Raw genomic sequence first — 384,283 nt, 5'->3', positions numbered from 1 at the left:
CCGGTTACCCGAACCATCAGCAGACAATGCCGCCCACGTTTCTCTTTCTTCTGTATAAAATTGTCAAAGAACAGACAGTCTCAAAACCGTCGAAAACTCACCCGCTTAACTCCGCGACCCAATCTCAGTCATCAGAACCTTTCGGCCCAAACTCTCAATCTCGTCTCGCTCCGTCGCTGCGGTGCCGGGTATCTAATCCACAGTGCAAACCGTGTCAACCCATTTTTTTCAAGAAATTCACAGCCTTATCAACCGTTCCTTCCTCAATACATCAACAAAGCTTTCACCTCGCCAACGCCGCCAAACCAAACAATCAAAACCGAAATCTTAATCGCTTAACTCAACTCCAAGGACGAACCATTCTGTCGCTTGCGACGATCGCCGCCCTCGGTGAGCGCCATATAGACCCCACTCAACAAATCTGTCAACGTTCATTCATAAAAAAATACAAAGTTTCTTTCCACAGGGGATATGGTGGCTTTTAACTGAATTTCAACCGTCGCGGCGGGCTGATTCCCATTTTTACGACAATGAAATGACAAGCCAATGCATTACTACTTCGGAATCGACGGCGGCGGCAGCGGATGCCGTTTAGTGCTGGCCGATGGAAACGGAGCCATTCTCGGCACGGGAATGTCCGGTCCTGCTAATATAGGAGCGGATACGGCAAATGCCATCCTGCATATAAAGGAAGCAGCCGAGCAGGCGCGTCTTCAGGCCGACTTGCCTCCTTCTATATATATAACGAGCGTTGCCGTACTTGGCCTTGCCGGTGCGAACTCACTTACCGACCATGCCGCCGCTCATAAGCAACTGCCGTTCGGCAGAAGCAGGATCGTTTCTGATACGGTAACAGCGCTGCAGGGCGCACTTGGAAATGGCGACGGTGCCATTGCGATTCTCGGAACCGGCTCGGCATTTGTAAAAAGAACCGGCGACACGGTCGATGTTATTGGCGGGCGCGGCTTTATGCTCAGCGATCATGCAGGCGGAGCCCGTCTTGGCCGTGATCTTCTGGAGCAGACATTGCTGGTTTCAGATGGGATCAACGACGGAACGGAATTGACCAGAAAAACTCTCGGCAAGTTTGGTGACGAAGCAAAGCGGATCACGCAGTTCTCCCGCACGGCAACTGCCGCTGATTATGCAGCCTTCGCCCCCATGGTGTTTGAGTTTGCAGCAAAGGGCGACCCTCTTGGCATGAAACTTGTTTCAGATGCCTGCATCATGATCGAGCGGAACCTGCGCGCCTTAGATATCAAAGCACTGGGGCGTTTCAGTATAACCGGCGGTTTGGCGGCATCTTATGCTGCGCTCGATTTGCTACCCTATAAAGAGTTTTACACCCCGGCAAAGGGCGACAGTTTGCAAGGCGCTCTGGCTCTGGCCTTACAAAACTACAGAGATCAAGCGACTGCGACGCGAAAGTAACTTGCCGCAGGGTGCTTTCCTCCCTAATTCTTTTGGGAATACGCATTGGGATTGGATCGTCCGAAGGACATTGCAGCAGGGATGCTATGCTAACCAAAAAAGGCAAATACGGCCTGAAAGCCATGGTGCATCTTGCCGGTGTGTCTAATGGGCAGCTAGTTTCCGCAAGTGAGATTGCCGAAAGGCATCACATCCCGCGCAAGTTTCTCGATAATATCTTCATCGAACTGCGCAATGCGGGCTTTGTGCTGAGTCGCAAAGGCAAGGGCGGCGGCTTTTGTCTGGCACGTCCCGCCAGTGAAATTCACATTGGCAATATTATCCGGGCATTGGACGGTGCGCTCGCCCCCATCGCCTGCGCCAGCAAGACCGACTACCAGCCTTGCGATGACTGCGACGAGACCGAATGTGAAGTGCGGCACATGATGCTCGACGTGCGGGAAGCAATCGCCAATGTGCTCGACCATCGCACGCTTGCCGACAGCAGGGCTTCCGAAATCGCCGCGCTGTCGGCTGAGTAGTTTTTTACGCTGCGACCGACCAGCTCGGAAACGGATCACTCAGGCGTAGCCAGCTTTCCGGTTTGAACACTTCTTCCGGCACCAGACAGTCATCAAGCTCGGCGGTAATTGCGGCCCTGTTCATTGGATCGACGCCGATAAAGACGATCTCCTGCCGACGGTCACCCCATTCTGCATCGAGATAGGGTTGCATTGCGCGATGCCATTCCGGTTCAGCCGGCCAATAGCTGCGCGGAACTGCAGACCACCAGCGACCGCGTTTGTTGGTACGGACCAGCGCACCGGCCTGACTGAGTTCTCCTACATAATCAGGCCTTGTCGCCAGCCAGAAAAAACCCTTGGCGCGGACAACACCCGGCCAGCTCTTATCGATAAAGGCCTGGAAGCGGGCTGGATCGAAGGGACGACGAGCACGATAGACGAAAGAGTGCACGCCATATTCTTCTGTTTCAGGCACATGATCGTTGAAGCCGTGAAGCTCCTTATACCAAAGAGGATGCTCATGGGCGCGATTGAAATCGAAACGTCTTGTATTGAGGATCGCATCAAGCCCGACCTGACCGAAGTCCACTTCTTCAATTTGGGCATCGGGATTGAGCGACCGGATCACCTTGCGCGCAAGGTCTCGCTCCTCCGCGCTCGCTGTCGAAATCTTGTTGAGTATCACGATATCTGCAAACTCGATCTGTTCGACCAGCAGGTCGACCAGCGTGCGCTCATCCTCATCGCCCAGCGATTCACCGCGGTCGCGCAGAAAATCATTTGAAGAATAGTCTTTCAGCAGGTTGGCTGCATCAACTACCGTGACCATCGTGTCGAGGCGCGCCAGATCGGACAGGCTTTCGCCCTTTTCATCTCGAAACTCAAAGGTTGCTGCCACCGGCAGAGGCTCCGATATGCCCGTCGATTCGATCAGCAGATAATCGAAACGATCTTGAGCCGCGAGCTGGGCTACTTCTTTCAAAAGATCATCCCGCAAAGTGCAGCAGATGCAGCCATTGGTCATTTCAACGAGCTGTTCCTCGGTTCGGGATAGGTCGGCCCCACCCTCGCGCACAAGGGCCGCATCGATATTGATTTCACTCATGTCATTGACGATCACCGCAACACGGCGGTTCTCGCGATTGTTGAGAACATGATTGAGAAGGGTGGTCTTGCCTGCACCGAGAAAGCCGGAGAGTACAGTGACGGGAAGCCTTTTCATGGCAACTCCTTTGCTGGCGGTTGTGAGATACGCTGCAGTAGCAGCGTTGCTGGCTATTTATGTTATATCATTACATTCGTTTGGCTAAAAAGAGGCGGCAAAGCCACCTTTTGAGAGATCCTATAAGAAAAATACTCGACGGATGATCCCGCGTGAGCAGGAATTTGTGTCGCGGCAATACATTGCAGAATCCCGACCTGTTCTTGAATGCCCGGCTTTACAAAGCATTCATCGCCTATCGAAGATGCCGGACCGCCCATACAGACAGCCCGGCACCACAACAGGTCGCTTCTGGGTGGGGCAGCCTAGTGGTCTAATTCCGACATTTGTAAGCGCCAAATACCGATGTTGAGCAAATGTCGGAATTTAAAGACCACTAGCAACATTGTAACCTCGTGGATTTTTAGAATTTGACGTTTGAAACAGCATCAGTGTCGGCGGGCTATCAAACGTCAAATTCAATCCACGAGAACAAGGGTGCGACCAGTGCTACTTCGACAAACAATTCTTGAGGGAATCGGCCAGATTGCGAATGAGCTGCGGATAGAGATCCGGGCCGTCCTTCAATTCCGCGCCAAGCGGATCAAGCGTGCCGGTTTTGGCATCCGTTCCATCGATAACCGTATTGACCAGCTTTGGCTCAAACTGCGGCTCGGAGAACACGCAAACAGCGCCCAGTGATTTGATCTTTTCGTGAATATCCTTGATGCGTCCAGCACCCGGCGCCTTTTCAGGGCTCACTGTGATCGAGCCTGCAGCCTTCACGCCAAAGCGATTCTCGAAATACTGATATGCGTCATGGAAGACAATGAACGGCTTGTCTTTTATCGGCTGGAGTTCGCTGTTGATATCTTTGGTCAGCGCATCGAGCTTGTCAGCATAGTCAGCAGCATTCTTTTCATATTGCGCGGCATGTTCAGGATCGTTTTCGCTCAGAACCTTGGCGATATCACCGACAAGAACCTTGCCGTTCTGTGGATCAAGCCAGAAGTGAAGATCAAACTCGCCATGATGGTGGTGCTCATCGGCTTTTTCTGATGCTTCATCGGCGTGATTATGGTCGTCATGCTTCTTTTCATGCGCATGGTCATGAGCTTCGTGCTTGTGGCCCTCATGCTCATTATTATGCGCGTGCTCTCCTTCCTCGCCGCCATGATCGTGCGCCTCAAACGGGCCACCTTCGCGGAATTTGAGTTTCGTCAGCCCTTCGGCTTCGCCAAGTGCAACAACCTTGGCACCCTCGCCCAATGTGTCGAAAGGTTTGTCGAGGAAGGTTTCCATCGAAGGTCCGGCCCAGAAAATCACCTTGGCATGTTCAATGGCTTCGGCATCCGATGGCTTCAGACTATAGGAATGCTCAGAGCCTGCGCCCTGAACAATGAGCTTCGGCTCACCCACACCCTGCATAACTGCTGCGACAAGCGAATGCAGCGGCTTGATGGAAACAACGACGCCTTCGCGCTCGGCGGCTGATGCCGCTGTGCCGAAAACCGCCATAAATGCAGATGCCATAAGCAGGGAGCGGAGATGTTTCATGGGTCTCTCTTGAAGAATTCGCCGAGGGGAACAACATAGATGAGTGATATGTTATTTTATTACGTCATTTGCGTTATGCTATAACGTCTGCAATAAGGAGATACAACCTCTTTTTGGAGAAATGTGCACAGCCGAGAGACGGCCAAGGCAAACAGACCCGAATCGGCATACTCTCCCTAATTCTTGAGACAAGAATTTTAGAACGCACGATTCATTTTACCAAAAGCATCGTTAAAGGCAGCGAAAGCTCAAATTAGAATGGCCCATAAGACCGCCCTCCCCGCGCATTCAGAGCGGGAACCATTGATCGAGCTGAAAGGCGCCGGCGTTTATCGCGACGGGCGATGGCTTGTGCGCAATGTTGATCTTACCGTCCATCGCGGCGAGATCGTTACGCTGATTGGACCGAACGGCGCGGGAAAAAGCACCACTGCCAAAATGGCTCTGCGCGTTTTGAAACCCGATGAGGGCGCGATCACCCATAAAAGCGGCCTTCGCATCGGCTATGTGCCGCAGAAGATCAATATTGATCGTACCATGCCGCTCTCGGTAGAGCGTTTAATGACACTGACTGGCCCCCTCGGCAAAAGTGAAATTGCGGATGCCCTTCAGGCGGTCGGCATTTCGCATCTCCTTAAAGCCGAGATTGCCAATCTTTCCGGTGGCGAGTTTCAGCGCGCCCTCATGGCGCGCGCTTTAGCACGCAAACCCGACATTATGGTATTGGATGAGCCGGTACAGGGCGTCGATTTTTCCGGTGAAGCCGCACTTTACGAGCTGATTGCAAAACTGCGCGATGATACCGGTTGCGGTGTCCTGCTGATTTCACACGATCTGCATCTGGTGATGGCAGCAACAGATCGCGTAATCTGCCTGAACGGTCATGTCTGCTGCAGTGGAACACCGCGCGATGTGACCTCAAGCCCCGAATATACGCGACTTTTCGGCAGCCGAGCGGTCGCTCCGCTTGCTGTCTATGAACATCACCACGATCATACCCACCTGCCCGATGGCCGCGTACTTCATGCCGATGGTTCTGTAACCGATCATTGTCATGCCGATGACGGCCATCATCACGATCATCATGAACATGATCACGGTGGGAACGGGCACGAAGGCCACAACAATCACGGGCATCACGGGGAGAAGCCACATGCTTGATGACTTTTTCACCCGCGCCCTTATTGCCGGTGTCGGTCTGGCGCTGACCACGGGTCCGCTTGGCTGTTTCATTGTGTGGCGCCGCATGGCCTATTTTGGCGACACGATGGCCCATTCAGCACTGCTGGGTGTAGCACTTGCTCTTATCTTCGACATCAATTTGATGATCGGGGTTTTTGCCGTTTCCGTCATGATTTCGGCAATTCTTCTGCTTTTGCAGCGACGCCATACGTTATCGGCAGATTCCCTGCTCGGCATTCTGTCCCATGCGACCTTGTCGCTTGGTCTGGTGATCGTGGCTTTCATGACCTGGGTGCGTATCGATCTGCTCTCGTTCCTTTTCGGCGATTTGCTTGCAGTTTCGCGGATCGACATTGCCTTCATCTATGGCGGCGGCATTCTCGTTCTGGGTGTCATTGCATGGCTCTGGCGCCCTTTGCTGGCCGCAACCGTCAGCGAGGACATTGCGCGTGCAGAAGGAATGAACCCTGCCGTCTCGCGGATCGTCTTCATGCTGCTTCTGGCGATTGTGATTGCCATTGCGATGAAGATTGTCGGCATTCTGCTGATTACATCGCTTCTGATCATTCCCGCAGCGACCGCACGGCGCTTTTCCTCCACACCGGAGAGAATGGCCATTCTCGCATCTGTGATTGGTGCGCTCGGCGTCATTGGCGGGCTATATGGCTCTGTCCAGTTCGACACGCCATCCGGCCCATCAATCGTGGTTGCCGCACTTGCTATTTTCATTTTCAGCCTCTTGCCCCTACATAAAGGGGAGGCATCACTGAAACGGACCGCTGGCCAATGAGCAATCATCACCACCATCATAACCATGCATCGCATGATCTGACCCGCAATCAGACGCTCGTTTTCAACGTGCTGTCCAAGGCGGATGGTCCTCTCAGCGCCTATACAATCCTCGACCAGCTCCGTGACGACGGTTTCCGTGCGCCGCTGCAGGTCTATCGGGCGCTCGAAAAGCTGCTCGAATTTGGCATGGTGCATCGCCTTGAAAGCCTCAACGCTTTTGTTGCCTGTGCTCATCCGCAATGCCACCAGCACGGATTGATTGCTTTTGCGATTTGCGAGCAATGCGGTCAGGTGACAGAGTTTTCAGATCCGGCCATCGAAAATCTCGTTAGCGCCTGGAGCCTCCAAAGCGGGTTCAAGTCACGCAAAACCACGCTGGAACTGCGTGGTCGCTGTGAAAAATGCGGTGAGCATTGAACTTAGGTAACGCTTACTAAAGCGATGCCTGCTATATTTTCCCTTCGAGGGGAACAGCAGGCAGAAATTTATGGTACGCAACAAGCCGTCTCAGGAGCGACGTAAGGAGGAGCGACAGCGTACGCGGCTGCGATCAGGCAAGGTTATCGATCTTGATGGTCGGTTCATTATCGAATGCCAGTTCAGCGATATTGCTCCACACGGCGCACGGTTGAGAATCACCGAAGTTCCCAGTCTTCCCGAACGCTTCTGGCTATTTGACGATCATTATGCGCGCGCACTTCTGGCGCAGATTGTCTGGCGTGAAAAACGTGAAGTCGGCGTCCAGTTTACTGTAGACCCTTCCCTGCCCCCGTTGGATGACGAACGCCTAAGCCAGCTGGCAGGAAAGTACTATTCTCTCTAACTCTTTATTTTTATTGCATTATCCAACGCATCGCAGCAGGAAAAGAAATCGGTCCAGCGAACTGATTTCCCTGCGGAGGCGCTCCGCACTTTTGCAGGAAATGCTGTGAGTTAGTGTTCGGCCGACGCCTGCTTGCCCGCTGTATCCGGTGATACAGCACCGCCACGCATATTCATGGCACGGATTTCTTCAGCGGAAATATAATTGAACTGCTCGACGAGCAGGTCCTTGATGACCGGCTCTGGAAAACGTGCATTCAAATCGGTGATCACCGATGCGCGAACATCCTCGAACTTTACTTTCTCGACTTCTTTCGTATCCGAATAGCTGCCGTAGAACTTACGGAAAATCTCGTCACTGATGAAATATTCGAGCGGAACCGTGATCTTTTTCCGGATATTCGAATCGATCGTATAAACCAGCTGCGTCACGACATAGCCCGCAACGCTACCATTGGAGATGATCGGAACGCTCATCACATCCGTTTTGACGTAATCGAGCCCGCCGAATCCTCCTGCCTCCGCTTTCACCTCACCAGATGAGCCATCATTCTGGCGAACGGCGAAAAACAGCGAGCCCAAAGCGACTGCACAGATCCAGAGACCGATTACGATTGTGCGGATCATCTTGCGTGACCGAGCCTCGCGCTCTGCATGCTGTAAGTGCCGTCGGCATCCTGCGTTTCAAGCGCACCGCGAATAAGATCGGCCAGCTCGCCAACAGCGCGCAGATGCAACTGCAGCGCTTCGCAATTCTTCTCAAGCTTCTGCTTGAGGCTGTCGAGCAATGGCTGTAATCCCTTCATCGTCGCTGGTTCAGCAAGGCTTGCAGCCTTTTTGATTGCCTTGTTGAAGTCGTACAGGCCACGGCTCTTGCGTGAATTAATCTCAGCAAGATCCGGATGACCGCCTTCAAGCAGAAGACGAGTTTCAGTATCAATGACGTCCTCAAGACGCTGAATTGCACGCACGACCGGCGATAGTACAGGCTGCTGTTCCAGTTCCTGAACCGGGTCTGCCTCCAGTGCTGCTTCCGCCACTTGCGGCAGCAGGCTGATTTCGGAGCTTGTGTCAGTCATTTTCGGGTTCCTCAATTATATAGCATTTCCAGCAAAAGTACGAAGCGGCTTTGCGTCGGATAATGCGTAAAAACAAACAGTTACAGCGGTTCCAACGATCCATTCTTGACTGGAGCCGCTGTAGGTATCAGCAGGTCGCGGTTTTATTCGCCAGTCCGGCTCTGGAAGGGTTTGCTGTCCTGACCGCCCGATTCTGTGCTTGATGTTCAGCATCAGCTACGAGCGCGATCTCCACTTTCATTGTTTCCCAATTGTTTCTGAATGAGCTGCCGTTCAAATCCGTGAACGATATCTTTTGAAACTGCGTCTGTGTTCATTCCCTGTCCCAGATCGTCGATCACGCCTCCTAAGGCCAAGGTTGACGAGTTTTCCGCGCGCACCTTTTGCGCTGCCTGCGCTTCAAGCATTTTGGCGATACCAACTCCGCCGGTATCAGCCATCTTGTTCGCCATCGCTTCGGCCATCATCGATTTCCAATATTCGCCTGCGATGCCCTTGCCGAAGGTAGCTGTCGTATCGCTGGTAAACATCGACTGAACGAAAGATTGCAGCATGAAAGCTTCAAACTTCCGATAAGCCGGATTGACCGTGTTCGCCCCTTGCGGATTGAACCGAACGCCTGAAGCCAGGCTTTCAGAAAAACTGACGAAGTTTGATCCCGTATCCGTATCAGCGCCCACCGGACCAGTGCTTGCCGATATGGATTTCAGACGCTCTGCCGCAAGGCGATACGCCTGCGGATCAGCCGCACGCGCCACGTCCATAACCAGATCTGACGGCGGATTAATCGCCATACAACTTGTCCTTCTTCATCTCTTGATTGCACATTAATCTGTCAAACTTGACTGAAGCTTGCGGTACGAATCAGTTTCAATTTTATGACAAAGCCTTGGTCAACGCGGCCGGTGCAAACTCACCAGATTTATTGCAATTAACTGATTTTATTTACTATTTTTCGATTGTGATCGCGACTTATAGCCCTACGAGGCGGTGGTTTTCCGGCTAACAAACTCTTCAATCAGGCTTGCAAGCTCTCGTCTTTCGGCATCATTGCGAACAGTTTCGAGCCGATCTTCCAAAAGTTCTACCCGACGTTGTTCTTTCAAAAGGCCGCTGCGTTCTGATTCGAGCTGCTGCTCAATCTGTTCAGTTGCGAGCGCATTCGCCCCCAGGCGTTTGATGAGCAGAGATGGATCGACAGTAAAGGCATCGCCGTCATAACGGCGATCCTGCATGGCGATCAGCGCGTCACGTTCTTCATCCAGAACAGTCTTGCGGTTGCTGGTTGCAGCCAGCGAGGCTTCCAGCCGTGCAGCGCCGAGCTTCTGCAAGGTGATGAGCTTTTTCAGATTACGGGCATTGATTTGAGCCATGCAATCCTCAGAACAAATCGCGCAACTGCGTCGCAGCTTCGCTGGTGAAAAAACGCAGCAATTCGGGCAGGATGAAGTAAACAACCAGAAGACCGCCGCCCAGCACGAAGGGCATCGATACAAAGTAGATCGGGATCGTCGGCGTCAACTTATTGATAAGACCGATGGCGAAATTGACCAGAATCGCAAACACGATAAAGGGTGCTGCGATGCGTAACGTCGCCAGAAATGCTGCAGAAAGTGCATCGCTGATGTCGATCATCGCAGCATCAGGCCTGAAATGCCCCTCAACAGGGATAGCCGTATAGGAGCTCAGCAGCGCTCGTAGAATTTCAAGATGCATATCCGTGACGAAAAACAGGAATAGCGCACTGAAAGTAACAATGGTCGCAAGCGTTGCCTGTGGTTCTGCTTCTGTAATCGCGTCTGCCGGGGTACCCGAATAGCCAACAGCCATTGCCATCATGTTGGCCATGAACTGCAATGCCCAGAAATAGATATGCGACAGAATTCCGATCACCCCTCCGATGAACATTTCGCTGAGCATCAGGCGAAACATCGCCAGCGGATGGCTGCCATCTAAGCTTGGAGCAATATTCTGGATCACCAAAGGCAAGACCGCAAAAGAACAGGCCAGCGCGATAAACAATCGTACCTGCAAGGGAATGCGTCCGCTTGAAATGCCGGGCATCAGCATCAAACATGCGCCAACGCGGCAGAATGCAAGCATGGCCGCGAAGACAAGTTCATTGATCGGCAGTTGCGTGATGGGCAACGGGTTCACTCCCCCGTCAGGAAATCGCGCCGAGCGATTTCACTTCGACACCACGCGCAATCTCCACATGCGACAGCACGGGAAGCGTTGCAAACAGCCGCTCGATAATCATGCGAATGTAAGGGCGCGCTTCCGGCGAAGAAACGAGGACAAAACGCTCGCCGCTATCGAAATGTTTGCGGATCGCTGTGGTTGCTTCTGTGCCGAACTGCTCAAGCTGGCGCGGGTCGATATCAAATTCGACGATTTCGCCCTTATTGTCGCGCTTGAGGCTCTGGTGGAACACGAGGTCCCAACGATTGCCAAGACGAAGCACGTTAAGAACACCATTGTCTGAAAGATCGCCGCATATCTGCTGCGCCATCCGCATCCGAACATGCTCGACGATCATCTCAGGTCGGCGGACCAGAGGCGCAATTTCGGCGATGGATTCGAGAATAAGATGCAGATTACGGATCGAGACGCGCTCCGCAAGCAGCAGCTTCAAGACTGCCTGCAGCCCCGAATAGGAAATATTGGCCGGGCAAATATCTTCCAGAAGCTTGCGATATTCCGGACCAAGGCGGTCCAGCAGAATACGCATATCCTTGTAGGAGAGAAGCTGCGCCAGATTGTTGCGCACGATTTCGCTAAGATGGGTGAGCAGAACCGACAAGTTGTCGACAGTCATATAGCCGTCGCGGCGAAGATCTGAAGCAAAAGTCTCCGGCACGGAATAAGCACGCATACCGAAAGCTGGTTCCCGTACTTCTTCACCCGGAATGGATGGCAATGGACGCTCGCCCAGCACCACGAGAATTTCACCAACCCGCAATTCATGGCTCGCAACCGCGGTACCGTGAATTTTGATGCGATAGCTCTTTGGCGGCAGCGAAATATCGTCAGTAACTTTGATCTCTGGAATGACGAAACCATATTCCTGAGCAAACTTCTTGCGCATCTTGGCGACGCGGTGCGCCAGCTCCTGCTGCGAAGCGATGAGACGTGCGGAAAGCTGCTTGCCCAGGCAAAGTTCGATCTGCGTGGTTTCCAGCGAAGCCTTGACCGAGTTGCGTTCCTGCTCTTCTGCATCACGCTGCTTCGACTGTGCTTCTGCCTCTTCCGCCTCGCGCTGACGCGCCTGACGGCGTGGCACGGCAATACCGACAAATGCCATTGCACCACCAAGCAGGAAGAACGGGAAAGCCGGAAGGCCGGGCATGATACCCAGAACAAACAGAAGGAAGGCAGCAATCAAAAGCGCCTTGGGGTAAGCGCCGAGCTGACCAAAGATCGCCTGATCAGCGGAACCGCGGGTCCCGCCTTTGGACACCAGAAGACCCGCTGCGAGCGAAACGATCAGCGCAGGAATCTGCGTAACCAGACCGTCACCAACCGAGAGCTTGGTGAAGACGTCTGCAGCTTCCGAAATATCCATACCATGGCGGGTAACGCCAATGATAATCCCGCCGAAAATATTGACGGCGGTAATGATCAAACCGGCAATCGCATCACCGCGCACGAACTTGGACGCGCCGTCCATCGAACCGAAGAACGAGCTTTCCTCTTCCAGTTCACGACGGCGATGCTGTGCCTGCTTTTCGTCGATCAGACCCGACGAAAGATCGGCGTCAATCGCCATCTGTTTACCGGGAATAGCATCGAGCGTGAAGCGGGCACCCACTTCCGCGATACGCGTCGCACCCTTGGTGATGACGAGGAAGTTGACGATGATGAGGATTGTGAAAACCACAAGACCGATGACAAAATCACCGCCCATCACAAACTGCGAAAAGCCATGAATAACATGGCCTGCAGCTAAATAGCCCTCATTACCATGGGTCAGGATCACGCGCGTCGTCGCAATATTGAGCGACAGACGCATCATGGTCGCAATCAGCAGCACCGTCGGGAAGGCCGAGAAATCAAGCGGACGTTGAATCCAGAGCGAAACCATGAGGATAAGGACGGAGAACGCAATTGAGAAAGCGAGGCCGATATCCAGAACAACCGCAGGAACAGGCAGGAAAAGCACTGTCAGAATAATGACGATACCGGCAGCAAGACCCATGTCGCTACCGGTCAGAATTCCACGTTTTGTCAATGGCTTAGCTGCTGCCTGTTGCACGTCCGTCTCCTGTTGTCAGACGGAACATAAACGACGAAGCTTGCGCGAGGGCTGCGTTAGAGCAAAAGTCTTATCGGAGTGAAACGAAGATCGATAAGATTATGCTTCAAATAAAAAGGCTTACGGCGCCGATCTGATCCAATCAGATCGAAACGCGCTCTAGAAACCCTTTTCGATGCGCGAATAAGCAAGCAGCGTGAAAGAGTTGATCTGCGCGCCAACAAATGGTGCAGTAAAGGCAAGCACCACGAAAATAACGATGATCTTCGGCACGAAAGTCAGCGTCATTTCCTGAATCTGGGTCAAAGCCTGAAAAAGCGCGATGCCGATACCTGCAAGCATCGCCGCAAGTACGGCTGGTCCGCTCGCCATAAGCACGGTCCAGATCGCCGAATTGACGATATCGAGCGCATCAGCTTCGTTCACAGGTAAGGTCCTCAGCGCACAGCGCTTTTGCGCGGTTTCGGTTCAGATGAACTATCGAAACTGCGTCTCAATCCAGATTTTAGCACATGCCATTGTCTCCAAACCCGCACCCGGCTTTGGAGACATCGTTTAACTGATCTTGACGCCCTGGCCGATCAGCATCGTCTTGCCGTCTTCGAGTTCAGCAAGCATCCCCGACGACTGGATCGTGACAGACTTGACCACACCCGTAACCGTGCCGTCAGCACTGGTCAGCGTGCGGCCAATCCAGCCTTCAGCCTGCGAAAGCGAGGAATTGGCGATCAGCGTTTCGAGCTTGCTGTTCATCTGCACCGCCTGTTCGACATTGGAGAATGTCGCAAGCTGCGAGACATATTGCGTCGCATCCATCGGCTGTGTGGGGTCCTGGTTCTGCATCTGAGTGACGAGAAGCTTCAAAAAGGAATTGTAATCCACACTCGCCTTTGCGGCAGCAGAACTGCTGCTTGATGACGAATTTGCCGTGTTGTTGGCGCCGACTGTCGATGTTGTCGTCATAGACTTGCCCCTTAGAGCGCTGTTTGTCCCAAAGGACGCTCTAGTGCATTTCCTGTTGAAACTGAATCATAGGAAATACTCTATCTGTTTGTTTTTACGCGGATCTGGTTCCAAAAACCGAGTTAGATTCTTGGGCCGATCCCATAGGCTTTTCTGTTTGTATGGCAGACACCGACAGGTCTTTTTCACCCATCAGCTCTGCCTCACGCTTATATTGCGTGCGAATTGTTTTCAGTGCATCGAAGACGCGCCCGTTATGCACCAGCTCATCAACGAGCTTGAGCGCATTGAGGATCTCCGCATCCTTGAACGTCGCAAACATGCCCTTCAGCATCTGGGCAAACGTGTTTCGCGCCTGTTCCCTCAGAGCCGGCTCAATCAGGATCATCTGCGCCGCAAAATAGAGCTGACGCAGCGGGGATGTCGTCTCTTCCGGCTGCAAAACATGGTTTTCCAGAAGGAATGTCGCGTCGTTCAAAAGCTCCAGCGAAACCTTGCGGTCAGCTTTCAAAACCGCGCCGTTGATATAAATCTTTTCGCCTGCACGCAGCGAAAGACGGATCGCTGATTTGCCGTTCGTCGTCATGTCACAGACCGTCACGGATAGATTGAGTAATCTCGATCAGCGTGTCGTAATCGGTGCTTTCACCCTGTCGAATTTGCTCGATCTCTTTGAGAATGAAGATTCCAACCGAAATGATTGCGGCTTTCAGTTCTTTTGGAAGCACATTCTCTTCTGAACCCAGATCTTCAATGATTGTGGTCCACAGCTTGGTTGTGAAGTAGGAAGCATCGATGCCTTCGCGCGATCCGGCACCATGGGCTTTCGCGGCGGCGAGCATTTCAATCGAGCGATCAAAAAGCATCCGCTCGCGTTCCTTGGCGCTCGCCATATCATCATTCATGACGTCTTCGTAGCGCAGCTGATACATGTAGTCTCCGTTTTCCGGCACCACCCATACGAACCGCATCATGCTGCCCGATTTGTGATGTTCTTCTTCGGGGCGGGCGAGCGCCCCACAGTATTTGAGCATTTCCAGCAAAAGTGCGCTGCGGCTTTGCGTCGGATAATGCGTAGAACAAACAGTTGCTGCGGTTCCAACGATTCATTCTTAACTGGAACCGCTTTAGAGGCACAACGCGTCGATCCAATAGTTGAAAGCGACCTTTATGCATCCAAGAGAGCGCATGGCGCTCAAATGGTTTTATTTCAAATAGTTGAGCAAGCTCAGATTCTGCAGCTGAACAGTCAGCGCATAAGAAGTCTCGATCTGCGACATCAGCGCATTGACGCGTGTTGCAGCCTCATAAGGATCGACCGATTCAAGATCCAGAACCGATTCATTGAGGATCTTCTGCTGTGCCCCAATCCGTGTTGTCGCGGCATTGGTGCGCTGCTGAGCCAGACCCAGCGTCGTCTGTTCAGACGTCGTCTCGGTAATTGCCTGCGTTGTGGTCTGCATTGCCTGATTTGTCAGCGCCTGAAACGCTGAATTACTCAGACCGATCGTTGCGAACTCGGACACCATCACTGCAGACATGATGGTCTTGCGGAAACCATCAGCATTTGCCGAAATGGAGGTCGAAGCCGTTTCAGTTGGCGAAATACGGCTCTTGATCACAGTATCGGAAGCATTCGACCAATTGGCATCCCAGTTGGCATCGTTGAACTGCTCGGCAAAATCACCTTCGAGGAAGGTCTTCATTTGATCGCCAGTGATATTGGCAACCTGCGGATCATTCATGGGAAAACCGAAATGATCTTCAAATGCCTGACGAACCGCATTCTGTGCCTGGCTGCCTTCCGTGTAGTCAGCAATCGGCTTCACGTCGGTGTTCACGCCTGAGAAGATATATTCGCCATTATAGCTGGTGTTGAGCAGGCCCGTTACTGAATCCAGCAACGACTTTGCCGTTTTCGCAGCAGTCTGCGCACTTTCAATAGTGCTGTTTGCGCCCGTCAGATCACCCAGAAAATCCTGCGTGCTCTCGATAATGGTGGTGGTCGCAGTCTGTGTCGTCGTCATGCGCTGCTGCAGCAGCTTGTTCATATCGGTCAGAACGGTAAGGCGATCATATTCCTTGCGCAGCGATATGGTCTGTCCAGACTTGGAACCAAGAGACAAACCAACATCGAAAACCGTACCTGTGGTGGCTTCCTGCTGCGCCTTTGCAAGCTCGGCCTTCGTCTTTGCGACGAGAACCTTGAGGGCTGAAGCTGCACCATATGTAGAAATAGATTGCGCTTTCATAAGCCTCACACCGCTCTAAGAAGTTCGTCAAGCATGGCGTTGACCGTCGTCAGTACCCGGCTTGATGCCTGATAGGAATGTTCCAGATCGAGAAGCAGTGCCATCTCGGTGTTGATATCGACACCGTTGGCATTGGACAGAGCCTGATCGGCCTGGGTTGCTACAGTCTGGTTATAAGAGAAATTGGCATTCGCAGTCTTGCGCTTGCCTTCAAGCCAGCTGATGGACGACGCGCTGTAATCAATCAGGCTCGCATTTGAGCTGAGACCTGCCGAAGAAGCGAAAGTCAGCGGCTCGGAGAACGCCTCATTCAACGCGCGCAGACGATCGCTAAAGCCACTGGCGCCGGTTGAATTATATTTGTAATTCGCGCCATTTGCACCGCCATCGCGCAACAGCAGCGAGCTGCCGCCTTCGGTTGCAACAAATGCCGATGACACATTGATCGTGCCTGCGAGACCAGCTGTCACACCCGCACCTGGAACGGCAGGCGAACCTGACCAGCCGAAAAGGCCTGTTAGTTTTGGACCTGCACCGGTCTGGTCGGTTTCTGCAAACATCGACACCAGACCGCGAGCGATCTCGTCGAGCTGCATCTGATACTGCGGCGCAATCTGATCGCGCAGCTGCAGAAGTCCGCTCAGACGGCCAGTGCCATAAGGCTGATCGAATGTATCATGCGTAAGCGGGACACCATCGACGAGAACGGCATTGCCAGCAACACCAGCCGCCAGACCACCGGAGGATTCGAAGCTGATCTTGCGCGCTGTGGTTTCAAACAGCGTCACACCATTTTCCGCAAAAATGACCATGTCATTATCGCCGCGAACCATGGTTGTGATGCCCAGTTCGCCGGAAAGCTGCTTCAGCAGTGAATCGCGCTGATCAAGAAAATCAGACACATCGTTGCCAGCGCGTGTACCGCTGACGATCTGCTGGTTGATCTTCTCGAACTTCGACAACACGTCGTTGATATTGGCAACGGAGTCCGCGATTTCATTATCTGCATCGGTACGCAGAGACTGGATCTGCTTCGTGCCAGCGTTCAATGCATTGGCCAGCGACTGCGCTGTTGAAACGACGCTATCACCAAGGGCCGAATTGGATGGCGAGGCAGCAAAAGTCTGGAGTGCATCGCGAAGATCGCCGATCAACGCCGAAGGCGAACCTGAGAAATTATCTGCCGAATAAAGCGACGAAAGGCGGTCAAGTCCGCCTGCGAGAATGGACGACGACGATGCCGTGCTGTTCGACTGGATAAAGCGGTTGAACAACGCTTCGTCAGCGGATCGGCTTATATTGACATAAAGCGAACCATACGGCCCCGAAGCCAGCGACGCAGTGCGGCGCGAGTAATCAGGATCATTGACCCCCGCAATATTGCGAGAGACGACTGACGTCTGCTTGGACGTTGCCGCAAGCGAACTTTTGGCCGTCAGAAGAGCAGAACTAAGCGACATCTTATCCCCATCCTACGTCGAACCGTTTTTGTTGCGAAAACAGTCCAGTTTTAAAACTGCAATTCCGGGGAGACTGACCACCTCCCCGGAACCGCATCAATTTATCTTTTCAGGTTAACCAGCACGTCCATCAATTCGGAGCCGGTCTGGAAGACCTTCGAATTGGCGGTGTAGCTGCGCTGAGCTTCGATCATGTCGGTCAGCTCTTGCGCGATATCCGCATTGGATTCTTCAAGAGCCCCTGCCGAAACCTTGCCCATGCCTCCGTTTTCAGGGAAGCCGAGCTGGATATTGCCGGATTCTGCACTTGGCGAGAACACGTTGCCGCTGATTACCGACATGCGGTCCGGGCTTGCCACAGTTCCCAGCGGAATACGGTAAAGCAGCTTCTGCGAGCCGTTTTCATAAAGAGCAACGACCGAACCGTCTTTACCGATATCAACGCCCTTGATCGACGAAGGGGCCTGACCGTTGATAACAGCTTCAGTGATCGTATAGTCTTTTGCCAGCTGCTTGGACGAACCGAGATTAAGGTCCAGCGCCTGACCATTATAGGCTGTCAGATCGACAGCAACATCACCGCCAGAAAGCAGCTTCCCGTTTGTGCCATCGAAGTTCAGCGTTGTTGCGCCGACTTCAACACCATCTGCGGCGTTCTTAATCGAAACATCCCAGGTATTGTCAGCGGTCTTGGTAAAATAGACGTCCAGCGTGATCTTGCCGCCGAGATTGTCGTAAGCGATCAGCGATGTCTTGTGATTGAATTCGCCGGCAGCAGGAACCGAATCCGTCGAAGGCAGGTTGACGGTGAAATTGCCGGACGTGCTAGGTGTTGCAACAAGATCGGACTGCTTGACGTTCACACGTTCCAGACCGTCAAAGCTGTTGGCGACCGTGTTAACATTGCCGTTAGCATCCGCTGGATAACCCATCAGGTAATAACCAGCCGTATTGACGAGATTGCCGAACTGGTCCGGCACAAACGAACCTGCGCGCGTGAGATAAGGTGTGCCATCAGCATTGCTGACGACGAAATAGCCATTGCCGTCGATTGCAAGGTCGGTCGCGGAAGCTGTTGAGCGAATGCCGCCCTGATCCGAAATGCCGTAGCGGATATTGGTCGCGACACTACCGGAGTTATACTGGCCTGCGGTGCTTGGCAGAACGAGCGATGAGAACTGCGCATCGGCGCGCTTATAGCCGACCGTGCTTGCATTCGCGATGTTATCTGCGACTGCCGACAAGCGGTTAGCCTGCGCGTTCATACCTGAAACGCCGGTCCGCATCATACCGTAGAGGCTCATTGGCAACTCCTGAGAATTTGAGAATCCGCAGATAAGCTATCGGGCCACGCTTGCGTGAAACTGTAGCCTTAAGATTTTTTACGCTTTTACTGAGGACACAATCAGTTTCAGGGGTTGCCTGGACAAGACTACCTTTAAAAACCGCGAATTACTGGATTTGAGCTTTTGAAAGCTCGATAGAAAGGACACGAATCTCAATCGATGTTGATTGAGTATCCAAGAAAACGTTTTGAATCAACAGGATCAAAACCAAGCTTTTCACGCAATTTTTTGCGGAGCTTGCTAATATGGCTTTCGACCACATTCTCTTCGACTTCACTGTCGAAAATGCCGTAAATCGCGCTGAAAATCTGCGCCTTATTCAGGCGGCGACCACGGTTTGCGATTAGATATTCAAGGATCCGGCGCTCGCGACGCGGCAGCGGGAAATCCACACCATTTATCTGTGGATCACGGCCATCGGAGAAAACGCGGATCGGTCCAAGCTCGGTTCCATCATTGCCTGATGCAGCCGAAGCACCTGTGCGGCGGCGAATTGCGTTGATGCGGGCGAGGATTTCGCGGACGTGAACTGGCTTGCGGACGACATCATCAACTCCGGATTGAAAAAGCTCCAGAGTGTGCTCCAGTGACGGGCGGTCGTTTACGGCAATAACTGGCGCCTTGCAGCGTTCACGAATACGCGCTGGCAGACCGTTCTGAGCCTCGCACTCGCCAATCAGGAAGGCTTCTACAGCCATAATATCCTGATGGGGGACGCTTTCGACCCATTCATTGAAATCGGATGGTGTGAACCCGGTTGTCGTGATGCCTTCTCGGCTGAACCAAGAGGAGTACCCCTCAGTCACAATATTCCGCTCATCTACGACTACGATCATCGGCCCGCCTTCCGAATCAATATGTTAACCCAAGCAAGACAGAAGTAACTGGCAGGAGGAGTCAGCGGCAATTACACAAAGTTGCCCGCAATAAATTGGGAGGCTTTTTAGTATTATCTAATTTAAGAGGAATCGCCATGATTGCATCGGCCTGGCACTCTTGGTCTGAAAATCTTAACAAGTCGTTAACGCGCTCACGAAGTTTAACGATTCTTTACAAGGACTTAAAAATTTACTCTCTAAAATACATTATCTAGCTATATGCAATTACAGGTTGAACTCCTAAAAACTGCGTGTATATGGCATCGCTCTACAACCCGCAATTTTGCGGGATTCCCGATCAACCTGCGCAGAAGTTTTTTGCCTGAGGCGTCCAATTTCCGAAGCCAGTTGCGATCATATTTGTCATCACCCGACACACATATCGCTTCTGTGCAGGATCGTTATTTGGACCTGCGTGATAACGCGCGACTGCCATTGTCCAGTTGCCTTCGCGCTCACGCAGACGCTTTAGGAAGCGCGCAGCATAATCAACATTGAGGCTTGGTTGCAGCATCGCGCCGACAGACGGAAATTCGCTGGAATGATAATAGTGGTTGATCTGCATACAGCCCAGATCAATCAGTTTTGCACCTTCGGCGTGTACTTGGGTGAAACGTCTTAAAGCGGCTGCTTGAGATGGGAAAAACTCTGCCTTTCCTTCAATGTTCATCGCATAGGGCTGAAGCGAGTTTTTGCGCCCGGTTTCGGTCAGACCAACAGCATAAAGAATACCGAGTGGCACATCATAGCGGGCGGACGCTCGATGCATTTCCCGTTCGCAAATATTCTCTGCTTTAGCGCCTGCTAAACTAAACGACAAGGCCGCGATTCCGGCCGCCAGAAAGACCAGAAATTTCGCGCTCATTGGCTTCAGTCGATGTGCGAGCGCGTGCATTATTGCTGTCTGCCTGGCCAGATTCGCCATTCTGCCTGCCCTCACCACCCATAAATTGCGCCTGAGACTGCGCCTGCGCATTTCCCCGGCCATCCGAGCCATTTTGCATGTCAAAAGTCTGCTGGCCTTGCTGTTGAGAGCTGGCCTGCTGTTGCCCAGCACTATGGCTTGCGGAGCTGTGCTGAACTGCACTGACTGCTCCGCGTTCAGTCACCGTGACCGAAATTTTCGTGTCGTCCGTAATGCCTGCAACTTTCAAAGCTTTTTCGATCATTGAGCGATCGGCAGCCAGCGCCTCGGCAGCATGAGCTTTGTCAGCCACCAGATGCACTTCCACGCTGTCGGCAACCAGACGAATACGAGCAGTCACTGCGCCAAGCTCCACCGGATCAAGCCTGATCTGCAAAGTTTTCACAGTACCAAAGCTGCGTTCAGAGAGGACTTGGATATCCGCGATACGTGCAGCAGCAGTTGGCGCTGCTGGTGCAGGCGCTTTTACATCGGCAACAGGTGCAGACTTTCCGGCTTGCTGCTGCGGCTGAACATTTGGACGATCAGCTTCTGCGGCATTGCTGGATTGAGGTGTAAGCTCAGGCTTGGGCGATGCAGAAGATCCGTCTGTGGCGCTGTCAGTCTGCTGATCTTTCGTTGCAGCAGGTGGAGTGTGGCTGGCCAAATTCTCAGGCTTTGCGGCACCCTTGGAATCTGCTGTTGCTTGCGTCTGCTTGTTTGCCTGAACGTTTTCCTTCTGATCCTTCTTTGGCTCTGCATCAGGCATAGGCAGGTCAGCGGCAACGGCAGTCGTCAGCGCGGGATCTGCAGCTTCAGCAGCATCGGCCAGCGCCGATACATTCATCGACTGCTTGGTGGCATTATCGCGCGCAGCAAGCTGATCCTCATCTTTTGGGTTATTGAACCCTGCAGCAAGTGCAAGCAGGTTCTGCGACACACCATAGACCGAAGATTGAGCAGGCGTATCGCGATCAGCTTTGTCGCTATCTTCCGACTGCGTCTCATCCTTCTGCTCGCCTTCAAGCGATAGCTTGTTTTGAGACTTTTCCAGCAATGCGCCAAACAATTTTGCCGGTTCAGACTGTTCCTGATTTTCGCCATTGGCTTTTGCCACAGCGCCCTGTTGGGCGCCTGTACCTTTGGCAAGTGAAGCCAGTCTTCCAGCAGTGGTGAGCAAAAGATCTACGCTCATTGAATAGTCTTTCCTAGCAAGGCATCAATTTCCGCAAGCTTGCGCCGCGCATCATCCATGGTCTTCTGCACATCATCTTCCGGCTTTGCAGGCTGGGATGGCTTCCAACCGGCAGCAGGCGAAGGGGTCTCCGGGGCCTTGGGCACGACGGGCGCCTCATCACCGTCAGCAATCGGCATTGCCGGAATGTCAGTTTCGCTTCTGACAGGCTTTGTTGCGCCCTCAACGGGAGGCTTGCGCGTCACCACAGAGCCAACCGCTTCTGCCGCCTGCAGAAGCTGCCTGTCGCGTTCCTGCAAACGATCGGGCGAAATCTGAGACAATTCACGCAATGCATCTTTGGCGGAATCCGAAGCAACATCACTTGCCGCGGCATAAAGATTGGCTCTGCTTGGGTCGGCTTTCAGATGATCGGCAAGCTTTCTTGCCTCGGCCGACATGAAGCGCGCGCGCTCCGTCTGCCCATCCACCAGAGCGCCGCGCGCAATCTGCAGATAAAGCGAATATTGCATGACCGGATCAGCTGTACCGATCAGCTTGACCAGTTCGGCATTGCCGATGCGATCATTGAGTTTCAACGCTGCATCCACAAATTGCTTCATGAAATCGCGCATATAGGGCGAACGAGGGAAGCGCTGAAGGTAATTGCGCGATAGCATCCTGATCTTGTCTGCGTCACCGAGCTTGGCGGCAATCGGCATCGAACGACGAATAGCCGCTTCTTCAAAAAGCGTACCCGGACTATCGAGCCGCACCTGATCAAGTCGCAGAAGTGCCGTTGCCGGATCAAAAGCCGTCATCTGGCTGGCCGTTACCAGCACGATGGAAGAGCGCAGCTCGGCTGGCAGCTGTGATGAGAGCGGCACTGAGAACAGCTTTACCACCTCAATATTCTGACCCGATGCATAGGCAAGCGCGCCTTTGACGAGTTCTTGCGGAACAGTCTCGCCATCAAAACCAGCAAGCACCTTTCGCACGGCATCAGGATTGCCGCCGTTAAACAGATAGATGATTGCCGCATAAATATTCTCAGGCTTGTCCCAGAATTCCTTTGGAGCGCGCTCCATATCAGCGCTCACAAAAATCAGCAGCCTGTTGAGCATCACAACGGCTTCAGGCTTCCCGGAAACCAGCTGATCCTGCAACATGCGCAGTGAGCGGACGAGCTTATAAGGCTCAAGCACCGGCAAGCTGCGTGGCTCTTCTGCTGCTTGTGTCTGCCCATAGGAAACCGCTCCTCCGCTTGCCAGCGGAAGGCTTGCAACAAGTGCCAGCAGGGAGCGCTTTACCAGTTTCTTCATGGGTTGGACTTGAGGAAGATATCGATGCGACGATTTTCGGCGGCATTTGGATCGGCGGCGTTCTTTGGCTGGCGGTCGGCATAGCCTTCAACCCGCAGGACACGCTTTTCATCCAGCCCGCCACGCACCAGCATGTAATAGGCCATCTGCGCACGAGCCGAAGACAAGCGCCAATTGTCATAGGTCGCACTCTTGAAAGGTCGGGCGTCAGTGTGACCGCTGATGACAACCTCCCCCGGCTGACGCGCGATAACCTGCGCAATGCGTTCAAGCATTTGCACGACACGCGCATCCGGCTTGGCGGAGCCAATCGTGAACATGCCGAAATCGACTTTATCAGTCAGCTGGATCATGACACCGCCATCGACCGGGACGACTGTCACATCCGGCATAGGCTCAGCCTTTGCCGCCTTGCTGCCATCGGTCGATGCGTCTCCGTCTGCTGCCTTCTTCAAATCAGAAATCAGCTTTTCCTGGTTCTCTGCTGGCTTTTCAGCTTCTTCGGGCTTTGCCTCGGTTTTTGCTTCCGCTGTTTGCTGTGGCGGCGTTGCAGGGGCAGCTTCCGGCGGCGTCAGCTCTTCCGCAGCCTTGCTCGACCAGTAGTCAGGGCTGAACGGATCGCGATAGGCATCGCCGCCATCAGCGCCTGTCTGCGTGCCAGCCTGTGCGCTGCCGCCATCGCCCTTCGTGGATTGGTTCTGCAGAACGCCCGTTTCATGCGCAAGTTCGGATAAGACCGCATATGGCTCGCGGAACATGCGGCTTTCTTCCTGCTCGATCGGCGGGGAAGCAGCGCTATCGTTGATAACCTTGGTGCTGTTTTCAATCTGTTTGTCGCTCTCAAAGCGAACTTTGCCGTTCTGTTCGTCAATGTCCTGCACGCCCTTTGGGCTTGAATGACGATCCATCAGCTTAACGGGATTGAAGTAGCTGGCGACAGCCGCTTTGCTTTCTTCGTTGGCCGCATTGATGAGCCACATGACGAGGAAGAACGCCATCATCGCAGTCATGAAGTCAGCGTAAGCGATCTTCCAGACGCCGCCATGATGACCGTCATGATCATCGTGCTTGCCACGGCGGACAATAATGATTTCGCGCTTGGTTTCCGGATCGATGCTCATCTGGCAGCAGCCCTTAGTTCTTCCAGAACTGGCGCGACGCGTGTTTCAAGCGCACGATCACCAAAGGAAAATGAGAGTTCGCTGGACGCGTTCTCAGTAAAACGGCATCCAGGCGGCAGAAGGTCGGCATGGTCCTTGAGCGGCTCAAGCAGATGCGCTGGACCGAAGATTTCAGGTGCTTCGCCTTCCAGAGCCAGCTTGCTGATCCGCTGTGCGAAACCCGCAATCGCGTCCTGTTCGATTTTGGCTGCCAGCAACGGTGCGAGAACCTCGGCAATCTGCGCGGACATGGATTGTTCAAGCCCGCTCACAGCTTCCGTCAAAGCACCAGCCAGGAGATTGGCCTGCTCACGAGAGAAACTCGCACGCAATGCTTCGATGTCCGCTTCATGCTCACGCAGCAGTCTGGCCTTCTCGGCCTCATAAAGAGCTTCTGCTTCCTTGTGACCGTCTTCGCGACCGGCCTCAAATGAAGCCCGCTTTTCCTCTTCAATGGCGATGATGCTTGCAACTTCCGCCTGCTCTGCAAATGGAGGCTTCTCCGAAACCTCAGCCATTTGCGGATCGGTGTGCGGCAAGAGCTCCGACAAAGGCTGCGGCTGTGCGGGGGCCGCAATGATTTCTACCGCTTCGTCGGCGATACGATGCGTCGAGAAATCAGGAAGGTAGCGGCTGAGTGCGAGCGTGCTCATAATCAGGCAGCCTCAAGCTCCGGCATTACAGATCGCTGGTTTGATGCTGCTTCCTGCTTGATGGTGGTTTCGTGGATCCACTGCTTGAGAACTGCGGCAACGCGCTCTTCATCCATCTCGATCATCTGTTCGAGGCGCAATTTGGCAGGCATGCGCATACGCTGACGCAAATCGCTGAGGCTGGTCTTCATCTGATCGGCATAGGCTTCTGGTCCACCGATCACTGCCTTGGCGCCCTCACCAGCAATGGCCTGCTGTGTATCACCAACAAAGTTTGGCACAGCGACATCACCCGGTTCACGCAGCGCAACTTCTGTTCCGGATGGCTTCGCGTTCTGATCGCGGAGCAAAGGACGGACACCAAACCAGATCAGGAGCGCAACAGCGGCAAGAATTGCCAGTGCATTGACGTAGGAACCGCTCTGACGCATCAGCTGCTCGGACCACGGCGTCGAAACAGGCTCCATATCTGCGCCCGCAGGGCTGAGGAAATTGACAGCCGTTACATTGATCACATCACCACGATCGGCATTGAGGCCGGCGGCGGTTGCAACGAGGTCGCGGATTTTCAGGATCTGCTGATCGACAAAATCGGCAGGCGGCGGCGTGGTGCCAGCCGTTTCAAGCAGACGCGCCTGATCGATGACGACCGCAATCGACAGACGCTTAACGGTGTAGCCATCGCTAACTGTGGACACCGTCTTGGTGTTCATTTCGTAATTGGTCAGTTCTTCGCGACGATCAGTCTTTTCAGACGAGCTTTCGCCGTTGCGGTTCTGAATTTCTTCCTGCGGAATGTTCTGCTCAACGCCGGTGGCATTGTCGTTACGTGCGTTGCGGGAGTCTCCGCTTTCACGCACAACACGAACAGAACGTTCAACGCGCGATTCAGGATCGAATTGCGTTTCATTGGTCTGACGGCGGTCGGTATCAAGCGTTGCCTGAACACTGCTCTGGAAGTGACCAACACCGAGATATGGAGCAAGAGCCTTGCGGATGCTCTCATCCACATTGCCAGCAACCTGCTGTTCAAGCGACGCGGTCAGAAGAGCAGCACCATTCGCAGCCTCTCCCGCAGATGCGAGCAGACGACCATTGGTATCGAGAACCGTAACGGACGAAGCATCCAGCGATGGCACAGCGGCAGCAACCAGCTGGCGGATCGACTGCGCGGATTCAGCGGCAAAACCGCCTTCAGCGCGGATCACAACCGAGGCAGACGGCTTTTGATCACCGCGACGGAACGAGCCTTTTTCGGCCATGACGATGTGAACGCGCGCAGCTTTTACGCCACGAATGGCCTGAATGGTACGCGCGATCTCGCCTTCAAGTGCGCGAACATGCGTGATTTCCTGCATGAACGATGTCAGGCCAAGCGAGCCCATATTGTCGAAAAGCTCGTAACCGGCGTTGTTGGACGTCGGCAGACCTTTTTCAGCCAGATACATACGCGCCTGTTCGGCCTTGCCGACAGGAACAAGGATCGATGAACCGTCGGACTTCACGTCGAAAGCAATGCCAGCTTCACCGAGCGCCAGACCCATACGGTTCACGTCATCGCGCGAAAGGCCGACATAAAGCGTCTCATAGGAGGGGCGGCTCAGATAGACGCTCGTATAAAGAATAGCGCCCATCAGTGCAGCTCCGACAAGTCCGAGCGCTATAAGTTTTCGCGCGCCAAGCTTGCCGAGCGTTCCCTTAAGCTGTTCGAGTAATTGCTGGAAATTCTGCTGCATCGATACCACCGCCATCCTGATGCGAACAAAATAGATCGCGAAGCTTGCGCGAAAGTGTCGGCTTGAATGAGGAGGCGATTTTTTAGAAAAGAAGAAGGGCGCGGAATAAATTCCACGCCCCTCAAAGTATCAACTGTATCAGCTAAGTGATTAGCCGCGGAACAGCGACAGGATCGACTGGCTCGACGAGTTAGCGATCGAGAGAGCCTGAACGCCCAGCTGCTGCTGAACCTGCAGAGCCGACAGACGAGCCGATTCCTTGTTCATGTCGGCGTCAACGAGCGTACCAACGCCCTTTTCAACCGAGTCGCTGAGCTTGGAAATGAAGCTCTTCTGGGTGTCGATACGTGCCTTTGCAGCACCGAGCGAAGCTGCACCGGTGGTGAGCTTGTCCAGAGCGGTTTCAACCGATTCCAGAGCAGTCTTGATTGCAGCGTCGTCAAGCTTTGCAGTCGATGGATCGAAGAAAGCAGTAGCGACCAGATCACCAGCGATACCGCCGGTGCCTGCAGCGTCAGCAAAAACCTGTACGTCAGCAGCAGCAACGTCAACGGTGTCGATCGTTACAGTGGTGCCGGTACGGTTGTACGATGCAACAACCTTAAGGTCCGAAGTTGCAGCTGCGTCGTTCACGAGCAGGTTCGAACCAGCGTAGTTCGCGTTGCTGGCAGACGACTTGATCTGCGACTGGATTGCTTTGAGTTCGGTCGCGACCTTCTTCTGGTCTTCCTGGCTGGCGCCCTGAGCGCTAACCAGAAGCGACTTCATCTTGTCAACCTGGTCCTTGATGTCGTTGATTGCAGTGTATGCAGTGTCAACCTTGCCGGCGCCGAGACCAAGAGCGTCCTGAACAGCCGAGTTGGCCTTGTTGTCGGACTTCATCGAGGTTGCGATCGACCAGTAAGATGCATTGTCAGCAGCTTCACCGATGCGCAGGCCGGTCGAAATACGGTTCTGCGTGGTTTCCAGCGACTTGTTGGTCGAGGAAAGGGTCTGAAGAGCGGTAAGAGCTGAAGAGTTGGTAAGAATGCTAGACATTGAATTGCCCCTTGGGAAAACAAACTGAGGGACAGGCCGGATTGAATATTACCGGCATAGGAGAGCGGCATCATGCCTGTCACCACGAAACGCGTGGGACCTACTATGGATGCTAGCACTATAACCCAATTGTTAAGAATATATTAATATAATGCGATCGTTTTTAACGAACGGTATTTTCTGGGGTGATACCTAGTCAGAATGTGTAGAGCGGTTCCAGTTTACATTGAAACGTTGGAACCGCTCTAACCCCTTTTTTGCGCATTATCCCACGCAAAACCGCTTCGCACTTTTGCTGGAAATGCTTAGCAAGCAATTGATTTCGCACCACCCGACTTAGGAGAATGATCGTATCAGGCTTCCAACCAGAATATTCCAGCCATCGATAAGCACGAAGAAGAGTATCTTGAACGGCAGCGATATCACCGTCGGCGGCAACATCATCATACCCATCGACATGGTCAGTGTTGCGACCACGAGGTCGATCACCAGAAACGGCAGAACGATCAGGAAGCCGATTTCGAAACCACGACGCAATTCCGAAATCATGAAGGCCGGAACCAGCACACGGAAATCAACAATGCCGTCTTCACCCGTGCGGAATGCCGGATCTGCTAGATCTTCAAACAGGCGCAAATCCTTGTCGCGCACTTCGCGCATCATAAATTCGCGAAACGGGTTCGAAATTTCGCGAAATGCCACGTCCTGCGTGATCTCGTTGCGCATCAGAGGCTGCACGCCATTGTTCCAGGCACGATCAAACACTGGTGCCATGACATAAAAGGTCATGAACAAAGCCAGCGAGATCATCACCATGCTTGCAGGAGCCGTCTGAAGCCCAAGCCCCGAACGCAAAAGCGAGAACGCAATGGCAAAACGCGTGAAGCTTGTGACCATGATCAGCAAGCCGGGCGCCACCGACAGAACCGTCAGAAGGCCAAACAGCTGAACGATCTGTCCGCTGGCTGCACCACTTCCGGCTGGAAGAAGATTATCCAGCGACAAGGCTTGTGCATGGGCAGCAGAAATAAAGGCCAGCGTCAGCAAGCCACTCAGGGCGAAAATTTTCTTCATTCTACTACCAGCGTCGAAATGAAAACGCGGTCGACCGCGCCTTCCGAACGCATCCGCGCCCGCTCTTCAAGATCGGCACGCAAATAGGCCAAACCAGCGGCCCCCTGCAACTGCATGAGATTGACGCTCCGCAGGAAGCTCATGAAATCATCGCCCACACTTGCTGCAACTGCAGGCGGAATTTCACGACCCGGCTTCGCAACAAGCGCCGCCTCAAGTCGGACCCATGTGGTCTGCGGAATGCCAAGATTGGTCACAATCGGCTGCAGGGGAATGATTGTTCCAATAGAACGCGATTCAAAATCACCCTGTTTCGGCTTGTCTTCCTTCGTCGTCGATTTAACTGCGGCTTGCTGGTCAGCGGAGATAACGCCACCCAGATACCATCCGCCACCGCCAGCGATTGCGGTCAGAACTGCAACAGCGCCCAACAGACCCGCGATAGAGCCTTTTGCCTTGCCGTCCTTATCGATTGCCGTATCGCTCATACCTGCTCAACTTCAGAACGGAGAAATCTGATCGAGAATCTGCTGGCCGTAAGGCGGCTGCTGAATTTCGCTCAGGCGACCGCGTCCACCGTAAGAAATACGCGCCTCGGCAATCTTGTCGTAGGAAATGGTGTTGTTGCCTGAAATATCGCGCGGACGCACAACACCGACAACGTTGAGCACGCGCAACTCGTTGTTAACGCGCACTTCCTGCGAACCACGAATAATCATGTTACCGTTCGGCAGAGTATCGGTGACGATGGCGGCGACCTGAAGACGGATATCTTCGCTGCGCTCAATCGTGCCTTTGCCCTTGGAGGAGCTGTTGGATCGCGTATTGACCGACGCATCCATGGTACCACCCGCTCCTGCACCCGAAAGGCTGCTCGTGTCGAACGAAGCGCCGCCGCCGTAAAGACCTTTCGACACACGCTCGCGATCCGTCTTGTTATCCATGTTCGCCCGATCATTGATCGAGATGATAACCGTCAGCACATCGCCCGGCTCGGCGGCGCGTGGGTCTTTGAAGAAGTTCGTCGAACGCTGATCCCAAAGCGAATAGGATGCCTTGCTTGGGCGGACAGGATAGCCGCTATATTGCGGATTGTTCTGGACACCGAGATTGGCCGCCACCGGCGAAAGGTCCGGCGCACGGCCGATCTCTTCCGGCCGTGTGGCACAGCCTGCCAAAAGGACCAAGGTTGCTGCTGCAAAGAGCGCTTTGTTCATGCTTTTCGTCATTGCACCGAATTCCCGGTTTCCGCCTGCGCGCGCTGTTCCCTGGTGGGCGGCGGCGTTGCGGTCGTGCGCTGCGAGCCAACAATGACCCGTGCGAGCTTGGCTGCCTTTTCAGGCGGCATTTCATTGAGGATGATGCTCGAAACACGCGGATTGAGCTTGAGTATCAAAGCCGCTGCCGCTTCATCGCCGATCAGCGACATCTGCGCTGCAGCCGCATCAGGCTTCATCTTGGAGATGATATCGACAAGAGAATCCTGTGCCTTGTTCACGAACTCGTCGCGACGCTTCAGCCACATCTCATATTCTTTGCGCTTGGCTTCCAGCGCGCGCATACGCTCTTCAACGTCAGCCTTGAGTTCGGCAAGCTGCTTGGCCTGCAGCGAATAGCGGGCATCAGCGGCCTGATCGTCGATATTGCCGCAGAATTTGCGAATTTCATCAAGGTTGCCTATGGGCGCAGAAGCCGCCAACTGCTGAGCAGCGGTTGATGGGGCGGGCGTTTCGGCCTGCTGCGGTGCCGGAACAGGTGGAAGCGGCTGCTGTGCGAAAGCCGGACAACCTGCACCGAAAAGCACGGCAAGAACTGAACCAAAGCGAATGACATTTCTAGCCATAATCATTGCACCACCAGTTCTGCATGAAGGGCACCGGAAGTCTTGATAGCTTGCAGAATGGCAATGATGCCATTTGGCTTAACGCCGATCTGGTTCAGACCTTTGACAAGGTTCTCAAGATTGGCTCCCGTCAGGATACCGATCTTGGAGTCACCCTGATTGACCGCAATATCAGTATTCGGCTCGACCTCAGTTTCGCCGTAGCTGAATGGATCGGGCTGAACGACCATCGGTGTTTCCGTCACGCGCACGGTCAGGCTGCCATGGCTGATCGCCACTTTTGAAATGCGTACTTTCTCACCAATGACGACCGTGCCAGTGCGTTCGTCCACGACGACGCGTGCAACTTCATCCGTGGTGATTGGCAGACCTTCCAGCTCAGCCAAAAAGCGAGCGGCAGGTACGTTCTTCGGGCGCTGAAGCCGGATGGTCTTGGCATCGCGTGCAATCGCCACGCCGCGGCCATAACGGCGCTTGGCAAAAACGTTGATCGTATCGGCGGCACGTACAGCAGTGGTGAAATCAGGATCGCGCAGTTCGACGACCATTTCACTGTCCTTGCCGAAATTGCCCGCAACTTCGCGTTCAACCAGCGCACCGTTCGGAATACGGCCCGACGTCGGCACACCCTGCGTTATGCTTGCAGCATCGCCTTCAGCCGAAAAACCGGAGACGATCATGTTACCCTGCGCGACCGCATAAACCTGATTATCTGCACCCATCAGTGGTGTCATCACCAGCGTACCGCCTTGCAACGATGTTGCATCGCCCAGCGAAGACACGGTCACGTCAATACGGGAGCCGGTGCCGGCAAAGGCAGGCAGATTGGCGGTTACGATAACAGCTGCGGTGTTCTTGGAACGGGTCGAATTGCGCGGTGCGCTGATACCCAGATTATCCAGCATGGCGCGCATGGATTGTTCGGTGAAAGGTGAATTGCGCAGACTGTCGCCGCTGCCTTTCAGGCCAATAACAAGACCATAACCCACGAGCTGATTTTCACGCACGCCCTGAATGGTCGCAATGTCTTTCAGGCGCGCAACAGCACTGCCCCTGCCCAGTTCGGCATAAGTCATTTTCGACGGATCGCCACCTGAACCAAGCCAGTCTGCGTCGGCTTCCACGGCCGATGCAAACTCGCGCGCGTTCTTGGAAGATTCATCCGCAAAGCCAGCAACAGGCTGCAGTGCAATAGCCAGAAGGGCAATCAGGGCTGCGCGTGCTTTTCTCACTGCATCCCCACCTGAATACGGCCATCGGCAAGCACTGTGCCTGATACGATGATCCCACTGTCGATATTACGGATCTTGATAAAGTCGCCAGCAGCACCCGATTCAAGCGGTGTGCCCATAGCGGTGATGACAAGCGTACCTGACGTGAATACCAGCGGAGCTGGAACACCACGCTTGACCAGCGATGGTTCCCCAAGGGCAGATACGAGGATCGGCTTGCCCGGAAGCAGCGTTTTGCGGGCAACCTTGCCTGTCGCCTGATCCTGCGACAGCACATACTGGCTTGCAGCCGGTGCGCTGATGAAGAATTGCTTTTCCAGAAGTGCGGTATCGCTCACGATCTGACCGGGATAGACGGTTGCCGAAGGCACGACAAAAGCGATGCGGTCGGCAGCGCTTACGCCTGTGGTCGCAGACCCCATTACTGCGGACAGCAGAAGGCCGGCAGTAACTGCCAGCCTTGTTTTCCGGGAAATTGCCTTCGCATAACTCATCGCCACCACCGTTGGAGCACATCCCGAAAAGTGGGAACCGGTTTTCGAACCAAGATGTGCGTAGAAACAAAAAGAGAGCATTTCTAATGCTTTAGCGCAGATTCTTCGATACAGTCGCGGCCATTTCGTCAGCCGCCTGAATGACCTTGGAGTTCATTTCATAGGCACGCTGTGCTGTAATCAGATCAGTGATTTCCTTAACCGGATCGACGTTCGATGCTTCGAGATAACCCTGCTTGATCGCGCCATAGCCAGGATCACCCGGGACGCCGACCAACGGGCCGCCAGAAGCTTCCGTTTCGCGGTAGAGATTGCCGCCCAGTGGCTCCAGACCCGCTTCGTTGGTGAAGTTGGCAAGTGTCAGCTGACCGAGATCGACCTGATTGACCTGATCCTGCAGCTTGGCAAAGACCTGACCGGTCTCTGTGACCGTGACCTCAATGGCGTCAGGTGGAATGGTGATCGCAGGTTCGACCGGATTTCCATCGAGCGTTACCAGCTGGCCGTCGGCATTCTTGTTGAATGCGCCAGCGCGCGTGTAAAGCGTTTCGCCCGTTGGGCTCTGGATCTGGAACCAGCCGCGACCCGTCAGCGCCACGTCATAGGGATTGCCGGTTTGATTGAAGCTGCCCTGAATATGCAGATTGCGCACAGCCGCTGTCTGAACACCAAGCCCGACCAGCGCGCCTTCGGGAACGATTGCCTGATTGGCCTGATTTGGCACACCAGCGGTCCGTTCCGATTGATAGAGAAGATCGGAAAACTCGGCGCGGGCACGCTTGAAGCCTGTCGTATTGATATTGGCGATGTTGTTGGCAATCACTTCCAGATTGAGCTGCTGGGCGTTCATACCGGTTGCGGCAATCGTCAGGGCTTTCATAGCAGGTCCTTATTCAGTGAGAGCACTCAGACCGGCATACGGCTGATTTCGAGATAGGCCTGCACGATCTTGTCGCGGATCGCGATTGCCGTCTGAAGCGACTGCTCGGCCTCCATGACGGAACTGACCACATCACGCAGCGGTGCATCGCCTTTGATGCCCTGGATCGAGTTGGCTTCCGCTGCCTGCAGCTTCTGACCAACGGAATCTGTCATCTGCGACAGCACTTCCCCGAAGGACGCGCCGGGCGTCGTTGGAATAGCCTGCGGAGCCGAGGTCGAGCCGACGCTCTTTTCAGCAACCGTTTCAGAAAGACGCGACAGGGCGTTGCGCGCCGAAACACTCATGATTGAGTCGTACATTATGTGCTCCTCAGGAGATCGATGGTCATTGAAATCAGCTCGCGGGCCTGTTTGACGACCTGCAAATTGGCTTCGTAAGAACGGTTGGCTTCACGCATGTCCGCCATTTCGACGACCATGTTGACGTTTGGATATTTCACATAGCCACGCGCATCCGCTGCTGGATGGCTTGGGTCATATTGTTCGATAAAGGCCGAGGTATCCTTGCCGACTTCAGCAACTCGGACTTCGGCAGCGCCCGTGCCCTGCTCGACTTCCGTGCGGAAGGATACAGTCTTGCGGCGGTAAGGATCGGCATCGGCAGTCTTGGCAGTCGCCTGCGCATTGGCGAGGTTTTCAGAAACGATGCGCAAACGGGTCGACTGAGCCGAAAGCCCCGACGCTGCAATCTTGAGGGTATTTTGCAAGGCATCCGACATGGCTTACCCTTTCGCCACAGACAGCATCATGCGGTGAAAAGCTTTGACGATGCTGGTGTTGAGCGAATATTCACGCGAAATCTCGCCCGCCTTCATCATTTCCCGCTCGACATCGACCGTATTGCCCGAATGGGTCTGCTCGGTGATATCCTCCGGGCGCAGCCGGGCGCCTGCGATGCCATTCGCCTCGACTTCCAGATGCTGCGGACTTGTTGCAGCCATGGTGAGCTGGGTCTTGTCCAGCACATCAGCGAAGGGCTGAACGTCGCGCGCCCGGAAATCTGGCGTATTCGCATTGGCGACATTGCCCGCAACCGTGGCCTGTCGTACCGACAACCACTGCGCCTGCCTTGCAGCCAGATCGAAAAGATGAATGGAGCTCATTGAGTATCCCGCCTTTATAGTTCGTTAACTTAAAGGTCGGAACTTGCGTCAAGCTTGCGTGGAGCAAGGTTTGGCAAGGGCAGAGCATTCCAAGATGCGGATAACGCTCATAAAATATATTTAAATCAGATACTTATATTAGCAGTGGTTTTGATTCTGAAAAATGAACCAAACTGTTTGCAAGCCGGACTGACGCAAGCTTCATAAAGACCAGCTCATGGCCTCATCTGCGCATTTCAATCACATCGCCGGATGATGTCGTCAGCTTCCACGTACCGGCCTGATTGCCGCGACCGATAGAAACCAGATGGCTGCCGTCGGGCAGGAGCGACCCCTTTTCGACGAACCAATAGCCCGACGTATCTTCGATCATCGCCATACCGCCGACCACTTCGCGCAATGCGAATACCGGCTTCGGCAATGCCTGCCCCTCGCCGCCTTCACCACCATTACCCGCGCCTGTTCCCGGCAAGCCTTTGCCGTTCGACATGACCGAACCAGTCGTGGTGGTGTCGATATCCTCACTCGGGGCGACCTGATCATTCGGGCGGAAAGACGGAAAATGACGCACGGTCTTCTGCTCGGAGCGGTCAAGCGGATCAACAATCTTGCTGTCGGCCTTCTTATCCGGGCTCAGATCGACACGTTGCAAATAGGTAACGAAGGGAAGCATCGCGCAGCCGACAGCAAGTGTGATTGCTGCAATCTTGAGATAGCGGTCAACCTGACTTTGCGGCTTTTTGGTTTCGCTCACAGTCGCGGCTTCCACCTCTGCTGCCAGATCAGCGAGAATGGTCTCTTCCATGGTTTTGCGCGAACCCGTCTTCATGTTCTTCATGCCTGTTTTTCCCCGCGCAGTGCCGCGGCAAGATCGTGATAAGGGTCAGCCGACAGGCCTGTCTCGGGCGACTGCTGCAGCGCATCATAAATACGCGGAACAAAATCGACGGCCTGATCCAGCAATCCGTCATTGCCCTTCTGATAGGCGCCAATCGCACGCAGATCGCGCGTCTCTTCAAAACGGGCAACCATACTGCGCAGCTGAGTGGCAAGTTTGCGCTGTTCTGGCGTCCAGTTATGTTTTGCCAGACGTGAAACCGATGCAGGAATATCGACCGCCGGAAAACGTCCCTGAGCCGCAATTGCGCGATCAAGAACAATATGCCCATCGAGCGTACCGCGAATGGTATCGGAGACCGGATCATTGTGATCGTCGCCATCAACCAGCACCGAATAAATGCCCGTGATACTGCCACCCGCCTCGGTAATGCCGGGGCCGGCGCGCTCAAGCAAACGCGGTAACTGACTGAACACGCTTGGCGGATAACCCCGCGATACCGGCGGTTCTTCCGCAGCAATAGCCACCTCGCGCGCAGCATGGGCAAAACGTGTGACGGAATCCACAATCAGCAGGACATTCTGTCCAAGATCGCGGAAATATTCGGCAATTGCTGTTGCAGTATTGGGAGCAAGGCGGCGCATCATCGGGCTTTCGTCGCCCGTCGCAACCACCGTTACCGTTTTATCGAGATGCCCCGCCATGGTTTCTTCGAGCATCTCACGCACTTCGCGACCGCGTTCACCGGTCAGCGCCAGAACGACGGTATCGAAATCGGCAGCGCGGGTCATCATGGCGAGCAAGGTGGATTTGCCAACACCTGAGCCTGCAAAAATGCCGATACGCTGCCCAAAACAGAGCGGCGTGAAAATATCGATGACATTGACGCCGGTCCGCAATCCGCGATCCACGCGTGCGCGACGCAAGGCGGCTGGCGCAAGGTTTTCCGATGCCATGGGGCGCAAACCGGGTTGCAATGCGCCTTTTCCATCCACCGCCTCGCCCAATGCATTGATGACCCTGCCACGCCATTCCGGCGCAGGTCGAATGCGAAGCGGCCCTTCTTCAAAAACAGCGGCGCCAAGTGAGGGAATTATACGATCATCGAACGGCTTCACCAGCACCTGATGATCAGCCACACGAATGATCTCGGCTAGGCTCTGACCACTGTCGGCGCGGATAGCGACCGCATCACCCAAACGCGCATTGCGCGACAGACCCCGTACCGCAATCGCCGAACGCGACACATCGCTCACCGTACCGCCAATACCTGTCAGAGACTTTGGCGCTATCGATTGTTGGCGTGCAAAGGCGGCGAGCCGCGCGAGCGGTAAATCAGGCGTCATCCGTTTTTGGAGCCCAGCGTCCTGATGGCTTCAGCCACCGTGCTTTCCTGTTGTGAAAGCAGATTATTCACCTGCTCAAAAGCCCGGCTGACGCTGATCAGACGGGTCATTTCCGTCATGCCATCAACATTGGAACCTTCGATCATCCCCTGCACAACGCCGACACTCATATCGTCAACGACAGCCTGTGCAGGCTTGCTTGGCACGACACCGGAATTGCCTGCATAGCTGAGATCGGCATCTGCTGGGATCGAGAACAGGCCAATTGCACCGATCTGTGCGCCGTTCTGGTAGACCGCACCGTCACTGGAAATCTTCGGCGCGCCACCATCCGGATTGAGAACGATAGGCGCACCGCCCACATCCAGAACCGAATTGCCTGTGACAGACACAAGTTCGCCGGTTGGCATCATCTTCATGCGGCCGTCGCGGGTATAGACAACACCCTGCGGGGTGTTGACCGACATCCAGGCATCGCCCTTAACGGCAACATCAAAAGGATTGCCGGTTTCCAGCATTGAGCCTGCTTCTGTGCGAATATAGCTCTTGCCTGCTGTCGCGAAGTTCACGTCTTCGCTGGCCTTGTTCGAGACGATTGTATTGAATTTCGTGCCTTCGCCGCGAAAGCCCGGCGTCGAAATATTTGCCACATTATGCGCAATGGCATCCATCCGCCGTTCAAGTGTGACGAGGGAAGACAGGCCTACATAGATGGAATTATTCTGCATCGATCAGCGTCCGCCCGGCTTGAAGTTCTGCAAAGTGGTCAGAATGCTCGACGATATGCCGACCGACGACGTGCCACCGAGCAACAGCGAGGCGATTGATGCCGGGCTGCTCGTGGTTGGATTGTTCATTTCGTACATGGCTGTGAAACGCGAGATCATCTTCGATACATAGTCAGGGTCTGACATTTTCGAGAAATCGACCTTGGCCTCGATCATCTTGGCCTGCTTGTCGATGTCAGCATTCGACATCACCGAGGGCCAGCCAAACGTTGTCTGCATAACGGTCAGCAAAGCCTTATCGCCAAGGATTTCGTATGCATTGGTAATGGTGGATGCCTTGCGTTCGAAATAGAGCGCCAGACGGACACCCTCGTTCTGGCTGCCAGCCTCGGTCTCCAGTGTCTGACGGATATATTTATCCATCACACCTTGCTGGGCAGCCGTGCTTTCGGTGGCTTTTTCACCCTTGCCTGCAAAATCGAATGTCGTCGCAAATTCTTTATACCGCTTGTCGGTCAGCTTGTTCGCCATCGCGTCATCATCTTTGACGCCTTCGGTCAGGATCTTGCGAACGAATGCCTTGGCATAGGCCATGTCTTCCAGGCCGAATGCTTTCATGGCGTAGTTATAAAGCCGGGTATCGGACATGAAATCATCAATGGATTTCACCTTGCCGATATTCTCTTTGTAATAGGCGGTTTCTCGCTCGACCAGCGGTTCCTTCGAAACGCGCTGCAACGACCGCGTCATATCGGACGCGATCAGCCGATAACTCATCATCGTGTTGACCATGCGAGAACCCCCTGCGATTTTTCACACCCTTTATGCGGTCTCAAGCTTGTCCGAAGCTGATGCATTTTGGAGCGCATCCGCAAAAGGGTGAAACGGTTTTCGGAACAAGACGCGTTAAAACAAATGATTTGAGCACCACCCTGATCCAATCAGACCAAACGCGCTCTAACACTTTATATTTGCAGCATAATTTTACCTTAAACTGATTTAAGCTTAAGGAATTATGCTGAAGCGTCATGTGACAAGCTTCGCGCAAGGCGCATTCCCTACAGTGTAAGAATAACTTCGAACCAACGGGAGTCTTGCGCTTTGGGTATTCTCATCGGCCTCGCCATCACACTGGGCTGTATGCTCGGCGGTTTCATCGCCATGGGCGGTCACGTCGGCGTGCTTGTTCAGCCGTGGGAATTCGTCATTATTCTGGGCGCAGCCCTTGGCACATTCTTCATCGCCAACCCGTTTTCACTTGTGAAAGATACGGGCAAAGCGTGCGTTGAGGCCTTTACCAATGCAGTGCCCAAGCAGCGTGATTATCTCGATCTTCTCGGATTGCTTTATAGCCTGATGCGTGAGCTGCGCGCCAAGTCGCGCAACGAGGTGGAAGTCCATATCGACAACCCCAAGGAATCGCCGATCTTTCAGGCCTATCCAAGCATCCTGAAGAAAGACGACCTCATCCACTTCATCTGCGATTATTGCCGCCTCATCATCGTTGGCAATGTTCGTTCGCATGAAATCGAAGCGCTTATGGATGAAGAAATCCACACGCTTTCGCGCGACAAGCTCAAGCCTTATCAGGCGATGGTCAGCATTTCCGAAGCGCTGCCTGCCCTCGGCATCGTCGCGGCTGTTCTTGGTGTTATTAAAGCGATGGGTGCGCTCAACCAGTCCCCGGAAGTGCTCGGCCATCTGATTGGTGCGGCCCTTGTTGGTACTTTCGCAGGTATCTTCTTTTCCTATGGTGTCGTTGGTCCGATTGCTACCAAGATCAAGTCGACGCGTGACAAGAACAACCGTCTTTACACCGTCGTCAAGCAGACCCTGCTTGCATATATGAACGGTTCGCTGCCGCAGATCGCCGTCGAATACGGCCGCAAGACGATCTCCGCTTATGAACGTCCAAGCATCGACGTCGTTGAGCAGGAAACCATGGCGACAACGCCGATCCAGCAGGCAGCCTGATATGACCACTCTGGGCCAGAACCGCAAAAACGACGTGCTCGCTGAAAATCTGTTGCGGGCCGCAGGATTGTCGGGCGACGATCTGAAGTCGCTTGCGCATGTGTTCAAGGATGCATCCGCCCATTTTTGCGGTCGTCTCAAACAGGGCAGTGCTGCTGCATTTGATGCGGAAGCAGGCCAGGTTGAGGCTGCGGACGATGCAGCATTCAATGCCATTATGGACAAGGCTGCGATTATCGCGCCGCTTAAAGCCGATCGCTGGGGTTGCACGCTCTATGTAACCGCCGATGCGACACTGGTATTTTCCATGATTGAAGCCATGTTTGGCGCACAGGGAAATCTCGGAAGCTTCGATCTGGAACGCCCTTTCGGCATGCTGGAGCGCAAAATATCGAGCCTGCTGACATCCCACATGGCTGCAGCGCTTGATCAGGTTTTCTCAAACAACGCCCAGGCGCTGTTTGCTGCTGGCGAATGCGCAGACGCGGCTGAGTTCAACAGCGAGGAATTCGAGCGTTCGCGCCTCTTCGTTTGCCGGATCGATGTGGTCGCGGCAGGCAAGACAGGGGCCGTGCATCTTCTTCTGCCCCGCAGCACGCACAAGCCAATGCAAGATGCCGTGGCTGCATTCCTGCGCCGTCCGATGGATCAGGCAGATCCTGCCTGGAGCAAAAGAATGCGCAGCGAAGTCAGCCGCGCACGGATTGAGCTTGAAGCCTTCATCCAGCAGGGGAGCCTGACGCTCGACGCTCTTTCAAAGCTTGAAATCGGTCAGGTTCTGAAGCTCCCGATGGACGCCATGGAACAGGTACGTCTGCGCGCTGGCGATCAGCAGCTTTTCAAATGCACGCTCGGCAAGTCCGGCATTCACTTTACAGTCAAGGTTGGCGATCCGGTCAATCAGGAAGAGGATCTCATCGATGAGCTTGTTGCTGGCTAACATACTTTCCACGCTGATGGCTCTCGGCTCGCTTGGTGCGCTCATCATCGTCGGGCGCAAGGCCAATGAGACGATCAAGCTCGGCAAGCTGCTGACGCTTCGCGTGGCTGCGGCTTCCAACGGTCTGGAGCGCGTTGCAAAATCTTTGCAGAACCAGCGCACCGATCTTGCAGATGAAACCGTCCGCCTTGAAGCCCGTCTCGCTGAAACCGCCCGCGTTCGTCGGGAAATGGACGAAGCGATTGAGGAGCTGAACCGCGTGCGCAAGGCTCTTTCCCGTGATGTGCGTCAGGCACGCAATGTTACGGCAATAGTCGCACGTATTGAGGAGCAGGCTTTCGCTCCCGTAAGCGAGCCTGCGCCAAAAGAAAAGAACGCACTACCTGTCTTCGTACGTCGCGCCGTTAAGAAGGCGACCGTTGAAATTGCGGGGCAGGCATGAGCAAGAAAAGCAAGGATGAAGACATGCAGCATGAGCTCAACGAGGCAATCGAAGAATTGCAGGAAGATAAGCCGCGCGCTGCAAAGACAGGCGCAGCGAAGCCCAATCTCGAGCTCATCATGGGCATCCCGGTCGACGTGCAGGTCGTGCTGGGCGGAACAACCATGCCTGTTGCCAATCTGATGAAGCTTGGTCGCGGTGCTGTTATCACCCTCGACAAGCAGATCGGCGATCCGGTCGATATCGTCGTCAATGGACGTGTGATTGCGCGCGGTGAAGTGATCGTTCTTGAAGACGATTCCTCCCGCTTCGGCGTCAGCCTCACCGAAATCATCGGTAAGTAACGGATCGACCATGGCCGATAATGAATCGCAGAAGCCTCTCGATGATAGCGTAAGCGGAGTGATTGACACTCTTTCCGGTCCGCAGAAAGCGGCTGCGATCCTCGTCGCAATCGGCCGCCCTTCCGCCTCACGGCTGCTCAAACACTTCAACGCCGAAGATTTGCGGAAGCTTGCAGGCCATGCCCGCACGCTTGAACCCATTTCTCCGCTCGACTTTGAACATCTGGTGAAGCAGTTCGAAGATTCATTCGCCGAAGGCGCGCCCGTTTCAGAAGCGGCACAGCGCTTTGAAGGCCTGCTGCGCGAAGCCTTGCCACAAGACGAAGCCGATGCCGTGTTTGAAGAGCGCGTTCAGCCACAGCTCGTTCAGGAATCCGTCTGGGTACAGCTTGCGAGACTGCCGGTCGAGAGCCTGCAGGCCTATCTCGCCGATCAGCATCCACAGATCATCGCCTATATCGTTTCCAAGTTGCCGTCGGACCTCGCCGCCCGCATGTTTGTAGGTCTGCCGCCACAGCTGCGCAGTGCCGTCGTGCAGCGCTCGCTGCATATTGGCAATGTTGCGCCAGCTGCAGCCGATCTTCTGGAAGATGTATTGCGTCGCGACCTGCTTGGCCGCAGCGATGCAGGCCCAGTCAAAGCCCATCACGGACAGATCGCCAACATCTTCAACCAGCTCGACCGGCAGGAGATGGAAGAGCTCATGTCGAGCCTCAAAGATCTCAGCCAGGACGACATCGCGCGCATCAAGGCGAAGCTCTTCAACTTTGAAGATGTTGAACGCCTCTCGCAGCGTGCCCGTCTTCTGCTGTTTGATGAAGTCCAGACCGAACAGATCGCAACCGCTTTGCGGGGTGCCGATGCGTCGCTTCAGGAAATGGTGCTGTCCTCGCTTTCCACGCGCGGTCGCCGCATGGTCGAAAGCGAACTGGCAGCCGAACAAGGCAACATCACCAGCCAGAACATCGCAGACGCACGGCGCGCAATTGCACGCATCGCCATCGATCTTTCAGAGCGCGGTATCATCACCCTCGATTCAGGCGAAGACCCGAATTAGAGCGCCAATCTGATTGGATCAAATCGGCGCTCTGATCATCTGTTTTAACGCGCATCCTTGTCCGAAAACCGTTGCACACTTTTCGGGATGCGCTCTAATCTTGCGTGTGACATATGTCCGACGATACCGATAAAGAGAGCAAAACCGAGGACGCGACCGAGAAGAAGATCCGCGACGCATTGGACAAGGGCAACATGCCCTTCTCTCGCGAAACGCCGATCCTCGCTGGTATCGCGTCCTTTCTGGTGATTGCAGTCTTCGTCGCGGCACCCGCAACAACCAAACTGGCTGTCTTCTTGCGCGAACTGATGGACCGCCCGGAAGATTGGACCCTTAACAACGCAGAAGATGCAAGCCATCTGTTTGGCATTCTGGCGCTGTCTGTCGGTGCAGCTCTCATTCCGGTCTTCATCATCATTCCACTTGCGGGCATTGCTGCATCCGCCTTCCAGAATGCACCGCGATTTATCGGTGAGCGTATTCGCCCACAAGCATCGCGCATTTCCCTGCTCAAAGGCTGGTCGCGCATTTTCGGTCGCGCCGGTCAGGTCGAGTTTCTCAAATCATTGGCGAAATTCATTGCCGCAAGTGTGATCGTGTTCTTTGTCTTCTTCAAAGGCAACAATCTCTTCACCGAAGCGGTAGCGACCGACCCAAGCGCATTACCCGAGTTTCTGCGTGAAAATCTGGTGCGGCTTCTGGTGGCCAATGTTCTCGCGATCACCGCGATTGCCGGCTTCGACCTTGCATGGTCGCGCATTCACTGGAAGCAGGAACTGCGCATGACCAAGCAGGAAGTGAAGGACGAGCTCAAGCAGTCGGAAGGCGATCCACTGGTTAAAGCACGCCTGCGCTCGCTGGGGCGAGACCGCGCCCGGCGCCGCATGATCAACGCAGTTCCAACTGCCACGTTGATTGTCGCAAATCCGACCCATTTTTCTGTAGCACTACGCTATCGACCCAATGAAGATGCAGCGCCAATCGTTGTTGCAAAAGGACAAGATCTCATCGCGCTCAAGATAAGAGAAATAGCGACCGCAAATTCCATTCCAGTATTTGAGGATGTACAATTGGCACGCGCCCTCTATAAGCAGGTGAATGTCGACCAGATGATCGCACCTGAATTCTATAAAGCGGTCGCCGAACTGATCCGCGTCATCAATGCCCGGCATGCTATACGATGATAGGTTTTCAGATGACTTTAGAATATTCTAATATATTATCAGTCTGTTCTTACCGATCGGCGGTGACACGATGAAGAGCCTTCAATTCTCAAACGAACGCGAGGCAATCATTGCCGAAAACATCCGCGAAGTCGTTGCTGAACTTCGGCTGGTTGATCCTGCCGATTATATCGCTTTCATCCGCTGCGAGTTGTTTGCAAACATTGCCGACATTGTTGCCTCGGCGACCGAACTATATTTCTTCCCTGGTACGCTTGAACTGGGCCATGGTGGCGAATTTCACTGCGACTGGTTCAGCGCCCCCTCCATCGTTCTCGACATGGAGTTCCGTAACAAGGGTGTTTATGCCTATTTCCGGCTGACGCTTTCAGGCAAGACGGCGAGCGTTGAGCTCAGCCATATTGTATTTGAAAACCCGGATGATGACCCTGCGCAGAATACGACCCGACTGATCGACGCGATCGACAGTGCCCGACTTCCATTGCGGAAAACTGCTTAGAGCGCCGCGCGCCCTTCCGGGCGCACAAAGGTTGATCTAACACTTTATATTTAAAACATAATTTTATATTGCAGCGGTTCCAGTTAAGACTGAAACGTTGGAACCGCTGTAACTGTTTGTTTTTACGCATTGTCCAACGCAAAACCGCTTCGCACTTTTGCTGGCAATGATCCAGCCAGCACAAAAACACCGGACGCTTGTGGCATCCGGTGTTAAAAATTCGTCATCAATTGCAGCATTACATCAAATGAGCGACTTCAGGCATTTCGATAATGCCGAGTGAAAGCGCCGTCGCTACCGCGGACGTCCGGTTCGAACAATTGAGTTTGATCTTCGCATTCTGAAGATAGGTCACGACTGTCCAGCGGGCGATACTGAGAATTTCAGCAATTTCACCATCTGTCTTGCCGTTTGCGGCCCAACGTAAGCAGTCGATTTCGCGCGGCGTCAGAAGCGATGCTACAGGCTTTGTCTGCTCACAACCGCACAACGTGTTGTGAATGATGCCGGAAACACTTAGCAGGCGCGGGCGCATCTTGGAAATAAACTGGTCACGCGCTTCGTCTTCACCCCGTTCAAAACAAAACAACGTACAGCCGGCCGCGCCGTTTGTATTGCGTGCGGAAACAGCGATAAACACATTACCAAGGCCGTGCTTTTCGGCATCCTGCATCATTTCTGCAATATCAGGGCAAGCATTCGCATCTTCCTTGAGATCACGGACGATGCCACTTGTATCATTCCGGAAATACGGGGCGTCCTCCTGAAAAATAGGATCAATGACAAAATAGTTCTTTGTCGAGTATCGCGTCGCCCAGCTGGAAGGAAACGTCATCACAACTGTCAGATCCGATGAGTTTATCTTCGTGCAATCACCCATACGCCCGCGATAGGTATGCATAATATAACGGCATCCGATTTCATCCCGGATACGCGTTAAAAGCGCCAATGTGTCGCCCTGAAAAGATGTGCCAAAAAAGGTCTTTTTAAAATTCGGAAAATGAATCAAGTCGAGAGTCATTGTATAATATCCTTGGTAATAAAGCACGAAACGAGCTTCATCTGGCGCCACAAAATATCGGTGGCGAATCGGCTTCGTCGGGCCTTCAATCACTTATCAGTCACATAAAAAATGGGCCGCTATGCAACCCGCAATAAATTGATTGCTATGTATTACACACAAGAACCGTGTCGAAAAAAGGCTCTTGCAAGTGAAAATTACGTTACCAATGAAATTTCCGCAAAACTATTTCTTAGCTTTCAGGGGGAATGTTCTGTTTTGAAACATTCCGACATTTACTTCCGTAAGCCCTAAAGAAGAAGTCGAGCGCGTTTTCGACATTCTTGATAATAGTTTCTTCTGATGGCGGTTCACTCAAGACGCCAAAAAGGCGTGGTCGATAGAGACCAGACAGAAACAGGTCCGTCAGCTGATAGGCCTTTTCCAGCGGGTCAAACGGTTCAAGCTCGCCTGCCTCAATCATTCGGGACAGGAAGTCCGCCATGATCAGATGGCTGCGCTTCGGACCACGTTCATAAAAGCGGGCCGACAATTCCGGCTTGCGTTCACTGACCCCAAGAATGATGCGCTGCGCACGGATCGCCGTTGTCGATGTAATAAGTGTAACCAGGGTTACCCCGAAGTCAGCCAGTTCTTCTCGCGTGGAGAAACCTTTGTCGATCTTGGCGACCATCTTGCTGAAAGTCGTCATGCGGTAATGCTCGCACAGAGCGACGAACAGATCTTCCTTGCTGTTGAAGTAAACGTAAATCGTACCCTTGGACACGCCAGCTTCACGCGTGATATCGTTCATGCTGGCAGCGTCAAATCCCATACGCAGAAAGACGTTCTGCGCGCCTTCAAGAATTTGCTGACGCTTGATTGGATCTTGTCCGGCGGCAAGGCGTGTACGCCCACTTTCCGCATCAGGTTCGCACACGAACGCGTCAGTGTCGCTGCCTTCTGCAGCAACATCAGCACCTTCACATATGCGGTATTCACGATTCATTGTACAAAACTCGCATTTTTTTCGAACCAAGCGGTTCGATGTCACTTGATATGGGCAACTTATTGCTCTAAGTCAACATCGAACCAAGCGGTTCGTTGAAGCGGTTATACAGAAAGTTTGCCTTATGTCCGCCCCCAAGTCTGTTGATACGGCTGATATCCGTCCATTCCCTACCCCTGCTGGCCCTACACCTGCTGGTCAGGGAGAACAGTCCAGAGTGAACGCCGAACCCTTGGGTGAACGGCCCGCTCCGCAGACTGCTCCGGATACGGCAGCACCCAGCGCCCCACCTGCTGACGCAAAGGGCGGCAAGAAAAAAGGCTTCGGAAAGCGCGTTCTGCTTCCGGGCATTCTTATTGCCGCTGTTGCTGGCGGCCTTTGGTATGGTTATGACTGGTGGACCGTTGGCCGCTTCATGGTTTCAACGGACGACGCTTATGTGCAGGGCGACATTGCTTCGATTGCACCGAAAGTCACCGGCTATATCGAAAACATTCCAGTTGTCGCCAACCAGCACGTTAAAGCTGGCGATGTGATCTTCCAGCTCGATGCTGGCGATTATCAGATCGCGCTTGACGATGCGGAAGCCAAGCTCAACACGCAGAAGCAGACACTTGCACGCATTAATGCGCAGGTTGACGCTTCAAAGGCGAGTTTGCAGCAGGCGCAGGCCGACGAACAGGCTTCGCAGGCCGTTCTGAAGAATGCCGAAAGCACCATGGTCCGAATTCAGAAGCTGCATGATACGCGCTTCTCTGCACAGTCCGAACTCGACAACGCACAGTCAGCGCTCGATCAGGCCAAGGCAAAGCTTGCCGGTTCGAATGCGCAGATCGCTTCGGCAAATGCGAATATCGAAGTGCTGAATGCGCAGTATAAGGAAGCGGAAAGCACCATGCGTTCGCTGGAGCTCGCCCGCGACAAGGCTGCACGCGACCTCAACTTCACCACCCTGCGCGCACCTTTTGACGGTGTTGTCGGCAATCTTTCCGGCAAGAAGGGCGATCTCGTTTCGGCTGGCCAGAAGATTGCAGCGCTCGTTCCTGTGAACGCGCTCTATATCGATGCCAACTTCAAGGAAACGCAGCTCGGCCACATCAAAACCGGCGAAACCGCGCGTATCTATGTTGATGCTATCGACGGCCCTTACTTTGAAGGCAAGGTGGCATCGGTTGCTCCGGCATCGGGCGCTGTGTTCTCGCTGCTGCCACCTGAAAATGCGACGGGTAACTTCACCAAGATCGTTCAGCGTGTTCCGGTTCGTATCATGATCCCACAGGACGCGCTCGATTCCGGCAAAATCCGTGCAGGTCTCAGCGTGACGGTCGATGTGGACACCCGCACCGCACCGGAAGACAAGGCCAATTAAGGGCTAACTAAAGAAGCGATTGCGTTTGAGGGCGCATACCGAAAATTGTGAAACAGCTTTCGGTATGCGCGTGAAAACGGCTCATTAGAATATGTGGTGGCGCGGCGAACAGCTTTCGCGCCCCTTTCCTCTTCCTATTCGGAGTGCGCCTTCATGGCTGCAAACACCACGATGGGGCCGATGGCTCCCGCAGAAGATCGCATCGATCCCAAGAAGGCGATTGCCTTTCTTGCGATGGTGTTCGGCATGTTCATGGCCATTCTGGACATCCAGATTGTGTCTGCATCGCTGTCTGAAATTCAGGCAGGCCTCAGCGCCAGCTCCGACGAAATCTCCTGGGTGCAGACATCCTATCTGATTGCGGAAGTCATCATGATTCCGCTTTCAGGCTTCCTCGGACGTCTTGTCTCCACCCGCGTGCTGTTTACCGTTTCCGCCGCTGGCTTCACGCTTGCCTCCATGCTCTGCGCGACTGCCACCAATATCGATCAGATGATCGTCTATCGCGCCATTCAGGGCTTCATCGGCGGTGGCATGATCCCGAGCGTGTTTGCGGCCGCATTCACGATCTTCCCGCCATCCAAGCGCTCCATCGTTTCACCGATGATCGGTCTTGTCGCGACGCTTGCACCAACCATCGGCCCGACCGTCGGCGGCTATCTCAGCCACGCGTTTTCCTGGCACTGGCTGTTCCTGGTCAATGTCGGCCCCGGCATCCTCGTCACAATCGCTGCATGGAACCTCATCGACTTCGACGAAGGCGACAGCTCGCTTCTGAGCAAATTCGACTGGTGGGGCCTCGCTGGTATGGCAGCCTTCTTAGGCTCGATGGAATATGTGCTCGAAGAAGGCCCGCGCAACGACTGGCTGCAGGATGAAGCAATCTTCATTCTGAGCGGCGTAATGGTTATAGGCGGCATTCTCTTCTTCTTCAGAGCGTTCACAGCCGAAGAACCCATTGTGGACTTACGTGCCTTCAAGAATGTCAACTTCGCCTTTGGCTCACTGTTCTCGTTCGTGATGGGTGTCGGCCTTTACGGCCTCACTTATCTTTATCCGCTGTTTCTCAGTAGCATACGCGGCTACGACGCCCTGATGATCGGCGAAGCGCTGTTTGTCAGCGGCCTTGCCATGTTCTTCACTGCACCGCTCGCAGGCTTCCTGTCCACGCGCATGGACCCGCGCCTGATGATGATGATCGGCTTCCTTGGCTTTGCTGCCGGTACATGGATGGTCACAGGTCTGACTGCGGACTGGGATTTCTATGAACTTCTGCTGCCGCAGATCCTGCGCGGCTGTTCGCTGATGCTTTGCATGGTGCCGATCAACAATCTGGCGCTTGGAACCTTGCCACCTGCGCTGCTGAAAAACGCTTCCGGTCTCTTCAACCTGACCCGAAATCTCGGTGGTGCTGTCGGTCTGGCTGTGATCAACACCATTCTCACGCGTCGCAGCGATATGCATTATGAGCGTCTGGCCGAGCATGTGCGCTGGGGCAATTCGGAAGCCGAACAGATGCTGGCGAACCTGACTGCGAAGTATAATGCGGCCGGTCTGGATGGTGCGACCATCGCCATCTCCAAAATGTCGGGCATGGTGCGCCAGCAGGCAACACTCATGTCCTTCATCGACGTATTCTTCATTCTCACGATGATGTTCTGCACGCTCGCAGCTTGTGCCGTGATGTTACGCAAGCCAAAGCAAGCCGCCGGAGGCGGTGGCGGCGGTCACTAATACCAAGGCGCGAAGATGCTGACGCTATCCACGCCTTGAAAAGTTCAATCGCCACTCGGGCTTAACCAAAGCTCCGTGAGTCATACTCATGGAGCTTTGGTATAAAGCACCCAGATTCGATTTCATACGAAACCGAATCTGCTTCGCCAGTATTTCATAAATTTTCGTTTGAATTAGCTCTCCGCGCCATTTGCCGCGCGCAGGCAAACTCCTGTCGTTTTGGGAAAAGCGTCTTTTTAAATTGTGACAGTGACGAAACCTTTGTCATATTTATTGTCATAAAAATGCAGTTCAACCTTATGGATCAATTGCTAAGTCCCTGAAAACGTGTTTCACTTTCTGTCGTTGACATTTTGTGACATTAAGCAAACTGTCATCCAACCGTCATCTAGGACGGCTATCGGGAGTGCGCGAACACTGGAATCGACCGGGAGCGTTCGCCCGACTTTAACAGGGGAGTCAAACAATGCTTGCATTTACTGCGCGTCTGCTGTCGCTTTCGACTGCAATCGCTGTTGGCGGGGTTTCTATTGCTGCTGCTGAACCATCAGCTGAACTCATCGCTGCAGCCAAGGCTGAAGGCCAGCTGACCACCATCGCGCTGCCACACGACTGGTGCGGCTACGGCGAAATCATCCAGAGCTTCAAAGACAAGTACGGCCTTAAGGTCAACGAACTGAACCCTGATGCTGGTTCGGGCGACGAAATTGAAGCCATCAAGGCAAACAAGGACAACAAGGGCCCACAGGCTCCTGACGTTATCGACGTTGGCTTTGCTTTCGGCACCACCGCCAAGAAAGACGGCCTGATCCAGCCTTACAAGGTTGCAACCTGGGACGAAATTCCAGACAGCGCCAAGGACCCTGAAGGTTACTGGTACGGCGATTATTACGGCGTTCTTGGTTTCGAAGTGAACAAGGACATCGTTAAGGACGTCCCACAGGATTGGGAAGACCTGCTCAAGAGCGATTACGCAAATTCGGTTGCTCTGGCTGGTGATCCACGCGTTTCCGCACAGGCAATCCTCGGCGTTCACGCTGCAGGCATCGCACGCGGTGCAGAACCAGGTGCCGAAGCTGGCAAGAAGGGCCTTGAATTCTACAAGGAACTCAACGCCAACGGTAACTTCGTTCCAGTCATCGGCAAGGCCGCTTCGCTGGCACAGGGTTCGACCCCAATCGTCATCCGTTGGGATTACAACGCTCTCGCAGACCGTGACACCCTGAAGGGCAACCCGGAAATCGAAACCGTAATTCCAAAGTCGGGTGTTGTTGCTGGCGTTTACGTTCAGGCGATCAGCGCTTACGCACCGCATCCAAACGCTGCAAAGCTGTGGATGGAACACCTGTATTCTGACGAAGGCCAGCTTGGCTATCTGAAGGGCTACTGCCACCCGATCCGCTTCAATGCGATGGCGAAGGCTGGCAAGATCCCACAGGAACTGCTCGACAAGCTGCCACCAGCAGAAGCCTATGAAAAGGCTATCTTCCCAACTCTTGAACAGATTGAAGCCGCTCAGGCAGAAATCACCAAGAACTGGGACAGCGTTGTTGGCGCAAACGTTCAGTAAGCGGATTTAGAGCGCTGTACGCCCTCTTGGACGCACAAAAGTCGCTTTAACTCACCCTGTTATGGCATGCGACGACCAGAAATGGTCGTCGCATTGCTTCCTGAACTTTTAGACCCGGCAAACACTGTATTGAATCTGGACCGAAAGAGATCATTGTCTCTTTACTTCACGCATAATCAAATCCGAAAAAGCGAACCGCTCTTCGGGATTATGCCTTAAAGAAAGAACGCATGAGTTCATCAGCCGAAACAACCGCACCGGTCAGCGGGGTGCGAAAGCGTCAGTTGCCGCTATCGTGGATTGGCGTCGCGCCTTTCTTCTTGTTTGCCATTCTGTTCCTGCTTTGGCCGACAATGTATCTCATCATCGGTGCGTTTCAGGACCCCGATGGCAATTTCACGCTTCAGAATGTTCAGGATCTCTTCCAGCCTCAGATTATGAGTGCCTACTGGATTTCGATTAAAGTAAGCCTCGCATCGGCGCTCGGTGGCGCATTGATCGGCTTCTTTCTGGCCTGGGCTGTGGTGCTTGGCAATCTGCCACGCTGGCTGCGCCCAACAGTTCTGACCTTCTCGGGCGTTGCATCGAATTTCGCTGGCGTTCCGCTGGCCTTCGCGTTTCTCGCGACTCTTGGCCGTACCGGCTTCGTAACAATCCTGTTGCGTGAGTGGTTCGGTTTCAATCTGTACTCGACCGGCTTCAACCTTCTGAGCTTTTTCGGTCTGACCATCACCTATCTGTTCTTCCAGATTCCGCTGATGGTGCTCATTCTGACGCCTGCTCTGGACGGCCTGAAGAAAGAATGGCGTGAAGCCTCTTCGATCCTGGGCGCGACCAATCTTCAATATTGGCGCATGGTTGCGTTTCCGATTCTCTGGCCAAGCCTGCTCGGCACAACGCTGCTTCTGTTCGCAAACGCCTTTGGCGCCATTGCAACCGCCTATGCGCTGACCGGCTCGTCGCTCAACATCGTTCCGATCCTGCTCTATGCGCAGATCAGAGGCGACGTTCTGCATAACCAGAATCTGGGCTACGCGCTGGCACTCGGCATGATCGTCATCACTGGCCTTTCCAACCTCCTTTACATCTGGCTGCGTATGCGTGCCGAAAGGTGGCAGCGATGAAAAAGGGCTTCAACTTCCAGAAGATTGGTGCATGGATCGCCTTTTTCATCGGCGCAATCTACTTCCTCGTTCCGCTGATCGGCACCTTTGAATTTTCGCTGCGTATGCGTCGTGGCGAATATTCCTTCGACGCCTATCGCGTGGTTTTCAGCGATCCGAATTTCCAGGCAACGTTCGGCTATTCGATCTTGCTTGGCATCCTGACGATCATCTTCGGTGTGCTGCTTGTTGTGCCGACCGCCTATTGGGTTCGCCTTCGTCTGCCGCATCTGCGTCCGCTAATCGAGTTCATCACGCTGATGCCGCTAGTCATTCCGGCAATCGTCATCGTGTTCGGTTATCTGCGCATTTATAACTCGTCGTCGTGGCTGCCATTCACCTCGTCCACGCGTGCAACCGATCTGTTGTTGATGTTCGGCTATATGACTTTATCGCTGCCATACATGTATCGCGCAGTCGATACGGCTATGCGCACGATTGATGTTCGCACGCTGACCGAAGCCGCCCAGAGCCTTGGCGCTGGCTGGGGCCGGATCATGTTCAAAGTGATTTTCCCCAATGTGATGTCAGGCGTCATGAGTGGTGCTTTCATCACCTTTGCTATCGTCATTGGTGAATTCACGCTGGCATCCTTGCTCAACCGTCCTGCCTTTGGTCCTTATCTCCAGCTCGTCGGCGCAAACCGCGCTTATGAACCTTCCGCGCTGGCGATTATTTCCTTCGGTATTACGTGGCTCAGCATCATCATGTTGCAGCTCGTTTCGCGCCTCAACAAATTCAAGACAACCGCCGGGTAACATTCATGGCTTTTCTTAATCTCAAGCACCTGAAAAAGAGCTTCGGCGCCACTACCGTCGTCCACGATTTCAACCTCGCTGTCGAAAAGGGCGAATTCGTTTCCTTCCTCGGCCCATCGGGCTGCGGCAAGACCACGGTTCTGCGCATGATCGCGGGCTTTGAAAGTGCCGATCAGGGCGCAATTGAAATTGATGGCAAAGATGTTGTCGATCTCAAGCCAAACCAGCGCAATATCGGCATGGTCTTTCAGGCCTATGCGCTGTTTCCAAACATGACCGTCGCCCAGAACGTGGCATTCGGTCTGCGGGTTTCGGGCAAGTCGAAGGCCGAAATCGACGCGACGGTCAAGGAAATGCTCAGTCTCATCAAGCTTGAGCATCTTGCGGATCGCTATCCTTATCAGATGTCCGGTGGCCAGCAGCAGCGTGTGGCCTTGGCCCGTGCGCTTGCAACCAAGCCGCAGGTGCTTCTGCTTGATGAACCGCTTTCAGCACTTGATGCGAAGATCCGTATCTCGCTGCGTCAGGAAATTCGTGCGATCCAGCAGAAGCTCGGCATCACCACGGTTTTCGTAACGCACGATCAGGAAGAAGCATTGTCGATCTCTGATCGTATCGTCGTCATGCATGAAGGCCGGGCTGATCAGATCGGAACACCGTTCGACATCTATAACCGTCCTGCATCGCGCTTCGTTGCTTCCTTCGTTGGCACGCTCAACATGCTGGAAGCATCGGTTGCCGAGCCGGGCCAGAACAGCATCGACCTCGACGGGCGCATGATCAAGGTGAATGAAGAGCTCAGCCATCACCAGAAGGGCAAGGCGATCACACTCGCACTGCGTCCGGAAGCGGTCAGCATGGAAGCGCGCAAGAGCCACGACACTTCGCTCGATGCGACCATCGAAGATGTGCACTTCCTCGGTTCGGTTATTCGTACGCGTGTGGCACTTGGCAAGAACCAGTTGTCATTCGACACATTCAATGACCCCACCCAGCCACCACCACAGCGTGGCGACAAAGTGACGGTGCATTTTGCATCGCATGATCTGCTCGTCTTAGCCGATTAAGCTACATGACATGACAAAAAAGCCGCCCAAACGGGCGGCTTTTTTGTGAAACTTGTGTTCCGGCGCTGTCAAGATTATGGCCCTTTTGTGATTATCCTCACTCAGGGCCATAAGTTTAAGCTCTTAGTTGCCCCATGGACCGTGGAAGTCACCATCCTTGTCAATGCGCTTGAAGCCGTGCGAGCCAAAGAAGTCGCGCTGACCCTGAATGACATTGGCCGTACCCTGCGACTGCGTAAAGCTGTCGAAGTAGCTCAATGCCGAACCAAGTGCGGGAAGCGGCAGACCTGCAAGTGCTGCCTGTGCAACGATCTTGCGAAGCCCCTTCGATGCCTTGCCCATGCGTTCAACAAAGGCAGGAACCAGCAGAAGGTTCTCGATTTCCTGGCCTTCAAAAGCCTGCGCAATATCGTCGAGGAACAGCGAACGGATGATGCAGCCTTCGCGCCAGATGCGGGCGGTGGTTGCAAGCGGGATGTTCCAGCCGTGCTCCTTGGATGCGGCCGCCAGAACTGCAAAGCCCTGTGCATAGGCAACGATCTTGCCAGCCAGCAGACCCTGCTCAAGGTCAGCAAGGAACTGCGCCTGATCAGCAATATCAAGCGTGCGTGGTGCAGGCTTATAAGCCTTTTCAGCGGCCTCACGTTCAGCTTTCAGCGACGAAATCGAGCGTGCGTCAACGGCTGCTTCAATGCCGGTTGCAGGAACGCCGAGCATCTGTGCTTCAATCGCCGACCAACGGCCGGTCCCCTTCTGTCCAGCTTGATCGAGGATCATATCGACCATCGCCTTGCCGGTTTCAGGATCAGTTGCCTTCAGAACTTTTGCTGTGATTTCAATGAGGTAGGAATTGAGCGGACCCGCATTCCACTTCTCGAACACATCACCGATTGCAGGCGCCGAAAGGCCGAGACCATCGCGCAGAATGCCGTAGATTTCGGCAATCATCTGCATGTCGGCATATTCGATACCGTTGTGAACGGTCTTCACGAAATGGCCTGCGCCATCCGGGCCAACCAGCGCACAGCAAGGCTCGCCTTTATATTTTGCAGCCGCAGCCAAAAGGATTGGCGCGATGCGATCATAGGCTTCCTGCGTGCCGCCAACCATCATCGATGGTCCGTTGCGGGCGCCTTCTGCGCCACCCGATACACCCATGCCGACAAAGGTTGGATCGTTCGGGCCAAGTGCCTTCAAACGACGCATCGTGTCGCGATAGTCGGAGTTGCCGGCATCGATCATGATGTCGCCCTGCTCAAGATAAGCCTTGAGGCGGGTGGTTTCAGCATCAACTGGTGCGCCAGCCTTGATCAGGAAGATGATTGGACGTGGCTTGCGGATATTGTCAGCCAGTTCTTCAAAAGTGGCGCAAGGGATGATCTTGTCACGCAGCGCGCCAGCTTTTTCGATGAATGCTTGCAGGACGGGCTCGTCGCGGTCATAGACGGCTACCGTGTAGCCCTTCTCGGCGATGTTCAGCGCAAGGTTCGAACCCATCACGCCGAGGCCGACCATTCCGATATCTGCTTTTTCCATTTTTTGCCCTTTTGAAACACAGCCAACTGGCTTGTCATACAGAAATAGAGAGCCGACAGACTGGACTGTCTTAGCTGCTGCTGTCGCAGTATTTAGCGCCAGCGCGTACAGTCTGTATCCTATTGTTGGATGATCTAGGGCATATGACGCAAATTTGATAGGCCTTTTTCTAAAATACTAACCGATTTAAATGCTCAAACACGCTCCAGTTTCACATGTGGCAGCGGTGGCAGTTCAATCTCGATATTATCACCAGCCTGCACATTTCCGCCCGCAATAACGATCGACATGACGCCTGCTTTGCGCACCAATTCGCCGTCTTCCGTTTTATCGAGGACAGCACCAAGAAGCCCCTTTTCAAAGCTTTCAATCTGCGAACATGGATTGCGCAGTCCGGTGAGTTCGAGAACAACATCGGACCCAATTTTGAGGATGGCCGACTTGGGCAGTGCGAGCAGGTCGATCCCGCGCGTGGTAATGTTTTCACCCAGCTGCGCGGGCGTAATGTCAAAGCCCTTCTCGGTGAGCTCATCGAAAAGCTCCGCCTGAATAAGATGGACCTGACGCAAATTCGGCTGAGTCGGATCGGCCTTTACGCGCGAACGATGTTTGACGGTAACACCCTTATGCGCGTCACCTTCAACGCCCTGACCTGCAACAATGCTTATCTCTGAAACCAGCTGTTTCGAGAAACGATGCTCGGCGTCGCGCGCAACGGCTAAAACAATTCCACCCATATTTTTACCTTGATCGCATGAAGAAGGACGCGGCAGGCAAAGCCGGTCGTAATCCCGCATATCATGCGATATACAACAGATGGATGACAAGGGTATCGCGAAGGGGTTGGCGGTAAAACCATGACGAGTAAGCAGCGCGACGGCAAGGATTTTCGCTGGGGTATCTGGGGTACAGGCACGATTGCCAGCGCCTTTGCAGCCGATATTCAGGCAAGCGGCGACATGCGCGTGACGGCGGTTTGTTCGCGCTCGATGGAGAGTGCGACAAGCTTCAAAACCCGCATCGGCGCGGACAATGCCTTTGATGATGCCGCAGCATTCCTCAACAGCGCTGATATCGATGCCGTTTATATTGCCACACCCAATGCCATGCATGTGCCGCAGACATTGCAGGCAATCGCCGCAGGCAAAGCGTGTCTCACGGAAAAGCCGCTTACGCTCGACGCAGATGGAGCCAACCAGATTGCATCCGCAAGCAGGGCGCATAATGTCTTTGCCATGGAAGCGATGTGGAGCCGGTTCCTTCCGGCGATTCATGCCACCCGTGAGCATATCAAAAGCGGTCGCATCGGGACGGTAAAGCGTATCGAAGCGGACCTCTCCTATTTCCGTGCGGAAGATCCGCAAAGCCGGTTTTTCAATCCGGCACTTGGCGGCGGTGCTGCCTTCGATCTCGGCGTCTATCCGGTTTCGATTGCGCTGAGTTTTCTCGGCCTGCCAGACGCTGTCAGCGGACGTTGGACCAAGGCCAAAAGCGGCGTCGATATGCGAACGGAAATCACGCTGACATATGCAAATGCCACAGCTGAGCTCTCATGCGGCTTTGATCGGGATGGTCAAAACCAGATGCTGATTGAAGGCACAAACGGCGCGATCCTCATTCACGCACCGTTTCTGAAAGCACAGCGTCTGACGATTTTTTCCGCTAATGTGCTGAATTCAGCCCTTGGTCCGAAAGGACCGGGTGGGTTGATTGGCAAGGTTCTGAACCGCCTGCCTTTGCCGGGTAGAACGGTTGAACACCATGCTTTTGCTGGAAACGGATTGCAGTTTCAGGCGCAAGCCGTGCGCGATGCCGTGACACGCGGCGAGATTTCAAGCCCGATCATGCCGCTTGAACACAGTGCTGCGGTGGCAAACATCGTCAGCACTGTGCTTAGTAAGCAACCTGATTAGAAGCTGCTCTGAACCTTATAGGGTGCAGCGTTTTCGCCAGCATTATTGAGCGCGAGGGCTACTTCGGTGATGTGCAGGGCCACCGCACCGGAGAAAAAGGCCGTCTTACCGGTTTCAATGGCGCGCGCCTGATCAACCACGCCACGCATGAAATCGATCTGCGATGGGAATGACGGCAGGCTTAGCGCATCGCCTTTTGGATAGGCGAGCTTGCTGCCAACAGCCGGTTTCCATGGCAGAGTCTTGCCAAGCTTTGCTTCCACGCGACCAAAGACGCGTGACAGGATAGAACGCTTTCTGGTGGTCGATTCAAGCCGCACAGCAGAACGATTATCCCAAAGATCATCGACGGTGATGGAACCCTTGTCGGCCACGATTGTCAGGCTGCGATCCTTCGGCATTGCAAGGCCGGACGTCAAACGCGCAACAAGACCGGATTTGAAACGCAGGCAGCCGACGGAGAAATCCGGTGCCATGTGCAGATGCTCCGTTCCCGGCCCCTTGTTCTGGAAGGTGATCGAGGAGAAAGCGGTCACACTTTCAACGGGGCCAAAAAGCGACACGAGCCATGACAGTGCATAACCTGCATGTTCCAGCGTGCAACCAATCTCAAACTCATGCAGACCCGGCCAAGGCGCGCCCGATTGCGAGCGCCATGTCGCCCATTTATCGCGAAAAACCGGGCCGTCCTCCATTTCTGCATAGACCAGACGCGGCGTGCCGATCTCGCTTATGGATTGTGATACCAGTTTCTGCGCGTCACTCAGACCATTAGCCGGTGCGGCTGCCAGTGTCAGTCTGTTTGCCGCTGCAAACTCAACCAGCGCTTTGGCATCATTGAAATCCATCGCCAGCGGCTTTTCGGAATAGACATGCTTGCCCGCCTCAAGAGCCGCGCGTGAAACGGCATAATGGCTTTCCGGCGTCGTCAGGTTGAGAACGATCTGCACGTCTTTATCGGCAAGAATTGCCTCAAAGTTTTCATAGGCGCGCACCTTATAATGTGCTGCAAATACCTTGAGCCGTTCAGCCGAGCGATCAAAGGCACCGAGCAGCTTCAATTGCGGATAATTGCGCAGCGTGGTCATGTAGTAATCGGCGACGAAGCCCGTGCCAATGATCGCAATATTCATGGATAACTCCGATTAGAGCATTTCCAGCAAAAGTGCGAAGCGGTTTTGCTTAGGATAATGCGTAAAAACAAAAAGATAGAGCGGTTCCTACGATTCTCTTTCAACAGGAACAACTCTAGACAGACCGTTTTGGGATGGTGACTTTGGCCGTCATGCGCAGGCCAAAAATCGCAAAGATGAGCATGAGCCAGACCGGGTCCATGCGCCGGAAGAAGAAGCTTTCCAGCATCGCGTTGAGCGTGCCGAAAAACACAAACATCAGAAAGAAATCTGCCAGAAACAGGTTTTCGCGTGTCGGCCTGCACCGCATGTAGTTCACAAGCGGCATGATGATAATGACGAAAACTGCGCAGATCAGACCGATAAGGCCCATGGAAAGCGTGATGTCGAGATAGCCATTATGGCCATGCACGATGCCACGCACATCCCAATCGAGATAATAAGGATGGGCTGCTTCCTTGACGCGATCAGTTCCCCAGAAACTTTCATAGCCAAAGCCGATCCAAGGGCGGCTGTGCAGCGCCTCGACGGCAAAAGCCCAGATTGATGTGCGTCCGGTAAAGGTTGGATCAACGGAGAATTTCAGGACGATCTGGTGCAGCGGCTCGAACAGAACAGTGCCGATGGTAAACAGCGCAAATACCACCTGAATGGCAAGGATCATGAGCGGTGCCAGTCCACGGATACCGAACACGCCCGGACCAATGACCAGAAGCATAGCGAAGGGAACCAGAGCAACCGTGGTTTTTGAGCCGGTATGCGCCACGAAGAACAACGCCAACAAAGCAATGACAGCACCGCTGGCCCGCCACCCGCGCCGCCACAAATAGATGCCTCCAAAAGCGAAGAGCGCCATGACTGGCCCGGCGATGTTTTTGTGTGTGAAAACACCACGCCAGAGAAACGAATTCTGTGGCTCGCTTACATCAACGCCATGTGTGCCAAGATTGGGTAACAGCACAACACCCGCATAGGAAATGACAATGACGATGGAGGCTACTGTGAGCAGCATCACGGAATAACCGTCAGCATCTTGTGGCAGAGCGAGTACTGCAACAATTGCCAGAACACCGATCAGTGTCAGCATGACCCCGCGAATGGCAGTTCCCGGATCGGGACTTACGAAAGCAGATGCCAACAACAAGCCAAACATGAGCAGCCAGCCAAGACTGACCAGCCGCATCAGTTTGCGCGGATCAGCAAACATGGCCAATGCAGCCAGTGCTATTGCGCCAACGAGACCAAAGCCTAGCTGATTGACGGTGTCGCCCGCTTGCGGCCCATCGGGTGCGACGGGCATGGAAAACGGGCGGAATGAAATCAGCAGAATGCAGAAAATAACCGTCGCGGTGACGAGCGCAATCTGGCGCATCGTCACCCGCATAGGATCGGACGAACCTGAACTAGTTCTTGTCCGGGTTGCGATACTGCTCATTCAGATATCCAAAATGGGCCATCACTCGGCCCAGACCGATATGGATGAAGTAGGTGCCGACAGGTGCAAAGCCAGCAGCAACACCTCTTCTGACTGCCTTGATCGGCGAGTAAGCCAGCAGAGCAAGGCTCTTCAGGAACACGCGCACCTGACCCAAAGGCTCATCCTTGCGCTTGCGCTGTTCGATCAGCGTCGAAAGAACGCCGTTGCGCAGACCGCGTGATCTGATCCAGTCATTTTCCAGGCGGCGTGCAGGAATAGTTTCGCGCACAATGCCTTCCGCACACCAGGCAACTTTGAAGCCCTTGGCGATTGAGCGGGACAGGAAGTCAGAATCGCCGCCGCCTGTGAAGTTGAACTTGAGATCCATAAACGGATAGCTGTGCGACTCAAGAACTGCGCGTGCGATCAGCAGATTACCCGAGGAGTAGATGATCGGAACCGGACCGGTCTTGGTATAATGCGGCAGGAAGACCGGGTGCTTTGCCCACTGTTCCGAATTTGGCTTTTCAAAAATCGGATACTGTGGACCGCCAACGAGGCTAACGTCGTAACGCTCAGCGGTTGCAACCATGTTTTCGATCCAATCCGGATCGGCCAACTCATCGTCATCGATGACGATGACATATTTGAAGTTCGGGAAAAACTTCGTCGCAGTCAACCAGCCAGCATTATAGGCATTGCAGTTGCCGCGGTGGGATTCACCGATCAGCATACCACGATACTTGCCGGTTTCGAAAAGCGGAGCGGCAACGGTTGCGCCTTCCTTCTTTTCGGTTTCGTTCTCGATCACGACAACCGCCCATTTGCGCTTGGTTGTCTGCGCATTCAGCGTGTCGAGTGTGCGTATCAGGTGCTCTGGCCGCTTGAATGTCGGGAGCGAAACGACGATGTCGATCTCGTCATAGGGAAGACCAGGCGTTTTAGCGATTACTTCAATATGATCCGGTAAATCTGGCATCACAGCATCCGATTATTTCTAGGATTTAGGTTTTTATGTTTATCTTTCCACTATTGATAAACGCTTAAAGAAAAGTTCACCGCATGGCTGTAGACACTAGCTTGAATAAACATTCATTAAGAGCCGTCAGGAGTTGAATTGCAACCGTTTCGTCTTGTCTTCGTGACATCGCTTGTTCCACATGCAGTCGCCTCAACAGGTTATGAAGTCGCAAATGCCGCGGTTATTGATGGGCTTCGCCGTGCTGGCGCGCATGTGACCGTTCTGGGCTTTACATGGCCGGGCCACAAGGCTGCGGAAGACAAGGACACAATTGTACTCGGCGAAGTCGAAGTCCGCACTGAAGGTGCGGGCATCAAGCGCAAGATCGGATGGGTGCTCAAATCTTTCCTGACCGGCCTCACAGTTTCCTCGGCAAAGGTACGGGTGATCCCGGCAATCGAATTGCACAATGCGATCACCGAACTTGGTGAATTCGATGCTTACGTGCTCAATGGCGTTACTCTACCAGGCGCATTTGAAGGAATTTTTAAGGACAAGCCATCGCTTTTCGTTGCCCACAACGTCGAGTATCGCTCGGCAGAGGAAAACGCGGCCGATGCCAAAGGTAAGGTTCAGAAATTCCTGTTTGGCCGAGAGGCGCGCATTCTCAAAAAGCTGGAAAACAGGCTTTGCAAACAGGCGAGCTTTGTCTTCACTTTTGCGGAAGATGACGGCCCGGCGCTGGGCCTCAACAACGACAAGTTTGCAACCCTGCCCCTCGTTATGCCGGGCAATGGCCAGACCGTAAAGCCAGAAGCAGCCAAATATGATCTTACGTTGATCGGCACATGGACATGGCATCCGAACCGCATTGGCCTTGAATGGTTCCTGCGCGAAGTAAAGCCGCTTCTGCCAAAGGATGTCTCAATCGCCATCGCCGGAAACACGCCGGCTGATCTGATTGCAGCATGGCCGGGCGTGAATTTTCTCGGCAAAGTGCCGGATGCCACAGCCTTTGTCGAAAGCGGCAAGCTGATACCGCTTATCAGCCGTGCTGGCACAGGCGTACAGCTTAAAACCATAGAGACATTCGAGTTGGGCAAACCAAGTGTCGCAACCGCGCATTCTGTTCGCGGCATTGGCAATATTCCAGCGAACTGCACGATCGCCGACAAGCCTGCAGAATTTGCCGCAGCCATCGTTGAACGTCTAAAAGCGATCAACGAAGGTGACGATCAAAGACTTGATGGCAAAGCCTTCAAACAGGCACAAATCGCAGGCATGGACAGTGCTATCGCCCGAGGCTTAAAGAAACTTCAGGACGTTACAGGAAAAGCAGACTGAATATGACGAATAGTTCATCCGAAAAACTCGAATATCGAAATATTCTCGGCATCAAAGTTGTCTGTTTCGACTGGGACAGTTCATTCGCTTATTTTGAGAAGCAGATCGAAAACCATGAATTCATGAAGCAGGGTTGGCTGAATGCCAACAACGCCAATATTGCGCATGAAGACCCGGCCTATATGGCAGCGCTTAAAGATTATCTGATCCTGCCGGATGGTATTGGCGTCGATATCGCAAGCAAGGTCGCCTACGGTGAAAAATTCCCGGCCAATCTCAACGGCACGGACTTCATTCCCGGCCTGATGCAGCACATCAAGCGGCCGATGAAAGTGGCGCTTCTGGGCGGCGGTCCCGGCGTTGCGGCAGATGCAGCGCAGCTGTTCAAGAAACAGATACCACAGCATGATTTCCGCGTGATCTCGGACGGTTATTTCAAGCCTGCCGATATCGACGGTATTCTGGCTCAACTTAAAGAGTATCACCCGGATATTCTGCTGGTCGCCATGGGCGTTCCCCGGCAGGAAATGTTCATCGACAAGCATATCACGGCAGAACATTGCACCATTGCGAGCGCTGTGGGTGCCTTGTTTGACCTGCATACGGGCCGCGTGCAGCGTGCGCCCCATTGGGTCCGCACAGTCAAGATGGAGTGGGTGCATCGTCTGCTGCAGGAACCACGCCGTCTTGCGAAACGCTACCTCGTTGGCAACCCGGTTTTCCTCTGGCGCGTGGCCAAGGAAAAGCTCTCAGGGGGTAAGCCTTGAAGACAGCAATCGTTACCGCCAGCTGGGATCAGGACTTTGAGCGCTGCAAGCTCTTGTGCGAAACCATGGACAAACATGTCACCGGTTTCACCAAGCATTACATTCTTGTCGACAGCAAGGATGTAGCCCTCTTTCGGCAGATCGAGAGTGCAAACCGCATCGTCATCGACGAGCGCGATTTGCTGCCTTCATGGATTCGCCCATTTCCCGATCCGACCTATCTCGGTCGCCGCCGTGTCTGGCTTTCTTTCAAAACCAAGCCATTGCGCGGCTGGCATGTGCAGCAGTTGCGCCGCATTGCGCTGGCCAGCAAGGTGGAAGAAGACGGTCTTCTCTATACCGATTCAGACACTGCTTTCGTGAAGCCCTTTGATTGCAGCACACTCTGGCAGGGCGATAAGTTGCGCCTGTTCTATCGGCCCAATGCACTTGCCAATCCCGAATGGCCGGAGCATCCGGTCTGGGCGGAAAATGCCGGAAAACTGCTTGGCGTCAAAAACGGCAAAAGCGCACTGAATGATTATATCGGCCAGCTTGTTTCCTGGCGCAGAGATTCAGTCGTCGGCATGTGCGAGCGGATCGAAAAGCACACTGGTCAGCATTGGGTTGCCGCAATCGGCAATGTCCGCCGCTTCTCGGAATGCTTCATCTACGGCCATTATGTCGATGATGTTCTGGAAGGCGCAGGCCATTTCCACGATACCCACGATCTCTGTCGTATGCAGTGGTTTGCACCACCGCCGAGCGAAGAAGAGTTCCGCACCTTCATTGCCGAGATGGAACCGCATCAGGTTGCCATTGGTATGCAGTCATTCCTGAGCCTTTCAGTGAATGACATTCGCCGGATCATCGGCGCGTGAGCTAGAGCATTTCCTGTTTTGATTGAGTTATTGGAAATGCTCTATCCATTTGTTTCTACGCGCATCTTTTTCCGAAAACCGCTTCGCACTTTTCGGGATGCGCTCTAGTGGATTCAGAAGAATAAAGCCCGGAGCACCAAACTCCGGGCTTTTTTATACCCGCTTTGCAGGCAATCTCATGCTGGTATAGGTGAAAACCAGCGAGAGGATGTAGATGCCGGCAAAGACGAAGTTAAGCCCGGCAATCCAGTCGTTGTTGTCGCCGTGATAAAGCAGCAGCAGCCAGACGAACAAGGCCTTGGCCGCAGTCATCAGCACCATGCTTATAGTGCGCAGGCCAGATTGACCGCGCGCATAAAGAATTTCTGTCTGATACTCGATGAGATTGCGGAAGCCCGGCACCAGCAGGACCAGCGGCAGAAGACCGACAATCGGCGCCACACTTGCACCAAGTGCTGTTGGGAAGAACTGCAGGAAGATCACCATTGCGCCGAGACCTGCAACAGACACGGCAAAAACCGCAAATTCCAGCCCCGCCCTGATGCGCAGCGACGCCAGCATATTCGGATTGCGCATGAGCTTTTGCACCAGCATCATATTAAACGAACGGATCGGCAGTGCCGTCAGGTCCACAAGGCGCATAATGATCGCATAGATACCCGCCGTGGTCGGCCCGCCAATGCTCAGAACCAGAAGCTTGTCGAGTTCGCTCTGGATATAGAACAGCAGTTCCGCCCCCATCACGGCGATGGAATCGGAAACGCGTCTCAAATAAAGGCGCGGCTCAAAACGCAGTTTCACTTTCGGATAGAAGCGCAACGCGAAAAGCAATGCCACCGCATTTGCAGCCAGATACCACCATGCCCAATGGGCGACATCATGGTGAGCTGCCAGAAACATGAACAGCACGGCAGCAATGGCACGCGTGGTCGTACCAAAAATCACCAGAAGCGCTGAGATGCCGAAGCGGCGCAGACCATTATTGACGATGATGATCATTTCCGTCGAGCGCCAAAACAACGCTTCGGCAACCACCACCACAGCAAAGGGCAGGAATGAAATATCCCGGCTGAAGAAGATGAAATAGACGATCCAGGAACAGAGCGCGAAAAGCGGCAGCGACAACAGCACCGCCACCAGATAGCCCGCCGTATAGGTTCCCAGAAGCAAAGGTTTGACGGTCGAGATGCGATAAAGCGGCGAGCTGAACCCAAGCGAGACCAGACGCGAAAGCACCACACCTGTTCCGGATGCAGTAGCAAAAATACCGAAGTCACCTGTCGGCAATGTGTTTGCAAGTGCAATGAAATAAAGAAGCGAAACCACCAGCCGTCCGGCGGAACCCGAAAACAGCGAGAAATAATCCCGCACCATGCCGCCTCGGCTACCCAATAATTTCTGGACTGCTTTCGCGATCACCCAAGGGCCTCGTCTTTATATTACCTGTTGCTTGTTTAGTCGTACATGCCGACCGTAAATCGATACTTAGCGAAAAAGACTTAATTAAAAAGCACTAACGCGAATATCGCGATGCAAATTAACCATTTGTTCTCCATAAAAAACCTATAGTCCGATGCGAGTAAGCGATATTTCGGGGTACGGACATCTTTGACGATGAGCGGTGACGACAAGCGCAACAAAGGAAGAGAAGAAAAGCCTCTTCTGGCATTTTCAGACGCGCCCGAGACGAGCCGCGAAGAATCTGACGCGTCCAAAAACGAATCTCAGACCATTGCGCCGCCTTGGACACCCCCTGCAACGCCTGAAGAACGGGCAGAGCTTTTCCGCTCACAGCAGGCAAACAAAGCAGCAGAAGAGAAAGAAGTTTCCGAGCTTCGCAGTCGCATGGCCGCGATCAAGACCGAGCTTGAGCGCAAGATTGCCGAGCGTGAAGCGCGTGAAAAGTCACCGAAAGATGCGCTGCCACAGCCTTCTGAACCAGTACAGGAAGCAGCCGCTGGCGAAACTGCGCTGCCTGCCCGACGTGATGCACCGGACAATGAATGGAAACCGCTGATCGATCCGCGTGTTGCGATCGAAGTGGTGAAGGGTTCTCGTCGCTTGCTACTGGCCACGACCTTGCTCGGCGGCATTGTGGCTACACTTTATGCGCTGACCATTCCGCAGATGTTTGTGGCCTCCACCGATATTCTCGTCGATCCGCGTAATGTGCGGTCTGTTGGCACCGAGCTCACCCCGGGACAATTACCGACCGACGCCTCTTTGGCCATCGCTGAAAGTCAGGCACGCCTGCTTGATTCGAGCAGCGTACTTCTCAAAGTTATTGATAAAGCAGATCTCACCAAAGACCCCGAGTTTAATGGTAGTTTTGTACCTACGGGTGTCGCCGGTTTCTTCGCGCAGCTGAAAACCATGTTCCGGCCGAAAACGGCCAGTGACGGTCAGGCGCTTGAAACCCGCGTTCTCTACAATCTCTATGATAGTCTGACCATCGGTCGAGATGCCAAGACCTTCATCTATTCGATTTCGGTCAAGACGCGAAATGCCGAGAAATCGGCTGAAATCGCCAATCTTATTGGTTCCGTTTTCCAGACAGAGCTTGATTCGCTTCAGTCAGATGTGGCTCGCCGCAATGCGGACGAACTTTCAAAGCGTCTCGCCGATATGCGGGGCAATGTCGAGAATGCGGAGAAGGCAGCTGCAGATTATCGCGCCTCACGCGATCTGGTTGATGTCGATGGCAAGCTTATCAGTGACAATGATTTGTCGCGCCTCAACGATCAGCTGACCAATCAGCGCGCGGAAACCATGCGGCTTCAGGCGCGGGTACAGGTGCTTAGCGATGCCAATACCGGCAGCGTGATCTCCGGCACCCTGCCGGAAGATTTGCGTTCCAACACACTGACAGCCTTGCGTGCGCAATATGCACTGGCGAGCCAGAACGCCAATGGTGCGTCCACCCAGCTTGGCCCACGCCATCCGCAATTCATTCAGCTTCAATCGCAGAAGCAGACTGTTCTCAATGATATTGATGCGGAACTGCGTCGCATTCGCGCTTCATTGCAGGTCGAAGTCGCGCGTTCCGTGCAGCAAGAGAAAGACCTGAGCGCCCGACTTGCGCAGCTCAAGTCACAACAGGCCAATAGCAACAATGATCGCGTGAAGCTGCGCGAGCTGGAGCGCGAAGCAACGACGTTGCGTTCAGTCTATGAAGCATTCCTCCTGCGCTCGCGTGAAACGAGTGAACAGGAAGGCATCACGACCACCAATGTTCGTGTGATTTCGGAAGCACGTCCGCCGCTTGATCCGGCCGGATCAACACGCAAGCTGATTGTAATTGCAGGGCTGATTGCGGGCTTTATGCTGGGTCTGGCAATAACAGCCGTCCGCAACTTCGGACGGCTGGTGCGTGTCAGTTAAGATCGCGAGATTTTACGTCCGCTGGCACGCAGAATTCCCTGCGCGCCATCGAGATGACCGACCTTTAGCTCCAGCGCCAGAAACCGACGCTTTTCAAACGGGCCGGGCATGGCAAGTTCACCGGTCTTCTCGGCAGTAAAGCCGAAACGGCTGTAATATTCCGGATCACCGACCAGCAGAATAGCGCCATGACCAAGCCGCTTTGCCTCGGCAATTGCGTGCTGCATCAAGGCCGAACCGATACCGCGACCGGCAGTTGATGGATCGACTGCAAGCGGGCCGAGCAACAGAGCTGAAACCGGAAAGCCGAACGCATCCAGACCGGCATGGACATTCCACAACCGAACAGTGCCCGCCAGCATTCCATGGTCATCAATCGCCGAAAAAGCCAGACCTTCCGCGGGCAGACGACCACGGCGCAGTTTTTCCGACGATTTCCTGCGACGGCCTTCGCCCATCGCGCGATCAAGCAGAGCTTCACGCGCAATGATGTGTTCCACTGCTTCACCCGCGATGGTGAAAGCTGGTACAAAAAGCGGCGAAAGGCCGGCTACGGTAGTTTCCTGAATTTCCAGATTTGCGTTCATGACATCGCACCCTAAAAATGGGCAGCCGCACATCCTGCCCAGCACTTTTCAGCGCCGGGCAGATTGAGAGGATCGGTCGGACTTATAACGGTATGATCTAATCCGAAAACCGGTTCCCACTTTTCGGGATCATACCTAACCCGGCCGGTTAGATGACGTAGGATCGGAGCGGTTCGAAGCCATTGAACGCCACCGCCGAATAGGTGGTGGTGTAGGCGCCTGTGCCTTCGATGAGAACTTCATCACCGATGGTCAGCGAAACCGGCAGCGGATACGGCGTCTTTTCATAAAGAACATCCGCACTGTCGCAGGTTGGGCCAGCCAGCACGCAAGGTTCGGTTTCGCCACCATCATGTGGAGTCACGATCTGGTAGCGGATCGCCTCGTCCATGGTTTCGGCCAGACCGCCGAATTTGCCGATGTCGAGATAGACCCAACGAACATTGTCGTTGTCCGACTTGCGCGAAACCAGAACCACTTCGGTCTTGATCACGCCTGCATTGCCAACCATGCCACGGCCCGGTTCAATGATGGTTTCCGGAATGCGGTTGCCGAAATGCTTCGACAGCGCATCGAAGATCGCCATGCCGTAAGCCTGTGCGGTCGGTACATCCTTGAGGTAGCGGGTTGGGAAGCCGCCGCCCATGTTGACCATGCGAAGGACGATGCCTTCGTCAGCCAGCGTGCGGAATACCGATGCAGCATCGCTAAGAGCGCGATCCCATGCGGTGAGGTCCGTCTGCTGCGAGCCGACGTGGAACGACACACCGTAGGAGTCGAGGCCGAGCGACTTTGCATGACGCAGCACGTCGATAGCCATGGCAGGCACGCAACCGAACTTGCGCGACAGAGGCCATTCAGCGCCTTCACCATCGGTCAGAACGCGGCAGAACACGCGGCTGCCAGGAGCTGCGCGCGCAACCTTTTCGACTTCTTCAACGCAATCAACGGCAAAGAGGCGGATGCCCAGCTCGAAAGCGCGCGCAACATCGCGCTCCTTCTTGATGGTGTTGCCATAAGAGATGCGGTTTGGCGTTGCGCCGGCTTCCAGTGCCATTTCGATTTCGGCAACCGATGCCGTATCGAAGCACGAGCCAAGCGATGCAAGAAGACGCAGGACTTCAGGTGCAGGATTTGCCTTCACAGCATAGAAAATGCGCGAGTAAGGCAATGCCTTTTCAAAATTCTGATAGTTTTCGCGCACGACGTCAGTGTCCACGACGAGGCAAGGGCCATCTGGGCGGCGGGTGTTGAGGAAGTCAATAATACGCTGAGTTGCCATGGTCGTTCTCCCGCGCGGCTTGATTGGCCGCATCTAGAGCGCAATCCTTTTCGGAATTGCGCAGAAAAAACACTTAGGGAATCAGACCGGGTCCCCCATGGACCCGAAAATTCTCTAAGAGACAAAGTAAGCATAAGCGCATCCGCGGTGAGGCCAGCCTTTGGAGGTGCTGAGGTCACGCGAAAACTCATGCGGCGATGGAACAACGCTAAACCCGCGTTACTCCGCTTTGTCTGCCTTGGATTGGAATTGGAGAACCGCATCCGCACTTCTGGCAATGAAGGTGTGCCTCTTCAGTAATTCCGGCTTTTGGACAGCCGAAAGACACTAGAAAGGCCCGCACCGTCGTTGCTTCAAGATGTCCTTGATCTGGCGGTTGGCCTACAGATCAACTGGAGCGGTTAGGTCCAGGTACCGTACCGAATTCCTCACCATTCGAGGATCGGCGGACACCCACAGGCACGTGCGACTTTGGGCAAGGGCGATATAATCCCAAACATGTGTTCATTCAATGACAAATCAGGGTCGAGCGAAAATAATTTTTAGGGGTCTCAACGTATTCACTGTGCTTGCCATTGTTCAATATTAGTGAAACAATCTACCGTATAAATTTCTCTTTTCTTAACCATAAATGCTGATTTCGACAGCAAGTCGTGAACAATGACCAGCCTCGATTCCTTCAACGCCCTCATCACAAAAGCTGAAATCGCACCTGCACCTTCGGTCAATGGCGCTCTTCAGGGCGCAACTTTGGCAGTCAAAGACATTTATGATGTCACAGGAATGAAAACAGGCTGCGGCAATCCGCAGATTTTGGCCGAATCAGTTGCAGCCGAAAAATCGGCGCCCGCCGTCGAGAAGCTGCTCGCAGCGGGTGCAACAGTGATCGGCAAAACGCAGACCGATGAGCTGGCCTTCTCTTTGATGGGGCAAAATTCGCATTTCCCCTACCCGATCAATCCCGCAGCGCCCGACCGCGTTACCGGTGGGTCTTCATCCGGCTCTGCGGCGTCGGTCGCCGGAAAAATCGCAGATATAGCGCTCGGCTCTGATACCGGCGGTTCAATCCGCGCGCCTGCCAGCTTCTGCGGGCTGATCGGCCTGCGTACCACACATGGGCGCATTCCGCTTGAAGGCATCATGCCGCTTGCGCCCTCGCTCGACACAATCGGCTGGTTTGCCCGCGACATCGCGCTTTATGAAAAGGTCGGGCAAGTTCTGCTCAGCGATGATGAGCAGAACTTCAGCTTCTCGCAGCTTCTTTATATGCCGCTTCTTGAGCATTTGCTGCTCGATCATCCTGAAACAGACAGCTATCGCGCCATGTTTGCGAAAGTGCGCCCGCATTTTGCAAGTCTTAAGGCTGCCAGCCAGTCAACCTTGTCAATCGACGAACTCTACCTCACCTTCCGCCAGATACAGGGCTGGGAAGCATGGAACACGCATGGCGCGTGGATTTCATCCGGTGATCGCAAGCTTGGCCCCGGCGTCGCGGACCGTTTTGCTTACGGCTCGGAAATCTCCGACGAAGCAGTAGCCCGGCATCGCATACGCCGTGCGCGTTTCACACAGGAATTGGAAACAATCATCGGTGACAACGCGGTTCTGGCACTGCCAACCGTACCGGGTGCAGCACCTTTCGCAAACGAACCATTCGAGAGCCTGCAAGCCTATCGTGAACAGGCTCTGCGGCTGCTTTGCCTTTCCGTGCTATCCGGCCTGCCACAGATTACTGTTCCACTGGGACAGGTTCACGGCGCGCCATTTGGCATCTCATTCATTGGCCCACGCGGCAGCGACCGGGCGCTTATTGCGCTTGGCCGAAACATTCTCGAAAAGCAGGACTAGACCATGGATACCCTCACACGTATGCGCGCATTCATCGACGTGGTCGAAGCGGAAGGTTTTTCGGCTGCGGCGCGAAAGATCGGACGCTCCAAGGCGCTGCTTTCCAAATATGTGCGTGAACTTGAAGACGAGCTTGGCGCCCGTCTTTTGAACCGCACCACGCGCCAGTTCTCGCTGACAGAAGCCGGACACACCTATTATCACCGCGCTGTCGAGATCATCCGCGAGATCGACGCGCTTCAGGATGCCGTCAGCGAAACAAGTTCAGACGCGCGCGGACGCATCAAGCTTTCAGCGCCGCGTACCTTTGCCGATGCGGTGATCGGGCAATCGCTGATCGATTTCTGTCTTGCCCATCCGGAAATCGTGCTCGACGTGCGGCTGGATGATCGTTTCGTTGATATGGTGGAAGAAGGCTTCGACCTTGCAATCCGCATCACGCGTTTGCAGGATTCCTCGCTCATTGCAAAAAGGCTGTCACCGTTCCATTCCGTTTTGTGCGGTGCGCCAGAGCTGATTGCGCGCGTTGGCAAGCCCGAACGCCCGGAAGATCTGCACGATAAGCCCTGCATCATCGACACCAATGCCCGCTCACGCAACAACTGGCATTTCCGCAATACCGACGGCTCGATGATGACGGTGACGGTCAATGGCCCCATTGAAGTCAACAGTCCGGTTGCGACCAAAACTGCCGCAATTGCCGGACTTGGATTTTGCTCGCTTCCAGCCTTTATTGCGGAAGAAGAGATTGAGCGCGGCAGGCTCATTCCCTGCCTCGATGAATTCATCGTAAGGGATGGCGGCATCTATGCGGTCTATCCGCATCGTCGCTATTTGCCAGCCAAAATCCGCGCTCTGGTCGACTTTCTGACCCAGTGGTTCAAGGAACGCGAAATGCAGGGCGACACAAAACTGTAAAAGATCGCGGTATAAAAGGCGGCGCTTGCGTCACTTGTCCTACTTTTGCCGCCTTCACCCTTATGCCTTGCAGATGAATTCACGGAACCCGTATATGCTTGATTTGCGCTCATGGCTGAAAAGCCCCCTTGGCCTTGCCGTAACACTGGCGACAGTGTTTGCGCCTCTGGCCGCGAGCGCGCACCCGCATGTCTTTGCCGATGCAAGGCTGGAACTGACAATTGCACCGGACGGCACGGTGGAACAGCTCGCCCATATCTGGCGTTTTGATGATGTGTTTTCATCAACGGTTCTGATGGAGTTTGATAAGAATGGCGATTTGCAGCTCGACAAAAATGAGCTGATCGACCTTGGCCATGTCATCAACAGCTCCATCGCCGAGTTCAAATATTTTCAGACCGTGCTTGCCGATGGCAAGGATGTTAAAATGGCTCGTCCGAAAGATCTGGCAGCTGACTTCTCCGATAATCATCTGATGATCGTTTTCACCAGCAAGCCTGAAAAGCCGCTAAAGCTTGAACCGGGACACAAGGTCAGTTTCGGTGTTTACGATCCGACCTTTTATACGGCCATCGACTATGTGAGCGATAATGAGCTGGTTGTTAAAGGTCTGCCTGCAGGCTGCAAGTCTGAGGTCATTCGCCCTAACCCCGATGAAGCACTTGCGCAAAATCAGGGCACACTGACCGAAGCCTTTTTCAACGATCCGGCAGGCACAGACATGTCGAAGATTTTCGCCACGCGCCTTGAGATAGACTGCGAGAAAAAAGGATAATCAGCCTTATGAAGAAAACGGTCCGTTTCATTCTCACAGTCAGCCTCGTGATGATCGCCGCCCAGGCTTGGGCGCAATCATCTCTGGGCATCGGTGCCAATGAAGTCGCCATGAAACCGACCGGACCTTTTGCGCATATCATTCTCTGGATGAATGAACAGCAGCGCAACTTCTATCTCGCCATGACAACCGCGCTCAAAGCCATGCGCGAAGACCCATGGCAGGCATCAGTGCTTATCGGCCTCTCCTTTGTTTATGGTATTTTCCATGCCGCTGGTCCCGGCCATGGCAAGGCGGTCATTTCGTCTTACATGATCGCCAATGAAACGGCATTGAGACGCGGCATTTTCCTGTCTTTCATCTCATCGCTGCTGCAGGCGATCATGGCGGTGTTTGTGGTGGGACTGGCCTGGCTTGTGCTGCGTGGCACCGGCATTTCGATGAACCAGACGGCGCGCTACATGGAAATTGCCAGTTTCGCGCTGGTGCTGTTCTTTGGCCTGTGGTTGCTTGCACGCAAATTGCCGCTTCTGTTCAAGAAGCGTGACAGTGCTGAGCCTTCCCCGACGAGCGCGCTTTTTGCGGCAGCGCCTCAAACGGCAATGGCCAGCGGTCCAGCCTGGCAGGGCAGCGTTTCACAAAGCACGCGTGCGCTCGGCACCACCAACACGGTCAAGCTCAACTACAAGCCTGCCAATGCCGCGGCCGATCACGTCTTTATCGGTGAGGGTGATATCTGTGCCGATTGCGGCAACGCCCATATTGCCGATCCATCGACGCTCGGCGACGATTTCAACTGGAAGACGGCATGGTCGGCGATTTTCTCTGTCGGCCTGCGCCCATGCTCCGGCGCGCTGATCGTGCTCACCTTCGCGCTTCTCAATGGTCTGTTGGTTGGTGGATTGCTTTCGGTCTTCGCGATGGCTTTTGGCACATTTCTGACCGTGGCATTTCTCGCAACCCTGGCCGTAACCGCCAAAAACACGGCATTGCGCTTTGCAGGCAGCAGCGCCATGTCCGGTCGCCTGAAGGCGGCGATTGAAGTAGGCGCGGCACTGTTTATTGCGCTGACCGGCGCTCTGCTGCTTAGTGCTGCACTCGTAGGTTAGTCCTTATTCTGGCGGCGCGAACGCAGCCAGAATATGCCAAAGAAGCTGAGTACGAAGAGTATCCCGAAAATAACCGCTGCGATGTGCGAGCGTTCGCCAAGCGCGATCATGATCGTTGGCAAATAATAGGCAAGCACGCCAAAACCAACCAGGATAATGGCTGCGGCAATTGCCGGATTGCTCTTCTTCGGTTCAGCCGCCAATGCGAAAATCCTCTAATCTTCTGATCTGCTGACCGTCACTATCAAAGTTTGTCGGCGCAAGCCATGCCTGATAAGCTTGTTTCAGCGCTGGCCATTCGCTGTCGATGATCGAAAACCATGCAGTGTCGCGGTTGTTGCCCTTTGTCACCATATGTTGGCGGAAAATGCCTTCAAACTGGAAGCCGAAACGTTCCGCTGCGCGCTTGGACGGCGCGTTTTTATCATTGCACTTCCACTCATAGCGGCGATAGCCAAGCTCATCAAAAATATACTGCATGAACAGGAACTGCGCTTCGGTGGCAGCCGGTTTACGCGAGATGAGCGGTCCCCAATAGATGTTCCCGATCTCGATGGCACCATGAGCCGGATCAATACGCATCAAGGCCTGACGACCGGCAACCTTGCCGCTGGCCTTGTCGATGACCGCAAAGAATAGAGGATCTTCGCTGCCCGACACCTTTTCGAGCCACGGCTCAAAAGCTTCGCGCGTTGCAGGCGGAACTTCGAACAGCCAGGTAAACCGCTGATCCGCATCTTCAACGGAAGAGGCCGAAAACAGCTCGTCACCGTGCCGGGCGGCATCCAGTGGTTCGAGCCTGACATACTGGCCTTCCAGCACTTTGCGTTCAGGCTTCGGGCGTGGTGTCCAATTCTGCAAATCAGTCATTTAATGCTCCCATCTAATAGAGACAGGAGCATAAAAGGCGGATTACGCAAACAGGAAAATTGTCACCCTCATTTCTCTCTTATTGCAGCACGATCCACGGAGACCGCTTTGACGAGCGCCACGACCTGATCGCCCACTGCAAGGCCCAGATCATCGACCGAACGCCGCGTCAGTCGCGCACCCAGACGCCGCCCCTGAAAGTCGAGCGCGACGTGAGCATTCGGCCCTTCTCCCGCTTCAATCGCCACAATGGAAACCGGCAGCACGTTGCGGATACTGATCGCATCTGGTGCCTTGCGCGCAATGGAGACATCGCGTGCGCGAACCCGAAGGCGCACATGCATGTTCTGTTTAAGCCCGGCATCGCTGAGCTGGAATGTCGTCCCGCCAAGATCAATTTCGGCAAGTTTGTAGCGCTCATCATAAGCTGAAACCGAGCCTTCAAGCAGCACACCAGCGCCCTCGCCTTCCCCATCAATCAGCGGGAAAATCTCGGCAGCTTCGCCACTGGCTTTCACCTTGCCGCCCGATAGAAGAACGATTTCATCGGCAAGCCGCGCAACCTCGTCAATCTCGTGGCTGACATAGACGATCGGCACATGGCTTTCATCACGAAGCCGCTCGATAAAGGGCAAAATCTCCTGCCTGCGTGCATGATCCAGAGAGGACAGCGGCTCATCCAGCAACAAAAGTGCCGGATCAGACAAAAGCGCACGACCAATGGCCACACGCTGGCGTTCGCCGCCCGAAAGAGTTGCCGGACGACGATCCAAGAGGTGATCGATACCAAGCAGCGCCACAACCTCATCAAAACTGCGGCTGTTCTGGCGTTTTCCGGCCCAGCGCGCATAAGTGAGGTTTCGCTTCACACTCATATGCGGAAACAGCCGCGCTTCCTGAAACACATAGCCGATACGGCGTTTTTCAGGTGGCAGATTGATACCCTTTTCGGCATCGAAGAGCGTGAAATCACCGACTGCGATGCGCCCGCTTTCCGGATGCAGCGTTCCGGCAATCATCTTGAGAAGCGTTGTTTTGCCAGCGCCCGAATGGCCAAACAGAGCCGTAACGCCCCAACGGGCGGCAAAATCTGCTTCAACCGCAAATTTGCCATTGCGGCCAGCGACGGAAACTTCAAGACCGCTCATTTCGCTTCTCCTGCAAGCCTGCGCTGCAACCATTCAGACAACACCACGGCAGCAATGGAAATGGCTGCAGAAATCGCAATCAGACGGAAAGCTTCTGCGTCGCCTGTTGGCGTCTGCAATAGGGCATAGATCGCCAGTGAAAGCGTTTGCGTTTCGCCCGGAATGTTGGAAACAAAGGTGATGGTCGCGCCGAACTCGCCCAGCGCCTTGGCAAAGCCAAGCACCGCACCCGCCAGAATGCCCGGCAGCAAGGGCGGCAAAATCACCGTGAAAAAAGCAATAAACCTGTTGGCGCCCAGCGTGCGCGCCGCTTCCTCAAGCCCACGATCAAGCCCTTCAATCGAGAGGCGAATAGGGCGAACAAGCAATGGAAACGCCATGACGCCTGCAGCAAGAGCTGCACCGGTCCAGCGGAAGGAAAAGGAAAGGCCAAGCCATTCCTGCAATGGCGCCCCAAGCGCGCCACGCGATCCAAACAGGATCAGCAGAAGATAACCTGTCACCACCGGCGGCAGAACCAGCGGCATGGTGACAATAGCCTGTACCAGAGACTTGCCCGGAAAATTAAACCGGGCAAGAATCCACGCAACAAGAAAGGCAATTGGCAGAGCGACAACAATAGCGATCCCGGCAACCCGGAGCGACAGAGCAACAATCTGCCAGACATTGCCTTCCATCATTACTGAGCGGCCTCTGCAGCGCCTACAAAGCCCTTGTCCTTGATGATCGCCTGGCCGGCATCGCTTTCAAGGAACGCAAGGAATGCCTTGGCAGCATCATTTTCGTTCTTTGCAATCAGTGCTGCAGGATAAAGGATTGGAGCATGGCTCGAAGCCGGGAAGCGATAGGCTTCAACGAGTTCAGGCGCAGCCGCACGATCCGATGCATAGACGATTGCAGCCTTCACTTCGGCGCGGCTCACATATTGCAGCGCAACGCGCACGTTTTCGGTGAAAACGGCGTTCTTTTCGATGTCTTTCCAGATATCGAGCTTTTCAAGCGCTGCCTTGCCATATTTGCCAGCAGGAACGTTCGACGGATCACCCATTGCAAAACGGCCAGCGCTGAGCAATTCCTTGGCTTCACCCTTCGGCGTTTCCTTCTGCGTTGCAATCACCAGCGCGTTGCCCGCAATCACCTTGCGCGATGCCTTGTCGATCAGGTCGGCTTTCTCGACATAATCCATCCAATCGAGATCAGCAGAAATGAAAATCTGTGCCGGAGCACCCTGCTCGATCTGTTTTGCCAGAACCGAAGACGAAGCAAAGGAAGCCACAACTTCCGTGCCGTCCTTGGCCTTGATCTGCTTGGCGGCTTCCTCGATCACATCCTTCATGCTGGCTGCAGCAAAGACCGTGACCTTTTCGGCAGCATGAGCAACCGATGCAGCACCGGCTGCAACCGTAATAAGAAACGCAGCGATAAGTTTTTTCATTGTCGACCTCCATGGCGCCCGTATTTCGGGCAAACATCATCACACGCCGGAAAAAATCCGCCGCCGTTTGTTCGAGCATCAAGACCTGTCGAGATGCTCAACTTGCGATGATGGGTATGATGGAGGCAAACGCGACCCGGATGCCGTCAAACCCTTTTCACACGGGCGTCCATCCAAAAGCCGCCCAGAATTTCCGTAACGAATTCATATCGTTCCGAAAACATGGCCACCTTAAAGGGGAGTATTAGCTTTGGCTAGTGCTGATAAGAATGATGCGGCAAAAAGGGCCGCATCATCAAAGCGCATCCCGAAAAGTGTGAAGCGGTTTTCGGGCTAAGATGCGCGTTCAAAAAAAGTTAGCGTCCGATGTGCTTGTGGCTTGAGCCACGGAGCTTGGCGAGCTTGACCTGCTTTTCGCGCTCGGCAAAACGTGCGCGATCTTCCGGCGTGCGTTCGTCATAACAACCAGCGCAGGAAATGCCTTCCTCGAAGAACTGCGAAAGCTTGTCTTCTGCAGTGATCGGACGACGGCAGGCGCGGCAAAGCTCGATATCGCTTTCCGTCAGACCATGACCGATTGCCACGCGTTCATCGAACACGAAGCATTCGCCGTTCCACATGCTTTCTTCTTTTGGCACGTCTTCGAGATATTTCAGAATACCGCCCTTGAGGTGGAAAACATCATCAAAGCCGAGCCCCTTGACGAAGGCCGTTGCCTTCTCACAACGGATGCCACCCGTGCAGAACATGGCAATCTTCTTGCCTTCAAGCTTGTCGCGGTTCTGCTCCACCCATTCCGGAAATTCGCGGAATGTTTTGGTGTTCGGATCAAGCGCGCCTTCAAAAGTACCAATGGCATATTCATAATCGTTGCGCGTATCGACAACGACCGTGTCTTCATCGGCAATCAGCGCGTTCCAATCCTTGGGCGCAATATATGTGCCAACGCTTTTCAGCGGATCAATGCCATCGACGCCCATGGTGACGATTTCACGCTTCAAACGCACCTTCATGCGATAGAACGGCATTTCGGTCGCATTGGAATATTTGAGTTCCGGATTGGCAAGGCCGGGAACTGCAGTAATGTATTTTACGAGCTTTTCGATTGCTTCAGCAGAGCCTGCAACCGTGCCATTAATACCCTCTGCTGCAAGCAACAGCGTCCCCTTGATGCCATTCGTGCAGCAAAGTTCGGCCAGCGGCTCGCGCAGGCTTTCATATTGCGGCAGCGGCGCAAAGCAATAAAGGGCAGCAACAGTAAAAGGTAGATTGCTCATCGTTCGATCTCTTCCAAATTTCCTTCGAACTAGTCCTCGAACGCGGCAAATTCAAGTTATTTATCCCCCTCCTCTCAAGACGAGCGAAAATCCGGCTTCGATAAACGCGGTTTGCAAGAGGAGAAACCTGTTGTTCGATACAGAAAGTTTTGCAGAAATCATCTCATTGGCAAGGCAAGCCGGAATTGATCCGGCAGCGCTTCTGGCAGTGGCTGAAGTGGAAAGTGGCGGTCGCGCGCTTTTCGACATTAATGGCAAAAAAGAACCGGCAATACGCTTTGAAGGCCATTATTTCGACCGGAGGCTTGCAGGCCGTATTCGTGATCAGGCGCGTCAAGCCGGATTATCGGCGCCGGAGGCAGGGCGCGTGCGCAATCCGAAGACCCAGCGCGAACGCTGGCTTTTGCTTGAGCGGGCCGTGTCTATCCATAAGAAGGCGGCGCTTGAATCCACCTCATGGGGACTTGGTCAGGTGATGGGCGCCCATTGGGAATGGCTGGGCTATAGCAGCATTGATGAACTGGTGGCGGAAGCACGCAGTTCTGTCGGTGGACAGGTCAGGCTGATGCTGAATTTCATCGACAAAGCCGGATTGAAAACAGCACTGGAGCAGAAAGACTGGCGCAATTTCGCACGCCGCTATAACGGGCCAGCCTTCGCATGCAATCAATATGATAGCCGCATGGCCGCAGCCTTTGAACGCTGGAACCGCAGCCTCGGCCGTATATTGCTAGCGGCATAACGCTGCCGCGCCGCGCATCGGTTTTGATGTGCGCGGTAGACAAACAGGGCCATGCACTTTAAATCGATTTTTACCCGCACACTCAAGCAGAAGAGCAAGCTCATGCCGCAGAAAACCGATCTTCTCGTTCCCGTCCTGCAAGGCCAACCAGTCATTCCCGTCTTGCTGATTGACAAGGTAGAACATGCGGTTCCGCTGGCACGCGCGCTGGCCAAGGGTGGATTGCCAGCAATCGAAATCACCCTGCGCACGGCTGCAGCACTCGACGCCATTCGCGCAGTCGCATCTGAAGTGCCCGAAGCAATCGTCGGTGCAGGCACCATTCTCAATGCAAAGCAATATGAGGAAGCAGCCAAGGCCGGTTCGCGCTTCATCGTAAGCCCAGGCGCGACGAAGTATATTCTCGCTGCAGCTGATGACAGTGATGTGCCTCTGCTGCCTGCGGCCATCACGCCCAGCGAAATGCTCGCCCTTCGCGAAGAAGGCTACACGCATCTCAAATTCTTCCCGGCAGAACAGGCAGGCGGCGCACCATTCCTGAAAGCCCTGTCCTCGCCACTGGCCGGTACAATCTTCTGCCCGACCGGCGGCATCAGCCTTGCCAATGCGAAGACCTATCTTTCGCTGCCAAATGTGGTCTGTGTCGGTGGCTCCTGGGTTGCACCGAAGGAACTGCTGGAAGCGGGCGACTGGGACGGTATCACCAAGCTTGCCGCGGAAGCCGCAGCCTTGAAGGGCTAAACGTTAAACAGCCAATTACAGCGGTTCCAGTTAGAAATGAATCGTTGGAACCACTGTAACTATTTGTTTTTACGCATTATCCGACGCAAAACCGCTTCGCACTTTTGCTGGAAATGCTATAAAAAAGGGGCCTTTACGGCCCCTTTTTTCTTATCTTGATCTCGCGGATGATCAGTTCGTTTCGGTGAACTTCGCTACCGTCAGGAAGGTAACGGCATTGCCGCTGAACTTATTTGAGCGGTCGCTTGGCAGGTCGCCACGCTGGAAGCCAGCGGTATAGACCATTGCCGGTGCCGAACGCATTGCATCGTTGCGCAGAACCGGATTGGTTGCAGGCGCATTCTGCGCAACAGAATCTGTCGACATTGCAATGGTCGAGGTTGGCATCGCCGCTGGCTGTACGACAGCACCTGGACGAGCGCTTGCTTTTGCAACGCGACGAGCACCCTTGGCAGTCGTTCGGACGCCGGTTGCTGCAGCATCACTTGCAGCAGCAATCTGCTGACGGGTTGGAGCCTTGACCTGCTTGGCAACGGAAGCTGTCTTCACCGGAGCAATGCGATCATGTGCAGCTTTTGCAGGAGCTGGAGCTTCTGGTGCAGCATTGGCTACAGGCTTCGTGTCAAAATCGTCATCTGGCGGTCCGATCAGCTCGCCAATCTCATCCTTGCGGGAAAGCATGGCAAGCTGTGTATCGTCGCGTGGGGCAGTCTTTGGCAGCGGGAACGCGGCTGTTTCACCCGGCTGCGGCACGCTTGCGCTTGCATCTGCGACAGCTGGAGCCGCGTCCTGCGGGTTGTTAACGAGCTGGGCAATCGCATCCTGAGGACGGTCAGGCCGCGCAGAAGGGATCGCTGCAGAAGCAAGCTGAACGCTATCGGCTGCCTGCTGAGGACGTGTCGATGGAATTGGAACGAAACCGTTCATCAGCGGCGAAGCACCTGCATCAGCAACTTGAGCCGTGTTTGCATCAACCGCGGCACGCGCGGCCGCAGCTGCTGCGTCACCAGTCTGTTCAGCGGCAGCAAGGGCTACTGCATCCTGAGGAGCGGTCGCTGGCTTGCGCGCTGGAATTGGCACATTGAGCGCTGCCATTGGCACTTCTTCAGCCTGCGGCGCTTCAACCGCAGCTTCCGGACGTGGCGCCTGCATCGGCACCGGCGCATCGCGGGCTGGCAAAGCTGCAACCATGGTTTCAGCCTGTGGCGTCTGTACTGGTGCGGCAGGTGCCGGAGCCTGACGTGCAGGAACGGCGCGGGCTGGACGGGCCGCAGCTGGCGCTACATCGCCATTATCTTCTTCTTCGTCAGCACCGCCGCCGCCAAAGAGCGCGCCGAACAGCGTCTTGCTCTTACGTGGTGCCGAATTGCTGGCCATCATGACGTTGCCGCCACTGGCTTTCTGTCTTTCAATCATCGCAAGCGCCTGCTCATAGCCCGGCAATGGCTTGCCGTCGGCTGGAATGTGAGCAGTCTTACCATCCGGGAACAGCGCTAACAGCTCGCGGCGGCTCATGCGTGGCCAGGAGCGGACATTGCCAACATCCATATGGGTGAAAGGCGAGCCGGAACGCGGGTAATAGCCTACACCGCCGACCTGATAACGCATACCGATGGCGCGCAGCTTTGCAAGCGGAACACCCGGAATGAAAAAGTCCATCGCGCGGCCAAGCGTGTGCTGGCTCTTCTTGGCCACACCGCTGGTCTTGGAGCGCAGCATGTTATTGGTTGCAGGGGAACGATAGGCGGAAACAACAGTGATATACTGATTTGAACCAGTCGAACGATAAACCTGCCAAACCAGATCGAACAGGCGCGGGTCCATCTTGGTTGGCTCGTTGCGACGCCAGTCACGCAGGAAGACGTTCAGCTTCTTCAGACCATCAGGCAGGAAGCGACCATTCTTCTTGAAGGTGATTTCGGCCTTCTCGCCAGTGTGAACATAATAAAGCTTGAGCGTGCGCGTTTCGGCTGATGCTTGCGCCGGTGCGAATGCAGTCACGACCGCCGCTGCAACCAGAGAGGCGGAAACAGAAGAACGAACCTTAAATACGGAAGCAGACAATCCAGTCCAGACTTTCGCAAAGCGCGCTTTAATGGTCGATATGCTGCTCATTGAATTATATCGCCTTACCGTGTTGTCCGCCCTAAGGGCCGTATCAGAGATCGTAGAAACGAATATGCGTGAGCCCTGATTGTCGGATTTAATGGTTAATGGACGCTTAGTGAACAACAAATGAGGAAACACCATGGCAAAAAAGACACACAGACGCATCTATTTTCGTCATGGTAAAAAAATTATTAACAATCTTCCGCGATGCTAACATTCTGGCAACACCAACAGGTACTGCTTCATAAATTACTAAATTTCAATAAGTTAAAGAGTTTTAGCGGCTCGCAAACCGGCCGGATTGGGCATCAAAATGGTCATCTGCGTCGTCGCGACCCTTGCCAGCTATTGACGCCACATCGATGCCATATTCCTTCAATTTTCGGTACAGCGTGGTCCGACCGATGCCTAAACGGCGCGCTACTTCACTGATTTGGCCATCGTAATGCGCAATTGCGAAGCGGATCATCTCTTCTTCGGTCGCAGCAAGCGTACGAACTTCGCCGTCCCGTGTCGTGCCGCTGATCGCGCCCGAACTTGATATTTCGCTGTTCTGAAGCGACGTTCCACCGTCCGTAGACTGTCCACGAACAATACCTGTATCGAGACCCATATGTCGGAAATGTCGAACCGTTAACGCATGTTCATCGCACAGAAGTACGGCATGATAAATTGCATTTTTCAGTTCCCGAACATTGCCGGGCCAATCGTAGGTCTTCAGCCCCTCAAGTGCATAGGGTGTGATGCCCGTAATATGCCCCAGCCGTTCTTCGCTGGCAAAATGCATCAGAAACTGATGGGCGAGGATTGGAATATCCTCAATGCGATTTCGCAACGACGGCATCTCAATCGAAAACGATGAAATGAGATGATAAAGCCCGGGATGAAACCGGCCCATATGCACAAGCTCGGCCAAGGAATGACTGTTTGAAGCAATGACGCGTGTGTTGGCCAAAAGATCGGCACTTTCACCAGCGGTCACATATTGCGAGGCTTGCATGAGTTCAAAGAGACGAAGCTGCGTGCGATAAGGCAGCGCGCTGATCTCATCAAAGAACAAAGTTCCGTTCTGCGCCTCTGCGATTTTACCCGCAATCTGGATTGGCGTCTCAACGGAATTGATTGGTCTTGCTCCTGAATGCCCGAAGAGCAGTTGGTCGGCATTGCTTTTTGCAAGAGAACGGCAATCGATGGCGACAAAAGGGCCCTGCCAACGTGTTCCACCACTGCTGATAGCCCGCGCCAGAGTTTCCTTGCCTGTGCCGACTTCGCCTTCGATGAGCAATGGCGTATCAAGCGGCGTCACACGTCGCGCCAGCATGGCCACTTTCTCCATTTCCGGGCTCTTCGTCACCATATCGGAAAGCAGAATATGTGATTTCTGCGAGGAACGCGTGCGCTTGAGTTCCTGTGTCAGCGAATCGAGTTTGAAAGCATTGGCAACCGATACCTGCATTCGCTCGAACACGACGGGCTTGGTCATAAAGTCGACGGCGCCCAGTCTGATAGCCTGCATGGCTTTTTCGAGGTCATCGTTCTGCACCAACACGATAACGGGAATATTAATGCCCGCTTCACGCATTTTTGTAAGGACGGCGCAGCCATCCATGTCTGGCATGGTCAGATCGAGAAGTATAAGCGCAATGTCCTTGCGGGTGCTGATGAAACCGAATGCACTCGTGCCACCATCTGCAAGGATGGTCCTGTGCCCCATGCGCAGCACAGCCGTTTCAAGGCTGCGGCGTTGTATCGGATCATCATCCGCTATAAGAATACGCGTACTCATGGGTGCTTCACTACCAGTGGTATATGTCTCGGAACATCCCAATATCTAGTATGTGTCATATTTCGGGCGCGTCATTTGGAGCATCGTTCCTTATGAAAGCAAGCCCTCATGCATACACATTTACGCATCATCCTCAGAATAGTTCTGTGATCCAGGATAGCGCCTTGCCCCTTGGCGTCTTGAAAAAGACATGCGAGAAGAGGGCAACAGGAGAATGCTATGACCTTTGCCATGAACCGTTTTTCAAAGTCTGTCACGCTCGACACTATGCCTCATATGCCAGCCGGTGATACCGGAACTGCCACGAAGGCCGACCTTGGAAAGCTGCCCGAGTGGAACCTGGCTGACCTCTACCCCTCTGCCGAGAGCGCTGAACTGAAAGCTGATCTCGAAAAGGCGGCAAAGGATGCAGCCGATTTTGAAACCCGCTGGAAGGGCAAACTCGGTGAAGAAGCGGCAAAGGCCAATGGCGGAAATTTTGCTGATGCGATCAAGGAATATGAGGGTCTAAGCGAACTCATGGGCCGCATCGCTTCCTTCGCGGGCCTTTATTACTACGGCGACACCACCGATTCCAAGCGCATGAAATTGTTCGGTGATGTGCAGCAGAAGCTGACTGACGCCAACACGCCGCTGATTTTCTTCAGCCTCGAAATCAACCGCATTGATGACGACGTGCTTGAAAAGGCGATGGCCTCCAATCCCTCGATCGGCCACTACCGCCCATGGCTGGAAGATTTGCGCCTCGACAAGCCATATGAGCTTGACGACAAACTGGAACAGCTTTTCCACGAAAAGTCGATCACCGGCTACAGCGCCTGGAACCGCCTGTTTGATGAAACCATGTCGAGCCTGCGTTTTGAGATCGATGGCGAAGAACTGGCCATCGAGCAGACGCTCAACATGCTGCAGGATGCAGATGGTGCTGTGCGCAAAAAGGCATCGGAAGCGCTCGCCAAGACTTTTAGCGCAAACCTGCGCACTTTCACGCTGATTACCAATACGCTGGCCAAGGACAAGGAAATCTCCGACCGCTGGCGTGGTTTTCAGGACATTGCCGACAGCCGCCATCTTGCCAATCGCGTTGAACGTGAAGTTGTCGATGCGCTCAGCAGTGCCGTCGAAGCTGCCTATCCGCGTATTTCGCACCGCTATTATGCGCTGAAAGCCAAGTGGCTCGGCCTTGAAAAGCTGGAGAACTGGGATCGCAATGCGCCGCTGCCGGAAACACCGCAGGCGCTGATCTCGTGGGATGAGGCGCGCGAAACCGTGCTTTCCGCCTATGGCAACTTCGCGCCTGAAATGGCCGAAATCGCCAAGAAGTTCTTTGACAAGAACTGGATTGACGCGCCGGTGCGTCCGGGCAAGGCGCCGGGCGCTTTTGCGCATCCAACCGTGCCTTCCGCTCATCCTTATGTGCTGCTCAACTATATGGGCAAGCCGCGCGATGTGATGACACTTGCGCACGAGCTTGGCCATGGCGTGCATCAGGTGCTGGCCGGCGAACAGGGTGCGCTGATGGCATCCACGCCACTCACACTGGCGGAAACGGCTTCCGTTTTTGGCGAGATGCTCACGTTCCGCTCGCTGCTTGAACGCACCACCAACAAGCGCGAACGCAAGGCCATGCTGGCTCAGAAGGCCGAGGACATGATCAATACGGTCGTGCGCCAGATCGCTTTCTACCAGTTCGAGCGTCGTGTTCACACCGAGCGCCGCGAAGGCGAACTGACATCAGAGCGTATCGGCGAAATCTGGATGGACGTGCAACGCGAAAGCCTTGGCGATGCGGTCAATCTCAATCCGGGTTACGAAACCTTCTGGACCTATATTCCGCACTTCATCCATTCGCCGTTCTACGTCTATGCCTATGCTTTCGGCGATTGTCTGGTAAACTCGCTTTATGCCGTCTACCAGAACTCGGAAAAAGGCTTCCAGCAGAAGTATTTCGACATGCTGAAAGCGGGTGGCACCAAGCACCACAAGGAACTGCTGGCGCCATTTGGCCTTGATGCAACTGATCCGGATTTCTGGAGCAAGGGCCTGTCGGTGGTGGAAGGTATCATCGACGAACTCGAAGCCATGGAAGACTGAGCAAATTCGTGACCCACAAGGGTTTGAATAGGGGTTTGAATAGGCCGCAAATCCTTTTTCGGGATGACAAGGCGGGCCGCGATGTTTTATTCGCGGCTCCGTCTTCGATTATCCGTGCCGATACACCAGATACCTTCGAAGCAGCATGGGAAGCCATGCAACGCGCCCACGAAGCGGGCAAATGGCTTGCAGGCTACCTCTCCTATGAGGCGGGCTATCTTCTTGAACCCAAACTGAAAGAGCTTCTGCCGGAAAATCGCAAAGCCCCCCTTTTATGCTTTGGTGTCTTCGATGGCCCATCAGACGAAGCCTTGCACACGCGCAGCGATGACAACATCACCTACCTGCGTGAACCGGTCACCCAATGGTCGCTTGAAGATTACCAGCCGAAGTTTGCACGCCTTCACCAGCATCTGCGCGAAGGCGATTGCTATCAGGGCAATCTGACCTTTCCGGTTCATGCTGAATGGGACGGCGATCCGCTCGTGCTGTTCAACACGCTCGCAAAGCGTCAGCCCGTTCGCTATGCGACCTATTGCGATCTCGGTGGCCCGATCATCCTGTCGCGTTCGCCCGAACTCTTCTTTGAAGTGGATGGCGAAGGCTTTATCGAAACCCATCCGATGAAGGGCACCATGCCGCGCGGTGCCACCCGTTTTGAGGATGAGGCGAACCGCCAGTTTTTGATGAACGATCCCAAAAATCAGGCGGAAAACCGCATGATTGTCGATCTCCTGCGCAATGACATTTCACTGGTCAGCGAAGTCGGATCACTTGATGTGCCTGAAATTTTCCGGGTCGAAACTTATCCAACCGTTCACCAGATGATCAGCCGCGTGCGTGCAAAGCTTAAAGACAATCTGCCGCTGCGCGCGATTTTTGCGGCACTTTTCCCATGCGGTTCCATTACCGGCGCGCCGAAAATCAGCGCGATGGAAATCCTACGCAGGCTGGAAACCGGCCCGCGCGACATCTATTGCGGCTCGCTTGGCTGGATCGAGCCGGGTGGACGTATGCGGTTCAATGTTGCCATCCGCACGATCTCGCTTCTTGAGCAAAATCGTGCAATCTTCAATGTCGGGGGCGGTGTGGTCTTCGATTCCACAGCGCAAGCGGAGTATGAGGAATGTCTTCTGAAAGCACGGTTCGCGACGGGACAGCGACCAGCCATGCGGACCCAGACTATCAGCTGATCGAGACCATGCGCTGGGAGCCTCTTTCGGGTATCCTGCGTTGCGATCTTCATATGGCGCGGCTGGAAAACTCCGCGAGAGAGCTTGGCTTCCGTTACAACATGGAAACGGTGCATAAGAAGATCGCCGAGATCAGCGCCGGGGACAGCCCGCTCAAACTGCGCCTGACCCTTGCTCCGGACGGTCTCGTCGAGATTGCGGCTTTTCCTTATGAGCCGTTGCAGCCACAGACTGTCTGGCGCATCGCAGTGGCAGAAACGCGTCTGAAGCACGATGATGCCTTGCTGCGCCACAAGACCACGCGGCGTCAGGCCTATATTTCGGCCCGTGAAGAATATTCGTCAGCCGAGGTGGATGAAGTCATTCTGCTCAACGAACGCGACGAAGTGTGCGAAGGCACCATCACATCGATTTTCCTCGATATTGGCGGCACTACCTGTGTCACCCCCGCCCTTTCCTGCGGCCTGCTCGATGGTGTTCTGCGGCGCGAACTTCTGAACAACAGCGTGGTTCAGGAAGGCGTTGTGACGGTGGATGATCTTAGCCGCGCGCGCAACATTCTTGTCGGCAATTCATTGCGTGGAATGATCCGCGCTCAGCTGGTTACGATATAAATTCGTTAAACACGTATTCATGTCATAGGGTTGTGACGTTTCTTTCTTTCTATGAACCTGTGCTATCGTTGCGAAATTAGCAGTTCTTAAAATAGGGAATTGTGCAACGCTGTAGCTTTACAGCAGGAGAGAGAAAGAAAATGGCGAAAGCGAAATGGCCAGTCTATGGCGAAATTACCGGCTCTGTCATCATGATCGGCTTTGGCTCGATCGGGCGCGGTACCCTGCCACTGATCGAACGCCATTTCAAATTCGACAAATCCCGTCTGGTCGTCATTGATCCATCTGAGAAGAACCGCAAGATCCTGGATGACAAGGGTATCCGATTCATCAAGGACGCGATCACCAAGGACAATTACAAGAAGATTCTTGGGCCTCTGATCAAGGAAGGCGAAGGCCAGCCTTTCATCGTCAATCTGTCGGTCGACACCGGATCGCTCGATCTGATGCGCTACAGCCGCGAACAGGGCGCACTCTATATTGATACGGTTGTCGAGCCATGGCTTGGTTTCTATTTTGACACCGAAGCAGACAATGCTTCGCGCACCAATTATGCGCTGCGCGAAACCGTTCGCGCTGAAAAGAAAAAGAATCCGGGCGGCCCGACCGCTGTTTCCTGCTGTGGAGCAAATCCCGGCATGGTGTCGTGGTTTGTGAAAAAAGCGCTCGTTGATCTCGCAGGCGAACTCAAGCTTGAGTTTGAAGAACCAGCAGCCGATGACCGTCAGGGCTGGGCGAAGCTTATGAAGAAAGCCGGCGTGAAGGGTGTTCATATCGCTGAACGCGACACCCAGCGCGCCAAGGAGCCGAAGCCGTTCGACACCTTCTGGAACACATGGTCGGTGGAAGGCTTTATTGCTGAAGGCTTGCAGCCTGCCGAACTCGGCTGGGGCACTCATGAAAACTGGAAGCCTAAAAACGCCCGCAAGCAGAAGAAGGGCAACAAGGCTGCGATCTTCCTTGAACAGCCCGGCGGCAATACCCGCATTCGCACCTGGTGCCCGACCCATGGCGCGCAGTACGGCCTGCTTGTAACCCACAATGAAGCAATTTCGATTGCCGACTTCTTCACTGTGCGCAGCAAGAAGGGCAAGCTCGAATACCGCCCGACCTGTAACTACGCCTATCATCCGAGCAATGTCGCCATTCTCTCGCTTGACGAAATGTTTGGCGGCAGCGGACGTGCGCAGGCGGTTCAGCATGTGCTGGAAGAAGACGAAATTCTCGACGGCTCGGATGAGCTGGGCGTCCTGCTCTATGGTCACGACAAAAACGCCTATTGGTATGGCTCGCAGCTGAGCGTCGAAGAAGCCCGCAAACTCGCGCCTTATCAGAACGCAACGGGCTTGCAGGTTTCGTCTTCTGTTCTGGCGGGCATGGTCTGGGCTTTGGAAAACCCTGAAAGCGGCATCGTCGAAACCGACGAAATGGACTATCGCCGCTGCCTTGAAGTGCAGCTGCCATATTTGGGGCCGGTCAAAGGCTATTATACCGACTGGAACCCGCTGGAAGGCCGTGGTGTCCTGTTCGACGAAGACCTCGACACCAAAGACCCTTGGCAATTCCGCAACATTCTGGTGCGCTAAAACAAACGGGATTGCCCGGCCTTTGCCGGGCAATTTCGATTGCGGCAGTTTCGCAACATTTTGGCTATCGTCGTCAAAGGGGCTTGTAATCGTGTAAATTTCCATACATCACACGAGAAACACTCTTATGGAGAAAATGGACATGAAACGCTTCCGCATCATTGGCTCTACGGCAATCGTATCGCTCGCGCTTGCAGGTTGTGTGGCAACCGGCCCTGGCGGTGGTGGCAATGTCCCTGTCGTCAATCGCGCGCCATCCGGTATCGACGGCGCATGGGTTGATCCGAACGGTATCGTTTCATCCTTCAATGGCGGCATTTTCGAAACCCGCTCGACCGACACCAACGAGAAGCTCGCAGAAGGTAACTATCGTTACCAGTCACCACAGCTTGTCGAAATCGACATGCGCTCGATCGTGCGTGGAACGTCGTCCCGCGTAAACTGCGCTCTCGTGGCACAGAACCAGCTGAACTGCACCTCGTCCGCAGGATCGCGTTTCTCGCTGACCCGTCGCGGCTAAAACCTTCTGATTACCCGTTCCAGACGGCATACGCTTTTAGCGTGTGCCGTTTTTTTATGTGATACTTCCGTAATCTTCAGACAATTCAACTGCCTTAGTCATTGTTAGGATTGTAATTTGCCTTTTTTTCTCTAGTTTTCCGGCAAAGCAGGAGTCGGAATATGAGTGAGACGGATAAAGTGATCGCCACCCCAGCCAGCCATGCTGTAAAGCAACCCAAAGTCGGTGTCTTGCTTGTTAATCTCGGCACGCCGGACGGCACTAGCTATGCCCCGATGCGCCGTTATCTGGCCGAGTTTCTCTCGGATCGCCGCGTGATCGAATGGCCGCGTCTATTCTGGTATCCGATCCTGTATGGCATTGTGCTCAACACGCGCCCGAAGCGCTCTGGCGCACTCTATGACCGCATCTGGAACCGCGAGAAAAATGAATCGCCGCTGCGCACCTTTACCCGTGCGCAAGGTGAGAAGCTTGCGGTCTCTCTGAAAGATCATCCGAATGTCATCGTCGACTGGGCCATGCGCTATGGTCAGCCTTCGATTGAGGAAGTGACGGATCGGCTGCTGAAACAGGGCTGCGAACGCATCGTGATGTTCCCGCTCTATCCGCAATATTCGGCAACGACCACCGCTACCGTAAATGACAAATTCTTTGAAGTGCTGATGAAAAAGCGCTTCATGCCGGCTGTCCGCACGATCCCTTCCTATGAAGTGGAGCCTGTCTATATCGAGGCGCTCGCGCAGTCGATCGAGAAGCATCTGGCAACGCTTGATTTCAAGCCGGAAGTGATCCTCGCTTCTTATCACGGAATCCCGAAAAGCTATTCCGACAAGGGCGATCCGTATCGCGCACAATGCCTTGAAACTTCGCGGCTTTTGCGCGCTCGTCTTGGAATGGACGACAAGCAGTTCCGCTCGACTTTCCAGTCGCGTTTCGGACCGGAAGAATGGTTGCAGCCATACACCGACGAAACTCTTGTAGAACTGGCAAAGCAGGGCATAAAATCCGTTGCGGTTCTCAATCCGGGCTTTGTGGTGGATTGTCTGGAAACGGTCGATGAAATTGGCCACGAAGCGGCAGAAGAGTTTCATGAGGCTGGCGGCGAGAATTTCAGCCATATACCATGCCTCAACGATAGCGAAGAAGGCATGAAGGTTATCGAAACACTTGTCCGTCGCGAGTTGCAGGGTTGGGTTTGATTGAAGGGGTTTGAATAATGACTGGTTTTGACATCACGCTGCTGATTTTAGCCGCACTTGTGCTTGCAACGCTTTTTGCTGGCATCAAGACTGTGCCGCAGGGCTACAACTACACAGTGGAGCGCTTTGGCCGCTATACCCGCACGCTGATGCCGGGCCTCAATCTCATTGTGCCTTTCTTCGACCGTATCGGCGCACGGCTTAACATGATGGAACAGGTGCTCGACGTTCCAACGCAGGAAGTCATCACCCGCGATAACGCCATTGTCGGCGTCGATGGCGTGGCCTTCTATCAGGTGCTCAATGCAGCACAAGCCGCCTATCAGGTTGCCAATCTGCAATATGCAATCCTGAACCTCACCATGACCAATATCCGTACCGTCATGGGCTCGATGGATCTCGATGAACTGCTGTCCAACCGCGACGCGATCAATGATCGTCTGCTGCGCGTTGTCGATGAAGCAGCCCATCCGTGGGGTCTCAAAATGACCCGCGTTGAAATCAAGGATATCAATCCGCCTGCCGACATCGTCACCTCGATGGCCCGCCAGATGAAGGCGGAACGCGACAAACGTGCGCAGGTTCTGGAAGCTGAAGGCGACCGTAATGCGCAGATCTTGCGCGCTGAAGGCCAGAAGCAGTCGCAGATCCTCGAAGCGGAAGGCAAACTGGAAGCCGCCAAGCGCGAAGCTGAAGCGCGCGAACGCCTTGCAGAAGCTGAAGCCAAGGCAACGACGCTGGTTTCCGACGCCGTTGCAAACGGTAATGTTCAGGCACTCAACTACTTCGTTGCGCAGAAATACACCGAGGCACTCGGCAATATCGCCAGTGCCAAGAACCAGAAAGTGGTTCTGATGCCGCTTGAAGCAAGCTCGCTGATCGGCTCGCTGGCTGGTATCGGTGCGATTGCCAAGGAGGTGTTTGGCGATGGCAGCCATCCGGTTGACCCAACACCGGCTGCACCTGCTGCACGCACGCGCAGCGTTCCTACCACTCGCAGCTAAAACAGGCAGGGCGTCATGATCATCAATTTCCTGTCACAACTTGGGCTCTGGGGCTGGTTCGTTTTAGGACTTGTCCTGCTCATTCTGGAAATTCTGGCGCCCGGCATCTTCTTCATCTGGTTCGGCCTTGCGGCCCTCGTAACCGGCGTCTTTGCTTTTCTGCTGGGTTCGGTCTTGGGCTTTGGCTGGCAGCTGCAGATCGTCCTGTTTCTGGTGCTGGCCGTCATTTTCGTGCTGGCAGGACGCCGCGTTTTTGGCTCCAGCGACCGTCAGGATGAGCCTTTGCTCAATCGTCGCGGCGACCAGCTCGTCGGCCAGCGCGCCACCCTTGCGGAACCTATCGTCAACGGTCGCGGCCGCATCCGTATCAATGATACAACATGGCGCATCAAAGGCCCGGACTTACCCGCAGGTACTGAGGTGCATATCGTGTCGTTTGACCCGATCACGCTTGAGATGGAAGTGGCAGAGTAAGGCAGTAAGGCAGTAAGGCAGTAAGGCAGTAAGGCAGTAAGGCAGTAAGGCAGTAAGGATAGTGATCCTGCTTGCAGTTTAATGCCGCAAGGCCAGATCAAATCCGCAGCAAAAACATATTGCCCTACTGCCTTACTGCCCTATTCCCCTAACCTCAAGCCACCCCAATCCGCAGCAGATCGTGGAAGTGAACGAGGCCAATTGGGCGGTTGTCTTCAACAACGATCAGCGCGCCGATATGCTTTTCATTGATGAGGCTGAGTGCTGCGCTCGCCAGCAAATTCTTATCAATCGTCCTTGGCTTCCGCGTCATGATGTCATCAACGGTCAGCTCTGAAAGATTGCGGCTCAGATTGCGCGAAATATCACCATCAGAGATAAAGCCTGCCAACTGACCGTCCTGATCGACAACGATCACACAGCCAAAACTCTTCTGCGCCTGCACCTTCATAGCGTCCGGCATCAATGTACCCACATTGACCAGTGGCAGACGGTCACCCTTATGCATGATCTCACGCACATGGACGAGACTTGCACCGAGCGAACCGCCCGGATGGAAGGTTTTGAAGTCTGTCGGACTGAAACCACGCGCTTCGAGAAGCGCGATTGCAAGTGCATCGCCAATGGCCAACTGCATCATCGTTGATGTAGTCGGCGCCAGACCATGTGGACAGGCTTCCTGTGCCTTTGGCAGCAACAACACGACATTCGCGGCACGTCCAAGAGCCGATTCCTCGCCTGCAGTAATTGCGATCAGCGGAATGCGGAAGCGCTGCGAATAATTGACGATGCCCTTGAGTTCCGCCGTTTCGCCCGACCACGAAATTGCGAGAATGACATCATCCGTACCGATCATGCCGAGATCGCCGTGATTGGCTTCCGCCGAATGCACGAAGAAAGCGGACGTACCAGTCGATGCAAAAGTTGCGGCAAGCTTGGTGCCAATATGCCCGCTCTTGCCCACGCCAGTCACCACGAGACGGCCCTTCGAGGCAACGATCGTCCTGACTGCTTCCGCAAATGGTGCAGCAAGGCCGTTGTTCAGCGCATCTTCAAGCGCTACGAGGCCCGCATTCTCGGTCTTGATGGTGCGCAGAGCCGAGGCAATCGAATCCTCCGCAGGCGCGGCTTCATGTGTCGTGTCGAGCTTTGTCATGACGCCAACGGTTAGCGCCTTCGCTGCTGCTTGTCCAAGCATTTGTTGACGCACAATAACGACGCTCAAAACGCAATCGTCAATAAAGAATTAACCATGTCCGTTTACCGTTCGCTTACCACGTTGCAACGGTTTGAAGACAATATGCTTTTTGCCAATATCCCATCGGGCGGACCATCGCCTTTTGCCCGCAGGCTGAGAAGCCTGTTGCTGGCAGGGGTCGCCCTGGCAATCAGCAATTCGATTGCATTTGCGCAGGATACGCAGCTGCGCGGCGATCTGGACGAAGACGGTAATCCTCCCATTTCCTCGTCAGAACAGAACGCCAATCGCGATATTGATCCTGCAAATCCGAATGCGCCTGCACAGGATAATCTTGCAGACGATTCCTACACGCCTCCCGCACCGCCTCAGCCCATTGAACCGGCGCAGGCAGCAACGATTGCCGAAGAAGAAGCACCACGCTTCCTTGCCACCGACAATATGCCCGTCAGCGCGGCCACAACGGAAGAGCAGGACGAAACCGGTCGCGCGCGTCGTGAGAACCTGCCCGCGCTCCCCGAACAGGGTCGCCGTGCAACACAGGAAGCCGATCCATTCGCGCCAATCGGCATTCGTGCGGGCACGTTTGTATTGCGTCCGACACTCGAACAGGGCATTCGCGCCACCACCAATGGTGACAACAGCTCGACCGGCTCCAGCGCCGTGCTGTCGGAAACAACTCTCCGCCTCAATGCAGAATCGGATTGGGGACGCCATCAGGCGAAAATCGATGCTTCCGGCACGATGAGCAAATCAATCTCCGGGCAGGACGTGTCAGAACCTCGCGTCGATGTTCAGGGCAATCTGCGTTTTGATTTGAGCGACCAGACAACCGTGAATGCGGGCGCGGGCTATAAGCTGCGCCGTGAAAGCGCATCAAGCCCGAACGGCGTCACGGACGCTTTGAAGCGACCGCTCGTTCATACCATCAACGGCAGCCTCGGAATCGAACGCGACACCGGCCTGCTTTTTGGCCGTGCGACGGGTCGCGTCGAGCATGAAATCTATGGCGATGCGGAATTGTCTTCCGGGGGCACGGTCAGCCAGAAGGACCGCGACAATACCTATGCCAGTGTGACGTTGCGCGGCGGCTTCAGCATTTCACCGGCACTCAAGCCCTTTGCCGAAGTCGAACTCGGCAAGCGCATGTTCGATGATCGCGTGGACAGCAATGGCTATGAGCGCAGCGGCTCACAATATGCGGTGCGCGGCGGTCTGATGTTTGATCGCGGCGAGAAATTCAACGGCGAATTCTCGGCTGGCTTCATGCGCGTTAACAGCGATGATGCGCGCCTCTCCGATATTAGTGGGCCGTCATTGGCTGCGAGCATCAACTGGTCGCCATTGCGCGGCACTGATGTTCAGCTTTTTGCGCAAACCACCGTCGATACATCGACGACGCCGGGAGTCGCCGGGGCGCTTCTGCATTTCGCAAGTATCGAAGTGAAACGCCAGGTGAGATCCGATCTTAGCCTGAACGGCAAGCTTGATCTCAATGTCCGCGACAACAAGGACGGCACCGGCACGGATTACACAGTCGGCGCCCAGATTGGCGCGACATACTGGATCAACCGCTTTGTCGGCATTGACGCACGACTACGGCATGAGTTTCAAACCAGCCAGATTTCTTATCGCGAGTACCACGCCAACAGCATTTATGTCGGCATGAAAATACAGCGATAAAACATGCGCAAAAAAGGACGGCTTGCGCCGTCCTTTCTGTTTTCAGTCCCACTTCAGTGCCAGTCCGTCCGGGCTGACGATGCGCCCATCTGTCTTGGCAAGCGCGTGGATTGCCTGCATTTCTGCGTCACTTAAGGCGAAGTCGAAGATGGCGAGGTTTTCTTTGATCCGCGCTTCGCTGACGGTCTTCGACAGTGCAATCACCTTATCCTGCTGCACCAGCCAGCGAAGAACCACCTGAGCAACCGACTTGCCATGGGCGGCAGCAATGTCCTTCAACACCGCGTCGCCGAACACCTTGCCGTCAGCCATGGCATAATAGCCGGTGATCGACATGCCTGCAGCGTGAGCCGCTTCAATGACGGCCTGCTGGTTCAGATATGGGTGATACTCAATCTGGTTCGTCACTAGTGGCAGATCAGACAGTGCCTTTGCTTCCGCCATCAGAGCCGTGTTGAAGTTGGACACACCGATGTGACGCACCTTGCCAGCCTTTGCCACTTCATTCAGCGCGCCGATCTGCTCGACAAGCGGCACGGCTTCATTTGGCCAGTGCAGAAGCAGAAGATCGACATAATCAGTCTTCAGCTTGGCAAGGCTTTCATCAACGGAATTGATAAAAGCTTGGTGCTTGTAATGATCGACCCAGACCTTCGTGGTGAGGAAGATATCGCCACGCTGAATGCCAGAGTTGAAAATGGCTTCGCCGACTTCTGCTTCGTTGCCATAGATCTGGGCTGTATCGACATGGCGAAAGCCAGCCTTGAGCGCATAGGGAACAATGCGCAGCACATCTTCGCCGGGCATACGGAAAGTGCCAAGGCCGAGAGCCGGGATGGTGGCACCATTTGTTGTTACGTTATGCATAGTCATTCCTCTTATTTTCAAGCCGTTGCGACGCGGGTTTCAGTGCGGCGATCAAGCACGCCGCTCAAAACTGTGAGGCCAAGAGCACCCGCGACGAGAATTGCACCAACCCAAGGGGTTGAGATGAGACCGAGCTGGCTTTCGACCACCATGCCTCCGAGCCAGGCGCCAAGCGCAATGCCGAGATTGAACGCTGCAATATTCAACGCGGAAGCGACATCGACAGCCCCCCGGACGGTGTTCCTTGGCAAGCTGCACCACATAGAGCTGCAGGCCGGGAACATTTGCGAATTGCAGGAAGCCGAGGGCCGCAAGCGTGATCAGCGTGAAGAGCGGCGACACAGCACTAAAGCTGAACAGCACCAGCACAATCGCTTGCAACAGGAACAGAACAGTCAGCGCACGCACCGGATCGGCGTTTGAAATGCGTCCACCGACGATATTGCCGATGGCAATGGCAATGCCATAAAGCACGAGAATGTAGCTGACGGAATCTGCGGAAAAACCGGTAATATCTTGCAGGATCGGGGTGAGATAGGTGAAGGCCACAAACGTGCCACCATAACCAAGTGCGGTCATGCCATAGACAATCAGCAAGCGACCGGAGCCCAGAACACGCAGCTGATCCATGAGCGATGCTGGTTCAGCCTTTGGCAATGCACGCGGCAGAAGTGCTGCAATACCGACGAGAGCCACAAGGCCGATAGCCGAAACAGCCCAGAAAGTTGCACGCCAGCCAAAGTTCTGGCCGATCCATGTGCCGAGCGGCACGCCGGTAACGATTGCAACTGTCAGGCCCATGAACATCATGGCGATAGCCGAAGCGCGTTTGTTTTCCGGCACGAGATCAGCCGCGATGGTGGCACCGACCGAGAAGAAAACGCCGTGCGCAAAGGCAGACAGCACGCGCCCGACCATGAGGATTTCATAGCTTGGGGCGGAAGCGGCAACCATGTTGCCAGCGATGAACAGCGCCATCAGGCCGAGCAGCAATGGCTTGCGTTCAAGACGACCGGTCAGGGCCGTGAGGATTGGAGCGCCAAAGGTGACGCCAAGCGCATAAACGCTGACGATCAATCCGGCGAGCGGCAAAGTGATATTCAGATCCGAAGCGACCGTCGGCAGCAAGCCAACGATCACAAATTCGGTCGTCCCGATCGCATAGGCAGCGATCGTAAGAGCAATGAGAGCGACAGGCATGGGAGGAGTTCCTGTTGTTTAACTTTGTCTCCATATCGCTCTCTGGATATCAAATGATAAGAGTGATAATCTTGCATATAACTATTCATCAAATTCACAGGTGATGCTTTGGATAACCGCTTCGGTGAAATGGAAGTCTTTGCGCGCGCAGTGGCAACGGGCAGCTTTTCCGCTGCCGCCCGTCAGCTCAACATGACACCATCAGCGATCAGCCGTCTTGTCTCGCGGCTGGAAGATCGCTTGCAGGTGCGTCTGCTGGTGCGGTCCACCCGCAGTCTGACGCCGACACCGGAAGGTGAAATCTATCTGGCGGAAGCGCGCAGCCTGCTCGACCGGCTGACCGAAATGGAGGCGCGCATCACCGATGGCGCAAAGGCAGCAGTGCGCGGCCCTTTGCGTGTCAGTTCGACGGTCGGCTTTGGTGCAACGGTCATCATGCCGCTGGTGCCTGAATTTCTGAAACTATATCCGGAGGTCGAGCTGGATATTACCCTAAACGACAGCATTATCGATCTCTGGCAGGAGCGAACCGATCTTGCGATCCGCTCTGGCGTCTTGAAGGATTCGGCGTTAAAAGCCCGCCCCATCACGCTGATGCGGCGGCTGGTCGTTGCCTCTCCTCTTTATCTGGAAGAGCACGGCACGCCACAGAGACCGGAAGACCTCAAAACGCATAATTGTCTGCGCTATAATTTCCAGCCGAGCGAATGGGAGTTTGCCGATCCTGAAACGGGCCATAGCATTCGACAGGTGGTTTCCGGCAATTTTCTTGGCAGCGACGGCACGATCTTAAGACGCATCTGCCTTGAAGGCGGCGGGCTGATGAAGACCGGAGAGCATACTGTTGCCGATGATCTGGCAAGCGGGCGACTGGTGGAAGTGCTGGCCGCATGGTCGCCTGCGGAACCTGAGAAAATCCATGCGGTTTTCCCCGGCCACCCTCACCTCGCCGCGCGTATCCGTGCCTTTATCGACTTCCTTGCGGCAAAACTCTGATTTAGAGCGCATCCGAAAAGTGTGAAACGGTTTTCGGGATGCGCGTTAAAGTGAGAAATTGGAGCGCATCGGGCCAGCCATGCGTGAGAGAATGCCGTCTTTAAGAACCAAGCGATGAAACAGTGCGGCCAGTATGTGGGCGACAATCAACACGCACAGAACCCATGAAAGCAGGCTGTGCAGCGCATTTGCGGGTGCCATCATCCATTCCACTTTCTCGCCCGTTGCAGGGACAATATTGATGCCCCATTGCTCGCGTCCTTTACCGCTGCCATAGGCGCGAAACAGTGCCAGAGCCGGAATGGCGAACAGCAGCACATAGAAAGCATTATGTGCAATGCGCGCCAGTTTGCCCATCAACCCTGCTTGATGCGGCGGGCGCTGATTGCGATTGATGAATGCCCAGATGCCACGCACGACAACCAACACAATCGTCAGAAACCCGACCGTTCCATGTGCCGGACCGAAAACCCGGATGGCATCAAGCACCAGTGAAGGGCCAACCATTTTCCACGAAAGGATCATCACAAACTGCCAGAGCAGAATATAGGCCATTGCCCAATGTAGAATCCGGCTCACAAGCCCGTATCGCTCCGGAGAATCCATCCAGAGCGGCGTGTTCGTATTCATCAGATTATCCCTTTCGGCCAAAGAACGCACAAAGGACGCTCCGAATATTTAAATCTGTGCATCGTGCTTTCCGAAAATCGTTCACGATTTCCGGGCCGATGCGAGCGCCCAGGCAAGATAAGGCGCACCGACCAAAGCTGAGAAAAGGCCCAGCGGTAACTCATAAGGGAAGGTCGCATTGCGCGAACCAAGATCGGCGATCACCATCAAAAGCGCGCCCAGCACGGCTGATGCCACGACATGCGACTGAGCCTGATCAAAGCCCATACGGCGCGTCATATGCGGTGCCATCAGCCCCACGAAACTCAAAGGGCCGACGAGAAGCGATGCGGCGGCACTGGCAATTGCGGCAAGCAGGATCGTCAATATCCGTGCAGACCGCACCGGCAAACCAAGTGAGACTGGAATCGTCTGCCCCAACGGCAGGATGGTCAGCCAGCGGGATGCGAGCAATGCCAGCCCAATCACTGTGAATGTCAGCACGACAAGGAAAAGCGAACTTTCCGGCGTTGCCGTTGCCGATGACCCGCTGAGCCAGGCAAGAATCTGCCACGACCGCTGATCGCCGATCGAGAGGAAGATGCTTAATATGGCAGATGCGAGCGAACCGACCGAAATACCGGCCAGAAGCAAACGGGCAGATGACAGCCTTCTGCGGCTCGCAAAGCTCAACACAACCAGCATGGCAATCAGCGCACCAAAGGACGCGCAAAGCAGCAATTGCGCATTATTGGGTGCGGCGAAAATTGTCAGTGCTAAAGCAAAGCCTATTCCTGCTCCGCCACTGACGCCGATTACTTCCGGGCTTGCCAGCGGGTTGCCGGTTAGTCGCTGAAGGACCGCGCCCGCCATTGCAAGCAGACTCCCTGCGGCAGCGGCTGCCAGAAGGCGCGGCCAGCGCAAAGGCAAGATATCGCGAAGATTGTCGCCTGTCAGAAGCAACCAGCCTTCCGGCGTGCGCGCAAGCGCAAGAGCGAGAAAAGCTGCGACCAGCAGAGCGATGAGCATCAAGCCAAGTTTGGCATTTGAAGCACGTCTGAAAACCTGTGCAGATGAGGATTGGTGCGATCCTGTCGAACGCACACGCGGAATGAGCCAGAGCAGCAAAGGCCCGCCGATCAGCGCGGTAACTGCGCCTGTCGGGAAAGTCTCACCCAGATTTGCGCCGAAAACTTGCACCGCTCCGTCGCAGATCCAGAGAAGAACGGCACCAGCAAAAGGTGACGCCAGCAGGATTGAACCCGGCTTTCTGACCCCGAAGCCACGGACGATTGCAGGGGCAGCCAGACCGATAAAACTGACAAGCCCGACACTGGCCGCAACGCCGGCACTCAGCACCACCGCAACAGCCACGACCGCAACGCGCAGCCATGCCAGCGGAACACCCAGCGAGCGCGCGCTGCTATCGCCAAGGCCTGCAAGCGTCAGCGGACGGCTCAGCATGATTGCGGCAATGAGGCAAACAAGGAATTGCAAAGCAAGGGCGACTGTCGATGACCAGTCCTGCTGGCTCAGCGAACCGCCATTCCATGTCACAAGCGACATGAGATACTGACCCTGCGATAGCGTCATCGCGGCGGAAATCGCACTGCATGTCACACCGATCAGAAGACCGGACACGACCATCGTCACCGGCTCAAGCCGACTGCGCCAGCCGAGCAGAAACACGATTGCGGTCGCAACACCAGCACCCGAAAGCGCCACCGCCCAGCGAAACTGGTCAAGCACTGTCGGGAAGAACAGCGTTGCCGTAACGATTGCCAGCTGCGCGCCCGATGACACACCAAGCGTCGATGGATCGGCAATCGGGTTGTTGAGCAAACGCTGCAGCAAAGCACCCGCCAGCCCCAGTGCTGCACCGGCAAAAATCGCAACGGAAGCACGCGGAAACAGCGCATAGGCCAGAATGACCTGCTCGGTGCTCATGTTTTGCGGATTAAACGGCAGCGAAGGCCATTGTGCAAAAGGCAAAAACGCGTTGGCGTTCCAGAGAAACAGCCCAAGAGCGATCATAACGCCGATTACAGCGCTTGAAATCAGTCCACCACGGGTCACAGGAATGCCTCGCCGCTTGCCTGCAACGCCCGGCTCAGAAGCCGTGCAAATCGCAATCCGGCGGTCAGTCCGCCATAGGGATTGATGTTACCCACCATATAGACACGACCGTCACGGACAGGTTTGAGCGATTGCCAGATCACGCTGTTGCGCAGGCTGTTGCGCGATTCAACTGGAATATCCGAGATAATGATGATGCGCGCATCAGGATTTGCTGCCAGATTTTCCAGCGGAACGGGGGCCGCAAATGTAAAGCGCGAGCGATCCGTCCAGGCGTTTGGCAGACCAAGCCGTTCCAGCACGTCACCAAACATGCTGTCATTGCCGAAAGCGCGGAAATGGCGCGCATCACCAATATTGATGAGGTAGGTCGGGCGCGATGCAAAAGGTTTCAACGTCTCTTTGGTCTCGGCAATAAACTTCGCCTGAGCCTCAATAACACTTGATGCTTTGGCGCTGAGTTCAAGCTTATCGCCCAGCGCCGTTACAGCTTGCAGCGACTTCTCATAAGGCCCCTCGCCGCGCACATAAAACGGCAACGACATGATCGGCGCTATCGATTTCATCGCCTCTTCATGCCGGGTATAAAAAGGGGAACTCAGGATCAGATCAGGCTTGAGCAGATAAAGCAGCTCGAAATTCGGCGAACCACGCAGACCGAGATCGACAACCGAAGCAGGCAATTGCGGCTCAACCGCATCTTCACGAAACCGGATCAGCTCTGTTGCTGCAATCGGCGTGACACCCAATGCCACCAGACATTCGAGCATGGCCCAATCGATTGCCGCAATACGCGGAAATGGATTGGCGCGCGCCACATTCGGCAAAGCCAAAGCCGCCAAAAGGCCAAGGGCTTTCCGGCGGCTGATTTTAGATGCAGAGACTATCGATCCGCGTTGCGGGCCTGTTACCATGTAAATGTCAGCTTGCTCATATAGGTTCTGCCGTCACCATAGTTACATCCGAAAGAACTGCAACTTGCGACATACTTCTTGTCCGCAATATTCTTGATATTGAGCGACGCCCTGATGTGATCCTTCTGATAGTGGATTGCAGCATCGGCGAGGGTCACGCCATCAAGATCAAGCGTATTCCCTGTATCGCCAAAACGCTGGCCAAGATAACGCACGCCGCCACCGACGCCAAATCCTTCAAGCACGGAACCTTCCTGGAAGGTGTAATCAAGCCAAAGGCTGGCTGCATGTTCCGGCACGTTCGGTGGACGATTTCCGTCATCCTTGCCGCTTACGATTTCGGCCTTCATATAGGTGTAGGCTGCACGCAGATCGAGGCCTTGGGCAAGGCTGGTCACACCTTCAAGCTCAAGCCCCTTAACCTGAATTTCGCCGATCTGTTCAGTCGTGGAACCGGTTCCGCCCGGCAGCGGAACGCTGATTGGCACATTCTGCTGGCGCAGATCATAAACCGCTGCCGCAAAGTAACCATCCCAGCCATTTGGCTGATATTTTACGCCTGCTTCCCACTGCTTGCCGGTCGTTGGCTGCAATACACCTGCGGTTGCCGAAACTGCTACAGGTTCAAACGAAGTCGAATAGCTGACATAAGGCGCGATGCCGTTGTCAAACACATAACCAAGGCCCGCACGACCGGTCAGTTTCTCATCATCCTGATCAAGCGGGCGAGGTGTATTGGTATTGCGATTGGTCGAGGTGCCGCGGGTCGAAGCCCAATCCTGACGCAGAGCGAAAGTCGCGCGCCAGTTTTCATAGGCCAGCTCGTCCTGCGCATAGATACCGACCTGCGTCATGCGGGAATCGACAAGCGTGTTAACGGTCGGCTTCGCGGTCAGGTACTTGATCGGCCCACCATAGACAGGGTTGTAGGCATCAAGTGTGGTCGCACTCCAGAACTGCGTTCCGGCACTGTTGTCGAAATAGCGATAGTCGACACCGACAAGAAACTTGTGCTCGACCGGACCTGTATCGAACTCGGCGACCAGATTATTATCGATATTGAACGTGTTCAGGCGTTCGTTCTGAACTGTGGCCGTGCGGTTGATCGTGCGGCCGTCCTTTGCGAGACCGGTCGATGCCATGCCAAGCGCCGTATAATCCCAGCGTTGATTGGTGTAACGCGCGTTCTGCCGGAAGGTCCATGTTTCGTTGATGCGATGTTCAAGCTCATAACCGAGATTGACGACATTGCGGCTTGAATCGTCATAGCTTGGATCGCCAACATAGAAGTCGCGTGGCAGACTGTAATCGGTCGCGTTCAATGTGAGCTGTGCAGGCAAGCCCGAAGGTGAGCTTGGATTGTCATGCTGGAAGCTGGTGAGAATGGTAAGCTTGGTATCTTCATCCGGCTTCCATGTGAAAGCGGGCGCGATGAAATAGCGATCATTGTCGAGATAGTCAGTCTGTGTGCCAGCTTTGCGCACCATGCCCGTCAGGCGATAGGCAAACTGATCACTTTCCGCGACAGGACCGCCAAAATCGAAATAGGTGCCATAGGTGTCATAGCTGCCAGCCTGAACACCGATCTCGCCAAACTTCTCAAACGTCGGGCGCTTGCTGATCATATTGATCAGGCCACCGGGATTACCCTGACCGAACATCACCGAAGCAGGTCCGCGCACCACTTCGATACGTTCAAGCATATAAGGATCAACCGCCGAGGCACCTGCAGTGCGCATCAGGCGAAGACCGTTTAAGAACTGCACCTGACGGCCATCAAAACCACGGATCAGCGGTGAATCAAAGCGCGGGTCGGAACCATAGGGTTCGGAAACCACACCCGGCGTATAGCCAAGCGCTTGCCCAAGGGTTTGCGCATCCTGCGCTTTCAACTGGTCAGCCGTAATGACCGAAATAGACTGCGGGGTTTCAACCAGCGGTGTGCCGGTCTTGGTCGCGCTGATGCTTGTTCTGGCAACATAGCCTTTGACGGGAGCGGTTGGATCTTCCGAACCGCTATTCACAACAATCGGTGCAAGCACGGTGGGGCTTGCTGTTTCCTGCGCATGTGCTGCAACGATGGCAGCGAAGGTTGTGCCGGAAAGAATGACGACCGATAATGCGTGGCGGTTTCGGGCCAGGATTTTCACTTTGATCCCCTCAAGGTTTAAACTGGACCCCATTAATCATCTTTTCGTAATCTATCCAATAATTCAAGGGCGTATTTTTCATAAGTTTGAGTTATGTTAATCAAAATCGCCATAGTTTTGAATTATTCAAAGAAACAACCATGCCGGAACAGCGCAGCAAGCTCCTTACGTCCAAATCCTTTGAACTCCGACATCTGCGTTATTTCTGCGCGCTGGTTGAGGAGAAGAACTTTGAACGGGCAGCTGCAAAACTTGGCATTGCCCAACCGGGTCTCAGCCAGCAGATCATGGCGCTGGAAACCATTCTCGGTGCGCCGCTTCTTGATCGCTCGCGACGCGCCGTTCAACTGACGCAATCAGGCGAAGTGCTTTATCGCGAGGCCGTCAAAATACTCATGCAGGTCGATGCGACGATGATTGCGGTCAACCGTGCCGGGCGTGGTGAAATCGGTCAGATTTCCATCGGCTATGTCGCCTCTGCCGCCTATTCGGGCGTGGTGTTCGAGACCATTCGCAAGTTCAAGCAGGAATATCCCGACGTTTCGGTCAATCTGGTCGAGATGGAACTGCGGATGCAATTGACGCGCATTTCCGAAGGGCTTCTCGACATGGGTTTTGTGCGCTGGCCCGCGCTTCTTCTGCCGGGGCTTACCAGTCTTGTGGTGAGAAAGGAGCCACTTGTTGCAGTTCTCAGCGAAACGCACCCGCTGGCGCATCAAGCTACCATCGAGCTTCAGTCACTCAAGGATGAAATCTTCATCACCCCGCGTCAGCCAGCCGATATCGGCTTTCACGGTACAACAATAGAAGCCTGTCACAGCGCAGGCTTCGAACCCAACATCAGCGCTCAAGCACTTGATTTCACTGAAATTGCGAGCCGCGCATCTATCGGGATGGGCGTGGCGCTTGCGCCAAAATCCTTGAGTGCTGTGGGCTTGCCCGGCATTCGCTATATCGATGTTGCAGGCATTTCCACCACGTCCGACGTGGCACTGGCTTTCCGTAAAAGCGAGGCATCGCAGGCGGTTAAGAGTTTCATCGCCATGTGCCGACGCATGGGGCTCTAAAGATTGCCATGCTCCAGAATGAACTCCACAACCTCCTGCACGCCCTTGCCGCGATGCAGATCGGTAAATCCATAAGGACGCTTGCCACGCATCCGCGCAGCATCGCCATTCATGATATCGAGATCCACATGAACATAGGGCGCAAGATCGCTCTTGTTAATTACAAGAAAATCGGACCGCGTGATACCCGGTCCGCCTTTGCGCGGTATTTCCTCGCCCTGACAAACGGAAATTACGTAAAGCGTCAGATCCGCGAGATCGGGCGAAAATGTTGCTGCAAGATTGTCACCACCAGATTCGATGAAAACGATATCCAGATCGGGAAACCGCCTGTTCATCTCGGCAATCGCCTGAAGATTGATTGAAGCGTCTTCGCGGATCGCCGTGTGCGGACACCCACCTGTCTCCACACCCATGATGCGATCTTCGGACAAGGCCTGATGTTTGGCGAGAATGAGCGCATCCTCCCGCGTGTAAATATCGTTTGTGATGACCGCAATGGAATATTTCTCGCGCAAGGCCTTGCAGAGTTTTTCCGTTAAAGTCGTCTTTCCCGAGCCAACGGGGCCACCGATACCAACGCGCAAAGGTCCGTTTTTCTGTGTCATGAGCGGAAAAGCCTCGAATGCTGTGTTTCATGTTTCATGGCCATGATTTCAGCAAGAAATGTTGCCGAACCAAGGTCATCCAATGTGGATTGAGCAGCCCTTGCAGCCGTCGTAACAAGCGTTGGCTCCATCGCTGCCATCAGGCTTGTGACGCCCGTTTGCCCGGTAACAGAAAGCCGGATGGATGCTTGCAGAAGATTGATGCAAAAAGCCTGAAGGTAGGCGCTCAGTGCCAATCCCAGCGGAATGCCGTGCGCGCCCGACACGGCACCCACCGCAACAGGATAAGCGCATTCAGACGGCAGGCGTCTGAAAATTGCATGATCCCAAGCTTTGGCAGCCATCAGAAATGCCGAGCCTTGCAACATGGTTTCCATGTGCCGTTCGTGTGAACCTGCCAGTGCTGCACCAAGCTCCGCCACGCCCTGAAGATCGCCACCTGAAACGGCCTGTCGCCAGCTTTCTGCAAACAGGACAGCATCATTCCAGCCCGATCCATAATTGATGAGCGATTGCAGCCATGTTTGCAGGCCTTCAACGTCCGTCACCAGACCATCATGAACCGCACGTTCCAGCCCATTGCTATAGCTGAACGAACCCACCGGAAAGACCGGCGAAAGCCAGGCCATCAAGCGCAGCAATGCAACGTTCTGATCAGTCGTGATCGTGGTGGTGATGGTCATGGTGGTGATGCTGGTGATCATGTGCGGAATGTCCGCCCGAATAGGCTCCACGCAATGGGCTGAAGATTTCAACGGTATCCATGACTTTGGCGCCAAGCCCTTCGAGCATCGCCTTGATTACGTGATCCCGCAGAATGAAGATGCGATCCGGTTCAATCTGTGCAGCGAGATGTCTGTTGCCGATGTGCCATGCAAGCTCCGCAATATGGAGTGCATCGCGACCGCGAACCTCATAAAGCGCCTCTCGAGCGGCACGAATTTCGATCTCGCGCCCATCTTCCAGCACCAACCGGTCGCCATGGTCGAGCACCACCGGCTCTGCAAAATCCAGAAAGATTTTCTCACCATCTTCAAGTGCTATGGCTTTGCGACGCAGATGGCGCTCATCGCGTTCGAGGATTGCATGGCCTGCCGGGACAGCATCGATCACTTCATGAGCGCGGATTATCGATTTTACTTCTATCATTTCAAACCTTCAAAACAGGAAGTAGCGTTGTGCCATGGGGACGACATCGACCGGCTCGCAGGTCAAAAGCTCGCCATTGGCCCGCACTTCGTAGGTTTCTGGATCAACCTCCATCTGCGGCATCGCATCGTTCAAAATCATCGAACGCTTGCCAATGCCACCGCGCGTATTTTTGACCGCAACCATCTGCTTGTCGACGCCAATCGACTCCCGCAAACCGGCACTCATCGCGGCTTCAGACACAAATGTTACTGAGCTGTTGGTACGCGCCTTGCCGAACGAGCCGAACATTGGCCTGTAATGCATGGGTTGCGGCGTAGGGATGGAAGCATTCGGGTCGCCCATCGGTGCGGTCGCAATCCAGCCGCCAAGCAATACGAAATCTGGCTTTACACCGAAGAATGCCGGATTCCACAACACCAGATCGGCGCGCTTTCCAACTTCCACCGAACCAATCTCATGCGACATGCCATGCGCAATTGCCGGGTTGATCGTATATTTCGCAACATAGCGACGGGCACGATAATTATCATTGCCTGGTACATCCTCAGAGAGTGCGTCTCGTTGCCGCTTCATCTTGTCGGCAGTTTGCCAGCAGCGAATAACCATTTCGCCGACACGGCCCATGGCCTGACTGTCTGATGAGATGATGGAGAAAGCACCCATGTCATGCAGAATATCTTCGGCGGCAATCGTTTCCTTACGGATGCGACTTTCAGCAAAGGCAATGTCTTCAGGAATGGAGGGCGACAAGTGATGGCAGACCATCAGCATGTCGAGATGTTCGGCCACCGTATTGACCGTATAAGGCCTTGTGGGGTTGGTCGAAGCAGGCAATACGTTCGGATACTGGCAGACGCGTATAATGTCGGGTGCGTGCCCGCCACCTGCACCTTCGGTATGAAATGAATGGATCGTGCGCCCTTTGAAAGCAGCAAGCGTATCTTCAACAAAGCCCGATTCATTGAGCGTGTCGGTATGGATTGCCACCTGCACATCAAACCGGTCCGCGACAGCAAGGCAATTGTCGATAGAGGCCGGGGTCGTTCCCCAATCCTCATGCAGTTTCAGACCGCACGCACCAGCAAGCACCATTTTCTCCAGTGCGCCTGGCAAGGATGCATTGCCCTTGCCAAACACGCCGAAATTCATCGCCATGCCGTCAAATGACTGGATCAGACGGGCAATGTTCCATGGTCCCGGGGTGCAGGTGGTGGCAAGGGTGCCATGTGCAGGGCCAGTGCCGCCACCGACCATACAAGTGACGCCCGAGTTCAAAGCTTCTTCCACCTGCTGCGGTGAAATGAAATGGATATGTGAATCAATAGCACCCGCAGTCAGGATACGGCCTTCGCCTGCAATGATCTCCGTGCCGGGGCCTATGATAATCGTCACACCCGGCTGCGTATCAGGATTGCCGGCTTTGCCGATGCCTGCAATACGCCCGTCGAGCAGGCCGACATCGGCCTTATAAATGCCGGTGTGATCAAGGATCAGCGCATTGGTGATGACAGTATCCATCGCGCCTTGCGCGCGCGATAACTGGCTTTGCCCCATACCATCGCGGATAACCTTGCCACCACCGAACTTAACCTCCTCACCATAGACGGTTAGGTCTTTTTCGACTTCGATAAACAGCTCCGTATCGGCAAGCCGAACCTTGTCTCCGGTGGTCGGGCCGAACATCTGCGCATATGTGGCGCGACTAATTCTGGCTGGCATGGGATTCCCCTTTTTCCTGGATTAGAGCCTGCCCATGACAAGCTGACGGAAGCCATAAATCTCGCGTTTTCCACCAATCGGCACCAGCGTCACATCACGCTCCTGTCCCGGCTCGAAACGAACTGCAGTTCCGGCTGTAATATCGAGCCTGAAACCACGCGCCTGCTCGCGATCAAAAGACAACGCTGCATTGACCTCGTAGAAGTGATAATGGCTGCCCACCTGGATCGGGCGATCACCGGTATTGGCCACTTTGAGGGTGATGGTCGGCTGGCCCTGATTGAGCTCTATGTCGCCATCAGCGGTAATGATTTCTCCGGGTATCATCGCATCACCTCATCCGGCCATCAGCATGAGGCCGCCAAGAGCCGTCGCGCCACCCGCAACACGCAGAGCAATGCGCCCGTTTTTCCCCGTCATCATGCGCCCGGCTGTGAGCCCCACGCCAATACCTGCCGCATGGAGCAGGATCGTCGCCAGCGCAAAACCCGCACCATAGGAAAGGAAAGCCGCTCCACCAATTTCACCGCCATGGGCATGACCATGGAAGAATGCGAAGAAGCCAACGATCATGGCGCTGACTACAGCCGAGACCGGAAGCGCCAAAGCTACCAGAAGACCAATCACGACTACTGAAGCGAGGATAACCGGCTCGACAAACGGTACCGGAACCCCCGCGAGGGCCGCAACAAACCCAAGCAGCATGACACCGACAAAGGCGGCAGGGACAGCAAACAGCGCCCGCCCGCCAAGCATTGCAGCCCATAGACCGACTGCCACCATCGCCAGTATATGGTCAGCCCCTGAAATCGGGTGCGTGAAACCCGCCGCGAACGAACCATGCTCGGCAGGGTTAAGATGCGCAAAGGCCGGGTTTGCTGTGAGCGCCATCGCTGTTGCCACAAGAAATATCGATTTTCTCATTATCAATCCCTCTATTATAGCATTTCCCGCAAAATTGCGGAGCGCGCTTTGCGTCGGATAATGCGTAAAAACAAACAGTTACAGCGGTTTCAATGATTCATTCTTAACTGGAACCGCTGCATGTCTTCCCGCTTCAGCGAATTGGTTCATGCACGGTGACGAGCTTGGTGCCGTCAGGAAAGGTCGCCTCGACCTGAACATCGTGGATCATCTCAGCGACACCTGCCATTACCTGCTCACGCGTAATCACATGGGCTCCCGCTTCCATGAGGTCGGCGACGGAGCGCCCATCTCTTGCGCCCTCAACGACGAAATCGCTAATCAGAGCAATCGCTTCCGGATGATTAAGCTTCACACCGCGTTCCAATCGGCGGCGGGCGACCATGGCGGCCATAGCGATTAGGAGCTTATCTTTTTCTCTTGGCGTTAAATTCATGATCCTGTTCCAAATCGTCCTGCATAAAACCTGAGCTCGCGCTGGGTTTAAATTGACCAAACTTTAGGCAGTTGTGCCTTTCCATTAAGCAGCGTCAGCAGAGGCACCAACCGCTTGCGAAGCGAATAGCTGTCCGGCGCCATAAGCCGGATCAAAAGCTTCGCAACGCCAGCAGTCTCGGTGATGCTGCATCCCCCATCCTCACCCACAACCGTTCGGGCTTTATCGAGGTGGCGTTCTGGCTGCTTTCCAATCATCAGGATTGTCGCTATCGCCAAAGCACCATCGGTTACCGCACGGCTGTTCAATTGCGCGGCCACATCGGGGCCAATGCAGAACTCTTCGGCGTGAACCAGCCGGTCTCCAACCCGCACGCGCCAGCGATCTCGAAACTGCGCTTGCTCGACGCTTTCTCCCATTGCAAGCCGTCCGAAAACCGTTGTTTCCACCAGCAGCAGTTCAGCACTTGCAGCCATTTCTATCTCCAGCCTCCGCGATAGCGCCGACTGGTTGAACAGAATGGTTTCCTGTGGGAGCCATGCAAGACGTGTGTCGTCTGCAAGCTTGATACTTGTGGTGATGCGAGCCTCATCATCGCTCGCGCGATAGATACGTTCGCAGGCTTGGCTCGTGATGATAGCTGATGTGTTTTGGGCCAGTTCCATCTGCCAGTTCAGGCGATCACCGCCAGTTAAACCGCCCGATGTGTTTATGAGGATAGCCTCAAGAGGATCAGTTGCAGCCCGTGGCATACGGATTTTTGCAGCACCCTCCTGATAAAGCTCTGCAATTCGGGTACGACCATCCTTGAACTGAAGCGATAATCGCCCAATCCCGTTAACGCGCTGTGATGAAAGCGCCCTCAGCTGCTGGTTTGCTGCCGTCATATTCCCGATCATGCTTTCGCCTTGTCGTGTTTAAGGAAGCGAATTTCATGCCAAGAGAGCTGGCCAAGAGAGCTGGCCAAGGGGACTACACCTCACATTACAGCGGTTCCAGTTAAGATTGGATCGTTGGAACCGCTGTAGCTGGTTGTTTTTATGCATTATTCGACGCAAAACCGCTTCGCGCTTTTGCTGGCAATGCTATAAACAAAAAACCCCGCTTCATATTTGAAAGCGGGGTTTTCTTGGTCTGTATGTCCGTCTGGCCTATTCCGGCTTGATCGTTTTGAGCAGATCGGCAATCGAAACTTCGACCGTTGGGCGGATATCCTTACGCCACAGGGCAAAAGCCACGTTTGCTTCGATGAAGCCCGACTTCGAGCCGCAGTCGAATGTCCGGCCATGGTAATCGAAGCCGAAGAACTTCTGCTGATCGGCAAGCTTGAGCATGGCGTCGGTCAGCTGGATTTCATTGCCTGCACCCTTTTCCTGCTTGCTCAGCAGCTCAAAGATTTCTGGCTGAAGAATGTAGCGGCCATTGATATAGAGATTGGAAGGTGCGGTGCCCTTGGCTGGCTTTTCAACCATTTGGTTGATCTCAAAGCCGTTGCCGATCGCATTGCCCTTACCGACGATGCCGTATTTATGGGCTTCTTCAGGATCGCATTCCTGCACAGCAATCACATTGCCGCCGGTCTGCTCATAAAGCTCGACCATTTCCTTGAGGCAACCCTTCTTCGACTGCATGACCATATCTGGTAAAAGCAGTGCGAAAGGCTCATCGCCGACCAGTTCGCGTGCGCACCAGACCGCATGGCCAAGGCCGAGTGGAACCTGCTGGCGGGTGAAGCTGGTGGTGCCTGGCTGCGGCTGCAATTCCTGCAGATGCTCAAGCTCAGCCTTCTTGCCGCGTTCGGCAAGCGTGGAATAAAGCTCAACCTGTGCGTCGAAGTAATCTTCGATGACGGCCTTGTTGCGTCCGGTGACGAAAATCAGATGTTCGATACCGGCCTCGCGGGCCTCGTCCACCACATACTGGATGACTGGCTTGTCGACGACGGTAAGCATTTCCTTGGGGATGGACTTTGTCGCTGGAAGAAAGCGGGTCCCAAGACCGGCGACCGGGAATACTGCCTTACGGATTTTGCGGATCGAACTCATTCGTCTCCTCGATTTGTTACAAACAGCGTTGTGCTATCAAAGCATTGAAACCATTGCATTTCAAATAGGGCGTTTTCATTAAGGAATGACGAAATTCCGTCTTTTTCCTTATCACATTCGATGACCTGACCTTAATCTTACTTGATTCAAATATTTCATAAAAGTTCAGGCAATTTTTTTCGTAAATCGCGCCATGGTAAACCAAATGCTAACCTGAAGCCTATAATTTTAAACCTCATCAGGGTCGGCCCCAAATTCAACACTGGATAGTATTAGCGACTTAATGCAATCTGACTGAAACAGGCTCGGCATGAAAGGCAACTCGCCGTTAGGCACGGCAAAATATGATTGCAGAAGGGAAACACAGAATGCTGCGATTTCCATTCACTCTGGGACGAGGAATGCGCGCCAAGATTACAGCAACCGTTGCGGTGGCAATGCTTGCATCTGGGCTGACGACTGGCAGCGCTTTCGCTGATGCCAATTTCCGAAAATGGGTTTCCAGTTTCCGCACCACGGCTGTTCAGAATGGCGTATCGCCATCGACATTCGACCGTGCGTTTCGAGGCGTCGATTCGCCCGATCCGGAAGTGCTGCGCAAAGCGCGCTTTCAGCCGGAGTTCAACGAGCCTGTCTGGAACTATATCGACAACCGCGTGAATGAGCATTCCGTGGCTGTGGGTCAGAGCATGGCGAAAAAATGGGGCCCGTGGCTCCAGCGCATCGAACAGCGCTTCTCGGTTGATCGCAATATCCTGCTGGCCATCTGGTCGATGGAAAGCAATTACGGCGAAATCCTCAAGCGCGACGACGTTATGATGGATACGATCCGCTCGCTGGCGACGCTCGCCTATGCCGATCAGCGCCGCGCCAAGTTTGGTCGCACGCAGCTGATCGCCGCCATGAAAATTCTCCAGACCGGCGATATCGACCGCGGACATCTGACTGGCTCTTGGGCAGGCGCGATGGGCCATACCCAGTTCATCCCGACAAGCTATCAGGCCTATGCAGTCGACATGGATGGCAATGGCAAGCGCGATATCTGGAATTCGGTTCCCGATGCTCTTGGCACCGCGGCAAACCTTCTGCACCGCAATGGCTGGCAGCCGGGCCGCACATGGGGTTATGAAGTTCAGCTTCCAGCTGGACGCAAGTTCCCATCCGGTTCGCTTTCGGCTGCTGAATGGCAGAAGCTCGGCGTCGTCCGCGCCAATGGCCGTCCGTTCCCGGATGCCAATGAGAAGGTTACTCTCAAGGTACTTGATGGTCGTCAGGGTCCAGCCTTCCTGATGGGCAAGAACTTCTTCGTCATCAAGCGCTATAACAACGCCGATAAATATGCACTCGCCGTTGGTCTGCTTGCAGATCGCATTGGTGGTTATCAGGGCTTGCGTCAGGACTGGAACCGTCCTTTCACGCCAATCACCATGAATGAGCGGGAAGAATTGCAGACGCATCTCAAGGCGCTCGGCTATTACGACGGCAAGATCGACGGCAAGATCGGCTCAACTTCGCGCAAGGCGATTGAAGCGTTCCAGCAGCGCAATGGCTTGCAGCCAGACGGGCATCCAAGCGCGGAAGTGCTTTCGGTTCTCCGCCGCCGTTAAAAGCCGCTTTAAAGGTATGGAGCGTACATTTGATGTACGCTCCTTTTTCTTTTTGGCGATGGGCGCTACAATTCTGGAAGCAGGAAGGTAAGAACAATGCACGCAAAGCAGTTCAAAAACACGGCTTTCAGCGTTTTAGCAACGATGCTCGTTGCCTTCGCCATTGTTCTCACCGCCTTGTCATCTGCATTGGCACAGGAACGCCCCCGCACAATTTTCGACCTGCTGTTCGGCCCCAAGAAGGCACAGCCACAGCAGCAATATGAGCAGCCAAAACCACAACGTGTGCGCCCGGCCAAACCCAAGCGCGCCCCAAAAGCAACGCCCGCAGCCCGCTCAGCCCCCGCGCCTGCCCCGCAGCCCGAAGTCAATTTCGTTGAAAAGAAGCCGGATGCCAAAAAGGTTCTCGTGGTGGGTGACTTCATCGGCAATGGTCTTGCGGAAGGGCTCGACGTTGCCTTTGGAGCCAATCCGGATTTGCGGATCGTCAGCCGTATCAACGGCTCATCAGGCTTTGTCCGCGACGACCATTTTGATTGGCCTGCCAGCATCGGCAAGATACTCGAAGAAGAAAAGCCCGCCGCTGTCGTCGTGATGATCGGTTCAAACGACCGACAGGCGATCATCGCCAAAGGGCAAAGTCTTGCGGCTCGCTCGCCCGAATGGACGGCAGAATATCAGAACCGCGTTTCCAAGTTCATGAAGGAAATCACGGATAAGAAATATCCACTGATATGGGTTGGACAGCCACCGTTCCGGCCACGCGGCATGTCGCAGGATATGCTTGCGCTCAATGAAATCCATCGCACCACATCCGAAAAGGCAGGCGCGAAGTTTGTCGATGTTTGGGACGGTTTTGTCGATGAAGAAGGCAATTTCAGCCAGACCGGCTTCGACATCAACGGACAGACAGCGCGTCTGCGCGGTAATGATGGGATCAACACCACCACTGCCGGCAAACGCAAACTCGCTTTCTACGCAGAGAAGCCTCTAAAGGCGCTATTCGGCGACATTCGCGACAATGAGCAATTGCTGCCCACCGCCGGAAAACAGGACCCTTCCAAGCCGGTTGATCGTATTGCGCCGGTGAGTCTGCGTGACATTAACCGCGACAATAGCGGGGTTTTGCTGGGCGGAACGCTGGCATCGCGCAAAAAGGATGAGAAAAAGCCGTCAGCAGAGCGAAAAACTGCTCCCGGCAGGGCAGATGACTTCAGCTGGCCGCAAAAAAGCGTAAATCCCTGATACTTAAACAGAATAATGGCCGAGCAGACCGTCTTTTACTGAAAATGCGGTGAAATGTGCGGCATTTCTTCGCCTAATTGCTATATTTCTCTTAGTTCACATTACAGATTTCCTCGTCTATCAGAAGCCTGTTGTCCGTTCCGGGCATGATTTTGAGGGTGCGTCCCCGACGCGACCGCAATGCATAAGAGGCATCTGAATGAATATTGCATCGAAGCCTCCCGTTGAGAACAACCGGGAGGAGGAACCCCATCTTGCACGCAATCTGTCCAATCGACATCTCCAGCTGATTGCCATTGGTGGCGCAATCGGCACGGGCCTTTTCATGGGTTCGGGCAAGACCATCTCGCTCGCGGGACCATCCATTCTGCTGGTCTATGCGATCATCGGCTTCATGCTGTTCTTCGTGATGCGCGCGCTGGGTGAAATCCTGCTGTCCAATCTCGAATATCGCTCATTCGCTGATTTCGCAGGCGACTATCTCGGCCCATGGGCACAGTTCTTCACTGGCTGGACCTACTGGCTCTGCTGGATTGTAACCGGCATTGCCGATGTGGTGGCTGTTTCGGGCTATGTATCGTTCTGGTATCCGGAACTGGCTCTGTGGATTCCGGCGCTTGGCCTGATCGGCGTGTTGCTGCTGCTGAACCTGCCAAACGTGCGCAACTTCGGTGAAATCGAATTCTGGTTTGCGCTGATCAAGATCGTTGCAATCGTCGCGCTTATTCTGGCTGGCGCTTATATGCTGATCACGAATTTCACGCTGCCAAATGGTACGCAGGCTTCGGTCACGCATCTGTGGGCAAATGGCGGGTTCTTCCCGAACGGCTTCTTCGGCTTTGTGGCAGGCTTCCAGATCGCGGTTTTCGCTTTCGTGGGTATCGAGCTGGTTGGTACGGCCGCGGCTGAAACCGAAAACCCGACGCGCAATCTGCCAAAGGCAATCAATTCGATCCCGATCCGTGTCGTGCTTTTCTATGTTGGTGCGCTGTTCGTGATTATCACGGTCATTCCGTGGGATCAGGTCGATCCAAACTCCAGCCCGTTCGTGGCCATGTTCTCGCTGGCAGGACTTGGCATTGCCGCCCATGTCGTCAACTTCGTGGTGCTGACTTCGGCAACGTCGAGCGCCAATTCCGGCATCTACTCGACCTCGCGCATGATCTATGGTCTGGCAACATCACGCCTCGCACCGCAGACACTCGGCAAGCTTAACAGCCGCAAGGTGCCAGTGAATGCGCTGTTTTTCTCCTGCATCTTCCTGCTTGCAGGTGTTGTGCTGCTTTATGCAGGCCAGAGCATCATTGAAGCCTTTACCATCGTCACGACGATTTCAGCGCTTCTCTTCATCTTCATCTGGTCGATCATTCTTGCGTCCTATCTTCAGTATCGCCGCAAGCGTCCTGATCTGCATGAAAAGTCGACCTTCAAGCTGCCGGGTGGACGCGCTTCCGTCGTCATGGTGTTTGCTTTCTTTGCCTTCATTCTCTGGGCGCTGGCACAGGAACAGGACACGGCAGCGGCACTCAAAGTAACACCGATCTGGTTTGTGTTCTTAGGCATTGTCTATCTGGCAATTCGCAAGAAGCGCCAGCAAAGCTAACATAAAAAGCAAAAAAAGTCCGGCTTAAAGCCGGGCTTTTTATTGAGACGACGTTTTAATTACCGAGGCAATACGGACGATCCCATCAGATCTGCGTCGATAGCATGAGCTGCTTGACGGCCTTCACGAATTGCCCAGACAACAAGCGACTGACCACGGCGCACATCGCCTGCTGCATAAAGCTTGTCGACATTTGTGCGATAGTCTTGCTCATTGGCCTTCACGGAAGTCCCACCGCGACGATCCGTTGCGATTTCGAGCTTATCGCCAAGTTCCTTCACCACGCTATCTTCGCCCGGACCGAAGAAGCCGATGGCGATGAAAGCAAGATCAGCCTTGATGAAGAACTCAGAGCCAGCAATCGGCTTGCGCTTTTCATCAACCTGGCAGCACTTCACGTGAGTGAGTTTGCCGTCTTCGCCGATGAATTCAAGCGTTGCCACCTGAAACTCGCGATTAGCACCTTCAGCCTGACTGGAAGACGTACGCATCTTGGTTGCCCAATAAGGCCAGACGCTCAGCTTGTCTTCTCTTTCAGGCGGCTGCGGGCGAATATCGAGCTGCGTGACATTGACCGCGCCCTGACGGAAAGCCGTGCCTACGCAGTCAGAAGCCGTATCACCACCGCCGACAACGACGATATGCTTGCCACCGGCAAGGATTGGAGCTTCGTGCCAGGCGACGGATTCAATGCTTTCGCGGCCAACACGACGGTTCTGCTGAACGAGGTAAGGCATGGCATCATGCACGCCTTCTAGATCTGCACCCGGAATACCGGCTGGACGCGGCTTTTCGGAGCCGCCCGAATAAAGCACCGCATCATAGGTATCGAGCAGACCGCGCAGCGGCTTGTCGACGCCGATATTTACGCCGCAAAGGAAGCGGACGCCCTCACCTTCCATCTGCGTGACGCGACGGTCGATCAGGTGCTTTTCCATCTTGAAGTCAGGAATACCATAACGCAGCAGACCACCCGGACGGCTTTCGCGTTCATAGACATCGACCATGTGACCAGCACGTGCCAGCTGCTGAGCGGCCGCAAGACCTGCCGGGCCAGAACCGATGATCGCGACCGACTTGCCGGTCTTCTGCGCTGCTGGCTGCGGAACGATATAGCCAAGCTCATAGGCCTTATCGCCGAGTGCCTGTTCAACGGTCTTGATCGCAACTGGCGCATCTTCAAGGTTCAGCGTGCAGGCTTCTTCACAAGGCGCCGGACAAACACGACCCGTGAATTCCGGGAAGTTGTTGGTCAGATGCAGGTTGCGGATCGCCTGATCCCAGTTGTTGTTATAGACGAGATCGTTCCAGTCAGGGATCTGATTGTGCACAGGGCAGCCCGTTGGACCGTGACAGAACGGGATACCGCAATCCATGCAGCGTGCCGCCTGCTTCTGCACTTCACCGTCCGTCATGGGAAGCGTGAATTCGCGAAAGTGACGAATGCGATCCGATGCTGGCTGGTACTTTGCTACCTGCCGATCAACCTCAAGAAAACCAGTAACCTTACCCATTATTCCATGCTCCTATCGCGGTGCTATTCGCCATTTCAGGCGCACAAGCACCGCGTCTTGATTATGAGTTTTATTCCGCTGCAACGCCGATCTGCATGCGTTCCATCTCTTCGAGAGCGCGACGATATTCGACCGGCATGACCTTCACGAATTTCGGGCGATAGCTCTCCCAATTGTCGAGAATGTCCTTGGCACGCGTAGAGCCGGTGTAATGCAGATGGTTGGCAATCAGCTGCACCAGACGTTCTTCGTCGTGGCGCGTCATGTTTGCCGATACATCCACACGGCCCTTGTGCATCAGGTCGCCGCCGTGATGGTGCAGCTTTTCGAGGATGTCATCCTCTTCCGGCACCGGTTCCAGCTCGACCATCGCCATGTTGCAGCGCTGTGCAAAGTCACCTTCTTCATCCAGCACATAGGCGACACCGCCCGACATGCCGGCTGCAAAGTTACGGCCAGTCTGACCGATAACGACAACGACACCGCCCGTCATATATTCGCAGCCGTGATCACCCACGCCTTCGACAACTGTCACCGCACCGGAGTTACGCACTGCGAAACGCTCGCCTGCCACACCGCGGAAATAGCACTCGCCTTCAAGCGCACCGTAAAGCACGGTATTGCCTGCGATGATCGAGTTTTCGGCCACAATACGCGTGTCTTCTGGCGGACGTATGACAATGCGACCACCCGAAAGACCCTTGCCGATATAGTCGTTGCCATCGCCAATGAGTTCAAACGAGACACCGCGTGCAAGGAAGGCACCGAAGGACTGGCCAGCCGTACCGCGCAGGGTAACGGCAATGGTGTCATCCGGCAGACCCTTGTGGCGGAAACGCTTGGCCACTTCACCCGAAAGCATCGCACCTGCCGAACGGTCCACATTCTTGATGTCTACATCGATCTTGACCGGTGTCTTGTTTTCAAGCGCAGGCATGGCCTGAGCAATCAGCGTTCGATCCAGAACATCTTCAATCGGATGATGCTGACGTTCGGTCCAGAAGATTTCGTGCTTCTCGGCTTCCGGCTTGTAGAAGATACGGCTGAAGTCGAGACCCTTGGCCTTCCAATGATCGATCATGGTCTGCTTTTCGAGCAGTTCCGTTTCGCCGATAATCTGCTCAAGCTTGGTGAAGCCCATGGCTGCAAGAAGAGCGCGCACTTCTTCTGCCAGATAGAAGAAGAAGTTGATGACATGCTCAGGCGTGCCCTTGAAGCGCTTGCGCAGAACAGGGTCCTGCGTGGCAACGCCCACAGGGCAGGTGTTGAGATGACACTTGCGCATCATGATGCAGCCAGCGGCAATCAGCGGAGCGGTCGAGAAACCGAACTCGTCGGCACCGAGCAGCGCACCGATCACCACGTCGCGACCGGTCCGAAGACCGCCATCGACCTGCAGCGCAATGCGTGAACGAAGACCGTTCAGCACCAGCGTCTGATGGGTTTCGGCAAGGCCGATTTCCCATGGCGAACCAGCGTGCTTGAGTGATGTGAGCGGAGACGCACCTGTGCCGCCATCATAGCCGGACACGGTGATGTGGTCGGCGCGTGCCTTGGCAACACCAGCCGCAACCGTACCAACACCCACTTCCGAAACCAGCTTAACCGAAATATCAGCAGCCGGATTGACGTTCTTCAGATCATAGATCAGCTGTGCCAGATCTTCGATCGAGTAGATGTCATGGTGTGGTGGAGGTGAAATGAGGCCAACGCCCGGCGTCGAGTGACGTGTCTTGGCGATGGTCGCATCGACCTTATGGCCCGGCAGCTGACCGCCTTCACCAGGCTTTGCACCCTGCGCAACCTTGATCTGGATGAGATCGGAGTTGACCAGATATTCCGTCGTCACACCGAAGCGGCCCGATGCCACCTGCTTGATCGCAGAGCGTTCTGGGTTTGGCGTACCATCCGGCAGCGGATAGAAACGATCCGGCTCTTCACCGCCCTCACCCGTGTTTGACTTGCCGCCAATGGCGTTCATCGCACGCGCAAGCGTGGTGTGAGCTTCACGCGAGATCGAGCCGAACGACATGGCGCCGGTCGAGAAGCGCTTGACGATATCGACCGCCGATTCAACCTCTTCAATGGCAACCGGCTTGCGACCACTTGCTTCCGCAAAGCGGATATCAAACAAGCCACGAATGGTCTTTGCCTGCGCCGCCTTGGAGTCGAGCATGGACGTATATTCGGTGAATGTATCGGGGTTCGAAGTACGGACGGCGTGCTGCAGTTTCGCTACCGCATCCGGCGACCAGAGATGTGCTTCGCCACGCATACGGTAGGCATATTCGCCACCAACTTCGAGCGCTGTCAGCAGAACCGGGTCGTTGCCGAATGCATCGGTGTGACGGCGCACGGTTTCTTCCGCGATTTCGTCAAGACCAACGCCTTCGATGCTCGTTGCCGTGCCAAAGAAAAACTGATCGACAAAGCTCGTCTGCAGGCCGACCGCATCAAAAATCTGCGCGCCGCAATAGGACTGGTAGGTCGAGATGCCCATCTTGGACATAACCTTGAGAATGCCCTTACCGATCGACTTGATGTAGCGCTTGACCACTTCATATTCATCGACTTCCGGCGGGAATTCGCGACGGCGATGCATGTCGAGCAGCGTGTCGAATGCGAGATACGGGTTAATTGCTTCGGCACCATAGCCTGCGAGGCAGGCGAAATGATGCACTTCGCGCGGTTCACCCGATTCAACGACCAGACCGACCGATGTACGAAGGCCCTTGCGGATCAGGTGATGGTGGACAGCAGCCGTTGCCAGCAGAGCCGGGATCGGAATGCGATCCGGACCAACCTGACGATCCGACAGGATGACGATGTTATAGCCGCCATGAACCGCTGCTTCCGCACGGTCGCACAGGCGTTCAATCGCGCCCTGCATACCGTTAGCGCCTTCGCCGACATTATAGGTGATGTCGAGCGTCTTGGTATCGAAGCGATCTTCCGTGTGACCGATGGAGCGGATCTTTTCGAGATCGCCATTGGTCAGGATCGGCTGACGCACTTCCAGACGCTTGCGGCGCGATGTGCCAACAAGATCGAAAATATTTGGGCGCGGTCCGATGAAGGAGACAAGGCTCATCACCAGCTCTTCACGGATCGGATCAATCGGCGGGTTTGTGACCTGCGCGAAGTTCTGCTTGAAATAGGTGTAGAGCAGCTTCGACTTGTCAGACATGGCCGAAATCGGCGTATCCGTACCCATCGAGCCGATGGCTTCCTGACCAGTTGTGGCCATTGGCGACATCAGAAGCTTGGTGTCTTCCTGGCTGTAACCGAATGACTGCTGACGGTCGAGGAGGCTTACATCCTTGCGCAGCGCGCGAGGCTCAACCGGGTTCAGATCTTCCAGAATAAGCTGCGTGTTGGAAAGCCACTGCTTGTAAGGATGCTTCTGTGCGATCTGTGACTTGATTTCCTCATCCGAAACGATGCGGCCTTCTTCCATATCGATGAGCAGCATACGGCCTGGCTGAAGACGCCACTTCTTGACGACCTTCTTCTCTTCGACAGGCAGAACTCCTGCTTCCGAAGCCAGAATGACGAAATCATCGTCAGTCACAATATAACGGGCCGGACGCAGACCGTTACGGTCCAGCGTCGCACCAATCTGGCGACCATCGGTAAAGGCAACGGCAGCAGGACCATCCCATGGCTCCATGAGGGCCGCATGATATTCGTAGAACGCGCGGCGTTCGTCCGACATCAGCTTGTTGCCCGACCATGCTTCCGGGATCAGCATCATCATCGCATGTGCGAGGCTGTAGCCGCCCTGATGCAGGAATTCGAGCGCGTTATCGAAGCAGGCGGTGTCTGACTGGCCTTCGTAGGAAATCGGCCAGAGCTTGGAAATATCGTTGCCGAACAGCTCCGAATCCACCGATGCCTGACGGGCAGCCATCCAGTTGACGTTGCCGCGCAGCGTGTTGATTTCGCCGTTATGCGCAACCATGCGATATGGATGCGCCAGACGCCATGACGGGAAAGTGTTGGTCGAAAAGCGCTGGTGAACGAGCGCCACAGCACTTTCAAAGCGCGGATCTTTCAAGTCGTTGTAATAGGCACCAACCTGATAGGCCAGGAACATGCCCTTATAAACAACTGTGCGCGCCGACATGGAGACGATATAGAAGCCCTTATCGTCGCCCTCGTTTTCCTGATAGATGCGGTTGGAAATGACCTTACGCAGCACGAACAGGCGACGTTCAAAATCATCGTCGGTTTCAATAGTCGCGCTACGGCCGATGAAAACCTGAACATGGAAAGGCTCGGTCGCGGCAATTTCAGGAGCCTTCGATAAAGACTCATTATCAACCGGCACCTGACGGAAACCGATGAAGGTCTGGCCTTCAGCAGCGATGACTTCCTTGATGATCTCTTCGATATGCGCGCGCAATTCCGCATCGCGCGGCATGAACAAATAGCCTACGGCATAATGGCCCGGCTGCGGCAGGTCGATGCCCTGACGCGCCATTTCTTCGCGGAAAAAGCGATCTGGAATCTGCACCAGAATGCCCGCACCGTCGCCCATCAGAGGGTCGGCGCCAACCGCACCACGATGGGTGAGGTTTTCAAGCATCTTGAGGCCGTTTTCGACAACCTGATGCGACTTCTGACCCTTCATATGCGCAATGAAGCCAACACCGCAGGCGTCGCGTTCGTTGCGTGGATCATAGAGACCTTGGGCGGGGGGAGTACCCGCCGAAGTTCGCGTTTTTCGGGTTGCATTGGTGGAATTGGTCGCAGCTTTGACCGTTCCGTTCTGACCGTTGTGTAAATCCACATGCGATACAGATGGCGTCAAATGCGGCATCGTCATTCCCTCCAGTGAGCGCGCAACCCTGCGCGATACGATAATGAACCGGAACGGCTATTCGTTCCGAACTGTTTTAGTCGCGCATCTCATCCGAAAACCGCTTCGCACTTTTCGGGATGCGCTGTGTCTCGCCGTGCGTCTGATCCCAAAACCGCTTCGCACTTTTTGGGACGCACTTTAGTCTGTGTATGGAAAGCCTTATCGAAAAGGCGTTGGACGACGTTCCGGGGCCGATGGCACAGCCATCGAAAGGAATATTGTTTTGGCGCCTTAGTCTTTCAGGCTCGACAAGCGACCTCGGCCCGCATTGCGGCGCACCAAACTCCCCTGTCTCATTAAGCATCGCATTCTGCCGGGTTATCCCGATCCGCGCGGCACTTTCTTTCTGCAACTGACGGAAGCTTTGACAAGAAACCTGACGATCACAGTGATGAATTGGACAGCAAGGGTGAATTAGTCAGCATTGCTGTCCTAATCACGTATGACAGAATTCAAATTCGCTCACAAGATGGAAACATGATTTTTTCGAGCCAATTGCGAAACAAAGTGTCGCAGATATTCACTATTGCATCATTTAATTACGTTTGATGCTAGTTGCGTCAGTTTGGCGCGCCTGGCGCCCCTCACGGGAAGCTCTAAAAAGTGACAGATGCTGCTCGCTTTTTAGCGTCAACAGGCCTTACGCCTGTTACCGAGTCCGGTTATAGACCTTTGCTATAAGGTCCTACCGCCAGCGGAGAACATCGTGCATTTTGCTTCAGACAATTGGGCAGGCGCCCACCCGAAAATCGCTGAAAGTCTTTCCCTTCATGCAAACGGATTTGCTGCAGCCTATGGCGCCAGCGAAATCGACAAACGCGTGGAACAGCGTTTCAACGAATTGTTCGAGCGTGAAGTCGCGGTCTTCTTTGTCGGCACAGGCACGGCGGCAAACTCCTTGGCGCTCGCCAGCGTCAACCGTCCGGGCGGCGTTTCACTCGTCCATCGCGAAGCGCATGTGATCGAAGATGAATGCGGTGCGCCTGAATATTTCACCGGCGGCGCACGTCTGCATCCGATTGATGGCGCGATGGGACGTATCGATCCTGAATTACTCAAGCGCGAACTCAAGCGTTTCAATCCGGCTTTCGTTCATGCTGGTCAGCCGATGGCGGTCAGCATCACGCAGGCCACGGAAGTCGGCACACTGTATCAGCCTGAACATATCGCGACGATCTCGCAGATTTGCCGCGATGCGGGCCTGCCTCTGCATATGGACGGCGCACGTTTTGCCAACGCGCTTGTATCCCTTGATATGACGCCAGCCGAGATGACGTGGAAACAGGGCGTCGATATTGTTTCCTTTGGCGGCACCAAGAATGGTTGCTGGTGCGCAGAAGCGCTGGTCTTTATGGACCCGGCCCGCGCACGCGACCTGCCTTTCATCCGCAAACGTGCAGCACAGCTTTTCTCAAAGACGCGCTTTATTGCAGCACAGTTTGATGCCTATCTTGCAGACGATCTCTGGATTGACCTTGCGAAGCATTCCAATGCGCTCTCCGCGCGTCTCGCCCGTCACATTGATGCATCCAGCCAGATGCGGCTCGCATGGAAGCCGGAAGCCAACGAGGTTTTCGCAATCATGAAACAGTCAGTCTATGACCGCCTGCGCAGTGCGGGTGCGATCTTCTATGACTGGAACCCGCCGCATTCGGAAGTCAACCGTATCAGCGAGGGCGAAATCTTCGCGCGCTTCGTCACGAGCTTTGCCAATACCGAAGAAGAAGTCGATCAGTTCGGCAAGCTTATCGCTTAGAGCGCGTATCCCAAAAGCAAAAAAGCGGCGCTTAATGCGCCGCTTTCTTTATATATAGTCTTCAGCAGAGATTAGTGGGCAGTTTTCGTTTCGATCTGCTGGGCTTCACCAACCGATGCTTTGCTGACTTCAATCTTGCGCGGTTTCATCTGTTCAGGGATTTCGCGCTTGAGATCGATATGGAGCAAGCCATTTTTGAGGCTGGCACCAGCGACTTCAACAAAGTCTGCAAGCTGGAAGCGGCGCTCGAAAGCACGCGAAGCAATGCCGCGATAAAGCACTTCACCGGTTTCAGAAGCATCGTTCTCGGCCTTCTGGCCCTTCACGGTCAACTGATTGCGATGGGCTTCGATTTCGAGTTCGCTTTCCGAAAAGCCTGCAACGGCCATGGTGATGCGATAGGTGTTCTCACCGGTCCGCTCAATATTATATGGCGGATACGACTGCGAACCTTCAGGCGATGCGAGCGTGTCGAGCATCGAGGAGAAGAGACGGTCGAAACCAACGGTGGAACGATAGAGCGGGGAAAAATCAACGTGACGCATGTGTAAGCCCTCCTTAAGAGCGACATAATGCATTGGTTTGGCGGCAGAACTCCCATTCTGGCGAATTCTTCGTGCCGGCGATCCCGTTATCGGCGACCGCAAAACTTAATTGGGAATGCCCCTTTTTCATTTCAAGGCTGATTTTATTGTGTCTTGCATAAAACGCTGTCGGGGCCGCGCGTGAAAGCCGAGAATATAGTTACACGGCTTATCACTTAGCGTAACAACTCCTGATCGCTTGGACCCCGGAAATTGGGGGTTACGCCATCCAATGAACCCAAAATGAACATCATCTTCGGCGAGCGTTCAGATGCTTGGGGCTATTGTCCCACTATGCCTGCTGAGAGGCGGGTTCATCAAAGGATTACGGTTATGAAAAAAGCTTTTCTTGCTTTTGCCGCACTTGCCACCGTCGCGACCGGAATTGCGACTACGTCCCATGCAGCTGATAACGGCCTGCGTGTTCAGGTTCAGTATTACGACGATGATGGTTATCGTCCACCAATGCCGCCACGCGGCGGACCACGTCCAGGTTGGGACGGTCCAGATCGCGGATATGATAGAGGCCCGGGTCGCGGACCCGGCTGGGGTGACGGCTATGGACGCCCGGAAACACTCGGCCCACGCCAGATTTCGCGCTCACTGCAGCGCCGCGGCTATGATGTCGGCGATATGCGCCGTGAACGCGGAGCTTATCTCGTCAAGGCAACCCGCCCGAATGGCCGCCGCGTAATCGTTGTGGTCGATGCTTTCAGCGGCCGCATCATCGATGAACGCCGCGTTGGTCGCGGCTGGTAATATTCTCTGATTTGGAAAGATCAGCCAGTGTAACGTCCCTTGCACTGGTTGTTTCCTGAACCGGAAGTTTGCTTGCAAACTTCCGGTTACTTTTTATCATTCTTTATCCGACTATACTCGTGTGTGATTTTACAGCGGTTCCAGTTAGAAATGAATCGTTGGAACTACTGTAACTATTTGTTTTTACGCATTATCCGACGCAAAACCGCTTCGCACTTTTGCTGGAAATGCTATAATTGGGGCCGCAGCTTGAATGCCTGAACTTCTTTTTGAAACCGACGCGAACCCCATTCCCGCAGGGACGAAATCAGGACAGTTCAAGTCGAAAGATGGCCTAGATCTGCGCTACGCCATTATGAGACCCGAAACAAAACCGTCGCGCGGAACCATTATTCTGCTGCAGGGCCGCAACGAGTTTATCGAAAAATACTTTGAAACCATCTCTGATCTGGCCAGACGCGGGTTCACGGTCGCAACGCTCGACTGGCGGGGCCAGGGTGGTTCGCAGCGGCTGCTCAAAGACCGGCTGCGCGGCTATGTTCGGAGTTTCAGCGACTATACTGACGATCTCGATCAGTTTCTGACAGAGATCGTGCTACCTGATTGTCCACCACCCTTCTATGTGCTGGCGCATTCGGCAGGCGCACTGATTACCTATTCATCGATTCACAAACTGGCATCGCGCGTGACCCGTATCGTGCTGTGCGCGCCATTAATGGGTTTGCGTCCGTCACAATCTGGCGACACCAAAATGCGCTTCATGGCAACGACCTTGCGCTGGCTGGGTATGGGCCGGAATTATGCCGCCGGTGGGCGCTTACGCGGTGAAAGGCCCTTTGAAAACAACCCACTGACCAATGATCCGGAACGCTTTGAACGCAATATGGCTGTGGTGCGAAAACATCCAGAGCTGGCGCTTGGCGGACCGACGATCAACTGGATCGGCAATGCGCTTGCGGCCGCAGCCCGTATTCATCAGCCCGGTTTCTATGACGGGCCGACAGTGCCTGTGCTGGTTATTGCTGCAGGTGCTGACAAGGTCGTCTCGACTACAGCTATTGAGCGCTTTGCTGCGCGCACGCGCAACGTCTCGCTCGTCGTCATCGACGGCGCTCGCCATGAATTGCTTCAGGAAGCCGATTTCTATCGAGAGCAGGCTCTTGCCGCTTTTGACGCTTTCATTCCCGGCACATCAGAAATTGAAGCGCTTCCAGAGAGCATAGAGCCTGCAAATCCCGACAAAGCCTGACGATCAGCTGTTCAGCAAATCAAGAGCGGCCTTGTGCAGTGCTGGTGAAGCAGCGGCAACAACATCACCGCCCTTTTCTGCCGGGCCGCCATCGCGCTGCGTGACAACGCCACCCGCCTGCTCGATGATCGGAATGAGCGCCACGATATCATAGGGCTGAAGGCCCGCTTCCACGACGATATCGGCAAAGCCACTTGCCAGCATCGCAAAGGCATAGCAATCAACGCCGTAACGCGACAGACGCACCGCATTTTCCAGCCGGTCAAAGCCTTTGCGCAGATCGCCCTTGAAAAGTGCTGGCGTGGTGGTGAACATGGTCGCGTCTTCAAGCTTTGCCTGAGCGCGCACAGAAAGCCGACGTGGTTCTGCACCTTCGCGGAGCAGATAAGAACCATTGGCATCGCCGTAAAACAGCTCACCCGTGAAAGGCTGGGACATCATGCCAGCCTTTGCGTCACCATCGACCGTCAGGCCGACCAGCGTTCCCCAGACAGGCAGACCAGAGATGAACGCGCGGGTGCCATCAACGGGGTCGATCACCCAGACATGACTGCGATCGATATTTTCAGGGCCATATTCTTCGCCAAGAATGCCGTGATCTGGAAACGCGCGCCCGATGACTGCACGAATCGCGCGTTCCGCAGCACGGTCGGCTTCCGTGACCGGATCAAATCCCGAAGTGTATTTGTTGTCGATCTCGTTGAACTGGCGAAACCGTGGCAAGGTTTCAGCAGCTGCGACCGAAGCGACTTCGGAAAAAAATGCCTTATCAATCAGCAATCCCAATCTCCCGTTTCCATAAGATGATGCATTGATGTGCATCTCGTCCTAATATTGCTCACAATTTGAGCTGTCTATTTTTTAGCACAAAAAATATGCGTAAATCCTTGACGCATAAGGCTTTGCCGCGTAGCTTAAACGTCAGACAGGCTGTCCTGTCGGTGCCTTTCGGGGCATTTCCTCCCTAGTCTTTGGCCGCGCTTTCTTCTTGGAGCGCGGCTCTTTTTATATGCACTTGACGATAGATTTTCTGTGCTACAGCATAATTCCTTAAACCTGAACCAGTTTAAGGTGAGATTATGCTGTAAATATAAAGCGTTAGAGCACCCGACAGCTATTCAGCGGCGAGCGGCGGCACGACCAGAAGTTCATCCGGCAAGGATGTGAGATCGCTCAGGAACTGATAGAGATCGGCGCATAGCGCATCGAAGCCGACAAGCTTCTGCAAGGTCTGCTCATTCATATAGAGACTGCGATTGATCTCGATCTGCAACGCATAGCAGGCCGCGGCAGGTCTGCCATAATGCTCGGTGATAAACCCACCTGCATAAGGCTTGTTGTGTGCAACAGTGTAACCAAGGCCGCGCAGCAACTCGATTGCCGCCTGCGTCAGCTGCTCGCTGCAGGATCGACCGAAACGATCACCAATGATGAAATCAGGTCGCCCGCCAACATCGCCGGAGCGCGTGCCGCCCGGCATCGAGTGGCAATCAATCAGAACCGAATAGCCGAAGCGCTCATGGGTCGACTGAAGCAGACCATCCAGCGCATGGTGATAGGGCTTATAAAGCTCCTCGATACGATAATAGGCCTCTTCAAGCGATATGCGGCCAGGATAAATAAGCTGCCCCTCGCCAACCAGACGCGGCACAGTGCCCAGACCGCCCGCCACACGCGCCGACTGGCTGTTCACATAAGGCGGTAGAGGCTCCGCAAACATTCGCGGATCAAGCTCGTACGGCTCACGGTTCACGTCGAGAAAGGCACGCGGGAAATGCGCCTTGAGCAACGGCGCGCCAAGGCGCGGCACGGCTGCAAAAAGCTCATCGACGTAGCAATCTTCGGAATAACGAATGGCAAGCGAATCCAGTCGCGATTCTTCGAGAAACGACTTGGGATAGGCTCGACCGCTATGGGGAGAATTGAAAACGAAAGGAATGCGCTGCTGCGCTGGTGCACAGACCTCGAAAGGGGGCATCAGATGAAAATCACGTTCCAGACTCATACTTCAACCCGTCTCGACTGCCTTTGGACGACCGGTCATAAGATAATTACACTGTTAAAGCAGTATCTTATAATAGTCCGGCGTGATGCAATATCCAATGTTTGAGAGCGAGCCCTTCCTCCTCTTGGCAGGCCGTTCAAACGATGCAAAGCTGTAACACATAACAGCTTGTTGCCAAACACTGGCCATAACAATTAACATTTGCGAGAGCATTCATTTCATATTTACCAAAAAAGCGTTTTCTAGTGTGAAAACTGAGTCGTCGAATGTGTCCAGAAGACACGAACCGGCGGCGAGAAATTCGGACGGACCCATGAAAAGAATTCTGCTAGCTGAAGACGACAACGATATGCGTCGTTTCCTTGTGAAGGCGCTGGAAAAGGCGGGCTATCACGTCACTCATTTCGATAACGGTGCCAGCGCCTATGAAAGACTGCGCGAGGAGCCATTCTCGCTGCTGCTGACCGATATCGTCATGCCAGAAATGGATGGCATCGAGCTTGCGCGCCGCGCAACTGAAATCGATCCTGATCTGAAGATCATGTTCATTACGGGCTTTGCCGCAGTTGCCCTCAATCCCGATTCGGACGCCCCGCGCGATGCGAAAGTGCTTTCCAAGCCTTTCCACCTCCGCGATCTCGTGAACGAAATTGAAAAAATGCTGATCGCCGCCTAAGGCGACCAGCGGCTTTCCCGGCCTTTGATAAGGTATTCAACAAAAAGAATAAAAAACTTCAAAAAAGGGCATTGACGGGCGCAACGCTATATGGTGTATGCGCCACATCGAATGGGCGTATAGCTCAGCGGGAGAGCACTACATTGACATTGTAGGGGTCACAGGTTCAATCCCTGTTACGCCCACCATTCGAACTCCAAGCCTTAAATTTAGTATTATCTTCAGGCGCTTAGACGCTTTTCGGCTTTTGGCTTTTTCTCAAGTACATCATCCGGTTCAAGCCTTTCCCGGCTTGCGCAACATCTATTTATTTGCGGACACCACCCAAATATTTCGGAACAAAATTGCATCTGCTGCGTTAAAGCGCCCGGAGACGTGCGTCTGAATTTTTAGCTTTCGTACACTCCAGATTTAGGCGGAGTGAATTTCTTTAATGTTCCATAAAGTGACGTCGGGGCGGTATTGGCGATTAAAATCGGCCACCGATCCTCATCATAATCGAGTCGATGCTCTGTGCAGCGATCTGTCCATGTTTGGTTCAGAAGCTTCCTACAGAAATTATTTGCAGGCCACGCTTGCAAGCCGCCTTTTGCTGGAATCCATGCTTGAAACAAGCCACATCGAAGCTCTTCTGCCGCAATGGAACGAACGAAGGATCGAGCCTGATCTGGCCAACGATATTAATGACTTTCCCGATTGCATGCCGCCTGAGACATTGAAGTTCAAGCGTGCGACAGAGCCGGTCGATCTGCCAACCATTATCGGGACACTCTATGTGCTGGAGGCATCCGCCATCCGGGTTCAGGATCGCGCAGAACAAGTTGCCAAACTCGGCTTCACGAAAGAGTTCGGTGCCCGGCATCTCGACCGACAGATGACAAATTTGCGTTCATGGCAGCAAACACTTAATTTGATCGATATAACGCCCTTTGATGACGATGATGAAGAGCGCTGCAAATTTGCAGCCATCGCAGCATTCGGTGCCTTTGAGTATAATTATCAAAAGGTCTTCAACCATGTCGCCAGACAGCCCGCTTGATCAGACTGCCTGCGACCGCGAACCAATTCATATACCCGGATCTATTCAACCGCATGGAATGCTGCTCATAGCAGAGTTGCAGAGCGGTCTCATCGTCGGTGGCGCCGGGCAATTGGAAGCCTATTTTGGCGAGGCATGGCCCGGCCAGAACCTCGATGATTTATTGCAATTCGATGCATTGGCGCTCGCCGCAGAAGCGCCGCGAGCCGATGAAATCATTCTGGGTAAGCTCATCATTGGCGAGGAAACCTTTGATCTTCTCGGTCATATCCTCAACGAATATCTGCTGGTCGAAATAGAACCCGCTCTGCATTCATTTGTTACGCCTGAACAGTCCCTGTCTGGTCTTGAGGCGGTGGCTTATCAGTTTGAAGCGGCACCCGACATCAGGACGCTTTTTCAGAAAGCTGTCGTGGCATTCCGCAAACTGACCGGTTTTGACCGCGTGATGATCTATCAGTTTCTCGAAGATGCGTCCGGCGTTGTGGTGGCTGAAGATGGCAACGACAATTACCCTTCTTTTCTCAACCACCACTTTCCTGCCAGCGACATTCCCAAACAGGCGAGGGCTCTTTATCTCCGCAATCGCGTGCGCGTCATTCCAGACTCGTCCTATGTTCCCGCTCCCCTGAGATGGTACGGCGAAGAACCACAGCAGCCGCTGGATTTGAGCGATGTAGCCCTGCGTAGCGTGTCCCCCATTCACCTGCAATATCTGCAGAATATGGGCGTTGGCGCGAGCGCGTCAGTCTCCATAATCAAGGATGGCGTACTCTGGGGCCTCATTGCCTGTCACAATGTTGCGCCGCTTTCCATGCCATTCGCAACGCGTGCATCAGCCCGTGCGCTGGCCGCCAGCCTCGCCCGACAAATGAAATCGAAGGATGAAGCAGAAAATGCCCGCGAGCGGTTGCGGCTGCGTTCCCATGAAGACCGACTGGTCGAAGCACTTCTGATTAATGCACCACTCGAAGAGCGCCTTGCCGAAACCGCCGATAATCTGCGGCAGATGATGATTGCGGATGGCTTTGCGGTGGTTTCCAATGGAAAGCTTGCGGCGCGGTCCGGTGCATCGCCCGATATTTCCGATCTGCGCATCATCCTTGATCTGGTCCACAACAGGTTCAAGGACGGGCTGTTTCATTCATATGAAATGGGCCGTCATAAAGATCTGCCGCAACATATCATTCCGATTGCCAGCGGCATTGCCGTGTTGAAACTGCATTTGGATGAAGATGTATTTCTGATCTGGTCGCGCGCCGAAAAAGTGCAGATCGTCGAATGGGCCGGCAATCCTCATAAGGATACGTCCGGTTCTGCCTCAACACCTCTCACGCCACGGGCCTCGTTTGAAGCCTGGTCGGAAGAAGTGCATGGTCGCTCACGCTATTGGAACTTCAACAAGATAGACGCAATGCATCGCATTAGCCGCGTCATTCATGAGGCCTATCAGCGCCGTCGGATCGACAAGCTGAACCGCGAATTGCAGCGTACTCTCGAACAGCAGGATAAGCTTCTGGAACAGAAAGATTTTCTGATGAAGGAAATCAATCACCGCGTCCAGAACAGTCTTCAGCTCGTTTCGACCTTCCTTGGTATGCAAATGCGGGAAACCGACGATCCGTTGATTACGCAATATTTGACGGATGCCCGCAGCCGTATTGCCGCGGTGGCACTCGTCCACCGCCGTCTTTATTCCGACAGCTATGTCGGCTCAGTTGATCTAGCCCGCTATCTAGACGAACTGTCGAACGAACTGTTTCAATCGATGGGCGAGGAATGGCGCAGCCGCCATACAAGCAGGCTCTCGCATGTGCTGATCAATGCCGACCGTGCAATCAATATCGGTCTGGTCTATTCCGAGCTTGTGACCAACGCGAATAAATATGCCTATGATGGTGCGCCGGGACCAACCTGGGTTACGCTTGATCAGCATCTCAATCAGGCGCGTCTGATCGTGGCTGATAATGGAACGGGCAAGACACGAAGCCGTGTCGGCTTTGGCAGCAAAATGCTCAATGCCATTGTGTTGGGACTTGGTGGCGAGATGGAAGAACTCAACAACGACCCCGGTCTGAAAGTCGTGGTCACAGTCCCTATCGAGCTCTAAGTTCAGACGGCTGACATTACGCCAGCCATCTGATTTTCATTTTTGCAGGTCAGAACTGGGTTGTGAGCCCCACCATAAAGGTGCGCCCGCGCCCGGTTTTGTCAGCCATTTCACCCGATACAGCTGGGCTATACGCCACATCCGTCAGGTTCTCGACGTTCATGAAAGCGGTCGCGTGTTTGTTGAACTTGTACGAGGCATAGAGATTGTAAAGCGTATAGGCTTCCTTCTTCTCGGTATCGCCAAATCCAACTGCGTAGCGACTGCCGCCAACATAATTCATCGTGGCACCGACCGTCAGAGCTTCATCAAATGCACGAACGCCGACATCGGCGGTAACATAGTCTTCCGGCAGGAATGTCGAGTCGCCATTGCCGATGCCTGCCCCCCAGCCAACTGGCTGATCGTTGGTTGCATGGGTATAAGACAAGTTCACATAGGCAAACCGCGCATCATAACCGCCTTCGATTTCGAAGCCGCGTGAGTGGGTCGTTCCGGGCACATTAACCCAGATTGCCCGTTCATACGGATCGCCCGGCAGGCTGATGATATTGTTGACGATGTAGTTTTCAATATCGTAGCGGAAGTAGTTCACCTTCAAGCGCAATGCATCGCCTGCCAGCAATACGTCATCTTTAATGACATTCGTGCCGAACTCCCATCCGCGAGACTTTTCCGGATCGAGGTAGAAGTTGGAGAACTGGCCACCACCAATGCCAGCGCCGATTGGAACCAGTGCCCAAAGCGCTTCGCGCGCCGATGGAGGCCGGAACGTGTGAGCATAGGTGACGTAGGGTTGCAACCAATCCAGCGGCTTGGCGGAGAGAGTAATCTTCGGATTTAACGCATTTTCACTTCGTGACACATCGACATTACCGCCCGTTGGTGGGCAGAAACCGACATTGGCGGTGCAAGGACTTTGGTGCCCACTCAGGGTCCAGTAGTCGTAATTTAGCCCTGTGCTCAGCTCAAAGATGCCGCTCGACAAAGTAAGGTCTGTGAATGCACGCGCTTTTTGCATTCTGCCGGGAGGGTTTGCCCCACGATAATTATTGACCTTGTAATCGTCCGAAGAATAGGCCGCGCCATATTCCCATCGCGCACTGATTGCGTCGGTGATGTCAAAGCGGCTGGTGTTCGTGACATCGAAACCATAGCCATTATCACGCGTCTGGCGCTGCCGATAAGAACCGCCGGTCGTCGGATCGTAAGACATATCCGTGCGGTTATAATAAGCGTTGACCTTCAAATCGATCCAGTCATTATCCGGATTATAGGTATAGTTGGCCGTGTAAGTGGAGTTCGTTACGCCCCACTCATAGCCCGAAACCAGAAAGTGGTTCTTGTACCATCGTGCGCCGAGTTTCAGATCATGCACATCGTCTGGCTGGAAATGAAACTTCAACAAACCCGAACCCGGCTTGTTGCTCGCATCCGGCGTATTGTAAACACCGTCTCCTCGGCGGTAGTTTTCGCGATCGCTATAGCTGAAAGCACCAACAATCGACGCCGTTCCCGACCCAGGGATATTGGTCCTTGCGCCACCGGCAATCATGCCTGAAAGCCCGAAGCCGTTATTTCCGGCCTTCATGATTGTCTTGACGCCCTGATCCTGTCCTTCAAGGACCACATCTTCAAAATCAATCGTCCTGAAATTGACCGCCCCGGCAAGCGATCCCATACCATGGGCACCGTTTACAGCACCGCGCTCTGCACCCACGCCCGCTAGAAGGTTGGTATCGATATAGAGCAGTTCTCCACCGGTCGAAGCATGACCTGCGGTGTTTCTGAACATCTGCGGCACACCATCAATCATGGTATTGATGCGACCATCCGATTCAAAGCCACGAATATTAACCGCAACACCCGGCTGGCTCGATGAGATACGCGTGAAAGTGCCGGGCATGGAGCGAACGATCGCGTTTGCATCGCCACCGTATTTTTCCTGCACAATATTGCCATCGATGACGCTGACACCGCCCGGCGTCAGATAGGGCGCGTCCATGTCCACGCCTGCACTGATGATAATCGGCTGAAGCTCTACAGAGCCTGGAACCTTCTTGTCTTGTGACTTGTCGCCCGCTTCTGCACTCTGCTGTGTACCGCCCGCCGATTGCGCATAGGCCGCGGGAATGCCCGCGATGAATGCGCTATAGGCAACACCGAGTAAAAGAATGCCGTAGTGTTTTGAGTGTATTTTTTTCACTGTTTCCTCGCGAAAGTGGAAATCAGTGGCTGGCTACCTGAGAACTATTGCTTGCTGCTGATATGCGTGGTCGGCCTGCAGACGTTGCAGTTTACAGGCTGACAATTTTCAAAGGTAAAGATTTGCAATGATAACGATCACTGCAAATAAACCAGCATACGCTACCCAGAATCCATCTCCCTCGACAAATCGATGAAGCGCCGTCTTCTGACTATTTTTGTTATACATGATCTTACCCGCCGACAGGGATGCCCCCGCCGCAACCTCTATTTAACATGATAATTTGAGTCAAGTTAAATTACTTAAATATGCTCTGCAAATTTCAGATACAAAAACGTGTCGGCATTCAGTGTAGCTTGAAAAGAAATAACATCCTGCATTGCAAAATGCATTGCGGCCCGCACCTCAATTATGAAAAGAGTGAGAAGCGCATCCTGAAAATGAGAAACCGTTTTCAGGTAAGATGCGCGTTGAAAGAGCGCAGGAAATGATGCTTTTCAGCGCGCGCGCTCAAGGATATCCTGCCGCACGTAGCGACTGTTAAGGGCCAGTGAATGAACGAGAATTTCGTGTCAGTCGATGAAGAGCAGGAACGCGCACGCGTGGCCTGGCTCTATTTCATTGGCGGCCAGACCCAGCAGGAAATCGCGCAGCGGCTCAACATTACCCGGCTAAAGGTCAACAAGATCATTGGTCAGGTTCGTGAGTCGGGTCAGATACAGGTCAAAGTCAGCCTGCCGCTTGTGGATTGTATCGAACTGGCGGAGAAGGTCGCGGCTCGCTACGGCTTAGCTGATGCCGTTGTGGTGCCGGATCTTGATGACTATCTGGAGCAGAAACGTGTGATCGGTGAAGCCGCCGGAACCATGGCAAGCGAGCTGATTGCAGGACGGGACATGGGAGTGGGCATTGCCTCAGGGCGCACTTTAAGTTTCGCGGTCAGAAATTTGCGTTCGCGTCCCAAACCTGAAAGCTGGGTCGTCAGCCTGACGGGGGGCGTGACCAGCGGCTCCTCTACCAACACATTTGAAGTTGCAACCGACTTTGCGCGGGCGCTCGGCGTGGAGTGCCATTATCTCACCGCCCCGATCTATTGCGCCAACCGCGAAAGCCGCGATGCAATTCTTTTGAGCGACGAGCTGACAGACGTTCTGGCCCGCACCGAAATTGCAGATATCGGCCTTGTCTCTTGCGGCGCACTAACATCAGAAACCTCACTCACCCACATCCGCGTGGTGAAAGATAACCTTGATGCCGTGCTGAAGCTTGGGGCGGTCGGTGAATTTCTGGGGTATTTTCTTGATGCTCAGGGGCGTCCGATTGACCATTTCCTCAATGATTCAATCATTGCCCTGCCACCGGACAAGCTCAAACTCAAACCCGCATCGGTTCTGGTCTCGGGTGGGGTGAACAAAATTCCGATTATTCGGGCCATTTTGCGCGGCGGTTATGTCAATCGTCTCGTCACCAATGAAGGCGTCGCCCGCGCATTATTACAGGGGCCGCGCTGAACACGGCCCCTGTGCTACTTGATTAAGCCTTCGCTTGAAGCGCTTCTGCCATGGCGCGCAGGGTTACGAATGTAGACGCTGCACCTGGATCAATATGACCGATGGAGCGCTCGCCAAGCTTGGCTGAACGGCCACGACGCGATTCCATTGCAGCCGTCGCCTTCATGCCCGCTTCCGCACCATCGCGTGCCGCAATCAGTACGTCGAGCGTGGACTTGCCAGCCTTCGCGGCCTCACTTGCAGCCTCAACCGCCGGAACCCATGCATCGATCATCGTCTTGTCGCCCGGTGCCGCGCGGCCCCTATCCTGGATGCCTTGCGATGCGGCTGCAAGCCATTCGGCAATGCCGGTTCCGTCAAGGTTCAGACGATTGCTGACAGCCGTACCCGCACGCAGAAATGCCGTTGCATAGAGCGGGCCCGACGAGGCACCAACCGCATCAAGAAACGCCTTGGCCATGCGTTTGCAGATGGCTTCAATGGTTTCATCGCCCTGCTCGTCTTCAAGCGCATGTTGCACGGCCTTCCAGCCGATTTCCATGGTAATGCCGTGATCGCCATCGCCAATCACGCCATCGAGTTCCGAAAGCCAGTTCTTCTCGGCAATGATTTGATTGCCGACATTCATCATCATCGCCTTGAAAAGCGCAGGTGTCACATCACCCTCGGTGATGAGCTTGCGCGGCGTGTCCGTGGCAGCTTCTTTGTGTTCAGCACTGCGCTGCGCCTTGCGATGTGAAGCCGGTTCACGATCGCTTGCCTGCACGGCACCAACCGTTAGAGCTGGCGTATGGCATGGATGATCGAGAAGCGTCTGCAACGTCGCATCGAGCTTCATCAGCGTCACCGATGCACCAGCCATTTCGAGCGACGTCGCATATTCGCCAACCCAAGAGGCGTGAATCTGAACGTCCCTGCCATCCAGAATCTGCTTCACGCGGCGGAAAATCAGGTAAAGCTCGATATGCGTGGTCGCGCCAAGTCCGTTGACCAGAACAGCAACGCGATCACCAGCCTTGAGCGCCAGTTCTTCAACGACCGAGGCCATCAGCTCGTCAGTCACTTCATCGGCAGGCGCAAGCTTCTGGCGGCGGATGCCCGGCTCGCCATGCAGGCCCATGCCGATTTCCATCTCATCATCGCCGATAGAGAAGTTCGGCTTGCCGGTCTGTGGCAGCGAGCAAGGGCTCAATGCCACGCCCATAGAACGGGTCGCTTCATTGGCTGCCTGTGCAAGCGCTTCAACACGCGGCAGAGATTCACCCAGATCAGCGGCAGCACCAGCAACCTTGAACACAAAGAAGTCACCGGCAATACCGCGACGCTCCGACTTGCGATCAAGCGGAGCCGAGGCCACATCGTCCGCAACCGCGACATGGCGCACATCCATGCCGTCCTGTGCGAGTTCTTCTGCAGCCATCGTGAAGTTGAGAACGTCGCCTGTGTAATTGCCATAGAGCATCAGCACGCCAGCGCCACCGTCCGCAGCCCGTGCCGCTTCTGCAATATGAGCAGGCGATGGGGAGGCAAACACGTTACCAACAGCTGCCGCATCGGCAAGGCCGCGCCCGACATAGCCTGCAAAAGCTGGCTCATGACCTGAACCGCCGCCGACCACAATGCCGACCTTGCCTTCGCGTGGCCCATCGACCGCCACAACCGCACGACCTGTTTCGCCTTCAACGCGCAGCATGTCGGGATGCGCGCCGACCATACCTTCGATCATTTCTGCAATGATGTTTTCCGGCGCGTTGATCAGCTTCTTCGTTTTGACTTGTTCATTCATATTTCTGGCTTTCTAAAACGTGTCAGGTCGTCAGATCAGTGGGCATCCCGGCGCAGATAACGACGCGATATGGCATCGAACGAGATTGCCAGCACGACGATTGCACCTGAAACAATGCCCTGCCAATAGGGGGAGACACCGAACAGAACGATAATGTTTTCAATAATAGCGATGATACCTGCACCGAGGATCGCACCAATCGGGCTGCCGATACCACCCGTTGTGGCAACGCCACCGATGACGGATGCAGCAATCGGAGCCAGCACCCAGCTGTCGCCAATCGACGGCTGTGCCGTTCCAAGACGCGCAACCATCAGCACGCCTGCAAGGCCTGCAATGGCACCGGCCACACCGAACACCATAAGACGCACACGGTCCACGCGAATGCCCAGCATACGAGCGCCGTCACGATTGTTGCCGATGGCATACATGTAACGACCAAACGGGGTTTTCAGCATCACGAAAGTCGCCACCAGCAGTGCAACAAACATGATGATGAACGGCACTGGCACGCCGAACAAATCACCACGGCCGAGATATTGCACATCACGCGGAATGCCGGTGATGGCAACACCGCGGGTCAGCACCAGATTGGCACCGCCAAAAATGCCCGCCGTACCAATGGTGAGTACCAGTGAATGCAGGCGGAGGAAGGTGACGAGGAAGCCGTTGAACAGACCAAGGCAAAGGCCAAGCAATATTGCCAGCAGCATTGCCGAATAAGGCTCAAAACCCATCCGAACCATCAGAATGCCCGAAACAACGCCGGAAAGACCACCGATCACGCCGAGCGACAGATCGAGCTCGCCGAGCACCATCAGCATCGACTGCGCAATGGTGATGAGACCGACAAAGGCGAGACCGCGTGCAACAACCGACAGATTGTAAGGTGTGAGAAAATAGGGTGAAAGGATCGCCGACAGGGCAAAGATCACCAGAAGCGCCACAAAGACACCGGCCAGCGGCGTGCGGATGAGATTGGAAAGGGGATTAGTTTGCATCGGCTTTTACCTCTGTTCCAAAGATCGCGCCCACGAGTGTTTCATTGTTGGTATCGGTGGTGGAGAACTCACCGGTGATATGGCCGTTATGCATGGTGATGATACGGCTTGCGCATTTCTGCAATTCGTTGAGTTCCGAGGAGACGAGGATGACACCGACGCCTTCTTCGGCGAGATTTTTCATGATGCGATAAATCTCGGATTTAGTCCGGATATCGATACCCTTCGTCGGCTCATCAAAGATGAGGACGCGCGGACGCGTGGCCATGGCGCGACCGATAATGGCCTTCTGCTGATTGCCGCCCGAAAGCTGCGAGATGCGCTTGCCCATGCCAGATGTGCGGATACCGTAATCATCGATGATCTTCTGCACGATATTGCGTTCACGGCGGTCGGAGATACCCAACTTGCCGCTGGTCAACGACAATACCGAAATGCCGATATTCTCACGCAGTGACAGAAGCGGCAGAATGCCGTGATGTTTGCGCTCTTCCGAAAGATAGAGCATACCGCCGGAAACCGAGCGCGAGGTATCATTCAGTGCCCAGCTCTCGCCTTCCACCTTCACCTGGCCCGATTTGGCTTTCAGAAAGCCGAAGATCGTCTGCATCACTTCGGAGCGTCCAGCGCCCACCAGTCCGGCAAAGCCGAGAATCTCGCCTTTGCGCAAATCAAAACTGATGTCTTCAAAACGCGAACCGGACAGTCCGCGCACTTCCATGATGGTTTCAGTGGTAGGCTTTGACGGACGGAAATGCTCATCAAAGGAAAGATCGCGCCCAGACATGGCGCGGATCAGATCAGTTTCGGTAATATCTTTGATATGACCGCTTTCGATTTTCGTACCATTGCGCAGAACGGTATAATCATCGCCAATCTGGAAGACTTCTTCCATCTTGTGGCTGATGAAAACAATCGCATGATCGCGATCGAGAAGACCACGAATAACCTTGAAGACACGCTCGACTTCAACACGCGTCAGCGAAGATGTCGGCTCATCAAGGATCAGCACCTTCATCTGCTCATTGGTGCAGGCACGCGCAATCTGCAAAAGCTGCTGATCGGACACAGAAATATTGGCAACCAGATCATCCGGCTGCGCTTCGATGCCGAAACGGTCGAGATAGGATTTTGCCTCTTCCATCAACGCCTTGCGGTTGACGAGAAAGCCGCCATGGCCGGTTCGGCTGAATGGCATGAACAGGTTTTCAGCGACGCTCATCTGCGGGAACAGCGTCAGCTCCTGCGGAACATAGGCGACGTTTTTATAGAGCGCAGGATCAGCGACAGGATCGCGACCATCAATCAGCACCTGACCGCGCGAAGCGCTATCGGTTCCGGTCAAAATTTTTACGAGTGTTGATTTGCCGGCGCCGTTTTCGCCAGCAAGAATATGCGTGCGACCGAGCTCGATTTTCAGGTCAACACCATCCAGCGCAGTTACGCCCGGAAAGTCCCGGCCTAATCCGCTTGTTTCAAGATAAGCCATGATGGACACCTTGGAAAACTATCGGTGTGTCCGGCAAGCCGCCAGTCAAAGCCGATAGGACAGGAAAGAATGGAGCACGGGAGAACCCGTGCCCCTGCAACAAGACCAGAACGGATCAGTTGCCTACGTTTTCCTTGGTAAGGAACGCATTGCCGGTGTCGATATAGCCAGGAACCGGAGCGCCGGTTGCCTGTGCCCAGAGCGTCATCACCGACCAGTAACCCTGAAGTTCAGGCTGCGATGCGGACGAACTGTCAGCCACGCCATTGCGGATCATGTCGAGCATTTCCGGCAGATTGTCGAGGCCGACCAGCGTGACTTTGCCCTGCTTGCCAGCTTCGACGATAGCCTGACCGATGCCGATCGGACCAGCCGCATCCGAAGCAACCCAGCCCTTCAGGTTTGGATTGGCCTGCATGATGGCGGCAGCCTGCTGCTGTGCGATTTCGATGCTGTCATTGTCGATGCCTTCAGCAACAACCTTGATGCCCGGATGTTCTTTGAACACTTCGCGATGGCAATCGGCGCGGATCGAATGGTTCGGTGCGGTAGGCACGCCCATCATGATTGCGACTTCGCCTTCACCACCCAGCACTTCGACCAGACGACGGGCAGCAATCTTGGCCTGCTCGCAGAAATCTGAACCGATATGCGTGATGGTCATGCCTTCCGGCGGCACGGAGTCGAACAGCACGAGAGGAATCTTCTGTCCCTGTGCTTCTTCGAGCGACGCACGGTTGCCCGACGGATCGAGCAAATCGAGTGCAAGACCATCCGGACGGGTGGCAAGTGCGCTGTCAATAATCTGGTTCTGCTGAACAACGTCTGCACTCTGTGGTGCCGAGTAGACGATTTCAACATTGGCGCCGGTCTGCGCCTTGAGCGCAGCAGCGGCCTGCTGTGCGCCTTCATTCACCTTGTCAAACCAAGGATGAACAACCTTAGGCACGATGACGAAACGATAGCTGTCTTTTTTAACAGTACCCGGAGCGTCCTGCGCCATGGCGGTAACAGGCAACGAAAAGGCAGCAACAGCCGCCAGCATAGCAAGCTTATTCATTAATTCCTCCCTTGGAAATCAGACGAAACTTCCTCCCGCCTGACTGCTTGAAAGATCACCCGGGAAGGCTCCTCTGCCTCCAGCCCATAGCGAACTCTCATTCTGAATACAGATGTATAATTAAAATTACAAGAGTAATTGTCTACCTATTTGGGAGGTGTGGATAGCCATCCGCACAACTTACCCGACAGAGCTGCTGGAAAGCGGATCGCTCAGGAAGAGGGCTGAGAGAGGCGAAGACATGCAAAATAGGCGGCAAGCTTCCGCCTGCCGCCTATCAAAATTCATGCTCTATTGTATGGGATTAGCTGGTAAAGGCGCCGGTCTTTGGTGCAGCAGATTTAGCCGTAACACCAGCATCGCTTGATCTGATGACGAGGCTTGCACCGACCAGAATTTTCACTGGTGGCTGCGATTCAGCGGTACTGATGAGATCATCGAGAATGGTCACGGCGAGATTGCCGATCTTGCGCTTGGATACTTCGACAGTCGTCAGCCCAGGCTCCATGGTCGCACTTTGCGGCAGATTATCAAAACCAATCACCGAAACATCATCAGGAATACGAAGCCCCTTGCCTTTCAATGCCCGGATGAAGCCATAGGCGATGATATCATTGGTGCAGAAATAGCACTCGGCCAGATCAGGACCCGAATGCAGCATTGCGCACGTATCGCGATGCGCACCCTCATAGGTTGATTCAACCGAAAGAATGTCGCGTTCCTGAACGTTTAGGTCCAGACGCTGCATATTCTTGAAAAACGCATCGCGCCGAAGGCGGAAATTCGTCGTTTCCGTATGACTTGCGACAAAGCCGATGCGCGAAAAACCAAGCTGCTTGAAGCGCGACAGAACCTTGAAGACAGCATCTTCATTGTTCATGTCTACGAAGTTGGCTTCGACGACCTCATAAAACGTATCGATAAACACAGTTGGCAGGCCAAGCCCCTGTATCATGTGGATATCTGCTGCCGAAAGCTCGGTTCCCAGAGCAATCACACCGCGCACCGGCGCACCGGCCAGCGATTCTGCCACCGCACTGATCGGCTGCCCTTCAAAGCTTACCACTTCAAGCGTGTAATTGCGGCGCGTGGCCTCAGACGACATGCCATCGATATAGTCGGAGACAAATACGCTGTGGTCGCGATTTACCGTCTCGCCATGCTTGGCGATCTTCAGAAAGCGGATTGTCTCACCGCCACCAGATCCAGTTTTAGCTGCGCGCGGCACATAATTGAGCCGGGAAACCGACTCAAGCACACGGGCTCTTGTCTCGCCCGAAATTTCGCCTTTGCCGTTCAGAACAAGCGACACTGTAGCGGGAGAAACACCCGCATTTTCGGCAATATCTCTGATCGTAAAAGACTTTTTCTTTTTCATATTTTCCAAGCGGAACTTCGACTTTGATGGGGGAACTGCGTTGTAGTTTAGTAAACAGAACCACTGCTGTTTAAAACGATTAGGGTAATTCCACCTGTTAGGCAACCATAATTCCCTGATATTGCGCTTGACAAGCCCCAACCTCTTGGTCATTTATTTAGTGAATAACAGTTTTGTTTACTAAACATGGTAGGAGGAGACCATGCAGAAGACAAGCAATCAGCTTGCTATGCTAGTTGTCATCAATCTCGGATTGCTCGCGCTTGGCGCGTATATTTCGGGTGGATCTTTCCTATCCCTGTTCAATCTGCAGTCGATGGCAGGCCAGGTGCCTGAAATCGGGCTGTTGGCAATCGGCGTGATGCTGGCAATGTGCGCTGGCAATGGCGGGATTGATCTTTCAGGTATCGCTCTGGCCAATCTGGCGGGCGTACTTTCCGCAGTTATCGTTTCGATGTTCATTTCCAGCGCCGAAAACCAGCTAGGCTTTAGCCTCGCGTTCATCGGACTGGCACTGGTGATCGGCCTTGCAGGCGGTATCGTCAACGGCGTGCTGATTGCGCGCTTCAATATCACGCCAATCCTATGCACGCTCGGCACGCAGATGGCGTTTACGGGGCTTGCGGTTGTCGTGTCTGGTGGCCGTGCCGTCATGGTTGGCAGCCCGGATCTGCTGTCGCGCATCGGCAACGACATGTTTCTGGCCGTTCCTATCAGCTTCCTGATCTTTATCGCAGTCGCGTTGCTGATTGCTGCTGTGGTGCGCTTTACGCCCTACGGTTATTGGCTGATGCTGATGGGAACCAACCCGAAAGCCGCTGTTTTTGCCGGTTTTCCGCGCAACGGCGTACTGGTTGCCACCTATGCAACCAGCGGTCTGCTGGCCGGGATTGCGGGCATCATCATCGCGGCACGCAACGTCAACGTGAAGTTCGATTATGGCAGTTCTTACCTTCTGGTCGCCATTCTGATTGCCGTCATGGCCGGTGTTAAGCCGGAAGGTGGCTATGGCCGCGTGATCTGCGTAGTCCTGAGCGCAGTTGCCCTGCAGCTGATGTCCAGCCTGCTCAACTTCGGTGGTCTTTCCAATTTTGTCCGCGACTTCGCTTGGGGCCTGCTGCTGCTCGCCTTCCTCGCAGTCGGAAAATACGACATCGCGGGATTCTTTACCCTCGGCAATCGCCAAAAGGGAAATATCGGTGCTCAACCCTCAGGCACCCGACCATAGACATTGGGGGAATGTTAGCGTGGAGGAAATCATGAAATCAGTAACGAAAAAACTGCTCGCCGGCACTGTCATTGGCGCAGCAATCGTCGCGGGCAGCGCGGGTACGCTCGTCGCACAGGAAAAGCCAGTTATTGCAACTGTCGTTAAGATCAGCGGTATTCCTTGGTTCGACCGCATGAACACCGGCGTTGAAGCCTATCAGAAGGCAAATCCTGATGTGGTTGCAACACAGAGCGGCCCTGCAACATCTGACGCAGCACAGCAGCTCCAAATCGTTCAGGACCTCGTTGCCAAGGGCGTCAATGCGCTTGCAGTCGTTCCTATGGACCCAGCTGTTCTTGAAGGCACATTCAAGCGCGCCATGGAACGCGGCATCGTTGTTGTGACCCATGAAGCCGACAACCAGGTCAACACCATGGCCGACGTCGAAGCCTTCGATAATGCCGATTACGGCACAGCGCTCAACGAGCGTCTGGCAGAATGCATGGGCAAGAGCGGAAAGTGGACGACGTTCGTTGGCTCGCTCGGCAGCCGCACGCACATGCAGTGGGTTGGCGCAGCGGAAGAAAACGCCAAGAAGTACGCTGACATGCAGCTCGTCGATCCGAACAACGAATCCTTCGACGACGCCAACGGCACCTATGAAAAGGCCAAGGAAATCCTGCGCAAGCATCCTGATCTGAAGGGCTTCCAGACCTCTGCCGGTAACGACGTTCTCGGCGTTGGCCGCGCTATCGATGAAGCGGGCCTGAGCGGCAAGGTCTGCCTGGTCGGCACCGGTCTGCCAAACCCTTCGGCTGATCTGCTCGAATCCGGTGCGATTACAGCAATCGGCTTCTGGGATCCGCAGAAGGCTGGCATGGCTATGAATGCGCTCGCCCGTCTGTTCCTTGAAAAGAAGGAAGTCAAGGACGGCACCGATCTTGGCGTTGAAGGCTATAACAGCGTTCGCGTGAAGAAGGGTGCAGGCGAAGGCCTTCTCGTGATCGGCAACGGCATGGTGATTGCTGACAAGGCGACCTACAAGGAACACCTGTTCTAGGCGTTACGCACAGGTAGCCTGACCATCGTGCGTGGACATCGTTCAGCCTCGCGCGATGGTTTCAAAAACCCGGATGCAGCCCCCGCTGCATCCGGGTGCCTGAACCAACAAAACAGCCATAAAGCAAGACATTAGCGCCCGATAATTACCGTCGGTCGATCCTACAGCCAGCCCAATCGCTTTGGCGAGCGGTGCGGCGATAAAGGAATTTTACGTGTCAACTACAACGACGAATGGGACGAGCAACGACCGGTCGCCGGATCGTTTTCTCGAACTGCGCAACATTCATAAGCGGTTTGGTGGTGTTCATGCGCTGCGCGGCATCGACCTGACAATCGATCTTGGTCAGGCCTATCACCTGCTGGGTGAGAATGGCTGCGGCAAGAGCACCGTCATCAAGATCATGTCCGGCGCACACGCACCCAGCGAAGGCGAGATCATTCTCGATGGCAAAACATATGCCTCGCTGAACCCGATCCAGTCGCTGGCAGCCGGTATCGAGACCGTCTATCAGGATCTGTCGCTTATTCCCAATTTGACCGTCGCTGAAAACGTAGCGCTGAATGAGCAGCTCGTTGAAGGCAATGGCCGACTGTTCCGCAGCGTCAAGCTTTCGCAGCTTCGCGAGACTGCAGAACGGGCATTGAGCACGGTTGGCCTGCCAACCGACAAAGTCTTTCTGAACACCATCGTTTCCGAGCTGCCGCTCGCGATGCGCCAGCTGGTTGCCATTTCCCGCGCCATTGCAACGCGCGCCAAGCTTGTCATCATGGATGAGCCAACCACATCGCTGACCCGTCGCGAAGTGGACAATCTGATTGAAGTCGTTGAACGCTTGCGCGCTGAGCGCGTCGCAGTGCTTTTCGTGACCCATAAGCTCGATGAATGCTATCGCATCGGCGGCAATGCGGTTGTCTTCCGTGATGGCCAGTGCGTGGCACAAGGCCCAATCGAAAACTACACCAAGAAGCAGCTTTCCGAGCTGATGATCGGCCGGGAAATCGACGCTGAACGTTATCGCACGGCACAGCCCGGCGATGCCGAACTGCTTAAACTCGACGGCCTTACCGCATCGGGCTTCAAGGACATCGGCTTTCGCTTACGCAAAGGCGAAATCCTTGGCATCACCGGTCTTGCAGATTCCGGCCGCAATGAGCTTGCGATGGCGATCACCGGCGTTGTGCCTGCGCATTCCGGTTCAATCCGCCTCGAAGGAAATGTAACCGAGGTCAAAAGCCCTGCGGAAGCCATTGAGCGCGGTATAGGCTATGTGCCGGAAGACCGGCTTGCAGAAGGCCTTTTCCTCGACAAGTCGATCTTCCAAAACGAGATCGCGCTGATCTTTAGAAAGCTCTGCAACAGCCTTGGTATCGTCGACCAGAAACAGGGCCGCAACATCGCCGCCTCGCTGATGAAAGAGATGCGGCTTAACACAACCAATCTGGACCTGCCTGTTGGTGCGCTTTCGGGCGGCAATCAGCAGCGCGTTTTGATCGGTCGCTGGCTGAGTATTGCCCCCAAGCTTCTGGTGCTGCACGGCCCGACCGTTGGCGTCGATGTGGGATCAAAAGACACGATTTACCGCGCAATTCAGGCGCTGGCCGAAGCTGGCATGGGCCTCATCATCGTTAGCGATGATCTGCCGGAACTTCTGCAGAATGCCGACCGTATTCTCGTTATGAACTCGGGGAGCATCGTTGCAGAACTGGATGCTGCACAGGCCACCGAAGATCAGCTCTATCAAGCCATGATGTCGTCGCAGAAGGAAGTTGCCCAATGAATGCGTCGCAGTATCAACAGGATATGGGTCGAGGCCAATCCTTCAAGCTGGGCGACTTCATTCGCAGGCGCCCGGAATCGATCACTTTCTTCCTGCTCGTGGCAATCTGCACGATTGTCTCGATCATCAACCCTGCATTCCTGCAAGCCTCGACACTGATCGATATTGGCCGTGCCAGTGTGGTGATGGGCCTGTTTGCGCTTGGCGTCTTCATCATTCTCGCCGCTGGTGGCATTGATGTTTCCTTTACGGCAATTGCCGCCACGACAGTCTATTCGCTGACGCTTCTGGTGCAGTCCTATATGCCGGAACTGCCGATCATCTTCATCATTCTGATGGCGATTGCTGGCGGTATTTTCCTTGGTGTTCTCAACGGTCTGCTGGTGCATTACCTCAATGTGCCGTCATTGATCGTCACCATCGGCACGCAGTATCTCTTCCGCGGCTTCCTGCTGGCTTTTGTCGGTACGGTCTGGATTATGTCCCTGCCTCCGACAATGGGGGCTTTCGGTCGCCTTCCGCTGTTCCAGTTTGAATCGGCGACCGGTGCAACCATCACCATGCCATTCTATTTTCTGGTGCTGCCTGCGGCTGCAATCCTGACCTGGTGGATATTGAACCGCACTTTGATGGGCCGCGCGATTTTTGCGATGGGTGGTAACAGCCAGATCGCAAGCCGCCTCGGCTATAATCTGCGCACCATCCATATCTTCCTGTTCGGATATGCAGGCGGTCTGGCAGGACTTGCAGGCATCATCCATGTCTGCGCCAATCGCCAGTCGAGCCCTTTCGACTTTGTTGGAACCGAAATTGCGGTTATCGCCGCCGTGGTTCTCGGTGGTGCACGCATCACCGGCGGCACCGGCACCGTCTTCGGCACCCTTCTCGGTGTGCTGCTCATCACCGTCATCAACAGTGTTCTGGTGCTCGTCGGCATCCCCAGCACATGGCAGCGTCTCGTCGTAGGCTGCTTCATCCTGCTGGCTGCCGCCTTCTTCGTCACCCGCCAACGCAAGAAATAACCCGATACTCTCAAGAGGAAATCATGAAGAAATTCTTGAACGATCCCGTCAATTTCGTGGATGAGATGCTCGAAGGCATCTATCGGGCACATCCCGAGCTTACCTTTGTCGATAATGACAAGCGTTGCATGGTCACAGCCAATACCAAATCCGGCAAGGTCGGCATTGCAACAGGCGGCGGCTCCGGCCACCTGCCACTGTTCCTCGGCTATATTGGTGAAGGCATGATCGATGGCGCAGCTGTCGGCGGCGTCTTCCAATCGCCAAGCTCGGAGCAGATGTATCAGGTCACCAAAGCCATCGATCAGGGCGCAGGCGTACTCTACATCTATGGTAACTATAGCGGCGACATCATCAATTTCGATATGGCTGCAGAACTTGCCGATCTCGATGGCATCGCCGTCAAACAGGTTGTCGGCAATGATGATGTGGCGTCCTCGGTTGTCGGTGAAGAACACAAACGTCGCGGCGTCGCCGGTATCTTCTTTGTCTACAAGGCAGCCGGTGCAGCTGCAGCCAATGCTCTCTCGCTTGATGAAGTGACACGTCTTGCCGACAAGGCACGTCTGCGCACCCGCACCATGGGCGTTGCTCTTTCGAGCTGCGTTGTGCCGGAAATCGGTCACGCCACCTTCTCCATCGGCGAAGATGAAATGGAAATCGGCATGGGCATCCATGGCGAACCTGGCATCAGCCGCAAGAAGCTTGCCAGCGCAGATGCAGTCATCGACGAGCTGATGGAACGTATCTTCGCCGAGCAGGCCTATGCCAAGGGCGACGAAGTTGCCGTTCTGGTCAATGGTCTTGGCGGCACGCCGCTTGAAGAGCTTTACATCATGTTCCGCCGGGTTTCCCAGCTGTTTGATGAGCGTGGCGTCAAGGTCAAGCATGTCTGGATCGGCGAGTTTGCCACGTCCATGGAAATGGCTGGCGCGTCAGTTTCCGTGCTCCATCTTGATGAAGAACTGGAGCCACTGGTTGCCGCATCCGCTAATACCCCATTCTTCAAGCATTTTGCGGGTTGAGGTCAGATTATGAACGTCATTACAGCATCTGATCTGATCAACCTTTTCGACAGCTGGAAGCAGCTTTTTGCAGAACAGCGCGAATTCCTTATCGCGCTGGACGGCAAGGTTGGCGATAGCGATCTCGGCATCACCATGAGCAAGGCCTTTGCAGCAGCTTCGGAAGCTGCCCACGCGGAAGGTGAAGCTGCAGGCATCGCCAAGCTTCTGCGCACCGCTGGTGCCACCATGGCACGCGTCGCGCCATCAACCATGGGAACGCTGACCGCGACCGGCTTCCTGCGTGCAAGCAAGGCATGTGACGGTATTGACGAGCTGGGAACCGCAGAGATTGCCGCATTCTGGCGTGCCTATCGTGATGGTATTGCCGAGCGCGGCAAGGCGAAGGTTGGCGACAAGACGCTTCTCGATGTGCTTGATCCAATCGCCGTAACGCTTGAAGGACAAGCATCAGCGGGTGCCTCGCTGGCAGATGCGCTTGCAGCCGCAGCCAAAGCTGCAGAAGATGCGCTTGAAGCGACCAAAACGATGGTTGCCCAGCACGGCAAGGCCGCAGCTTTTCAGGAAAAGACCATCGGCCTTCAGGACGCAGGCGCAACTGTCGGAATGCTGCTGATCACCAGCATGTCGGCTTTTGTTTCTGCAAACTAAAAGCGCATAGTTCTCAAGACAGAAGAAGCCCCGCGTTTATGCGTTCGGGGCTTCTGCCATGCCGTTGCGGATGCGCTTGACGACGGTGAGGATCAAAAGCGCACAAATCACAGGCTGCAACCAGAACATCCATTGTGGCAGAATGCCATCAATGGCGATCCACGCACCCAGCGCACCAAAGACCACAGCGCGGTCGCTCTTGCCCATTGGGCCGTCGTAACGGCGGCTTGATCCGAGCGAGGCTGCCGTTACGCCGACAAACTCCGTCAGTGTGGCGATGAAGATAATCGCGAATGTCCACAGCGCCGAAAACGGCGCGATGATCGCAAAAGGCGCATAGAGCGCCGCGTCGGAAATTACATCGCCGATCTCGTTTAGATAGGCACCCAGTATGGATTTCTGACCATGTTCGCGCGCCAGCATACCATCAACTGCATTGAGCGCCATGCGCAGAAAAAGCCAGACCGGCACCAGCGCAAACCAGACTGCATTCCCGTTCAACCCAAGAAAAGCACCAAGAACAATTGAGACCAGTGCAGCTGCGATCGTGACCTGATTGGCCGTCACACCTTTTGCTGCAAGCTGCACGACAAGAGGTCTCAACAAGTTCTGGAAACGGGACTTAAGTTGATAAACAGACATAAGAAACTTTCGGGAAACTTTTGGAAATGACGATTATGTAGAAATCAGCTATTTGCGACCGGCCTTAGCTCGTTTATTCAAACATTCTATTCTACTCAATAGTAATTGGGTCGAATAACTTGGAGTTCATCCCTAAAAATGGGAGAAGGCCTGTTGAGAGGAGAAATGATGAGCCAGCGCATAGAATTGCCGGGGCATGAAACGGCGTCACATCGTGAACCGCTAGAATCCCATTTCGTCACCCATGACGGCACTTCGCTGTTCTATCGTTTCTGGCCTGCCCGCTCTGAAAAGCCGAAGGGCGTTATCGTTCTGCTGCATCGCGGTCATGAGCACAGCGGGCGTGTGAAACATCTCGTGGATGAGCTCGGCCTTGATGATTATGCATTCTATGCCTGGGATGCGCGCGGCCATGGAAACTCTCCGGGCGTGCGCGGCTTTTCGCCGTCCTTCGGAGCATCAATCCGCGATCTCGATAGTTTCGTTGCCCATATCCGCAATGAAACCGGCGTAAGAAACGAAGACGTCGCGCTTATTGCGCAAAGCGTTGGCGCCGTTCTGGCGAGCGCATGGGTGCATGACTATGCGCCCAATATCCGTGCGCTTGTCATGGCGTCGCCAGCCTTCGACATCAAGCTTTATGTGCCTTTCGCCAAAGAGGGCATCGCGCTCTGGCAGAAACTCAAAGGCACGTTCTTCGTCAATTCCTACGTCAAACCGCAGTTTCTGACCCATGATCGGGAGCGTATTGAATCCTATCGCACCGATCCGCTGATTACACGGCCAATCGCCTCGCATATTCTGCTTCAGCTTTATGAGGCGGCAAAGCGCGTGGTGAATGATGCGCGGGCGATTACCATTCCGACACAGCTTCTCATTTCCGGCAGCGATTTTGTCGTGCGGCCAACACCACAGCATCGCTTTTTTGAGAATCTCGGCAGCCGCATTAAAGAGCGCCATGTGCTCAAAGGTTTTTACCATGACACGCTGGGTGAAAGGGATCGCAAGCCGGCACTCGCGCTGATCCATGATTTCATCGAGGCGCGTTTTGCGGAGGCACCACAACGCGCCGATCTGACGGAAGCGCATATTGCAGGCCATACGCGCGATGAGGCTGACAGACTATCAAGTCCGCTACCGCTGCTTTCACCGCGCGGGCTTTATTGGGCCTCGACGCGCGCCTCTATCGGCTTTGGCTCGCTTTTGTCGGAAGGGCTGAAAGTTGGTCGTCGTACCGGTTTCGATTCAGGCTCCACGCTCGATTATGTCTATGAGAATGAAGTGCGGGGCTTGGGTCCCGGCGGCAAGCTCATCGACAAGCAGTTTCTGGAAGCCATCGGCTGGCGCGGCATTCGCCAGCGCAAAGTGCATCTTGAGGAACTGATCAGACACGCCATCAGGCGGCTGGAAAGCGAAGGTCGATCGACCAATATCCTCGACATTGCCTGTGGGCATGGCCGCTATGTGATTGATGCGGTGGTGCGTGCCGGCGAATTGCCGGACAGCATTCATCTTCGCGATTACTCGCCGATCAATGTGCTGGCTGGACGCAAGCTCATCAAGGATCGCGGTCTTGAAGCAATCGCCCATATGGAAGAAGGCGATGCGTTCAACGAAGACAGTCTGGCAACGGTCACACCACAGCCAGACCTCGCGATTGTGTCGGGGCTTTATGAGCTTTTCCCGGACAATGCGCTCATTAACCGGTCGCTTTCGGGTCTCGCCCGTGTGCAGAAGCCGGGCTCACTGCTCATTTACACCAACCAGCCATGGCATCCGCAGCTTGAAATGATCGCGCGTGCGCTCACGTCACATCGCGGCGGACAGGCATGGGTAATGCGCCGCCGCACACAGGGCGAAATGGATCAGCTTGTCGAAAAGGCTGGCTATCTCAAAATCGAACAGCGCACCGATCAATGGGGCATCTTTACCGTATCGATTGCCGAACGCATCGGAGACGCTAAAGCGTGACCACGCAATTGACGGAGCTTGATGGTTTCTCGCGGTGGCCTGTGATCCGCCGCGCAATCGCTTGGCTTCTGTTTCTTGGACCGTTTTTCTATCTGACCTATGGCACCGCCAACTGGCTTGCATCGCTCCATGATGACGTGCCGAACCTCGCTTTCAACTGGGAAGGCCATGTTCCCTTTATCGCGTGGAGCATCATTCCCTATTGGTCGGTCAATCTGTTTTACGCGATAGCACTTTTCGTCAATGACGGCCCGGAACAGGTGGACCGGCTGGCAAAGCGTTATCTCACCGCGCAGATTATCGCCGTTCTTTGCTTTGTTGCCTTTCCGCTGACAGCCACATTTGTCAAACCTGAGACATCCGGCCTGCCGGGTTTCATGTTCGATGTGCTGGGGGGATTCGACAAACCGTTTAACCAGGCGCCGTCGCTGCATATCGCGCTTTTGATCATTATCTGGGATCAGATGCGTCGCGTGATGGGCGATATAATGCGTGTGGTCTGGCATGTCTGGTGTCTGCTGATCGGATTATCGGTGCTAACCACCTATCAGCATCATGCGGTTGATATTCCGGCTGGCGCTTTGCTCGGGCTGTTTGCGCTGTGGCTTTTTCCACGCAACACGCCCTCACCTCTGGCAGAGTTTCAGCTCACGTCAGACCCTAAATCCCGGCGGATCGGCTTGTATTATCTTGCGGGGGCAACAGTTTTTCTTGCGCTGGGCGTCCATGGTCTGAGCATCACCGGCTATGCGATCTTCTGGTTCTGGCCCGCAACTGCACTGGCGCTTGTGGCGCTTGGTTATTTCGGTGCGGGTGCCGGTATTTTCGAAAAACAGACAGACGGTACGGTCAGTCTCGCCAGCCGCCTGTTGCTCTGGCCTTACCGCTTCTTTGCCCGTCTGAATATCCGCTTCTGGACGCGCAGGCTTCCAGCCCATGTCGAACTTGGCGACAATGTTTTCCTCGGACGCTTTCCCAAGGCTAGAGAACTACAATTTTTCTCAACCGTCATTGATCTTGCGACCGAAATGGTGCCACCCGCGCACTCTATAGACTGGAAAAGCTACGGCACGATTGATCTCATCAAGCCTCCCGCAGAAAAGCTACGGCTTGCATCAGATGCGGTCGAAGTCGCATGCCATCACGGTCCGGTGCTCATCTGTTGCGCGTTGGGCTTTCAACGCAGCGCCACGGTTGCAGCTCATTGGCTCATCAACACAGGTCGCGTGAACAATCAACGCGAAGCCGAAGCGCTGATCCGCACAAAAGGCTGGCCGGTGCATCTGCACACAAGTGAGGTGCATGAATGAGCGCGCAGGCATCAAGCATCGCGGCAAGTTTGCAGCGAAATGCCTATCTCGGCATTGCACTGGCCGTATTGATACTGGCTGTCGCACCGTTTTTGCGCGTCGTGCATGACCTCACCTTCTGGCTGGTCTGGCCGGTCCTCCTTGCGAGTAGTTTGGTCACTCTCGGAATTGCCGCTCACCTGCTGTTTGATGCAGCACTTTTTCGGCTGGTTGCCGCAAATCCCATTGAAGAGGCGGGACTGATCGAACTCGACAGGACACTCGAAAAAATGGACCTGCGTAAAACAATCGGCCCCACCCGCCCGCTCGTCGAACGGATCGCCGGTTCCCGGCGCATCATCGGTCGTTTGCGGGTTTTTCTGGCACTTGCCATCGTGCTGTTCATTCTTCTGGCCTTCGTGCCGCATGGTCAGGGGCTTTGATATGCGGGAACTGATCCGCCATCAGGTGCAATCGATTTTCGGCTCGTTTCTGGCGATCCTGTCGCGCGGGATTACCGGCGTGCGGCCCATCTGGAGCGGCACCGGACCCTCGCGCAATCAGCGCATCTATTTCGCCAACCACACCAGCCATGGTGATTTCATTCTGCTTTCGTCCTGCCTCAATCAGGAAGAACGTGCGCGCACCCGCGCCGTCGCCGGTGCTGATTACTGGCGGGGCAATGCCGTACGCCAGTTCATGGCTGAAGTGCTGCTGCGCACTGTGCTTGTGGAACGCAACTGGGTGGAACGCACACAAGATCCGATGGAAGTGATGCTGAAAGCGTTGGCCGATGGTCATTCGCTCATCATCTTTCCCGAAGGCACACGCAACATGACCGATGAAGCGCTGCTGCGTTTTCGGTCCGGCATCTACAATCTTGCGCTGGCGCGACCGGATGTTGAACTGGTGCCATGCTGGATTGAAAACATGTCACGCGTGCTGCCAAAGGGCGCGATGCTGCCCGTGCCGCTTCTTTGTCGTGTAATTTTCGGTGCGCCGGTTCAGCTCCTAGAGGGCGAGGACCGCAAGGAATTTCTCACGCGCGCGCGCCAGAGCCTTCTCGATATTCAGCCTCAGAATGGTAATCACCCATGAGCGAAACAACCCAACTCTTCCTTGGCCTCATGGGCGTTCTGGTCACAGCCAGTGCCGTTGCCGGTGTCTTGTCATGGCGTGCGCCAAAACCGCTTTCATCCACGCTGGTCAACCTCAATGCCCGCATCAAGGCATGGTGGATCATGGTCGGCGCCATGTGCATCGCCTTCCTGTTCGGCAAAGGCGGCGTGATCGTGCTGTTTGCGCTCATTTCGTTTGCGTCATTGCGCGAATATGCGACGCTTACACAAACCCGTCGCGCCGATCATCGCGTGCTGCTTGGCATGTTCCTGCTGGTCATTCCGGTGCAATATTACCTGATCTGGATTGACTGGTACGGCCTCTATTCCATCTTCATTCCGGTCTATTGCTTCCTCGCCATGCCGGTGCTGACTGCCCTTTCCGGCGATACGTCGCGCTTTCTCGAACGCATCAGCGAACAGCAATGGGGCATCATGCTCTCGGTCTATTGCATCAGCCATGTGCCTGCGTTGATGACGCTGGATATTCCGGGCTTCGAAGGCAAGAAGCTGCTGCTGATCGCATTTCTGGTGGCAACCGTTCAGGGCAGCGACGTGCTGCAATATGTTTTCGGAAGATTGTTCGGCAAGCATCGCATTGCGCCCAATATTTCTCCATCCAAAACCTGGGAAGGCTTTGTCGGAGGGGTCGCGAGCGCATCTCTTCTGGGGGCTGGACTTGCCTGGCTCACACCGTTTTCGCCATTACAAGCTGGTGCGCTGGCCGCAACCGCTTGCGTCATGGGCTTTTTCGGCGGGCTTGTGGCATCTGCCATCAAGCGTGATCGCGGGGTCAAAGACTGGGGACACATGATTGAAGGACATGGCGGTATGCTCGACCGCGCCGACAGTCTTGTCTTCTCGGCCCCGGTGTTCTTCCACATTGTGCGGTATTTCTGGGCGTAACCCCCGGTTCCGAATGTGACGAAACAAAGCCTTGGAAACCCCGGATACAGTAAAAACTTGTTACCCGGTTTTGCAGGTCTTTATTTCGCGATGCCTTTTATGACCTTTAAGCCTTTCAGGGCGGGTTCCGTTTTACCGGACCCGCTCTATCTGTTTGCTCGGGTGGGAAATGCAAAAGAACTGAAAGGTTGAAACGATGAAAACTGCAGGTATCTGCGCTTTTATTCTGGCATCGGTCACCGCAGGCGGCGCTATGGCGCAAGGCCAGGCCACACAGCAGATGACACCGGAAGCGCTCTATAAAGCAGCACAGAACCAGCTCGGTATCGTCGAGTATTGCAAGGACAAAGGCTTCGCGACACAGGAAGACATCGACAGCCAGCAGTCCATCATGAAGATCATGCAGGCACCAGCCGACAAATCCGGTCTTGAAGAAGCACAGGCAGCCGGCAAAAAGGGCGTAGTCCAGTCAATGGGACAGGAAACCGACGTCGAAGACTATGCAAAGACATCTGGCAAAAGCGTCGAGCCTTTCTGCCAGCAGATCACAACGGCCATCAAGCAGGCCGCGGCCCAGTTGCCGAAATAAGGCTTTGCTTCCTTTGTCGCTGCGGTGGAGTGCTCTCCATCGTTGCGGCTATCGGCCATTTTTGCCGAAATGCAACAGCACCCACATAAGATGAGTATATTTCTCATATATTATTGCGTTTGCACAAGCGCATAACTATGGTGCCGCCACGAAAATGTGGTGCCTGCCTTGAACCAATCTGACAAATCCAATCTGCCTTCGGCTTTTCCTCTGCAAGAAATTGCAGATATCGATGCCGCTATTACAGATTATTACGACGAACTGTGCCGCGCAGTCCGTCGGCGTGGGCACGCCTCCTCCAATGCCAATGAAGTCGTCCACGATCTTTATGTCAGGCTGAAAGACCGCAGAACCGATCTTCAAGGCAAATCGTCGTTACGCGCCTTTCTTACGCGCGCTGCGATTAATCTCGGTCTTGATCGGTTTCGCCGCGAACGCTTTGAAGCAAAGCTCTTTTGCGGCACTGAAGACGAAGCCGCAAACATTGCAAGCAAGGATTCAAATCCTGATCTGGCGCTGGATATGCCGCGCCGCCTCGCCTGCCTGCGTGATGCGATCATGGAACTGCCCTTGCGTCAGCGCCGCGCGTTCATTGCCCACCGGATCGGCAATCTATCCCCAGATGAAATAGCCATACGCTTCGGAATTACGCGCAATATGGTGGACAGGCATCTGCGGAAAGCGCTTATGCACTGCCTCTTGCGGCTCGACGAACTGGATCAGGCATAATGCGCGCGACGGCAAAGAAGAATGATAAGGCTGAGCGCCAAATCCAGGAACAGGCTGTCGACTGGCTGATGCAGTTGCAGGCATCGCCCAGAGATCTGGAGGTTGTCGAAGCCTGTGCGCTTTGGCGCGCTAGTGATTCCCGACACGAGCTTGCATTTGCCAAGGCTTCGCGCGTTTTCAGCGATACGCGATTTCTGTTGCTGAAAGACACCGACTTTGCAAAAACCGCGGCCAGAAAGCCGCGCTACCCTGTGCGCGCGGCCGTCAGTTCCATGCTGTTGTTCGCAGCTCTCGCGGGCGGTTTCCTTGCCTTTGACGGGCCGATGCGCCTGCGTGCTGATGCTATATCGGCGAGCAGCGAGATGCCGGTCATTGAGTTAAGCGATGGTTCGACCGTTCAGCTGAATGCCGGATCAGCAATCGCACTCGATATTACGAATGATGGGCGTCAGGTGCAGCTGTTGCGCGGCGAAGCCTATTTCATTGTGGCGCCAGATCCACAGCGCCCCTTCACAGTTAAGGCCGCAAATGGCGAAGTGACTGCCCTTGGCACCCAATTCGATGTGAAACTGAAAGACGGCGGCGCAGATGTCGTTGTCACCGAACACGCAGTTCAGGTGCAGACCAGCGCGTCATCATCTGCCTTCAGCCCGCTTGATACGCTGCGGCTGGATGAGGGACACAGCGTTTCATACGACAGCCGGAATGGTATAGGCCAGGTTTCGATGGTCGATCCGGAACTTGCCGCATCCTGGCGAAGAGGTCGCCTTGTTTTCGAGGACCAGCCGCTGGAACATGTGGTCGAAGATATTGCGCGCCACCTTCCGGGTAAGGTGATGATCGCAAGCAGCGACCTCGCCGAACGCCGGATCACAGGCACCTTCGATCTCTCCGCGCCCTCGACAGCACTTGATGATTTTGTCAAGGCATTTGAGCTGAAAGCAGTGCGTGTGGGGTCATTGCTCACGGTGCTGCATAATTAATTTTCGACCAAATGTCCCAAACAGCTCAATTCATTCGTCCAGTTGGTGAAAGGCAGTTTGCGCAACCCGCGCGAATGCCTCAGCCACCCAATGCCCGACACCAACGCCTTGAACGTTGAGACTGGAAACGACATGAAAAGCCCCTCCTCGCGCATTCTCACTGCCTGCGCCCGCCCGCTGTTTGCTTCGCTGCTTTTGAGTGGCACAGTTCTAAGCCCGTTTATGACCGCGCCAGCAATGGCACAGACAGCATCGCAAGCAGTCAGCATCAATATCCCGGCGGGTGCGCTTTCAACGGCACTTAATCGCCTTGCAGTTCAGACAGGTCTGCAAATCGCATTCGATGCATCTGTGACCAGCGGCCTCAGGACATCCGGCGTCAGCGGAACCATGGCGCCTGCCGACGCGCTTTCTGCATTGCTGCGCAACACGGATATCCAGTATCGCTTCACCGGCAATCGCACTGTACGCCTTGAGCGCGAAACGGCTGCAAACAATGCAGCCGTGCCTGCTGTTGACGGAGCAGTGCAGCTCGATACGATCAGCTTCTCCCAGATTACCGGCGTGAACTTCGCTGATCTCGACCCGCGCGTCTCTCAGATTACACCTGAACAGATGCAACAGGCACAGGCCTCGACAATTCCCGAACTCATCAAAAAGACGCCCGGCGTAGCAATGCTGGGGGGTGTCCGCACTGAAGGCCAGTCGATTTCGATCCGTGGTTTCTCGCGACAGACTGACGTTCGGGTTCTGCTCGACGGCGCGCCGAAAAACTTTGAAAAATACGATCAGGGCACGATCTTCGTTGAGCCAGAACTGCTCAAGCGCGTCGAGATTGAAAAGGGTGCAACCTCGGTCCGATATGGCAATGGTGGCTTCGGTGGCACCGTGAAGCTTGAGAGCAAGGATGCCGCTGATATGCTGCGCGAAGGCGAAAGCTGGGGTGCGTGGGGTAAAACCGCATATCAGACAGCTAACAAGCAGTTTCTGGAAACGGGCGCGGTTTATGGCCGCTCCAATCTCGGCACCGGCATGACGTTTGACGGTATTGCCAGCCTGACTTGGCGCAAGAGCGACAACATGCGTGTCGGCGGCGGCGAGACCTATAATTACTCAAGTTCTGAACTCACTTCATTCTCCGGCAAGCTTTCCGGCGAATATGGCGGGCACAAGGTGAAGGCCTCTGTTCTTTATGGTGAGAGCGCCAATTGGGGACCACTTGCAGCCATTCGCGGACAGCTTCAGCCGACCAGCAATAGCCTGGTTCCCGGCACACCTGCCTATAAGGAAGCAATGCGCAGGCTGCTTGCATGGCGTGAGCTGAAAGACTTCACTTCGGTATTCGAGCACACCTATGACGGCGACAGCGACCTCGTAAACACCCGCATCATGGCGAGCTATTCCTCGACCGACATGCATGCTGAACGTGCAACCGGCGTGAATGGCACGGCATCGCTTGGTGGTACCGAAAACGATGCGAAATATTCGGATTTTCATATCGAAGCTGAAAACACCTCCAACTTCGAGCTTGGCGGTATCGAACACAGCCTGAACTACGGTGTGCAGTATAACCACCACATTCGCGATGTGACGATGTTCGACATCACGAAGAAGAACGACAAAAGCTATAATTATGGCTATTACGCCCCATGGATCATGCCCGGCGGCAAACAGGATGTAACATCCTTCTTCATGCGTGATCGCATGGCCATTACCGACAAGCTGACCATCACGCCCGGCATCCGCTATGACTATGTTCGCTCCGAAGGCGAGCCAAATGCCGCTGCGATCTATAACGATCCAAAAGCCGGACATGACTATTCGTCAGCATCCCACCATGGTTTCACACCAGCGATCAGCGCATCCTATCAGGTAACACCCACAACGCGCCTGTTCGCCGATTGGGCTTATGCCATGCGCGCACCCAATATTGACGAAATCTACTCGGTTCAAAGCGGACGCACACAAACCTCCGGCACAAGCAGAGATCTGGCAGTCGAGCGCAACAACACGATCAATATCGGCGCGGATACGTCGTTCAGCGGTATCTTTACCGATTCCGATGTGTTCATGGTGCGCGGCTCGTTCTTTAACAACCACGTCACCAACCCGGTGGCGCGTCGCGTCGGCAGCGCAAACAAGGTTGGCCTGAAAGACGGCGAAGTCCCATTCTACTGGAACATGCCTTCCTATTATTCGCGTGGCGTGGAACTGGAAGCGCATTACGAAAATGACTTCATGTTCGCCGATGCAAGCGTCACCTACATGATTGGTCGGCGCCATGGCACGGTCAACAACATCTATGGGCCAGATAGCTATATCAACGATATCATGCCGACAACGGTTGTAGCGACCCTCGGATACAAGCTGCCGGATCAGGATATCAATTTTGGCTGGACAGGGACCTTTGTCGACAAGCAGGACCGGACCTCCTATGTCAAAGGCGATCTCAGCTACAATCGACCAGAAACGCCGGGCTATGCCGTGCATGACCTGTTCTTCAACTGGACGCCGACCAAAGGCTTCATGAAGGATTCGGAATTGCGTCTCGCACTGGAGAACGTGTTCGATAAGGAATACGAACCTTATCTGACTGACGGCATCACAGCCATGCCAGGCCGCAATCTGAAGGTCTCTTTCAGCCGTAAGTTCTAAGTCATCAAAGGGCTGGAAGTTCGTTTCCAGCCCTTCTTTTATCGTCTGTTGAATTTGACTGGCGCGGTGATCGTCTTGTTGACGTCTGGTGGGGGAGCCGGAACCGGTGAAGCTCGCTGAACCAGCGATAGCACCTCATTATCCAGCTGAGGCCAGCCAGAGGATCGCGCAAGCGTCGCAGAAAGCACCTTGCCGCTATCATCGATGCGAAACCGAACATAGACGGTGCCCTCTTCCCGACGCGACTTGGCACCCGATGGATATTTCTTGCGGCGCTCCAGATGCGCCATCAAACGCGATTGCCAGCGCGCCGGTGTCATGGAAGATGCAAACAAACCGGAAGCCGACTGTCTCGCTGCGTTGCGGCTGGACTGCGTGACCTGTGCCTGTGCCTTCACTGCCTGCTTGGCCGATGCCTGTTCGCGCTGTTTCACCGGCTTCTTCTTCGGCTCATCCTTCTTGACGATTTCCTTTTTGGGCTCCGGCGGCTTAGGTTTTGCGACAGGTAGCGGAACCTCAACCTTATCGAGCTGCGCTATTTCTTCCCGAGGTTCTTCTTCAACATGCTCCGGCTCGTCCTGAACCACTTCCTGCTCGAGTACAGGTTCATCGACAGGTTCTTCAACCTTCTCGGCTGCAGCGCTTGCATCCGACATCACTTCATCCGGTGATATCTCGTTTTCTTCGGTTTCAGTTGCTTCAGGCGTTTCAGCCAGCTCGATCATGATAGCGGCCGGCGGCGTATCATCGGCCGCTATCATGTCCGGCTCGCGTAGAAGCCACATTGCGGCTCCCACATGCAAGGATAGTACGAGAAGGCTTGCCCCCGCCCAAAGCGCAAGCTCGCTAAAGCTTTCGCGCACCCCGATACTATCCGTTGCACCATTCATGATGCGCCCGCCCAGGCAGGCTCATCCGTATATTCGCTTCTGCGGCGCAGCTCAGAGAGCATTTGACCGTGGTTGATCAGATTGCGCAGATCGCAATCAAGACAAGCCAGGCGACCATCACTGGTCTCAATCGCAAGATCTGCAATGGTGAAATCATCAAAAGCCGCCACGAAGGACCGCAAGGCTGCCTGCAGCAACATGCCGAATGCTGAATCTGATCCCGACTGCTTTGTCGCCTGCTCATCGAAACCCGGCTGCATCAGTCGCAGAACTGTTCCGACATTGATTGTCTTTGCCGGGCGCGCAAGACGGATGCCACCACCGCGCCCGCGTGAGCCAACCAGAAAACCGTGATGTATGAGATCCGAAACGATCTGCGCGGCGTGATCTTTTGTCGTGCCTGTGGCTTCTGCCGCAGCACGGGTGGTCAGTGCAGTCCCATCTGGTGCTCGCTCGCAAAGAACAAGAAACTCAATTGAAAGCTCTGCCTGTCGGGTAAATCGCATTGCAAACTATCTTTATTCTGGAACGAATTTCACTTCTCGATATTGCGGGCCCACAAAAAGCATGAGGCCTGCAAACAGCATTGCATTGATTGCCAGTTCCACCCCGAAAAGATGAGGGTTCAAAACAACGGCTCCCAAGCCGATTGCCGTAACCAGACTGAGCAGGCACAGCCTGAACAGAAAGGACAGAGTACCAAGTGCACGCCATGCATCAATGACAAGGCGTGTACTTCTGTTGGTTTCCAGCCAGCCTAGAATGCTGGATGAAAGCTGCACAAAGCAAAGTGCTGCACCAAAGACAAACAGGGCTGAAGGCATCATAGGTATCTTCAAACCAATCAAAGCCGCCACGACCAGTAACAGCCCCAGCGCGAGATAACCTGCGCGCTGCCGCTCATCGGGATAGGCGAATTGGGCGGCCCCGTTATTCGCAGTCGTCAGGTTAGAGACGGTCATGAAAGATTTTCCGCACCAGTGCATGGACTCGGCGGAAAGCAGCTTCCGCACCAGCGACCACGCGTTCTTCCTCAGCGTCAGAAAGCTCGATTTCATCAAGCGCCGCAGTGAAGGTCCGCCAATGCAGTCCGCGACCTTCAGGAGCACCGGCCAGATGGCGCGCACCAAGTTCTTCAGACAAGCCCAGCTTCAGCGCTTCTTTGAGCAGAAAGGCCGCACCGAGGTTTGAGCCTTCAGCCACATAAAGCCAGCCAAGTGCGGTCGGCAGATCAATGTCGCTTCCGGCAGGGAAGGCAGGCGCGCCATCTGCTACGGGCAGATCGAAACCGAGATCGATCATGTCCTGACCAACCTGCTCAAAGCGACGGCGCCCCTTAAGATCGGGCAGCAACGCGTCCAGCGCGGCATCATCATAAAGCGCATTAATGTCACGGTGGAACTGATACTGCACCTCAACGAACAATGCATAGCTTTCGCGGCTGGCAAATGGTTTGCCTGCCATGATGGTCTGATCAAGACGTTCGTGAGTCCCCGTCGTTCGCGCTTTCAAGCACTTAGAGCGGGGAAGAGCAACGGGGTGCTCAAGTGTAGCAGCATCAGTCATTTCGAATATCCCTATTGATAGACGGTGTTCTCAGCGCGTAAAGCCGATAACACCGCTCTACTTATTAAGACGATTGAGGACGCTATTTTTTGCAATGCCAAGGCAAAAAAACTTCACCTTGGTCAAAATGTCGCACCTAACCCCAATTAAAAGTGGAAATTGAGGCCAAGTTTCACGGTGTGTGTATCCAGTGAATTGGAAGCTTTGCGGCCATTGGCGATATTCGAGCTGCCAGTGTGGTCGGTATATTTATAGATTGGCTTCTCGCGTGGATTGCAGAACGATCCTCCCAGAATCTCACAGAAGAATGGATCGGGCGGTGTAATTTCCACACCTGTCTGCTCTCTGGTCGTGTAGTTGCCCCCTGTTCCGGCACGCGCATTTTCAAAGCTGAAGCTGCGGTTGCCAAAGCGGCTGTAGGTATAATCGGCCATGACCGACCAGCGATCGTTGATTGCATATTCAACACCGCCGCCAACCGTGACGCCCGTTCGCATTCCCGACAATTGATCGACGAAGAACAGGCTTGAGCTTGCCTTGCCCATGATATCTTCAGAATAGTGGTACTGGTCGCGGGTCTGCTTCTCATGCGCGAAGGCAACACCCGCCGTTCCATAGACAAGCCAGCGATTATCCAGCGCATAACCAAGGCGACCGCGAATGGACCCCGTCCAATCAATGTCGTAATGCGTGTTTGCCTGAATACCGGCAATGTCCTTTTCAGCAGCAATCCAGTCTTCTTGCATGAAGGCTGCCTGCGCGCCCTTCAAACGCGTTTTGCTGACATCGGCTTCGATACCAAGTACGACGCGGTTGCTGAACTGGTGGTTATAGCCCGCCTGCACGCCGAACAGGGCCGAATTGCCAAATCCACGATCCGCAGATTCACTCGCCGATATAGGATCAACCGTGCCATCAAGCGCAGTCGTGTTGCCCCAAGTGCGCCCGGAAGTCATACCGGCATGAACACCACCGTAGAAGCCGGTCCAGTCGATTCCCGGTGCCCCACCCTGTGACCGGGAGAATGGCGAGAGTTGCGGCAGGCGCTGATCGCCGCCGAAATTGCTGGTAAGGCCCGCATAGAACGTCCGGCCCGGACCAGGCTGGTTCACCAAGCCAAGCGGATCGACGTAATATTGATCCGTCAGATTTTCGATACGAGCTGTCGCGGTCAGGCTGTCATTGATCTTATATTCGGCAAAGACATCGATGAGCGTATAGGGCTTCCAGCGTGTCAACGAAATAAATTCACCAGCACCCACCGCTGTTACATCACCATGACCAATCGCACGCGGACCGACATAAGAAACACGCCCGCCAAGCGTGAGCCTGTCTTCAAGCATCTTCTGCGAAAGTGTCAGATCCACGCTGTATTTCGGAGGCACCTGGTTGGTCGCATAGTCACCATAAAGCGACTTTGCTCCACAGGTGTCAGAGGTGCGGCAGAATTCTACATCAAGATAATAATTTGCCGAGAAATCGGCCGTAAACCCGCCGGCCTCGTAACGACTTGAGAATTCAAGACCTGAAAAGCGTGCGCGATCAATGTTGTAGACCTGCATACCGCTGTAGACAAATTTTCCGCTGTCGTCGTAGAAATCGCGGAATGCGCGCGCAACATAATCTTTAACGTCCCAGTTAAAGTAGCCAAACTTGACCATGCCGCGATCGTCATCATTCAACAGACCATCTCGCGTGAAGTTCGCCCCAACTTCCCAGTTGCTGGAACGCTCTGGCTGCAATCCGGCATTGGGAATGACGGTGAATGCTGAAACCGATTCAAACAGGCTCGGATAGCGTAGCGCGTTGGAATAAATGACATAAAGCTGGCTGCCATCGAAAGGTTCGACCGTCACGCCGACCGATGGACTGAAACCACCTGAATCGCGGTTCGGTTCCGGGTTTAGCTGTACAGCAGAGTTGGCCTCGGTGCGGCGGTCATGTGACCAGTAATGCGAATAACGCAGGCCAGCATTCAATGTCAGCCAGTCGACTGGCTTGTAGGCTGCTTTGGTGAAGACGCCAAGTTCGTCACGATAAGCGTCACGCAGGTTTAGCCAGCCCTCAAGTTCGTTAGTATAAGCACTCGGACGCGTATCTTCCCTGAGATAAGACACACCATAATTCAGGTCGAGATCGCCATAGTCGCCAAACGAAAACTTGGACGTATTGGCAACATCGCCGCCCCACATGATCGTATTCGATCCAGTGCGGAAATTCGGCGAAAGGCCGAGAGATTCCGATGTCGGTATCATGTTACCGCGACGCGGATTTCGCAGTTCCAGTTTCGTGACCCAAAGATTTGCTTTCAGATCAATGAGTTCGTTGTCATCCGGGTTCCAGTAATAGCGCAGGGTGCCGGTATCGAGCTTGGAACCAGATGTCAGCTCCTGCTGAACAGGTTGATTTCTGTCCCCTGTGAAACGGGATGCAAGAAGATCGCCAGCCTCCCCACGAAAACCAGTATAGCCCAGCTTCAGCGTATGACCGCCATCAAAGCGCAGCGTCGCTTTTGTCAGGAAGGATTTGGTCTCAAGCTGCGTATTGAGGACTTCTTCACCAGCACGATAATTCGTAAGGCCGCCGTTTTCGATATATTCAGGCCAGTTCTGACACCAGGAACCCGATGTATTGCAGGTCCTGGCAGGGCCGATATTCACCGGATCCGCTGATGGGCCATGCTTGCCTGCATGATAATTGCCACGCTTGCGATAAGCATAGCCCGCAAAGAAATCGTAATTCTCTTCCTTGATCGCAGCGACAATACTGGCAGAGCCATTGGTCGGTGTAAGGAAAGAAGGACGGTTCATGCCGTCGGGCGACCCGACGACTTCCGGGACGTCACTCGGCGAATAGGGCCATGCATATCCTCCCTTGGCACCCGCATGCGGTGATGAGGAATTCGAGCCATATTCACCTTTCACACGCATACCCCAGTTATCGCCTTCCTTGACGATATCATCGGCATCGAGTGTTCGAATGGCGACGTTGCCCGCGATACCACGCGAGGATGCGTCCGAGCCTTTGTTGATATCAATGCCAGCAATCAGATCGGGATCAATGTAAGTACGATTGGAAAGGCCTTGATAGCCCTGATAAACGGTCACGCTGTTTTCAGCGCCATCAATCGTGGTTGCAACACGCCCCATGCCCTGCATACCGCGAATATTGACATCGACCGAGCCCGCACCGTTACGCGCTTCACCCGACATCACCCCCGGCGTGCCGCGGAAAATATCGGCAGGGCTTGAGCCGCGGAAACGCTCGATGGTTTCGGACGAGATATAATTGGTCGGTGCTGCCGTTTGATAAGGTGCTTCTGCCCCCACCACGCCCGCACCGCCGGTGACGGTAATCGTATCAAGCAGTGTGGTGCCGTCAGCCGCCAATGGTGCCTGTGTGGCTGCCGACTGTGCGGCCAATGCAACTGTGTTGCTACCTGTGAAACGATGGGAAATACCAGATCCTGCAAGCAGACGCGAAAGTGCATCTTGCGGCGTCATCATGCCCGAAACGGCGGGAGCCTGTTTAGCGGAAGCAATCTGCGGCTGATAGGTCACCTGCATTCCAGCCTGCCGACCGAAATTGGCGAGTGCTGAAGACAGCGAGCCTGCGGGAATATTGAAAGAAACCTGTCGCGCAGTCTGCGCTTGCGCTTGAAAAGCTGTCGAAAGGGACAAGGCATAAACGCATGTAGAACCCAGAAGTGCTGCTGTCAGAACTTTCGTCCCCAAGCGCTGCACAACACTTTTATTAACCCGACGCCCCATTGTCCAACCACTCCATCTTTTGGTGAAAAGGCGGTTGTATGGCAGCAGCTAACGTCCGACCCTGATGCTTACAACGAGCGGGGCTTCGGGATTTTCTCCCCTTGCATCAAAAAAATATCAGATTGACGAAATGACCGTCAGCCAAGGCGATATCTGCCGAACTTTTCCGCCATAAGGTTCAACCACTGCTTCCAGCGCGGCAATCGGTTGGTTGAGATCAAACACACCACTAATGCGTTGTGTGCCAAAGCTCGATTGAGCCAGCAGCACCCGGCCTGATTGCCAGCGTGCAATGCGCGCGACAACTGACGCAATCGTATCGCGCTCGGCCACCAGCATTCCCTGCCGCCAGGCTGCAATTTGGGAAACGTCACGATTACCACGCTCGAAGTCGTGGCTTTGCTCATTGAACGACAGCCAGTCGCCCTGCCCAAGTGGTGTTACAGTATCGTTCGCACCGGTCGGCCTGACGGCGACCAAACCATGATCCACCGAAACCGAGAGATAACCCGCGTCATTGCTCACATCGAAAGCAGTACCGAGTGCGGTCGCGGTAAGCTTTCCGGTCTGCACACGAAATGGACGTACGGGATCGGGCTTCACATCGAAAAATGCCATTCCAGCAAGAAGCTCGACGCGGCGCTCATTCGGGCTAAATCGCAGTTGGATCGCACTATCAGGACCAAGCATCGCACGACTGCCATCCGGCAGCGGTACATCCTGCAACTGGGCGGAATCGGTCATGTAATCCGCTTGCGCCTGCAACATCAGCTGCGGCCCAAACAGTGCCCCGACTGCAACAACGGAAAGCCCAGCTGCTCCGCCCGTGAGGATCGAACGGCGGGATATTTTAGGGGCTGCCGCACGGCGCTGATCATGCATGACTTTACCCGTCATGCCATAGATTTCCATCGCCTCACGCCAGGCGGTTTCGTGTTCCGGTCCACGCGCACGCCAGCGGTTGACCAGCTCTTGGGCCACAGGATTATCCGGATCATCCTGAATGCGGATGACAATATCCAATGCTTCTTCGAACAGCTTTTCGCTTTTCGATAATTCGTCATCCATGCAGCGTCAGCCCCTTTAACTCAGCCGTTTCTCAACGCCGAACTGCTTCTCTCAGATTATGTCCTACTGAATATAACGAATGAAGGGAGGGAATTTTCTCTTTTAAAGACTGCCAGCCGCATCTTCATTCAAACACGCTCTCAGATGCACGTAACCACGCTTGATCAATGTCCATGTTCGCGAGACGGAAAGCCCCAGTTCGCTGGCCACTTCAGCAATCGTCTTTTCATCGAGACGATGCAGTTCAAACGCACGGCGTGTTTGTTCAGGCAACTCAAGCAGCGCCTTTTCAATAATCAAGAGGCGCTGTCGGTCATAGACGATAGTTTCTGGCGTAGGCGTCGTGTCGGCAACGCGGCGCCATTCTTCGTCAGGCATATCGACATATTCAACGATGCGCTCGCGCCGGTAGAGATCAATGGACAGATTGCGCGCTACCTGATGCAGATAGGCGCGCGGATTATGTTCATTGCCTGATGGTGTTGCCGACATCACTCGCACAAACGTATCTTGCGTCAGATCGGCTGCCGTCTCTGCATTGTGCCCTCTGCGCCGGAAAAAGCGATGCAGCTCCCGCGCATGGTTCTGGAAAAGGCGTTGCAGATTCCACATCAAACGAAGCTCATTCGGAATAGCTAAATGCCATCGCACCGATCCTCTCCAGACCGGATACACAATCCCCTGACCTGCCTATCGCAGCAGAGTTAGCATTTACTGTAATATATGACTTTAAGAGTCAACTTATTATTGCATTGTTGACATGATCGAAAATAGCGGCGGGAACAGGACGGCCAAAAAGCCAACCTTGCCCTATGGCATCCGGATGCAAGGCCCGCACATAATCGGCCTGTTCTTGCGTCTCCACGCCTTCAACCACCAGCTTCAACTCGAGCCGCCGCGCGATATTGCAAATATTCTCGACAATTTCGGCACTGACAGCCTCGGTTCCGATCGCTTGCGTGAACATGCGATCTATCTTGATTCCGCTGATCGGCAGTTTTGCGAGATAGGCGAGATTGGAATAGCCAGTGCCGAAATCATCGATGAAAAATTCATAGCCCCTCGTGCGAAAGGATTTCATCGCTTCAATCAGGCGTTCATGGTTAGCTGTCGAGCGCTCCGTGATCTCAAGCACAACTCTGAGCGATGAAAGCCCATGGCGCTTGACCTCCTGGTCCAGAAAGACCAGCGTTTTCGGATCAATAACATCGTCGACCGAAAGATTGAGGCTGAGATAAAGATCTTCATTTGCATGTAAGCGCATGTTCATTTGATCAAGCGCTTTGCGCACGACAATCCGCGTAATATTCTTGATATCACCCTGCTGCTCCGCAATCGGAATGAAAACATCCGGCGGAATCGGCACACCATCTTCGTCTGACAGACGAGCAAGCACTTCCGCTCCAATCACTTGTCCGTCACGCAACCGCACCAATGGCTGAAAGACGACATCGACGCGGCCTTCCGCAATGGAACGTTTGATCTGCTGTGCGAGCGATGCATGGCCCCTACGCCATTGAACCCCTGCGGCTCCCAGTCCGCCACCGGCCAATGCACCGAAGACTGCGAGTGCCATCAATACGCCCGGCGATTGCTGGAAAATGCTGACATTGGTCATGGATGCCGTCACACAGACATCGATGCCATCGGCACATTGCGAAACCAGCCGATGCGTGCGCAGATCATACCATGGCAGCTTTTCGGGCGGCCGTTCCGCTATCTTTCTCGTATCGCCAAACGCTCGGTAAATATATTTGCTGTCGCGGCTAACGACCTGCGCGCTGAGGTTAGGTTCCGCACGTTCGTACAAGGCAAAAGCAACGGGCGATGTAAAAACAATCGCCGAGCCGTGCATGATCATTTCCACCTTTGTCTGGTGCTTTCCGATCTTTTCGGCATTTGCCCATAATCGATGCCCGCCATCCACCTCACGATCCCATTTCGGCAGATCGGCAGGCGGAGACAGACGCCCCCATAAAGCAGTACAAACAATGCGATTGTTTAAAACGCGGCCAATATCGCGCAGATAATGCGCCTTATATGCCAGCAGTCGCAGCTCGGTCAGATTTTCATCCGAGCAGAATTCCTGCATGGTGCTATTCACCACTGCAAGCGTATTTCTGCCAGATTGTGTGACATTTACCGAATGGGACAAGAGATTGTCCCTGTATTCGTTAAGGCGAATGTAAGCGAGCCGAACCAGTTCCAGCTGCCCTAAAAGAATTGTTATGGCGATGCCTAAACAAGCGACGAGCGCAACAAACCACCGATCCCCGTTGGTACGCAGCTTTATCATCAGGATGAATGTCCCCAAGCAGCAAATCAACGCCCCCGTTGTTTGCGCGAAATTACACAACTCAAGGCTGGAAGCCAATGCTTAACATGCTGAAATTATCGCGAAATTAGACCATCCTTAAAATAAACTTTAGAAAAAGCTCACGCGTAGACGTCGCAGAACTCAGTTCCCATCGGGATTTAACTTTAAATCTACCCGCAAGGTTGACGTTGATTATCGGGGCCGTAGATTACCTGACCATGACAAATATTGCGATTGATCAAAATTATCTCCTCGAAAAACTGGGCGCGCTCCTGGCAATCCCAAGTCCAACCGGCTTCACAGATGAGGCGGTGCATTTCGTTGCACGCGAACTGGAGCGCCTCGGCCTTGAAGTCATCCTGACGCGACGCGGGGCGATCCGCGCACGCCGCAGCGGCAAATCGAGAAAGCCCGCGCGCGGTATCGTCTCCCATGTCGATACCCTTGGTGCACAGGTCAAATATCTCAAATCCAACGGGCGGCTTGAGCTTGTTTCAATCGGCAACTGGTCGGCACGCTTTGCAGAAGGTGCGCGCGTTTCAATCTTCTCTTCCAAAGGTACCTATCGCGGCTCGATCCTGCCGCTAAAAGCCTCGGGCCACACTTTCAATGAAGAAGTGGATACGCTTCCCGTAGGCTGGACCTATATCGAGTTGCGCGTCGATGCACTTGCCCGCAACAAGGAAGACCTCATAGAGCTCGGCATCGATGTTGGCGACATTGTTGCCGTCGATCCCATGCCGGAATTCATCGATAATGGCTTCATCGTCTCGCGCCATCTTGATGACAAGGCGGGCGTTGCGATCATGCTGGCATCGCTCGAAGCCATGCAGCGGCTCAATGTCGAAACGCCGGTCGATACGTACTGGATATTCACCATCGGCGAAGAAGTCGGCGTCGGCGCTTCGGCAGCCGTTGTTCCGGATATTGCGTCTCTGGTCGCCATTGATAATGGCACCACAGCGCCGGGTCAGAATTCATCTGAGTTTGGCGTAACACTGGCCATGGCCGACCAGACCGGACCTTTCGATTATCATCTGACCAAGAAGCTTTATGAGCTTTGCGACGAGCACGATATCCCGGTGCAGAAGGACGTTTTCCGCTATTATCGCTCTGACGCGGCATCAGCGGTAGAGGCCGGTCACGATGTTCGCACCGCGCTTCTAACCTTCGGTATCGATGCCTCGCATGGCTATGAACGCATTCATTTGAGCGCACTCACATCGATTGCAAAGCTCACTGTTCACTATGCAATGAGCGAGGTTGAGATCAAGCGCGATGCCGAGGAAACCACCAAGGGTCTCAAGGGCTTCACGCATCAGACATCGACCACGGCCGAGCAAGACCTGAGGCCTGAAGACAGCCCGACGGAATAGCTGAAAACAGCACAGAGAATTTGAAGGCGGGATCATCCCGCCTTTTTTCGAGCGCGTCCCGAAAAGCGTAAAGCGGGTGCGGTCACGCAAATTAATTATGATAATTTGTTGATATACGTCATTTCCTCCCTATAAATTATATCCTGACAGATTTGCAGGCAGATATGGCCAAACGAAAGGAACCGCTGATGAAGAGGTTATTTCGCGCCGTTTTGACAGCGGCCACTCTGGTTCTGGGTTCAGCGACATTTCACGCTGGCGCGCAGACACCGCCCGATGTTCTGATCGTCGGGCAGATTGCTGAACCGCAATCGCTTGACCCACACACGGTCACGGCAACCAATGATTTCCGCATCCTTGTGAACATCTATGACGGGCTGGTCCGCTATAAGGATGGCACGCTGGAAATCGAGCCGGCGCTTGCTGAAAGCTGGACCATTTCGGACGATGGCAAAACCTATACATTCAAGCTGAGACAGGGCGTGAAATTCCATGACGGTTCGGATTTCAACGCGGAAGCGGTCAAATTCAACTTCGAGCGGATGCTGAACAAGGATCATCCGTTCTACAATACCGGCCCGTTCCCCCTCTCCTTCAACTTTGAATCCATTGAAAGCGTCAATGCGGTCGATGCAAACACCGTCGAGTTCAAACTGAAAGAGCCGTTCGCGCCCTTCCTGTCAAACCTCGCCTATCCGACCGGCCTCATCGTTTCGCCAGCCGCCGTAGAACAATATGGCACTGAATTTGGTCGCCATCCGTCGGGCACCGGCCCATTCAAATTTGCCGAATGGCAGTCTGGCCAGCGCGTGGTGGTCGAGCGTAATCCCGACTACTGGGATAAGGCTCCGACCTTGACCGCGATTGTTTTCCGTCCCATCACCGACGCCAATACGCGCGTTGCTGAAATGATGGCAGGTGGCATCGACATCATGGTTGAGGTGCCGCCGGATAATCTCGCGACCTTCAAACAGGATGCAAATTTCGCTGTCGCAGAACAGGCGGGACCGCATGTCTGGTTCAGCATTCTCAACACCAAAAGCGGACCGTTCGCCGACAAGAAAGTTCGTCAGGCTGCAAATTATGCAGTCAACAAACAGGGTCTGGTCGATAATGTCCTGCAAGGTTCTGCAACTGTCGCGGCCGGTCCCGTGCCACCTGCATTCAACTGGGTTGATGATAAAACCGAGCCTTATCCTTACGATCCGGAAAAAGCCAAGGCGCTGTTAAAGGAAGCAGGCGCTACCAATCCTGAACTTACTTTCTATGTGACAGAAGGTGGCTCGGGGATGCTTGATCCGATCAATATGGGTGCAGCTATTCAGGCTGATCTTCAGGCCGTCGGCTTCAAAGTGAAGATTGAAACCTACGAGTGGAACACCTTTCTTGGTCGTGTGAATTCCGGTCTCGATGGCAAGGCAGATATGGCTGAAATGGCATGGATGACCAACGATCCAGACACGGTTCCATTTCTCACGCTTCGCACCGAAGCCCTGCCGGACAAAGGCGGATTTAACTCGGGCTATTATTCCAATCCAAAAGTCGATGAATTGCTGACCAAGGCTCGCACATCGACCGATCAGGCAGAGCGCGGCAAGCTCTACGGCGAGATCCAGTCCATCGTCCACGACGATGCGCCATGGCTTTTTGTCGCCAACTGGAAACAGAATGCTGTCACAACAGCTGCAGTTCAGGGCTTCAAGCTCCAGCCGTCATTCCTGCTGCATCTCAAAAATGTGACCAAACAATGAAGCTTTGCGCCAGAGGTTACAGCATCGGCCCAAAAATCGTATTCGATTTTTGGAAAGCACGATGCGTAGATTCAATAAGTTAGAGCGTCCTTTGTGCGTCCAATTGGACGCACGGCTCTCTAGGGCCGCTGGCGCAATTTTACTTGCGCATTTTAAGCAGAAGCGAAACCCGGTTTTGCACCAAATGCGCCCCAGATGAAGCGGAGGAGGGCCAATGCCAGCCTATATCTTCAAGCGGCTCATCGCAGTCGTTCCCGTACTTTTCGGGCTCTCCATCATCGTGTTTCTGGTGATGGCATCAATTCCCGGCGATACTGCCACAGCTCTGCTCGGCTCTTATGCGACGCCGGAAAATGTCGAGCGTATCAATCGTGATCTCGGCCTCGACAAGCCACTCGTCCAGCAATATTTCATCTGGATCGGCAATCTGTTGCACGGTGATTTCGGTCGCTCCTTCGTGCTCAATCGTCCTGTTCTCGATGAAGTGCTGGAACGCTTTCAGGCAACACTTATTCTGGCAGGCGTTGCTCTCGTGCTCTGTTCGATCTTCGGACTTTTCGCAGGCATTGTCTCAGCCGTTCGTCAGTTTGGCTGGGCAGATCGCACCATCACTTTCATCGTTCTGGCAGGCATTTCGATCCCTTCATTCTGGCTTGGCCTTCTGCTGATTTATCTCTTCGCAGTGCATTGGCGCATACTTCCGGCATCCGGCATGTATGCAGTCTATGGCGGCGGCGATCTCAAGGATCTGATCTGGCATCTGATCCTGCCAGCATCGACGCTTGCGGTTGTTGCTGCCGGTGTGATTGCCCGGCTGACGCGCGGCGCAATGCTTGAAGTGCTGCGTCAGGATTATATCCGCACCGCACGCGCCAAAGGGCTCAATGAGCGTCGCGTGATTTACGGCCACGCCTTTCGTGCAGCCCTTGTCAGTGTCATTCCCGTTATCGGCATTCAGGCAGGCTTTGTGCTGGGCGGTGCGGTCTATATCGAGACCGTGTTTCAATGGCCCGGTATCGGCGCCATGCTTGTGAAGGCAATTTCGACCCGCGACATCCTGCTTGTGCAGGGCGGCGTGCTGATCGTGGCAGCCAGCTATGTGCTGTTCAATCTGCTCGCCGATGTCCTTCAGACCATGCTTGATCCGAGGATACGCACATGAGCGCCCTTTCGGAAACCTACTCCCCAGCCGCTCCTGCGCGCCTGTCATCATGGCGTCTGCTGATGAGCAATCGTTTGGCAGCTTTTGGCTTTTTTCTGCTCGCGCTCATCTGCGTGCTGATAATACTCGTGCCAATCCTGCCATTACCCAACCCGGATGCGACAGCACCCGCAAACAGGCTGCAACCCGTCTTCTCCGCAGGTCATCTGCTGGGCACAGACCAGCTTGGACGCGATATTCTGAGCCGCCTTCTCTGGGGCGCACGCGTCTCGGTGGCGGTAGGCTTTGCAGCCACGCTGATTGCCGCAGTGATCGGCTCGGCTATCGGGATCGTCGCAGGCTATGCAGGAGGGCGCACCGACAACCTTATGATGCGCGGCATCGATATGCTGATGGCCTTCCCCTATATCCTGCTGGCTCTTGCAATCGTTGCAGCGCTGGGACCGGGATTGATGAATGCGCTTTATGCAATTGCCGTGGTCAATATCCCGTTCTTTGCACGTAATGTGCGCGGCACAACACTCGGCCTTGCCAATCGCGAATTTGTGGATGCTGCCCGGCTTTCCGGCAAAGGGCACATTTCAATCCTGCTTACAGAAGTGTTGCCCAATGTGTTGCCGGTCATCGTCATCACAATGTCAACCACGGCAGGCTGGATGATCCTTGAAACGGCAGGCCTCAGCTTTCTGGGGCTTGGTGCGCAGCCGCCACAGGCTGATCTTGGCTCGATGCTCGGTGAAGGCCGTGCGCAGATGTTCACTGCCCCGCATGTTTCCATCGTGCCGGGCCTAATGATCTTTCTGATTGTCATCAGCCTCAATGTGCTGGGCGACGGCATCCGCGATGTGCTTGATCCCCGTTTGCGCTCCGGTGCTCTTGCCCGCCCCGGCTCGGTAACGGCAATCGCCAAGCACAGAACCGCGCCCAAGACGAGGATGCTGGATGCAGCCCTCGCGGTCGAAAAGCTCGAAACTGGCTTCGTCAACAATGGCAACTACACGCCTGCGGTCAACAGTGTTTCCCTGCATCTTAATCGCGGTGAATGTCTTGGCCTGATTGGCGAAAGCGGTTCAGGCAAAAGCGTCACCGCACTTTCCATCATGGGGCTGGTGGCCTCACCGCCTGGATTGATCCGCAACGGCGCCATCTATCTTGACGGCGAAGACGTACTCGACATGAGCGAAACCGAACTGACCGCCACGCGCGGCAGCAAGGTCGCCTATGTATTTCAAGATCCGTTGACCACGCTGCACCCGATGTACTCAATCGGCAAACAGGTCGAGGAGGCAATCGCAGCGCACAAATCGATCAGCGCATCCGAACGCCGGGCAGAAGCCATCGCCTTGCTGGAGAAAGTGGGTATTCCGGATGCAAAGGAGCGTGCAGATCATTATCCGCACCAGCTTTCCGGCGGTCAGCGTCAACGTGTCGGCATAGCCATGGCACTTGCAAATGATCCCGACATCATCATCGCCGATGAGCCGACCACCGCTCTTGATGTGACCGTACAGGCGCGCATTCTTGAGCTTTTACGTGATCTGCAGCGCGAACGCGGCATGGCGCTTTTGTTCATCACTCATGACTTTGGCGTCGTTTCCGAAATCTGCGATCGCGTTGCCGTCATGAAAGACGGGGTGATCCTCGAGACCGGAACCGCCCGAGAGGTGCTCGCCAACCCGCAACACAGCTATACCAAGCGGCTGATTGCCTGCGTGCCAGAACTTGGCCACGGCAAGGACTTCTATGAGCGCGTGGCAAAGCTGTTCAGTCGCAAACAGACGGAGGCCGCCACATGAGTCAGGCTGCAATCAGTGTCCAGAATCTGAGCAAAACCTTTGGTGGCGGACGCACATTTTTCGGCAAACAGCGCCATGCTGTTGAAGCGGTCAAGTCCGTGTCGCTCAATCTCGCGCGCGGCGAAACATTGGCAATCGTAGGCGAAAGCGGCTCGGGAAAAAGCACTCTGGCGCGAATGCTGGTGGGGCTGACAGAGCCGAGCGACGGCACGATGAAAATCGCCGGACAGGATGCCAGCGCACTTCGCCGCTCTGGTCCGCGGGCTTTTGGCAAGGTGATCCAGTATGTGTTTCAGGACCCCGTGGCGTCGCTCAATCCGCGCAAGACCATCCGGCAGATACTGGAAACACCCCTGAAGCTGCTCGGTGAACTGGATAGTCAAAAGCGCCAAAAGCGTATGGAAGAACTGCTCGATGCCGTGCAGATGCCAAAAGATACTCTGCTGCGCTACCCGCATGAGTTTTCCGGCGGGCAGGCCCAGCGTATCGCCATTGCCCGCACACTTGCAGCAAATGCCGAAATCATCGTGCTGGATGAGCCGGTAAGTGCGCTTGATGTCTCCGTTCAGGCGCAGGTGCTGCTGCTGCTCGATGAGCTTAAACAGCAGTTCGGCCTGTCTTATCTCTTCATCAGCCATGATCTTGCGGTGGTGGAAGCCATCAGCGACCGCGTTGCCGTCATGTATTATGGGGAAATCGTCGAGGAAGCGACCGCCGGGGACCTTTTTGCGAAGCCACAACATGCCTATACACGTCAGCTGATAGACAGCGCGCCGCGTATGAAAAGAGAGTAGCAAGGTATGGCCCGGAACAGCCGCAGCAAATCGGACAATGCTTCGCTGACCAAATCAAAGCGACGGCCTGAGGTCATTGCTGACCGTATCAAAGACGTGATCCAGACGGACCATCTCAAACCCGGTGATCGGCTACCACAGGAAAAAGACCTGATCGACCAGTTCAAGGCGGCCAAGGGTACTGTGCGCGAGGCGATGAAGGCGCTCGAAACCCAGGGCCTGCTCTTCACCCGCACCGGTCCCGGTGGCGGTGTTTTCGTTGCTGAACCATCTGCGCAACATGCGATGGAAATGCTCGGCAACTATTTCTTCTTCGACCAGCCAAGCCTTCAGGAAATCTATTCCCTACGCAAGCTGCTGGAGCCTGAGATCGCAGCCTCACTTGCCGGCAGATTGAGCAATGAAGATCTTACGAAACTGGAGAGCACGATGCGGTTTTACGACCGCCCTCCAACCAATCTGGACGACCAGTTTCAGCAGCGTGTGGCAGAACTGGATTTTCATACTCAGCTCGCACAACTCTGCCCGGACCGGCTCCTGGGCTTCATATGTGGTCTAACGCATAATCTGCTGCGCAACATGCCTGTTGCCCGCTCAATCTATGCCGATCCCACACCCGCATCCCGCGAAGAAGGCCTGCTTTTTCAGCATCGCCTTCTGACAGCTCTGATGGAAAACAGGGCCGAAGATGCACGTAAAATCGCGCTGGAACATATGATTTCCGCCGAAAAATACATGCTTTCCAAAGAAAAAGAGCTGAAAAAAGCATCAAGCGCATAAAAATCAGAAATTTCGGAACCATCCCGGCGTGCGTGCATTAGCCAATATGCAGGCCGCCGCCATAACTCATGCGACGGCCTTGCTTGTTGTGTTTGATCATGGAGGTTTTGACCCTTTTTATGTGTGGAATTTGCGGAGAAGTCAGGTTCGACGGTGCGACACCGTCGGTTTCGGCAATCTCGAAAATGGCAGACATTCTTGCCCCCAGAGGGCCAGACGCTTCTGGCATCATAGTGCGTGGCAATGTCGGCTTTGGACACCGGCGATTGAGAATTCTCGATCTGTCGGAGAAATCCCAGCAGCCCATGATCGACGCCGATCTTGGCATAAGCGTTGTCTTCAACGGCTGCATTTACAATTTCCGCGAATTGCGTGCTGAGCTCGAAGCCAAGGGCTACCGCTTCTTTTCTGATGGCGACACAGAAGTCATCATCAAGGCATGGCACGCCTGGGGCGAGGAATGTGTTTCCCGCTTTTACGGCATGTTCGCCTTTGCCATCCATGAGCGCGATACCGGCAGACTGATCTTTGCCCGCGACCGTTTTGGCATCAAACCGCTTTATCTGGCAGAGGTCAGCGGCGCGCTGCGCTTTGCCTCGTCGCTGCCTGCACTTGTGAAGGCTGGCGGTGTCGATACCTCAATCGACCGCGCGGCACTGCATAATTATATGAGCTTCCACGCTGTGGTTCCGCCGCCGCGCACCATCTATAAGGGTGTGCGCAAGCTGCCTGCGGCAACGATCCGTGTTTATCAGGCCAATGGCGAATTTCGTGATCGCATCTATTGGCAGCCGCCGCATAGCCGTCTGGCTGGCGACAGCACTATCAGCCGTGAAGACTGGCAGGAACAGCTCCTCGACATGCTGCGCGTTGCCGTCAAACGCCGCATGATTTCTGACGTGCCGGTTGGCGTTCTTCTGTCAGGTGGTGTGGATTCGAGCCTGATTGTCGGTCTTCTTGCGGAAGCAGGTCAGACCGGCCTCATGAGCTTTTCGGTCGGCTTTGAAGAAGCCAACGGCGAAAAAGGCGACGAGTTCGTCTATTCCGATCTGATTGCCAAACATTTCGGCACCGATCATCACAAGATTTTTGTGCCGAGTTCTGATTTGATGGATGCGCTTCCCGGTACGATTACCGCCATGTCGGAACCAATGGTTTCCTACGACAATGTCGGCTTTTATCTGCTGTCGAAGGAAGTTTCCAAACATATCAAGGTCGTGCAATCCGGTCAGGGTGCCGATGAGGTCTTTGCGGGCTATCACTGGTATCCGCCACTGGTGGACTCCAATGATGTGGTCAGCGATTATGCCAAGGCATTCTGTGACCGCTCGCATGATGTGCTTAAAACCCAGCTGTCGCCCGACTGGATGACAGATCGCGACTATAGCCGCGAACTCATCGAAGAGCATTTGTTGCGCGATGGCGCTGATACACCCGTTGACCGCGCACTTCGTCTCGACAGCAATATCATGCTGGTCGATGACCCCGTAAAACGCGTCGATAACATGACGATGGCCTGGGGGCTGGAAGCCCGCGTGCCGTTTCTCGACCATGAACTCGTGGAACTTGCAGCGCGTATGCCGCCAGAAGAAAAGCTGCGGGATGGCGGCAAGGGCATTCTGAAGGATGTCGCCCGCAAGGTTGTGCCAAGCGAGGTGATCGATCGCAAGAAGGGTTACTTCCCGGTGCCGCAGCTCAAATATATCGCTGGCCCCTATCTCGACATGCTGCGCGATGCTTTGTCATCGCAGAAAGCACGCGAACGCGGGCTTTTCCAGCGTGATTATCTCGACCGGTTGTTCGCAAATCCTTCCGAACACATCACCCCTTTGCGCGGCTCGGAGCTTTGGCAGGCCGGACTGCTCGAAATGTGGCTTCAAACTCAGGAAGCATGAGGTTGGGAGGCCCAAAATGAAAAAGACAGGTGAGGTTGAAATGACCCGGCAGAAAGCAAGGGGCAGAAATGCTTTCTCGCACAGGCTCACGCGACTGCGCACACCCGAAAGTGCGGGCTTTTATCAGGAGCATCTGCACGGTCACGCGCAGGAAGATGAACGTTCTGCCAACCGCAATATCGTGCTCGACTGCGGTTGGGGGCGGTTGCTTTTCGCACAGACGTTCGAGAGCAATGAAGGCATCATCGAAGCATTGCGCGCTGAGGCTCCTTTAAGCCGTGATATTCTGTTTTATGTCAGCGATCCGCATGTGCTTCTATCGCAGGCACCGCAGGAGATCTTTCTCGATCCATCGCACACCTACCGGCTTGAACTGTCCAATTACCGCGCTGGTGGGCGTCGCACACGCGGCATCACCATTCGTCGCGCAGTATCGGAAATTGACGCGGACGGCATCAATGCGGTCTATGCCGCCTGTGGGATGGTACAGTTGCGGGCTGATTTCTTTTCGTCAGAACGCGATAATCGTGCCGTCACCTATTTCGTCGCGCAGGATGATGCGACGGGCGAAATTGTCGGGACAGTCACCGGCATCAATCACCAGCGCCTGTTCAATGATCCTGATCAGGGTGGCTCGCTCTGGTGTCTGGCGGTGCATCCGCAGGCACGCCAGCCCGGCATTGGTGAGAAGCTGGTTCGCAAACTGGCCGAGCATTTTCAGGCGCGTGGGCTCAACCATGTCGATCTGTCGGTGCTGTACGATAATGACAATGCAATCCGCCTCTATGAGAAGCTGAAGTTTCGTCGCGTCCCGCTTTTTGCGATCAAACGCAAAAACGCGATCAATGAGAAGTTTTTCGCCCAGCCGATCAACTCCCTTGATGCGCTCAATCCTTACGCCCGTCTCATTGTGGACGAAGCGCTGCGTCGCGGCGTGCATGTGGATATCACCGATGCGGAAGGCGGCTTCTTCCGCCTCTCCCATGGCGGACGCTCGATCCATTGCCGTGAAAGCCTCTCTGAAATGACATCCGGTGTCGCCATGTCGATCTGTGACGACAAGGCCGTCACCCGCCGCACCGTCGCAAAAGCCGGTCTGAGCGTGCCTGAGCAAATCGCAGCCGATGCTGATGATGAAACGCTGGAAGCCTTTCTTGCAAAACATCAGAAGCTGGTTGTGAAGCCCGCGCGCGGTGAACAGGGTCGCGGAATTTCTGTCGGAGTCACCACGATGAAGGATCTGCGTGCTGCCATCAAGCAAGCGCGAGAGGTTTGCAATCAGGTGTTGCTCGAAGCCTGTTTTGAAGGTGAAGATCTGCGACTGGTGATTATCGATTACAAGCTGGTTGCCGCCGCGGTGCGTCGTCCGCCACGCGTGATCGGCGACGGAAAATCAACGATCAGACGCCTCATCGAAGTTCAATCACGCCGCCGTATGGCTGCAACGGGCGGTGAAAGCCGCATTCCGGTTGATGCCGAGACAAAGCGTTGTCTTGAGCAGCAAGGTCTGATACTAGATGACGTGCTTACAGACAGACGTGAAATTACCGTTCGTAAAGCAGCCAACCTTCATACCGGTGGCACGATCCACGATGTAACGACTATCGTGGAACCGACATTGGTTGATGCTGCGTGCAAGGCAGCACGCGCTATTGATATTCCGGTTGTGGGCATTGATTTCATGGTGAAGTCACCCGAAACACCAGAATATGTGTTCATCGAAGCGAACGAGCGTCCTGGCCTTGCAAATCATGAACCGCAGCCGACAGCTGCGCGTTTTATTGAATGTTTGTTTCCTCAATTGGGAACCAATATTCCATAATGGAAGTTTGTTTTGCACTGAAAGTGCCATTCACAATCCGGTAGCACAAACGTGACATCGGATTGTCGTGGATTTGGTCTATATTGCGACCTTCGCCCAAGATTCATCATTCGTGGAGCAAAATATATGCTGGCAGAAGCCAAAGTAGAACAGCTGGGTATTACGATCGATGTATATCAGCGAGAAGCACGTCACTGGATTGCATCTGGTGTATTCGATGGAAAGCATATTGTTGTAGAAAATGTGACGCAGGGAACTGCGGTAAGTGCGTGGAGAGACTGTGCCCTGGCATTATCAAACCGGGCGGCCTAATTATTTATCTCAAAATTACTGAACTTAATTACTGAGCGGCTTCTGCGATAATTGGTATGGCAGAGGTTTTTTTCTCAAGCGTCATCGTCTTGAGATTACCTGAAAATAGAATGCCGGTGATCGGCAGAACTGGTTCCGCAGGCAGTGCTTCATGGTGGGTGCTGTCTTTTGGAACATGAAGCTTATGCTCGGTGCCGTCATCGGCACCGGACATGATAAGCGATACATTCCCGCGCGCTTCCAGCAATTTTGTCCCGTACAGGAACTCGAAGCTCAGCATCGAAACGAGGAATTTATAGGTTCCGTCGCGCACGCCACCCTTCATCATGGCGGCGCGATGGACCTCCTCGCCGATTGCTACATCAAGCGGCGGAATACGGGGATCACAAACATAACCAAGCGCGAGCAGTTGGCCGTTATCAACCTCAAAGCGCATTCTGTCTGCACCAAGATCGAGCGCGGAAATTGAAAAGCGGCGGTTGCTATATTGAATTGGCACGCGCCCCAACCGCTTGCAAAGCTGTTCGCCACTCAAGGCGCGTGCATTGGCGAAGTGGTCGGGATCAATAGCAAATGGCAGCGCTTTTGGGCGATGCTGCATAGACAAAGCTGGTTCGAGAACATCAGCGATCAAGTTGGCTACAATCGTCGTTGAAACAGGGCGCGCATAATGACCCTGATCGAGATAGAAAGCCGGATTGCTTACGACATCACGGCCATATTGCTGCATCAGCATCCGCGAAACATCGACTGAAATGGTGCCATACCATTGCGATATGTAATTGATGCCCGCATCAATTGAAGAAACAGAATTCAGGAATGAGCCATTGCGTGCGCCAAATACAAGCGTTGCGACCCGCAGGTTTGGATTGCGTTCCAGCGCGTAACGAATGATCCCCTCGTAAAATCGTGCCCAATGGCGAAACGGACGCCGTTCATCACCGTAAACAAAGGCATCATTGATCGCATATTCGATCAGCAGCAGCTCGCAATCCTCGAGCTGTTCAAACTGCTTGAGCTGATAAAGGCCAAGCGCGCTCGTGGTGCCGCCCACGGCAAGATCAGCAACAATGTCCAGCTCCACGCCGCGTTTTGCCATCGTCCCCAGAAGGGTTGGTAGATAACCGGGCAGCATGACGGTGTTTGAACCACCGATGATTACAGTCTTGAGCTTCATTTCGTCACCGTTGCAGCTTGGCCTGCCGGCGTCAGCGAACCACAACGCCACACACCGTAAGTGCTTGCATCCCAATCAAAATAATAAGCGGCTGCGATCTGGCCACTATCCATCATCTGACGAAACCGATCGCGTGCCTTCTCGACCAGTTGTTCGCGATTATTGTCGTTGGCCGGGCAGGCTTTGGAGGTATTCGCAAAGCCCCATTCGGTGATCCAGCATGGCTTGCCATCGGCACCACCGCAGAAAGACAGCGCGCTGGCGATGTGTTTCGCGCGCGCAGCCCGTGTGCCGCTGCTGCCCGGATAAATGTGAATGCCATAGCCGTCGGCCACATCATTGAGACCATATTTCCTGAGAAGATCCGTAAAGACGGCTGGATCAACGCTGTCTATTCCGCGCCGGTCGGCATCAATGAAAGGAATATCGGACAAACCCGCTGATACGACTTTTGCTTTGGCGCTGTGCTTGGTCTTTGCCAGCTCCGCCCTGACAATGCGCAGAAGTTCGACGTATTTTTCTGCACCCTTTTCGACCAAAGGCAGATCTTCCATCTCATCCAAAGAACGTGCGGTCTTCATCTTTTCCTTGGGTAGAATGGCAAGATCGCCATTATAGGCACCCCAATTGATCTCATTGCCGGGTTCCACAGCAACCAGTGGCACCCCAAGTGCATCAATCTTTTGCAAGGCATCTGCGATCGCCTGCTGAAAGCGATCCGGAGATATATCTGAAAGCCGATACATATCCCAGATGCGCCCGCGACCGGAACGAGGCTTTGTTCCTTCAGGATAGAAATCCGCGTTATTGAGCGAGATTTCGAGCAGGATGGCCAAACCTTTTTCATGAGCAAGACGCACCGCATCGATACTCTGATCCACCGGTCGCGTGAGGGACAGCCGAACTGCCACCACGCCATTATCCACCATCTGATCGAAAATCTGCTCACGCTCTGCTGGCTTAAGCCAGGCCATATTGACCCGGTTGACGCCGAAGCGCGTATCGGCAAGAGCACTTTGAGGCTGGAGAGCCAACGACAAAGCGCCCACGAGCGTTATCATCGCTACCGTTTTGCCCCTGATGCTCTTGCAGCTTGGCATCATCTTATCCCGATATCCTTGAGTGCGCCGTTGAAATTGGCTTCACATTCCGAATAGCGATTGATGGCAGCAGGCACATCAATCTTGGAAAGGAAGTCACGCAGATAGGCCTTCTTCTGCGGCTCACGGTTCCAGATGCTTGCATCAATATGTGGAAAGCCGACGAAGCCGAGCATTTCTCGCATTCGGTCATCGACCGCGATCATCAGCCCCGGAACACCCGACTGCATACCGATGATCGTGCCGTGGAAACGACGGCTTAAACCGAAATCCTGACTGGAAATCCAGCTGCGCCATTTATGCGTATCGAAAAACACCAGCAGCTCGTTTTTGCGCTGCCACTTTTCCATGTGTTTGTAATCGACAGGTGCGGTGATGCGGCTTGCCGCCTCATCGAAAGCTTGCGCATGATCTTCGCCTGCGATGTTCATATTATAGACGATCACCTCGTCCTGGATGACATAGCTTGCAACGCTGTCTTTTTCGAGCAGCGCATGGGCATCGACAATCGTATCGGCCACACTGCCGAGATAGCCGCCGAATGAGATTTTTTGCGCATCCGCAAGGCTCGGATCAGCAAGACGGCTCAGCGATAGCTTCATCTGCTCTGGCCGATAGTAGAGCGAAGGGCAGCCGGTCGGGCGGACATATTTCATGCCCGCATCTTTCAGGAACGCTTCCGTGAAATGCCCGCGTGTGAGGAAGAAACTTTCCTTGCGGCGCAGAATTTCCAAAAACCGGCGCGTGCCTTCCGGCAATTCGGCTTTCAGATTTTCCTTCTTCTGAATGCCGATGCCCATGACAACAATCGGCATGTTCAGCTTTTCAAAGACGAAGGATTCCGTTGTTGCGGCATAACCGGGACGCAAAAGATTTGCCGATGCAAACAGGCAAAGATCAAAGCTTTCATTGAGCTTTGCATAGGTGTCAGGTGAATTGAGGCTGTTGGCCAGATGCCAGAACGGAACATAAGTCACATCATGGCCGCGGACAGCATTGGCAGCGCCTTCACCAATGAGGTAATTGCCAGTATTGGCAATCTTTTTGACCTGATCGGTCACATCCTTTTTGGTGCGGATGGGCTCGAAATAAGGGCGGTGTTTAACACTTGCACCCGAAACGCTTTCCACGGTCCGCATCAAATAGGACGGAATGCCGGTAATCATTATGCGCATGGTGATCCATCTTCGCTTAAATTAAAGAAAATTGCTGGATTTGGATTAGGCGTGAGATGCCCCAATGCCGATGTCTGAAAGCACGCTTCGGAAATTGCGTTCGCGAGCCGAGTATTTTTCAACCACATCAGGGATGTTCATTGCTGCGATATGATCACTCACGAAAGCGCGCCGGTCGTTGGCTGCATTGAGATCACGGGCATCAATCTTTGGCAGACCGGAGAAATTGAGCATTTCACGCATACGATCATCAACGGCGACCATAAGGCTTGGTACGCCCGCCTGCATGGAAATGATATTTCCGTGGAAGCGACGACCGAATGAGAAGTCCATCGTCGAGCACCAGGCACGCCATTGATTGGTGTCAAGGAAAGCGTGAACGCTGAGCTTCTTCTTGAGATCGCTTGAGCCTTTGTAGGTCAGCGGTCCCACCAGCTCACCAGTCGTTGAATCATAAGCACGGCCATTGGCGTCCGATTCAAGCTGCATATCGAAATGCAGAAGCTCATCCTGCACCACATAGGCTGAACGACCATCGTCGGAACTCAGCGCATTCATGTCGCCGATGGTTTCAAGTTCTGCACCCATATAGCCTGTGAAAACTGTGCGGCCTTCACCTACTTTAACCTGCGACAGACGCGTAATGGCCTTGCGCATATTATCAGGACGGAAATAAAGCGACGGGCAACCAACCGGACGCACATAGGAAAAGCCCTGATCACGAAGATAGCCGGCTGCATTTTCACCGCGGGTAAGGAAATAATGCTCGCGAGATTTAAGCACTTCGAGAAGCTTCTTCGTGCCAGCAGGTAAACCGTCTTCGCCCTCAATATCAGGGCGGTTCTGGATACCAATGCCCAGCATAACCACCGGCATATCGAGCTTGGATAAAACCAGCGCTTCCGCATCTGCTGACAGGCCTTTGCGCAGAAGGTTTGCGCAAGTGAAGACGCAGATATCGAACTCCTTGTTGATCTCCTCGACACCTGTTCCATTGTTCACGCAATTATAGAGATGCCAGAACGGAATATGCTTGGCTGACGGCAGAAGGGCCGTCATTGCGCCCTCGCCGATCAAATAATTTCCGGTATTGGAGATGTTTTTCAGTTCCTGGATAAAATTATCCCTGGATTCTGAATCCTTCTGCTTTTCCGAATAATAGACCTGCGCTTTGTCTGCGCGATCAATGAGACGTGTCAGATGGCTCGGAATGCCGGTGACAAGAATTCTTGGGTTGGTTGGGCGGCTCATAGGTCGACCTTTCTGGTATAATCAGGCAACTGCACGGCCGGGGAAAACGGCAATCGTGCTGGCATCGTCTGCAACGTCCGGCTGGGAGGACCGGGATTTCGGATAGACCGGGCTTATTTCATTGGCCCAATCGGTAAATTCGGAGAAAGCAGCGCTCCATGTGCGGTGAGCGGCTGATGCCAATGCGCCTTCAGCCGTACGCATCAGGGCTTCGCGATCCTGCGCGAGAATGGTGAGAATGCGCGTCATATCGGCCACGATCTGCGCATCATTGCCATTGCGGATTAAGATGCCGTCGCGACCATGATTGATCAGCTCATCGACAGCACCCACCGCAGTTGCAACCGGCACACAGCCGAGCTGCTGGGCTTCGGCAATCATCAGCGGTGCGCCTTCCCAGCGCGACGGCATCAAAAGCACATCTGCCCAAGCGAGATGGTTTGCAATATCTCTTCCGTCGAAGACCGGTGGCGAGACCTTCACGCCCGCATCTTTGAGACGCGTCATCCAAGATGCACTTGGATCGTCGGAAAGGATTTCTCCACCGATGGCTTGCGCTTCAAACACAATGCCATGCTCTTTGAGCTTGACGATTGCGTCATGTAACCGGTCGATCCCCTTTTGGCGATCAAGACGGCCCATATAAAGCATCCGAAATGGCTCACCCTTGCGTATCTGTTTACGCGCGGCTGTTACCTGCGCACGCAGCTTTGAATCAATGGAGAAGCTCGCACCATTAGGCACCGAGAATACTTTCTCAAACGGCACGCCAAAGCTGTGCAGATAGATTTTCAACTGATCTGAACAGGTGAGAAACGCGTCATAAGCGTGTTCGAAAGCAATCGCCGCATAGGGCTGGCCCGCTTGCCTGCGGAAGACGGTTTCGTCCACCACATGCAGATAACAGGCCGTGCGTGTGCCTTCCGAACGCAGCTTGCCCATCAAAGGATGCGCTGCCATGACGTGATTGTTGACCACGAGATCGAAACCGGAGAGTTGCCCGCGCAGGATGCCCCAATCAAGCGGATGATCTTCGGTTATGAAATCCTGCCCAAGGAAGCGGTTTGTGTCGCCCCACGCAGGAATACCTTCTTTCCAGAAGTGCAAATAGTCGAAGGATTGATCGAACTCGTCGAGCACATCCATGCGCTCATTGCCAAGCACGAACAGATGCGTTTCAAATCCCTGGTTCTTCAACTCACGACCAGCCGCATAAGCCACCTTCTCTGCTCCCCCAAAGGAGGCATTGGGCACCAGAACTGCAGCCGTCTTCTTTCTTGCGGTGTTATGCGCAAGCGGCAGAACTGGTCCACCGCCCATTTCATCGCGCAACACCTGATACATTTCTGAAAGTGCTGGCAGACGGCGCGGACGCCATGTCCAGCGCATGGCGGCACTTTGTTTGAGCGGGCTTGTCGCAATCGATGTCACCAGATTGAGCATCGACTGTTCGGGGCGGGAAAGCGCCCTGCGCTGACGAACGCGCGGAAATGGGAAGCGGACTTTCATGCGCGCCGAGGTGGGCCACAATTGCTGTGTACCCAATGACGCAAACCAATCCAGCGCATCGTTTTCGATGATGTCTTTGATCAGTTTCGTCGAGACGAAAATCAGATCCGCATGGGGCTGGCGCGTGCCGGAAGGCGTGATGTCAGTATCGATACGCCGCTCGTCTTCAACATTGGTCAGTTCGACAAAGACGATATTCGCCTGTTCAGAAAGCCTCTCAAGCCGAGACAGGATGTTTGGCAACAGCCGCGACCGCGCCAGAAGCTTCAAAGTTTCGGTGTTGGATGAAGCAAGAAAGGGCGGGAAGTGAAAATTATCCGGCTCGGAAACGCTACCCCAAAATGCGCGGATGGCATCATCAAATTTAAGATCAGTCGTGCCAAGGCTAAGATCAGTAAAAAGACTGACTGTTCCTTCACCTGCACGGATCACGCCATAGCGCGGACATTCCTCATGCTCGAAACCCACAAGCGTCGGGCGACGAAACAGCGCCTTATGTCGTTTGCGGAGAAAATTGATGGAGCCGGAGCGGTCGCGATTGGCTTCCTTGAAGCGGCTCTCAGCCCGCAGGCGATATTCGAACCCGGTGTCATGGCATGGCGTTCCGACGAAACCGGCTTCAATGGCCGAAAGCCAGAATTCCCAGTCTTCAAAACCGTTCTGCCGGTCGTCGTCAAAGCGCACGCCGCTGCGGAACACTTCAGCTGAAATCATTGAGCCGGTATCGCAGATATTGTCAGTAATGCAGTGAATAAGCCGCGAATAACTATCGCCATAATGCGCGCGCCAATTGACTGAAAACGTGTCGATATTGGTGTAAACCCAACCGGCATTGCTTGCCAGAAGCTTGCGATAAAGCGTGTCGATGGTTTGCGGTTGCACCCGGTTATCGGCATCTACAAAATAGACGGCCTTCACATCCGGCATCTCTTCAAGAATATAATCGACCGCGCGGTTGCGTGCGCCACCGGGGCCGGCATTCTCTCCGAAAATGACATGAATATTGGGATGTGCTGCCGCATAAAGCGCCAGACTGTCGAAAACTTCGCGACGCGGATCACCATCGACGGAGACGACGATCTGGGTACGGAAAACCGTTTCCGAGGCAAGAAGGGTTTCAAGCGCCTCAAGCGCAAGCGCCGCATGGCCATAAAGCGGCATGGCAACGACGATCAAATCTCTCGATCTATCGTACATTCGCAACCTCTTTGGCTAATTCCTGAACGGGGCTTGCGGCTTCGATGTGCTTGACCAGGCGGAAGTTGAAAATCTTCAACCAGGAAAAGTCGACTGAATCACCTGCAGCCTTGCTGAGCACGATCAGATCCATCGTGCGATCAATCGGCTCTTCGAGCATGAAATTGATATCGATCGGACGATTGGGAGCCACTTCCGACCAGCCACTGAACAAGACCTGTGCGCGCCGGCGGTCCATATTGGTGATCGCGTCGATCTCTTCCTTCACATCGGAAGCGAGATTGACCAGCAGCAAACCGGCCACGCATGGCTGTCCCTCAGGGTGGTCGATCACGGCACGCGCTGAAATCCGGACCGTACCGGGGGCAACAACCCGGCGGATGGCAGCGGCCGTAATACCTTCCTCAAGTGGATGGCAGCCGATTGCATCCTCATGTTCAAGAAACCGCACGGTTGGGAAATCCGGCGTCAGGGGGGTAACGGAAACATTGGCGACATTGCGCAGCAATTCAATCGGCAGGCGATAATCATCAACCTTGCGGCCATTGATGAGCGATGTCGGCACAATTGCGTTGGGCAATGATGCTGGCCGAACGCCCGGAAGCCCCGTAAAAATACGAAGTGCCAGCGGACGCATATCGAGATCGCCATGCGGGATGCGGGCACGAGCCGCATAGCGTTCATTGGCAATCACATTGCCCAACGAGAGTTCTGGTGGCACACCGCCGGTCGCGGAAATTCGCAGACGCAGGGTCCGGTGGCTACCATCGCAAGCCTTAGGCAGCGAGAAGAAATTCCATTCCGAATGAAGCGTGGCATAAGGCACGAGCCATTCGGCAATGCCTTCGCCATTCTCCAGATAATCGAGCGTTACGATCAGCTGTCCGTTGCGATTGGCAGGCATGTCGCGGAAATGCAGGGCAAAGCCCGAGACGGCATAGCTTGAAACTGGAAAGAGCTGTTCAATTTCCGATTCACGCAGCAAGCGTGCAAAACCTTCATCCTTTGGATCGACCAAAGGCGCATGGCTGAAAATCTCTGTAGAGGAATCCCAGTTGCGGGCGTGAAAGGCATCCTCGATAGCGCGATAATTTTCGAACATCGTTTCGCGTTCACGACGCAGCATCGCAAGCTCGGCATGCACTTTGCTCACATGGCCGACAAGCCGGTCGAGGCCGTTTTCAAGCAGCTGCGATACGAGAAGCGGTATGGTTTCAGGGGACGCCTCATCAACGCGCACGACGGGGACTTCAGGAATGGTACGCATCCGGTAAAGCTGCTGCAGGACGCCATTGAGTTCTTTTGCGCCCTCATCGGAAGCGGCAACAGCAACGAGTGGAAATGTATTCGCCAGACGCAGACGCTTGCCGTCTCCTTCAACGAAAGCTGTCAGTTCGCCGAGAGAAGTCGATTCCAACGCTTCACGATCACGCATTGAAGCAATGGCATAACGGCGGGTTTTCCGCGCCGAGATCGCTGGAAGTGGTGTGCTCAACATAATCATCCATTGTCTAAGAGCCAACTTGGGAGGTTTGGCTTCTACTCTCAATGAGAAAATACTGATTATGTATTGTCAACAATAATATAGCGAAGACTATATGATAATATTACGAATATTTGGAAGCTATTTAATTCAAAATTTGAAACAATATGAAAATATATTGAATACAGCGCTTAAACACGCAGAAATAAGGGATTTTATATTATATCATTTGGCCTTGTATGCCCGATTGTTGCCACATAACACTCATCGGCCATCTAATACTGCTTCGATCAAGGTTTTTTGCTGTTGTAAACATTCCGACAACCGAAAGCGCGTTTCCACTGTTCTGCGTGCAGCAGCACGCATCGGCAGGCACGCATCGGGATCTCGAAGCACGTTCAGAATCGTTTCCGCCAATATGTCGGTATCGTAAAATGGTACGAGAAGGCCATTTTTCCCTGCCCGGATCACCTCGCGCACCGGTGGCGTATCAGAGCCTATGATGAGCGCACCACATGCCATGGCTTCAATGACGGACCAGGACAGCACAAACGGATAGGTGAGATAGATATGGGCGGTAGAGATCTGGTAGAGTTTGCGCAGCTGCGCATGGGAAATGGTGCCAGGGAAAACAATCCGGTCCGGTGGCAGCTCGGTTTCACGAAGCAGATATTCGCGCCACGAGCCGCCACCGGGCGGCGGCGTGCCGTAGCTCACGCTATCTCCACCAACAAACACGAATATCGCGTCGTTATTTTGCCGGATAACTTTTTGCGCTGCTTCCAGTGCCTGAGGGAAACCTCTATAGGGCTCGAGATCGCGCGCAACAAATGTAATCACCCGGGATTCACCTGCCTTGAGCACGCGCCCGCCCGGCAGCTCAATTGAAGCGTGCCGGTCTGGATAAAACAATTTCGTATCCACGCCCTCATGCACGACCGCAATCCGCTTCTGGGCAGATTTGGGGTAAAGGCTCTTCTGCCAGTGCGTGGGGCTGAAACCGCCATCAATACCGTCGAGCGTAACAAGCTGGGCCATATTTCGCAGGCGCAGCCGCTTTCGCGTTTCCATATCCGGTCTGTCATCAGGCGCAAAGCCAACATCCGCGCCATGCGCGCGATAGAAGAATTCGCAGTAACCCAGCGCGGGTGTGGTGGGCAGTACGTCTTTCACGAACATCATACTGCCCCAACCGATGTGACCGATCACAATGTCGGGCGCTTGGCCATGACGTGCCATGGATTCCAGGGTTTCAGCCACCCGATACCCGATCCTCGTATGATGATCGGGTATTTCCAGATATCTGGCCATCGCCCCATTTGGGCGAGGACCAGATTCTACTCGGTGGCGGATGACGCGGACCGCTGGGAGGCGACGGTCCACTGTCTCACAAATCAGGCTGACATCATGTCCACTGGTAGCCAGATTCTCGGCTAACGCAGCAAACTGGCCGAAACCGCGCCTGTGCACAAAAGCTATACGCATGTCACAAAAAGTGTCCGGTTATCGGTCGAAAAACCGCGATTCAGCATCAAATGCCATAACGCGCGGCATTGCCCCACACGAGCTCAAGCCGGTGCAGAGTCTGGTATGCGATCTCGAGATTTCGAAGATCGTCGTCGTCGCGGGCAAGCACATGGCTGTAGGTTCTGCTGGCATTTCGCAAGCTCGTACACAGCCGTTCACCCTTGTCAGTCAGACGAATACGAGCCGATCTTTTATCCCTCTGAGAGGCAACGCGATCGACATACCCGCCGTCTGTAAGTTGTTTAAGATAATAGGAAATGTTGGAACCGACATAGTGCCCGCGATCCAATAGTTCACCCACAGTGAGCTCGACATCGCCAATAGCCATCAGAACCAAGGTCTGTGCTGGGCCAACGTCTTCCACGCCCAACTTGGTAAGCTCCGTTTTCAGAAGGCTTACAAAGCGACGATTCACTCTTTCTATCATCCGGGCCAGCTCGAAATGGGTAATTACAACTGTATGAACCGGATGTCTGCGTTCCTGTTTTTCGGCGGTAACTTCAGGAAAGTCGACGGAAGTAAATCTATCGACTGATGTCTCGACTTCCACTCCCTCGTGCAGAAGTTTTTGCATCTTTAGCTCTCCATTTTTCAATTTTACTTCAAATTTTGAAGAAATTTGCAGTTATATTTATTTGGCTCCTTTCACATTTCCCCGCCATAAAAACTTTTTTCTGTCACATTCTCTGCAGTATTACTTTACTGATCTTGAGAACTAGACCACACTTTTTAGGGATATCCGCCACCTGTGACCATTACAAGGCAGATCGCGTATGAATGATACTCGCGAAAACAATCCAGTTGGCAAGAGCCCAGCGGATAAAAAAAGGCCCGACGATTCTGTAACTACGTCCAAAAGCCTTATTTTCAAGGCTCGGCGCGTTTTCCTGTCAGGCCTGCTTTATGCGGTGCTTTTGAGTGCCTGTATCAATTTGCTACAACTTACTGTGCCCCTCTATATGTTGCAGGTTCATGATAGGGTGCTGAACAGCCGAAGCATGGACACACTGACCATGCTGACGATTCTGGCCGTGGGTGCGATGCTCGTATTCGGTGTTCTGGAATACATTCGGGCACTTTCGTTTCAGGCTATGGGCAGCGCACTCGTTCGCCGGCTAAACTTGGCAGTGCTGACTGCGGCCGTGCAGGCATCGGTCAACCAAGGCCTGCCAAAAGCCACCCAAACGCTGCGCGATCTCACTGAACTGCGCAGCTTTCTAACCTCACCCGCCATCAATGCGCCGCTTGATGCGGCTTGGTCGCCGATCTTCCTTGGTGTGCTGTTCATGCTGCATCCAATGCTCGGCCTGATCGGTCTGGCCGCAGTCATCATTCTGGTTGCCTGTGGTGTGCTGACCGATCTTTTGACCCGCAACCTCATACAGGAAGCCAATCAGGCCAATGTCGAGGCTGTCGCCAAAATCGGCAGCAGCCTGCGTCATGCGGAAGCCATTGAAGCCATGGGCATGTTGCCCGCTTTGGCGCGCCGCTGGCGCACCATGCAGATGCAGGCGCTTGAAGTGCTTGATCTGGGCGGAACACGAGCCCGTGCTATGTCATCCATTGCGCGAACGGCACGCTTCATTGTGCAGATCGGCTCACTTGGCGCCGGTACGCTTCTGGCGATGCAGCAGGAGATCACGCCGGGCGCAATGATCGCTACCAGCATCATCATCGGTCGCCTGCTGATGCCATTTGACCGGATTGTTGAGAACTGGCGCCAGTGGGTCAGCGCAATTGCAAGCTGGAAACGCGTTCAATCCCTGCTTTCCGAAAACCTTGCTGTACGTCAGACAATGCCAACCCCCCGCCCCAATGGTGATCTGGTTGTCGACAAGCTGATCTATGCGGCACCCGGCGTCGATGTGCCAATCATCAAAGGCATTTCGTTTTCGATCTCACCGGGCGAAGTGCTTGGCGTCGTCGGACCTTCGGCTGCAGGCAAGTCTACGCTTGCACGCTTGCTGATCGGTATCGTTAAGCCCACGTCCGGCGGTGTTTTCCTGGATGGCAACAATGTCTATCTCTGGGAACGCGGCTCTTTTGGCGAAATCGCCGGCTATCTGCCGCAATCGGTTTCGCTGCTCGACGGCACGATCAAAGACAACATCGCCCGCATGGGTGACAGCGATCCGCAGCGCGTATTGGAAGCCGCACGCCTTGCTGATGTGCACGAGATGATCGGGCGTATGCCACTTGGTTATGATACACCTGTGGGTGACGGACGACTGACGCTTTCGGGCGGTCAGCGCCAGCGTATCGGATTGGCACGCTGCCTCTATAACCGTCCGCGCATCATCGTATTGGACGAGCCGAACTCGAACCTTGATGCGGTCGGCGAACGCGCCCTGATGCGGGCCATCGAACACGCGCGCGACGACGGTGCCATTGTCATCATGATCGCACATCGCCCGTCTATCATGCAGGTCGCAGACAAGCTGCTGGTGCTCGAAAACGGTCGGATTTCGCAATTCGGCCCACGAACCGATGTGGTCTCCACACTTACCCCGGCCACGACTGGCCCTAAAATGGGAGCAGCAAGCGCATGATGGGCAAATCCGTTATTCCGCGTCGTGTTTCCAGCCTGCTCGCCCCGCGTGCAGAGTCATCCGACAACAAGTCGTTGACCCGATTTGGCTCTGTTAAGCCGGAATGGGCGCATGATATCGAACAGGAAGATATGAAATCGCCGCTGCGCGGGCTGATTATCGCAGGGCTTGCAACAATCGGCGTTGCCTTTGGCGGCTTTTTTGCCTGGGCCTATTCCGCCAATCTTGGCAGTGCGGCTGTGGCACTGGGTACGGTTATTGTTGATTCCAAACGCAAAACGATCAGCCATCTCGAAGGCGGCATTCTTGATCGGCTACTGGTGCAGGAAGGCGATGTCGTCAAAGTTGGTCAGCCGCTAGTCCGGCTCGATGCAACAAAGGCGCGATCCGAACTTCAATCTCTCGCAAGCCGTCGCATCGGTCTGATTGCAAAACTTGCGCGCCTGCGTGCCGAGCAGTCTGGTGCAAAGGAAATCACCTTTCCGGAAAAGTTTGCTGACGGTGGCGAGAATGCTGAAAACGCCGTTCGCGCAGAGAACATCTTTTTTCAGAAGCGCCTCGCCCAGAAGCTGAGCAAAATCGACATTCAGCAAAAAACCATTGAGCAATATACCGAGCAGGAAAAGGCTTCGACTTCACAGATTTCCGCGACTGATCGCCAGATCGAACTGATCACTGAACAGCGCAATGCTATCGCAAGTCTTGTTGAGAAAGGCTTCGCGCAGAAATCAAAACTCACTGAAATCGATACACGTTTGAGCCAGCTTTCCGGTGATCGCGGTGAATATGCTGGCGACAAGGCAAAGGCTGGACAGGCAAAAGCCGGCGCCGAATTTGCACTGAGCGCGATTGAAAGCGACCTTCAGTCGGAAATCGCTGGCGAGATTACATCAAGTCAGGTCGAATTGTCCGATGTGCAAGAAAGGATCGTGGCAGCCAAGGATGTCATGCGCCGTGTCGAGGTCAATTCGCCACAACAGGGCATTGTTGCCAATATCCGGCTGCGGACGCCTGGCGGCGTTGTGGCTCCAGGTGAACCGATCATGGATATCGTACCGGAAAACGAACCCATGGTGGTGGAAATGAAGATCAGCCCACGCGACATCGATAGTATTTCTTTGGGGGCAAGCGCGCAGATCAAACTGACAGCTTACAACCAGCGCTCAATGCCGCCGCTCGACGGCAGACTGACCTATATCGCCGCCGACCAGTCGCTCGACGAAAAGACAGATACGGCTTATTTCGTCGCCCGCGCTGAAATTACGCCTGAGGCGATTGTCGCCAATCCAACTGCACGACTTTATCCCGGTATGCCTGCAGAAATCATCATTGTTCACAAAGACCGCCGCGCAATCGACTATCTCGTGTCGCCGATTACCGACAGTCTCAATCGCGCATTCCGCGAAGATTAAACTGCATCCGGCTGCGTGCTTAACACAACAACAGCCGGATAGTCGTGAAACGTAACGAAAGAGTATTCTATAATATAACTCATCCATAGGTTGAATACGCTGAAAATACCCGCGCCGCGCATGTTCCGACATGCGCGGCGTCATCATATTGAAATATATTAATTTTTCCGTTCGAACCGATCCAGTTCAAATTTTGAAGTAAATTGGATTTAAATATAATCTAAATAGAAATTATAATGATATTAAATATACATCATAATTGTGTTTACAAAACTGTAATATAAATTATTCGTAATAATTTGTTACTTACGGATGCCAAAATTGCAACAATTAATAGTGTTGCAATCCTTATTGATGCGGCGCAAACTACTACAAGCATGATGGTCGGTTTATTCCCGGCCTTTTTGTAACCCATACAGGAACACAAGGAGAAGCAGATGGCCACTTTAGAAGGCGGCGCCTACGACGACGTGTTGTTCGGTTCCCGCTTTGACGATTTCATCCGCGCTCATGGCGGTGATGATCTCGTATTCGGAGGTGATGGCAATGACACCATCTTCGGCGATGACGGGAATGACATCCTCTTCGGCGGAAATGGTGATGACCTCCTTTTCGGCGGAAACGGAAATGACATTCTGTTCGGTGATGCAGGAAACGACATCCTGAGCGGCGGCGATGGGAACGATGTGCTGTTTGGCGGCGCTGGAGACGATGTTCTTCAGGGCGGTGCAGGCTCGGATCTTCTCTTCGGCGGCGAAGGGAATGACATTCTCTTGGGCGGCGACGGCAACGACATCCTCGATGGCGGTGCTGGAGATGACATCCTTATCGGCGGTGCCGGTAGCGACGTCTTCTTGTTCAATGGCGGCGGCGGAAACGACGTCATCCTTGACTTCAACCCAGGCGAAGACATCCTTCAGATCCAGCAGGGCATCAATGGCCTTGATGTCAATTCGGCGGATGACCTCGCAGACCGTGTCACACAGGTTGGTGGCAATGTCGTTGTCGATCTCGGCAATGGCGACACCGTTACCCTCGTGAACACCAGTGCAGAAGATATACAGGCTCATCCCGACCAGTATTTCACTGTCCACTGATTAAACGATTGAGTGCGTGCCCGGCATCCTCCCGCCGGGCACGTTCCTTCTTTAATTCTTTTCAATCTCGATTTTTGGCCCGACCCAGCCTCGTTAGCGCTGCTTCTGGCCCTGCATTTCCAACAAGAATGAAAGGGCGCTCACATTGAACCTCGACCATTCGGCGGACACTGAAAGCAAAACCGAGAATCTCTCCATTTGCCGTCTATGCGCCGACGTGGCTGTGGTCATCTGGGATGTTCCCGGCCCGGCTCGCTCCACAAACAAATGCACGCTGGAAACGCCTGTCCAGCCCGTCCCGCTGCTCAGTGTTGGCATTCCGCTGGAAAATGGCGGGATGCGCATGTTCTGGGCCATGCGGACCGGACCCGAACCAATCGAATTATCGCTAAGTGCGGGTTCATTGGGACCTACGGCACAAGCAATCCTTTATCCGGCCAATGAGCTTGCAGCATTCGATGTCAATCATGTCGTCAGTGATCTCACTTTGCCCGGCCATATCAAGCTGCTGACCAATATCCTCACAACCTGGCGCAGCACGTTCCGGCTGACGCGAGATCAGGCATTCGCATCCCTCGTGCGCGAGCTGACTTTCGCGTTAACGCCGGAACCCCGGGAAGCACAGCATTGTGGTGAACCTGTTTCCGGGCATCATCTTCTTGAAACAGCCGTCGATCCGATGCTCGGCGAAATCTCTGCCATTTACGGCATAACGCCGGGCAGCGTCATGGTCATCCCGCCGCGATTTGTGCTTGGTCAGCAGGGCCGCAATGCCTGGCAGGCCTGCCATCTTCTGGTTGAAGCTCCGCAGGATCTGCCTTCATCGCTCCTGCTTGTACTAAGCGGGCAGAAGGGTGTCGCAGTGCGCAAAATGGCAACCCGAACGGCAGAACAGAACGACTTCACCAAATGGTGGAGCAAATGGAAGAGTAACGGTGCTTTGCGGGAGTTTCTGGTTCGCCAGCTGGGCAAAATCAACGCGGCAGGGACCGCCGTTGCCATTGATTTACAGACGCGCTCGCCGCTGCCTGTCCGTCAAATTGCGCAATCTGCTTCTCAGCCGGCAGCCGAAATCGATCTGGCGCTGGCATTGGATGGGGGCCTGATCGTCGGTGGCTGGATGCATGATCCTTCGGCCATGCTAGCCGATATCGAATATTTGCCTGAAGGCGGCAGTGCTCAGTCGCTCAAGCCTTATTTCCATAAGTTTGCAGGCAAAATTGCCAAGCGTGAGGATGCTCCACAAAGGGACGTGACAGGCTTTGTTGCGTGGTTGCCATCGGCAAAAAACCTTGGCGCATTGCTGCAGCCGCGTTTTCAGATGCGGCTTACCTCGGGCAGCACCGCACCACTGGTGCCTGCGCCACAACCTTTTGAACCATCCGCGCAGCGAATGCGGATCTTGCGTTCCGTCCCGCCACAACAGGCGCGACCGCATGTGTTTGAACAGATTCTCGCGCCCGCACTCACAGAAGTTGAAAAGAAGATCGGCGCAACGGTGCGCATCACGGAAGTCAAAGAATTTGGCGAGACGCCTGCTTCTCCTTTGGCCTCGATCGTCATCCCGCTTTACCGCAATCTCGATTTTCTGCGGTTTCAGTTTTCATCGATGGCAACTGATCCGTGGCTGATGGCCAATGCTGAATTTATCTTCGTGCTCGATTCACCTGAAATTCAGGATGACACGGAGCATATGCTGGGCGGCCTCAACATCCTGCATGATATGCCGTTCAAGCTTGCAATCATGAACCGCAATGGCGGGTATGCGCGCGCCTGCAATGCGGGCGCAAGCATCGCCACAGGCACAACAATTGTTATGCTCAATTCGGATGTGGTGCCTTCCGAACATGGTTGGTTGCAGCAGCTGATCCAGCCGCTATTCGATGAGCCGAAGCTCGGTGCAATCGGCCCGCGCCTTTTGTTTGAAGATGGCTCTCTGCAACATGCCGGGCTTTATTTCGCCCGCGATCGACAGGGCATCTGGCTCAATCATCACTACCACAAGGGTATGCCCGGGAATTATGCGCCTGCGCGCCGTGGGCGTGATGTTCCGGGGGTAACCGGCGCGTGCCTGATTACCCGCAAGGACATCTTTGACCTCGTGGGCGGTTACAGTGAAGACTATGTCATCGGCGATTACGAAGATAGCGACCTGTGCCTGAAAATTCGCCAGCTCGGTTTCCAGATTTACTACGAGCCGAGCGTTGCCCTCTACCATTTCGAGCGCCGCTCAATCCGCCGCAGCGCGGATTATATGCGCGGCCTTGCCAGCCAATATAATTCCTGGCTGCACACGCAGCGCTGGAACGAAGAAATCAGTGAATTGATGGCCCCGCAACACGACGAGATGCAGCTCTCAATGCCCTCAAATGTGATCGTGGCCAAATCTGAAAGGAGCGCCGCTTGACGGAAGTGGTAATGCTGAAACAGCCAGAACCTGAAGCCAAACCAGCAATACCCGAAGAACAGATTGACTGGCTGATACAATCTGTTTTGAAGAACCGGTTTCTGCCCTCACCCGACCCCAACAGCGTGTTCGTCGGAGACGGCGATTATCGCGCCGTGGGTGCCGAGTTCCTTGGTCATTTCATCCGCAAGGGCGGGCTGAGGCCTGATTCACGCGTGTTGGATATCGGTTCCGGGATTGGCCGCATGGCCGTACCACTGACCCAGTATCTCGACACGGCGAAGGCACGCTATGCCGGTATTGATCCTGTGGTCGGTGGCGTTAACTGGTGTCGCCAGAACATCACTGCGCGCTATTCCAATTTCGAGTTCCGTCATCTCGACATTGCCCATGATCTTTATAATCCAAAAGGAAGCGTGAGCGGTCTGACCCTCACATTGCCTTTTGCGGATAAGAGCTTCGACTTCGTCATCATGACCTCGGTGGTCACGCATTTACCGCCTGACGAGGTAAAATCCTATCTGGAACAGATTTCGCGCGTCCTGGCGCCTGGTGGCAAACTGTTCATGACTGCCTTTGTCGTGGACGACATTGCCGCTCGCGACCGGCACGGCAAGCGCGACAAGCGCCTCTCCTTTGAGCGTCACGGAACCGGCCCTTGCTGGTTTGTGCCGGAACTTCCGCCCCTTGCGGCGGTCGGCTTCGAAAACGGTTTTCTGGATCGTGCGCTTACAGGTGCCAAGCTGGAGCTACAAACAAAGTCCTTTGGACATTGGCGCGGCATTGAAGCCGATCACTATCAGGATGTCTTCATTGCCTCGCGCGGAGGTGGCGTCTGATGGCCCCGCGTGTACTCATCGCAGCCCACAACCATCCATCGCTGCACCCCGGCGGAACGGAAATTTTCGCCCATGATCTGTTCCGCGCCTATCAGCGGGCAGGCTGTGAAGCGATGTTTCTAGGTGCAACCAACAAGGTGCATCGCGAAGCGCGTCCGGGCACGAGCTTTCAGAGCATCGGCAATGGCGGCGATGAAATTCTGCTGTGGTCAGGGCACTTTGATCGCTTCTATATGAGCCAGATCGACCTATACGGAATTGTGCCGGATATTGTTGAACTGCTGCGTGACTTCAGGCCCGACATTGTGCACCTGCATCATCTGCTGCTTTTGGGCGCAGAATTCCCGCATATCGTACGCCGCACCCTGCCCGATTGCCGGATTGTCCTGACGCTGCACGATTATTACCCTATCTGTCATCATGACGGGCTGATGGTTCGCACCACCGGCAAAGAACTTTGTCATGGGGCAAGTCCAGATCGCTGCCACGCCTGTTTCAAAGATATTGCGCTGGATAAATTTGTGCTTCGTGAGCGGCACATCAAATCGCTGCTGAGCACTGTCGATGCGTTTGTTTCCCCAAGTGCGTTTCTTAAACAGCGCTATGTAGAATGGGGCCTTGCCGATGATCGCATTCAGGTCATCCCCAATGGCCAGCCGGAACGTCCAAGATCAACGGCTGTTTCGCATGAGCGGTCCAAGCCGACCTTTGGCTATTTTGGCAATCTCAACCCGTGGAAGGGTGCAACGGTTCTGCTTGAGGCCGCAAAGCTGCTCATTGCCGAGGGATTTGATTTCGAGCTCCGTGTTCATGGAGCAGCTCCCTTCCAGAGCGAGAGCTTTGTCGGCGAAGTCGATGAGCTTTTTGCCCAGACATCTCCTGTTGTGCAGCGGCGTGGTGCTTATCGCCGCGAGGATATCGCGCAACTCATCCAATCCGTGGATTGCGCCGTCATGCCTTCGATCTGGTGGGAAAACGCTCCACTCGTCATTCAGGAAGCACAGGGACAGAACCGTCCCGTCATCTGCAGCAATATTGGTGGAATGGCCGAGATGATCACTGATGGCATCAATGGTCTCACCGTTCCGCCCAATGATCCGCTGGCGCTCGCCCAAGCAATGCGACGCATGGCGGAAAACCCGGACCTGCGCCAGTCGCTTGGCGAAAACGCGCGGCACCCGGACACCATCGACACCACCGCAGCACGCTATCTCGATCTGATTGGATCCTTGCGCGCGGCCCGTGTCGAGGCAGCATGAGAGGTAGATCATGAACATCGCGACCAAAATTCCATCCGAAGGGGCACAAAAGCCGGTTGAAGCACAGAGCGCTTCGCCGACAGCTCAAAGGACTGAAGCCATGAAAGGACGCGTTGACGCTATTGAAGAAGGACGCCTTTACGGCTGGGCATTTGATCCGTCTTATCCGACTGAGCGGCTCATCATTCGCGTTCTGTTGGACGACAAGCCCATTGCCGAAGCACCTGCCGACAAAGAGCGACCAGACCTCAAGCGCAATGGCATTGGCGATGGGCTGCACGCTTTCGAAGTGATGCTGCCGCAATTTGCTGCAGCCCGCGCTGGCGATCTGGTGGTCGTTGCAGCCAATGCCGCAGGCAATGAGCAAAAGCTGCGTGTTCCAAAGCCTGATGAGCAGGCAGCTGAAGCTCTCATCGCAGCACCGATGACCCGCATTCTCGATAAACTCGATATGCTGATGGCTGCACAGCGGCAATTGCAGGTCAACCAGCGTTCATTGCAGCGCGCAGCGCCCACCATCGATAGTTCCGGCAATGCGGCACCAGCAGAGCTTCTCGATATAGCCGATTCGGTTGATGCGCTGCGAACCGATCTTCATCAGCGCATGACCGAACTTGATGTTCATATCATGCGGATGGATGGCGTGGTGGCAGGCCTTGAACAACGCATGGAAGACGTGCGCAAGAGAAGCAGCGGTGACATCAAGGTACTTTTCGTACTGGCCGCCGTTTTGACCGGCTTTGTCGCAGGCGCGCTTCTGACGCTTGCAGTCATGCCGTAAGGACAAGCCGTATGGTGCAAGACGAACGTCCAAATTCGGCTCCAAAACAGCCCCGAACACCTGATCGCCCACCCATGATGATGGAGGGTGAAATGGTGGTCGGCAGCGTGATTGAGGACACGCTGGTTTTAGTGCTGGGTATTGGCAGTGCGACCAATGATCAGGTTACGGCCTTTCTGAATGGCGACCCTGCAATGAGTGTGAAAACAAACCTCATTACCTGGCCGCTAAAAGAACCTTCGCCTGCTGGAACGCACGGTTTTGTGGCAATTGTTCCGACCAATGTGCTGCGTCGTGGCGTGCTTAAAACAATCATGTTCCAGCACCGGGCCAAGGTGGGGCGCTATAACTTTGCCTCACGATCCGCCTCCATTGCGGATTTTGTAGCAATGATTGCCGATCTGTCGGGTTCAGCTCTGCCCGGCGTCATTGACGAGCTCGTGGAAGGCCTGATTTCAGGACCGATCAGCCGGAAGAAGCTTTCAGCGATCACCGTTCTCTTACAAGCTGGAGCGCGTTCGGATGGCTGTATCGAATTGATCGGCGCCAGCGACGAAGGCGAGATTTTCGTTCAGGGCTGGGCGCAGGATTTGACGCCCAGTGTCACGCGACTGCTTATCAGCGGCAAAAATTCGTCGCTCGCCGAATGTGCGATCAGTGTTTTCGCCCGCCCTGACCTCAACGAACAGGCATCCGGTTTTGCCGGGCTGCTGCTCTCCAATGAGCCGGTTGAAGCCAATGATATTGAGCGAATTCTGTTTCGCGGCAGGCGCGGCTGGCGGTTTACAGAAGTCTATGATCGCAGGCTTTTGTCCGGTTCCCGTGAGACGCCGGCCCATATCCGCGCGATCCTGCCGCGCGTTAGAAGCTCAACCGATATTTTGTTACGACTGCGTTCGGCAGCCAATCGCTTTGACGGCACCGATACTGTTTCGGCCCTCCCGTTTCCGGTCCGGATCGGCATCGACAATGTTTTCCGCGTTGAAGGCAGTGGACTTCTTGTTGCAGGTTGGCTGCTCGATCCCGACAGCCACGTCGAGGGTGTAAAACTGCGTCGTCATCGTAGAGAAATCCAGATCGACACAACATGGACGCGCATTGATCGCCCGGATGTGACGCGTGAATTTGACAATCAACCCCCGTTCAATGCTGGCCTTGATCCTAGCAGACATGCTCATGGCTTTGTGGCATTTGCTGCGGAACTTGATGGTGACAGTACCTCACCCTTCTATCTAGAACTATCCATCAGCGACGGGCGGCGTGCCTTCTTTCCGCTGACGCCGACGCGTGTGACCTCGCGCGATGCAATCGTGCGGCAGCTTCGCGCAACGGACCCCAATGCCTGGGCATTGCGCCACATCGTCGATCAGCAGCTGGTGCCGCTGCTGCGTGGCGTTACCCGCCCGGCACCTGAAGTATTTGGTGTAGTTGATCTGGGACCATTTGAAGATGCAATGGGGCCAGCAATCATCATCGGGATTGACGAGCGTGTCGAAGAGATCGAGCCATTGCTCGCGCTGCTTGCCCTTGATCCTGAAACGCGAATAGCACCGATTGTGATCGCAGCAGCAACTGAAATCATAGACCGCGTCGGCGTTCAGATCAGACGTCTGGCTGATTTCTATCGCTTGCGCATTCGACTTGTTTCGGCCAATGGCTCGGAAGATCTTTATGACGCACTGGAAGTCGGCGCACGCACTGTCACCACCGATCAGGTTGTCTTTCTGGCAGGCTCCCTGCTGCCGCGAAAGGCTGGCTGGCTCAACAAGCTGGTCAGTGCATATGAAACCCATAAAGACTGTGTGCTCTCTCCAACCCTTGCCTATGAAGATGATTCAATCCGCTGGGCAGGAACGTGGGTTGCAGGACCACAATCGGATCGCGCCCTCATCAGTCGTTATGCGGGTTATCCGATCGACGCCATATCCGGCATGTCGCTGACCGAAGTGGCAACGGCAACCTTTGAATGCTGCATCATGCCGCGTGAAGCATTGTTTTCAGCCGGTGGCTTCACACGAGGCTATCTCGGTACCCATGAAAAGGGCCTGGACCTTGGGCTGAAGCTCAAACAATCGGGCCTGCGTTCCTATTGGCTGCCATCAGCCCAGATGCTTGGTGCGGATGATACTTCTGTCACCGACAAGGCTTCAACGATTGCTTTAATTGAACGGATCGACCGCCAGGTTTTCGACGCCCGGTGGTCGGCCATTCTCGCTGGCAAGCGCAAAGTACAAATGGAGGAACCCGTATGAGCGAGAAGCTCCGCGTTCTGGTCATTTCCCACGCCCATCCGTCGATCTCACTCGGCGGTGGTGAAATTGCATCCTATAATCTGCACAAGGGCTTAAACACCATTCCCGGCGTGCAGTCAGTCTATCTGGCACGCGCGGCACACCCAATCCCGCGGCATGGGACGACTGCGCTGATGAGTATGCGTCGCGCAAGCGATGAAATCCTCTTTCATGCTGACGAGTATGATCACTTCTATCTTTCAAACAAAAACACCGACGAAATCCGCCGCGATCTGCTGCGGTTTGTGCGCGATTTCGACCCGGATATCATTCACTTTCACCACGTACTCGGCCTCGGCCTCGAAACGCTTTATGCCATTCGCGAGACATTGCCGGATCGCATCATTCTGGTGACGTTTCACGAGTTCCTCTCGATCTGCAACAATGACGGGCAGATGGTAAAAGCTGGCACCTCGAAGCTCTGCAATGAAGCCTCGCCAATTGATTGTCACGCCTGCTTCCCGCAGATACCGCCTGCCCGCTTTTTAAAGCGCGAACGGTTCGTGCGCGGGATGCTGGAACTGGCAGACGCTTTCGTGTCGCCCAGCGAGTTTCTGGCAAACCGCTATCGCGAATGGGGTATAAATGCTGCGAAAATGGCAGTGATCGAAAATGGGATCGCGATCACACAGACAACGCCGCCGCGCGAGCTTACCGGACCGGACCCACGGCGCAGTCGCTTTGCCTTTTTCGGGCAGATCAACCCGTTCAAAGGCATCGATGTGCTTGTCGATGCGGTGTCACGCGTTCCCGAACAGGTATGGGGCGAGGATTCCCGCCTGATGATCTTTGGCGGCAATCTCGAAAAGCAACCGCCGGCATTTCAGGCAAGAATGCAGAAGCTCATTGAAGAAGCAGGACCGCGTGTCCGCTTTTACGGCGCCTATCAGAATGCTGAAATGCCGCGGCTTATGCAGTCGGTGGACTGGGTTGTGATGCCTTCGATCTGGTGGGAAAATTCACCGATCGTCATTCAGGAAGCATTGCATCATCGCCGTCCTGTCATTTGCTCGAACATTGGCGGCATGGCCGAAAAAATTCGTGATGGCGAGGACGGCCTGCATTTTCGCGTGCGAAGCGCCGAAGATCTGGCTGATCGTTTTACTGAAGTGCTGAGCGATCCGAATATCTGGAACCGTCTTCATCAATCCATTCGCAAGCCTGTTCATTATGTCGATTGTGCAAGAGAGCACCTCGATCTTTATCACCAGTTGCGGGAAGCTCATCCGCGCAGGCTAAAGCCTGCCGTGGATACAACCGTACTTTCACAGGCCAGCTGAGCCTGGCTCGCCTGTATCTGTTACAAAAGAAGGAATAGCCTATGGCACGCGCCCTCGTCATGATCCCCGCAGGAGAAGTGTACGATCACGACAATGTCCGCTGGTATCGTCATACCGACGTGCAGGGCAGCATCAATCACTATCACAATATCGGCGACGCCTTTGTTTTTGAATCTTCGCTGAAGCTGATGAATTACGAAAAAGCTTCCGAGCTGCCGATCACCAATTTCTCTCCGGAGAAAATCGATCAGCTGCGGGAAGAATATGATTATGTGATCCTGCGTGGCTCGAACTACATAAACAAGGATATGAACTGGCGCGATACGATCCCTGTTTTGCAGCGATTAAAGTTGCCCGTCATCGCTTTTGGTGTTGGCGCACAAGCACCGGTGCGCGGTGAAATTCAGCTGTCAGAGGAAACAAAGGCGGTGCTGCGCATGATCGCCGATTCAACCGTCTCTGTTGGCGTGCGTGGGGCTTATACGGCTCAGGTTCTCAACGAGATCGGAATTCAGAATGTCCGTATCATTGGTTGCCCGACGGCGTTTCGCCGTAACAATCAGCATCTGCGCATCAAACTGCCGCCGCTTGAGGACGTGAGTCAGGTTGGCGTTACGGTGCGGCGCGAGGTTTCACCGGCTTACGCACAAGATATTGAACAATATCTGACCCGGCATCGCGATCTGATCCGCACAATGGCCGCACGCTTTGACGTAACGCTCATGGCACAGGGCGAGATTGAAGAAAAAAAGATGGTGTTCGGCACGGCTGAACAAAAAGAAGAGGCTATCGCAGCCCTCAAGGCGCATCGCTGGACCGCTGACTGGTATTTCGATGACACAATGGAAAACCTTTATCGGCATCGCATGTTCTATTCGGATGTTGTTGCCGACTACGAGGAATTGGTGCGCAAGCAGCAATTGGTTCTGGGTTATCGCCTGCACGGCAATCTGATGGCGCTCGCTAACGGCATTCCATCGATCTATTTCACTTATGACAGCCGCACTGCGGAATTTGCCGAAACCTATAAAATCCCAAGTTATGATGTTTTCAGTGACAAGCAATTCCGTTTGGAAGATTACTGGGACCAGTCATTATTCGACAAATACAACCGCGCCTGGTTTGAGACCTATGCCGAAATGAAGCAGTTTCTCGATGAAAATGGTGTCGATAACAAAATGACCGACACCGGTCTGCCAATCGGAGAATTAAAGGTGGCTTGACGCTTATTGCGGCTTGGCCGGATCACTGGTTTTAGGCTCGTCGGGTTCTGGCTTGCTCAGATGCACTTCAAATGGAGCGATGAGCTTCTTGGGCTTGTCGCTTGGCATATCTGGCGTGAAAGGTGGAAAAGCTGCACCAGCGGTCGGAACTTTCAATGCTGCAGCATCGACGAGATCGTCGCCTGAACTTTCCACGAGCTCGACATCAGAGACGGTTCCATCCGGCGCCAGATAAAAGCTGATCTTCGGTTTGAAAACACCATCCAGTTCAAGAGGGCGCAGTTCGCGCGACAGAAGAACCCCATAACGTCGGAGGATGCGGACGACAGCGCTTTGCCATTCAGCCTGATTGGTAATCTGAGGCGCTTCCGCCTCAGATGGTGCGGCTGGTGCCGTAACACGAGGCCCTGTCTGTGCAACGGATGGCAAACTGTAGGACGTCGCGGTCAGCAAAGAACCAAGCATCATGAACAGGCGCAAACTCGTTTGATTTTTCATTTTCATGATCCTCAATGATAGGTCTCTTACCCTTGAAAGCACCGATCATTCTTATCAGCCGCATGACCGGGAAAGACGTTACAACTATCCCTGCAATCCGAAAACCGCGTCAGCAATATCGGATTGGCTTACCTTTTCAAACGTCTCACCAACATATTCGGTCAAGAGAACGCCAACTTCTCCGATACCCAGATCATCAAGCTGATCTGGTGTGCCGAAGCCATATTCCATATGCCCACGCCCAATAATGCCGACGACAAGCGCTTCGGGCTTTTCTTCGAGATATGTCGCGATGTTGCAGGCAAAGGCCCGATCCCAGGTTTGCTGCGCACGAACAAAGCGGTCAAACTCAGGTGCGTCGGCAGGTTTTCCCTGCATGATCGGCGGCCCGCCATTGGTCAGACGCAAAAGATGTTCGCGATGCGCAAGGCTCGCCGGACGTGCGGGGGTCAGGCCATCACGATCTTCTTCCGCAATCGCTTCCCAGCCTTCTTTGCCCACACGGGTCACGAGATCGCGGCGACAATTAAGCGCCAGCATCTTGACGTTAAACTCACGGCAGAAGTGGAAAAGCGGCCAATAAAGATCTGCATCAAAGCCCCAGACCTTGCTCCATTCGGCTTTCTCCAGAAACTGCTCGGCCTCGAGCTTGCCAGCCACCCATTCATCAAGCATTGGCTGAATTCTTCTCGGAAACATCTCAAAGCCGACGGCAAGCTCATCGCGAAGAGCAAGAAGAGAGGCAGACACATTCACCTGCCAGCGATGAATATCGTGCCGATCATGCTGTTCGCCGAGAAGCACAACGCGCTTCTTGGCCATTTCATGCATGACCGATTGATGCGTGCGAACTTCTGGCGATATTAAATCAATCCATTGCCCGACTTGTACCGATAAAGGCTCTAAGCTCATCGAAACGCATCCTTTTTGCCCGACACGACGAGACCCGTTTGCTGGCCCGCCTCATTGAGAGCGTAGAAGCGATACTCATCCCCTTTTTCTACCTCATGCCACGAAGCAACGTGGCCCGCTTTGAGATGCAGATGAAAGTCCGGTTTCATCACATTGATAAAGCCGCGGGACGGACGCACGTCCGGCATTTCGCCCGACCATTCCTGCTTGAAGGCTGGCAAGTCGAGCGCAATGCGCACCTCCGCCTTATTGCGCTGAGCTGCCGCAAAAGGCTTCAAACCGGGTTCATCATCACCGACTTCCAGCGCTTCGCCAGTACCGCGATCTTTGTCTTTGGCTGGAAGAGCCGAGAACGCAAAGCCGTTCAGAGCCTGATCGAACGGTTCCGCACCATCAAAGCCGATCACGCTGCCGACCACACTCTCATCTTCAGCAAGAAGATCGATACGGGGATAGACCTTCTCCTGCATCACACTGCTGCGATCAGCAATCAGCGAGGCAACTGCCGAAAGATCGATGCGCGAATGATGCTCGCTACCTGAGAAATAAATCCAGCCGTCACGAACCTCAACCTGCTCCACGACACCGATACGCTCATGTGTCGCGCCGCCACTTTTGGAGTTGATCATAAGCTTGCCCATTGAGGGCAGCGTCTTCAGAACATCAGCCGCATCGGCCAAAAGTTTCACGCGGATCGGTTGTTCGCTCATAATTTCCTCATGCAGTTTGTGGGACAGGTGCTTGCTTGCGCGTTTGGGCCGCGCCAAACGCTTCAAGATCGATCACGCTGTCGATTGATAGATTGCCCGGCTCCCGGTGGGCCAGAATAACGATGGTCGAATTGGGAAGCTCACATCGCAGGAGATCGAGCAACTCGGTTTCAGAAGGCTTATCCAGCGCACTCGTCGCCTCATCGAGAAAGAGCCATTCTGGCTTCATTAACAAGGCGCGAGCAAGGGCAAGCCTTTGCATCTCGCCACCAGATAGCGTTCCCGGCGCAATCTGCTGCGTCGATGCTGCGGGAAGTGAGAGTTTCGACAAGCCGACCTTTTCCAGGGCCCTCGCAATTTCGGCCTGATCAAACTTTTCCGCAACAAGCGGGTAGGCTACCGCATCGTGGAGAGGTGCATTCGGCATATAGGGCTTTTGTGAAAGCACCAGCATTGTCGCGTCAGGGCGGTGGAGCGTGCCGCTCGCAAAATTCCACGCGCCGGCAATAAGCCGAAGCAATGTCGTCTTTCCCAACCCCGAACGACCTCGCAACCAGACAGTTTTACCCGGTTCGATATCGAGATCCGAAATTTTCAACAGATCCTGCCCCTCTGGTGTCTTCAGCGCGACATCACGCAACTGGAGAGATGAATGTGAAGACCTTGCAACCGATAATTGTCCTTCACTACCAACAGTTTGAATCGCATTTAAGAATCCAGACAGGCGGGAGACTGCCGATACGAGTTCAGCCAATGTTTTATAGTTGAATATGAACCACGAGAGGTTGGTAGAAACATGCGAGAAGGCTTGCCCGAGCTGCATCAGTCCGCCAAATGTTACTGTGCCCGCAAAATATGCCGGTAAACCAAAGAAGGTTGGAATTCGGAAAATGCTGTGGCGATAGGGGAATGTGAACACGCCAAGCTGCACCTGACGGAAGACCAATCGGTACCAGTTCTCACGGACAGCAGAAAATTTATCTGCCAGGATCTGCTTCTCACGGCCTTCGCCATTCATGATAGCGATGTCACCAGCATGTTGACGCACATGCGCCATAGCAAAGCGAAAGTCTGCTTCTTTCTTCTGTTGCTGAACGAAGGTTGCTTTCAGACGACGCCCACAGAAGTGAGTTACAAATGATGAAATGAAAACATAGAGAAAGGCTGCCCAGAGCATGTAACGTGGAATGGCTATATCTATGCCGAAGACACTAAAGCTCAGCACATAAGTTGAGAGTCCCCACAGCACGGCGACATAAGAAAACAGGGCTATTATTGTGGTGATGAGCCCCATACCTTCCGTCAATATGTGCTTAACAAACAGCTCGCAATCCTCGGCAATACGCTGATCCGGATTATCAGGCTTCTGTCCATCTTTGCGGATCGCCAGATGCCAATAAGCTTTATTCACCATCCAAGCAGAAATAACTGTCTCCGTAAGCTTCTCACGCCAGCGGATTTTCAATGTGCCCTGAAGATATTCGCCACTAAGGCCAAGACACGTATTAGTCAGGACGATGAGCCAGAAAACCCCGATTTGATTGACGGCATCCGAAACATTGCGTTGCTCAAGAGCGTTATAAAAATCTGCAGTCCATTTGATGAGCCACAGACCTGTATAGATACCAACCAGCTCCAGTGCGAATATCAAAGCCAGAAGCAGCCAGCCGAGGACTTTCCCCTCGCCGGAATTGCAATATTTGAGCAGCTGCCAAAATTGTTTAAGCACAGTGAACATAATCAACCGATACTGACATGAGAAAGCCGGAGCAGCTTTAAACCTGCCCCGGCATGTTGATCATCAATGGCGATCAGAAACGCATCGTGGCGCCAACCTTGAAGGTGCGGCCGGGCGCAACCTGCATCTCAAGCGGATTGACATTGGCGACCGAGGACGTCTCTGGCGAATTGGCATAACCTGTCAGCGTATTTGGGAAATAGCGCTTGTCGAAGATGTTCTCGACACCGAAATTCACATCAATATGCTTGGTTGGAGACCATTTCGCATAGGCATCAAACACCGTGTAACTCGATGGTTTGAAGGCATCTTCGTCAGCACGGCGCTTCACACCGGACGCAAAAGTTCCAACAAACTCGGTTTCAAGGTTCCAGTCCGGAATGATGTAACGCAGGCCGAGAACGGTTGTGAGTGGCGACGCACCATCAAACGGCGTCTTCTCAGATCCGGCGTCCACGCGCTGATCGCCACGCATATAAGAAAGCGCCGCATTGGCGAAAACGTTGTTGTAGACCTCGTATTCGCCCCCGAACTCGATACCCCAGACCTTCACGCTTTCCACGTTGTCGGAGGTGTATTTATCTGCTTCCCCCGGAACGCGCTGCAGGCCACGGATAAAGTCCTTGTAGTCCGAATAGAATGTGGACGCGCTGAAATAGCCTCGATTAAATTCGCCACGCAGACCAGCTTCGTAGCTACGCACAAATTCCGGCTTCAGGTTCGGGTTTGGAATGACCTCAACCATGCTCGTTGCGCCGATAGAGGTGGACGAAACAAAGAGCTGCTGAGCCGTTGGCATTTTGAAGCCCTCGCCATAGGAGGCGAACACCGAATAGGTGTCGTCGAGCTTATAAATTGCACCGAGACGCTTGATCAGACGGGTTTCATCCATCTTTTCCGGCTCAAACCCGTCAAGCGAAACATAGCCATCATCCTTGGTCGGATCGAGGGAATAGGTCGCCAGACGCAAGCCAGGTGTCAGCGTCAAACGTTCATCCAGCAGCTTGATTTCGTCCTGAACATAAAAGTCCGCACGAATTGTATCGACTTTCGGGAAATTGAAACCCTGCCGCGGCGTAACCGTCGTTACACCCGTGTTGAGATTGGTGGTGATATTATCACCATCATAATTGCTTTTGGTGATATCGCCCGCAAAACCATAGATGACTTTATGGCTGGTCTGACCAAGATCAAATGACGATGTCAGCTGAACGTCAGCCTGTAGAAAATCCTCGCTATAATTGCGGATCTGAATACGCTTTTCACGTCGCGGTGTTGCCAGAAGCGAGTAATTGCGGATCTGAGTGCTGGTCGTATCGCGCTTCTGCGGTGAATAGGAAATGTTCCACTTCACCTCATCCAGCCAGGAAGCCCCAACGGTCCAGCGATGATCCAGAGCAAAGCGAGCGCGCTGCATTTTCAGCGAACGATCCCAGCTCTCGTTTTGATAGTAGAAACTGTAATAAGCGGGCATGCTTGCATAAAGCGGATTGGCAGCACCGGAATCATACTTCTGATCGACATCGGTATTCCGCTCAAACCACTCGCCTGTCAGCTTGAATTCATGATCGGCAGATGGATTCCACTGCAGTTTCATCAAGCCGTTATAAGCGTCGGTATCCATCGGAAATGCTTTGTTGCAAGGCCAGATAGACTCACGCGGACAACCCCAGCTCCCGCCATCGGCCCGTGCCTTACGCATATCCGGCTCGGACGAGCTCATATGTCCGAAACTGCCGAGAACCTTAAAGTCTCCGGCTTTGGCCGCACCGGTGATCTGTTTGCGGAACGATTTGTCGAAGCTGTCATAGCTGAACTTGGTTTCGACAGCCCATGGCTTGGTACCATCCAGAAGATCGTCGGCATCAAGCGTCCTGAAAAAAACGACGCCGCCCAACGCATCTGCACCCCATAGAACCGAGTTCGGTCCGCGCGTGATCTCAACCGATTTCATATTAAACGGATCGACAAAATCACGACTACCATCGGTGGTACGCTCCTGAACACGCGCACCATCGACCAGAATTTGCACACGGTTGCCGCCCACACCGCGAATATTGAAACTGTTGAGCTGTCCAAAAGGATTGGTGAGCGATGTCTGACGATCAACGCTTACGCCCGGCTCATAGCGCACCATATCCTGAATATCACGCACCTGATGGCGGTCGAGCGTGTCACGATCAATCACGCTGATGGACATTGGAACATCAAGCAGGTTTTTGGCAGCGCGTTCCGCTGAAAGTGTGATTGTCTGCAGCCGTATCACTTCAGCGCTTTCGCCCTCGGTGTTCTGGCTCTGCTTTACGGCATTTTTTTCAGGCGCAGTCTGTGCGTGAGCCGGCATCGCAGCCAACAGCGCAACAGAGGCGGAAAGAGCTTTCAACCAACGATGGTTGATCGTGTTTTGGAAAGACAGAGTCCCCAGCATAGTATCCCCGAAATAGGCGTTGCATGTTCGCTGGCTTGCCTATTGGGACTTGCTGGCTAAAAGTTGAGTGAATTGGTCAATATATAGTTTGTCGACCAACGCAATCGTCAAAACGTAGACGCTAACGAGATTCATATATCAGACATACAAGAGATGCATTTTTGCAACTGTCGGACCGCTCATGGCGCATCAAATGCAAATCCCGCTCCTCCTATTGAAATAGCATCAAAAGCTTCAAGCTTTCTGCCTGGCTCTATTTTCCTAACCTTGTCTTACCGGCTAAACGACCATCGATCGTTACCACGAGGAGGAATTTGAGCTTGGAGAAACGTTGATTGTACATTTTTGATCCTGCTTGGTCTTTGCAGCAGCCTTGGCGCAGGCCGCAAGCAACGAACGATTAGCTTCAACGAGTTGATATGAACGGACGACACTATTCCAGCTTGGGGGACTGAACGCGTGCATAAGCCGAGATCCCGCTGTCCAACCATCCTCATTGAGCACAATCCTTGCAATCACAAGGTCGAAAGGTTCGGGCATGATATGCGGACCAAATAATGTGAGCACTATACCCACAGTAATGCCTATCCCACTGAAGCCAGTCAGCATTCGGTTTTGGCAAGCGCGCCGACGGGCGCTACCCAGTTGCGAGTTCAAAGTTTGTCTCAATTGTTTCAGCTCCGCCGTCTGCCGCTCTAATTGAACGGCAGTGTCACGGACCAAACTGGCGGCGCTCTGCTCTATGCGAGTGGCCATGCTCTGCGGATCGTGGTGTAGAACAGGCATACATTCAATCTTTTGAACGATTTTCGCAACCTCGGCCTGTTGTTTTAGGATCTGCGCTAACTCAACATTATAATCCTGAACGCCACCATGCCGGTCAAATTCTTCGAATGCAGCCTCAACCCCTTTGCGAATGATCGTCATTTCACGACTGAGATCACACGCTACGGCATCCACGGTATGTCGCAAATTATCGAAGGCAAGGGCCGGATCCGTTGTATCTGCTTCCGGTACAGCTTCCGCCACAGCGGTTTTTTCTTCCGATACAGTCATGCCAATCTCATCTACAGCTCATGGCCTAAATCGTGATCATGACTTTCGACATGACCAATTCCTTGATGAAGTTCGTGAGAGACGCTCTCGTATTGTCCTAGGGCATAAAGAAATCCGAGCGCTTTACTTTGGCTACGTAACTCCGCCTCAATCAAAGGAGTTTCAGAGAGGCTTTCTACAAGTGCGTGCATCTGCCGCTCGAGCTTTCGGCGGTCGTCTCGCGATTTCCCACCAGAGAGTTGGCCATGCTGGTTTTGTAGCGTTTGCCAGCGCTCAATAAAGCGCTGTGCTCCGATCGCCGGATCAATTCGCGCTAAGTTTTCACGTTGCATGCTCGAAATGAGGAGCGCAACATACTCCCGACCACTGAGCTTATTCATGCTCCGTGCAGCATCGGGATCGTACTGCAAAACGGATTTTAAAAGTGCTTGCTGGCCGGTCCGTAAATCGTCCAGCTTAGTTCCTGCCTCTCGCAGTTCTAGCTCTTGCCCGGAGAGAACAGGAAGACCTTCCTTGATGTGACGCTCGATTGAGCGGTAGGCGCGTGCATAGCGATCAACAGCTATCTCCATTGGCAACTGGCGCCGCGCACGTTCAGCCAAAGACTGACAGCTTTGTCGCGAACTAAAGTATCGACCTTCGGGAGCAATACCCATCCGATGCAGTGACGACCGCTCGTGACCGTTAAATTGAACCACGGCTGCTTCTGCCTGAACTTTAAGCTTTACGCCGTCAAACATCCCGAAAGGCGCTTTGCGAGGCACCGGTGATCCGCGCACCGCCTTGGCCTCAGTTACTCCTTTTTGACGACTCTGGCCTGCTACTGAGTTTTCCTGCCCAAGCTTGCCTTTACCCACACGTTCAAGTGCATCCACTGATCCGCCGATAACACTACGCTGTGTTGGGAGTCGAAGTCCGGAAATTGCATGGTTATAATCGATAACGTTCTTTTTGATGCCGGATCGAGACAGCAGACGCGTTAATTGATCGAAAGCAAGTTCCTCGTCTGTGACCACTTTCCACCTGTTACGATGCGTGAGTGCACCGTTTGACAGCACCAACCGTGTACAACCTTGGCACTTCAGAGCAACCCTATCTCCTATGTGTGGGGAAGCGAGTTTCATAGCCCTTTCCAGATCAACGCCCCATACCGTATTTCGTCCGATCCGCTCCTCTTCCAGTGTCACGAAGTAACTCAGTTCCTTGCTCGCGCAATGTTTGAATGGGGCTTTGCCATGCTCAATAAGGCGTCCGCTTTGCCGCAATTTATCTGGTTGAACGAATGCGTCCAATGCAGCGTATAACTCAGCGCCATAACGATGACGGGTCATGGCGACATAGGTCAAATGCCGATCCATCGTATCTGAAGCCAGCACGAAACTCCGGTCTACGGTAGCACCCTGATTTTTGTGGATCGTTGTTGCGTAGCCATGGTCGAAGGAGCAATAGTTCGTCGTAGAAAATCGAACCATTTCGCCACCTCGGTCATCCAGACTGACGCACATTGCGGAAATATTCCCTGCTCGATTTGTTTGTATGCTCGACACAGTGCCGAGCATCCCGTTCCTGACACAAAGACCGCGATCGTTCTTGAGAAAGACAAGCCTGTCACCCACTGCAAAAGTCCGTTTGCCAACGCTCGTTTCTACAACGGCCTCGCTGCGATGTGCGGGTTCAGGCAAGACCTCTTTCCCGACTTTTATTTCGCTGGAGTTCTCAACGCGCGAAAGCTCACCACGCGCCCTCAGCGCCGAGCGGATTGCTTCGTTCATCGTGCGCACATCCACGCGCCGATGGGCCATGACGACGCGCGTTCCAAGCGGACGTTCAGCGCAATCAGCAAGGTAGTCTTGGACGATTCTTTTACACGCGGCCTCTTGGTCGGCAAAGAAATGAACAGCCCCCCGATCTCTATAAGCAGCAAGTCCTGCACCTGTGTGATGCGTCGCGAATGCAACTGAAGCCTCCCTTTGCCAGTCTGCACGCTGTCGTCGGATCTCAGTCAGTTCCGCATATCCCGCTTCCTGAGCAATGGCTCGGAACGGAGCTCCCGCGCGGATTGCTTGCAACTGTTCGAAGTCCCCTACGAGAACGATCTTTACACCCCGCGCTTCAGCCTCGCATAGAACCCGGCTCATTTGCTTTGTCCCGATCATGCCGGCCTCATCAAGGACAAACACGTCACTGCGGTTCAGATTGCAACGTTCTTTCTGCCATCCATACTCCCAAGAAGCGAGAGTTCGGCTTTGTATTCCGGTCGCCGCCTGGAGTCCTTCCGCTGCTTTTCCAGAGAGGGCCGCCCCATGAACCTTGTAGCCCTTTAGTTCCCAAGCTCGGCGCGCTTCCGCCAGCATGGTGGATTTTCCGGCTCCCGCATATCCGACCACGACAGCGATCTGCTCTGGTCCAGTAACGTGTTCAACCGCCGCCATTTGCTCCAGTGACAGTGGCAGAGTTTCGTGGCATTCCTTCTGATGTTTTGAACGATGCCGTTCAGTATCATAGCCGCGTGGTAGACGCATGTGCTTGACAGAGTCCAGCAGCTGGGACTCGAGGTCCACCATCTCACGAGTGGTGTAGCGAGCGGAAGCAGATTTCCTCTTATCAGGATCACCGCATTTCTCTTCAAGCTCGACAAGATTAGGCGCAGCCAGCACGCGTGCGAATGCGTTTTGAAACTCCCTAGCATCACCATTGAGATAGCGGTGCAGCGTTCGTGCGATATCGTGATGATCAAACACACACTTCTCATCAGTTATAATCGATAAGATTTGCGCTGGGTTTTCACGAATCGCGGTTACATTCCTTGCGGCGGATTCAGGACTGAGTCTCCGACGTTCCAAGTTAGATCCGCGGCGCTCGATTTGGGTTGCATGCACGCCCATATGAACTGTCGGTTCAATCTTGTATCCGCGGTCAGAGTACGCGCGATGATCGATGATCCGATCAGAACCGGCGATCGCAAGATGTGCGTTCGCAATGCTTTCCCAACAACGCCTTAAGTCAGCAATCTGCATATAGGTTGTTGGGCGATTCCGCGACAGCAACCACCTATTTTCGCGTTCGATTAACGTCTTCTCACCCAATCCTGCGGGTGTAATTTCCCTTACGGTCATCAGCAAATGAACATGATGATTGCGCATGTCGCCTTCTCGATGTGGCTCGTGAATGGCGAAGTCCACCGCAGATCCATAACGGTTCGCGAGTTCCTGCGCGATAGCCCGCGCGGCACTCAAACGTTGGGTAGCCGTTAATTCGTGAGGCAATGCAATCTCAAACTCACGCGCTACTCGGGCGTCTTTGCGTTTTTCAGAAAACTCCGCAGTATTCCAAAGTTTCTCACGATCGTATGCCCATGGCGCTTGCACGTGTTCCGGCAAAATGATCTGCGAATGAAGAACGCCTTTCTTGCGTGAGAAATCATGAGTGACGCCATCGCGTTCGTTCAACAGTTTTTCCGCAGCGCGATAGGCAATCGCTGCAACCGCACTGCGACCATTTCCCCGTGAGACCGGCTTCATACTGAAGTGATAGATCGCCACATGAACTTCCTCTTCTCAGTCTTCAGGCCACTTCTGATCGTAATCCGAGCCTGGGACCAACTCGTAAGTGCGCCCTTAGCAAAATTCACCCCCCCGGCCAAGCTTTCCCAATACCCACACATTCGCAGGTCTTCTCGATCAATCCATCGCTCCAGTGTCGCGCTTTTACCTGCCGTTTTCAAAGCCACACTCTTGGGAGTGACAATCGCGCCCTTGCCGCGCTCTGATAAAGGCAGCAGGAGGAGAACAATGACGCACAAAACGATTGAGGAGCGGTTGGCACAACTTGAGGCTCGGAGAAGCGAACTCAAGTCGCGGCTGTCGAAACAAGAACGCGCGAATGAAACCCGCCGCAAGGTACTGATTGGAACACTGGTCTTGCAACGACTGGAAAGCACCGACGATCCCGAATTTTCGCGCAGACTGCATGAGTGGTTGCGCCGCGAACTGCCCAATTTTCTGCAGCGAGACATCGACCGATCCCTTTTTCGGACTTTGATCGAAACAGCACCCGCCATGAAAGCAGCCTCGCCCCCAAGCGAAGAAGGAACATGAGCCAACGGCAAACATGCACAGTTCTGCTGCAGGTCATTGACGTCAAAGATCGCGACAGCGCGACATGTCTCCGACCTCCTGGGCCAGCAGACAATCATTTTTCAAGATCATAAACGGGTCAATGGTTGCCGAAGAGACTGGCGCTTTTTGTTCAGCCAATCACATAAGCCAATCGTTGCGTGCTCGCGATGCAGCCGGGGTTTGCCCTCACATCTCCAACTCCTCGTCTAGCCGATCAGTACCTTGTCATGGCTCAGAAGCTTTTCCCTTAGACTAACGCTGACTTAGCGCAGCTCCATTGTGCTTTGATGTTTGCATCAATGTGTCTGATTGGAAACGAACGGCCTCTATCTCGAAAAGAGACTTTAATCGTGCTGGTTGACACCGAAGGTATTGAGGCGCGGCAGTGACTTTGCCATCAAGGAGCGCTGCTGCGGGCCAATGTCACGTGAACCGTAAAGGGCTGGCCGTATGTCCACATCCGAGAAGAACGGCGTCACCGGTGGCAATGATCTCTTCTATTTGAGATGGTTCGGTAATCACACCGACTGCGAAGACCGGCTTCTTCACCGCCGCTTTTAACGCACGTGCAAATGAACTTGGTAATTTGGAGAAACCGGAATCGTCTGATCGATATGCAAAGCCGCTCGACACGTTAATGGCGTCGCAGCCTCCAACCTCAAGCGCCTTTGCACATCCGATTGTCCCATCCAGAGTCTAGTCACTATCGACCCAGTCCATTGCTGAACGCGGGCTGAAACTGATTTTTCAGCCGGAAAGGCAGTTCGAACAGTCTAAGATATTGCGAGCGGCAAGTGGAATGAAAGCCGAAGACAGCCGTGCACGGCATGGATCCGTACTGCATCAAATCCGGTATGCGCGGGCCGGACTGCGACCGCAGCGAACGCAGCGCGGATCTCGTGCACGCCTTGGCGGGTCAGTTCGGTCGGGGTGGAACCTCCTGCATTGAACGGCATCGCTGACAGCGCTTGAGTTTGCAATCCATTCTCGGCGTCGGCTGTGATCTGCTTTCCGTCTCGCCAAGGAAGATCAGATAATGCCTTATGGCCAGCGCGGGCAAGCTCAACTGCGATTGAGATCGGCTACCACTTCCAGATCCCAGCCTCGGTAGCATCATAACCGGCAAGGCCGACATCTCCGCAGCTTATCAGTTCCTCGGGAGCCACCGCCGTTGCTTCAATCGTCAGTAAACCGGCCCTTTGATTGCGCAAATTGCCCCAAATGAATGAGGTGCCGTTCGGTGATGCAACAGTCCACTGCGGAATAGGTGCATATCAAAGCAATAGTGATGCGACTTTCAAGTTCCAGATTAGGGATTTTGGAATGCGTGAAGAGTTGTGTTGCTTTTCCTGTTGCAAGCCTCTTTTTCCAATCACTTCCAACTCCTTCTCGATCCAGGATTAATCACCCGTGGGCTACAGAAGCCGCCGCGCTCTTCGCTACGCAAGGAAGATATTAAAGCATGCTTTCTTGGCCTTTCTTAATGCTCATTGCGGAATTTAAACGGGGTTGTGGAGTTAACCGATCAACGCATCAACTGGACGAAAGCTGAGCTAAAAGAGCCCGCCTTTCGGCGGGCTCAAGCGATCAGCGAACTGTTCCTGGGCGGTTCCAGATGATTGTAAAAGTATGGGCATCGTCCTGGCCCGAACTCGACCCGAGGTTGGCGTGGATGCGACGGCAGAGCGCAGGTGTATCGATCATCAGCGCGATATAGGTGTTACCAGTTGATTTGACCGTACGGATCCAGGCGGCACCCACGTCGGCACGGTTGGACAGGATACGGAAGTCCGGCGATTTTTCGCTGCTTTTGGCAATAGGGACGAGCTTGATGGGAGCATCGATAGTTAGAGTGCGCAGGAAGCCTTCGTAAGACCCGTTTTCTTTGTAGGTGACGTAACCGATTGCAGACATTGTCTTGCTCCTAAACCGAAGGGACTATTCCCTTCGTAAGAGATCGGTCGAACTGCTGTTACAGCGGATGCGCCAAGGTTTGATTGAGCGTGTTTTGCAGCGAAGCGCCGCGAGGAGACGATAGGCGGGGAAAACACGCGACGCGTGAGCGCAAGCATGGCCTTGCGCATTCGCTAAAGCAGTTCAGATTCAAAACGAAGGGAATAGTCCAGCGTTGGAAGGCAAGCGAGACTGCCAGCGCGAGATTCCACAACGCGCGAACTGGCTGTTCAAGTCACCAAACTCATCCAGCTCCGGGGATTACAAGTGAAAACGCAGGTGCACATCAAGGATATCGTATCTATCTCACCAGTATCCAAATTGGCGTTGTCGGGTGGTAATCCCCCGGTAATTAATAGTGATCTTTGCCCGGAACTTCCTTCAAAAAGATAACTGCTAGCAAAAATGGACCCAATACCGGTCACAAAGTCAAATACCGTTTGCCAAAACGCTTAATCTTTGGATTGGAGAATTCGGGAAACTACATAGGACAAAGAGGATTTCCAGCTAGGGGCAGACCAGTCGAACACTTCCTGGAATTTCGCAGTCGATAGTCGCGAGTTGGCTGGACGCCCCGCCTTGGTCGGATAATCCGCAGTGGTGAGATCAGTAACAGTGGCGGTTGGCCCGCCAAGCGCAGCACTTTCGCTGAATATAGCGCGTGCAAAGCCGCTCCAGTTCGTGTCGCCAGTACCAACCAAGTGATAAACACCATAAGCGGAGAAGTCCGACTTGGCCGCCAAATGATCTGCCACCTTGATAATTGCATCCGCTATATCGAGCGCACTGGTTGGATTACCCCATTGGTCGGACACAACCGAGAGAGCTCCTCGGGTCTCTGCGAGCTTCAACATCGTCTTGACAAAATTCTTGCCGAACGGGCTGTAAACCCAAGCCGTCCTCATAATGATGTGCTGAGGATTGGCGTGCGCAATCAGCTGCTCACCTTCAAGCTTCGAGCTTCCATAGACGCTGCGGGGTCCAGTGCTATCCGTTTCAACATAGGCTTTACTGGCGTCTCCGGCAAAAACGTAATCCGTCGAAAGATGGATTACCGGAGCACCGCAAGATTTTGCAGCTTCTGCGACGGCCTTCGCGCCCGTCGCATTGATCGCAAAGGCCAACTCCGATTCGTCCTCAGCCAAATCGACAGCTGTGTAGGCCGCAGCGGAAACGACGAGGTCTGGTTTGACCGCTTCGATCACATGGAACACAGTTTCCCGTTCTGCCAAATCCAGTTCCGGGCGACCAAGCGCAATCACTTCCAGATCAGATCGCTGGGATGCTTTCTCCAGAAGACTCTGAACAACTTGCCCTTCGCGCCCGGTAACTGCAATCTTCATGCTTAGGCCTCTTTGGGCTGGACACTGCCCAAACGCTCTCCGGCATAAGTACCGCTGCGGATCGGCTCCCACCACCATGCATTGTCGAGATACCACTGAATGGTCTTATCCAAGCCCGTTTCAAAGGTCTCCTGAGGCTTCCAGCCCAGTTCGCGCTCGATCTTCGATGCATCAATCGCATAACGGCGATCATGGCCGGGGCGATCTGTCACAAACGTAATCAGATCGGCATAGCTCTTGCCATTTGCACGCGGACGCTTCTTGTCGAGAATGGCGCAGATTGTCTCAACAACGTTCAAATTGGTGCGTTCCGCGCGTCCGCCAATGTTGTAGCTCTCGCCCAGCTTGCCTGTGGTCGCGACCAAAGCCAGCGCGCGTGCATGATCCTCAACATAGAGCCAGTCACGCACATTCGCACCTGCACCGTAAACCGGCAAAGGCTTCTCATCGAGCGCGTTAAGAATAACAAGCGGGATCAGCTTTTCAGGGAAATGGAACGGGCCATAATTGTTTGAGCAATTAGACAGTACCACCGGCAAGCCATAAGTTTCATGCCATGCACGAACCAGATGATCGGATGCAGCTTTCGAAGCCGAATAGGGCGATGACGGCTGATACGGCGTTTCTTCTGTGAAGATGCCACTATCAAATGGCAAGTCGCCAAACACTTCATCCGTCGAAATATGGTGAAACCGGAAAGCCGACTTGCGCGGTTCTGGCAGCTCACGCCAGTAAACGAGAGCCGCGTTCAGCAGTCGGAAGGTACCGATAATATTGGTTTCAATAAATGCGGCCGGACCATCAATAGAGCGATCTACATGGCTTTCAGCAGCCAGATGCATGACAATATCGATATCATTGGCACGCAACGCTTCCGAAACACCGGTGTCATCGCAGATGTCCGTCTGAAGAAAGCTGTAATTGGGATGATTTTCAATCTGACGCAGCGAAGCTAGATTACCAGCATAGGTTAGCTTGTCGAGATTGATAACATTGACCTTGGGATCAGCGGCTAGGTGGCGGCATACGGCAGAACCAATGAATCCTGCACCACCAGTAACAAGAATATTCATGTTATTCCTCAATCAAAAACTTCTGCGTTAGCAAGCAACGGGGCCTTCTCATCCTTGCTGGACAATTGCACGCCAGTTGCAGGAATAGGCCAACTAATACCTATTGCGGGGTCGTCAAAGCGGATCGAACGGTCGTACTGCGGCGCGTAAAAATCCGTGACCTTATACAAAACCTCTGTATCCTCAGAGAGTGTGATGAAACCGTGCGCAAAACCTTTAAGAATCAATATCTGATTCCATTTTGCAGCCGAAACTTCTTGCGCCACCCATTTTCCAAATGTTGGCGAACTTCTCCGGATATCAACCGCAACATCCAAGATTGAACCGCGAGTAACGCGAAGAAGTTTATCCTGTGCAAACGGAGGCAATTGATAATGCAGACCTCGTACCACGCCTTTAGCCGCCGAATAGGAATGGTTGTCCTGGACGAAATTGAGATCTTTGCCCACGTCATTTAGCGCACTAGCCTTGTAAGTTTCAGAAAAAAAACCACGGCCATCACCGAACTTTCGCGGGACTATCTCGAAAACACCTTCTAAACCTAAAGGACGGACTTCCATTAAGCTTTCCCTAATTCGTCAACACGTCGACGCAAATAAGCTGCATATTCAGTTTTGCCGAGCTTGGCTGCGCGTTCCAATACGGCTTCACTGCTCAGCCAGCCTTTATCTAGACCTATTTCCTCTGGACAAGCTATCTTGATACCCTGCCGCTTTTCAATAGTCCTAACAAATGATGAGGCTTCATGAAGGCTATCGTGAGTCCCCGTATCTAGCCAGGCATAACCACGACCGAACCGTTGAACATTTAACTCACCCTGTTCGAGATACACGTTATTGACCGTTGTGATTTCAAGCTCACCTCGCGCAGACGGCTTTATCGAACGCGCGATATCGACAACTTGATTGTCGTAAAAGTAAAGGCCTGTCACAGCCCAATGCGACTTTGGAATCTCGGGCTTTTCTTCAATGGAAACCGCTTTGCCTGTCTTACTATCGAACTCCACCACACCATAACGTTGCGGGTCATCTACACGATAAGCAAAAACAGTCCCACCCTTCATTGGTTGTGAGGAGAGTTGCGATAGGTTTGAAAGACCGTTACCAAAATAGATATTGTCTCCAAGGATCATGGCGACACTATCATCACCGATGAAGTCTCTACCGATAATGAAGGCTTCAGCTAAACCGTTAGGATGTGCCTGTTCGGCATATGAGAAGTTTACTCCAAACTCGTTACCGTTACCGAGTAGCTTCTGAAACAGCGGCAAGTCGTGCGGCGTCGAAATGATCAAAATATCTCGAATGCCAGCTAACATTAGCACACTCAGAGGATAATAAATCATAGGTTTGTCGTAGATCGGAAGAATTTGCTTAGAAACAGCTATCGTTAGCGGATAGAGTCTGGTTCCGCTGCCGCCTGCGAGTACAATGCCCTTCATATGGTGTCGCTTTCCTGCATCTTACTTTCTACATTTTTCGAACGAATACATCTTCATTAACATTATGGCTCCGTTTTGACCGCTTAAATACAAAATCCTTGCTGATTAAAGAGCGAGAATCCATTAATCTCCCACTAATTGGATAGGCTTTAGATTACCACGATAATCCCTGAGATACCGAATTTATTATGAGGAATACCCATGCCCAATTGTGATTCCAGCGTGAATCCAGAAAAGCAATTGCTAACGATATCAATCGTGACATATCGTCCAGACTTCACAGAACTTCGAAATACGCTTGATAGTTTAGCTATCGCCCTTGAAAAAATTAGTGGTAACCGTTTTTCTATTGTCATCATAGATAATTCTAATCAGGATCTCGTTTCACCATTTTTAACTAAAAACTACGCGACTTTGCCTTGGTATGTAATTCACGGGCAAGGAAATATTGGCTTCGGCCGAGCACACAATCTCGCTTTGGAAGCAATGGGGAGATTTCATCTCATCCTCAATCCTGACATTGAATTACATCCAGACGCAATCATAAATGCCATTACGTTTATGAGCACTAACCCTCATTGTGGCTTAATAACGCCCTACGCCCAATGGCCGGATGGCGAGAGACAATATCTGTGCAAACAATATCCTGCAGTTTTTGATCTCATGTTACGCGGCTTTGCAGCGAAAAAAATTCGTTCCTTATTTCAAAGAAGATTAGATCGCTATGAGATGAAGATACAAACTCAAGACGAGGTTTACTGGGGCCCTCTAATAGTTAGCGGCTGCTTCATGTTTTTTGATAGCAGCATTTTGCAGCGGACAAATGGTTTTTGTGACGACTATTTTCTCTATTTTGAGGATTTCGACTTGTCTTTAAGAGTACACACGTTTGCGGACATTGCTTATGTACCGACGGTCCGGATCATTCATGCGGGAGGACATGCAGCAAAAAAGGGCCTTTGGCACATACGGAATTTCATCAAATCCGCATCGCTTTTTTACCTGCGCCATGGACTAAAAATATTTTGAATAACATGCATTCATCCTTGACCAAGCGGTTTCGTTGTAAGTTTGACAGCTAAAACAATTTAATATCGAAAATTATTGCACGCGGTCTTAACAAGGCAGCTCAATATTTCGCGCGCATAGCTGACAATTCCCCGAACACCATTTGATCTATTAATGGACGATTTAAATAGATCAAGAGCATCGATGTTTGTAGAATTCGTGGTAAATCCTTCGTAAACTTGATGCTTAAGCCCAGCGCTTTTATACAAATTTAATAAATTTTTTCTCCAACTATCGAGATTGAAATCGGAGTTTATTTCTGTCTGGTTGTTTTCAACATTTTGGAGTCGCAGCCAATCGTCGGATATCATCTGGCGTGTTCTTACCAACAACTCGCTTTCATCTCTGACGATACTGCCGGTCCGATTGAGATAATCGAGATGTCCCGTCGGACAATCAAGTGCGACAACCGCAGCCCCACTAATCGATATATCCATCAAAGCAGTTCCCCCGCTTTGGGGAAAACTATCCCACGCTACGCGACATATCTTAGCATACTTCACAACTTCGGAGTGCTTTTGATAACCTAGCAGTCGAACTCGCGATTTAAACTCATTAGACCTAACCCAGTGCGGGGCATTTGCCTGACTTAAACCAATCCCTACAAAATCCAGTTCACGCTCGTCACGTAATAGGCGTTTTAATGAACGCCAAAAATTCCACGACCCAACAGGTGTATATTTGTATGCCGAACCTACGGACAACAACAACTTTCTGTTATTCGTTTGACCTGAAATAACCAAATTAGCACCTGCAGTAATACTGGTATCGATCGGAATTCCAAGATTTATACTGCGGTCACAGCCACGTTTATTTCGCGTGACTTTCATACCCCAACCACGCGTTTCGGCGATTACATCTGCTACCGATAGATTTATCCAGAACAAATGGTCCGCGTGATTATAGAGAATGACAGGTCTAGTAAATTCGCGTGTTCCAAACGCAACTAGAGGGGTCGGATCATGAGGATGCACGTGCAGAACGATTAGGTCAAAACCAGACGCCACCTGCCTTAGCTTCAGACTTCGCTCCAACAAGCTTAGTTCTGGGTCAGCCAATAGCACCCGCCCCTTACGCTGACTCACGGCTTCGGATAGCCGCGCAGTTACGTCGGCAGCTGTCCCAGCAGTAAGAAATACACTATGCTGAAAATGTGCGTCCTGCTCGATCCAGCGTTCAACCACGCGGGTATGCCCGCCCACCGCATAACATTGGGTCATGACATGAAGAACGGACTGAGGAGTAAATGTCGTTTGAAGTGCAACAGAATTGTTAGATGCCAATCGAAGAAAAACGTCTTCGATTTCTTTGCTGGAATAATACCCCGTACTTCTCGTAGTGGCCAACCAAACAGCACGTTCAGCTATCTCAAGGGCCGCCTCTAGAGAGGTAGCTCTTGAGATAGCTAGAATGTAAGATTCAAACAACGCTCGATTGCTGACAATCGTCAGACGCCTAGCGGCGTCAATAAGCATTAATCACCTCTACTATTCGACTAACCTGGTCATCAGACATAACCGGACTAATTGGAATCGAGAGAACTTCTCTATGTATCTCTTCAGTAATCGGGAAAGAAAGATGGTTCCATTCGCTATATGCTTGTTGCTTATGAGGAGGGATTGGATAGTGAACGAGCGAGCCAATCCCGTTTTCTTTCAAGTAGGTCGCCAGCTGATCCCTATTTTCTGTTCTTATAACAAAAACATGCCAAACGTGACTCTCTTGATTACCAGTGATCTGCGGAAGGATAATCTTCTCGTTACGAATACGTGCAAGATAAATATTAGCGACTTCTCTCCTCCGCTCATTATCTGAAATCAAACCGGGAAGCTTCACGCGCAAAACGGCTGCTTGTATTTCGTCCAATCTAGAATTGTAACCCTTATAAATATTCTTATACTTCTCATGCGAACCGTAATTCGCCAAAGCCTTCAGTTTAATGTATAATTCTTCATCATCAGTGGTAATAGCCCCACCGTCACCTAGACAACCTAGATTCTTACCTGGGTAGAAAGAGAACGCAGCGGCATCTCCCAAAGATCCGACCATCTTACCTTTATAGAGCGCGCCATGCGCTTGAGCGCAGTCTTCTATAACTTTAAGACCATGTTGCTTGGCAATGAGCAAGATCGGATCCATGTCCACGACCTGCCCATATAAGTGGACGACCAAAATTGCTCTCGTTTTCGGCGTCAACTTTTCTTCTATCAACGTCGTATCTATATTGTAACTATCTATAGAAGGCTCAACCAAAACCGGTGTACATCCGTTTTGTGTTATAGATAGAATACTTGCGATATAAGTGTTAGCTGGAACAATAATCTCATCTCCGTCGGAGAAACCCATTCCCTTGATGATAAGGTTGAGTGCATCCAAACCGTTAGCAACACCAAGCGTATACTTAACACCACAATATGCAGAGAAGCTCTTTGCGAACTCCTCGTTTTGATGCCCAAGTAGATACCATCCACTATCCAAAACATTAGCTATCGCAGAATTAATTCCGTCGCGATAGCGTTCGTTCATCTCTTTCAAATCAAGAAACTTAATCAATGTCGCACCGTTTCCTCTACGCGATTTACGCTTCACATATGAGAGTTGTATCTACCAAAATATTGTTATCTAAGGGCTTGCGTATTTTGAATCTGTAGCCCAAATCCCAACCTTCGATAAGCGTTTTTATGTGAAAAAAGTCATCAGCATTGTGATATATACTTAAGAGCAAGACAGGCTTCTGTGACGAAATCGTCCGCTTGGCACCTTTCAAAAACTCCGATTCGAAGCCTTCAATGTCTACCTTAATCAAACCAATGCTGAGTTTGTGTTCTTCGACATAATCATCCAGTGGGATCACTTTCACTAGTTCTGAAGCGGCATCGTCAGTGATCTGCGCCCCCCGGATAATATGAGAAGTGTCTCCTTCAATCGAAATCGAAGAGGTCCCATGCCTTTCGCCCAACGCATACTTAACCAACTTGACATTGCTCAAGCCGTTCAAACGCACAGTCTCTTCGCACATCTTGTATAAGGAACTCACGGGCTCAAATACATGAACTTCCCGGTTTGTATACTCTGAGAGGATCAGAGCTGAATCCCCAATGAACCCCCCAGCATCAATTATATCCAAGTTAGAGATTTTTTGCAGGTCTCTCACTTCGGGCAGAAAATGCCGGTAATAAAACACAGTAGATGATATGATATTAATTGGAAGTATGTAATTTCCATATGCAGTCACATCACCTGAGAGCTTAACAGTATTAGATGTATGCTGATCCATTATACGCGTTAGTTCAATGCGTTCCGCATCTGTTTGCCAGAAATAGCTGGTTTTATATAACCAATATTGCTGAGCGCGTGATATTGCGCGAATGACGACATCTATACTTTCTTTATCTAGACCAGCTATTAGCTCCCTATAGTCTTTAGATATATCTCCACAAAAATAATCGAAGCTTTCCGATGAAACGAGTGAATCACACGTATCCATTTGAACAACATTAGCCTGCGCGACACGGGATACACGACCAGAAATGTCAACGAGTGACCGCTCTAGTGTATCTAATCGAGACGACAAATCATCAAATCTTTCCATAAGTGACGAGTTGTGATCTACAATTACCGACCTCAACTCTTCACGTGCAGCAATTTGTGATGAATCGACTTGGTCGCCTAACGCAATCACATCCCTGTAGTGCGCCTCCGAAGTGCTCTTTAGCTGATTTATTTTTCCTTCAATGCGAGATTCAAACGACTGCAGCCACGTGATCAACGTAGATTCTGTGGATTGCCCTTTCATTTTTCTGCTCAGATATCTGCGAACTCTATTGGCGTATCGCATACTCCGCATGGGGAGACCGTGGATATCCAAGGTTGCAATACGCCAACGCGAAAAAGCTATCCAGCGCGCCTTGCCGTCATATGTAACCTCGAAACCCAGATGCTTACTTCCTGCTATCGGCCGATAGCCTAAATTTTTTGCCGAAACGTGTTGCAAAGTAGAATACGTCAAAGAGCTCGATTCAATAATTTCTTTAAATGGTTTAATCGCGCTTTCGATGGTATGGTGAGAAAGATAGTAATTATATGCATCTTGACCAAGCGCTTCTTTACGACCATTTTTATAAACTTCATCAATGATTTCTTTTAATTTTCGCTCTTTCAAACCTATTTTTTCTATCTGGTCATCATACCACCCAAGACAATAGTCTTTACTATCCTGAAGATAAACAAACCTATCACATTCCATTGGCTTTACATTATGAGGGATAACAACAGAAGGAATCCTAAGTGCGGCACCTTCCAAAATCGATGTCCCCATACCAAATAGGATATCTATCTTTTCCCTGAGGTATTCAGTCAGGTGATCGCCTGTCACGGTGCCTACGAATTTGATATTAATCCCTTGATATTCTCTGGGATTAATCCTTGATTTTTCCGGCCCGTCTCCGATTATATGAAGAACAACACTCTTTTTGAGTTCGAGTTTGCTAAGATTGTCGAGAAGGTTCAATACACTGAAGACTTTATCCAAACTCAGACGCCCCAGGATACCAACGTTTATTTTATCGGCTTCAACAAGATTTGAGCTCGCTGGGGAATGTGCAGATGGAAGTGAAATTGGCACATAGCGCTTATTGAATATTATCTTTTTCGTATTCTGCGCCATCCAGTGCGAATAATCGCAAAAGAATACAGAATCCGTCTTCTGAACAATCTCTAGAAAACTTCTTAGCGCCAAAGGGCTTATTTTCCAGTTGTCAATCAAAACCGGAATGGAGCAGATATGCCAATTAAAAAATAATATCTTGCTATCTGGATGAAGCTTTGGCACCCAACAAGCCCAATAAATAGGGGTAATAAGAACTACAGGCTCTTCAATTCCAATAGAAAAATTTTCCGTACTGACAGTTATCTTCTTTACGTTACTGTTTTTTAATAAATTATCTGACAGACCGGGTGAGTAATCCGTGTAATAAACATCATAACTTGGATCTTCTGCCAATTTATCCGCTAGTCCGGTTAGGTATATCGGTCCACCCGATACTTCCAACCAAGGAAAATAGAAGACCACTTTGGTTCTTTTATCACTATTCGAAATTAGCAAAGTAATCGCTCCATTTTTCAACGTAATCGCAACCCTACTAAGTTATCGTGCAGTACGTTCTTTTCCGAATCAAATATAGGGCGGGCAATACCGGCACACCCTACAACAACTTTCCCCCCGATAGCGGTTGCCTCGCGCAGCGGACATCATACCTCTATAAGCTCAATCAGGTAGGCATTGGTAAGAGCAAGAAAACAAATTCTTTTTCCAAAAAATGCAGATACTTTGGGAGTGCCTACAGGCCGAATCCGTCCTTTGCTTAAAAAGCTCATCAGCTTGTCAAACTCTTCAGTCTTGTATGCGAAGTGATACATTTTCACCCCGCGCTCCAACCAAACGTCGAGTGTTTTGTATCCGGGTAAATTTTCTAACAACTCAAGCCGAGGTTGCCCCTGCGCAACGATAAACTTGCCTCTTATTCCCTGCTCGGTATCCTCGAACTCTTCAGTTTCCGAGCGGTATCCCAGTACACGTAGAGCCGCCATTTCGGATGCGATACTTTTTGTAGCCACACCGATATGGTGGAACTCAAGCTTACCAAGTGATGCTCTAAAGTTTCTGAGAAACAACGGCATTATTTTTTCTGCCAGCCGTTCTTCTACAGACGAGAAATAATTCTCCGCCGTCATCACATGCTCAACGACATCAAAATTTTGCCCGTTCAAAGTCACGAACGCTTCGTGAATCCCCCGGCGGTTCTGCGGTAAAGCATCGTGAAATGAAACAACCGGCGTGTTGTCTGCGATCGTCCGGCAGTATAGCTCTTTCAATTTAAGTGTTTTGAACGCCATCTTGAATATCAAATCGACACTCTCGACAGCCGCCAAAGATCCTTTCCTTAGAACCCACCTTCCCCATTCCGCAGCGCCTTCTTTTAAATCATATATTGCTATTAAGCCCTCTGCTTCGCCAGTCAGACGGTTTTCTATGACAAAGTAGAAGTCGTCGTTTCGCTTTAGATAATCCGCAATCCAACGCTCTTGAGCCCCTAAATCAGATGAAATAGGATTTATGTACTTATTACGTTCTTGATCTTCTAATCGAACACTTACAACGAAAGCGGCATCCGCAACCGCGATAGGTCGGATGCGATACGCTATGCCCTCAAGAGACGATCTTGAAATCATCCTACTGCCTGCTTGTTTTGAACCGCTTCGATTACAGTTCGAGGTGTATTCATTCCCGCTATTTCTTCTTGCTCAAAGAATACGCCAAATTCACTTTCCAAGAGCAAAACCAGTTCAACGTGGCTGAACGAATCCCATAGGCCTTTCTCATCGAGCCGACCTTCAATATCGCCCGTTTCTCTTTTGGCAAAACTAGCAATCATTGCTATTATCTTGTCATGCATCTTCTCTACCTTTTTCGAATTTCAGGTCTACCAAACCATCCGGATAAATGTATTCAAAGCGTTGTTTGCGTTCTATATAGCCGCTCAAGTACGTATCGCAAAACTTGCGAGCAGGAGCATTACGTTCGCCTTCAACGAATAATACATTGAGTTCCGTGCGCTTAAGCGCGGTAAGCGCTGACTGAACTGCGCCCAAAACAATGACCTCATCAAGACCACGGCCGAGAGCACGACAGCTAACAAAACACTCTTCGACCGTTGCCAGCTCGTCATTCGCTCGGGCAACAATAACGCCAATTATGCCACTGTCCGATAGTTTATCCTTCATAGAAATTGACACAACAACACTGTCATTTGCATTCATCAGATTGCAAATTTGCTGGTGCGTATATCTCTGATAGGAGAATATAAACTGATTGGTTTTATTCGCGAGTTCAGCCACACGGTTCGAATGGCTAAGTTCGTTGACTGAATAAGTAACCTCAATTTGGAGACTTTTTATATAGTCATCTTTTGAGAGAGAGTTCTTGAGCCCTTCCCGCTCCCTATTGGCCAACACATCAGCTTTGCGGAGACGATCTTCTTTATTAATCGCAAGCTTCAAAAGTCCTGGAAATTCTGCCAGTGCCCTCGCGGTTGTTTCCGCGTCATCTCGAGCCCAGATGGTTTTAATATCGGGATGTCTTTCCAATACGGATACAATTTCGCCGAGATTATCATCAATAAAGAGAAGGCTGCTGGAGTGAATATTCAACAAATCGGCAATTTCTTGAATGGATTCTGCTTTATCATTCCAGCTCGCTTTAATGTATGCAAAATCATCCGGCTTCAGAACAAAATCAACACGCTCTTCCAAAAGTTTCCGGACGTCGATCTCATCATTCTTGGATGCGATACCCAGAAACAGGCCCTGCTGCGAAAACAACTTCAAATGTTGCTGGAGCACGATGTGGCCTTGCGTGAGTTCCACGCCCTGAACACCGTCTTCTCCCAATACTCCCTTATAAAGAGTGTTATCTAAGTCGACGATAATACCTTTGAGTGGGACTCCAAGTAAAACAGGTAAGTAGTTCAACCCAAGCTCTCGGGACACAGCCATGCAAGCTTTCGCACTTAGCCTTGTACCAGAATAGGGCTCCATACGCATATCAATAAAGTCGCGCCCCATTTTCGCTTCAATTCCCGACAAGTCCAAAATACTGGCAATAGGGGTATCGATTTTTTCTCCCAAGACAGCCAGCAGAATTCGGCCCGAATAGGAAGAGCTCAGAAATTTGATTCTTTCCGCCAAAAACTGCGTGACATTATCTATTTTGTATCGAGTTGCATCGACCCAAACGATTACCAGATCTACTGATGTATCTAAATCAGCAAACGATAAAGAATCATCGTAATCACTATAAATGAATTCGACGTTCATACCGGCAAATGCGCAAAATGGCGCAATAGTTTTTTGAACCAACTCAAAAGAGTGATTCCTGTAAACGGCCACTCGATGAGTGACAGCGCCCTCTGCTTGGTATGCAGCTAGCTCTGCTCTCGTAGGCTCACCGCCAAATATTAAGTCCTGTAACTTGAAAAGTTCCATTTGCCCTTCCAACTTTAACGTGATGTTGAAGCTTCGCAAACATATTGTTCGAAGTCGTTGATATACTCTTCTGGATCGTACAGCTCGTTTGATATAACCATCAATACTGCGTCACGAGAGAAATCATACATCTCCTTCCAGACCATCTTATCGAGCCACAATCCCCTGTCAGGACTATCTAGAACTACAATGTGTTCGCGCTCTTTATCACAACGAATTTTCACTCGACATTTTCCATGAAGACAAATTAAAACGAATTCAGATTTTCTATTTGCGTGACATCCACGCTTGCCGTCGTCAGTGACGTTAAAGATGTAGAATACTCGCTGAAAAGAAAAAGGAACCTGCTGATTGGCTTGTAACGCGATTAGCGCACCCCTTTCATCTCCAAGGATGTCAAAATTCAGCTCCTCAAACTTCATGATCTTGCCTTCTAGGTAAACTGGGTGTCATTGGGTCGTGCATTAACACGCCCATCCAAAAGTTGGAAGGCGTTGTAGCTCCTCATAAACTGCACTTACCTTCGCACTTCTGAGAGCCGTGGGGATAGACCTCAAACAGTCCTTTTCAGTTTTGGGCAGGTCTGCTGCCACAAATACTAATATGTCCATATATAAAACATTCGTTATTAAACGTCCAAGGCCATTGTGTGGCGATATGTAGGGCTTCCTAATAACTCGAGTATTTTGGTGGCTGTAACGTTCATGTCGATCAGTGCGGTTCACAGTAACCGGTGTTCTGGCCCCACATTCTGTTTGATTTTTCACTCTGTCATTGAGAGTCAGCGAATGGACAGAACGGAGTTTCTCCATGGAGCCTCGAATGGAGTTTCTCTCAACGGATCAGAGTAAGCGTGACAGCCATCGTCAGTGGCCCGTTGATTTAAAAGCCCGGATTGTTTCGGAAAGCTTGCGTCCTGGCGTGAGCGTGCAGGAAGTTGCCGATCGCTATGGCGTGCGTGCAAACTATCTATCTTCATGGCGCACGCTGGCACGTCAGGGCAAGCTTGTTTTGCCTTCGCCCGAAGATAATACGGAATTTGCGGCAATCGTTTTAGCGGAACCTGCAATTAAACCTGTGACGCCACCATCTTCACGCGTTGAGATATTCTGTGGGGAAGTCATCATCCGGCTGGAAGAAGGTGCGTCGGCTTCTCGTATTGCAGCTGTTGCGAGCGCACTTGCGGCCCTCAAATGATCTTTCCTGCCAACCGGGTGCGTATCATTGTGGCTACCAAACCTGTCGATTTCCGTAATTATGCGGAGTCGGAGACACCGATTGGCGCAGCGGTCGGCATTTCGACATCCATCGACTCCACATAACCATGCGCTATCGCTTGGCAAGCATAGCGATTAGTTTATCCGGCGGGCGGAATTTGCCTGGCTTGATACCAAGCGGCACCAAAGCGTCGAGCATCTCGAGTTTTTCGCTCGGATCAGCGCGCAGGTAGATCTCGGTACTCTGGAGAGAGTTGTGACCCAGCCACAGCGCTACTTTGCGAATGTCGCGCGTTGCCTGAAGCATGTGCATTGCGCAGCTGTGGCTCAGCACATGGGGCGATATCGACCTCGTCGCCAGCGTGGGTGCGACGCTGACAGCAGCGACGGCGTGCTTTTCGAGGATGTATTCGAAACCGGAGCGCGTCATCATCCTGCCAGCGTTATTCAGGAAGAGTGCCGTGTCGCCATCCTTGGGTCTAACCGCGATCCAGGCGCGGATAGCGGCAGCAGTCTCCGGCCAGAGCGGAAGCACGCGCTCTCGTCTTCCTTTGCCGATGATACGGATGCTGGCCGGTGGCCGCCCGTCGAATTGTTCGAGGGTGAGACCGACGAGTTCGGACACGCGCAACCCGCCAGCGAAAGCCAGATGTAACATGGCCCGGTCGCGAATGCCTGAGGAGGTTCGCCCATCCGGAGCCTTGAGCAGCGCTTGCACTTCGGTACGCGAAAGCGAAGCGACGAGCGCCTCGTCAATCTTCTTCATCGGAATGGCGTGCACCCGAAGAGCCTGATCCAGCACCGCGGGTGTTCGATGTTCAAGATAGCGGAAGAACGACTTCACAGCAGCCAGCCTGGCGTTGCGCGATCGGGCCTTATTGCCGCGCGTTTCTTCGATGTGCTCGAGAAAGGCGAGAATTATCGGTACGTCGATATCTTCGATCTGCAGCAGACACGGTCGCTTACTTAATCTTCCTGCGGCGAACGTCACCAGCAGTTGGAAGCTATAGGCATAAGCATCGCAAGTGTGAATGCTTGCGCGTCGTTCCCGGGGAAGATGCTCCCGCAGGAAAGCGGTGAGGTGCTGGGCAAGCTGGGTCATGCTGTTACTCCTCGATGCAATGCCTCGCCGGCTACCGACATATGCGCCATAAGTTCCGGCGTTGACTGAAGATACCAGTATGTATCGGTCACATGGGCATGTCCCAAATAGGCGCTCAGAGCAGTAATATGCCGCGCCACCGCCTTGGAATCGTTGGCACAGCGTTCGAGAGAGCGGACGGCGAACGTGTGGCGAAGATCGTGAATCCGCGGCCCTGGCGATCCTGCAGCGCCTCGCAAGCCGATTGATCGCATGATCTGCAGGAAGACTGTTATTACCGTCGGATAAGCGAGCGGCGTTCCCTGATGCGAAATGAAAAGCGCATCACTCTGACTTGCAGCATTCAGGCGGGTCGCGAGGTACCTGTCCAAGGCGCGTCGAGTCGTTGTGTGTAGCGGCAGCAACCGACTCTTCTTGAACTTAGTCTGAGCAATGATCAACCCGTCGTCTGTCACGTCGGGTAATCGTATGGTGATCGCCTCCGAGACACGCATACCGGTCGCTGCAATCATCCCGAACATAGTAGCGTAGGTGAGAGATCGGATTGTATTGTCGGGGCCAAGTCGCTGAGCGGCGTCGATCAACCCCCTAATCTCTCCGGGACTATAAATATACGGCGTGCGGCGTTTGCAACTGGCGCGACCGAAAAGATCAGCAGAGGGAACTTCGTGGCGCGGATCTTCGGCATGCAGCGAGAGCGCGAAACGACGGACCGCCAACAGGCGGTTGCGACGTTGTTCGCGTGAAGGCGCCTGTAGAGCCCACTCGTGCACCGTTGCCGTCGTTATAACATTCTCACCGCGATGCTCGGCAAACGCGACGAAGTTGCGCAATAGAAGGCCTGGCGTCCGAAACTTGAACCCCAGAGCCTGGTGCAGCGCCGCATGATCGGCGAGGAGTTCACTCAGCATGGGAGCTCTCCCGGCCAGGGCTGGGCAACCTGCTCCAGCATCGCGACATCGACCTTAGCGTAATGTGCGGTCATATCGAGCGAACGGTGGCGCAACACCGCGCCAATAGCTTCGAGTGTGGCGCCCGAACGGAGCATTGAGGTTGCCGCGGAGTGGCGCAGCAAGCGCGCGCCAGACGACGGAGGATCGGAAATGCCCGCACGTTTTAGCGCCAGCGCCACGATCGTGGAGACATGACCGGAATGCGCAACCGGCCCGCAGTCCCAGGCGAGCCAGCAGGAGCAGCAATGCACGGTCCCGCAGGCGGCCTTTGGCCAGTCGATCGCATGATGCAATGACGCGTTCGACGTCGGCGCCTGCCAGATACCGCGGCAACGACGAAAGGCGCCACTGCAATACCGGCGGAATGGCGTGATCAAGGTTGGGGCGGCACAAGCCAGCACCCGCGAGGTAGCGAAGATAACTACGTAAGGCGCTTGTTATGGTCCTCAGATCAGCCGTCCCGGTGCGCTCGCGCCACTCTCGGACGACATCACGGATCAGGCTAGCATCATAGTCGAGGGTCGCCGTACCGAGCAACGGCAACAGCTTATGGAGGTCGCGAAGGTGACGGGCGATCGTTCGTTCCGCCAGTCCTCGGTGGATGCGCAACCAGCTTTGATATCCATCAAGCAAGGGATATGGCGACGCGATCTTCAAAGGTGGGCATACGACACCTGCTCTTTGCAGGAAAAAAACGAACCTCCCGACACGACGCGAGTATTTTGGCGAGATCTGCGGCCACTGCCGCCCACCGGGACATCGACACCGATGTTCGGCAAAGCTACGAACGATATTATCATCGATGACGTCGATCGAGGTGCCCGCTTTGCAGAGCCAAGCTGCGAAATGACGAGCCGACGCTGTGTAGCCCTCAATGGTCAGCGGCGCATATCTCTGAGCGGCAAGCTCTTCCGCGAACCGATCGATCCACGACGACAACGGTCCCGGATCGAGGAACCGGTGATTACGATTATTGGCATCCATCATACTACGCTCTCCTCACAAGTGAACTCATAGGGAGGGAGTATAGTTATGTGGAGCGTTCGCGCGTGTTCAATTTATCTAAGTATCTGCGCAGACAACACAATCCATCGACTGGCAATGACGACTCCGCATAGTTATCGTCAGCGCATAATTACGGTTATGTGGCGCTCCACATAACCGTAAGGGCCATGACGGGCTTGCGGCGTTGGTGAAGAACGAATTGCGCAAGGATCCGTTTACAGGAACTGTATTCGTGTTCCGCTCTCGCAAGGCGGATCGGTTAAAAATGATCTACTGGGATGGCACAGGTATGGTGCTGGCTTATAAGCGTTTGGAAGCCCATGCGTTCAGCTGGCCAGAGATCCGCGATGGGCTGATGTCGTTGAACCATGCACAGTTCGAAGCTTTGTTCGCAGAGCTTGACTGGCGACGCGTGCGTGCGGTGGAAGCGAGAGCGCCGATTACGGTTGAATAGCTATTGAGCGCTGGTGTGATAGCTGCGGCACGATGACTCTGACAACATAATTATCAAGCATATCAAGGCCGGATTTGGTAAGTTCGGCCCATGCTGGATGCCGCCGAGCTGCCCAACGATATCGCTGAATTGAAGGCGCTACTGATCGCAGCAACAGCACTCGGTCTTCGTAAAGATGACCGCATTGCGCGGCTGGAGAAGCTGGTTGCAGCCTTCAAACAGGCAGCTTTTGGACGTAAGTCAGAGAAGATTAATCCTGAGCAGTTTGAACGACTGGATGTGATCCCTGCGCAGTTTCGCGTCATTGTCACGCATCGTCCTAAATACGCATGCCGTGCTTGCACTGATGGTGTTGTGCAAGCGCCAGCTCCCGCCCGATTGATACCAGCACTTGCCAACAGAAGCAACGGTCGCACATGTGCTGGTTTCCAAATATGCCGACCATCTTCCGCTTTATCGCCAGGCCCAGATTATGTGTCGTCAGGGCATCGACATAGATCGCTCGACACTGGCCGACTGGGTGGGAGGGGCAGCCTTTGAGCTGCGCCCTGTCTTTGATGCGCTGATTGCTGATCTGAAGCGATCAAACAAACTCTTCATGGATGAGACGTGTGCACCGGTTCTTGATCCCGGATCAGGAAAGACCAAAACAGAGTATTTTTGGGCTTTGGCGCGAGACGACAGACCATGGGGCAGCAATGCCCCGCCCGGTGTCGCCTTCACTTATGCGCCGGGACGATCTGGCCAATATGCCGAACAGATATTGAAGGGCTTCAACGGTATCCTGCAAGTGGATGGCTATGCAGGCTACAATCGGTTGGTCGCGCCAGATCGTGTTGGTCCAAATATACAATTGGCTTATTGCTGGGCTCATGCGCGTCGAAAGCTTATTGAGATTACGCGCACAGGCTCGTCCCCGATTGCTGAAGACGGTGTAAAGCGGATTAGCGAACTCTATAAGATTGAGGCTGAATTGCGTGGTCTCAATCCAGAAGCGCGGCTCGCAGCTCGTCAGGCACAATCAAAGCCGCTGATCATCGATATGCAAACATGCTTGCGCATCACCGCGCACGCGTGTCGGCAAAAGCGCCATTGGGCGAGGCGTTGAAATACATCGCTAAATACTGGGACGGCTTGTGCCTGTTTCTGTCTGACGGTCGCGTCGAGCTGGATAACAACAGCGTCGAAAGAACAATCCGGCCAATAGCATTGAGCAGAAAAAATGCATTATTCGCAGGTCATGAAGCAGGCGCTCATAACTGGGCTACAATCGCCTCACTGATTGAGACATGCAAACTCAATTCAGTCGATCCGCAGAAATGGCTGACCGCTACGCTCACCGCAATATTCAATGGCCATAAGCAGATCCAAATCGACCAACTATTGCCATGGAATTATACCGATAAGGTGTGATTGAGACACCGTTTACGGTTCACAATACGCAACTGACGACCGCCGCCCTCTTCAAGATTGGATATAAAGCAGCTTATTTCCATGCCAATTACTCATCCAGATAATGGATGATCTGCCGCACCGATTGAACGATAGCCACCAGCACATAGTATTCGCACTAAATCAACCGCTTGCCCGCGTTGGTGCAGAAATCCAGCTGCGATCAATAACGGAAGCAGTAACACGCTCATGAATCGTGCATTAATGGAACATGTTAGGGGATTTCATAAGCAAATACCAAAGCCGTAAATCTTTTGTCTCACCTTAAACTGAGGAACGGCTAGGAAATGTTAGCTCTCTTCGCTCAAGAAACGGCGTTAAGGATAATCACATGTATGTTGTAAATGATCAATTATAATTAATACAACACTGAATAATCGCATAATGGGAGGTCTAAACCTATAGTTATCTCAAAATAATTTACTCTACAATAATTGATAGGAATTATCAGGTCGTAAAATTTATAATCATTTTCTAACGATTACGAGATCGATGTTGGTCATTTATCCAAGTAGAAACCAGCGCCTCTATTTCTTTTTCTGCCTTTTCGATCATCGGCATATAACGGTTATTATTGAACCCCCATAAGGTCGAAGTGACGTCCTCGTTATAGCCGACTAGAAACGGCAAGCATACAACTACCCGAAGGCCCTCCCGTTTTTCGAGATACCTGTCAATGGTATTCGTGACTGCGTCGTCATTGAGCGGGTTCCAACTCGACAGTAATTTCAGGGCACTACGATTGTATATGTTAAATACCATACTGGTCATTCTATCAATTGTGACGTAAGTGCGTGTGCCCACCATCTCAACCGAAAGCACTTTCGCTTCGGGATCGATATCAGCCATTAGACCCGAAAAGACATCCCAATCCGCTCCTCGGGTGTCGAGGTACTGATTGACCTCTAGCAGAACGCTATCAAAATCATTTGGAATTATCGCGTCATCTTCCATCACCGTCAGTCTCTCAACATCTTGAGCAATGGCATAGCGCGACAACGCATTAAAACTGCAACCGCACCCGATCCAACCGATCCGGTGCCGAACCCCGTCGAACAACTCGCAGTTTTTTGGGAGAGATTGGGCAATCATCTTACGTCGTTCTGTGGTTTCGGGTAACGAAAGAGCAAAAAAGTCGCTTTCCCTCTGCACAAAGATGGGGTTTTCAAGTATAACGCTAGCGGGGATTGCACCCAAGGCAACTAAAAAACGATCCATCATGAAATCGAACCGTGCGGCGCTTGAAGAAACTGCGGCACGGACAGCTAAATTCATAGTTTCAATATCATCCAGCAGTTTAGCCGCAGTACTCATCATACTATCAATGGAGCCTTCATCGAAGAATCGCACAGCTCCTTGTAACTCCGGATATTCTTGCTGATCGAGTGTTCCCTCTGATAGTACTGGCACACCCAACGAGATGCACTCACAAATACGAGGCATCTCTAGCAGAGCATCCTCATAATAATGAATATTTATGACAGCTTTTGCCTGGCGAACAATCGAATACATTTCATCGCCAAACACATCATTACATATTTTAACTGTATACTTTCTTTTTAACGCTGAAAGAAAAAGGCGCCGTCTCTCGGAACTTAAATTGTCACCATAAAAAACGAAGTCGTACTTCTTAGGGCTTTCGTTATAATCTGTTTTTCGAACAGCGCCGATCGGTAAATAATGCACTTTTGGGTATTGAACCCCTTTTTGTGCAAGGAAATCTATATTGGTTAAAGAATATTCGAGAACGCAGAGGGATTCGTTCAGAATTTTCATATATTCCGGTGTGAACCAGCGGGAATTCACTGACTGCTCGAGTTGAAAAACGACACGCTTGTTTGAGGGGGGGAGTTGTTTAAACATCTGAGGGCAAAGAACTATATAAAAATCATGACCGAAATCTTGGAGATCTCCTGTCATAATTTCGCTTACTATCCCATGCTTGGACAGGCGTTCAGATATTGCATTTGCTATAAAAAGCGTATGTGGAGTGCAGACGATCCCCCAAGCACGCCGATCACCTGCTGTCAAACGGCGGTGCAACTTCACATGGCTCTGTTCATCTTGAATCCTTCGTACACGACGTATTAAGCCTGAGAAATCCCCACGCACCAAATAACGCAATGCGTTAGTTAACTGCCTGAAACGGCTTTTTAACTTCTGCATATTGATAATCCCCCAAACTACAGTGTGCCGATCCGGTTTGCTATCCGCCGAAATAGTTCGATAGAACCTCCTCGGGAGACCCGTCCATCTTGACGCGCCCGTGTTCCAGCCAAATTACCCTATTACAGTTTTTTTCCATCAACTCCTTTGAATGGCTCGCAAGAACCAAAATTTTTGTTGAGTCCACGAGATCGCGCATACGTGCGTTAGCCCGATCTTTGAAGTCCTCGTCTCCCGTCGAAAGCCACTCATCCATTATTAATATTTCTGGCCGGACAGCTGTTGAAGTTGCAAAGGCCAATCTAAGTTGCATACCAGAGGAATACGTCCGGAATGGCACGTCGAGGAAGTCACCCAATCCAGAAAAATCAGCGATCTGCTCGAATTTTTCGGCAATTTCCTCTGGAGGCATCCCCATCATCGCGGAGCGCAGCCGAATATTTTCACGGCCCGTAGCATCAGGATCAATTCCAAGATTAATATTAATCAATGAAACACAATGGCCTTTAATAATTGAACTTCCGTGCGTGGGTGTGTAAATACCTGACAATACGCGTAATAGAGTGGTTTTACCGGAGCCATTGTGGCCGATAAGCCCCACGCGGTCGCCATCTCTAAACGTCATAGAAACATCATCGAGACCACGCACAATCACCAATCGATCACTGCGCCTCTCAATTTTTCCACCTGTCGCAATGCTAAGTACACGGTTCTTCAACGAGCGGCTCGTTGAATTGTATATGGGGAACTCTACGCTTACGTTTTGTAGTTGGATCAAACTCATTTTCTACAACCAATATGCTACACGCCAACGATAACGTCCAAAGAACGCTATGGCGATAATCCAACCGATGATCGCTAGACCAGTCGCGAATGCCCAGTCTGTCGCAGTCGGGGCTTGCCCCAAAAGAGGGGCTCTCACCAGCTCAATCAAATGATAAAAAGGATTTAACTCTATGAACCATCGCGACACATGATCTGGCAGTATCTTTACCATCCACATTATAGGCGTAGCATAAAACAACACCTGTAGTATGTTGGATACTACCTGTGTCATATCGCGGAATCTCGCACAGAGAACAGCCAGAATGAGCATTATCCAAGTTAGGTTCAGGCAAATCAAAAGGAAACCTGGTATAGCCCAAAGCACATTGATGCTGATCATGCGGCCCAGAATAAGCAACAGAATGGGAAAAATAACTATATTATGAGCAAATATTATGATATTGCGCCAGATTGCCCTCAATATATGAGTAAATAAAGGCATTCTTACTTGCAAGATTATACCTTCCGAGGACGTGAAGGTAGTACACCCCTCACCCAATGATGTCGAAATGAACCCCCACGTGATAATACCTGCGCACAAGTAAGGCAGAAACTCATGCATCTCACTTTGGAAAAGTGTTCCAAAAATCAAACCCAAAGCGCCGATAAACACAGCCATATTCAAGGTTAGCCAGAAAGCTCCAACTCGGGAACGCCTATAACGTTGTGCAACGTCTTGCCAACCAAAAATTAACGCCAACCGATATTTCGACAGAGCTTCAATAATATCACCAATAGCGACTTTAGCACCCTTGGTTGGTTCTGCCTTTATAATGTCATGGGACACTTCTATCCTGGAAATCTGGATACTCATAATTTTTCCCGGGTCAATCTTCTTTTTTTCACGACTGCCGCTTTCTCGGATAAATTTCGTCAATTCGTTTTTGGGTAAATGAAGAAATGTCGCGATTGAGTCAACTCTGTCGTTGCTCACGAATGCGGCGCATTTAGGATTCTTTCCTTGGCAGGTGGTTCTAGAGCTCAGGAAAATCAGAAGCCCGAGTTCTAAGTTGCAGACGTGGCCCGTTCAATCTCCGTTCGTGCGAGGTTTGATTGTCGTTGAGAATCGTTCCGCGTCGCTGAAGATTTTGAACCTGACACTCACTATTATGTCATAGCCATCATCTGGAGCCGACTTAAACCGAGCATTACAAAGACCGGATTACGTCAGAGCCCTGTGCTACCACTATGTGCACATTTAGCGAAGATTAAAGAGAGATCATTCCCGGCCATAGGGAAGCACAAAAAACCAATGTATTTATTTGATTTGTCTCTGCATTGATGGCTGGGGCGCCTGGATTCGAACCAGGGAATGCCGGTACCAAAAACCGGTGCCTTACCGCTTGGCTACGCCCCAACAAATCGGATCAAAGAGATCGATTGCGCGGGCTTATAGCCGCTCCCCGCGCTAAGTGCAATCGTCTATTGACGGATTCTGCAGGCTTTACAACATGCTGCATAAGGGCTGGGGATAAATGCCGGGGCGTTTGCCCAATTCGGGCACATGCGGGATTTGCGCAGGCCCTGAAAGCTGGTAATCGGATGGGAGAATTCCACATTGATCGGTTGTCGCAATGATCCTGCTGCTCGTTTCCTTCCTTGCAAGCGCCATTCTTTGCGGCGTGGGCCTCTATCTTCTTTCAAAGCTGTTGCCTGCAGGTTTTCTTGCAGCAGGCTTTAATGCGCGTTCAAACCACAGTGTCGCTGCACGGCAGATCGGTGGCATTTCTCTTATCCCGGCCATCCTGATATCGCTTTTGATGTTTGGCACCGATCTGGGACTGACCATCGATCTCGTTCTGTGTCTGTCTGGAGCGTGCTTGTTGCTCTGGATCATCGGCGGGCTGGACGACCATTTCGATCTTTCCGTTTCAACGCGGTTTGGCTCACAGTTCGTTGCCGCCTGCCTCGTCGCTTATGGTTTGGGTGCAGACTTCCGACTGCTTCCTGATCTGCTGCCGCATTGGATGGAAATGATGCTGATCGTCATCACGCTTGTAGCCGCCATCAATGTCACGAATTTCATGGACGGTCTCGATTGGATGACCGTTGCAGGCATCGGTGTGCCTCTCGCGGGAATCGCGCTGCTGACAGCCTTTCGGCTCTCTGGCATGGAAAGTGGCTCAATTGCTGCGATAGCGGCTGGTGGGGTCTTGGGCTTCGCCTTCTTCAATCGGCCACCAGCAAGTATTTTTCTGGGCGATTCCGGTAGCTTTCCACTCGGCCTCATCGCTGGCACGGTGCTGTTATTATTGGCACGCGAAACACATATCATTGTCGCACTCATCCCGCCGCTCTATTACGTGCTGGATGCTGGGACCACGATTATTTTGCGAGGCCTGGCAGGCGAGAACATTTTGAAGGCGCATTCAAAACACGCCTATCAGGTTGCCAAACGCGCAGGCTGGAGCGTGCTTAAAGTGGTGAGCCACGTCGCGATGCTCAATGTCATCCTGATAGGCTGTGCAGCCGCAATCATGGTTTTCGATCACGCGCTTTCGCAGATCATATTTCTACTCGTCGCTGTAGTCGCCGTTCTATTGCTGCTGCTTGATTTCCGCGGCCGGTTCAGAAAGTTATAACTTCAAAAAGCACTTTGCGAACTGCGGCCACATCTTCGGTCTCCATCGAAGCCCTCAAAGCATCCAGACTTTTCGGAACGTCCACGGCAACTTTCTGGCCCTTTGGCGCACGCATGATCTTTGGATGACGCGTGGTCTGAGCCTGCGAAGGATCGTAGAAGAGCTCTTCATACATCTTCTCGCCTTCTCGAATGCCTGTGACCTCAATAGCAATATCACCCTCCGGATTATCGGCGTTACGCACGGTAAGGCCAGCGAGCAGGATCATATTTTCTGCCAGATCGCGAACCTTGACCGGATCACCCATCTCAAGAAGCACGGTATCGCCGGATTGAGCAATCGCTCCGGACTGCACAATCAGTTCCGCAGCCTCTTTAATCGACATGAAATAGCGGGTCATATCTTCATGCGTGAGCGTTACAGGTCCGCCATTGGCGATCTGTTCGCGGAAAAGCGGCACAACCGAACCGTTGGAGCCCAAAACATTGCCGAAGCGTACTGAATAGAATGTCTTATTACGCCCGGCCTTTTCAGCAAGCGTCCCGTAATAATAGACCACCAGCTCGGCCCAGCGCTTAGTCGCGCCCATGACATTCGTTGGGCGCACAGCCTTGTCAGACGATATCAGCACCATGCGCTCAACATCTGTCTCAAAAGCTGCTGCGGCAACGTTCAACGTGCCAAACACATTGTTATAGATGCCGACAAGCGGGTTCTGCTCGACCAGCGGAACATGCTTATAGGCCGCACAATGATAGACCGTATCAACGGCATGAATGCGGATGGCTTTTTCAACGCACTGCTGATTTGCGACCGTGCCGAGCACCGGAATGACATCGCATTGCGCGATCTGCCGTAACTGTCGCTCAATCTGATAAAGCGCAAATTCGCTCGATTCAAACAGCACAATGCAGCTGGGATTCCATTGTGCAATCGTGCGGCAGAGCTGGCTGCCGATCGAGCCACCTGCACCTGTCACCATAATGCGTCGGCCTTCAACAACCTCACGCAGAAGATCGACATCAGGCGGCACAGGCGAACGACCGAGCAGGTCGTCGATTTCCACATTGCGCAGCGCACTGACCAGATATTTGCCTGCTGTCAGATCAGCAATAGGCGGCAGGATGCGGGTGCTTACCGGGAGACGGCCGAGCAGACGCGCCAGTTCCTGGCGTTGCTTTTGATCGATTTCCGGTTCGGATATGACGACCTGACGAACGCCGAAATTCTCGATCAGACTTGGGATGCGTGCGATGTCGTAAACACGAAGACCAATGATATCCATGCCGCTGAGATTGCCGGTAGGATCGACGAAGCCAATGACATGCGTATCACTGTGGCTTCTAAGTGCGGTTGCCAGCTGACGGCCGGGTTCACCAACACCGATGATGAGGGCCGTGCTTGAATAGGTTTTATTTGATTCAGCGCTGCGCAACAGCCATTTGGCACCGAACCGGCTTGCAGAAATGAGAACCGTGCTCAGCAGCCAATAAAGAAGCGGAACCGAACGCGGCAGACCAGCGCCGCCATAAGATTCCATAAGAAAGACCAGCGCCACCCAGAAGAGCGCGGCAATGGCTGTTGCCTGAAAAATCGGCCAGATAGCGCGCTCAGCCAGATATCGGATAATTGCCCGATAAAGACCAAAACGAATGAAAACAGGTATCGCCAGAGCCGGAGCAATGGCAATCAGGAAAATCTGTGTTTGCGTCGGGACGAAAACGAAACCAAGACGCATGACAAAGGCGAGATAGGCACTCAGCAACAGCAAGATGCAGTCGCTCAACAGAAGAATAATCTGCTTACCGAAGCGCGGCAATAAAGCCAGTCTCTGCCATGGATATCTGAAACTCATACGAACATATCCTGCCCCCTCAAGGCGAGAATGCGAATAATCGCCGTTGAGGATTCGGCTAAACCCAACTCTTTTTTATCAGTGAAATCATATATCTAGCTCAGATATCCGATTGTTTAACCAGCCCAATAATCGCACCGTTAACATGAGTCCCCCCGCAGAGCCATATCAATTGACATTGCACGCAATCACGAAGATTACGCGATGACCCCTTAATTATCTGTTTTTATTCGATTTCTCTTAAACAAGCCATCCGATATTGGGTTATGCACTTATACTTCGACTAACAAATGCTGGATAAAGTTGGATTTACCCCATGTCGGTGAGATGGCTGATCTCTAGTTTGGTTTCGAACCCGAAATTCGCTCCAAGAGCTGCTTCAAAGTGATACAAAGTTCGGGTTCGCCATACTAGCAGCTTGCCTCGGACAGCTTTCCGATACCGGCTATGGTTAAATCCGATTGCGATCTGAAAACCCGCAAATTTGACGAGGAACGCCCTGCCATCGCTAGGCAGCGACAGCGCTGCGTAAAGCCTGTCGCGGAAAACCGGCGCGGCTATCCGCCGTTTACGAGCGCTAGAATAAGCTGTTCGACATTGCCGCCCGATCCCATTTCAACACGGTCGAAATCACGGCCCTGCTGACGCTGAATAGCGACCAGCGCATTGATACGGTTAATCAGCTCGCGCCGCATTTTCTGGCATTTCGGATCGTTTGGAATGGAAAGCCCTATAGTTGTGCGGACAATCTCACGCGTCATGTCCTTGGCCGTATCGCCATGCACAAGTTCATGTTTGTAGATGCCATCATAAAAGCGCTCCCAGTTTTCCTTCACCGGAGAGGAAAGCTTCTGCGATGGCTTCGGCAGCGTATAGGTGATTTTCAGTTTTGGCTTTGCCGAAACAATCGTGCAGCCATTGTTGGAATTGTCGAATTTGCGATCCCAGGTCAGAACAAAGGTCGTGTGCGCAATCACGCGGGATTTTCCCGCCTTTGGGCCACGCGCGCCGATGGATTCATAAAGCTGCGGACCGGTGCGGCCAGAAATCGCATAAGGTTTTATGGTTTCAACGGCCTTCCAGTCGTCTTCTGCATGGGCTTGTTCTGTAAGAGCCGCGCCCGAAAACAGAAAACCGAAAACAACACTTAATACAGCTATGCGCACGACGACTCCAAGCCCAACCAGCCAACACAATGGGCGCAGGCTACAATATGATGACGGCGAGCAGAAGCCCTTTCGATATCGGTGAGAGCAAACCTGCGAAGCGGAATGAAATTCCCCGATTTGCATCTTTGCGGATAATATTGACTATATCTTCATAGTTTCGTAGATACGTAGTTATGAACAAAACTGACCCAATCGACCCGGGCGTAAAAACCCACCTCGCGGCCGACGAGGCAAGTGAATTCCTCAAGTCAATCGCCAACAATCACCGGCTCATGATCCTTTGCCGGTTGCACGGAGGTGAGAAGTCTGTGGGACAGCTTGCCGAGCTGATCGGCTTGCGGGATTCCACGGTTTCACAACATCTGGCTCTGTTACGACGCGAGGGCATTATTGCCGGACGCCGTGACGGGCAGACGATCTGGTATCGTGTGGAAAGCGATATAGCGAAGCAGGTGATGGCGGTGATCTGCAAACATTTTCAGATACCAGTGGTTGATTAGCTCGGTACTGAAGGCAACTGCATAAGCGACGATGAAGAAGTACACGACATGACCGACCAGACTATCGCCAGACGCAATATCTTTGTGCTGACTGCCGCACAGGCGCTGGGTGCTGCAAGCCCGCCGATTATCATTTCGCTGGGCGGTCTGGTCGGCCAGCAGCTTTCTTCCGATCCGGCGCTGGTTACGCTACCGGTCAGCCTGTTCAATCTTGGCCTTGCAGCAGGCACCCTGCCTGCAGCCTTTGTCATGCGGTCCTTTGGTCGTCGCAACGGCTATCTGCTTGGCGCATGTTTCGGCATGGCTGCAGGCCTCGTTGCGGCCCTTGGCATTTTTTCGGCGTCTTTCGTCATCTTCTGTTTTGGTACATTCATTGCCGGCTTTTATGCCGCTTATGTGCAGAGCTATCGTTTTGCCGCAACCGATGCCGCGACAGGCGCTCTTAAAGCACGCGCTATTTCATGGGTCATGGTTGGTGGGCTGATCGCCGCAATCATAGGACCGCAGCTTGTTATCTGGACACGAGACGCATTGCCGGCAACGCCCTATGCGGGCAGCTTCCTGAGCCAGGCGGTCCTTGCCCTGCTGGCAATTCCCGTCCTTATGTTGTTTCGTTCACCAAAGGCTGCGAAATCCAGCAATGCCGCCGATCATGGCCGCCCGCTCAAAGAAATATTGCTGAACCGGCGCTACATGCTGGCTTTGGCTGCTGGCGTCGTCTCCTACGGTCTCATGACATTTGTGATGACAGCCGCCCCTATCGCCATGGTTGGTCACGGCCATTCGGTCGATCATGCAGCGCTGGGTATCCAGTGGCATGTGCTGGCAATGTTTGCGCCAAGCTTCTTCACCGGCATGTTGATCACCCGTTTCGGCAAGGAACGCGTGACTGCTATGGGCTTGCTGATTATTGGCTTGTCGGCAATCGTTGCGCTGTCTGGCCTTGATCTCACCCATTTCTGGGTCTCGCTGATCCTGCTCGGCATCGGGTGGAATTTCGGCTTCATCGGCGCAACCGCGATGGTTGCCGATTGTCACACGCCAGAAGAACGCGGCAAGGCACAGGGCGCGAACGACTTCTTCGTCTTCGGAACGGTTGCCTGCGCATCCTTCTTCGCCGGATCGCTGCTGCATTCATCTGGTTGGGAGACCATCAACTGGCTGATCTTCCCGGCTGTCGCTCTCATTCTTGTGCCGTTGGTCTGGCAATCTGCTCGAACGCAGAAAGCAAAAGCCGCAGCATAAAAAAAGCCGCAGATCACTCTGCGGCTTTTCTTTCAATCAGAAAACAATCTTACTTTTCGATTGTGCGGTTCCAGCGACTGTTGAGCTGCTGACGGCCTTCGTTGACAGCATCCCAGTCAAGCGTGTTGGCTGTCTTCATATAACCATTAAATGCGTCGAGCTTGGCCTGTGCATCTGGCGAACCGGCTTTTGCCTTCAGGTTCGATGGAATGACATTGCCATGATCAAGCGCCTTGCTCTGCGCATCAGCGGAAAGCAGGTAATGGGCGAGCTTCTGGCTCAGTTCAGGTTCGCTGTTGCCTGCGAGAACGCATTCGGTCACAGCGAGAATGACAGAACCTTCCTTTGGCTGTGCATATTCAACCGGAATGCCCTTGTCCTTCAGGTTGTTTACACCGGTTGGGGTCAGCGGGAAGATCGCTGCTTCGCCGGTCTGAACCATTTCCGAAATCTTGGCCGATGACGGGATGAATTCCAGAACATTCTTGCCGATGGTGTCCGGGAACTTTTCAAAACCTGGTTCGAGGTTCTTGTCGTCACCACCCTGAATGCGGTTGAACATCAGGAATGCATGGAGACCGAAAGTCGAGGCGGAAGCCGACTGGAACACGACGGCGTTCGCATATTTTTCGTCAGCGAAATCCATCCACGACGTTGGAGCTGCCCAGCCCTTTTCGTCGAACAGCTTCTTGTTATAGGCAATGCCGGTCATTCCCATATCAACGCCGATTGCCATATCGTCCTTCAGACGTGCAGCTGGCTGAATGTCGGCAAGAACCGGATCATCAGAAATTTTCTGGCAAAGACCGCCATTGATCGCACGCACCATGACGCCGTCATCGAGCAGCATGACATGCATCTGTGGCTTGTCTTTCTGCGCAGTTGCCTTGGCCAGAATATCAGCCGAAGTGCCCGGTACGACGACAACCTTGACGTTGTTGGCTTTTTCAAATTCCGGCAGAACGTGCTCGGTATAGGCGCGCTCCATGTTGCCGCCATTCATGCCAATATAGAGCGTCTTGGTTTCGGCCGACGCGCCCGATGCAAAAGCTGTCGACAGGCCGAGTGCCATTGCCGCCATGGCGGTAATATGTTGATTTTTCATGCTTAGTTCCCTTCCATGTTAAGATTGGTATTGGTTGAAGTAAAACGGTTGATCGAAAATGCATCGATGGGTGTTTCTGTCTCGCCCTTGAGCGCAAGGTCTGCGAGGACCGCGCCGACTGCCGGTCCGGTCTGGAAACCGGCGCCATTAAAACCAAAGGCGTGATAAAGGTTCTTGACCCGGCTGCTTGGCCCGATCACCGGATTATCATCCGGCATTTCAGCTTCCGTTCCTGACCAGAAACGGATCACCTGTGCATGTTGGAGATGCGGAAACAATTCGATTGCTCGCAGCATTACCGAGGATGCCGCATTGACCGAAGGCCGCGAAAAATCCGGGTTTTCAAGCGGCGTACCGCGTCCGCCACCCATGACATAATTGCCGCGCGTGACCTGACGGCCGTAGAAACCACCGCCTTCTTCTCCAAGGCTCATCGGCAAGCGAAACGGCATCGGCTCGGTCACAACCATTGTGGGATAAATCCGCGTTAACGGAACCGGCTCACCGAACGAAGCCGCAAACTGATCCGACCAGGCACCCGCGCAATTGAACAGAAGGCGCGAGCGGATTTCGATGCCCTCGCCGGCCAGAATGGCAAACCCATCGCCGGTTTCATGCGCTTCGATGACCGGTGTGTTTTCCAGCACGGTGGCACCTGCAGCCTGTGCGGCGCGGGCAAAAGCAGGCGAAACCAGACGCGGATTGGCATTGCCATCTTCCGCACAAAGCGAAGCACCTGCGACATCGCCCGGAAGCCATGGGAAGCGTTCGCGCACGGCATTGCCGCCGATCAGCTCAACATCGAGACCGAGCGGCTTCACTCTTGCTGCATAGGCTTCCAGCTTGGCGAAATGCGCTTCAGTGCGGGCAAGCTTCAGATGTCCGCTGCGGTTATATTCGCCATCGATACCTATCAGTTCCGGCAGACGCGCCCACAATTTGTGCGAACGCTGTGCAAGCGGCAACTGCTCCGGTGCGCGGCCCTGCCTGCGAACGCCGCCATAATTGACGCCGCTTGCCTGCGCACCGCAAAAACCCTTGTCGAGCAGAATGACCGACAATCCGGCCTGACGCATGAAAAGCGCCGCCGATCCGCCGACAATCCCGCCGCCAATAATCACCGCATCCGCCTGGAGTTGTCTGGTCATGACGAAGCGCCTTCCTTGGCCGGAGCGCCAAAGCCGAGCGGGATCGGCTTGACCGGTGCCTGAGCACGGATGCGCCCGAATTCTGCAGGCGTCTTGTCCTGCATCGACGCCAGAAGTTCTGCGGCGGCAGCGGTACACATACGCCCCTGACAACGGCCCATGCCGACACGGGTAAGCGCTTTGAGCCGGTTGATCTCACGCGTATCACCTTGGCCGATGACTGCCTTCGCATCACGCACCGCAATTTCTTCACAACGGCAAAGCGTGACATCGCCTGCAATCGTGTCGAACCAATCGCGCGGGAACGGGAAGGCTTTTTCGACGATCAGGCGCTCGCGATAGATATGATCGAGCTTTGTGAGAAGCCCGCGTTCCGTGCCTTCGTGAAACGGCAGGCCCATGTCGCGGAGCAATGCAATCGCGGCCAATGATCCACGAATTTCCGCAGCATCGGCACCGGCAATGCCTGCACCGTCACCCGCCACATAAACACCTTCGCGGCTTGAACGGCCAAGCCTGTCTGCTGCAGGAAGCCATGCGCGGTCGCGTTCTTCAAAGCGGAATTCGCAACCGGCGAGATCGGCAAGCTGGGTTTCAGGGCGCAGCGCAAAACCATAAGCCAGCGCATCACACTGAGCCTCGCGAACGCGCTTGCCCGTGCGAAAGCGAATGCCTTCGACATGGCCTTCGCCCAGAACCTCATCCGGCCGGACATTATAATGGATCGGCACGCCACCAAGCTTGAGACGCAGACCATAATAAGCGCCGAGCGCCACAATGCGCGGCGCATAAAGCGCAAGATGTGCCAGATGAAACTTGGAGGTGAAGGGTGCAGTGTCGAGAACTGCTACGACCTTCGCACCTGCATGATGATACTGCCAGGCCACCAGATAAAGCAGCGGGCCTGAACCCATGAATACCACGCGTTCGCCAACCGTGCAGCCTTGCGCTTTGAGCGCCGTTTGCGATGCACCCAGCGTGTAGACGCCCGGCTTGGTCCAGCCTTTAAACGGCAGAACCCGGTCGGTTGCGCCGGTTGCGAGAATGAGATGGCTATAGGCCAGCTGGCTATGCGAGCCGTTGGTCAGAAGATCAAGACGATCGCCCTCGCCGCGCGTGATATTCCAGACGAGCGTTTCCGGGCGATAATCGATTGCGCCGCGCAACGTGTCAAAAGTCTTGTGCAGCGCTTCGGCCTTATGCGCTTCCGATCCATAGCGCGCTTTATAGCTGCGGCCATCATCGAAAGGCGGACGGCGATAAATCTGGCCACCTGAACGAAAGCCTTCATCAAGCACGATGGGCCTAAGACCCGCCTTGACCAGCGTTTCGGCAGCGCGAATGCCTGCGGGACCAGCGCCGACAATAGCCGGATTGTGCAACGCGCTCATAGTGCTGGCTCCGTTACAAATGCCATGCCGTCTTCCAGAAGCGTCGTGCAGGCACGAAGCTTGTAGCCCTCGGCAGTCATCACATGACAATCCTGACACGCGCCGATCAGGCAGAAGCCCGCACGCGGTTCTCCGGTAAATTCGGTATGACGCACCTTTCCCTGCACCGAGAGAATGGCGGTCAACACGGTATCGCCACGGCGGCCCTCAAAAGGCACGCCGTCGAGCGAGAAGCTGATCGGCTGCTCAGTCAGCCGATACCGTCTGCGGAACTGAGCCGCGGCAGGCGAAACCGGGAATGTCATGATCTGCCTGCTTAGCCTTTACCCACCAGCAGTCGGTCGAGACCGAACATGCGATCGATAATAATCATAGTCACGGTGGCAACGAGGATCATCAGGGCCGACACAGCCGCCATCATCGGATCGATGGATTCACTTGCATACATATACATGCGGACCGGCAGCGTAACCGTGGACGGCGACGTGACAAAGATCGACATGGTCAATTCGTCAAACGAATTGATGAAGGCGAGCAGCCAGCCACCCGACAGACCCGGCAGCAACAGTGGCAGGGTGATGCGACGGAACACAGTCCATTCGCCAGCACCCAGAGTGCGTGCCGCGTTTTCGGCATTGCGATCCATGCTGCCAAGCGAAGCAAGGATAAGGCGCAGCGCATAGGGCGTGACGACAATCGTATGTGCAGCCACCAGCCAGCCAAATGTGCCGGTGAAGCCCATCAGCGTGAAAAGACGCAGGAACGCAACGCCCAGAACCAGATGCGGGATAATCAGTGGCGACAGGAACAGCGCGTTGAGCGCATCGCGGCCACGGAACGCATATTGTGCAATTGCAAGGCCTGACGGCACGGCCAGCGCCGTTGAAAGGGTTGCCGAGAACAGAGCAAGCTTCAGACTGTTGCCAAAAGCCGTCATGAAGTCGTTATGCGCGAAAACCGCCTGGAACCAGCGAAGCGAAAGACCGTTCCACGGCATGGACAGCGTGTTTTCCGGCGTGAAAGCCACCAGACACACCACCACCATCGGCGCCAGCATGAAGATGACGATCAGCGTGTGGAAGAATAGAGCGAAAGGACCGTTCTTGACCATGGCCGTTACCCCAGCTTCTTTTTCGCTTGCCCTTCGAGCATGCGATTATAGGCGATCATGATCACAAGGTTGGCGACCAGAACGATGATGGCGATGGCAGCACCCAGCGGCCAGTTCAGCTCGATCAGGAATTCGTCATAGACGACTGTTGCCGCCATTTTCAGACGACGTCCACCAAGCAGACCCGGAATGGCAAAGGAGCTTGCCGAAAGCGCAAACACGATGAGGCTCCCCGACAGGATGCCTAAAACTGCCTGCGGAAACACCACGCGGCGAAGCGCTGTCAGGCGCGATGCACCAAGCGTCAGCGCTGCTGCTTCCACCGACGGGTCGAGCTTCTGCAGCACAGTCCACACCGGGATCACCATGAATGGCAGCATGATATGCACCAGACCGATGACAATGGCTGTTTCGCTGTAAAGGATCTGCGTGGTCGGCAGACCGACCATGTCGAGCACGCTGTTTACAAGGCCATTGCGACCCAGCAACATGCTCCAGCCGAATGTGCGGACCACGACCGAGACCAGAAGCGGGCCAATAATGACCAGCAGGAAGATCGAGCGCCATGGCTTGCGCATGTTGGACAGAATATAGGCCTCGGGTACACCGATCAGCACCGTGATGACGGTTGTGATCAATGCCAGTTTGAGCGTGCGCCAGAAGATTGCGAGATAATACGGGTCTTTGAGAACCTGCGTATAATTGGCAAGCGTGTAAACGTCTTCGATGCCCTTGTCGTAGCTATAGCTATTGAACGAGAGCAGCACGGTGAGACCGAGCGGCAGCAGCACCAGCGCGAAAAAGAGAAGCGTCGAAGGTCCGACCAGAAAAAGCGGGAGCAGATTGCGCCGCTCTTTGGCCGAAGCGTTTTGATCCTGTGAGGTGACAGCCGACATGCTTAGTTCACCCCTGCGGTGAGGATGCGGCAATCGTCATGGTTCCAGCTCAGACCAACTGCCGTGCCTTCAGCCGGCGGCGGGTTGCCGAGATTAGGCAGGGCGACCGAAAGCTGGCCTGCTGGCGTTGTAACACCGAGCAACCATTGCGCACCCATGAAATAGCGGGTCGAAACTTCCCCTGCGATATGGCCTTCGTCTGCTGCAACAAGCTGCACCTTTTCAGGACGGATGAAGACGGACAGCTCGCCCGATACTTTCTTTCCGCCTTCCTGCACTGGAGCCGGAAACCGGATGGCCGTATCGGCCAGCGAAATGACATCGCCCTCGGCGCGCGCTTTCAGGAAGTTCGACTTGCCGACGAAGTTGGAAATGAAGTGGTTATGCGGGTGCTCGTAGAGCTTATATGGCGCATCAACCTGTGTAATCAGGCCCTTTTCCATGACCACGATGCGATCGCTGATCGAAAGCGCTTCGGCCTGATCATGCGTTACCATGATGGTGGTGATACCGACAGTGCGCTGGATGCGGCGCAGTTCAAACTGCATTTCTTCACGCAGCTGCGCATCAAGATTGGAGAGCGGCTCATCGAGCAGCAGAACCGGCGGATTGATGACCAGCGCACGCGCAATGGCCACACGCTGACGCTGACCACCCGACATTTCACGCGGATAACGATCCGCAAGTGCGCCCAAATGCACCAGTTCCAGCACGTCGCGAACGCGCTTTTCGCGCTCTGCCTTTGTAACATTGCGCATTTCAAGGCCGAAGCTCACATTCTGCGCAACCGTCATATGCGGGAACAGTGCATAGCTCTGGAAAACGACGCCCAATTCGCGCTTGGCCGGTGCAAGGCGCGTAATTTCGCGGCCATCAAGGGTGATCGTGCCTGCCGTTGGCGGCACCAGACCGGCGATCATCTGCAAGGTCGTGGTCTTGCCACAGCCAGAAGGGCCGAGAAGCGAAATGAACTCGCCCTTTTCAATCGTCAGATTGAAATTGTCGACAGCCGCGAACTTGCCGTAGTGGCGGGAAATTCCGGAAAGGGTCAAAAAGCTCATTGCATCTCCCTCTCGGCATGACTTCCGCCTGAATTTGCGGGGGAGCGGAAGCGCCGTGATGTTGTCTCACGTCGCCTCTTCGATAGGGCTGGCTGGCGGGAGCGGCTCGACCGCGCATCAAGCGCTGATCAGACTTGGGTCGTTTGAACGCGTGTTTGTCCGGTCACTGATGCAACCGTGGCGTTCCCCTTACTTCAAGTTAAAACCGCCGACCCGCTTACGGCATCCTCTGGATGCCTTGCCGGACCTTCCCATTGGCGACGGATTTTAAATGGCAGAAAATTTTGAACGATTACAAATTATAATTTTCAATTTCGGAAGAAATTATATATTTCTTTCAAAATGCAGAATTTGGAAGCAATTTTATGGATGATATATCAGAGAATATGAAATCTGGTGCCGCGCTTAACTCAAGTCTGGTGAAGGCAATTCATATTCTGAAAGGTCTGGCAGCCAGCACGGACGACGGCGTGCGGTTGATCGATCTGGCGCGCGCGCTTGAGTTAAGCCAGCCTTCGGCCCATCGTTTGCTCAAGACGCTGATTGCAGAAAACCTTGTCGAGCAGCTTCCCGACAAGAAAGCCTATCGTCTGTCGCTGGAGTTTTTCGCCATGGCAGCGCAAGCACGTCAGCGCGATGGAATCCTGAGCCTCGCCCGCCCTTCCCTCTTGCGACTTTCAACCACCTTCAACGATACGGTCTTCCTGCTTGTGCGCAGCAATTTCGATGCGGTCTGTCTTGATCGCGTGGAAGGGCCGTTTCCGATCCGCTCTTATACTGGCGATATCGGCGGTAAAGTGCCGCTTGGCATTGGCCAGGGCAGCCTTGCCATTCTGTCCTTTCTACCGGAAGAAGAGCGCGAGGCGATCATCCGTTTCAACATGCCCCGCATTCTGGATAAGGCCACCATTGACGAGGTTGATCTTCGCATCATGATTGCGGAAGTGCGTGAAACCGGCGCATCCACCTTCAACTTCAACATGATTGATGGCATGGCGGGCTTGGGTGTTCCGGTGCTTAATCGCAGCGGCGAAGCGGTGGCGGCACTCAGCATCGGCACGCTGGCCTCACGATTAACAGAAAAACGTCAGCACACGATCACGGAACTTTTGCAGCGTGAAGCAGCCGCTATTTCCGAGAAACTCAACCCTTTTGACCCGGCTTTGCGTCACCCCAGTCAGGCATTCGTGAAATAATCGAACGCTTTAACAGCATTCCACGCAATAGCCTTATCTTGTCCACAGATGCCCCCGAAATTGGAGATTGACTTGCACTTGCCAGCATCGTTTGATCGGGCAAGTGTGGGGGATCTGTAGAACGAGGCGAAAAGCCCTAAGCAGAAATTCCATCTCTTTATTGATGTAAAAATGGAGTTCTGTTGTGTTCAAGTTCACCAGACGGGGAATGTTTCATCTTGCTCTCGCTCTCGCCGGATCCACGGCGATGGGCACAGTTGCCACCACGGCAGCACAGGCTCAGGACAAGATCCTCCTCATTATCAATGGCGCGCTCGGCGATAAATCCTTCTTCGATTCCGCTGCCAATGGCATGAAGATGATCAAGGACAAATATGGCGACGACGTCGAAACCAAGATTCTCGAAATCGGTGATGATCCGACCAAGTGGGAACCGGTCTTCCTCGATGCATCCGAACAGGACTGGGATCTGATCATCGGCGGCACCTACCAGATGTCGGAAACCGTTGGCTCCGTTGCGCAGCAATACCCGGACAAGAAATACGTCCTCTATGATGCAAGCGTGCCTTATGAAGAAGGCGGCTACGACAACGTTTATTCGATCCAGTACAAGCAGAACGAAGGTTCCTACCTCGGTGGGATGCTGGCGGCTTCGCTCCTGAAAGATGGCAAGCTCGGCGATACCGGCAAGAATCTCGGCTTCCTTGGCGGCATGGATATTCCGGTCATCAATGACTTCCTCGTTGGCTATATTGCTGGCGTGCAGGCAATTGAGCCGGACACCAAAATCGCGATTTCCTATGCAGGCTCCTTCATGGATGCGGCAAAGGGCAAGGAACTTGGCCTCGCGCAGTATCGTTCGGGCGTTTCGCTCGGCTTCGTCGTTGCCTCGCAGACCGGCCTCGGGCAGCTTTCGGCAGCCAAAGAAACCGGCAAATATGTTCTGGGCGTCGATTCCGATCAGGAAGCCATCTTCAAGGACAGCGATCCGGCAATGGCCAAGCAGGTCGTCAGCTCCGTGTTGAAGAACGTCGATGTCAGCCTTCTGCAAGCCTATGACCGCTTCAAGGAAGGCAATCTTCCATTCGGCAAGGCTGAAGCACTTGGCCTGAAGGAAGGCGCTGTCGGCATCGTGCAGGATGGCAACATGGCTTCCATGGCCACGCAGGAAATGAAGGACGCCATCAAGAAGGCTTCCGATGAAATCTCCGAAGGCAAGGTCACGGTCCCAACCGCATTTGGCATGAGCACCGAAGATCTCAATGCGATCCGCAACAAGGTTCGTCCATAATCGTGGAAAAACAAGCTGAAAACATTGAAGGCGGCGATGCAATCGTCGCCTTCCGAGATGTGAGCAAGGTCTATCCGAACGGAACGGTTGCACTGCGCGATGTGTCGTTTTCGATCCGCGCCGGTTCGATCCACGCCATTTGCGGCGAGAACGGTGCAGGCAAATCCACGCTCATGAAAATCCTGTTCGGCATCGAAAATGCCACCGCAGGCGAGATCGTGATCGACGGCCAGACGATCTCATCATGGTCGCCGGAAGATGCCAGCGCCCGAGGTATCGGCATGGTGCATCAGCATTTCTCGCTGGTGCCGACACTGACCGTCACCGAAAATATCATTCTCGGCCATGAGCCGGTAAAAGGCGGGTTTATCGACCGTGTGAGCGCGCGCAAATCGGTCGAAGAGTTGATGCAGCATTATGATCTGCACGCCGATCCGGATGCGATCACCGGTACGCTTTCGGTTGCAGCCCAGCAGAAGATCGAAATCCTCAAGGCGCTGGCGCGTCGCACACGGCTCTTGATCCTCGATGAGCCGACCGCCGTTCTTTCGCCGCCCGAAATTGAAGAGCTGATGCGCAGGCTGAAAGCGCTGCGTGATGAAGGCATCACCATTCTCTTCATTTCTCATAAGCTCAATGAAGTGCGCGAGCTGGCTGAAAGCGTCACGGTCTTGCGTGGAGGCGCAGTTGCAGGAACCGAAAAGCTCGCCGATGTGCCGGACGATGCCATCATGCAGATGGTGATGGGCCACGCGGTCGAAATTCCGGAACGCGCGCACAAGCTGAATGCGACGCAAACAGTTCTTGAAATGAAGGGCGTCACCATTGAAGCCCTCGACCCTGCCGACCGTATCCGCGATGTAAACCTCATCATTGGCGAAGGCGAAATCGTCGGTGTAGCCGGTGTGGATGGCAGTGGCCAGCGCGGACTGGTTTCCGCATTGTCTGGTCTGATGCGCGCATCTCAAGGTGCAATCACCCTTAACGGCGCAGATATGGGTGCCGCCGACACGGCCAGCTGGCGCAAAAAAGGCCTGGCCTATCTGCCTGCCGACCGCTTTTCACAAGGCGGTGCGCCGGGCCTGTCTCTGGCTGAAAACACGATTGCCGGCACGGATGGAAACCGCGACACTGATTTCGGCCCCTTCCTGCGATGGAGCGCGATCAAAGCGCGTGTCAGCGGCATGATTAAACAATATTCGGTGCGTGCAGGTGCGATCACCGAAAGGCTCGACTCGCTGTCGGGCGGCAATGCGCAGAAGCTTATCGCTGCGCGCGAACTTGCCACCAAACCGAAATTCCTGATCGCCGATCAGCCAACACGCGGCATTGATGTTTCAGCAGCAGCCTTCCTGCATCGACGCATCGATGAAGTGGCGCAGGATGGCTGTGCTGTGCTTCTCGTCAGCGCCGATCTTGATGAATTGCTTCGGTTGAGCGATCGGATCGTCGTGTTCTTCAATGGTCGCATTGTTGCCGTTCTCAGAAACGGACCCGATATTACTCCAGCGGTCCTTGGACCTTATATGCTGGGCACGCGAGATGCAGCCTGATGCGTAGATTTATATCCTATCTTATTCCCTTCTTTCTGACCGTGCTGGTGATCGGCGTCATCATGGCGCTGCTGCTCGTGCCATTGGCCTTGATGCAGGATAATCCGGCAGGTGTGCTCAAGACCTTCTTCCTCGGACCATTTGGCAGCATTCGCCACATGGGCAATGTGGTGGAAGCTGCAACGCCGATCATGCTGACGGGCCTCGCCATCACCATTCTCTTCCGTTCCGGCCTGTTTAATCTGGGTGCTGAAAGCGGCTTCTATCTTGGTGGACTGGGTGCGGTTGCTGGAGCGGTTCTGCTGCCGTCGCTTGGCTGGTTCTCGCTGCCGGTTGCCATTTTGTGCGGTGCGGTTGCGGGCAGCTTTGCCTGCACGATCCCTGCAGCGCTGCGCCTGCGTTTCGGCGCATCTGAAATGGTAACGTCACTGGTTCTCAACTACGCCTTCCTGTTTCTTGGGCTGTTCGTGCTCAATTATGTCATTCGCGACCCGGCTGCGGGCGGCATGATGTCCATGCGCATTCCACCCGAAGCAAAGCTCGACCGGCTTCTGGCAGGCACGCGCTTGAACTCCGGCTCGATCATTGCCATTCTCGCCTGTATCGCAGGTGGCATCTGGCTTTACTGGACACGTTCCGGTCTCAATATCCGCATTGCAGGCTCCAGTCCCGGATTTGCAAATCATCTGGGCCTGCCGCTCAAGGGCATCATCATGCGCGCGCAGATTGTAGGTGGTCTGGTGGCAGGCATGGCCGGTGCGCTCGAAGTTCTGGGCTTGCATAATCGCTTCGCATGGCTCGACCTGCCCGGTTACGGCTGGACGGGGCTGGTGGTTGCCATCCTTGGCCGCGAAAACCCATTCCTGCTCATTCCGGCAGCTTTGTTCCTTGGGTTCGTTCAGGTTGGCGGCGATCTTCTCGCCCGCAACATGAATATCCCAACCGAAGTTGTGGGCCTTGTCACCGCCGCTATCATGGTTGGTGCCACGGCAAGCGTCATTCACAACCATCCAACCGTGCTGCGTGTGATCCGAAACCTGCGCAATCGTGAAGGAGAGCAGTCATGAGCGCAGTTCTCGCACAAATCCTCGATCCAGCGTTCATCGCCACCATTCTGCGTGTCGGCACGCCACTTTTGCTGGCAGCGCTCGGCGTGATGATTTCTGACCGTGCAGGCGTGCTGAATATCGGCATGGAAGGCATGATGCTGATTGCAGCGCTGATTGCGGTTCTCGCAAGTGCGGCGACGGGAAGCCCGGCCATCGGTCTCCTTGCGGCCCTTATAGTCGGCGCCTTTCTCGGCTGGTTGATGTCGCTGTCTGTCAACAAGCTCGGCACCGATCTCATCATGACCGGCATCGCGCTCAATATTGCCGCGGCGGCAGGCACCACGCTGGGGCTTTTCGTTGCCACCCGCGACAAGGGCATGTCGGGCGCGTTGAAAAGCGGGGCGCTGCCAAACCTCAGCATTCCTTATATCGGCAATATCCATATCCTGAGCTTTGTCGCATTGCTGGCCGTTCCGGCCGTCAGCCTTCTGATGATGCGGACGCGGTTCGGCCTTCATCTGCGCGCAACGGGTGTTGATCCCAAATCGGCACGCGCTGCAGGCATTCACACCGGACGCGTTCAGATGCAGGCGCTTATACTTTCTGGCATCTTTGGCGGTGCGGCAGGCGCCTATCTCTCGCTCGGCTATGTCACATGGTTCGGCCAGAACATGACCGCTGGTCGTGGCTTCATCGCCATTGCAGCCGAAGTGATGGGGCAGGGAACGGCGTGGGGAACGCTGGTCGCAAGTCTTGTGCTGGCTGCAGCGGAATCGCTGGCAATCACCCTGCAAAGCCTCGGACTGCCGTTCGAGCTGATGCAGATGATCCCTTATCTCGTGCCCGTTGTGGTGCTGACGGTACACGCCGCAAGAAGACAGCGGCGTGCAAGACAGTTGAAGAAATCCTGAAATGCATGAAAACGAGAAAAACATGAAAGCCTGGGAGCTGACACGCGATCTGCTGCGCGACACGAAGCCTGTTATACGCACGGCAGAAGAGCAGACATGGGACGCAAGCGCCGTCATGAAGGCGCAGGACGATCTCATGGCCATGTTCTGGAAAAGCAATGTGCCGGGTTCAGCAGCACCCGAATGCCTGATGGCCGGTGCGCTGCAATCGCTTGAAAACAAGGGCTATGTGCTGGCACCCTATGCAGAGCTTCTGCGCGACGGGCTCGCAGCACTGGAGCGCTCTGATTTTGAAACGCTTTATCGCATCGATATGCGTTTGCGCATACTGATGCGCGCGGCAAAGCCCGATCCCGAGCATCCATCGCAGAAAACCATCCGCTTTGCATCATGGGAAGCGTTTGACGCGAGCGTGAAGTGGCCGGACGATGTGTTTTATCCTATCCAGTCTGATGATTTCCGCGACCGTACCGCGGGCGCATGGATGGCGCAGCTGGTGGGCGCTGCGGCTGGCACAGCACTTGAGGGCTATACGGCTGAGAACATCATGGAGGTTTTCGGTCCAATCCGCGATTATGTGCGCGAGCCCAACACCTATAATGACGACATCACCTTTGAGATCGCCTTTCTGGAAGCCTTTGGCGAGAAGGGTTCTTCTGTGACCAGCGCCGACATTGCCGAACGCTGGACGTCGCTGATCCCGCTTGGCTGGTCGGCGGAGGCAATCGCCCTTTCCAATATGCGTCGCGGCCTCACGGCGCCTGAAACCGGCACGTCCGACAATCCGTTCGATGAATGGATCGGCGCTCAGATGCGCGGCACAATCTGCGGCATGGTTGTGCCGGGACGTGCGCGTGAAGCTGCCCGCCTTGCCTGGATGGATGCGGAAATCTCCCACGCTGGAAACGGAATCCTGGGCGAAGTTTTCAATGCCGTCATGGCGGCACGCGCCTTTGCGGTTCAAAACACGCGCGAATTGCTGGTCTCAACCGCAGAGCTTTTCTCAACTGACACGGAGTATGGTGCGGTTCTCGCTTTCGCCCTTGATGCCTGCCGTACTGCTGGTAGCTGGCAGGACGCCTGGGCAAAATGCGATGCGGAATATGCCGAGTATAACTGGATTCACGTCACGCCAAATGCCGCGGCACAAGTTGTGGCGCTGTGGTTCGGCGAAGGCGACTTCGACCAGACGCTGGAAATCGTCTGCGGCATCGGCCATGACGTTGACTGCAATGCCGCGCAGATTCTGAGCATGATCGCCATCCAGCACGGCCCCGGCATTATTGCAGAACGCTGGTCAAAGCCACTCCTCGCCGACGATATCGTCACCTATATGCGCCGCCCGGCGAAAATCTCATTCGATGCGCTTGTCGATCAGACGGTTAGTGCAGCGCGCAACGCTCTTTAAAATCCCCTATTAGGAACACATCATGGCCCGTAAAATCATTATCGATACCGATCCCGGTCAGGACGATGCAGTCGCCATTCTTCTGGCACTCGCAAGCCCTGAGCTCGACATTCTCGGCATCACCGCCGTTGCTGGCAACGGCCCGCTGGCTCGCACTGAAATCAATACCCGCACCATCTGTGAAGTTGCGAAAAAGCCGGACACAAAAGTATTTGCAGGCTCTATCCGTCCGCTGGTGCGCCCACTCGTGACGGCTGAAAACGTCCACGGCAAAACCGGCCTCGATGGTTATGATCTGCCTGCACCCACTATGCCGCTTCAGGCGCAGCATGGCGTTGATTTCATTATCGAAACACTGATGAAGGAAGAAGCCGGCACCGTCACTCTCTGCCCGCTCGGCCCCCTCACGAACATTGCCTCTGCACTCATCCGCGAGCCGAAGATCGCTGAACGCGTCAAGGAAATCGTGCTGATGGGCGGCGGCTATTTCGAGGGCGGCAACATCACGCCATCGGCTGAGTTCAACATCTATGTCGATCCACATGCAGCCGCAGTTGTGTTCAAATCAGGCATTCAAATCACCATGATGCCACTCGATGTCACGCACAAGGTGCTGACCACCGAGAAGCGCATCGCAGCCATTCGTGGCCTCGGTACGCATGTCGGCGAAGTGGTTGCTGCATGGCTTGAATTCTTCGAGCGCTATGATGAAGCAAAATACGGCACCGATGGTGGCCCGCTGCATGACCCGAACGTCATCGCCTATCTGCTGAAGCCTGAACTTTATTCAGGCCGTCATTGCAACGTGGAAATCGAGATCAATTCGGAACTGACCATCGGTGAAACAGTCGTCGATTGGTGGGAAGTTACCGATCGTCCAAAGAACGCACTCTTCATCAAGGATGTTGATGCGGATGGTTTCTTCACGCTGCTGACTGAGCGTCTCGCAACGCTCTAAACACGCTCTAGAATCACATAATCGCCACAAAAAAGCCGCAGTATTCACAATCTTGCGGCTTTTTTGCCTCAGCGTTTTATTGGATTTTTTGCAGTCTTACTGACTATTCTGCAAAAGTTGCGCCACTTCGTGAGCGGTCGGCGCGGCAGATCCGGCGCCAACGCGCGTCACCGCAATCGCACCGGAAGCCGACGCGAAGCGCACGCAATCATGCAGCGACTGCCCCTGCGAATAAGCAACGGAAAAGCCACCATTGAAACTGTCGCCAGCGGCAACCGTATCGACCACCTTCACCTTGAACGGTTCAAAGTGCTTGACCTCATCAGCCGTCACAAGCAATGAGCCGCGACCACCAAGCTTGACGATAACGATCTTCGGACCGCGTTCGAGAAGTTTGCGGGCAGCAGCTTCAGCAGATGCAATATCGGTTGGTTCAATGCCGGTTATTTCAGCGGCTTCGGTTTCGTTGGGCGAAATGATCTCGCTCAATGAAATCAGATCGGCCATGCGGCTTGCATCGCCCACAGGTGCGGGGTCGAGCAGCACGGTGCCGCCGGCGGCTTTCACAGCCTTTGCAACAGCAAGATTGGCTTCATGCGGGACTTCACGCTGCAACAGCGTGATTTTGGCTTTCGCAATATCAGACGCATAGGCATCAACATCGGATGCCGCCCAATTTGCATTGGCACCGGCGCAAACAACAATCGTGTTCTGCCCGGCTTCTTCGACCTGAATGATTGCAATGCCGGTATCGACACCATCAATCATTTTAACACCGCCGGTATTAAGACCGAACTGCTGCATTTCCTTGACAGCGAGTTGGCCAAAGGCATCGTTGCCGACCGCACCGACGAAACGAATATCGCCGCCAAGCTTTGCCACCGCGACCGCCTGATTGGCACCTTTGCCACCAAGACCAATGCCGTAGCCGGAAGCGTTCAGTGTCTGGCCGGGACGCGGCAGTGCTGCCATTCTGGCGCTGACATCCACGTTCACGCTGCCGAAAATAAAAATCTTCAATGGAGTTCTCCACGATTGCAATTGCCGCCGAACATAACGTCGGTTGCAGGAAACTTCCATGCCACCGAGCACACCATACACAAATACGGAAAACCGGAGTGAAACGCCCACCTATCAAGCTTGACCATCAATACTTTGCCCGAGCATAAATAAGATCTGGGAGTGATGTGAAACACATTGGGAGGTTTCGGCATGGTATCGGACAAGCTGCAGAACATGATTTCGCGTGTTCATCAGGTCATTGAACGAGATATCCAACCGCTGATCGGAAAAACTCCGCCCTTTATTCTTTTCTTTTCTTTCACAGACACGCAATCGCGTGCGCAAACACTGACCGTCACAGCAGGAAGCTTTAAAGACTGCTGGAATGCAGGGCTGGAGAAGCTACGGCAAATCATCACCAAATCAGGGATGGAACCCAAATGGTTGCGGGTCGATTGGGTGGAAAGCGCCGAAGAAATCGAAAAAGCGGAGCTCATCGAGCGCCTTAAGCAGGTCAAACGGAACTATTTCCGTTATGGCATCTCCCTTGATGCACGTTTTCAAACGGCTTTCCTTGAAACAGAACTGAATGGCAATGCCATGCTCTATGGCGGCCCGTCGGTTTCCACCGCAACTCTCAACGAAGCGAACTTCAACCGCTATGCAAAGCGCGCGCGTGGGTTCGATAAAACTTCGGTTGCCGATGTCGAGAAATTTCATGTCTTCTCGACGCAGGCGCTTTTTACCACCGACGGCGATGATGAGGTCCATTCGATCCCCGGAGCCGGTCCGAACACCGGTCGCAGAACGATCGAGATGTTGAATATCGCCGATATTGACGGGCTGATCGAGCGCGGTAGCCATTTTCTCGAAACGCAGGTGCGCGAGGACGGGCGCTTTATCTATGGCTGGCATCCGTGCTTCGACAATGAGATCAAAACCTACAACACGCTCCGCCACACAAGCACGCTTTATGCGATGCTTGAATCCTGGGAAGTCACCAAAGATCAAGCGTTGATAGATGCGATTGAGCGCGGGCTTCAACATCTCACCGACAAGCTCATCAAGGCTGTAAATCAGGACGGCAAAGATCTGGCTTTCCTGACGGAAGAGAATGGTGAAATCAAGCTGGGCGGCAACGCTGTCTGCCTGCTGGCACTGGTTAAATATAGCGAATTGACCGGCACCGACCGATACCTGCCTTTGCTGGAGAAACTCGCACTCGGCATCGTGCATATGCAGGATCAGCAGAGCGGCAAATTCAACCATGTGCTCAATTATCCGTTGCTGAGCATCAAGGAGCCCTTCCGTATCATCTATTATGATGGGGAGGCCGCGTTCGGGCTGATGCGGCTATACTCGCTGACCCGCGATGCACGCTGGCTGGAAGCAGTGGAAAAGGCGTTTCACCATTTCATCGAAGCCGATCACTGGCAGGCGCATGACCATTGGCTTTCCTATGCCGTCAATGAATTGACCCGTTATCGGCCGGAACAGAAATATTACGAATTCGGCATCCGAAATTTTGCCGATTATCTGGATTTCGTCAGCAACCGCATCACGACATTCCCGACACTGCTCGAACTGATGATGGCAGCGCAGCAAATGGTCCGCCGGATCGAAGCTGATGCGAAGCTCGCGCCATTGCTGGCCGGGGTTGATCTGAAAAAGTTCTGTTTCGCACTGGAGCGTCGCGCGCATCATCTGCTGAACGGCCATTTCTGGCCGGAACTTGCGATGTTTTATGCAAACCCCGCGCGGATCAATGGCAGCTTCTTCATTCGTCACCACGCTTTTCGCGTGCGCATCGATGATGTGGAACACTACCTTTCAGGCTTTGTCGCCTATCGCAAATATCGCCTTGGGATGAACTCGGCGGAAAGCCAAACTTCTTCCCGCCAGACCGAATTGCAGGCCGCTATATCGTGAGCGCTCTACTCACTTGCCCCTGACCGCGTCGGATCAGCAAGTGGAAAGCTCTTGTCCGTCAGGCAGGTCTTGAGCCAGTCATAGTCGTCGCTATCGATGACTTCGCCGTCAAGTTTCTGCTCTGGTTTTGAACTGTAGAGTGTGGGCTGCGCTTCCGGCTTCACGTTCCAGCTTTGGCCTTCTCCGCTCGTCGTGGGGCAAGTGTTGTCGTCGCCATTGAATGAACAGCTGGCGATCAGCTTTGGTTTGCCATCGACGATATCGGCGATATAGCGCTTCATATAACCGGTATTGGTCGCCCAATATTCCTCAACGCTGCACACGCGATCACCATTCTGATAATGGCGCGTTGGAAAGCAGTTATAGGTCTGGTCAGGCGGCAGCATATCGCAGGATGTCTCATAGCCAGCATAGTCGCCACCGCTGAACTGCTTGAGGAAAGCCCGCTGGGTGCGCGCCACTTCAATGAGGCTCATCTTGCCCTTTTCCTCAAGCCGCTCAGTGCGTTCGGCAATCATGCTGTTGGCAATCTGCACCGCACTTTTACCATCCGGCACGTTATCGGGTTCGTCAACAACATCATCCAGCGCCTTGTCACGCGCAGCAATCCACCGCTTCTGGCTTGCCACCAGCATGGTGCGGATTTCCTCGTCGGGGGCAGATCTGAGCGTTGCCGAATAGGTCTTATTCAATTTGCTATCGGCTTTCTGGAGCGTTTTGCTTGAGCAGATCAGCTTTTCGCTTGGCGTTTGTGCCTTGCTGCAATCAATGGCCAATGCCGGTGCGGACAAAGCACAAAGAGCAGTCAATACGGAAAGACGCAGAGCAGAGTGTTTCAAATTCATATCAAATACCCGAAATTACTGATCAACCGATTTCATATCGCAAGTGGTTTCCGCATTGGAACACAGACCTCTGAACCAGGCGCGTCCGGTGCGTTGGTCATTGCCGGCAAGGTCTACTAGCTCTTCGCCAGCCATGCGCTTGCGCAGCACCGTGTAATCCAACAGCACCCAATCCTCGTGACAGGCGAGGATGTTGTTGATCCTGCCCATTTCCGTCAGCCAGTCACTGCCAATATCAAGCAGCCGCTCACTTTGAGGGTCGGGTTTCAGAAAGCCGCGCGCCGACTGGATGCCGACTTTCGCTTCGTCCGATTTGATCCAGCCTTCGCCCTTGTAAACCTCACGCGGAACGTAATCGTCGCTTTCTTCATTATAGGCATCGCTTGCATTGGCGATCTTCAGCCAGCCATCGCGGGCTTCAAGCACATCAAAGTCGATGCTGTAGGCATATTCCGCCTCTCCGGTTTTGGAGCCGGTCGGTATATGGCCCAAAATTTTGGCGTCAGCAGATGGCGCTTCGCGGACTTCAATTAAGGGCTTTTCACCGTTTGTCCATGCACTGAACGCGCATGACGTGGCACCTGCTGGAGCCTCTGCCTGATTGCCTGCAGCAAAAGACATGGTTGCCGAGGCGAGAACAATCGAAAGGGCTGTTATGAAAGGCTTTTTCATAAATGGATCTCCCACAAAAAATCAGGAAAACGGGTCAGAATATTCGAGCACTTCCTGTCCCATCAAAACACAATCGCCGCCGATGTCCGCATAATAAAGGCGCAGGCGATATTCGCCCTTATAGACATAGCCGAGACCTTCGATGACATCGAATTTGCCTTTGCCGCGCAGAGCTTTGATCGTGCCGGTTTTCTTGAAAGTAGGTTCATCGATTTCTGCACGATCGTCATTGTCGCTGTGCAGAAGCAGGAGCTGCTTTGCCTTTATGATCGCATCGGCAACGCACTTGTCGGCGGCTTGTACCGGAGCGGTTTGAGACAGCACTGGCAAGGAAAGAGCAAAAGCCAGCAGAAAAGGACGAAAACGCATTAAAATCTCCAACTATCAATTATTCTGCCCAGAGCAGACTGTATGGCAGCCTCACTCAATGAAAATCTTCACACTGGCAGCGCGTCCGCCTGCATCAACAACCGTCAGTGTGGAATAGCCAGTGCCATCCGGCAGCCACGTGGCCGTGCGGCGGCGGTTGGGTTCGGCAATGGGTTTTCCATTGGCAAGCCAGCGAAACGGAGCGCGTCCACCCTGTAATTTCAGCACCAGCGGCGAGGCATTATCGGTCAGGGCTTTCAATTCGACATGCGCGCCATCAGGCGGAAACACGATGCGCGGTGCAGGCTCAATCGTGGCTTTGAGAAGCGGCAGCGGATCGCTGCTCGATGAAAAGCGTATCTGCGTTACAGGAAGATCGGCGCGTGCTGTGCGAAATGCGCCAGCAGGCGCACGCGGCAACGGTACGGAAGCAACACCTGAACGCACAAAGGCTTCAAACAGGATGGGCGCTGCCGAAACATAGCCGGCAAGGCCCGGCACCGAGCCGCCATCGGCACGCCCGACCCAGACACCCAGCACATAACGCCCGTCATAACCGACCGACCAAGCATCGCGATAGCCATAGGACGTGCCGGTCTTGTAAGCGAGGCCGAGGCGTTTCGCGCCTTGCGGCGGCACGACACCGGCCAGAATATCGCCAATCTGCCACGATGCCTGCTCGCTCAGAATAGGAGCCGATGGCTGAACAGGCTCTGAACCTTCGGTGCCGTCACGAAGGGCTGCCCCTCGCCCGCCATTGGCAAGGCCAGTATAGAGCTGCACCAGATCGCGCAGGCTGATGCCCGCGCCACCAAGGCCGATAGCCAGTCCCGGCGCTTCACCTTTCGGCAATTGCAGATTAACCGCCGCCTGTCGAATACGCGTGGTGAGCCGTGCAGGGCCAATTGCATCGAGCAGGCTGATGGTCGGCACATTCAGCGACATTTGCAGCGCCTGGCGGATGCTGACATCGCCCTGATAGCTCATATCGAAATTGCGCGGACGATAGCCTGCAAAATCCTGCGGACGGTCCTCGATGATGGTTTCCTGCGCAATCAATCCCTGCTCGAAGGCCAGCCCATAGATGAAAGGTTTTAACGTTGAACCGGGCGAGCGCACGGCGCGGGTCATATCGATCCAGCCCTGCCGCTTGCCATCGAAATAATCAGCGGAGCCGACTTCGCCTAAGATATTGCCATTGCGACTGTCGGCCAGCACCATGGCTACCGATACTTTTGGCCCAAGCTTCGCAGCAGTTTCGCGTGCCACAACTTCAAGCCCAGCCTGCACCGACTTCTTAAGCGTCAGCTGATGCCGGGCCTCGGTCGGTGCCTGTTTCAAAGCGAGATCGGCAAAGTGAGCGGCCAATGAAGGCAAGGGATGACGCGTCGCGGATATGCGCTCACGCGATGCACGCTCGGCTTCTTCGCTCGTGAAAACATCAGACGAGACCATGCGTTTGAGAACCCGATCCCGCGCAGCAACCGCGTTCTCCATCTCGCGATCCGGGCGGCGGCGCTCCGGCAATTGCGGCAAGGCCACAAGAAGTGCTGCTTCCGATATGCTAAGGCGCAGCGGCTCCTTGCCAAAATAGGCTAACGATGCCGACCGTACGCCCTCCAGATTGCCACCATAGGGCGCGAGGGTCAGATAACGTTCGAGAATTTCAGATTTGTTCAGCCGTCGCTCAATTTGAACTGCCCGCGCCAGCTGCCGGAACTTGGAGCCGAAGCTGCGGCTTTCGCGCGGCTCGATAAGGCGTGCAAGCTGCATGGAAAGTGTGGAACCGCCCGAAACAATACGGCCGCTCCCTGCAAGCTGATACGCGGCCCGAAGAAGCGCTGTGAAATCAATGCCGCCATGATCGTAAAAACGCTTGTCCTCATAGGCGATCAGCATTTTCACGAATTTCGGATCGACATCTTCAATGCGGGTATTCAAGCGCCAATAGCCGTCCGGCGTTGCATAGGCACGCAGCAAAGCGCCGTCGCGATCCATAACTTCGGTGGAAATGGTCAGCCGTTCCGGCAAAGGCGGAGGATAGGCGCGGTCGAGCCAGTCAAGCCCGACCACGGTTCCGAGTGCAGCGATGCCGAGAAACGCGGCACCGCCAATCGCTATTTTCCAACGCCTTTTCATTTGTTTGGCCATGATCTTGTCCGATAACCGGTTCCCACTTTTCGGGATCATGGCTTACGGTGCAGCCACCTCCATCATGCTTGTCGCCGTGCGCGCTGCAAATTGCGGACGATACATATCCTCAACCGTTGCTGCCGGATGGGTGTAAAGACCCGGCGTCACCGCACGCACCACATAAGCCAGCGTAATCGGCTTCTTCTCGCCTGCAGAGCGGTCAAAAGCGGCCACAAAACGATCATTGCGGAATTCGAGATGCGCTGCCTGTGTGCTTTCCAGCCATGGGAAATTGCCAAGATCGGCACTGGAAACAAGACCCGGATTGTCGATCTCGAAACCAGCTGGCAGCAGATCGGTCACAAGCAGACGCGACTGCCATTCCTGCAGATCGTCGATTTTCAGAACAACGACATAGCGCTCATTCTGATTGACCCCGGTGACATTGGCCGGCTCGCCATCAAGCGTATAATAAGTGCGCTCGATGTTGAAACCTTCTCCACCCGCAGGCAGTGACTGAGCAGGTGCTGCAACAGCCGTGACGACCGCATCAACCGAACCCTGCCCCTTGTTGGTGACGACCAGCGGCTGCGTTTCAAGGGCTGCACCATTGAGACGCTCGGAGAACGCGCCCTCATGCGCTGTGCCATTGATGTCGAGGCTGATTGCGCCATTGTCATCCTGAAGCCCGCGTGCTGCAAGCAGCATCCATGCCTGATCCTGCGTGCTGAGATAACGTGCCTTTTCGCGCTGGAACTCGACCAGCGTAATCAGCGATGGCAGCACTTTCGGCGCAGGCTTGGTTTCCGACGCAAGCGCCAGCATTGCCGCGCCATCCCGCAGCGGCGAACCATAATCGGAGCGATTATAGTCATAGCTGGACTGGCTGGTTGCGAGCTGGAGCGACGCATTGAACACGCGTTCCGAACGCGGCTGATCACCATAAAGCGCTAATGCTGCACCAAGCTGGGCAACGGCCATCGGGCTTGCAAAGTTTTCAAGCTGGGTATCGGCAAAGTAACGCAGATCGCCAACTGAAGCCTTCTTGTTGCGTGCCAGAACATAGAGCGCATAGGCAATGTCGTTGCCACGTTCCTTGACGTCGGTGGTATAGCCGAGCGCATTTTGCAGATTAGAAAGTGCAGACAGCATCGCCTGCTGCGGCACGTCATAGCCCTTTTCGCGGGCACGCGTCAGGAAGTCGGTCACATAGGCGTCCATCCAGAGATCACCCGATCCCGGCGACCAGAGCCCAAACGAACCGCTCGAAGACTGGTTGTTGAGCACGCGGAAGATGGAATCCTGTACGCGCTTCTTAAGTTCTTCCTGACTTTCCAGACCCGCTGCCGCTTCCGTACCTGCAGCTATTTCGCTCAAATAAAGCAGCGGCAGTGCGCGGCTGGTGGTCTGCTCTGTGCAGCCATAAGGATAGCGGTCGAGCGCCATCAACAATGCTGGCACATCAAATGCGGCACTTCGCGTCACACCAACGCTGACAAAAGCACCATCAAGCAGGCTTTCAGACAGAAGTCCGCCATCGACTCGCACACTTCCGCCATTGGCCGTGAGATTGACGACATGGCGGCTCGTGACCGGCAGATCGACCGGACGCACCGGCAATGCCAAAGCCTGCTCAACATTGAGGCCTGCATCGTTGGAAAGCCGGATCGTCACACCACCCGCACCCGTGGCCACAGCATTGAGTGGAACGGTGATCGACTGTCGTTTGCCACCTTTAAGCGCAATGCTTTCAGGGTAGGAGCCAACCTCAATACCGAGATTATCGGTGGTCTCAAGGCTCACACGATAATCGCCGTCCGGTGCATCCGTATTGGCAATATCGAAGCGGATATTGGCCTGATCGCCGGGGGCCATGAAGCGTGGCAGACCAGCGGTGATCACCACAGGATCGCGGATGATGACATCGGTCACCGCATGGCCAACAGCCTTCTTGGTCCATGCTACCGCCATGACGCGCGCGGTACCGTTGAACTGCGGTATGTCGAAAGTGATTGTTGCCTTGCCGTCGCTATCCAGTTCAACCGGACCGGAGAACAGCGCAACCAGCTTTTCGGTGGGCGGGCTGCCTTCCGCTGCCATATTGCCACCATCGCCACCTGTGCGCAGCTTGCCGGTGACGCCGAGCGAACCATCGATCAGGCGACCATACATATCGCGCATTTCAAGGCCCAGCTGACGCTGGCCGAAGAACCAGTTTTCAGGGTTCGGCGGCTGATAGCGTGTCAGATTGAGAATGCCGACATCGACTGCCGCGACCATGACATAGGCCTGCTCGCCACCCGCATTTTCAACCGAAACCGGGATGGAAAGTGTGGAACGCGGCGTGATCTTTTCAGGCGGGGTCAGCTTGACTGCAAGCTGCTTGTCGGCAGGATCGACCTTCAGCCATTTAAGACCAATCGCACGCGCAGGCATACGACTTTCAATCGCCTCACCCGGACGGAACAGCGTTGCCGTAACATAGGCGCCCGCACCCCAATCCTCACCCACCGGAATATCGATGGTCGTGCCACCTTCCGGCACGCTTGCGGTGATTGTCTTAAGCAGCTTTTCCGCACCAATGGTGATGAGCAGCTCACCTGCAAAACGTGGGGAGATTTTCAGTTCTGCCGTATCGCCCGCCGCATAATGTTCCTTGTCGAGCGCGATTTCGAGCCCGTCCGGTGTTTCGGTCGAGGTTGAGCTGACAAACCAGCCCGCATCGAATTCATAGCTTGTGGCCGGACCCGAAGCATCAGCTGTTTCGATTTCCAGACGGTAACGACCCCAATCGACCGGCAGACTGATTTCAGCCTCGCTATCGGTTGTAAGGTCAATCTTGCCGTTGGCAATCGCTTTGGTGAAAGTCACTGGTTCGTAGTTCCAGCTGTTGCCACTGCGATACCACTGATAATTACGCTCGATCTTGACCAGCGACCATTGTGCGCCATCAAGCGCCTTGCGATCACCCTTGCTGTCAGAGGCGATCAGGCTGAACTTTGCAGTGCCGCCCTGCGGAACTTCATCGCCAGCAAAATCCGGGCGAATGCCGATGAGATCGGTTTCCGGCTGAATGGCCACATCGATCTTACGCTCAACCGCACGACCGCCGGTTTCGCGCATACGAACGGTCACGGCTGCATTTACGAGGCGCGTTGTTGACGGCATTTCATCGACTGTAACCGGGAAAGTCGCCTTGCCATTGTCATCGACTTTTGACAGGCCATCGAGCGGCAGGCGCGTAGCTTCGCCCTGTTCTTCATCGGCGAGGCCGAAATAATAGCCCTTGAAGCGGTCCCACTGACGCTTGGTCGAAAGCGTGACTTCGCCTTCAAGCGCAAGACCAGCGGCAGGCGCACCATAGAGGAAACGACCGTCCACGGTGATATTGGCGGTTTCGCCAACAGCGATTTCCGGCTTGTCAGACGTCAGATCGAACTCGATCCGGTCCGGCACGAAATCTTCAACCAGGAACATCTGCGTGGCAATCGCTGGCTGCTTGGGATCGGTATAGACCGAAACATTCCAGGTGCCGCGCATGGCGTTCGACGGCAGGGTCAGGTCGATGGCATGACCACCGGCCAGTTTGCTGTCGGAAACAAGACGGCGATCTTCCACGCCATCGGGACGCGTAAAGATGAAGGTGAGCGGCAGATCATCGATTGCAGTTGCGGTGTCGTCACGCGCAAGCGCGCCTACATGCACAACTTCGCCCGCGCGATAGATGCCGCGCTCTGTCCATGCATAAAGATCAAGCGCTTTCGGCACAGCACGGCCCGTCACACCACGATCGGAAAGATCGAAACCGGCGCGCGCCATATCGAGGAATGTGAAATCCTCATCATCGCTACTTGCCATCAGCACCGCTGGCACCATGCCGTCTGTGCCGCGTGTCAGTCCCGGCGTAAACGTCGCACGGCCATCGCTGTCGGTGGTCGCTTCGCCCAGCACTTCATTGTTGCGTGCAAGCAGCGTCAGCTTCACGCCTTTAAGCGGCTCTGCGCTTTCCAGCGAACGGGCAAACACATTGATGCCGTCCTGTCCGGTATAGGTCGAAAGGCCGATGTCGGAAACGACAAACCACTGCGTTGCCTTGGTGCCATATTCATCATCGGACTTCTGAACCAGCGGCTCGGCGGTCAGCACATAGACGCCAGGCTTGCGTTCCGGCAGTGCTTCATCAACCGGGAAACTGGTCGTTGCTTCCTTGTTCAGCTCATTGCCTGCAACCTCGATCTCACCCTCCCAGACAGGCGCACCCATCTGATCGGAAACCGTGCTGATGTCGTAGCTGTCCAACTGGCGCAGGAACTGATAGCCGGAGAGAAGCTGTGCCAGCGAACGGTCGCCGACGCGGTAGAGCTTGACCTTGGCTGTGCTCAAATTGACGCTGACCAGCGGAATGCCGCGACGGGCTTTCGCAGGCAGCACGAAGCTGTCGCCGGTAAAGCGAACCGATGGCGCGCGGTCCTGCACATAGATCGAAAGATTGACCGGAGCTGGCAGCACTTCGCCAACAGCCGATGGCAGACCCTGACGAAAAGTCACTGTATAATTGCGGCCATGTTCCAGACCCTCGACGCAAATCTGGCGGTCCTTGGCGTCAACGGCTTTTGGCGCGCCATTATCGAGCGTAACGAAGCTCGAATAATCGACACCGCTTTTCACCAGTTCTTCGGAGAACTGCGCGCAGATGCGCGGCGCGGCATTATCATTATCGACCGTATTATTGACGACGCGGAAGCCTTTGCGTGCCTTCAGATCTTCATAGGCGTCACGAACGGATGCGGAATTGACGAGATCAAGGCTCGCTTCATAAGCCTGCAGAGCCGGGCGCGATGCATCGCGCTTTTCGAGTGCCTGCGCCATGACGGCAAGCGCTTGCGCGCGCTCATCCTTGGTGCGTGAGGTCTGGTAGGCAAACCACGAGGCCGACGTCGCATCGCGCTGGAACTTGGAACGTTCCTGACCATTGGACGGCTCGGTCGCAAGCGCTGACAGTGCATATCCGGCCCAGATTTCGCTTTCGTCCGGCGACATGCTGGCAGCCAGTCGGAATTTTTCCATTGCCGTGCGCGGATCGCCATTCATCCCAGCAGCGCCCGCCTCATTGCGCAGATCGCGCAGGCTGTCGGAGCTTTCAAGGCCGCCGATTTCGCGCTTGAGACGACGGGCTTCGTCAATCAGATTGGCGGCAAAGAACGAGATAGCAGGTGCGGCGCCAAGATCTTTGCCCTTGGCAGCCTTTGCTTCCGTCACAACCTTGCCGGCAATGGAACCGACAGACTCATTGAGCTTGTTGAAATCGGCTTTCAGAAAGCACCATTTGACCTTGGGATTATAAGTGAAGGCCAGACAGGAATTATCGCCGAGGCAAACGCTTTTGCATTGCTCAAGCGAGACATTCTTTTCGGTTCTCAGATCGAAGCCGAAATAATCTGCATCCTGTGTTGTCTCGATGCGCCGTGTTTCGGCGGCATTGGCCCCGGAGGACGATCCGAATGATGTCGCAAGGCAGAACGCAGTCGTAAAGGCCAGTATCAGCCGATTAAACCGATCAGACATGAGTGTCACTCTTCTGTAGTTGTCCCTCATCCCGCGCGGTTGTCGTCGACCCGGACCCGCACGCTCTCCAGATCAGAACTTACCAATTTATCCAAAACTGGATAGCTGGATTCGTATCTGAACTTCCGAATAGACTCTGATACAGGACAAACCTGATCAGACAAGGCTTCTTTTCGCTGGAGCTTAATCGGCAGACCAGAAATTCATGCCAATTTTCAAATTTATTAGAACGATATTCTAATTGTATCTCGACCAATGGAAATCGGTTCGTCGTAAAGAGGGTTCTACTTCCTGTAAATTCGCGCCAGCTTAATCGAAGGAAGTCCCCCATGATCCTCAGCGTCAAAAACCTCACCAAGACTCTTATTGCGGGCTCTCTCATGGCCCTTGCCGCGTCGGGTGCGGCCCATGCAGACGCAACACTGGATCGCATCAAAGCCAAGGGCAAGCTGACCGTCGGCATCATCCTGTCGGGCGCACCATTCGGCTACATCGATCCAAAGACGCAGGAACAGAAGGGCCTCAACATCGACATCGCTAACGAACTGGCGAAAGGCCTCGGCGTTGAGCTTGCAACACAAACCGTTACGCCGCCCAACCGCGTACAATTTCTTCAGCAGGGCAAGGTCGATATTCTGATCGCCAACATGCAGTACACTGAAGAACGCGCCAAATCGCTTGGTTATGTGAAGACACCTTACGATCGCATGGGCGGTGCTGCCCTTGGCCGCAAAGACAGCGGTATCAAGGAATGGAAAGACCTCAAGGGCAAGATCGCCTGCGTTTCGCAAGGGTCTAACTACACCCAGCCGCTGATCGAAGAATATGGCGCGAACGTCAAGGCACTGCCAAGTCAGCCGGAATCACTTCTGGCACTCAAGGGCGGCAATTGCGATGTTTCCGTTCATGTTAGCGGCACACTGGGTCTGATGCTTCAGGACCGCGCCGACGAGTGGAAGGATTACGGCATCCTGATCCCGACCGACCTGATACCTTCGGATTCAGTCATCTGGTTGAAGAAGGACGAGAACGACACCGAAGCCGCCCTCGACAAGATCGTTCGCGATCTGCACGCGTCAGGCAAGATGATCGAGATCGCCAAGGCAAATCGCCTGCCAAACCTGAGCTATCTTGAAGAAGAGCATAACAAGCTCAAGTCCCAGTAATTGAAGGCTTTATCAGCCCCGCAATACCCAAATTTCAGAACATTTGCGGGCGGCTCATCCGTCCGCAATTTCAGAGCGTTCTCGGAGCATAAGTCGACCGGAGTGGAACGAGGACCGATAAATCTATGCTCAGTATAAAGGATTTAGAGCGCTGATCTGATCCAATCAGATCTTAGCGCGCTCTAAACGCAACCGGATCATTTCAATGAAAGAAGCTCTGATTTCGCGCTTTATTGAGCTCACCAGCGCAATCGGCCTCAATTATGAATTTCTCAATAGTGGCTATGAGCTTGATATGTGGCTCAATGGCATGGTCACAACGCTCAAGCTGGTCGCGATCACCATTCCGCTGAGCCTTTTTTTCGGCGTTTTGTTTGCGGGCGCACTGACATCAGGCAAGCGCTGGCTGGCCGTTCCCGTCCGCGGCTATGTCGAGCTCACCCGTAATACACCAACGCTGGTGCAGCTGATGTGCGGGTTTCTCGTGCTGAATATGCTGATTTCCAACGCAATCGGCGGAGCGCAGAATAATCCACTCACGCCGTTCTTCTGGTTGGTGGCGGTCACCGGCCTGCATATTGCCGCCCTTCACGCAGAAGCACTGCGTGGCGGCATTGAAGCTGTTCCCGGTACGACCATCGAGGCTGCACGCGCTATCGGTTTCAATTCGTTTCAGGTCTTGATCTATGTCGAACTGCCGCTGGCAATCCGCACGGCACTTCCGGCAATTATCAACAATCTCGTCAACTTGGTGAAGCTCACGACCGTTGGCTCGGCCATTGCCGTGGGCGAGATAACCTATGCGTCGATCCTGATCTGGACACAGCGCGATAATGTGGTCGAGCTGATGTTGGTCATTCTTCTGTTCTTCAGCATCATCAATCTCATCGTGGCACGCGTTGGCTACTGGTTTGAAAAGCGTCTTGCAATTCCGGGATATGGCCAATGAACATTGCTGTTGAACAAAAGCCGGGCATCTGGCTGTCGCCCGCGACCCTCACATTCACGACCATCATTCTGGCCACGGCACTCTGGTTCTATCTTGATCCGTCGCTTGGCCAGATCTGGCTCGAATGGCTGCCCTATCTTGGCAAAGGCTTTGCCATGAATGTGCTGATCAGCGTCTTTGCGATCACGCTTGGCACCTTTGCCGGCGTGCTGCTCGGCATCATGGAACTGGCCCCTTACAGGATCATTCGCGCGCCGGCTGTGACCTATGTGCAAATTTTCCGCAACGCGCCGCATCTCGTGCTGATTTTTGCTGCGACCTATATTTTCCCGTTCGAACTGGTGATCTTCGGCAATTACATTGCTTTCCCCGACTGGATCAAAGCAGTCGTCGGCCTTGCAATCCCGGCAAGCGCGCATATCGCGGAAATCACCCGCGGCTCCGTCCAGTCGATCCCAACGGCTCAATGGGAGGCAGCGCAGGGCCTCGGCTTTTCACGCCTGCAATCGTTGCGCTGGATCATCCTGCCGCAATGCGTCAAGCGTTCGCTGCCGCCCTGGATGAACCTTTATACGTCTATCACCATGGGTACGGCTTTGGCCTCGCTTGTGGGCGTGCATGAGCTGTTGCATTCGGCAACCGATGCAAGCACCGCAGTCCAGCGCAACGACTTCACCGTCATCATCTATCTGACCGTGCTGATGGCGTTCTTCCTCTTCTGCTATCCCGTGTCGCGCTTTACTCAGCGGCTCGAAAAGCGGCTTTCCTCCCGCTGACAAGGATCTGAAATTCCCATGAGCGACACCACCAAAACTACACTGGTCGAACTGGAGAACGTTCATCTGTCTTTTGGACAGAATGAAGTACTCAAGGGCATCGATCTCAAGATCAACAAGGGCGATGCAGTCTCGATCATCGGTCCATCTGGGTCGGGAAAATCGACAATCCTGCGCTGCATCAATGGCCTTCTGATCCCGCAATCGGGCAAGATCACCGTGGGTTCGACGCGCGTGGACGAGCTGAAAAGCGAAGCCGAGCGCATCAGCCTGCGAAAGCGCATCGGCATTGTGTTTCAGCAGTTCAACCTGTTTCCGCATTTAACGGTTCTTGAAAACATCACCATTGCGCCGGTCAAAATCCTGCGAACGTCAAAGGCCGAAGCCGAGCGCCATGCAAAGGTGCTTCTGGAGAAGGTTCGTCTGGGACATAAGACCGATGCCTATCCGGGTGAACTTTCGGGCGGTCAGCAACAGCGCGTCGCAATTGCCCGCGCCCTTGCCATGCGTCCGGAACTCGTTTTGTTTGATGAAGTCACCTCAGCACTTGATCCGGAAACCGTCGGTGAAGTGCTGTCGGTCATTCGTGATCTCGTCAATGAAGGTATGACCAGCATCCTCGTAACCCACGAAATGCGCTTTGCCGAAGAAATCAGCGATACCATCGTGTTTACCGAAAATGGTCGCATCATCGAGCAAGGCACGCCTGAGCAGCTCTTCTATAAATCCACGAACCCGCGCATTGGTGCCTTCGTCAACGGCCTGGGCGGCAATGTAAGCCGCGTCAATGAAGGCGGTGAAGGGATCTGATATGACCGATCATGTGACGGAGGCATTAAGCCAGGCCATCATTGGTTCCAAGCCATCAGCAGAAGCGGTCGCCATTGCCCGAACAGCAATCGTTGATTTTCTCGCTTGCGCACTTGGCGGTGCGAATGATCGCAGCACGCGTCTCGTCAGCAAGGTTCTGGGTGCCAGTGGCAATGTCGTGCTGATTGGCCAAAGCGGGACCGCCGATCCTTTCACGGCAGCACTCATCAATGGTCATGCGGCGCATGTGCTCGACTATGACGATGTGCATGGCAGCGTGCGCGGACACCCGACGATTGCCATCATTCCGGCCCTTCTGTCGGTTGCCGCTGGAGGTAAAATCAGGGCCGATGCTCTCATCTCGGCCTATATTGTCGGACTGGAAACCATGGCCCGGCTCGGCCTTGCCATGGGCACCAAGCATTACGAAACCGGCTTTCATGCAACTGCAACGCTCGGCACAATAGGAGCTGCAGCAGCAATCGCGCATCTCCTGAAATTCGATGCACCAACCACTGCAATTGCACTCGGCCTTGCCGCCACGCAATCGGCTGGGCTTCGTCTGCAATTTGGCTTTGATGCCAAACCGCTTCATGCGGGGTTTGCTGCGCGCGCAGGGCTTACAGCCGCCCGATTGGCGGAAGCAGGTTTCCTTGGTGCGCCTGATTTCATTGACAATACAAACGGCTTTTTCAAAGCCTTCGCCTTTGGTGCAGACGATGTATCGCGCGTGACGCAAGGCTGGGGTGAGCCGTGGCAGATCATCGTGCCGGGCCTGACACTCAAAGCCTTCCCGTGTTGCACCGCCGCCCATCCGGTTGGCGTTGGCGCTCTGGCACTACGCAATGAGAAAGCTTTGCAGCCCGATCAGATCGCAGCGGTATCGATTACTTTTCCGCCTGGTGGTGATGCCGCACTGGTCACGACCAGGCCCGTGACGGGTATCGATGCGCGGTTCAGCCCCGAATATATTTTTGCGGCTGCTTTGCGTGACGGAAAACTGGCGATTGCTCACTTTGATGAGCGTCCGGTCGATGCTGATCTGGCGCAACTTTCGGCCAAAGTGACACGGCGTCATGACGAGAACGCCCCGCGGCTCTCGCCCGATCCAAAAACCCGCTTCGTCGTCATCGATGTCACGCTCACAAACGGATCCAAACTTTCGCAACGCGTCGATGGTCTGCCGAGCATCAGCGACCCGACCGATAAATTCAAAGACGCAACGAAGAATGACCAGCGCTTTGCAGGCATACCCGACCTCGTGCAATCCATGACGACGGTGGACGACTTGCAGACACTCATCTCGTCGCTCAACCAATCCCCGGAGTAAAAAAATGACCAAGAAACAGATGCATCTCGGCCTCTTTCTGCAAGGTGCAGGCCACCATGTTTCCGGCTGGCGGCACCCGGATGCGGAGGCGGGCAGCGAAAATTTCGACCTGCTGCGTCGCGTGGCAAAACAAGCTGAAGACGCAAAATTCGACATGGTTTTTCTGGCCGACGGACTGACCAGCGGCGTCGATGCTCATCCATCAATGGTTGCGCGTTTTGAACCGCTGACCCTGTTATCCGCACTGGTCATGGTCACGGACAAGATCGGGCTGGCTGCCACCGCTTCCACCACTTACGGCGAGCCCTATCATACCGCACGCGCATTCGCTTCTATCGACCATCTGAGTCATGGTCGCGCCGCCTGGAACATCGTCACCACCTCTTACGCCCGCACGGCCAACAATTTCTCGAAGAGCCACCCTGAACATGACGAGCGTTATGCCGTTGCCGAGGAATTCGTCGATGTTGTGCGCGGTCTTTGGGATAGCTGGGACGACGATGCCTTTCCGAAAGACAAGGAAAACGGCGTCTATGCCGATCCCAACAAGGTGCATGTGCTCAATCATGCCGGCAAATATTATTCGGTTCAGGGTCCGCTCAACATTCCGCGTTCTCCGCAGGGCCATCCCGTTCTCATTCAGGCAGGCTCGTCCGGGCCGGGTCAGGATCTCGCAGCGCGTATTGCAGATATTGTTTTTACCGCTCAGCAAAGCCTTGCCGAAGCACAGGCCTTCTATGCAAGCTTGAAGGATCGTGTGGTCAAGGCCGGTCGTAACCCCGACAGCGTTGCAGTGATGCCCGGTTTCATGCCGGTGATCGGCGACAGTTTTGAAGATGCTGCAGAGGAGCTCAAAGAACTTAACCGCTGGACGGACATCAAAAGCGCCATGCCACTTCTTGAAGAACGCATCGGCCATAGCCTTGCTGATTACGATCTCGACGGTCCGTTGCCTGATCTGCCAATTTCCGATCAGCTTCGCAGCCGCGCGGAGCTTCTGCGTGATCTCGCGCGCCGTGAGAACCTCACCATCCGTGATCTTGCGCTTCGCGTCGCCGCTGGCCGTGGCCACCATATTGTTCTTGGCACAGCCGAGCAGATCGCCGACCGGATGCAGGAATGGTTTGAGGGCAAAGCTGCTGATGGCTTCAATGTGATGCCACCTTATTTCCCTGGCGGTCTTGAAGACTTCAACAGACAGGTTGTGCCTATCCTTCAGGATCGCGGATTGTTCCGCATCGAATATACGGGCTCGACATTACGTGATCATCTCAATATTGCTCGGCCTGAAATAAAGCATACATAAAGACAGTAGCCGCATCGCCCTCCTCCCCCAAGCATACGGTGCGGCTGCAATATTGATATCCCCCAAACAAAAGGCCGGAAGCGCTCCCAAGGTTTCCGGTTGGCATGATTGATGGCACATCCCAACAGACTGAACTCTGCAGCGCTCGATTTAATCCCCAACACGGCCACGGCGGATGAATTGAAAGCTGCGATGCGACAGCTTGCTGCCGGCATCAGCGTCCTCACCACAGGCACCGGCGACGCCAGAACCGGCGCAACCGTGACTTCTGCGACCGCTCTTTCGGTCGAACCGCCGACAATCATCGTCAATATCAATCTAACTGCCTCGGTCTGGCCGACAATCAATGCCGAACGCCGCTTCTGCCTCAACATTCTTTCGGGCGAGCAGCAGGCTGTGGCCGACCGTTTTGCAGGCCGGAATGGCGAGAAGGGTGCGGCGCGCTATGAAGGTGCGGAATGGTATGCGCTTGAAAGCGGCGCGCTGGCCCTGAAAGGCGCGCTTGCTTCCGTCGATTGCGACGTTGAAGAGATCATCGAGCGTCATACCCACGCCATTATCATCGGTCGTGCGCTCAGGATTGTCAGCGGCGAGGGTGAACCGCTTGTCTATCATCACGCTCGTTATCACGCCCTCAAACGCTAGCATGTCGCCCAAAACGGGTTCCCGCTTTTTGGAGACATGCGCTAAGTTCTGCTTAAACCCGGTCTTGTACGAAACAGCTGTTGCCCTGCCGTCATAAATTGCCTAGCTGTTAGACAGGTTGCAAAAAAGCGGGAGAGTTTTGGGTGGTCACTGAATGGCTAGCAGATTCCAGTCCGGTAAGCCGGAAAAGTGCTACGGAAATCGTCTTTGAAGATATTCGCTCAGCCATCGCAAGCGGTCGACTTTCGGTCGGAACCCGCCTGCCCTCGGAAGCTCAGCTCGCTGAAAAATATAGCGTCAGTCGCCCGATCGTACGCGAGGCGCTGCGCTCGCTGCAAACGCTTGGCCTCACCCATACCCGCACCGGAAGCGGGACTTATGTGCTTAAAACATCTCCCGGCCCGGAACTGAGCTATGGCGGCTATTCGGCGCGCGATCTGATCGAGGCCCGCCCCTTCATCGAAGTGCCAGCAGCCGGATGGGCCGCAATCCGCCACACGGATGATCAGATGGCAAAACTCATTGATCTCTGCGACCGCATGGAAAAGCAGACCGATCCGCATAAATGGGTGCTGCTCGACACCGAATTTCACAGCATGATAGCGTCTGCTTCCGGCAATGCCATGTTTGCAAAAATCGTTGCTGATGCCCGCGTGGCGCTTTCGCGCCAGTCCGAGCTCGTCAATCTCATGGCCGGTCGCCGCGAGGCTTCCAACATCGAGCATCGCCAGATTGCCGAAGCTATAAAGAGTGGCTCCGAAGAACAGGCGCGGCTGGCCATGCAGAGCCATCTCGGTCAGGTGAAGCTGGCTGTCACCACCATTATGGCGAAAGAAAAAAGCGCATCAGACTGAATGTCCGATGCGCTTCAGGCTCAGGCCTCAATCGCCAGATTGGCCAGATGTTCCGGCTTCAGCGCCTGCTGCAATTGTTCCGCTGTCATATGGCCCTGCGCAAGCACGACCTCCGGCACCGTCTGACCGGTGGCAAGCGCTTCCTGCGCAACTTTGGTCGCCGCATAATAGCCGATCAGCGGATTAAGCGCTGTGGCAAGACCGATGGATTCCTCCACACGGCGCGCCATGATTTCTGGATTGGCGGTAATGCCATCCACACAGCGTTCTGCAAGAATGCGGCAGGCAGCACCCAGATGGCTGATGCTTTCCGACAGTGAGCGCACGATGATCGGCTCAAATGCATTCAACTGCAGCTGACCGCCTTCGGCTGCCATGGTGATCGTGATGTCGCTGCCGATGACCGCAAAAGCCACCTGATTGACCACTTCCGGGATCACCGGATTGATCTTGCCCGGCATGATGCTGGAACCTGCCTGAACGGCTGGCAGGTTGATTTCGCCGATACCGGCACGCGGACCGGACGACAAAAGTCTAAGATCGTTGCAGGTCTTGGAAAGCTTGACCGCAACGCGCTTCAAAACGCCTGAAAGATGCACGAAAGCGCCCGGATCCTGTGTCGCTTCAATCAGATCGCTGGCCGTGACCAGCGGGCGACCTGTCAGTCGCGAAAGGTGCTCGCAGGCAAGCGCTGCATAGCCTTTCGGCGCATTAAGCCCGGTGCCGATTGCCGTGGCGCCTAGATTGATTTCGTGCAGAAGCTTTGCCGATTCAAGCAACCGCAGGCGATCTTCGCCAAGCATCACTGCAAAGGTGCGAAACTCCTGACCCAGTGTCATCGGAACCGCATCCTGAAGCTGTGTGCGCCCGACCTTCAGCATCTTGTCGAATTCGCGCGCTTTACGCTCAAACGATGCCTGAAGAATTTCCATGCAATCGGCCAGCTCATCAATGGCTTCAATCAGACCGACATTAATTGCGGTCGGATAGGCATCATTGGTCGACTGGCTGAGATTGACATGGTCGTTGGGATGCAGATGCGCGTAATCGCCCTTTTCATGCCCAAGCAATTCCAGCGCACGATTGGCGATAACCTCGTTTGCATTCATGTTGGTGGATGTGCCCGCACCGCCCTGAATGACATCGACCACGAACTGATCGTGCAGTGCGCCATCACGGATTTCGCGGCAGGCACTCACAATCGCATCCAGATGCTGGCGGCTCATCAGGCCAAGCTCATGATTGGCCAGCGCTGCGGCTTCTTTGACGAAGGTCAGGCCGCGCACGAGATAGGGATAGCGTCCGATGCTGACGCCTGTAATCTGAAAATTATCCACTGCTCGCGCCGTATGGACGCCCCAGTAAGCATCTGCAGGCACCTCCTTTGCACCAAGCAGATCATGTTCAACGCGCGTTCCGACCACTTTGTCCTCCTGAACTCGAAACGTTAAATCTGTCTGACAGCATGACAGATTTAATTCGGTTACTCCTCCTTGAGACAAGCGTCAACACACTTGTGAACTTGACTCGTGTTTTCTGATATGCGTTAAAGCCGCAATTAAATCTGTCATGCAGCTTTACAGAAAATGCAATGGGAACGAATTGAAGCATGTTCGGAAGCCTGCTCACCCTTAGGGTGGTGAGGTTTCTTTTCTCAACAATGCTTTCAATTAAAACAAAAGATGCATTGCCGGGCCGTGCACGAGCTCCATGTATCTGACTGTTTCAAAAATGCCGTTCTTCGTTGCGGGTACTGCGTAAAGCTATAGCCTTTATTCAAAACTGAGCTCTCAGGGAGGAGCGATGACAACGGAATTTATCAAAGCCACACCGGCAGAACGCGAAGTCTTCACAGAAGAAGACCGCGGCTATCACAAAGCGCTGAAGCCGCGTCAGATCCAGATGATTGCCATCGGGGGAGCAATCGGAACGGGTCTGTTTCTGGGTGCAGGCGGACGTCTGGTTCAGGCTGGCCCGTCGCTTGTATTCGTTTATGCCGTCTGTGGCTTTTTCGCATTTCTGGTGCTGCGCGCCCTTGGCGAGCTGATTATGCATCGCCCGAGCTCCGGCTCCTTCGTCTCCTATGCCCGTGAATTCTACGGCGAGAAGATGGCCTTTGCGGCTGGCTGGATGTACTGGCTCAACTGGGCCATGACATCGATTGCGGACGTGACTGCTGTCGCCCTCTACATGAATTTCTTCAAGCATTATGTGCCCTGGCTCGAGGGGATCGACCAGTGGATGTTTGCGATGACCGCGCTCGTCCTCGTGCTGTCGATGAACCTGCTCTCGGTCAAGGTTTTCGGTGAACTGGAATTCTGGTTCAGCCTTATCAAAGTGCTGTCGCTGGTAATTTTCCTTGCTGTCGGCATTTATTTCGTCGTGTCCGGCACCCCGATCGATGGCCATCAGCCGGGTTTTCATCTCATTCGTGAAAGCGGCGGTTTCTTCCCGAACGGTATCCTGCCCGCCCTTGTAATCATACAAGGCGTGGTCTTCGCCTATGCCTCAATCGAGCTGATCGGCACCACGGCTGGTGAAACCGAAGACCCACGCAAGATTATGCCGGGCGCGATTAAAACAGTCGTCTTCCGCCTGCTGGTCTTTTATGTCGGCTCGGTTCTGCTGCTCACCCTTCTGCTGCCGCATACGCTCTATTCGGCTGGTGAAAGCCCGTTTGTGACCTTCTTCAGCAAGATCGGCGTTCAGGGTGCAGATATCATCATGAACCTCGTCGTGCTGACTGCGGTTTTGTCATCGCTGAATGCCGGTCTTTATTCCACCGGACGCATTCTGCACTCGATGGCTGTTTCGGGTTCTGCTCCGGCGGCACTTGCCAAGATGAACAAGAGCGGCGTCCCTTATGGCGGCATTGCTGTTACCGCAGTCGTCACCGCAATTGGCGTTGCACTCAACGCGTTTGTGCCTGCCGCAGCTTTTGAAATCGCGCTGAACCTTGCTTCGCTGGGCATCATCACAGCCTGGGGCGTAATCATCCTTTGCCAGCTCAAGCTGTGGTATCTCGCGCGCAAAGGCGAGATCGCCCGTCCGGATTTCCGTATGTTCGGCGCGCCATATACCGGCATCCTGACGCTGTTCTTCCTGTTCGGCGTTCTGGTTCTGATGGCGGCAGACTATCCGGTCGGCTCCTACACCATCGGCTCGCTGATTATCATTGTACCCGCACTGGTTATTGGCTGGTATGGTCTGCGTGACCGAATCTATCGTCTGGCGGCAGAACGCGCAGCTGAGACGCAAAAAACAGCTGATTGAGGGGCAGAGTGAGTAATTCGCAATTCAAACCATTGGTGGCGGTTATCGCCACCGGTGGAACTATTGCAAGCAAGCGCGGGGAAGATGGCGCAGCCACGCCGACGCTCAATGGTGACGATCTGCTTGCGACCCTTGGCGATGTCGGGGCGCAGCTGCGCCCCATCGATCTGATGGCTAAGGATTCATCCAGCCTGACACTGATCGATATGCAGACTGTCTCCGATGCGGTTGCAGCGCAGATTGCAGATCCTGAAATTCATGGTGTTGTCGTGCTGCATGGCACGGATGCCATGGAAGAAACGGCCCTGCTCGTTCACCTGCAACACCATCTTTCCAAGCCGGTGATTTTAACCGGCGCGCAGTTCACCGCCGATCATCCCGATGCGGATGGTCCACACAATCTGACGACTGCAATCAATCTCGCTACAGACCCGGCCAATGCCGAAAGAGGCGTATTGATCGCCTTCGGCGGCAGGATCGTGCCTGCATGGGGCGCATTCAAGTTCAGCAGTGACCACGCCGATGCTTTTAGGGAAGTGCGGGATCTGGAAAGACCGGATGCTATCCGCCTGCCCGCATCTATCAGCACAACACGGGTCGATATTGTTGCCATTCATCCGGGTTGCGACGACCTGCATCTTCGGGCGAGCATTCAGGCTCAAAGCCACGGCATTGTGCTGGCAGCTCTTGGCTCTGGCAATGCCAATGCAACAATCGTTGAAGCCGTGAAAGACTGTACGAAAAACAATATCCCGGTGGTGGTTTCAAGCCGCGTTCCAAGCGGCGTTCTCGTGCCGGGTTACGGCGGCGGTGGTGGCGGCCATGATCTGGTTGCAGCCGGTGCTGTGCATTCGCAGACTTTGCGTCCCGGTCAGGCGCGTATTCTTCTGGCAAGCCTGATTGCCAGCAAGAGCCCGAAAGATGCAATTGTCCGGGCCTTTGATGATCTGAACCCATAAGATACATCGCAAAATTGAAAGTCAAAACGCGTCGCAACCAGCGGCGCGTTTTTTTGTTGTCACCTGCCTGGCGTCAAAACATATATGACTTTTTTATTTTTCAGCCTTTTCCCCTCTCTCGAAACCCTATGGGCTGCGGCAGCATAATCCCTGCTGTGGAAACAGAGAGCCCATAGGCATTCAGCCCATGAGGCAATCGCGACAGGGCATTCAAAATGACAATGGATATTGCCGTTCTTGGTATCGGCATCGCTTTCTTCGCAATGCTGTTTGGCTATTTGCGCCTTTGCGAGAGGCTTTGAGGAACCCGCCATGCTGATTGAATATATCGCAGGCGCCTTGGTTGCGGCTTTCGTTGCCGCCTACCTTCTTTACGCGCTCATTCGTCCGGAACGGTTCTGAATAAGCAGCCGATTTGAGCCTAGAGCGCATCCCGAAAAGTGGGAAGCCAATTTCGGATACGATGCGCGTTAAACCAAAGATTTAGAGCGCGGATCTGTTTCAATCAGATCGAAACGCGCTCTAATCAGGCTTGGGAAAAACCATGACAATCAATGGATGGATACAGATCCTCATCTTTTGCGGGATCATCATCGCGCTCATAAAGCCGCTTGGCAGCTATATGACGCGCGTTTTCAATGGCGAGCGCACGTTTCTGTCGCCTGTCCTCGTTCCCATCGAACGGGGACTTTATCGTCTGGCAGGAACAAGCGAGCGTGAGGAGCAGCACTGGACGAGCTATGCAGCCGCCATGCTGATGTTCAATCTTGCAGGCTTTCTGCTGCTTTATTTTCTGCAGCGCGCGCAAGGCTCCCTGCCTCTCAACCCGATGGGCATGAGCAATGTGCCTGCCGATCTCGCCTTCAACACGGCAACAAGTTTTGTGACCAACACCAACTGGCAGAACTATGGTGGCGAAAGCACCATGTCCTATCTCACCCAGATGGCAGGTCTTACGGTCCAGAACTTCGTTTCGGCTGCAACGGGTGTGGCAATTGCCATTGCGCTTATCCGCGCCTTCTCGCGCACGCTGGGCAATTTCTGGTGTGACCTCACACGCTGCACGCTCTATATCCTGCTGCCGATTTGTGTGGTCATGACACTCGCTTTTGTGGCGCTCGGTGTACCGCAGACGCTCGGCTCTTATGTCGAAGCCACCACGCTTGAAGGCGCGCGTCAGGTCATAGCACTTGGTCCGGTCGCTTCCCAGCTTGCCATCAAGATGCTCGGCACCAATGGCGGCGGCTTCTTCAATGCCAATTCCGCGCATCCATTTGAAAATCCCGATGCCATTTCGAACATGATCCAGATGGTAGCGATCTTTGCCATCGGTGCAGGCCTTACAAATGTGTTTGGCCGCATGGTCGGCAATGAAAAGCAGGGCTGGGCGATTTTCGCTGCAATGGGTGTGCTTTTTGTGGCCGGTGTTGCCATTTGCTACTGGGCAGAAGCTGCGGGCAATCCGCTGATCCACGCGCTTGGCATTGATGGCGGCAATATGGAAGGCAAGGAAACCCGCTTCGGCATTACCATGTCGGCGCTATTTGCAGTGGTGACGACAGCCGCCTCCTGTGGCGCAGTCATTGCCATGCATGACAGCATGATGGCGCTTGGCGGTATGATTCCCATGATCAACATGATGCTGGGTGAAATCATTATCGGCGGTGTGGGCGCAGGCTTCTACGGCATCATCCTGTTTGTTGTCGTGGCAATCTTCGTGGCTGGTCTGATGGTCGGACGCACACCGGAATATCTGGGCAAGAAAATCGAGGCAAAAGAGGTGAAGATGGCCATGCTCGCCGTTCTCTGCCTGCCGCTTTCGATCCTTGGCTTTACGGCAATCGCCACAGTCATTCCGGCGGGTCTAAGCTCGATAGCCAATCCCGGACCGCATGGCTTTTCGGAAATCCTTTATGCCTATACGTCGGGCACCGCCAATAACGGTTCTGCCTTTGGCGGCCTCTCGGGCAACACGCCCTGGTACAATATCACCATCGGTCTTGCGATGCTGATGGGCCGCTTTCTGGTCATCGTACCGGCACTGGCAATTGCAGGCTCACTGGTTGCCAAGAAGGCAGCACCCGAATCCGCCGGGACATTCCCGACCCACGGACCGCTTTTCGTCGGTCTGTTGATCGGTGTCATTCTCGTTGTGGGTGGTCTGATCTTCTTCCCCGCACTGGCGCTCGGACCTGTGGCTGAACATCTCGCGCTGATCAACGGGCAGACATTCTGATGCACATATTCAGCAAGTTAATAACTCCTTTTTGCATCCATTCGGATGCACGGAGTTTTAGGCCATCAAACCTCATTCTCCTCATCCTCGCAGCAGTGCTGATGATCGTGCTTGCTGCAGAATTTCTGGGTCCGCTTTTCTGGAGTTCCCTATGAGCAAGTCCCAATCCGCCAAAGTCGTTAAGGCCAGCATCCTTGATGCGCGCATCCTCATCCCCGCCATTGGTGACGCTTTTCGCAAGCTTAATCCCAAAAGCCTTGCACGCAATCCGGTGATGTTCGTGGTGGCTGTGGTCTCCATGCTCACCACTGTTCTTCTGTTGAAGGATGTTGCGACCAGCGGAGCCGATATCGGCTTTTCGTTCCAGATCGTGCTGTGGCTCTGGTTCACGGTGCTGTTTGCCAATTTTGCCGAAGCTGTTGCCGAAGCTCGTGGCAAGGCACAGGCGGAATCCCTGCGCCGCACCCGCACGGAAACCCAGGCCAAACTGCTCCGTGATCTAGGACAGAAAGACTTTACGACCGTAGCTGGTACAAGTCTCAAGGTCGGCGATGTGGTGATCGTTGAAGCAGGCGATATCATTCCATCCGACGGCGAAGTCATCGAAGGTGTGGCTTCCGTCAACGAAGCAGCCATCACAGGTGAATCCGCTCCGGTCATTCGTGAATCGGGCGGCGACCGCTCTGCTGTCACCGGCGGTACGCAGGTTCTGTCTGACTGGATCAAGGTCCGCATCACAGCGGCTCAGGGCTCGACTTTCATCGACAAGATGATCAGCCTTGTCGAAGGGGCTGAACGCCAGAAGACGCCAAATGAAATCGCGCTCAACATCCTGCTTGCAGGCATGACGCTGATCTTTGTTCTGGCTGTCGTGACAATTCCGAGCTTTGCCTCCTATGCGGGCGGCTATATTCCCGTCATCGTGCTGGTTGCTCTTTTCGTCACCCTGATCCCGACCACAATCGGCGCACTTTTGTCGGCAATCGGCATCGCCGGCATGGACCGTCTGGTGCGCTTCAATGTGCTTGCGATGTCTGGCCGTGCGGTGGAAGCTGCCGGTGACGTTGACACGCTTTTGCTCGACAAGACCGGCACAATCACGCTCGGCAATCGTCAGGCCACAGCCTTCATGCCGGTTAGCGGCGTGAATGAACTGGCCCTTGCCGATGCCGCACAATTGGCCTCGCTTGCCGACGAAACGCCAGAAGGCCGCTCCATCGTCGTTCTTGCCAAGGAAAAATACGACATGCGCGGCCGCGATATGCAGAGCCTGAATGCGATCTTCGTGCCTTTCACGGCGCAAAGCCGGATGAGCGGTGTCGATGTTGATGGGTCGTCAATCCGCAAGGGCGCGGTTGATGCCGTGCTCAAACATGCAACATCGGATGAAAAGACCGTCCATGAACTGCAAGCCATTGCCGACACAATCGCCAAAACCGGCGGAACGCCGTTGGCAGTCAGCAAGGATGGACGCCTGCTTGGCGTCATTCACCTCAAGGATATCGTCAAGGGTGGTATCCGCGAGCGTTTCACTGAATTGCGCCGCATGGGTATCCGCACAGTGATGATTACTGGCGACAATCCGATGACGGCGGCGGCGATTGCTGCAGAAGCAGGCGTCGATGATTTTCTGGCGCAGGCAACGCCAGAAAACAAGCTTGAGCTTATCCGGCAGGAACAGGCCAAGGGCAAGCTTGTGGCGATGTGCGGCGACGGCACCAATGACGCGCCAGCCCTGGCGCAGGCCGATGTCGGCGTTGCCATGAATACCGGAACGGTTGCCGCACGCGAGGCCGGGAATATGGTCGATCTCGATAGCGATCCAACCAAGCTCATCGAGATTGTTGAGATCGGCAAGCAATTGCTGATGACGCGCGGCGCACTCACGACCTTCTCGATTGCCAATGACATTGCCAAGTATTTTGCGATCATTCCCGCGATGTTTCTCGCCTTTTATCCGCAGCTTGGCACGCTCAACATCATGGGGCTTGCAACCCCACAAAGCGCGATCCTCTCGGCGATCATCTTCAACGCACTCATCATTGTCGCGCTGATCCCGCTTTCGCTGAAGGGCGTTGCTTATAAGCCTGTCGGCGCAGGCGCACTGCTGTCGCGCAATCTTCTGATCTACGGCCTCGGCGGCGTCATTGTTCCGTTCATCGGCATCAAGGCCATTGATATGGCCCTCGTCGCCCTCGGCCTGGTTTAAGGACCAAGAAAATGTTGAAACAACTGCGTCCAGCACTCGTCATGATCGTTGCTCTTACTGTCATCACAGGGCTGATTTATCCGCTTGGCATGACCGGCCTTGCACAAGCCATCTTTCCGCAACAGGCCAATGGCAGCCTCATCGAAAAGGATGGCAAGGTGATCGGTTCTGAACTGATCGGCCAGAAATTTGCAGGCGACCGCTATTTCCATGGCCGCCCTTCTGCGGCTGGCAAAGAAGGTTATGATGCTGCAAGCTCGGGTGGCTCCAATCTTGGGCCAACCAATCCGGCACTGATTGCACGCATCAAAGCCGATGCCGACGCATTGCGGCAGGGTACACCCAATGCCGAAGTGCCGATTGATCTCGTCACAACATCGGCAAGCGGGCTTGATCCGCATATCTCACCACAAGCTGCTCTTTTTCAGGTGCCTCGCGTTGCCAAAGCGCGCGGGCTTGACGAAGCGAGCCTTCGCGGTATCGTCGAACAGCAGATCGAGCAGCGCGAGCTTGGTTTTCTTGGTGAGCCCGTGGTCAATGTGCTCAAGCTCAATCTTGTTCTGGACAGAACCGGGATTAACTAGAGTAGATCAAAGCATTTCCAGCAAAAGTGCATCGCGGTTTTGTGTTGGATAATGCGTGAAAACAAAGAAATAGAGCGGTTTCAACGATTCTGCTAAAAATGAAACCGCTCTACCGGCGGGCTTGCCCGCTGCCTTCTCATTTTGAGGAACGACGCTTGGTATCGGACGATCTTCGCCTTGGCGATATGAGGCCTTCCCCCGATGCGCTGCTTGAACAGGCAGAGCGCGAAACGCGCGGCCGTCTCAAGATATTTCTGGGAGCAGCACCCGGCGTCGGCAAGACCTATGAAATGCTGATGTCGGGACGGGCGCGCAAAGCGGACGGCATTGATGTGGTGATCGGCATTGTCGAGACGCATGGGCGACAGGAAACGGAAGCGCTTGTCGATGGGCTTGAAATCATCGACCGCAAGCCGGTGTCCTATCATGGCCACCAGCTCGATGAGATGGATATCGATGCCATCCTCAAAAGACAGCCGCAACTGGTTCTGGTGGATGAGCTTGCCCACACCAATGCACCGGGCAGCCGTCATCCCAAGCGCTATCAGGATGTCGAGGAAATTCTGGCGCGCGGGATCGATGTTTATACCACGCTCAATATTCAGCATGTCGAAAGTCTCAATGATGTGGTGGCGCAGATTACCCGCATCCGCGTACGCGAAACCGTGCCCGACAGTATTATCGACCGGGCCGATGATATCGAGCTGATTGATCTCACACCCGACGATCTCATCAAGCGGCTTGACCAGGGCAAGATCTATCTGCCGAAAACCGCCAAGCGTGCGATCCGCAACTATTTTTCTCCAGGCAATCTGACTGCCCTGCGCGAACTTGCACTTCGCCGCACCGCACAGCGGGTTGACGAACAATTGCTGACCCATATGCGGGCACATGCCATTGAAGGGCCATGGGCTGCGGGTGATCGTGTTCTGGTTGCCATCGACCAGCGCATAAGCAGTGCTTCATTGGTGCGCTATGCGCGGCGGCTTGCCGATCGGATGCGGGCGCCCTGGGCTGCCATTCACATTGAAACACCGCGTTCGGCCAATCTGTCCGATGAAGCAAAGGACCGGATTTCGGCAACCATGCGCCTGGCCGAAAGGCTTGGCGGCGAAACCGTGATTATTCCCGGCCAGAATATTGCCGAAGATTTGGTGCGTTACGCCTCAACACATAATTACACGCATATCGTTGCCGGAAAATCGGCAAAGTCGCGCTGGCGCGAGGCAATCGAAGGCTCTGTCGGGCATGATCTTATCCGCCATTCAGGCGCGATCGATGTTCATATCACCTCGACTGCCGACCGCGACAAGGCGGGGACGACGCGTGGTGTCAAAACCGCAAGTCAACCGAGCGCCTTTAACATCAAGCCTTATCTCGCGGCCTCACTGGTCACGGCCTGCGCGCTTGGTGTCGGGCTTCTGCTCGACCAGTTTTTGGATGTGCGAAGCATCGCTCTGGTTTTCGTTGTAGGCGTTCTTGGCGTTGCGGTTACGCTCGGTCTTTGGCCAGCGCTGTTCGTGTCGGTGTTAAGCGCTTTTGCCTATAACTTCTTCTTCCTCTCGCCGCTCTACACGCTGTCTATCGCAGACCCAGAAAGCGTGGTAGCGCTTTCGTTCTTTCTGCTTGTCAGCTTTGTCGCCAGTAATCTGGCAAGCCGCGTGCAGCGTCAGGCAGCAGCGGCACGGCAGCGCGCAAACATGACCGAGGATCTTTATCTTTTCAGCAAGAAGCTGGCGGGAACTGGTTCGCTCGATGATGTGCTCTGGGCAACCGCCTTTCAGATCGCCTCGATGCTGAAAGTGCGCGTTGTCATCCTGCTTCCCGAAGGTGAAGGCATTGCGGTTCGCGCGGGCTACCCGCCCGATGACAGTCTTGTCGATGCCGATATTGCTGCAGCTCACTGGGCTTGGGAACATGAACTGCCAGCCGGTCGGGGTGCGGATACGCTGCCGGGCGCCAAGCGGCTTTATCTGCCGCTCAAGACGGCGCGCACGTCCGTCGGCGTGATCGGGCTCGATAATGATCGGCAGGGGCCAATCCTGACACCCGAACAGCAGAGACTTTTTGAAGCGCTCAGTGATCAGGCCGCCATTGCGATCGAGCGTGTGCAGCTTGTGGGCGATGTTGAACGCGCCAAGCTTGCCGCAGAGGCAGACAAGCTCCGCTCGGCGCTTCTCACCTCCATATCGCACGATCTTAAAACACCACTTGCGGGTATCATGGGAGCCGCCACAACATTGCGCGACTATTCCGTTTCGCTGCCCGAAAGCGACCGCACCGAATTGCTATCGACCATTGTCGAGCAATCCGAACGGCTGAACCGTTTCATCGCCAATCTGCTTGATATGACACGCATTGAATCAGGTGCCATGGAACCCAATCTGTCGCTGCATTATCTCGGCGATATTGTGGGAGCCGCGCTGCATCGCGCGGTCAAGATTCTCGCGCATCACAAGCTTCAGGTGGCGGTCGCAGCCGATCTTCCCATGCTGCGGCTTGATGCGGTCTTGTTTGAGCAGGTATTGTTCAATCTTCTCGATAATGCCGCAAAATATGCGCCGCAGGGATCAGAAATCGCGCTTGAAGCGCATGTCGAGCGTGGTCATGTGGTGCTTGAAATCAGCGATCATGGTCCCGGTATTCCCGATATCGATCTTGAACGGGTTTTCGATACATTCTATCGCGTTCGCAAGGGTGATCACGTACAGGCAGGAACGGGCTTAGGCCTTTCCATTGCCCGCGGCTTCACAGAAGCAATGGGCGGAACTGTTCGGGCCGGAAACAGGGCTGAGGGTTCCGGTGCCCGTTTTACGATAACCATACCGCTGCCGGTTCAAGAGATAGACAGGAACTCATGAACGATCCAAAGCCGAAAATTCTGGTCGTCGATGACGAGCCACCCATTCGCAAATTGCTGCGGGTGGGGCTTACGACCGAAGGCTATACGATCATTGAAGCGGCCAATGCGCGCGAAGCAGACCTGTTGCTTGAGAGCGAAAAGCCCGATCTCGTTCTGCTTGACCTGGGCTTGCCCGATACGGACGGCCACGAACTTCTGCGTCTGTGGCGCGAACGGGGACAGACACTGCCAGTCCTCATCCTTTCAAGCCGTACCGATGAGGCGGGCATTGTGCGCGCCCTAGAAGCCGGTGCGGACGATTATGTAGCCAAGCCTTTTGGCATGAAGGAACTGGCTGCAAGAACGCGGGTGGCGCTGCGCCATAAACTGCACCAGCAAGGCGAGAAGCCGGTTTTTCAGAGTGATGGTTTATCGGTCGATCTGGTCAGGCGCATCGTGAAGCTTGATGATGCGGAGATAAAGCTCTCGCCCAAGGAATATGAAATCCTGCGTCTGCTTGTGCAGCACGCCGGCAAGGTGCTGACGCATCAATATATTCTGAGCCATGTGTGGGGACCGGCGGCCGATGTGCAATATCTGCGCATCTATGTCCGCCAGCTGCGCCAGAAAATCGAGAAATCTCCCGATCAGCCGCATTATATTCTGACAGAAACAGGCGTTGGCTATCGCCTGCGCGAAGCCGACGCAATCACTGCATGATTAGGCTCAGTACTCATTAATTTGATGAAATGGCACCTGAAATGACCAGATATGCAAGGAAAGACGTGAAGAACGGGGTGTTTTCCCCCGTTAGAGCGGCTTGACGAAGCGGATCGCCAGTTCATTTCGGTGTCCGGAGGATGTGGCCCATCCGCTCGGCTACTTTGTCAAAAAGGCTCGAAAATGAACCACATTTCCTTCGCCTTTTTTGTTCGTATCCAAACGAATGGTCTCACACCATTTCCATTAAATTAATGGGTCCTGAGCCTAGGCTTGGGCTTTCGATGCCTTGGACTTTTTAAGCGTCTTGCCGTGATTGGCAATCCAGTCCATTGCGGCCAGAAGCACGCCGGAAATCACGAAAACCAGATGAATGATCACCATCCATTTGATGTGATCGGCGGAGTATTTGGCGACGTCCATGAACACTTTGAGAAGATGGATACCGGAAATCGCCACGATGGAGGCGACGAGCTTGAGCTTGAGCGCCGAGAAATCGACTTCACCCTGCCAATCAGGACGATCCTTGTGATCGGCGAGATCCATGCGGCTGACGAAGTTTTCGTAGCCTGCAAAGATCACGATCATCAGAAGATTGGCAGCAAGGCTGAGATCGATCAGCGCCAGCACGCCCAAAACCGCATCATTGACCGTCATTGACGGGACGATCATGGCAAAGCGCCACAGCTCAACGATGAAAACCCAGACCAGAATGACCAGCGCCATAGCAAGGCCAATATACATGGGTGCCATCAGCCAGCGACTGGCGAAAAGGCTGCGTTCGATCAGTCGTTCCACGGCGTACTCCTAAAGCGTGACATATTATATCTGGTCCATACGACACGCTTTAAGTCTCTATTTTCAAGCATGTCATTATCCCAAAACCGGTTCCCACTTTTGGGTGACATGCTTTAGAATTGGCAGGAGACGCAATTATCACGCGGATGTGACCGCAGCAAGTCGGTTAACAGAGCTGCGCACGCATCAGTTCAGAAATGGCCGCGACTGCAATTTCACCACTTCACATTCAAACCGATATTACCTTCCCAGATGCGGCTGCGCTCACCACCAAGATTAGTGGTGTAATCGGCAGTCGCATAAAGGCTGGCCTTTTCGGTTATATCGAGGGTCAGACCGCCGCCAACCTCCAGCGAAGTGCCTTTCATGTCGGTAACAATCGGATCGGTCGCAAAGCGCACAGTCTGATCGGAGGAAAAATTCTGCCACAGATTGGCTTTCAGATATGGACGCAGCTTGCCGATAGATGTGTCCTCGGCACCTTGCAGTCGCATACCGATGCGCCCTGTCCAGGCATTATCGGAATCGAAGGAAATCGAAGAGTACCGATCCGCCTGATCATCCAGCGAAAGGCTCTGCCAGATAAGCTGCGCCTGTGGCTCCAATTTCCAGCTTTCGCTTAGCGCAATCGGATAGCCACCTTCCAGCGAAGCCGTAACACCATGGCCATCGACATCGATGCCCTGCCCTTCATTGGAATTGGCATCGCCGCCATACCATGTGCCCATCAGCACGGCATCGAGATACCAGCCTTGCGGGCCGATATGTGTCCAGTAGCCGCCGAAGCTGGTGCCGGTCACTTCAAGATCGCCGACGGCCAGATCATTCCAGCCCAAGGCCTGGCCCGTAATATCACCCGTTACCCGCGCATAGCCAAAGAAGAGGCCAAAGCGGTCGGAATGGCCGCTCTCCGTTTCGCGGCCCCACAGGTCCTGACCTGCCTGAATGCCAAAGAGTCTGCCATCAAGGCCCGGCGCAACCGTGCCGCGCCACTTCATATCAATGTCCTGACCGAACAGACGAGCCCAGGTCGCAGGCAGATAGCCGCCGCTTTTCAGGAGATCCTGCTCGCCACGACGCTCGTGGAATGTACCGAGCGTGGTCAATGCCAGATGATGCGCCACAGGTGGTAAAGCCGAATAGACCGGCACCTCGACACGATAAAGCGGAACGACATCGCCCTCGACGCGCGTGGCACCCGGTGATGGGGGAACAGCACCTTCAAAGCCTATTTGCGGGATTGCAGATTGTCCGCTGGAACTGGCGGGCGGATTGGCCGCTTCTGCGGCTGGCGGTGCAGGTGGCGCTTCAGGCTCAGGCGAATTTTCCGTAACAGGAGATGAGGTATCTTCCGGATCGGGATCGTTCGGATCGACCGGCAGGGTCGCCGGCGGCTGCTCCAGTGCTGGCGGCGGAGCCGTATTTTCCGGCGCTTCCGGTGTCAGATTCTGGTCGGGAACCACAGGCGCAGGCTGACTGCCGCTGACCAGCGTCGAACGAAGATACCAGTTTTCATTCGTATTGGCAGACACGCCGCCTCTGAAGAGGAAATACTCGTAAGCACCAGCTGCAACGCGGCCATTAAGCGCAAAGGCACCGTTTGCGGTCGTGGCACCGTTAAGCGCCTGCACAACCATAATGCCATCTGAAACGGTCGAAGCGCCCGCCCCGCCCACATTGTTGACGACAATACCGGTCGAGCCGGAAGCATTTCCCGTATCGATGACCAGCTTATCTGATGGTGACGCATCCGCGCCAAGCACAGTATCGACGAAGAGAAGACCGTTTTGGCCTGTATAGTTGCCCTTGATCGTAAATGTGTCGCTCGTGCTTGAACCACCATTGGTCAGATCGATACGACCGGCATTGACGACAGAAGCGAGCTGGCTGGCCGAAAAGGCATTGATGCCACTTTGTGCCGAACCGCCATAGATCGTGCTGCTGGCATCGACATTCAGCGTTCCGGTGCCTGTCCCGGCATCGCCAAGCGTCAGGGTCGTGTCAAAAATCAGCCGCGTATCATTGGTGAGGTTGATCGTCTCCCAACTGTCAAAGCGGGCAACCTTGCCGGTTTTGACATTGTTGAAAGTCAGTGCATCAACGCCCTCGCCGCCTGTCAGACGCTTGGTCGCGCCGATATTGGCGTCTGTCAGATTGGTGAGAACCGCAGTATCGTTGTCGGCCCCCAGATCAATATTTCCATAGACGATCCCGCCGCCATTCCAGTTAAACTGATCATTGCCGAAGCTCAGAAGAATATCGCCTGCAACCGTACCACCGGTAATCGTCACGCTATCGGTGCCGCCGCTGACGCTGATATTGCCGCCGATCATGCCATTGGAGAGGATGATCGTATCATCACCGAAACCGGCCACCAGATTGCGATCGATGGTACCGCCGGACATATTGAAGTAATTGTTGTCGAGCTTCATGTTGACGCGACCGATACGGCCGCCGGTCATGACGGCGTAATCGCCATCGTCGAAGGCATCGACAATCCGGCCCCCCGACATGAAGAACGTATCAAGCGCATCACCCTGATTGAGTGATCCGATCTCGCCGCCCGTCATGCGGAAATCATCAATGCCGCTGCCCTGCTGGATATTGCCGGTGACGGTTCCGCCCGAAATGATAAATGCATCCGCTCCGTCACCCTGAACCACATTGCCTGCAATCGTGCCTGAATGAACTTCGATCCGGTCCGTGCCTGCGCCGAAGGTCACGTTGCCGTTGACTGTACCCGTTCCGCCTGCTGGCAACAGCAAAGTGTTATTGCCATTTATATCGGTCAGCCCGGTCGCAGATGTGCCGCTATCGCAAATATAGGTATCGTCGCCAAGTGTGGGAGAAAATGAACAGGCCGCCAAGGCCGGGTCTGCTTTCAGTATAAAACTACTGATTGTAATAATGGCTGTACTTGAAAGAAACGTTACAAAGGCAGGACCAATTACGCGATGCTTCATTATCCCTCTCCATTTTGCAGCCAGCGGCAGCAAAATAATAATGAGGTATTTTATATATTAGGCAAGTCGGTTATTTGAACATAATTAAGGAAATATTCTCTCTATAATTTGTTGCTATTTCAATATTTTAAGAGAAATAGACGCAAATCACACTGTTAAATCAGACATATTTAGTAGTAAATAGAATAGATAAAGTAAGACTGTTTATTCATCTATTCCGATGTCACAAAACTTGCATAACCATCGCCAAGAGTCTTGCTGATAAAGCGCGAATATTGGTCATAGGCCTGATCTGCGGCTGTGATCCGCCCAAAGACTGGCGTTTCAAAAACCTTCATCGGTATAAGCGCCAGAGGCACCGATACAGGTGTCAGTTGCGCGCCCTGCCCTGCCCGCAATGTCGTGAGAATGCCGTACATTTCACCTGCGATGCTTGGGCGCGACAGAACCGCCATCCGGTATTGGCCAGACGTATTGGTTACAAGATAAACATGGCCTGAGAGATGCGGAACAGAAACACGTCCATGCTGCGAAAAAGACGTATCGGTGCGCTCGCGCTCTTCAAACTTCAGATGGGTATTTTCGGCATCCCAGCTGATATCTGTACAATAAGCGAAAATATCGGATTGATTGCCGAAGGAAGGGCGAAGCGTGAGGAAGGTCCCTTCAAGCCATGAGACGGCAGCACGCGAATAAGCACCCAATTCTTCTGCAGCATGTCCATGCGGCGCGGCTGGCTTTGGCTTCTCCGTTTCGAGTTGATCGCGCAGTTCAAACCCCATGGCCTGCTCAAGCCGGATGATGGTGGCAAGCGTGAAAGGTCGATGTCCTGACAATGCTTTTTCAAGCGTCGATAGGCTGATGCGGGCCTCATCCGCCAGATGCTGACGGGAAATTCTGCGCCGCGCGATCTCCTCACGCACACGTTCAGCGACACGGCTATTCATCTGATCGGGCAAAACCGCATCTTGCTGAGACATGAGAACTTCCTGAATCCGTACTTCTCTTCACAATTCCACACATAAGCGCAACCGGCAAGGTGGCTTGCGGCAAAGTCCGGATAAAACTTGGAAAAGCTTACGCTGGCACTAAAACACCGCTCTGGCAAAAATTGTCTCCAGTTATCCGATAGATACAGGAGCGCATCATGTCGCCTGCCATCAGACACTCTCATCGCAGCGGAAGGGCAATCAGCCTCTCGCAGTTCTGCAAACTCATCTGGTTTGTGAACATGCTGATACTGCCAATCCTTGCCGTTGTTCTTTCGCTTCTCAACGTGGCTTCGGCCCGTGCTGAGACGCCGGCCTATCTGACGCCGAATGCAGTACAAAGCGGAAGCCTTCTGCTGCAAGGCAGCAAAGAAGGTCAATATGTCGAGGCTCCACGCATCAGCACTGACTACAATATCGATGTCAGCGGCCCAACCGCCCGCGCCCGCCTCAGCCAGATTTTTGAAAATCCGACCAATGGCTGGGTTGAAGGGCTCTATGTTTTCCCGCTGCCGGAAGACAGCGCGGTCTATTCCCTGAAAATGATTGTGGGCGACAGGGTTATCGTTGCCGACATCAAGGAAAAGCAGGCCGCACGCGAAATCTACGAGAAAGCCAAGAGCGAAGGCAAGAAGGCTGCGCTCATCGAGCAGCAGCGGCCAAACATCTTTACCAATGCTGTCGCCAATCTGGGTCCGCACGAGAAAGTCGTCATCCAGATTGAATATCAGCAGGCTGTGCGTCTCAGCGACAATCGCTTTTCTCTGCGCCTGCCGCTTGTTGTGGCGCCGCGCTATAATCCTGAAAATAGCGATCCGATCGAACAAAGCGCCGATCTTTCCGGTGGGTGGGGACAGCCTAAAACGCGACCAGCGCCCGGCCCGGACAACAGCGCAATTGAAACACCGCTCATCATACCCGGTGAGGAGCGTATCAATCCGGTAACGATCACGGTCGATCTCAAACCCGGTTTCCCCGCAACCGATATCAAGAGCCTTTATCATCCTGTGCGAATTGATCGACAGAACGAGCAGACAGCCAAAATCGTTCTCGATGGAAAAGCCACAGCGGATCGCGACTTCGTGCTCGAATGGCAAGCAGCCCACACGGATATGCCGAATGTCGGGCTGTTTCGTGAACGGGTCGGCAATGCGGACTATGTGCTTGCCTATGTGACCCCTCCGCTTGCCAAAACCAATGCAGCGCAATCGCGTGAGATCGTCTTCGTCATCGATAATTCAGGTTCGATGGGTGGCACATCGATGACACAAGCCAAAGCCAGTCTCGATTATGGCCTCTCGCATCTCAATCCCGGCGACCGTTTCAATGTCATTCGGTTCGACGACACGCTGACCAAGTTCTTTGAGGATTCCGTCGATGCCACACAGCAGAATATCAATGATGCCCGCCAGTATGTTGCCAGCCTCGAAGCTGTCGGCGGAACAGAAATGCTGCCCGCACTGCACGCGGCTCTTGATGACAGCCACCAGAAAGATGGTTTGCGCCAGATCGTGTTCCTGACTGATGGCGAAATCAGCAACGAACAGCAGATGTTCGATGTCATCGCATCGCGCCGTGACCGCTCGCGCCTCTTCATGGTCGGCATCGGCTCAGCACCCAATACTTACCTGATGAGCAAGGCTTCGGAACTTGGTCGCGGCACCTTCACACATATCGGTTCTTCTGAAGAGCTGGAACAGCGTATGCGTGAACTCTTTGATAAGCTGCAGAATCCCGCTGTCACCGATCTAAAGGTCAATTTCTCACAGGAAGGCGCCAATCTGACACCCGGCATTGTACCGGATATCTATCATGGCGAACCGTTGGTGATTGCTGCCCGTACAAAAAATGCAACTGGCACCATTACAGTTCAAGGTACAGTTGGAATCCGTCCCTGGACGATCACCCTGTCACTTGATGCAGCAAGCCCCGCGGAAGGCATTTCGAAAATTTGGGCTCGTCGCAAAATCGATGATGCGGAAGTGGACATGAAGCTCGGCAAGATTTCAGTCTTGGCAGCCGACACGCGTATCCTCAATCTGGCATTGGAACACCATCTGGTGACACGTCTCACAAGTCTTGTCGCTGTCGATCAGACGCCAGCACGTCCTGCAAACACACCCCTCACCCGTGCTGATATTCCTTTGGAACTTCCTGCCGGATGGGATTTCGAGACTTTGTTTGGCATTCGTGCAGACCGCAGCGTGCTTGACCATGCGGATGCCGGGCAGGACCAGATCAAGGTTCGCACTCAGAAACGTGTCAATATGCCGAGCGTTCCGGCACCTGCAACGCCTCTGCCGCAAACCGCAACACCGGCAACACTTAATATGCTGCAGGGTCTGGGCGTTCTTTTCATCGGTTTCCTGATCTTCTGGTTCTCACGCCGCAGGGGGAATGCATGATGAGTATCGTTATCGCTCAAAATACAAAGACAAAGGAGCGCGCCTTGTTGCGCTCCCCCCTCACCCTTCTGTCTGTTGCCGTGATGGTCTGTGGTCTTGTTCTTTTTGGCCACGGTCTTTGGATTCACGCAAAAGCCTATGCAGCACAAATCCTTCTGGAGCGGGCTTTCACGCAAAGCATCGTCTCAGGTGACAAAGTCAAACCGTGGAGCTGGGCCGATACCTGGCCGGTAGCCCGTATCGAAGCGCCACGACTGGCTGCATCAGCAATTGCTCTTAATGGCGCAAGCGGACAGGCTCTGGCCTTTGGTCCCGGCCATTTACAGAACACACCAAAGGCCGGTGAAACCGGAACAGCCGTCTATGCAGCACATCGCGACACACATTTTGCTTTTCTCAAAGACGTCGAGAAAGGCGATCTCATTCGCATCACCCGGGATGACGGTAAGATATTCACTTATCGCGCCACTCAGATGACCGTCACCCGCTGGGATGAAGCCCAGATCGATATTCACGCTTCCGGCTCAAACCTGGTTCTAGCGACCTGTTATCCCTTTGATGCCGTTACACAAGGCCCACTTCGTTATCTCGTCTATGCCGAACTGGTGGAGTAGCCTTGAGTGAAGAACACTGCCTTAAGCCTTCAGAGCGTATGGAATTGAGTTTCCTGCGCTTTTTAGGTTTCATTTCGTCAAAAGCTTTGCAAGCGCCTGTCTTCGAATTGCCCTTTCAGCCCTCGTTTATGCCGCCATGACCCGTTTACGAAAGTTAACCCTTTGTTAAGTTTCAACGGACTGACTGTGCCTCATTCCTTCAAAAGCCTTGTTTCATGAGGTCATCAGGAGAGTTGTCGTTGTCTTTGCTGAATATGCAGGGCGCTGACCATGAGAGCTTTTACAGAAAACGCGTCTTCAGCAGCCTTTTCCGTAAGAATGCGAAGATAGCCACTTACAGAGCGAATATCGTTATAACGCTGCAGCAGATAGGCAATTGTGATAGCCGTATTCTGTCTTCCAAGCATCTTCAGAGCCATCTCATAGAGTTTATTATCGATACCGATAAAACCTCTTACTTTCTCTGCTGTTGCGATCAAATGTTCCCAATGGCTGATAGGAGCTGATGCGTAAGCACCAATCTCTGGACATGCTCTGAGAACGAAATCGAGAGAAATAGTGGTTTCGTGCGTTTCGTAAGCGCTGTTCGTCTGTGTTGTAATCGCGCTGTTGTTCGAATTTGCAACGTCTTTATCAAAATGGGAATCTGGTTTTGATTCATTAAGCTGCCGCTCATTTTGGGATTCATTGTCGCTCAGATTTTGAACTTTTTGATTATTATTCAAAGCCTTATCAACAGAAGCATGAATATCCTGCAGTTTTGCGACCAATATAGCCAGTTCCTGCATCTCTGCACGACGTGGAATGCTGTCGACAACTGCACGGAACTCGACTTTCAGTTCATCCCAAGGACCGGGAAGCGATGCTTCGATTGCAAATTCGAGCAGCTTTGAAATGTCGCGGCGCAGCAAAGTGAGCTGTTCACGGATCTCACGCAGAGCAGCCTTTTGGGCTTTGACTTGTTCAGCTGCAGCTTCAAACTCGGACGCACGGATAAGAAGCGGCGCGAGTGAGAAACCAAATGCAACCTTTAACTCGCCGGTTTTGCTGCGACGGGCATAGCGTTTGCCGTTCGGGCTGTCCTGACGGGTAATGATACCAGCTTCGACCAGCGCTGCGAGATGACGACGCAATGTTGCATCGGCCATACCATGCGCACGCAAGGCCAGCTGCTTGTTTGATGGAAACACGACCAGAGCGCCGGATTCGACCAGCGTATTTTCAGGATAGAATGACAGCAAGGCTGATAGAACAGCCAAAGAACGATCACTGATGCCAATGATATTCTTGCCTTCACACAGCCAACGATGAAGCTGCCACTTATCTGCGGCTGCTCCCTGAGGGATTTCTCTCGCTTTTTGATGCACTGCCAACAAGGCATGCGTCATCCGCTGACTGCCAAATGGCGTCAGGCCGAATTGAGACTCCATTTTCTTTCACCTTCCACAAGGCAAAAGAAATCCACCCGCCAAAATGACGCTAAATACACTTGACAGTGATTCGTGAATTTGCGATTCTCTAGCTGCTAAACCAATGAGAAGGGCTTCCACGCGGCGACGTTTGGGGGCCTTTTTCTTTTGCTGCTGTTTCCTCTTCGTTAAATTATGCAGATGACCACCACCTGCACTCTTCCACTTTTATACGTTACGCAGGACAGGCGAGGATAAGTTCCCTCACCCAGTACGCTTACTCACTTCTCGTCGTTGCTGAATGACGCATAAAGCGTATCCAGATTACGCGAAATCCATTCGGCAAAACGCGGTCCATTGGCGGCACTGAGCGCCAGTGTTGCTGTCTTGCCATTCTGTTTGATGGTTGCGCTGACGCTCTTGTCAGCGGCATTCCAGGTCGAACCAGTACGCGAAGCGGCCTTCGTAACCGCCTTCTTCTGGTTTGAACCTTTCAGGTGACCATAAAGCTGTTCAAAGCGCGTGCTCGACTGTGCTGCCTTGAATGCATCAGTATCCATCAGTTCGCGCGCAGCATCTGCCTTGCCAGGCATCTCAATCAGCTTGCGCAGTTCAAGCCAGCGATCGCGACCAACGCCTTTTGCTGGTCCGATAGCCACGAGCATCTCTTCCGAGATAGCGCGAGGAATCGTCAACATCTTCGACAATGTCTGATAATCGATAGAAAGAGCGGCCTGAATGGCTTCGCGGCTATATTGCAGTTCCTCAAGCCGAGCGGCAAACAGAACACGCTCTATGAAGCTGAGATTGGCGCGCGCAGAGTTTTCCTGACCCTGGCTCAGAATATGCTCAAGATCAGCCAATGGCTTGATGACAGCCTTGACCTTGATGCCAAGCTCACGAGCAACCTTTGCACGACGATGACCAAAAACGATCATATAGCGACCGCTGGTCTCCGGGTGAGGGCGCACGAGAATAGGACTATCCTGTCCACGTTCGCGAACAGCTTCCAGAAGCTCGGCATATTCCTGATCATCCGCTTCAGGCAGGCGATCAGCGATGAAAGATGCATCAAGAACGGCAGGATCAAGTTCAACGATGGCTTCACCATCGAGCTTCTGAGAAGCCTGCTTGGCAAGTTCATCAATAGATGCAGACAAAGACTTTGCAGCACCAAAACGGCGCGAAACATTTTCGACCGGCGAAACGGACTTTTCTTCCGCTTCTTCGGTCTGCATTACGCTCTGAAAAATGTTCTTCCGTGCCATTCTCTTATCCTTAAACCAGTCATAAGCCTGATTTTATTCCATATTTTCCGAATTAGACTGCCGTCTAACGACCCCAGGCCTCATGAATAAGCCCACGAATTTCCGAATTAACGCCTTCCAAGGCTTCCATAGCGCGATCATAAGTTCCGCGGTTCATGGAAGAGCGTTCGACTTCATACAGTGTCTGCTTGGTAAGACCCGCATCCGATATGGCGGTTGATTTCAGCATCTGATGCTTGAGCATGTGCGATGCCAACATGCTTTGCATGAAGCCAACCATCTGCGCCTGAGGAACATCGGTCGGTTCGTAACGCGTGATCAGATAGCGGAACCAATCGAGCTGAACTGCGCCACCAGCCTGACGAACTGTCTTGAGAATATCGCCCAGCATAAGCAGGAACTGCGACATCGACATTAGATCGAGCATCTGCGGGTGAACCGTGATGAGAACCGATGTAGCGGCCGATAGAGCGGTCAGCGTCAGATAGCCAAGCTGTGGCGGGCAATCGATGACGACAACATCATAATCGGCATCCACCTCAGCAAGAGCAACCGCAATGCGGTTCCAGAAGGTTTTGCCTTCGCCACCATTCTGCATTGCAAGCGGTGTGTCATATTCATATTCCTGCAGCTCCAGCATTGCAGGGATGATGTCGAGACCAGGGAAATTGGTCTTACGAATGATTTCGCGGATCGACTTGCGTTGTTCGTCATAGCGAACAGCTTCATAGAGCGATGGAAATTCATCAAGCTCAGGCTGAATACCGTGCAGAGCTGACAGTGACGCCTGAGGATCAAGGTCAATGGCAAGCACACGATGGCCGGTGAGGGCGAGATGCTGCGCCAAATGTGCGGCAGTCGTTGTCTTGCCGGAACCGCCTTTGAAGTTCACAACGCCGATAACCTGCAATTTATCATTGCCACGGCGATGTGGAACATAGCGCTTCACCTCAGCACGACCGTTCTGATCGAGCCACTGGCGCAGTTCCTGCAGCTGCTCGATTGTGTAAGCGCGACGTCCACCCGAAAGGATGATCGGCTCAACGCCCTTACCTTCCAGATGAAGCTTCTTAAGATTGCTCGGAGATACACCAAGGAAGTAAGCAGCTTCGGCCATGGAAAACTGACGCAAGTTCTTGCGCGCATCTGGCGGGAAGTTTTCATGACGCAGCAGATTGAGCTTGCGCGATATCTCTCGCCCTTGCGTCAATATCATGTCGTCGAACGACACTTGCTCTGCTTTATTTGCGATATTCATAGACTTGGGATCCCTAGTGACGGCACTGGAACTAATACCGTCTAAATACCGTCATTATGTCCGATTCTTATTTTGCTGCAAGGGGCGTATATTAACAAATGGTTATCGCCCCAGGTTTGCCTCTCCGGAATCTTAGTCCAGACGAATCGAAAACATCCTATCTGCCTGAATATAAAGAGAATTAAGGATAATAGACGGCAGTCTATTCAGGCTTGTGATCTGAAATTATGAGATTCCCTCTCGCATTCAAGCAAGATTGCTGAAGAGAGTAACAATACTTGTGGGAGAATCGGTCTTCTATCTCCTGGGCAGTAAAACCTGATGTTGGCTGATCCGGTGCGCTGGTCGCTCGCGTGTCGGAGAATGGCGTAGATTCACAAAGCTGGCCGACAGACATCATTTGATTTGGTAAAATAAGGACACCGCGCATTCAGAGTTTCTTGAACGACTGGTTCCGCTCTCAAGCTGCGCCGAGATCCGCTGCTTCTATATCTGCACTCGCTTCTGAAAGCTCAGCTTTAAAAGCGAGTGCTGTGCCTTGCCGATGGTTAGGAGTGGGGCAGACTTAATCTTGAGACGTTATGTGGCAAGCAAACGTGTTGTGTGCTCGGCAAACATTGCGGTGCGGGCTCTATTTCTACCGGGCGGCTCGGGGAGGCTTAAGGCAGAGGTAGTCAGACGTGAAACGGCTGCCTGATGATTCAGCGGTTGAAATCGGGATTGAGCGCTTTTCTGCGGTTAGACGTAGACATTCTTTACCAAATCGCCCTATAGTGCCTGACAGTGAGGACGAGCTGATTCAGATACTCCATCACTCATCCGGAAGAGGAAAAAGACCTCTCCAGCGACCATCAGAGTCGCTAAACAATAGTCTCCTTTAGGTTTATTAAATCGACATAGTGCCATCTTTTTCAAAGAGATAGAGCGCCGGTCAAATATTCCGTTTCGTAGGCGTAACGGAGCGAAAAACCGTATCCTGGCCTTTGCAAAAGCTGCCGTCTTCCCGCTTACCGCAAACTTGGGTAAGCGCTGATGAGATATAACCTTGCCCGTTGGGTTCACCATAATTCATATAGGGGCTGGACGCGGGCAAAGTGATTGTATTGATAAACTGTTCTGCGAAATCAGTTCTGATTACAGCTTAGGAGACGAAAACATGTATTTCCGATTGGCGAGCTTAATGACTGCCGGTTTGATTTTCTTGACTGCGCCAGTGGCTGCCGAAACAATAAATGTGCGCGATATCACTGATGCAAAAGAGATATCAGAACGCAGCGATGAATTTGCGAAAGATCTGACCCAGCTGGGTATTGCTGCAAAGCTGAAATGCGATCTCTTAATCGGAACGCAGAACGATAACGGAAATGAAAGCTTCGGTGGTATTTGCGATATGACGCTTGCAGGTAAAAAGCCGACCTCAATCATGCTGTGCAACGATACGATGATTGGCAAGCTCACCGTCAAAGCTTTTGGCTTCAGTGAAAACAAGAACGAGCTCACAGCATTCACCAATATGAACTGCCAGCCAGGTGGCTAACGCTGCCTGAGATATCGGCGCGAGCAACAGGCTCGCTGAAAAATGGGAACCGCCTTCGCGGAGAAATCAGTCCACTGGACTGATTTCTTAATCCCGCTACGATCCGATAACGACATGCGCAAGAACAAAGAGATAGAGCGAGCGCAGCGGATACAATCAACCGCAACACGCTCTCGTGTTCCGGATCAGCGTTTCAGATTGAGGAACTGCATCTATTCCGGCCAGGCGGCTGCGAAAACTTTCGCTGAATTGCTGATTTTCGTTTTTACTTTGAAAGCTTTTGATAGCGCTTGATAAGGCGATCGCGCTTGAGTTTTGAAAGGCGCTGAAGCCAGAAAATACCGTCGAGCTGGTCAATCTCGTGTTGATGGCACACAGAGAGCAAGCCATCGGATTCTTCAGTCTGCTCCGTGCCATCGATATCCTGATAACGCAGATGAATGCGCGCATGTCGTTCAACATCGTCCACGACACCTGGCATGGAGACGCTCCCTTCCTGATGGCGAATTTTCTCATCGGAAGCCCATGTGATTTCAGGATTGATATAGGTCTTGGCGCTGCCGGGGCCGGAAAGCTCAAGCACCACAACACGCGTCAGAACGCCGATATGCGGAGCTGTGATGCCGATGCCGGGTGCTGCGCGCAGCGTGTCGAGCAGATCCTGTGCGAGAAGACGCAGATCATTATCAAAGACGGTGACAGGTGCTGCTGCTGCACGCAAAGCTGCATCCGGAAATTTGACGATCTCTCTAACGGTCATTCTGCTTCTCTGCTCTTCGCTGTCTGCCGACTATGGAGCTGAGCAATGTCTTTATTTTGCAGAATGCGCAAGCGGGCACCGCAATATGCAGTGCCCGTCAGTGGTTCAGAACGAGACTTACTTGGCGTTTAGGAAATCTGCGACTTCGAGCAGGATAAACTCGTTATTCGCAGCTTCGCCGATCTGGCGACCGCCCGAGAATGGCAGATTGTTGTCATTGGCGATCAGGATATGCGTATCGTCAACGCGCATCACGTCTTCAATGGTGAAGAACGGGAAGGTAAACTTGCCCTTGAGCTCGCGTGCTGCTGCGGTCTTCAGGATTGTCTTGTTGTCAGGGTCCTGAATGTCCATCAGATTGATATGACCGATACGATGGATGTAGCCGTCTGCGTCGATCTTCGATGTATCGACGAGAACGATGTTCTTGACCTTGGCTGGCAGCGGGTAGCAGGCCGAAAGATCGTCGGTCTTGCATTCAAGGCTTGGATCGCCTTCGCCATTGTCACGCTCGATGACCAGCGCACGGGTGTCATCGACAAAGTTGAAATCGCCGATAGCGGTTGCGCCTTCAGCCAAACGGAAACGGTAGCTATTGCCTGTCCATTCGCCCTTACCGGTGTCGAAAGTGATGACGCGCAGGAAATCGCCTTCCGGCTTGCCACTGTCGTCAAAAAGCGGCTTTTCAAGCATGGCCCAGAGCTGGTTGGTCTTTGGCTGCAATGCCATGCCTTCGTAACCACCCGAACGCTGAACGCGATAATCCTTGCCGGCCACCGCTGGCACGACGATGCCCGGTGTATCCGGTCCTGTCAGCTGCTTACCATCGAGCATGGTTGGATAGACGGCTTTCACGCGGCCATCGAGACCAGCGCGAATGATGTAAGGGCCAAACTCATCACCAATCCAGATTTCGTCATTGAGATACTGAATGCTTTCCGGGTCAAAATCCGCACCGGTCAGGTAACGGCCATCGGTGCCTTCATAAGCGATGCGGAACGGCACTTTCTTGTCGGGATCGCGCAGAAATACCGATTCCACGCGCTCAACCTTGCCGGTTTCAAAATCAGGCTTCATGCGGTGGAAGAACAGCAATGCATCCGGGCTGTTGGCCTTGGTGCCAAAACCGTTGTCGGTCAGTGTGAAAATGCTGCCATCGGCTGCGCGGCTCATCGCGAAACCTGACATGCCCTGTACCGGCTGGCCGATGAAGGGAAGCGAGATGCCAGTGGTGTGGCTGCCATAGGCCTTGCCGACATCGCCCATGACGCTCATTGGCTTGTCATTGCGTGCCTTGCCGGTGAACTTGCCGGAAACCCAGGCGTCGCGGGGTGCATCGGCAGGCGGTGTTATCAGCGTCAGAGCTGGCAGATAGGCGTGACCTGCCAGTTTAGCGGTGAATGTCTCTTCAGCCATGGCCGAAGACGTCATAGCAATCGTGGCAATGGAAGCGAGAAGATAACCAAGGCGCATAAGGGACCCCTAAATTGCGAAAACAAACGCAATGGTCCTTAAAGGGGCCCTGTGACGGGTGATTATCATCACGATTAAGGTTTGATGACAGCTACTATGGAAGCTTGATGACGACGAACTGGGTAAACTGGTCGGCATTGAAATTATTGTCGCACGCGATCACCAGCGTTTTCGCACCATCGATTTCCGGACCCCATGTGATGGATTCGATATTGTCGATATCGAGCCCGAACGTTCCCTCATCAAGACGCAGTAAGAGTTCTTTCTTCAACGGTGTGGCTGCGATCCCCTCAAGCGATGATTTGCCGTTCACATCAGTCGCACCTTCGAAGGATGCGCGATAAATGCTGATGCGGTTGCCCACACCGTGAGCGTAGCTTCGCTCCACAGTGAGAAGATTCGGCCCATCCGTCATGAACTCGCTTAATCCATTGTCGTTCCAGAAAGGCGGCAGCGTTGCCTTTGCGAAAACCGGATCAGTTTCATAGACATGCTCGGCGGTTGCTTCGCCCGATGCGATATCGAAGGAGATGATGCGCGGCTTACTGCCTTTATCAAGCGTGGCAATCTCACCATCCTGAGCCAGAGCATTTTCAGTGCCTGCAAGCAGCGTCTTGCCGTCGGCTGTGATGGTGAGACTTTCAAAAGCCAGGTTGTTTCGCGTGCCACGCGTTTTATTCTCATCTGGCAAATAGGCTTCCGGCAGTTTGAACTCACGAACAAAGCTTCCATCGAGCTTCATTTCACGAACAGAAGGCTTGCCTTTGCGGTCGCCTTCGCTGGACCAGTAAAGCGTCTGGCTTTCAGGGTTGAAGCGAATGCTTTCCGCATCGACATCCTTGATTGCAAAAGGCTTTCCCTCGGCATCAAGCAGGGTGTTGGTTTCCAGAATATCCAATCCGTGAATGCCGGATGCGTCGATATCGAGTTTAAGCTTGTAGAAACGGGCAGGTGCCTTCTCTGAACGGTCATCGGAAATCGCATAATAGACATTTTGGGCCGGATCGCAATCAAGGCCGGAAATGCCGCCAAACTCAACGCCATTGAGTTTCAGGCCGGTAGGCAGAACAAACTCGCCGACCAAAGCGGGCACTTTGTCTTGCGCAAAGACAGGCAGGGCTGTGCTGAGCAGAAGTGCGGTCAATGGAATGATCGAGAGCGTTTTGCGTATCATATGTCACCTGTCTGATTGATCCGCAGACAATTAGCCCAAGTTTTTTACACCTGCATGAATACCAGATATTTTGAAAATTATTATTTATAAACAATGAGATGGATCAAAAAAGTTGTTCTTGTGAGTTGCAAGCTCTTTGTTCAAAAGGGGAGTTGCCCTCTCAATAGCCGGCAAAGCAAGTTTTACCAATTAATCGGCAAACTGTTATACCAGTGTCATCTAGCTTTCTTATCTGACCCTCACACGCATTACACAGTGGGGATTTCTGATATGCGCAAACTGCTTCTTGCTCTCGCCTCAGCAACCATGCTGACGACTGCGGCTGGTGCTGCAACCGTCTATCCGATTGACAGAGCGACAATCCTTGTCAATTCGCCATTCGATTTCAAGGTTGAGTTCGATAAGGTCGTTAAGCCAGAGGACGTGAAAGTCACCATCAATGGCCAGGATTATGAAGCTGTATTTGGCAGCAAAGCCGAGTTTACCGCTGAAGAAAAGGGCGCAGAAGACAAGGTTCTGGGCTCTGCTCTTATTCTGCGCGGACTGAAAATCGGCAAGGCTGGCGATTACAAGGTCGAAGTTTCTGCTGGCGACGAAACCAAGTCGGTCAATTGGGATGTCTATGCGACCGGCAATGAAGCCAAAGCCAAGAACATCATCTTCCTGATCGCTGACGGTCTTTCGGTCGCGCACCGCACCGGCGCGCGCATCATGTCGAAGGGCATGACTGAGGGTAAGGCCAATGGCCGCCTCAACATGGATGATATTCCACCTGTTGCTTTCATCGGCACGTCGTCGACCCATTCGATTGCGACCGACAGTGCCAACACCATGTCGGCTTACATGACGGGCCATAAGTCACGCGTGAATGCACTTGGCGTTTATGCCGATCGTACACCCGACAGCCAGGACGACCCGAAGGTTGAAACCATTGCAGAAGCAATGCGTCGTGAAACCAAGAAGTCCATCGGCATTGTTTCGACATCCGAACTTCAGGACGCGACACCAGCCGCGCTGGTCGCACATACGCGCAAGCGTTCCGACAAGGCTGATATTGTCGGCATGATGTATGATGTGAAGCCTGACGTTATTCTTGGCGGCGGTTCTGCTTACTTCCTCGCCAAAGACGTTCCGGGTTCCAAGCGCAAGGACGACAAGGATTATATTCAGCTGTTCAAGGATGCCGGATATGCGCTGGTCACCAGCAAGGACGAGCTTGCTGCATCGGGTGAGTCCAATCAGGACAAGCTGCTCGGTCTTTTCCACACCGGCAACCTCGATGTGACGCTTGATCGTGAGTTCCTCAAGAAAGGCACGGTTGACAAGTTCCCGAACCAGCCGGGTCTGGTGGAAATGACCAAGACGGCACTCGAAAAGCTCTCCAAGAATCCGGAAGGCTTCTTCCTGATGGTTGAAGGCGCATCGGTTGATAAGATGAGCCATCCGCTTGATTGGGATCGCGCGCTGGTCGAAACCATCGAGTTCGACAGGGCCGTTGGCGTTGCCCGCGAATTTGCCGAAAAGAACCCGGACACGATGATTATCGTCACCGGTGATCATACCCATGGCGTTGCCATCATTGGTACAGTCGATGATGAAAAGCCGGGCGATGAAATGCGCGAAAAGGTTGGCACTTACGATGCCGCCGGATTCCCCAATTACGAAGACACCAATGGCGACGGTTATCCGGATCGCATCGATGTTTCGCGTCGTCTGTTCCTCGCCGCCAATAACGGCCCGGATCATTACGAAACCTTCCGTCCAAAGATGGATGGCGCCTTCGTTCCAGCCGTTAAGAACGAGAAGGGCGAATATGTAGCCAATGAGGCTTACAAGGATGTTCCGGGCGCAGTCTTCGTTCAGGGCAACATCCCTAAGGAAGATGACACCGGCGTTCACGCGGTCGATGACGTTGTTCTTCAGGCAACGGGTCCAGGTTCCGAGGGTCTGCGCGGCTATATGGAACAGAGCGATGTTTACCGTGTGCTTGCTGACACCTTTGCGCTCGGCAAGGCAAAGTCTGAGTAATCTTCGTTTGATTAAGGGCAGGCGGGTTTTCCGCCTGTCCACTTCTCTTCAGGAGGACAGGATGCGCACAGGACCGCATTTCAATCGCAGGCAACTCATGCTTGGTGCATTGGCAGCTGCGCCTTTGATGTGCATTGCAAACAGGGTACAAGCCGCAGAGCAGCTTGGCTTTGACAATCTGTATAAAAGTTTTGGCGTGCTGGGTCTGGAGTTTTCCGATCAGGTTAAAAATGCTTCCGGCAAGGAAGCGGCAATCAGCGGGTTCATGGCACCGCCACTCAAGGCTGAAGCCAATTTCTTTGTTCTGACCGAAATTCCGATGTCGATCTGCCCATTCTGCTCGTCGGATTCCGATTGGCCCGACAATATCATGGTCGTTTATCTGGCATCCAAACAGACATTCGTGCAGTTCAACGCGCCAATTCTGACGCGCGGCACGCTGGAATATGGTTCATGGACAGACCCTGAAACGGGCTTCGTCAGTCAGCTTCGTCTGCGTGATGCTTCTTTCAAAACAGTCTGATGATGATGCTTGCCAAGCCATCGGGTCTGTCGCTCGATATTACCGATCTGGAAGTGCGCTTTCCGGGGTTGGCTCTCCCTGTGCTTTCCATTGAAAAGTTTAATCTGGTTGCTGGTGGTCATCTGGCAATTACCGGTGCCTCCGGCTCGGGGAAAAGCACGCTGGTCAACGCTATAACGGGTCTCGAACCTGTGAAAGCCGGCAAAGTAGTTTGGGGCGAAACGGCAATCAGCAGCCTGTCTTCTTTCAGGCGCGATGCGTTTCGTGCGCGCAACATTGGTCTGGTGATGCAGGATTTTCACTTGTTTCCCGGCCTTTCCGCACTGTCCAATGTGCTATTGCCGCTCAAATTGAGTTTTGGGGTGAAGGCTGATGATCGCGCACGCGCGCTTCAATTGCTTCAAACAGTCGGAATAACCCGCCCGGACCAACATATCGAAACGCTGTCGCGCGGTGAGATGCAGCGCGTTGCTATCGCGCGTGCGCTTCTTTCTAAACCCGGCGTGATCGTGGCCGATGAACCGACTGCAAGCCTTGATCAGAAAACCGGTGCCGATGTTGCCGAGCTTCTGGTGCGGCTTGCGACCGAAGAAAAGGCGACGTTGGTGGTCGTCACGCATGATCCGCAGCTGATGCAATATCTGCAGCGCCGCATTCGCCTTGAAGGCGGAAGGATTGCAAGCGACAGCGCGGAGATGGAATTGTCATGATCGCATTCATTCTTGCCGATCTGCGCCGTTTCTGGAGTGGTGCCGTTGCCATCATCGTTCTGCTGGCTTTGTCAGTTGCATTAAGTTCGGTCGTAACCTTGCAGGAACGGGCTGTGCGGCTTGGGACGGCGCGGGCATCTGAAAAGTTTGACCTTGTGATCGGTGCTGCAGGAAGTGACACGCAGCTCACACTTTCGTCCGTCTTTTTGCAGCCGTCGCCTCTGCCGCTTATGTCGGGTGCGATGCTGGGCAAACTTGCCAATGACAAGCGCGTGGCCTTCGCAGCACCCATAGGCTTTGGCGACAGCGCGATGGGCTTTCCCATTGTCGGCACGACAACCGAGCTTGTTTCCGCCCTGTCACCGCAGCTTGCCGAAGGCACGATGTTCGCACGTCTGGGCGAGGCAATTATCGGTTCGGCAGTCGATCTAGCTGTCGGTGCTAAAGTCAATCCAATGCATGGTACGGTTGAGACCGGCGGACATGCACATACCGAGGTCAGCTATCATGTAGCTGGCAAAATGGCTCCGACCGGCACTGCTTGGGATCGGTCCATTCTGGTTCCCATTCGCACTGTCTGGCAGCTGCATGGCATGGAAGCTCATGAAGAACACGAGCATGACGACCATGCTGAAAAGCCGGGTAACGGATTTGGTGTGCTTACCAATGAAAAGCCGCATAACCATGATCACGAAATCGACGTCAATGCGCCGCTTGATGAGGCTTTCGATGCCGATAGCCCCGGTGTTCCAGCTATTCTTGTAAAGCCAAAGACGATTGCGGATGCCTATCGGCTACGGCAGGAATATCGTTCTGATCGCACATTGGCGATCTTCCCGGCAGAGGTTCTCACAAGGCTCTATTCAACATTGGGAGATGCCCGCAGCCTGTTGCTTGGTATCGCCATCGGTACGCAAGTGATTGTGGTTTTCGCCTTGTTGTTGGTTGCGGTCATGCATATCGGCGCGCGAAAACGTCAGATCGGTGCGCTGCGGGCGCTTGGTGCGCCGGTTCGCTCCATCATGGCGATTGTTTGGGGCGAATTGTTTTTCCTGCTGCTGCTTGGAATCTTTCTTGGCCTGGCAATCGGCTATGCGGCAGCGCGGGCCATCACATCATGGCTCACCGCAACAACAGCAGTCAGGATGCCGGTGGAATTTGCGATGAGCGATGTCTGGCTTGCTATTGGCTTTATTGCTGTTGCAGCGGTGGTTTCACTGGTTCCGGCGTTGATGACGCTGCGCATGAGCCCGGCATCTGCTTTGCGTTCATGATCTAAAAAAGTGGCCGCAGCAACATTTCCAAACCAAGCAGCAGCAGACAGATCAGAAAGCCGCGTCTGAACATGACGGGACTGATTTTCCTGCGAATAACTTGTCCGGCCCACATTCCAGCGAGTGCCGGAACAATCGCCATGGTGGAGATTGCGAGTTGATCAAAAACCAGCGCTCCTTGAACCCCGAGCCCTAAAGCCAAAGCGATTGTCGATATGGTGAAGGACAGGCCAAGCGCTTGAACGAGTTCGTCTTTTTCAAGTCCAAGTGCTTGCAGATAAGGCACTGCCGGAATCACAAACACGCCGGTCGCTCCGGCAATAAAGCCTGTGATCGCGCCTACGACCGGTGACAACCAGGTCTCAAGCTTCTGAGGGACCTTGAAGGGATGTGCCAGCAGTGTGAAGGCTGCATACAGGCTGAGACAGGCACCCAGTGTACCGGTTGTGATAGTGGTATCACCCTTCGCCAGCCAGGAAACACCGAGCATTGTGCCGACAATGATTGCGAGCATCATCGGCCATAACCGTTTGACCAGCGCGACCGAATTTGGTCCGGCAATCATCTGCCAGACATTGGTCGTGAAAGACGGCACCAGCAGCAGGCTTGCCGCTGCCAGCGGTGAGATGAGGCTGCCCAGCACGCCCATTGCCAGTGTCGGCAAGCCCATGCCGGTGATGCCTTTGACAATACCGGCAGCAAAGAACGTGGCTGCAATCGTCAATATCAGTGTCGTTGATAAATCGAACATGGCTTTGCATGGACCATCTCAGGCACTGGAACAATGTGGAAGTTCCGCAACATGGCTTCGGCTGGTCCGAAGCCTGATTATGCGATAGTCTTGCCTTATGCGCTTTGACCTGACTGACCTTCGCTTGTTTCTCGCTGTGGTAGATGCTGGCAGTATCACCCATGGTGCCGCCGATGTTGGCCTTTCTCTGGCGGCGGCCAGTGAGAGGCTGCGCGATATGGAAACGCTCAGCGAAGTGATGTTGCTTGAACGCGGACGACGCGGCATCACGACGACCGAAGCTGGCGATGCGCTGGTCCATCATGCGCGCGCGATCCTGCATCAGATCGCGCAGATGCGGGGCGAACTTGGCGAATATGCAAAAGGTCTGCGCGGGACAATCCGCGTTCTGGCCAACACTGCTGCGATGACGGAGTTTCTTCCGGCGCGGCTTGCTCCCTGGCTCGCACGCAACCCTCAGGCCGATATCGACCTGAAAGAGCGCCAGAGCATTCAAATTGCCAGAAGTATCGCCGGAGGTTTTGCTGAAATCGGTATTCTGTCCGATGCCGTCGATACCAGCGGATTGCATCTGCAACCCTTTGCCATTGATCGGCTGGTGCTGGTCAGCGCGCGGGATCATCCGCTTGCCCTACGCAACAGCGTCCGGCTCGACGAATTGCTCGACCAGCACTTTATCGCGCTCGGTACAGGCGCATTACAGGATCACATCGATGCACAGGCTCTGAAAATCGGCCTGCGGCTTAAAACGCGTATCAGGTTGCGGACCTTTGAGGGTATCTGCCGGATGGCGGGCGAAGGCGTGGGCGTTGCCATCATACCGGAAACGGCGGCGCGGCGTTTCCGGCGATCTTCTTCGATAGCGATCATCAAGCTCTCCGACAGTTGGGCAACACGCCAGCTGGCAGTCTGTGTGCGAGATGAAACGACATTAACGCCTTTGGCAAGGAGCCTGTTTGCACATCTGACCTCAGACGAGCGACAGGCCTGATGTTTTCTGCGAAACAATCGGACTTGGGGCTGTAATCAGCCGCTTGCCGGTGTCTGCGCTGAAAAAATGCAGCTTATCGGTGGCTGCCGTCAATTGCATATGATCGCTGATCGGGATGTGAGGCGGAAAGGCTGCGGTTATCCGCTGCTCGCCAACCATACCATGGACGAGGCGCTGGGCGCCGAGTTCTTCGACATGATCGAGTGTGAAACTAAGTGCATTCACACCGTTCTGCGCCAGAACGAGATCCTCCGGTCTGATCCCCACTGTGAGCGGATCGGATGAGGGAAGACTGCCTGAAAGCTGCAAGGTAGCGTCATCGATCATCAGACGGTTGCCGGCGAGCCGGGCATTAAGGAGGTTCATAGCTGGTGAGCCGATAAAGCTCGCGACAAAAGTCGAGGCCGGATTGTGATAAACCTCAAGCGGGGTTCCGATCTGCTCGATACTGCCCTTGTTCAACACGACAAGACGATGCGCGAGGGTCATGGCTTCGAGCTGGTCATGCGTTACATAAAGCGAGGTCGTGCCCAGCCGCCTTTGCAATCGCTTGATTTCGCCGCGCATGGTGACGCGCAATTTGGCATCGAGATTGGACAGTGGTTCGTCAAAAAGGAAGACGGAAGGCTTGCGCACGATTGCGCGCCCCATGGCAACGCGCTGGCGCTGACCGCCAGACAATGCCTTCGGTTTGCGATCAAGAAACGGTTCGATCTCCAGCATACGGGCGGCTTCCGCCACGCGTGTTTCGATTTCGGCCTTGGGTGTTTTGCGGTTGCGCAGGCCATAAGCCATATTGTTATAGACGCTCATATGCGGATAGAGCGCATAGTTCTGGAACACCATTGCGATGTCACGATCAGCAGGTTCAACCTCGTTGACGATGCGTCCGCCAATGCTGACTTCACCGCCTGAAATCTCTTCAAGACCAGCAACCATACGCAGCAGGGTTGATTTTCCGCAGCCTGACGGACCCACCAGAACGATAAATTCACCTGCACGGATATCGATGGATACGCCTTTCACGGCTTCCACTCCACCAGCATAGACCTTCTTGAGGTTCTTCATGATGATACCGGCCATTTTTCTCCATTTCCGCAAAGCAAAATGTCATGCGCTTTGCATCTTCAAATTTGAGATTTCAACGCAGGACCAAAGCGCTTACAGCGGTTCCAGTTAGAAATGAATCGTTGGAACCACTGTAACTATTTGTTTTTACGCATTATCCGACGCAAAACCGCTTCGCACTTTTGCTGGAAATGCTATAATACTTTTCCTGATCCCGCTGTTCCAGCCAATCGGCGGTTGCTTTGCTGGCATTGCGCGCGGCATCTTCAATTGCTGCTCCCGCAAGCAGCGCGGATACGAGATTGGCGCTGAAATGGTCGCCCGCGCCGATCGTGTTTTTGACAACCGCACGTATCATAGGGGTGACATTCCTTATTTGCTCGCCATCATGGATGGTGATGGCGCGCGCACCGTCGGTCATCACGAGATGCTTCAGGCGGGAACCGCAGAAATGCTGTGCTTTGTGCCAGAGCGCATTGTCATCCAACTCCGGAAAATCGCCTTTTGAGCCGATCATGAGATCCGCTGGTCGTGGCACAGAGGTCTCAGATAAGGGAAACTGAGACGCCACCAAACCTATTGAATCGAGTGCTTTAAGGATCGTCGCATCTGGGTTGAAGCAATTGATATAAGCAGCATCGGCTTTGACATTGCCATCAAGCCGGAACAATCGCATCGGTCCTTGGCTCGGTGTTAAAATCGTGCGCTCGCCTGAAGGCTCAAGCAGAATGTCGGTGATGTGGGTGCCGCTATCTCGCTTGCAAACATGCTGCATGTCGAAGCCGAGTTCTGAGAGCTCAGAGCGGGCTGTTTTACCAAGCGCATCATTGCCAAGCGAACTGACCAGCGCCACCTCATGCCCCAGCGCCAGAAACGGTGAGCCGGTGAAATACCCACCGCCACCGAGCCTTGTCTCACGCTTTCCCCACGAAACGCGGGAGCCGGATTTGAGTGCCCCGTCCAGCTCCCAGATCCGATCATGGTTGAGATGTGCGATTACCAGAACACGCGCCATTATTTCTCTCCTGTGCCGACAGAGAATGCTTCAACGATGTAACGTTGCGCGAGAAGAAACATGCCGAGTACGGGCAATACGGAGAGAAGGCTGGTCGCCATCAGTGGTCCCCATGGGGTTTCAGCGCCGTCCACATCAGCAAACATCGCAGTGCCCGTGGTGAGTGTCTTTCGGCCGGTGTCTTCGAGGACGAGTTGCCCCCAAAGGTAGATGTTCCACGCGCCCATGAAAGAAATCACGGAAAGGGCTGCAATGGCTGGCAGCACGTTGGGTATGGCCACATCCTTGAACTGTTTCCAGATACCGCAACCATCGATGCGTGCTGCTTCAAACATTTCGTCGGGAAGCGAGCGGAACGACTGTCTGAAATAGAAGACATAAAAGCCGATATAGGGGATCGAAGGGATGATCATGGCCCAATAGGTATCGAAGGCCTGTATCTTCACCACCGCGATATAGGTGGGAATGATCGCGAGAACCGTCGGAAAGGACATGGTGGCAATCACCACCCAGAACAGGAACTGTTTGCCGCGAAATTCCATTCGGGCAAAAGCATAGCCCGCAGGCAGGCTGATGATGAGTTTGCCCAGTGTAATGGCAGCCGATGTCACCACGGAGTTAAACAGCCACCACCAGATCGGATAACGATCCGCTGCAAGCTGGAAGTTCGACAAGGTGATCTGCTCGGGCCAGAACCGCAGCGCCTTTTGCGCAATCAGTTCGTTTGGTGTGAATGCAGATGTCACCATCCACAACAGTGGAAACAGCGTGATGAGCGATAGCACAATCAGAAGAATATGGAGTGTTCCACGCTGGAGCGTGGTGCTGAGAGAATTTGCAGTCATTGATAATGGACCCGCTTTTCGCCGAAGCGGAACTGCGCCCAGGTGATGAGAAGGACTGCCACGATGATAATCATGGCCACTGCACTTGCTCTGCCGAACTGGAAGAACTGCAGGCCCTGCTGCCAGAGGAAATAAAGCAGATTGGAGCTTCTGCCCGCTGGTCCGCCACCCGTCAGAACGTCAACGACGCCCACAATATCATCGAGTACCGAGAATACGGTTGTGACCGAAATGAAAAAGGCGGTCGGCGTAATCAGCGGCAGTTCGATGGTGAAAAAGCGTCGCCATGCACCAGCACCATCCAGTCGAGACGCTTCGCGCAAAGACTGCGGAACATTGGCAAGCGCTGCGATCCACAACAGCATGTTGAGGCCGAAGCTTTTCCAGAACGTGACGACTGACACAGATAAGAGTGCGAGATCCGGATCGAGGTGCCACATGGATGTCGGCAATCCGAACCAGACGAGAACTTCGTTGAAAAGCCCGTTGACCGGATTAAGCAGCCATGACCATGCAACGCCTGCAACAGAATAGGCGAGGATGGTCGGCAGGAAGAAAGCGCCGCGATAGATGCGTTCGAGCCTGGAGCCCTGCACCGCATGGATCATCACAGCGATAATCAGCGGTAGAATGATCTGCGCCGGAACGAGAATGATGCAGTAAAGCACCGTGTTCCAGGCTGCGAGCCGGAAATCGGCGTCAGCAAACAAGCTTTTGTAATTGTCGAGCCCAACAAAGCTGACATCGGTTGAAAGCAGGTTCCAGTCAACAACCGACAGAACCGCCGAGGCGATGATCGGGCCATAAAGGAAAACAATGACGGAAAGGACGGCTGGCCCCGCGAAAATCCACGGAGCCAGCTTTGCAAACAGAGGTTTCGACATTTCGCGTCAGGCATCCACCAGCACGGTTGCAAGTTCGTCATGAGCTGATTTGAGGCCGGATTTGATATCCGTTTCTTTCAGCAACATGCGTGATACCCATTTGCGCCAGATGTTCTGGCCTTCAAGACCGCGCTTGCCCGGCCAGATGGTTTCGGCAGTCAAACCATCGGTAAGCTGACCCGCAGCAGGTTTCATGAAGTCGTTAATCAGCGGAATATCGTGAACGGATGTGTTGAGATAGCCAACTTCCGACCAGATCTTCTGACCTTCAGGCGAGGCGCAGAATTCAAGGAACGCAAGCGAAGCCTTCGCCTGTTCGTCATTCTTTGCACAGACAGCGAGGAAGTTTCCGCCGCTGTTCATGTTACGGGCATGGCCCGGAATGCCGGGGAAGCGCGCGGTGATCGCCTTGGCATTACCAAACGGGAAGCTGGCAGCGCGTGTCGAACTCGTGGTGCAGATCGCAAGCGCGCCAGCTTCAAAAGCGGCATCCTGCTCTTTGCCGCTGACGGGGGTCCAGAGCCCCTGATGGGCTGGCTGGCAGAAAAGTTCCATGCCCTTTGCAGCCTCGTCGCTGTTAAGCGCAAGCTTGCCTTCGGGGTCGATGATGTAGCCACCGGCATTCTGAATGAAGGACTGGCTGGTCCATTCATTGTTGGAAAGAGCCAGTGCCGACCGGTAGGTGGCATGTTTACCTTTGAGTTTTTCATCAAGCGTGCGCGCAGCCTTATAGAGCCAGTCTGTATCCGGATATTCCGGAAGGTTTGGATCAAGACCGGCTTCCGCCCAAAGAGCGCTGTTGATGAAGGTGATCGGCGTGGACATTGCCCATGGCAGGCCAATCACGGCATCGTCGATGGTGACCAGCGGCATCAGCGAAGGAACGAAATTCGCAATGATGGCCTTTGCCTTGGTTGAATCGATTTCGTTGAGATCACGGGCACCAAGGGTACGGCGTGCGAAATAGCCGAACTTCCAGCCCGTTACCATGATTGCTGGCGGCTTGCCTGCAGCGATGCCGGCGAGTGCCTTGGCAGTCGCTGTTTCATAATCGCCATCGAAGCGGTTGGTGACGGTGACGCCGGTCTTCAGCGCGTTGAAAGCGTCTACGACTTTCTGAAATGGCTTGTCCGGTCCCCAGATGCTGGAGATTTCAATTTTGGCGTCGGCGGAAAAAGCCGAAGAAATACCAAAAGTGCTTGTGGCTGCCAATGCAGCGGAGGCTGTCAGAAAACTGCGCCTTGAAAGTTCAACCATGTCCGTCACTCCTGTGTCCGATTTGGGCACAAACTATCGGGCGTGAATGACATGCGAATTGTGAGTTTCTACCGGCTCTTGCGCTATTTGCCCGTTTAATGACCGTTTTGGTGAGATTTTGTCGTATTCCTGTGAGGTAAGTTCGTTAGGCCTGCCGCGACGTAACAACGGCATGACCTTAAAATGGCACAAAGACTTCTTCGGCCCTCGGATCGGCAGGATCGAATCCGTGATCGTCTCATCAGACAGGGCGACACCACCTGCGCGGAACTGGCGAGTATATTCGCGGTTTCAGAAGAAACCATCAGACGAGATCTTGCTTCTTTGGAGGAGAGGGGGCAAGCGATGCGCGTTCATGGCGGGGCGCGTGCCGTCACGGCAAAGGGGCTGCCGCATATTGACTTGCGTATCGGCGCCGATCGTGAAGCCAAGGAGCGAATTGCCCGGCTTGCTCATGGACTGCTTAAACCGGGTATGTCGGTATTTTTCAGCGGTGGTTCAACCGCCCTGGCCACCGCTTGGGAGGCGCGTCATGAACCACCGATCATCGCCACATCGCTGATGGTCGATATCATGATTGTCCTGTCTATGGGCGGGCAGACTGATCTTACGCTTTGCGGCGGGCAATTCGACAAGCATTCCCGTGCTTCATTCGGTTTTGAGGCGATGGAAATCATTTCGCGTCGTGTTTTCGATATCGCCTTCATGGGAGCAAGCGGCTTTGATGTGCAGCGCGGATTGCTCGGACCGTCGGACAGGCATCTTCAGCTTGCGCAAGTGGTGCGCCGCCAGACAAGAAAATTCGTCGTACTGGCGAGCCATACGGCGCTGCAAAGATCGGACAAGTTTTCGATCCTGCCAACATCCGGCATTGATCTGGTGATCACGGATCAGCCACCGCCCAGTGCGGTTTATGCAGCGCTGGAAAGAGCAGGGGTGGAGATCATTTACTGATCTTGAAATCAGCCCGGACCAGAGGGGCCGGGCTGATATGTTGGTTTGGCAGTCTTATGACTGATGATGGCTGACGGACTTTTCCGCGTCTTTGGTTTTTACAAGCGATATGACAATGCCTGCACCAAGGATCGCAAACGTAATGCCGAGCGACCAGGACGGTGGGAACTTTTCCCAGCCCATCAGGTCCGCAATGAACATCTTGGAGCCGATGAAGATCAGCAGGATCGACAGCGCATATTTAAGATAGGCGAAGCGATGCAGGATGGCTGACAGGGCAAAGAAGAGCGCTCTCAGGCCAAGAATTGCGAAGATATTCGATGTGTAAACGATGAAGGGATCGGTGGTGATCGTGAAGACTGCCGGAACGGAGTCTACAGCGAAGATCAGATCCGCCACTTCGATCATGATGAGCGCCAGGAATAGTGGCGTTGCGAAGCGTACCATCTTGCCGGTCGCACTGTCTTTCAACCGTACGAAGAAGGCATTGCCGTGCAGTTCATCCGTGACACGCATGTGTTTACGGGCAAAGCGCAGCAGCGGGTTTCGGCTCATATCCGGTTCATCATCTTCACCCGAAAACAGCATCTTGATGCCGGTGATGATAAGGAAGACCGCAAAGAGATACAGAACCCAGTGATAGTTTGCGACGATTGTGGCGCCGAGGCCGATCATAATGCCGCGCAACACGATAACACCGAGAATACCCCAGAAAAGGACGCGGTGCTGATATTTGCGCGGGATTGCGAAGAAGCTGAATATAAGCGCGATAACGAAGATATTGTCGAGAGCCAGTGTTTTCTCGACCACGAATGCGGTGAGATATTGCGCTGTGGCCTCGCTGCTCATCTGCCACCAGACAAAGCCGGAAAAGGCCAGTCCGAGTGTGATGTAGAAAGCCGACATTTTCAGGCTTTCACCGATTTCGATCTCATGGTCTTCCTTGTTGAAGACGCCAAGATCGAGCACCAGCAAAGCCAGAACGATGCCGATAAACACCAGCCACATCCAGACCGGTGTTCCCATGAAGAGTGAAGTAAAGATTTCCATATCCGACCTCTGTTCAAATCTAACAAGGTCGGCTGGGGTTTACCGGGCTGACCTCGAGCTTGCTCGAAGTGGCCGACATCACGGTTTGGAAAAACCGCCAGAGGGGCCCGGTCCACTGGCTATCACTTAGGAAACGATTTTGCGGTTTCAAGCCAGGCTCTGATTATTTTTCGTGTGATAGAGCAGTCTCACGGATTAAAGGTTGAAAGAACGCTGGTTTATACTGGCTTCTGGATAGCCTGCAGCAATTCGGCGGGATCAATCGGCTTATGAAGCAGCATATAACCGCTCGCGGAGGCTTCGCGCAGTCTTTCAGGCGATGTATCACCTGTGAGGATGATCACTGGCAGCTCGTATCCAATCTTATCGAACAATCTGCGTGCGGCCTGTGTTCCTATCATGCCGCCTTCAAGGCGGTAGTCCACGATGACCAGGTCAGTTTGAGAAGGTTTCGCTGTTTTATCGGCCTGCCAGGCGGCATATGTTTCGTCAGCGTTGCGCCCCGCATAGGCTCGATACCCCCAAACGTCGACAAGCCCCGCGAGTGCATCAAGGACGGTGCTTTCATCATCAATAATGAAAATGTTTCCACCCGTCTGAAGCGGGCTTCTGGCAGGCTTCTTCGGTTGGCGCTGGTCAACGACAAGCGGTACGACGATTGAAAACATCGATCCTTTGCCGGGTTGCGAGCAAAGCCGGATCGGATGATTGAGCAGCTCTGCTGTGCGTTTCACAATCGACAGGCCGAGTCCCAGTCCTTTGTCGCGGTCACGTTCAGGATTATGCAGCTGCACGAATTCTTCAAACACTGTTTCGTGCTGGTTTTCGGCGATACCGAGCCCGGTGTCATAGACCTGAATTTCGATATTACTGTCTCTGAGACGACAGCCAAAGAGTATGCCTCCGCTTGTCGTGTAGCGAATGGCATTGGCGATCAGATTGGCTATTATCTGCCGCAGCATCATGGGGTCGCTGTCTGTATGAAGGTCACATCGGACCATTCTCCATCGAAGACCTTTGCTTTCGGCAAGGCCCGCAAATTCGCTGCGAAGATTATCCTGTAATTCGCCAATCGAGATGGTTTCGCGATTGGGTGTCACAATCTGAGCGTCGAGGCGTGAAACATCGAGCAATGCGTTGAGCAGATAGCTTAGATTAGCGACGACGTTTCTGACCTTTCCAGCAATATTAGCCGCGTCGGCGCCATTGACATTTCCTTTGCCTGCGAGTGCTGCCAAGGTCGAATTGAAGAGGCCAAGTGCATGTACCGGCTGCCGGAGATCGTGACTTGCAGCTGCGAGGAAGCGCGTCTTTGCGCGATCGGCAGCTGCGACTCTGTCCCGTTCACTTTTGAGCTGATCAACGAGTGTCTCATTTTCAAAGCGCAATCGGATCGTTTCGGCCAGATCCCGGTGGGTCACACGTCCATGATGCACGTTGATGATAACTAGACAGGCAATCAAAAACAGATAGGCGTTGTAAATCTCTCCCTCACTCATGAGGCAATAGATCGTGCTTGGCAGAACGGTTGTGAACAGAGATCCTACGAGGACCGGAAGAAATGCCGACGAAGTGGGTACGGACCCACAGGTCAGACCAGTCATGACGATCATTGCGAAGGAAAGAAGGTGTGGTTCGCCCGAGAGAAAACCGATCAAACCCAGTAGTCCCCAGTTCATACCCGATAGCCACGAGAAGCCAGCCGCTGTCCAGGCCCATTTCAAATAAGTGTCTGGTGTTTTTGGATGGCGGAAAAACGCGCGGGTGACGATCATGCGAAGGATTGTCAGAAAATAAACCGAAACACACCATGCAATGAGCCACACATTGGGCACTTTGCCCCAGAATATCAGAAGCGAGGGGATCGGCACGAAGATGTTGGTCAGCAGCACGCCTGCCGAATGCTTGTAGAGCGTATTGATCAGCGCCTGCTTGATCCGCGTCTCGTCTATCGGATTAACTCTCGTAGATTTTTTGTGTTGTTCAGAGAGCGCTAATGCCACCATAATGCTATCCTGTATTCGCTTGTGGGCTTGAGGGGCATCTTATCGATGAGGGAAAACTACCGGGTAATCTTGGCTGACGATCACAATATCGTCCGCGAGGGACTTAAACTACTTCTTTCTACTTTAAGCGAAACAGTTGTGGTTGGAGAGGTCGGTGATTGTTCTTCTTTGTTGGGGCTTCTGGCTCAGACGCCTTGCGATATGGTCCTGCTTGATCTTGGTATGCCGGGATTTCACAGCTTTCAGTTCATAGAACAATTGCGAACGACCTATCCAAAGTTGAAAATTCTCATTCTGTCTGCAAACAGTGAATCCCGCTCGATCCGAGCCGCACTTGATGCTGGTGCCAATGGTTATCTGACGAAAGATGGCGATCCGAGTGAATTACTTGCCACCATCACCAATCTGAAAAACGGTCACAGCAATGGCGCAACTCATATTGGTGCCGCGATCAACCGTCCGAGCGGCCATGAGCCTGAACCCAATATCGATGTCTTGTCGCCCGTGCCGCTTACAAGACGTGAGCTGCAGTTTTTGGCATTGATTCCAAAGGGTACGACGACACGGGAAATAGCGGACAGGCTCGGTATCAGCGTTTTCACCGCCCGCAAGCATCGCGAAAACCTCATGCGCAAACTCGATCTCCATAGCAGTGCCGAGCTGACGGCCTATGCGGTGCGTCTTGGATTGCCATCGGCATAATATTGCGGTCGCGGCTCTGGCAGAAGCCACCCCAACTGCCAGAACCGCCATTCAAGCAATGGCTTGCTTGAATGTAAGCGCATGTGCTGCTGTTGACCAAAAGCTACCAAGTAGGCTGGCAGCATGAAATACGGCACCTGTCGTATTTTAGCAGTTGCATCAGGAGAATATGGTCCCCTCCAATCCGCTGCCGGATCGTCGGCGGTAAAACGGGGCGGCGACCATGTTTGGCAAATACGCAAATTTTGGTGAGGATGGGCGGTCAGTTCTGATCTCAGTTCTGGCGCTATTGCTGGGGTCGCTTTTGTTTCCGAGCGAGAAGGCACTCGCGGGTGAGGCTTTACCGTCGGACAGAGTTGATGCAGCGGTTGTCTTTGCTGTCGATCGGTCATCGTTGCCAGATGTCGATGATGTCCAGATGGTGCGCGAGGGGCATATAGCGGCACTGCGTTCTTTGCACCGCGTTATGACCAGCGGCCCGAACCAGTGTGTGGCAATTGCCTATATCGAGTGGTCGGGTGACAGCCAGTCTGAATCTGTTCTGCCATGGACGCGCATCTGCGATGAAGGCGATGCTGAAGCTGCAGCTACAGCGATAGCACTTTATCGCTATGATGGTATTAAGCGCGAGGCCGGCACAATGCTGGCGGCAATCAATGCGGCTTTGGCTGATGTGAAAATGGTCACATGGAGTGCGAACAGGCTGATTGTAAATGTATCGACTTATGATGGTGGTCCGGCGGATGTCTCCCACACAAAAGCCGATATAACCAACATCATTACAGTGCGCAAAGATGTCCTCCACGATCAGGGATCGGGCAGGCGTTTGCAGGTCGCGTCATCGGCGGATTATGTGGCCGCAATTGAGCGGAGTTTGATGCTTGAAGTTGGCGGCGATAGAGCCTTTTACACGAAGCCAGAAGAGCCGAATATCAGAACGGCAAAGACGGATATCATACCTTAGAAAGATGAAGCTTCGGGGGCGCTGGTCCCCGAGGCGATTATGCATCTATCTGTTATGATTTCAGACAAGCAAATCCTTCACTTCTCGCAGAACAGTAACCAGACTTGCCGCGTCGCGCGGACCGTCATATCGCGTGCCGTTGATGAAAAGCGTGGGTGTGCCATTGACGCCGCTTCGCAATCCACCGCGAAAATCTGTTTCAATGCGCTCCTGAAAACGACCGTCGAAGGCGGTTGCGAGAGTTACTGGCGCTATGCCGAGAGCTGTCGCATATTCGTGAAGATCATGATCGGTCAGCGCGCTTTGGTTTTTGTAAAGAAGATCATGGGCTTGCCAGAACAGGCCTTGTGTAGCGGCCATTTCAGCAAATTCCGCTGCGTGAAGCGCATGGGGATGCATTTCGGCAAGCGGGAAATTACGGAACACGAACCGTAAATCCTCACCCATTGCCTGCTGCGCTGCTTTCAGAACGTAATAAGCTTCGCCGCAATATGGGCATTCATAGTCGCCATATTCGACAAGGGTTACACCGGCTATCTCATATCCCTGGATGTGATCCTGTTTACTAACCGGAATGCTCAACTTGCTCATGATTGCAGCTCCTTAGTGGTTGGTTTGGCCTCAAGCATGTCGAGGGCTTCAAGAATGCCATCGGCTCCAGGGTTGATGCCCAGCGGAGAAACATAGCTCCATCGGATAATGCCATCGGCATCGATGACGAACAGCGCACGCTCTGCCACGCCATCCTTTTGGCGATAGACGCCATAGCTCCGGGCGACTTCACCCTTGGGTTCAAAATCTGCGAGAAGCGGGAAATGCAATTTGCGCTCTGCTTCAAAGGCGGCATGGCACCACACACCATCTACCGATATGCCGAGCAGCTGCGCCTTCGCATGGTGAAACTCCGGAAGAATTTCGTTATAAAGTCCCATCTGATCGCTGCAGACCGGACTCCAGTCAGCCGGGTAAAATGCGAGTATCACCGGAGCGCCACGCAGATCGCTAAGCGATACCGTTTGATCCGCCGTTGCAGGTAAAGTGAACGCAGGCGCAACAGTGCCTGCAGCGAGTGCGTGTGAGGGATTATCGCCGGGCATGATCGAACTCCTTTGCAGCTTCAATGCGCTCCAAGGTTAGGCAGCGCAGCAAGGCAGCTCAATCAGATGAACGGATAGTGTTCAGATACTTAGGTCTATTGGGGAGCAGAGTTGGGACCCAAACCTAGGTATAGGTTCGCAACCACTTAAATTGCTCTATGGTTTCGCGCAGTCGAATCTGGGGAACGACAAACGATGTCTAAATATGCAGAGGGCGTGCATAAGCGAGGCAGTGAACTGGCGGTCGGCTTTGTCGCACTGGCGCTGGCGCTTGCTGTCTTTTACGTCGATACCTTCACCGATATTGAAGGCGCTATTGCCGTTCTCTATGCCATCGTGCTGCTGCTGGCAGCCGAAGTGACAGGGCGCACAGGCATTATCCTGAGCGGCATTGGCTGCTTCATCCTCACCATCATATCCTATTATGCGACCCATGGTCCGGAGCCGGATTTTCAGACAACCATTCGACTGGCAGTCGCTGTTGCTGCAGTTGTGGTCACAGCGGTTCTCATTCTGAGAAACAAAATGGGGCAGCAGGAATTGCTCGCCTCCCACGCAGCGCTCAAAGATAGCGAAGCGCGCTATCGCTCGATTTTTGACCGCACACGCGTTGCCCTATGCGAGCGCGATTATTCACGGCTTCGCCAGCATCTGATTCAGTTGAAGGCGCAAGGCATCACTGACATCGAAGACTACGCCCGCACGCATCCGGATTTCGTCCATCAATGCATTGGCATGACCGATACGGTCGCAGCCAATGAAGCAGCCTATGAACTTTTAGGGGTTGATCTGGGGCAGGCGCATCGACTTGGCAGTCTCTTCGTTCCACGCGATGACCAATTTGTGCATGTGTTGCAAGCGCTGCTCGATGAACAGCGCTATTTTGAGAACAAGGTTGAGTTTCACACCCAAAGTGGTGAAGAGCGGCTGGCGCTGCTGAGCATCAGCTTCCCAAGCGATCCTGCTGCTTTCAACCGCGTTGTGCTGAGCATGGTCGATATTACCCAGCGCGAACTGGCGCAGAAGGCGCTGGTGGAAGCACAGGCTGAACTGACCAAAGCCTCGCGGGCCGCAACTGTCGGTGCCTTGTCTGCCTCGCTTGCCCATGAACTCAACCAGCCGGTTGGCGCCATCATGCTCAATGCGCAGACAGTGCTGCGCTGGCTCGACCGTGATCCGCCGGACCTGACCGCCGTGCGACGCTCTGCGGAACGGATCATTCGCGACAGTGACCGCGCAAGCGAGATTATCCAGAACACGCGCAACATGCTGAGTCAGGCCAAGCGGCGGGTGGAATCCATCGATCTCACCATGTTGGTTCGCGAAACCATTGCGCTCATGGAACATGAGCTGCAACGCAGCAGCACGCAGGTACGCATGGCACAGAACTGGCGTTCGCCCGTGATTGAGGGCGTGCGGATTGAGCTTCAACAGGTGATTATCAATCTTGTGACCAACGCCATTCAAGCGATGGAAGCATCCAGAACCCGTTCGCGTTCAATTGTGATCACGATCGGACGCACCGACAATGACCATGCCGTAATCAGCATTCGTGACAGCGGACCGGGAATAGATCAGGATACGCTCAAGCGGCTATTCATGCCGTTTCATACAACCAAGGCTTCCGGCATGGGCATGGGGCTTTCGATCTGCCGCAGCACGGTTGAAGCAAGCGGTGGAACCCTGACCGGAACCAACCACGAAACAGGTGGCGCGGAATTTGAAATGCGCCTGCCGATCAACTGGGAAGTGCAGGATGCCTGAGATACGCAAGCCCCAAAAGCAACCAAACGACAAGCCGGTGGTCTTCATCATCGATGACGATCCGTCGATGCGGGAATCGCTGGCCGATCTGTTTTTATCCATGCAGTTTGATGCGGAAGCATTTGAAACAGCCGCAGCCTTCATGGCCAAATTCCCGAATCAATCACGAATGGAAAGACCCGGCTGCATTCTCCTCGATGTCCGTTTGCCGGGCATCAGCGGCCTTGATTTCCAGAGCCAGCTTGAAAAATCGGGCATTCGCCTTCCCGTGGTTTTCATGACAGGCTTTGGCGATATTCCGATGACGGTACGTGCGATGAAGGCAGGCGCCGTCGACTTTCTCACCAAGCCGTTCAAGGAACAGGATGTGCTCGATGCAGTGAGTTCGGCTGTGCAGCGCGATAGCGTGCGCAGGCAGGAGGCAGCGCAAAATCAGGCTGTCGTCGAACTGGTGCAGACATTGACCCCACGCGAGCGGGAAGTGATGGACGCGGTCGTCACTGGCAAAATGAACAAGCAGATCGCCTTTGATCTTGGTATCAGTGAAGTGACGGTGAAGCTTCATCGCGGCAATGTCATGCGCAAGATGGATGTGCGTTCTCTTGCCGATCTGGTTCGCAAGGCTGAATTCCTCAGCGAAACGACAAAGTGACCTGTATCTAAGTATGGTATATTTGTGCTCTGCCAGAGCGCATAAAGGGCCTTAAGTGCATCTCTAAAAACAGGAATCGTTTTCGGGATGCACGATCAGATTTTAGCAATTCAAGGTCCAATATCTTGTCCGCAGCGCAAATTCATACCATAGCCATTGTTGATGACGATCAGGGCATCCGGGAAGCTCTCGACGATCTCGTCAAATCCTGCGGTTATGAAAGCCGTCTTTTCGCATCAGCCGAAGAATATCTCGCCTATGAGGCGCAATCGGATATCGATTGTATGCTGGTTGATGTGAAAATGCCGGGATTAAGCGGAATCGAGCTTCAGGCCGAACTGAACAAGCAGACGGCCCATCCGCCGATGATCTTCATGACATCCTTTGAAGACGACCGTACTCGCAATGCGGCCATGGAAGGCGGCGCTTTCGCTTTTCTGGGCAAGCCGGTCGATGTGACCAAACTGCTCGACCATCTTGAGCACGCACTCCGATCATAGGGTTGGGGAACAGCATACCAATCGCCGGGGATAGATAGACCTCGGTATAGATGTGGTCCTTTCCCTGCTCTCGTAAACTTCTCCTGCACCAGAAATTGTTGCCGCTGGCAACGAGAGGAGAAGCCGCCATGACCACCCATCGCATAGATGCAAAAAGCGCCAACGATCATTCCACGAAGCCGACATTCGGCAATCCTGATCTGCCGCCCGAAGGCGCGGTCAACGCCAACGCCGGAAGCCTGACTGATCCCGGTCCGAAGAACCCGGCGCTTAACGCACAGTTTCCATCTTTCCAGAATCCGCCTGCAACCGATATCGGTGATATGCAGCTCTTTTGGGGTTCATTCAACAATGCGCCAAAGCGTATTCAGAATGGCGGCTGGGCGCGTCAGTTGACACAATCCGACTTTGCAATTTCCGCAGAAATTTCCGGCGTCAACATGCGCCTGAGTGCAGGGGGCATTCGTGAGATGCACTGGCATCGCGCGGCGGAATGGGCAATCGTGACCAATGGTCGTTGCCGCATCACTGTGCTTGATACTGCAGGCCGCGCCTATGTGCAGGACGTTGAAGCAGGCGATCTTTGGTATTTCCCTGCAGGCTTTCCGCATTCCTTGCAGGGGCTCGGTCCTGATGGCTGCGAATTTGTTCTGGCATTTGATGAAGGCGATCAGTCCGAATATAACACGCTGCTGGTAACAGATTGGCTGGCGCATACACCGCCCAGCATTCTTGCCAAGAATTTCGGCATCGACGAAGACGCGATGAAGTCGATCCCGCTCAACAATCTCTGGATTTTTCAGGGTCGCGAGCCGGGTGAACTTTCCAACGATCAGGAAGAGGTTTCATCAGCTGGTCTGCCCCCTTTTCCCTTCACCTACAAGCTCAGCTCTGCAAAGCCATTGAAGGAAAACCGTTCTGGCGCCATCCGCATGGCCGACAGCTCGATCTTCAAGGCATCCACCACGATTGCTTCTGCAATCGAGACGATCAAGCCCGGCGGTGTCCGCGAGTTGCACTGGCACCCCAATGCCGATGAATGGCAATACTGGATCAAGGGCGAAGGCCGCATGACCGTTTTCGATGCAGGCCCCCGCGCCCAGACGGCAGATTTCAGAGCTGGCGATGTCGGCTATGTGAAACGCAGTCAGGGTCATGTGATTGAAAATACCGGCACCACCGATCTTCAATTCGTCGCCGTGTTCAGGACGGCTGAATATCAGGAAGTGTCGTTGTCTTCTTGGCTGACGCATACGCCAGCCGATCTTGTTGCACAGCACCTCAATATCGATGTTGTCGATTTGCGGAAACTGCCTTCCGACCAGCCGGGCATGGTACCCCGTTGATAAAACCACCAACCAAAAAGGCGGCCAAATGGCCGCCTTTTTTATTGTCTGTAAAAGCAATTCTTTCGTAGAGCGCCGTGCGCCCTTTTGGGCGCACAAAGGTCGCTCTAACACTTTATATTTACAGCATAATTTTACCTTAAACTGATTCAAGTTTAAGGAATTATGCTGTAGTCAATGCTGGGCAGCAATCGAGCTGCGAACACGAAAAGCGACGACCTGAATGGCCAGCGCTATGATGGCGAGCAAACCGCCCAGCAGGCTTACATCAAGCCAGCCGCCATGTTTCCATGCAAGCGTCGAGAGTGCAGCGCCCGCCGCTCCACCAAGGAACATGGCCGTCATGAAGATGGTATTGAGGCGGCTCCTTGCTTCCGGATCAAGTGCATAGATGATGTGTTGATTGGAAACGAGAGCGCTCTGGATACCGAAATCGAGCACGATCACACCAATGACCAGTGCCATAAGCGACGACCAGAGGCCGAAAATCACCCACGAAATCAGCGTGAGGATTGCGCCCATAAGCACGACAAAGTGCGGACCTTTGCGGTCGGCAATCCGGCCTGCAAATGGCGCTGCAAAAACACCAACTGCACCCACAATACCAAAGAGACCGGCAACATCTGCGCCCAAGCCAAATTCAGCCGTTTGCAGGTAAAGCGCGAGAATGGTCCAGAAGGCCGTGAAGGCTGCAAAAAGCGCTGCCTGCGTCAATGCTGCAATGCGAAGGGCACTGTGTGTTTTCCAGATTTTAGCCAGCGAACGGATCGCCGTGTGATAGCGCATATGCGATGTTGAACGATGGTTCGGCAGCGCAAAAAACATCAGCAAGCCGGCAAAGAGCGCCAGCGGCACGCCGATCCAGAACATTTCACGCCAGCCAGCATGTTCACCGACAAAGCCGGAAAGCGTACGGCTGAACAGAATGCCCGAAAGGACGCCCGCCATCACCGTGCCGATGGTCGCGCCGCGCTTTTCAGGCACGGCTAGCGACGCCGCAAACGGCACGATCTGCTGTGCGACTGTCGAGCTTGCACCTACGATGAGTGATGCAATCACCAGAGCCAGCGCCGATGGTGCGACAGCGGCAATGGCAAGCGCTACTGCCAGAATGATGAACTGGCCGATAATCAGCTTGCGCCGGTGAACGATATCCCCCAACGGAAGCAGGAAGAACAAACCAGCGGCATAGCCAAGCTGCGTGGCGGTCGGGATAAGGCCGGTCATTGGATCGTTTGGAAAATCGGCTTCGATGATCCCAAGCATTGGCTGATTGTAATAGATATTTGCAACCGCCACGCCGCTGGCTACGGCCATTGCGAACAGAGCCCCTTTGCCGATACCGGCGCTGGCTTGCCCGGCTTGCGTTGAAGATTGGCTTTTATCGTCCATTTTGCTGCCCTCTTATGGTTGGTCCCGAGGAAAGTGGGAGGCGCTTTCCGGCGGAACGATGCGTGAAAAACTTTGGATAGGGCGGCTATCAAAGGCACCTTGAAGCGAGAGCCGCTCTACCGCGATCGATGCCTGACTATCTAGCTTTTTATCGATTTTCGTTTTAGTGATCTTGAATGATCTGCCTGTATAACGAAAATCGATATAATGAATACGGATGACGTTGTTGTATTTCTGGCGGCAGTGAATGCCGGAAGCCTGGCTGAAGCGGCCCGGAGGCTTGGTCTCCAGCCGATGGTTGCCACACGCCGTCTCGCTGCTCTTGAAACAATGCTCGGTGTCCGGCTGCTGCATCGCACGACACGTTCGCTTTCGCTGACACCTGAAGGTGAAACCTTCCTGCCTTTTGCGCGCGCCATGATCGAAAATGAAACCGAAGCCAAAGCGCTGCTGCGGGCAGAAGCCAGAGGTGCAGCAGGTCTTTTGCGTGTTTCGGTTCCCGTCGCCTTTGGCCTTCGCTATGTCACGCCGTTTGTGCCGCAACTTCTTGAGCAGAATCCAGAATTGCGTATCGCGCTCGATCTCACGGATCACTTGCCCGATCTGGTTGCGAGCGGGACGGATCTCGCGATCCGCATTGCCCGGCTGCGCGACAGCAGCCTGATTGCGCAGAAACTCAGCGACAATCGTCGTTGCATCGTTGCAAGCCCGGACTATCTGGCCAGACGCGGCATACCGCACGCGACTGATGAGATTGCAGAGCATGACTGCCTGCCGCTCGGCTCTGCAACACACTGGACTTTCTCGACGCCCGAAGGCGAAAAGCACATTCGTCTTAACGCCCGCTTTTCCGCCAACACGATGGAGGGCTGTTATGCCACCTGTCTTGCGGGCGGTGGGCTTGCACTTCTATCGACCTGGTATGTGAGTGAAGATGTGAAGGCGGGGCGTCTGGTCAGGCTCAATTTCGGTGATGCAAGACCTGAAACGCTCAATATCTGGGCGGTCTATCCGACCACCAGACTGGTCTTGCCGAAGGTCCGGGTTTTCATTGCCGCATTGAGGGAGGCCATTGCGGCATCGGCTGAAAACTTTCACGCGTGAAACCTCAGTAAATTTCCGCGACTGCAAGTTTCGCCCTAACATTTGCCCCAACATTCGGACGTGTCTGATAACGGCGCCATGCGCTTGGTGTCGTACCGGTGATCCGGCGAAACACGCGCGACAGGTGAGCCTGATCGGAAAGGCCGCAATCAAGCGCGATTTCGCAGAGAGGCGCGTTACTGTTGAGCATCTTGTCCTTGGCAAATTCGACACGGCGCTTAATCACATAATTATGTGGTGAAACGCCAAAGCTGTTCTTGAAGGCTGCCGAGAAATAGCTGGTGCTGAGCTTGACCTGACGCGCCATTTCATCAAGCGAAATCGTGTAGGAAATGCGCTCATCGATAAAGCGGCACACACGCTTGATCTGCCAGGGCGCCAGTCCGCCGACAACGATCCGATCCGCCACATCATTGCCGTCAACCATGCGTGTACCGAGCAGGCTTGAAGCCTGATTGACCAGATCGATGGCGATTGTCTCATCTTCTTCGAGAAGCTTTACGGCATTCAACAAGAGGGCAGAGACCTTGATTGATGTCTCGCTTGCGAACTTGTCGAGGGGAAGGCGTGGCTGCTTGTGGTCAACTGGCGTTGCAAAATGTGACATCATCGATCTCCCGTAAAATCGTTGAACTGCGTTGGATATGGGAGGATTTTGGGATGATACGGCGCGGTACGAAACCGTACTATGAGTGCAAAACCATACACCTGAGTTTTTGCTACTCTATACTTGGGTATAGGGTGAGTGGGTTTGTGCTTCACCTCGCGCACAAACGAAAAAAGGGGCCAATGGCCCCTTCTTTTGTGTGACTGAACCTGCGATCAGCCGTTGGTACCGCGCAGCGTTTCAAACAGGAACCAGACGCGGCGTTCGCCTTCGTCGATCCAGTTTTCGAGCAGGCTTGCGGTTGCCACATCGCCATATTCGTCGCAAAGTTCGTGCAGCACCCGCATACTTTCAACAAGTGCCTTGTTGTCGTCGCGCAGCTCGGCGAGCATTTCATGCGGATGCACAAACTCCGCATCATTATCGAGAATGCGCTGGTGGCGCGAAATATCGCCGATGGAGCGCAGGGTGTTGCCACCCAGCTTGCGGGCGCGTTCTGCCAGATCGTCGGTGATGGCAAAAATCTGATCACCCTGTTCATCCAGCAGCAGGTGATAATCGCGGAAATGCGCGCCAGACATGTGCCAATGGAAATTCTTGGTCTTGAGATAAATGGCAAACACATCTGCGAGCAGAGCGGTAATGCCGCCGGAAATTTCCTTCACGGCTTCTTCCGAAAAACCGCTTGGTGTCTTGAGAGAGGCAGAGCGACGGGATTTTACATTATCAGTCATGATGATGGTCCTTTCGTTCGTAAATGGCTGTTGTCGGTTTGAGAGCAGGGGGATTCCGGGGCGCGCCCTGAGGCAGACTTCAATGAAGGGCGTGGAAAATCATGGCAGCTCAGCCAGTCAACCGGCAGGTCGACTGGTTCAGGCAGCATATCAAGACCGTCACGCACGCGCTCTTCAAGCAAGCGAGGTTTCTCAGTCATGGCGGATCGCCTTTCCAGCTTTGCACAAATGCATACTGTATGAGCCACGGACGATAATCTTGCATATTTCGATGTCATTTGGATATGTCATCGCGATCACAAAAGCGAAAACGTCAAGAGGAGTTCCGCTCGCCGTCTCACCCCGATATCGAGCCGAAATTACGACTGGATGAATTCCAGAACGTCGGCGTTGAACTTGTCGGCTTCGGTCTCCGCCAAACCATGCGGCGCGCCGGGATAAACCTTGAGCGTTGCATTTTTCACGATCTTGGCGGTCTTTTCGCCCGCGGCTGCAATCGGCACGATCTGATCGTCATCGCCGTGGATCACCAGCGTCGGCACTTCGATCTTTTTCAGATCATCCGTATAATCGACTTCCGAGAACTCGCGAACGCAGTCATACAGCCCCTTGATCGAACCGACCATGCCCTGCAGCCAGAAGTTCTCGCGCAGGCCTTCATTGACCTTGGCGCCTTCGCGGTTGAAGCCATAAAATGGCAGCGTCAAATCTTTGAAGAACTGCGAGCGGTCGGAGCGGGTGCCCTTGCGAATGCCGTCGAAGACTTCAATCGGCGTGCCTTCGGGATTGTTTGCAGTCTTGAGCATCAATGGCGGAACGGCACCAACCAGCACGGCTTTTGCAACGCGGCTATTGCCGTGACGACCGATATAGTGAGCAACTTCGCCACCGCCCGTCGAATGGCCGACAAGGATCACATCCTTGAGGTCGAGCTTTTCAATCAGCTCTGCAAGATCATCGGCATATTGATCCATGTTGTTGCCATTCCATGGCTGATCAGAACGTCCATGACCGCGACGATCATGCGCGATAACGCGGTAGCCTTTCTCAGCGAAAAACAGCATCTGCACGCTCCAGGCATCGCCCGAAAGCGGCCAGCCATGCGAGAACAGGATTGGCTGACCTGTGCCCCAGTCCTTATAGAAAATCTTGGTGCCGTCTTTGGTTTCGATGAAGTTCGTAGTCATGGCCGTAGATCCTTTTGCTTGGGAGGAGAGGACTGGACCCGGCTTCAAATGCATTCGCTTTGAAGCTCTGATCTGCCATCCGATCTACAGGCGTGCGTGTTCAGGGTCTTGATGATTTGCGGCATGTTTGGACAATTGCGGGATCGTCAAAGCAAAAGATGCGAATGACCGCTCGTAACGAGCATTCGCATGAAAAAAATCGATTAGTTCGCAGCTTATGGGTTGCCGTCGGCAAGACGCTTGATGCCAGCCATGCTGATGACGGTAAGTTTCTGACGGCCGCCACGAACGAAACCCTGGCCTTCCCAGTTGCTGAGAATACGCGAAACCGTATGCAGCGTTGTTCCCGTCATTTCGGCGATATCCTGACGGGTGATGGGGAAGTCGATGCGGATGCCGTCTTCTTCCTTCTTACCCGCTTGCCGGGCGAGACGCAGAACGGCATGTGCCACGCGACGCTCAACTTCTTCGGTCGACATCTCGCGAATTCGGGTATGGGCTTCTTCAAGTCGCTTGCCAATTGTCTGGATCGCATTCATCGCAAGGCCGGGATTCTGTTCGACGAAATAGTCCCAAAGCTCTGTTGGCCAGGCCAGAACAATGCTTTCGGCTACCGCCATTGCCGTGCCGGGATAGTCGCTGCGTTGCAAAGCCTTGGCGAAGCCGAATAGATCGCCGGGATGGACCATGCGAACGATGATCTGCTGTCCGTCGGGAGTTACCTGATTAACCTTGAGGCGACCGTGAAGCAGCAGAAAGAACAGGACGGCGTCATCGCCCTGTTCAAAAATGGTTTCGCCCGGAACGACACGCCGCGTTGAGGCGTAAGACACAAGCTTGTCCAGCTCGTCATCGCTCATCTTTGCGAACAACGATAGTTTTCTGACAAGCCCGCGATCTATCGTGGCCATCACGCATCCCCTACTAAAAATCCCCTTCGTCGCTTTAGCACAGCAAGAGGAATAAGGGATAGTCTCGGGGGCATAAAATAGGGCATTCAAGCATAAACCATCATATTGAGAATTCTTTCAGCCGTTTCAGCACGACCGCATACCAGCGACCGTCACGAACCAGCCGAAAGCCCAGATTGTCGGGTGGCACACCGACGCTACAGCCGCCTGTCTTGGGGTTGCGGATGAAAGAGCTCATGGCGGCACGGTGCTTGCCATTAACCACATAGACGCCGCAGACAGGTGTTTCGGCAACGATCTTGCCATAGGCATCGATATTCACACGGCGATGACAGGTCTGTGTCCATTCCCATACATTGCCGGCAACGTCGGCGATGCCAAGTTCGTTTTCACCAAATGCACCTGCAGAACGGACTTCAGGGCTACGCTCGAGTTTGCGCGCGCTCTGCTGCTCATAGTCCTTGAGCCATCTTAAAGCGGGGTTGGCTGCGGCATCGTCCTCAATGCCCAGAGCGGTATCGGTAAAGCGTGAACCGGCAGCAAAAGCCCATTGCTCGTCGGTCGGCAAATGCCAGACTTCACCGGTCTTTTGCGATAACCATTTGGCATAGCTTTCCGCATCATCGTAGCTCACGCCGACAATGGGTGCATTGGCGCCCAATCCGTTTCGATTATGCGGTAACGCTTCCGCCGGTTGGCAGCCACCATCGGCGATGCAGCGCTCATAGTCGGATGCGCTGACCTGATATTTCATAATCTCAAAGGATTGCGCGAGTTTGCGCGTCGTCAGTGGTGCATCCACCGGATAATTGTTCTGTTGAAAGTCGCCATCAGCGCGATAGGTCATGCTGCGCGGTGCAACGACAATGGTCTGCGGGCGCTCAAATTGGGTATCCCGAGAGCTGCGCTCTGCGCGTCCTGCGGCATCGACCACAAACAGACCCGCCACCACCGCCAGCAAGACAGCGGGCACAGCCACAGCCAACTCCCGAAGGCGCTTCTTCTTGTTACCTTTCGTCATTTGGTGTCACGGAGCCGCGTCCTTCAATAGATACGGCTCCGAGCCTTTCCTTATTCGATAATCACCAAAGAAGTTTTCAGTCTTTCGTTACATCCCAGACGGGGCCAGAACCGACGTCATCAGATCGTCATTCCATTCGCCGGTGACTTTGAAGTGCGCGGCTGCACCCAGTTCAAAGGCTTCGATCAGATTGTGGTTCACATAGGCATAGATGCCAGGTTGCTGGAATGTGTAGAAGGCTGCTGCCGCGGCTCCGCCCGGAATGAACCAGGTTTCCTGATCGAGATCTGGCGGCGTGTTGAACTTGCCAGTTGCCCAGACATAGTCACCATGTCCGCCGATGAGGTGAGGTCTCGTATCGCGATTGGCTTGCGAGTGAACGATCAACACCTTCTCGCCGACCTTGGCGGTCATTGCCTTGTCACCGGTCAATGCACCGACTGCACCGTTAAAGACAACATGGGTCGGTGTCAGGGTACGCATCACCTTCACAGTGTCTTCATATGCATCGCCTGGAGCGTCGTATTTCTTATACTGACCAGCTTCATCGCGAGGCACATAGAAGTCCTGCTCGCCGACATAATAGATCTTGTCATAAGAAAGCTTGTTACCCTTGCCATCGTGCAGTCCGTCGCGCGGCAACACCATGATCGCCCCATTCATACCCGAGACAACGTGCCAAGGAACCATTCCGGGAGGTGCGCAGTGGTAGACGAAAACGCCGGGCTTGGTGGCCTTGAAGCGAAGGACCGTCTTCTCACCGGGGTTGATTTCGGTAAGCCCACCGCCACCCAATGCGCCGGTTGCCGCATGGAAATCGATGTTGTGCATGAGCGTGTTGGTTTCAGGATTGATGAGTGTCAGCTCAACATAATCGTCCTGATGCACCACCATCAGCGGGCCGGGAACGGTGCCATTGAAGGCCATGGCATGAACTTCAGTCCCCGCATCATCAATGCTGATCTTCTTTTCTTCGATCACCATCGTAAATTCGACAACCTTCGGCCCACCCTCTGCGGCCTGGCTGTGAGCGTGGACGAATGGCGGGTTCACCAGTTCCACTTTCTGCCGGGGTAGTGCTGCAATTTCCGCTGCACTGGCCTTCCGGATTGCGCCATTACCCCAGGCGGATGTTGTCGCAAGCACCGGGGCTAACGCACCAGCGAGTGCTGCTCCTGCCAGTATCGTGCGGCGGTTGATCTGCATCTGGTCTGCCATCGATTCTCTCCTATACGATAGGACCGAGCGCTCTTTGCTCTGTCGTTTTATCTATAGGAGATCGGGAAGGTTCCTTCCTTGACCGCAATCAACATGGACCATAAATCGATGAAATAATTATCGTTTATTTACAATGCTTTATGTGAAATGAACCAAGTTTCTAAGGGCTTATTTGCGATAGCACAAAGGACGATTACAGCCTGAGCGTGTTGTCAAAAGTAAAACCAGCGATTGATAAATTTCAATCGCTGGTCTTCGCGAAGCGGTTGGGGTCATGTTTTCTATAAGGACAGGCCAGTGAAACGGGCTTGTACTTCCGGCAGTGCCATCTCCGGCATCCATGCGGGCTCATATGTCAGCTCGACATTGGCGCGTGAGACGCTCTCGACCGCTTCCACGCAAGTTTGCACGGCTTGGATGAGAAATCCCGCAGCAGGACAGCCGGGTGTGGTCGTGGTCATCTGAACGTTGACCAGCCCGCCGGATAAGATCTCGATGTGATAGATCATCCCCAGATCAACCAGATTAACGCCCAGCTCTGGATCGAGGATCAACCGCAGTGCATTAAGGATCGCATATTCGAGTTGAGCATCTTTTTCGCTGTGCATGGTTTTGTCCTCACGCTTCACCAACACGGATCATGATGCGGTAGGCGCTGCCTGTTTCATCGAAGTTGCCGACCCATTCATGGCCTCGTCGTTCAAGCTCTGGAAACAGGAAGAGTGGTTCGCGGTGCAGCAAAGCAAACAAAACGTCGCCGCGCGTCATGCGTTCGAGTTCTGCCAGTATATGAACCATTGGCTCAGGTGGTTGCATGTCTGAGCAATCGAGATAATGCGAAGGTTCAGGCCAGATATCGGGCGAACTTACATTGTTCGACAGCTGGATTTCCGGCACCGCGTCTTGCGTTGGAGAAAACAGCGTTTGCCAGTCGCCGTCACCGATCGGTTGCGGCTCTGCACGAAACCCTTTGCGTTCCATCACGGCAAAAAGCGGAACCGGTTTGAAGGGTGTTACAAGCAGGAGACTCTGGCCGGGCAGCAGATTTTCCGCGGCATCCATGATTGCCTGAAACGGCTCTACGCCACTTTTGAGCAAGGGACGCACGTCCAGCTCCCGATGGGCGATTTCCTGAATGGATAAACTCATTTCGACCTCCTAAAGCGTGTCGCGGAAAAGTGGGAACCAGTTTTCCGATATCGACATGCGTAAAAACAAAGACTTAAAGCGTGTCGCCCGGCTGCGATAAAACGCGGCGCGCTTTAAGCACGGGCGCACCGGCATGAATAAGGTTGGGCAGGATCACGCCATTGGGCAGGCGCAGATTGATTGGTACGTCCAGAAGCCGCCGGGCGCGGAAGAAGTGAACGCTCAAAGCCAGAATGGCGATAAGGCTGAGTGCGGATGACAGTCTGAAAATAGTCAGATGGTTGAAGATCAGGGCCAATGTGCAGAACCAAACGCTCCCATAATAAAGGATGAACCAGTGCCGCGCATTTTGCTCGCGCACCATGTCCTGAACACGCGGCGTCTGCACGCGGCCCATGACAGGGCCATAGCATTCGAGCCAGGTGAGAAACGGAACGATCTTGTAAAGCTGCGCGAGGCTGAGGCCTGAAAGCCAGCCAAAGACGAAAAGATAAACGAGTGCTGCGACCATCTGGTCTGTCACACCGGTCCAGAGCATCGTCAGGGCAAGCAGCATGGAAATCAGCAATGCAGCAAAGGCTGAAATACTGGCCATGCTGTTTAGTTCGATCGCCTTGCGTTTGCGTTGGCGATAGATTGCACGCACGTCGAGAGCATAAAGAGCAATACAGGCAATAGCCGGAACAAGTGCGATAGATAGCGCAATCGCTGGCTGACCGATGCCGAATGCAAAAACTGTGACGCTAAAGCTGAGGATCGTCAGTGCGGCTAGACCGAGCCACCATAGAAGCCTGGTTCGTTTCGTGTTGCTGTCAGGCGAAAGCATGAACATGGTGAGCAATCGATAGCTCACACCCATCGCGGTGAAAGTCATCCAGCCGCCGAGTGCTAGCGCTGCATGGATAGAGACAGTTGATCCGGCGATTTCAAGAGCCATCATCTGCTCCGTCGCGCCGGACAGCACGAAAGTATAAAGCCCGCCAAGACTGGCAACGATCAGCAGGCAGCCAATGCCGACGGCCACAAAACGCGTTGGCAATGAAATAGGCCGGGCTTTCCAGATGGTCACACCAAGCATCAGAACGATCAGCGAAAAGCCTGCGATTAAAAGCAGCCCGGATATGGGAAGCAGCGCAATTGTATCTTCAAGCAATCCGGCCATGCCTGCGAAGCCCAAAAGCAATCCGATCAGGCCCGAAAGCAGCAGCAGAAGGGCTGGCAGTTGTGCGGAACTGCCCCAAAGCGGCTTTGCAACCAGAACCGGCACAAATTGTAGCAGCGCACCGCACATCAGCAGTGCCAGCCAGCCAATGGCGATGATATGGACGAGAATGAGGGTTTCCGGTGCCCGAATTCCGTGGAACGGATAGCCAAAGCCGCCTGCCATCATTCCGACCCCGATTATGAGGAAGGCGAGGGAGGCTGCAAAATAGGACAAAGTCCAGCGGGAAAGCGCGGCACCGATCATCTCAAACCTTGATGAAGAACAGCTTAGTGATTGCCGCAAGTGCATTCATGGTCTGAACCATGGATCTTGCGTCGTGCAATTTCGACACGCCAGATAGGGCCGTTCTCTTTATAGACCCAGGAAAATTCATCGGGATTTCGTGTTTCCAGCTGGCGGCGCAAAGGTACCGGATCGTGATCGTTGACGATCTCCAGCGCATCGCCTGGCTCCAGCGTATCGATCATGGAAAAGATCGTCGCATGTCGCGTGATGGGTGGAATGGTGCGCACGTCGATGACTGGATTTGCCGAAACTGGTTCGATTGGCATTATAGTTTTCCCAGGCCGTCATTGTCGAAAGATGATGACGACAGCCAGCGCCATCATGAGAGCTTTTCTAATCTGATCGATGCGAAGCTGCTTTGTTGCATCTCAAACAAGATGACAAATAATGGCTCTCAGGCAGAACAGCCTTGTTCTGGATCAATTATGATATGTTCGTGCTCCACTATGATGCGGATCCTGGAAATGTTCACTGAACCACGATTTCTGAGGTGAAACTTGCGGATGATATCAGATCTCTTCGATCATAACCGGCAATGGGCTGCGGAAAGAGAGCGGGAAGACCCTGATTATTTCAGGCGGTTGTCTGCCATGCAGCGACCGGAATATCTGTGGATCGGCTGTTCCGATAGTCGTGTACCCGCCAACGTCGTAACGGGTTTGCAGCCGGGGGAAGTTTTCGTCCATCGCAACGTCGCCAACCTTGTTCATCGTGCTGATCTTAATCTGCTTTCCGTGCTTGAATTTGCGGTGGAAACGCTGGAGATCAAACACATCATCGTTTGCGGTCATTACGGTTGCGGTGGCGTGCGTGCAGCCATGGATGGGTATCGCCACGGGATAATCGATCATTGGTTGCAGCCTGTTCGCGATATCGCGCAGGCATCAGAAACCGAACTGGAGGCCATAACGGAGCCGGAAGAGCGGTTAAACAGACTTTGTGAGCTGACGGTCGTTTCTCAAGTGCAAAGCCTTTCCCGAACCCCCGTTTTGCAATCGGCATGGAAGGAGGGAAAGAGCATTGCTATCCATGGGTGGATTTACGGCCTTAAAGACGGATTGCTGCGTGATCTTGGTTGCAATTGTACCGGCCCCGATGGGCAATTGTCCTGTACGGATGCGGACAGTTACAGCGGTTCCAGTTAAGAAAGAATCGTTGGAACCACTGTAACTGTTTGTTTTTACGCATTATCCGACGCAAAACCGCTTCGCACTTTTGCTGGAAATACTAAAAGACAATTTGAGCAGTCACTTATCCAAACACTTCCCGCTTTTCCGATTTGGCGGCAAGCAAGGCTTCCAGCATCAGATTTTCAGAGAGGATGTGGCGGCGCAAGCTCTCGAGAAAGCCGCGGATCATATAGGCCACCGTATCGGCTGCGAGCGGGCATCGTCCTTCAGACACGGCTTGCAGGGTTGCTGCAAGCTCTTCGGCGGAAAGCCGGTCGCAGCGGTGTTCAGCCTTCAACCGCTCAATAACGACCGTTGCAAAGCCCGATCCGGCATGATGGTCGAAATCCGGAAACAGCACTGTCTCTTCCAGCAAATGTGCTTCTGAAAGAAGCGCAGGAATTGCTTTGGCGAGTGTTTGATAATCGAACGCTGTCGCGGTACCGGTCGTTACATCTTCCGCAGCTTCTTCGAGCTGCAGGCACAGTTCAAGCAAGGCATTGTGGTGTGTTTCCAGCCTATTGATGTCGGCTGCATGAAGAGGGGAGCCAGCGGTCATGTCCGGTTCCAACTATTGGCCAAAGAATAGCACGATGGCGATCACGATGGATGCTGCAACGGCCGACAACGTACCAGCACCCTGCAAGGCTCCCATGCGGTAAAGAATGAGCGAGAAGCCGATAATGGCGGGGGTAGCAACCATGAGCCCGATCTGTGCATCTGTCATTGAAATGTTCCTTTGCTCTGAAAATGCATAATGCATCTGCGGTCGCGATTTTTCTTTGCCAAAACGCAAAGAACGGCATGGCCGCTCAGTCTAGGCATGACCCATGCTTGGAACGGAAGATACAGCCTTTGCGGCGACGATTTCGGACGATGAGCCGGGGGAAAACCTCCTGCTTTGGATTCTCGTCTGGAGTGAACTCATCACCTTTGCAATTTTGCTGATTGCCTTTCTGGTGATGTCGATCATCGATATTGCAGGTGTTGCCCAATTACGGGTGCATCTCAGTCCGGGTCTGGCGGCGACCAATACAATTGTCTTGCTAATGAGCGGCTGGCAGGCAGCAATTGCTGTACGGCGACGACATAATGGGAAGGAGGCACGATATCCGCTTCTGTATGCGGCGTTTTTTGGCCTGATTTTTGTCGCCGTCAAATTCATCGAATACTCGCATGAAATGCAGTTTGTCGGCGATGAATCGGCAGGCGCATTTTTCGAGCTCTACTTTCTCCTCACCGGCTTTCACCTCATGCATGTGCTGTTTGGATCGATCATTCTGGCGCTGGTCGCATGGCGGCCATCCGCTTCCAATGTTCTGCTCATCACCACTCTTTGGCACGCCATTGATCTCGTATGGCTGGTGATGTTCCCAGTCCTCTATCTTGCGTGAGGCAACGAATGACACACAAAGGTCGCATGTCTTTAAATCGCACGCTTTTCATTCTGCTTTTTCTTGCGCTCACTGGCGCGCTGATTGCCAGTCTCAGCCATGGAAGGTTGATGGCGATTGTGGTGGTGCTGATTCTCGCCTTTGCAAAAGGCTGGTTCGTCATCCTGGATTTTATGGAAATGCGCGGCACCAAAGGCGGGCTCAAGCCTGCCTTGCTCGCGTGGCCCGCCGCTTTGCTCACACTTGCGCTGGCGCGTTCTGTCGCAGTGCGCTTCCTGCTTTGAAGAACAGCTGTGGTCTTTGCCAAAACGCAAAGACGTCTTTCGCCTGCCCGATAGAAGGATGAAGTCCCGTGATGCTGGTGAGGGGTTTGACGAGCCGCATAATCGACGGGGGATCAGAGCGCATCCCGAAAAGTGTGAAACGGCTTTCGGGGCAAAGATGCGCGTTAAAACAAATATTTAGAGCGCTGATCTGGTTCATTCGGATCGAAATGCGCTCTGAATGCCGAGGCTCTGCCTTCGGCCAATGAAAGGACGAAGGGGATGGCAGAACGCCTAACCAAGACCGGCGCCCGAAACGTCTTCTACGGCGGTTCCATTTTCTTTTTCGCGATCTTCGTGGGACTGACGGCGCACAGCCATTACTACATGAAAACCACATCCACGGATGAGTCGACGCTCACTGATGCAGTCGCGCGCGGCAAACACATCTGGGAGAAAAACTCCTGCATCAATTGCCATACGTTGCTGGGTGAGGGCGCCTATTTCGCGCCCGAACTGGGCAATGTCTGGAAGCGTTGGGGCGGCGAAGAAGACCCGGAAGGCGCTCGTGAAACGATGAAAGCCTGGATGCAGGCGCAGCCTACCGGAATCGAGGGCCGTCGTCAGATGCCGCAGTTCAACCTGAGCGAACAGGAACTCAACGATCTGGCTGATTTCCTCGAATGGACAAGCCGCATCAAGACGCAGGACTGGCCACCAAATGAGGCAGGCTGAGGCGCGGGATGAACGGAGTTTTATGATATGAAATATGAAAGCCAAAAGGTTGCGATGCTCTATTTTTATGGAGCGCTCGTCTTGTTCGTAGCACAGGTCGCATTCGGTGTTCTTGCCGGTACGATCTATGTCCTGCCCAACACGCTCTCCGAGCTTCTGCCCTTCAACATCGTCCGCATGATCCACACCAATGCGCTGATCGTCTGGTTGCTGATGGGTTTTATGGGTTCAACCTATTATCTCTTGCCTGAAGAGACAGAAACCGAACTTTATAGCACCAAGCTTGCTGTCATCCAGTTCTGGATGTTTTTCGTTGCCGCAGGCGTTGCCGTTGTGGGTTATCTCTTCAAAATCCATGAAGGCCGTGAGTTTCTTGAACAGCCCTTCATCATCAAGGTCGGCATTCTCGTCGTCTGTCTGATGTTCATGTTCAACATTACCATGACCGCCTTGAAGGGCCGCAAGACCACAGTCACAAACATTCTGCTGTTCGGTCTGTGGGGCTTGTCTCTGTTCTTCCTCTTTGCCTTCTATAACCCGGTCAATCTCGCCATCGACAAGCTTTATTGGTGGTACGTGATCCATCTCTGGGTTGAAGGTGTGTGGGAGCTCATTATGGCTTCGATCCTCGCCTTCCTGATGATTAAGCTCAATGGTATCGACCGTGAAGTCGTCGAAAAATGGCTCTATGTGATCGTCGGTCTGGCCCTGTTCTCAGGCATTCTAGGCACTGGTCATCACTATTACTGGATTGGTGCTCCTGGTTATTGGCAGTGGATCGGCTCGCTGTTCTCGACGCTGGAAGTCGCTCCGTTCTTCACCATGGTCATCTTTACTTTCGTGATGACATGGAAGGCCGGTCGCAAACATCCAAACCGTGCCGCATTGCTCTGGTCAATCGGTTGCTCGGTGATGGCATTCTTCGGTGCAGGCGTATGGGGCTTTCTGCACACACTGTCGTCCGTCAACTATTACACCCATGGCACACAGCTGACAGCAGCTCATGGCCACCTCGCCTTCTTCGGGGCCTATGTCATGCTCAACCTTGCAGTCATGGCCTATGCCATCCCCGAACTGCGCGGACGTGCGCCTTATAACCAGATGCTTTCCATGGTGAGCTTCTGGGCGATGTGTACGGCGATGTCTGTCATGACCTTCGCACTTACTTTCGCAGGTGTGGTGCAGACCCATCTGCAGCGTGTGCTGGGCGAAAGCTTCATGGTCGTGCAGGACCAGCTGGCACTGTTTTACTGGATACGTCTGGGTTCCGGCGTCGTGGTCGTAATCTCTGCCTTCATGTTCATTTGGGCGATGCTCGTTCCAGGCAAGGAACGCCGGGAAAACGCATCTGGCTTTGTACAGCCCGCTGAATGATCGACACGAAAGCCTCGCCTTCGAGCGAGGCTTCTTCACTTAGAGCGGCTCCAATCATGATTGAATAGCTATAGCCGCTCTAATCATTTGTTTTCACGCATTTTCCTCACGCAAAACCGCTTCGCACTTTTGCCGAAAATGCTTTGACCAAAGGAAGACGGTCATGAGCAGCATTCTCAAGAACGTTGAAATCATCGATTTATCGATCCCCGCTTACAGCCCATCTGGCAATGAATGCGCCTTGTTTGAAATGGCATGGAAACGAAAGCTGCCACTGCTTCTTAAAGGTCCGACCGGCTGCGGAAAGACACGCTTCGTAAGCCATATGGCAGCGAAGCTTGGTCTGCCGCTCTCAACCGTTTCCTGTCATGACGATCTTGCAGCAGCTGATCTGACTGGCCGCTATCTTTTAAAAGGTGGGGATACGCATTGGGTTGATGGGCCATTAACCCGTGCGGTGCGCGAGGGTGGCATTTGCTATCTCGACGAAATTGTTGAGGCACGCAAGGACGTGGCTGTGGTTCTGCATCCACTGACCGATGATCGTCGCGTTCTGCCGCTTGAGCGCACCGGCGAACTGCTCGAAGCGCCAGAGCATTTCATGCTCGTTGTTTCTTATAATCCCGGCTACCAGAACTTGCTTAAGTCACTGAAGCCAAGCACACGCCAGCGTTTTGTGGCTATCGAATTTGATTTCCTGCCCAAGGATCAGGAAATTGCGGTGGTGAGCGCCGAAAGCGGACTTGATGCCCATAAGGTTGCGCCGCTTGTGGCGCTCGCTCATCGTCTGCGCGGCCTGAAAGGACATGATCTGGAAGAAGGCGTTTCCACGCGTCTGCTGGTTTACTGCGCGTCGTTGATAGACGCTGGCATGTCACAGCGAGAGGCTGCTCGTGCCGCCATGATCGAACCGCTGACCGACGAGCCGGATGTGAAGGCAGCATTGCTTGAAATCGCCGATGCGATGTTGAAGTAGGCGGGTATGTCATGCTGGATTTTCTGGAGCTTGAAGAAACCGTTGGCCGGGCCTGGCATCGGCTTATTGGTAAGACGGGGTCTTGGCCGCAATATCCCGACCAAGCGGTAAGGCTTACCGACATTCGCCAGAGGCTTGCCATCTGCTTCCGTGGTTTTGGCGGCGATGTTGCAGTGCAGATTGCGCCAGCACGCGCAAGAACTTCCGGGCATCGGCTTGGCTTGCGGCAGCGTATGGCTCTGGGTGAGGAAAAACTCAGCCACCCTTTGCGCGATGAAGCAACGCTGATGTTGCCGCCCGAGATTGCGCTCTTTCCTGATCGCACACTGAATTACGATCTCTATGTCTGGCTCGCGGGCTATATGGCGATCATGCCCACTGATATGAGTGCTGTCCCTGATGACCCGTTGCGCCGCGACCTCGCGGCGCTCGATATGGCTGCAGTAACGGCGGCAAAAGCCTGCCAATTGTTTCCGGGGCTTGAAGATCGCTATGCGCGGCTCTGCGATGCGGTGCTGGATGCACGGCCTAATAGACGGCTTAATCAACTCGAACAGCTTGTCGAAGACCGGGTTCTTTCCTTGTTGAAAGAAGGGGCCGGGCTGCCTGACTTCAGCCTTGCAACGATTTTCCCTCATCGCGCGCCTGCGGGCTATCTGCCGCTCCTTCCGGTGCCGCTTTGGCCAGGGTTGATCCGTCGCAATGAAACAGCATCGCGGAACGCAGAAGATGAACCCGTGCGCGACTCCCGGGCCGAAGGTTCGGAAACAGGCCGCCAGATAGCGCAGCGTGAGCAGCAAGATCCGCGATTTGCTGATAGAAGCCCGTTCATTCTCAATCGCTTTGAGAAAATTCTCGCCATGGCGGAAATGGTCAGTGTTGATCGGCCTTCGGATGACAGCGACGAGCAGAATGCAAAGTCGGCTGACGAGCTCGATGATCTGACACTGGGCGAGCGCAAGGGCAGACCCGCGTCACGCTTTCGCTTTGATCTCGATCTCCCACCAGAGGCGGTCGACCACAGTGTGCTTACCGCCAAACTGACCTATCCTGAATGGGATTATCGCAAAGCGACCTATTTGCAGGATCATTGTAGTGTGCTGGTGGCACCTGTGCAGGATCACGATGATGCCCTTAAACTGGATGACGAGGCGCGCAGCCTTGTACGAAAGGTCCGGCGTCAGTTTGAAGTTTTGCGACCCGGACGCGAAATGATGCGCGCACAACTCGACGGTAATGATCTTGATCTTGATGCCGTGGTGCGTTCGCGTTGTGATTTTGCAGCCGGTGGGCAGGGCAGCGAACGTGTGCATCTGATGAGCCGTCCTCAGGCCAATGATCTGGCGGTGACGATTCTTGTCGATGTTTCTCTTTCGACTGATGCCTGGGTGGATAACCGTCGGGTGCTTGATGTGGAAAAGGAAGCGTTGCTGGTTCTGGCCAATGGTATCGCTGCCTGCGGTGATCGCTGTTCGATCCTGACCTTCACGTCGCGGCGACGCTCATGGGTGCGTGTTGAAACGGTGAAAGATTTCGACGAGGCTTTCAGCCCGACTGTTGAGCATCGCATCGCTGCGCTCAAGCCGGGCTTCTATACGCGTATGGGTACCGCCATGCGTCACGCCACCGCAAAGTTAACCGAACAGCACAATCGCAAGAAACTTCTGCTGCTGCTAACCGATGGCAAGCCGAATGATGTCGATCATTACGAAGGGCGCTTTGCATTGGAAGATACCCGACGGGCGGCAAATGAAGCGCGTGCCAAAGGCGTCAACGTCTTTGCCGTGACGGTTGATCGCGAGGCAAATGCTTATCTGCCTGCTCTCTTCGGCCACGGGGGCTTTGCAATGGTTGAAAAGCTCGCGAAATTGCCGATTGCTTTGCCCGCAATCTATCGAATGCTGGCGGGATAGCTTTCGATCAGCACGCTCAGAGGCTTTGGTCAGTCCCTCGCACCGGCTCTTCCTTATCGATCAGGGGCGAGGGTGATGCAAATGCCAGAAGTTTGTCATAGTCGATAATTTTAACGGCTGATGCCTGCACACTCACACCATGTGCGCCAAGGTTGGCAAAGCTGCGCGACAGGTTCTCCGGCGTCATGCCGAGATAGGCCGCCAGGATGCGTTTTTCATAAGGAATGGTAACGACATCCGTTCCGTTATTGGCGAGCGATTCCTTAACGATCCAGTTGGCTAACCGCTGGACACTATTGCGTAATTTCTGCGTCTTCAGCTCTTTTACAAGCCGTCGGTAAGACCGTGCCAGCTCGAAAACGATAGCCTGCATGAAGCCTGAATCTTCGCTCATCATGGAGCGAACAAGCGATGACGGGATCATCAACACGCGCGCGGCTGTCAATGTCTGTGCGCTTTGCAAACACACATCATTGTTTAACGACGCAGCCAGGATGAAAACATCACCTGAGCGCAGAATTTCCAGAGCCGTTTCACCTTCTTCGGAGCGGGCAGACATAAGCACCAGTCCATCGAGCACGACAAAGAGAAAATCAGACGGCTGATTTTCTTCAATCAAGGTGGTTCGCGGCGGAAAGGATTGCGCAAAGCTGGGAGCTATGAGGAACTCAAAAGTCTTATCCCGCATTCCAAGAAAGAGCGGAAGCGTCTTTAGAACCAAAATATCCTCATCGCGCATTAAAACATTACCTTTCATCTCTAGTTTTATTATAGCGAAAGTCTTGATAAATATCAATCATCAAGTATGATTTTATCAATTGTATCATAAAACTAAATCTATTTTCAGTATATGATGACTATTAACTACAAAAACCCTTGATTGATTATCAAATATTGATCCTAATCAATGTATTCAACAGACAGACGCCGCATAAGTGCAAACGAAACCTTCCATGGTATTCAATTCGGAGTACGCCTATGCCACACGTCACGGGGGCTTCCCACCGTAAGCAGACTACTGCTCTGACGATGAGCACGATTGCCTTTACAGTCTGCTTCGCCGTTTGGACCATTTTCGCAATCATTGGCATACAGATCCGCGCTGATCTCGGGCTGAGTGAAACGCAGTTCGGCTTGCTGGTTGGCACGCCGATCCTTACGGGATCGCTGATCCGTGTCATTCTTGGCATATGGGCTGACCGCTACGGCGGACGCGCGATTTTTACGCTGACCATGCTGATCTCAGCTGTCGCCACCTATTTCCTGACCTATGCAACGACCTATCCTCAGATGCTGATTGCAGCGCTGGGTGTTGGTGTTGCGGGCGGTTCATTCTCGGTTGGCGTTGCTTATGTCTCGCGCTGGTATCCGCCGGAAAAACAGGGCACGGCCCTTGGTATTTTTGGCGCCGGTAATGTCGGTTCGGCCGTCACGAAATTTTTCGCACCAATGGTCATGGTTGCGCTTGGATGGCATGCAGTTGCCGAAATATGGGCAGCGGCGATGGTCGTCATGGCGCTGATCTTCTATTTTACCACCAGCGATGATCCGGTTCTGCTTGAGCGCAAGCGCACGGGTGAAAAGCCCGTCAGCACGCTTCTGGAACTCGAACCGCTCAAGAATATTCAGGTCTGGCGCTTCTCGCTCTATTACTTCTTTGTTTTCGGTGCGTTCGTGGCGCTGGCGCTGTGGCTGCCGCAATATCTGATCCATGTTTATGGCGTCGATATTCGCTATGCCGGTATGATCGCAGCTTTTTTCTCTATCCCGGCAAGTCTGTTCCGCGCTTATGGCGGCCATCTGTCTGACGTTTATGGTGCGCGCAAGGTCATGTACTGGACCTTCCTCGTTGCTCTCGTCGCCACCTTCATTCTCTCTTACCCACCAACGGAATACATCATCCAGAGCGATAATGGTCCGCTGCGTTTCACGGCAGAAATGGGCGTGGTCGGCTTCACGGTTTCCGTGTTTATCCTCGGCTTCTTCATGGCGCTGGGCAAGGCTGCGGTCTTCAAGCACATCCCGGTTTATTATCCCGACAATGTTGGCGCGGTCGGCGGTCTCGTCGGCATGATCGGTGGCCTCGGCGGCTTCATCCTGCCGATCCTGTTTGGTGTTCTGCTTGATCTCACAGGTTTATGGACAAGCTGCTTCATGCTGCTGTTCGTCATCGTCGCAGTCTCGTTTGCCTGGATGCATGTTTCGATCCGCCAGATGGAACGCGCAGCACAGGGCAAGGCAACGGAGGAACTTCCAGCTTTCGCAGAACTGCAGGGCTTGAAGAAGGCTGAAATCAAGCCAGCCCGCAAGAGCGATGCCGTGCTGACAGAATGGGAACCGGAAGACAAGACCTTCTGGGAACAGAAAGGCAAGCATATTGCCAAGCGCAATCTCTGGCTTTCCATTCCAGCGCTCTTGCTGTCATTTGCGATCTGGCAGGTCTGGTCGGTGGTCGTTGCAAAGCTGCCGCTGGTTGGCTTCAAGTTCACCACGGACGAGTTGTTCTGGCTTGCAGCACTTCCCGGCATTTCGGGCGCAACGCTGCGCATCTTCTATTCTTTCATGGTGCCGATTTTCGGCGGTCGTCTCTGGACCACACTGACCACCTGGTCGCTGGTTATTCCGGCCATCGGCATTGGCTATGCGGTGCAAAATCCGAATACGCCTTACTTCGTGTTCCTGCTGCTCGCTCTGTTCTGCGGTTTTGGTGGCGGCAACTTCGCCTCCTCCATGTCTAACATTTCCTTCTTCTTCCCCAAGGCGGAAAAAGGCAATGCGGCAGCCCTCAATGCAGGCCTCGGCAATCTCGGTGTCAGTGTCGTACAGTTTGTCGTCCCGCTGGTTATTACCGCTGGCATCTTCGGCAAGCTTGGTGGCGATCCGGCTTTTGTGGCCACCGAAGCTGGCAGCTCGCCGCTCTGGTTGCAGAATGCTGGCTTCTTCTTTGTGCCTTTCATCGTGATCACTGCCTTTGCCAACTGGTTCGGCATGAATGATATCGCATCGGCAAAGGCATCCTTTGCGGATCAGGCCGTCATTTTCCGCCGCAAGCATAACTGGCTGATGTGCTGGCTCTATACCGGTTCATTCGGCTCCTTCATCGGCTATTCGGCTGGCTTCCCACTTCTGACCAACATTCTGTTCCCGGAAGTTAATGCGCTGCATTACGCATTCCTTGGACCTTTGGTCGGCGCGCTGTCGCGTTCGGGCTCGGGCTGGCTTGCCGATAAATATGGCGGCGGACGCGTAACCATCTGGGCTTTCATCCTTATGATGATCGGCGTGAGCGGCGTGCTCTGGTTCGTCGGCATCAAGGATCAGCCTTATGCATTCAGCGGCTTCTTCGCTTCCTTCGTTCTGCTGTTCTTCGCAACAGGTATCGGCAATGCCTCCACCTTCCAGATGATCCCTGCGATCATGTCGAAGGAAATGGACCGCCTGATGCCCAAGGCAAGCGCTGAAGAACGTCGCCTGGAAGCCAGCAAGGAATCCGCTGCCATTACCGGCTTCACATCGGCCATTGCTGCTTTTGGCGCCTTCTTCATTCCGAAAGGCTACGGCACGTCCATCAGTATGACGGGCGGACCGGAAGCAGCTCTGTGGGCATTCCTGATCTTCTATGTGAGCTGCCTCATCATCACCTGGGCCGTCTACACCCGAAAAGGTGGCCTCCTCTATGACGTCGAGCACAATCGCAAACCTGCGACCGCTGCTGCCTGACCACAAAGGCAGCGCGGGGAAGGCGGAAAGCTGCTTTCCATCCGCGCCTGCCACTTAATGAATGGATTGAGAGGACAATATTATGAGCCTACTCCTCGACCGGCTAAACTTTCTTGCCAGAAAGAATGTGGACACCTTTTCCGATGGGCATGGTGTTACCACGGTTGAAAACCGTGACTGGGAAGATGCCTATCGCAAGCGCTGGCAGCATGACAAAATTGTCCGCTCAACTCATGGAGTGAACTGCACTGGGTCTTGCTCATGGAAGATCTATGTCAAGGGCGGCATCATCACCTGGGAGACCCAGCAGACCGATTATCCGCGGACCCGCGCTGATCTGCCCAATCATGAGCCGCGCGGCTGCCCGCGTGGTGCAAGCTACAGCTGGTATATTTATTCGGCCAACCGCGTGAAATATCCACTGATCCGTTCGCGTCTGCTCAAGCTTTGGCGCAAGGAACGTGCGGTGAAGACCCCGATCGGTGCATGGGCTGCGATCCAGCAGGATCCGGCCAAGCGCTCCGATTATATGAAGGTGCGTGGCCTTGGCGGTTTCGTCCGCGCGACCTGGGATGAAGTCAACGAAATCATCGCAGCCGCCAACGCCTATACAGCCAAGACCTATGGTCCTGACCGCGTGATCGGTTTCTCGCCGATCCCTGCCATGTCGATGGTGTCTTATGCAGCCGGCTCACGTTATCTGTCGCTGCTCGGTGGCGTTTGCATGTCGTTTTATGACTGGTATTGCGATTTGCCGCCTGCCTCGCCGATGACATGGGGCGAACAGACAGACGTTCCTGAATCCGCTGACTGGTATAATGCTGGCTTCCTGATGCTCTGGGGTTCAAACGTTCCGCAGACCCGCACGCCTGATGCACATTTTTACACTGAAGCCCGTTATAAGGGCGCAAAATCGGTCGTGGTGTCACCGGATTACTCGGAAGCCGCCAAATTCTCCGATCTGTGGCTGCACCCGAAACAGGGCACAGATGCTGCACTTGCCATGGCGATTGGTCATGTCATTTTGCGCGAGTTCCATCTGGATCGACAGGTGGAGTATTTTGAGGACTATTGCCGTAAATATACTGACTTCCCAATGCTGGTTCGTCTCAGCAAGAAGGATGGTCATTATGTGCCTGACCGCTTCATCCGCGCTTCCGACTTTGTCGATACACTTGGCGAAAGCAACAATCCGGACTGGAAGACGGTGGCCTTCGATAAGAAGACTGCATCTTACGTCGCTCCCGGTGGTTCTATCGGCTATCGCTGGGGCGAAGACGGCAAGTGGAATCTGGAAGAAAAAGACGGCAAAGGCCACGATGTTGAGCTGGCAAAGAGCTTTATCGACAAAGGCGATCACGATGCGGTTGCCGATGTGGCGTTTCCTTATTTCGGCAATCGAGAACACGATTTCTTTGAAGGTACCGATCATGACAGCATTCTGGTGCGCAAGGTGCCAGCCCGAAAGGTAAAGCTTGCAGACGGTGACACGATGGTCGCCACCGTTTTCGATCTCTTTGCGGCTAATTATGGTCTTGATCGTGGTCTTGGCGACAAGAACTCGGCGAAAACTTTTGATGAAGGCCTGCCTTACACGCCTGCCTGGGCTGAAAAGATCACCGGCGTTCCGCAGGATCAGATCATCGCTGTTGCGCGCGAATTTGCTCATAATGCAGAGAAGACCAAGGGACGCTCCATGGTCATTCTCGGTGCTGGTCTCAATCACTGGTACCACATGGATATGAGCTATCGCGGCATCATCAACATGCTGGTGATGTGCGGTTGCATCGGTCAGTCGGGCGGCGGTTGGAGCCATTATGTTGGACAGGAAAAACTGCGTCCGCAGACCGGCTGGACAGCGCTTGCCTTCGCACTCGACTGGAACCGTCCACCCCGCCATATGAACTCGACGTCATTCTTCTACGCGCATACCGATCAGTGGCGCTACGAGACGGTCAAGGTCAACGACATCCTGTCGCCAACCGCACCGGAAGGTTCATGGGACGGTACATTCCACGATTATAATATCCGCGCTGAACGTATGGGCTGGCTGCCATCGGCACCGCAATTGCAAACCAACCCGCTTGAAGTATCCAAGCAGGCGGCGGCATCGGGCAAAGAGGCCAAGGATTTTGTGGCTGAAGCGCTCAAATCCGGCAGTCTCAACATGTCCTGTGAGGACCCAGATAATGAGGCAAACTGGCCGCGCAACATGTTTGTCTGGCGCTCCAATCTGCTGGGTTCTTCGGGTAAAGGCCACGAGTATTTCCTCAAGCATCTGCTCGGGACATCGAACGGCCTGCTTGGCAAGGATCTCGGTCCGGAAGGCGCGCAGGAATCTCAGGAAGCCGTCTGGCACGATCAGGCACCGGAAGGGAAGCTCGATCTGCTGGTGACACTGGATTTCCGCATGTCCACGACTTGCGTTTATTCGGACATCGTTCTGCCGACGGCCACCTGGTACGAGAAGAACGATCTCAACACCTCCGACATGCATCCCTTCATTCATCCGCTTTCAAGTGCTGCTGATCCTGCATGGGAAGCACGCAGCGACTGGGAAATCTTCAAAGGCATCGCCAAGAAATTCTCGGATGTGGCGCCAGAAGTGCTGGGTGTTGAGAAGGATGTGGTTCTCGTTCCGACCCTTCACGATACGGCAGGTGAACTCTCGCAGCCGTTTGATGTGAAGGATTGGAAGAAGGGCGAAGTCGAACCGATCCCCGGCAAGACCATGCCAAATATTGTTGTGGTCGAGCGTGACTACCCGAACCTCTACAAGCGTTATACATCGGTTGGTCCATTGCTTGAAAAGCTCGGCAATGGCGGCAAGGGCATCGGTTGGAACACCGATCACGAGGTAGAACTTCTCGGCAAGCTCAACGGCAAGGTTCATGAGCCTGGTGCTACCGAAGGTCGCCCGCGTATCATGACTGACATTGATGCAACGGAAGTCATTCTGTCGCTTGCCCCCGAAACCAATGGCGAAGTGGCGGTGAAGGCCTGGGAAGCACTGTCGAAGTTCACTGGACGTGATCACAGCCATCTGGCGATACCGAAGGAAGACGAGAAAATTCGCTTCCGCGATATCGTGGCACAGCCACGCAAGATCATCTCCTCGCCGACATGGTCCGGTCTTGAATCGGAAAGTGTGTGCTACAATGCTGGCTATACCAATGTGCATGAACTGATCCCTTGGCGCACGCTGACAGGCCGTCAGCAGCTTTATCAGGATCATTTGTGGATGCGCGCTTTCGGTGAAGGCTTCTGCGTATATCGTCCGCCAATCGATACCAAGACGGTCAATCCTGCCATTCGTGAAAAGGCAGACGGTCAACCGCATCTCGTGCTGAACTTCATTACGCCGCACCAGAAATGGGGCATCCACTCGACCTATTCCGACAACCTTTTGATGCTTACGCTCAATCGTGGCGGTCCGGTTGTCTGGATGTCGGAGCCGGATGCGAAGAAGGCAGGTCTCGTCGATAATGACTGGGTGGAAGTTTACAACGCCAACGGTGCTATCGTGGCGCGTGCGGTTGTGTCCCAGCGCATGAAGGACGGCACGATCTTCATGTATCACGCACAGGAAAAGATCGTGAATACGCCGGGGTCGCCTCTGACGGGGCAGCGCGGCGGCATTCATAACTCGGTCACGCGCATCATCACCAAACCAACACACATGATCGGCGGTTACGCCCATCAGTCTTATGGCTTCAACTATTACGGCACCGTCGGTGCAAACCGCGACGAATTTGTCGTGGTGCGCAAGCTGGACAAGGTCGACTGGATGGAAGGTCCGCTCGACGAAAGCAAAGCGACATTGCCCCAGACACCAGTGGCAAAGGAGGCAGCAGAATGAAAATCCGCGCGCAAATTGGCATGGTGCTCAATCTCGACAAGTGCATCGGCTGCCACACCTGCTCTGTGACGTGCAAAAACGTCTGGACCAGCCGCGAAGGCGTTGAATATGCCTGGTTCAACAATGTTGAAACCAAGCCCGGTATTGGTTTCCCGAAAGAGTGGGAAAACCAGAAGAAGTGGAATGGCGGCTGGGTCCGCAAGAAGAACGGCAAGATCGAACCCAAGATGGGTGCGAAATGGCGCATTCTTGCTAAAATCTTTGCCAATCCAGATCTGCCGGAAATCGACGACTATTATGAGCCATTCGACTACGATTATGGGCATTTGCAGACGGCAGGCGAAAGCAGGACTATGCCGACCGCCCGCCCACGCTCGCTGATTTCCGGCGAACGCATGGAGAAGATCGAATGGGGTCCGAACTGGGAAGAAATTCTCGGTGGCGAATTCGCCAAACGGTCGAAGGACTACAATTTCGAGGGCGTGGAAAAGGAAATCTACGGCCAGTTCGAAAACACCTTCATGATGTATCTGCCTCGCCTCTGCGAGCACTGCCTCAACCCGACCTGTGTTGCAGCCTGTCCTTCGGGTGCAATCTATAAGCGCGAGGATGATGGCATTGTTCTGATCGATCAGGAAAAATGCCGCGGCTGGCGCATGTGCGTCTCCGGCTGCCCTTACAAAAAGATCTATTACAACTGGAGTTCCGGCAAGTCCGAGAAGTGCATTTTCTGTTATCCGCGTATTGAAGCAGGCCAGCCAACTGTCTGCTCGGAAACCTGTGTCGGTCGCATCCGCTACCTCGGTGTTATTCTTTATGATGCCGACCGGATTTCGGAAGCCGCATCAACCGCCAACGAGCAGGATCTCTACGAAGAACAGCTTAGCATCTTCCTCGACCCGAACGATCCGAAAGTGATTGAACAGGCGCGCAAGGATGGTGTGCCGGATGCATGGCTGGAAGCTGCCAAGCATTCGCCGGTCTACAAGATGGCCATGGAATGGAAGATCGCATTCCCGCTGCATCCTGAATATCGCACGCTGCCAATGGTCTGGTATGTGCCACCGCTTTCGCCGCTTCAGTCGGCTGCTGCTGCGGGCAAGCTCGGAATGGATGGTCCGCTGCCGGATGTTCGCTCGATGCGTATTCCGGTTCTCTATCTCGCCAATCTTCTGACCGCCGGTAAGGAAGAGCCGGTTATCTCGGCGCTTGAACGCATGTTGGCCATGCGCTCCTACATGCGCACCAAGACCATTGATGGCGTCATTGATGAAGCAATTGCTGATCGCGTCGGCATGAGTAGCGGCATGATCGAGGAAATGTATCAGCTGATGGCAATTGCCAATTATGAGGATCGTTTCGTCATCCCAACAACGCATCGCGAAGTCACAGAAGATGCCTATGATCTGCATGGTTCCTGTGGCTTCACCTTTGGCAATGGCTGCTCGGGTGGTTCTTCCACGGAAGACCTGTTCGGTGCCAAGCGTCAGAAGGTCGTGCAGACACCGACCGACATTTTCAGGGAACAGGTATAATGAACAAGGCTCTGAAAATCATATCGCTTCTGCTGTCCTATCCTTCGAAGGATGTGCAGTCTGGACGGGAGGAACTGAAAGCTGCTGTCGTCAGCGACCCAAGTCTTTCGCCCGGAATCCAGAAGCTACTCGACAATCTGATCGATGATCTTTGCAAAGGCGATCTCTATGAGGCGCAGGAGCGTTATGTGCATCTGTTTGATCGCACCCGCGCGCTGTCGCTGCATCTGTTTGAGCATGTGCATGGCGAAAGCCGCGATCGCGGTCAGGCAATGGTCGATCTTTTGAAGATGTATGAGGAAAATGGCTTCGACATTGATGCCAAGGAACTACCGGATTATCTGCCGCTGTTTCTTGAATTTTTGTCGACGCGTTCGCCGGAAGAAATCCACGATCTGCTGGCGCAGACTGCACACATCACCACAGCCATCGGCGAACGTCTGCGCAAGCGGCGCTCGATCTATGCCAATGCGTTTGCTGCACTTTCGCATCTTGGCCGCGTGAAGCCTGATGAGAAGCTGTTGGGTGAATTGCTGCGCCAGGAAGAGGATGATCCCGACGATCTGGCTGCTCTCGACCGCATCTGGGAAGAAGAAGCCGTAACATTTGGCAGTTCTAATGCTGGCGAAAACGCCTGCGGTCCGGACCGGTTGCGTATGCAGGTGCGTGCTGCACGCCGTAATCCGGCGGCATCGTCAAACCCCAGCCAAATCTAGGAGACGGATGATGGCTAGTCATATCAATACGTTCCTGTTTGGGATTTATCCCTATATTGCGCTGAGCGTTTTGGCACTCGGTTCGATCTTTCGCTATGACCGCGAGCCCTATACATGGCGTTCCGGTTCCAGTCAGCTTTTGCGTCGCAAACAGCTGATGTGGGGCTCGGTATCGTTCCATCTCGGTGTGCTTGTGATTTTCGCCGGGCATTTTGTCGGGTTGCTCACGCCAATCTGGGTATTTGATACGCTCGGCATCAGCCATGAAGCCAAGCAGATACTCGCCATTGTGGCCGGTGGCGTTGCAGGTGTCATGGCAATTATCGGTGCCACGCTTCTCGTGCATCGTCGCCTGTTTGACCCGCGTATTCGCGCGTCATCGCGTCCGACTGACACGCTCATCATCATTCTGCTCTGGATTCAGCTGCTGCTGGGGCTTGCGACCATTCCGGTATCGCTACAGCATCTGGATGGCCATGAAATGGTGAAATTCATGAGCTGGGCACAGGGTATCTTCACTTTCAACTCGCAGGCTTCAAGCTACGTTGCTGATGCATCGCTTATCTTCAAGCTGCATATCGGTTTGGGTCTGACAATCCTGCTGCTGTTCCCGTTTACGCGTCTCGTTCATATGCTGAGCGCACCTGTGCGTTATATCTGGCGTCCCGGCTATCAGGTTGTGCGCAAGCGCAATAATAGCCGGGCGCCATCCCATGCCCGCGTTCAGAACAACTTGCGGGCGGAGCAGAACTGATGGCAACACTTTTTGAAAGCAAACAGCCGAAAGCACATGACCATAAGCATTCGGGCGGGCATGGTAGCTATTCCACATACCAGGAGCCGGATACACGCATACCGCCAAAGCCGCGCCCGATCTTTGATGCGGTTTCGGTCAACGGCGTTGCGATTGCCGAAAGTGACATTCTGACGGAGGCACAAAACCACCCAGCAGAAAACCCGGGAGCAGCCTTGCTTGCAGCCGCTCGCGCCCTTGCAGTCCGAGAGTTGCTTTTGCAGCGCGCAAGAGAGGTTGGCATTACCCCAGAACGTGAGAAAGATGCCGAAGGGCGTCCTGAAACCGACGACGATGCGCTGGTGCGGATGGTGATCGATCAGGAAGTTGAAGTGCCTTCTGCATCAAGCGATGAATGTTTGCGCTTTTATGAGAAAAACCGGCAGCGTTTCACCAGCTCGCCTTTGCTTCAAGCAAGCCATATTCTGATTGCGGCCGACCCAGCCGATCAGCAGGCGCGCGAAAAGGCACGCGGCACGGCATCGTTCCTGGCGACTTCTATTCTGGCTGAACCGGCAATATTTGCGGCGATGGCGCACGAATATTCCGCCTGCCCTTCAGCTGCACAGGGTGGCAGCCTTGGGCAATTGTCGCGAGGCAGTACCGTGCCGGAGTTTGAGCGTGCGCTTGATCGTCTTGCGCCCGGTGAAATCACAGCGGCACCGATTGAAAGCCGCTTTGGCTTTCACATTATCAAGCTCGATCATCGTGTCGATGGCGAGGTGTTGCCATTCGATTTTGTGGCTGAGCGCATCGCGGGCTGGCTTGAAGCTTCCACCTGGTCGAAAGCTGTTTCGCAATATATTGCTATTTTGGCCGCAGAGGCAGAGATTACCGGTATCGACCTTTTGTCCGGTGAGGAAGAAAGCCAATGACCACACAGCCGATTCTTGCAGCAATTCTGGCCGAAAAAGACGTGGCGGTCGATCCGCTGTTGGCGTCGGTTGCTGCGAGAGCCGGCGAACGTGGCTTGAAGGTCGCGGGCTTTTTGCAACACCGTGGCCCCGATACCGACGAATGCTGCCGCGAAATTGTTATTGAACGGATTGGCAGCGGCAATCGGCAAATTATCTCGCAACCGCTCGGCACCGGCTCGCGCGGTTGCAGGCTTGATCCGGCAGCACTTGCAGATGTGGCAGGATCGTTGCGTGCCGAAATCGAAGCCGGAGCAGATTTGCTGATCCTCAACCGTTTTGGCAAAGGCGAAACGGAAGGTCAGGGGTTTCGGACCGTTATCGAGCTGGCCTATGCAAAGCAGATACCCGTGCTGACAGTCGTGCGCGAAACCTATGTTGAGGGCTGGAACGAGTTCGCAGGCGATTTCGGTATTTTGCTTGCACCGGACCAGACGGTTCTCGCAGACTGGCTTGAAACCATTACTCCGCTTAGAGCGCTGTCGGCTGCAAGCTGATTTTATCAGCTATGCATAACCGATGCAGTTTTGTGTCGGCTGACCCAGGCGGCACCGATGCCGCCATGTAGAAAGCCGTTGGAAAGCGGAACGGTCGGGTAAATCGCCTGCAATCGGGCAAGGCCTTCTTCCGTGTCGATACGTTCATGCAGCACGTCGTCGTGAACCTTTGCGACAGCAACCATGTCACAATCCTGCGGCGAAAGCCTGAAACGTGCAACGCCCGCGGCCTTCAGATCGGGCATATCTTCAATGAGTGCCTGACAGGTATGCGACAGCGTCTGCACACCGTTCAAGGCAAGGAACGACTGGCTATCGAGTGTTTTGACTGGCAGACCGTCCGGCTCCTCGGCACAAACAAACTGACAATTGTCCTTGATGTGTCCTTTTGAGCGTGCGTGGGCGCAGCGCGCTGAAATGGCGAGTGGTATGCGGCCGAAAGTGAAGATTTCGAAGGCAACATCTGGCGCTCCCTTGATGATTTCACGGATTGAAGCCAACGGTAGTTCCGGTGGCAGACAGATGGATTGTGCGCCGCGAGCGGCCAGAACTTTGGCAGTGGCGGCGTTGTAAACATTGACCAATGGGCCAACCATATGCGGCTTGCCAGCCAGCAGGCCCAGCGCGGAGAGATCATTGGCTTCGACCGGAAAAAGCGATTGTTCGGTGGTCTGCCGAACATGCTTTGCCTCGCGTTCAAGCATGACAAGCGCGAGTGAGCCAAGGCTGATTGTCTTGCCTGCCTGTTGTAAGCGCTCGATCACATCTCCCATGTATGGATCGATGAAATGAAAGCGCTTGGAACAAACAATTTCGCCGAGCGTGACATGGTCGACTGGTGCTTCATCGGCTATGCGGAAGTAGAAATCGCGCCATTTCGGACCGTCCCAGAGAAAAAGAATAGGCCCAAGGCTGAGGCTGGGATTAAAGCTTGGGTCGGACATGGCTATCTCCAGCGCTTTTCATAGGCGCCCGATGTGGTCTGCTGACCTTCACTCAATGCGCGTAGTCGTGAAAGCAGTGCGACCCGCTTTTCGGGTCCGGCTGCAAGAGTTTGACGGAGCGTTGAAACAACTTCAGCGACATAGGCTTTTCCACGCTGCCGCCCTTCGATTTTCAGAGCTGAAACGCCGGCTGCACAGAGTTCGTCTATGTGGTTCATCACATCGAGAGATACAGGATCTTCAAATGCATAGCCTTCTTCATCGCCGATGTTGAAACGCCCTTTGCAAAGGGTTGGATAGCCTGCTGCTTCGCCTGCCGGGAAGCGGTTGATGGTATAATCGCCAAGTTCTGAAATCAGTTCTGAACCGTCGTGGCGATAACGCACATGGCTTGCAGGCGAGCAGACCCCATTCATGTTGGGTGACTTTCCGGTGGCGTAAGACGACAGCGAGCAGCGGCCTTCGGCCATGACGCACAAACCGCCAAAGACGAACACTTCCATTTCGCAGGCGATCTTGCGTCCAAGTTTTGCAATATCAGGGATTGTCAGCACGCGTGGCAGCACCACACGTTTTGCCTTGAAAGCATCGATCAAAAAGCTGATTGCATCGGCATTGGAAGCAGATGCTTGCACTGAAACATGCAGTCGCTGTTGCGGATGGCGCTCCGCTGTATAGGCCATCAGCCCAAAATCCGCGAGGATCACGGCATCGGCACCCAATGCCGAGGCATCGTCAACGGCTTGGTACCAGATATGCTCGTCGCCTGCACGCATGAAGGTGTTGATTGCAACGAAGACCTGCGTCCGACGGGCATGGGCGAAATTGATCGCTTCCCGTAGCTCTTCGCGGCTGAAATTGAGGCCCGGAAAATTGCGTGCGTTGGTTTCATCACGAAAGCCGCAATACACTGCATCGGCTCCGGCCTGCACGGCTTCGCGAAGTGCGGAAGGTGTTCCGGCAGGACAGATCAGTTCCATGAAGGGGTATCCTCTTTTGTGTCGGCAGCGAGCGCTTTGTCGCGCACAAAGCCTGCAATGGTTCGCACCACCGGGGCGAATGGCCCTGCGCCGCGTCCAAGATCAGCTGGCAGGTCAACATTGCAATCGTCCAGCGCACTGCGCAGGGCCAGCATGGCCTCCATGTCGCCGGTCACAGTGATGTCGCGCGAGAAAAACAGGGCGTCGCCATCAAGTTTGCCCTCCAGAAGAGCGAGCAGCATGACGAGCGGGCCTTCGATTGCGGCATCGGTTTTAAAGTCGTCTTTGTTGCGCAGTACCGAAATACGGGGGGCACCGGGTTCAACCAGAAAGGCGAAGGGGAGATCGGATGGCCGGAAGCCAAATCGTTTGTTGACGTGCTCGCCCAGCCGCTCAAACAGGCCGGGATGCGCACGGATAACCTGAAAGAAAACACGAGAAACAAAAGGCTTGAGCAGAAATGGCGGAACAAACCGAACCGGAGCGACCACGGCAGGCGGAATTTTCATCATGACTTTGCTCCAGACACTTCTATGCGCACCAGCTTACGACCTCTTCTCAAGGACTAGGCGATTCAAGCCTGTAAGAGTTTGATCTGGATCAAAGACGGCAGAAGAATTGCGTATTCAAAGTGAGACATGAAAAATGCATCCCCTCTGCCTTCTTCCTATGGCGATCTACAGAGCTTCGTATCGGAGCTCGAACGACACGGCGATCTCGTCCGCATCCAACGTCCAGTTTCGCTGCTTCATGAAATCACGGAAATTCATAAACGCGTTCTGGAAGCTGATGGACCGGCTTTGCTGTTTGAAAATCCGGTCGATGCTGAAGGCAAAGTGCAATCCATCCCGTTGCTTGCCAATCTTTTCGGTGCTGAACGACGGATTGCATGGGGGCTTGGTCGCAGTCCGGAAGAGCTGCCTGATTTAGCCAATCTGATGGCAGAGTTGAGAGCGCCGACACCGCCGCGCTCAGCAGGCGAAATCTGGGGCAAGCTGCCCCTGGCAAAAGCAGCGCTGGCAATGCGACCACGGCGTGTCAGCCGTGCGCCGGTACATGCAATCACACGCGAGGGAGACGCCATTGATCTGGACGCGTTGCCGATACAATGGTGCTGGCCCGGAGAGCCTGCTCCACTGGTAACATGGCCTTTGGTCATCACTTGTGCGCCTGACGATCCATCCGACATCAATGTCGGTATTTACCGGATGCAGAAGCTCGGGCGAGACAGGCTGGTCATGCGCTGGCTGGCACATCGGGGTGGGGCGCGGCATCATCGCATGTGGCAGAAGGTCGGGAAGGATATGCCCGTTGCTGTTGCGATCGGTGCGGATCCAGCGACAATTCTTGCAGCTGTCATGCCTTTGCCTGAAGGGATGAGCGAGCTTGCGTTTTCGGGTCTTTTGTCGGGGCGAAGGCCCGCAATCGCAGACGCGCGCACGGTGCCAATCAGCGTCCCTGCCAATGCGGAAATTGTGCTTGAAGGTTTTGTATCGGCAACCGAAACCGCGCCGGAAGGCCCTTATGGGGATCACACTGGTTATTATAACAGTGTGGAAGATTTTCCGGTGATGCGTCTCAGCGCGATAACAATGCGCAAGAACCCGATTTATCTTTCCACTTACACCGGGCGTCCCCCTGATGAACCTTCAAAGCTCGGCGAGGTGATGAACAAGCTGTTTGTGCCGGTCGTGCGCAAACAATTTCCTGAGATCACTGACCTTTGGCTGCCAGCTGCGGCATGTTCTTATCGCGCAATGGTGGTCGCCATCGACAAGCGATATCCGGGGCAAGCGCGCAGGGTGATGATGGGGCTTTGGTCAATGTTGCCACAGTTCAGCTACACCAAGCTTATCATTGCCGTCGATCCCGATATCAATGTGCGCAATTGGGATGATGTGCTCTGGGCGCTATCGACACGCTTCGACGCGAGCCGAGATTTGATTACGCTTGATCATACACCGGTGGATTATCTTGATTTCGCTTCACCGCGTTCAGGGCTTGGCGGAAAGCTCGGACTTGATGCAACCAACAAGATCGGTGCGGAAACCGATCGCGAATGGGGCGCTGTCCTTTCCATGAATGCAGAGACCATTGCGCGGGTGGACGCAATGTGGGGCGAGTTGGGAATCGACCGGGAGAGCAGACAGTGAAGCGGATTGTCGTGGGAGTTTCAGGTGCGTCCGGGTCGCTCATTTCACTGAAAATACTTGAGTGCCTGAACAGGATGCAGTCCGTTGAAACGCATCTTGTCATATCACAAGCCGCTGAGCGGACTTTGCGCTATGAGCTGGGCCCGAACGGCTACTCAATGCTGCATAGGCTGGCAGACAAAACCTATTCGATTGAGGATGTGGGAGCAGCTATTGCCAGCGGATCCGTGCAAACGGCAGGAATGATTGTTGCGCCTTGTTCCATGCGCACTTTAGCGTCGATAGCCAATGGCTTCAGCGATAGTCTGCTAACGCGCGCTGCCGATGTGCAGCTCAAAGAGCGGCGCAAGCTGCTGCTGATCACCCGCGAAACACCACTGCATCTGGTCCATTTGCGCAATATGTGTACGGTCACCGAGATGGGCGCAATCGTGATGCCGCCAGTTCCCGCCTTTTATCTGCACCCGCAGACGGTAGATGAAATTGCCCATCAGATCGCAGCGCGAGCCATTGATCTGATGGGGATTGGTGAGCAACAGGCCGAAAGCTGGAGCGGCTCAGTTTAGTTTCGGATGCCGGTCAACGAGCGCCTGACGGCGTAGCTGCAGCTCTTCGATCTGCTGTTCGAGCGAGAGAATTTCATCATCGAGCTTATCGACGCGTTCTTCGATATGGGAATAGGCTTCCTTCAGCAGCAGTTTGGCTTCCGTTTTGTTTGAGGCACTTGGCGTGTCGCCACGCAACGGTTTGTTGGCCGTCTCAGGAAGGAAGAATGCTGTGATGAGACCCACGATGGCTGCGCACATGAGATAGTAAGCAGGCAGATAAAGATTATCAGTTGCCTCGACAAGCCATGCGGCAACAGTCGGGGTCAGTCCCGCCACGATAATTGAAATATTAAAGGCGGCAGCAAGAGCGCTATAGCGAATACGCGCCGGAAACAGTGCTGGCAGTGTCGATGCCATGATGCCTGTGAGGCAGTTGAGCAAAATCGCCAATATCAGCAAGCCAGCAAAAATAGTCGCAATGTTTCCACTGGCAACAAGGTGGAAGGCCGGCACGGCAAACAACAATAGGCCCACACTGCCGATAATCAAGAAAGGCCTGCGGCCAAACCGGTCGCTAAGGAAGCCGACGACGGGCTGCACGAACAGCATACCGATCATCACGACAATGATAATCAGCACACCGTGATCTTCGGAATAGCCCAGGCTCTGGGAAAGATAGGTCGGCATATAGGTGAGCAGCATGTAATAGGTGACGTTTGTCACCAGAACCATGCCAATACAGACGCTCAATGCACGCCAGTATTTGCTGACGATTTCCTTGAAGGACACCATCGGCCGGTCTTCAATCGCATCACGGTCTTCTTTTTCCAATGCCGCAAGCTGTTGTGTGAATGCGGGTGTTTCTTCAGCCGCATGGCGAAGATAAAGTCCGATCAGCCCGAGCGGAGCGGCAAGGTAGAATGGAATGCGCCAGCCCCAGTCCAAGAAGGCGTCTTCACCAACCATGGTGCTGAGGAAAACGACGAGACCCGCACCCAGCACAAAACCGGCTATCGAGCCAAAGTCCAGCCAGCTGCCCAGGAAGCCGCGACGCCTGTCGGGAGCATATTCGGCGACGAAGATCGCAGCGCCGGTATATTCGCCGCCTACAGAAAAGCCCTGTGCCAGCTTGCAAAGCAGCAAAAGGATAGGCGCCCAGATTCCGATAGTGGCATAGGAGGGGATCAGGCCGATACAGAATGTACTGGCGGCCATGATGATAATTGTAAGCGAGAGAACTTTTTGTCGACCGAAACGGTCGCCCATTACGCCGAAAAACAAGCCACCCAGAGGGCGCACCAGAAACGGCACGGAGAATGTGGCAAGCGCTGCAATTGTCTGAATGCCGGGGGCTGCATTGGGGAAGAATACCTGGCCCAATGCATAGGCCACGAAGCCGTAAACACCGAAATCGAACCATTCCATCGCGTTGCCCAAGGCCGCAGCGGTAATGGCTTTCTTGAGCTTGGTGTTATCGATGACCTTGATGTCGTGAATTTGTAATGGTGTAGCCTGAGATGAGCTGCCTGCAGCATCGCTTTGCGCCATTCGCCACCGCCTTTTTGCGTTTTGTTATAATATCCCACGCAACAGAATAGCGGCCCCGCATTTAGAACATGCATTGACCACTCTACTGTTAAGTGAATTTGAGCGAGTAACGAGTTGGCGTCGGGTTTGGTTCCGATAAAGCGTATAAATAGTCGGCAAAGAAGGCCTATGCTGGCCCGAGCATGATGAAAGTTTCGCTTTTGCTGACGCCCTGAAGTGAGCGTATCGTCGAAATCACTTCGTTAAGCTCGGAGATGGTCGAGACTTCCAGCTCGGCGATCACATCCCAGATGCCGTTAGTGTTAAAAACGCCCGTGAGGCCTGGAACGCGTTTGATTGCGCTGATTGTGGCCTTGAGTGACGAGCCTGACATTTCGATGAGCATGAAGGCACGGATCTGATCTTTGCCGATATCGTCACGGACACGGACAGTGAAGCCTTTTATGTCGCCATTCGCAATCATGCGGTCGAGGCGTTTTTGTGCGGTGGCGCGTGCAACGCCTAAAAGCTCTGCAAGCTGTGGAACAGAAGCCCGGCCATTAATGCGAAGCTCTGTGATCAGTCTCTTGTCCAGCTCATCCATTGATACGGCTTCCTTAAAAGTAAGTTATGCTGACGATATCGTCACTATTTTATAAAAATAATCACTTTATATTCTTTTTTGTCAATCTAATTGCAGATAATGATTTTGGCCAAGGGGAGTGCATAAGCGGCTCTTAAAATGCTGCAAGCGATAGGAACGCTGCGCAAATCCCTGTTGAGGCCGGTTACAAGGCTATCAAAATAGCGTCAACAGCTCCGCCTGGGGCTTTCGTAGGGAACTCTGATAATGAAAATGGCGAGACTTTTTTCCACAGCGCTTATAGCACTTGGCATCTCACTATCCGCCCATGCGGCTAAGGCTGATGATCTGGAAAAAATTCAGAAGAACGGCAAGATGACGATTGCGCTTTCGGGCGTTTTCCCTCCGTTCAGTTTTGTCGATGAATCCAACAAGGTTGTTGGCTTCGACGTTGATATCGGTTCTGAAATTGCACGCCGTCTGAAGGCTGAGCCTGAAATCGTCACCACTGCCTGGGATGGCATCATTGCGGGCCTCGTTACCGGCCGCTTCGATACAATCGTCGGCTCGATGGGCATCACCGAAGAACGCAAAAAAGCAATCGACTTCGTCGGACCTTACTACCGTTCCGGTCTTGGCCTGTTCCTGCGTAAAGGCGACAGCGTCAAGTCGCTCGACGAACTCGACGGCAAGACAATTGGTGTGACGCTTGGCGAAACCTCTGAAAAGTGGGTTCGCGAGCAGAACAAGTATGAAGTCCGCACCTATAAGGGCCTGCCGGAAATGCTTCTCGACCTCGGTTCGGGCCGCATCGACGCGGTGATTGCCGACGACGTGCCTGTTCTGGTTGCCATTTCCAAGAGCAATGCGCCGATCGAGCAGATCAAGGATGACAAGCTTCCGCGCTATGACATTGGCATTGCTGTTCGCAAGAACAATCCTGAACTTCGCGACGCTATGCAGAAAGCGCTCGACGATATGATGGCTGATGGCACTTACAAGACCATTTCCGAAAAGTGGATTGGCGCGGATATCCGTTAATCCGGTTGTTTCGGGTCAGGGCAGCATAATTTGCTGCCCTGCCTCAAACACGGAAGCGGCATGAGTGAAAATCTTTAGCCGCATTTTCTGTTTTACGCATTGTTTTCATGTTGAGCGCTCTGAGCAGCTTTATTGACAATGCTCTCGTTCCTAAACTCTGCCATGGCCTCGTTTCAGCCGTTCGCTGAAGCACTATCTCGTGGCAGATGTTCCTCCTGATGGAGCAGAAAGGTTGAAGGATGGATATCGCACTTATCGAGCGGATTTTTCCCTTCATTGTTGAAGCTGCCTGGGTCACTGTCGGACTGACTGTCGTGTCGCTGCTGATCGGTCTGGTTGTCGCCAGTCTGCTCGTTATGGCGCGCTTTTCGCGATATGCACCAGTGCGCTGGATTGCTGTGGCCTATATCAGCATCATGCGTGGTACGCCGCTTCTGGTGCAGCTCTTCCTCGTGTTCTTTGGTGGCCCGCAATTCGGCTTTGAATTCACGCCCTTTGTGGCGGGTGTCATCACGATGGGCTTCAACATCGGCGCCTATATGTCTGAGGGTATGCGCGGGGCGATCCTGGCAGTTGATAAAGGCCAGAATGAAGCCGCCCGGTCGCTTGGTTTTGGTCGAGTTGGCACGATGCGGCTCTTCATTCTGCCACAGGCTGCTCCTTTGATGATCCGGTCGCTGGGCGTCAATACGGTTATTCTGACCAAGAGTACTGCTCTTGTCTCCACCATCGGTGTGGTTGAATTGACCTATACCGCGCAGCGCTTTGTTACTTCCACCTACAAGCCCTTCGAGGTTTTTGCGGTGGCTGCTGCGGCTTACATCGTCATCATAGCCGTCATTTCGCTGATCGTTCGCGGACTTGAAACCTACTTCAACGCTGAGAAGAGGGCAGGAGCATGAGTCTGGATTTCACAGTTGTTCCACCTTATGCGGAACTGTTGCTCATCGGTCTTCTGTGGACCGTTCTGATCACCGTTCTGGCTGGCGTTATCAGCGTTGTGCTTGGCATTGTTATTGCAATCGTCACCCTTCATGCGCCCAAACTGATCAGCCTTCCCCTGCGTGGCATTGTATTCCTGTTCATGGGCACACCGCTGCTGCTGCAGCTTTATCTGCTCTATTATGGCCTGTCGCAGATCGGGATCATGGTGCCTGCATTCTGGACCGGTGTGTTCGGGCTTGGTATGCATTATGCTGCCTATAATGCCGATATTTTCCGCGCGTCGCTGGAGGCTGTCGACAAGGGACAAATGGAAGCCGCTCGCTCGCTTGGCTTCGGCAATGGTGCCTCTTTGCGCTATTTCATTATCCCGCAGGCAATCCTTACGGCTTTGCCACAGGTCGGCAATAACAGCATTATCCTGCTCAAGGACACGGCCGTTCTTTCGGTGCTCGGCATCACAGAACTGGTGCTGAATGCCCAGCGTGGCATCAGCGAAACCTATCGTCCTTTTGAGTTCTACTTCGTTGCAGCCGTGCTCTATTACCTCGTCAATCTTCTGATGGAATGGGGTTTGAGCAAAGCGGCCAAGAAAGCGGAAGCTATCCGATGAACACACAGACCCCCATGATCGAATTGCGCCAAATTCGGAAATCTTACGGCGAAATCGAGGTGCTGAAAGGCATCGACCTGACTGTTGCACGCGGGAAGATCGTTTCCATCATAGGCCCCAGCGGATCGGGTAAGAGCACGTTGCTCCGCTCCATCAATATGTTGGAGGAATCCTCAAGCGGCGAAATCTGGCTTGATGGACATCAGGTAAATCGTCCGCTCAAGGGGCGTGCTTTTGAAAAGCACATCAACCACATCCGTCAGGAAATGGGGATGGTTTTTCAGCAGTTTAACCTCTTCCCGCATTTGACGGTTCTGCAGAACATCATGGTCGGACCGATGAAGCTCAAGGGCTTGTCCCGGGCGGATGCATTGGAACGCGCTAACACTCTGCTCGCCAAGGTAGGCCTCGTCGATAAGGGGCACGCCTATCCGGCACGTCTCTCTGGCGGTCAGAAGCAACGTGTTGCCATTGCTCGCGCTTTGGCAATGCAGCCCAAAGTTATGCTTTTTGATGAAGCGACATCTGCGCTTGATCCGGAGCTGGTCGAAGAAGTCAATCAGGTCATGAAGCAGCTCGCAAACGAGCACATGACCATGCTGATCGTCACCCACGAAATGCGCTTTGCCGCCGAAGTCTCCGACCATGTGATGTTCATGGATGGTGGCGTGGTGGTTGAGCAAGGCGCGCCAAGCCAAGTCTTGTCCGATCCTACCGAGGAACGGACAAGAGCTTTCCTACGAAAGCATCTTTCGCAATAAGCCGGTCGAAAACGACCGAAGCCTGAAGTTTATGTTCTGAAGCGTGTTTCTGACATCTCGAAACACGCTCTAATCGACGGAGATTAGATTCAATGACTGCGAGTGTTTCAAACGGCGCGTCCAACGCCGTAACGACCGCGCACAACCATATTAATGCGCAGCATGTCGAAGATCTGGCATTGCGCCTTGTTGGCTGGGGCAGTGAAACAGGCACACCCGGAGAGGCGGAGTTTTCCGATCATCTCGTAGCCGTACTCAAGGAAATACCCTACTTCCAGCAGAACCCGGATAATATTCGCACAGTAGCCAGCCATGGTGATCCGCTGACCCATAATGTGGTCGCGCTGGTGCGCGGAAACGGCAAGCGCACGCTCGCTCTTGCAGGCCATTTTGATACGGTCGCAACCGATAACTACCACGAGCTTAAGTCGCTCGCTTGTGAGAGCCTGAAACTCAAGGACGCTCTTATCAAGGATTTGTCTAATCGTTCACGATCCGCTCAGGAAGAGCGCGCGCTGGAAGATTTGCTGAGCGGCGATTTCCTCCCGGGACGTGGCCTGCTCGATATGAAAAGCGGGCTTGCCGTGGGTATAGCCTGTGCTGAAAAATTTGCGGCTGACCCGGATCGCAGCGGTAATTTGTTGCTGGTTTTCACCCCCGATGAAGAACGCGAAAGCCGTGGCATGCGTTCGATGCGCAATGCGCTGCCAGCTATCGCCCGCGACTTTGACATTGAAATCTCGGCTGCGATCAATCTCGATGTGACATCTGATCAGGGCGACGGAAAAGAAGGTCGTGCGGTTTATGCTGGGACCATCGGAAAGCTGCTGCCCTTTGCGCTGGTTATCGGATTGAGCTCACATGCGAGCTATCCATATGAAGGCGTGAGCGCACAGGCGATGGCCGCCGCCATTCTTGCACGCTTTGAAGGCAATGCAGCGCTTGCTGATCGCGATGAGAATGATATCTCGCCGCCACCAATCTGCCTTGAAGCAAAAGATCTGCGTGACGGATATGAAGTGACGACGCCAGAACGTTTCTGGATCGCGCTTAACTGGCTTTATCATGCCATGACGGCGGAAGAGCTGTTCAGTCGTTTTAAGGAGGAAGTTCTGGCTGGTGCGACAGAGGCCGTTGAGCGCTTTGCCGGTCAGTCTGAAGCGTTCGGAGAACTGATCGGAAAACGCGCTGGCGCAATTCCGGCAGCACCGAAGCTCATCACATTCGAGCAGTTGCGCGTGATGGCTGCAGAGGTCGCCGGTGAGCAGTTCGAAGCTCTTTACAGCGAGCAGGAAAAGCGCCTTGCCGATATCGACAATCCGTTGTCGGTCAGCCGCCAACTGACTGAATGGCTTGTCGGCGTTGCACATCTGTCAGGTCCAGCAGTTGTTGTGGGGTTTGCCGGTCTGCATTACCCAGCGAGCCGTCTTGATCATACGCAGGCTAATGATCGTGCGTTCAAACAGGCTATCGACACAACGATGCAGGCATTTGCGGCCTTTCCGGATCAGTCACTCGTCTGGAAGCCGTATTTCCAGGGCATTTCCGACATGAGCTTTCTGGGGCAGGCGACGCTTGGGCAGGATATTGTTTCAAACAACACGCCGGTCGCCCGTCTTGTCGATCATCCGGCGAGTGACGCCTTACAATTCCCGGTGGTCAATATTGGCCCATGGGGACGTGAATTCCACCAGAAGCTTGAGCGTGTACACGCGCCTTATGCCTTTGAAGTCCTGCCGCAGATCGTTTCGATGATTGCGGAAAATTTTCTCGTAACCAAGGCCTGAGCCAGCAGTGCTTTGCCCAAACATGTTGGATAAAGGTTCATATCAATGACCAATGAAAAGCTGAATATAGTTCCGTTTGTCAGTGTCGATCACATGATGAAGCTTGTGCTCACGGTGGGAGTTGAAACCTTCCTCAAAGAGCTGGCCGACGTGATCGAAGAAGATTTCCGCCGTTGGGAACAGTTCGACAAGACGCCGCGTATCGCATCCCACTCCGACGAAGGTGTAATTGAGCTGATGCCGACAAGCGACGGCACGCTTTATGGATTTAAATATGTAAACGGCCATCCGAAGAACACAAAGGAAGGTCGCCAGACCGTTACCGCCTTTGGCGTGCTCTCCGATGTTGGCAACGGTTATCCAATGCTGTTGACGGAGATGACGATTCTCACAGCGCTTCGCACAGCTGCAATGTCAGCAGTCGCCGCCAAACATCTTGCGCGGCCTGATTCAAAGACCATGACGATCATCGGAAATGGCGCACAGAGCGAGTTTCAGGCGTTGGCGTTCAAAGCCATCCTGGGAATCGAAAATCTCCGCCTCTTTGACATTGATCGTTCTGCGAGCGAGCGCTGTGCGCGTAACCTGAGTGACAAGGGCTTTTCTGTTTCGATTCACAACACATCGCAGGAAGCCGTTGAAGGTGCCGACATCATCACGACTGTTACGGCTGACAAGCAATATGCCACTATCCTCAGTGACAACATGGTCGGCCCTGGCGTGCATATCAATGCCGTTGGCGGCGATTGCCCTGGCAAAACCGAGTTGAACAAAGACATTTTGCTGCGTTCCGACATTTTTGTCGAATACCCGCCGCAGACCCGCATCGAAGGTGAAATCCAGCAGCTTGACGCCGACTATCCGGTCAAAGAGCTCTGGGAAGTCATCACCGGTGCGATCTCTGGTCGTGCTTCCGACCGAGCCATCACCCTGTTTGACAGTGTTGGTTTCGCAATCGAAGATTTCTCGGCGCTGCGTTATGTCCGCAGCAAGTTGGAGGAAACGGGCCTCTTTGTCGAGCTGGATATGCTGGCTGATCCTGACGAGCCACGCGACCTTTATGGAATGCTCATTCGATGCGAAAAGGCGCTGAAGCAGGCAGCCTGATAGCAAAAGCAAGGCCGGTGGCGAAAACCACCGGCCTTTTGCATTATACGCTGCTCAGAAGAATGCTGGTCTCGCTGTTCATGACACCATCGATCGTTCGCACTTCACGCAAGACGCGATCAAAATCGTGCAGGCTTTCTGCATGGATCTCCGCCACAAGATCCCATGAACCGTTTGTCGTATGCAAAGTGCGGATCTGCGGCAATCCTCGCAGGAGCTTGATCACCTTGGTTGTCGATCGGCCTTGCACCTCGATCAGCATGATCGCGTGAACAACCCCATCATCGTAATCCTGCCGAACCCGGATGGTGAAGCCTAATGCTGCACCAGTTTCCAACAGGCGATCCAGGCGCGCCTGAACGGTTCCGCGTGAAACGCCAAGGATAGTCGCCAGTTTTGAGAGCGGCGCACGTCCGTCCTCCCGCAAAATGGCAATCAGCTTATGATCCAGATCATCAAAAATATGCATGGCACTTTTTACAGTTCAACTGTGCAAATTGCCATATTTTTTACAAATGACCCGACACTTTTACAATTTTAACTGACTTTATGCCCTCCTACTCTGCTTGTCGGAGTGCTGATGGAGGAGCGTATGAGTATGTTGGAGAGCAGGAAAAGCCACCTGATCGAGCTACCAGAGTTCATGGCGCAGCGATGCCAAATTCGCTTCCGTTGGTGAAGCGATAAGCGCTTTAAATCTTTGTTTTTATGCATGTCTTTTGCGACATGCTTTAGCAGTGAGAATAGTCTGAGAATGAGCAGACCATCTGTCCAGAGTCCGAAATCGGTCGTTATGATCCGACCACATCATTTTACCCCCAATGCGCAAACCGCAAAGGATAATGCGTTTCAGTCCGTCGACGAGCGTCGCTCCGCTGAAGTGCTGGCGAAAGCTGCTTTCGATGAGGTAACGCTCATGGCCGAGGGATTGGCTGATGCGGGCGTAACGGTTCATCTTTTTGAAGACGAAACTCACGCCTTGCCCGATTCAGTCTTCCCGAATAACTGGTTTTCGACCCATTCGGGCGGCCATGTTGCCATCTATCCGATGTTTTCGGAAAGCCGCCAGAAAGAGCGTCGCCCTGACGTGATCGAAATGCTGAAGCGCGACTACCGCGTTCAGGACGTCATCGATTATTCGGGTCTGGAGCGCGATCACTTCTATCTCGAAGGCACTGGCGCCATGGTGCTCGACCATATTGGACGTGTGGCCTATGCAGCCCGTTCCAATCGCACCAATGAAGTGGCGCTAGAGCGTTTCTGCACACATTTCAACTTTGAGCCGATGGTGTTTGATGCGGTCGATTCGTCCGGCAAGCCGATCTATCACACCAATGTGCTGATGTGCATCGGTGCGGATTACGCATTGATCGGAACCGATATGATTACTGATCCGGCCCGCCGTCAGGAAATTGTTGATCGTCTGCAGGAAACCGGACGCACGGTCATTCATCTTTCAGCACGACAGATTGGTGAGTTTGCCGGGAATGCCATTGAACTGGAAGGCCAGGATGGCCGGGTTTTGGCTCTTTCTGCCCGCGCTCTTGCCGCTTTGAGCAAGGATCAGATCAAGACAATCGAACAGACCGCAAAGCTGCTGCCTTTCGCCGTTCCGACGATTGAGCTGGCTGGCGGATCGGTCCGCTGCATGTTGGCTGGCATTCATCTTTCGCGCCGCACAACAAACGGCACACATTTGCTTTACGCAACAACAAGAGCCGGGTAGATAGGCTCCAGCTAAATTGAGGGTAACCTTCCATGTCTTCTAACAGACCCGTTTATGAGTTCAACTCGATCATCGTCCGTGAGCCTTCGCGCTCTGTGGTGAATGGTCTTCGTGCGCTGGATACCGGCAACCCAACCTATGAAGGCGTTAAGGCCGAACATGACGCCTATATCGCTGCCATGCAGGCTGCAGGCGTCGAGGTTACGATCCTTCCTCCGCTCGAAGATTTCCCTGATTCCATCTTCGTTGAAGATCCAGCACTCGTTTTCACGGAAGGCGCAATTCTGCTCCGTCCGGGCGCAGTAACGCGCGTTGGTGAAACGGCTGTTATCGAACCGACGCTCCGCCAGATGTTCGACACCGTTGTTGAACTTCCAGAGCCAGGCTTTGCTGACGGTGGCGACGTTCTGACGACACAGAAGAGCGTGATGATCGGCCTTTCCGCCCGTACCGATAAGGCAGGTGCAGCAGCGCTTATCGCAAGCCTCGATAAGATCGGTCGCAAGGGTGAAGTTGTTTCGACACCGGAAGGCGTCCTTCATTTCAAAACCGACTGCTCGCTGGTCGATGAAGAAACCGTTCTCTCCACGAGCCGCCTCGCAAAGTCCGGCGTCTTCTCCGGTCTTCGTCAGCTGATCGTGCCGGAAGGCGAGGAAGCCGCTGCCAATGCATTGCGCGTCAATGACGTTGTGATGGTCGGCTCCGATTTCCCACGCACTATCGAGCTGCTGGAAAAGAGCGGTTACAACGTGGTTCCCCTGAAAACCACGCAGATTGGCAAGATCGACGCTGGTCTTTCCTGCATGTCGCTTCGCTGGTATCGCAAGTAAGTCTAACGGCTCAGGGGCACCCGCTCCTGAGCCGTTTTCTATATGCATTCCCCGTGCTTGCCGTAATAAAAAGGTAAGCCGCTACAAAAATATAAGGAGAACGGGAACATGGTTAGTTTTAAAGGGAAAATTGCAGGCGCGATCGCGCTTGCTGTATTGGCCAGCGGCGCAGCACAGGCGGAAGGTAAACTTCGTCTCGGCATGACGCCTGAGCCATATATGCCTTTCACACAGGTCAATGCTGCAGGTG

Annotated in this window: 338 protein-coding genes, 2 tRNA genes and 5 pseudogenes (1 of these 345 cut by a window edge); 161 read left to right on the top strand and 184 right to left on the bottom strand. The window is 53.9% G+C overall.

What is annotated here, in order from left to right:
* From ABWV94_RS10285 to ABWV94_RS10275, 3 genes and pseudogenes are all read left to right on the top strand, one after another.
* Window positions 1–485, top strand: a pseudogene (locus tag ABWV94_RS10285) (hypothetical protein); the annotation flags it as partial.
* Between the two features lie 61 nt (window positions 486–546).
* Complete coding sequence (locus ABWV94_RS10280; protein WP_353413517.1) at window positions 547–1,431, top strand: glucosamine kinase nucleotide-binding domain-containing protein; 885 nt, start codon at window positions 547–549, stop codon at window positions 1,429–1,431.
* Between the two features lie 86 nt (window positions 1,432–1,517).
* Window positions 1,518–1,952 (top strand): RrF2 family transcriptional regulator, encoded by a 435-nt coding sequence (locus ABWV94_RS10275; RefSeq protein WP_007876995.1) that lies wholly within the window; start codon window positions 1,518–1,520, stop codon window positions 1,950–1,952.
* Window positions 1,953–1,956: 4 nt separating this feature from the next.
* On the opposite strand, the gene zigA is transcribed toward ABWV94_RS10275, so the two are convergent.
* Together zigA and znuA are read right to left on the bottom strand one after the other, a co-directional pair.
* Window positions 1,957–3,156: a zinc metallochaperone GTPase ZigA gene (zigA, locus tag ABWV94_RS10270; protein ID WP_353413515.1), complete on the bottom strand. Its 1,200-nt coding sequence runs from the start codon at window positions 3,154–3,156 to the stop codon at window positions 1,957–1,959.
* Window positions 3,157–3,645: 489 nt separating this feature from the next.
* Entirely contained in the window at window positions 3,646–4,692 is a 1,047-nt protein-coding gene (gene znuA, locus ABWV94_RS10265; RefSeq protein WP_353413513.1) for a zinc ABC transporter substrate-binding protein ZnuA, read from the bottom strand.
* A gap of 258 nt (window positions 4,693–4,950) precedes the next feature.
* Here znuA and ABWV94_RS10260 point away from each other — a divergent pair, with 258 nt between their 5' ends.
* The 4 genes from ABWV94_RS10260 (at window position 4,951) to ABWV94_RS10245 (ending at window position 7,489) form a co-directional block, all read left to right on the top strand.
* Window positions 4,951–5,853, top strand: coding sequence for an ATP-binding cassette domain-containing protein (locus tag ABWV94_RS10260; protein ID WP_353413511.1), 903 nt, complete (start codon window positions 4,951–4,953; stop codon window positions 5,851–5,853).
* The gene (gene znuB / locus ABWV94_RS10255; protein ID WP_502905166.1) at window positions 5,783–6,664 is read left to right on the top strand and encodes a zinc ABC transporter permease subunit ZnuB; all 882 of its coding nucleotides are present in this window, start codon (window positions 5,783–5,785) and stop codon (window positions 6,662–6,664) included. Before ABWV94_RS10260 ends, znuB begins: the two co-directional genes overlap by 71 nt.
* On the top strand, window positions 6,661–7,083 hold the full coding sequence (locus ABWV94_RS10250) for a Fur family transcriptional regulator (RefSeq protein WP_007877005.1): 423 nt from the start codon (window positions 6,661–6,663) through the stop codon (window positions 7,081–7,083). Before znuB ends, ABWV94_RS10250 begins: the two co-directional genes overlap by 4 nt.
* A gap of 70 nt (window positions 7,084–7,153) precedes the next feature.
* A complete protein-coding gene (locus ABWV94_RS10245; protein WP_079213157.1) occupies window positions 7,154–7,489 on the top strand; it encodes a PilZ domain-containing protein in 336 nt (111 codons plus the stop codon).
* Window positions 7,490–7,599: 110 nt separating this feature from the next.
* Here the strand turns inward: ABWV94_RS10245 and ABWV94_RS10240 are convergent, their stop codons facing one another.
* The 35 genes from ABWV94_RS10240 to ABWV94_RS10070 all read right to left on the bottom strand — a co-directional run bounded on the left by ABWV94_RS10240 (window position 7,600) and on the right by ABWV94_RS10070 (window position 38,100).
* On the bottom strand, window positions 7,600–8,115 hold the full coding sequence (locus tag ABWV94_RS10240) for a hypothetical protein (protein ID WP_064321447.1): 516 nt from the start codon (window positions 8,113–8,115) through the stop codon (window positions 7,600–7,602).
* The gene (locus tag ABWV94_RS10235) at window positions 8,112–8,567 is read right to left on the bottom strand and encodes a flagellar protein FlgN (RefSeq protein WP_079213160.1); all 456 of its coding nucleotides are present in this window, start codon (window positions 8,565–8,567) and stop codon (window positions 8,112–8,114) included. The genes ABWV94_RS10240 and ABWV94_RS10235 overlap by 4 nt, the downstream gene beginning before the upstream one ends.
* 212 nt (window positions 8,568–8,779) lie before the next feature.
* Window positions 8,780–9,361 (bottom strand): rod-binding protein, encoded by a 582-nt coding sequence (locus ABWV94_RS10230; protein WP_312470024.1) that lies wholly within the window; start codon window positions 9,359–9,361, stop codon window positions 8,780–8,782.
* 186 nt (window positions 9,362–9,547) lie between these two features.
* Window positions 9,548–9,940 (bottom strand): hypothetical protein, encoded by a 393-nt coding sequence (locus tag ABWV94_RS10225; RefSeq protein ID WP_079213161.1) that lies wholly within the window; start codon window positions 9,938–9,940, stop codon window positions 9,548–9,550.
* Window positions 9,941–9,947: 7 nt separating this feature from the next.
* Window positions 9,948–10,715 (bottom strand): flagellar biosynthetic protein FliR, encoded by a 768-nt coding sequence (gene fliR, locus ABWV94_RS10220; protein ID WP_353413508.1) that lies wholly within the window; start codon window positions 10,713–10,715, stop codon window positions 9,948–9,950.
* Between the two features lie 16 nt (window positions 10,716–10,731).
* Window positions 10,732–12,822, bottom strand: a complete 2,091-nt coding sequence (flhA, locus tag ABWV94_RS10215; protein ID WP_007877012.1) for a flagellar biosynthesis protein FlhA — start codon at window positions 12,820–12,822, stop codon at window positions 10,732–10,734.
* Between the two features lie 159 nt (window positions 12,823–12,981).
* Window positions 12,982–13,248, bottom strand: a complete 267-nt coding sequence (fliQ, locus tag ABWV94_RS10210; RefSeq protein WP_064321443.1) for a flagellar biosynthesis protein FliQ — start codon at window positions 13,246–13,248, stop codon at window positions 12,982–12,984.
* Between the two features lie 129 nt (window positions 13,249–13,377).
* Window positions 13,378–13,785 carry a flagellar hook assembly protein FlgD gene (gene flgD / locus ABWV94_RS10205; protein ID WP_353413506.1) on the bottom strand — a complete coding sequence of 136 codons (408 nt, stop codon included), beginning with the start codon at window positions 13,783–13,785 and terminating at the stop codon, window positions 13,378–13,380.
* A gap of 94 nt (window positions 13,786–13,879) precedes the next feature.
* Window positions 13,880–14,371, bottom strand: coding sequence for a flagellar biosynthesis repressor FlbT (gene flbT, locus ABWV94_RS10200; protein WP_353413504.1), 492 nt, complete (start codon window positions 14,369–14,371; stop codon window positions 13,880–13,882).
* A 1-nt stretch (window position 14,372) separates the two neighbouring features.
* Window positions 14,373–14,717 (bottom strand): flagellar biosynthesis regulator FlaF, encoded by a 345-nt coding sequence (gene flaF, locus ABWV94_RS10195; protein ID WP_007877021.1) that lies wholly within the window; start codon window positions 14,715–14,717, stop codon window positions 14,373–14,375.
* A gap of 273 nt (window positions 14,718–14,990) precedes the next feature.
* Complete coding sequence (locus ABWV94_RS10190) at window positions 14,991–16,037, bottom strand: flagellar hook-associated family protein (RefSeq protein ID WP_353413502.1); 1,047 nt, start codon at window positions 16,035–16,037, stop codon at window positions 14,991–14,993.
* Between the two features lie 5 nt (window positions 16,038–16,042).
* Window positions 16,043–17,497 (bottom strand): flagellar hook-associated protein FlgK, encoded by a 1,455-nt coding sequence (gene flgK, locus ABWV94_RS10185; protein WP_079213163.1) that lies wholly within the window; start codon window positions 17,495–17,497, stop codon window positions 16,043–16,045.
* Between the two features lie 101 nt (window positions 17,498–17,598).
* Window positions 17,599–18,801 (bottom strand): flagellar hook protein FlgE, encoded by a 1,203-nt coding sequence (locus tag ABWV94_RS10180; protein ID WP_007877027.1) that lies wholly within the window; start codon window positions 18,799–18,801, stop codon window positions 17,599–17,601.
* A gap of 194 nt (window positions 18,802–18,995) precedes the next feature.
* Window positions 18,996–19,679: a flagellar transcriptional regulator FtcR gene (ftcR, locus tag ABWV94_RS10175; RefSeq protein WP_007877029.1), complete on the bottom strand. Its 684-nt coding sequence runs from the start codon at window positions 19,677–19,679 to the stop codon at window positions 18,996–18,998.
* A gap of 340 nt (window positions 19,680–20,019) precedes the next feature.
* Complete coding sequence (locus ABWV94_RS10170) at window positions 20,020–20,490, bottom strand: transglycosylase SLT domain-containing protein (protein WP_007877033.1); 471 nt, start codon at window positions 20,488–20,490, stop codon at window positions 20,020–20,022.
* Window positions 20,491–20,530: 40 nt separating this feature from the next.
* Window positions 20,531–21,820: a flagellar hook-length control protein FliK gene (gene fliK / locus ABWV94_RS10165; protein ID WP_353413500.1), complete on the bottom strand. Its 1,290-nt coding sequence runs from the start codon at window positions 21,818–21,820 to the stop codon at window positions 20,531–20,533.
* The gene (locus ABWV94_RS10160) at window positions 21,817–23,121 is read right to left on the bottom strand and encodes a chemotaxis protein (RefSeq protein ID WP_007877035.1); all 1,305 of its coding nucleotides are present in this window, start codon (window positions 23,119–23,121) and stop codon (window positions 21,817–21,819) included. Before ABWV94_RS10160 ends, fliK begins: the two co-directional genes overlap by 4 nt.
* On the bottom strand, window positions 23,118–24,242 hold the full coding sequence (locus ABWV94_RS10155) for a flagellar motor protein MotB (RefSeq protein WP_064321436.1): 1,125 nt from the start codon (window positions 24,240–24,242) through the stop codon (window positions 23,118–23,120). Before ABWV94_RS10155 ends, ABWV94_RS10160 begins: the two co-directional genes overlap by 4 nt.
* On the bottom strand, window positions 24,239–24,934 hold the full coding sequence (locus ABWV94_RS10150) for a hypothetical protein (RefSeq protein ID WP_353413498.1): 696 nt from the start codon (window positions 24,932–24,934) through the stop codon (window positions 24,239–24,241). Before ABWV94_RS10150 ends, ABWV94_RS10155 begins: the two co-directional genes overlap by 4 nt.
* 2 nt (window positions 24,935–24,936) lie before the next feature.
* Window positions 24,937–26,685 carry a flagellar basal-body MS-ring/collar protein FliF gene (fliF, locus tag ABWV94_RS10145; RefSeq protein WP_353413496.1) on the bottom strand — a complete coding sequence of 583 codons (1,749 nt, stop codon included), beginning with the start codon at window positions 26,683–26,685 and terminating at the stop codon, window positions 24,937–24,939.
* Between the two features lie 135 nt (window positions 26,686–26,820).
* Window positions 26,821–27,708 carry a flagellin N-terminal helical domain-containing protein gene (locus tag ABWV94_RS10140; protein ID WP_007877048.1) on the bottom strand — a complete coding sequence of 296 codons (888 nt, stop codon included), beginning with the start codon at window positions 27,706–27,708 and terminating at the stop codon, window positions 26,821–26,823.
* Between the two features lie 336 nt (window positions 27,709–28,044).
* Window positions 28,045–28,782 (bottom strand): flagellar type III secretion system pore protein FliP, encoded by a 738-nt coding sequence (gene fliP, locus ABWV94_RS10135; RefSeq protein ID WP_007877050.1) that lies wholly within the window; start codon window positions 28,780–28,782, stop codon window positions 28,045–28,047.
* Window positions 28,779–29,270 carry a flagellar basal body-associated FliL family protein gene (locus ABWV94_RS10130; protein ID WP_007877052.1) on the bottom strand — a complete coding sequence of 164 codons (492 nt, stop codon included), beginning with the start codon at window positions 29,268–29,270 and terminating at the stop codon, window positions 28,779–28,781. The genes fliP and ABWV94_RS10130 overlap by 4 nt, the downstream gene beginning before the upstream one ends.
* A gap of 12 nt (window positions 29,271–29,282) precedes the next feature.
* Complete coding sequence (gene flgH, locus ABWV94_RS10125) at window positions 29,283–30,011, bottom strand: flagellar basal body L-ring protein FlgH (RefSeq protein ID WP_064321432.1); 729 nt, start codon at window positions 30,009–30,011, stop codon at window positions 29,283–29,285.
* Window positions 30,008–30,631: a MotE family protein gene (locus ABWV94_RS10120; protein WP_353413494.1), complete on the bottom strand. Its 624-nt coding sequence runs from the start codon at window positions 30,629–30,631 to the stop codon at window positions 30,008–30,010. Before ABWV94_RS10120 ends, flgH begins: the two co-directional genes overlap by 4 nt.
* Window positions 30,628–31,902, bottom strand: a complete 1,275-nt coding sequence (locus tag ABWV94_RS10115; protein ID WP_353413553.1) for a flagellar basal body P-ring protein FlgI — start codon at window positions 31,900–31,902, stop codon at window positions 30,628–30,630. Before ABWV94_RS10115 ends, ABWV94_RS10120 begins: the two co-directional genes overlap by 4 nt.
* Complete coding sequence (flgA, locus tag ABWV94_RS10110) at window positions 31,854–32,351, bottom strand: flagellar basal body P-ring formation chaperone FlgA (RefSeq protein ID WP_007877057.1); 498 nt, start codon at window positions 32,349–32,351, stop codon at window positions 31,854–31,856. Before flgA ends, ABWV94_RS10115 begins: the two co-directional genes overlap by 49 nt.
* A gap of 91 nt (window positions 32,352–32,442) precedes the next feature.
* Window positions 32,443–33,231, bottom strand: coding sequence for a flagellar basal-body rod protein FlgG (flgG, locus tag ABWV94_RS10105; protein ID WP_007877058.1), 789 nt, complete (start codon window positions 33,229–33,231; stop codon window positions 32,443–32,445).
* A gap of 26 nt (window positions 33,232–33,257) precedes the next feature.
* Window positions 33,258–33,593, bottom strand: coding sequence for a flagellar hook-basal body complex protein FliE (fliE, locus tag ABWV94_RS10100; protein ID WP_007877059.1), 336 nt, complete (start codon window positions 33,591–33,593; stop codon window positions 33,258–33,260).
* Entirely contained in the window at window positions 33,593–34,012 is a 420-nt protein-coding gene (gene flgC / locus ABWV94_RS10095) for a flagellar basal body rod protein FlgC (RefSeq protein WP_007877060.1), read from the bottom strand. Before flgC ends, fliE begins: the two co-directional genes overlap by 1 nt.
* A 3-nt stretch (window positions 34,013–34,015) precedes the next feature.
* On the bottom strand, window positions 34,016–34,396 hold the full coding sequence (flgB, locus tag ABWV94_RS10090) for a flagellar basal body rod protein FlgB (protein WP_007877061.1): 381 nt from the start codon (window positions 34,394–34,396) through the stop codon (window positions 34,016–34,018).
* Between the two features lie 223 nt (window positions 34,397–34,619).
* Entirely contained in the window at window positions 34,620–35,225 is a 606-nt protein-coding gene (locus ABWV94_RS10085) for a hypothetical protein (RefSeq protein WP_353413551.1), read from the bottom strand.
* A gap of 5 nt (window positions 35,226–35,230) precedes the next feature.
* Window positions 35,231–36,580 carry a flagellar protein export ATPase FliI gene (gene fliI / locus ABWV94_RS10080; protein WP_007877065.1) on the bottom strand — a complete coding sequence of 450 codons (1,350 nt, stop codon included), beginning with the start codon at window positions 36,578–36,580 and terminating at the stop codon, window positions 35,231–35,233.
* A complete protein-coding gene (flgF, locus tag ABWV94_RS10075) occupies window positions 36,577–37,308 on the bottom strand; it encodes a flagellar basal-body rod protein FlgF (protein WP_064321431.1) in 732 nt (243 codons plus the stop codon). Before flgF ends, fliI begins: the two co-directional genes overlap by 4 nt.
* Before the next feature lie 3 nt (window positions 37,309–37,311).
* Window positions 37,312–38,100 carry a DUF1217 domain-containing protein gene (locus ABWV94_RS10070; protein WP_064321430.1) on the bottom strand — a complete coding sequence of 263 codons (789 nt, stop codon included), beginning with the start codon at window positions 38,098–38,100 and terminating at the stop codon, window positions 37,312–37,314.
* Window positions 38,101–38,409: 309 nt separating this feature from the next.
* Here ABWV94_RS10070 and motA point away from each other — a divergent pair, with 309 nt between their 5' ends.
* From motA to ABWV94_RS10035, 7 genes are all read left to right on the top strand, one after another.
* Window positions 38,410–39,282 (top strand): flagellar motor stator protein MotA, encoded by an 873-nt coding sequence (gene motA, locus ABWV94_RS10065; protein ID WP_064321429.1) that lies wholly within the window; start codon window positions 38,410–38,412, stop codon window positions 39,280–39,282.
* Between the two features lies 1 nt (window position 39,283).
* Window positions 39,284–40,222: a FliM/FliN family flagellar motor switch protein gene (locus ABWV94_RS10060; RefSeq protein WP_113159596.1), complete on the top strand. Its 939-nt coding sequence runs from the start codon at window positions 39,284–39,286 to the stop codon at window positions 40,220–40,222.
* Window positions 40,203–40,664 carry a BAB2_0123 family type IV secretion system effector gene (locus ABWV94_RS10055; protein ID WP_353413490.1) on the top strand — a complete coding sequence of 154 codons (462 nt, stop codon included), beginning with the start codon at window positions 40,203–40,205 and terminating at the stop codon, window positions 40,662–40,664. Before ABWV94_RS10060 ends, ABWV94_RS10055 begins: the two co-directional genes overlap by 20 nt.
* Window positions 40,661–41,008 (top strand): flagellar motor switch protein FliN, encoded by a 348-nt coding sequence (gene fliN / locus ABWV94_RS10050; protein WP_039860233.1) that lies wholly within the window; start codon window positions 40,661–40,663, stop codon window positions 41,006–41,008. Before ABWV94_RS10055 ends, fliN begins: the two co-directional genes overlap by 4 nt.
* Before the next feature lie 10 nt (window positions 41,009–41,018).
* Complete coding sequence (locus ABWV94_RS10045; RefSeq protein ID WP_112814607.1) at window positions 41,019–42,065, top strand: flagellar motor switch protein FliG; 1,047 nt, start codon at window positions 41,019–41,021, stop codon at window positions 42,063–42,065.
* A 113-nt stretch (window positions 42,066–42,178) separates the two neighbouring features.
* Window positions 42,179–43,249, top strand: coding sequence for a flagellar type III secretion system protein FlhB (gene flhB, locus ABWV94_RS10040; protein WP_353413487.1), 1,071 nt, complete (start codon window positions 42,179–42,181; stop codon window positions 43,247–43,249).
* Window positions 43,250–43,319: 70 nt separating this feature from the next.
* Complete coding sequence (locus ABWV94_RS10035) at window positions 43,320–43,748, top strand: BspJ family T4SS effector nucleomodulin (RefSeq protein ID WP_007877078.1); 429 nt, start codon at window positions 43,320–43,322, stop codon at window positions 43,746–43,748.
* 238 nt (window positions 43,749–43,986) lie between these two features.
* Here ABWV94_RS10035 and ABWV94_RS10030 read toward each other — a convergent pair whose 3' ends face one another.
* Both ABWV94_RS10030 and ABWV94_RS10025 read right to left on the bottom strand, forming a co-directional pair.
* Window positions 43,987–44,769 carry a helix-turn-helix transcriptional regulator gene (locus ABWV94_RS10030; protein ID WP_007877079.1) on the bottom strand — a complete coding sequence of 261 codons (783 nt, stop codon included), beginning with the start codon at window positions 44,767–44,769 and terminating at the stop codon, window positions 43,987–43,989.
* Window positions 44,770–45,001: 232 nt separating this feature from the next.
* The gene (locus ABWV94_RS10025; protein WP_200638422.1) at window positions 45,002–45,757 is read right to left on the bottom strand and encodes a TetR/AcrR family transcriptional regulator; all 756 of its coding nucleotides are present in this window, start codon (window positions 45,755–45,757) and stop codon (window positions 45,002–45,004) included.
* A 124-nt stretch (window positions 45,758–45,881) separates the two neighbouring features.
* Between ABWV94_RS10025 and ABWV94_RS10020 the strand changes: the two genes are divergently transcribed.
* The 6 genes from ABWV94_RS10020 to ABWV94_RS09995 all read left to right on the top strand — a co-directional run bounded on the left by ABWV94_RS10020 (window position 45,882) and on the right by ABWV94_RS09995 (window position 53,418).
* The gene (locus ABWV94_RS10020; RefSeq protein ID WP_039860235.1) at window positions 45,882–47,126 is read left to right on the top strand and encodes an HlyD family secretion protein; all 1,245 of its coding nucleotides are present in this window, start codon (window positions 45,882–45,884) and stop codon (window positions 47,124–47,126) included.
* Between the two features lie 153 nt (window positions 47,127–47,279).
* Entirely contained in the window at window positions 47,280–48,860 is a 1,581-nt protein-coding gene (locus tag ABWV94_RS10015; protein WP_064321424.1) for a DHA2 family efflux MFS transporter permease subunit, read from the top strand.
* Window positions 48,861–49,326: 466 nt separating this feature from the next.
* Window positions 49,327–50,430: an ABC transporter substrate-binding protein gene (locus ABWV94_RS10010; RefSeq protein ID WP_007877085.1), complete on the top strand. Its 1,104-nt coding sequence runs from the start codon at window positions 49,327–49,329 to the stop codon at window positions 50,428–50,430.
* Between the two features lie 230 nt (window positions 50,431–50,660).
* Window positions 50,661–51,554 (top strand): ABC transporter permease, encoded by an 894-nt coding sequence (locus ABWV94_RS10005; protein WP_064321423.1) that lies wholly within the window; start codon window positions 50,661–50,663, stop codon window positions 51,552–51,554.
* Window positions 51,551–52,351: an ABC transporter permease gene (locus ABWV94_RS10000; protein ID WP_353413484.1), complete on the top strand. Its 801-nt coding sequence runs from the start codon at window positions 51,551–51,553 to the stop codon at window positions 52,349–52,351. Before ABWV94_RS10005 ends, ABWV94_RS10000 begins: the two co-directional genes overlap by 4 nt.
* A gap of 5 nt (window positions 52,352–52,356) precedes the next feature.
* On the top strand, window positions 52,357–53,418 hold the full coding sequence (locus tag ABWV94_RS09995; protein WP_064321421.1) for an ABC transporter ATP-binding protein: 1,062 nt from the start codon (window positions 52,357–52,359) through the stop codon (window positions 53,416–53,418).
* Window positions 53,419–53,541: 123 nt separating this feature from the next.
* Here ABWV94_RS09995 and gnd read toward each other — a convergent pair whose 3' ends face one another.
* Complete coding sequence (gnd, locus tag ABWV94_RS09990) at window positions 53,542–54,954, bottom strand: NADP-dependent phosphogluconate dehydrogenase (protein WP_007877092.1); 1,413 nt, start codon at window positions 54,952–54,954, stop codon at window positions 53,542–53,544.
* Window positions 54,955–55,148: 194 nt separating this feature from the next.
* A complete protein-coding gene (locus ABWV94_RS09985; protein WP_064321419.1) occupies window positions 55,149–55,691 on the bottom strand; it encodes an MOSC domain-containing protein in 543 nt (180 codons plus the stop codon).
* A 120-nt stretch (window positions 55,692–55,811) separates the two neighbouring features.
* Here ABWV94_RS09985 and ABWV94_RS09980 point away from each other — a divergent pair, with 120 nt between their 5' ends.
* On the top strand, window positions 55,812–56,867 hold the full coding sequence (locus ABWV94_RS09980; RefSeq protein ID WP_353413481.1) for a Gfo/Idh/MocA family protein: 1,056 nt from the start codon (window positions 55,812–55,814) through the stop codon (window positions 56,865–56,867).
* Here ABWV94_RS09980 and ABWV94_RS09975 read toward each other — a convergent pair.
* The 3 genes from ABWV94_RS09975 to ABWV94_RS09965 all read right to left on the bottom strand — a co-directional run bounded on the left by ABWV94_RS09975 (window position 56,864) and on the right by ABWV94_RS09965 (window position 60,396).
* Window positions 56,864–58,000, bottom strand: coding sequence for a Gfo/Idh/MocA family protein (locus ABWV94_RS09975; protein WP_353413479.1), 1,137 nt, complete (start codon window positions 57,998–58,000; stop codon window positions 56,864–56,866). The genes ABWV94_RS09980 and ABWV94_RS09975 overlap by 4 nt on opposite strands.
* 115 nt (window positions 58,001–58,115) lie before the next feature.
* Window positions 58,116–59,435 carry an O-antigen ligase family protein gene (locus ABWV94_RS09970; RefSeq protein WP_353413477.1) on the bottom strand — a complete coding sequence of 440 codons (1,320 nt, stop codon included), beginning with the start codon at window positions 59,433–59,435 and terminating at the stop codon, window positions 58,116–58,118.
* Window positions 59,404–60,396, bottom strand: coding sequence for a glycosyltransferase family 2 protein (locus tag ABWV94_RS09965; protein ID WP_353413475.1), 993 nt, complete (start codon window positions 60,394–60,396; stop codon window positions 59,404–59,406). Before ABWV94_RS09965 ends, ABWV94_RS09970 begins: the two co-directional genes overlap by 32 nt.
* 138 nt (window positions 60,397–60,534) lie before the next feature.
* Between ABWV94_RS09965 and ABWV94_RS09960 the strand changes: the two genes are divergently transcribed.
* The 3 genes from ABWV94_RS09960 to ABWV94_RS09950 are packed head-to-tail and all read left to right on the top strand — an operon-like array spanning window position 60,535 to window position 63,349.
* The gene (locus ABWV94_RS09960) at window positions 60,535–61,722 is read left to right on the top strand and encodes a glycosyltransferase (protein ID WP_353413473.1); all 1,188 of its coding nucleotides are present in this window, start codon (window positions 60,535–60,537) and stop codon (window positions 61,720–61,722) included.
* Between the two features lie 2 nt (window positions 61,723–61,724).
* Entirely contained in the window at window positions 61,725–62,489 is a 765-nt protein-coding gene (locus ABWV94_RS09955; protein WP_353413471.1) for a WecB/TagA/CpsF family glycosyltransferase, read from the top strand.
* Window positions 62,486–63,349, top strand: coding sequence for a DUF6492 family protein (locus ABWV94_RS09950; RefSeq protein WP_079213180.1), 864 nt, complete (start codon window positions 62,486–62,488; stop codon window positions 63,347–63,349). The genes ABWV94_RS09955 and ABWV94_RS09950 overlap by 4 nt, the downstream gene beginning before the upstream one ends.
* Before the next feature lie 153 nt (window positions 63,350–63,502).
* Here ABWV94_RS09950 and ABWV94_RS09945 read toward each other — a convergent pair whose 3' ends face one another.
* Complete coding sequence (locus ABWV94_RS09945; protein WP_007877105.1) at window positions 63,503–64,768, bottom strand: lipopolysaccharide biosynthesis protein; 1,266 nt, start codon at window positions 64,766–64,768, stop codon at window positions 63,503–63,505.
* A 195-nt stretch (window positions 64,769–64,963) separates the two neighbouring features.
* Here ABWV94_RS09945 and ABWV94_RS09940 point away from each other — a divergent pair, with 195 nt between their 5' ends.
* A complete protein-coding gene (locus tag ABWV94_RS09940) occupies window positions 64,964–66,730 on the top strand; it encodes a GumC family protein (protein ID WP_353413469.1) in 1,767 nt (588 codons plus the stop codon).
* On the opposite strand, the gene ABWV94_RS09935 is transcribed toward ABWV94_RS09940, so the two are convergent.
* Together ABWV94_RS09935 and odc2 are read right to left on the bottom strand one after the other, a co-directional pair.
* Window positions 66,727–67,317, bottom strand: a complete 591-nt coding sequence (locus ABWV94_RS09935; RefSeq protein ID WP_353413467.1) for a GNAT family N-acetyltransferase — start codon at window positions 67,315–67,317, stop codon at window positions 66,727–66,729. The two genes, ABWV94_RS09940 and ABWV94_RS09935, sit on opposite strands and share 4 nt — an antisense overlap.
* A gap of 148 nt (window positions 67,318–67,465) precedes the next feature.
* The gene (gene odc2, locus ABWV94_RS09930; protein ID WP_007877108.1) at window positions 67,466–68,599 is read right to left on the bottom strand and encodes an ornithine/lysine decarboxylase; all 1,134 of its coding nucleotides are present in this window, start codon (window positions 68,597–68,599) and stop codon (window positions 67,466–67,468) included.
* Between the two features lie 660 nt (window positions 68,600–69,259).
* On the opposite strand from odc2, the gene ABWV94_RS09925 reads away from it, so the two are divergent.
* The 4 genes from ABWV94_RS09925 (at window position 69,260) to ABWV94_RS09910 (ending at window position 73,249) form a co-directional block, all read left to right on the top strand.
* Complete coding sequence (locus ABWV94_RS09925; protein WP_353413465.1) at window positions 69,260–70,447, top strand: amidase; 1,188 nt, start codon at window positions 69,260–69,262, stop codon at window positions 70,445–70,447.
* A gap of 3 nt (window positions 70,448–70,450) precedes the next feature.
* A complete protein-coding gene (locus tag ABWV94_RS09920) occupies window positions 70,451–71,365 on the top strand; it encodes a LysR family transcriptional regulator (RefSeq protein WP_007877110.1) in 915 nt (304 codons plus the stop codon).
* 94 nt (window positions 71,366–71,459) lie between these two features.
* Window positions 71,460–72,140 (top strand): DUF1007 family protein, encoded by a 681-nt coding sequence (locus ABWV94_RS09915; RefSeq protein WP_064321407.1) that lies wholly within the window; start codon window positions 71,460–71,462, stop codon window positions 72,138–72,140.
* Window positions 72,141–72,148: 8 nt separating this feature from the next.
* Entirely contained in the window at window positions 72,149–73,249 is a 1,101-nt protein-coding gene (locus tag ABWV94_RS09910; RefSeq protein WP_113159608.1) for a nickel/cobalt transporter, read from the top strand.
* On the opposite strand, the gene ABWV94_RS09905 is transcribed toward ABWV94_RS09910, so the two are convergent.
* The 6 genes from ABWV94_RS09905 to trhO form a co-directional block, all read right to left on the bottom strand.
* A complete protein-coding gene (locus ABWV94_RS09905) occupies window positions 73,246–73,452 on the bottom strand; it encodes a hypothetical protein (RefSeq protein WP_007877114.1) in 207 nt (68 codons plus the stop codon). The genes ABWV94_RS09910 and ABWV94_RS09905 overlap by 4 nt on opposite strands.
* On the bottom strand, window positions 73,442–74,119 hold the full coding sequence (locus tag ABWV94_RS09900; protein ID WP_353413462.1) for a GNAT family N-acetyltransferase: 678 nt from the start codon (window positions 74,117–74,119) through the stop codon (window positions 73,442–73,444). Before ABWV94_RS09900 ends, ABWV94_RS09905 begins: the two co-directional genes overlap by 11 nt.
* Before the next feature lie 68 nt (window positions 74,120–74,187).
* Window positions 74,188–75,267 (bottom strand): molybdenum ABC transporter ATP-binding protein, encoded by a 1,080-nt coding sequence (gene modC, locus ABWV94_RS09895; RefSeq protein WP_353413460.1) that lies wholly within the window; start codon window positions 75,265–75,267, stop codon window positions 74,188–74,190.
* A complete protein-coding gene (gene modB / locus ABWV94_RS09890; RefSeq protein WP_007877118.1) occupies window positions 75,264–75,947 on the bottom strand; it encodes a molybdate ABC transporter permease subunit in 684 nt (227 codons plus the stop codon). Before modB ends, modC begins: the two co-directional genes overlap by 4 nt.
* Entirely contained in the window at window positions 75,947–76,702 is a 756-nt protein-coding gene (gene modA / locus ABWV94_RS09885) for a molybdate ABC transporter substrate-binding protein (protein ID WP_064321403.1), read from the bottom strand. Before modA ends, modB begins: the two co-directional genes overlap by 1 nt.
* A gap of 356 nt (window positions 76,703–77,058) precedes the next feature.
* Window positions 77,059–77,979 (bottom strand): oxygen-dependent tRNA uridine(34) hydroxylase TrhO, encoded by a 921-nt coding sequence (gene trhO, locus ABWV94_RS09880; RefSeq protein WP_079213189.1) that lies wholly within the window; start codon window positions 77,977–77,979, stop codon window positions 77,059–77,061.
* 130 nt (window positions 77,980–78,109) lie between these two features.
* On the opposite strand from trhO, the gene ABWV94_RS09875 reads away from it, so the two are divergent.
* On the top strand, window positions 78,110–78,721 hold the full coding sequence (locus ABWV94_RS09875) for an N-acetylmuramidase family protein (protein WP_353413458.1): 612 nt from the start codon (window positions 78,110–78,112) through the stop codon (window positions 78,719–78,721).
* A 102-nt stretch (window positions 78,722–78,823) separates the two neighbouring features.
* Entirely contained in the window at window positions 78,824–79,462 is a 639-nt protein-coding gene (locus ABWV94_RS09870; protein WP_113497818.1) for a 2-dehydro-3-deoxy-phosphogluconate aldolase, read from the top strand.
* A 171-nt stretch (window positions 79,463–79,633) separates the two neighbouring features.
* Here the strand turns inward: ABWV94_RS09870 and ABWV94_RS09865 are convergent, their stop codons facing one another.
* A complete protein-coding gene (locus tag ABWV94_RS09865) occupies window positions 79,634–81,577 on the bottom strand; it encodes a peptidoglycan L,D-endopeptidase MepK (RefSeq protein WP_210341961.1) in 1,944 nt (647 codons plus the stop codon).
* 271 nt (window positions 81,578–81,848) lie between these two features.
* Window positions 81,849–83,357, bottom strand: a complete 1,509-nt coding sequence (locus ABWV94_RS09860; protein WP_079213193.1) for a sigma-54-dependent transcriptional regulator — start codon at window positions 83,355–83,357, stop codon at window positions 81,849–81,851.
* 219 nt (window positions 83,358–83,576) lie between these two features.
* Between ABWV94_RS09860 and ABWV94_RS09855 the strand changes: the two genes are divergently transcribed.
* From ABWV94_RS09855 to ABWV94_RS09820, 8 genes are all read left to right on the top strand, one after another.
* Window positions 83,577–85,451 (top strand): M3 family oligoendopeptidase, encoded by a 1,875-nt coding sequence (locus ABWV94_RS09855; RefSeq protein WP_502905162.1) that lies wholly within the window; start codon window positions 83,577–83,579, stop codon window positions 85,449–85,451.
* Window positions 85,452–85,486: 35 nt separating this feature from the next.
* Window positions 85,487–86,644 (top strand): aminodeoxychorismate synthase component I, encoded by a 1,158-nt coding sequence (locus ABWV94_RS09850; protein ID WP_502905161.1) that lies wholly within the window; start codon window positions 85,487–85,489, stop codon window positions 86,642–86,644.
* Window positions 86,578–87,258, top strand: coding sequence for an aminotransferase class IV family protein (locus tag ABWV94_RS09845; protein WP_105519308.1), 681 nt, complete (start codon window positions 86,578–86,580; stop codon window positions 87,256–87,258). The genes ABWV94_RS09850 and ABWV94_RS09845 overlap by 67 nt, the downstream gene beginning before the upstream one ends.
* A 140-nt stretch (window positions 87,259–87,398) precedes the next feature.
* On the top strand, window positions 87,399–88,844 hold the full coding sequence (locus ABWV94_RS09840; RefSeq protein ID WP_353413455.1) for a homospermidine synthase: 1,446 nt from the start codon (window positions 87,399–87,401) through the stop codon (window positions 88,842–88,844).
* Window positions 88,845–88,986: 142 nt separating this feature from the next.
* Window positions 88,987–89,364, top strand: a complete 378-nt coding sequence (gene omp10, locus ABWV94_RS09835) for an outer membrane lipoprotein Omp10 (RefSeq protein WP_007877140.1) — start codon at window positions 88,987–88,989, stop codon at window positions 89,362–89,364.
* A gap of 161 nt (window positions 89,365–89,525) precedes the next feature.
* Window positions 89,526–90,563: a ferrochelatase gene (gene hemH / locus ABWV94_RS09830; RefSeq protein ID WP_353413453.1), complete on the top strand. Its 1,038-nt coding sequence runs from the start codon at window positions 89,526–89,528 to the stop codon at window positions 90,561–90,563.
* Between the two features lie 17 nt (window positions 90,564–90,580).
* Entirely contained in the window at window positions 90,581–91,567 is a 987-nt protein-coding gene (locus tag ABWV94_RS09825) for an SPFH domain-containing protein (RefSeq protein WP_064321396.1), read from the top strand.
* A gap of 15 nt (window positions 91,568–91,582) precedes the next feature.
* Window positions 91,583–92,041, top strand: a complete 459-nt coding sequence (locus tag ABWV94_RS09820; RefSeq protein WP_113159614.1) for an NfeD family protein — start codon at window positions 91,583–91,585, stop codon at window positions 92,039–92,041.
* A gap of 154 nt (window positions 92,042–92,195) precedes the next feature.
* On the opposite strand, the gene ABWV94_RS09815 is transcribed toward ABWV94_RS09820, so the two are convergent.
* Window positions 92,196–93,197 (bottom strand): KpsF/GutQ family sugar-phosphate isomerase, encoded by a 1,002-nt coding sequence (locus ABWV94_RS09815; protein WP_064322498.1) that lies wholly within the window; start codon window positions 93,195–93,197, stop codon window positions 92,196–92,198.
* Window positions 93,198–93,341: 144 nt separating this feature from the next.
* Between ABWV94_RS09815 and ABWV94_RS09810 the strand changes: the two genes are divergently transcribed.
* Window positions 93,342–94,922 (top strand): outer membrane beta-barrel protein, encoded by a 1,581-nt coding sequence (locus ABWV94_RS09810; protein ID WP_353413544.1) that lies wholly within the window; start codon window positions 93,342–93,344, stop codon window positions 94,920–94,922.
* A gap of 42 nt (window positions 94,923–94,964) precedes the next feature.
* Here the strand turns inward: ABWV94_RS09810 and ABWV94_RS09805 are convergent, their stop codons facing one another.
* Entirely contained in the window at window positions 94,965–95,789 is an 825-nt protein-coding gene (locus ABWV94_RS09805; protein WP_353413450.1) for an aldo/keto reductase, read from the bottom strand.
* A gap of 17 nt (window positions 95,790–95,806) precedes the next feature.
* Window positions 95,807–96,989: pseudogene (locus ABWV94_RS09800) on the bottom strand (MFS transporter).
* A 108-nt stretch (window positions 96,990–97,097) separates the two neighbouring features.
* Between ABWV94_RS09800 and ABWV94_RS09795 the strand changes: the two are divergent.
* On the top strand, window positions 97,098–97,985 hold the full coding sequence (locus ABWV94_RS09795; RefSeq protein WP_353413448.1) for a LysR family transcriptional regulator: 888 nt from the start codon (window positions 97,098–97,100) through the stop codon (window positions 97,983–97,985).
* A 45-nt stretch (window positions 97,986–98,030) separates the two neighbouring features.
* On the opposite strand, the gene ABWV94_RS09790 is transcribed toward ABWV94_RS09795, so the two are convergent.
* The 4 genes from ABWV94_RS09790 to ABWV94_RS09775 form a co-directional block, all read right to left on the bottom strand.
* Window positions 98,031–98,615 (bottom strand): cytochrome b, encoded by a 585-nt coding sequence (locus ABWV94_RS09790; protein ID WP_353413446.1) that lies wholly within the window; start codon window positions 98,613–98,615, stop codon window positions 98,031–98,033.
* Window positions 98,616–98,696: 81 nt separating this feature from the next.
* The gene (gene fhuB, locus ABWV94_RS09785) at window positions 98,697–100,628 is read right to left on the bottom strand and encodes a Fe(3+)-hydroxamate ABC transporter permease FhuB (RefSeq protein WP_353413542.1); all 1,932 of its coding nucleotides are present in this window, start codon (window positions 100,626–100,628) and stop codon (window positions 98,697–98,699) included.
* A 38-nt stretch (window positions 100,629–100,666) separates the two neighbouring features.
* The gene (locus ABWV94_RS09780) at window positions 100,667–101,584 is read right to left on the bottom strand and encodes an iron-siderophore ABC transporter substrate-binding protein (RefSeq protein WP_064321391.1); all 918 of its coding nucleotides are present in this window, start codon (window positions 101,582–101,584) and stop codon (window positions 100,667–100,669) included.
* Window positions 101,578–103,767 carry a TonB-dependent siderophore receptor gene (locus ABWV94_RS09775; protein WP_079213202.1) on the bottom strand — a complete coding sequence of 730 codons (2,190 nt, stop codon included), beginning with the start codon at window positions 103,765–103,767 and terminating at the stop codon, window positions 101,578–101,580. The genes ABWV94_RS09780 and ABWV94_RS09775 overlap by 7 nt, the downstream gene beginning before the upstream one ends.
* A gap of 107 nt (window positions 103,768–103,874) precedes the next feature.
* Here ABWV94_RS09775 and ABWV94_RS09770 point away from each other — a divergent pair, with 107 nt between their 5' ends.
* Window positions 103,875–104,801: a LysR family transcriptional regulator gene (locus tag ABWV94_RS09770; RefSeq protein ID WP_064321389.1), complete on the top strand. Its 927-nt coding sequence runs from the start codon at window positions 103,875–103,877 to the stop codon at window positions 104,799–104,801.
* Here ABWV94_RS09770 and ureG read toward each other — a convergent pair.
* From ureG to galU, 9 genes are all read right to left on the bottom strand, one after another.
* Entirely contained in the window at window positions 104,798–105,409 is a 612-nt protein-coding gene (gene ureG / locus ABWV94_RS09765) for an urease accessory protein UreG (RefSeq protein WP_113497732.1), read from the bottom strand. The genes ABWV94_RS09770 and ureG overlap by 4 nt on opposite strands.
* Entirely contained in the window at window positions 105,406–106,092 is a 687-nt protein-coding gene (locus tag ABWV94_RS09760; protein WP_112814635.1) for an urease accessory protein UreF, read from the bottom strand. The genes ureG and ABWV94_RS09760 overlap by 4 nt, the downstream gene beginning before the upstream one ends.
* Entirely contained in the window at window positions 106,064–106,558 is a 495-nt protein-coding gene (gene ureE, locus ABWV94_RS09755; protein ID WP_007877169.1) for an urease accessory protein UreE, read from the bottom strand. The genes ABWV94_RS09760 and ureE overlap by 29 nt, the downstream gene beginning before the upstream one ends.
* A gap of 9 nt (window positions 106,559–106,567) precedes the next feature.
* Window positions 106,568–108,280 (bottom strand): urease subunit alpha, encoded by a 1,713-nt coding sequence (ureC, locus tag ABWV94_RS09750; RefSeq protein ID WP_353413443.1) that lies wholly within the window; start codon window positions 108,278–108,280, stop codon window positions 106,568–106,570.
* A gap of 21 nt (window positions 108,281–108,301) precedes the next feature.
* Window positions 108,302–108,607, bottom strand: a complete 306-nt coding sequence (locus ABWV94_RS09745; RefSeq protein WP_353413441.1) for an urease subunit beta — start codon at window positions 108,605–108,607, stop codon at window positions 108,302–108,304.
* A 9-nt stretch (window positions 108,608–108,616) separates the two neighbouring features.
* The gene (locus ABWV94_RS09740; protein WP_353413439.1) at window positions 108,617–109,204 is read right to left on the bottom strand and encodes a HupE/UreJ family protein; all 588 of its coding nucleotides are present in this window, start codon (window positions 109,202–109,204) and stop codon (window positions 108,617–108,619) included.
* 133 nt (window positions 109,205–109,337) lie between these two features.
* Window positions 109,338–109,640 (bottom strand): urease subunit gamma, encoded by a 303-nt coding sequence (locus ABWV94_RS09735; RefSeq protein ID WP_007877174.1) that lies wholly within the window; start codon window positions 109,638–109,640, stop codon window positions 109,338–109,340.
* A 47-nt stretch (window positions 109,641–109,687) separates the two neighbouring features.
* Window positions 109,688–110,527 carry an urease accessory protein UreD gene (locus ABWV94_RS09730; RefSeq protein ID WP_353413539.1) on the bottom strand — a complete coding sequence of 280 codons (840 nt, stop codon included), beginning with the start codon at window positions 110,525–110,527 and terminating at the stop codon, window positions 109,688–109,690.
* A gap of 264 nt (window positions 110,528–110,791) precedes the next feature.
* Entirely contained in the window at window positions 110,792–111,685 is an 894-nt protein-coding gene (gene galU, locus ABWV94_RS09725; RefSeq protein WP_084479833.1) for a UTP--glucose-1-phosphate uridylyltransferase GalU, read from the bottom strand.
* 368 nt (window positions 111,686–112,053) lie between these two features.
* Between galU and ABWV94_RS09720 the strand changes: the two genes are divergently transcribed.
* From ABWV94_RS09720 to ABWV94_RS09710, 3 genes are all read left to right on the top strand, one after another.
* On the top strand, window positions 112,054–113,292 hold the full coding sequence (locus tag ABWV94_RS09720; protein WP_007877180.1) for a lytic murein transglycosylase: 1,239 nt from the start codon (window positions 112,054–112,056) through the stop codon (window positions 113,290–113,292).
* Between the two features lie 96 nt (window positions 113,293–113,388).
* Window positions 113,389–114,537, top strand: a complete 1,149-nt coding sequence (locus tag ABWV94_RS09715; protein ID WP_353413437.1) for an SGNH/GDSL hydrolase family protein — start codon at window positions 113,389–113,391, stop codon at window positions 114,535–114,537.
* Between the two features lie 199 nt (window positions 114,538–114,736).
* Window positions 114,737–116,140, top strand: coding sequence for an amino acid permease (locus ABWV94_RS09710; protein WP_007877184.1), 1,404 nt, complete (start codon window positions 114,737–114,739; stop codon window positions 116,138–116,140).
* 59 nt (window positions 116,141–116,199) lie between these two features.
* On the opposite strand, the gene ABWV94_RS09705 is transcribed toward ABWV94_RS09710, so the two are convergent.
* Together ABWV94_RS09705 and gltB are read right to left on the bottom strand one after the other, a co-directional pair.
* The gene (locus tag ABWV94_RS09705; protein ID WP_079213212.1) at window positions 116,200–117,654 is read right to left on the bottom strand and encodes a glutamate synthase subunit beta; all 1,455 of its coding nucleotides are present in this window, start codon (window positions 117,652–117,654) and stop codon (window positions 116,200–116,202) included.
* Window positions 117,655–117,724: 70 nt separating this feature from the next.
* Window positions 117,725–122,476: a glutamate synthase large subunit gene (gene gltB, locus ABWV94_RS09700; protein WP_007877189.1), complete on the bottom strand. Its 4,752-nt coding sequence runs from the start codon at window positions 122,474–122,476 to the stop codon at window positions 117,725–117,727.
* A gap of 748 nt (window positions 122,477–123,224) precedes the next feature.
* Here gltB and ABWV94_RS09695 point away from each other — a divergent pair.
* Window positions 123,225–124,274: a threonine aldolase family protein gene (locus ABWV94_RS09695; RefSeq protein WP_007877192.1), complete on the top strand. Its 1,050-nt coding sequence runs from the start codon at window positions 123,225–123,227 to the stop codon at window positions 124,272–124,274.
* Between the two features lie 71 nt (window positions 124,275–124,345).
* On the opposite strand, the gene ABWV94_RS09690 is transcribed toward ABWV94_RS09695, so the two are convergent.
* Window positions 124,346–124,819, bottom strand: a complete 474-nt coding sequence (locus ABWV94_RS09690) for an Hsp20 family protein (protein ID WP_007877193.1) — start codon at window positions 124,817–124,819, stop codon at window positions 124,346–124,348.
* Between the two features lie 372 nt (window positions 124,820–125,191).
* Here ABWV94_RS09690 and ABWV94_RS09685 point away from each other — a divergent pair, with 372 nt between their 5' ends.
* Together ABWV94_RS09685 and ABWV94_RS09680 are read left to right on the top strand one after the other, a co-directional pair.
* On the top strand, window positions 125,192–125,617 hold the full coding sequence (locus tag ABWV94_RS09685; RefSeq protein ID WP_007877195.1) for a PepSY domain-containing protein: 426 nt from the start codon (window positions 125,192–125,194) through the stop codon (window positions 125,615–125,617).
* Window positions 125,618–125,870: 253 nt separating this feature from the next.
* Window positions 125,871–126,866 (top strand): alpha/beta fold hydrolase, encoded by a 996-nt coding sequence (locus ABWV94_RS09680; RefSeq protein WP_113159627.1) that lies wholly within the window; start codon window positions 125,871–125,873, stop codon window positions 126,864–126,866.
* A 3-nt stretch (window positions 126,867–126,869) separates the two neighbouring features.
* Here ABWV94_RS09680 and hisN read toward each other — a convergent pair whose 3' ends face one another.
* Entirely contained in the window at window positions 126,870–127,646 is a 777-nt protein-coding gene (gene hisN, locus ABWV94_RS09675; RefSeq protein ID WP_112807999.1) for a histidinol-phosphatase, read from the bottom strand.
* 334 nt (window positions 127,647–127,980) lie between these two features.
* Window positions 127,981–128,871 (bottom strand): N-formylglutamate amidohydrolase, encoded by an 891-nt coding sequence (locus ABWV94_RS09670; RefSeq protein WP_007877200.1) that lies wholly within the window; start codon window positions 128,869–128,871, stop codon window positions 127,981–127,983.
* 313 nt (window positions 128,872–129,184) lie between these two features.
* On the opposite strand from ABWV94_RS09670, the gene cpdR reads away from it, so the two are divergent.
* From cpdR to ABWV94_RS09650, 4 genes are all read left to right on the top strand, one after another.
* Entirely contained in the window at window positions 129,185–129,547 is a 363-nt protein-coding gene (gene cpdR / locus ABWV94_RS09665; protein ID WP_007877205.1) for a cell cycle two-component system response regulator CpdR, read from the top strand.
* Between the two features lie 113 nt (window positions 129,548–129,660).
* A tRNA-Val gene (locus ABWV94_RS09660) sits at window positions 129,661–129,735 on the top strand.
* Between the two features lie 341 nt (window positions 129,736–130,076).
* Window positions 130,077–130,586, top strand: coding sequence for a biliverdin-producing heme oxygenase (locus ABWV94_RS09655; protein ID WP_007877206.1), 510 nt, complete (start codon window positions 130,077–130,079; stop codon window positions 130,584–130,586).
* On the top strand, window positions 130,564–132,696 hold the full coding sequence (locus ABWV94_RS09650) for a histidine kinase dimerization/phosphoacceptor domain -containing protein (RefSeq protein WP_353413434.1): 2,133 nt from the start codon (window positions 130,564–130,566) through the stop codon (window positions 132,694–132,696). The genes ABWV94_RS09655 and ABWV94_RS09650 overlap by 23 nt, the downstream gene beginning before the upstream one ends.
* Before the next feature lie 49 nt (window positions 132,697–132,745).
* On the opposite strand, the gene ABWV94_RS09645 is transcribed toward ABWV94_RS09650, so the two are convergent.
* The gene (locus tag ABWV94_RS09645) at window positions 132,746–134,902 is read right to left on the bottom strand and encodes a TonB-dependent receptor domain-containing protein (RefSeq protein ID WP_353413432.1); all 2,157 of its coding nucleotides are present in this window, start codon (window positions 134,900–134,902) and stop codon (window positions 132,746–132,748) included.
* Window positions 134,903–135,456: 554 nt separating this feature from the next.
* On the opposite strand from ABWV94_RS09645, the gene ABWV94_RS09640 reads away from it, so the two are divergent.
* Window positions 135,457–136,413, top strand: a complete 957-nt coding sequence (locus ABWV94_RS09640) for a sugar-binding transcriptional regulator (protein WP_007877209.1) — start codon at window positions 135,457–135,459, stop codon at window positions 136,411–136,413.
* Between the two features lie 22 nt (window positions 136,414–136,435).
* Here ABWV94_RS09640 and dhaL read toward each other — a convergent pair whose 3' ends face one another.
* The 5 genes from dhaL to ABWV94_RS09615 all read right to left on the bottom strand — a co-directional run bounded on the left by dhaL (window position 136,436) and on the right by ABWV94_RS09615 (window position 143,127).
* Window positions 136,436–138,199, bottom strand: a complete 1,764-nt coding sequence (gene dhaL, locus ABWV94_RS09635; RefSeq protein ID WP_353413430.1) for a dihydroxyacetone kinase subunit DhaL — start codon at window positions 138,197–138,199, stop codon at window positions 136,436–136,438.
* Between the two features lie 35 nt (window positions 138,200–138,234).
* Complete coding sequence (locus ABWV94_RS09630; RefSeq protein ID WP_007877211.1) at window positions 138,235–139,200, bottom strand: ABC transporter permease; 966 nt, start codon at window positions 139,198–139,200, stop codon at window positions 138,235–138,237.
* Window positions 139,190–140,689, bottom strand: coding sequence for a sugar ABC transporter ATP-binding protein (locus ABWV94_RS09625; RefSeq protein WP_079213223.1), 1,500 nt, complete (start codon window positions 140,687–140,689; stop codon window positions 139,190–139,192). The genes ABWV94_RS09630 and ABWV94_RS09625 overlap by 11 nt, the downstream gene beginning before the upstream one ends.
* Before the next feature lie 115 nt (window positions 140,690–140,804).
* On the bottom strand, window positions 140,805–141,749 hold the full coding sequence (locus ABWV94_RS09620; protein WP_007877220.1) for a substrate-binding domain-containing protein: 945 nt from the start codon (window positions 141,747–141,749) through the stop codon (window positions 140,805–140,807).
* Between the two features lie 304 nt (window positions 141,750–142,053).
* A complete protein-coding gene (locus ABWV94_RS09615; protein ID WP_353413428.1) occupies window positions 142,054–143,127 on the bottom strand; it encodes a LacI family DNA-binding transcriptional regulator in 1,074 nt (357 codons plus the stop codon).
* A 202-nt stretch (window positions 143,128–143,329) separates the two neighbouring features.
* On the opposite strand from ABWV94_RS09615, the gene ABWV94_RS09610 reads away from it, so the two are divergent.
* The 6 genes from ABWV94_RS09610 (at window position 143,330) to ABWV94_RS09585 (ending at window position 149,875) form a co-directional block, all read left to right on the top strand.
* Window positions 143,330–144,355, top strand: coding sequence for an ABC transporter permease (locus tag ABWV94_RS09610; protein ID WP_094544576.1), 1,026 nt, complete (start codon window positions 143,330–143,332; stop codon window positions 144,353–144,355).
* Between the two features lie 31 nt (window positions 144,356–144,386).
* Window positions 144,387–145,397 (top strand): substrate-binding domain-containing protein, encoded by a 1,011-nt coding sequence (locus ABWV94_RS09605; protein WP_007877226.1) that lies wholly within the window; start codon window positions 144,387–144,389, stop codon window positions 145,395–145,397.
* Between the two features lie 214 nt (window positions 145,398–145,611).
* Window positions 145,612–147,177, top strand: coding sequence for a sugar ABC transporter ATP-binding protein (locus ABWV94_RS09600; protein WP_079213225.1), 1,566 nt, complete (start codon window positions 145,612–145,614; stop codon window positions 147,175–147,177).
* Complete coding sequence (locus tag ABWV94_RS09595; protein WP_079213226.1) at window positions 147,174–148,199, top strand: ABC transporter permease; 1,026 nt, start codon at window positions 147,174–147,176, stop codon at window positions 148,197–148,199. Before ABWV94_RS09600 ends, ABWV94_RS09595 begins: the two co-directional genes overlap by 4 nt.
* A gap of 23 nt (window positions 148,200–148,222) precedes the next feature.
* Window positions 148,223–149,224: a dihydroxyacetone kinase subunit DhaK gene (locus ABWV94_RS09590; RefSeq protein ID WP_353413425.1), complete on the top strand. Its 1,002-nt coding sequence runs from the start codon at window positions 148,223–148,225 to the stop codon at window positions 149,222–149,224.
* Between the two features lie 9 nt (window positions 149,225–149,233).
* Window positions 149,234–149,875, top strand: coding sequence for a dihydroxyacetone kinase family protein (locus ABWV94_RS09585; RefSeq protein WP_079213228.1), 642 nt, complete (start codon window positions 149,234–149,236; stop codon window positions 149,873–149,875).
* Window positions 149,876–149,911: 36 nt separating this feature from the next.
* Here ABWV94_RS09585 and ABWV94_RS09580 read toward each other — a convergent pair whose 3' ends face one another.
* On the bottom strand, window positions 149,912–150,517 hold the full coding sequence (locus ABWV94_RS09580) for a CDP-alcohol phosphatidyltransferase family protein (protein WP_353413423.1): 606 nt from the start codon (window positions 150,515–150,517) through the stop codon (window positions 149,912–149,914).
* A gap of 168 nt (window positions 150,518–150,685) precedes the next feature.
* Here ABWV94_RS09580 and ABWV94_RS09575 point away from each other — a divergent pair, with 168 nt between their 5' ends.
* The 9 genes from ABWV94_RS09575 to ABWV94_RS09535 all read left to right on the top strand — a co-directional run bounded on the left by ABWV94_RS09575 (window position 150,686) and on the right by ABWV94_RS09535 (window position 160,757).
* Window positions 150,686–152,488 carry a bifunctional alpha/beta hydrolase/class I SAM-dependent methyltransferase gene (locus ABWV94_RS09575; protein WP_353413421.1) on the top strand — a complete coding sequence of 601 codons (1,803 nt, stop codon included), beginning with the start codon at window positions 150,686–150,688 and terminating at the stop codon, window positions 152,486–152,488.
* Entirely contained in the window at window positions 152,485–153,798 is a 1,314-nt protein-coding gene (locus ABWV94_RS09570; protein WP_353413419.1) for a phosphatase PAP2/dual specificity phosphatase family protein, read from the top strand. The genes ABWV94_RS09575 and ABWV94_RS09570 overlap by 4 nt, the downstream gene beginning before the upstream one ends.
* On the top strand, window positions 153,795–154,220 hold the full coding sequence (locus ABWV94_RS09565) for a hypothetical protein (protein ID WP_079213232.1): 426 nt from the start codon (window positions 153,795–153,797) through the stop codon (window positions 154,218–154,220). Before ABWV94_RS09570 ends, ABWV94_RS09565 begins: the two co-directional genes overlap by 4 nt.
* Window position 154,221: 1 nt before the next feature.
* The gene (locus tag ABWV94_RS09560) at window positions 154,222–154,875 is read left to right on the top strand and encodes a lysophospholipid acyltransferase family protein (protein WP_079213233.1); all 654 of its coding nucleotides are present in this window, start codon (window positions 154,222–154,224) and stop codon (window positions 154,873–154,875) included.
* Window positions 154,872–155,801 carry a phosphatidate cytidylyltransferase gene (locus ABWV94_RS09555; protein WP_353413416.1) on the top strand — a complete coding sequence of 310 codons (930 nt, stop codon included), beginning with the start codon at window positions 154,872–154,874 and terminating at the stop codon, window positions 155,799–155,801. The genes ABWV94_RS09560 and ABWV94_RS09555 overlap by 4 nt, the downstream gene beginning before the upstream one ends.
* Before the next feature lie 196 nt (window positions 155,802–155,997).
* Entirely contained in the window at window positions 155,998–156,390 is a 393-nt protein-coding gene (locus ABWV94_RS09550) for a hypothetical protein (protein ID WP_079213235.1), read from the top strand.
* Window positions 156,391–156,549: 159 nt separating this feature from the next.
* Window positions 156,550–157,119 carry an RNA polymerase sigma factor gene (locus ABWV94_RS09545; protein WP_353413414.1) on the top strand — a complete coding sequence of 190 codons (570 nt, stop codon included), beginning with the start codon at window positions 156,550–156,552 and terminating at the stop codon, window positions 157,117–157,119.
* The gene (locus tag ABWV94_RS09540) at window positions 157,119–158,102 is read left to right on the top strand and encodes a FecR family protein (protein ID WP_353413412.1); all 984 of its coding nucleotides are present in this window, start codon (window positions 157,119–157,121) and stop codon (window positions 158,100–158,102) included. Before ABWV94_RS09545 ends, ABWV94_RS09540 begins: the two co-directional genes overlap by 1 nt.
* Window positions 158,103–158,234: 132 nt before the next feature.
* Window positions 158,235–160,757 carry a TonB-dependent receptor gene (locus tag ABWV94_RS09535; RefSeq protein WP_353413410.1) on the top strand — a complete coding sequence of 841 codons (2,523 nt, stop codon included), beginning with the start codon at window positions 158,235–158,237 and terminating at the stop codon, window positions 160,755–160,757.
* 38 nt (window positions 160,758–160,795) lie between these two features.
* Here ABWV94_RS09535 and tolA read toward each other — a convergent pair whose 3' ends face one another.
* From tolA to ABWV94_RS09495, 8 genes are all read right to left on the bottom strand, one after another.
* Window positions 160,796–161,647, bottom strand: a complete 852-nt coding sequence (tolA, locus tag ABWV94_RS09530; RefSeq protein ID WP_353413408.1) for a cell envelope integrity protein TolA — start codon at window positions 161,645–161,647, stop codon at window positions 160,796–160,798.
* Complete coding sequence (locus ABWV94_RS09525) at window positions 161,644–162,153, bottom strand: Rrf2 family transcriptional regulator (RefSeq protein ID WP_007877252.1); 510 nt, start codon at window positions 162,151–162,153, stop codon at window positions 161,644–161,646. Before ABWV94_RS09525 ends, tolA begins: the two co-directional genes overlap by 4 nt.
* A 12-nt stretch (window positions 162,154–162,165) precedes the next feature.
* Window positions 162,166–162,609 carry a DUF454 family protein gene (locus ABWV94_RS09520; protein ID WP_105519273.1) on the bottom strand — a complete coding sequence of 148 codons (444 nt, stop codon included), beginning with the start codon at window positions 162,607–162,609 and terminating at the stop codon, window positions 162,166–162,168.
* Window positions 162,596–163,213: a biliverdin-producing heme oxygenase gene (locus ABWV94_RS09515; RefSeq protein ID WP_353413406.1), complete on the bottom strand. Its 618-nt coding sequence runs from the start codon at window positions 163,211–163,213 to the stop codon at window positions 162,596–162,598. Before ABWV94_RS09515 ends, ABWV94_RS09520 begins: the two co-directional genes overlap by 14 nt.
* Window positions 163,214–163,359: 146 nt before the next feature.
* Window positions 163,360–166,983: a TonB-dependent receptor domain-containing protein gene (locus ABWV94_RS09510; protein ID WP_353413404.1), complete on the bottom strand. Its 3,624-nt coding sequence runs from the start codon at window positions 166,981–166,983 to the stop codon at window positions 163,360–163,362.
* A 117-nt stretch (window positions 166,984–167,100) separates the two neighbouring features.
* Entirely contained in the window at window positions 167,101–168,051 is a 951-nt protein-coding gene (locus ABWV94_RS09505; protein ID WP_353413402.1) for a FecR family protein, read from the bottom strand.
* A gap of 102 nt (window positions 168,052–168,153) precedes the next feature.
* Window positions 168,154–168,663, bottom strand: a complete 510-nt coding sequence (locus tag ABWV94_RS09500; protein ID WP_007877264.1) for an RNA polymerase sigma factor — start codon at window positions 168,661–168,663, stop codon at window positions 168,154–168,156.
* 124 nt (window positions 168,664–168,787) lie between these two features.
* The gene (locus tag ABWV94_RS09495) at window positions 168,788–170,347 is read right to left on the bottom strand and encodes an EAL domain-containing protein (RefSeq protein ID WP_353413400.1); all 1,560 of its coding nucleotides are present in this window, start codon (window positions 170,345–170,347) and stop codon (window positions 168,788–168,790) included.
* A gap of 239 nt (window positions 170,348–170,586) precedes the next feature.
* Here ABWV94_RS09495 and ABWV94_RS09490 point away from each other — a divergent pair, with 239 nt between their 5' ends.
* The 6 genes from ABWV94_RS09490 (at window position 170,587) to ABWV94_RS09465 (ending at window position 178,027) form a co-directional block, all read left to right on the top strand.
* The gene (locus tag ABWV94_RS09490; protein WP_353413398.1) at window positions 170,587–171,744 is read left to right on the top strand and encodes an osmoprotectant NAGGN system M42 family peptidase; all 1,158 of its coding nucleotides are present in this window, start codon (window positions 170,587–170,589) and stop codon (window positions 171,742–171,744) included.
* 188 nt (window positions 171,745–171,932) lie between these two features.
* On the top strand, window positions 171,933–173,495 hold the full coding sequence (locus tag ABWV94_RS09485) for an ABC transporter substrate-binding protein (protein ID WP_113496470.1): 1,563 nt from the start codon (window positions 171,933–171,935) through the stop codon (window positions 173,493–173,495).
* A gap of 214 nt (window positions 173,496–173,709) precedes the next feature.
* Complete coding sequence (locus tag ABWV94_RS09480) at window positions 173,710–174,657, top strand: ABC transporter permease (protein ID WP_079213247.1); 948 nt, start codon at window positions 173,710–173,712, stop codon at window positions 174,655–174,657.
* Window positions 174,654–176,453, top strand: coding sequence for a dipeptide/oligopeptide/nickel ABC transporter permease/ATP-binding protein (locus ABWV94_RS09475; protein ID WP_353413396.1), 1,800 nt, complete (start codon window positions 174,654–174,656; stop codon window positions 176,451–176,453). The genes ABWV94_RS09480 and ABWV94_RS09475 overlap by 4 nt, the downstream gene beginning before the upstream one ends.
* Entirely contained in the window at window positions 176,450–177,247 is a 798-nt protein-coding gene (locus tag ABWV94_RS09470) for an ATP-binding cassette domain-containing protein (RefSeq protein ID WP_353413394.1), read from the top strand. Before ABWV94_RS09475 ends, ABWV94_RS09470 begins: the two co-directional genes overlap by 4 nt.
* A gap of 6 nt (window positions 177,248–177,253) precedes the next feature.
* Window positions 177,254–178,027, top strand: coding sequence for a FadR/GntR family transcriptional regulator (locus tag ABWV94_RS09465; RefSeq protein WP_353413392.1), 774 nt, complete (start codon window positions 177,254–177,256; stop codon window positions 178,025–178,027).
* A 37-nt stretch (window positions 178,028–178,064) separates the two neighbouring features.
* Here the strand turns inward: ABWV94_RS09465 and ABWV94_RS09460 are convergent, their stop codons facing one another.
* Window positions 178,065–178,223 (bottom strand): hypothetical protein, encoded by a 159-nt coding sequence (locus ABWV94_RS09460; protein ID WP_162699591.1) that lies wholly within the window; start codon window positions 178,221–178,223, stop codon window positions 178,065–178,067.
* Here ABWV94_RS09460 and ABWV94_RS09455 point away from each other — a divergent pair.
* From ABWV94_RS09455 to ABWV94_RS09445, 3 genes are all read left to right on the top strand, one after another.
* Window positions 178,147–179,922, top strand: a complete 1,776-nt coding sequence (locus tag ABWV94_RS09455) for an N-acetylglutaminylglutamine amidotransferase (protein ID WP_353413390.1) — start codon at window positions 178,147–178,149, stop codon at window positions 179,920–179,922. The two genes, ABWV94_RS09460 and ABWV94_RS09455, sit on opposite strands and share 77 nt — an antisense overlap.
* Window positions 179,923–179,938: 16 nt before the next feature.
* On the top strand, window positions 179,939–181,744 hold the full coding sequence (ngg, locus tag ABWV94_RS09450) for an N-acetylglutaminylglutamine synthetase (RefSeq protein WP_007877278.1): 1,806 nt from the start codon (window positions 179,939–179,941) through the stop codon (window positions 181,742–181,744).
* 126 nt (window positions 181,745–181,870) lie between these two features.
* Window positions 181,871–182,056, top strand: coding sequence for a hypothetical protein (locus ABWV94_RS09445; RefSeq protein ID WP_007877280.1), 186 nt, complete (start codon window positions 181,871–181,873; stop codon window positions 182,054–182,056).
* Between the two features lie 28 nt (window positions 182,057–182,084).
* Here ABWV94_RS09445 and ABWV94_RS09440 read toward each other — a convergent pair whose 3' ends face one another.
* The 8 genes from ABWV94_RS09440 to ABWV94_RS09405 all read right to left on the bottom strand — a co-directional run bounded on the left by ABWV94_RS09440 (window position 182,085) and on the right by ABWV94_RS09405 (window position 193,049).
* On the bottom strand, window positions 182,085–183,233 hold the full coding sequence (locus ABWV94_RS09440; protein WP_353413388.1) for an SGNH/GDSL hydrolase family protein: 1,149 nt from the start codon (window positions 183,231–183,233) through the stop codon (window positions 182,085–182,087).
* Window positions 183,230–184,336: a glycoside hydrolase gene (locus tag ABWV94_RS09435; protein WP_353413386.1), complete on the bottom strand. Its 1,107-nt coding sequence runs from the start codon at window positions 184,334–184,336 to the stop codon at window positions 183,230–183,232. The genes ABWV94_RS09440 and ABWV94_RS09435 overlap by 4 nt, the downstream gene beginning before the upstream one ends.
* Window positions 184,333–185,508, bottom strand: a complete 1,176-nt coding sequence (locus tag ABWV94_RS09430) for a polysaccharide pyruvyl transferase family protein (RefSeq protein ID WP_353413384.1) — start codon at window positions 185,506–185,508, stop codon at window positions 184,333–184,335. The genes ABWV94_RS09435 and ABWV94_RS09430 overlap by 4 nt, the downstream gene beginning before the upstream one ends.
* Window positions 185,509–185,553: 45 nt before the next feature.
* Window positions 185,554–186,759: a polysaccharide pyruvyl transferase family protein gene (locus ABWV94_RS09425; RefSeq protein ID WP_353413382.1), complete on the bottom strand. Its 1,206-nt coding sequence runs from the start codon at window positions 186,757–186,759 to the stop codon at window positions 185,554–185,556.
* Between the two features lie 21 nt (window positions 186,760–186,780).
* On the bottom strand, window positions 186,781–189,465 hold the full coding sequence (locus tag ABWV94_RS09420) for a glycosyltransferase (protein WP_353413380.1): 2,685 nt from the start codon (window positions 189,463–189,465) through the stop codon (window positions 186,781–186,783).
* On the bottom strand, window positions 189,455–190,963 hold the full coding sequence (locus tag ABWV94_RS09415) for a DUF6212 domain-containing protein (RefSeq protein ID WP_079213257.1): 1,509 nt from the start codon (window positions 190,961–190,963) through the stop codon (window positions 189,455–189,457). Before ABWV94_RS09415 ends, ABWV94_RS09420 begins: the two co-directional genes overlap by 11 nt.
* A 249-nt stretch (window positions 190,964–191,212) precedes the next feature.
* Complete coding sequence (locus ABWV94_RS09410) at window positions 191,213–192,433, bottom strand: glycosyltransferase family 4 protein (protein ID WP_113159658.1); 1,221 nt, start codon at window positions 192,431–192,433, stop codon at window positions 191,213–191,215.
* Between the two features lie 46 nt (window positions 192,434–192,479).
* Window positions 192,480–193,049 carry a MarR family transcriptional regulator gene (locus ABWV94_RS09405; protein WP_007877300.1) on the bottom strand — a complete coding sequence of 190 codons (570 nt, stop codon included), beginning with the start codon at window positions 193,047–193,049 and terminating at the stop codon, window positions 192,480–192,482.
* A 199-nt stretch (window positions 193,050–193,248) separates the two neighbouring features.
* Here ABWV94_RS09405 and ABWV94_RS09400 point away from each other — a divergent pair, with 199 nt between their 5' ends.
* The 10 genes from ABWV94_RS09400 to ABWV94_RS09355 all read left to right on the top strand — a co-directional run bounded on the left by ABWV94_RS09400 (window position 193,249) and on the right by ABWV94_RS09355 (window position 207,613).
* On the top strand, window positions 193,249–195,024 hold the full coding sequence (locus ABWV94_RS09400; RefSeq protein WP_353413378.1) for a type I secretion system permease/ATPase: 1,776 nt from the start codon (window positions 193,249–193,251) through the stop codon (window positions 195,022–195,024).
* Window positions 195,021–196,436: an HlyD family type I secretion periplasmic adaptor subunit gene (locus ABWV94_RS09395; protein WP_353413376.1), complete on the top strand. Its 1,416-nt coding sequence runs from the start codon at window positions 195,021–195,023 to the stop codon at window positions 196,434–196,436. Before ABWV94_RS09400 ends, ABWV94_RS09395 begins: the two co-directional genes overlap by 4 nt.
* Before the next feature lie 437 nt (window positions 196,437–196,873).
* The gene (locus tag ABWV94_RS09390; protein ID WP_353413374.1) at window positions 196,874–197,533 is read left to right on the top strand and encodes a calcium-binding protein; all 660 of its coding nucleotides are present in this window, start codon (window positions 196,874–196,876) and stop codon (window positions 197,531–197,533) included.
* Window positions 197,534–197,678: 145 nt separating this feature from the next.
* Window positions 197,679–199,940 carry a glycosyltransferase family 2 protein gene (locus ABWV94_RS09385; RefSeq protein WP_353413372.1) on the top strand — a complete coding sequence of 754 codons (2,262 nt, stop codon included), beginning with the start codon at window positions 197,679–197,681 and terminating at the stop codon, window positions 199,938–199,940.
* A complete protein-coding gene (locus ABWV94_RS09380) occupies window positions 199,937–200,779 on the top strand; it encodes a class I SAM-dependent methyltransferase (RefSeq protein ID WP_502905160.1) in 843 nt (280 codons plus the stop codon). Before ABWV94_RS09385 ends, ABWV94_RS09380 begins: the two co-directional genes overlap by 4 nt.
* A complete protein-coding gene (locus ABWV94_RS09375) occupies window positions 200,779–202,038 on the top strand; it encodes a glycosyltransferase family 4 protein (protein WP_353413370.1) in 1,260 nt (419 codons plus the stop codon). Before ABWV94_RS09380 ends, ABWV94_RS09375 begins: the two co-directional genes overlap by 1 nt.
* A 10-nt stretch (window positions 202,039–202,048) precedes the next feature.
* Complete coding sequence (locus ABWV94_RS09370) at window positions 202,049–202,819, top strand: hypothetical protein (protein ID WP_353413368.1); 771 nt, start codon at window positions 202,049–202,051, stop codon at window positions 202,817–202,819.
* Window positions 202,820–202,830: 11 nt separating this feature from the next.
* A complete protein-coding gene (locus ABWV94_RS09365) occupies window positions 202,831–205,071 on the top strand; it encodes a glycosyltransferase family 2 protein (protein ID WP_353413366.1) in 2,241 nt (746 codons plus the stop codon).
* The gene (locus tag ABWV94_RS09360) at window positions 205,068–206,390 is read left to right on the top strand and encodes a glycosyltransferase family 4 protein (RefSeq protein ID WP_105519254.1); all 1,323 of its coding nucleotides are present in this window, start codon (window positions 205,068–205,070) and stop codon (window positions 206,388–206,390) included. The genes ABWV94_RS09365 and ABWV94_RS09360 overlap by 4 nt, the downstream gene beginning before the upstream one ends.
* Window positions 206,391–206,431: 41 nt before the next feature.
* The gene (locus ABWV94_RS09355; protein WP_113496368.1) at window positions 206,432–207,613 is read left to right on the top strand and encodes a polysaccharide pyruvyl transferase family protein; all 1,182 of its coding nucleotides are present in this window, start codon (window positions 206,432–206,434) and stop codon (window positions 207,611–207,613) included.
* A 3-nt stretch (window positions 207,614–207,616) separates the two neighbouring features.
* On the opposite strand, the gene ABWV94_RS09350 is transcribed toward ABWV94_RS09355, so the two are convergent.
* The 7 genes from ABWV94_RS09350 to traA form a co-directional block, all read right to left on the bottom strand.
* Window positions 207,617–208,111, bottom strand: coding sequence for an energy transducer TonB family protein (locus tag ABWV94_RS09350; protein WP_162761634.1), 495 nt, complete (start codon window positions 208,109–208,111; stop codon window positions 207,617–207,619).
* 84 nt (window positions 208,112–208,195) lie between these two features.
* Window positions 208,196–209,023, bottom strand: coding sequence for a ChaN family lipoprotein (locus tag ABWV94_RS09345; RefSeq protein ID WP_353413364.1), 828 nt, complete (start codon window positions 209,021–209,023; stop codon window positions 208,196–208,198).
* Window positions 209,020–209,733: a hypothetical protein gene (locus ABWV94_RS09340; protein WP_353413362.1), complete on the bottom strand. Its 714-nt coding sequence runs from the start codon at window positions 209,731–209,733 to the stop codon at window positions 209,020–209,022. The genes ABWV94_RS09345 and ABWV94_RS09340 overlap by 4 nt, the downstream gene beginning before the upstream one ends.
* A 7-nt stretch (window positions 209,734–209,740) precedes the next feature.
* Window positions 209,741–211,471: an ABC transporter ATP-binding protein/permease gene (locus tag ABWV94_RS09335; protein WP_353413360.1), complete on the bottom strand. Its 1,731-nt coding sequence runs from the start codon at window positions 211,469–211,471 to the stop codon at window positions 209,741–209,743.
* A 73-nt stretch (window positions 211,472–211,544) separates the two neighbouring features.
* Complete coding sequence (locus tag ABWV94_RS09330) at window positions 211,545–213,899, bottom strand: TonB-dependent hemoglobin/transferrin/lactoferrin family receptor (protein WP_353413358.1); 2,355 nt, start codon at window positions 213,897–213,899, stop codon at window positions 211,545–211,547.
* Window positions 213,900–214,196: 297 nt separating this feature from the next.
* Entirely contained in the window at window positions 214,197–214,955 is a 759-nt protein-coding gene (locus tag ABWV94_RS09325; protein ID WP_353413356.1) for a DUF6118 family protein, read from the bottom strand.
* An 11-nt stretch (window positions 214,956–214,966) separates the two neighbouring features.
* The gene (gene traA, locus ABWV94_RS09320) at window positions 214,967–218,497 is read right to left on the bottom strand and encodes a Ti-type conjugative transfer relaxase TraA (RefSeq protein WP_353413354.1); all 3,531 of its coding nucleotides are present in this window, start codon (window positions 218,495–218,497) and stop codon (window positions 214,967–214,969) included.
* Window positions 218,498–218,746: 249 nt separating this feature from the next.
* Here traA and ABWV94_RS09315 point away from each other — a divergent pair, with 249 nt between their 5' ends.
* A complete protein-coding gene (locus ABWV94_RS09315; protein ID WP_079213275.1) occupies window positions 218,747–219,052 on the top strand; it encodes a mobilization protein in 306 nt (101 codons plus the stop codon).
* 794 nt (window positions 219,053–219,846) lie between these two features.
* On the opposite strand, the gene ABWV94_RS09310 is transcribed toward ABWV94_RS09315, so the two are convergent.
* The 6 genes from ABWV94_RS09310 to rfbA form a co-directional block, all read right to left on the bottom strand.
* A complete protein-coding gene (locus tag ABWV94_RS09310; RefSeq protein ID WP_353413535.1) occupies window positions 219,847–220,146 on the bottom strand; it encodes an oxidoreductase in 300 nt (99 codons plus the stop codon).
* Between the two features lie 514 nt (window positions 220,147–220,660).
* The gene (locus ABWV94_RS09305) at window positions 220,661–220,987 is read right to left on the bottom strand and encodes a DUF736 domain-containing protein (RefSeq protein WP_353413352.1); all 327 of its coding nucleotides are present in this window, start codon (window positions 220,985–220,987) and stop codon (window positions 220,661–220,663) included.
* Window positions 220,988–221,478: 491 nt separating this feature from the next.
* The gene (gene rfbD, locus ABWV94_RS09300; protein ID WP_113496377.1) at window positions 221,479–222,369 is read right to left on the bottom strand and encodes a dTDP-4-dehydrorhamnose reductase; all 891 of its coding nucleotides are present in this window, start codon (window positions 222,367–222,369) and stop codon (window positions 221,479–221,481) included.
* A 2-nt stretch (window positions 222,370–222,371) separates the two neighbouring features.
* The gene (gene rfbB / locus ABWV94_RS09295) at window positions 222,372–223,442 is read right to left on the bottom strand and encodes a dTDP-glucose 4,6-dehydratase (RefSeq protein ID WP_113496378.1); all 1,071 of its coding nucleotides are present in this window, start codon (window positions 223,440–223,442) and stop codon (window positions 222,372–222,374) included.
* An 8-nt stretch (window positions 223,443–223,450) separates the two neighbouring features.
* A complete protein-coding gene (gene rfbC / locus ABWV94_RS09290; RefSeq protein WP_113496379.1) occupies window positions 223,451–224,002 on the bottom strand; it encodes a dTDP-4-dehydrorhamnose 3,5-epimerase in 552 nt (183 codons plus the stop codon).
* Complete coding sequence (gene rfbA, locus ABWV94_RS09285) at window positions 224,002–224,883, bottom strand: glucose-1-phosphate thymidylyltransferase RfbA (RefSeq protein ID WP_113496380.1); 882 nt, start codon at window positions 224,881–224,883, stop codon at window positions 224,002–224,004. The genes rfbC and rfbA overlap by 1 nt, the downstream gene beginning before the upstream one ends.
* A 201-nt stretch (window positions 224,884–225,084) precedes the next feature.
* Between rfbA and ABWV94_RS09280 the strand changes: the two genes are divergently transcribed.
* A complete protein-coding gene (locus ABWV94_RS09280) occupies window positions 225,085–225,912 on the top strand; it encodes a glycosyltransferase (RefSeq protein WP_353413348.1) in 828 nt (275 codons plus the stop codon).
* Window positions 225,913–225,971: 59 nt separating this feature from the next.
* Here ABWV94_RS09280 and ABWV94_RS09275 read toward each other — a convergent pair whose 3' ends face one another.
* The 7 genes from ABWV94_RS09275 to ABWV94_RS09245 all read right to left on the bottom strand — a co-directional run bounded on the left by ABWV94_RS09275 (window position 225,972) and on the right by ABWV94_RS09245 (window position 234,416).
* Complete coding sequence (locus ABWV94_RS09275; RefSeq protein WP_113496382.1) at window positions 225,972–227,426, bottom strand: glycosyltransferase family protein; 1,455 nt, start codon at window positions 227,424–227,426, stop codon at window positions 225,972–225,974.
* A complete protein-coding gene (locus tag ABWV94_RS09270; RefSeq protein ID WP_353413346.1) occupies window positions 227,416–228,504 on the bottom strand; it encodes a DegT/DnrJ/EryC1/StrS family aminotransferase in 1,089 nt (362 codons plus the stop codon). Before ABWV94_RS09270 ends, ABWV94_RS09275 begins: the two co-directional genes overlap by 11 nt.
* Window positions 228,505–228,529: 25 nt before the next feature.
* Entirely contained in the window at window positions 228,530–231,076 is a 2,547-nt protein-coding gene (locus tag ABWV94_RS09265) for an FkbM family methyltransferase (protein ID WP_353413344.1), read from the bottom strand.
* A gap of 125 nt (window positions 231,077–231,201) precedes the next feature.
* Entirely contained in the window at window positions 231,202–232,182 is a 981-nt protein-coding gene (locus ABWV94_RS09260) for a GNAT family N-acetyltransferase (RefSeq protein WP_113496384.1), read from the bottom strand.
* Window positions 232,179–232,406 (bottom strand): acyl carrier protein, encoded by a 228-nt coding sequence (locus ABWV94_RS09255; protein ID WP_353413341.1) that lies wholly within the window; start codon window positions 232,404–232,406, stop codon window positions 232,179–232,181. Before ABWV94_RS09255 ends, ABWV94_RS09260 begins: the two co-directional genes overlap by 4 nt.
* Complete coding sequence (locus tag ABWV94_RS09250) at window positions 232,399–233,994, bottom strand: HAD-IIIC family phosphatase (RefSeq protein ID WP_353413339.1); 1,596 nt, start codon at window positions 233,992–233,994, stop codon at window positions 232,399–232,401. Before ABWV94_RS09250 ends, ABWV94_RS09255 begins: the two co-directional genes overlap by 8 nt.
* A 14-nt stretch (window positions 233,995–234,008) precedes the next feature.
* On the bottom strand, window positions 234,009–234,416 hold the full coding sequence (locus tag ABWV94_RS09245) for a sugar 3,4-ketoisomerase (protein WP_113496387.1): 408 nt from the start codon (window positions 234,414–234,416) through the stop codon (window positions 234,009–234,011).
* Window positions 234,417–234,816: 400 nt separating this feature from the next.
* Between ABWV94_RS09245 and tnpA the strand changes: the two genes are divergently transcribed.
* Window positions 234,817–235,191: an IS66-like element accessory protein TnpA gene (gene tnpA, locus ABWV94_RS09240; RefSeq protein WP_353413336.1), complete on the top strand. Its 375-nt coding sequence runs from the start codon at window positions 234,817–234,819 to the stop codon at window positions 235,189–235,191.
* A 132-nt stretch (window positions 235,192–235,323) separates the two neighbouring features.
* Here the strand turns inward: tnpA and ABWV94_RS09235 are convergent, their stop codons facing one another.
* From ABWV94_RS09235 to ABWV94_RS09220, 4 genes and pseudogenes are all read right to left on the bottom strand, one after another.
* The gene (locus ABWV94_RS09235) at window positions 235,324–236,313 is read right to left on the bottom strand and encodes a tyrosine-type recombinase/integrase (RefSeq protein WP_113496389.1); all 990 of its coding nucleotides are present in this window, start codon (window positions 236,311–236,313) and stop codon (window positions 235,324–235,326) included.
* Complete coding sequence (locus ABWV94_RS09230) at window positions 236,310–237,224, bottom strand: tyrosine-type recombinase/integrase (protein WP_353413334.1); 915 nt, start codon at window positions 237,222–237,224, stop codon at window positions 236,310–236,312. Before ABWV94_RS09230 ends, ABWV94_RS09235 begins: the two co-directional genes overlap by 4 nt.
* A complete protein-coding gene (locus ABWV94_RS09225; RefSeq protein WP_353413332.1) occupies window positions 237,218–237,559 on the bottom strand; it encodes a tyrosine-type recombinase/integrase in 342 nt (113 codons plus the stop codon). The genes ABWV94_RS09230 and ABWV94_RS09225 overlap by 7 nt, the downstream gene beginning before the upstream one ends.
* Window positions 237,560–237,728: 169 nt before the next feature.
* Window positions 237,729–237,875: pseudogene (locus tag ABWV94_RS09220) on the bottom strand (tyrosine-type recombinase/integrase); the annotation flags it as partial.
* Between ABWV94_RS09220 and ABWV94_RS09215 the strand changes: the two are divergent.
* The 3 genes and pseudogenes from ABWV94_RS09215 to tnpC all read left to right on the top strand — a co-directional run bounded on the left by ABWV94_RS09215 (window position 237,816) and on the right by tnpC (window position 240,138).
* Window positions 237,816–238,283, top strand: a complete 468-nt coding sequence (locus ABWV94_RS09215) for a hypothetical protein (RefSeq protein ID WP_353413330.1) — start codon at window positions 237,816–237,818, stop codon at window positions 238,281–238,283. The pseudogene ABWV94_RS09220 and the gene ABWV94_RS09215 sit on opposite strands and share 60 nt — an antisense overlap.
* A 145-nt stretch (window positions 238,284–238,428) precedes the next feature.
* A pseudogene (gene tnpB / locus ABWV94_RS09210) lies at window positions 238,429–238,725 on the top strand (IS66 family insertion sequence element accessory protein TnpB); the annotation flags it as partial.
* Between the two features lie 90 nt (window positions 238,726–238,815).
* Window positions 238,816–240,138, top strand: a pseudogene (gene tnpC / locus ABWV94_RS09205) (IS66 family transposase).
* Between the two features lie 513 nt (window positions 240,139–240,651).
* On the opposite strand, the gene ABWV94_RS09200 reads toward tnpC, so the two are convergent.
* From ABWV94_RS09200 to ABWV94_RS09185, 4 genes are all read right to left on the bottom strand, one after another.
* Complete coding sequence (locus ABWV94_RS09200) at window positions 240,652–242,343, bottom strand: methyltransferase type 11 (RefSeq protein WP_113496393.1); 1,692 nt, start codon at window positions 242,341–242,343, stop codon at window positions 240,652–240,654.
* A gap of 40 nt (window positions 242,344–242,383) precedes the next feature.
* On the bottom strand, window positions 242,384–243,127 hold the full coding sequence (locus tag ABWV94_RS09195; RefSeq protein WP_353413328.1) for an ABC transporter ATP-binding protein: 744 nt from the start codon (window positions 243,125–243,127) through the stop codon (window positions 242,384–242,386).
* Window positions 243,128–243,130: 3 nt separating this feature from the next.
* On the bottom strand, window positions 243,131–244,102 hold the full coding sequence (locus ABWV94_RS09190; protein ID WP_502905159.1) for an ABC transporter permease: 972 nt from the start codon (window positions 244,100–244,102) through the stop codon (window positions 243,131–243,133).
* 348 nt (window positions 244,103–244,450) lie between these two features.
* Window positions 244,451–244,525 (bottom strand) — tRNA-Gln (locus tag ABWV94_RS09185).
* A 217-nt stretch (window positions 244,526–244,742) separates the two neighbouring features.
* On the opposite strand from ABWV94_RS09185, the gene ABWV94_RS09180 reads away from it, so the two are divergent.
* A complete protein-coding gene (locus tag ABWV94_RS09180) occupies window positions 244,743–245,750 on the top strand; it encodes an MraY family glycosyltransferase (RefSeq protein ID WP_113496395.1) in 1,008 nt (335 codons plus the stop codon).
* Here the strand turns inward: ABWV94_RS09180 and ABWV94_RS09175 are convergent.
* Both ABWV94_RS09175 and ABWV94_RS09170 read right to left on the bottom strand, forming a co-directional pair.
* Window positions 245,737–247,605, bottom strand: a complete 1,869-nt coding sequence (locus ABWV94_RS09175; RefSeq protein ID WP_113496396.1) for a polysaccharide biosynthesis protein — start codon at window positions 247,603–247,605, stop codon at window positions 245,737–245,739. The two genes, ABWV94_RS09180 and ABWV94_RS09175, sit on opposite strands and share 14 nt — an antisense overlap.
* Window positions 247,606–248,162: 557 nt before the next feature.
* On the bottom strand, window positions 248,163–248,771 hold the full coding sequence (locus ABWV94_RS09170; protein WP_502905158.1) for a DUF922 domain-containing Zn-dependent protease: 609 nt from the start codon (window positions 248,769–248,771) through the stop codon (window positions 248,163–248,165).
* A gap of 176 nt (window positions 248,772–248,947) precedes the next feature.
* Between ABWV94_RS09170 and ABWV94_RS09165 the strand changes: the two genes are divergently transcribed.
* Window positions 248,948–249,274 (top strand): ArsR/SmtB family transcription factor, encoded by a 327-nt coding sequence (locus ABWV94_RS09165; RefSeq protein WP_113159676.1) that lies wholly within the window; start codon window positions 248,948–248,950, stop codon window positions 249,272–249,274.
* Window positions 249,275–249,322: 48 nt separating this feature from the next.
* Entirely contained in the window at window positions 249,323–250,519 is a 1,197-nt protein-coding gene (locus ABWV94_RS09160) for an MFS transporter (RefSeq protein WP_113496397.1), read from the top strand.
* A gap of 49 nt (window positions 250,520–250,568) precedes the next feature.
* Here ABWV94_RS09160 and ABWV94_RS09155 read toward each other — a convergent pair whose 3' ends face one another.
* Genes ABWV94_RS09155 through ABWV94_RS09125 form a run of 7 tightly spaced genes read right to left on the bottom strand, consistent with a single transcriptional unit; the run spans window position 250,569 to window position 257,231 of the window.
* Complete coding sequence (locus ABWV94_RS09155; RefSeq protein WP_353413325.1) at window positions 250,569–251,624, bottom strand: ABC transporter substrate-binding protein; 1,056 nt, start codon at window positions 251,622–251,624, stop codon at window positions 250,569–250,571.
* A 2-nt stretch (window positions 251,625–251,626) separates the two neighbouring features.
* Window positions 251,627–252,772: an NAD(P)/FAD-dependent oxidoreductase gene (locus tag ABWV94_RS09150; RefSeq protein WP_113487743.1), complete on the bottom strand. Its 1,146-nt coding sequence runs from the start codon at window positions 252,770–252,772 to the stop codon at window positions 251,627–251,629.
* Window positions 252,769–254,163, bottom strand: coding sequence for an FAD/NAD(P)-dependent oxidoreductase (locus ABWV94_RS09145; RefSeq protein WP_353413322.1), 1,395 nt, complete (start codon window positions 254,161–254,163; stop codon window positions 252,769–252,771). The genes ABWV94_RS09150 and ABWV94_RS09145 overlap by 4 nt, the downstream gene beginning before the upstream one ends.
* A complete protein-coding gene (locus ABWV94_RS09140) occupies window positions 254,160–254,468 on the bottom strand; it encodes a (2Fe-2S)-binding protein (RefSeq protein WP_064321364.1) in 309 nt (102 codons plus the stop codon). The genes ABWV94_RS09145 and ABWV94_RS09140 overlap by 4 nt, the downstream gene beginning before the upstream one ends.
* An 11-nt stretch (window positions 254,469–254,479) precedes the next feature.
* A complete protein-coding gene (locus ABWV94_RS09135; protein WP_007877395.1) occupies window positions 254,480–255,274 on the bottom strand; it encodes an ABC transporter permease in 795 nt (264 codons plus the stop codon).
* Between the two features lie 5 nt (window positions 255,275–255,279).
* Complete coding sequence (locus ABWV94_RS09130; protein ID WP_007877396.1) at window positions 255,280–256,170, bottom strand: ABC transporter permease; 891 nt, start codon at window positions 256,168–256,170, stop codon at window positions 255,280–255,282.
* 2 nt (window positions 256,171–256,172) lie between these two features.
* Window positions 256,173–257,231, bottom strand: coding sequence for an ABC transporter ATP-binding protein (locus tag ABWV94_RS09125; protein WP_353413320.1), 1,059 nt, complete (start codon window positions 257,229–257,231; stop codon window positions 256,173–256,175).
* A gap of 365 nt (window positions 257,232–257,596) precedes the next feature.
* Between ABWV94_RS09125 and ABWV94_RS09120 the strand changes: the two genes are divergently transcribed.
* The 7 genes from ABWV94_RS09120 to ABWV94_RS09090 all read left to right on the top strand — a co-directional run bounded on the left by ABWV94_RS09120 (window position 257,597) and on the right by ABWV94_RS09090 (window position 265,597).
* Entirely contained in the window at window positions 257,597–258,427 is an 831-nt protein-coding gene (locus tag ABWV94_RS09120; RefSeq protein ID WP_112812612.1) for an IclR family transcriptional regulator, read from the top strand.
* Window positions 258,428–258,611: 184 nt separating this feature from the next.
* Window positions 258,612–259,718, top strand: coding sequence for a BMP family ABC transporter substrate-binding protein (locus ABWV94_RS09115; protein WP_079213293.1), 1,107 nt, complete (start codon window positions 258,612–258,614; stop codon window positions 259,716–259,718).
* A 2-nt stretch (window positions 259,719–259,720) separates the two neighbouring features.
* The gene (locus tag ABWV94_RS09110; RefSeq protein WP_353413317.1) at window positions 259,721–261,271 is read left to right on the top strand and encodes an ABC transporter ATP-binding protein; all 1,551 of its coding nucleotides are present in this window, start codon (window positions 259,721–259,723) and stop codon (window positions 261,269–261,271) included.
* Entirely contained in the window at window positions 261,271–262,338 is a 1,068-nt protein-coding gene (locus ABWV94_RS09105; protein WP_094544503.1) for an ABC transporter permease, read from the top strand. The genes ABWV94_RS09110 and ABWV94_RS09105 overlap by 1 nt, the downstream gene beginning before the upstream one ends.
* On the top strand, window positions 262,335–263,231 hold the full coding sequence (locus ABWV94_RS09100; RefSeq protein WP_353413315.1) for an ABC transporter permease: 897 nt from the start codon (window positions 262,335–262,337) through the stop codon (window positions 263,229–263,231). Before ABWV94_RS09105 ends, ABWV94_RS09100 begins: the two co-directional genes overlap by 4 nt.
* Window positions 263,232–263,253: 22 nt before the next feature.
* A complete protein-coding gene (locus ABWV94_RS09095; RefSeq protein ID WP_353413313.1) occupies window positions 263,254–264,639 on the top strand; it encodes an ADP-ribosylglycohydrolase family protein in 1,386 nt (461 codons plus the stop codon).
* A 22-nt stretch (window positions 264,640–264,661) separates the two neighbouring features.
* Window positions 264,662–265,597 (top strand): nucleoside hydrolase, encoded by a 936-nt coding sequence (locus ABWV94_RS09090; protein ID WP_105519224.1) that lies wholly within the window; start codon window positions 264,662–264,664, stop codon window positions 265,595–265,597.
* 96 nt (window positions 265,598–265,693) lie between these two features.
* Here ABWV94_RS09090 and rbsK read toward each other — a convergent pair whose 3' ends face one another.
* Window positions 265,694–266,677: a ribokinase gene (gene rbsK / locus ABWV94_RS09085; RefSeq protein ID WP_353413533.1), complete on the bottom strand. Its 984-nt coding sequence runs from the start codon at window positions 266,675–266,677 to the stop codon at window positions 265,694–265,696.
* Between the two features lie 132 nt (window positions 266,678–266,809).
* On the opposite strand from rbsK, the gene ABWV94_RS09080 reads away from it, so the two are divergent.
* Window positions 266,810–268,528, top strand: coding sequence for a hypothetical protein (locus ABWV94_RS09080; protein WP_353413311.1), 1,719 nt, complete (start codon window positions 266,810–266,812; stop codon window positions 268,526–268,528).
* A gap of 5 nt (window positions 268,529–268,533) precedes the next feature.
* Here ABWV94_RS09080 and ABWV94_RS09075 read toward each other — a convergent pair whose 3' ends face one another.
* Genes ABWV94_RS09075 through ABWV94_RS09055 form a run of 5 tightly spaced genes read right to left on the bottom strand, consistent with a single transcriptional unit; the run spans window position 268,534 to window position 278,112 of the window.
* Complete coding sequence (locus tag ABWV94_RS09075; RefSeq protein WP_353413309.1) at window positions 268,534–269,373, bottom strand: lysozyme inhibitor LprI family protein; 840 nt, start codon at window positions 269,371–269,373, stop codon at window positions 268,534–268,536.
* Between the two features lie 15 nt (window positions 269,374–269,388).
* Window positions 269,389–270,045 (bottom strand): hypothetical protein, encoded by a 657-nt coding sequence (locus tag ABWV94_RS09070; RefSeq protein ID WP_353413307.1) that lies wholly within the window; start codon window positions 270,043–270,045, stop codon window positions 269,389–269,391.
* Between the two features lie 21 nt (window positions 270,046–270,066).
* Window positions 270,067–270,414, bottom strand: coding sequence for a hypothetical protein (locus ABWV94_RS09065; protein WP_113496407.1), 348 nt, complete (start codon window positions 270,412–270,414; stop codon window positions 270,067–270,069).
* A 51-nt stretch (window positions 270,415–270,465) separates the two neighbouring features.
* Window positions 270,466–272,565: a penicillin-binding protein 1C gene (pbpC, locus tag ABWV94_RS09060; RefSeq protein ID WP_353413304.1), complete on the bottom strand. Its 2,100-nt coding sequence runs from the start codon at window positions 272,563–272,565 to the stop codon at window positions 270,466–270,468.
* Between the two features lie 42 nt (window positions 272,566–272,607).
* Window positions 272,608–278,112: an alpha-2-macroglobulin family protein gene (locus ABWV94_RS09055; protein ID WP_353413302.1), complete on the bottom strand. Its 5,505-nt coding sequence runs from the start codon at window positions 278,110–278,112 to the stop codon at window positions 272,608–272,610.
* Window positions 278,113–278,441: 329 nt separating this feature from the next.
* On the opposite strand from ABWV94_RS09055, the gene ABWV94_RS09050 reads away from it, so the two are divergent.
* The 8 genes from ABWV94_RS09050 to ABWV94_RS09015 all read left to right on the top strand — a co-directional run bounded on the left by ABWV94_RS09050 (window position 278,442) and on the right by ABWV94_RS09015 (window position 285,948).
* Window positions 278,442–279,278: a transporter substrate-binding domain-containing protein gene (locus ABWV94_RS09050; RefSeq protein WP_007877429.1), complete on the top strand. Its 837-nt coding sequence runs from the start codon at window positions 278,442–278,444 to the stop codon at window positions 279,276–279,278.
* 205 nt (window positions 279,279–279,483) lie between these two features.
* Window positions 279,484–280,227: an amino acid ABC transporter permease gene (locus ABWV94_RS09045; RefSeq protein WP_064321351.1), complete on the top strand. Its 744-nt coding sequence runs from the start codon at window positions 279,484–279,486 to the stop codon at window positions 280,225–280,227.
* Complete coding sequence (locus ABWV94_RS09040; RefSeq protein ID WP_353413300.1) at window positions 280,224–281,003, top strand: amino acid ABC transporter permease; 780 nt, start codon at window positions 280,224–280,226, stop codon at window positions 281,001–281,003. The genes ABWV94_RS09045 and ABWV94_RS09040 overlap by 4 nt, the downstream gene beginning before the upstream one ends.
* Window positions 281,004–281,021: 18 nt before the next feature.
* A complete protein-coding gene (locus tag ABWV94_RS09035) occupies window positions 281,022–281,813 on the top strand; it encodes an amino acid ABC transporter ATP-binding protein (protein ID WP_064321350.1) in 792 nt (263 codons plus the stop codon).
* A gap of 1 nt (window position 281,814) precedes the next feature.
* On the top strand, window positions 281,815–283,143 hold the full coding sequence (locus ABWV94_RS09030) for an MmgE/PrpD family protein (RefSeq protein WP_353413298.1): 1,329 nt from the start codon (window positions 281,815–281,817) through the stop codon (window positions 283,141–283,143).
* A 4-nt stretch (window positions 283,144–283,147) separates the two neighbouring features.
* The gene (locus ABWV94_RS09025) at window positions 283,148–284,449 is read left to right on the top strand and encodes an LLM class flavin-dependent oxidoreductase (RefSeq protein WP_353413296.1); all 1,302 of its coding nucleotides are present in this window, start codon (window positions 283,148–283,150) and stop codon (window positions 284,447–284,449) included.
* Window positions 284,450–284,560: 111 nt separating this feature from the next.
* Window positions 284,561–285,094, top strand: coding sequence for a flavin reductase family protein (locus tag ABWV94_RS09020; RefSeq protein ID WP_353413294.1), 534 nt, complete (start codon window positions 284,561–284,563; stop codon window positions 285,092–285,094).
* Between the two features lie 143 nt (window positions 285,095–285,237).
* The gene (locus ABWV94_RS09015) at window positions 285,238–285,948 is read left to right on the top strand and encodes a FadR/GntR family transcriptional regulator (RefSeq protein ID WP_353413292.1); all 711 of its coding nucleotides are present in this window, start codon (window positions 285,238–285,240) and stop codon (window positions 285,946–285,948) included.
* 20 nt (window positions 285,949–285,968) lie between these two features.
* On the opposite strand, the gene ABWV94_RS09010 is transcribed toward ABWV94_RS09015, so the two are convergent.
* Window positions 285,969–287,372 (bottom strand): aspartate ammonia-lyase, encoded by a 1,404-nt coding sequence (locus tag ABWV94_RS09010; RefSeq protein WP_353413290.1) that lies wholly within the window; start codon window positions 287,370–287,372, stop codon window positions 285,969–285,971.
* 379 nt (window positions 287,373–287,751) lie between these two features.
* Here ABWV94_RS09010 and ABWV94_RS09005 point away from each other — a divergent pair, with 379 nt between their 5' ends.
* The 8 genes from ABWV94_RS09005 to ABWV94_RS08970 all read left to right on the top strand — a co-directional run bounded on the left by ABWV94_RS09005 (window position 287,752) and on the right by ABWV94_RS08970 (window position 298,771).
* Window positions 287,752–289,221 carry an amino acid permease gene (locus ABWV94_RS09005; RefSeq protein ID WP_353413288.1) on the top strand — a complete coding sequence of 490 codons (1,470 nt, stop codon included), beginning with the start codon at window positions 287,752–287,754 and terminating at the stop codon, window positions 289,219–289,221.
* 8 nt (window positions 289,222–289,229) lie between these two features.
* The gene (locus ABWV94_RS09000) at window positions 289,230–290,180 is read left to right on the top strand and encodes an asparaginase (RefSeq protein WP_353413286.1); all 951 of its coding nucleotides are present in this window, start codon (window positions 289,230–289,232) and stop codon (window positions 290,178–290,180) included.
* 312 nt (window positions 290,181–290,492) lie between these two features.
* The gene (gene kdpF, locus ABWV94_RS08995; RefSeq protein WP_036567035.1) at window positions 290,493–290,582 is read left to right on the top strand and encodes a K(+)-transporting ATPase subunit F; all 90 of its coding nucleotides are present in this window, start codon (window positions 290,493–290,495) and stop codon (window positions 290,580–290,582) included.
* Window positions 290,583–290,724: 142 nt separating this feature from the next.
* Window positions 290,725–292,416, top strand: a complete 1,692-nt coding sequence (kdpA, locus tag ABWV94_RS08990; protein ID WP_353413284.1) for a potassium-transporting ATPase subunit KdpA — start codon at window positions 290,725–290,727, stop codon at window positions 292,414–292,416.
* A gap of 151 nt (window positions 292,417–292,567) precedes the next feature.
* The gene (kdpB, locus tag ABWV94_RS08985) at window positions 292,568–294,625 is read left to right on the top strand and encodes a potassium-transporting ATPase subunit KdpB (RefSeq protein WP_353413282.1); all 2,058 of its coding nucleotides are present in this window, start codon (window positions 292,568–292,570) and stop codon (window positions 294,623–294,625) included.
* A gap of 11 nt (window positions 294,626–294,636) precedes the next feature.
* On the top strand, window positions 294,637–295,209 hold the full coding sequence (gene kdpC / locus ABWV94_RS08980) for a potassium-transporting ATPase subunit KdpC (RefSeq protein WP_007877448.1): 573 nt from the start codon (window positions 294,637–294,639) through the stop codon (window positions 295,207–295,209).
* A 185-nt stretch (window positions 295,210–295,394) separates the two neighbouring features.
* On the top strand, window positions 295,395–298,070 hold the full coding sequence (locus ABWV94_RS08975; protein ID WP_353413531.1) for a DUF4118 domain-containing protein: 2,676 nt from the start codon (window positions 295,395–295,397) through the stop codon (window positions 298,068–298,070).
* Window positions 298,067–298,771: a response regulator transcription factor gene (locus ABWV94_RS08970; RefSeq protein ID WP_113496418.1), complete on the top strand. Its 705-nt coding sequence runs from the start codon at window positions 298,067–298,069 to the stop codon at window positions 298,769–298,771. Before ABWV94_RS08975 ends, ABWV94_RS08970 begins: the two co-directional genes overlap by 4 nt.
* Window positions 298,772–299,038: 267 nt before the next feature.
* On the opposite strand, the gene ABWV94_RS08965 is transcribed toward ABWV94_RS08970, so the two are convergent.
* The 3 genes from ABWV94_RS08965 to ABWV94_RS08955 form a co-directional block, all read right to left on the bottom strand.
* A complete protein-coding gene (locus ABWV94_RS08965; RefSeq protein WP_079213316.1) occupies window positions 299,039–299,569 on the bottom strand; it encodes a TIGR00645 family protein in 531 nt (176 codons plus the stop codon).
* 215 nt (window positions 299,570–299,784) lie between these two features.
* On the bottom strand, window positions 299,785–302,532 hold the full coding sequence (locus ABWV94_RS08960) for an autotransporter family protein (protein WP_353413279.1): 2,748 nt from the start codon (window positions 302,530–302,532) through the stop codon (window positions 299,785–299,787).
* 212 nt (window positions 302,533–302,744) lie between these two features.
* Window positions 302,745–303,512, bottom strand: a complete 768-nt coding sequence (locus tag ABWV94_RS08955) for a helix-turn-helix domain-containing protein (protein ID WP_079213318.1) — start codon at window positions 303,510–303,512, stop codon at window positions 302,745–302,747.
* A 167-nt stretch (window positions 303,513–303,679) separates the two neighbouring features.
* Between ABWV94_RS08955 and ABWV94_RS08950 the strand changes: the two genes are divergently transcribed.
* Both ABWV94_RS08950 and ABWV94_RS08945 read left to right on the top strand, forming a co-directional pair.
* On the top strand, window positions 303,680–305,926 hold the full coding sequence (locus tag ABWV94_RS08950) for a marine proteobacterial sortase target protein (RefSeq protein ID WP_353413277.1): 2,247 nt from the start codon (window positions 303,680–303,682) through the stop codon (window positions 305,924–305,926).
* Window positions 305,926–306,540, top strand: a complete 615-nt coding sequence (locus ABWV94_RS08945; protein ID WP_353413529.1) for a class GN sortase — start codon at window positions 305,926–305,928, stop codon at window positions 306,538–306,540. Before ABWV94_RS08950 ends, ABWV94_RS08945 begins: the two co-directional genes overlap by 1 nt.
* A 224-nt stretch (window positions 306,541–306,764) precedes the next feature.
* Here ABWV94_RS08945 and repC read toward each other — a convergent pair whose 3' ends face one another.
* The 3 genes from repC to repA all read right to left on the bottom strand — a co-directional run bounded on the left by repC (window position 306,765) and on the right by repA (window position 310,475).
* Window positions 306,765–307,970 carry a plasmid replication protein RepC gene (gene repC / locus ABWV94_RS08940; RefSeq protein ID WP_353413275.1) on the bottom strand — a complete coding sequence of 402 codons (1,206 nt, stop codon included), beginning with the start codon at window positions 307,968–307,970 and terminating at the stop codon, window positions 306,765–306,767.
* Between the two features lie 260 nt (window positions 307,971–308,230).
* A complete protein-coding gene (gene repB / locus ABWV94_RS08935; protein WP_353413273.1) occupies window positions 308,231–309,217 on the bottom strand; it encodes a plasmid partitioning protein RepB in 987 nt (328 codons plus the stop codon).
* Window positions 309,218–309,281: 64 nt separating this feature from the next.
* Window positions 309,282–310,475 (bottom strand): plasmid partitioning protein RepA, encoded by a 1,194-nt coding sequence (gene repA, locus ABWV94_RS08930; RefSeq protein ID WP_007877477.1) that lies wholly within the window; start codon window positions 310,473–310,475, stop codon window positions 309,282–309,284.
* Window positions 310,476–311,520: 1,045 nt separating this feature from the next.
* On the opposite strand from repA, the gene ABWV94_RS08925 reads away from it, so the two are divergent.
* Complete coding sequence (locus tag ABWV94_RS08925; protein WP_353413271.1) at window positions 311,521–312,012, top strand: hypothetical protein; 492 nt, start codon at window positions 311,521–311,523, stop codon at window positions 312,010–312,012.
* A gap of 265 nt (window positions 312,013–312,277) precedes the next feature.
* Here the strand turns inward: ABWV94_RS08925 and ABWV94_RS08920 are convergent, their stop codons facing one another.
* The 3 genes from ABWV94_RS08920 to ABWV94_RS08910 all read right to left on the bottom strand — a co-directional run bounded on the left by ABWV94_RS08920 (window position 312,278) and on the right by ABWV94_RS08910 (window position 315,419).
* Window positions 312,278–312,772 (bottom strand): peptide deformylase, encoded by a 495-nt coding sequence (locus ABWV94_RS08920; protein ID WP_353413269.1) that lies wholly within the window; start codon window positions 312,770–312,772, stop codon window positions 312,278–312,280.
* A gap of 117 nt (window positions 312,773–312,889) precedes the next feature.
* Window positions 312,890–314,245, bottom strand: coding sequence for an esterase-like activity of phytase family protein (locus ABWV94_RS08915; RefSeq protein WP_353413267.1), 1,356 nt, complete (start codon window positions 314,243–314,245; stop codon window positions 312,890–312,892).
* A 94-nt stretch (window positions 314,246–314,339) separates the two neighbouring features.
* The gene (locus ABWV94_RS08910; RefSeq protein WP_353413265.1) at window positions 314,340–315,419 is read right to left on the bottom strand and encodes an esterase-like activity of phytase family protein; all 1,080 of its coding nucleotides are present in this window, start codon (window positions 315,417–315,419) and stop codon (window positions 314,340–314,342) included.
* A 270-nt stretch (window positions 315,420–315,689) separates the two neighbouring features.
* On the opposite strand from ABWV94_RS08910, the gene ABWV94_RS08905 reads away from it, so the two are divergent.
* The 4 genes from ABWV94_RS08905 to ABWV94_RS08890 all read left to right on the top strand — a co-directional run bounded on the left by ABWV94_RS08905 (window position 315,690) and on the right by ABWV94_RS08890 (window position 319,954).
* The gene (locus ABWV94_RS08905; protein WP_353413263.1) at window positions 315,690–317,447 is read left to right on the top strand and encodes an alkaline phosphatase; all 1,758 of its coding nucleotides are present in this window, start codon (window positions 315,690–315,692) and stop codon (window positions 317,445–317,447) included.
* 61 nt (window positions 317,448–317,508) lie between these two features.
* The gene (locus ABWV94_RS08900; RefSeq protein ID WP_353413261.1) at window positions 317,509–317,970 is read left to right on the top strand and encodes a hypothetical protein; all 462 of its coding nucleotides are present in this window, start codon (window positions 317,509–317,511) and stop codon (window positions 317,968–317,970) included.
* On the top strand, window positions 317,970–318,680 hold the full coding sequence (locus ABWV94_RS08895) for an ABC transporter ATP-binding protein (RefSeq protein WP_353413259.1): 711 nt from the start codon (window positions 317,970–317,972) through the stop codon (window positions 318,678–318,680). The genes ABWV94_RS08900 and ABWV94_RS08895 overlap by 1 nt, the downstream gene beginning before the upstream one ends.
* Entirely contained in the window at window positions 318,677–319,954 is a 1,278-nt protein-coding gene (locus tag ABWV94_RS08890) for an ABC transporter permease (protein WP_353413257.1), read from the top strand. Before ABWV94_RS08895 ends, ABWV94_RS08890 begins: the two co-directional genes overlap by 4 nt.
* 1 nt (window position 319,955) lies before the next feature.
* Here ABWV94_RS08890 and ABWV94_RS08885 read toward each other — a convergent pair whose 3' ends face one another.
* The gene (locus ABWV94_RS08885) at window positions 319,956–320,705 is read right to left on the bottom strand and encodes a sulfite exporter TauE/SafE family protein (RefSeq protein ID WP_353413255.1); all 750 of its coding nucleotides are present in this window, start codon (window positions 320,703–320,705) and stop codon (window positions 319,956–319,958) included.
* A gap of 97 nt (window positions 320,706–320,802) precedes the next feature.
* Between ABWV94_RS08885 and ABWV94_RS08880 the strand changes: the two genes are divergently transcribed.
* Window positions 320,803–321,696, top strand: coding sequence for a LysR family transcriptional regulator (locus tag ABWV94_RS08880; RefSeq protein WP_231193321.1), 894 nt, complete (start codon window positions 320,803–320,805; stop codon window positions 321,694–321,696).
* On the opposite strand, the gene ABWV94_RS08875 is transcribed toward ABWV94_RS08880, so the two are convergent.
* The 5 genes from ABWV94_RS08875 to ABWV94_RS08855 all read right to left on the bottom strand — a co-directional run bounded on the left by ABWV94_RS08875 (window position 321,676) and on the right by ABWV94_RS08855 (window position 326,765).
* Window positions 321,676–322,779 (bottom strand): sn-glycerol-3-phosphate import ATP-binding protein UgpC, encoded by a 1,104-nt coding sequence (locus ABWV94_RS08875; protein WP_353413253.1) that lies wholly within the window; start codon window positions 322,777–322,779, stop codon window positions 321,676–321,678. The genes ABWV94_RS08880 and ABWV94_RS08875 overlap by 21 nt on opposite strands.
* A gap of 139 nt (window positions 322,780–322,918) precedes the next feature.
* Window positions 322,919–323,779 carry a PfkB family carbohydrate kinase gene (locus tag ABWV94_RS08870; RefSeq protein WP_353413251.1) on the bottom strand — a complete coding sequence of 287 codons (861 nt, stop codon included), beginning with the start codon at window positions 323,777–323,779 and terminating at the stop codon, window positions 322,919–322,921.
* Window positions 323,779–324,624 (bottom strand): carbohydrate ABC transporter permease, encoded by an 846-nt coding sequence (locus ABWV94_RS08865; protein WP_353413249.1) that lies wholly within the window; start codon window positions 324,622–324,624, stop codon window positions 323,779–323,781. Before ABWV94_RS08865 ends, ABWV94_RS08870 begins: the two co-directional genes overlap by 1 nt.
* Window positions 324,621–325,508 carry a carbohydrate ABC transporter permease gene (locus ABWV94_RS08860; protein ID WP_313028878.1) on the bottom strand — a complete coding sequence of 296 codons (888 nt, stop codon included), beginning with the start codon at window positions 325,506–325,508 and terminating at the stop codon, window positions 324,621–324,623. The genes ABWV94_RS08865 and ABWV94_RS08860 overlap by 4 nt, the downstream gene beginning before the upstream one ends.
* A gap of 6 nt (window positions 325,509–325,514) precedes the next feature.
* Window positions 325,515–326,765, bottom strand: coding sequence for an extracellular solute-binding protein (locus tag ABWV94_RS08855; protein ID WP_353413247.1), 1,251 nt, complete (start codon window positions 326,763–326,765; stop codon window positions 325,515–325,517).
* Window positions 326,766–326,948: 183 nt separating this feature from the next.
* On the opposite strand from ABWV94_RS08855, the gene ABWV94_RS08850 reads away from it, so the two are divergent.
* On the top strand, window positions 326,949–327,719 hold the full coding sequence (locus ABWV94_RS08850; RefSeq protein WP_353413245.1) for a DeoR/GlpR family DNA-binding transcription regulator: 771 nt from the start codon (window positions 326,949–326,951) through the stop codon (window positions 327,717–327,719).
* A gap of 54 nt (window positions 327,720–327,773) precedes the next feature.
* Here the strand turns inward: ABWV94_RS08850 and ABWV94_RS08845 are convergent, their stop codons facing one another.
* Entirely contained in the window at window positions 327,774–328,769 is a 996-nt protein-coding gene (locus tag ABWV94_RS08845; protein WP_064321313.1) for a TerC family protein, read from the bottom strand.
* A 218-nt stretch (window positions 328,770–328,987) separates the two neighbouring features.
* The gene (locus ABWV94_RS08840; protein WP_353413243.1) at window positions 328,988–330,775 is read right to left on the bottom strand and encodes an ATP-binding response regulator; all 1,788 of its coding nucleotides are present in this window, start codon (window positions 330,773–330,775) and stop codon (window positions 328,988–328,990) included.
* 69 nt (window positions 330,776–330,844) lie between these two features.
* Here ABWV94_RS08840 and ABWV94_RS08835 point away from each other — a divergent pair, with 69 nt between their 5' ends.
* Window positions 330,845–331,477: a response regulator gene (locus tag ABWV94_RS08835; RefSeq protein WP_231193316.1), complete on the top strand. Its 633-nt coding sequence runs from the start codon at window positions 330,845–330,847 to the stop codon at window positions 331,475–331,477.
* Between the two features lie 223 nt (window positions 331,478–331,700).
* Window positions 331,701–332,441 carry a DUF1194 domain-containing protein gene (locus ABWV94_RS08830; RefSeq protein WP_353413240.1) on the top strand — a complete coding sequence of 247 codons (741 nt, stop codon included), beginning with the start codon at window positions 331,701–331,703 and terminating at the stop codon, window positions 332,439–332,441.
* A 60-nt stretch (window positions 332,442–332,501) separates the two neighbouring features.
* Here ABWV94_RS08830 and ABWV94_RS08825 read toward each other — a convergent pair whose 3' ends face one another.
* Both ABWV94_RS08825 and ABWV94_RS08820 read right to left on the bottom strand, forming a co-directional pair.
* The gene (locus tag ABWV94_RS08825; protein WP_353413238.1) at window positions 332,502–333,032 is read right to left on the bottom strand and encodes a DsbA family protein; all 531 of its coding nucleotides are present in this window, start codon (window positions 333,030–333,032) and stop codon (window positions 332,502–332,504) included.
* Window positions 333,029–333,538 carry a peroxiredoxin gene (locus ABWV94_RS08820; protein WP_105520075.1) on the bottom strand — a complete coding sequence of 170 codons (510 nt, stop codon included), beginning with the start codon at window positions 333,536–333,538 and terminating at the stop codon, window positions 333,029–333,031. Before ABWV94_RS08820 ends, ABWV94_RS08825 begins: the two co-directional genes overlap by 4 nt.
* 195 nt (window positions 333,539–333,733) lie before the next feature.
* On the opposite strand from ABWV94_RS08820, the gene ABWV94_RS08815 reads away from it, so the two are divergent.
* The 4 genes from ABWV94_RS08815 to ABWV94_RS08800 all read left to right on the top strand — a co-directional run bounded on the left by ABWV94_RS08815 (window position 333,734) and on the right by ABWV94_RS08800 (window position 337,800).
* Window positions 333,734–335,302 (top strand): sensor histidine kinase, encoded by a 1,569-nt coding sequence (locus tag ABWV94_RS08815; protein WP_353413236.1) that lies wholly within the window; start codon window positions 333,734–333,736, stop codon window positions 335,300–335,302.
* Window positions 335,295–335,954, top strand: a complete 660-nt coding sequence (locus ABWV94_RS08810) for a response regulator transcription factor (RefSeq protein WP_064321307.1) — start codon at window positions 335,295–335,297, stop codon at window positions 335,952–335,954. The genes ABWV94_RS08815 and ABWV94_RS08810 overlap by 8 nt, the downstream gene beginning before the upstream one ends.
* A gap of 125 nt (window positions 335,955–336,079) precedes the next feature.
* Window positions 336,080–336,454, top strand: coding sequence for a response regulator transcription factor (locus ABWV94_RS08805; RefSeq protein WP_007877530.1), 375 nt, complete (start codon window positions 336,080–336,082; stop codon window positions 336,452–336,454).
* A 128-nt stretch (window positions 336,455–336,582) separates the two neighbouring features.
* Window positions 336,583–337,800 carry a cupin domain-containing protein gene (locus ABWV94_RS08800; protein WP_079213341.1) on the top strand — a complete coding sequence of 406 codons (1,218 nt, stop codon included), beginning with the start codon at window positions 336,583–336,585 and terminating at the stop codon, window positions 337,798–337,800.
* Between the two features lie 174 nt (window positions 337,801–337,974).
* On the opposite strand, the gene ABWV94_RS08795 is transcribed toward ABWV94_RS08800, so the two are convergent.
* Window positions 337,975–339,192 carry an MFS transporter gene (locus tag ABWV94_RS08795; protein ID WP_353413234.1) on the bottom strand — a complete coding sequence of 406 codons (1,218 nt, stop codon included), beginning with the start codon at window positions 339,190–339,192 and terminating at the stop codon, window positions 337,975–337,977.
* Between the two features lie 207 nt (window positions 339,193–339,399).
* Between ABWV94_RS08795 and ABWV94_RS08790 the strand changes: the two genes are divergently transcribed.
* A complete protein-coding gene (locus ABWV94_RS08790; RefSeq protein ID WP_353413232.1) occupies window positions 339,400–340,296 on the top strand; it encodes a LysR family transcriptional regulator in 897 nt (298 codons plus the stop codon).
* Window positions 340,297–340,300: 4 nt separating this feature from the next.
* Here the strand turns inward: ABWV94_RS08790 and ABWV94_RS08785 are convergent, their stop codons facing one another.
* The 11 genes from ABWV94_RS08785 to ABWV94_RS08735 all read right to left on the bottom strand — a co-directional run bounded on the left by ABWV94_RS08785 (window position 340,301) and on the right by ABWV94_RS08735 (window position 348,899).
* Window positions 340,301–340,906, bottom strand: coding sequence for a helix-turn-helix domain-containing protein (locus ABWV94_RS08785; RefSeq protein WP_353413230.1), 606 nt, complete (start codon window positions 340,904–340,906; stop codon window positions 340,301–340,303).
* 212 nt (window positions 340,907–341,118) lie between these two features.
* The gene (locus ABWV94_RS08780; RefSeq protein WP_007877542.1) at window positions 341,119–341,637 is read right to left on the bottom strand and encodes a Dps family protein; all 519 of its coding nucleotides are present in this window, start codon (window positions 341,635–341,637) and stop codon (window positions 341,119–341,121) included.
* Window positions 341,634–341,837 (bottom strand): hypothetical protein, encoded by a 204-nt coding sequence (locus tag ABWV94_RS08775; protein WP_353413228.1) that lies wholly within the window; start codon window positions 341,835–341,837, stop codon window positions 341,634–341,636. Before ABWV94_RS08775 ends, ABWV94_RS08780 begins: the two co-directional genes overlap by 4 nt.
* A 159-nt stretch (window positions 341,838–341,996) precedes the next feature.
* Window positions 341,997–342,824 (bottom strand): alpha/beta fold hydrolase, encoded by an 828-nt coding sequence (locus ABWV94_RS08770; RefSeq protein ID WP_007877543.1) that lies wholly within the window; start codon window positions 342,822–342,824, stop codon window positions 341,997–341,999.
* A 215-nt stretch (window positions 342,825–343,039) separates the two neighbouring features.
* Window positions 343,040–343,735, bottom strand: a complete 696-nt coding sequence (locus ABWV94_RS08765; protein WP_007877544.1) for a Crp/Fnr family transcriptional regulator — start codon at window positions 343,733–343,735, stop codon at window positions 343,040–343,042.
* A 100-nt stretch (window positions 343,736–343,835) separates the two neighbouring features.
* On the bottom strand, window positions 343,836–344,756 hold the full coding sequence (locus ABWV94_RS08760) for an SUMF1/EgtB/PvdO family nonheme iron enzyme (protein ID WP_353413226.1): 921 nt from the start codon (window positions 344,754–344,756) through the stop codon (window positions 343,836–343,838).
* 87 nt (window positions 344,757–344,843) lie between these two features.
* Window positions 344,844–345,974: a copper-containing nitrite reductase gene (nirK, locus tag ABWV94_RS08755; protein WP_353413224.1), complete on the bottom strand. Its 1,131-nt coding sequence runs from the start codon at window positions 345,972–345,974 to the stop codon at window positions 344,844–344,846.
* A gap of 281 nt (window positions 345,975–346,255) precedes the next feature.
* Window positions 346,256–346,582, bottom strand: coding sequence for a metal-sulfur cluster assembly factor (locus ABWV94_RS08750; protein ID WP_353413222.1), 327 nt, complete (start codon window positions 346,580–346,582; stop codon window positions 346,256–346,258).
* A 10-nt stretch (window positions 346,583–346,592) separates the two neighbouring features.
* Window positions 346,593–347,123, bottom strand: coding sequence for a DUF2249 domain-containing protein (locus ABWV94_RS08745; protein ID WP_353413220.1), 531 nt, complete (start codon window positions 347,121–347,123; stop codon window positions 346,593–346,595).
* 73 nt (window positions 347,124–347,196) lie between these two features.
* Window positions 347,197–348,591, bottom strand: a complete 1,395-nt coding sequence (locus ABWV94_RS08740; protein ID WP_353413218.1) for a hypothetical protein — start codon at window positions 348,589–348,591, stop codon at window positions 347,197–347,199.
* Between the two features lie 23 nt (window positions 348,592–348,614).
* Window positions 348,615–348,899 carry a DUF2249 domain-containing protein gene (locus ABWV94_RS08735; RefSeq protein WP_064321297.1) on the bottom strand — a complete coding sequence of 95 codons (285 nt, stop codon included), beginning with the start codon at window positions 348,897–348,899 and terminating at the stop codon, window positions 348,615–348,617.
* A 237-nt stretch (window positions 348,900–349,136) separates the two neighbouring features.
* On the opposite strand from ABWV94_RS08735, the gene can reads away from it, so the two are divergent.
* Window positions 349,137–349,778 (top strand): carbonate dehydratase, encoded by a 642-nt coding sequence (can, locus tag ABWV94_RS08730; protein WP_064321296.1) that lies wholly within the window; start codon window positions 349,137–349,139, stop codon window positions 349,776–349,778.
* Window positions 349,779–349,884: 106 nt separating this feature from the next.
* On the opposite strand, the gene ABWV94_RS08725 is transcribed toward can, so the two are convergent.
* Window positions 349,885–350,361 carry a hemerythrin domain-containing protein gene (locus ABWV94_RS08725; RefSeq protein ID WP_353413216.1) on the bottom strand — a complete coding sequence of 159 codons (477 nt, stop codon included), beginning with the start codon at window positions 350,359–350,361 and terminating at the stop codon, window positions 349,885–349,887.
* Window positions 350,362–350,373: 12 nt separating this feature from the next.
* Complete coding sequence (locus ABWV94_RS08720; RefSeq protein WP_353413214.1) at window positions 350,374–350,529, bottom strand: hypothetical protein; 156 nt, start codon at window positions 350,527–350,529, stop codon at window positions 350,374–350,376.
* Window positions 350,530–350,632: 103 nt separating this feature from the next.
* On the opposite strand from ABWV94_RS08720, the gene ABWV94_RS08715 reads away from it, so the two are divergent.
* The 6 genes from ABWV94_RS08715 (at window position 350,633) to ABWV94_RS08690 (ending at window position 356,457) form a co-directional block, all read left to right on the top strand.
* A complete protein-coding gene (locus tag ABWV94_RS08715) occupies window positions 350,633–351,196 on the top strand; it encodes a cytochrome c oxidase subunit 3 (protein ID WP_353413212.1) in 564 nt (187 codons plus the stop codon).
* 8 nt (window positions 351,197–351,204) lie between these two features.
* On the top strand, window positions 351,205–351,480 hold the full coding sequence (locus ABWV94_RS08710) for a cytochrome C oxidase subunit IV family protein (RefSeq protein ID WP_353413210.1): 276 nt from the start codon (window positions 351,205–351,207) through the stop codon (window positions 351,478–351,480).
* Window positions 351,481–351,741: 261 nt separating this feature from the next.
* Window positions 351,742–352,194, top strand: a complete 453-nt coding sequence (locus tag ABWV94_RS08705; RefSeq protein ID WP_064321292.1) for a c-type cytochrome — start codon at window positions 351,742–351,744, stop codon at window positions 352,192–352,194.
* Between the two features lie 27 nt (window positions 352,195–352,221).
* Entirely contained in the window at window positions 352,222–353,568 is a 1,347-nt protein-coding gene (locus tag ABWV94_RS08700) for a nitric-oxide reductase large subunit (RefSeq protein WP_007877571.1), read from the top strand.
* A gap of 163 nt (window positions 353,569–353,731) precedes the next feature.
* On the top strand, window positions 353,732–354,544 hold the full coding sequence (locus ABWV94_RS08695) for a CbbQ/NirQ/NorQ/GpvN family protein (protein WP_353413208.1): 813 nt from the start codon (window positions 353,732–353,734) through the stop codon (window positions 354,542–354,544).
* Between the two features lie 11 nt (window positions 354,545–354,555).
* On the top strand, window positions 354,556–356,457 hold the full coding sequence (locus ABWV94_RS08690) for a nitric oxide reductase activation protein NorD (RefSeq protein WP_353413206.1): 1,902 nt from the start codon (window positions 354,556–354,558) through the stop codon (window positions 356,455–356,457).
* Window positions 356,458–356,473: 16 nt separating this feature from the next.
* Here ABWV94_RS08690 and ABWV94_RS08685 read toward each other — a convergent pair whose 3' ends face one another.
* Window positions 356,474–357,196, bottom strand: a complete 723-nt coding sequence (locus ABWV94_RS08685) for a cyclic nucleotide-binding domain-containing protein (RefSeq protein WP_353413204.1) — start codon at window positions 357,194–357,196, stop codon at window positions 356,474–356,476.
* A 239-nt stretch (window positions 357,197–357,435) separates the two neighbouring features.
* On the opposite strand from ABWV94_RS08685, the gene ABWV94_RS08680 reads away from it, so the two are divergent.
* The 7 genes from ABWV94_RS08680 (at window position 357,436) to ABWV94_RS08650 (ending at window position 368,491) form a co-directional block, all read left to right on the top strand.
* Complete coding sequence (locus ABWV94_RS08680) at window positions 357,436–360,177, top strand: nitrate/nitrite transporter (protein ID WP_353413202.1); 2,742 nt, start codon at window positions 357,436–357,438, stop codon at window positions 360,175–360,177.
* Between the two features lie 82 nt (window positions 360,178–360,259).
* A complete protein-coding gene (locus tag ABWV94_RS08675) occupies window positions 360,260–364,036 on the top strand; it encodes a nitrate reductase subunit alpha (RefSeq protein ID WP_353413200.1) in 3,777 nt (1,258 codons plus the stop codon).
* Complete coding sequence (gene narH, locus ABWV94_RS08670; RefSeq protein WP_353413199.1) at window positions 364,033–365,571, top strand: nitrate reductase subunit beta; 1,539 nt, start codon at window positions 364,033–364,035, stop codon at window positions 365,569–365,571. Before ABWV94_RS08675 ends, narH begins: the two co-directional genes overlap by 4 nt.
* Window positions 365,571–366,287, top strand: a complete 717-nt coding sequence (gene narJ, locus ABWV94_RS08665; RefSeq protein ID WP_353413198.1) for a nitrate reductase molybdenum cofactor assembly chaperone — start codon at window positions 365,571–365,573, stop codon at window positions 366,285–366,287. The genes narH and narJ overlap by 1 nt, the downstream gene beginning before the upstream one ends.
* Window positions 366,288–366,297: 10 nt before the next feature.
* Window positions 366,298–367,041, top strand: a complete 744-nt coding sequence (gene narI, locus ABWV94_RS08660) for a respiratory nitrate reductase subunit gamma (protein WP_353413196.1) — start codon at window positions 366,298–366,300, stop codon at window positions 367,039–367,041.
* Window positions 367,041–367,955 carry a peptidylprolyl isomerase gene (locus ABWV94_RS08655; protein WP_353413194.1) on the top strand — a complete coding sequence of 305 codons (915 nt, stop codon included), beginning with the start codon at window positions 367,041–367,043 and terminating at the stop codon, window positions 367,953–367,955. The genes narI and ABWV94_RS08655 overlap by 1 nt, the downstream gene beginning before the upstream one ends.
* The gene (locus ABWV94_RS08650) at window positions 367,952–368,491 is read left to right on the top strand and encodes a DUF2478 domain-containing protein (protein WP_353413192.1); all 540 of its coding nucleotides are present in this window, start codon (window positions 367,952–367,954) and stop codon (window positions 368,489–368,491) included. The genes ABWV94_RS08655 and ABWV94_RS08650 overlap by 4 nt, the downstream gene beginning before the upstream one ends.
* Before the next feature lie 5 nt (window positions 368,492–368,496).
* On the opposite strand, the gene ubiV is transcribed toward ABWV94_RS08650, so the two are convergent.
* From ubiV to ubiT, 3 genes are read right to left on the bottom strand one after another with little or no spacing between them, the layout of a single operon-like run.
* Window positions 368,497–369,435, bottom strand: coding sequence for a ubiquinone anaerobic biosynthesis protein UbiV (ubiV, locus tag ABWV94_RS08645; RefSeq protein WP_353413190.1), 939 nt, complete (start codon window positions 369,433–369,435; stop codon window positions 368,497–368,499).
* A 2-nt stretch (window positions 369,436–369,437) separates the two neighbouring features.
* Window positions 369,438–370,415, bottom strand: a complete 978-nt coding sequence (gene ubiU / locus ABWV94_RS08640) for a ubiquinone anaerobic biosynthesis protein UbiU (RefSeq protein ID WP_353413188.1) — start codon at window positions 370,413–370,415, stop codon at window positions 369,438–369,440.
* The gene (gene ubiT / locus ABWV94_RS08635) at window positions 370,406–370,927 is read right to left on the bottom strand and encodes a ubiquinone anaerobic biosynthesis accessory factor UbiT (RefSeq protein ID WP_353413186.1); all 522 of its coding nucleotides are present in this window, start codon (window positions 370,925–370,927) and stop codon (window positions 370,406–370,408) included. Before ubiT ends, ubiU begins: the two co-directional genes overlap by 10 nt.
* Window positions 370,928–371,053: 126 nt before the next feature.
* Between ubiT and ABWV94_RS08630 the strand changes: the two genes are divergently transcribed.
* Window positions 371,054–372,568 carry a UbiD family decarboxylase gene (locus ABWV94_RS08630; RefSeq protein ID WP_353413184.1) on the top strand — a complete coding sequence of 505 codons (1,515 nt, stop codon included), beginning with the start codon at window positions 371,054–371,056 and terminating at the stop codon, window positions 372,566–372,568.
* Window positions 372,565–373,134: a UbiX family flavin prenyltransferase gene (locus ABWV94_RS08625; protein ID WP_353413182.1), complete on the top strand. Its 570-nt coding sequence runs from the start codon at window positions 372,565–372,567 to the stop codon at window positions 373,132–373,134. The genes ABWV94_RS08630 and ABWV94_RS08625 overlap by 4 nt, the downstream gene beginning before the upstream one ends.
* On the opposite strand, the gene proP is transcribed toward ABWV94_RS08625, so the two are convergent.
* Together proP and ABWV94_RS08615 are read right to left on the bottom strand one after the other, a co-directional pair.
* Complete coding sequence (proP, locus tag ABWV94_RS08620; RefSeq protein ID WP_353413180.1) at window positions 373,126–374,664, bottom strand: glycine betaine/L-proline transporter ProP; 1,539 nt, start codon at window positions 374,662–374,664, stop codon at window positions 373,126–373,128. The genes ABWV94_RS08625 and proP overlap by 9 nt on opposite strands.
* A 166-nt stretch (window positions 374,665–374,830) precedes the next feature.
* A complete protein-coding gene (locus ABWV94_RS08615; RefSeq protein WP_007877606.1) occupies window positions 374,831–375,247 on the bottom strand; it encodes an Lrp/AsnC family transcriptional regulator in 417 nt (138 codons plus the stop codon).
* 252 nt (window positions 375,248–375,499) lie between these two features.
* On the opposite strand from ABWV94_RS08615, the gene ABWV94_RS08610 reads away from it, so the two are divergent.
* From ABWV94_RS08610 to ocd, 6 genes are all read left to right on the top strand, one after another.
* The gene (locus tag ABWV94_RS08610) at window positions 375,500–376,267 is read left to right on the top strand and encodes a transporter substrate-binding domain-containing protein (protein ID WP_039860371.1); all 768 of its coding nucleotides are present in this window, start codon (window positions 375,500–375,502) and stop codon (window positions 376,265–376,267) included.
* 239 nt (window positions 376,268–376,506) lie between these two features.
* The gene (locus ABWV94_RS08605; RefSeq protein ID WP_007877610.1) at window positions 376,507–377,169 is read left to right on the top strand and encodes an amino acid ABC transporter permease; all 663 of its coding nucleotides are present in this window, start codon (window positions 376,507–376,509) and stop codon (window positions 377,167–377,169) included.
* Window positions 377,166–377,822: an amino acid ABC transporter permease gene (locus tag ABWV94_RS08600; RefSeq protein ID WP_007877612.1), complete on the top strand. Its 657-nt coding sequence runs from the start codon at window positions 377,166–377,168 to the stop codon at window positions 377,820–377,822. The genes ABWV94_RS08605 and ABWV94_RS08600 overlap by 4 nt, the downstream gene beginning before the upstream one ends.
* Window positions 377,819–378,583: an amino acid ABC transporter ATP-binding protein gene (locus tag ABWV94_RS08595; RefSeq protein WP_353413177.1), complete on the top strand. Its 765-nt coding sequence runs from the start codon at window positions 377,819–377,821 to the stop codon at window positions 378,581–378,583. Before ABWV94_RS08600 ends, ABWV94_RS08595 begins: the two co-directional genes overlap by 4 nt.
* 92 nt (window positions 378,584–378,675) lie before the next feature.
* Window positions 378,676–380,370, top strand: coding sequence for a M20/M25/M40 family metallo-hydrolase (locus ABWV94_RS08590; protein ID WP_353413175.1), 1,695 nt, complete (start codon window positions 378,676–378,678; stop codon window positions 380,368–380,370).
* Window positions 380,371–380,415: 45 nt separating this feature from the next.
* Window positions 380,416–381,477, top strand: coding sequence for an ornithine cyclodeaminase (ocd, locus tag ABWV94_RS08585; protein ID WP_064321276.1), 1,062 nt, complete (start codon window positions 380,416–380,418; stop codon window positions 381,475–381,477).
* Between the two features lie 43 nt (window positions 381,478–381,520).
* On the opposite strand, the gene ABWV94_RS08580 is transcribed toward ocd, so the two are convergent.
* On the bottom strand, window positions 381,521–381,946 hold the full coding sequence (locus tag ABWV94_RS08580) for an Lrp/AsnC family transcriptional regulator (protein WP_007877621.1): 426 nt from the start codon (window positions 381,944–381,946) through the stop codon (window positions 381,521–381,523).
* A gap of 285 nt (window positions 381,947–382,231) precedes the next feature.
* On the opposite strand from ABWV94_RS08580, the gene ctlX reads away from it, so the two are divergent.
* From ctlX to ABWV94_RS08565, 3 genes are all read left to right on the top strand, one after another.
* The gene (gene ctlX / locus ABWV94_RS08575) at window positions 382,232–383,203 is read left to right on the top strand and encodes a citrulline utilization hydrolase CtlX (protein WP_064321275.1); all 972 of its coding nucleotides are present in this window, start codon (window positions 382,232–382,234) and stop codon (window positions 383,201–383,203) included.
* A 32-nt stretch (window positions 383,204–383,235) separates the two neighbouring features.
* Window positions 383,236–384,033, top strand: a complete 798-nt coding sequence (locus ABWV94_RS08570; protein WP_007877625.1) for a dimethylarginine dimethylaminohydrolase family protein — start codon at window positions 383,236–383,238, stop codon at window positions 384,031–384,033.
* A gap of 108 nt (window positions 384,034–384,141) precedes the next feature.
* Window positions 384,142–384,283: the 5' end (the start) of a transporter substrate-binding domain-containing protein gene (locus tag ABWV94_RS08565; protein WP_353413173.1), read on the top strand. Its footprint extends 662 nt past the window's final position; the window shows 142 of its 804 coding nt (coding positions 1–142); it begins with the start codon at window positions 384,142–384,144; the stop codon falls past the right edge of the window.

The sequence above is a fragment of the Brucella sp. NBRC 12953 genome (genome assembly GCF_040369775.1).
Classification (GTDB): Bacteria; Pseudomonadota; Alphaproteobacteria; order Rhizobiales; family Rhizobiaceae; genus Brucella; species Brucella pseudogrignonensis.
Note: the sequence above shows the minus strand (reverse complement) of the source record. Positions and strands in the feature narration are given on the sequence as shown.

Excerpts from the sequence above, each read along its gene's own strand:
- ABWV94_RS09280 (WP_353413348.1), top strand. The coding sequence starts at position 225,085 with ATGCCCAATTGTGATTCCAGCGTGAATCCAGAAAAGCAATTGCTAACG.
- ABWV94_RS08820 (WP_105520075.1), bottom strand. The coding sequence starts at position 333,538 with ATGCCCGGCGATAATCCCTCACACGCACTCGCTGCAGGCACTGTTGCG.
- ABWV94_RS08870 (WP_353413251.1), bottom strand. The coding sequence starts at position 323,779 with ATGGCGCGTGTTCTGGTAATCGCACATCTCAACCATGATCGGATCTGG.
- ABWV94_RS09090 (WP_105519224.1), top strand. The coding sequence starts at position 264,662 with ATGGCCCGTAAAATCATTATCGATACCGATCCCGGTCAGGACGATGCA.
- rfbA (WP_113496380.1), bottom strand. The coding sequence starts at position 224,883 with ATGAAGGGCATTGTACTCGCAGGCGGCAGCGGAACCAGACTCTATCCG.
- ABWV94_RS09715 (WP_353413437.1), top strand. The coding sequence starts at position 113,389 with ATGCACGCAAAGCAGTTCAAAAACACGGCTTTCAGCGTTTTAGCAACG.
- galU (WP_084479833.1), bottom strand. The coding sequence starts at position 111,685 with ATGAGTTCGATCCGCAAAATCCGTAAGGCAGTATTCCCGGTCGCCGGT.
- ABWV94_RS08605 (WP_007877610.1), top strand. The coding sequence starts at position 376,507 with ATGGATATCGCACTTATCGAGCGGATTTTTCCCTTCATTGTTGAAGCT.
- ABWV94_RS09575 (WP_353413421.1), top strand. The coding sequence starts at position 150,686 with ATGAGCCAGCGCATAGAATTGCCGGGGCATGAAACGGCGTCACATCGT.
- ABWV94_RS08785 (WP_353413230.1), bottom strand. The coding sequence starts at position 340,906 with ATGATGTCACATTTTGCAACGCCAGTTGACCACAAGCAGCCACGCCTT.
- ABWV94_RS09970 (WP_353413477.1), bottom strand. The coding sequence starts at position 59,435 with ATGAGCAGTATCGCAACCCGGACAAGAACTAGTTCAGGTTCGTCCGAT.
- tnpA (WP_353413336.1), top strand. The coding sequence starts at position 234,817 with ATGGAGTTTCTCTCAACGGATCAGAGTAAGCGTGACAGCCATCGTCAG.
- ABWV94_RS09410 (WP_113159658.1), bottom strand. The coding sequence starts at position 192,433 with ATGCGTATAGCTTTTGTGCACAGGCGCGGTTTCGGCCAGTTTGCTGCG.
- ABWV94_RS09440 (WP_353413388.1), bottom strand. The coding sequence starts at position 183,233 with ATGAAGCTCAAGACTGTAATCATCGGTGGTTCAAACACCGTCATGCTG.
- ABWV94_RS09920 (WP_007877110.1), top strand. The coding sequence starts at position 70,451 with ATGGATACCCTCACACGTATGCGCGCATTCATCGACGTGGTCGAAGCG.
- fliF (WP_353413496.1), bottom strand. The coding sequence starts at position 26,685 with ATGGCGGTGGTATCGATGCAGCAGAATTTCCAGCAATTACTCGAACAG.
- ABWV94_RS09565 (WP_079213232.1), top strand. The coding sequence starts at position 153,795 with ATGAGCGCGCAGGCATCAAGCATCGCGGCAAGTTTGCAGCGAAATGCC.
- ABWV94_RS10085 (WP_353413551.1), bottom strand. The coding sequence starts at position 35,225 with ATGAAGACGGGTTCGCGCAAAACCATGGAAGAGACCATTCTCGCTGAT.
- ABWV94_RS09365 (WP_353413366.1), top strand. The coding sequence starts at position 202,831 with ATGGTGCAAGACGAACGTCCAAATTCGGCTCCAAAACAGCCCCGAACA.
- ABWV94_RS09480 (WP_079213247.1), top strand. The coding sequence starts at position 173,710 with ATGCCAGCCTATATCTTCAAGCGGCTCATCGCAGTCGTTCCCGTACTT.
- ABWV94_RS09690 (WP_007877193.1), bottom strand. The coding sequence starts at position 124,819 with ATGCGTCACGTTGATTTTTCCCCGCTCTATCGTTCCACCGTTGGTTTC.
- ABWV94_RS08830 (WP_353413240.1), top strand. The coding sequence starts at position 331,701 with ATGTTTGGCAAATACGCAAATTTTGGTGAGGATGGGCGGTCAGTTCTG.
- ABWV94_RS09625 (WP_079213223.1), bottom strand. The coding sequence starts at position 140,689 with ATGGCTTATCTTGAAACAAGCGGATTAGGCCGGGACTTTCCGGGCGTA.
- ABWV94_RS09025 (WP_353413296.1), top strand. The coding sequence starts at position 283,148 with ATGACCAAGAAACAGATGCATCTCGGCCTCTTTCTGCAAGGTGCAGGC.
- ABWV94_RS09340 (WP_353413362.1), bottom strand. The coding sequence starts at position 209,733 with ATGAGCGAACAACCGATCCGCGTGAAACTTTTGGCCGATGCGGCTGAT.
- ABWV94_RS08800 (WP_079213341.1), top strand. The coding sequence starts at position 336,583 with ATGACCACCCATCGCATAGATGCAAAAAGCGCCAACGATCATTCCACG.
- ABWV94_RS09175 (WP_113496396.1), bottom strand. The coding sequence starts at position 247,605 with ATGAGTTTCAGATATCCATGGCAGAGACTGGCTTTATTGCCGCGCTTC.
- omp10 (WP_007877140.1), top strand. The coding sequence starts at position 88,987 with ATGAAACGCTTCCGCATCATTGGCTCTACGGCAATCGTATCGCTCGCG.
- fliK (WP_353413500.1), bottom strand. The coding sequence starts at position 21,820 with ATGAGCGTAGATCTTTTGCTCACCACTGCTGGAAGACTGGCTTCACTT.
- modA (WP_064321403.1), bottom strand. The coding sequence starts at position 76,702 with ATGAAAAAACTTATCGCTGCGTTTCTTATTACGGTTGCAGCCGGTGCT.
- fhuB (WP_353413542.1), bottom strand. The coding sequence starts at position 100,628 with ATGATCGCTCTTGGGCTGTTTCTCTGGAACGCCAACGCGTTTTTGCCT.
- ABWV94_RS10130 (WP_007877052.1), bottom strand. The coding sequence starts at position 29,270 with ATGAGCGATACGGCAATCGATAAGGACGGCAAGGCAAAAGGCTCTATC.
- ABWV94_RS09260 (WP_113496384.1), bottom strand. The coding sequence starts at position 232,182 with ATGATTTCAAGATCGTCTCTTGAGGGCATAGCGTATCGCATCCGACCT.
- ABWV94_RS08860 (WP_313028878.1), bottom strand. The coding sequence starts at position 325,508 with ATGTCGAAACCTCTGTTTGCAAAGCTGGCTCCGTGGATTTTCGCGGGG.
- can (WP_064321296.1), top strand. The coding sequence starts at position 349,137 with ATGATATCAGATCTCTTCGATCATAACCGGCAATGGGCTGCGGAAAGA.
- ABWV94_RS08650 (WP_353413192.1), top strand. The coding sequence starts at position 367,952 with ATGACCACACAGCCGATTCTTGCAGCAATTCTGGCCGAAAAAGACGTG.
- ABWV94_RS08880 (WP_231193321.1), top strand. The coding sequence starts at position 320,803 with ATGCGCTTTGACCTGACTGACCTTCGCTTGTTTCTCGCTGTGGTAGAT.
- ABWV94_RS09140 (WP_064321364.1), bottom strand. The coding sequence starts at position 254,468 with ATGACATTCCCGGTTTCGCCTGCCGCGGCTCAGTTCCGCAGACGGTAT.
- ABWV94_RS08875 (WP_353413253.1), bottom strand. The coding sequence starts at position 322,779 with ATGGCCGGTATCATCATGAAGAACCTCAAGAAGGTCTATGCTGGTGGA.
- ABWV94_RS09940 (WP_353413469.1), top strand. The coding sequence starts at position 64,964 with ATGAGCGGTGACGACAAGCGCAACAAAGGAAGAGAAGAAAAGCCTCTT.
- ABWV94_RS09985 (WP_064321419.1), bottom strand. The coding sequence starts at position 55,691 with ATGGGTGGAATTGTTTTAGCCGTTGCGCGCGACGCCGAGCATCGTTTC.
- flgH (WP_064321432.1), bottom strand. The coding sequence starts at position 30,011 with ATGACGAAAAGCATGAACAAAGCGCTCTTTGCAGCAGCAACCTTGGTC.
- ABWV94_RS08895 (WP_353413259.1), top strand. The coding sequence starts at position 317,970 with ATGATGATGCTTGCCAAGCCATCGGGTCTGTCGCTCGATATTACCGAT.
- ABWV94_RS09405 (WP_007877300.1), bottom strand. The coding sequence starts at position 193,049 with ATGCAAAAACTTCTGCACGAGGGAGTGGAAGTCGAGACATCAGTCGAT.
- ABWV94_RS09670 (WP_007877200.1), bottom strand. The coding sequence starts at position 128,871 with ATGAGTCTGGAACGTGATTTTCATCTGATGCCCCCTTTCGAGGTCTGT.
- ABWV94_RS08720 (WP_353413214.1), bottom strand. The coding sequence starts at position 350,529 with ATGACAGATGCACAGATCGGGCTCATGGTTGCTACCCCCGCCATTATC.
- ABWV94_RS09585 (WP_079213228.1), top strand. The coding sequence starts at position 149,234 with ATGAACGTCATTACAGCATCTGATCTGATCAACCTTTTCGACAGCTGG.
- ABWV94_RS10015 (WP_064321424.1), top strand. The coding sequence starts at position 47,280 with ATGGCTGCAAACACCACGATGGGGCCGATGGCTCCCGCAGAAGATCGC.
- ABWV94_RS08770 (WP_007877543.1), bottom strand. The coding sequence starts at position 342,824 with ATGACTACGAACTTCATCGAAACCAAAGACGGCACCAAGATTTTCTAT.
- ABWV94_RS08710 (WP_353413210.1), top strand. The coding sequence starts at position 351,205 with ATGACACACAAAGGTCGCATGTCTTTAAATCGCACGCTTTTCATTCTG.
- ABWV94_RS09630 (WP_007877211.1), bottom strand. The coding sequence starts at position 139,200 with ATGCAAACTAATCCCCTTTCCAATCTCATCCGCACGCCGCTGGCCGGT.
- ABWV94_RS09910 (WP_113159608.1), top strand. The coding sequence starts at position 72,149 with ATGAAGAAAACGGTCCGTTTCATTCTCACAGTCAGCCTCGTGATGATC.
- ABWV94_RS10240 (WP_064321447.1), bottom strand. The coding sequence starts at position 8,115 with ATGATCCGCACAATCGTAATCGGTCTCTGGATCTGTGCAGTCGCTTTG.
- ureE (WP_007877169.1), bottom strand. The coding sequence starts at position 106,558 with ATGATAGAAGTAAAATCGATAATCCGCGCTCATGAAGTGATCGATGCT.
- ABWV94_RS08945 (WP_353413529.1), top strand. The coding sequence starts at position 305,926 with ATGAGTATCGTTATCGCTCAAAATACAAAGACAAAGGAGCGCGCCTTG.
- ABWV94_RS09540 (WP_353413412.1), top strand. The coding sequence starts at position 157,119 with ATGCGCGCGACGGCAAAGAAGAATGATAAGGCTGAGCGCCAAATCCAG.
- gltB (WP_007877189.1), bottom strand. The coding sequence starts at position 122,476 with ATGCCGCATTTGACGCCATCTGTATCGCATGTGGATTTACACAACGGT.
- ngg (WP_007877278.1), top strand. The coding sequence starts at position 179,939 with ATGAAAAAGACAGGTGAGGTTGAAATGACCCGGCAGAAAGCAAGGGGC.
- ABWV94_RS09770 (WP_064321389.1), top strand. The coding sequence starts at position 103,875 with ATGCCGGAACAGCGCAGCAAGCTCCTTACGTCCAAATCCTTTGAACTC.
- ABWV94_RS09455 (WP_353413390.1), top strand. The coding sequence starts at position 178,147 with ATGTGTGGAATTTGCGGAGAAGTCAGGTTCGACGGTGCGACACCGTCG.
- ABWV94_RS09980 (WP_353413481.1), top strand. The coding sequence starts at position 55,812 with ATGACGAGTAAGCAGCGCGACGGCAAGGATTTTCGCTGGGGTATCTGG.
- ABWV94_RS09460 (WP_162699591.1), bottom strand. The coding sequence starts at position 178,223 with ATGTCTGCCATTTTCGAGATTGCCGAAACCGACGGTGTCGCACCGTCG.
- ftcR (WP_007877029.1), bottom strand. The coding sequence starts at position 19,679 with ATGATCGTAGTCGTAGATGAGCGGAATATTGTGACTGAGGGGTACTCC.
- ABWV94_RS08955 (WP_079213318.1), bottom strand. The coding sequence starts at position 303,512 with ATGTCTCAGCAAGATGCGGTTTTGCCCGATCAGATGAATAGCCGTGTC.
- fliN (WP_039860233.1), top strand. The coding sequence starts at position 40,661 with ATGAGCAAGAAAAGCAAGGATGAAGACATGCAGCATGAGCTCAACGAG.
- ABWV94_RS08970 (WP_113496418.1), top strand. The coding sequence starts at position 298,067 with ATGAACGATCCAAAGCCGAAAATTCTGGTCGTCGATGACGAGCCACCC.
- ABWV94_RS10160 (WP_007877035.1), bottom strand. The coding sequence starts at position 23,121 with ATGAAGAAACTGGTAAAGCGCTCCCTGCTGGCACTTGTTGCAAGCCTT.
- ABWV94_RS08840 (WP_353413243.1), bottom strand. The coding sequence starts at position 330,775 with ATGGTGGCATTAGCGCTCTCTGAACAACACAAAAAATCTACGAGAGTT.
- flgK (WP_079213163.1), bottom strand. The coding sequence starts at position 17,497 with ATGTCGCTTAGTTCTGCTCTTCTGACGGCCAAAAGTTCGCTTGCGGCA.
- ABWV94_RS09050 (WP_007877429.1), top strand. The coding sequence starts at position 278,442 with ATGATCCTCAGCGTCAAAAACCTCACCAAGACTCTTATTGCGGGCTCT.
- ABWV94_RS10155 (WP_064321436.1), bottom strand. The coding sequence starts at position 24,242 with ATGAGCATCGATCCGGAAACCAAGCGCGAAATCATTATTGTCCGCCGT.
- ABWV94_RS09610 (WP_094544576.1), top strand. The coding sequence starts at position 143,330 with ATGCAGAAGACAAGCAATCAGCTTGCTATGCTAGTTGTCATCAATCTC.
- ABWV94_RS09375 (WP_353413370.1), top strand. The coding sequence starts at position 200,779 with ATGGCCCCGCGTGTACTCATCGCAGCCCACAACCATCCATCGCTGCAC.
- ABWV94_RS09080 (WP_353413311.1), top strand. The coding sequence starts at position 266,810 with ATGGTATCGGACAAGCTGCAGAACATGATTTCGCGTGTTCATCAGGTC.
- ABWV94_RS09820 (WP_113159614.1), top strand. The coding sequence starts at position 91,583 with ATGATCATCAATTTCCTGTCACAACTTGGGCTCTGGGGCTGGTTCGTT.
- flgA (WP_007877057.1), bottom strand. The coding sequence starts at position 32,351 with ATGAGTTATGCGAAGGCAATTTCCCGGAAAACAAGGCTGGCAGTTACT.
- ABWV94_RS10280 (WP_353413517.1), top strand. The coding sequence starts at position 547 with ATGCATTACTACTTCGGAATCGACGGCGGCGGCAGCGGATGCCGTTTA.
- ABWV94_RS09605 (WP_007877226.1), top strand. The coding sequence starts at position 144,387 with ATGAAATCAGTAACGAAAAAACTGCTCGCCGGCACTGTCATTGGCGCA.
- ABWV94_RS08580 (WP_007877621.1), bottom strand. The coding sequence starts at position 381,946 with ATGCATATTTTTGATGATCTGGATCATAAGCTGATTGCCATTTTGCGG.
- kdpF (WP_036567035.1), top strand. The coding sequence starts at position 290,493 with ATGCTGATTGAATATATCGCAGGCGCCTTGGTTGCGGCTTTCGTTGCC.
- odc2 (WP_007877108.1), bottom strand. The coding sequence starts at position 68,599 with ATGGCAACTCAGCGTATTATTGACTTCCTCAACACCCGCCGCCCAGAT.
- cpdR (WP_007877205.1), top strand. The coding sequence starts at position 129,185 with ATGAAAAGAATTCTGCTAGCTGAAGACGACAACGATATGCGTCGTTTC.
- ABWV94_RS08700 (WP_007877571.1), top strand. The coding sequence starts at position 352,222 with ATGAAATATGAAAGCCAAAAGGTTGCGATGCTCTATTTTTATGGAGCG.
- flhB (WP_353413487.1), top strand. The coding sequence starts at position 42,179 with ATGTCCGACGATACCGATAAAGAGAGCAAAACCGAGGACGCGACCGAG.
- ABWV94_RS09650 (WP_353413434.1), top strand. The coding sequence starts at position 130,564 with ATGTCGCCAGACAGCCCGCTTGATCAGACTGCCTGCGACCGCGAACCA.
- ABWV94_RS09640 (WP_007877209.1), top strand. The coding sequence starts at position 135,457 with ATGAACGAGAATTTCGTGTCAGTCGATGAAGAGCAGGAACGCGCACGC.
- ABWV94_RS09120 (WP_112812612.1), top strand. The coding sequence starts at position 257,597 with ATGGATGATATATCAGAGAATATGAAATCTGGTGCCGCGCTTAACTCA.
- ABWV94_RS09805 (WP_353413450.1), bottom strand. The coding sequence starts at position 95,789 with ATGCATAACGTAACAACAAATGGTGCCACCATCCCGGCTCTCGGCCTT.
- ABWV94_RS08685 (WP_353413204.1), bottom strand. The coding sequence starts at position 357,196 with ATGCGCGATGAGGATATTTTGGTTCTAAAGACGCTTCCGCTCTTTCTT.
- ABWV94_RS09075 (WP_353413309.1), bottom strand. The coding sequence starts at position 269,373 with ATGAATTTGAAACACTCTGCTCTGCGTCTTTCCGTATTGACTGCTCTT.
- ABWV94_RS09510 (WP_353413404.1), bottom strand. The coding sequence starts at position 166,983 with ATGGGGCGTCGGGTTAATAAAAGTGTTGTGCAGCGCTTGGGGACGAAA.
- ABWV94_RS09160 (WP_113496397.1), top strand. The coding sequence starts at position 249,323 with ATGACCGACCAGACTATCGCCAGACGCAATATCTTTGTGCTGACTGCC.
- ABWV94_RS10260 (WP_353413511.1), top strand. The coding sequence starts at position 4,951 with ATGGCCCATAAGACCGCCCTCCCCGCGCATTCAGAGCGGGAACCATTG.
- ABWV94_RS09035 (WP_064321350.1), top strand. The coding sequence starts at position 281,022 with ATGAGCGACACCACCAAAACTACACTGGTCGAACTGGAGAACGTTCAT.
- ABWV94_RS08910 (WP_353413265.1), bottom strand. The coding sequence starts at position 315,419 with ATGATACGCAAAACGCTCTCGATCATTCCATTGACCGCACTTCTGCTC.
- tolA (WP_353413408.1), bottom strand. The coding sequence starts at position 161,647 with ATGAATGGTGCAACGGATAGTATCGGGGTGCGCGAAAGCTTTAGCGAG.
- ABWV94_RS09465 (WP_353413392.1), top strand. The coding sequence starts at position 177,254 with ATGGCCCGGAACAGCCGCAGCAAATCGGACAATGCTTCGCTGACCAAA.
- flgF (WP_064321431.1), bottom strand. The coding sequence starts at position 37,308 with ATGCAGAATAATTCCATCTATGTAGGCCTGTCTTCCCTCGTCACACTT.
- ABWV94_RS09855 (WP_502905162.1), top strand. The coding sequence starts at position 83,577 with ATGACCTTTGCCATGAACCGTTTTTCAAAGTCTGTCACGCTCGACACT.
- kdpA (WP_353413284.1), top strand. The coding sequence starts at position 290,725 with ATGACAATCAATGGATGGATACAGATCCTCATCTTTTGCGGGATCATC.
- ABWV94_RS09550 (WP_079213235.1), top strand. The coding sequence starts at position 155,998 with ATGAAAACTGCAGGTATCTGCGCTTTTATTCTGGCATCGGTCACCGCA.
- ABWV94_RS10140 (WP_007877048.1), bottom strand. The coding sequence starts at position 27,708 with ATGTCTAGCATTCTTACCAACTCTTCAGCTCTTACCGCTCTTCAGACC.
- ABWV94_RS09955 (WP_353413471.1), top strand. The coding sequence starts at position 61,725 with ATGACGAATAGTTCATCCGAAAAACTCGAATATCGAAATATTCTCGGC.
- ABWV94_RS08950 (WP_353413277.1), top strand. The coding sequence starts at position 303,680 with ATGTCGCCTGCCATCAGACACTCTCATCGCAGCGGAAGGGCAATCAGC.
- ABWV94_RS10000 (WP_353413484.1), top strand. The coding sequence starts at position 51,551 with ATGAAAAAGGGCTTCAACTTCCAGAAGATTGGTGCATGGATCGCCTTT.
- ABWV94_RS09255 (WP_353413341.1), bottom strand. The coding sequence starts at position 232,406 with ATGCATGACAAGATAATAGCAATGATTGCTAGTTTTGCCAAAAGAGAA.
- ureC (WP_353413443.1), bottom strand. The coding sequence starts at position 108,280 with ATGCCAGCCAGAATTAGTCGCGCCACATATGCGCAGATGTTCGGCCCG.
- ABWV94_RS08855 (WP_353413247.1), bottom strand. The coding sequence starts at position 326,765 with ATGGTTGAACTTTCAAGGCGCAGTTTTCTGACAGCCTCCGCTGCATTG.
- ABWV94_RS09685 (WP_007877195.1), top strand. The coding sequence starts at position 125,192 with ATGAAAAAAGCTTTTCTTGCTTTTGCCGCACTTGCCACCGTCGCGACC.
- zigA (WP_353413515.1), bottom strand. The coding sequence starts at position 3,156 with ATGAAAAGGCTTCCCGTCACTGTACTCTCCGGCTTTCTCGGTGCAGGC.
- ABWV94_RS09775 (WP_079213202.1), bottom strand. The coding sequence starts at position 103,767 with ATGGGGTCCAGTTTAAACCTTGAGGGGATCAAAGTGAAAATCCTGGCC.
- ABWV94_RS09400 (WP_353413378.1), top strand. The coding sequence starts at position 193,249 with ATGAATGATACTCGCGAAAACAATCCAGTTGGCAAGAGCCCAGCGGAT.
- ABWV94_RS10070 (WP_064321430.1), bottom strand. The coding sequence starts at position 38,100 with ATGGTCAACACGATGATGAGTTATCGGCTGATCGCGTCCGATATGACG.
- ABWV94_RS09505 (WP_353413402.1), bottom strand. The coding sequence starts at position 168,051 with ATGGATGACGAATTATCGAAAAGCGAAAAGCTGTTCGAAGAAGCATTG.
- ABWV94_RS08850 (WP_353413245.1), top strand. The coding sequence starts at position 326,949 with ATGGCACAAAGACTTCTTCGGCCCTCGGATCGGCAGGATCGAATCCGT.
- ABWV94_RS09870 (WP_113497818.1), top strand. The coding sequence starts at position 78,824 with ATGCCGCAGAAAACCGATCTTCTCGTTCCCGTCCTGCAAGGCCAACCA.
- ABWV94_RS09710 (WP_007877184.1), top strand. The coding sequence starts at position 114,737 with ATGAATATTGCATCGAAGCCTCCCGTTGAGAACAACCGGGAGGAGGAA.
- ABWV94_RS08960 (WP_353413279.1), bottom strand. The coding sequence starts at position 302,532 with ATGAAGCATCGCGTAATTGGTCCTGCCTTTGTAACGTTTCTTTCAAGT.
- ABWV94_RS09100 (WP_353413315.1), top strand. The coding sequence starts at position 262,335 with ATGAGCGCAGTTCTCGCACAAATCCTCGATCCAGCGTTCATCGCCACC.
- ABWV94_RS10245 (WP_079213157.1), top strand. The coding sequence starts at position 7,154 with ATGGTACGCAACAAGCCGTCTCAGGAGCGACGTAAGGAGGAGCGACAG.
- flaF (WP_007877021.1), bottom strand. The coding sequence starts at position 14,717 with ATGTATCAGCTGCGCTACGAAGACGTCATGAATGATGATATGGCGAGC.
- ABWV94_RS10150 (WP_353413498.1), bottom strand. The coding sequence starts at position 24,934 with ATGAGCACGCTCGCACTCAGCCGCTACCTTCCTGATTTCTCGACGCAT.
- ubiT (WP_353413186.1), bottom strand. The coding sequence starts at position 370,927 with ATGATGAAAATTCCGCCTGCCGTGGTCGCTCCGGTTCGGTTTGTTCCG.
- ABWV94_RS09095 (WP_353413313.1), top strand. The coding sequence starts at position 263,254 with ATGAAAGCCTGGGAGCTGACACGCGATCTGCTGCGCGACACGAAGCCT.
- ABWV94_RS09995 (WP_064321421.1), top strand. The coding sequence starts at position 52,357 with ATGGCTTTTCTTAATCTCAAGCACCTGAAAAAGAGCTTCGGCGCCACT.
- ABWV94_RS09500 (WP_007877264.1), bottom strand. The coding sequence starts at position 168,663 with ATGTGGAATCTGCAACGCCTTTTCCAGAACCATGCGCGGGAGCTGCAT.
- ABWV94_RS09335 (WP_353413360.1), bottom strand. The coding sequence starts at position 211,471 with ATGTTCACTGTGCTTAAACAATTTTGGCAGCTGCTCAAATATTGCAAT.
- pbpC (WP_353413304.1), bottom strand. The coding sequence starts at position 272,565 with ATGGCCAAACAAATGAAAAGGCGTTGGAAAATAGCGATTGGCGGTGCC.
- ABWV94_RS09705 (WP_079213212.1), bottom strand. The coding sequence starts at position 117,654 with ATGGGTAAGGTTACTGGTTTTCTTGAGGTTGATCGGCAGGTAGCAAAG.
- ABWV94_RS09555 (WP_353413416.1), top strand. The coding sequence starts at position 154,872 with ATGAGCGAAACAACCCAACTCTTCCTTGGCCTCATGGGCGTTCTGGTC.
- ABWV94_RS09900 (WP_353413462.1), bottom strand. The coding sequence starts at position 74,119 with ATGACTGATTTGCAGAATTGGACACCACGCCCGAAGCCTGAACGCAAA.
- ABWV94_RS09620 (WP_007877220.1), bottom strand. The coding sequence starts at position 141,749 with ATGAATAAGCTTGCTATGCTGGCGGCTGTTGCTGCCTTTTCGTTGCCT.
- fliP (WP_007877050.1), bottom strand. The coding sequence starts at position 28,782 with ATGAAGAAAATTTTCGCCCTGAGTGGCTTGCTGACGCTGGCCTTTATT.
- ABWV94_RS09730 (WP_353413539.1), bottom strand. The coding sequence starts at position 110,527 with ATGACGGCAGCAAACCAGCAGCTGAGGGCGCTTTCATCACAGCGCGTT.
- ABWV94_RS09435 (WP_353413386.1), bottom strand. The coding sequence starts at position 184,336 with ATGATGCCAAGCTGCAAGAGCATCAGGGGCAAAACGGTAGCGATGATA.
- ABWV94_RS09420 (WP_353413380.1), bottom strand. The coding sequence starts at position 189,465 with ATGTACGATAGATCGAGAGATTTGATCGTCGTTGCCATGCCGCTTTAT.
- ABWV94_RS08610 (WP_039860371.1), top strand. The coding sequence starts at position 375,500 with ATGGCGAGACTTTTTTCCACAGCGCTTATAGCACTTGGCATCTCACTA.
- ABWV94_RS08790 (WP_353413232.1), top strand. The coding sequence starts at position 339,400 with ATGAATACGGATGACGTTGTTGTATTTCTGGCGGCAGTGAATGCCGGA.
- ABWV94_RS10045 (WP_112814607.1), top strand. The coding sequence starts at position 41,019 with ATGGCCGATAATGAATCGCAGAAGCCTCTCGATGATAGCGTAAGCGGA.
- ABWV94_RS09425 (WP_353413382.1), bottom strand. The coding sequence starts at position 186,759 with ATGAGCCGCCCAACCAACCCAAGAATTCTTGTCACCGGCATTCCGAGC.
- ABWV94_RS09590 (WP_353413425.1), top strand. The coding sequence starts at position 148,223 with ATGAAGAAATTCTTGAACGATCCCGTCAATTTCGTGGATGAGATGCTC.
- ABWV94_RS08590 (WP_353413175.1), top strand. The coding sequence starts at position 378,676 with ATGACTGCGAGTGTTTCAAACGGCGCGTCCAACGCCGTAACGACCGCG.
- ABWV94_RS09305 (WP_353413352.1), bottom strand. The coding sequence starts at position 220,987 with ATGTCTGCAATCGGTTACGTCACCTACAAAGAAAACGGGTCTTACGAA.
- ABWV94_RS09130 (WP_007877396.1), bottom strand. The coding sequence starts at position 256,170 with ATGTCGGCTGTCACCTCACAGGATCAAAACGCTTCGGCCAAAGAGCGG.
- ABWV94_RS08815 (WP_353413236.1), top strand. The coding sequence starts at position 333,734 with ATGTCTAAATATGCAGAGGGCGTGCATAAGCGAGGCAGTGAACTGGCG.
- flgG (WP_007877058.1), bottom strand. The coding sequence starts at position 33,231 with ATGAAAGCCCTGACGATTGCCGCAACCGGTATGAACGCCCAGCAGCTC.
- ABWV94_RS09155 (WP_353413325.1), bottom strand. The coding sequence starts at position 251,624 with ATGAAAAATCAACATATTACCGCCATGGCGGCAATGGCACTCGGCCTG.
- ABWV94_RS09740 (WP_353413439.1), bottom strand. The coding sequence starts at position 109,204 with ATGAGAAAATCGATATTTCTTGTGGCAACAGCGATGGCGCTCACAGCA.
- ABWV94_RS09975 (WP_353413479.1), bottom strand. The coding sequence starts at position 58,000 with ATGAATATTGCGATCATTGGCACGGGCTTCGTCGCCGATTACTACATG.
- ubiV (WP_353413190.1), bottom strand. The coding sequence starts at position 369,435 with ATGTCCGACCCAAGCTTTAATCCCAGCCTCAGCCTTGGGCCTATTCTT.
- ABWV94_RS09215 (WP_353413330.1), top strand. The coding sequence starts at position 237,816 with ATGGAGGTCGCGAAGGTGACGGGCGATCGTTCGTTCCGCCAGTCCTCG.
- ABWV94_RS10010 (WP_007877085.1), top strand. The coding sequence starts at position 49,327 with ATGCTTGCATTTACTGCGCGTCTGCTGTCGCTTTCGACTGCAATCGCT.
- ABWV94_RS09355 (WP_113496368.1), top strand. The coding sequence starts at position 206,432 with ATGGCACGCGCCCTCGTCATGATCCCCGCAGGAGAAGTGTACGATCAC.
- ABWV94_RS08630 (WP_353413184.1), top strand. The coding sequence starts at position 371,054 with ATGAAAAATGCATCCCCTCTGCCTTCTTCCTATGGCGATCTACAGAGC.
- ABWV94_RS08695 (WP_353413208.1), top strand. The coding sequence starts at position 353,732 with ATGAGCAGCATTCTCAAGAACGTTGAAATCATCGATTTATCGATCCCC.
- ABWV94_RS09965 (WP_353413475.1), bottom strand. The coding sequence starts at position 60,396 with ATGCCAGATTTACCGGATCATATTGAAGTAATCGCTAAAACGCCTGGT.
- ABWV94_RS09485 (WP_113496470.1), top strand. The coding sequence starts at position 171,933 with ATGAAGAGGTTATTTCGCGCCGTTTTGACAGCGGCCACTCTGGTTCTG.
- ABWV94_RS10235 (WP_079213160.1), bottom strand. The coding sequence starts at position 8,567 with ATGACTGACACAAGCTCCGAAATCAGCCTGCTGCCGCAAGTGGCGGAA.
- flgB (WP_007877061.1), bottom strand. The coding sequence starts at position 34,396 with ATGAGCTCCATTCATCTTTTCGATCTGGCTGCAAGGCAGGCGCAGTGG.
- ABWV94_RS09780 (WP_064321391.1), bottom strand. The coding sequence starts at position 101,584 with ATGGTAACAGGCCCGCAACGCGGATCGATAGTCTCTGCATCTAAAATC.
- ABWV94_RS09070 (WP_353413307.1), bottom strand. The coding sequence starts at position 270,045 with ATGAAAAAGCCTTTCATAACAGCCCTTTCGATTGTTCTCGCCTCGGCA.
- ABWV94_RS09520 (WP_105519273.1), bottom strand. The coding sequence starts at position 162,609 with ATGACCGTCTCTAACCTGACGACTGCGAATAACGGGGCCGCCCAATTC.
- ABWV94_RS08920 (WP_353413269.1), bottom strand. The coding sequence starts at position 312,772 with ATGACCGTTAGAGAGATCGTCAAATTTCCGGATGCAGCTTTGCGTGCA.
- ABWV94_RS09615 (WP_353413428.1), bottom strand. The coding sequence starts at position 143,127 with ATGAAAAAGAAAAAGTCTTTTACGATCAGAGATATTGCCGAAAATGCG.
- hemH (WP_353413453.1), top strand. The coding sequence starts at position 89,526 with ATGAGTGAGACGGATAAAGTGATCGCCACCCCAGCCAGCCATGCTGTA.
- ABWV94_RS09350 (WP_162761634.1), bottom strand. The coding sequence starts at position 208,111 with ATGAAAAATCAAACGAGTTTGCGCCTGTTCATGATGCTTGGTTCTTTG.
- ABWV94_RS09395 (WP_353413376.1), top strand. The coding sequence starts at position 195,021 with ATGATGGGCAAATCCGTTATTCCGCGTCGTGTTTCCAGCCTGCTCGCC.
- ABWV94_RS08735 (WP_064321297.1), bottom strand. The coding sequence starts at position 348,899 with ATGCCAATCGAACCAGTTTCGGCAAATCCAGTCATCGACGTGCGCACC.
- ABWV94_RS09330 (WP_353413358.1), bottom strand. The coding sequence starts at position 213,899 with ATGCTGGGGACTCTGTCTTTCCAAAACACGATCAACCATCGTTGGTTG.
- ABWV94_RS08780 (WP_007877542.1), bottom strand. The coding sequence starts at position 341,637 with ATGACTGATAATGTAAAATCCCGTCGCTCTGCCTCTCTCAAGACACCA.
- narI (WP_353413196.1), top strand. The coding sequence starts at position 366,298 with ATGGCTAGTCATATCAATACGTTCCTGTTTGGGATTTATCCCTATATT.
- ABWV94_RS09245 (WP_113496387.1), bottom strand. The coding sequence starts at position 234,416 with ATGAAGTTTGAGGAGCTGAATTTTGACATCCTTGGAGATGAAAGGGGT.
- ABWV94_RS10170 (WP_007877033.1), bottom strand. The coding sequence starts at position 20,490 with ATGCATCGAGCGTCCGCCCGCTATGATGTGCCACTCGGTATTCTTTAT.
- ABWV94_RS10055 (WP_353413490.1), top strand. The coding sequence starts at position 40,203 with ATGAGCTTGTTGCTGGCTAACATACTTTCCACGCTGATGGCTCTCGGC.
- ABWV94_RS09040 (WP_353413300.1), top strand. The coding sequence starts at position 280,224 with ATGAACATTGCTGTTGAACAAAAGCCGGGCATCTGGCTGTCGCCCGCG.
- ABWV94_RS08675 (WP_353413200.1), top strand. The coding sequence starts at position 360,260 with ATGAGCCTACTCCTCGACCGGCTAAACTTTCTTGCCAGAAAGAATGTG.
- ABWV94_RS08760 (WP_353413226.1), bottom strand. The coding sequence starts at position 344,756 with ATGACGAAAGGTAACAAGAAGAAGCGCCTTCGGGAGTTGGCTGTGGCT.
- ABWV94_RS09165 (WP_113159676.1), top strand. The coding sequence starts at position 248,948 with ATGAACAAAACTGACCCAATCGACCCGGGCGTAAAAACCCACCTCGCG.
- ABWV94_RS10225 (WP_079213161.1), bottom strand. The coding sequence starts at position 9,940 with ATGGCTCAAATCAATGCCCGTAATCTGAAAAAGCTCATCACCTTGCAG.
- ABWV94_RS09720 (WP_007877180.1), top strand. The coding sequence starts at position 112,054 with ATGCTGCGATTTCCATTCACTCTGGGACGAGGAATGCGCGCCAAGATT.
- ABWV94_RS09275 (WP_113496382.1), bottom strand. The coding sequence starts at position 227,426 with ATGCTTATTGACGCCGCTAGGCGTCTGACGATTGTCAGCAATCGAGCG.
- ABWV94_RS09045 (WP_064321351.1), top strand. The coding sequence starts at position 279,484 with ATGAAAGAAGCTCTGATTTCGCGCTTTATTGAGCTCACCAGCGCAATC.
- ABWV94_RS09135 (WP_007877395.1), bottom strand. The coding sequence starts at position 255,274 with ATGGTCAAGAACGGTCCTTTCGCTCTATTCTTCCACACGCTGATCGTC.
- ABWV94_RS09840 (WP_353413455.1), top strand. The coding sequence starts at position 87,399 with ATGGCGAAAGCGAAATGGCCAGTCTATGGCGAAATTACCGGCTCTGTC.
- ABWV94_RS09325 (WP_353413356.1), bottom strand. The coding sequence starts at position 214,955 with ATGACTGTATCGGAAGAAAAAACCGCTGTGGCGGAAGCTGTACCGGAA.
- ABWV94_RS10230 (WP_312470024.1), bottom strand. The coding sequence starts at position 9,361 with ATGGCGATTAATCCGCCGTCAGATCTGGTTATGGACGTGGCGCGTGCG.
- fliE (WP_007877059.1), bottom strand. The coding sequence starts at position 33,593 with ATGTACGACTCAATCATGAGTGTTTCGGCGCGCAACGCCCTGTCGCGT.
- kdpC (WP_007877448.1), top strand. The coding sequence starts at position 294,637 with ATGTTGAAACAACTGCGTCCAGCACTCGTCATGATCGTTGCTCTTACT.
- ABWV94_RS09005 (WP_353413288.1), top strand. The coding sequence starts at position 287,752 with ATGACAACGGAATTTATCAAAGCCACACCGGCAGAACGCGAAGTCTTC.
- ABWV94_RS08905 (WP_353413263.1), top strand. The coding sequence starts at position 315,690 with ATGCGCAAACTGCTTCTTGCTCTCGCCTCAGCAACCATGCTGACGACT.
- ABWV94_RS09535 (WP_353413410.1), top strand. The coding sequence starts at position 158,235 with ATGAAAAGCCCCTCCTCGCGCATTCTCACTGCCTGCGCCCGCCCGCTG.
- ocd (WP_064321276.1), top strand. The coding sequence starts at position 380,416 with ATGACCAATGAAAAGCTGAATATAGTTCCGTTTGTCAGTGTCGATCAC.
- ABWV94_RS09735 (WP_007877174.1), bottom strand. The coding sequence starts at position 109,640 with ATGAATTTAACGCCAAGAGAAAAAGATAAGCTCCTAATCGCTATGGCC.
- ABWV94_RS09195 (WP_353413328.1), bottom strand. The coding sequence starts at position 243,127 with ATGAGTTTGATCCAACTACAAAACGTAAGCGTAGAGTTCCCCATATAC.
- ABWV94_RS09495 (WP_353413400.1), bottom strand. The coding sequence starts at position 170,347 with ATGATAAAGCTGCGTACCAACGGGGATCGGTGGTTTGTTGCGCTCGTC.
- znuA (WP_353413513.1), bottom strand. The coding sequence starts at position 4,692 with ATGAAACATCTCCGCTCCCTGCTTATGGCATCTGCATTTATGGCGGTT.
- ABWV94_RS10005 (WP_064321423.1), top strand. The coding sequence starts at position 50,661 with ATGAGTTCATCAGCCGAAACAACCGCACCGGTCAGCGGGGTGCGAAAG.
- ABWV94_RS09525 (WP_007877252.1), bottom strand. The coding sequence starts at position 162,153 with ATGCGATTTACCCGACAGGCAGAGCTTTCAATTGAGTTTCTTGTTCTT.
- ABWV94_RS09825 (WP_064321396.1), top strand. The coding sequence starts at position 90,581 with ATGACTGGTTTTGACATCACGCTGCTGATTTTAGCCGCACTTGTGCTT.
- ABWV94_RS08655 (WP_353413194.1), top strand. The coding sequence starts at position 367,041 with ATGGCAACACTTTTTGAAAGCAAACAGCCGAAAGCACATGACCATAAG.
- ABWV94_RS08690 (WP_353413206.1), top strand. The coding sequence starts at position 354,556 with ATGCTGGATTTTCTGGAGCTTGAAGAAACCGTTGGCCGGGCCTGGCAT.
- ABWV94_RS09925 (WP_353413465.1), top strand. The coding sequence starts at position 69,260 with ATGACCAGCCTCGATTCCTTCAACGCCCTCATCACAAAAGCTGAAATC.
- ABWV94_RS09865 (WP_210341961.1), bottom strand. The coding sequence starts at position 81,577 with ATGAGCAGCATATCGACCATTAAAGCGCGCTTTGCGAAAGTCTGGACT.
- ABWV94_RS09915 (WP_064321407.1), top strand. The coding sequence starts at position 71,460 with ATGCTTGATTTGCGCTCATGGCTGAAAAGCCCCCTTGGCCTTGCCGTA.
- modC (WP_353413460.1), bottom strand. The coding sequence starts at position 75,267 with ATGAGCGGTCTTGAAGTTTCCGTCGCTGGCCGCAATGGCAAATTTGCG.
- ABWV94_RS10035 (WP_007877078.1), top strand. The coding sequence starts at position 43,320 with ATGAAGAGCCTTCAATTCTCAAACGAACGCGAGGCAATCATTGCCGAA.
- ABWV94_RS09490 (WP_353413398.1), top strand. The coding sequence starts at position 170,587 with ATGACAAATATTGCGATTGATCAAAATTATCTCCTCGAAAAACTGGGC.
- ABWV94_RS09680 (WP_113159627.1), top strand. The coding sequence starts at position 125,871 with ATGCCTGAACTTCTTTTTGAAACCGACGCGAACCCCATTCCCGCAGGG.
- ctlX (WP_064321275.1), top strand. The coding sequence starts at position 382,232 with ATGAGCAGACCATCTGTCCAGAGTCCGAAATCGGTCGTTATGATCCGA.
- ABWV94_RS08705 (WP_064321292.1), top strand. The coding sequence starts at position 351,742 with ATGGCAGAACGCCTAACCAAGACCGGCGCCCGAAACGTCTTCTACGGC.
- ABWV94_RS09790 (WP_353413446.1), bottom strand. The coding sequence starts at position 98,615 with ATGAATACGAACACGCCGCTCTGGATGGATTCTCCGGAGCGATACGGG.
- kdpB (WP_353413282.1), top strand. The coding sequence starts at position 292,568 with ATGAGCAAGTCCCAATCCGCCAAAGTCGTTAAGGCCAGCATCCTTGAT.
- ABWV94_RS09020 (WP_353413294.1), top strand. The coding sequence starts at position 284,561 with ATGGCACATCCCAACAGACTGAACTCTGCAGCGCTCGATTTAATCCCC.
- flgC (WP_007877060.1), bottom strand. The coding sequence starts at position 34,012 with ATGTCGGATGCCTTGCAAAATACCCTCAAGATTGCAGCGTCGGGGCTT.
- ABWV94_RS08795 (WP_353413234.1), bottom strand. The coding sequence starts at position 339,192 with ATGGACGATAAAAGCCAATCTTCAACGCAAGCCGGGCAAGCCAGCGCC.
- repB (WP_353413273.1), bottom strand. The coding sequence starts at position 309,217 with ATGGCACGGAAGAACATTTTTCAGAGCGTAATGCAGACCGAAGAAGCG.
- nirK (WP_353413224.1), bottom strand. The coding sequence starts at position 345,974 with ATGGCAGACCAGATGCAGATCAACCGCCGCACGATACTGGCAGGAGCA.
- ABWV94_RS09345 (WP_353413364.1), bottom strand. The coding sequence starts at position 209,023 with ATGAGCTTAGAGCCTTTATCGGTACAAGTCGGGCAATGGATTGATTTA.
- ABWV94_RS10030 (WP_007877079.1), bottom strand. The coding sequence starts at position 44,769 with ATGACTCTCGACTTGATTCATTTTCCGAATTTTAAAAAGACCTTTTTT.
- ABWV94_RS08615 (WP_007877606.1), bottom strand. The coding sequence starts at position 375,247 with ATGGATGAGCTGGACAAGAGACTGATCACAGAGCTTCGCATTAATGGC.
- repC (WP_353413275.1), bottom strand. The coding sequence starts at position 307,970 with ATGGAGTCTCAATTCGGCCTGACGCCATTTGGCAGTCAGCGGATGACG.
- ABWV94_RS09560 (WP_079213233.1), top strand. The coding sequence starts at position 154,222 with ATGCGGGAACTGATCCGCCATCAGGTGCAATCGATTTTCGGCTCGTTT.
- ABWV94_RS10025 (WP_200638422.1), bottom strand. The coding sequence starts at position 45,757 with ATGAATCGTGAATACCGCATATGTGAAGGTGCTGATGTTGCTGCAGAA.
- ABWV94_RS08715 (WP_353413212.1), top strand. The coding sequence starts at position 350,633 with ATGCTTGGAACGGAAGATACAGCCTTTGCGGCGACGATTTCGGACGAT.
- ABWV94_RS08775 (WP_353413228.1), bottom strand. The coding sequence starts at position 341,837 with ATGACTGAGAAACCTCGCTTGCTTGAAGAGCGCGTGCGTGACGGTCTT.
- ABWV94_RS09105 (WP_094544503.1), top strand. The coding sequence starts at position 261,271 with ATGCGTAGATTTATATCCTATCTTATTCCCTTCTTTCTGACCGTGCTG.
- ABWV94_RS09860 (WP_079213193.1), bottom strand. The coding sequence starts at position 83,357 with ATGAGTACGCGTATTCTTATAGCGGATGATGATCCGATACAACGCCGC.
- ABWV94_RS09065 (WP_113496407.1), bottom strand. The coding sequence starts at position 270,414 with ATGCGTTTTCGTCCTTTTCTGCTGGCTTTTGCTCTTTCCTTGCCAGTG.
- ABWV94_RS09360 (WP_105519254.1), top strand. The coding sequence starts at position 205,068 with ATGAGCGAGAAGCTCCGCGTTCTGGTCATTTCCCACGCCCATCCGTCG.
- rbsK (WP_353413533.1), bottom strand. The coding sequence starts at position 266,677 with ATGGAAGTTTCCTGCAACCGACGTTATGTTCGGCGGCAATTGCAATCG.
- narJ (WP_353413198.1), top strand. The coding sequence starts at position 365,571 with ATGAACAAGGCTCTGAAAATCATATCGCTTCTGCTGTCCTATCCTTCG.
- ABWV94_RS08900 (WP_353413261.1), top strand. The coding sequence starts at position 317,509 with ATGCGCACAGGACCGCATTTCAATCGCAGGCAACTCATGCTTGGTGCA.
- rfbD (WP_113496377.1), bottom strand. The coding sequence starts at position 222,369 with ATGAAGATTGCAGTTACCGGGCGCGAAGGGCAAGTTGTTCAGAGTCTT.
- ABWV94_RS09200 (WP_113496393.1), bottom strand. The coding sequence starts at position 242,343 with ATGCAGAAGTTAAAAAGCCGTTTCAGGCAGTTAACTAACGCATTGCGT.
- ABWV94_RS08915 (WP_353413267.1), bottom strand. The coding sequence starts at position 314,245 with ATGCGCCTTGGTTATCTTCTCGCTTCCATTGCCACGATTGCTATGACG.
- narH (WP_353413199.1), top strand. The coding sequence starts at position 364,033 with ATGAAAATCCGCGCGCAAATTGGCATGGTGCTCAATCTCGACAAGTGC.
- ABWV94_RS09315 (WP_079213275.1), top strand. The coding sequence starts at position 218,747 with ATGACGCACAAAACGATTGAGGAGCGGTTGGCACAACTTGAGGCTCGG.
- repA (WP_007877477.1), bottom strand. The coding sequence starts at position 310,475 with ATGAATATCGCAAATAAAGCAGAGCAAGTGTCGTTCGACGACATGATA.
- ABWV94_RS09445 (WP_007877280.1), top strand. The coding sequence starts at position 181,871 with ATGCTGGCAGAAGCCAAAGTAGAACAGCTGGGTATTACGATCGATGTA.
- ABWV94_RS09230 (WP_353413334.1), bottom strand. The coding sequence starts at position 237,224 with ATGCTGAGTGAACTCCTCGCCGATCATGCGGCGCTGCACCAGGCTCTG.
- ABWV94_RS08810 (WP_064321307.1), top strand. The coding sequence starts at position 335,295 with ATGCCTGAGATACGCAAGCCCCAAAAGCAACCAAACGACAAGCCGGTG.
- ABWV94_RS09125 (WP_353413320.1), bottom strand. The coding sequence starts at position 257,231 with ATGAGCTTTTTGACCCTTTCCGGAATTTCCCGCCACTACGGCAAGTTC.
- ABWV94_RS09475 (WP_353413396.1), top strand. The coding sequence starts at position 174,654 with ATGAGCGCCCTTTCGGAAACCTACTCCCCAGCCGCTCCTGCGCGCCTG.
- ABWV94_RS08745 (WP_353413220.1), bottom strand. The coding sequence starts at position 347,123 with ATGAGTTTATCCATTCAGGAAATCGCCCATCGGGAGCTGGACGTGCGT.
- ABWV94_RS09145 (WP_353413322.1), bottom strand. The coding sequence starts at position 254,163 with ATGAGCGCGTTGCACAATCCGGCTATTGTCGGCGCTGGTCCCGCAGGC.
- ABWV94_RS08975 (WP_353413531.1), top strand. The coding sequence starts at position 295,395 with ATGAGGCCTTCCCCCGATGCGCTGCTTGAACAGGCAGAGCGCGAAACG.
- ABWV94_RS08865 (WP_353413249.1), bottom strand. The coding sequence starts at position 324,624 with ATGACTGCAAATTCTCTCAGCACCACGCTCCAGCGTGGAACACTCCAT.
- proP (WP_353413180.1), bottom strand. The coding sequence starts at position 374,664 with ATGGCGCAAAGCGATGCTGCAGGCAGCTCATCTCAGGCTACACCATTA.
- ABWV94_RS09935 (WP_353413467.1), bottom strand. The coding sequence starts at position 67,317 with ATGAACGCAAATCTGGAAATTCAGGAAACTACCGTAGCCGGCCTTTCG.
- ABWV94_RS09250 (WP_353413339.1), bottom strand. The coding sequence starts at position 233,994 with ATGGAACTTTTCAAGTTACAGGACTTAATATTTGGCGGTGAGCCTACG.
- znuB (WP_502905166.1), top strand. The coding sequence starts at position 5,783 with ATGATCACGGTGGGAACGGGCACGAAGGCCACAACAATCACGGGCATC.
- ABWV94_RS08725 (WP_353413216.1), bottom strand. The coding sequence starts at position 350,361 with ATGACCGCTGGCTCCCCTCTTCATGCAGCCGACATCAATAGGCTGGAA.
- ABWV94_RS10020 (WP_039860235.1), top strand. The coding sequence starts at position 45,882 with ATGTCCGCCCCCAAGTCTGTTGATACGGCTGATATCCGTCCATTCCCT.
- ABWV94_RS08750 (WP_353413222.1), bottom strand. The coding sequence starts at position 346,582 with ATGCACAGCGAAAAAGATGCTCAACTCGAATATGCGATCCTTAATGCA.
- ABWV94_RS09150 (WP_113487743.1), bottom strand. The coding sequence starts at position 252,772 with ATGACCAGACAACTCCAGGCGGATGCGGTGATTATTGGCGGCGGGATT.
- ABWV94_RS09810 (WP_353413544.1), top strand. The coding sequence starts at position 93,342 with ATGCTTTTTGCCAATATCCCATCGGGCGGACCATCGCCTTTTGCCCGC.
- gnd (WP_007877092.1), bottom strand. The coding sequence starts at position 54,954 with ATGGAAAAAGCAGATATCGGAATGGTCGGCCTCGGCGTGATGGGTTCG.
- ABWV94_RS08845 (WP_064321313.1), bottom strand. The coding sequence starts at position 328,769 with ATGGAAATCTTTACTTCACTCTTCATGGGAACACCGGTCTGGATGTGG.
- fliI (WP_007877065.1), bottom strand. The coding sequence starts at position 36,580 with ATGACGCCTGATTTACCGCTCGCGCGGCTCGCCGCCTTTGCACGCCAA.
- ABWV94_RS10275 (WP_007876995.1), top strand. The coding sequence starts at position 1,518 with ATGCTAACCAAAAAAGGCAAATACGGCCTGAAAGCCATGGTGCATCTT.
- ABWV94_RS08595 (WP_353413177.1), top strand. The coding sequence starts at position 377,819 with ATGAACACACAGACCCCCATGATCGAATTGCGCCAAATTCGGAAATCT.
- ABWV94_RS09515 (WP_353413406.1), bottom strand. The coding sequence starts at position 163,213 with ATGACTGATGCTGCTACACTTGAGCACCCCGTTGCTCTTCCCCGCTCT.
- ABWV94_RS09390 (WP_353413374.1), top strand. The coding sequence starts at position 196,874 with ATGGCCACTTTAGAAGGCGGCGCCTACGACGACGTGTTGTTCGGTTCC.
- ABWV94_RS09580 (WP_353413423.1), bottom strand. The coding sequence starts at position 150,517 with ATGTCTGTTTATCAACTTAAGTCCCGTTTCCAGAACTTGTTGAGACCT.
- ABWV94_RS09845 (WP_105519308.1), top strand. The coding sequence starts at position 86,578 with ATGTCTTCTGAAAGCACGGTTCGCGACGGGACAGCGACCAGCCATGCG.
- ABWV94_RS09595 (WP_079213226.1), top strand. The coding sequence starts at position 147,174 with ATGAATGCGTCGCAGTATCAACAGGATATGGGTCGAGGCCAATCCTTC.
- ABWV94_RS08890 (WP_353413257.1), top strand. The coding sequence starts at position 318,677 with ATGATCGCATTCATTCTTGCCGATCTGCGCCGTTTCTGGAGTGGTGCC.
- ABWV94_RS10060 (WP_113159596.1), top strand. The coding sequence starts at position 39,284 with ATGACCACTCTGGGCCAGAACCGCAAAAACGACGTGCTCGCTGAAAAT.
- ABWV94_RS10120 (WP_353413494.1), bottom strand. The coding sequence starts at position 30,631 with ATGATTATGGCTAGAAATGTCATTCGCTTTGGTTCAGTTCTTGCCGTG.
- ABWV94_RS09430 (WP_353413384.1), bottom strand. The coding sequence starts at position 185,508 with ATGCGCATAATGATTACCGGCATTCCGTCCTATTTGATGCGGACCGTG.
- ABWV94_RS09655 (WP_007877206.1), top strand. The coding sequence starts at position 130,077 with ATGTTTGGTTCAGAAGCTTCCTACAGAAATTATTTGCAGGCCACGCTT.
- ABWV94_RS08765 (WP_007877544.1), bottom strand. The coding sequence starts at position 343,735 with ATGGCCACGATAGATCGCGGGCTTGTCAGAAAACTATCGTTGTTCGCA.
- ABWV94_RS09745 (WP_353413441.1), bottom strand. The coding sequence starts at position 108,607 with ATGATACCCGGAGAAATCATTACCGCTGATGGCGACATAGAGCTCAAT.
- ABWV94_RS10180 (WP_007877027.1), bottom strand. The coding sequence starts at position 18,801 with ATGAGCCTCTACGGTATGATGCGGACCGGCGTTTCAGGTATGAACGCG.
- rfbB (WP_113496378.1), bottom strand. The coding sequence starts at position 223,442 with ATGAATATTCTTGTTACTGGTGGTGCAGGATTCATTGGTTCTGCCGTA.
- ABWV94_RS08680 (WP_353413202.1), top strand. The coding sequence starts at position 357,436 with ATGCCACACGTCACGGGGGCTTCCCACCGTAAGCAGACTACTGCTCTG.
- flbT (WP_353413504.1), bottom strand. The coding sequence starts at position 14,371 with ATGACGACGAACGGCAAATCAGCGATCCGTCTTTCGCTGCGTGCAGGC.
- dhaL (WP_353413430.1), bottom strand. The coding sequence starts at position 138,199 with ATGAATGAACAAGTCAAAACGAAGAAGCTGATCAACGCGCCGGAAAAC.
- ureG (WP_113497732.1), bottom strand. The coding sequence starts at position 105,409 with ATGACACAGAAAAACGGACCTTTGCGCGTTGGTATCGGTGGCCCCGTT.
- ABWV94_RS09030 (WP_353413298.1), top strand. The coding sequence starts at position 281,815 with ATGACCGATCATGTGACGGAGGCATTAAGCCAGGCCATCATTGGTTCC.
- ABWV94_RS08600 (WP_007877612.1), top strand. The coding sequence starts at position 377,166 with ATGAGTCTGGATTTCACAGTTGTTCCACCTTATGCGGAACTGTTGCTC.
- ABWV94_RS09370 (WP_353413368.1), top strand. The coding sequence starts at position 202,049 with ATGAACATCGCGACCAAAATTCCATCCGAAGGGGCACAAAAGCCGGTT.
- ABWV94_RS08885 (WP_353413255.1), bottom strand. The coding sequence starts at position 320,705 with ATGTTCGATTTATCAACGACACTGATATTGACGATTGCAGCCACGTTC.
- modB (WP_007877118.1), bottom strand. The coding sequence starts at position 75,947 with ATGATGGAAGGCAATGTCTGGCAGATTGTTGCTCTGTCGCTCCGGGTT.
- ABWV94_RS08740 (WP_353413218.1), bottom strand. The coding sequence starts at position 348,591 with ATGATCGGTGCCGCGCTTTCCCGCTGGACTTTGTCCTATTTTGCAGCC.
- ABWV94_RS09760 (WP_112814635.1), bottom strand. The coding sequence starts at position 106,092 with ATGACCATCACCACCACGATCACGACTGATCAGAACGTTGCATTGCTG.
- ABWV94_RS09815 (WP_064322498.1), bottom strand. The coding sequence starts at position 93,197 with ATGACAAAGCTCGACACGACACATGAAGCCGCGCCTGCGGAGGATTCG.
- rfbC (WP_113496379.1), bottom strand. The coding sequence starts at position 224,002 with ATGGAAGTCCGTCCTTTAGGTTTAGAAGGTGTTTTCGAGATAGTCCCG.
- flgD (WP_353413506.1), bottom strand. The coding sequence starts at position 13,785 with ATGACGACAACATCGACAGTCGGCGCCAACAACACGGCAAATTCGTCA.
- ABWV94_RS10190 (WP_353413502.1), bottom strand. The coding sequence starts at position 16,037 with ATGAAAGCGCAATCTATTTCTACATATGGTGCAGCTTCAGCCCTCAAG.
- ABWV94_RS09470 (WP_353413394.1), top strand. The coding sequence starts at position 176,450 with ATGAGTCAGGCTGCAATCAGTGTCCAGAATCTGAGCAAAACCTTTGGT.
- ABWV94_RS09180 (WP_113496395.1), top strand. The coding sequence starts at position 244,743 with ATGATCCTGCTGCTCGTTTCCTTCCTTGCAAGCGCCATTCTTTGCGGC.
- ABWV94_RS09235 (WP_113496389.1), bottom strand. The coding sequence starts at position 236,313 with ATGACCCAGCTTGCCCAGCACCTCACCGCTTTCCTGCGGGAGCATCTT.
- ABWV94_RS09055 (WP_353413302.1), bottom strand. The coding sequence starts at position 278,112 with ATGTCTGATCGGTTTAATCGGCTGATACTGGCCTTTACGACTGCGTTC.
- ABWV94_RS08570 (WP_007877625.1), top strand. The coding sequence starts at position 383,236 with ATGTCTTCTAACAGACCCGTTTATGAGTTCAACTCGATCATCGTCCGT.
- ABWV94_RS10250 (WP_007877005.1), top strand. The coding sequence starts at position 6,661 with ATGAGCAATCATCACCACCATCATAACCATGCATCGCATGATCTGACC.
- ABWV94_RS08825 (WP_353413238.1), bottom strand. The coding sequence starts at position 333,032 with ATGAGCAAGTTGAGCATTCCGGTTAGTAAACAGGATCACATCCAGGGA.
- trhO (WP_079213189.1), bottom strand. The coding sequence starts at position 77,979 with ATGAGCAATCTACCTTTTACTGTTGCTGCCCTTTATTGCTTTGCGCCG.
- ubiU (WP_353413188.1), bottom strand. The coding sequence starts at position 370,415 with ATGGAACTGATCTGTCCTGCCGGAACACCTTCCGCACTTCGCGAAGCC.
- ABWV94_RS09415 (WP_079213257.1), bottom strand. The coding sequence starts at position 190,963 with ATGTTGAGCACACCACTTCCAGCGATCTCGGCGCGGAAAACCCGCCGT.